Source organism: Celeribacter naphthalenivorans (assembly GCF_020524585.1).
In the GTDB taxonomy this organism is placed as follows: Bacteria; Pseudomonadota; Alphaproteobacteria; order Rhodobacterales; family Rhodobacteraceae; genus Celeribacter; species Celeribacter naphthalenivorans.
On record NZ_JAIVLK010000003.1, the window covers coordinates 54,448 to 509,439 of the forward strand.

Annotated in this window: 445 protein-coding genes, 5 tRNA genes, 1 pseudogene and 2 riboswitches (2 of these 453 cut by a window edge); of the genes and pseudogenes, 228 read left to right on the top strand and 223 right to left on the bottom strand. The window is 58.0% G+C overall.

Annotation, left to right across the window (positions count from 1 at the left end; translation table 11 throughout):
* Together LC094_RS06855 and LC094_RS06860 are read left to right on the top strand one after the other, a co-directional pair.
* On the top strand, positions 1-52 hold the 3' portion of the coding sequence (locus LC094_RS06855) for an LrgB family protein (protein WP_226551084.1). It extends 665 nt beyond the left edge of the window; only the last 52 of its 717 coding nucleotides appear in the window; its start codon lies beyond the left edge, outside the window; it ends in the stop codon at positions 50-52.
* 8 nt (positions 53-60) lie between these two features.
* Positions 61-603, top strand: coding sequence for an NADPH-dependent FMN reductase (locus tag LC094_RS06860; protein WP_226551085.1), 543 nt, complete (start codon positions 61-63; stop codon positions 601-603).
* On the opposite strand, the gene LC094_RS06865 is transcribed toward LC094_RS06860, so the two are convergent.
* Together LC094_RS06865 and LC094_RS06870 are read right to left on the bottom strand one after the other, a co-directional pair.
* Entirely contained in the window at positions 589-981 is a 393-nt protein-coding gene (locus LC094_RS06865) for a VOC family protein (protein WP_226551086.1), read from the bottom strand. The genes LC094_RS06860 and LC094_RS06865 overlap by 15 nt on opposite strands.
* Positions 978-2,015 carry an NAD(P)/FAD-dependent oxidoreductase gene (locus tag LC094_RS06870; RefSeq protein WP_226551087.1) on the bottom strand — a complete coding sequence of 346 codons (1,038 nt, stop codon included), beginning with the start codon at positions 2,013-2,015 and terminating at the stop codon, positions 978-980. Before LC094_RS06870 ends, LC094_RS06865 begins: the two co-directional genes overlap by 4 nt.
* Before the next feature lie 75 nt (positions 2,016-2,090).
* On the opposite strand from LC094_RS06870, the gene mnmD reads away from it, so the two are divergent.
* Both mnmD and LC094_RS06880 read left to right on the top strand, forming a co-directional pair.
* Positions 2,091-2,792, top strand: coding sequence for a tRNA (5-methylaminomethyl-2-thiouridine)(34)-methyltransferase MnmD (mnmD, locus tag LC094_RS06875; protein ID WP_226551088.1), 702 nt, complete (start codon positions 2,091-2,093; stop codon positions 2,790-2,792).
* Entirely contained in the window at positions 2,789-3,676 is an 888-nt protein-coding gene (locus tag LC094_RS06880) for a DMT family transporter (protein WP_226551090.1), read from the top strand. The genes mnmD and LC094_RS06880 overlap by 4 nt, the downstream gene beginning before the upstream one ends.
* A gap of 34 nt (positions 3,677-3,710) precedes the next feature.
* Here LC094_RS06880 and LC094_RS06885 read toward each other — a convergent pair whose 3' ends face one another.
* A complete protein-coding gene (locus LC094_RS06885; RefSeq protein WP_226551091.1) occupies positions 3,711-5,648 on the bottom strand; it encodes a lytic transglycosylase domain-containing protein in 1,938 nt (645 codons plus the stop codon).
* A 181-nt stretch (positions 5,649-5,829) separates the two neighbouring features.
* Between LC094_RS06885 and dapA the strand changes: the two genes are divergently transcribed.
* A complete protein-coding gene (gene dapA, locus LC094_RS06890) occupies positions 5,830-6,702 on the top strand; it encodes a 4-hydroxy-tetrahydrodipicolinate synthase (RefSeq protein ID WP_226551092.1) in 873 nt (290 codons plus the stop codon).
* A 50-nt stretch (positions 6,703-6,752) separates the two neighbouring features.
* Here dapA and LC094_RS06895 read toward each other — a convergent pair whose 3' ends face one another.
* On the bottom strand, positions 6,753-7,193 hold the full coding sequence (locus LC094_RS06895; protein WP_226551093.1) for an ion channel: 441 nt from the start codon (positions 7,191-7,193) through the stop codon (positions 6,753-6,755).
* 94 nt (positions 7,194-7,287) lie between these two features.
* Here LC094_RS06895 and smpB point away from each other — a divergent pair, with 94 nt between their 5' ends.
* The 4 genes from smpB (at position 7,288) to LC094_RS06915 (ending at position 10,470) form a co-directional block, all read left to right on the top strand.
* A complete protein-coding gene (gene smpB, locus LC094_RS06900; protein ID WP_226551094.1) occupies positions 7,288-7,770 on the top strand; it encodes an SsrA-binding protein SmpB in 483 nt (160 codons plus the stop codon).
* A gap of 116 nt (positions 7,771-7,886) precedes the next feature.
* Entirely contained in the window at positions 7,887-8,741 is an 855-nt protein-coding gene (sseA, locus tag LC094_RS06905; protein WP_226551095.1) for a 3-mercaptopyruvate sulfurtransferase, read from the top strand.
* Positions 8,741-9,925 (top strand): amino acid aminotransferase, encoded by a 1,185-nt coding sequence (locus LC094_RS06910; RefSeq protein WP_226551096.1) that lies wholly within the window; start codon positions 8,741-8,743, stop codon positions 9,923-9,925. The genes sseA and LC094_RS06910 overlap by 1 nt, the downstream gene beginning before the upstream one ends.
* Before the next feature lie 164 nt (positions 9,926-10,089).
* On the top strand, positions 10,090-10,470 hold the full coding sequence (locus LC094_RS06915) for a rhodanese-like domain-containing protein (protein ID WP_226551097.1): 381 nt from the start codon (positions 10,090-10,092) through the stop codon (positions 10,468-10,470).
* A gap of 31 nt (positions 10,471-10,501) precedes the next feature.
* Here LC094_RS06915 and LC094_RS06920 read toward each other — a convergent pair whose 3' ends face one another.
* The 3 genes from LC094_RS06920 to LC094_RS06930 all read right to left on the bottom strand — a co-directional run bounded on the left by LC094_RS06920 (position 10,502) and on the right by LC094_RS06930 (position 13,098).
* Positions 10,502-11,290, bottom strand: coding sequence for a lysozyme family protein (locus LC094_RS06920; RefSeq protein WP_226551099.1), 789 nt, complete (start codon positions 11,288-11,290; stop codon positions 10,502-10,504).
* 97 nt (positions 11,291-11,387) lie between these two features.
* Entirely contained in the window at positions 11,388-12,725 is a 1,338-nt protein-coding gene (locus tag LC094_RS06925; RefSeq protein ID WP_404814974.1) for an ammonium transporter, read from the bottom strand.
* A gap of 34 nt (positions 12,726-12,759) precedes the next feature.
* Positions 12,760-13,098, bottom strand: a complete 339-nt coding sequence (locus LC094_RS06930; RefSeq protein ID WP_066604500.1) for a P-II family nitrogen regulator — start codon at positions 13,096-13,098, stop codon at positions 12,760-12,762.
* A 271-nt stretch (positions 13,099-13,369) separates the two neighbouring features.
* Here LC094_RS06930 and LC094_RS06935 point away from each other — a divergent pair, with 271 nt between their 5' ends.
* The 4 genes from LC094_RS06935 to LC094_RS06950 all read left to right on the top strand — a co-directional run bounded on the left by LC094_RS06935 (position 13,370) and on the right by LC094_RS06950 (position 17,019).
* Positions 13,370-15,559, top strand: a complete 2,190-nt coding sequence (locus LC094_RS06935; protein ID WP_226551101.1) for a transglycosylase domain-containing protein — start codon at positions 13,370-13,372, stop codon at positions 15,557-15,559.
* 10 nt (positions 15,560-15,569) lie between these two features.
* The gene (locus LC094_RS06940) at positions 15,570-16,184 is read left to right on the top strand and encodes a hypothetical protein (RefSeq protein ID WP_226551102.1); all 615 of its coding nucleotides are present in this window, start codon (positions 15,570-15,572) and stop codon (positions 16,182-16,184) included.
* On the top strand, positions 16,118-16,345 hold the full coding sequence (locus LC094_RS06945; protein WP_264186398.1) for a helix-turn-helix transcriptional regulator: 228 nt from the start codon (positions 16,118-16,120) through the stop codon (positions 16,343-16,345). The genes LC094_RS06940 and LC094_RS06945 overlap by 67 nt, the downstream gene beginning before the upstream one ends.
* Positions 16,346-16,437: 92 nt before the next feature.
* A complete protein-coding gene (locus LC094_RS06950; RefSeq protein ID WP_226551103.1) occupies positions 16,438-17,019 on the top strand; it encodes a YbhB/YbcL family Raf kinase inhibitor-like protein in 582 nt (193 codons plus the stop codon).
* A 61-nt stretch (positions 17,020-17,080) separates the two neighbouring features.
* On the opposite strand, the gene LC094_RS06955 is transcribed toward LC094_RS06950, so the two are convergent.
* Together LC094_RS06955 and LC094_RS06960 are read right to left on the bottom strand one after the other, a co-directional pair.
* Positions 17,081-17,665 (bottom strand): MlaC/ttg2D family ABC transporter substrate-binding protein, encoded by a 585-nt coding sequence (locus LC094_RS06955; RefSeq protein WP_226551104.1) that lies wholly within the window; start codon positions 17,663-17,665, stop codon positions 17,081-17,083.
* Positions 17,658-18,434 carry an MlaA family lipoprotein gene (locus LC094_RS06960; protein ID WP_226551105.1) on the bottom strand — a complete coding sequence of 259 codons (777 nt, stop codon included), beginning with the start codon at positions 18,432-18,434 and terminating at the stop codon, positions 17,658-17,660. The genes LC094_RS06955 and LC094_RS06960 overlap by 8 nt, the downstream gene beginning before the upstream one ends.
* A 226-nt stretch (positions 18,435-18,660) precedes the next feature.
* On the opposite strand from LC094_RS06960, the gene LC094_RS06965 reads away from it, so the two are divergent.
* From LC094_RS06965 to LC094_RS06995, 7 genes are read left to right on the top strand one after another with little or no spacing between them, the layout of a single operon-like run.
* Positions 18,661-20,400 carry a type I secretion system permease/ATPase gene (locus LC094_RS06965; RefSeq protein ID WP_226551106.1) on the top strand — a complete coding sequence of 580 codons (1,740 nt, stop codon included), beginning with the start codon at positions 18,661-18,663 and terminating at the stop codon, positions 20,398-20,400.
* On the top strand, positions 20,397-21,710 hold the full coding sequence (locus LC094_RS06970; RefSeq protein WP_226551107.1) for an HlyD family type I secretion periplasmic adaptor subunit: 1,314 nt from the start codon (positions 20,397-20,399) through the stop codon (positions 21,708-21,710). The genes LC094_RS06965 and LC094_RS06970 overlap by 4 nt, the downstream gene beginning before the upstream one ends.
* Before the next feature lie 25 nt (positions 21,711-21,735).
* Entirely contained in the window at positions 21,736-22,194 is a 459-nt protein-coding gene (locus LC094_RS06975) for a RidA family protein (protein ID WP_226551109.1), read from the top strand.
* Entirely contained in the window at positions 22,194-22,952 is a 759-nt protein-coding gene (locus tag LC094_RS06980; protein ID WP_226551110.1) for a glycerophosphodiester phosphodiesterase family protein, read from the top strand. The genes LC094_RS06975 and LC094_RS06980 overlap by 1 nt, the downstream gene beginning before the upstream one ends.
* Positions 22,953-23,004: 52 nt before the next feature.
* Positions 23,005-24,183: a GNAT family N-acetyltransferase gene (locus LC094_RS06985; RefSeq protein ID WP_226551111.1), complete on the top strand. Its 1,179-nt coding sequence runs from the start codon at positions 23,005-23,007 to the stop codon at positions 24,181-24,183.
* Positions 24,176-24,478: a 4a-hydroxytetrahydrobiopterin dehydratase gene (locus LC094_RS06990; protein ID WP_226551112.1), complete on the top strand. Its 303-nt coding sequence runs from the start codon at positions 24,176-24,178 to the stop codon at positions 24,476-24,478. The genes LC094_RS06985 and LC094_RS06990 overlap by 8 nt, the downstream gene beginning before the upstream one ends.
* Positions 24,471-25,319: a mechanosensitive ion channel family protein gene (locus LC094_RS06995; protein ID WP_226551113.1), complete on the top strand. Its 849-nt coding sequence runs from the start codon at positions 24,471-24,473 to the stop codon at positions 25,317-25,319. The genes LC094_RS06990 and LC094_RS06995 overlap by 8 nt, the downstream gene beginning before the upstream one ends.
* A 38-nt stretch (positions 25,320-25,357) precedes the next feature.
* On the opposite strand, the gene LC094_RS07000 is transcribed toward LC094_RS06995, so the two are convergent.
* Positions 25,358-25,846 (bottom strand): peroxiredoxin, encoded by a 489-nt coding sequence (locus tag LC094_RS07000; RefSeq protein ID WP_226551114.1) that lies wholly within the window; start codon positions 25,844-25,846, stop codon positions 25,358-25,360.
* A 78-nt stretch (positions 25,847-25,924) separates the two neighbouring features.
* Here LC094_RS07000 and LC094_RS07005 point away from each other — a divergent pair, with 78 nt between their 5' ends.
* The 3 genes from LC094_RS07005 to LC094_RS07015 are packed head-to-tail and all read left to right on the top strand — an operon-like array spanning position 25,925 to position 28,334.
* A complete protein-coding gene (locus LC094_RS07005) occupies positions 25,925-27,130 on the top strand; it encodes an NAD(P)/FAD-dependent oxidoreductase (protein ID WP_226551115.1) in 1,206 nt (401 codons plus the stop codon).
* The gene (gene rsmD / locus LC094_RS07010; protein ID WP_226551116.1) at positions 27,130-27,690 is read left to right on the top strand and encodes a 16S rRNA (guanine(966)-N(2))-methyltransferase RsmD; all 561 of its coding nucleotides are present in this window, start codon (positions 27,130-27,132) and stop codon (positions 27,688-27,690) included. The genes LC094_RS07005 and rsmD overlap by 1 nt, the downstream gene beginning before the upstream one ends.
* The gene (locus LC094_RS07015; protein WP_226551117.1) at positions 27,687-28,334 is read left to right on the top strand and encodes an HAD family hydrolase; all 648 of its coding nucleotides are present in this window, start codon (positions 27,687-27,689) and stop codon (positions 28,332-28,334) included. Before rsmD ends, LC094_RS07015 begins: the two co-directional genes overlap by 4 nt.
* A 71-nt stretch (positions 28,335-28,405) precedes the next feature.
* Here LC094_RS07015 and LC094_RS07020 read toward each other — a convergent pair whose 3' ends face one another.
* The 3 genes from LC094_RS07020 to sfsA all read right to left on the bottom strand — a co-directional run bounded on the left by LC094_RS07020 (position 28,406) and on the right by sfsA (position 31,279).
* Complete coding sequence (locus tag LC094_RS07020; RefSeq protein ID WP_226551118.1) at positions 28,406-29,491, bottom strand: TRAP transporter substrate-binding protein; 1,086 nt, start codon at positions 29,489-29,491, stop codon at positions 28,406-28,408.
* A 186-nt stretch (positions 29,492-29,677) separates the two neighbouring features.
* Complete coding sequence (gene map / locus LC094_RS07025; RefSeq protein WP_226551119.1) at positions 29,678-30,520, bottom strand: type I methionyl aminopeptidase; 843 nt, start codon at positions 30,518-30,520, stop codon at positions 29,678-29,680.
* A gap of 66 nt (positions 30,521-30,586) precedes the next feature.
* Positions 30,587-31,279: a DNA/RNA nuclease SfsA gene (gene sfsA / locus LC094_RS07030; RefSeq protein ID WP_226551120.1), complete on the bottom strand. Its 693-nt coding sequence runs from the start codon at positions 31,277-31,279 to the stop codon at positions 30,587-30,589.
* 48 nt (positions 31,280-31,327) lie between these two features.
* Here sfsA and LC094_RS07035 point away from each other — a divergent pair, with 48 nt between their 5' ends.
* From LC094_RS07035 to LC094_RS07045, 3 genes are read left to right on the top strand one after another with little or no spacing between them, the layout of a single operon-like run.
* Entirely contained in the window at positions 31,328-32,068 is a 741-nt protein-coding gene (locus tag LC094_RS07035; RefSeq protein WP_226551121.1) for a competence/damage-inducible protein A, read from the top strand.
* A complete protein-coding gene (locus LC094_RS07040) occupies positions 32,055-32,777 on the top strand; it encodes a GNAT family N-acetyltransferase (protein ID WP_226551122.1) in 723 nt (240 codons plus the stop codon). Before LC094_RS07035 ends, LC094_RS07040 begins: the two co-directional genes overlap by 14 nt.
* Positions 32,774-33,715 (top strand): OmpA family protein, encoded by a 942-nt coding sequence (locus LC094_RS07045; protein ID WP_226551123.1) that lies wholly within the window; start codon positions 32,774-32,776, stop codon positions 33,713-33,715. The genes LC094_RS07040 and LC094_RS07045 overlap by 4 nt, the downstream gene beginning before the upstream one ends.
* A gap of 29 nt (positions 33,716-33,744) precedes the next feature.
* Here LC094_RS07045 and LC094_RS07050 read toward each other — a convergent pair whose 3' ends face one another.
* From LC094_RS07050 to LC094_RS07070, 5 genes are all read right to left on the bottom strand, one after another.
* Positions 33,745-34,650: a LysR family transcriptional regulator gene (locus LC094_RS07050; protein WP_226551125.1), complete on the bottom strand. Its 906-nt coding sequence runs from the start codon at positions 34,648-34,650 to the stop codon at positions 33,745-33,747.
* 201 nt (positions 34,651-34,851) lie between these two features.
* Positions 34,852-36,870 carry an NADPH-dependent 2,4-dienoyl-CoA reductase gene (locus LC094_RS07055; protein WP_226551126.1) on the bottom strand — a complete coding sequence of 673 codons (2,019 nt, stop codon included), beginning with the start codon at positions 36,868-36,870 and terminating at the stop codon, positions 34,852-34,854.
* Between the two features lie 112 nt (positions 36,871-36,982).
* On the bottom strand, positions 36,983-37,369 hold the full coding sequence (locus tag LC094_RS07060; protein ID WP_226551127.1) for a hypothetical protein: 387 nt from the start codon (positions 37,367-37,369) through the stop codon (positions 36,983-36,985).
* A 12-nt stretch (positions 37,370-37,381) separates the two neighbouring features.
* Entirely contained in the window at positions 37,382-38,155 is a 774-nt protein-coding gene (locus LC094_RS07065; protein ID WP_226551128.1) for a DUF6478 family protein, read from the bottom strand.
* 137 nt (positions 38,156-38,292) lie between these two features.
* Positions 38,293-38,922, bottom strand: a complete 630-nt coding sequence (locus LC094_RS07070) for a hypothetical protein (protein WP_226551129.1) — start codon at positions 38,920-38,922, stop codon at positions 38,293-38,295.
* 197 nt (positions 38,923-39,119) lie between these two features.
* On the opposite strand from LC094_RS07070, the gene LC094_RS07075 reads away from it, so the two are divergent.
* From LC094_RS07075 to LC094_RS07090, 4 genes are all read left to right on the top strand, one after another.
* A complete protein-coding gene (locus tag LC094_RS07075) occupies positions 39,120-40,037 on the top strand; it encodes a CPBP family intramembrane glutamic endopeptidase (RefSeq protein WP_226551130.1) in 918 nt (305 codons plus the stop codon).
* 74 nt (positions 40,038-40,111) lie between these two features.
* Positions 40,112-41,068 carry an acetyl-CoA carboxylase, carboxyltransferase subunit beta gene (gene accD / locus LC094_RS07080; protein ID WP_226551131.1) on the top strand — a complete coding sequence of 319 codons (957 nt, stop codon included), beginning with the start codon at positions 40,112-40,114 and terminating at the stop codon, positions 41,066-41,068.
* Complete coding sequence (locus LC094_RS07085) at positions 41,065-42,339, top strand: bifunctional folylpolyglutamate synthase/dihydrofolate synthase (RefSeq protein WP_226551133.1); 1,275 nt, start codon at positions 41,065-41,067, stop codon at positions 42,337-42,339. The genes accD and LC094_RS07085 overlap by 4 nt, the downstream gene beginning before the upstream one ends.
* 90 nt (positions 42,340-42,429) lie before the next feature.
* Positions 42,430-43,458, top strand: a complete 1,029-nt coding sequence (locus LC094_RS07090; protein WP_226551134.1) for an LLM class flavin-dependent oxidoreductase — start codon at positions 42,430-42,432, stop codon at positions 43,456-43,458.
* Positions 43,459-43,461: 3 nt separating this feature from the next.
* On the opposite strand, the gene zapE is transcribed toward LC094_RS07090, so the two are convergent.
* Positions 43,462-44,547, bottom strand: coding sequence for a cell division protein ZapE (gene zapE, locus LC094_RS07095; RefSeq protein ID WP_226551135.1), 1,086 nt, complete (start codon positions 44,545-44,547; stop codon positions 43,462-43,464).
* Between the two features lie 111 nt (positions 44,548-44,658).
* Between zapE and LC094_RS07100 the strand changes: the two genes are divergently transcribed.
* Positions 44,659-45,912, top strand: coding sequence for an MFS transporter (locus tag LC094_RS07100; RefSeq protein WP_226551136.1), 1,254 nt, complete (start codon positions 44,659-44,661; stop codon positions 45,910-45,912).
* On the opposite strand, the gene LC094_RS07105 is transcribed toward LC094_RS07100, so the two are convergent.
* The 3 genes from LC094_RS07105 to mbfA are packed head-to-tail and all read right to left on the bottom strand — an operon-like array spanning position 45,904 to position 48,000.
* Entirely contained in the window at positions 45,904-46,524 is a 621-nt protein-coding gene (locus LC094_RS07105; protein WP_226551137.1) for an HAD family hydrolase, read from the bottom strand. The two genes, LC094_RS07100 and LC094_RS07105, sit on opposite strands and share 9 nt — an antisense overlap.
* Positions 46,521-46,979, bottom strand: a complete 459-nt coding sequence (locus LC094_RS07110) for a YaiI/YqxD family protein (RefSeq protein WP_226551138.1) — start codon at positions 46,977-46,979, stop codon at positions 46,521-46,523. The genes LC094_RS07105 and LC094_RS07110 overlap by 4 nt, the downstream gene beginning before the upstream one ends.
* Positions 46,980-47,022: 43 nt before the next feature.
* On the bottom strand, positions 47,023-48,000 hold the full coding sequence (gene mbfA, locus LC094_RS07115; protein ID WP_226551139.1) for an iron exporter MbfA: 978 nt from the start codon (positions 47,998-48,000) through the stop codon (positions 47,023-47,025).
* 262 nt (positions 48,001-48,262) lie between these two features.
* Here mbfA and LC094_RS07120 point away from each other — a divergent pair, with 262 nt between their 5' ends.
* From LC094_RS07120 to LC094_RS07130, 3 genes are all read left to right on the top strand, one after another.
* Positions 48,263-48,886, top strand: a complete 624-nt coding sequence (locus LC094_RS07120; protein WP_226551140.1) for a TetR/AcrR family transcriptional regulator — start codon at positions 48,263-48,265, stop codon at positions 48,884-48,886.
* The gene (locus tag LC094_RS07125; RefSeq protein ID WP_226551142.1) at positions 48,883-49,185 is read left to right on the top strand and encodes an I78 family peptidase inhibitor; all 303 of its coding nucleotides are present in this window, start codon (positions 48,883-48,885) and stop codon (positions 49,183-49,185) included. The genes LC094_RS07120 and LC094_RS07125 overlap by 4 nt, the downstream gene beginning before the upstream one ends.
* Before the next feature lie 291 nt (positions 49,186-49,476).
* Positions 49,477-49,833: a DUF2794 domain-containing protein gene (locus LC094_RS07130; protein WP_226551144.1), complete on the top strand. Its 357-nt coding sequence runs from the start codon at positions 49,477-49,479 to the stop codon at positions 49,831-49,833.
* An 8-nt stretch (positions 49,834-49,841) separates the two neighbouring features.
* Here the strand turns inward: LC094_RS07130 and LC094_RS07135 are convergent, their stop codons facing one another.
* The 3 genes from LC094_RS07135 to LC094_RS07145 all read right to left on the bottom strand — a co-directional run bounded on the left by LC094_RS07135 (position 49,842) and on the right by LC094_RS07145 (position 52,504).
* Positions 49,842-50,669 carry a C40 family peptidase gene (locus tag LC094_RS07135; RefSeq protein ID WP_226551146.1) on the bottom strand — a complete coding sequence of 276 codons (828 nt, stop codon included), beginning with the start codon at positions 50,667-50,669 and terminating at the stop codon, positions 49,842-49,844.
* Complete coding sequence (locus LC094_RS07140) at positions 50,666-52,048, bottom strand: leucyl aminopeptidase family protein (protein ID WP_226551147.1); 1,383 nt, start codon at positions 52,046-52,048, stop codon at positions 50,666-50,668. The genes LC094_RS07135 and LC094_RS07140 overlap by 4 nt, the downstream gene beginning before the upstream one ends.
* Positions 52,049-52,159: 111 nt before the next feature.
* Positions 52,160-52,504: a hypothetical protein gene (locus LC094_RS07145; protein ID WP_226551148.1), complete on the bottom strand. Its 345-nt coding sequence runs from the start codon at positions 52,502-52,504 to the stop codon at positions 52,160-52,162.
* A 199-nt stretch (positions 52,505-52,703) separates the two neighbouring features.
* Between LC094_RS07145 and LC094_RS07150 the strand changes: the two genes are divergently transcribed.
* On the top strand, positions 52,704-53,351 hold the full coding sequence (locus LC094_RS07150) for a carbonic anhydrase (protein WP_219783519.1): 648 nt from the start codon (positions 52,704-52,706) through the stop codon (positions 53,349-53,351).
* 29 nt (positions 53,352-53,380) lie between these two features.
* Here LC094_RS07150 and LC094_RS07155 read toward each other — a convergent pair whose 3' ends face one another.
* From LC094_RS07155 to LC094_RS07180, 6 genes are all read right to left on the bottom strand, one after another.
* Positions 53,381-53,686 carry a hypothetical protein gene (locus LC094_RS07155; protein ID WP_226551149.1) on the bottom strand — a complete coding sequence of 102 codons (306 nt, stop codon included), beginning with the start codon at positions 53,684-53,686 and terminating at the stop codon, positions 53,381-53,383.
* Between the two features lie 34 nt (positions 53,687-53,720).
* Complete coding sequence (locus LC094_RS07160; protein WP_226551150.1) at positions 53,721-53,945, bottom strand: hypothetical protein; 225 nt, start codon at positions 53,943-53,945, stop codon at positions 53,721-53,723.
* A 375-nt stretch (positions 53,946-54,320) separates the two neighbouring features.
* A complete protein-coding gene (locus LC094_RS07165; protein ID WP_226551151.1) occupies positions 54,321-55,973 on the bottom strand; it encodes a DUF4139 domain-containing protein in 1,653 nt (550 codons plus the stop codon).
* Positions 55,974-56,096: 123 nt separating this feature from the next.
* Positions 56,097-56,309 carry a hypothetical protein gene (locus tag LC094_RS07170; RefSeq protein ID WP_226551152.1) on the bottom strand — a complete coding sequence of 71 codons (213 nt, stop codon included), beginning with the start codon at positions 56,307-56,309 and terminating at the stop codon, positions 56,097-56,099.
* 334 nt (positions 56,310-56,643) lie between these two features.
* Positions 56,644-57,666: an aspartate-semialdehyde dehydrogenase gene (locus LC094_RS07175; RefSeq protein ID WP_226551154.1), complete on the bottom strand. Its 1,023-nt coding sequence runs from the start codon at positions 57,664-57,666 to the stop codon at positions 56,644-56,646.
* 71 nt (positions 57,667-57,737) lie between these two features.
* The gene (locus LC094_RS07180; protein ID WP_226551155.1) at positions 57,738-58,877 is read right to left on the bottom strand and encodes a capsular polysaccharide export protein, LipB/KpsS family; all 1,140 of its coding nucleotides are present in this window, start codon (positions 58,875-58,877) and stop codon (positions 57,738-57,740) included.
* 445 nt (positions 58,878-59,322) lie between these two features.
* Between LC094_RS07180 and LC094_RS07185 the strand changes: the two genes are divergently transcribed.
* Positions 59,323-59,580 carry a hypothetical protein gene (locus LC094_RS07185; RefSeq protein WP_226551156.1) on the top strand — a complete coding sequence of 86 codons (258 nt, stop codon included), beginning with the start codon at positions 59,323-59,325 and terminating at the stop codon, positions 59,578-59,580.
* A gap of 69 nt (positions 59,581-59,649) precedes the next feature.
* On the opposite strand, the gene LC094_RS07190 is transcribed toward LC094_RS07185, so the two are convergent.
* From LC094_RS07190 to LC094_RS07250, 13 genes are all read right to left on the bottom strand, one after another.
* Positions 59,650-60,354: a YjbF family lipoprotein gene (locus LC094_RS07190; RefSeq protein ID WP_226551157.1), complete on the bottom strand. Its 705-nt coding sequence runs from the start codon at positions 60,352-60,354 to the stop codon at positions 59,650-59,652.
* 5 nt (positions 60,355-60,359) lie between these two features.
* Complete coding sequence (locus LC094_RS07195) at positions 60,360-62,501, bottom strand: YjbH domain-containing protein (RefSeq protein ID WP_226551158.1); 2,142 nt, start codon at positions 62,499-62,501, stop codon at positions 60,360-60,362.
* A 106-nt stretch (positions 62,502-62,607) separates the two neighbouring features.
* The gene (locus LC094_RS07200; protein ID WP_226551159.1) at positions 62,608-64,491 is read right to left on the bottom strand and encodes a polysaccharide biosynthesis protein; all 1,884 of its coding nucleotides are present in this window, start codon (positions 64,489-64,491) and stop codon (positions 62,608-62,610) included.
* Between the two features lie 126 nt (positions 64,492-64,617).
* Positions 64,618-65,235 (bottom strand): sugar transferase, encoded by a 618-nt coding sequence (locus tag LC094_RS07205; protein ID WP_226551160.1) that lies wholly within the window; start codon positions 65,233-65,235, stop codon positions 64,618-64,620.
* On the bottom strand, positions 65,232-66,119 hold the full coding sequence (locus tag LC094_RS07210; RefSeq protein ID WP_226551161.1) for an NAD-dependent epimerase/dehydratase family protein: 888 nt from the start codon (positions 66,117-66,119) through the stop codon (positions 65,232-65,234). Before LC094_RS07210 ends, LC094_RS07205 begins: the two co-directional genes overlap by 4 nt.
* Positions 66,120-66,211: 92 nt before the next feature.
* Positions 66,212-67,048: a TonB family protein gene (locus LC094_RS21550; protein WP_264186403.1), complete on the bottom strand. Its 837-nt coding sequence runs from the start codon at positions 67,046-67,048 to the stop codon at positions 66,212-66,214.
* Entirely contained in the window at positions 67,048-67,476 is a 429-nt protein-coding gene (locus tag LC094_RS07220) for an ExbD/TolR family protein (RefSeq protein WP_226551162.1), read from the bottom strand. The genes LC094_RS21550 and LC094_RS07220 overlap by 1 nt, the downstream gene beginning before the upstream one ends.
* A gap of 5 nt (positions 67,477-67,481) precedes the next feature.
* Positions 67,482-67,859, bottom strand: coding sequence for an ExbD/TolR family protein (locus LC094_RS07225; protein WP_226551163.1), 378 nt, complete (start codon positions 67,857-67,859; stop codon positions 67,482-67,484).
* A 3-nt stretch (positions 67,860-67,862) separates the two neighbouring features.
* Entirely contained in the window at positions 67,863-68,543 is a 681-nt protein-coding gene (locus LC094_RS07230; RefSeq protein ID WP_226551164.1) for a MotA/TolQ/ExbB proton channel family protein, read from the bottom strand.
* A gap of 97 nt (positions 68,544-68,640) precedes the next feature.
* The gene (locus tag LC094_RS07235; RefSeq protein WP_226551165.1) at positions 68,641-70,587 is read right to left on the bottom strand and encodes a MacB family efflux pump subunit; all 1,947 of its coding nucleotides are present in this window, start codon (positions 70,585-70,587) and stop codon (positions 68,641-68,643) included.
* A 1-nt stretch (position 70,588) separates the two neighbouring features.
* On the bottom strand, positions 70,589-71,755 hold the full coding sequence (locus tag LC094_RS07240; RefSeq protein WP_226551166.1) for an efflux RND transporter periplasmic adaptor subunit: 1,167 nt from the start codon (positions 71,753-71,755) through the stop codon (positions 70,589-70,591).
* A gap of 154 nt (positions 71,756-71,909) precedes the next feature.
* A complete protein-coding gene (locus tag LC094_RS07245; RefSeq protein WP_226551167.1) occupies positions 71,910-73,826 on the bottom strand; it encodes an elongation factor G in 1,917 nt (638 codons plus the stop codon).
* Between the two features lie 115 nt (positions 73,827-73,941).
* Positions 73,942-74,838, bottom strand: a complete 897-nt coding sequence (locus tag LC094_RS07250; RefSeq protein ID WP_226551169.1) for a LysR family transcriptional regulator — start codon at positions 74,836-74,838, stop codon at positions 73,942-73,944.
* Positions 74,839-75,030: 192 nt separating this feature from the next.
* On the opposite strand from LC094_RS07250, the gene LC094_RS07255 reads away from it, so the two are divergent.
* The 3 genes from LC094_RS07255 (at position 75,031) to LC094_RS07265 (ending at position 77,312) form a co-directional block, all read left to right on the top strand.
* On the top strand, positions 75,031-75,435 hold the full coding sequence (locus tag LC094_RS07255; protein ID WP_226551170.1) for a DoxX family protein: 405 nt from the start codon (positions 75,031-75,033) through the stop codon (positions 75,433-75,435).
* Positions 75,436-75,520: 85 nt separating this feature from the next.
* Positions 75,521-76,339 carry a 4,5-DOPA-extradiol-dioxygenase gene (ygiD, locus tag LC094_RS07260; RefSeq protein WP_226551171.1) on the top strand — a complete coding sequence of 273 codons (819 nt, stop codon included), beginning with the start codon at positions 75,521-75,523 and terminating at the stop codon, positions 76,337-76,339.
* Positions 76,340-76,349: 10 nt separating this feature from the next.
* Entirely contained in the window at positions 76,350-77,312 is a 963-nt protein-coding gene (locus LC094_RS07265; protein ID WP_226551172.1) for a glutathione S-transferase family protein, read from the top strand.
* 8 nt (positions 77,313-77,320) lie between these two features.
* Here LC094_RS07265 and LC094_RS07270 read toward each other — a convergent pair whose 3' ends face one another.
* The 4 genes from LC094_RS07270 to LC094_RS07285 form a co-directional block, all read right to left on the bottom strand.
* Positions 77,321-78,220, bottom strand: coding sequence for a transglutaminase family protein (locus tag LC094_RS07270; RefSeq protein WP_226551173.1), 900 nt, complete (start codon positions 78,218-78,220; stop codon positions 77,321-77,323).
* A gap of 3 nt (positions 78,221-78,223) precedes the next feature.
* The gene (locus tag LC094_RS07275; RefSeq protein WP_226551174.1) at positions 78,224-80,647 is read right to left on the bottom strand and encodes a circularly permuted type 2 ATP-grasp protein; all 2,424 of its coding nucleotides are present in this window, start codon (positions 80,645-80,647) and stop codon (positions 78,224-78,226) included.
* Between the two features lie 26 nt (positions 80,648-80,673).
* The gene (locus LC094_RS07280) at positions 80,674-84,117 is read right to left on the bottom strand and encodes a transglutaminase family protein (RefSeq protein ID WP_226551175.1); all 3,444 of its coding nucleotides are present in this window, start codon (positions 84,115-84,117) and stop codon (positions 80,674-80,676) included.
* A gap of 186 nt (positions 84,118-84,303) precedes the next feature.
* On the bottom strand, positions 84,304-84,750 hold the full coding sequence (locus LC094_RS07285; RefSeq protein ID WP_226551176.1) for a hypothetical protein: 447 nt from the start codon (positions 84,748-84,750) through the stop codon (positions 84,304-84,306).
* A gap of 276 nt (positions 84,751-85,026) precedes the next feature.
* Between LC094_RS07285 and pncA the strand changes: the two genes are divergently transcribed.
* The 5 genes from pncA to LC094_RS07310 all read left to right on the top strand — a co-directional run bounded on the left by pncA (position 85,027) and on the right by LC094_RS07310 (position 89,715).
* Positions 85,027-85,626 (top strand): bifunctional nicotinamidase/pyrazinamidase, encoded by a 600-nt coding sequence (pncA, locus tag LC094_RS07290; RefSeq protein ID WP_226551178.1) that lies wholly within the window; start codon positions 85,027-85,029, stop codon positions 85,624-85,626.
* 4 nt (positions 85,627-85,630) lie between these two features.
* A complete protein-coding gene (locus LC094_RS07295; RefSeq protein ID WP_226551179.1) occupies positions 85,631-86,890 on the top strand; it encodes a SulP family inorganic anion transporter in 1,260 nt (419 codons plus the stop codon).
* A gap of 107 nt (positions 86,891-86,997) precedes the next feature.
* On the top strand, positions 86,998-88,290 hold the full coding sequence (gene pncB, locus LC094_RS07300) for a nicotinate phosphoribosyltransferase (RefSeq protein ID WP_226551180.1): 1,293 nt from the start codon (positions 86,998-87,000) through the stop codon (positions 88,288-88,290).
* 43 nt (positions 88,291-88,333) lie between these two features.
* Positions 88,334-88,738 (top strand): DUF262 domain-containing protein, encoded by a 405-nt coding sequence (locus LC094_RS07305; RefSeq protein ID WP_226551181.1) that lies wholly within the window; start codon positions 88,334-88,336, stop codon positions 88,736-88,738.
* Positions 88,681-89,715: an HNH endonuclease gene (locus LC094_RS07310; RefSeq protein ID WP_226551182.1), complete on the top strand. Its 1,035-nt coding sequence runs from the start codon at positions 88,681-88,683 to the stop codon at positions 89,713-89,715. Before LC094_RS07305 ends, LC094_RS07310 begins: the two co-directional genes overlap by 58 nt.
* Here LC094_RS07310 and arfB read toward each other — a convergent pair.
* The 6 genes from arfB to LC094_RS07340 all read right to left on the bottom strand — a co-directional run bounded on the left by arfB (position 89,712) and on the right by LC094_RS07340 (position 94,851).
* A complete protein-coding gene (arfB, locus tag LC094_RS07315) occupies positions 89,712-90,128 on the bottom strand; it encodes an alternative ribosome rescue aminoacyl-tRNA hydrolase ArfB (RefSeq protein WP_226551183.1) in 417 nt (138 codons plus the stop codon). The genes LC094_RS07310 and arfB overlap by 4 nt on opposite strands.
* Before the next feature lie 243 nt (positions 90,129-90,371).
* On the bottom strand, positions 90,372-91,013 hold the full coding sequence (locus tag LC094_RS07320) for a queuosine precursor transporter (RefSeq protein WP_226551184.1): 642 nt from the start codon (positions 91,011-91,013) through the stop codon (positions 90,372-90,374).
* A gap of 92 nt (positions 91,014-91,105) precedes the next feature.
* Entirely contained in the window at positions 91,106-91,984 is an 879-nt protein-coding gene (locus LC094_RS07325; protein ID WP_226551185.1) for an esterase-like activity of phytase family protein, read from the bottom strand.
* Positions 91,957-92,859: a penicillin-insensitive murein endopeptidase gene (mepA, locus tag LC094_RS07330; RefSeq protein ID WP_226551187.1), complete on the bottom strand. Its 903-nt coding sequence runs from the start codon at positions 92,857-92,859 to the stop codon at positions 91,957-91,959. Before mepA ends, LC094_RS07325 begins: the two co-directional genes overlap by 28 nt.
* Positions 92,852-94,234, bottom strand: coding sequence for an MFS transporter (locus LC094_RS07335; protein WP_226551189.1), 1,383 nt, complete (start codon positions 94,232-94,234; stop codon positions 92,852-92,854). The genes mepA and LC094_RS07335 overlap by 8 nt, the downstream gene beginning before the upstream one ends.
* 74 nt (positions 94,235-94,308) lie before the next feature.
* Positions 94,309-94,851 carry an acyl-CoA thioesterase gene (locus LC094_RS07340; protein WP_319003280.1) on the bottom strand — a complete coding sequence of 181 codons (543 nt, stop codon included), beginning with the start codon at positions 94,849-94,851 and terminating at the stop codon, positions 94,309-94,311.
* Positions 94,852-94,972: 121 nt separating this feature from the next.
* On the opposite strand from LC094_RS07340, the gene LC094_RS07345 reads away from it, so the two are divergent.
* Both LC094_RS07345 and recQ read left to right on the top strand, forming a co-directional pair.
* Entirely contained in the window at positions 94,973-95,263 is a 291-nt protein-coding gene (locus tag LC094_RS07345; RefSeq protein WP_167600997.1) for a YggT family protein, read from the top strand.
* Positions 95,264-95,330: 67 nt separating this feature from the next.
* On the top strand, positions 95,331-97,370 hold the full coding sequence (gene recQ, locus LC094_RS07350; RefSeq protein WP_226551190.1) for a DNA helicase RecQ: 2,040 nt from the start codon (positions 95,331-95,333) through the stop codon (positions 97,368-97,370).
* 5 nt (positions 97,371-97,375) lie between these two features.
* Here recQ and LC094_RS07355 read toward each other — a convergent pair whose 3' ends face one another.
* From LC094_RS07355 to LC094_RS07385, 7 genes are all read right to left on the bottom strand, one after another.
* Positions 97,376-99,541 carry an ATP-binding protein gene (locus LC094_RS07355; protein WP_226551191.1) on the bottom strand — a complete coding sequence of 722 codons (2,166 nt, stop codon included), beginning with the start codon at positions 99,539-99,541 and terminating at the stop codon, positions 97,376-97,378.
* Between the two features lie 123 nt (positions 99,542-99,664).
* Complete coding sequence (locus LC094_RS07360) at positions 99,665-100,840, bottom strand: acetyl-CoA C-acyltransferase family protein (protein WP_226551192.1); 1,176 nt, start codon at positions 100,838-100,840, stop codon at positions 99,665-99,667.
* Positions 100,841-100,948: 108 nt separating this feature from the next.
* Positions 100,949-101,695 (bottom strand): metallophosphoesterase, encoded by a 747-nt coding sequence (locus LC094_RS07365; protein ID WP_226551193.1) that lies wholly within the window; start codon positions 101,693-101,695, stop codon positions 100,949-100,951.
* A 12-nt stretch (positions 101,696-101,707) separates the two neighbouring features.
* Complete coding sequence (gene fghA, locus LC094_RS07370; protein WP_226551194.1) at positions 101,708-102,547, bottom strand: S-formylglutathione hydrolase; 840 nt, start codon at positions 102,545-102,547, stop codon at positions 101,708-101,710.
* Between the two features lie 11 nt (positions 102,548-102,558).
* A complete protein-coding gene (locus LC094_RS07375) occupies positions 102,559-103,689 on the bottom strand; it encodes an S-(hydroxymethyl)glutathione dehydrogenase/class III alcohol dehydrogenase (RefSeq protein WP_226551196.1) in 1,131 nt (376 codons plus the stop codon).
* A gap of 185 nt (positions 103,690-103,874) precedes the next feature.
* Positions 103,875-105,467: a phosphoglycerate dehydrogenase gene (serA, locus tag LC094_RS07380; protein ID WP_226551201.1), complete on the bottom strand. Its 1,593-nt coding sequence runs from the start codon at positions 105,465-105,467 to the stop codon at positions 103,875-103,877.
* A gap of 102 nt (positions 105,468-105,569) precedes the next feature.
* Positions 105,570-106,712, bottom strand: coding sequence for a phosphoserine transaminase (locus LC094_RS07385; RefSeq protein WP_226551203.1), 1,143 nt, complete (start codon positions 106,710-106,712; stop codon positions 105,570-105,572).
* Between the two features lie 254 nt (positions 106,713-106,966).
* Here LC094_RS07385 and serB point away from each other — a divergent pair, with 254 nt between their 5' ends.
* From serB to LC094_RS07415, 6 genes are all read left to right on the top strand, one after another.
* The gene (gene serB, locus LC094_RS07390; RefSeq protein ID WP_226551204.1) at positions 106,967-107,845 is read left to right on the top strand and encodes a phosphoserine phosphatase SerB; all 879 of its coding nucleotides are present in this window, start codon (positions 106,967-106,969) and stop codon (positions 107,843-107,845) included.
* A 7-nt stretch (positions 107,846-107,852) separates the two neighbouring features.
* Positions 107,853-108,611: a TSUP family transporter gene (locus LC094_RS07395; protein WP_226552221.1), complete on the top strand. Its 759-nt coding sequence runs from the start codon at positions 107,853-107,855 to the stop codon at positions 108,609-108,611.
* A 239-nt stretch (positions 108,612-108,850) separates the two neighbouring features.
* Positions 108,851-109,390: an invasion associated locus B family protein gene (locus tag LC094_RS07400; protein WP_404814975.1), complete on the top strand. Its 540-nt coding sequence runs from the start codon at positions 108,851-108,853 to the stop codon at positions 109,388-109,390.
* Positions 109,391-109,503: 113 nt separating this feature from the next.
* Positions 109,504-110,691, top strand: a complete 1,188-nt coding sequence (gene rlmN, locus LC094_RS07405; protein ID WP_226551206.1) for a 23S rRNA (adenine(2503)-C(2))-methyltransferase RlmN — start codon at positions 109,504-109,506, stop codon at positions 110,689-110,691.
* Between the two features lie 35 nt (positions 110,692-110,726).
* A complete protein-coding gene (locus LC094_RS07410) occupies positions 110,727-111,170 on the top strand; it encodes a hypothetical protein (protein WP_226551207.1) in 444 nt (147 codons plus the stop codon).
* 12 nt (positions 111,171-111,182) lie between these two features.
* Positions 111,183-111,371, top strand: coding sequence for a hypothetical protein (locus tag LC094_RS07415; RefSeq protein WP_226551208.1), 189 nt, complete (start codon positions 111,183-111,185; stop codon positions 111,369-111,371).
* On the opposite strand, the gene LC094_RS07420 is transcribed toward LC094_RS07415, so the two are convergent.
* Positions 111,368-112,222 (bottom strand): LOG family protein, encoded by an 855-nt coding sequence (locus LC094_RS07420; RefSeq protein ID WP_226551209.1) that lies wholly within the window; start codon positions 112,220-112,222, stop codon positions 111,368-111,370. The genes LC094_RS07415 and LC094_RS07420 overlap by 4 nt on opposite strands.
* Positions 112,223-112,342: 120 nt before the next feature.
* Between LC094_RS07420 and dapD the strand changes: the two genes are divergently transcribed.
* Together dapD and LC094_RS07430 are read left to right on the top strand one after the other, a co-directional pair.
* Positions 112,343-113,170 (top strand): 2,3,4,5-tetrahydropyridine-2,6-dicarboxylate N-succinyltransferase, encoded by an 828-nt coding sequence (gene dapD, locus LC094_RS07425; RefSeq protein ID WP_226551216.1) that lies wholly within the window; start codon positions 112,343-112,345, stop codon positions 113,168-113,170.
* A gap of 201 nt (positions 113,171-113,371) precedes the next feature.
* On the top strand, positions 113,372-113,614 hold the full coding sequence (locus LC094_RS07430) for a GlsB/YeaQ/YmgE family stress response membrane protein (protein WP_226551218.1): 243 nt from the start codon (positions 113,372-113,374) through the stop codon (positions 113,612-113,614).
* 19 nt (positions 113,615-113,633) lie between these two features.
* Here the strand turns inward: LC094_RS07430 and LC094_RS07435 are convergent, their stop codons facing one another.
* Together LC094_RS07435 and LC094_RS07440 are read right to left on the bottom strand one after the other, a co-directional pair.
* On the bottom strand, positions 113,634-113,903 hold the full coding sequence (locus LC094_RS07435) for a DUF6525 family protein (RefSeq protein ID WP_226551220.1): 270 nt from the start codon (positions 113,901-113,903) through the stop codon (positions 113,634-113,636).
* A complete protein-coding gene (locus LC094_RS07440) occupies positions 113,900-115,105 on the bottom strand; it encodes a GTP-binding protein (RefSeq protein ID WP_226551221.1) in 1,206 nt (401 codons plus the stop codon). The genes LC094_RS07435 and LC094_RS07440 overlap by 4 nt, the downstream gene beginning before the upstream one ends.
* Positions 115,106-115,222: 117 nt before the next feature.
* Between LC094_RS07440 and LC094_RS07445 the strand changes: the two genes are divergently transcribed.
* Complete coding sequence (locus tag LC094_RS07445) at positions 115,223-115,573, top strand: hypothetical protein (RefSeq protein ID WP_167601017.1); 351 nt, start codon at positions 115,223-115,225, stop codon at positions 115,571-115,573.
* 32 nt (positions 115,574-115,605) lie between these two features.
* Here the strand turns inward: LC094_RS07445 and LC094_RS07450 are convergent, their stop codons facing one another.
* On the bottom strand, positions 115,606-116,658 hold the full coding sequence (locus tag LC094_RS07450; protein ID WP_226551222.1) for a transporter substrate-binding domain-containing protein: 1,053 nt from the start codon (positions 116,656-116,658) through the stop codon (positions 115,606-115,608).
* A gap of 239 nt (positions 116,659-116,897) precedes the next feature.
* Here LC094_RS07450 and dapE point away from each other — a divergent pair, with 239 nt between their 5' ends.
* The 5 genes from dapE to LC094_RS07475 all read left to right on the top strand — a co-directional run bounded on the left by dapE (position 116,898) and on the right by LC094_RS07475 (position 122,722).
* Entirely contained in the window at positions 116,898-118,043 is a 1,146-nt protein-coding gene (gene dapE / locus LC094_RS07455; protein ID WP_226551230.1) for a succinyl-diaminopimelate desuccinylase, read from the top strand.
* Positions 118,040-118,465 (top strand): GNAT family N-acetyltransferase, encoded by a 426-nt coding sequence (locus LC094_RS07460; protein WP_226551232.1) that lies wholly within the window; start codon positions 118,040-118,042, stop codon positions 118,463-118,465. Before dapE ends, LC094_RS07460 begins: the two co-directional genes overlap by 4 nt.
* A complete protein-coding gene (locus LC094_RS07465; protein ID WP_226551234.1) occupies positions 118,462-119,052 on the top strand; it encodes a TIGR04282 family arsenosugar biosynthesis glycosyltransferase in 591 nt (196 codons plus the stop codon). Before LC094_RS07460 ends, LC094_RS07465 begins: the two co-directional genes overlap by 4 nt.
* A gap of 62 nt (positions 119,053-119,114) precedes the next feature.
* Positions 119,115-121,370, top strand: a complete 2,256-nt coding sequence (rnr, locus tag LC094_RS07470; protein WP_226551236.1) for a ribonuclease R — start codon at positions 119,115-119,117, stop codon at positions 121,368-121,370.
* Between the two features lie 95 nt (positions 121,371-121,465).
* Positions 121,466-122,722 carry a lytic murein transglycosylase gene (locus tag LC094_RS07475; RefSeq protein WP_226551238.1) on the top strand — a complete coding sequence of 419 codons (1,257 nt, stop codon included), beginning with the start codon at positions 121,466-121,468 and terminating at the stop codon, positions 122,720-122,722.
* 3 nt (positions 122,723-122,725) lie between these two features.
* Here the strand turns inward: LC094_RS07475 and LC094_RS07480 are convergent, their stop codons facing one another.
* The 7 genes from LC094_RS07480 to LC094_RS07510 form a co-directional block, all read right to left on the bottom strand.
* Entirely contained in the window at positions 122,726-123,205 is a 480-nt protein-coding gene (locus LC094_RS07480) for an RNA pyrophosphohydrolase (RefSeq protein ID WP_226551240.1), read from the bottom strand.
* Positions 123,206-123,270: 65 nt separating this feature from the next.
* Complete coding sequence (locus tag LC094_RS07485; protein ID WP_226551248.1) at positions 123,271-124,596, bottom strand: S41 family peptidase; 1,326 nt, start codon at positions 124,594-124,596, stop codon at positions 123,271-123,273.
* 45 nt (positions 124,597-124,641) lie between these two features.
* Positions 124,642-125,763 carry a murein hydrolase activator EnvC family protein gene (locus LC094_RS07490; protein ID WP_226551250.1) on the bottom strand — a complete coding sequence of 374 codons (1,122 nt, stop codon included), beginning with the start codon at positions 125,761-125,763 and terminating at the stop codon, positions 124,642-124,644.
* Positions 125,760-127,286: a 2,3-bisphosphoglycerate-independent phosphoglycerate mutase gene (gene gpmI / locus LC094_RS07495; protein WP_226551252.1), complete on the bottom strand. Its 1,527-nt coding sequence runs from the start codon at positions 127,284-127,286 to the stop codon at positions 125,760-125,762. Before gpmI ends, LC094_RS07490 begins: the two co-directional genes overlap by 4 nt.
* 104 nt (positions 127,287-127,390) lie before the next feature.
* Entirely contained in the window at positions 127,391-127,861 is a 471-nt protein-coding gene (rlmH, locus tag LC094_RS07500) for a 23S rRNA (pseudouridine(1915)-N(3))-methyltransferase RlmH (protein ID WP_167601029.1), read from the bottom strand.
* Positions 127,861-128,262 (bottom strand): ribosome silencing factor, encoded by a 402-nt coding sequence (rsfS, locus tag LC094_RS07505; protein ID WP_226551260.1) that lies wholly within the window; start codon positions 128,260-128,262, stop codon positions 127,861-127,863. The genes rlmH and rsfS overlap by 1 nt, the downstream gene beginning before the upstream one ends.
* Before the next feature lie 161 nt (positions 128,263-128,423).
* On the bottom strand, positions 128,424-129,770 hold the full coding sequence (locus tag LC094_RS07510; protein WP_404814976.1) for a mechanosensitive ion channel family protein: 1,347 nt from the start codon (positions 129,768-129,770) through the stop codon (positions 128,424-128,426).
* Positions 129,771-129,998: 228 nt separating this feature from the next.
* Here LC094_RS07510 and leuC point away from each other — a divergent pair, with 228 nt between their 5' ends.
* The gene (gene leuC, locus LC094_RS07515) at positions 129,999-131,420 is read left to right on the top strand and encodes a 3-isopropylmalate dehydratase large subunit (protein WP_226551288.1); all 1,422 of its coding nucleotides are present in this window, start codon (positions 129,999-130,001) and stop codon (positions 131,418-131,420) included.
* Between the two features lie 12 nt (positions 131,421-131,432).
* Positions 131,433-132,038, top strand: coding sequence for a 3-isopropylmalate dehydratase small subunit (gene leuD, locus LC094_RS07520; RefSeq protein ID WP_226551291.1), 606 nt, complete (start codon positions 131,433-131,435; stop codon positions 132,036-132,038).
* A gap of 57 nt (positions 132,039-132,095) precedes the next feature.
* On the opposite strand, the gene LC094_RS07525 is transcribed toward leuD, so the two are convergent.
* Positions 132,096-132,593 carry a hypothetical protein gene (locus LC094_RS07525; protein ID WP_226551299.1) on the bottom strand — a complete coding sequence of 166 codons (498 nt, stop codon included), beginning with the start codon at positions 132,591-132,593 and terminating at the stop codon, positions 132,096-132,098.
* A gap of 176 nt (positions 132,594-132,769) precedes the next feature.
* Between LC094_RS07525 and LC094_RS07530 the strand changes: the two genes are divergently transcribed.
* Positions 132,770-133,288, top strand: coding sequence for an HdeD family acid-resistance protein (locus tag LC094_RS07530; RefSeq protein WP_226551301.1), 519 nt, complete (start codon positions 132,770-132,772; stop codon positions 133,286-133,288).
* A 40-nt stretch (positions 133,289-133,328) separates the two neighbouring features.
* Here LC094_RS07530 and LC094_RS07535 read toward each other — a convergent pair whose 3' ends face one another.
* The 3 genes from LC094_RS07535 to LC094_RS07545 form a co-directional block, all read right to left on the bottom strand.
* Positions 133,329-133,568: an EF-hand domain-containing protein gene (locus LC094_RS07535; protein WP_226551304.1), complete on the bottom strand. Its 240-nt coding sequence runs from the start codon at positions 133,566-133,568 to the stop codon at positions 133,329-133,331.
* 281 nt (positions 133,569-133,849) lie between these two features.
* Positions 133,850-134,506 (bottom strand): 3-oxoacid CoA-transferase subunit B, encoded by a 657-nt coding sequence (locus tag LC094_RS07540; RefSeq protein ID WP_226551305.1) that lies wholly within the window; start codon positions 134,504-134,506, stop codon positions 133,850-133,852.
* An 11-nt stretch (positions 134,507-134,517) separates the two neighbouring features.
* Positions 134,518-135,171, bottom strand: a complete 654-nt coding sequence (locus tag LC094_RS07545; RefSeq protein ID WP_226551307.1) for a CoA transferase subunit A — start codon at positions 135,169-135,171, stop codon at positions 134,518-134,520.
* A 358-nt stretch (positions 135,172-135,529) separates the two neighbouring features.
* Between LC094_RS07545 and LC094_RS07550 the strand changes: the two genes are divergently transcribed.
* The 3 genes from LC094_RS07550 to leuB all read left to right on the top strand — a co-directional run bounded on the left by LC094_RS07550 (position 135,530) and on the right by leuB (position 138,572).
* A complete protein-coding gene (locus tag LC094_RS07550; RefSeq protein WP_226551309.1) occupies positions 135,530-136,366 on the top strand; it encodes a hypothetical protein in 837 nt (278 codons plus the stop codon).
* Positions 136,363-137,406, top strand: coding sequence for an endonuclease/exonuclease/phosphatase family protein (locus LC094_RS07555; RefSeq protein WP_226551311.1), 1,044 nt, complete (start codon positions 136,363-136,365; stop codon positions 137,404-137,406). The genes LC094_RS07550 and LC094_RS07555 overlap by 4 nt, the downstream gene beginning before the upstream one ends.
* Before the next feature lie 62 nt (positions 137,407-137,468).
* Positions 137,469-138,572 (top strand): 3-isopropylmalate dehydrogenase, encoded by a 1,104-nt coding sequence (gene leuB, locus LC094_RS07560; RefSeq protein ID WP_226551313.1) that lies wholly within the window; start codon positions 137,469-137,471, stop codon positions 138,570-138,572.
* Between the two features lie 74 nt (positions 138,573-138,646).
* Here leuB and LC094_RS21555 read toward each other — a convergent pair whose 3' ends face one another.
* Positions 138,647-138,778 (bottom strand): hypothetical protein, encoded by a 132-nt coding sequence (locus LC094_RS21555; RefSeq protein WP_264186404.1) that lies wholly within the window; start codon positions 138,776-138,778, stop codon positions 138,647-138,649.
* Positions 138,779-139,032: 254 nt separating this feature from the next.
* Here LC094_RS21555 and LC094_RS07565 point away from each other — a divergent pair, with 254 nt between their 5' ends.
* The 4 genes from LC094_RS07565 to LC094_RS07580 all read left to right on the top strand — a co-directional run bounded on the left by LC094_RS07565 (position 139,033) and on the right by LC094_RS07580 (position 141,325).
* Positions 139,033-139,977: a DMT family transporter gene (locus LC094_RS07565; protein WP_226551315.1), complete on the top strand. Its 945-nt coding sequence runs from the start codon at positions 139,033-139,035 to the stop codon at positions 139,975-139,977.
* 69 nt (positions 139,978-140,046) lie between these two features.
* A tRNA-Pro gene (locus LC094_RS07570) sits at positions 140,047-140,123 on the top strand.
* A gap of 87 nt (positions 140,124-140,210) precedes the next feature.
* The gene (locus LC094_RS07575; RefSeq protein WP_226551316.1) at positions 140,211-140,513 is read left to right on the top strand and encodes a hypothetical protein; all 303 of its coding nucleotides are present in this window, start codon (positions 140,211-140,213) and stop codon (positions 140,511-140,513) included.
* 137 nt (positions 140,514-140,650) lie between these two features.
* Positions 140,651-141,325 carry a hypothetical protein gene (locus LC094_RS07580; protein WP_226551318.1) on the top strand — a complete coding sequence of 225 codons (675 nt, stop codon included), beginning with the start codon at positions 140,651-140,653 and terminating at the stop codon, positions 141,323-141,325.
* A 70-nt stretch (positions 141,326-141,395) separates the two neighbouring features.
* Here LC094_RS07580 and LC094_RS07585 read toward each other — a convergent pair.
* From LC094_RS07585 to LC094_RS07650, 14 genes and pseudogenes are all read right to left on the bottom strand, one after another.
* A pseudogene (locus LC094_RS07585) lies at positions 141,396-141,757 on the bottom strand (integrase core domain-containing protein); the annotation flags it as partial.
* 379 nt (positions 141,758-142,136) lie between these two features.
* On the bottom strand, positions 142,137-143,111 hold the full coding sequence (locus tag LC094_RS07590) for an aminotransferase class IV (RefSeq protein ID WP_226551320.1): 975 nt from the start codon (positions 143,109-143,111) through the stop codon (positions 142,137-142,139).
* A complete protein-coding gene (locus LC094_RS07595; protein WP_226551322.1) occupies positions 143,108-144,454 on the bottom strand; it encodes an aminotransferase family protein in 1,347 nt (448 codons plus the stop codon). The genes LC094_RS07590 and LC094_RS07595 overlap by 4 nt, the downstream gene beginning before the upstream one ends.
* Entirely contained in the window at positions 144,451-145,731 is a 1,281-nt protein-coding gene (locus tag LC094_RS07600) for a Tm-1-like ATP-binding domain-containing protein (RefSeq protein WP_226551324.1), read from the bottom strand. Before LC094_RS07600 ends, LC094_RS07595 begins: the two co-directional genes overlap by 4 nt.
* On the bottom strand, positions 145,728-147,077 hold the full coding sequence (locus LC094_RS07605) for an APC family permease (protein ID WP_226551326.1): 1,350 nt from the start codon (positions 147,075-147,077) through the stop codon (positions 145,728-145,730). Before LC094_RS07605 ends, LC094_RS07600 begins: the two co-directional genes overlap by 4 nt.
* Before the next feature lie 256 nt (positions 147,078-147,333).
* Positions 147,334-148,083: a metallophosphoesterase family protein gene (locus LC094_RS07610; protein ID WP_226551334.1), complete on the bottom strand. Its 750-nt coding sequence runs from the start codon at positions 148,081-148,083 to the stop codon at positions 147,334-147,336.
* The gene (locus tag LC094_RS07615) at positions 148,083-149,000 is read right to left on the bottom strand and encodes a LysR family transcriptional regulator (RefSeq protein ID WP_226551336.1); all 918 of its coding nucleotides are present in this window, start codon (positions 148,998-149,000) and stop codon (positions 148,083-148,085) included. Before LC094_RS07615 ends, LC094_RS07610 begins: the two co-directional genes overlap by 1 nt.
* Before the next feature lie 295 nt (positions 149,001-149,295).
* Entirely contained in the window at positions 149,296-150,186 is an 891-nt protein-coding gene (locus tag LC094_RS07620; protein ID WP_226551338.1) for a hypothetical protein, read from the bottom strand.
* Positions 150,187-150,815: 629 nt separating this feature from the next.
* Positions 150,816-151,652 (bottom strand): formate dehydrogenase accessory sulfurtransferase FdhD, encoded by an 837-nt coding sequence (gene fdhD / locus LC094_RS07625; RefSeq protein ID WP_226551346.1) that lies wholly within the window; start codon positions 151,650-151,652, stop codon positions 150,816-150,818.
* Positions 151,645-151,950: a hypothetical protein gene (locus tag LC094_RS07630; RefSeq protein ID WP_226551348.1), complete on the bottom strand. Its 306-nt coding sequence runs from the start codon at positions 151,948-151,950 to the stop codon at positions 151,645-151,647. The genes fdhD and LC094_RS07630 overlap by 8 nt, the downstream gene beginning before the upstream one ends.
* Before the next feature lie 13 nt (positions 151,951-151,963).
* On the bottom strand, positions 151,964-154,261 hold the full coding sequence (locus LC094_RS07635; RefSeq protein ID WP_226551357.1) for an FdhF/YdeP family oxidoreductase: 2,298 nt from the start codon (positions 154,259-154,261) through the stop codon (positions 151,964-151,966).
* Positions 154,262-154,358: 97 nt separating this feature from the next.
* Positions 154,359-156,062, bottom strand: a complete 1,704-nt coding sequence (locus tag LC094_RS07640; RefSeq protein ID WP_226551359.1) for an OFA family MFS transporter — start codon at positions 156,060-156,062, stop codon at positions 154,359-154,361.
* Between the two features lie 260 nt (positions 156,063-156,322).
* A complete protein-coding gene (locus tag LC094_RS07645) occupies positions 156,323-158,302 on the bottom strand; it encodes a sensor histidine kinase (RefSeq protein ID WP_226551361.1) in 1,980 nt (659 codons plus the stop codon).
* A 15-nt stretch (positions 158,303-158,317) separates the two neighbouring features.
* Entirely contained in the window at positions 158,318-159,688 is a 1,371-nt protein-coding gene (locus LC094_RS07650; protein WP_226551363.1) for a sigma-54-dependent transcriptional regulator, read from the bottom strand.
* Between the two features lie 333 nt (positions 159,689-160,021).
* Between LC094_RS07650 and LC094_RS07655 the strand changes: the two genes are divergently transcribed.
* Genes LC094_RS07655 through LC094_RS07665 form a run of 3 tightly spaced genes read left to right on the top strand, consistent with a single transcriptional unit; the run spans position 160,022 to position 162,557 of the window.
* Complete coding sequence (locus LC094_RS07655; RefSeq protein WP_226551365.1) at positions 160,022-161,083, top strand: methionine ABC transporter ATP-binding protein; 1,062 nt, start codon at positions 160,022-160,024, stop codon at positions 161,081-161,083.
* Positions 161,073-161,747 carry a methionine ABC transporter permease gene (locus LC094_RS07660; protein WP_219784180.1) on the top strand — a complete coding sequence of 225 codons (675 nt, stop codon included), beginning with the start codon at positions 161,073-161,075 and terminating at the stop codon, positions 161,745-161,747. The genes LC094_RS07655 and LC094_RS07660 overlap by 11 nt, the downstream gene beginning before the upstream one ends.
* A gap of 33 nt (positions 161,748-161,780) precedes the next feature.
* The gene (locus tag LC094_RS07665) at positions 161,781-162,557 is read left to right on the top strand and encodes a MetQ/NlpA family ABC transporter substrate-binding protein (protein WP_226551367.1); all 777 of its coding nucleotides are present in this window, start codon (positions 161,781-161,783) and stop codon (positions 162,555-162,557) included.
* A gap of 188 nt (positions 162,558-162,745) precedes the next feature.
* Here LC094_RS07665 and LC094_RS07670 read toward each other — a convergent pair whose 3' ends face one another.
* Genes LC094_RS07670 through LC094_RS07680 form a run of 3 tightly spaced genes read right to left on the bottom strand, consistent with a single transcriptional unit; the run spans position 162,746 to position 165,540 of the window.
* A complete protein-coding gene (locus tag LC094_RS07670; protein ID WP_226551370.1) occupies positions 162,746-163,045 on the bottom strand; it encodes an antibiotic biosynthesis monooxygenase in 300 nt (99 codons plus the stop codon).
* A 33-nt stretch (positions 163,046-163,078) separates the two neighbouring features.
* Complete coding sequence (lsrK, locus tag LC094_RS07675; protein ID WP_226551372.1) at positions 163,079-164,608, bottom strand: autoinducer-2 kinase; 1,530 nt, start codon at positions 164,606-164,608, stop codon at positions 163,079-163,081.
* Between the two features lie 2 nt (positions 164,609-164,610).
* Positions 164,611-165,540: a sugar-binding transcriptional regulator gene (locus tag LC094_RS07680; RefSeq protein ID WP_226551380.1), complete on the bottom strand. Its 930-nt coding sequence runs from the start codon at positions 165,538-165,540 to the stop codon at positions 164,611-164,613.
* Positions 165,541-165,793: 253 nt separating this feature from the next.
* Between LC094_RS07680 and lsrA the strand changes: the two genes are divergently transcribed.
* The 5 genes from lsrA (at position 165,794) to LC094_RS07705 (ending at position 171,610) form a co-directional block, all read left to right on the top strand.
* Entirely contained in the window at positions 165,794-167,269 is a 1,476-nt protein-coding gene (gene lsrA / locus LC094_RS07685) for an autoinducer 2 ABC transporter ATP-binding protein LsrA (protein WP_226551382.1), read from the top strand.
* Entirely contained in the window at positions 167,262-168,272 is a 1,011-nt protein-coding gene (locus LC094_RS07690; protein WP_226551384.1) for an ABC transporter permease subunit, read from the top strand. Before lsrA ends, LC094_RS07690 begins: the two co-directional genes overlap by 8 nt.
* Complete coding sequence (locus LC094_RS07695; RefSeq protein ID WP_226551386.1) at positions 168,269-169,252, top strand: ABC transporter permease subunit; 984 nt, start codon at positions 168,269-168,271, stop codon at positions 169,250-169,252. Before LC094_RS07690 ends, LC094_RS07695 begins: the two co-directional genes overlap by 4 nt.
* Before the next feature lie 36 nt (positions 169,253-169,288).
* Positions 169,289-170,305 carry an autoinducer 2 ABC transporter substrate-binding protein LsrB gene (lsrB, locus tag LC094_RS07700; protein ID WP_226551388.1) on the top strand — a complete coding sequence of 339 codons (1,017 nt, stop codon included), beginning with the start codon at positions 169,289-169,291 and terminating at the stop codon, positions 170,303-170,305.
* 63 nt (positions 170,306-170,368) lie between these two features.
* On the top strand, positions 170,369-171,610 hold the full coding sequence (locus LC094_RS07705; protein WP_226551390.1) for a class II aldolase/adducin family protein: 1,242 nt from the start codon (positions 170,369-170,371) through the stop codon (positions 171,608-171,610).
* Positions 171,611-171,691: 81 nt separating this feature from the next.
* On the opposite strand, the gene LC094_RS07710 is transcribed toward LC094_RS07705, so the two are convergent.
* The 3 genes from LC094_RS07710 to LC094_RS07720 all read right to left on the bottom strand — a co-directional run bounded on the left by LC094_RS07710 (position 171,692) and on the right by LC094_RS07720 (position 173,753).
* Complete coding sequence (locus tag LC094_RS07710) at positions 171,692-172,669, bottom strand: Lnb N-terminal periplasmic domain-containing protein (protein WP_226551392.1); 978 nt, start codon at positions 172,667-172,669, stop codon at positions 171,692-171,694.
* Positions 172,670-172,734: 65 nt separating this feature from the next.
* Positions 172,735-173,019 (bottom strand): YiaA/YiaB family inner membrane protein, encoded by a 285-nt coding sequence (locus tag LC094_RS07715; protein WP_226551394.1) that lies wholly within the window; start codon positions 173,017-173,019, stop codon positions 172,735-172,737.
* Between the two features lie 56 nt (positions 173,020-173,075).
* Positions 173,076-173,753 carry a PspA/IM30 family protein gene (locus tag LC094_RS07720; RefSeq protein WP_226551395.1) on the bottom strand — a complete coding sequence of 226 codons (678 nt, stop codon included), beginning with the start codon at positions 173,751-173,753 and terminating at the stop codon, positions 173,076-173,078.
* Positions 173,754-173,857: 104 nt separating this feature from the next.
* On the opposite strand from LC094_RS07720, the gene LC094_RS07725 reads away from it, so the two are divergent.
* The 4 genes from LC094_RS07725 (at position 173,858) to LC094_RS07740 (ending at position 178,778) form a co-directional block, all read left to right on the top strand.
* Positions 173,858-174,475, top strand: a complete 618-nt coding sequence (locus LC094_RS07725; protein WP_226551401.1) for a TetR/AcrR family transcriptional regulator — start codon at positions 173,858-173,860, stop codon at positions 174,473-174,475.
* Positions 174,476-174,572: 97 nt separating this feature from the next.
* Complete coding sequence (gene trhO / locus LC094_RS07730) at positions 174,573-175,478, top strand: oxygen-dependent tRNA uridine(34) hydroxylase TrhO (RefSeq protein ID WP_226551403.1); 906 nt, start codon at positions 174,573-174,575, stop codon at positions 175,476-175,478.
* A gap of 38 nt (positions 175,479-175,516) precedes the next feature.
* Positions 175,517-175,936 carry a hypothetical protein gene (locus LC094_RS07735; protein WP_226551405.1) on the top strand — a complete coding sequence of 140 codons (420 nt, stop codon included), beginning with the start codon at positions 175,517-175,519 and terminating at the stop codon, positions 175,934-175,936.
* A gap of 232 nt (positions 175,937-176,168) precedes the next feature.
* Positions 176,169-178,778 (top strand): M10 family metallopeptidase C-terminal domain-containing protein, encoded by a 2,610-nt coding sequence (locus LC094_RS07740; RefSeq protein ID WP_226551407.1) that lies wholly within the window; start codon positions 176,169-176,171, stop codon positions 178,776-178,778.
* 80 nt (positions 178,779-178,858) lie between these two features.
* Here LC094_RS07740 and LC094_RS07745 read toward each other — a convergent pair whose 3' ends face one another.
* Positions 178,859-181,477 carry a calcium-binding protein gene (locus LC094_RS07745; protein WP_226551409.1) on the bottom strand — a complete coding sequence of 873 codons (2,619 nt, stop codon included), beginning with the start codon at positions 181,475-181,477 and terminating at the stop codon, positions 178,859-178,861.
* A 171-nt stretch (positions 181,478-181,648) separates the two neighbouring features.
* Between LC094_RS07745 and LC094_RS07750 the strand changes: the two genes are divergently transcribed.
* Positions 181,649-182,410, top strand: coding sequence for a glycosyltransferase family 2 protein (locus LC094_RS07750; RefSeq protein WP_226551411.1), 762 nt, complete (start codon positions 181,649-181,651; stop codon positions 182,408-182,410).
* Here the strand turns inward: LC094_RS07750 and LC094_RS07755 are convergent.
* The gene (locus tag LC094_RS07755; protein WP_226552223.1) at positions 182,404-183,261 is read right to left on the bottom strand and encodes a glycosyltransferase; all 858 of its coding nucleotides are present in this window, start codon (positions 183,259-183,261) and stop codon (positions 182,404-182,406) included. The genes LC094_RS07750 and LC094_RS07755 overlap by 7 nt on opposite strands.
* Before the next feature lie 98 nt (positions 183,262-183,359).
* Here LC094_RS07755 and LC094_RS07760 point away from each other — a divergent pair, with 98 nt between their 5' ends.
* A complete protein-coding gene (locus tag LC094_RS07760) occupies positions 183,360-184,685 on the top strand; it encodes a GSCFA domain-containing protein (RefSeq protein ID WP_226551413.1) in 1,326 nt (441 codons plus the stop codon).
* A gap of 55 nt (positions 184,686-184,740) precedes the next feature.
* On the opposite strand, the gene LC094_RS07765 is transcribed toward LC094_RS07760, so the two are convergent.
* The 3 genes from LC094_RS07765 to LC094_RS21560 are packed head-to-tail and all read right to left on the bottom strand — an operon-like array spanning position 184,741 to position 187,460.
* Complete coding sequence (locus LC094_RS07765) at positions 184,741-185,835, bottom strand: glycosyltransferase (protein ID WP_226551415.1); 1,095 nt, start codon at positions 185,833-185,835, stop codon at positions 184,741-184,743.
* A gap of 9 nt (positions 185,836-185,844) precedes the next feature.
* Positions 185,845-186,870: a hypothetical protein gene (locus LC094_RS07770; protein ID WP_226551417.1), complete on the bottom strand. Its 1,026-nt coding sequence runs from the start codon at positions 186,868-186,870 to the stop codon at positions 185,845-185,847.
* A gap of 2 nt (positions 186,871-186,872) precedes the next feature.
* Entirely contained in the window at positions 186,873-187,460 is a 588-nt protein-coding gene (locus LC094_RS21560) for a glycosyltransferase (protein WP_319003285.1), read from the bottom strand.
* Between LC094_RS21560 and LC094_RS21565 the strand changes: the two genes are divergently transcribed.
* Positions 187,347-188,105 carry a hypothetical protein gene (locus LC094_RS21565; RefSeq protein ID WP_264186451.1) on the top strand — a complete coding sequence of 253 codons (759 nt, stop codon included), beginning with the start codon at positions 187,347-187,349 and terminating at the stop codon, positions 188,103-188,105. The genes LC094_RS21560 and LC094_RS21565 overlap by 114 nt on opposite strands.
* Before the next feature lie 4 nt (positions 188,106-188,109).
* On the opposite strand, the gene LC094_RS07780 is transcribed toward LC094_RS21565, so the two are convergent.
* Genes LC094_RS07780 through LC094_RS07795 form a run of 4 tightly spaced genes read right to left on the bottom strand, consistent with a single transcriptional unit; the run spans position 188,110 to position 191,377 of the window.
* Complete coding sequence (locus tag LC094_RS07780; protein ID WP_226551419.1) at positions 188,110-188,817, bottom strand: hypothetical protein; 708 nt, start codon at positions 188,815-188,817, stop codon at positions 188,110-188,112.
* Positions 188,818-188,820: 3 nt separating this feature from the next.
* Positions 188,821-189,711, bottom strand: a complete 891-nt coding sequence (locus LC094_RS07785) for a glycosyltransferase family A protein (RefSeq protein WP_226551421.1) — start codon at positions 189,709-189,711, stop codon at positions 188,821-188,823.
* 55 nt (positions 189,712-189,766) lie between these two features.
* Positions 189,767-190,432 (bottom strand): ABC transporter ATP-binding protein, encoded by a 666-nt coding sequence (locus tag LC094_RS07790; protein ID WP_226551429.1) that lies wholly within the window; start codon positions 190,430-190,432, stop codon positions 189,767-189,769.
* Positions 190,433-190,435: 3 nt separating this feature from the next.
* Positions 190,436-191,377: a sugar transporter gene (locus LC094_RS07795; protein WP_226551431.1), complete on the bottom strand. Its 942-nt coding sequence runs from the start codon at positions 191,375-191,377 to the stop codon at positions 190,436-190,438.
* Between the two features lie 420 nt (positions 191,378-191,797).
* Between LC094_RS07795 and LC094_RS07800 the strand changes: the two genes are divergently transcribed.
* The gene (locus LC094_RS07800; RefSeq protein ID WP_226551433.1) at positions 191,798-192,580 is read left to right on the top strand and encodes an ABC transporter permease; all 783 of its coding nucleotides are present in this window, start codon (positions 191,798-191,800) and stop codon (positions 192,578-192,580) included.
* 71 nt (positions 192,581-192,651) lie between these two features.
* On the opposite strand, the gene gyrB is transcribed toward LC094_RS07800, so the two are convergent.
* From gyrB to mutM, 8 genes are all read right to left on the bottom strand, one after another.
* The gene (gene gyrB / locus LC094_RS07805; protein ID WP_226551435.1) at positions 192,652-195,087 is read right to left on the bottom strand and encodes a DNA topoisomerase (ATP-hydrolyzing) subunit B; all 2,436 of its coding nucleotides are present in this window, start codon (positions 195,085-195,087) and stop codon (positions 192,652-192,654) included.
* Between the two features lie 113 nt (positions 195,088-195,200).
* Complete coding sequence (locus LC094_RS07810) at positions 195,201-195,821, bottom strand: LysE family translocator (protein ID WP_226551437.1); 621 nt, start codon at positions 195,819-195,821, stop codon at positions 195,201-195,203.
* Entirely contained in the window at positions 195,818-196,927 is a 1,110-nt protein-coding gene (gene recF / locus LC094_RS07815) for a DNA replication/repair protein RecF (RefSeq protein ID WP_226551439.1), read from the bottom strand. The genes LC094_RS07810 and recF overlap by 4 nt, the downstream gene beginning before the upstream one ends.
* A gap of 34 nt (positions 196,928-196,961) precedes the next feature.
* The gene (gene dnaN, locus LC094_RS07820) at positions 196,962-198,080 is read right to left on the bottom strand and encodes a DNA polymerase III subunit beta (protein ID WP_219783276.1); all 1,119 of its coding nucleotides are present in this window, start codon (positions 198,078-198,080) and stop codon (positions 196,962-196,964) included.
* 177 nt (positions 198,081-198,257) lie between these two features.
* Entirely contained in the window at positions 198,258-199,658 is a 1,401-nt protein-coding gene (dnaA, locus tag LC094_RS07825) for a chromosomal replication initiator protein DnaA (protein WP_226551450.1), read from the bottom strand.
* A 797-nt stretch (positions 199,659-200,455) separates the two neighbouring features.
* A complete protein-coding gene (gene rpsT, locus LC094_RS07830) occupies positions 200,456-200,719 on the bottom strand; it encodes a 30S ribosomal protein S20 (protein WP_219783278.1) in 264 nt (87 codons plus the stop codon).
* 177 nt (positions 200,720-200,896) lie between these two features.
* Positions 200,897-201,673: an enoyl-CoA hydratase gene (locus tag LC094_RS07835; RefSeq protein ID WP_226551452.1), complete on the bottom strand. Its 777-nt coding sequence runs from the start codon at positions 201,671-201,673 to the stop codon at positions 200,897-200,899.
* Between the two features lie 59 nt (positions 201,674-201,732).
* The gene (mutM, locus tag LC094_RS07840) at positions 201,733-202,584 is read right to left on the bottom strand and encodes a bifunctional DNA-formamidopyrimidine glycosylase/DNA-(apurinic or apyrimidinic site) lyase (protein WP_226552227.1); all 852 of its coding nucleotides are present in this window, start codon (positions 202,582-202,584) and stop codon (positions 201,733-201,735) included.
* 87 nt (positions 202,585-202,671) lie between these two features.
* Between mutM and ubiE the strand changes: the two genes are divergently transcribed.
* Positions 202,672-203,421, top strand: coding sequence for a bifunctional demethylmenaquinone methyltransferase/2-methoxy-6-polyprenyl-1,4-benzoquinol methylase UbiE (ubiE, locus tag LC094_RS07845; protein ID WP_226551454.1), 750 nt, complete (start codon positions 202,672-202,674; stop codon positions 203,419-203,421).
* Positions 203,421-204,956, top strand: coding sequence for a 2-polyprenylphenol 6-hydroxylase (gene ubiB, locus LC094_RS07850; protein WP_226551456.1), 1,536 nt, complete (start codon positions 203,421-203,423; stop codon positions 204,954-204,956). The genes ubiE and ubiB overlap by 1 nt, the downstream gene beginning before the upstream one ends.
* Here ubiB and LC094_RS07855 read toward each other — a convergent pair.
* From LC094_RS07855 to LC094_RS07865, 3 genes are all read right to left on the bottom strand, one after another.
* Positions 204,943-205,794, bottom strand: coding sequence for an aminoglycoside phosphotransferase family protein (locus LC094_RS07855; protein WP_226551464.1), 852 nt, complete (start codon positions 205,792-205,794; stop codon positions 204,943-204,945). The two genes, ubiB and LC094_RS07855, sit on opposite strands and share 14 nt — an antisense overlap.
* Before the next feature lie 69 nt (positions 205,795-205,863).
* Positions 205,864-206,538: a flagellar hook capping FlgD N-terminal domain-containing protein gene (locus LC094_RS07860; protein WP_226551472.1), complete on the bottom strand. Its 675-nt coding sequence runs from the start codon at positions 206,536-206,538 to the stop codon at positions 205,864-205,866.
* A 12-nt stretch (positions 206,539-206,550) separates the two neighbouring features.
* Positions 206,551-208,662 carry a flagellar hook-length control protein FliK gene (locus tag LC094_RS07865; protein WP_226551474.1) on the bottom strand — a complete coding sequence of 704 codons (2,112 nt, stop codon included), beginning with the start codon at positions 208,660-208,662 and terminating at the stop codon, positions 206,551-206,553.
* A gap of 104 nt (positions 208,663-208,766) precedes the next feature.
* On the opposite strand from LC094_RS07865, the gene LC094_RS07870 reads away from it, so the two are divergent.
* From LC094_RS07870 to LC094_RS07895, 6 genes are all read left to right on the top strand, one after another.
* On the top strand, positions 208,767-209,057 hold the full coding sequence (locus LC094_RS07870; RefSeq protein ID WP_226551482.1) for a rod-binding protein: 291 nt from the start codon (positions 208,767-208,769) through the stop codon (positions 209,055-209,057).
* On the top strand, positions 209,044-209,397 hold the full coding sequence (locus tag LC094_RS07875) for a flagellar protein FlgN (RefSeq protein ID WP_226551491.1): 354 nt from the start codon (positions 209,044-209,046) through the stop codon (positions 209,395-209,397). The genes LC094_RS07870 and LC094_RS07875 overlap by 14 nt, the downstream gene beginning before the upstream one ends.
* 228 nt (positions 209,398-209,625) lie before the next feature.
* Entirely contained in the window at positions 209,626-211,140 is a 1,515-nt protein-coding gene (locus LC094_RS07880; RefSeq protein WP_226551493.1) for a flagellin, read from the top strand.
* Positions 211,141-211,226: 86 nt separating this feature from the next.
* Positions 211,227-211,598 carry a flagellar biosynthesis regulator FlaF gene (gene flaF / locus LC094_RS07885; RefSeq protein WP_226551495.1) on the top strand — a complete coding sequence of 124 codons (372 nt, stop codon included), beginning with the start codon at positions 211,227-211,229 and terminating at the stop codon, positions 211,596-211,598.
* A complete protein-coding gene (flbT, locus tag LC094_RS07890) occupies positions 211,599-212,006 on the top strand; it encodes a flagellar biosynthesis repressor FlbT (protein WP_226551497.1) in 408 nt (135 codons plus the stop codon).
* A complete protein-coding gene (locus LC094_RS07895) occupies positions 212,003-212,800 on the top strand; it encodes a DUF1217 domain-containing protein (protein WP_226551498.1) in 798 nt (265 codons plus the stop codon). The genes flbT and LC094_RS07895 overlap by 4 nt, the downstream gene beginning before the upstream one ends.
* A 7-nt stretch (positions 212,801-212,807) precedes the next feature.
* On the opposite strand, the gene LC094_RS07900 is transcribed toward LC094_RS07895, so the two are convergent.
* Positions 212,808-214,130 (bottom strand): FliI/YscN family ATPase, encoded by a 1,323-nt coding sequence (locus tag LC094_RS07900; RefSeq protein ID WP_226551500.1) that lies wholly within the window; start codon positions 214,128-214,130, stop codon positions 212,808-212,810.
* Positions 214,131-214,210: 80 nt separating this feature from the next.
* Here LC094_RS07900 and LC094_RS07905 point away from each other — a divergent pair, with 80 nt between their 5' ends.
* Genes LC094_RS07905 through LC094_RS07945 form a run of 9 tightly spaced genes read left to right on the top strand, consistent with a single transcriptional unit; the run spans position 214,211 to position 218,818 of the window.
* Positions 214,211-214,600, top strand: a complete 390-nt coding sequence (locus tag LC094_RS07905) for a FlgB family protein (protein ID WP_226551508.1) — start codon at positions 214,211-214,213, stop codon at positions 214,598-214,600.
* 12 nt (positions 214,601-214,612) lie between these two features.
* Positions 214,613-215,005: a flagellar basal body rod protein FlgC gene (gene flgC / locus LC094_RS07910; protein ID WP_226551509.1), complete on the top strand. Its 393-nt coding sequence runs from the start codon at positions 214,613-214,615 to the stop codon at positions 215,003-215,005.
* Positions 215,006-215,033: 28 nt separating this feature from the next.
* Complete coding sequence (gene fliE, locus LC094_RS07915; protein ID WP_226551518.1) at positions 215,034-215,330, top strand: flagellar hook-basal body complex protein FliE; 297 nt, start codon at positions 215,034-215,036, stop codon at positions 215,328-215,330.
* A gap of 3 nt (positions 215,331-215,333) precedes the next feature.
* On the top strand, positions 215,334-215,600 hold the full coding sequence (locus tag LC094_RS07920; protein WP_226551520.1) for a flagellar biosynthetic protein FliQ: 267 nt from the start codon (positions 215,334-215,336) through the stop codon (positions 215,598-215,600).
* Entirely contained in the window at positions 215,600-216,316 is a 717-nt protein-coding gene (locus tag LC094_RS07925; RefSeq protein WP_226551522.1) for a flagellar hook-basal body complex protein, read from the top strand. Before LC094_RS07920 ends, LC094_RS07925 begins: the two co-directional genes overlap by 1 nt.
* Before the next feature lie 14 nt (positions 216,317-216,330).
* Positions 216,331-217,116 carry a flagellar basal-body rod protein FlgG gene (gene flgG, locus LC094_RS07930; RefSeq protein WP_226551524.1) on the top strand — a complete coding sequence of 262 codons (786 nt, stop codon included), beginning with the start codon at positions 216,331-216,333 and terminating at the stop codon, positions 217,114-217,116.
* Positions 217,113-217,547, top strand: coding sequence for a flagellar basal body P-ring formation chaperone FlgA (gene flgA / locus LC094_RS07935; RefSeq protein ID WP_226551526.1), 435 nt, complete (start codon positions 217,113-217,115; stop codon positions 217,545-217,547). Before flgG ends, flgA begins: the two co-directional genes overlap by 4 nt.
* A 14-nt stretch (positions 217,548-217,561) precedes the next feature.
* Positions 217,562-218,287, top strand: coding sequence for a flagellar basal body L-ring protein FlgH (gene flgH / locus LC094_RS07940; RefSeq protein ID WP_226551528.1), 726 nt, complete (start codon positions 217,562-217,564; stop codon positions 218,285-218,287).
* A 12-nt stretch (positions 218,288-218,299) separates the two neighbouring features.
* Positions 218,300-218,818 carry a flagellar basal body-associated FliL family protein gene (locus tag LC094_RS07945; protein ID WP_226551530.1) on the top strand — a complete coding sequence of 173 codons (519 nt, stop codon included), beginning with the start codon at positions 218,300-218,302 and terminating at the stop codon, positions 218,816-218,818.
* Between the two features lie 6 nt (positions 218,819-218,824).
* Here the strand turns inward: LC094_RS07945 and LC094_RS07950 are convergent, their stop codons facing one another.
* The 9 genes from LC094_RS07950 to LC094_RS07990 all read right to left on the bottom strand — a co-directional run bounded on the left by LC094_RS07950 (position 218,825) and on the right by LC094_RS07990 (position 228,173).
* Positions 218,825-219,199 (bottom strand): hypothetical protein, encoded by a 375-nt coding sequence (locus tag LC094_RS07950; protein WP_226551532.1) that lies wholly within the window; start codon positions 219,197-219,199, stop codon positions 218,825-218,827.
* Entirely contained in the window at positions 219,196-220,287 is a 1,092-nt protein-coding gene (locus tag LC094_RS07955) for an EscU/YscU/HrcU family type III secretion system export apparatus switch protein (RefSeq protein ID WP_226551534.1), read from the bottom strand. The genes LC094_RS07950 and LC094_RS07955 overlap by 4 nt, the downstream gene beginning before the upstream one ends.
* Entirely contained in the window at positions 220,287-221,063 is a 777-nt protein-coding gene (locus LC094_RS07960; RefSeq protein ID WP_226551536.1) for a flagellar biosynthetic protein FliR, read from the bottom strand. Before LC094_RS07960 ends, LC094_RS07955 begins: the two co-directional genes overlap by 1 nt.
* A complete protein-coding gene (flhA, locus tag LC094_RS07965) occupies positions 221,060-223,150 on the bottom strand; it encodes a flagellar biosynthesis protein FlhA (protein WP_226551538.1) in 2,091 nt (696 codons plus the stop codon). Before flhA ends, LC094_RS07960 begins: the two co-directional genes overlap by 4 nt.
* A 148-nt stretch (positions 223,151-223,298) precedes the next feature.
* Positions 223,299-225,683, bottom strand: a complete 2,385-nt coding sequence (locus LC094_RS07970) for a hypothetical protein (protein ID WP_226551546.1) — start codon at positions 225,681-225,683, stop codon at positions 223,299-223,301.
* A complete protein-coding gene (motA, locus tag LC094_RS07975; RefSeq protein ID WP_226551548.1) occupies positions 225,680-226,549 on the bottom strand; it encodes a flagellar motor stator protein MotA in 870 nt (289 codons plus the stop codon). The genes LC094_RS07970 and motA overlap by 4 nt, the downstream gene beginning before the upstream one ends.
* A 76-nt stretch (positions 226,550-226,625) precedes the next feature.
* Positions 226,626-227,261, bottom strand: coding sequence for a MotE family protein (locus LC094_RS07980; protein WP_226551550.1), 636 nt, complete (start codon positions 227,259-227,261; stop codon positions 226,626-226,628).
* Complete coding sequence (locus LC094_RS07985; RefSeq protein WP_226551552.1) at positions 227,258-227,662, bottom strand: hypothetical protein; 405 nt, start codon at positions 227,660-227,662, stop codon at positions 227,258-227,260. The genes LC094_RS07980 and LC094_RS07985 overlap by 4 nt, the downstream gene beginning before the upstream one ends.
* 10 nt (positions 227,663-227,672) lie before the next feature.
* A complete protein-coding gene (locus LC094_RS07990; RefSeq protein ID WP_226551554.1) occupies positions 227,673-228,173 on the bottom strand; it encodes a flagellar basal body-associated FliL family protein in 501 nt (166 codons plus the stop codon).
* Positions 228,174-228,300: 127 nt separating this feature from the next.
* Here LC094_RS07990 and fliF point away from each other — a divergent pair, with 127 nt between their 5' ends.
* The 4 genes from fliF to fliP are packed head-to-tail and all read left to right on the top strand — an operon-like array spanning position 228,301 to position 231,597.
* A complete protein-coding gene (fliF, locus tag LC094_RS07995; protein WP_226551570.1) occupies positions 228,301-229,944 on the top strand; it encodes a flagellar basal-body MS-ring/collar protein FliF in 1,644 nt (547 codons plus the stop codon).
* Positions 229,944-230,582 (top strand): FliH/SctL family protein, encoded by a 639-nt coding sequence (locus LC094_RS08000; RefSeq protein ID WP_226551579.1) that lies wholly within the window; start codon positions 229,944-229,946, stop codon positions 230,580-230,582. The genes fliF and LC094_RS08000 overlap by 1 nt, the downstream gene beginning before the upstream one ends.
* Entirely contained in the window at positions 230,575-230,853 is a 279-nt protein-coding gene (locus LC094_RS08005) for a FliM/FliN family flagellar motor switch protein (protein ID WP_226551581.1), read from the top strand. Before LC094_RS08000 ends, LC094_RS08005 begins: the two co-directional genes overlap by 8 nt.
* 6 nt (positions 230,854-230,859) lie before the next feature.
* Positions 230,860-231,597, top strand: a complete 738-nt coding sequence (fliP, locus tag LC094_RS08010) for a flagellar type III secretion system pore protein FliP (protein ID WP_226551583.1) — start codon at positions 230,860-230,862, stop codon at positions 231,595-231,597.
* A gap of 136 nt (positions 231,598-231,733) precedes the next feature.
* On the opposite strand, the gene LC094_RS08015 is transcribed toward fliP, so the two are convergent.
* The 9 genes from LC094_RS08015 to LC094_RS08055 all read right to left on the bottom strand — a co-directional run bounded on the left by LC094_RS08015 (position 231,734) and on the right by LC094_RS08055 (position 241,690).
* On the bottom strand, positions 231,734-232,837 hold the full coding sequence (locus LC094_RS08015) for a flagellar basal body P-ring protein FlgI (protein ID WP_226551590.1): 1,104 nt from the start codon (positions 232,835-232,837) through the stop codon (positions 231,734-231,736).
* A complete protein-coding gene (locus tag LC094_RS08020) occupies positions 232,837-233,844 on the bottom strand; it encodes a flagellin (RefSeq protein ID WP_226551592.1) in 1,008 nt (335 codons plus the stop codon). The genes LC094_RS08015 and LC094_RS08020 overlap by 1 nt, the downstream gene beginning before the upstream one ends.
* A 2-nt stretch (positions 233,845-233,846) precedes the next feature.
* A complete protein-coding gene (gene flgK, locus LC094_RS08025; RefSeq protein WP_226551594.1) occupies positions 233,847-235,304 on the bottom strand; it encodes a flagellar hook-associated protein FlgK in 1,458 nt (485 codons plus the stop codon).
* Positions 235,305-235,333: 29 nt separating this feature from the next.
* Entirely contained in the window at positions 235,334-236,629 is a 1,296-nt protein-coding gene (locus LC094_RS08030) for a flagellar hook protein FlgE (protein ID WP_226551596.1), read from the bottom strand.
* Between the two features lie 90 nt (positions 236,630-236,719).
* Complete coding sequence (locus LC094_RS08035) at positions 236,720-237,568, bottom strand: OmpA/MotB family protein (protein ID WP_226551598.1); 849 nt, start codon at positions 237,566-237,568, stop codon at positions 236,720-236,722.
* Positions 237,569-237,823: 255 nt separating this feature from the next.
* Positions 237,824-237,899, bottom strand: a tRNA-Thr gene (locus LC094_RS08040).
* A 67-nt stretch (positions 237,900-237,966) separates the two neighbouring features.
* Complete coding sequence (locus LC094_RS08045) at positions 237,967-239,457, bottom strand: heme biosynthesis protein HemY (protein WP_226551600.1); 1,491 nt, start codon at positions 239,455-239,457, stop codon at positions 237,967-237,969.
* A 14-nt stretch (positions 239,458-239,471) separates the two neighbouring features.
* The gene (locus LC094_RS08050) at positions 239,472-240,647 is read right to left on the bottom strand and encodes a hypothetical protein (RefSeq protein ID WP_226551602.1); all 1,176 of its coding nucleotides are present in this window, start codon (positions 240,645-240,647) and stop codon (positions 239,472-239,474) included.
* A gap of 83 nt (positions 240,648-240,730) precedes the next feature.
* Positions 240,731-241,690, bottom strand: coding sequence for a uroporphyrinogen-III synthase (locus LC094_RS08055; protein WP_319003282.1), 960 nt, complete (start codon positions 241,688-241,690; stop codon positions 240,731-240,733).
* Here LC094_RS08055 and LC094_RS08060 point away from each other — a divergent pair.
* Genes LC094_RS08060 through LC094_RS08070 form a run of 3 tightly spaced genes read left to right on the top strand, consistent with a single transcriptional unit; the run spans position 241,579 to position 243,245 of the window.
* Positions 241,579-242,547 (top strand): NAD(P)H-dependent glycerol-3-phosphate dehydrogenase, encoded by a 969-nt coding sequence (locus LC094_RS08060; protein ID WP_226551604.1) that lies wholly within the window; start codon positions 241,579-241,581, stop codon positions 242,545-242,547. The genes LC094_RS08055 and LC094_RS08060 overlap by 112 nt on opposite strands.
* Positions 242,548-242,550: 3 nt before the next feature.
* Positions 242,551-242,826 (top strand): YciI family protein, encoded by a 276-nt coding sequence (locus LC094_RS08065; protein ID WP_226551606.1) that lies wholly within the window; start codon positions 242,551-242,553, stop codon positions 242,824-242,826.
* Positions 242,823-243,245 carry an EVE domain-containing protein gene (locus LC094_RS08070; protein ID WP_226551608.1) on the top strand — a complete coding sequence of 141 codons (423 nt, stop codon included), beginning with the start codon at positions 242,823-242,825 and terminating at the stop codon, positions 243,243-243,245. Before LC094_RS08065 ends, LC094_RS08070 begins: the two co-directional genes overlap by 4 nt.
* Positions 243,246-243,520: 275 nt before the next feature.
* Here LC094_RS08070 and LC094_RS08075 read toward each other — a convergent pair whose 3' ends face one another.
* From LC094_RS08075 to ahcY, 3 genes are all read right to left on the bottom strand, one after another.
* Positions 243,521-243,862 (bottom strand): DUF2853 family protein, encoded by a 342-nt coding sequence (locus LC094_RS08075; protein ID WP_226551609.1) that lies wholly within the window; start codon positions 243,860-243,862, stop codon positions 243,521-243,523.
* Between the two features lie 154 nt (positions 243,863-244,016).
* A complete protein-coding gene (locus tag LC094_RS08080; RefSeq protein WP_226551618.1) occupies positions 244,017-244,712 on the bottom strand; it encodes an extensin-like domain-containing protein in 696 nt (231 codons plus the stop codon).
* Between the two features lie 60 nt (positions 244,713-244,772).
* Positions 244,773-246,161, bottom strand: coding sequence for an adenosylhomocysteinase (gene ahcY, locus LC094_RS08085; protein WP_226551620.1), 1,389 nt, complete (start codon positions 246,159-246,161; stop codon positions 244,773-244,775).
* A 161-nt stretch (positions 246,162-246,322) separates the two neighbouring features.
* Here ahcY and LC094_RS08090 point away from each other — a divergent pair, with 161 nt between their 5' ends.
* Complete coding sequence (locus LC094_RS08090) at positions 246,323-246,925, top strand: HD domain-containing protein (protein WP_226551622.1); 603 nt, start codon at positions 246,323-246,325, stop codon at positions 246,923-246,925.
* Positions 246,926-247,192: 267 nt separating this feature from the next.
* Positions 247,193-248,086, top strand: coding sequence for a LysR family transcriptional regulator (locus tag LC094_RS08095; protein WP_226551624.1), 894 nt, complete (start codon positions 247,193-247,195; stop codon positions 248,084-248,086).
* Here LC094_RS08095 and LC094_RS08100 read toward each other — a convergent pair.
* Both LC094_RS08100 and LC094_RS08105 read right to left on the bottom strand, forming a co-directional pair.
* Complete coding sequence (locus LC094_RS08100; RefSeq protein ID WP_219783301.1) at positions 248,083-248,637, bottom strand: ActR/PrrA/RegA family redox response regulator transcription factor; 555 nt, start codon at positions 248,635-248,637, stop codon at positions 248,083-248,085. The two genes, LC094_RS08095 and LC094_RS08100, sit on opposite strands and share 4 nt — an antisense overlap.
* A gap of 85 nt (positions 248,638-248,722) precedes the next feature.
* Complete coding sequence (locus LC094_RS08105; RefSeq protein WP_226551626.1) at positions 248,723-249,352, bottom strand: SCO family protein; 630 nt, start codon at positions 249,350-249,352, stop codon at positions 248,723-248,725.
* A 147-nt stretch (positions 249,353-249,499) separates the two neighbouring features.
* Between LC094_RS08105 and regB the strand changes: the two genes are divergently transcribed.
* The 9 genes from regB to hslU all read left to right on the top strand — a co-directional run bounded on the left by regB (position 249,500) and on the right by hslU (position 263,139).
* Complete coding sequence (gene regB, locus LC094_RS08110; RefSeq protein WP_226551629.1) at positions 249,500-250,894, top strand: sensor histidine kinase RegB; 1,395 nt, start codon at positions 249,500-249,502, stop codon at positions 250,892-250,894.
* A 105-nt stretch (positions 250,895-250,999) separates the two neighbouring features.
* On the top strand, positions 251,000-252,589 hold the full coding sequence (locus LC094_RS08115) for a PAS-domain containing protein (RefSeq protein ID WP_226551631.1): 1,590 nt from the start codon (positions 251,000-251,002) through the stop codon (positions 252,587-252,589).
* Positions 252,590-252,675: 86 nt separating this feature from the next.
* Positions 252,676-253,731, top strand: a complete 1,056-nt coding sequence (locus LC094_RS08120; RefSeq protein ID WP_226551633.1) for an aminoglycoside phosphotransferase family protein — start codon at positions 252,676-252,678, stop codon at positions 253,729-253,731.
* Positions 253,704-254,381: a nucleotidyltransferase family protein gene (locus LC094_RS08125; RefSeq protein ID WP_226551635.1), complete on the top strand. Its 678-nt coding sequence runs from the start codon at positions 253,704-253,706 to the stop codon at positions 254,379-254,381. The genes LC094_RS08120 and LC094_RS08125 overlap by 28 nt, the downstream gene beginning before the upstream one ends.
* Entirely contained in the window at positions 254,381-257,362 is a 2,982-nt protein-coding gene (addB, locus tag LC094_RS08130; protein ID WP_226551637.1) for a double-strand break repair protein AddB, read from the top strand. The genes LC094_RS08125 and addB overlap by 1 nt, the downstream gene beginning before the upstream one ends.
* Positions 257,359-260,778 (top strand): double-strand break repair helicase AddA, encoded by a 3,420-nt coding sequence (gene addA, locus LC094_RS08135; protein WP_226551639.1) that lies wholly within the window; start codon positions 257,359-257,361, stop codon positions 260,776-260,778. Before addB ends, addA begins: the two co-directional genes overlap by 4 nt.
* 57 nt (positions 260,779-260,835) lie before the next feature.
* Positions 260,836-261,156: a thioredoxin gene (gene trxA / locus LC094_RS08140; protein WP_226551641.1), complete on the top strand. Its 321-nt coding sequence runs from the start codon at positions 260,836-260,838 to the stop codon at positions 261,154-261,156.
* 124 nt (positions 261,157-261,280) lie between these two features.
* The gene (gene hslV / locus LC094_RS08145; RefSeq protein ID WP_219783310.1) at positions 261,281-261,838 is read left to right on the top strand and encodes an ATP-dependent protease subunit HslV; all 558 of its coding nucleotides are present in this window, start codon (positions 261,281-261,283) and stop codon (positions 261,836-261,838) included.
* Positions 261,835-263,139: an ATP-dependent protease ATPase subunit HslU gene (hslU, locus tag LC094_RS08150; protein ID WP_226551643.1), complete on the top strand. Its 1,305-nt coding sequence runs from the start codon at positions 261,835-261,837 to the stop codon at positions 263,137-263,139. The genes hslV and hslU overlap by 4 nt, the downstream gene beginning before the upstream one ends.
* Here the strand turns inward: hslU and LC094_RS08155 are convergent, their stop codons facing one another.
* The 3 genes from LC094_RS08155 to LC094_RS08165 are packed head-to-tail and all read right to left on the bottom strand — an operon-like array spanning position 263,140 to position 265,447.
* Positions 263,140-263,745: a Smr/MutS family protein gene (locus tag LC094_RS08155; protein WP_226551645.1), complete on the bottom strand. Its 606-nt coding sequence runs from the start codon at positions 263,743-263,745 to the stop codon at positions 263,140-263,142. It abuts the gene before it with no gap.
* A complete protein-coding gene (mltA, locus tag LC094_RS08160) occupies positions 263,742-264,782 on the bottom strand; it encodes a murein transglycosylase A (RefSeq protein WP_226551646.1) in 1,041 nt (346 codons plus the stop codon). Before mltA ends, LC094_RS08155 begins: the two co-directional genes overlap by 4 nt.
* Positions 264,782-265,447: a Tim44/TimA family putative adaptor protein gene (locus LC094_RS08165; RefSeq protein ID WP_226551648.1), complete on the bottom strand. Its 666-nt coding sequence runs from the start codon at positions 265,445-265,447 to the stop codon at positions 264,782-264,784. The genes mltA and LC094_RS08165 overlap by 1 nt, the downstream gene beginning before the upstream one ends.
* A 107-nt stretch (positions 265,448-265,554) precedes the next feature.
* Here LC094_RS08165 and LC094_RS08170 point away from each other — a divergent pair, with 107 nt between their 5' ends.
* On the top strand, positions 265,555-266,052 hold the full coding sequence (locus tag LC094_RS08170; RefSeq protein WP_226551650.1) for an FxsA family protein: 498 nt from the start codon (positions 265,555-265,557) through the stop codon (positions 266,050-266,052).
* Positions 266,053-266,109: 57 nt separating this feature from the next.
* Entirely contained in the window at positions 266,110-266,616 is a 507-nt protein-coding gene (secB, locus tag LC094_RS08175; protein WP_226551652.1) for a protein-export chaperone SecB, read from the top strand.
* Between the two features lie 9 nt (positions 266,617-266,625).
* Here the strand turns inward: secB and dnaQ are convergent, their stop codons facing one another.
* Genes dnaQ through LC094_RS08195 form a run of 4 tightly spaced genes read right to left on the bottom strand, consistent with a single transcriptional unit; the run spans position 266,626 to position 269,387 of the window.
* Positions 266,626-267,366 carry a DNA polymerase III subunit epsilon gene (gene dnaQ / locus LC094_RS08180; RefSeq protein ID WP_226551654.1) on the bottom strand — a complete coding sequence of 247 codons (741 nt, stop codon included), beginning with the start codon at positions 267,364-267,366 and terminating at the stop codon, positions 266,626-266,628.
* Positions 267,359-267,958, bottom strand: coding sequence for a dephospho-CoA kinase (coaE, locus tag LC094_RS08185; protein ID WP_226551656.1), 600 nt, complete (start codon positions 267,956-267,958; stop codon positions 267,359-267,361). Before coaE ends, dnaQ begins: the two co-directional genes overlap by 8 nt.
* Entirely contained in the window at positions 267,955-268,785 is an 831-nt protein-coding gene (locus LC094_RS08190) for a shikimate dehydrogenase (RefSeq protein ID WP_226551658.1), read from the bottom strand. The genes coaE and LC094_RS08190 overlap by 4 nt, the downstream gene beginning before the upstream one ends.
* Complete coding sequence (locus LC094_RS08195) at positions 268,782-269,387, bottom strand: Maf family protein (protein ID WP_226551660.1); 606 nt, start codon at positions 269,385-269,387, stop codon at positions 268,782-268,784. The genes LC094_RS08190 and LC094_RS08195 overlap by 4 nt, the downstream gene beginning before the upstream one ends.
* Before the next feature lie 394 nt (positions 269,388-269,781).
* Here LC094_RS08195 and hemJ point away from each other — a divergent pair, with 394 nt between their 5' ends.
* From hemJ to LC094_RS08230, 7 genes are all read left to right on the top strand, one after another.
* The gene (gene hemJ, locus LC094_RS08200; protein WP_226551662.1) at positions 269,782-270,234 is read left to right on the top strand and encodes a protoporphyrinogen oxidase HemJ; all 453 of its coding nucleotides are present in this window, start codon (positions 269,782-269,784) and stop codon (positions 270,232-270,234) included.
* Between the two features lie 126 nt (positions 270,235-270,360).
* Positions 270,361-271,632, top strand: a complete 1,272-nt coding sequence (gene rho / locus LC094_RS08205; protein WP_226551665.1) for a transcription termination factor Rho — start codon at positions 270,361-270,363, stop codon at positions 271,630-271,632.
* A 27-nt stretch (positions 271,633-271,659) separates the two neighbouring features.
* Positions 271,660-272,946 (top strand): tRNA uridine-5-carboxymethylaminomethyl(34) synthesis GTPase MnmE, encoded by a 1,287-nt coding sequence (gene mnmE, locus LC094_RS08210; RefSeq protein WP_226551667.1) that lies wholly within the window; start codon positions 271,660-271,662, stop codon positions 272,944-272,946.
* A 23-nt stretch (positions 272,947-272,969) separates the two neighbouring features.
* The gene (gene mnmG, locus LC094_RS08215) at positions 272,970-274,838 is read left to right on the top strand and encodes a tRNA uridine-5-carboxymethylaminomethyl(34) synthesis enzyme MnmG (protein ID WP_226551669.1); all 1,869 of its coding nucleotides are present in this window, start codon (positions 272,970-272,972) and stop codon (positions 274,836-274,838) included.
* Complete coding sequence (gene rsmG / locus LC094_RS08220; protein WP_226551678.1) at positions 274,838-275,455, top strand: 16S rRNA (guanine(527)-N(7))-methyltransferase RsmG; 618 nt, start codon at positions 274,838-274,840, stop codon at positions 275,453-275,455. Before mnmG ends, rsmG begins: the two co-directional genes overlap by 1 nt.
* Entirely contained in the window at positions 275,448-276,248 is an 801-nt protein-coding gene (locus LC094_RS08225) for a ParA family protein (RefSeq protein ID WP_319003283.1), read from the top strand. The genes rsmG and LC094_RS08225 overlap by 8 nt, the downstream gene beginning before the upstream one ends.
* Before the next feature lie 2 nt (positions 276,249-276,250).
* On the top strand, positions 276,251-277,162 hold the full coding sequence (locus LC094_RS08230) for a ParB/RepB/Spo0J family partition protein (RefSeq protein ID WP_226551681.1): 912 nt from the start codon (positions 276,251-276,253) through the stop codon (positions 277,160-277,162).
* On the opposite strand, the gene hemW is transcribed toward LC094_RS08230, so the two are convergent.
* From hemW to rph, 4 genes are read right to left on the bottom strand one after another with little or no spacing between them, the layout of a single operon-like run.
* Positions 277,159-278,316 carry a radical SAM family heme chaperone HemW gene (gene hemW / locus LC094_RS08235; RefSeq protein WP_226551689.1) on the bottom strand — a complete coding sequence of 386 codons (1,158 nt, stop codon included), beginning with the start codon at positions 278,314-278,316 and terminating at the stop codon, positions 277,159-277,161. The genes LC094_RS08230 and hemW overlap by 4 nt on opposite strands.
* 2 nt (positions 278,317-278,318) lie before the next feature.
* The gene (locus tag LC094_RS08240) at positions 278,319-278,702 is read right to left on the bottom strand and encodes a RidA family protein (RefSeq protein WP_219783328.1); all 384 of its coding nucleotides are present in this window, start codon (positions 278,700-278,702) and stop codon (positions 278,319-278,321) included.
* The gene (rdgB, locus tag LC094_RS08245) at positions 278,699-279,319 is read right to left on the bottom strand and encodes an RdgB/HAM1 family non-canonical purine NTP pyrophosphatase (RefSeq protein WP_226551691.1); all 621 of its coding nucleotides are present in this window, start codon (positions 279,317-279,319) and stop codon (positions 278,699-278,701) included. The genes LC094_RS08240 and rdgB overlap by 4 nt, the downstream gene beginning before the upstream one ends.
* Positions 279,319-280,032 carry a ribonuclease PH gene (gene rph / locus LC094_RS08250; protein ID WP_226551693.1) on the bottom strand — a complete coding sequence of 238 codons (714 nt, stop codon included), beginning with the start codon at positions 280,030-280,032 and terminating at the stop codon, positions 279,319-279,321. Before rph ends, rdgB begins: the two co-directional genes overlap by 1 nt.
* Positions 280,033-280,153: 121 nt before the next feature.
* On the opposite strand from rph, the gene hrcA reads away from it, so the two are divergent.
* The 3 genes from hrcA to LC094_RS08265 are packed head-to-tail and all read left to right on the top strand — an operon-like array spanning position 280,154 to position 282,930.
* Positions 280,154-281,218, top strand: a complete 1,065-nt coding sequence (hrcA, locus tag LC094_RS08255) for a heat-inducible transcriptional repressor HrcA (RefSeq protein WP_226551695.1) — start codon at positions 280,154-280,156, stop codon at positions 281,216-281,218.
* Positions 281,219-281,229: 11 nt separating this feature from the next.
* Positions 281,230-281,808, top strand: coding sequence for a nucleotide exchange factor GrpE (locus tag LC094_RS08260; protein WP_226551697.1), 579 nt, complete (start codon positions 281,230-281,232; stop codon positions 281,806-281,808).
* A 60-nt stretch (positions 281,809-281,868) separates the two neighbouring features.
* On the top strand, positions 281,869-282,930 hold the full coding sequence (locus LC094_RS08265; protein WP_226551699.1) for a TPM domain-containing protein: 1,062 nt from the start codon (positions 281,869-281,871) through the stop codon (positions 282,928-282,930).
* A gap of 10 nt (positions 282,931-282,940) precedes the next feature.
* Here LC094_RS08265 and mutS read toward each other — a convergent pair whose 3' ends face one another.
* On the bottom strand, positions 282,941-285,556 hold the full coding sequence (gene mutS, locus LC094_RS08270) for a DNA mismatch repair protein MutS (RefSeq protein WP_226552238.1): 2,616 nt from the start codon (positions 285,554-285,556) through the stop codon (positions 282,941-282,943).
* Positions 285,557-285,723: 167 nt separating this feature from the next.
* Between mutS and LC094_RS08275 the strand changes: the two genes are divergently transcribed.
* Positions 285,724-287,988, top strand: coding sequence for an NADP-dependent malic enzyme (locus tag LC094_RS08275; RefSeq protein ID WP_226551701.1), 2,265 nt, complete (start codon positions 285,724-285,726; stop codon positions 287,986-287,988).
* Positions 287,989-288,005: 17 nt separating this feature from the next.
* Positions 288,006-288,881: a ribokinase gene (locus LC094_RS08280; protein WP_226551703.1), complete on the top strand. Its 876-nt coding sequence runs from the start codon at positions 288,006-288,008 to the stop codon at positions 288,879-288,881.
* 69 nt (positions 288,882-288,950) lie between these two features.
* On the opposite strand, the gene LC094_RS08285 is transcribed toward LC094_RS08280, so the two are convergent.
* A complete protein-coding gene (locus LC094_RS08285) occupies positions 288,951-290,177 on the bottom strand; it encodes an argininosuccinate synthase (protein WP_226551705.1) in 1,227 nt (408 codons plus the stop codon).
* 148 nt (positions 290,178-290,325) lie between these two features.
* On the opposite strand from LC094_RS08285, the gene LC094_RS08290 reads away from it, so the two are divergent.
* Both LC094_RS08290 and ilvA read left to right on the top strand, forming a co-directional pair.
* Positions 290,326-291,078 carry a hypothetical protein gene (locus LC094_RS08290; protein ID WP_226551707.1) on the top strand — a complete coding sequence of 251 codons (753 nt, stop codon included), beginning with the start codon at positions 290,326-290,328 and terminating at the stop codon, positions 291,076-291,078.
* Positions 291,071-292,321, top strand: a complete 1,251-nt coding sequence (ilvA, locus tag LC094_RS08295) for a threonine ammonia-lyase IlvA (RefSeq protein ID WP_226551709.1) — start codon at positions 291,071-291,073, stop codon at positions 292,319-292,321. Before LC094_RS08290 ends, ilvA begins: the two co-directional genes overlap by 8 nt.
* A gap of 4 nt (positions 292,322-292,325) precedes the next feature.
* On the opposite strand, the gene LC094_RS08300 is transcribed toward ilvA, so the two are convergent.
* Positions 292,326-292,646 (bottom strand): Hpt domain-containing protein, encoded by a 321-nt coding sequence (locus LC094_RS08300; protein WP_226551711.1) that lies wholly within the window; start codon positions 292,644-292,646, stop codon positions 292,326-292,328.
* Positions 292,647-292,795: 149 nt separating this feature from the next.
* Between LC094_RS08300 and LC094_RS08305 the strand changes: the two genes are divergently transcribed.
* Positions 292,796-294,076, top strand: a complete 1,281-nt coding sequence (locus tag LC094_RS08305) for a PP2C family protein-serine/threonine phosphatase (RefSeq protein WP_226551713.1) — start codon at positions 292,796-292,798, stop codon at positions 294,074-294,076.
* Here LC094_RS08305 and LC094_RS08310 read toward each other — a convergent pair.
* Positions 294,061-294,492 carry an NUDIX hydrolase gene (locus LC094_RS08310; RefSeq protein WP_226551715.1) on the bottom strand — a complete coding sequence of 144 codons (432 nt, stop codon included), beginning with the start codon at positions 294,490-294,492 and terminating at the stop codon, positions 294,061-294,063. The two genes, LC094_RS08305 and LC094_RS08310, sit on opposite strands and share 16 nt — an antisense overlap.
* Before the next feature lie 77 nt (positions 294,493-294,569).
* Here LC094_RS08310 and hslO point away from each other — a divergent pair, with 77 nt between their 5' ends.
* The 5 genes from hslO to LC094_RS08335 all read left to right on the top strand — a co-directional run bounded on the left by hslO (position 294,570) and on the right by LC094_RS08335 (position 299,087).
* Entirely contained in the window at positions 294,570-295,571 is a 1,002-nt protein-coding gene (hslO, locus tag LC094_RS08315; RefSeq protein WP_226551731.1) for an Hsp33 family molecular chaperone HslO, read from the top strand.
* Positions 295,555-296,157, top strand: coding sequence for a CoA pyrophosphatase (locus LC094_RS08320; protein WP_226551733.1), 603 nt, complete (start codon positions 295,555-295,557; stop codon positions 296,155-296,157). The genes hslO and LC094_RS08320 overlap by 17 nt, the downstream gene beginning before the upstream one ends.
* Positions 296,158-296,201: 44 nt before the next feature.
* Positions 296,202-297,314 carry a CCA tRNA nucleotidyltransferase gene (locus LC094_RS08325; protein WP_226551734.1) on the top strand — a complete coding sequence of 371 codons (1,113 nt, stop codon included), beginning with the start codon at positions 296,202-296,204 and terminating at the stop codon, positions 297,312-297,314.
* Positions 297,301-298,518: a class I SAM-dependent RNA methyltransferase gene (locus tag LC094_RS08330; protein ID WP_226551736.1), complete on the top strand. Its 1,218-nt coding sequence runs from the start codon at positions 297,301-297,303 to the stop codon at positions 298,516-298,518. The genes LC094_RS08325 and LC094_RS08330 overlap by 14 nt, the downstream gene beginning before the upstream one ends.
* 68 nt (positions 298,519-298,586) lie before the next feature.
* Complete coding sequence (locus tag LC094_RS08335; protein WP_226551738.1) at positions 298,587-299,087, top strand: L,D-transpeptidase family protein; 501 nt, start codon at positions 298,587-298,589, stop codon at positions 299,085-299,087.
* Positions 299,088-299,105: 18 nt separating this feature from the next.
* On the opposite strand, the gene LC094_RS08340 is transcribed toward LC094_RS08335, so the two are convergent.
* Positions 299,106-299,642: a CAP domain-containing protein gene (locus LC094_RS08340; RefSeq protein ID WP_226551740.1), complete on the bottom strand. Its 537-nt coding sequence runs from the start codon at positions 299,640-299,642 to the stop codon at positions 299,106-299,108.
* A 162-nt stretch (positions 299,643-299,804) separates the two neighbouring features.
* Between LC094_RS08340 and LC094_RS08345 the strand changes: the two genes are divergently transcribed.
* Together LC094_RS08345 and LC094_RS08350 are read left to right on the top strand one after the other, a co-directional pair.
* On the top strand, positions 299,805-300,398 hold the full coding sequence (locus LC094_RS08345; protein ID WP_226551742.1) for a L,D-transpeptidase: 594 nt from the start codon (positions 299,805-299,807) through the stop codon (positions 300,396-300,398).
* Positions 300,399-300,520: 122 nt separating this feature from the next.
* The gene (locus LC094_RS08350; RefSeq protein ID WP_167601194.1) at positions 300,521-300,706 is read left to right on the top strand and encodes a hypothetical protein; all 186 of its coding nucleotides are present in this window, start codon (positions 300,521-300,523) and stop codon (positions 300,704-300,706) included.
* Positions 300,707-300,796: 90 nt separating this feature from the next.
* On the opposite strand, the gene hemH is transcribed toward LC094_RS08350, so the two are convergent.
* On the bottom strand, positions 300,797-301,882 hold the full coding sequence (gene hemH / locus LC094_RS08355) for a ferrochelatase (RefSeq protein WP_226551744.1): 1,086 nt from the start codon (positions 301,880-301,882) through the stop codon (positions 300,797-300,799).
* A 48-nt stretch (positions 301,883-301,930) separates the two neighbouring features.
* Entirely contained in the window at positions 301,931-302,755 is an 825-nt protein-coding gene (locus LC094_RS08360) for a methyltransferase domain-containing protein (RefSeq protein ID WP_226551746.1), read from the bottom strand.
* A gap of 57 nt (positions 302,756-302,812) precedes the next feature.
* On the opposite strand from LC094_RS08360, the gene LC094_RS08365 reads away from it, so the two are divergent.
* Genes LC094_RS08365 through LC094_RS08380 form a run of 4 tightly spaced genes read left to right on the top strand, consistent with a single transcriptional unit; the run spans position 302,813 to position 305,104 of the window.
* Complete coding sequence (locus LC094_RS08365; RefSeq protein WP_226551748.1) at positions 302,813-303,526, top strand: ComF family protein; 714 nt, start codon at positions 302,813-302,815, stop codon at positions 303,524-303,526.
* Positions 303,527-303,561: 35 nt separating this feature from the next.
* The gene (grxC, locus tag LC094_RS08370) at positions 303,562-303,819 is read left to right on the top strand and encodes a glutaredoxin 3 (protein ID WP_226551750.1); all 258 of its coding nucleotides are present in this window, start codon (positions 303,562-303,564) and stop codon (positions 303,817-303,819) included.
* A gap of 3 nt (positions 303,820-303,822) precedes the next feature.
* A complete protein-coding gene (locus LC094_RS08375; RefSeq protein ID WP_226551752.1) occupies positions 303,823-304,662 on the top strand; it encodes a carbon-nitrogen hydrolase family protein in 840 nt (279 codons plus the stop codon).
* Positions 304,655-305,104, top strand: a complete 450-nt coding sequence (locus tag LC094_RS08380) for a MarR family winged helix-turn-helix transcriptional regulator (RefSeq protein WP_226551767.1) — start codon at positions 304,655-304,657, stop codon at positions 305,102-305,104. Before LC094_RS08375 ends, LC094_RS08380 begins: the two co-directional genes overlap by 8 nt.
* Positions 305,105-305,231: 127 nt before the next feature.
* Here LC094_RS08380 and ubiG read toward each other — a convergent pair whose 3' ends face one another.
* Positions 305,232-305,969, bottom strand: a complete 738-nt coding sequence (gene ubiG, locus LC094_RS08385) for a bifunctional 2-polyprenyl-6-hydroxyphenol methylase/3-demethylubiquinol 3-O-methyltransferase UbiG (protein ID WP_226551769.1) — start codon at positions 305,967-305,969, stop codon at positions 305,232-305,234.
* Positions 305,970-306,037: 68 nt separating this feature from the next.
* Between ubiG and pip the strand changes: the two genes are divergently transcribed.
* The 5 genes from pip to infB all read left to right on the top strand — a co-directional run bounded on the left by pip (position 306,038) and on the right by infB (position 312,599).
* Complete coding sequence (gene pip / locus LC094_RS08390; protein ID WP_226551771.1) at positions 306,038-307,027, top strand: prolyl aminopeptidase; 990 nt, start codon at positions 306,038-306,040, stop codon at positions 307,025-307,027.
* 175 nt (positions 307,028-307,202) lie between these two features.
* Positions 307,203-307,790, top strand: a complete 588-nt coding sequence (gene rimP / locus LC094_RS08395) for a ribosome maturation factor RimP (protein WP_167601202.1) — start codon at positions 307,203-307,205, stop codon at positions 307,788-307,790.
* A 14-nt stretch (positions 307,791-307,804) separates the two neighbouring features.
* On the top strand, positions 307,805-309,424 hold the full coding sequence (gene nusA / locus LC094_RS08400) for a transcription termination factor NusA (protein WP_226551773.1): 1,620 nt from the start codon (positions 307,805-307,807) through the stop codon (positions 309,422-309,424).
* A 26-nt stretch (positions 309,425-309,450) separates the two neighbouring features.
* Positions 309,451-310,083 (top strand): RNA-binding protein, encoded by a 633-nt coding sequence (locus LC094_RS08405; RefSeq protein ID WP_226551775.1) that lies wholly within the window; start codon positions 309,451-309,453, stop codon positions 310,081-310,083.
* Positions 310,080-312,599, top strand: coding sequence for a translation initiation factor IF-2 (gene infB, locus LC094_RS08410; protein ID WP_226551777.1), 2,520 nt, complete (start codon positions 310,080-310,082; stop codon positions 312,597-312,599). Before LC094_RS08405 ends, infB begins: the two co-directional genes overlap by 4 nt.
* A gap of 79 nt (positions 312,600-312,678) precedes the next feature.
* Here the strand turns inward: infB and LC094_RS08415 are convergent, their stop codons facing one another.
* The 4 genes from LC094_RS08415 to LC094_RS08430 all read right to left on the bottom strand — a co-directional run bounded on the left by LC094_RS08415 (position 312,679) and on the right by LC094_RS08430 (position 315,501).
* A complete protein-coding gene (locus tag LC094_RS08415) occupies positions 312,679-312,819 on the bottom strand; it encodes a hypothetical protein (RefSeq protein ID WP_219783359.1) in 141 nt (46 codons plus the stop codon).
* A gap of 158 nt (positions 312,820-312,977) precedes the next feature.
* Positions 312,978-313,376, bottom strand: a complete 399-nt coding sequence (gene mutT / locus LC094_RS08420) for an 8-oxo-dGTP diphosphatase MutT (RefSeq protein WP_319003284.1) — start codon at positions 313,374-313,376, stop codon at positions 312,978-312,980.
* Positions 313,373-314,620, bottom strand: coding sequence for a bifunctional glutamate N-acetyltransferase/amino-acid acetyltransferase ArgJ (gene argJ, locus LC094_RS08425; RefSeq protein ID WP_226551779.1), 1,248 nt, complete (start codon positions 314,618-314,620; stop codon positions 313,373-313,375). Before argJ ends, mutT begins: the two co-directional genes overlap by 4 nt.
* A gap of 41 nt (positions 314,621-314,661) precedes the next feature.
* Positions 314,662-315,501, bottom strand: a complete 840-nt coding sequence (locus LC094_RS08430; RefSeq protein ID WP_226551780.1) for a peptidylprolyl isomerase — start codon at positions 315,499-315,501, stop codon at positions 314,662-314,664.
* Between the two features lie 180 nt (positions 315,502-315,681).
* On the opposite strand from LC094_RS08430, the gene secA reads away from it, so the two are divergent.
* Together secA and LC094_RS08440 are read left to right on the top strand one after the other, a co-directional pair.
* A complete protein-coding gene (gene secA / locus LC094_RS08435; protein ID WP_226551782.1) occupies positions 315,682-318,384 on the top strand; it encodes a preprotein translocase subunit SecA in 2,703 nt (900 codons plus the stop codon).
* A gap of 121 nt (positions 318,385-318,505) precedes the next feature.
* The gene (locus tag LC094_RS08440; RefSeq protein WP_226551784.1) at positions 318,506-320,077 is read left to right on the top strand and encodes a phosphate ABC transporter substrate-binding/OmpA family protein; all 1,572 of its coding nucleotides are present in this window, start codon (positions 318,506-318,508) and stop codon (positions 320,075-320,077) included.
* 1 nt (position 320,078) lies between these two features.
* Here LC094_RS08440 and radC read toward each other — a convergent pair whose 3' ends face one another.
* The 3 genes from radC to dnaK all read right to left on the bottom strand — a co-directional run bounded on the left by radC (position 320,079) and on the right by dnaK (position 324,082).
* Entirely contained in the window at positions 320,079-320,846 is a 768-nt protein-coding gene (gene radC, locus LC094_RS08445; protein WP_404814979.1) for a RadC family protein, read from the bottom strand.
* An 80-nt stretch (positions 320,847-320,926) separates the two neighbouring features.
* On the bottom strand, positions 320,927-322,087 hold the full coding sequence (gene dnaJ, locus LC094_RS08450) for a molecular chaperone DnaJ (RefSeq protein ID WP_226551786.1): 1,161 nt from the start codon (positions 322,085-322,087) through the stop codon (positions 320,927-320,929).
* Positions 322,088-322,162: 75 nt separating this feature from the next.
* Positions 322,163-324,082 (bottom strand): molecular chaperone DnaK, encoded by a 1,920-nt coding sequence (dnaK, locus tag LC094_RS08455; RefSeq protein ID WP_226551788.1) that lies wholly within the window; start codon positions 324,080-324,082, stop codon positions 322,163-322,165.
* A gap of 224 nt (positions 324,083-324,306) precedes the next feature.
* On the opposite strand from dnaK, the gene LC094_RS08460 reads away from it, so the two are divergent.
* Positions 324,307-324,918 (top strand): alpha-ketoglutarate-dependent dioxygenase AlkB family protein, encoded by a 612-nt coding sequence (locus LC094_RS08460; RefSeq protein WP_226551790.1) that lies wholly within the window; start codon positions 324,307-324,309, stop codon positions 324,916-324,918.
* Between the two features lie 3 nt (positions 324,919-324,921).
* Here the strand turns inward: LC094_RS08460 and LC094_RS08465 are convergent, their stop codons facing one another.
* Positions 324,922-325,740, bottom strand: a complete 819-nt coding sequence (locus LC094_RS08465; RefSeq protein WP_226551792.1) for an ABC transporter permease — start codon at positions 325,738-325,740, stop codon at positions 324,922-324,924.
* Positions 325,741-325,886: 146 nt separating this feature from the next.
* Here LC094_RS08465 and cysQ point away from each other — a divergent pair, with 146 nt between their 5' ends.
* The 8 genes from cysQ to LC094_RS08505 all read left to right on the top strand — a co-directional run bounded on the left by cysQ (position 325,887) and on the right by LC094_RS08505 (position 334,958).
* Complete coding sequence (gene cysQ, locus LC094_RS08470) at positions 325,887-326,684, top strand: 3'(2'),5'-bisphosphate nucleotidase CysQ (RefSeq protein WP_226551801.1); 798 nt, start codon at positions 325,887-325,889, stop codon at positions 326,682-326,684.
* Positions 326,684-327,484 (top strand): 3-deoxy-manno-octulosonate cytidylyltransferase, encoded by an 801-nt coding sequence (locus tag LC094_RS08475; RefSeq protein WP_226551804.1) that lies wholly within the window; start codon positions 326,684-326,686, stop codon positions 327,482-327,484. Before cysQ ends, LC094_RS08475 begins: the two co-directional genes overlap by 1 nt.
* Positions 327,485-327,670: 186 nt before the next feature.
* A complete protein-coding gene (locus LC094_RS08480; protein WP_226551806.1) occupies positions 327,671-328,570 on the top strand; it encodes a UTP--glucose-1-phosphate uridylyltransferase in 900 nt (299 codons plus the stop codon).
* A gap of 9 nt (positions 328,571-328,579) precedes the next feature.
* Positions 328,580-329,566 (top strand): UDP-glucose 4-epimerase GalE, encoded by a 987-nt coding sequence (gene galE, locus LC094_RS08485; protein WP_226551808.1) that lies wholly within the window; start codon positions 328,580-328,582, stop codon positions 329,564-329,566.
* Between the two features lie 189 nt (positions 329,567-329,755).
* Positions 329,756-330,661: a glycosyltransferase family 2 protein gene (locus tag LC094_RS08490; protein ID WP_226551810.1), complete on the top strand. Its 906-nt coding sequence runs from the start codon at positions 329,756-329,758 to the stop codon at positions 330,659-330,661.
* A gap of 188 nt (positions 330,662-330,849) precedes the next feature.
* Positions 330,850-331,836 (top strand): glycosyltransferase family 2 protein, encoded by a 987-nt coding sequence (locus LC094_RS08495; protein ID WP_226552249.1) that lies wholly within the window; start codon positions 330,850-330,852, stop codon positions 331,834-331,836.
* Positions 331,833-333,530 (top strand): beta-1,6-N-acetylglucosaminyltransferase, encoded by a 1,698-nt coding sequence (locus LC094_RS08500; protein WP_226551812.1) that lies wholly within the window; start codon positions 331,833-331,835, stop codon positions 333,528-333,530. Before LC094_RS08495 ends, LC094_RS08500 begins: the two co-directional genes overlap by 4 nt.
* Positions 333,531-333,533: 3 nt before the next feature.
* Positions 333,534-334,958, top strand: coding sequence for a nodulation protein NodH (locus LC094_RS08505; RefSeq protein ID WP_226551814.1), 1,425 nt, complete (start codon positions 333,534-333,536; stop codon positions 334,956-334,958).
* Positions 334,959-334,972: 14 nt separating this feature from the next.
* Here the strand turns inward: LC094_RS08505 and LC094_RS08510 are convergent, their stop codons facing one another.
* From LC094_RS08510 to LC094_RS08540, 7 genes are all read right to left on the bottom strand, one after another.
* Entirely contained in the window at positions 334,973-335,437 is a 465-nt protein-coding gene (locus LC094_RS08510; protein WP_226551816.1) for a PTS sugar transporter subunit IIA, read from the bottom strand.
* A 43-nt stretch (positions 335,438-335,480) separates the two neighbouring features.
* Positions 335,481-336,056: a ribosome hibernation-promoting factor, HPF/YfiA family gene (hpf, locus tag LC094_RS08515; RefSeq protein WP_226551818.1), complete on the bottom strand. Its 576-nt coding sequence runs from the start codon at positions 336,054-336,056 to the stop codon at positions 335,481-335,483.
* Positions 336,057-336,299: 243 nt separating this feature from the next.
* Entirely contained in the window at positions 336,300-337,031 is a 732-nt protein-coding gene (gene lptB / locus LC094_RS08520; RefSeq protein WP_226551820.1) for an LPS export ABC transporter ATP-binding protein, read from the bottom strand.
* Positions 337,031-337,531, bottom strand: coding sequence for a lipopolysaccharide transport periplasmic protein LptA (gene lptA / locus LC094_RS08525; RefSeq protein WP_404814980.1), 501 nt, complete (start codon positions 337,529-337,531; stop codon positions 337,031-337,033). The genes lptB and lptA overlap by 1 nt, the downstream gene beginning before the upstream one ends.
* Positions 337,532-337,548: 17 nt before the next feature.
* The gene (gene lptC, locus LC094_RS08530) at positions 337,549-338,148 is read right to left on the bottom strand and encodes an LPS export ABC transporter periplasmic protein LptC (RefSeq protein ID WP_226551822.1); all 600 of its coding nucleotides are present in this window, start codon (positions 338,146-338,148) and stop codon (positions 337,549-337,551) included.
* A 9-nt stretch (positions 338,149-338,157) separates the two neighbouring features.
* Positions 338,158-339,120, bottom strand: a complete 963-nt coding sequence (locus LC094_RS08535; RefSeq protein WP_226551824.1) for a KpsF/GutQ family sugar-phosphate isomerase — start codon at positions 339,118-339,120, stop codon at positions 338,158-338,160.
* A 22-nt stretch (positions 339,121-339,142) separates the two neighbouring features.
* A complete protein-coding gene (locus LC094_RS08540) occupies positions 339,143-339,754 on the bottom strand; it encodes a ribonuclease D (protein ID WP_226552261.1) in 612 nt (203 codons plus the stop codon).
* A gap of 283 nt (positions 339,755-340,037) precedes the next feature.
* Between LC094_RS08540 and LC094_RS08545 the strand changes: the two genes are divergently transcribed.
* From LC094_RS08545 to LC094_RS08560, 4 genes are read left to right on the top strand one after another with little or no spacing between them, the layout of a single operon-like run.
* Positions 340,038-340,940 (top strand): siderophore ABC transporter substrate-binding protein, encoded by a 903-nt coding sequence (locus LC094_RS08545; RefSeq protein ID WP_226551826.1) that lies wholly within the window; start codon positions 340,038-340,040, stop codon positions 340,938-340,940.
* A gap of 27 nt (positions 340,941-340,967) precedes the next feature.
* On the top strand, positions 340,968-341,918 hold the full coding sequence (locus LC094_RS08550) for an ABC transporter permease (RefSeq protein ID WP_226551828.1): 951 nt from the start codon (positions 340,968-340,970) through the stop codon (positions 341,916-341,918).
* A complete protein-coding gene (locus tag LC094_RS08555; RefSeq protein WP_226551830.1) occupies positions 341,905-342,900 on the top strand; it encodes an iron chelate uptake ABC transporter family permease subunit in 996 nt (331 codons plus the stop codon). Before LC094_RS08550 ends, LC094_RS08555 begins: the two co-directional genes overlap by 14 nt.
* Positions 342,897-343,679: an iron ABC transporter ATP-binding protein gene (locus LC094_RS08560; protein ID WP_226551832.1), complete on the top strand. Its 783-nt coding sequence runs from the start codon at positions 342,897-342,899 to the stop codon at positions 343,677-343,679. Before LC094_RS08555 ends, LC094_RS08560 begins: the two co-directional genes overlap by 4 nt.
* 99 nt (positions 343,680-343,778) lie before the next feature.
* Here LC094_RS08560 and LC094_RS08565 read toward each other — a convergent pair.
* A tRNA-Leu gene (locus LC094_RS08565) sits at positions 343,779-343,865 on the bottom strand.
* Between the two features lie 144 nt (positions 343,866-344,009).
* Here LC094_RS08565 and LC094_RS08570 point away from each other — a divergent pair.
* The gene (locus LC094_RS08570; protein ID WP_226551834.1) at positions 344,010-344,996 is read left to right on the top strand and encodes a complex I NDUFA9 subunit family protein; all 987 of its coding nucleotides are present in this window, start codon (positions 344,010-344,012) and stop codon (positions 344,994-344,996) included.
* 52 nt (positions 344,997-345,048) lie between these two features.
* Here the strand turns inward: LC094_RS08570 and LC094_RS08575 are convergent, their stop codons facing one another.
* Complete coding sequence (locus LC094_RS08575; RefSeq protein ID WP_226551836.1) at positions 345,049-345,852, bottom strand: undecaprenyl-diphosphate phosphatase; 804 nt, start codon at positions 345,850-345,852, stop codon at positions 345,049-345,051.
* Between the two features lie 228 nt (positions 345,853-346,080).
* Here LC094_RS08575 and LC094_RS08580 point away from each other — a divergent pair, with 228 nt between their 5' ends.
* From LC094_RS08580 to LC094_RS08605, 6 genes are all read left to right on the top strand, one after another.
* Entirely contained in the window at positions 346,081-347,514 is a 1,434-nt protein-coding gene (locus tag LC094_RS08580) for an NAD(P)-dependent oxidoreductase (RefSeq protein ID WP_226551838.1), read from the top strand.
* Between the two features lie 57 nt (positions 347,515-347,571).
* Positions 347,572-352,107 carry a glutamate synthase large subunit gene (gene gltB / locus LC094_RS08585; RefSeq protein ID WP_226551840.1) on the top strand — a complete coding sequence of 1,512 codons (4,536 nt, stop codon included), beginning with the start codon at positions 347,572-347,574 and terminating at the stop codon, positions 352,105-352,107.
* Positions 352,108-352,203: 96 nt separating this feature from the next.
* Positions 352,204-352,947 carry a monofunctional biosynthetic peptidoglycan transglycosylase gene (mtgA, locus tag LC094_RS08590; RefSeq protein WP_226551842.1) on the top strand — a complete coding sequence of 248 codons (744 nt, stop codon included), beginning with the start codon at positions 352,204-352,206 and terminating at the stop codon, positions 352,945-352,947.
* A gap of 48 nt (positions 352,948-352,995) precedes the next feature.
* Complete coding sequence (gene fzlA / locus LC094_RS08595; protein ID WP_226551844.1) at positions 352,996-353,661, top strand: FtsZ-binding protein FzlA; 666 nt, start codon at positions 352,996-352,998, stop codon at positions 353,659-353,661.
* Between the two features lie 84 nt (positions 353,662-353,745).
* On the top strand, positions 353,746-354,786 hold the full coding sequence (queG, locus tag LC094_RS08600) for a tRNA epoxyqueuosine(34) reductase QueG (RefSeq protein ID WP_226551846.1): 1,041 nt from the start codon (positions 353,746-353,748) through the stop codon (positions 354,784-354,786).
* A gap of 38 nt (positions 354,787-354,824) precedes the next feature.
* A complete protein-coding gene (locus LC094_RS08605) occupies positions 354,825-355,742 on the top strand; it encodes a DMT family transporter (RefSeq protein WP_226551848.1) in 918 nt (305 codons plus the stop codon).
* Here LC094_RS08605 and LC094_RS08610 read toward each other — a convergent pair.
* Positions 355,739-356,239, bottom strand: a complete 501-nt coding sequence (locus tag LC094_RS08610) for a hypothetical protein (protein ID WP_226551850.1) — start codon at positions 356,237-356,239, stop codon at positions 355,739-355,741. The two genes, LC094_RS08605 and LC094_RS08610, sit on opposite strands and share 4 nt — an antisense overlap.
* Positions 356,240-356,304: 65 nt before the next feature.
* Positions 356,305-357,174, bottom strand: a complete 870-nt coding sequence (locus LC094_RS08615; protein ID WP_226551858.1) for a branched-chain amino acid aminotransferase — start codon at positions 357,172-357,174, stop codon at positions 356,305-356,307.
* 178 nt (positions 357,175-357,352) lie between these two features.
* Here LC094_RS08615 and LC094_RS08620 point away from each other — a divergent pair, with 178 nt between their 5' ends.
* The 6 genes from LC094_RS08620 to LC094_RS08645 all read left to right on the top strand — a co-directional run bounded on the left by LC094_RS08620 (position 357,353) and on the right by LC094_RS08645 (position 363,027).
* The gene (locus LC094_RS08620; protein WP_219783393.1) at positions 357,353-357,877 is read left to right on the top strand and encodes a MarR family winged helix-turn-helix transcriptional regulator; all 525 of its coding nucleotides are present in this window, start codon (positions 357,353-357,355) and stop codon (positions 357,875-357,877) included.
* A gap of 1 nt (position 357,878) precedes the next feature.
* The gene (locus tag LC094_RS08625; protein WP_219783394.1) at positions 357,879-358,577 is read left to right on the top strand and encodes a response regulator; all 699 of its coding nucleotides are present in this window, start codon (positions 357,879-357,881) and stop codon (positions 358,575-358,577) included.
* A gap of 93 nt (positions 358,578-358,670) precedes the next feature.
* Complete coding sequence (locus tag LC094_RS08630) at positions 358,671-358,913, top strand: exodeoxyribonuclease VII small subunit (RefSeq protein WP_226551860.1); 243 nt, start codon at positions 358,671-358,673, stop codon at positions 358,911-358,913.
* A complete protein-coding gene (locus LC094_RS08635; protein ID WP_226551862.1) occupies positions 358,913-359,779 on the top strand; it encodes a polyprenyl synthetase family protein in 867 nt (288 codons plus the stop codon). Before LC094_RS08630 ends, LC094_RS08635 begins: the two co-directional genes overlap by 1 nt.
* 14 nt (positions 359,780-359,793) lie before the next feature.
* Positions 359,794-361,722 carry a 1-deoxy-D-xylulose-5-phosphate synthase gene (gene dxs / locus LC094_RS08640; RefSeq protein ID WP_226551864.1) on the top strand — a complete coding sequence of 643 codons (1,929 nt, stop codon included), beginning with the start codon at positions 359,794-359,796 and terminating at the stop codon, positions 361,720-361,722.
* Positions 361,723-361,833: 111 nt separating this feature from the next.
* Positions 361,834-363,027, top strand: a complete 1,194-nt coding sequence (locus tag LC094_RS08645) for an MFS transporter (RefSeq protein ID WP_226551866.1) — start codon at positions 361,834-361,836, stop codon at positions 363,025-363,027.
* A gap of 5 nt (positions 363,028-363,032) precedes the next feature.
* Here LC094_RS08645 and LC094_RS08650 read toward each other — a convergent pair whose 3' ends face one another.
* Entirely contained in the window at positions 363,033-363,899 is an 867-nt protein-coding gene (locus LC094_RS08650; RefSeq protein WP_226551868.1) for an SDR family oxidoreductase, read from the bottom strand.
* Between the two features lie 147 nt (positions 363,900-364,046).
* On the opposite strand from LC094_RS08650, the gene LC094_RS08655 reads away from it, so the two are divergent.
* Together LC094_RS08655 and LC094_RS08660 are read left to right on the top strand one after the other, a co-directional pair.
* Positions 364,047-365,531, top strand: a complete 1,485-nt coding sequence (locus tag LC094_RS08655) for an AMP nucleosidase (protein WP_226551870.1) — start codon at positions 364,047-364,049, stop codon at positions 365,529-365,531.
* 134 nt (positions 365,532-365,665) lie between these two features.
* Positions 365,666-365,953, top strand: a complete 288-nt coding sequence (locus LC094_RS08660) for an HU family DNA-binding protein (protein ID WP_167601248.1) — start codon at positions 365,666-365,668, stop codon at positions 365,951-365,953.
* 86 nt (positions 365,954-366,039) lie between these two features.
* Here LC094_RS08660 and LC094_RS08665 read toward each other — a convergent pair whose 3' ends face one another.
* The 3 genes from LC094_RS08665 to LC094_RS08675 form a co-directional block, all read right to left on the bottom strand.
* On the bottom strand, positions 366,040-366,993 hold the full coding sequence (locus LC094_RS08665; RefSeq protein ID WP_226551872.1) for an AEC family transporter: 954 nt from the start codon (positions 366,991-366,993) through the stop codon (positions 366,040-366,042).
* On the bottom strand, positions 366,986-368,086 hold the full coding sequence (gene aroC / locus LC094_RS08670) for a chorismate synthase (RefSeq protein ID WP_226551875.1): 1,101 nt from the start codon (positions 368,084-368,086) through the stop codon (positions 366,986-366,988). The genes LC094_RS08665 and aroC overlap by 8 nt, the downstream gene beginning before the upstream one ends.
* Before the next feature lie 99 nt (positions 368,087-368,185).
* The gene (locus tag LC094_RS08675; protein WP_226551877.1) at positions 368,186-368,953 is read right to left on the bottom strand and encodes a DeoR/GlpR family DNA-binding transcription regulator; all 768 of its coding nucleotides are present in this window, start codon (positions 368,951-368,953) and stop codon (positions 368,186-368,188) included.
* 180 nt (positions 368,954-369,133) lie between these two features.
* Between LC094_RS08675 and LC094_RS08680 the strand changes: the two genes are divergently transcribed.
* The 6 genes from LC094_RS08680 to LC094_RS08705 are packed head-to-tail and all read left to right on the top strand — an operon-like array spanning position 369,134 to position 374,895.
* Complete coding sequence (locus tag LC094_RS08680; RefSeq protein ID WP_226551879.1) at positions 369,134-370,102, top strand: ABC transporter substrate-binding protein; 969 nt, start codon at positions 369,134-369,136, stop codon at positions 370,100-370,102.
* On the top strand, positions 370,102-371,805 hold the full coding sequence (locus tag LC094_RS08685) for an ABC transporter permease (RefSeq protein ID WP_226551880.1): 1,704 nt from the start codon (positions 370,102-370,104) through the stop codon (positions 371,803-371,805). The genes LC094_RS08680 and LC094_RS08685 overlap by 1 nt, the downstream gene beginning before the upstream one ends.
* Positions 371,793-372,833 carry an ABC transporter ATP-binding protein gene (locus LC094_RS08690; protein WP_226551883.1) on the top strand — a complete coding sequence of 347 codons (1,041 nt, stop codon included), beginning with the start codon at positions 371,793-371,795 and terminating at the stop codon, positions 372,831-372,833. The genes LC094_RS08685 and LC094_RS08690 overlap by 13 nt, the downstream gene beginning before the upstream one ends.
* A 51-nt stretch (positions 372,834-372,884) precedes the next feature.
* Positions 372,885-373,901 (top strand): MBL fold metallo-hydrolase, encoded by a 1,017-nt coding sequence (locus LC094_RS08695; protein ID WP_226551885.1) that lies wholly within the window; start codon positions 372,885-372,887, stop codon positions 373,899-373,901.
* Positions 373,898-374,437 (top strand): histidine phosphatase family protein, encoded by a 540-nt coding sequence (locus tag LC094_RS08700; protein WP_226551887.1) that lies wholly within the window; start codon positions 373,898-373,900, stop codon positions 374,435-374,437. The genes LC094_RS08695 and LC094_RS08700 overlap by 4 nt, the downstream gene beginning before the upstream one ends.
* The gene (locus LC094_RS08705; RefSeq protein ID WP_226551889.1) at positions 374,434-374,895 is read left to right on the top strand and encodes a phosphatase domain-containing protein; all 462 of its coding nucleotides are present in this window, start codon (positions 374,434-374,436) and stop codon (positions 374,893-374,895) included. The genes LC094_RS08700 and LC094_RS08705 overlap by 4 nt, the downstream gene beginning before the upstream one ends.
* 3 nt (positions 374,896-374,898) lie before the next feature.
* On the opposite strand, the gene tenA is transcribed toward LC094_RS08705, so the two are convergent.
* The 5 genes from tenA to LC094_RS08730 all read right to left on the bottom strand — a co-directional run bounded on the left by tenA (position 374,899) and on the right by LC094_RS08730 (position 378,571).
* Positions 374,899-375,579 (bottom strand): thiaminase II, encoded by a 681-nt coding sequence (gene tenA, locus LC094_RS08710; RefSeq protein ID WP_226551891.1) that lies wholly within the window; start codon positions 375,577-375,579, stop codon positions 374,899-374,901.
* Positions 375,576-376,379, bottom strand: coding sequence for a bifunctional hydroxymethylpyrimidine kinase/phosphomethylpyrimidine kinase (gene thiD / locus LC094_RS08715; protein WP_226551893.1), 804 nt, complete (start codon positions 376,377-376,379; stop codon positions 375,576-375,578). The genes tenA and thiD overlap by 4 nt, the downstream gene beginning before the upstream one ends.
* Entirely contained in the window at positions 376,376-376,999 is a 624-nt protein-coding gene (gene thiE / locus LC094_RS08720; protein WP_226551895.1) for a thiamine phosphate synthase, read from the bottom strand. The genes thiD and thiE overlap by 4 nt, the downstream gene beginning before the upstream one ends.
* A complete protein-coding gene (gene thiM / locus LC094_RS08725; RefSeq protein ID WP_226552262.1) occupies positions 376,996-377,784 on the bottom strand; it encodes a hydroxyethylthiazole kinase in 789 nt (262 codons plus the stop codon). The genes thiE and thiM overlap by 4 nt, the downstream gene beginning before the upstream one ends.
* 55 nt (positions 377,785-377,839) lie before the next feature.
* Positions 377,840-377,936, bottom strand: a riboswitch (TPP riboswitch).
* A gap of 113 nt (positions 377,937-378,049) precedes the next feature.
* Positions 378,050-378,571, bottom strand: a complete 522-nt coding sequence (locus LC094_RS08730; RefSeq protein WP_226551904.1) for a CBS domain-containing protein — start codon at positions 378,569-378,571, stop codon at positions 378,050-378,052.
* A gap of 78 nt (positions 378,572-378,649) precedes the next feature.
* Between LC094_RS08730 and LC094_RS08735 the strand changes: the two genes are divergently transcribed.
* Positions 378,650-378,847 carry a hypothetical protein gene (locus tag LC094_RS08735; RefSeq protein WP_226552275.1) on the top strand — a complete coding sequence of 66 codons (198 nt, stop codon included), beginning with the start codon at positions 378,650-378,652 and terminating at the stop codon, positions 378,845-378,847.
* 19 nt (positions 378,848-378,866) lie between these two features.
* On the opposite strand, the gene nqrM is transcribed toward LC094_RS08735, so the two are convergent.
* The gene (gene nqrM, locus LC094_RS08740; RefSeq protein ID WP_107815960.1) at positions 378,867-379,106 is read right to left on the bottom strand and encodes a (Na+)-NQR maturation NqrM; all 240 of its coding nucleotides are present in this window, start codon (positions 379,104-379,106) and stop codon (positions 378,867-378,869) included.
* A 31-nt stretch (positions 379,107-379,137) separates the two neighbouring features.
* On the bottom strand, positions 379,138-380,169 hold the full coding sequence (locus LC094_RS08745) for an FAD:protein FMN transferase (RefSeq protein ID WP_226551906.1): 1,032 nt from the start codon (positions 380,167-380,169) through the stop codon (positions 379,138-379,140).
* A gap of 169 nt (positions 380,170-380,338) precedes the next feature.
* Between LC094_RS08745 and LC094_RS08750 the strand changes: the two genes are divergently transcribed.
* The 6 genes from LC094_RS08750 to nqrF are packed head-to-tail and all read left to right on the top strand — an operon-like array spanning position 380,339 to position 386,191.
* A complete protein-coding gene (locus LC094_RS08750) occupies positions 380,339-381,682 on the top strand; it encodes a Na(+)-translocating NADH-quinone reductase subunit A (protein ID WP_226551908.1) in 1,344 nt (447 codons plus the stop codon).
* Between the two features lie 4 nt (positions 381,683-381,686).
* A complete protein-coding gene (locus LC094_RS08755) occupies positions 381,687-382,886 on the top strand; it encodes an NADH:ubiquinone reductase (Na(+)-transporting) subunit B (RefSeq protein ID WP_226551910.1) in 1,200 nt (399 codons plus the stop codon).
* Positions 382,879-383,691 (top strand): Na(+)-translocating NADH-quinone reductase subunit C, encoded by an 813-nt coding sequence (locus tag LC094_RS08760; protein ID WP_226551912.1) that lies wholly within the window; start codon positions 382,879-382,881, stop codon positions 383,689-383,691. The genes LC094_RS08755 and LC094_RS08760 overlap by 8 nt, the downstream gene beginning before the upstream one ends.
* The gene (locus tag LC094_RS08765) at positions 383,691-384,344 is read left to right on the top strand and encodes an NADH:ubiquinone reductase (Na(+)-transporting) subunit D (protein WP_226551914.1); all 654 of its coding nucleotides are present in this window, start codon (positions 383,691-383,693) and stop codon (positions 384,342-384,344) included. The genes LC094_RS08760 and LC094_RS08765 overlap by 1 nt, the downstream gene beginning before the upstream one ends.
* On the top strand, positions 384,344-384,952 hold the full coding sequence (gene nqrE / locus LC094_RS08770; RefSeq protein WP_066601138.1) for an NADH:ubiquinone reductase (Na(+)-transporting) subunit E: 609 nt from the start codon (positions 384,344-384,346) through the stop codon (positions 384,950-384,952). The genes LC094_RS08765 and nqrE overlap by 1 nt, the downstream gene beginning before the upstream one ends.
* A gap of 15 nt (positions 384,953-384,967) precedes the next feature.
* The gene (gene nqrF, locus LC094_RS08775) at positions 384,968-386,191 is read left to right on the top strand and encodes an NADH:ubiquinone reductase (Na(+)-transporting) subunit F (protein WP_226551922.1); all 1,224 of its coding nucleotides are present in this window, start codon (positions 384,968-384,970) and stop codon (positions 386,189-386,191) included.
* A gap of 345 nt (positions 386,192-386,536) precedes the next feature.
* Here nqrF and LC094_RS08780 read toward each other — a convergent pair whose 3' ends face one another.
* The 5 genes from LC094_RS08780 to LC094_RS08800 all read right to left on the bottom strand — a co-directional run bounded on the left by LC094_RS08780 (position 386,537) and on the right by LC094_RS08800 (position 392,382).
* Entirely contained in the window at positions 386,537-387,553 is a 1,017-nt protein-coding gene (locus LC094_RS08780) for a hypothetical protein (protein WP_226551924.1), read from the bottom strand.
* A 114-nt stretch (positions 387,554-387,667) separates the two neighbouring features.
* Positions 387,668-388,555 carry a hypothetical protein gene (locus LC094_RS08785; RefSeq protein WP_226551926.1) on the bottom strand — a complete coding sequence of 296 codons (888 nt, stop codon included), beginning with the start codon at positions 388,553-388,555 and terminating at the stop codon, positions 387,668-387,670.
* A complete protein-coding gene (locus tag LC094_RS08790; RefSeq protein ID WP_226551928.1) occupies positions 388,476-389,507 on the bottom strand; it encodes a TniQ family protein in 1,032 nt (343 codons plus the stop codon). Before LC094_RS08790 ends, LC094_RS08785 begins: the two co-directional genes overlap by 80 nt.
* Positions 389,504-390,505, bottom strand: coding sequence for a TniB family NTP-binding protein (locus tag LC094_RS08795; RefSeq protein WP_226551930.1), 1,002 nt, complete (start codon positions 390,503-390,505; stop codon positions 389,504-389,506). Before LC094_RS08795 ends, LC094_RS08790 begins: the two co-directional genes overlap by 4 nt.
* Positions 390,502-392,382, bottom strand: coding sequence for a Mu transposase C-terminal domain-containing protein (locus LC094_RS08800; protein WP_226551932.1), 1,881 nt, complete (start codon positions 392,380-392,382; stop codon positions 390,502-390,504). The genes LC094_RS08795 and LC094_RS08800 overlap by 4 nt, the downstream gene beginning before the upstream one ends.
* Here LC094_RS08800 and LC094_RS08805 point away from each other — a divergent pair.
* The 8 genes from LC094_RS08805 to LC094_RS21680 all read left to right on the top strand — a co-directional run bounded on the left by LC094_RS08805 (position 392,305) and on the right by LC094_RS21680 (position 400,681).
* Positions 392,305-392,805 (top strand): type II restriction endonuclease, encoded by a 501-nt coding sequence (locus LC094_RS08805; RefSeq protein WP_226551934.1) that lies wholly within the window; start codon positions 392,305-392,307, stop codon positions 392,803-392,805. The genes LC094_RS08800 and LC094_RS08805 overlap by 78 nt on opposite strands.
* 198 nt (positions 392,806-393,003) lie before the next feature.
* Positions 393,004-394,947: a type VI secretion system Vgr family protein gene (locus tag LC094_RS08810; protein ID WP_226551936.1), complete on the top strand. Its 1,944-nt coding sequence runs from the start codon at positions 393,004-393,006 to the stop codon at positions 394,945-394,947.
* 2 nt (positions 394,948-394,949) lie between these two features.
* On the top strand, positions 394,950-395,900 hold the full coding sequence (locus LC094_RS08815; RefSeq protein ID WP_226551938.1) for a DUF4123 domain-containing protein: 951 nt from the start codon (positions 394,950-394,952) through the stop codon (positions 395,898-395,900).
* On the top strand, positions 395,897-397,549 hold the full coding sequence (locus tag LC094_RS08820) for a hypothetical protein (protein WP_226551940.1): 1,653 nt from the start codon (positions 395,897-395,899) through the stop codon (positions 397,547-397,549). The genes LC094_RS08815 and LC094_RS08820 overlap by 4 nt, the downstream gene beginning before the upstream one ends.
* Complete coding sequence (locus LC094_RS08825) at positions 397,533-398,459, top strand: hypothetical protein (RefSeq protein ID WP_226551942.1); 927 nt, start codon at positions 397,533-397,535, stop codon at positions 398,457-398,459. The genes LC094_RS08820 and LC094_RS08825 overlap by 17 nt, the downstream gene beginning before the upstream one ends.
* On the top strand, positions 398,441-399,436 hold the full coding sequence (locus tag LC094_RS08830) for a hypothetical protein (RefSeq protein WP_226551944.1): 996 nt from the start codon (positions 398,441-398,443) through the stop codon (positions 399,434-399,436). Before LC094_RS08825 ends, LC094_RS08830 begins: the two co-directional genes overlap by 19 nt.
* Positions 399,418-400,392: a hypothetical protein gene (locus tag LC094_RS08835; protein ID WP_226551946.1), complete on the top strand. Its 975-nt coding sequence runs from the start codon at positions 399,418-399,420 to the stop codon at positions 400,390-400,392. Before LC094_RS08830 ends, LC094_RS08835 begins: the two co-directional genes overlap by 19 nt.
* Positions 400,393-400,420: 28 nt before the next feature.
* Complete coding sequence (locus LC094_RS21680; protein ID WP_096806092.1) at positions 400,421-400,681, top strand: PAAR domain-containing protein; 261 nt, start codon at positions 400,421-400,423, stop codon at positions 400,679-400,681.
* Between the two features lie 660 nt (positions 400,682-401,341).
* Here LC094_RS21680 and LC094_RS08845 read toward each other — a convergent pair.
* The 7 genes from LC094_RS08845 to LC094_RS08875 all read right to left on the bottom strand — a co-directional run bounded on the left by LC094_RS08845 (position 401,342) and on the right by LC094_RS08875 (position 408,480).
* Positions 401,342-401,701: a hypothetical protein gene (locus tag LC094_RS08845; RefSeq protein ID WP_226551948.1), complete on the bottom strand. Its 360-nt coding sequence runs from the start codon at positions 401,699-401,701 to the stop codon at positions 401,342-401,344.
* A 108-nt stretch (positions 401,702-401,809) separates the two neighbouring features.
* The gene (locus tag LC094_RS08850; protein WP_226551956.1) at positions 401,810-403,633 is read right to left on the bottom strand and encodes a TniQ family protein; all 1,824 of its coding nucleotides are present in this window, start codon (positions 403,631-403,633) and stop codon (positions 401,810-401,812) included.
* Complete coding sequence (locus LC094_RS08855) at positions 403,630-404,646, bottom strand: TniB family NTP-binding protein (protein WP_226551958.1); 1,017 nt, start codon at positions 404,644-404,646, stop codon at positions 403,630-403,632. The genes LC094_RS08850 and LC094_RS08855 overlap by 4 nt, the downstream gene beginning before the upstream one ends.
* Entirely contained in the window at positions 404,639-406,813 is a 2,175-nt protein-coding gene (locus tag LC094_RS08860) for a hypothetical protein (RefSeq protein ID WP_226551960.1), read from the bottom strand. The genes LC094_RS08855 and LC094_RS08860 overlap by 8 nt, the downstream gene beginning before the upstream one ends.
* Entirely contained in the window at positions 406,810-407,505 is a 696-nt protein-coding gene (locus LC094_RS08865) for a Tn7 transposase TnsA N-terminal domain-containing protein (protein WP_226551962.1), read from the bottom strand. Before LC094_RS08865 ends, LC094_RS08860 begins: the two co-directional genes overlap by 4 nt.
* A gap of 183 nt (positions 407,506-407,688) precedes the next feature.
* Positions 407,689-407,925, bottom strand: coding sequence for a helix-turn-helix domain-containing protein (locus LC094_RS08870; RefSeq protein WP_226551964.1), 237 nt, complete (start codon positions 407,923-407,925; stop codon positions 407,689-407,691).
* 333 nt (positions 407,926-408,258) lie between these two features.
* Positions 408,259-408,480 (bottom strand): helix-turn-helix domain-containing protein, encoded by a 222-nt coding sequence (locus LC094_RS08875; RefSeq protein ID WP_226551966.1) that lies wholly within the window; start codon positions 408,478-408,480, stop codon positions 408,259-408,261.
* Between the two features lie 103 nt (positions 408,481-408,583).
* On the opposite strand from LC094_RS08875, the gene LC094_RS08880 reads away from it, so the two are divergent.
* The 8 genes from LC094_RS08880 (at position 408,584) to LC094_RS08915 (ending at position 416,955) form a co-directional block, all read left to right on the top strand.
* On the top strand, positions 408,584-409,435 hold the full coding sequence (locus LC094_RS08880; RefSeq protein ID WP_226551968.1) for a hypothetical protein: 852 nt from the start codon (positions 408,584-408,586) through the stop codon (positions 409,433-409,435).
* 4 nt (positions 409,436-409,439) lie between these two features.
* Positions 409,440-409,736, top strand: a complete 297-nt coding sequence (locus LC094_RS08885; protein ID WP_226551970.1) for a hypothetical protein — start codon at positions 409,440-409,442, stop codon at positions 409,734-409,736.
* A 172-nt stretch (positions 409,737-409,908) separates the two neighbouring features.
* Positions 409,909-410,712 carry a metallophosphoesterase gene (locus LC094_RS08890; protein ID WP_226551972.1) on the top strand — a complete coding sequence of 268 codons (804 nt, stop codon included), beginning with the start codon at positions 409,909-409,911 and terminating at the stop codon, positions 410,710-410,712.
* A gap of 232 nt (positions 410,713-410,944) precedes the next feature.
* Positions 410,945-412,030, top strand: coding sequence for a DNA sulfur modification protein DndB (gene dndB, locus LC094_RS08895; RefSeq protein ID WP_226551974.1), 1,086 nt, complete (start codon positions 410,945-410,947; stop codon positions 412,028-412,030).
* Positions 412,027-413,472: a DNA phosphorothioation system sulfurtransferase DndC gene (dndC, locus tag LC094_RS08900; protein ID WP_226551976.1), complete on the top strand. Its 1,446-nt coding sequence runs from the start codon at positions 412,027-412,029 to the stop codon at positions 413,470-413,472. The genes dndB and dndC overlap by 4 nt, the downstream gene beginning before the upstream one ends.
* Entirely contained in the window at positions 413,472-415,412 is a 1,941-nt protein-coding gene (gene dndD / locus LC094_RS08905) for a DNA sulfur modification protein DndD (RefSeq protein WP_226551978.1), read from the top strand. The genes dndC and dndD overlap by 1 nt, the downstream gene beginning before the upstream one ends.
* Entirely contained in the window at positions 415,412-415,786 is a 375-nt protein-coding gene (dndE, locus tag LC094_RS08910; RefSeq protein WP_226551980.1) for a DNA sulfur modification protein DndE, read from the top strand. The genes dndD and dndE overlap by 1 nt, the downstream gene beginning before the upstream one ends.
* A complete protein-coding gene (locus LC094_RS08915) occupies positions 415,783-416,955 on the top strand; it encodes a cysteine desulfurase family protein (protein ID WP_226551982.1) in 1,173 nt (390 codons plus the stop codon). Before dndE ends, LC094_RS08915 begins: the two co-directional genes overlap by 4 nt.
* 2 nt (positions 416,956-416,957) lie before the next feature.
* On the opposite strand, the gene LC094_RS08920 is transcribed toward LC094_RS08915, so the two are convergent.
* From LC094_RS08920 to LC094_RS08940, 5 genes are all read right to left on the bottom strand, one after another.
* The gene (locus tag LC094_RS08920) at positions 416,958-418,784 is read right to left on the bottom strand and encodes a DUF262 domain-containing protein (RefSeq protein ID WP_226551984.1); all 1,827 of its coding nucleotides are present in this window, start codon (positions 418,782-418,784) and stop codon (positions 416,958-416,960) included.
* An 11-nt stretch (positions 418,785-418,795) separates the two neighbouring features.
* Complete coding sequence (locus tag LC094_RS08925; RefSeq protein ID WP_226551986.1) at positions 418,796-419,314, bottom strand: hypothetical protein; 519 nt, start codon at positions 419,312-419,314, stop codon at positions 418,796-418,798.
* Positions 419,311-421,242 (bottom strand): hypothetical protein, encoded by a 1,932-nt coding sequence (locus LC094_RS08930; protein ID WP_226551988.1) that lies wholly within the window; start codon positions 421,240-421,242, stop codon positions 419,311-419,313. The genes LC094_RS08925 and LC094_RS08930 overlap by 4 nt, the downstream gene beginning before the upstream one ends.
* A gap of 189 nt (positions 421,243-421,431) precedes the next feature.
* On the bottom strand, positions 421,432-423,324 hold the full coding sequence (locus tag LC094_RS08935) for a DEAD/DEAH box helicase family protein (protein WP_226551990.1): 1,893 nt from the start codon (positions 423,322-423,324) through the stop codon (positions 421,432-421,434).
* Positions 423,325-423,933: 609 nt separating this feature from the next.
* Positions 423,934-424,009, bottom strand: a tRNA-Lys gene (locus LC094_RS08940).
* 114 nt (positions 424,010-424,123) lie between these two features.
* Here LC094_RS08940 and dapF point away from each other — a divergent pair.
* From dapF to LC094_RS08970, 6 genes are all read left to right on the top strand, one after another.
* Positions 424,124-424,960, top strand: a complete 837-nt coding sequence (dapF, locus tag LC094_RS08945; RefSeq protein WP_226551992.1) for a diaminopimelate epimerase — start codon at positions 424,124-424,126, stop codon at positions 424,958-424,960.
* Positions 424,960-426,219: a tRNA (N(6)-L-threonylcarbamoyladenosine(37)-C(2))-methylthiotransferase MtaB gene (mtaB, locus tag LC094_RS08950; RefSeq protein WP_226551993.1), complete on the top strand. Its 1,260-nt coding sequence runs from the start codon at positions 424,960-424,962 to the stop codon at positions 426,217-426,219. Before dapF ends, mtaB begins: the two co-directional genes overlap by 1 nt.
* Complete coding sequence (locus tag LC094_RS08955; RefSeq protein WP_226551995.1) at positions 426,216-426,869, top strand: glutathione S-transferase; 654 nt, start codon at positions 426,216-426,218, stop codon at positions 426,867-426,869. Before mtaB ends, LC094_RS08955 begins: the two co-directional genes overlap by 4 nt.
* Before the next feature lie 244 nt (positions 426,870-427,113).
* The gene (gene petA / locus LC094_RS08960; protein WP_226551996.1) at positions 427,114-427,677 is read left to right on the top strand and encodes a ubiquinol-cytochrome c reductase iron-sulfur subunit; all 564 of its coding nucleotides are present in this window, start codon (positions 427,114-427,116) and stop codon (positions 427,675-427,677) included.
* Between the two features lie 11 nt (positions 427,678-427,688).
* Positions 427,689-429,002, top strand: a complete 1,314-nt coding sequence (gene petB / locus LC094_RS08965) for a cytochrome b (protein WP_226551998.1) — start codon at positions 427,689-427,691, stop codon at positions 429,000-429,002.
* 17 nt (positions 429,003-429,019) lie between these two features.
* Positions 429,020-429,838 (top strand): cytochrome c1, encoded by an 819-nt coding sequence (locus LC094_RS08970; RefSeq protein ID WP_226552000.1) that lies wholly within the window; start codon positions 429,020-429,022, stop codon positions 429,836-429,838.
* Positions 429,839-429,886: 48 nt separating this feature from the next.
* Here LC094_RS08970 and LC094_RS08975 read toward each other — a convergent pair whose 3' ends face one another.
* The 3 genes from LC094_RS08975 to thiB are packed head-to-tail and all read right to left on the bottom strand — an operon-like array spanning position 429,887 to position 433,069.
* Complete coding sequence (locus LC094_RS08975) at positions 429,887-430,582, bottom strand: thiamine ABC transporter ATP-binding protein (protein WP_226552001.1); 696 nt, start codon at positions 430,580-430,582, stop codon at positions 429,887-429,889.
* Positions 430,575-432,119 (bottom strand): thiamine/thiamine pyrophosphate ABC transporter permease ThiP, encoded by a 1,545-nt coding sequence (locus LC094_RS08980; RefSeq protein ID WP_226552003.1) that lies wholly within the window; start codon positions 432,117-432,119, stop codon positions 430,575-430,577. The genes LC094_RS08975 and LC094_RS08980 overlap by 8 nt, the downstream gene beginning before the upstream one ends.
* Positions 432,095-433,069 (bottom strand): thiamine ABC transporter substrate binding subunit, encoded by a 975-nt coding sequence (gene thiB / locus LC094_RS08985; protein ID WP_226552005.1) that lies wholly within the window; start codon positions 433,067-433,069, stop codon positions 432,095-432,097. Before thiB ends, LC094_RS08980 begins: the two co-directional genes overlap by 25 nt.
* A 44-nt stretch (positions 433,070-433,113) precedes the next feature.
* Positions 433,114-433,218, bottom strand: a riboswitch (TPP riboswitch).
* A gap of 144 nt (positions 433,219-433,362) precedes the next feature.
* Between thiB and LC094_RS08990 the strand changes: the two genes are divergently transcribed.
* Positions 433,363-434,274: an META domain-containing protein gene (locus LC094_RS08990; protein ID WP_226552007.1), complete on the top strand. Its 912-nt coding sequence runs from the start codon at positions 433,363-433,365 to the stop codon at positions 434,272-434,274.
* A 71-nt stretch (positions 434,275-434,345) separates the two neighbouring features.
* Here LC094_RS08990 and ilvD read toward each other — a convergent pair whose 3' ends face one another.
* Positions 434,346-436,190 (bottom strand): dihydroxy-acid dehydratase, encoded by a 1,845-nt coding sequence (gene ilvD / locus LC094_RS08995; protein ID WP_226552264.1) that lies wholly within the window; start codon positions 436,188-436,190, stop codon positions 434,346-434,348.
* A 147-nt stretch (positions 436,191-436,337) separates the two neighbouring features.
* A complete protein-coding gene (locus LC094_RS09000; protein ID WP_226552009.1) occupies positions 436,338-437,396 on the bottom strand; it encodes a LacI family DNA-binding transcriptional regulator in 1,059 nt (352 codons plus the stop codon).
* 263 nt (positions 437,397-437,659) lie between these two features.
* Here LC094_RS09000 and LC094_RS09005 point away from each other — a divergent pair.
* A tRNA-Arg gene (locus tag LC094_RS09005) sits at positions 437,660-437,736 on the top strand.
* Positions 437,737-437,784: 48 nt separating this feature from the next.
* Here LC094_RS09005 and LC094_RS09010 read toward each other — a convergent pair.
* The 3 genes from LC094_RS09010 to LC094_RS09020 form a co-directional block, all read right to left on the bottom strand.
* Positions 437,785-440,073 carry a methyl-accepting chemotaxis protein gene (locus LC094_RS09010; RefSeq protein ID WP_226552011.1) on the bottom strand — a complete coding sequence of 763 codons (2,289 nt, stop codon included), beginning with the start codon at positions 440,071-440,073 and terminating at the stop codon, positions 437,785-437,787.
* Between the two features lie 118 nt (positions 440,074-440,191).
* Positions 440,192-440,890, bottom strand: a complete 699-nt coding sequence (locus LC094_RS09015; protein ID WP_226552013.1) for a winged helix-turn-helix domain-containing protein — start codon at positions 440,888-440,890, stop codon at positions 440,192-440,194.
* A complete protein-coding gene (locus LC094_RS09020; protein WP_226552014.1) occupies positions 440,862-441,149 on the bottom strand; it encodes a hypothetical protein in 288 nt (95 codons plus the stop codon). The genes LC094_RS09015 and LC094_RS09020 overlap by 29 nt, the downstream gene beginning before the upstream one ends.
* 174 nt (positions 441,150-441,323) lie before the next feature.
* On the opposite strand from LC094_RS09020, the gene LC094_RS09025 reads away from it, so the two are divergent.
* The 3 genes from LC094_RS09025 to LC094_RS09035 all read left to right on the top strand — a co-directional run bounded on the left by LC094_RS09025 (position 441,324) and on the right by LC094_RS09035 (position 443,777).
* Positions 441,324-441,800 carry a hypothetical protein gene (locus tag LC094_RS09025; RefSeq protein ID WP_226552016.1) on the top strand — a complete coding sequence of 159 codons (477 nt, stop codon included), beginning with the start codon at positions 441,324-441,326 and terminating at the stop codon, positions 441,798-441,800.
* 123 nt (positions 441,801-441,923) lie between these two features.
* Complete coding sequence (locus LC094_RS09030; RefSeq protein ID WP_226552018.1) at positions 441,924-442,562, top strand: ribonuclease HII; 639 nt, start codon at positions 441,924-441,926, stop codon at positions 442,560-442,562.
* A gap of 114 nt (positions 442,563-442,676) precedes the next feature.
* Positions 442,677-443,777 (top strand): site-specific DNA-methyltransferase, encoded by a 1,101-nt coding sequence (locus tag LC094_RS09035; protein WP_226552020.1) that lies wholly within the window; start codon positions 442,677-442,679, stop codon positions 443,775-443,777.
* A gap of 94 nt (positions 443,778-443,871) precedes the next feature.
* Here the strand turns inward: LC094_RS09035 and LC094_RS09040 are convergent, their stop codons facing one another.
* Positions 443,872-445,011 (bottom strand): alkane 1-monooxygenase, encoded by a 1,140-nt coding sequence (locus tag LC094_RS09040; RefSeq protein ID WP_226552022.1) that lies wholly within the window; start codon positions 445,009-445,011, stop codon positions 443,872-443,874.
* 33 nt (positions 445,012-445,044) lie between these two features.
* A complete protein-coding gene (gene mutY, locus LC094_RS09045; RefSeq protein ID WP_226552266.1) occupies positions 445,045-446,094 on the bottom strand; it encodes an A/G-specific adenine glycosylase in 1,050 nt (349 codons plus the stop codon).
* Between the two features lie 123 nt (positions 446,095-446,217).
* Here mutY and LC094_RS09050 point away from each other — a divergent pair, with 123 nt between their 5' ends.
* Together LC094_RS09050 and LC094_RS09055 are read left to right on the top strand one after the other, a co-directional pair.
* Positions 446,218-446,730: a DUF721 domain-containing protein gene (locus LC094_RS09050; RefSeq protein ID WP_226552027.1), complete on the top strand. Its 513-nt coding sequence runs from the start codon at positions 446,218-446,220 to the stop codon at positions 446,728-446,730.
* Positions 446,730-447,383 carry a DsbA family protein gene (locus LC094_RS09055; RefSeq protein ID WP_226552029.1) on the top strand — a complete coding sequence of 218 codons (654 nt, stop codon included), beginning with the start codon at positions 446,730-446,732 and terminating at the stop codon, positions 447,381-447,383. Before LC094_RS09050 ends, LC094_RS09055 begins: the two co-directional genes overlap by 1 nt.
* 4 nt (positions 447,384-447,387) lie before the next feature.
* Here the strand turns inward: LC094_RS09055 and lpxK are convergent, their stop codons facing one another.
* From lpxK to LC094_RS09070, 3 genes are read right to left on the bottom strand one after another with little or no spacing between them, the layout of a single operon-like run.
* Complete coding sequence (lpxK, locus tag LC094_RS09060) at positions 447,388-448,380, bottom strand: tetraacyldisaccharide 4'-kinase (protein WP_226552031.1); 993 nt, start codon at positions 448,378-448,380, stop codon at positions 447,388-447,390.
* Positions 448,377-449,675, bottom strand: a complete 1,299-nt coding sequence (locus tag LC094_RS09065) for a 3-deoxy-D-manno-octulosonic acid transferase (protein WP_226552032.1) — start codon at positions 449,673-449,675, stop codon at positions 448,377-448,379. The genes lpxK and LC094_RS09065 overlap by 4 nt, the downstream gene beginning before the upstream one ends.
* A 12-nt stretch (positions 449,676-449,687) precedes the next feature.
* Positions 449,688-449,933: a DUF4170 domain-containing protein gene (locus tag LC094_RS09070; protein WP_167601300.1), complete on the bottom strand. Its 246-nt coding sequence runs from the start codon at positions 449,931-449,933 to the stop codon at positions 449,688-449,690.
* 159 nt (positions 449,934-450,092) lie between these two features.
* On the opposite strand from LC094_RS09070, the gene LC094_RS09075 reads away from it, so the two are divergent.
* The gene (locus LC094_RS09075) at positions 450,093-450,902 is read left to right on the top strand and encodes an HAD-IIB family hydrolase (protein WP_226552034.1); all 810 of its coding nucleotides are present in this window, start codon (positions 450,093-450,095) and stop codon (positions 450,900-450,902) included.
* Positions 450,903-450,905: 3 nt separating this feature from the next.
* Complete coding sequence (locus LC094_RS09080; protein WP_226552036.1) at positions 450,906-452,126, top strand: glycosyltransferase family protein; 1,221 nt, start codon at positions 450,906-450,908, stop codon at positions 452,124-452,126.
* Positions 452,127-452,148: 22 nt separating this feature from the next.
* Here the strand turns inward: LC094_RS09080 and LC094_RS09085 are convergent, their stop codons facing one another.
* From LC094_RS09085 to LC094_RS09095, 3 genes are all read right to left on the bottom strand, one after another.
* Entirely contained in the window at positions 452,149-452,952 is an 804-nt protein-coding gene (locus LC094_RS09085; RefSeq protein ID WP_226552038.1) for a 3'(2'),5'-bisphosphate nucleotidase CysQ, read from the bottom strand.
* Complete coding sequence (locus LC094_RS09090) at positions 452,939-454,285, bottom strand: TldD/PmbA family protein (RefSeq protein ID WP_226552040.1); 1,347 nt, start codon at positions 454,283-454,285, stop codon at positions 452,939-452,941. The genes LC094_RS09085 and LC094_RS09090 overlap by 14 nt, the downstream gene beginning before the upstream one ends.
* Before the next feature lie 85 nt (positions 454,286-454,370).
* A protein-coding gene (locus tag LC094_RS09095) for a hypothetical protein (RefSeq protein ID WP_226552041.1) crosses the window boundary here: on the bottom strand, positions 454,371-454,992 show its 3' end. The gene runs 929 nt beyond the window's last position; only the last 622 of its 1,551 coding nucleotides appear in the window; the start codon falls outside the window, past its right edge; the stop codon is at positions 454,371-454,373.

Sequence of the window (454,992 nt, forward strand, 5' to 3'; positions counted from 1 at the left end):
CGCCATCCTCACCGCCCTTGTCGCGCCTTTGTTCGTTCACCTGTTTTTCTAAGAGCCATCATGACATTGAAGCTTCTCGGCATCTCCGGCGCCTTGCGGGCGCAATCGACCAACACCAAGCTCATGCATGAGGCCGTGCGCCTGTTCGGCCCCTGTGATTTCACCTGCGCTGATCTGCGCCTGCCGCTGTACGACGCCGATCTGGAGGCCCTTGGCATGCCGCCCGAGGTCACCGCATTGGCGGAGCAGATCCGAGACGCCGATGCCGTGGTGATCTCGACGCCCGAATATAACAAGATGATCCCCGGCCTGTTGAAAAACGCGCTCGACTGGATCAGCCGCACGGGTCTAAAGCCTTGGGTTCACAAACCCGTCGCGATCATGTCAGCGGCAGGGGGGCGCGCGGGTGGAGAGCGATCGCAATATTCGCTCCGCTGGGCGATGACGCCCTTCAACGCCCATATCCTGCAGGCCCCGGAGGTCTTGGTCGCGGACAGTTCAAACGCCTTCGACGAACAGGGGCAGCTTATCAATGAGCGCACGATTGCGGGGCTTGAAAAGCTGATGACCGCGTTGCGCGAGGTGGCCTCAAAGGCGGTTTGAGACTTCGATCAGATTGCCGTCCGGATCGCGCAGGTAGATCGACAGCAAAGGCCCCGTTGCGCCCGTGCGGCTGACCGGGCCTTCTTCGACCCCAAGACCTTTGCCCTCAAGATGCCGCATCCAATCGGCGACAGGCATATCGGTCAGGAAACACAGGTCTCCCGATCCGGCCTGCACATGCGCCGCTTTCGGCTCGAACTCGCTCCCGAGCTGATGCAGGTTGATCTTCTGCGCCCCGAATGTGAGCGCATGGCGCGTCGTGCCATCGGCGGGATGAAAGGTCTCGACCTCCACCCCCAGTGCTTCGGTGTAAAACGCCACGGTCGCCGAAATATCGGCCACGGTCAGCACGAGATGATCGAGAGAGGTCACTTTCATAGACTCGCCTCCACGCGGAAATCCTCAGGAATAGCGTCGCGGCCCTCCAGCACGAGGTCAATCAAAACCTGTGCGGCGAGCGGCGCCATGCCGTAGCCGATCTTGAACCCGCCATTTGCGATGAAATGACCGGCACGCTCCGGCCAAGCGCCCAGCATCGGCGCACGGGATTTGGCGCGCGGACGCACCCCGGCCCAGCGCCGAATCTCTTTTGCCTCCGCCAGCATCGGCACCGCCGCAATCGCCCGTTCCAAAAGCGCGTCGCATTGGTCGGTCGTCTCCGGGTCCTCAAACTCGCGCTCAGACGTCGATCCGATCGCCGTCGTGCCATCCGCATGCGGAATGACATGCAGGCTTTCACCATAAAGCTGCGGCGCCTCGGGCAACGACAGATCGAGCAGGATCGCCTGTCCTTTCACGCCATTGCCGACCTCTTTGCCAAAGGCCTCATTCAGTGCCTTAAGACCCCACCAACCGGAAGCATGGATCACCGCGCCCTCTTCCGGCCCCTCGGTCACCACTTCCCCGCCCAGCGCCGTGATCGCGGCGGCCAGCGCCTGACACGCCCGCCACGGGTTCAGCCGAGCGGAAAGCGTGTCGTGGATGAGATAGCCAGTCGGGCTGAGCGGCGCCCAATAGCCCGTCTCGCCCTGTGTCACCACGCGCCAGTCGGCTTGGCCCTGCCACAAGTCCTTCGCCTGATCTTCGCGCTCGCGGGCCAGTTGCAACTGACGTTCATCTTTGATGGCCTGCACCCGTCCCAGATTGCCATACCCGGACGACACGCCCCCGGTCGCCTCGACCTCCGGCCAGTGCGTACGCGCCATGATCAGGCTCTGAAACTGGAACTCTTTCTTGGCATTCCAACGCTCCGGCGTGTGCGGCGCCAGCGCGCCGACGATCCCACCGGACGAGCCATGTCCGACACCGTAAGGATCGATCACCCGCACCTTTGCGCCGCGCTTCGCCGCCTCATAGCCACAGGACAGCCCAAAGGCGCCTGCGCCATAGATCGTGATTTCTGCTCTGCCCATATGCGCTTTTACCCGTTGCAAGTGATCCCGGCCCAAAGCATGGTCTGCCGAACCCGCCCTCTCATAAGCCATCCCATGACCAACGACCAGACCGCCCCACAGACGGCCCCTCAAGCCGCGCACATCGAATGGCGCGACGGGCAAATCCCCGTTTCGACGCAATTCGACGACCCTTATTTCTCGCTCGGCAACGGGTTGGAGGAAACGCGGCATGTTTTCCTGTCGGGCAACGATTTGCCTGTACGGTTGCGGGACGGGTTTCATGTGGCTGAGCTGGGGTTTGGCACCGGGCTCAACATGTTGGCTTTGGCGCTGATGTGGGACGGGCCCGGCGTGCTGCGCTTCACCTCGTTTGAGGCCTTCCCGATGGAGACCGCCGACATCCGCACGGCGCTCGACGCCTTTCCCGAAGCCGCCGCCATTGCCGGCCCGTTTCTCGACGCCTGGGCGCAAGGCTTGCGACAGTTCCAACTGGGGCAGATCGAGGTGGATGTAAAAATCGGTGACGCCCGCGAGACACTTGCCGCTTGGGACGGTCAAGCTGACGCTTGGTTCCTCGACGGGTTTTCGCCTGCAAAGAACCCAGAGCTATGGGGCGAAGAGCTGATGCTTGAGGTCGGGCGGCACACTGCGACGGGCGGCACATTCGCGACCTATACGGCTGCGGGCCATGTGCGACAAAAACTCACCGCCGCCGGGTTCACGGTCGAACGCATCCCCGGTTTTGGCCGCAAACGCCACATGAGCCGTGGGACCAAAGGGGGCATCACATCATGAGCCGCGACAACGCCACACTTGGCACTCTCCTGATGATCGGCGCCACCTTCATCTTTGCGATGCAGGATGGCATCTCGCGACATCTGGCCGACAGCTACAATGTCTTCATGATCGTGATGATCCGCTATTGGGCCTTTGCCGCTTTCGTCGTGGCTCTGTCGATGCGCCAAGGCGGGATTGCCAAGGCGCTACGCTCCCAACGACCCAAACTGCAATTCTTTCGTGGCGCCCTTTTGGCCATTGAAGTCTTAATCATGATCACCGCCTTCGTGCGCATGGGGTTGGTTGACGCCCCTGCGATCTTTGCGGCCTACCCTCTTTTGATCACCGCCCTGTCCGGTCCGATCCTTGGCGAGCGCATCGGTTGGCGGCGTTGGGCCATGGTTGCGGTCGGCTTTGTCGGCGTGATCATCATCATCCGCCCTGGGAGTGGGGTTTTCTCTTTTGATGCCCTGATCGCCTTCACGGCGGCGTTTGGCTTCGCCCTATACGGCCTACTCAATCGCTATGTCTCCCGCTTCGACGGCGCGAATGTCACCTTCTTCTACACAGGGATCGCCGGGATGGTGGTGACCTCTTTGGTCGGCGTGTGGCATTGGGAACCAATGCTGCCCTCAGATTGGCTCTGGATGGGGCTGTTGTGCATGACGGGCATTGCCGGGCATTACATGTTGATCAAAGCCTATGAGCTGTCCGAGGCCTCGGCAATTCAGCCCTTTGCCTATCTGCAACTGCCCTTTGCCGCCGTGCTGGGCGTCTTCGTATTCGGCGATGTGATCCGGGCCAATGTGGTGATCGGGGCCATCATCGTCGTCGGCGCCGGGGTGTTCACATTCCTGCGCGCCCAACAACTGGCCCGGCGCTCACGGGTCATGGCGCGTTAACGACACACGCCTTTTCCCCCAATGACCCGAGACATCAGCGCCCTGACAGCATGTCCATCATATGAACCGGCCCGGTTTTACCGTGCAGTCGCGCTCGATAGACAGGAATACTCTCCGCGACGCGCATGACGTAGTTCTGGGTCTCGCGAAACGGCAGATGCTCGATCCAATCGACGGGATCCACTTCACCCGTGCGCGGATCGCCGTAGCGTTTGATCCAGTCCCGCGCGCGCGTCGGACCGGCATTATAGCCCACAGACACCAGCGGGATATTGTTGCCAAACTCTTCGATCAATTGCGCCAGATAGGCCGAGCCCAACCGCGTGTTGACGATCGGATCGAACAGCAAGCTGTCGGAATAGTTTTCAATCCCGACCTTCTCCGCCATCGCCTCCCCCGTGCGCGGCATGAGCTGCATCAGGCCGCGCGCACCGACATGCGACTGCGCCATCGGATAGAATTCACTTTCGCGGCGGGCAATCGCCATGGCCAACTCCGGCTCCACCGGAAGATCAGCCTCCGCCAAAGCGTGCAGCGGGTAGTACGCCCGGTTCAACACGATGCCCTGATCGGCGGCGAATTTCGCCACCAACACGGCCAGATAAGGATCATGATCCAACGCCAAATCGCCCAGCTGCCCAAGCTCTTGCGGGCTCAGGCTTTCCCCCAGATGCCGCAGGAACCGCGCGGCAAGTGGCGTCTCTCCGGCCTCTTCCAACACGAGCGCAGCCTTCAGAACCGAAGAGCTCATAAAGCTCGCCTGTTTATAATCCGCGAACCGCATTTCGCCGGTCAGCGCCGGGTCCAGAGGCAGGCCGATTTTTTCAGCCGACAACAACCCGTAAAAGGCCGTCTGGAATTGCGCACCAAAGGCATAGGCCGACGCGGCATCGTCGCGCGCCCCCATGGCCTCAAGCGCGCGGCCCTCCCAATAGCCTGCGCGACCCAATGAGATCGGCGTGCCGACGGCCATGCGAAAGCGATTGAAATGGTCCAAAGCCAGCCCGGCGTCATCGAGATAGCGCAGCGCGATATAGCCCGACAGCCATTCGAGATCGGCGTAGTGATCCTGTTCGGGCGTCAAGCCATGGCGCGAGGCGACAGAATAGGCGATCTTGCCCTTGCCATCGCGCATCATCTGCCGCGCCAGCATCCGGCGCCGGTTGCCCCATTCGACCGGTTCGCCCAAACCCTCAGCGGTGGAATGCTGCAGCAAAAGCGTGGTGGCATCTTCGTTGCGCCCGCGCCGCACGCGCCATTCGAACCGCGCATGGGCCAGAATCGGATGATCCGCCAAGGCGGCAGGCACCGCGGTGATCGCCTCATCGACGCCCGCCTCGTCCTTGACCAGTTTACGCGCGGCCACGATGAGTTTGTCCCAGCCGGTCGGCAGGTTCGGCACCATCCGCAAGGCCGCATCGAAGCGCTCTCGCCACAAAAGCATCTCGGCGCGCGCCACATGGTGCTTCGTCAGGATCGATCCATAACGCGACAGCAAAAGAGCCTCTTCGTCTGCCCCCATCGGCAGGGTGTTCCAAGTCAGCACCGCCTGCGCCTGCGCATCCGCCGACATGTTCAGCGCCTCATAGGCCGAGATCAGTCGCAGCGCGCCGCGCCCGGTTTGCGGCGGATAGGCGGTCAGATAGTCGACGACTCCCTTTGGGTCGGCATCGTTGGGGATCACCGCCTCGCCCTTTTCCGCCAAAAGCGGCAGCCCCGGCCAATCGGCATTGCGTTTCAGGAAATCGCGATAGGCCTCGAATGTGCCCCGGCCTGCCCGCAGGTAATCCCATTCAATGATGTCACGTCCGACGCCTTGGGCCTCCTGACGGGCCCGATCCCAGTCGCCTTGAGCGCGCGCCTCATAGGCCCGCGTCAGCGCATCCGATTCGGGAGAGGCGGCCATGGAAAATGGAGAAAGCAAAGCAAATACAAAAGCATACACTGCTTTTGCGGAGGGCGTTTTGGGCATGATCTGGTCTTGTTCTTATGAGAGCTGCTCTTGTCTTGTGGACCAAAGTAACGGCTTCGAAATATGCGGCAACACAGATTCTTGTGAACGGGCGCGAAGGCGGCTAGTTTCCGCCGGAACTTTCAGGGGCGACTCACGCCCCTTTCATCACGACGAACGAGCAAACGAAAAGGAGCGTACGATGTTCAAAGGATCCATTCCTGCACTGGTGACGCCGTTTAAGAACGGCGAACTGGATGTCGATACGCTCAAACGTCTGGTCGAATGGCATATCGAAGAAGGCTCTGCGGGCCTCGTTCCCGTCGGCACCACCGGCGAAAGCCCGACGCTCAGCCATGCCGAGCATGAAAAAGTGATCGAGATCGTGGTGGAGACCGCCGCCGGTCGTGTGCCGGTCATCGCCGGTGCCGGGTCGAACAACACCCAAGAGGGCATTCGCCTGATCAAACATGCGGCCAAGGTGGGCGCGGATGCGGCGCTGGTCGTGACGCCCTATTACAACAAGCCGACGCAAAAAGGCCTGATCGCGCATTTCTCCGCGATGCATGACGCCGCCGAATTGCCGATCGTGATCTACAACATTCCGGGCCGTTCGGTGATCGACATGACCACGGACACGATGGCGCAGCTGTCGAAACTGCCACGCATCGTGGGCGTGAAAGACGCCACCGGCGATCTGTCCCGCGTGCCGAAAACCCGCATGGCCTGTGGGCCGGAGTTCTGTCAGCTTTCGGGCGAAGACGCCACCGCTCTCGGGTTCAACGCCCATGGCGGTGTCGGCTGTATCTCTGTGACGGCCAACGTCGCGCCGAAGCTTTGCGCCGAAATGCAGGCCGCCTGCGCGCTTGGCGACTACGCGAAAGCTCTGAAAATCACCGACAAGCTGATGCCGCTGCATCTGGCGATTTTCATGGAGCCGGGCGTGTGCGGTGCGAAATATGCGATGTCCTTGCTGGGGCTTTGCTCCGATGACGTGCGCCTGCCGCTGACGCCTCTGTCCGACGACACCAAGGCCGCGATCAAATCCGCCATGGAGCATGCCGGGCTGCTCTAAAGGTCGCGCAAATCGACGTCGAGAAGGGGCTCCATTCGGGGCCCTTTTTTTCATCGCGAATGCCGACTTTCCAATTGGTTGCGCCGCACATGGCGCAGCACTTCCATCAAGAGCGCGGTCATCATCCCGATGTTCAAAAGCCCGTTCGTCGCGGCAAACCCGCCGAGCAAACGCCAATTCTCCGGCAGCAACAAATCGCCAAACCCAAGCGTCGTGAAGGCCACGAGCGAGAAATACAAAGCCTCTTCGAAATGCGCGAACAGGCCCAAAAGACGGAACCCAATCGCCCAGATCCAGACCCCCGCCGTGATCATCCACAAGACCGCAATCACCGCGCCAAAGAGCACCACCGCAAGCTTCGGTCGATGCGGTTCGCGGATCAGCCAACCATGCGCCCGCTGAAGCGTCAGCTCCATGACCAGAAATCCCAAGGCGGCGACAAAGACCGACAAGAGGATCAGGGTTGAGCCGACAAAAATCTGGATGAACATAGGCGCCTCGAAGAGATTTCCGCATATTTTGCCAAGATTCCAGACACGGGGCCAGTGGACAGATCGTCCGCAAACACCTATCTGAGCACACATCATGGCCAAGAAAAAACAAACGCCCGAAGAAAAGAACTATAAGGTCATCGCCGAAAACCGGCGGGCCCGCTACGACTATGCCATCGAAGATGACATTGAATGCGGGATCGTGCTCACCGGCTCCGAGGTCAAATCGCTCCGCACCGGCCAGTCGAACATCGCCGAAAGCTATGCGTCGGTGGACAATGGCGAGCTGTGGCTGACCAATTCCTATATCGCGCCGTACGAGCAGGCGATGTTCCCGCATGAGGAACGCCGCAAACGCAAGCTTTTGGTGTCGCGTCGCGAGCTATCGAAGCTTTGGCAAGCGACGGGGCGCGAGGGCATGACGCTTGTGCCTTTGGTGATGTATTTCAACCATAAGGGCCGGATCAAAATCAAACTCGGCATCGCCAAGGGCAAGAAAACCGTCGACAAACGTCAGACGGAGGCCAAGCGCGACTGGGGTCGCCAGAAACAACGTCTTCTGCGCCACGGCGGTTGAATTTTCACGTCTCAGTTACTTTATTGCGCCGCAAGCCGCATGTGCGGCGGGCGATGCTTGCACGCGCCTTGAGAGAAGGCTAAGGCAGAACCCGAAAGCTCAGCAAAGGTCTGATCATGCCCTATAGCGATCCCAAAACGCTCGTCTCGACCGACTGGCTCGCCGAGCACCTCAAAGCGCCGGAGCTTCGCCTCATCGACGCCAGTTGGTACATGCCGGCGGAGGAGCGCGATTGTCTCGATGAGTATGAGCGCGAACATATTCCCGGCGCGCGGTTTGTCGACATCGACGAGGTCGCCGACCTGCGCTCCGATTTGCCGCATATGTTGCCGCCCGTCGAGAAATTCATGTCCCGCATGCGGGCGCTCGGCATTGGCGACGGGCATCAGGTGGTGGTCTATGACAGCTCCGGCATGTTCTCCGCGCCGCGCGTATGGTGGATGTTCAAATATTTCGGTCAGGACAATGTCGCCGTTCTCGATGGCGGTCTGCCGAAATGGAAGGCCGAAGGCCACCCGGTCACCGATCAGCCGCCGACCATTCGCGACCGCCATATGATCACCGAACTGCGCCCCGAACTGGTGCGCGACGTGACGCAGGTTGCGGCCTCGGCCAAGCTGGGCGATCACGTGATCATCGACGCGCGCTCGCGCGAACGCTTCCGGGGTGAGGCGCCTGAGCCGCGTGCCGGTCTGGCCTCCGGTCACATTCCAAATTCCCGAAACGTGCCCTTTGGCGAGGTGTTGAACCCCGATGGCACGATGAAATCCACCGACGAGCTGCGCGCCGTGTTCGAGGCCGCTGGCGTTGATTTGAACAAACCGGCCATCACCAGCTGTGGGTCAGGGGTGAGTGCTGCAATCTTGGGCCTCGCGCTCACCCGTCTTGGCGTGCCTTTCGCGCTTTACGACGGATCCTGGGCGGAATGGGGCATGTATGGCGACCTGAAAGTCGCGACTGGAGACGCGTAATGCTGAGCAATCTGAAACCGCAACCGGCGGATAAAATCCTCGAACTGATGGCGCTGTATCAAAACGATCCGCGCGACACGAAGATCGACCTGGGCGTTGGCATCTACAAAAATGCCGAGGGCGAAACCCCGGTGATGCGCGCGATCAAAGCGGCCGAAAAGCAGCTTTGGGAGGTCGAGACCACCAAGAAATACACCGCGCTCTCCGGCGATCCGGCCTTTGGCGCGGCGATGAAGTCCTTGGTTCTGGGCGACAGCGTGGATCACGCCCGTGTGGGCGCGATTGCGACGCCGGGTGGCACGGGGGCTGTGCGCCAAGCACTTGAGCTGGCAAAACTGGTCGATCCGGAGACCACGATCTGGACCTCGAACCCGACCTGGCCGAACCATGTGTCGATCATCAAATTCATGAAGCTGAACCACGCCGAATATGCCTATTTCGACGAGGCCTCCTGCACCGTCGATTTCGACGCGATGATGGAGAGCCTCAAGGCGGTGAAAGCCGGTGATGTGGTTTTGCTGCACGGCTGCTGTCACAACCCGACCGGCGCGAACCTGACGCTGGAGCAATACGGTCTCGTGGCCGATCTGATCGCCGAGAAGGGCGCCACCGCTCTGGTGGACATCGCCTATCAGGGTTTTGGTGACGGGCTTGAAGAAGACGCGGCGGCGACCCGTCTTTTGGCCTCCAAACTGCCGGAGCTTCTGATCGCCTCAAGCTGTTCGAAAAACTTCGGCATCTACCGTGAGCGCACCGGCTGCCTCATGGCGATCTCTGAGACCGCCGAGCAGACCCCGGTGACCCAAGGCACGCTCAACTTTTTGAACCGTCAGAACTATTCCTTCCCGCCGGATCACGGCGCGCGTCTGGTGACGATGATCCTCACCGACGAGGCGCTCAAAGCCGACTGGATGGCGGAGCTGGAAGAGGTGCGTCTGGGCATGTTGGGCCTGCGTCAACAGCTCTCCGACGAGTTGAAGCGCCTGACCAATTCGGATCGTTTCGACTTTATCGCCCGCCACCGCGGCATGTTCTCCCGCATCGGCGCGACCTCGGAAGAGGTGCTGAAAATCCGCGAGGACTTCGGCATCTATATGGTCGGCGACTCGCGCATGAACATCGCCGGGCTGAATGCAGAGACGGTGCCGCTTCTGGCGCAGGCTGTGGCGAAGACCTGCAAATAAGCTCTGGCGAAATCTACGGATCAAAAGCGCGCTTCGGCGCGCTTTTTTTCATGTTAGCCTTTGTGTGTGGCGCCGAGACAGAAGAGCGCGTCACGAAAAGATGACTTTAAAATACATCTTATTCGAATATGTCCATTCACAAACAAACCTGCAGAGGAAACGCTATGAAAACCGAAACCGTAGATGGGCTGAGCTTTGAGACATGGACCGTGGATGAGGTGGCAAAAGCCTTTGACGCCAATGAGATCACGCTGATCGACGTGCGCACGCCGCAGGAATATGCGTTCGAGCATATCCCCGGCGCACTCCTCTTGCCGCTGTCCTTCTTCTCCGCCGAAAAGCTGCCGTCGCAGGAGGGCAAACGCATCGTGTTCCACTGTGGGTCTGGCGTCCGGTCGGGCAAGGTGGCCGCGGCCTGTGCCGCTGCTGGCATTCGCCCGGTGGCCCATATGGAAGGCGGCTTTGGCGCCTGGAAAGCCGCGGGCAAGGCCTACACCGGCACCGACATGGCAACCGGTGCACCGAAATCCGTGCCTGCCTCCTAAATGATCTCAAAAGGGCGCCTCAGCGCCCTTTTCAACTCGGGAAAGCCTTGGCCATCTCCCGATCAAACTCGGCCCAACTCACCGTCGCCTTGTTCCCGGCATAGCCGTGGTAGTGCGATTTGCCCGAAGAGGTCGGCAGACCGGCCCAGATTTTGGCCAGATTGTTCATGAACTGATGCCGGGTGATCTGCCCCGCACGCAGCTCGTAAATCCCCGCATCCGCCAGCAAGATATTCGCGAGTTGGTCCTGCACCGCCGGGGTGAAAATCACCTCCGGCCCCAGATCTAATTCGTTCACAAGACGCCCCAAAGTCGAGGGGATGAATTGATAATAGCCGATGGCGTGCGGCTGGCCCGGCGTGTCGTCGATCCATTTGAAAATCTCGCCCAGCGACATCTGCGACGGCTTCTTGCCCGGCTTGCGTTTTGCCCCGTGTTGCACGGCGTCATAGCCATCACGCGGACTTTCGGCGCGTCCGATCATGGCGCGGATCAGGGCAATATCGGCAGGCGCACGCGACAGGGTGCGAATCTTGGCCCGCGCTTCGGGACGTGGCGGCAGAGGTTCGAAAAAACTGCCCTCGGCGCGCCCGGCAAAGAGACTTGGCCCCATGGCCGTGGCCCCGCCCAGCGAGGCGTTCACCAAAGGCTGCGGTGCGGTTGCGATAAGCGGCTGGCGTTCCAAATCCCAGCCCTGCCCACTGGGCCGCAAAAGCGACAAAGGCTCAGCCCCCAGCGCAAAAGGCCAGAGCAAAAGGAGACAAAAAAGACCGCAATTCTTGCGCAACATCGAGACCTCGAGGGTTCTGAAACTCGACATCAGGCATAGGGCGTCATGGTTGAGAAATGGTTTCCAACATAGAAAAAGCCCGGGCGATTGCGCGCCCGGGCTCAGGATATTCAGACTGAGGAAGGGATCAGCCTTTGTAGAATTCCGGATAGGCTTCCATGCCGAGCTCGGCTTTGTCGAGGCCCATCATCTCTTCTTCTTCGGAGACGCGGATACCCATGATTGCTTTCAGGATGAACCACACGATGCCGGAGACAACGAAGGTGAACACACCGACCACGACGATACCGTAGAGCTGGGTGCCGATGGAGGCCTCGGAGTTGGTGAAGACAACCGCGATGGTGCCCCAGATGCCGCAGATCAGGTGGACCGGGATCGCACCGACAACGTCATCGATTTTCAGCTTGTCGAGGAACGGCACAGCGAAGACCACGATCACGCCGCCGACCATACCGATGAGGGTGGCTGCACCCAGAGTCGGGGTGAGCGGTTCAGCGGTGATGGACACGAGGCCAGCCAGAGCGCCGTTGAGCACCATGGTCAGATCGATTTTGCCGTAGACCAGCTGAGTCACGATCAGAGCGGCGATCGCACCACCGGCAGCTGCGGTGTTGGTGTTCGCGAAGATACGGGACACGTCAGCCACATCACCCACGGAGCCCATAGCAAGCTGGGAACCGCCGTTGAAGCCGAACCAACCGAGCCACAGGATGAACGTACCAAGAGTAGCAAGCGTCAGGTTGGAGCCCGGGAAAGCGGTGACTTTGCCGTCTTTGTATTTGCCGATACGCGGGCCGAGGATGAGCGCGCCAGCCAGAGCAGCCCAGCCACCCACGGAGTGCACAACGGTGGACCCAGCGAAGTCGAGGAAGCCAGCTTGGTCGAGGAAACCGCCGCCCCATTTCCAGGATGCCGAGATCGGGTAGATGATCGAGGTCAGGATGATCGTGAAGATCAGGAACGGCCACAGTTTGATGCGCTCAGCAAGCGTACCGGACACGATGGAGGCGGTCGCGCCACAGAACATCAGCTGGAAGAAGAAGTCAGAGGCAGTGGAAGCGTAGGAGTAATCGTCCACAGCATCGGCGGTCACACCAACAGCTTCAAGCACGCCCGGGCCGAAGACACCGGAGAGGATGCCATCAACCGACCAGGTGCCCAGCGGGTACATCAGGTTGTAGCCGATCAGGTAGTAGAAGATCGAAGCGAGACCGAAGAGGGCCACGTTTTTGGTCAGCTGCATCGCAACGTTTTTCGAACGCACGAGGCCGGCTTCGAGCATGGCAAAACCAGCGGCCATGAAGAACACGAGGAAGCCGCCAATAAGGAACAGCACGGTGTTCATGATAAAGACGACATCGGTCGGCACGACGGCAGCGACGGCTTCTTCAGCGTCCTGCGCAAAGGCCATAAGCGGCATCGCGGTCGCGAGCGCAGTGGCCGGAATGAGCTTGGTGAGTTTCATAGGTTTCAGTCCCTTTCGTCTCGGGTAAGCGCGATTAGATCGCGTCGTCGTTGGTCTCGCCGGTACGGACGCGCGTCGCGCCTTCCACGTCGAGGACAAAAATCTTGCCGTCGCCGATCTTGTCGGTCTTGGCGGTGGTTGCGATGGTTTCGACAACTTGCTCAGCCATGGCATCCGCCACGACGATCTCAAGTTTCACCTTCGGCACGAAATTCACGGCGTATTCCGCACCGCGGTAGATCTCGGTGTGACCGGACTGAGAGCCAAAGCCCTTGATCTCCGTCACCATCATGCCCCGAACGCCGATCCCGGTCAGCGCTTCGCGGACTTCTTCAAGCTTGAATGGCTTGATTGCAGCAATAATGAGTTTCACGTTTTTCCCCTTCCGTTTGAGCGGGTGGCGCCACTGCTGGTGCGACCACGGCTCAGCAAAACGACGTTAGGCGTTTCTTCACAAGCGATGCGACGGCCTGCCGTGAGTCATTTTCAAGCACTTGCGCCTAAAAATTATACATTTTGTGCACAAAGATCAAAAAATAGGCAGAAAAATAAAGAGGTCCGCGCGACTCGTTTCCCCTCAACATTCGCGACCCAACTCATTAAGGTCCTCTGCAATCAAAACCTGGCAAAAAATCGAGCAAAACATGACAGGATCCAATGGCGGAAAGCGGAAACTGGTCGCAGATCGGCGCTATCCCAACGGCACGAAAGCCAAGAAGAAGCCGGAAAAAAAGGCAAAAAAGCCTCTTTTCCGTAAAAAAACCGCTGCGCGCAAACCCAAGCGGGCCTCGACACGCAAACGGTCGTCGAATCCGATCGTGCGTCTGGTGGGCGGGCTGCTGCGCTGGGTCGGACGGCTGATCTGGCTGGCGTTCTCACGCGGTGCACTGGCCTTTGCCGTCGTTTTGGGCATTGCCGTTTTTTACATCTATTCCACCCTGCCGCCCTATTCCGAGCTTCTCGATGGGCGCGCGCGGGGATCGGTCACGCTTCTGGATCGCAACAGCTCGGTCTTTGCCTGGCGTGGGGAACAATTCGGGGGCCAGATCACCGCAGACACCGTCTCGCCCTACCTCAAGAACGCCATTGTCGCGACCGAGGACAAACGCTTTTATCGCCACTTCGGCGTCTCGCCACGCGGTGTCGCCTCTGCGGTGAGGATCAACCTCTCCGAGGGGCGTGGCCCGCTGTCCGGCCATGGCGGCTCGACGCTGACGCAACAGACGGCGAAACTCCTGTGTCTTGGCGTGCCCTACGACCCTGAACAGTGGAAGAACCAGACGGAATACGAGGCCGATTGCCGCGAAGGCTCGATCGCACGCAAAGCCAAAGAGGCCGTCTACGCCATGGCGATGGAGGCCCGGTATTCCAAGGATGAGATTCTTTCGATCTACATGAACCGCGCCTATCTCGGCTCTGGTGCGAATGGGTTCGAGGCAGCCGCACAGCGCTATTTCGGCAAATCCGCCGCCGAGGTGACCATCGCCGAATCCGCCATGCTCGCCGGTCTTTTGACCGCGCCGACCCGCTATGCGCCGACGAACAATCTGGAACGTTCGCAAGAGCGTGCAGGCATCGTTTTGCTCCTGATGAACCAACAGGGCTACATCACGGACGAGGAACGCGCCTATGCGAAATCGCACCCCGCCGAGCTGTCCGAGACCGCCGAGAAGCGCGCGGGCGGCTATTTCGCCGATTGGGTGATGGGCGCGGGGCCGGATTTCCTGACCCGCGACACGACCGAGGACGTGGTGATCGAAACCACCTTTGATCAGCGCATCCAAAGCGCCGCCGAAGAGGCGCTGACCTGGATTTTCGAGAACAAGGTGCGCGAAGGTTCCGAGGCACAGGCCGCCATCGTGGTGATGTCCGCCGACGGCGCTGTCCGTGCGATGGTGGGCGGGCGCAAGCTCAAGGTCTCGGGCGCCTTCAACCGTGCGACACAGGCGAAACGTCAGCCGGGGTCGTCGTTCAAACCCTTCGTCTATGCGACAGCTCTCGACATGGGCTGGTCCTATGACGATCCGATCATGGACGAACCGATCACGATCAACGTCCCAGGCTCCGGGCCCTATTCACCGCAGAACTATGATCGCAAATTCCATGGTCTCGTGACCGTCACGGACGCGCTCAAACACAGCTACAACATCCCGGCGGTCGAGCTGGCGATGGATGCGGGGCTTGAGAACGTGCGCACCGTGGCCTCGACGTTCGGCATCGAGAGCGACCTTGCACAGGGGCCTGCGCTGGCGCTTGGCGTCTCGGAAACCACGCTTTTGGAGATGACCGGCGCCTACGCGGGCATCCTCAACGGTGGCTCGTCGGTGACGCCCTACGGCTTGAAATCCCTGCGTCTCAAAGGCGACAACACAGCCCTGATGGGGCAAGAAGGCGGGCTTGGCGAACGTGTCATCACGCCGGACAGCGCACAGCAGCTCATCTATATGATGTATAATGCCGTTCAGTCGGGCACCGGCGCGCGGGCACAAATCCCGGGTGTCGAAGTGGCGGGCAAGACCGGCACAACGCAGGCGGCGCGCGACGCCTGGTTCATGGGCTTCACGGCGGATTACGTCGCGGGCGTCTGGATGGGCTACGACGACAACTCGCCCCTGACCGGCGTGACCGGTGGCGGTCTTCCGGCCGAAATTTGGCAGCGGACCATGGCGCAGGTACAAGACGGCCTCGAGCCGAAACCCCTGCCGATGATCCGCCCCGCCAGCCCGCCGACCGTGCAGCGCGCCCAGCCCAGCGGCAACGGTCAGCGCAGCAATGACAAGGCCGACAATGTGTTGATCGACCTGTTGGGGGCGATTTTCGGCAATGGCAACTGAGGGTGGGGCGATGGACAGGTCTGACTGCGACGTGTCCATCGCCCCGGTCAGCCAGGCGACGGCGGCGCGGTTCACCGACCTCTATTTTCGCCGCCCCTTTCTGATCTTCATCCGCAGCGGATCAAAGGTCGTCACCTGTCCCCTGCATGGCGAGATCGAGGGGCGCGAAGGCGATGTGATGATCTTTCCGCCCGGCGTCGTTTTGACGATGGAGAACCGCCCGCTGGCGGATCGGCACTATCAGGCGGAGGGGGTGAATTTCTCTGATGATCTGATCGCAGAGGTTTTCACGCAGACCCCGGTCATACAACGCAAGGCGGGCATCCAGCTTCTGCGCGCCGCCTCGCATCGGCCAGAGGCCGTGTTGCGGCTTTTGAAAGAGACGCTCGCCACCACCAACCTGCCGCCCGAAATCCCCAGGCATCGCCTCATGGAGCCGCTGATTTGGCTGAAACACCAAGGTGTCGTGCTGCCGCTTTTGGGCGAGGACACGCCGCACGCACGGGTGCGCGAGTTGATTGAGCGCGATCTGAGCCACGACTGGCGCGCGATCTGGGCATGTCGGAGGCGACGCTGCGCCGCTGGCTGGCCAAATCCGGGCATGGGTTTTCAGGCATCCTGCTGAACACCCGGCTGGAGCGCGGGCTGGGATTGCTTCAGACCACAGGCCAGCCGATCTCCGAGATCGCGCTGGATTGTGGTTTCAAAACGCCCTCGCATTTTTCCGATGCTTTCAAGAAACGCTTTGGCATCCCGCCGAAATCCATCCGAACGGTCGAAGCCTGATCGTTTGCCGATAGTTTTTGCCCGACCACCGGAAGCGGGCCTGCTCTCCCGCGCCTAAAGTCATCCCATCACTGATTTGAAAAGGATGACACATGTCTTTCACCCTCCCCTTCATGCGGGCCTGCACGCGGGCTTGCACGGCGGCCCTCTCCGCCCTCACCCTGAGCGTCACCCTCTCTGGCGCCCTCGCCGCCGAAGAGTTTCAACTGACCAGCCAAAGCATGGCCGAGGGCGTGCAATTGAGCACCGCGCAGGTGTTCGAGGGCTTCGGCTGCACCGGCGGCAATCGGTCTCCCGATCTCGCTTGGTCCGGTCTGCCAGAAGGCACTGAAAGCCTGGCACTCACCGCTTATGATCCGGACGCGCCGACCGGCTCGGGCTGGTGGCACTGGGGCGTCGTGAACATTCCGATGGAGACGACGGAGGTGCCCGCCGGCGCCAGCGGCACGGATGCGATGCCCGAAGGCGCGCTGGAACTGCGCAATGATTATGGCAGCCCGGGCTTTGGCGGCGCCTGCCCGCCGCCGGGCGAGGTTCATCGCTATATCTTCACGCTGCATGCGCTGTCGGCAAAGCTCGATCTGCCGGAAGGGGTCACCAACGCCATCGCAGGCTATATGATCAACAGCCAGACCATCGCGACCGCGAAACTGACAGCGGTCTACACGCGCTAAAGCACGAAAAAGGGCTGCGGTTCGATCCGCAGCCCTTCCATCGTTCAAATGCGTGAGCCGCTCAGCGCAGCGACGCCGTCAGCGCGTCGATGTTGCCACCGGCCTTGTCGAGCATGGCACCGATCTCGGCACGTTCGGATTTCAGCAAAGAAATCCCTTCGATCTGCAGGTCGATGAACTTGCCCGCCTTGTCATGCACGATGAAAGAGATCGCAAACGGCGGCTCGCCCCGCAGAATCGCGGTGCAGCGCACGTCATAGACCGAATTGACCTGTTGCGTGCTGTTGACCTCGACCTTGCCGCCGATGAATTCGCGAAAGCGCGAACCGTATTTGCGGGCGACATAGGTCTGGAACGCTTTGGTGAAGGCGTTGAGCTGTGCCGACGAGGCAGAACGCGCGGGCGGCCCAAGCACCGAACGCGCGATGTTCGGCATATCGGCATACCGCGTCAGAACACGTTCGAAATCGACATACATCGCGGCTTCGGATTTGCCCGAATTGATGATGGCGTTGATGTCATTCACCGCTTTGCCGATCAGCGCCTCTGCCTGAGACGCGGAAAAGGCCAGCGCGGCCTGCGGCAAGATCAGAGTTGCGCCCAGAGCGGCGAGAACCGACCGGCGCGAAAAAGCGAAATCACTCATAGAAGTCCTCGTAAATATCATAGGGGGCTGCGCCCTGACCCGCGGCCTCACCATTCCCCGTGGCAATCGGTGTTCCCAATTCAAAGCGACGGTTGTCGAGATAGGTCAAACGCATCTGGGCATAGCTGTCGGCACTGTCGTAAATCACAGATTCATAGAGATCGGAGTAACGATACCGTGTGTCCGCAAGGTCGGCAACTTTCAGCCCGGTCTTGTAGCTTTTCTCGGGGTTGCCCAAGAGGTTGCCGACGGGATCGAGTGCAATATCGACCAAAAGTCCGATGGAATCGCGCTCCGTCGAGGGGCCATAAAGCGGCAGGACGACATAGGCACCTTCGCCGACACCCCAGGCGTGAAGCGTCTCGCCAAAATCGGCATCCCGCTCTTCGAGCCCCATCTCGGTCGCCGGATCGAAAAGCCCACCGATCCCAACCGTGGCGTTCACCGCGAAACGCGCCGTGTTGTGCAGCGCATCGCCAAGGCGGAACTGCAACACGTCGTTCACCACTGTGCCGGGGATGCCCAGCGTGTCGGAGACATTGGAAAAGCCTTTGCGCAGCGGATCGGGCACCACCGTGCCATAGGCCGTCGACACCGGCTTGATCACCGCCTTGTCGAGCGCAATGTTGGTGTCATGCCAGCCGCGGTTCACCTCCTCATAAGGATCGGCAATCCCGTCCGGTCCCGGCGTGGCGCATCCCGCCAAAAGGGCAAGCCCCGAAACAGCGGCAAGGGCGGGCAGACCCCGCACAGAGAAAGATGAAAACATGGCAGCAGACCTTCGGGCTAAGGCATCAAGGCAAATCGGGCAGACCAGGTGACAGGCGTCATCCCCATGGCTATACCGCGAGATAGTATCCCTGAAACGGAAGCCCAATATTAACACACACTCTGATATCTATCCTGTGACATTGTTTCAACAGATCACCTGTGGTTCACGCCATATGCGACAGGCAAATCTGCCATATCAGAGAAGACCGAGCTAAGACATCGACATGACTCAGGAAGACATCCGCCTCGGCCAGAGAGAGCTTTCCAGCGTACGTCGCGAATCGCGCGGCCTATTTTGGATGTCTGGGGTATTCTCCATATGTATCAATATGTTAATGCTCACCGGCCCGCTTTTCATGTTGCAGGTTTACGACCGCGTTCTGGGCTCCGGCTCAGAGGCGACGCTGCTCGCGCTGTTTTCCATCGTCGCGTTTCTCTATCTGATGATGGGGCTTCTGGATGGCACACGTGCGCACATCCTATCGCGCGTTGCTGCACGGTTTCAAAGCCGCTTAGAGACCCGCGTGTTTCACGCCACCATGGCGCAGGCGGCCCATAATCCGCGCGAAAGCCGCAAAATCCGCGGCATGGACAATCTCACCGCGATTCGTCGTTTTTTCGGCTCCCCGGCATTGGCCGCGCTCTTCGATCTGCCCTTCACGCCGTTGTTTCTCTTTGGGATCAGCCTGTTTCATCCCTATCTCGGCCTTTTGGCTGTCGGCGGCGGCGCCGTCCTCGTGGGGGTCGCGCTGTGGCATCGTTCTGCGGCGAAATCGATGCAAGACGCCGTGATCCGCGCCGAAAGCGAGGCCGCTCAAACCGCCAGCCGGATGACCACCGCCGCCGAGGCATTGGCCGCGTTGGGCATGAAAGAGGCCGCCTATCGCCGCTGGCTGAAAGCGCGGGAAACCGCCCTGGCGACATCCGTGGCGAGCGAGGACACCACCCATGGCTTCACCGCCGCCTCCCGCGCGCTTCGGTTGTTCTTGCAATCCGCGATGCTGGCGCTTGGGGCCTGGCTAGTGCTGGAGCGTCAGATCAGCCCAGGCGCCATGATCGCAAGCTCCATCCTGCTTGGACGCGCGCTTCAGCCCGTCGATCTTTTGATCGGGCAATGGAACCTGTTGCAGCATGCCCAACGTGGCTGGGGCGATCTGGCCGAATTGCTGGGCAAAAACCCCGCCGATGTCATCCGCACCGAATTGCCGCGCCCCACGGCCGCGTTGACGGTGCAACAGGTCTCTGTAGTGCCCCCGGGTCAGCAACAAGCCTCTTTGCGGATGATCAGTTTCGATCTGGCGCCGGGCGAAGCCTTGGGCGTGATTGGGCCGTCTGGCGCGGGCAAATCCACGCTGGCACGCGCTCTGACCGGGGTTTGGGCGCCGTCCAGTGGCGCGATCCGGCTGGATGGTGCGAAACTGGAGCATTACGCCAGCGAAGCGCTTGGCAGCTACATCGGCTACCTGCCGCAACAGGTGCAGCTTTTCGACGGCACCATTGCCGAGAATATCGCCAAGTTGGCGCTCAGCCCCGATGCGGAAGCGGTGATTACCGCCGCGAAAAAGGCCGATGCGCATGATCTGATCCTGTCGCTGCCCGACGGCTATGACACGCCTGTCGCCTCCGCGGGCGGGCTGTTGTCCGGTGGGCAATTGCAGCGGATCGGCTTGGCGCGGGCGTTTTACGGCAATCCGGTGATCGTCATTCTCGATGAGCCGAACTCTAATTTGGACAACGCGGGTTCCCTCGCCCTGAACGCCGCAATCCGGCGTCACAAGGCCGAAGGTGGCGCGGTGTTGATCATGGCGCATCGGCCCTCCGCCATTCAGGAATGTGAAAAGCTTCTGGTGCTGGACGGCGGGCTGCGACGCGCCTTTGGGCCGCGCGATCAGGTGCTGGGCGAGATGGTCAAGAATTCCAAGGACATCCTGCGCAAGGACGCGGGTCAGGGGGGCATCCAATGACCGCACATGCCCAAGAGACCGCATGGTCCGCGCGCCGGGCGATCTGGTTCGGACTGACCTGTATGGCGCTTTTGTTCGGCGGCTTTGGCGGCTGGGCGATATTCGCAAGCATCGACGGCGCGGTGGTGGCCACCGGTCAACTTCAGGTCGAACAGAACCGTCAGGCCGTCGCCCATCGCGATGGCGGCGAAGTGGCCGCCGTACATGTCAGCGAAGGTGCGATGGTCGAAAAAGGGGCTTTGTTGATCGAATTGTCGTCGGAGGATTACCTCAACGAAATCTCGCTTCAGGAAACCCAGCTTTTCGAACTTCTCGCCCGCGTCGCCAGACTTGAGGCAGAGCGCGACGGCGCGCCGACCATCACGCTTGCGCAAGAGTTGATCGACCGCATGGCCGAAGACCCGCAGGTCGCACGCTCTGTGGCCGGTCAAAAAGACCTGTTCCAAGCGCGTCAGGACACGGCCAAAGCCGAGATCGAACAACTCAATAAACAACGCAGCCAGATCGAGGTTCAGATCGAAGGCCTCGCGACGCAAAAATCCGCGCTCTCCGAGCAATTGTCGCTGATCGAAGAGGACCTCGCGGCGCAAACCGAATTGCTTGAACGCGGACTGACCCAGCAAAGCCGCGTCATCGGCATTCGCCGCGACGCCGTGCAATATGCGGCCGAGATCGGACGGCTTGAAACCGCAGAGGCGCAGGCGCAGGTGCAGATCACGGAGATCGAGCTGAACATCCTCAAGGCCAGCAGCGACCGCCGCGAATCCGCCATCACCGAGCTGCGCGACATTCAAGCCAGCGTCAGCCGTCTGCGCGAACAAATTTCGGGCCTGCAGGCACGTCTGGCGCGCCTCGACATTCGCGCGCCGGTGGCGGGCGTGGTCTATGGCCTCTCGGTGTTCGGCCCCGGTGCGGTGATCCCTCCCGCACAGCCCGCGCTCTACATCGTGCCCCAAGACCGCCCGCTCATCATCATGGCGCGGGTCAGCCCGACCCATGTCGATCAGGTCTACCCCGGCCAACCCGTGCGCCTGCGGTTCACGACCTTTGACCGACGCACCACACCCGAGCTCGAAGGTCAGGTGATGCGCGTCTCCGCCGATGCCTTTGTCGACGAGGCGACCGGCGCGAGCTATTATCGCGCCGACATCCACCTCCCCGAAGCACAGCGCGCGCGTCTGCCTGAGGGGACCGTTCTCATCCCCGGCATGCCGGTCGAAGCCTATATGTCCACGGGTGAACGCTCGCCCTTGGCCTATCTGACAAAACCCCTTACGGATTATTTCACCCGCGCCTTCCGCGAGAAATAACGCCATACGACAAAGGACCCTCCCCATGGATCTCTCTGCAAAACTCTCCGAGCTTGGCCTCACCCTGCCCGCCGCCCCTGCGCCCGCGGCCAACTACGTGCCCTATGTGATCAGTGGCAATCAGCTCTTTATTTCCGGGCAAATCTCCAACGGTCCCGATGGGCTGATCTGTGGCAAACTGGGCGCGGATCTGACCACGGAAGCGGGCGCGCAGGCCGCGCAAAGCTGTGCGCTGGCGCTTCTGGCCCAAGCCAACGCCGCCGTGGAGGGCGATTTTTCCAAGGTGAAACGTCTTGTGAAACTCGTAGGTTTCGTCAATTCGACCGCAGAGTTCACCGAACAACCCAAAGTGGTCAACGGCGCCTCTGACCTGATGGTCGAGGTGATGGGCGACATGGGCCGTCACGCCCGCTCCGCCGTCTCCGCCGCCAGCCTGCCGCTGGGCGTCGCGGTCGAGATCGAAGCGATTTTCGAGCTCGCCTGATGCCCACTCTGCCAGAGGCCTTTTTAAAGGCGCCCATTGCGCATCGTGCCTTGCACGATGACAATATCGCCCGCGCCGAGAACAACATCGCCGCCATTGATGCGGCGATCGCGCGGGGGTTTGGCATCGAGATCGACCTGCAACTGTCCTCGGACGGGGTGGCGATGGTGTTTCACGACTATGCGCTCAATCGCCTGACCGAGGGCCACGGCGCCTTTGCGCTCCAAAGCTCCGAGGCCCTGTCTACGCTTCGGTTCAAAACCGGCGAGGTCGGGGTGCCGACGCTCAAACAGGTGCTGGATCACGTCGCGGGGCGCGTGCCCCTGTTGATCGAGGTGAAGGATCAGGACGGCGCGATGGGCCCCAGTGTCGGCACCTTGGAAGTGGCTGCCGCCAAAGTGCTTGAGGGCTATGATGGCCCTGTCGCGCTCATGTCCTTCAACCCGCATTCGGTCGCGGTTCTGGCGGAGCTGTGCCCCCATCTGCCGCGCGGCATCACCACCGCGAATTGGGAGGACGAGGGCGCGAAACTCATCCCCGCCGACCGCCGCGAAACTTTGGGGCTCATCGAGGATTATGATCGCGTCGGCGCGTCTTTCATCAGTCACCAGTGGTCGAACCTCGACGCGCCTCGGGTCGCTGAACTGAAAGAGGCGGGTGCACATATTCTGTGCTGGACGATCCGAAACCCGGAAGACGAGGCGGAGGCACGCAAGATTGCGGAAAATATCACCTTTGAAGGCTACCTGCCGACTTGACGCCAAGACCCTGCGTGCCAGTTTCTAACCAGACGTCGCGCGCAGGACCTTTATGACCGACCAGATCGAGATCAGCCTGATGAACAGCCTCGGTGCGATTGCGCCGGAGGACTGGGATGCTTGTGCTGCTCCCGGAGTTGGACGGCCTGACGATCCCTTTGTGACGCATCGGTTCCTGATGGCTTTGGAAAATTCCGGCTCGGTCGGTCCCGGCACGGGCTGGCAGCCCAGCTATCTCGTGGCGCGCGCAGGTGATCAGGCGATCGCCGTCGCGCCGATGTATGCCAAGGGCCATAGCCAGGGCGAATATGTTTTCGACCACGGCTGGGCCGATGCCTATGAGCGCGCGGGCGGGCGATACTATCCGAAACTCCAGATCGCGGTACCGTTTACGCCCGTGACAGGCCGCAGGCTTTTGACCCGCCCGGGGTTCGAAGACATCGGCAAGGCCGCATTGGTTCAAGGTGCGGTTGAGGTGGCGGATCAGAACACGCTGTCGTCTCTGCATCTGACATTTTGCACCGAAGACGAAGTGGCCGCAGGCGAGACCATGGGGCTTTTGCACCGCACCGGGCAACAGTTTCATTGGGACAACGCGGGCTACGCCAGCTTTGACGATTTTCTCGCTGCGCTGTCGTCGCGCAAACGCAAAAATATTCGCAAAGAGCGCGCTCAGGCACAGGGGTTTGGTGGCGAGATCGTTACGCTCACGGGCAAGGACATCCAGCCCGAACATTGGGACGCCTTTTGGCAATTCTATCAGGACACCGGCAGTCGCAAATGGGGCTCGCCCTACCTGACGCGGGCGTTCTTCGATGAGCTGCATGAGACCATGCGCGACGACGTTTTGTTGGTGCTGGCACAGATCGACGGGGTGCCGATTGCCGGCGCGTTGAATTTCATCGGGCGGGATCGATTGTTCGGGCGCTATTGGGGCTGCACTGAATATCACCCGAGTCTGCATTTCGAGATTTGCTACTATCAGGCCATCGACTACGCCATCGCCCACGGCCTCAAACGGGTCGAGGCGGGCGCGCAGGGCGAGCACAAGCTGGCACGCGGCTATATGCCCAACACGACGCATTCGCTGCACTGGATGCGCGATCCGGGCTTTGCCCGCGCCGTGGCCGAGTACCTTGAGGCCGAACGCGCTGCCGTGGCCGAAGAGGTTGAGGTGCTCACCTCATATGGCCCGTTCAAATCCACGCCCGAGGAGGACGATCATGACTGAGATATTGCAAGGCACCGCCCGGACCGGGGCCCTCACGCCATTACTGACACGCGGCTGGACCGAGACAGCCGATGGCAAGAGTATCGAGAAACGCTTTGAGTTTCGGAATTTCAACGAGGCCTTCGGGTTTATGACTCGGGTTGCACTTTGGGCCGAGAAACGCGATCACCACCCCGACTGGCGCAATGTCTACCGCACGGTCGAAGTGACGCTTTCGACCCATGATGCCGGTGGGCTGACCCAGAAAGACATAAATTTGGCAGAAAAAATGGACGAGGCCGCCGCACATGTTTGAACAAATCCTGAATTACGAAATCTACAACGGCCAGACCGTCGGGGACTATCTGTCTCTCGAATTTCTGGCGGGCATTGCCGGGTCGATTTTGGGCGCGCTGATCCTTCTGATTGTCGGGATGATGATCTCCGGCTGGGTCGGTCGTCGCATCCGCGCCATCAGTGCGCGTTACAAAAGCCTCGACGACACGCTGTTCAACTTCCTCGCCAATATCGCCCGCTATGCGATCCTCGCGTTCACGATCCTGATCATCCTCAACACCTTCGGCATTCAGACCACCTCGATCGTCGCCGTCATCGGTGCCGCCGGTCTTGCCATTGGCCTGGCTTTGCAAGGCACGCTGTCGAATGTCGCGGCGGGCGTCATGATCATCCTCTTTCGCCCCTTCAAGAACGGTGATTTCGTTGAGGTGTCCGGCAAGATGGGCACCGTGAAAGACATTTCGCTCAACTTCACCGAACTGGCCGACCTGTCAAATGTGCAGGTCATCGTGCCGAACTCGCAGGTTTGGGGCAATATCATCACCAATTTCTCGACCAACCAGACGCGGCGCGCCGAGTGGACCTTTGGCGTGGGCTATGGAGCGAACCTGAAGACCGCCGAAGAGGTGATCCGCAAAACGATCCTGTCGGACCCGCGCGCGCTCAAGGAGCCGGAGCCCTTCATTCAGGTCAACAATCTCGGCGATTTCTCTGTCGATTTTCTGGTCCGGGTTTGGGTCAAATCCAGCGACTTTTTCCAGTTTCAGGCCGACATGAAACGTCAGGTCAAAGAGGCACTGGATGAGGCCGGGGTGGATATTCCTTTTCCGACGCGCACGTTGCTCAACGCGGCCGAGTAAAACGAAACGCCCGGGATCATCTCCCGGGCGTTCTGTTTTCAGATCTTTTCGACCAGAGATTCACCGGCAGAAATCGTGCATTCCCCCGGGCTGCTCTCGACTTCGAGCACCTTCACCACGCCGTCCTCGGCATAGAGCGCGAAGCGTTTCGAGCGGTTGATCAGCCCGGCAGGCGGTGCGGTGAAATCAAGACCCAGTGCTTTGATGAACGCGCCTTCAGCATCGCCCAGCATGGTGATCCCGGCAACGTCTGCGCCGGTGTCTTTACCCCATGCCCCCATCACGAAGGGATCGTTGACGGAGACGCAAATCACCTCATCCACGCCCTTCTCTTTGAACTTCGGCATGGTGCGAATGAAGCTCGGCACATGCGCCGTGGTGCAGACGCCCGTGTAGGCCCCCGGCAGGCCGAAAAGCACAACCTTGCGACCCTTGAATTTCTCGGCTAGCTCCACGGACGCGGGGCCTTCTGCCGTCATTTCAAGCACCGTGCCACCCGGCAGGCTGTCTCCTGTTGCAATCGTCATCTTTGTGATCCTCTGTGCGTTGTCATTCTGTCTTTTGACGATATAGGGTCAGGGCGTTTCGCGACCAGAGGAAAGAGCATGAGCCACTTCATCGTCATCGGGGCCGGGCAGGCCGGGCAGAGCATCGTCACCACCCTGCGCGGGCAAGGCTTCGAGGGCGAGATCACCCTGATCGGCGAAGAACCCGTGCCGCCCTATCAACGTCCGCCGCTGTCAAAGGCCTATCTCTTGGGGGAGATGGAGCTGGATCGGCTGTTTCTGCGGCCCGAAAGCTATTACGCGGATGAGAACATCACGCTACGGATGGGCACCAAAGTGACCGGCATTGATCCGGTGGCGAAGACGGTGTCCCTCGGCGAAGAGGTGCTCTCTTATAACAAGCTCGCTCTGACCACCGGCTCCGCGCCGCGTCTGTTGCCCGCCACCATCGGCGGCGCTCTCGGCGGGGTTTACACCATGCGCACGCTTTCAGATGCCGATGCGATCGAGCCGGAGTTTCGCGAAGGCGCCTCTGTGCTGATCGTCGGCGGAGGGTACATCGGGCTGGAGGCCGCAGCGGTCGCCGCGAAAAAAGGGCTCAAGGTCACACTTGTTGAGATGGCCGACCGGATTTTGCAACGCGTCGCCTCCGTCGAGACATCCGATTATTTCCGAGCGCTGCATCAGGCCCATGGCGTCGATCTGCGCGAGGGCGTGGGGCTTGTGCGGCTCACCGGCGACACGCGCGTAAAAGCCGCCGAACTGACCGACGGAACCACCCTCAACGTCGATTTCGTCATCGTCGGCGTCGGCATCACCCCCGGCACGGAATTGGCCGAACTGGCCGGGCTGACGCTTGAGAACGGCATCAAAACCGACCTCTATGGTGCCACTTCGAACCCCGATATTTTCGCGGCAGGCGACTGTGCCTCCTTCCCGCATGACGGCGCGCAGATGCGGCTCGAATCCGTGGGCAACGCGATTGATCAAGGCGCGGTCGTTGCAAAAAACATGCTCGGCCAGGGTGTCACCTATGTACCGAAACCCTGGTTCTGGTCCGATCAATATGACGTCAAACTGCAAATCGCCGGGCTCTTTAATGGTCACGACAGGGTCGTGATCCGCGAGACTGAGGACACGCATTCGCATTGGTATTACAAGGACGGCCAGTTGATCGCCATCGACGCGATGAACGATCCGCGCGGCTATATGGTCGCCAAACGCCTGATCGAGAGCGGCAAAACCGCCGATCCCGACAAGGTGGCCGATCCCGCCACTGACCTCAAAACACTGATGCGTGCCTGATGCGGATCATTGCCGGAGAATATCGCGGGCTGGCGCTGGCCTCTGTCGGAAAAGGCGATGCGGGCGCGCATCTGCGCCCGACCACGGACCGTGTGCGCGAGAGCCTGTTCTCCGTTTTGACCGCTGGCAAATACGGCGATGCGGTCGAGGACGCGCGGGTGCTGGATCTCTTTGCGGGCACCGGCGCGCTGGGGTTAGAGGCCCTGTCGCGCGGGGCGGAATGCGTCACCTTTGTCGATGACGGACGCAAGGCGCAAAGCCTGATCACCGAGAATATCGGGAAATGCCGCGCCGAAGACCGCTGCGATCTGATGCGCATGGATGCCACGCGCTTGCCCGCAAATCCGTCCGAACCCTATGACCTGATTTTCCTCGATCCGCCCTATGCCAAAGGCTTGGGCGAGATTGCGATTGCCGCCGCGATTGCCGGGAACTGGCTGACCAAACGTGCGCTTGTGGTCTGGGAAGACAGCGCAGAGATCACGCCGCCTGATGCGCTGACGCTGTTGGACACGCGCAAATATGGTGACACCAAAATCAATTTTCTGGAGCCGAAATGACACCGAAAGCCGTAATTTTCGATTGTGACGGGGTGATCGTCGATAGCGAGCCGCCGCTGCTGGAGTTCCTGCAAAAGGACTTCGCGCGCTTTGGTCTCGACATCACGCTGCATGAGTTGGAAACCCAATACGTTGGCGGCACCATGGCGCGTGTGGGCGAACGGGCGCGGGCCGCAGGGGCCAAACTGCCCGACGATTGGCAGGTCGAGGCCTACCCTCGCGTGTTCGAGATGCTGCGCGCGGGCGTCCCGCTGATCCCCGGCATTGAGGCCGCTTTCGATGCGCTGGACGCCGCGGGCATTCCCTATGCCGTCGGTTCCAACGGGCCGATGGAGAAAATGGACGTGACGCTGGGCGCGCATCCGGCTGTGTTCGCCCGTCTCAAAGGCCGCATCCATTCCGCACATACGTATGGGACCGCGAAACCCGAACCGGGTCTGTTCCTGATTGCCGCCGAACAGCTTGGCATCTCCCCCGAAGACTGCGTGGTGATTGACGACAGCCCCTCTGGCTGTATCGCCGCGCGCCTGGCCGGAATGCGCTGCTTTGGTTTTGACCCGCATGGCGACGGCGCGCGGCTGATCAAAGAGGGTGCCGAGCATCTCTCCGACATGCATGACCTGCCCGCCTGCCTCGGGCTTTAAACCTTCATTGCAGTCAAATACTCAAACAAAAAGGCCGCCCAAAGGCGGCCTTTTCTCAAATGATCACAGGTTCATTCCGTGGTGATTGTATAAGCCGCTCCCCGCGCATCGACCCAAGGGGCTGCGTCCTGCGCATGCTCCATGGCCGCTTTGACATCGGCCACAAGCTTTTCACCATCGAAACCTTTCTTATCCATTTCGGCGATCCAGTCGGCCACGACCTCGTCGCCCAAGGCGGTGATCTTTGCGGTCTCCTCCTCGCTCAACACGTTGACCGCGTTGTCGCTCGCCTCAATAACTTTCACACCGTCGTCATCACCCATGTCATAGGCAATGCCGGACCAGCGCGAGGCCATCAGGCCGGAATTGCGGTCGATCACCTCTTTCAGATCGTCGGGCAAGCTGTCGTATTTCGCCTTGTTCATCGCCCAGAGGAAATAGAGATTGTAGAACGACCGATCCCCAGCCACGTCGGTTTCGGCGTCGGTCAGCTCATCGAGCTTCAGCGACGGCGACATGGCGAAGGTGATGATGCCGCCATCAAGCACGCCTTTTGACAGCGCCTCGGGGAAGGCCGGGACCGGCAGGCCAACGGGGGTCGCGCCCATTTTTTCGAGCAGAAGCGTCGAGGTGCGGGTCGGCGCACGGAGTTTCAGACCTTCGAAATCCTCGACCTTGCGGATCGGTTCGCCTTTTTTGTGAACCAAACCCTCACCATGGGTGTGGGCGGCCAGAATGTGGATGTCGGCGAAATCGTCCAAAAGGTGCTCTTGGGTGAATTCCCACGCCGCCATGGAAGACAGTTCCGCCGATTTCAGCGAGACAAACGGCAGTTCGATGGCTTCGGTTTCCGGGAAACGCCCCGGCTGATAGCCCGGAATGATCCAGCCGCCGTCGATGGCGCCGTCACGGATCAGGTCGTATTGGTCCGGGGCTTTGCCGCCGAGTTGCATCAGCGGGTAGATCTCGACCTTGATGCGCCCGCCACTGTCTTTCTCGACCTTGCGAGCCCACGGCTCCATGAAATAGGTGGCGGAGCCGGCTTTCGGGGAAACGAAATGCTGGAACCGGAGGGTGACCTCCTGTGCGGCCGCAGACAGAGCACCGGTCGCGGTGAGCAGAGCGGCGAGAGCGGCGGATTTCAACAGGGGATTCATCGGCAAGCCTCCTTTAGGCTGTGAGTGCGACCGCGTGTTCATGATCGCTCAAACTTGGCAAGTTGCTAGTCCGCTTGCTGGTCACTCACAACAGCCTCAGCCCATTTTTTATCTGACCAAACAGTCAGGCCTTTGTTCCATAAAGAAAAAGCGGAGAACTTTTCAGTCTCCGCTTTAGCGTTTGTCTCAATATGTCGGGAAATAGATGTTCCCCGGAGAGAGGGTAAAGATCTCGCATCCCCTCGCCGTCACCCCGATCGAATGTTCGAATTGGGCGGAGAGTTTCTTGTCCTTGGTAATCGCCGTCCAATCGTCGCCCAGCACTTTCGTCTCGGGACGGCCAAGGTTGATCATCGGCTCGATGGTGAAGAACATGCCCTCTTCGAGCACCGGCGCGGCGTCGCCCGGACGGCGATGCGGCACATAGTGCAACACATTCGGGGGCGCATGGAACACCCGCCCCAGACCATGCCCGCAGAAATCGCGCACCACGGACATCCGGTTCTTATGCGCGTGTTCCTGAATGACGCGCGCAATGTCGTCAAAGGTGTTGCCGGGCTTCACCTGTTCGATGCCATACATCAGGCAATCATGGGTCACCTGCACGAGGCGTTCGGCGAATTTTTTCGGCTGACCGACGAAATACATCCGGCTGGAGTCACCGAACCACCCGTCCTTGATCACCGTCACGTCGATGTTGATGATGTCGCCATCCAAAAGCGTGTCATCCTTGTGGCCCGGAATTTTCGCACCAGGGATGCCGTGACAGACCACATGGTTGGTCGAAATACACGACGCGTGTTTGTAGCCCTTGTAGCCGATGGTCGCAGAGGTGGTGCCCAACTCGGTCACACGGCGTTCGATGAAAGCGTCGATCTCTGCGGTCGTCGCGCCGGGCACGACCAGAGGGCCGACCTCATCGAGAATCTGCGCCGCGACCTGACCGGCGGCATGCATGCCGGCAAAATCGGCGTCCTCGTAAATCCGAATTCCGTCTTTGGTGATGCGGCCGCGATGCGTCTCGTCCAAGGGTCCACTCCGTTGTCTTTCGACCCGATATAAGGGCTTTGCGCGGAAAGGGCCAGTGCCGGAGGATTACATCTGGCGCAAAAGGCGGGGCACAAAAACGACCTGCTGCGGGGTGATCTCGACCGGGAAGACCATGATCTCGACACCCGCCGCCCGCGCCGCCGCCTCTGCCGCCGCATAGGTCGGGTCAATGTCGGCGGCGGGATGAAAGCGGTCGCAATCGTCGCGAGAGACGAGATAGAGCATGACGGCCCGGTCACCTTGCGCCACCTGATCGGCCAGAACAGAGAGGTGTTTGGCGCCGCGCGCGGTTTTGGCGTCCGGGAATTCGGCCAGTCCGGTTTCGCGTGAAAGCGTCACGGATTTCACCTCAATCCAGATTTTTTGATCACCCTGCGTCACCAGAAAATCCGCGCGCGAATTGTCTCCGTATTTCACCTCGGCCCGCACATCGCCCGCAAGCCCCGGCACCAGACCGGCCTCAAGCGCCTCCTTCACCACACGATTGGCAACGCCCGTGTCGACCACCACCCGCGCGCCTTCCAGCTCGACAATCCGCAGCCCGTATTTGAGCTTTTTCTTCGGGTCATCATTGGGTTCGACCCAAACCCGCGTCTCCGGATCGGACAGCCCCATCATAGACCCGGGGTTCGGACAATGCGCCGTCACCTCGCGCCCGTCGCCCAGACGAATGTCTGCGAGAAAGCGTTTATAGCGGCGCAAAAGCGTGGCGGGGATCAGATCAGTTTGAAAGCGCATGGGGAGAGGCCTATACCCAATGTAACAGCCGCTCAAGGAGGGCGAGACATGACCGATCACAATCCCACCGCCGCCATTCTCATCATCGGGGACGAAATTCTTTCGGGCCGCACCCGCGATGCGAATATGTATCACCTCGCCGGTGAATTGACCCGCGTGGGCATTGATCTCAAAGAGGCGCGCGTGGTCTCCGACGACCGCGACGCGATTGTCGAGGCGGTTCAGACCCTGTCTTCGAAATACACTCATGTTTTCACCTCCGGCGGTATCGGGCCGACCCATGACGACATCACCGCCGATTGCATCGCCGCCGCTTTTGGCCGCACCATTGATGTGCGCGACGATGCCCGGGCGCTATTGACCGCGCATTACGAAGCCCGAGGCGTCGAGTTCAACGAGGCCCGGATGCGCATGGCCCGCATCCCCGAGGGCGCCACATTGATCGAAAATCCGGTCTCCATTGCGCCGGGGTTCTCGGTTGAGAACGTCCATGTCATGGCGGGTGTGCCGAGTGTTTTTGTCGCCATGGTCGCCGGGCTTTTGCCGACGCTCACGGGCGGCAAGCCCTTGTTGTCGCAGACCTATCGCATTGATCGCCCGGAAAGCACCGTGGCCGAGCCTTTGGGCATGTTGGCGGCGAAATACCCGGCGCTCTCGATGGGCTCCTACCCGTTCAACCGCGACGGCGCCTTTGGCACCAATATCGTGATCCGCGGGCAGGACGGCGCGATGGTCGATGCCGCGATTTTGGAGCTGGCCACAATTTTCCCCGCCAATGAACAGGCCTGAACTGTTTCAGGCCTTCGAGGCGACTTGGCCGCCTTTGACGCGCGAAAGCCTCGGCCCCTTCACCTATCGCGATGGGGCGGGCGGTGGCAGCCGAGTGTCGGCGGCGACACTCGATGGCCCGCTGACCGACCCCGCTCTGGACGAGATCGAAGCCCGTTTTGCCAAGGACGGACGCGACGCTCTATTCCAGATTCGCGGCGGCGAAGAGGATTTCGACGCGGCACTCGACGCACGTGGCTACCAAATGTTCGATCCGGTGGCGTGTCTTATGGCCCCCTTGGACCGGTTCGCCCCGGCGCAAGCGAAAGACGGCTATGTCTCTTGGCCGCCCACCGCGATTCAGCGGGAAATCTGGGCCGAAGGCGGCATCGGGCCTTCGCGGGTCGAAATCATGCTGCGCACGCGCGCGCCGAAATGCACGTTGCTGGGACGGCTGGGCGACACGCCTGCAGGCACCGGATTTGTTGCCATCCACAACCGTATCGCCGTGATCCACGCGCTGGAGATCGCCCTGCCCGCACGACGCAAAGGCCTTGCGCGAAGGGTGATGTCCATCGCCGCCGATTGGGCGCGGGAGAACGGGGCCGACAGTCTTGCGCTTCAGGTCACGCGGGCGAATACGGCGGCTCTTGCGCTCTATTCTGGGCTTGGAATGGAGGAGGTGGGCCAGTACCACTACAGAACCAAAATCTTGACCGGACACCCATGAAACTGACCCCACGCCTCGCTGTTTGCCTCATCTCTGCCTGTCTTGGGATGTCCTCTGGCGCCTCTGCGCTCGACCTGCCGGGGGCGGCCTCAGAGACCGCGCGGCAAAGCGAACTGGCCTCCGCCGAGCCCTTTCCGACCGGCGCCTACAAAGGTGAGGACACGCCACGGATCATGGCCGAGGGCGATGTCGAACGGGTCGCTTTTCGTGTCACAGGGACGTCGCTCACAAGCCACCAATTGATTGCACCGCTGCGCAGCCAGTTGGAGGCCGAGGGGTTTCAAATCCTTTTCGCCTGTGCCGATACGGTCTGTGGCGGCTTTGATTTTCGCTATCAACTCGACGTCCTGCCCGAACCCGCGATGCATGTGGACCTGAGCGATTATCAATATCTGGTCGCTGAACATGCCGACGGGCGAGTCGCCTCGCTCTTGACCAGCCATGCGCCGGGCGCGGGCTTTGTTCAGATCAGCACGGTGACGCCCTCCGACGCCCCGCCCGTTGAGTTGACGACGCCCAGTCAGACGGATTTGACCCAATCTCTTCGCCCCACTGCCACAGGCGATCTGGTGACCCGGTTCGAGGCGCGCGGGCGCGTTGTGTTGGACGATCTTGCCTTTGACACCGGCTCCGCGACGCTTGGCGAGGGGCCGTTCTCTTCGCTGCAGACGCTCGCCGGGTATCTGACCTCCCATCCCGAGGTCCGCATCATTTTGGTCGGCCACACGGACAACACGGGTTCTCTGGAAAGCAACACCGGCCTGTCCCGCCAGCGCGCGCAGGCGGTGCGGCAACGGTTGATCAACACCTATGGCGTGCCCTCCGGCCAGATCAGCGCCGATGGAATCGGTTATCTCGCCCCGCGCGTCTCGAACGCCACGCCCGAGGGGCGCGAGCAAAACAGAAGGGTCGAAGCGGTGATCGCCTCGACCCAGTAAGTCTCTTCCACGAGAATTCGTTTAGTGCCTTACCACTTGTCCGGGCCTTTTTCCGCAAAGGAATGGACCAAGAAGTCAATGAAGGCGCGCACTTTCGGCTGGGTAAAGCGCCCCGGCGGGTAGACGGCGTAGATGCCTTGGGTCTCGGCGGGCAGATCGGGGATCGCCTCTTCGATCAGGCCTTGCTCCATCGCATCGGCGTACAAAAACGACGGCAGGTAAGCGATGCCGAGGCCGGAAATACAGGCGTTCAGCAAAGACTGCCCGTCGTTGACCGTCAGCCAACCCGCCGTGCGCACCTGACGTTTTTCGCCCGAGGGCGCGGTGAGTTTCCAGACGGCGCCATTCGATTGGTTCGAATAGTGCAAAAGCTTGTGCTCGTTCAGATCGTCGATCTTCTGCGGGCGACCGTATTTTTGGAAATACGACGGCGAACCGACCATGCGTTTGGTGGTTTCCGTCAGCTTGCGGGCGCGCAGGGTGCTGTCTTCCAACTCACCTATGCGCACGGCCATGTCAAAGCCTTCGGAAATCAACTCGACATAGCGGTTGTTCAAAACCATGTTCACGGTGATGTCCGGGAATTCCGACAGGAATTCGCCCAGCACCGGCGACAGGTGGTTCACCCCGAAATCGGTCGCAACCGAGATGCGCAACAGGCCCGAGGGTGCGGATTGCATCGAAGTGACGAGGGCATCCGCCTCGCCTGCGTCATTCAAAACACGGCGCGCGCGATCGTAATAGGCCAGACCGATCTCGGTCGGCGACACGCGGCGGGTGGTCCGATTGAGAAGACGGGCACCGAGCCGGGCCTCAAGCGCAGAAACATGCTTGGAAACGGCGGATTTGGAAATCCCCATCTTCTTGGCTGCATCCGTGAAACCGCCCTGATCCACGACCGTGGCAAAGGCTTCCATTTCAGTCAGTCGGTCCATTTAATCTTACCTACGTTCTTGGCCCCTCATGGGAGAGTTATCCCGCGCAAATCGGGCAAGAATGGGGAAGGCGGGGGACAATAGCGTGGTCTTTCCGGGATCGTTTGCCCTCAGGAAACGCGGAAACAATCGGGAAAGCCGAAAATACTCCCGCCGAGCTTTGCCTCCGGCGGGAGTATTTTATGCAACAAAGGAAACGGGTTAGAGGCGTGCGGCGAGGCGCGCACCTTGGTCGATGGCGCGTTTGGCATCCAGCTCAGCCGCCACATCCGCGCCACCGATCACGTGGCAGGATTTGCCTGTGGCCTCCAAGGCGTCCGCGAGGCTGCGTTCGGACAATTGCCCGGTGCAGAGCACGATGGTGTCTGCCTCGATCAACTGCGGCTCGTTGTCCTTGGTGATCCAGAGGCCTTCGGGCGTGATCCGATCATAGCTGACGCCCCCCATCATCTTGACCGCTTTCATCTGAAGCGTGGCGCGGTGAATCCAGCCGGTGGTTTTGCCCAGACGTTTGCCCGGTTTCTCGGATTTGCGTTGCAGGAGCGTCACCTGACGCGCGGGCGGTTCCGGTTGCGGACCTTTTGCCGACAGGCCACCGCGATCCTGCACCGGATCGGTGATGCCCCATTCCTCTTTCCATTCGGTCAGATTGAGCGTCGGGCTGATCGCCGTGGTCAGATATTCCGCGACGTCGAAACCGATGCCCCCCGCCCCGATGACCACCGCGCGCGGTCCAGCCGTGCGCGTGCCGCGCAGCACGTCGATATAGGTGACGACATTGCCGTGATCCTCTTGGCCGGGGATTTCCGGATCGCGCGGAGTGACACCGGTGGCGAGAATGATTTCATCAAAGGAAACAAGCATGTCCGGCGCGACCACAGTGTCGAGACGCAAGGTGATGTTGGACCCGGCAACCCTGGTTTTGAACCAATCGACGAGGCCAAAGAATTCCTCTTTGCCGGGCACTTGCTTGGCCATGTTGAGCTGGCCCCCAAGATCGTCGCTTTTGTCGAAGAGGGTCACATTGTGCCCACGCTGATCGGCGACGAGCGCAGCCATGAGGCCCGCAGGACCGGCACCGACGACGGCGATGGATTTCGGCGTCTCGGTCGGCGTGTAATTGAGTTCCGTCTCATGACAGGCGCGCGGGTTCACTAAGCAAGATGTGAGCTTGCCGGAGAAAGTGTGATCGAGACAGGCCTGATTACAGGCGATACAGGGTGCGATCTCTTGCGGCTTTCCGGCGCTGGCCTTGGCCACAAAGTCAGGATCGGCGAGGAAGGGCCGCGCCATGGAGACCATATCGGCGCAGCCTTCAGAGAGCACATCCTCGGCGACCTGCGGGTGGTTGATGCGGTTCGAGGTGATGACGGGGATCGACACCTCCCCCATCATGCGTTTGGTCACATCGGCAAAGGCCGCACGCGGCACGGAGGTCGCAATCGTCGGCACGCGGGCCTCATGCCAGCCGATGCCGGTGTTGAGGATCGTGGCCCCGGCCTTTTCGACCTCTTTCGCCAGTTGAACGACCTCGTCCCAAGTCGAACCATTCGGGATCAGGTCGATCATCGAAATGCGGTAGATGATGATGAAATCCGGCCCGACAGCGGCGCGGCAGCGTTTGACCACCTCGATGGCAAAGCGCATGCGGTTTTCATAGGAGCCGCCCCAGTCGTCCTCGCGCCGGTTGGTGTGAGTAACGAGGAACTGGTTGATCAGATAGCCTTCGGAGCCCATGACCTCGACCCCGTCATACCCCGCCTCTTTGGCACGCGCAGCAGCGGTGGCGTAATCGGCGATCTGTTTTTCGATGCCCGCCGCGTCCAACTCGGTCGGCTTGAACGGCGAGATCGGTGATTTGATCGCGGAGGGGGCGATGCAGTTGGGGCCATAGGCATAGCGGCCCGCATTCAGGATCTGCATCGCGATCTTGCCGCCCTCGGCATGGACACGGTCGGTGACTTTGCGATGATTGGCGATGTCCTGATCGGTGAACAGACCCGCAGCGCCGGGGAACACACCGCCCTCGGCATTGGGGGCCATGCCGCCGGTGACGATGAGACCCGCGCCGCCTTTGGCCCGTGCGGCGTAAAAGGCCGCGACCGCCTCCCAATCGCCGCGCTCTTCGAGCCCTGTGTGCATCGAGCCCATCAAGCTCCGGTTGCGCAAAGTGGTAAAGCCCAGATCGAGCGGGGCCATAAGATGCGGATAGTGGGTCATGTCGCGTGCCTCCCTGAGCGTCATATTGGGACGCCAACCTTGGTCCCCAAGATGCGCAGGCACAGGCAGGATGTCACCCGAAACGCGACGTCAGATCAATGCCGACGCGTTCTTAATTCGTGCCGGTCTCAAGGCAATGCCGACGAAAAGCGCGCTTCAACAGGTCCAATTCCTGCCGCAACAGGTCCATTTCCGCGCGAATGTCCTCTGAAAGCCCCTCCCCCGCGATCATCGACAGCGCATTGAGCACCCGGCCCGTCTCGCGATCCGTCATCACAAAGGTCTGCACCCCGTCGTTGATCAGCTCAGAAGGCACGGCAAAGCGAAAGAACCAGACGCCTTCACGTTCCGGGTCTTCGGCCAGCGTATGCCCCGGCACCGGCTGATCGAGATAGGTCACTTCGATTTCCGGCAGGGTGGTCACAGCGTCGGGCACATGCAATTCGCCCTCCCAAATCCCCGCCTGAAGCCGCGTTTTGACCAGTGTCACCTCATCCATCGCTCAAATCCCTCACAGTTCAGCGCGCGGACGGCGCGACAGGGTCAAATCCCGGATGAACACCTGATTCATCTCCGGGCCTTCGAAAATCAGATCGATCCAAAGCTTTTCCACCCGCTTCTCGTTGAGCTTGGTGTAGGCGAGATCGAAATCCACATGGCCTTCTTCGGTGTGAAGCGGCAATTCGCGCACCACCTGTTCCAGATTGGGGCCGTGTTTGACATTGAGCCGGGCGAAAATCTCAAGCCCCTTCTCCATATCCACCGCATAGTCCAGCCGCACCAGATGGCGACGCGAGAGCCCGTCACAGACCTCATCCGGCACTTCAATAGAGAGCGACAGAAAGGAACCGTCAAAACGGAAAACCTCAAGACGCAAGCCAAAGGGCGCCAAGTCTTCCTCAGAGGTGTTACGGACCTGGCGATAGGTCAGTTCGGAGATTTGACAATCGTGATAAAGCGTCGCCTCGCAGCCGATCAGCGCCTTGTTCGGCACGGCAGAGGCGCCCTGCGGCATGATCGGGCCGCGCCACAACTCGGGGCGGTGCGACCAGTCGGTGTAGAGCGGCAATTGCATCGCGTTCGAGCCGATCAGGGGCAAAGCGAGACGTCCGTCGGCCACAAAGAGAAACCGATCAATCTCCCACCGCAGCGACCGCGCCTGTCCACGCAAACGACGTAGTGCGGGCAGGCTGAGCTGCTCCGCCATCGTCGCCCGACGCGCCCAGCGCCGGATCGCGATGGAGTTGAACCGTTTTTCAATCAGATTTCTGAGGCGCCGCCGCATTCCAAAACCTTTGCTAAACTCTTGAGACACTTAGCCTGTCTGACTCTTACTATGTCCGACAAAGGTTTCTACTCAACAAACGCGAGAAGATTCCAGAGTTTGGTTCCATTTGAGCAACAGTATTTTAAAGCCGCCCTTCAAAGCGTTCCGGGGTTGCGGCGCTCCAGATCGGAGACAAAGCGTTCCAAGAGCTTGCGCAGACCCGCCTCCGACATCGGCGCCTCATCAAAGGGCGTCGCCGTCACGGTCACCAAACGACCCTTGAGGACAAAGAGCGCCCGCCAATATTCATCGCCCTGACCGGCCAGCATATTGGGCGCGCTGTCGCGGGCATGAAGCCAAAGCCGCCCGCCTTCGACATCGCTTTCGATCAGGGTCACCGTGCGCGCCGATCCGCTGCGCGAGAGCGCTTTGCGCCCGGCCTCAGAGGCAAAGAAGGCCTCGACACTCGGCGCATCGAAACTTTCGCCTTGCGACAAAGGTGCAGAGATCGAGAGGGTCAGAACCGCGGTTTTGCCCTTGAGACTGGGATTGTTGCCGCCGCTGAGGCCCGTGCAGCTGCCCAACAGGACGAAACCACCGTTCTGGCCATCCCGTACCGATCCCCTATCGACGCAAAAACCAGAAGGCCCCGCGACAGACAGGCCGGAAACCGGCAGGGTCACCGCACTCGGCGGACGCGGTCCGGTGCCGGGCGTCTCCAAGGTGCAGGCCGTCAGGACCATGGCAAAAACCGGCGCCAAGATCACCCAAACCATCTTTTTCATCGGACCTGTCCCTTTTCACGCAACACCCGTCCCCACCACGGGAGACGATTCCGGCACGGCATACAGGGGCTGTCTCCCGCTTCCAAGCCACCCGACGTCACAGAGATGTGTCAATCGGCGAATTCCCGCGCTTGGTGGATCGCTTTCCCTGCCCTCATGCCCGTGGTATCGCTCAAGAAACCGTTTCCGAGAGCCTCATGTCCGATCGCACCTCCCCTCCTCTTGCCCCACATCACCCCTATGCGCCGATCATCGACTCCGCGATGCGGCGCCCCGAGCTTTGGCGCGCGGGTGTGGCAATCCTCTGCGGTCTTTTGGCAGGCGTCATTTTGATGCCTTTGGTCTTTGCGCTGATCGGCGTGCTCGCCCCCAATCTCGCGCCGTTTCAATTCGGCGATCGTGGGCTGGCGGTTGGCGCCACGCCCGGCGGGATGTTCACTGTCTTTACCGGCTTCCTGCCGCTGGCCTTTGGAACGATCCTGATCGCGAAATGGCTGCATGCCCGGAGCCTGCGCGACCTCACCGGCCCCGGCGCGTTGATGCGGGCGCAGTTCTTCACCACGCTGAAATGGATCACCGGCTTTACCGTGCTGATCTTTTTCCTGCCCTGGGATGGCGACACGGAGGTCGTCGCCAATCTTGAGCCGCAAATCTGGCTGTTTTGGCTGCCCTTCGCGCTTTTGGGTCTGATGGTGCAGGTCACCGCCGAGGAGCTTTTGTTTCGCGGCTATCTGCAAAGCCAGATCGCGGGGGCGACCGGGTCCTACCCGCTGGGCCTCGTGGCCTCCGCCGTGCTGTTCGGGCTCTTGCATCTGAATGGCCAGGCCGAGGGCGTGGCGGCGCTTTTCCCGGTGCTCTGGGCCATGGCGTTCGGGCTTTTGGCGGGCGATCTGACGATGCGTTCCGGCACCATCGGCCCCGCCGTGGCGCTGCATCTTATCAACAACGTCGGCCCGATCCTCTTGTCGGCGCAACAGGACATGATGTCGGGCTTCGCGCTCTTCGTGCAAACCGAGGACCCTTCCGTGCTTCTGGCCGATCCAAAGGTCATGGTGTTCCAGGCGCTGCTTCTGCTCACCAGCTGGCTTATCGCCCGCCTCGCGATCAGGCGTTGATTGCAATTCATCGGCAAGAGGCTTATCTGGGGCCACAAGTAACGCCCCGTCACGTAAAGTCCAAAGGCCCGCGCATGAACTGGATCTCGAACTACGTCCGCCCGAAGATCAATTCGCTCTTCTCGAAACATGACACGCCGGACAATCTTTGGACGAAATGCCCGGAGTGCGGCACCATGCTGTTCCACCGCGAATTGGCGGAGAACCAGAACGTTTGCACCAACTGCGACCATCACATGCACATCACGCCGCGCGCGCGGTTCAAGGCGATGTTCGATGGTGGCATTTTCTCCGAGGTCAAGGTTCCCGAACCGATTGAAGACCCTCTGAAATTCCGCGATCAAAAGAAATACCCCGACCGCATGAAAGCGGCGCAGAAATCCACGGGCGAAAAAGAGGCCATGCTGGTCGCCGAGGGTGAGATCGGTCGCACGCCGGTCGTCGCCGCAGCGCAGGATTTCTCCTTCATGGCGGGCTCGATGGGCATGTATGTCGGCAACGCCTTCATCGCCGGTGTCGAGCGCGCGATTGAGCTCAAACGCCCCTTCATCATGTTCTCCGCCGCCGGTGGCGCCCGGATGCAGGAGGGGATTCTCTCTCTGATGCAAATGCCGCGCACCACTGTGGCGATTGAAATGCTCAAGGAGGCGGGTCTGCCCTATATCGTGGTGCTCACCCACCCGACCACGGGCGGTGTGACGGCCTCTTATGCGATGCTGGGCGATGTGCAGATTGCCGAACCCAATGCGCTGATCTGTTTCGCGGGGCCCCGTGTGATCGAACAGACGATCCGCGAAAAGCTGCCCGAGGGCTTCCAGCGCGCCGAGTACCTTTTGGATCACGGCATGCTCGACCGCGTCACCCATCGCACGAAGATGAAAGACGAGCTGGTCACCATTCTGCGGATGCTGGGCAACCTGCCCCCGGCGGTCGCGGGCGAATTGCCTGCGCCGAAAGCGGAAGAGACTGCGGAACCGGCCAAAGCTGAAACGCCCTCCGCCAAGAGCGGAAACAAGGACGCGCAAAAGTGACCGCCCAAAATTCCGACGTCATCCTCGACCGGCTGATGTCCCTGCATCCCAAGATCATTGATCTTGTCCTTGATCGTGTCTGGCGCCTTCTGGGCGCTTTGGATCATCCGGAGCGCAAATTGCCGCCCGTGATCCATATCGCAGGCACCAATGGCAAAGGCTCCACCCAGGCGATGATCCGCGCAGGACTTGAGGCGGCGGGCAAAACTGTCCACGCCTATACCTCGCCGCATCTGGCACGGTTTCATGAGCGCATCCGTCTCGCCGGAGAGCTGATTTCCGAGCCTGACCTGATGGAGGTGCTCGAAGAATGCGAGCGCGCCAATGGTGGCGAACCGATCACGTACTTTGAGATCACCACCGTGGCCGGCATCCTCGCCATGTCGCGGGTGCCAGCCGATTATACCCTGTTGGAAGTGGGCCTCGGCGGGCGCCTCGACGCCACCAATGTGATCGAGACGCCTGAGCTGTCGATCATCACGCCGATTTCCATCGACCACACGCAATTCCTCGGCGAAACGCTCACCGCAATCGCGGGCGAGAAAGCCGGGATCATCAAGCGCGGCGTGCCCTGCGTCGTCGGTCCGCAGCCCGACGAGGCCTTGGACGTGATCGAAGCCACCGCCGCCCGCCTCGGCGCGCCTTTGCTGCGCTACGGTCAGGAATGGCATGTCTGGGAAGAGCGTGGCCGGTTGATTTTCCAGGACGAAACCGGATTGCGCGATCTGCCGTTGCCGCGTCTTTTGGGGCATCACCAGATCCTCAACGCAGGCGCCGCCATCGCCGCGCTGCGTCATATGGGCTATGGTGACGACGCGCTTGAGGCCGCCCTCACCGACGCCTTTTGGCCCGCGCGGATGCAGCGGCTCAAAACCGGACCACTGATTGACGCCGCCCCTCAGGCCGAACTTTGGCTCGACGGCGGGCACAACCCGGCGGCTGGGATCGCCTTGGCCGAAGCACTGGAGCGCCTGCCCAAACGCCCGACCTATATGATCTGCGGCATGCTCAGCACGAAAGACGTCGGTGGCTATCTGCGCGCACTCAAGGGCCACACGGAACAGCTGATCGCCGTCTCGATCCCGGATTCGCAGGCCACGCTGTCGGCGCATGAGACCGCCGAATTCGCCCGCGCCGAAGGCTTTGACACTTTGGAAGCCGACAGTGTGCTCTCCGCGATCCAAGGCATCGTCGCGGACCATCCAGAGGCGCGCATCCTGATTTGCGGATCGCTCTACCTCGCGGGGCATGTGTTGCAAAGCAACGGCTAACAGTCTCTCGAACAGTCTCTGTGCGCCCGCGCGTGTTTGCGTTCGGGCGTGCACACCATATCTCTGTTTTCAACTGCAAGGAGACAGAACATGGCTTTGGAATTCGGCGTAGACACGTTTGGCGACGTCACATGGGACGAAAACGGCAATGATTTGCCGCAGGGTCAGGTCATCCGCAATGTCATCGCGGAAGGCGTTTTGACCGATCAGGTCGGCCTTGATGTGTTCGGTCTTGGCGAACACCACCGCCCGGATTTTGCCGTCTCCGCCATCGAACCGGTGCTCGCCGCCATCGCCGCGCAGACCTCTAAGGTCAAACTGACCTCCGCCGTCACGGTCCTGTCCTCCGACGATCCGATCCGGGTGTTTCAGCGCTTTTCGACCCTGCAAGCGATTTCAAACGGGCGCGCGGAGATCACACTGGGGCGCGGGTCTTTCACCGAAAGCTTCCCGCTCTTCGGCTTTGATCTCTCGGATTACGAAATGCTATTTGAAGAGAAATTCGAGCTATTCAAGCTGTTGACCACGCAAGACAAAGTCAGCTGGTCCGGGCGTCATCGCACCGCGTTGAAACAACAAACCGTCTATCCCCGCCCCGAACGCCCGATCCCCGTTTGGCTCGGCGTCGGCGGCACCCCGCAATCGGTGGTGCGCGCGGCGGCCAACGATGTCTCCATGACGCTCGCGATCATCGGCGGAAGCCCCGCGCGGTTCAAACCCTTTGCCGATCTTTATCGCGACGTGCGCAAACAGATGGACGCGCCGATGCTGCCGCTGGGGGCGCATTCGCCGGGGCATATCGCCAAGACGGACACCGAGGCCCGCGATCGCTATTTCGACGGCTACCGGATCATGCATCAACGCATCGGCGCGAGCCGCGGTTGGCCGCCGCTGACGCGCGAGGCCTTTGAGCATGAGGTGGATCACGGCGCGCTTTTTGTCGGCTCGCCTGAGACGGTCGCCCAGAAAATCGCCGCCACCGTGTCGGTGCTGGGGCTGGATCGGTTCGACCTGAAATATTCCGCCGGTCCCGTGAGCCATGACGCAATCATGGACACGATCCGTCTCTACGGCGAAGAGGTCGCACCGCGCGTGCGGGAGATTTTGGCAGAGAAGTAAGTCTTAGGACTTACTCTCCTCCCCCCAATCCTTGTCTTGCATCTCCCGAAGGCGCGACGCTGTGCGTTCAAACTCAAACGCCCCTGCGCCTTCGATATAGAGCCGCTCCGGCTCATCGACGGCGGTGCAAACCGTGCGGACCTTGGCCTCATAAAGCGCGTCAATCAGCGTGACGAACCGCTTCGCCTCGTTGAAATTGCCCCGGGTCAGACGCGGGATGTCCTCGAGGATCAAAAGTTTGACCGCATCGGCGATCACCAGATAGTCCCCCGGCCCGAACATCTGGCCGCAAAGATCCCAGAATGTCGCCCGCGCGATACCGTTGTGAAACTTCGGCAGGATCACATCGCGGCCTTTGACCTTCAGCGTCAGGCTCTCCGTCGCACCGCCGGTCAGGTCGTTCCAAATATCATCAATCGTCGCACGCACATCGCCCGTCACCGGGTGGAAATACACCGGCGTCCCCGTCAGGCGCCCCTGTCGATAATCCACCGGCGAGTGCAGGTGATGCACCTCGAGTTTTTGTTTCAAAATCTCGATGAAGGGCAGGAAAAGCTGTCGGTTCAGCCCGTCCTTATAGAGATCGTCCGGCACCCGGTTCGAGGTGGTCACGACGGTCACGCCATTGGCAAACAGCCCCTCGAACAGCCGCCCCACGATCATCGCATCGGCGATGTCCGTGATCTGCATCTCATCAAAGCACAAGAGTTTGATCTCATGCGAAATTTTATCGACCACGGGCGCGATGGCATCCGAGGTTCCCGCCTTGCGCGCGGCCTCGATCCCGGCTTGCACCTCTTGCATGAAGGCATGGAAATGCACGCGGCGCGCGGGCACGGGAGAGTGTTCATAGAACAGGTCCATCAGCATGGATTTGCCACGCCCGACCCCGCCCCAAAGGTAGAGACCGCGCGCAGCTTCGGGCTTTTTGCGACCACCGATCAAGGACAAAAGCCCCTTTTTCGTCGGCAGGTTCGCAAGATCAGAGCGCACCCGCTCCAACAGCGGCAAGACCGCCTCTTGCGCCGGATCGGCGCGCAGCGTGCCTTCGGCCACACGGGCCGCGTAAATGTCCATCAGCGTTGTCATGCCCCGTTCCTACTGCGCCCCAACGCATAAGGAAAGATGATGCGCACCATCTCGATCATTCGATTGACGCCAAGCGCAAATTTGCCGAAACCTGTGGCAAAGGAGACCAAGATGTCCCAAACACGCACGCCCCTCATCACGCCCGTCCTTATCGCCGGCTGTGTCGTCATCGTCATCAGCTTTGCGATCCGCGCGTCTTTCGGCGTGTTTCAGATCCCGATTGCAACAGAGTTCAACTGGCCCCGCGCCGAGTTCTCTCTGGCGATTGCGATCCAGAACCTGTTTTGGGGCATCGGCCAGCCGATTTTCGGTGCTTTGGCCGAGCGCATCGGGGATCGCAAGGCGATCATTCTGGGCGCTGTGACCTATGCCACAGGGCTTGTTTTGTCGTCTATGGCGGTCTCCCCACAGGCGCATCAATTCTACGAAACCCTCGTGGGCTTCGGCATCGCGGGCACCGGTTTTGGCGTGATTTTGGCCGTCGTGGGCCGGGCGTCCTCCGATGAAAACCGCTCGATGTCTTTGGCCATCGCCACCGCCGCCGGGTCCGCCGGTCAGGTGTTTGGTGCGCCTCTGGCCGAGTGGCTGTTGAGCTTCATGTCTTGGCAGAATGTGTTCCTGCTCTTCGCCGCCTCCGTTCTGGCGTCTCTCGCCGTCCTGCCGATGATGCGCAGCCCGGATATCGCCAGCAAAGCCGAGCTGGAAGAAAGCCTGGGCGCCATTCTGGGCAAGGCCTTTCGTGACCCGACCTACACGCTGATTTTCTTGGGCTTCTTCTCCTGCGGCTATCAGCTCGCCTTCATCACCGCGCATTTCCCGGCGCTGGTGACCGAGATGTGCGGCGCGATTGATCCTTCGGGCACTTTGGCCTCTCTGGGCGTGTCGACGACCTCTGCTCTGGGGGCGATCTCGATTTCGCTCATTGGGCTGGCGAATATCGGTGGTACGCTTTTGGCGGGTTGGCTCGGCAATCGGTTTTCCAAGAAATACCTGCTCGCGGGGATTTACCTCGGCCGCACTCTGGCCGCCGCAGCATTTATCGCCCTGCCGATCACCCCCACATCGGTGCTGATTTTCTCCGTCGTCATGGGCGCCTTGTGGCTCGCCACAGTGCCGCTGACCTCGGGACTCGTCGCGCATATCTACGGGTTGCGCTACATGGGTACGCTCTACGGGATCGTGTTCTTTTCCCACCAGTTGGGCGCATTTTTGGGCGTGTGGCTCGGCGGGCGGCTATACGATCTCTACGGCGACTATACCATGGTCTGGTGGGTCGGGGTCGGCATCGGAGCGTTCTCTGCCATCGTGCATTTGCCGGTCAAGGAAATCCCCTTGGGCCAACGTGCAGAGCGCGCGTTAAGCTAAGTCTTCCGCCGTCAAAAGCCCCTCAGAGATCAGCCGTTCGGCCCAGCCCTCCGGCCCCTCGAACAGATGCGTTTGCCATCCGCGCGAGGCGGCCATGTCGATGTTGTCCTGCCGATCGTCCGTGAACAACAGGCGCTCCGGCGCGATTTTACAATCGGCCTCGACCATCTCATAGATCATGGAATGCGGTTTAACACAGCCCATCCGGCCAGAGACATAGCGCCGGTCGAAGTCCGTCAGGAACGGGTACTGCGTTTCAGCGAATTCAAAACTTTCGATGCCGAAATTTGTCAGGGCAAACACCGGTACGCCCTTGGCACGCAAAGCCCGCAGAATCTTGACTGAGGCGGGGATCGCAGGCGTCGCCATTTTGATCCAGTCGAAATACCACATCAGGATTTCGTCTTTGAAGTCAGGATATTGCGCGGCACAGGCCTCGACTGTTTTGCGGAAGTCATGGCCCTGATCGACAAGATCGTTCATCGCATGAAGATCGACCGTCTCGAACATCGCCTTACGCCGCGCTTCGCCGATCACCGCATCGTAATGCCGCTCCGGCTGCCATTCGATCAACACGTTGCCGATGTCGAAAATCACCGCCTCTATGGTCATGTCGCATCCCTTTTGGCGCCCTGCACAGCGCGCTCCAAAGCGTCGAGAAAACGCGAACGATCCGCCTTCGAGAACGGCTTGCCGCCGCCTTGGCGAAACGGGTCCGCCGCGCGCAGGTCATACATCAAATCCCGCGTCGCCAAAGCATGGCCAATGTTGGACGGCGTGAACGCCTCGCCATCGTGTTTGAGCGTCCGCGCCCCGGCCTCAACCGTTTTCGCGGCCAGAGGAATGTCGCCGGTGACAACCACATCGCCGCGCCCCGCCCGTTCCGCGATCCACATGTCGGCAATGTCCGGCCCATCGGGCACAAAGATCATCTCGACATAGGGATTTTGTGACGGACGCAGCCCGCCGTTACAGACGAACAGACATTGGATTTGATGCCGCGTGGCGACTTTCTCCACCTCGGCTTTCACGGGGCAGGCATCGGCATCGACATAAATCTTGGTCACGGGGTCCGTCTTTGGCTGGCTTTTTCTTGGCAAAAATACTCAATCAGCCTCCGCCAATGAGCACCCCCGCAGCGAACACCAGTGCGCCGCCGAACACAACCTGAAATGCCGCACGCATGAAGGGCGTGTTCATGTATTTCTTTTGAATCCAGGCAATCGACCACAGCTCAATGAAAACCACCGCCATGGCGATGAAGGTCGCGGTCCAGAAATGCGGGATCAGATAGGGCAGCGCGTGCCCCAAGCCCCCCAAAGTCGTCATCACGCCAGAGGCAATGCCGCGTTTCATCGGCGAGCCACGGCCCGACAGCTCGCCATCGTCCGAGGCGGCCTCTGTGAAGCCCATGGAAATCCCGGCACCCACGGAGGCGGCCAAGCCCACGAGGAAGGTTGTGTGCGTGTCCTGCGTCGCAAACGCCGTTGCAAAGATCGGCGCGAGGGTAGACACCGAGCCATCCATCAGCCCCGCAAGACCCGGTTGCACCCAGGTCAGAACGAATTGACGATGCGCAGTCTTTTCCTCTTCGCTGCGGGTCTCATCGGTGAGGTGTTCGTCCTCCAACTCGCCAGCGCGCCGGTCATGCCCGGCCTCCGCCGCCGCCAACCGACCGAGGAGCGCGCGCGTGTCGGCGTCCTGTGTGCGCTCCGCCGCTTTGCGGTAAAAGGCCTCGGCGCCCTGCTCCATCGCATGGGCCTCTTCGCGGATACGCTCAAGGCCAAGGTTGCCGATCAGCCAGACGGGGTTCCGCGTGTAATAGCCCGCGACATGTTCGCGGCGAATAAGCGGGATCACATCTCCGAACCGGCGTTTGTGTAGGGAGATGAGTGCCTCCCGATGCCCGTCTTCCTCTTCGGCCATGCCGTCGAAAATCTTGGCGCTGTCCGGGAAGTCCGTGCGCAGGTGCTCGGCATATTGGCGGTAAATGCGCGCGTCGTCTTCCTCCGAGGAAATCGCCAACGCGATGATTTCCTGCTCGCTGAGGTCCGAGAAGCGTTTTCGATTGGCGATGGCCGGGAACATGAGTGCCTCCGATTTAGAATGGTTCTAAATTAGACATCCCTTGCGTCTTCTGCAACTGCAATTGCGTCCAACAAACGCGAAATTCTGCACTTGCACAACTAAACTGATCAGTTTACTTTCAGCAAAGACCCTCGCGGTCGATATCGACATCCCTGTCGAGCACTGGGCGGGCCTATAAACGTAGGTCTGCCTTTTTTATGGCCTTTTCACTGGCTATGATCAGGACGAACGCACTAAGATTGCGCCATAGAGAGAGCAAATTATGGCACACAGCAGCCTTATACTCAAAAAAGGACGCAAATTCGATCAGGTCATCGAAGGGGCCCGCACCGTGTTTCTACGCGATGGTTATGAGGGCGCCTCGGTCGATGACATCGCGCGCGAGGCGGGCGTGTCGAAAGCAACGCTCTATAGCTATTTCCCCGACAAACGCGTGTTGTTTCTGGAAATCGCAGCGCTGGAAACCAGACGACAAGCCGACGCCCACGAAGAACGGCTGGATGTCACCGATCCGCCAGAAATCGTTCTGCCGTCCGCCGGGCGCAAAATTCTCGATTTCGTTTTGTCGGACATCGGCATCGCCGTGTTTCGCATCGCCGTCGCCGAAAGCGCGCGTTTTCCCGAGATCGGCCAGAAATTCTACGACAGCGGGCCGGGTCTGCTGAAAGAGAGATTGTCGCAATATCTTGCCAGTTGGTGCGCCCAAGGCGTTCTCACCATTGACGATCCCGAGCTGGCCGCCGAACAATTCGCCGAACTGTGCAAGGTGCACCTGTTTCATGCTCACCTCTTCCAAGGTCGCACCGACGTGGACGAGGCGGAACGGGGCAGGATCATCGACAGCGCCGTTGCTCTATTTCTGGCCCGATATGGAACCCGATCATGATCAAGACTCCTCTGCGACTTCTCGCTCTCTCTCTTTGCGCCCTGACGGCTTGCAACGAGGAGGCCCCTGCCGCCGGCGAACGTGACCCCGCCCTGCCGAAACCCAGCGACCTGAGCTGCGCCATGGATTTGGTGACGCCGCTGGTCGGGGAATTGCCCGAGGCTCTCGAGACACTCGACATCCCTGACCCCGTCCGGGTGCTCCGCCCCGGCATGGCCATGACACAGGATTATCGCCCCGACAGGACCAACATTGAAATCGGTCCCGACGGTCGCATTGTCCGCACGTGGTGCGGCTAAGATCACGCCGACATATTTCAGACAAAGGAAAAGCCGAGACAGTGATTCTGTCTCGGCCTTACAAGTTGGTTTAGAGCGAGATCCCCGGCGCCGCGAACTGGGTGGGGGCTGTTAAACCGCGACACCGGGGCAAAGCGTTCTCGCTCTGACATCTGTTTTGCCTGTTGATCCGGGCCAAATGAGGAACCAAGAAAGAAAAAACATGGGCCATTTTGTGCCTGAAATAAGGCGACATTCACGATGTGGTGGAGTTTTCTTGATTTACCGCACGATTGGCCCCACTCTTAAGACATGACCATACAAACGCCGACGCCCTTTCCGGGCCAACCGCACAGCCCCCAAGCCCCTGAAAAGGTCGTTTTCGACCGCCACGAGCTTGGCGCGATCATGGGCATTTATGGACGCATGGTGGCCGCTGGCGAATGGCGCGATTACGGCATGTCCTTTCTTAAAGACGTCGCCGTGTTCGCCGTGTTTCGCCGCACTGCCGAACATCCTTTATACAGCATCGAAAAGCGCCCGAAACTGCGTGGCAAACAGGGGATGTACGCTGTGATCGGCATGGATGGGCAGATCCTCAAGCGCGGCGCGGATTTGCGCACCGTGTTGCGGGTCTTCGACCGGAAACTCATTCGCCCGGTCGACTAGAGCCGGTTTCAAAGCCTGCGATGTGCCGTCACGCCCCCATCGCCCTGTGCCGCAATTCGGGCAATTGCGCGCGCAATCGGCTCGTAAGCCACCGCCATATGATGCGCGTTGGCGTGGATCAGAACCTCGTGGTCCACACAAAGCGCCACATGGCCTTTCCAGAACAAAAGATCACCACGCTGATAACCGCCTGAGGCCTCGCCCCCGAGGCTTTGCTGCAGATCACTGTCGCCCGGACAGGCAATGCCACAGGCCAAAAGCCCCGCCTGCACCAGCCCCGAACAATCAATCCCGAACGCAGAATTTCCACCCCAAAGATAGGGCGTGCCAAAGAACAGCTGCGCGATGGTCACCGGGTCGGTGAAAGGCCGCTCGATGGGGCGGATATGGGGTTTGGGGACGAAAGCTGTCTCCGTACCGTCTCCATAGGCGACTTCCATGAATTTGTGGCGCTCATCAACGACCCGAATGCGGGCGCCAAACGACAGGCTGGTGCGCTCTTCGGCTTTGAACGAATCGGTCGGGTAGAGATGCGTCGCACGCACCGAAATCAGATGCGTTGCCGTCTGATCCGGGCCAAGCATGCTCTCCTCAACATAGCCGACATAGCCATCCCGCGTCGCGACACCAAAGGCCCAGCCCTCGTGTCGCTCCAGCACATCGAAGGCCTCTCCCCAAAGCAATTGCCGGTCGCGTTTGCCTGCGGGACTGGCGCGCAAATCTGCGAGAGGGGAGGAAATCGTCGCACGTTCAGGCGTCACGACAGTCTGCCCCGCATGGGCAAATCCATCCAGGGCCACACGCGTGTTGGCGGGGGTCAGGCGACGGTCACTCATAGCTTCAACAGCTCCGGAAGCGCCGCAAGAATGGCGCGTGCCCCCTGCCCTACGCCGCCTTTTGATCGCGCCGGTTTGGCGGAGGGGTTCCAACCGTAGATGTCGAAATGCATGTAGCGCGGCGTCTCCGTCACAAAGCGGCGCAGGAACAAGGCGGCGGTGATCGCGCCAGCCATACCGCCCGAGGGCGCATTGTCGAGATCGGCAATCCCCGGCTCGATCATCGTCTCATAGGGGTCCCAATAGGGCAATTGCCAGACCGGATCGGCCACCGTCATCGCGGCCCGTGAGAGCACCTTGGCGTCCGTGTCGTCGGTTGCAAAAAACGGCGGAATATCGGGGCCAAGCGCCACCCGCGCCGCGCCCGTCAACGTCGCCATGGAGATCACCAGATCGCTCGGGCTTTCATCGGCCAGCGCCAGAGCATCGGCCAGCACCAATCGCCCTTCAGCATCGGTGTTGTTGATCTCGACCGTCAGGCCTTTGCGTGAGGTCAGGATGTCTTGCGGGCGGAAGGCGGAGCCATCGACGGCATTTTCCACCGCCGGGATCAGCACGCGCAGTTGCAGCGGCAGCTCCAGCGCCATGATCATTTTCGCCAGCCCCAGAACCGTGGCTGCACCGCCCATGTCCTTTTTCATCAGACCCATGGAGGCGCCCGGTTTGAGGTTCAGCCCGCCCGTGTCGAAACACACGCCTTTGCCTACGAGCGTCAGCACCGGGCCAGACGTGCCCCAGCGCATGTCGATCAACCGCGGCGCGCGCGGCGAGGCGCGGCCCACCGCGTGAATCATGGGGAAATTCTGCGCCAAAAGATCGGCGCCGGTGATGACGGACATCTCCGCCGCATGGTCTTTTGCCAGTGTGACAGCGGCAGCTTCCAGCTCCGCAGGCCCCATATCGTTGGCGGGCGTGTTGATCAGATCGCGAGTGAGGGCTTCGCCCGCGGCTATGGCCTCGAGCCGCGCGACATCGGCCCCTTCGGGAGCTACGAGCTCAGCATCGGGTGCAGATTTCTTGGCATATTTATCAAAGACATAGCCCGCAAAGAGCCAGCCAAGAAGCTGTTCCTCCAGCGCCGCCCCCGTGAGGGTCGTTTCCAGGTGATAGACGCCTTTGGGCAGAGATTTTCGCACAGCTCCCAAAGCGAACCGCCCGCGCAAACGATCCTGGTCAGAGCCAAGCCCCGCCACAGCGCCCGCAATGCCCGATGCGCCCGGATAAGTGCAAACACTTCCCGAAGAGGCGGTAAATCCCTGCGCCCTGATCCAATCGGCCTGCGCCGGGTCGAGACCGGCCAGCGTGTCGTCGAGCTGGTCGGGCGTGATCAGATGGAGCGGAAGAGAAGCACTGCCGGAGACGGCAAAGGAAAGTGGCATCGAATAGGGCCTTTCTTGAGGATTGCCCCAAGATTAGCCCATCCGATGCCACCTGCAAGCTGGTTCACAGCACCTTTTGGCGCCACGTGAACCAATTCTTTTTGATCGACCTTAAAGCGAGGCGCCCTGAAGGTCCCAAACCGCCAAAAGGGAGTTTTCCCCGATCCGCATGAGACGCGCAACACAGGCCGCCAAAGCCGTGCTGTCCTCCGCCAGTGCGAGCGTTTTCACATCCTCGGCCACCTTCGCAAAGGTGACCATGCCGATCTGTTCCGAAATGGCGATCATCGACCGTGCAGCCCGCTGCATCTCTTCGAAATCACCTTTCTTATAGCTGCTTTCGACTTTGGACAGCCGAACCGCCAGCTCCTCCATCGCTCGGGACACAACGCCGTCCGCGCCGGACGTCCCAAGCTGATCATAAAGCTGATCCAAACGGTCTCGATCAACCTTCACAGACCCATCAGGTCGCAACCTTGCCACCACCATATCAATACCCCAATTTTTCATGCGCCCCACGCGCTATGTGTCGACTTTGACCGATCAGCCTCAAGAAAAGGTTTAATCGGAATAGGTTTTTCACTCGAATTCCTCGAAAACTCTCATTACATTCGCCGCGATTATCCCTGACCTCCACAAAGTGAGTTCCGCAGCGATGAAATACGCAAAACCTCTCCCGAACTATATGGTGCAACGCTATCAAGGTTGGAAAGCCACCACGTTTTCCGAAAACAAGTCCTGGTATCGTCGTTTGGCCGATGAGGGACAGCGTCCCCGGGCGTTCATCATTTCCTGCTGCGACTCGCGTGTTCATGTGACATCCATTTTCGGCGCGGATCAGGGCGAATTCTTCATTCACCGCAATATCGCCAACCTCGTGCCGCCCTTCACGGACGACGGCGACCACCACGGGACATCCGCGGCGGTGGAATATGCCGTCACCGCACTGAAGGTCGCTCATATCGTCGTGCTCGGGCACTCCAACTGTGGCGGTGTGCAGGGCTGTTACGACATGTGTTCAGGCAATGCGCCGGAGCTTGAGGAAAAGTCCTCCTTTGTCGGTCGCTGGATGGACATCCTCCGCCCAGGTTACGAACGCGTCCTGCAAATTCCGGAAGATCAGCGCAAACGCGCCCTCGAGAAAGAATCCATTCTCGTCTCGCTCGAAAACCTGATGTCCTTCCCCTTTGTCCGCGAGGCCGTCGAGAAGGGCGATCTCACCCTTCACGGGCTCTGGACGGATATTGGCGAGGGTGATTTGCATCAGTACGATCCCGAAACGAAGTCGTTCTTGCCCGTTTGACCTACCGGTCTGAGGACGTCAGACGATCTTTAAGCAACCAGGCGCAGGACGTTTTCAACGGCGTCCTCTGCCGACACGGCGTGCTCTTCGGTCAGAATGAGCGGCGTATTGGCGACATCTTCCATGCGCGGTGCATCGATCATGGCGCCGGAGGTGACAGAGGCCGAGCGCACGAACATCGGTTTGCTCACCTGCGTGATGATGTGATGGCTGCTGGGCCGGGCCGTTGCGACGGGGTCATCCAGCTCTTCGGGAAAGAACATCACGGCCCCGCTTTGATGCAGGTTCAGCGCGATGATGCGGCCTTGGCGGGCTTTTGCGAGATAGTCGGTCATGAGTTTGTCCTTTCAAATGTCGTTATGATCGCGCTCAGGCGGCTTGGGCGAGGTGCGACACGCGCGCGCCAAGGTCTGGGCGATAATCCGGTTCGGAATGGTAACCGCCGAGCAAGATGACGTTCGAACGCCGTGCTTCGCGGGTCAGATTGTGGTTGGCCGGGCGGCCTGCGGCATCGGCGGCCGGCACGTCCCAGTTGAAAAGGAGCCCACCTTTGGCCTCGACAGGTTGACCTGCGGTTCTCATTAGCTTGATCATGTTTCCGTCCTTTCGTCGCGCATCGTTCCAAACCCCCGGAACCCTTGAGATCATGGGAACACGGGCGGTCGATTGGCGGAAATGGAGCATGGAAACAATTTGAGACATTTGCGATTTTTCCCGCAGATGCACAAACAATATGTCTTAAGAGTCAAAGAGATAACGCCCCGTTAAGAGGCGGATTTCAAAAGTTAAAATTCTCTTCATCGTTTAAATTTTGGTTAACTTGTCTTGAGACCCGTGACGGTGATCTGACCCTCCTGCGGCAGCTTTGTGACAGGCTTAACATGGCCTTAAAATTTCCGAATCGCGGGGGCCCGGATGCGATCCGGACTCCCGCATAAAGTGTACATCACAGCAGACAGATGGCCGCGCTCATTGCAGCATCTTGCCTTCCGGCCAGCGCAGGTTTTCGCTCAGGCTGATCTCTTGGCTATCGCCCGCCTCAAGGTCGAAATGCCACGCGAGCACGCCACGCTGGTCATCCATGTCCTCAACATCCGGCTCGGGAGACGCCGACCAGTCCACTTTCAACGCGTCCTGCACAGACACGGAGACGCGGTCCACAACCTCGATTGGCCAGCTCCGTGCCGTCAAGTTCGCGACCTCGATCCGCCATTCCGTCTCCATTTCGTTAGATTTCGAAATTACCCCTCGGTCGCCTTCGTTCTCGGTCAGCAAAACACGCTTGACGGTCACGCCATCCATCGGTCCGAAAGACAGCTCCGCCTCGGCGCCATCGACCAACGTATCGAAGGCCGCTTCGCCAATGCTCACCCCGTCGCGGATCAACTGCACCGGACCGGGCACCAGCATCTCGCCGGTCTCATTGGTGAAGCGCGTCATGAGATAGCCGACCTCCTCATGCAGCGGCACGGCGCGCACGAAAATCTCCGGCGACAGATCGGCGGTGGACAGAGCGAATTCCACCGCATCCTCGCCCGAATAGAGCGTCGCAGGCGTCGGGTAGCTATAGGTCTGGCTGAGGCCGGAAAGGGTGGTGTTCATCTTCTGCACCATCGCGGGCGATTCCATCACCGGCTCGGCATAGCCCTCCACCATCGCCGTATCCGCCATATTCCGCATCAGCGGCTCGACCGGGCGCGGGTCATAGACACGGCGGATCAGCGGATAGACCTCACTCGGGAAACTGCGGCGGGTCGGATCGTCCGTGGCAAAGGTCAGCGCGACATCGGTCCAAGGCTCGCCGGTGTCTTGCATGGCGACGACCGAACGCGTGAGCGACAGGGTGCTGTCCTCCGTGTTCAGGCGTGCAGCGTACCGCGGCTGCCAGGCGGCCTCATTGGACATGTAGGTAAAGCTGATCTCGACATCGCCGGCCTGCTCCATGGTCACCGGCAGGGTGATGGAGATGCGGTTTTCATCGGAAGGCACCAAAAGCTCGAGCGCCTTCGTGGCCTCCGCCAGCTCTGTCTCAAGGTCCTCCATGGCCTCTTCTGCGGCCTTGGCGCGACGCTCCGCGTCCTGCTGCGCAAGGCGGGCGGCAAGGGATTCTTCGCGGATCATCCGCGCGGTGGCCGCGCTTTGCTCCGCATCGCTTCCGTCAGACAGCCGTGCGAGATAAGCGAGCGTGTCCTTGGCGGCCTCGGCCTCGAACCCGATCTGCGCAATCTGTGCGCGCCGGTCGTCGATCTCACCCTCCAGCTTCTCGACACGCGCCAAGGCGGCTTTCTCCGCCTCTGACCGAATGAGCAGCGCCTTGGAGATGTCTTCGAGGCCGTAAGCCACTGGGCCAAGCTCGCCCCCTTCGACACGGATCTGCATGTTCCGCGCAATCTCCTCGTAGGAATGACGGGTCGGAATGTCGGCAAAGACGATTTCGTGCTGACCTTCGGGCAGAGAGACGGTCGCATCGCGCGTGATCATCGCACCTGCGGGATAGAGCGTCGCCTCGGTCACAAGGCTGCGCGCCTCAAAGCGCTCCGCATAGGCGGGCAGCGTGATCAAGGCGCTCCCTGCGAGACAGGTGAGGGTCAGAATGGAGCGCGTGGTAAAATTCGGGAACATGATTTCCTCCTTAAAGGTCGGAGGAAAGGTCCAATGCGGGGCCGACCTGCGCAAGGGGAATTCGGGCCCCGGCTGCCCCTGACTTCCCCTGCGGCGAAACCTCGCCGATCCCCCGGCCTCTGGTCAGGCCACAGTCTTGGTTTCGGGGCGGTAGCCGTCCTGAAACTTCTCATGGAAGGTCTTGCACAGATCCTCACGGGTGAGCTGTGGCGCGGGTTTGGCCAATTCCTCTGCCCAATCCCCCAGACGGTCGGCTGAGCGCTCGGATGCCCCCACGTCCGTTGTTTTGATGTCGTGATGACGCATCGCGCCGAGATCGATTTTCACTCGAAACATCACCCTACCCCTTCGTTGCATGGCTCTGCTGTCAGGCCGAGAGTAAACATAGCAGCGCCACAGTTGCGCCGCGCGGATGAATAAAGTTTAAAGTTAATGCCGTCTCGCGCCCTGAGGGGGCCGCGGAATTTCCCTAAATTTCAGGATATTGCACGTTTAAAAATCAAAGTTTTTCGCGTGGTTTCGCGGCTCTTGCGACCTGCCCTTTTGGGCAAATGCGGCAGCAAAGCGGCCAGTTCGCCGCGACATGGCCCGATAAAGGCGAATCGTCCAACAAAAAAGGGCGCCCGCAAGCGCCCTTTCGTTAAGAGTTTCGTAAGCTTGTTTGAGCGTCTCAGCCCTTTTTGAGCACCCGACGGCCCAGCAGTTCCGCGATCTGCACCGCGTTCAGAGCCGCACCTTTGCGCAGGTTGTCGGAGACACACCAGAGGTTCAGACCGTTCTCGATGGTGACGTCCTGACGGATGCGGGAAATGAAGGTCGCGAAGTCGCCGACGCATTCGACCGGGGTCACGTAACCGCCGTTTTCACGCTTGTCGACCACGAGAATGCCCGGCGCGGTGCGCAGGATTTCGCGGGCTTCGTCCTCATCGAGGAACTCTTCGAATTCGATGTTGATCGACTCGGAGTGACCGACAAAAACCGGCACGCGGACGCAGGTCGCGGTGACCTTGATCGAGGAGTCGACGATCTTCTTCGTCTCGGCGATCATCTTCCACTCTTCTTTCGTGTCGCCCGAGTCCATGAAGACGTCGATATGCGGGATCACGTTGAAGGCGATCTGTTTGGTGAATTTCGACGGAGCCACTTCCTGACCCGGGACATACATGCCCTTGGTCTGGTCCCAAAGCTCGTCGATGCCTTCTTTGCCCGCGCCCGACACGGACTGGTAGGTAGAGACGACGACGCGTTTGATTTTCGCACGGTCATGCAGCGGCTTCAGCGCCACAACCATCTGCGCGGTGGAACAGTTCGGGTTCGCGATGATGTTTTTGTTGGAATACATCTCGATCGCGTCCGGGTTCACTTCCGGCACGATCAGCGGGATTTCCGGATCGTAGCGATACAAAGACGAGTTGTCGATCACGACACAGCCTGCCGCCGCCGCTTTCGGGGCGTAGGTTTTCGTGGCGTCGGAGCCGACCGCAAAGAGAGCCATGTCCCAACCTGCGAAATCGAAGGTATCGAGATCCTTGGTGGTCAGGGTCTTGTCGCCAAAGCTCACTTCGGTGCCGAGAGATTTGCGCGACGCGAGTGCGGCGATCTCATCAACAGGAAACTCGCGTTCAGCGAGGATGTTCAGCATTTCGCGGCCCACATTGCCCGTGGCGCCCACGACGACGACTTTATAGCCCATTTGGGTCTCCTCATCAGTCTTAGGGTGACTGGCGCGGACCCTTACTAGAAAGGGGCTTTGGAGAAAAGCGTTTAATGTGAGATCGCCTGACGCGCGGCGTGAATGCACGCCTTTGCGGCAGTTTCATCGACCGTGACACGGCCATCCTCGCCGATCGACACTTTCGGGAAATGCACCTCATCAAGATAATTCATGAAAGCCGCGCGCAAGGCAGGGTCAAAGTTGAGCGATTCTGCCTCTGACAGGGTGTCTTGCAGCGCGTCGATGCCCTCCACCACATGCACGAGCCCCGACTGGGCAAAGAAGGCCTCGCCCAGAGTGATCACAGGCTTGTCGTAGAAAAATGCCTGCAGCCCGACCGAGGAATTGATGGTCAGAACGGCGCGGCTGGCGCGGACCTGATCAAAGGTGTCGGTGTCATTGTCGATGCGGATGCGATGGACAGAGGTCTCGACGGCGCGGGTAAGCGCATCGGCCAGAGAAATCTTGGCGGAGGGGTGTTCCTTGATCCGAATGTGCCAGCCCTCGGGCAGAGAGGGCGCCGCCAGAGCCAGCATGTCGATCATGTTTTCGACCGAGCGCACCCAGCCGGAAAACAGGGTGATCTGGCTGTCATTGGGCACTTGCAGCGGCACGAAGATGAAATTCTCCTGCGCCAAATCCGCACCGGATTTTTGCCCCACGTCAGAGCGCCTTGAGGCCCGCGCCGTCAGCGTGTCACCCAACGCCCGCCAGCCCTCGCCCTGCCGATCCGCGCGTCCGGCGGCCCAGGCGGCGTAGAACCGTGGATCGCGCGGCAGAGAGCCAAGCGCGTTGACGCCCGTGTGGTCCAACTGCATCCGGCCCGGAAAGGGCGCCAGTTCGGCGAAAAGTGTCGGCACGCCCGCATCGCGCGCGCCCTCCATGAACAGCCGCCGCGAGCCGGTGACACCGTTCCAGCACATCGCAATCGTGTCCGGGTGACGCAGGAAATAGCGGCGCGCTCCGTTGTATTGCAGCCTTAGAAGCAATCGCTTGAGACCGCGTCCCATAGCACCTTTGGGCTGTCTTTTGGCCACGGTCAGCGCGCGTTCGACACGTTCCAATGTTTCCGGAAAATCACGCGAAGACCAAGGGATCGTCCAAAGCACACGGGCGCCCCCGTCGAGCTGCGCCACGGAGGACATGAAGCTGTCTTTTTTCTTCGAAAACCCCTTGAGATAGGTGATCACCACAGCGCGCCCTTATCGTTTTCTTTATCGCTTACACATATTGCGGCCCACAGTTTCGTGATCCGCACCACCTCTATCGATCTAAGCCTGCGGCACGATTTCGACAAGCGATGACAGAAATCTAAAAGCTCGGGGCTGACGAAAGACACGAAACGCGATGGGCCCTTTCATCTGATTTAGGGGGAGAATCTTCATCGAATGTGTTGTGCGCGCCCGCCTTCGAGGAAAAAATTCCTTATCTTTCCATACATTATAAGCAAAAAAATGCCGAAACCGACTGCACACTTCAGTATGTGACGCCAAATAGCCACGTTTCATCGAAAACCCCCTGCGCCATTGCCCCCCATACAACTTAAAAGGTTTTCAGCCCGAAACACATATGCGAGATTGAGTGTGAACTTGGCCAGAAAGGTCGAGTCCATCGTCGTAATGGAGATACTTAAAGATGAAAAAAGTTGTCCTCGCTTCTGCGCTCGCTCTTGCGACCGCTTCTGCCTCTTTCGCTGGCGGCTATGAAGAGCCGATGATCGACGCCCCCGTCCTTGTTCAAGACGGCTCCAGCTCCTCTGCTGGTTCCATGGGCGGCAACGCGCTCCTGCTTCTGCTCGGCGCGGCTGCGATCGCTCTGGCGCTCGATTCCGGTTCCTCTGATGGCACCAGTTCCTCTGGTGGCAACAACGGCGGCAACCAGCAGCAAAACTAAGCCTTGGCTGACATACTGATGTCTTAAAACGGCGGCTCATCAGCCGCCGTTTTCATTTTGAAGTCCCGTTCACCATCTCACCCGGCGCAACACAAGCTGGCCATTCTCGACACCGGCCCATTGCACGGATTGAACCATACGGCCCTGCGCGTCGATCCAGTAGGTGTTGGTGAATTTGAACGCGTCTTTGCGACAGGTTTCCCGCATGACACGCGTCGAGGTCGAAATCACCCCGCTCTCCACCGTCTGCGTTTCGCCCGGAACGATGGAACAGCTCAGGATCAAGCGGCTGGTGCGATCCTGCCCGTCGAGAAAGCGGTAGGTCTTCTGAACAGTGCCCGCCTGACGCGCGGCGATCAGCCCGGCGGCGCCGCCATCTTCGACAGACATCAGATCGTTGCCAAAGCCCCGCGTCGCGGTCAGCATCGGCCGATCCAGACTCATACTCACGACATCGCGCGTCACCCAAGTCGTCACACGAGCATTCTGCCCGTAGATCGAGGCCATCCCATAGGCGCCGGTCTTTTCGCGCAGCACGAACATCAGAGGCGCGCCCTCGAATTCTCTGAGCGCATTGGCGATCATGACATTCGGATCACCCGGACCGGTGGCGGAGGCGTTCCGGCCAAAGGCCGATTTGATCAGCGTGCCCACCTCATCCAGAGTTGCCTTTGTGCGGTCGGTGGCGACATCGTTGCCACAGGCCGACAGCGCCATCCCCGACACCAGCAGAAGCCCCAAAACAGCTTTGCGCAAACGCGCGGCAGTCAACATATCTCTCATCTCCAGAACCGGCCCCACCGATCCTCGACCTCGGCCTGACCCGCATCGCGCACGCGGTCATAGAGGCGACCGGAGAGATCGAGCCGCGCGCCGCCATCACGAGACAGCGAATTGAGATTGAGGTCACGGGTCTCTGCGGTCGGGGTGCCGATGAACCAATCCACCGGCATGGAAATCCGGATGCCCTTGTCAAAGGAGCCTTCGCCGAAATCCTCAAAAGGCACATCGGTCAGTGTCGCATAGGCCCCAACACGCCAGCCGTTGTTGAATTCGCGATCGAGCGTCAGCGTTGCGCCCCAGTCCTCGGCCAGATAGCGACCGACATCGAGTTGGCCGTGGAAACCGTTGCCGAAATCCATATAGCCGGAGACATGGCCAGTCACCACGTCATAGTCCTGAAAGCCGAACAGGTCGTCGTAATCGCGCTGCTGGACATAGGCCACCTCGGCCCCGATGGCATAGGCATTTTCCGGCTTTTTCCAAAGCACCTCACCAGCGACACCGCCGAACATCCGCTCAAGATAGCCCACGGAGACACGCGTGAACACATTCTCCGCCGGATGCGCATACCAGTTGGCGGCCAGAGAATTCAGCTGGAACTGATTGGAATATTGCGCTGCATTCGAACGCACTGGCGGCAGGGCATCGTCGTCGCTGTGGGACTCCAAGTCATCAACGTTGCCCGTTAGTTTCAGCGACGCGGTGCTGGTCAGCGACAGCCCCGGCGCGACTTCATAGGACAGATTGCCCCGCAGACCCAAATCGGCGCGGATCGGGCTATCCGGATCGAACAGCGTGGCGCTCAGATAGGGGCTCACACTCCAGTTGAAATCCGGATAGACGCCTTCGGCACGCACCATCGGATCAGAGGGCAAAGCGCGCGGATCTACAAACTGCGTGACAGCGAGCATTTCGCCGGCGGGTTCGAATTCGAGCTGTTCGATGGCCCGGCGCGGGATCACGGTGGATTGCACCGGCATGCCCTGGACCACTTCGGTGAAGACAAAGGTTTCGACCGACGGCGGGAAGGCCCGCGTCGCAATCCGTGACAGACGCCCAAGCGCCTGAGCATGCGCCGGATAACGGGTGTTGCGGAATTCGATCTCAGCCCGGGTGGCGGTCAAGGACATCGCCTCAAGCGTCAGCCCCTCTTTGGCCATCGCCCCGGCAAGCGCCTTGCGAATGCCCGGCGCATCGCGCCCGTCCTCGATCCAGGCCCCCGACCAGCCCAAGGCATCGGCAGAGCGGCTCGGGCGTTGTTTGACCGGCAGCGGCGCGGTTTCAATCCCGCCCGCATAGGCCGGGTTGTTCGGATTGAGATGGCCGCTGATGCCGAAGCCGAAGGTGTCGCCATACATATACGCCATGGTCATCGAGATATTCGGATGGATCGCGTAGGACAGCCCGACGTTGTAGGGCGAGGCATGGTCGAGAATGCCGCGCTCGGTCTCTGCGACATAGGCGTCAGAGGAATATTCGGCCAAAAGCGTCAGCTTGTCGGTGAGGGCATAGCTCAAGCCGCCAAAGGTGCCCACAGGGCCACGGAACCATTGCCCGGAATTCAACGTGCCGCCGGTTTCGACCACCGTTTCGTCGCGCTCGCCGAAAGACAGGCCAAGGGAGTTCTCGGAGGCCAACCGCCCCCAGCCAAGGCCGCCCGTGACTTTCAGCCGCTCGCCGATGGATTTCGTCGCAACGATATATTCGCTGCTCAAAAGACCCGTACCAATGAAGTCGCGCAGACCCACGGCGATGGCGGGGCGAAGCGCGCCCTCATCGACAATCTGATAGGACAGATCGAAGGTCCGGTCCCAATAGATGTCAAACTCATCGGTCAGATCGTCCGTGCCGGTATAGCTAAAGCTTCCGCTCAGTTTCGGCGTGATCTGGAAGGTCAGCGTCGAGCGCCGCATCGGGCCGAAACGGTTGTGCGACAGGCTCAATTGACCATCCGGCGCCACTTCGGCCGTGGGCATATCGAGCAGGCCGGGGTTGCCATAAAAGCCGTAATGCGTGTCCGTGGCATTCTGGGCCATGGCAGCCTGACCATGGAACACAGCCAGAGACCCGACCACGACGACACTCAGGCCAAACCCTTGCGCCGCGTCCCGATGTGCCGCTCGTGTCCTCTTTACCATTGCTCGGTTCCCCACCGCTTTCTTGTTTTGAGGCAGACTAAAGCGTTTCACATGAAAACTGAACACAGATTTCCAGAAATCGCGGGCCGCGCGGCTGTTGTGGGCCTTATGCCTCGCGCTGCACTTGCGGCGCCGGGTATCCGCCCAGTCGATCGGTCACAATCGTGCGCAGCATCTCGGCGTTGCCACCCTCAATCGCGGCTTGGATTTCGCGCAGCATTCCAGCAACTTCGATCTGGCTCAGCATGGCTTCCTCAGCGCGGAGAATTTTGGCATGCGGAGTTTTGCGAAGATTGTCGAGCGTGACAAACAGTTCTTCGCACAGCTTCTCGCCGGGGCGCAGGCCGGTGATCTGGATCTCGATATCGCCTTCGCCGGTCGCGGGGTTGAACACCCTGCGCCCGGAGAGCTGGATCAGCCTCCGCGCCAGATTCATGATTTTCTGCGGCTCGCCCATGTCGAGCACAAAGACATCGCCGCCCTCGGCATAGGCCCCGGCCAAAAGCACCAGACGAGAGGCCTCGGACACGGTCATGAAGTAGCGGCGCACATCGGGATGCGTCACGGTGACCGGACCGCCCGCCTCGATCTGGGACTGGAACAGCGGCAAGACCGACCCCGAAGAGCCCAACACATTGCCGAAACGGACCATGGCGAATTTGGTGTTCGGCGCGCGGGTCTGGATGTCCTGGATCACCAGTTCCGCGATCCGCTTGGTCGCGCCCATCACGCTGCTGGGACGCACGGCCTTATCCGTGGAAACCAGAATAAAGCGTTCGATGTCCTCTTCTACCGCAACCTCGGCAAGCGTTTTCGTCCCGATGACATTGTTGCGCGCGCCCTCGATTTCGTTGCCCTCGACGAGAGGCAAATGTTTGTAGGCGGCGGCATGGATGACGATCTCAACCCCCTCGCCGCGCATCACATGTCGCAGACGATTGGCATTGGTGACAGAGCCGAGGCAGGCCTTGATCGGAGTATTGTGCCGGGCCGCCCACTCCCGCAGATCGTTGTCCACGGTGTAGAGGTTGAATTCGCTATGCTCGAAAAGCACAATTTTCGCAGGTCGGCAGTTCAACAATTGTCGACAGAGTTCAGAGCCGATGGAGCCCCCGGCCCCGGTGACCATAACGACACGTCCGGCATAGCTTTTGGCGACCTCGGGGGTTTCCAGATCGACCTTGCCGCGCCCCAGAACCTCATGCGGCTCCACAGTACGCAGCCTGGCGCTGCCGCGGTCGGCCAGAAGGTCGATGAAAGACGGCAAGATTTGTACTTCGATTTCAGTGCGCTCACACATCTCGACGATGGCATTGCGGCGCTGTCGTGCCGTGTCCGGCAGCGCGATCATCAATTTGGCAATGGAGTTGCGGAACACTTCGCCGACAAAATCCGAGGGCGAAAGCACCGGAATGCCTCCGATCTCCATGCCGTGCATTGTCGGATTGTCGTCAAAAAACGCCACGACGCGCATGTCCACGCTCTGGCTGAGCGCCGAAGCAAGCTGAACCCCTGCAGCGCCCGCGCCAAAAATCGCGACGGCTTTCCGTTTGCGCATATGTTCGCGCAGATGCCCGAGAACGGCCACAGCAATGGCGCGCGCGCTGACCATGCCGGAAAAGGCAAAGGTGCCAAAGGTCAAAACCGTCTCAAAGACCTGTTCCCCGTGAAGCACCAGAAGGGTCACGAAAAGAGTCACCGCCAAGGCAAAACTGGCCCGCGCGATATTCAGAACGTCGGTCGAATTGAGCATCACCAGTTTGATGCGATGCAAGCGCAGCCCAAACACCAGAGCCGTCCCCGTCAGCAAGACGACCGGATAGGCCCAAAGCGTTGCAGCCGGCCATTGCACAAGTTTCGTGCCTTGCAGGAAAAGATTGGTGATGGACAGGGCCAAGGCGATGATCGCGACGTCCGCAACCAAAAGCGTTGCCCGCACAAGCTTATAGGGCAAGGAGGTCAGCCCAACGATCAGCATTTTCTTGTACAAAGCCAACTCGCTCTAAAAGTGTAATCCCACCCCTTACGCCATTAACCCTAAAATATGCGTGAACGGGAAGTCCAGCCAAAGAGTTCGCTTTCTACGAAAGTTTAGAGAGAGTCGGCAGAACCACGCTCAGTTTCTCAGTTTGCGAAGAGCTCCCAGCACGGTCTTCAGCATAATTCCCATATCAAAACAAAGATTTGAATTTTCCTGATAGATCAAATCCAGACGTGCTTTTCGGGGCACACAGTGAACGCTATAGACATGATCCGTCTCCTCCGCACTCTGACACGGCGCCAAAAGCCGCGTCTCATGTTCGTGAAAAACCAGTGAGGCAAGTCCGGTCACGCCCGGTCGACTGCGCAAAACCGGCACATAAACCTCAGGAAACTTTTCAACGTAAAGGCGAAGAGGCGGACGCGGTCCGACAAAGGACATATCGCCTTTCAGGATGTTCCAAAGCTGTGGCAACTCATCCAGACGCGTGCGCCGCAGCATGGCACCGGTGCGGGTAATTCGGTGATCCTTATTGCCGCCAGACACGCCATGATCGGCGGCATTCACCGTCATGGTGCGAAATTTGATCAACTGAAAGGCCCGCTCCGGGGTCTGCATCCGTTCGGATCGAAACAGGATCGGGTGCCCATCGCGCAACAGCACAAGCGCGGCAATGACGATCATCACCGGCAAAAGAAACGTCCCGATCAGCAACGCAAAGAAGATATCAAAGAGGCGCTTCCCGAGTGTCATTTCCGTTCCAGACAGCTTTGCCAGTCGTCTATGATGTCCTCCGACGAGGCGTCGAGGTCAACCCCCGGACACAACTTTGCCAAAGCGGTACAATCGAGCGTGATGTTCTGATGGCCGGGATCGGTCTGTGGCCTCGCCTGCCACGGAACCTGCGCCGCCTCGAGCAGGGCGTTCATCTCGACGGGACGTGTTCCCGCCAGATTGAGACAGGCGGGCAAACGCCCCTCACAATCTGCCAATGTTTTGAGAACATTCAGTAATTTTTGAGGCCCGATATAGGACCGTCGCGGTCCGGCGCCATCCGGAAAAACGTCCAACGCCAAAGGCACATCCCCATCCGCACGCGCCATGGCATTGCCAATCAACATATCCGCCCCCGCGACATTGCCAATCCGAAGCGCGCAAATGTCGAGCCCTTCTTCTGCCGCACGTCGCAGAGCAAGCGCCTCCATCGCGACCTTCGCAGCGCCATAGGCATTGACCGGGTCATGCGGATCGGTTTCGCGAAAGGGACGCCCCTTTCCCGCGCCATAGACGGCAGAGGAAGAGGCGACAAGGACACGCGGGATACCCGCCTGCGCGGCCGCCGTGATGGCCTGATCGACAAGGGTCACATTGGCCTGCATCGCCTCAGGGTCGCGCTTATCCCCCGCCTGCGCCGCACCGCTAAAGACCAAGACCGCGCGAAAGGGCACCTTTCGGTGCGCCGCGATGAGGGGCGCGGGATAGGCAAAATCGGACCAGACGAAACCTTGCGCCGCCGCAGGGACCTCATCGCGGAACTGCCAGACCATCCGGGGATCTTGCGATGCAGGCTCAGCGCCACGCAGCAGCCGGCCGATACGACCGGAGGCTCCAAGGAACGCGAGGCGGGTCTCAAGCATGAAAGGCACTCCCAATTCGGCATGCCCCTCATGCTAACCCGTTTAGAACCAACCTGAAATCAGAGATTTCAACGACACATTCACCTGACGGCTCAGCCGTCAAACCGCATCGGCAACATGAGATTGAAGACCGAGTCCGTCAATTCCGCAGGGGCCGCCGGAAGTCTGGCGCTGCGCACTGCCGCGATGGCCGCATTGTCCAACGCCGCATTGCCCGAGCTTTTCGAAACGCTGACGCTTTGCACGGCCCCGCTATGAGCCACTTTGATCAACAAGGTCACGGTGCCGGAGCCGCCCCCGCGCGGTGCGCGTTTTCGGCGTTCAATGCGGGAGCGCACGACGGACTGCCATTTGCTCAGCGCCGATTGCCGCGCGGCTTTCGACAGACCTGCCGCCTGTGCGCTCTGCGCCTGCCCGGCCTGCGCTCCGCCACCACTGCCCGCGGCACGGGTCGCGTTGCTCGTGCGCTCGCTGCCTGCGCGCGCCTGCTGGGTTGTCTCTGCGGGCTGGGCCTTGGGCGGCTCAGCCGGTTTCGGAGGTTCTGGCGGTTTCGGCGGCGGTGGCGTGGTCGGCACCTCAGGCTCGGCAAAGCTCTCTGTCGTCTGCTGTGGCTGCATCGGCAGCGGCAGTGCCTTTTGCGACGGGGCCAGGTCGATTTCCGGCAGGTCCAATTGGGGTTGCTCCGGCATCACCGGCGCCTCGGGACGCGGCATGTCGAGCTGTTCGACGGGCTGCTCGATAGGTTGTTCCCACCGCTCCACCATCGCCGCCAAAGCCACATCAGAGGCCTGAAGCGTCAGATGCGCCTCGCCACCCGCACCAGCCGCCTCGGCCCCTGTGGAATTGTCCGCAAGGCTGACGGCCGCCACGGCCAAATGCGCCCCCACGGCCAGCCCCACAAATACGGTTCCTGTGAGAAGTCGTTTCATCAGGCGCCTCCCCCTTGGCTGGTGACCAGTTCAACCTGCGAAAAGCCGAGCGCCGAGAGTTTCGGCAAAAGCGCCGCGACATCTTTGGCGGGCACCTCGCGGTCCGCATGAAGAGCAATGCTTGGCCCCGCGCTGCCGTCACAGCCGCCATCGGCACAGAGCTTCACGCGCTCGATTTCCAAGGCATGGAGCGCCTCTTCCGTGCCCTGCGCCTCTTGAAACGCCAATAGACCATCGCGCCCGAGGAACAGCGGCAAAGCGGCCTCGACCTCGGCTTCGACACCCGCGTCGGGCAGTTCGACCTCGATGGGCGCAGGTGGCGCGATCTGGGCGGTCATCAGGAAAAAGATCAGCAAAAGAAAGACCACGTTGATCATCGGAACAACGCTCTCGGCAGGCGCTTGGCGGGGCTTGTTGGAAAAATCCATATTGCTCACTCCACCAGCACGAGGTTGCTGTAGCCCTCAGTGCCGAGCCATTCCATCACCTCGATCACCCGTTGCAGCGGCACCTCTTCGTCGGCGCGCAGGATGATCATGTCTTCGGGGCCGTCCATCAATCCGGGCAAAGCGGCGAGGATGTCTTCTTCGCTGCGTGCCGTGCCGTTGAGCTGTAGGGCCTCATCGTCCACGCGGATCAAACGCGCGGGGCCTGTGTAGCCGCTCGACGCGCCGCCGCCCAAACTTAGCGACAGTTGCGCGGGCGTGCCGAATTGCGAGGCCAGCATGAAAAAGACCAAAAGCAGGAACACGACGTCGATCATCGGCGTGAGCGACATCCGGTGTTTGCGCCGGGGTGCGCCGAAATCCATGGTTCACTCCGCCGCTTGAGCGACGCTCAGGCGGGTGTCCTTCGGCGCACGGGAGCGCAGGAACACGCGGGTCGCCATGTCTTCCAATTCGTGACGCAGGCGGTCGGCCACGGCCTCGAAACCGGTGAAGGCGATGGAGGCGGGGATGGCGACAGCCATACCGGCAGCGGTGGTCAAAAGTGCTTCCCAAATGCCGCCTGCGAGCATCGCCGGGTCAGCCTTCGCACCGGCTTCCTGCAGGGTTTGGAAGGCGGAGATCATGCCCAAAACGGTGCCCAACAGACCCAAAAGCGGGGCAATCGTGGCGATCAATTCAAGCGGACGCAAGCCAGTGCGCGTGCGCTCCAAGTCCTTCTTGGCGAGACGCGTGGTCTCAGCCTCTGCTGCGGCATCGTCAAAGGCGGCGTTTTCATGCGCTTCAAAGGCCTCGCGCAGGAACCGCGAGCGCAGGCCCTTGCGTCCGGCCAACACCTCGCGCGCGGAAGCGCTGTCGCCGTCCGCCCAAAGCGTCAAGGCGCGTTCGCTGACCGCCCGGCTGCGCCATGCGCCCAGATAGGCCAGGTCCCAGACCTTCCAGAGGATCAACGCAAGGGTGATCACCGACAGCGCCGCAATGGCCCAAATCGACGGGCCACCTTGGGCGAGAAAATCGAACAGAGTTGAGAAGAGAGCCGAATCATCCATGTCAGTCACCATACAATGCGTGTAGCTGGCTGATCCATTCAGCTGGCGTTTGGCCCCGGATAAATTATCCTAGTCTTTTAGTCAAGTTATCTCCCCCTCATTCTCGACTGAGCGCCACGACCGGATCGAGCCGTGCCGCATTGCGCGCCGGAAGGAACCCAAAAGTGATGCCGATGAGGGTCGAAGACAGGAAGGCCACGACAATTGCAGTGGTCGAAAAACTGAGCCTTATGCTGGAGGCGAATTCCTCGATCAGATAGCCGCCCGTCAGCGCAGCGAGGATGCCCAAAATGCCGCCGACGAAACAGACCATCACTGCCTCGATCAGGAACTGGCTGACGATGTCGGACCGCCGCGCCCCGATGGCGATGCGCACGCCGATTTCCTTGGTCCGCTCGGTGACGGAGACCAGCATGATGTTCATCACCCCGATGCCTCCGACGACCAGCGAAATCACCGCGATCATCGCCACCAGATAGGTCAGCGTCTCCGTGGTCGAGGTGATGGTTTCGCGGATCGTGTCGGTATTCGACAGAAAGAAATCCTTGGTCCCGTGGCGCGACATCAAGAGCGCGGAAATCTCCGCCTCGGCCAGCGTCATGTCGTAATCATCCGCCACGCGCACGCCGATGCTGTTGAGATTGTTCTGACCGGAGACCCGCGCCATCGACGTGGTATAGGGCACCCAGACGTTGAGCGACGAAGGCCCGAATGTGGCGCCGGTCGATTGCACAATGCCGATGATCCGCACGGGCACATGGCCCAAAAGCAGCACCTCGCCCAAGGGATCGGAATTCGCGCCAAAGAAAGTCTCCTGCGTGTCAGCGTCGATCACCGCGACTTGGGCATAGCTGTCGACATCCTCCGTGGAGAACACGGAGCCAGAGACGGTTTCATAGGAATGCACCTGAAAATAATCGCCCGACACCCCATTGATCGACGCGGAAGCCTCGATGTTGCGATAGCGCACGGTGGCCGAGGAGGACACGGCAGGCGACACGCTGTCGGCCAGATCCAAAAGCGCCAGAGCCGCCGCATCCGACGGCACGAGTGTTTCGATCCTTCCCTGATCGCGGGAGCCAAAGCCCGACCCCGCCCGCACCGTGATCGTGTTGGTGCCCAAGGACGAGATGTTTTCCAGAACCTGCTCCTGCGAGCCATTGCCCAAAGCCACGACCAGCACCACGGAGGCGATGCCGATGATGATGCCGAGCATGGTCAGGAAAGACCGCGTGCGATGGGCCAGCATGGCCTTGAGCGAAATATTGAACGCCTCGACCAACCGCCGCAGACCGGCACCGAAACCGCCATGATCCGCGCTCTGGCGTGACCATTGGGCGGTTGGCGCGGCGGTGTCCTCCTTGCGCGTGTCGGAAATGATCCGACCGTCGCTGATCTCGACAATCCGATGCGCATGCGCCGCGACATTCGGGTCGTGGGTCACCATGACGATGGTGTGGCCTTTGGCGTTCAGCTCCAAAAGCAGATTGATCAGGTCTTCGCCGCTTTTGGTATCGAGCGCGCCGGTGGGTTCATCCGCGAGGATCACCTCGCCACCGTTCATCAAGGCGCGCGCAACCGAGACCCGCTGTTGCTGACCGCCCGACAATTCGGAAGGCCGGTGATCGAGACGGGTGTCGAGGCCCAATTGTTCCAAGAGCGCTTTGGCGTGATCACGGCGCGCAGCGCGACTGGCGCCAGCGTAGATCGCGGGCACCTCGACATTGCCGACCGCGTCGAGATCGGAAAGCAATTGATAGCGCTGAAAGATGAACCCGAAATGCTCGCGCCGGAGCTGCGCCAACTCATCGGGGCTCAGATCGCTCACATCCTTACCGTTGAATGCATACTGCCCGGCACTGGCGCGATCGAGGCAGCCGAGGATGTTCATCAGCGTCGATTTACCGGAGCCGGAGGTGCCGATGATGGCGACCATTTCGCCGGGATAGATGTCGATGTCGACGTCACGCAAGACAGTGATGGTTTCGTCACCCGCCTGAAAGGATCGGCTGATGCCACGGGCGGAAATAAGCGGCTCTGTCATCTTAGAACATCCTTCCCGGACCCATGCGGGTGTTGCCGGAGGTGTTCACGGAGACGGCCCCGCCGGTGACCACCAGATCGCCTTCGTTGAGACCAGAAACGATCTCAGCCGTGACCTTGTTGTTCAGACCGACCTCGACCTGACGGGCCTCGCGCGTCTTGTCGCCCTCATCGTAAATCTCGACCATATAATAGCCCTCAGGCGTGCTGCTGAGCGCCGACGACGGAACGGTCAACACATCGACCGCCTCGTCCAACACGATGGACACCTCGGTCGTCATGCCGATGCGCAACAGATGGTCGGGGTTCTCGACCTCAAGCCGCCCATTGTAGTAAATCGCCTCATCCGTGCTGATCGTGTCGCTGTCTTCGATCTCGGAGGGCGCCGGCTCGATGTCGCGCACGGTGGCCTCAAACGCCTTGTCCGGTTCCCCCAGAATGGAAAACCGCACATTTTGCCCCGGCGCGACATGCACCACGTCGGCCTCGGAGATCTCCGCTTTGACGATCATCTTGTCGAGATTGGCGAGTTTGACGATGGTCGGCGCATCCATGCTGGCGTTCACCGTCTGACCCGCGTCCACCACCACGGCCACCACCGTCCCGGCGATGGGCGCGGTGACTTTCGTGCGATCGAGCGCGATCTGGGCGGTGGAGACCTTGACCTCGGCACTGGATTTCTGCGCGTTCAGGGCATCGAGTTCAGCGGTGTAGACCTCAAGCGTCGCCTCGGCCGCCTCGACATCCTCTTGCGAGGCGTAGTTTTGCGCATGCAGGCTGGTGACCCGTGTGAGGCTCAGTTCCGCCTGTTTGATATTGGCGCGTTTCGCGGCAATCTGCGCCTCGATATTGGCAAGATCGGCCTGCGCCTGCAAAAGCTCGTTTTGCTGATCTTCGCTGTCGATCTGCGCGATCAAATCGCCTGCGGCCACCGCGTCCCCCAAGTTCACGGCCAGCTCCTCGATCTGACCAGAGGTGCGCGCGCCGACGCTGACCAATTGGCTGGCCTCGATCACGCCGGAGGCCAGCACGGTTTCCTGCACCGTCCCGCGTGTCGCGCGTGCGGTTTGCGGAATGACCGTATCATCCTCGCCGGAAAATTGCGACCAGCCGACCAATCCGGCCACGACAACAAGAGCGAAGCCTAAAAGACGAAACGGCGTTTTCATGGAAATCCTTTCACGGCCCGAACGGCCCGACAACATCAGCGATCAGACATGTGATACGGATGTAAACCGGCTTTCCGTCGCGACCAGATGTCAAAATGCCGCCGTGCGGATGACCCAACGGCATCTTTCGAAGTCCACGTTTGTCAGTCTGTAATCATTCCACGGCCAGCAATTGCGCCACAGGTTCAAAGGTTTCCTCATAGTGATCAAGCTCGGCTTCATACCAAGCCGTGCCCCGTGTCGCACCACCCAAAGCCCGGAACAGTTCCGCCTCGGCGGTCGCGGGCAAGAGCGCGTTAAAGACATCCCAGCCGGAAGCCTCGGGGTGGGCCTCAAAGCCCAGAACCTGCCCCTTGAGCCCGGTGATCAGCGGCATCAGTCCGCCGGAATAGACGCTCGGCACATGGATCGCGATCTTGTCGATGGGTTGCAGCACGACGGGTTTGCAGCCCGCCAGAGCCTCGCGCACCGCCGCCTTGGCCGCCGTGCGGAAGGCATAGTCAGAGCTGTCGACCGCGTGGTGTTTGCCATCTGTGAGCGTCACTTTGACGTCCACGACCGGCAATCCATTCGGCCCCTCGGAAAGCGCGTCACGCACGCCTGCCTCGACCGCCGACATGTAATTGCGCGGCACAGCGCCGCCTTTGACGACCTCCTCGAAGACAAACCCTGCGCCACGGGCCAGAGGCGCGACCTCGATCACCACATCGGCAAATTGGCCTGCGCCGCCGGATTGTTTGCGGTGACGATAATGCGTGCCGCCCGCGGTCTGGATCGTCTCACGCAGGGCGGGCGGGATCGGTTGTGTTGCCACCGCGACACCGAAAACCTCGGTGAGCTTGTCGACCACGCGACGTTCATGCAGCTGGCCTTGGGTGGCGAGGATGGTTTTGCCGGAAACTGCGTCCTGCATGACTGCCAGCCCCGGATCAATCTCCGCCAGCTTGCCCAGCGCGGTGGACAACCGCGCTTCGTCGCGTTCGTTTTCGGGGCTCAAGAGCACACGGTTTTTCGGCTTGTGCGGCACGGCCCAATCGGGCGTATCAATCGCGCCATCCGCGCCATAGATCGGCGCACGCAGCGCGAGGTGATCGGTTTTGACCGTCAGGGCGACCTCACCCGGCGCCAGTTCCGCGACGGGGGTTTTCGTGTCGATGTCGACCAGCGAGCCAATCGCCGCGCCCATCAGGTCAGCACCGGGTTTGAGAGTTTGCCCCACAGCCCGGATCAGCACCGTCTTGCCAAGGTGTTTGATCTGATCCGCAAAGATGCCGACGGCCACGGGTGTTTCGCCAAAGCGGTCCGTGAGTGCTTCAACGCCCGGCACCTCGTGGCGCAGGCTTTTCATCAGACGCGTCAGACCGTTCGCCTTCACCGCAGAGCCGAGGAAAGCCGGGATGAGGTCGTGATGTTGCAGCACCTTGGTGGCGACATCGTAGAGCTCATCGGACATCGGTTTTTGATCTTCGATCAATTCCTCCAACAGGTGATCGTCGAAATCGGAGAGATGTTCCAAAAGCTCGGTGCGGGCCTCGGCCTCACGGGCGCGGGCGCTGTCGGGCATTTCGACCAGAGCGGAGCGTTCGCCCTCTTTAAAGGCCCAGGCACGTTCGGAAATCAGATCGACCATGCCGGTGATCTCGCCGCCTTCCCGGATCGGCACCTCGCGCAGCACAATCCCGTGCGCGGAATAGGTTTGCAGAGCGGCGGCGATCTCTGCGGTGCGGTCGGTGGCGGCGTCGATCTTGTTGATAAAAATCATCGTCGGCAGGCCGGAGGCCTCCAAGAGCCGCAGGTAAGGCGCGGCAAGAACGGCGGCCTCGGCTTCGGCGGGGACACAGAGCACGGCGGCGTCACTGACGGCCAGCGCAGAGCCGGCCTGCGCGAGGCCCTCGGCGCCACCCGGACAATCGAGCATCGCCCAGTCCTGATCGAGATAATTGAACCGGATCACTGCGGTTTCGCCGAACAGGCGCAGGCTTTGGGACGTGCCTGCATCCAGCCCGGCGAGCGCCGCAGCGAGGGAGGATTTGCCGGATTGTGACGGCCCGAGAATGGTGACGGTTTTCATGACATCTGTCTCCCGATCTGTTGCAAGCGCCCGAGTTTGCGGGCGCTGTCCGGGAGTCACTATAGGACCCGCGCGCTTCTCGACCTTGGCTCAGGTCAAGTTGCACCGGGTTTTGTCACGATTTCGCCCTCTCCCGGTAGTCTTGCACGGCGAAATCGATCAAAGCGCGGACTTTGCGCGGTAAGGTGCGGCCTTCGAGATAGACGATGCTGATCGGATGGGTGGCGCCTTTGAACTCCGGCAAAAGCTGCACCAGCCGCCCGGCCTCCAGATCGTCGCCCAAGATGAACGGCGGGCAAAAGGCGATACCCTCGCCCCGCCGCGCCAGATCGCGGGTCACACGGGCGCTGTTGACGGTAAAGCGCGAGGGCACCTGCACGGTCACTTCGCGCCCCTCATGGACAAAGCCCCAACGCGACGGGTTCCGCCGGTTGCTGTCGATGATGCAGATGTGGTTTTGCAGATCGTTCGGGTGCGTCGGCACCTCATGCCCAGCGAGATACTCGGGCGAGGCGACCACAAGAGATTGCAGCTCGCCGATTTTGCGGGACTTGAGCGCGGAGACGTCCGGCGTGCCGATGCGAAAGGCCAGATCGATGCCCTCGGAGGCGAGGTCGACAAAGGCGTCGCTCAGCCGCAAATCCAGCACCAGATCAGGATGCGGCGCGGCGAAACGGCTGAGCAAGTCCTTCACATAGACCTCGCCAAAGGTCACAGGCGCCGAGATGCGCAGCGTACCGGAATAGCCCCGCGTGTCTTCGGTGACGGCGCTCAGCATATCGTCCATCTCGTCGAGCAAAGCGGGCGCGCGGGCCAAAAGGTCCTCGCCGGAAGCGGTTAGCCCAACCCTGCGTGTGGTGCGCTGCAACAGGCGGACGCCAAGCCGTTCTTCAAGTTCCGCGACATATTTCGAAGTCAGGCGATTGGACATACCAAGCCGTTCGGCCGCCCCCGTGAAGGAGCCGGTTTCCGCAGTCGCCACAAAGGCCCGCAATCCGTCGATCAGATCCATCTCTGCTGCTTCGCCTCAATTAGGAACAAAATGGGTAAAGTCATTCTACATCTTCGCCATTTTATTCCTGAGCCGCAAGAGGCATCTTTGGATCAACGCAAAACACAGCGCGTCAGCAAAAGCGGCACAGGCCGGGACGCCACAACCGGACCTGCCCTCGGACCAGGGGCAGGCCACACAAAGGAAGAACTGATGATCGACCAGAAAACCGCTCCCTACGCTGCCCTGCTTCTGCGCCTGACCACGGGCGCGCTGTTTCTGAGCCACGGGCTGACGAAATTCTTCGTCTTCACCCCCGCAGGCACCGCTGGCTTTTTCGAAAGCCTCGGCCTGCCCGGGTGGCTCGGTATCCTGACCATGATCGCAGAGATCGCGGGCGGTCTTGCCCTGATCCTCGGCATCGCGACGCGGCTTGTGTCCGCGGCCCTCATCTTTCCGCTTCTGGGCGCCGTGATCTTTGCCCATTGGGGCAACGGCTTTGGCTTTGCCAACACAGGCGGCGGCTGGGAATACCCGGCGATGTGGGCACTGGTGCAGGCCGCTTTGGCTCTGCTTGGGGACGGCGCCTATGCGCTTTACCCGCTCAAACGCAAATAAACACAAAGACTGTGTGAGAGCCGCGTCTTTCCCGGCGCGGCCTCGCCCCCTACTCTAAGACATCAGCCTCTGAAAGGAGACGGCCATGAGCATTGCACAGCAACTTCAACGGCTCAAAGACAGCCTCAAATCTTCCGACCGGATGCCGGTGGTCTTTCTGGGCCACGGCAGCCCGATGAACGCCATCGAGGACAACGACTATTCCCGCAGCTGGAAGAAACTGGGCGAGTCCCTGCCCCAGCCGCAGGCCATTCTCGTGGTCTCCGCGCATTGGATGACCCGTGGCTCGACCTTGGTGAACGTTTCGAAAATGCCGAAGACGATTCACGATTTCTACGGCTTCCCGGACGAATTGTTCGCCCAGCAATACCCCGCCCCCGGCGCACCTGAGGTGGCTCAGGAGGTGATCAGCCTTTTGGCCAGCCACCACGCCGAAGGCGATGACACCTGGGGTCTGGATCACGGTGCCTGGTCGGTGCTGAAATTCCTCTACCCGGATGCGGATGTGCCGGTGTTCCAGCTGTCGATCGACATGACCAAGGATCTCGAACATCACCTCGAAATCGGGCAGGCGCTGGCCGATCTGCGCAACCGGGGCGTCTTGATCCTCGGCTCGGGCAACATCGTGCACAACCTGCGCGCCATGCGCTATGGCTCGACGCCCTACGACTGGGCGCTGGATTTCGATGGGCTGTTCACCGACCGCCTTCAGGCGCGTGACCACAAAACCATCACGGATCGTGCCGGTCTCGGCAACCTGTTGAAAATGGCGCACCCTTCGGTGGATCACTACCTTCCGGCGCTGACCATCGCGGGCGCGTCGGATGCGAAAGACGAATTGTTGTTCATGAACGACTCGATCGACATCGGCTCGGTCTCCATGCGCAGCTTTATCTACTACTAAGGAGTTTGACATGCTTGTTGACGGAACATGGTCCAAAAGCTGGGACCCGGTACAAAAATCCGACGCCAAAGGCCGTTTCGTTCGGCAAGTGTCGAGCTTTCGCAACTGGATCACCCCGGACGGCTCTGCGGGGCCGACCGGGGAAGGCGGATATAAGGCGGAAGCCGGGCGCTATCGGCTTTACGTCGCTTTCATCTGCCCCTGGGCCTCGCGCACGCTGATCGCGCGCAAATTGAAAGGTCTCGAAGACTACATCTCCGTGACCGTGGTCAACCCGACGATGACCGATCAGGGTTGGCAATTCGGTGGCTATGACGGGGCCGACGAGGACCCGTTGTTCGGCGCCACCTATATCCACGAATTGTACACCCGCGCCGATCCGCATGTGTCGGGCCGCGCCACGGTGCCGGTTTTGTGGGACACCAAGACGAACACCATCGTCAACAACGAGAGCGCCGACATCGTGCGCATGTTCGACACGGCGTTCGAGCACCTCGTGCCCTCTGATCTGCGGCTCTACCCCGACGATCTGGCGGCAGACATAGATGCGCTCAACCCGGTGATCTACGACAAGCTGAACAACGGCGTCTACAAGGCCGGCTTTGCCACCTCGCAAGAGGCCTATGACGAGGCCGTCGCGGGCGTGTTCGAGATGCTGGAGGATTTGGAGACCCGTTTGACCGGCGATTACCTCTTTGGCGACCGGATCACGGAAACCGACATTCGCACCTTCGTGACGCTGATCCGCTTTGATGCCGCCTATCACGGCGTGTTCAAATGTAACCTGAAACAGATCAAGGATTACCCGCGTCTGACGGCCTATATGGAGCGCATCTATCGCCTTCCGGGTGTGGCCGAAACGGTGAACATGGACCATATTACGCGGGGCTATTACTCGATCAAGGCCTTGAACCCCAACCGCATCCGCCCGACGGGTCCGGCGCATATCGAGGCGCTGATCGCCTCCGTTTAAATCATGACTTAAGCGGGTGCGTCTTCGAGCGGGATGACGTCGACGGCCTGTTGGGTGCTGTGCCCACCGGCCGAGCGCACGGCGCCTTTGACTGGCGCGACATCGCCGTAATCCCGGCCATGACCTATGGTGATATAATCCGTCCCGGCGAACTGATCGTTCGTCGGGTCGAATTCAATCCAGCCCACCTGTTTACCGACCCAGGCCCGGACCCAGGCATGCATCGCATCCGCACCCTCCAACCGAGGCTGCCCCAGCGGCGGGAAGGTGCGCAAAAAGCCCGAGACATAGCCCGCCGGAATGCCGATGCCGCGAAGTGCTGCGATCATGATATGGGCGAAATCCTGACAGACCCCGTGCCGGTTCTCGAACGCCACCTCGGGCGGCGTGTCGACATCCGTGGCTTCCGGGTCGAAACTCATGTCGCGATTGAGCGCACGACCGACCGCTTCGACGGCTTTGAGCGCCGTCACCCCCTCGCCCGCGTCTTTGAGACAGTCCCAGCCATAGTCGGTGATCTTCGGCGACAGAGCCACGCGCGGGGAGGCGGCGAGGAAATGATGCGGCGCGTCCGGCGCCAAGGATTTCAGCGCGAGAATTTCGGCCCGCAACTCTTCTAGAGGCGGCGAGAGGTCGAACAGCGAAGCAGGTTCAAAGCGCTCGATCTGGGCGGTGAGCTGCATCGAGATGGCATCAATCGGATGATGCCAGGCGACCATACTCATCTCATTGCCGAAAAAATCCCAGCCATCCCGGCGCTCATCAGGCCTCGGCAGAATCGTCAACAACCGCTGACGCACCTGCTGTACCCCCGCGACATTCGACGGCAAAAGCCGCAGGATATTGCGCGTCCGATCCGAGGCCGCATCATAGCTATAATCGATGGTCAGGCTGATCTCATACAGCATCGCTCACCTCAGATAGATCGTCGAGACCAGATCCGACACCTTCGCCAGATCGGCCCGCACGCCCATGAGATACGCCGTCGTCACCTCTTCGGGCCGGGCACAGGTCAGCCGCGCCTCCAAAGGCAGGATCGCGCGCAGCAACTCCGACGGACGACCATGGAGCTCCGCCTGCGGCAGGGCCTCGGCATGTTTGCGCATCTCGCGGATCAGGAACAGAATCGCGCGCGGGTTGTCGGCATCCAACGCCAAAAGATCGACCACGGCATTGCGGCTGGTTTCCACGCGGTAGCGGCGTTGATGGGTGATGATCGAATCGCCCACTTCGACCGCCAAATCGAGCGACCCTTCGGGGGCCTTGGCATCGGCGAATTGCGCGAGCAGGGCGGCCATGGCATCGGCGCGCTCCAAGGCCCGCCCGAGGCTCAGAAATCGCCAACCGGCAAAGCGATACATGTTCTCATGCACAAGCCCGGTGATGCCCGCAATCTTGCGGATCAACACGGAGGTCGCCCGCGCGCAATCATCCCCCGGCTGCGCCGTCGCTGTCATCCGCATCGCGGTTTGCAAGAGATCGTTGAGCGCCGACAGGCCGTCCGAGGAAAACCGGTCGCGCACCTTGGTGGCACAGCCGCGTGCCGCGATGATCCGCTCGATGAGCGCCTCGGGCAGGGTTTGTTTCAGGTCGATGCCAAAGCCAGCAAGGTAATCGCGCAGCGCTTTGAGGCGCGGATCGTTGCGGTTGTCCGTCGCCGCCAGCCGCAGGTGATAGGCCCGCACCAGACGCGCCGCGTCCTCGAACCGCTCCACATAGCGGCCGAGCCAATAGAGATTGTCCGCCGCACGCGATGGCAAAAGGCCGGGGCTTGTCCGCAGATAGGACACGCTCTCCTCTTGTCGCGGTCCGGTTTTTGGCAGGGGCCGGTCGGACACGACCCACACATCGGCCACTGAGCCGCCGCGCTGCATCGCAAGCGCTGTGGCGTCTCCAGAACGGCCGATCCGGGCATAGCCGCCTTTCATGAATTGCCAGCCAGAGGGCGTGCGCGCGGCGAAGACCCGCACCGTCATCGGGCGGGGCACCAAGGTGCCGCCCCCGTCCGAATTCTCCTCCCATGCCGGCGTCGTCGAAAGCGTCACCGCCTCTTGCCCCACCAGCTTGTCGCCCTCGCGGTCCAACCAATCCGCAATCGAACGCATGGCCGTACCACGGAACTCCCCGCCCAGCGCCGTGGTCGCCCCGAGATCGAAAGGCAAGTCCACCGCATGCGCCGGGCTGATCAGCATGTTCTGCGCGTTGTCATGCACATACGCGCGCTCCGTCGCGCCACCGCACCACCATGTCGCGATGTTCGGCAGCTTGAGCCGCTCGCCCAACAGCACCTCGCTGATCCGCGGCAGAAAGGCCATCATCGCGCGCATTTCCAACACGCCTGATCCAAGCGCGTTGGCCATCGCCAGATGCCCCGTCCGCACCGCCTCCATCAGGCCGGGTGTGCCGAGCTGCGACCGCGCATTGAATTCCAGAGGATCGGCAAAGCTCGCATCGATCCGACGCCACAGCATGCCCAGAGGCCTCAGCCCCTCGATGGTGCGCACCATGGCTTCGCCATTTTCGACCACGATGTCCTCGCCTTCGAGCAGCATCATGCCAAGGTAGCGCGCGATGTAGGTGTGTTCGTAATAGGTGTCGTTCGACGGCCCCGGCGTCATGATCCCGGCGACGCGCGGATGTTTGAAGGACGACGTCGCCAAATCCTCCATCGAATCCCGAAACGCGCTGAAGAAGCCTGCGAGTTTGTGGATATGTGCGCGCGGGAAACGTTCGGGGAAAATCCGCCCCGTCGCCATCCGGTTCTCAAGCGCAAATCCCGCCCCCGAGGGCGCCTGCGTCCGGTCGCCTAGAACGAACCACGAGCCATCCGGGGAGCGCCCGATCTCGAAGGCCAGAAAATGCAGGTAATGCCCGCCCTTCGGCTGAACCCCCACCATCGGGCGCAGCCATTGCGGCGAGCGGGCGATCAGGTCTGCGGGCAAATGTCCGTCACTGACCAATTGCGCAGGGCCGTAGAGATCGGCCATGACGCGCTCCAAAAGATCCGCGCGTTGGGACAGGCCAGCACAGATGTGCTCCCATTCCAGCTCATGCAGGATCACCGGGATATGGCTCAGCGGCCAGGCGCGTTCGGTCAGCGGATCGTTGGAATATTGCCGGTAAAAGACCCCCGCATCGCGCAAATACTGATCGCCGCGCTCGAACCGCGCACGAATTTCTTCGGGCGAGAGCCGCGAGAACCGATCGACAAATCGCCGCCAGACGGGCCGCATCTGGCCCGTGGCATCAAAAAGCTCGTCGGCCACATCCGGGCTTTGCTGATAGTCTGCAAAGAGATCCGGATGTGCGGAGCCTGAGATCAGGCGCTGCGACATGGTGGTTTCGGTTTCCCTGGTGCTGTTCAGACAAGCCCAATGGGCCGTCTGAGGTCAAGCGTCAAGGGAAACTCCGGGTGTGGCACTTCAGTTCCGGGCGTATAGTTTCCGGGGGTGTGTCCATAGGGTTCGAAGCGCGCCAGACGCCGGGCTTCGGCCTCGTTGCCATTCACCGGGAAGGTGTCGTAATTCCGCCCGCCGGGGTGCGCCACATGGTAGGTGCAACCCGCAATCGGGCGTCCCGTCCAGTCGTCATAGATGTCGAAATGCAAGGGCGCATTCACCGGCAAAACCGGGTGCAGCGCCTCTGGCGGTTGCCAGGCCTTGAACCGGACACCGGCGACGGAGACGCCAGAGGTTTGGGTTTTGGCCAGAGGAACGGGACGACGATTGCACATGACCCGGTAGCGATCCTGATGCAGTGTCGTCATTTTGACCTGTAGCCGCTCGACCGAACTGTCGGTGTAGCGCACCGTGCCGCCAATCGCGCCGGTTTCACCCAGCACATGCCAGGGCTCAAGCGCTTGCCGCACCTCAAGATGCACTCCCTCCGCCTCGATCTGACCGCAGAAGGGAAAGCGGAATTCGGCCTGCGCCTTGAACCATTCGGGGTCTATCTCGAAGCCGTGATGTTTGAGATCGGCCAGCAGAGACAGAAGGTCTTCCCACAGGTAATGCGGCAACATGAACCGGTCGTGCAGCACCGTGCCCCAGCGCACTGGCTTACCCTCAACGGGCGCGTTCCAACAGCGCGCGATGATGGCGCGAAGCAAGAGCTGCTGCGCCAAAGACATGCGCGGGTCCGGCGGCATCTCGAAGCCGCGAAACTCAACAAGGCCCAGACGCCCGGTCGGGCCATCAGGAGAGAACAGCTTGTCGATGCAAATCTCCGCCCGGTGGGTATTGCCGGTCACGTCAGTGAGCATGTTTCTGAGCAGACGGTCGACCAACCACGCGGGCGGCACGGCGGCTTCCGAGGGTGGCTTGATCTGCGAGAGGGCGATTTCCAACTCGTAGAGCGTATCATACCGCGCTTCGTCGATGCGCGGGGCTTGGCTTGTCGGACCGATGAAGAGACCGGAGAACAGATAGGACAGCGACGGGTGGCGTTGCCAGATCAGGATCAGCGATTTCAAGAGATCGGGACGGCGCAAAAAGGGCGAATCCGAGGGCGTCGCGCCGCCGACCACAACGTGGTTACCACCGCCCGTGCCGGTGTGGCGCCCGTCGATCATGAATTTGTCAGCGCCCAGACGCGACTGGCGCGCCTCTTCGTAGATGGCTTCGGTCGTCGCCACGCAGTCGTCCCAGGAATGCGCCGGGTGGATGTTCACCTCGATCACGCCGGGATCGGGGGCGACGCGGATCACGTTCAGACGCGGATCATGGGGCGGGGAATAGCCCTCGATATGGATCGGCAGGCGAAGCTCCTCGGCGGTGGTTTCCGCCGTGGCGATCAGATCGAGGTAGTCCTCCAGCGTTTCGCAAGGCGGCATGAACAGGCACAGCCGCCCGTCGCGCGGCTCGATGGTGATCGCGGTGCGCACCTGACCGCCCGCGGGATCGACGCCTTGCGCCATGATCTTTTGCCGCTCGATCTCATCGCCGGAGACTTCGGACACCGGCTGACTGTGTTCTTTTGATGTCTTCGGCAGAATATCTGCGCGTTCTTTGGCTTCTTTTGCCTCGCGCTCCGCTTCCTCTTTTTCCAGCCGGGCGACTTCGGCGCGGAACCTCTTGCGCCGTTCATCCATGGCGGCATGGAAATCCGGCAGCGGCGCGTGGTCCATCATCGGGTCCGCCGGGTAGGAATAGGGATAGGCCGAGGGCGCAATATAGGGCAGCGCATTGAGCGGCAGGCGGAAGCCCACGGGACTATCGCCGGGGATCAGGAAGAGATGCCCGCGCCGGGTTTTCCAAACCTCTGAAAGCCAGCTTGATCCGGCTTTCGATTGCCAGCGCTGGATCGGCAGGACATAGCCCGAGGGCTCCGTCAGACCGCGCGAAAACACACGGGCAAAGCGCGCGCGATCCTCGGGGTTCTTGAGTTTCGAATTCTCCGGCGTGACGTTTTCCGGCAGGAGAGATTCCTTCAAAATCCACTCGCCGGGGTCCTCAAAAGCGGGCTGCGCACAGACCGGATCAACGCCAAGATTCTCGGCGAATTTCGTCATGAACTCTCCCGCATCTTTCGGTGTCGCGGGCGCGGGCGTGTCCTCTTTCGCGATCAGATCGGGGTTCTTCCAGACGGGTTTGCCGTCATGGCGCCAGTAAAGCGAAAAAGTCCAGCGCGGCAGGCTTTCGCCCGGATACCATTTGCCCTGCCCGTAATGCAGGAAACCACCCGGCGCAAAACGGGTTTGCAAACGCCGGATCAATTGATCGGCCAGCGCACGTTTTTGTGGTCCGACAGCGGCGGTGTTCCATTCGTCGCTTTCGAAATCGTCGATGGACACGAAGGTCGGCTCGCCGCCCATGGTCAGGCGCACGTCGCCCTCTTTGAGCGCCTCGTCCACCTGATGGCCCAGCGCATTGAGTCGGTCCCAGCTTTCCTCGGAAAAAGGTTTCGTGATCCGGGGATGTTCGGCGACGCGTTTGACCTGCATGTCGAAATCGAAGGACACCTCGGGTGCGCCAACCGAAGAGAACCCGCCCGCGATGGGAGCTGCGTTTTGGTAATGCGGCGTGGCCGCCAGAGGGATATGGCTTTCCCCGGTCAAAAGCCCGGAGGTCGGATCCAGTCCGATCCAGCCCGCGCCGGGTAGGAAGACCTCGCACCAGGCATGCAGATCGGTGAAATCATGATCCGTGCCGGACGGGCCATCGAGGGCTTCGAGATCGGGTTTGAGCTGAATGAGATAGCCGGAGACAAAGCGCGCGGCAAAGCCCAGATGACGCAGCACCTGCACCAAGAGCCACGAGCTGTCACGACAGGAACCAGATTTTTTCGAGAGCGTTTCGTCGGGCGTCTGCACCCCCGGCTCCATCCGGATCGTGTAATCGACATACTCGGAAATCCGGGCATTCAGGCCGACGAGAAAATCGACCGTGCGGGTTTCCTTGAAATCAATCGAGCCCACAAATTGCGCCAAAAGCGGGCCTTCGGGTTCGGGCGTGCAATAAATCACCAGATCGTCTTTCAACTCCGGCGGATAGTCGAACGGCCAATGTTCGGCACTTTCTTCGACGAAGAAATCGAAGGGGTTGTAGACGGTCATATCGGCGACCAGATCGACCTCGATCTTGAATTCGCGCACCGGCTCCGGGAAGACAAAGCGCGATTGCCAGTTGCCATAGGGGTCTTGCTGGTGGTTCACGAAATGCCCTGCGGGCGTCACTTTGAGCGAATGCGAAATCACCCGCGTGCGCGAATGCGGCGCCGGACGCAGGCGAATGATTTGCGGCCCAAGCTCGACATTGCGGTCGTATTTGTAATGGGTGACGTGGTGGATCGATGCGTAAATCGCCATGTGCCTGACTGCGCCCTTTTCCCTGATCTTCAGTTGAAGGCTACAGGGGCTGTTTCAGAGCTTCACGGGCAAAACGGCCGCACCCTCACAAATGCGGCCTCTCTTCGGGCAGATCGCCCGTTTTTTCATCATTCACCTTGGACAAGCCCTGTCCCGCACCGCGCCTGTACCGCGTTAGCGGCACCGTTATTGACACCGGGCGACCCCGTGACGGATCAGCTCACTGCCTTTAACACGGGCCGGACTGCTGCCGCGATAGCGCCCGGTTTGCATGTACCAACTGCGCAGGAAGGACGGGTAATGGTTCGCGATCACGCGGGACCATTGGTCGAATTCCAGAGACGTGAGTTTCGAGAAGAACCGATACGGGCCATGAAAGGCAAAGGTCGTCTCCGGCATGACGCAAACGGATTTGGCCCCGAGAAACATCGTGCAACTGGACATACAGACGCTGCCCCGGATTTCCACGCTCTGGCCGAGGCGGTTGATTTGTTGAATTTCTGCCGTACGTTTACGCACGCTGCCGCCATAGTCGTTGGAAATAACGATTGTCGCACCGGGTTGTTGCGATCCCGGCAGGGCCGCCTGCGCGACCGAGACGCCGCCCGTCGCAAGCCCTGCTGCCAAGCACATCGAAAGAACCGGACGACGCAGATTGCACGTCTCCGGAGCACACGCCGAAAGCGTGCGCAGAAATTTTAAGACTGTCATGATATCACCCCACGTGATGAGGCTTTCTAGCCTCCGACCACCGACCCCAATCGGCTCACATCAGTAGAGCAGGCAAACCCTAAGAAAGCGTTGAACACGCCCGTCATTTTGCGAGAAAGGCGGAATTGCCCTCTCATATCCCCGCGATCTTGCCCGAAACGCCGCGCCGCGCTACCTCTGGGGCAAAGGAGACCTCCCATGCGCGCAGCCAACGAAGCCCTCATCGTCATCGACATCCAGAATGATTTCTGCCCCGGCGGCGCGCTGGCCGTGACGGGGGGCGATGAGATCGTGCCCGGCGTCAATGCGCTTATGGACGACTTCGCCTCCGTGATCCTGACGCAGGACTGGCACCCTTCGGGCCACAGCTCCTTCGCAAGCACCCACGGTGCCGCGCCCTATTCGACCACAGAGATGCCCTATGGCACACAGGTGCTTTGGCCGGATCATTGCATTCAGAGCACTGACGGGGCGGCCTTCCACCAAGACCTTGTGACCAAGGGTGATCTGATCATCCGCAAGGGGTTCAACCCGCTGATCGACAGCTATTCCGCATTTTTCGAGAATGATCATGTGACGCCGACGGGGCTCGAAGGGTATCTCCGGACCCGTGGCATCGACACGCTCACCATGGTCGGGCTAGCAACGGATTTCTGTGTGAATTTCTCCGCCGTGGATGCCGCAAAACTCGGGTTCAACGTCACCGTGCGTACCGATCTGTGTCGCGCCATCGACATGGACGGCTCTCTTTCAGCTGCCCTCGACGGAATGAAGGCAGCCGGGGTCGAGGTGCTTTAGGGCCATGACGCCCAAGCTTTTCACCACACTGAAAACCTACACGCGGGCCGAGTTCGGCTCTGATCTTTTCGCCGGGATCACGGTCGCTCTGGTCGCCCTGCCGCTGTCCATCGCCATTGCCATCGCCTCCGGAGCCGCCCCTGCCGTGGGTTTCGTCACGGCCATTGTCGCGGGGTTTCTGATCTCCGCTTTGGGTGGTAGCCGCGTGCAAATCGGCGGGCCCACTGGCGCGTTTATCGTCGTCGTCGCGGGCGTGATCGCCACGCATGGCTATGACGGTCTGGTGGCCGCGACCTTCCTCGCCGGGATCGTGCTTATCATCGCCGGGCTGTTCCGTGCCGGGCAGTTGGTCCGCCATGTGCCCGAAGCCGTGATCAACGGCTTTACCATCGGCATCGGCGTGATCATCGGGACCAGCCAGCTTGCCGATCTCTTCGGTCTTCCGGGCCCTTTCCCCGCCGATTTCGTTGAGAAAATCCCGGCGCTGATCGCCGCCTTGCCAGAGCTTAACCCCGCCTCTCTCAGCATCGGCCTTGCCACCATGGTTCTGATCGTGCTGTTGCGCCGCGTCTTTCCGCGTCTGCCCGGGTTGATCGTCGCCGTTGCGCTGACGTCCGCCGTGGTGGCGCTTTTCGATCTCCCCGTCGAGACCATTCGCTCGCGGTTTGGCGAGCTGCCACAAAGCCTGCCTGCGCCGCATTTGCCGGAGTTGAGCTTTGCGACCCTGCGCGAGTTGTTGCCCTCCGCGCTCGTCATCGCCTTCCTTGCCGGGGTCGAATCGCTTCTGTCCGCCATGGTTGCAGATCGCATGATCGGCGGCCACCATCGCTCGAACGCCGAATTGATGGCGCAGGGGTGGGCCAATATCGGCTCTTCGCTGTTCGGCGGCCTTCCCGCCACCGGTGCCATTGCGCGCACCGCCACCAATGTACGCGCGGGCGGCAAAACGCCCGTCGCCGGGATCGTGCACGCCGTGACGCTTTTGGCGATCATGATGCTCGCCGCGCCTCTGGCGGGCTATCTCGCGCTTCCGGCCCTCTCCGGGCTTTTGCTTTTGACGGCTTGGAACATGTCCGAACCGCATCGCTGGGGTGAATATCTGCGCGGGCGGCGCTCCGATCTGGTGCTTCTCCTGATCACCCTCGTCCTCACTGTGATCACAGACCTCACCGTGGCCATCGGCACAGGCATTGCGCTTGGGCTGGCCCTGCGTCTGTCCCGCCGCAATGCAGATGACCCCAACTGGACGCCGCGAGATAAATAGCCCTTCGCAACACTTGTGATCACAAATGGATTTCTTGCGCCTTTTCCTTGCCAAACCCTTATTTCCCCTGCTTTAACAAGGCGGTCATATAAAAAGGGACCGTCAACATGGTCGACATCGCCACCCGCGTCTACAATCACAAATGGAAGATCGACCCGATCGTCCGCTCCCTGATCGACACGGATTTCTACAAGCTGCTGATGTGCCAATCGGTGTTCCGTAATCGTCCGGACACCACGGTCACCTTTTCCCTCATCAACCGCTCGAAAGACATTCGCCTGGCCGAGATGATCGACGAGGGCGAGCTGCGCGAACAGCTTGACCATGTGCGGTCCCTGTCCCTGAAACGTGGCGAGAGCACCTGGATGCGCGGCAACACGTTTTATGGCAAACGCCAGATGTTCCGCTCGGATTTCATGGAGTGGTTCGAAAACCTGCGCCTTCCGGCCTATCAGCTTGAAAAGCGGGACGGTCAATATGAGCTGACCTTCGAGGGCAGCTGGCCCGAGGTGATGCTCTGGGAAATTCCCGCGCTGTCGATCCTGATGGAGCTGCGCTCGCGCGCCGTGCTTGGGCCGATGAAGAAATTCGAGCTTCAGGTGCTCTATGCCCGCGCGATGACCAAGCTTTGGGAAAAGGTGAAACAGTTGCAGCCGCTCGACGGCCTCAAGATCGCCGATTTCGGCACCCGGCGGCGGCACTCCTACCTCTGGCAGGACTGGTGCGTTCAGGCCATGGTCGAGGGGCTTGGCAATAAGTTCACCGGCACTTCGAATTGCCATATCGCCATGAAGCGCGATCTGGAAGCGGTCGGCACCAATGCGCATGAATTGCCCATGGTCTATTCCGCCTTGGCCCAAGACGATGCCGCACTGGCCGCCGCGCCCTATGATGTGCTGCGTGACTGGCACGAGGAGCACTCCGGCAACCTGCGGATCATCCTGCCGGACACCTATGGCACCAAAGGATTCCTCGATCGCGCCCCCGATTGGCTCGCGGGCTGGACCGGCATCCGCATCGACTCTGGCGATCCCGCGACCGGTGCTGAGGTGGCGATTGACTGGTGGAAAGCGCGTGGCGAAGACCCGACGAAAAAGCTCGTCATCTTCTCGGACGGCTTGGACACGGACAAAATCATCGAGCTGCACAACCAGTTCAAAGGCCGGGTGAAGACCTCCTTCGGCTGGGGCACTTTGCTCACCAACGACTTCCGCGGCCTGACCCCGGACGACGCGCTGGCGCCCTTTTCACTGGTCTGCAAGGCAATCTCTGCCAATGGCAATCCGACGGTGAAGCTGTCTGATAACCCGAAGAAAGCGATGGGGCCGGTGGAAGAGATCGAGCGGTATAAGCGGGTGTTTGGGGTTGGCGAGCAGGAGGCGATGGAGGTTGTGGTTTGAGTTATAAAAGATCACGTTATTCGTCGAATAATAGGGCTATTTAATGAAATCGAACTTAGAAAAATACTCTGTCAAAACGCTTATTGAGTTAAGGCAGAACAAAATGCTTGTTGTAAATGACGAGTATCAACGCGGTGCGGTATGGTCAGCAGATCAAAAGAAGAAGCTAATAGACTCTATGCTTCGCGGTTACCCGATACCTATCTTATATCTGCATAAAATCAGTCGCAAAGTTGGTCTCTTGAGCCGAGATGATCTTGAGATCATCGACGGACAACAGAGACTTAACGCGATTTACGAGTTTGTTGAGGGTGCATTCGAGCTTTACAATCCGAAAACTGATTTAGAAAAAGCAAAATTTCCCGCCTTTATTCGAGATCAATTCTGTGATTGGGGGGGGGGAAAAGGTTTTCAGAACTTTCTAGCGAACGCCAAAAGGAGTTCTTAAGTTCAGAGCTCATTGTTGCTGAAATTGAAAGCGACGATGAGAGTGAAGCGAGAGACCTGTTTGTTCGCCTCCAAGGCGGTTCTGCACTAAATGCCCAAGAACGACGTGATGCGTGGCCGGGAGGCTTCACCGACTTCATTCTAACCGTCGGAGGCAAACCAACAATTGCAAAATATCCTGGTCATCGCTTTTTCACCGAGATTTTGAAAATGAAGCCTAGCAATGACCGAGGAAAAACACGCCAGCTTGCTGCCCAAATCTATATGCTATTTGATGCAGCCCGCAAGCAAGATGGACTACATCTCTGCGACATTAAGGCCTCAAGTATTAATGATTTTTACTACGACAATCTGGATTTTGACAAAGATGAAGACATTGCGCGGTCCTTCGATGCTGTACTGAAAAAGCTTTCAGATCTAATATCAAATGCAAATCTTCCTAAACTTCGCGGCCATGATGCAATTCATGCCGTGCTTCTCGTAGATGCACTGCAAAGAAATTACGCCGCAGGTTGGGAGGCACATTTCACAAACGCATTATCAAATTTCATGGGACAGTTGGCTGAGGGGAAGAAGTTGAATGACCGAGGCGAATATTCGGACTACTGGTCAGAATATGGACAACGGACTCGTGTAAACTCCGATACTAAGGACAGCATTTCCCGCCGTCATAAATTCTATGTGGAAAAAATGACCGGAGACATTCCAAACCTCAGGATTAAGGATCAAATACGTTTATTCTCCAATGACGATAAACGAGTTCTCTTCGAGCGTCAGGAAGGGAGGTGTCAAGTTTGCAAAGAGCCTGTCAAGTTTGACGAACTAGAAATTCATCATATCGTACCTCATTCCCTAGGAGGTAAAACAGAATTACAGAACGGTGCGATTGTTCATCCTGACTGCCACCCAAAAAGCCAGGAGGCAGTCGCAAACTTTCAAGTAGACATCGCAACAAGAAACATTTTGAAGGATATCTAATCCACCTTCCCCCGCAACTTCTTAACCTCACTCCGCTCCTTCTTCGCCTTGATCCGTCGCTCCACGCTGCCCTTCGTCGGTTTCGTCTTGATCCGACGTTTCGGCTTTTCCGTGGCTTTCCGCACCAATTCTGCCAGCCGTTCCCGCGCGATCTCTCTATTCCGCGCCTGCGAGCGGGTTTCTTCGACCTGAATGACGACGGCGCCTTCCTTGGTCCAGCGACGTCCGGCGAGACGACGTAGCCGGTTCTTCACAGGTTCGGGCAAATTAGGAGAGCGGGCGGCCTCGAAGCGAAGCTCGACCGCCGTCGAGACCTTGTTCACGTTCTGCCCGCCGGGGCCCGACGAGCGGACAAACTGCTCGGTCAGTTCCCAATCGGCGAGGGTGATTTGATCTGTGACGGTCAAGGGCATGGTGAACAGATACCGCAAAAGGAAAAGGGCTGCCAGATAGAGCAGCCCTCCGAGATCTCAGGAGATGGGGTCAGTTAGGACACCCAATCAGGAGTGTTTCACACTAGATTTTTCCTCTAGGTGGCGGCCCCCCCGACTGTCTTGACCTCGCTCTCCAACATCACTCTAGACACTGGACCACCTCCTTTCGATGAATTGCCGATAAGATGATGGTGCCACAGATTTGGTATATAGCAAGTTAATTCATACCATACGTGCCGTGAGGCGCCCAACAATTAGGCGGAAAGGGACTAGAGCGATCAATGCGAGAGCGAATTTTAGACCCCAATCGGCCACAGCAAGCGAAATCCAGAGCGGAACAGGATGGCCAAACAAGAGGAAGGGCACGGCGTCCCAGGCCCAGGACACTTCCATATCGGCATTTTCGCCGAAGACGTGGATGCTTTGCGAAAACGCGATGGTGAAGAAAATCGCGGTATCGAGCGCGGAGCCGATGAGCGACGAGGTAAAGGGCGCTTTCCACCACGAGCCATCGCGCATCCGGTCAAAGACGAAGACGTCGACAAGCTGGGCGATCAGAAAGGCGGTGGCAGACCCCACGGCGACACGCAGAGCGACGGCCTGATAGGTGAACCCATCACCTTGCAGCGTGATCTGCGTGCCGATGAGGCTACAGACGATGCCGGCAACAAAGCCCGCGAAGATGACTTTGCGCGCGGATTTGACGCCATAGACGCGGTTCATCACATCGGTGACGAGGAAGGCGAAAGGATAGGTGAAGGCACCCCAGGTCAAGAGCCCATCGAAGAGCAGGAACTGAACGAGGATGTTGGAGGCCACAACAATGGCGGCCATGGCAAGAATGCCAAGAAGAAGCTGTTTCATGATGTACCCGTTTTTTATCGAAGGTGACGGCAACTCGGCCCCATTGTGGGGCGACGCGGCGGTCTAACCCCCGCCGGATCACAAATCAAGCGTTATTCGATGACGCGATACTCGACGAATTCGGTGCGCTGGAAGAAACGGAAGTTGTCGTCCGAGACCATCGTGAGGCGAATGCCTTCGTCATCGGCCCAGACCGCAATGCCTTCGAGGTTGTCATGAGTCGCGGTCAAAGTGCGCAACAGCGTGACCTCGTTTTCCGGTCCATCCGAGCCGATATCAAAGCGCCGCACACGGGAGGCAAAGCCCAGCCCCATGAACCAGCGCTCCAAAAGATAGAGCCGACCATCCGGCCCGATGTCGAGACCGACGGGTAGGAAATCCGTGTCCTGATCGCGCGGGATGGACCATGAGTTGTCCCATTCCCCGCCCGAGAAACGATACAAGGGAAAGGGGCGTCCAACGGCCCCCGAGCGCTCCGGCAGAGTGTAGATCGTACCGGCATCATCGATGGCCAGCCCCTCAAGCGAAGAGTTGTTTTGCATCGAGGCGAAATCAGGGTGCTTGGGCAGGTCCACAAGACGCCCTGTGTCCAGATCAAGCTGCGCCACCCTGTGATTGGCCTCAAAGCTCACATAGGCCTGACCGTCATTTGAAATCGCGATGCCTTCGGAGTCGTCGCTATATTGCGGCAAAGGCCCACCATCCTCGGCGACCAGCTTAACTGCGGCGTCGAGAGAAACGGCCGAGACGACCCCCTCTTTGCCACGCGTCAGATGTCCCATGAAATAATGCGCACGATCTGACAGGGCGACGAATTGCGTTCCGTCTTCCGACAGCTCAAGTCCCGACAGCCCTCCAACGAGAGGATTGTCGGAAACCCATGTGTAAGACCCCAGATAGCGCGCCTCGACGGCCAGCGCCGGATCAAAGGACAGGCTCGCGATCAGCGCGAGGACAAGACGGCGGAGCATTGAGCAGGCAAACTCGCAAGCGTGATCGGAGGTTTGGGTTTCGCCGGTTTGGCATTCGGGTCCGGCGGCGGCGGGTTCAGGATGTTGCTCACCCACTCCTGCGCATCGGCACAGCCATCGCCCGGCGGCGGCGCGGCCTGATCGACACAGGTTTTATCGCCGCGCGGACAGTTCAGCCGCACATGGAAATGGTAGTGATGCCCCCACCACGGACGCACCTTGCGCAGCCAGCTTTTGTCGCCTTTTTCGTCATTGCACATCTGTACCTTGGCACCGGGGAAGACGAAAATCCGCGCCACACGCGGGTCGGAGGCGGCGGCTTTGATGATCTCGTGATGCTGACGCGTCCAGCTTCCGTTCGTATAGGCGCCGGAAGAGCGCTGCATCGAGATCGACGACAGGCTCTCACGTTCGGCACGGCTCAGGTCCAGTCGCGTCGCGGGCAGCATCCAGATGTCGGCATCCAAGCCGATCTGATGGCTCGCGTGACCCGACGACATCGGACCACCACGGGGCTGACTCATGTCACCAATATAAAGCCCGTTCCAGCCGGGCTGAGCGGCGGCTTTGCGCGACAGGTCTTCGAGAAAATCGACCAAGACCGGCTGGCCCCAGTTGCGGTTGCGGGACAGGCGCATGGCCTGCCAAGTCGCGCCATTCTCCGGCAAAGCAACCGCGCCCGCCAGACAGCCTTGGGAATAGCTGCCAAAGGATTCAGGCGTTTGCGAGGACGGCAAGGCGACAGGTCCGAACAGCTCCTTGGCCGGGCGGTGATCCGAGGAGGACACCGAGACTTTTGGAGGCGGGTTGCTGTCCCCACCGCCGATGCAGGCGGCGAGTGTTGCGACCAAAGCCAAGCTCAACCATTTACGCATTTTCAGAAACCTTTGTACCCTCGGGATTGACCCAAGCTAGCAGCACCAGCCCCAGAATGAAAAGGGCGATAAGCGGAGTGATGCCGAGGCGTTGGGAATTGCTCAAATCAGAGACCAAAGCGATCAGCGCAGGCGCCAAAAATGTCGTCGCCTTGCCCGAAAGCGCAAAGAGGCCGAAGGCTTCGGTCATGCGCTCGGGATCGGCCTGACGCACCATCATCGTGCGGGACGCAGATTGGATCACACCAGAGACCGCGCCCAACACAGCGCCGCAGATATAGAATGCAATATCCGGCAGTTTGCTTCCGGCTTCGACCGGCGTGAACAGCACGCTTTCGCGGGTGATCGTCAGGATCACGAGGCAGACGGAGACCAGAACGAGGATGCAGAAAATGATCACCGGTTTCGGGCCGAATTTCTGATCCGCAATGCCGCCGAAATAGGTGAAAACAGCGCCGGTGAAGGCCGCAAGAATGCCGAAGACGCCGATTTGCACAACGCTCCATTCCAGCGCCCCCAGCGCATAGATGCCCCCAAAGGTGAACACGCCATTGAGCGCATCGCGGTAAAACATCGAGGCCCCGAGATAGGCAAAGAGAGATTGCCGTTTCGGCAGGGTTTTCAGCGTCTTGATCAGATCGCTCATCCCCTTGCGCACAGCACGGCCCATCGGCAGGCTTGCGGCCTTTGGCTCGCGCACCCAGAGGAAAAACGGCACCATGGAGATCACGAACCACAGCGCCACGAAGGGGCCAACAAAGCGCGTGCCTTCGCGGGTCTCCGGGTCAAGGCCGAACAGAGGTGCCGCACCCAAAAGCGTCACGCCCGAGGCATTTTCGGCAAAGAGCAACAGCATGATCACCAATGCGATGATGCCGCCCACATAGCCCCAGGCCCAGCCATTGCCGGAGATTTTGCCAATCTCTTCGCGCGAGCCCAAGGCGGGCAAAAGCGCATTGGTGAAAATCGTGGTAAATTCGACCCCAATCAGGCCCAATCCAAAGAAGATCAGCACCAACAAGGTTGGAAAATCTGCGGGCGAGGCGAGCCAAAGCCCCGCAGACCCGATCACATAGAGCGTTGAAAAGAGCCAAATCCACGGCATCCGGCGTTTGTTTTCATCGGCGATGGATCCCAAAATCGGCGCAAAAATTGCAATCGTCAGCCCCGCAGCCGTGAGACCATAGCCCCAGATCGACTGCGCTTCGGCCTTGGCATGCGCCGCATCCATGCCGCCCGCGGTCAGATAGGCGATCACCTGTTCGGCAAAATAGGGCCCGAAAATGAAGGTCAGGATCAGCGTGTGAAAGGGCTGCGTCGCCCAATCGTACATCATCCAGCCCCAGATGCGCTTGCGATGGCTTGGCTCTGCCATGGTCCCTGTCCCTCTCACCTCAGTTGCGGCGATAGAACAGAGAAAGCGTCACCTGCGCAACGCTTATTGCAGAGTTACCGTGTTGGCGGCCACGGACGTGTGTCATCCGCCGCGATCCAGTTTTGCACCCATGCAGGTAGCTCAGGGCTTTCGATCCCCGGCTCAAGCCGCTCCAAAAGCTCTTTCGGCGGCACCATCCGGCGTTTTTTGATCACCGCCCCGCGGATCAGAATGTGATTGCAGCATTCGCCCTTCTGGTCCCACATGGATTGCTCGATGTAGAGAAACTTGTCGTCGAACCCGATGGGCGTCGTGACCATATCGACGGTCTGAAACGTCGTCACCCGCCGCCGGTAGCGCACGGAGGCCCCCGCCACCGCCATGCCATAGCCGCCCTCTTTCGCGGCCTTTGCCGTGCCATTGCGGATCGACATCGGCACACGGCCAAGATCAAAGATTGTTAAGGTTCTGCCGTTATTAAGCTCAAGCCAAAGGTCAATGTCCCAGGGCATGCAGATATGCCGGGAGTGATGCGGCTCGAAGAGGCCGAGTTTCGGTGCGTTGCGGATTTTCCACGCTTGGTAGAACATGCGGACGAAGGGATACATGCGCGTCATGTGTGTTGCTGCGGGCGCAAAGGTCAAGACCGGACGTTGCGGCACAAACCGTCTCGGGCTTGCGTGACGGGGATTGAGACCTTAGGTGAGACTACGACCCGAGAAACAGAGAAAGTGAACCATGAACGCTCCTTTTCCAATTCAAGCAATCCTGCTTTTGATCACAGGTGTGGTTTACTATGTGATGATTGCTCATATCATCATGAGCTGGCTGATTAATTTCCAGGTCCTGAACACGCGCCAGCCTCTGGTGTACCAAATCTGGACTGGCCTCACGCGTCTCCTCGAACCGGTTTACCGTCCGATCCGGAACATCTTGCCCCCGATGGGCGGTTTGGATTTGGCCCCCCTTGTTGCCTTTGTCGGACTGATGATCATCCGCATTCTCATTGCGGGCTACATCCACTTCTAAAGCGAAACGCCCTTGAGCCTCACGCCCCCGCGTGCGAATCTGTCGCCAATCATAAAGAGCAGACAGAATGAGCACGACACAGGCGCTTTTATCCTCCGTTTTCGGATTTGACGATTTCCGTCCCGGCCAGGCGGAGATCGTCGAAGCCGTTGTGGCGGGCCGCGATGTGCTCGCCATCATGCCGACGGGCGGCGGAAAATCATTGTGTTTTCAACTGCCTGCTTTGGTGCGCGACGGGTTGACCGTGGTGATCTCGCCGCTGATTGCGTTGATGCGCGATCAGGTGCAGGGGCTGCAAGCCGCAGGTGTCGCCGCAGGCGCGCTGACGTCCGGCAACACCGAAGAGGAAAACGACGCAGTCTTCGCCGCGCTCTCCAATGGCGATTTGAAACTTCTCTACATGGCGCCCGAACGGCTCGCCTCGGGCGGCACCTTGCCGATGCTGCGGCGCGCGAATGTGTCTTTGATTGCTGTCGACGAGGCGCATTGTGTCTCGCAATGGGGCCATGATTTCCGGCCAGATTATCTCCGCATCGGCGATCTGAAACGCGCTTTGAATGTGCCGCTTGCCGCCTTCACCGCCACCGCCGATGAAGAAACACAAGCCGAGATCGTCACGCGCCTCTTCGACGGCACCCCGCCCGAAAGCTTTCTGCGTGGGTTCGATCGCCCGAACATCCATCTTGCCTTTGCCGTAAAAGACAGCCCGCGTCGTCAAATCCTCGATTTCGCGGCGGCCCGCAAAGGCCAATCCGGCATCGTCTATTGCGGCACGCGCGCCAAGACCGAAAGCCTCGCCAAGGCGCTCTCGGACGCAGGACATTTGGCGCTCGCCTATCACGGCGGGATGGACCCGGAGCGTCGCCGCGAGGTCGAGCGGCGTTTTCAGCAGGAAGACGAGTTGATCGTTGTCGCCACCATCGCCTTTGGCATGGGGATCGACAAACCGGACATCCGCTGGGTCGCGCATGCCGATCTGCCGAAAAGTGTCGAGGGCTACTATCAGGAAATCGGGCGCGCAGGTCGCGATGGCGCGCCTGCCGAGACGCTGACGCTTTTTGGCCCCGACGACATCCGCTTTCGCCGCACCCAGATCGACGAAAGCCTCGCGCCGCCTGAACGCCGCGCCGCCGATCATGCGCGTTTGAATGCGCTTTTGGGACTGGCCGAGGCCCAGGTCTGTCGGCGTCAGACTTTGCTCAAATTCTTCGGCGAAGAAGCCGCGCCCTGTGGCAATTGCGATCTCTGCGACAGCCCGCCGGAGCTGTTCGACGGCACCACGGCCGTGCGAAAGGCGCTCTCCACCGTGCTGCGCTGTGATCAGGGCTTTGGCGCCGGGCATCTTATCGACGTTTTGACCGGCAAGATGACCGACAAAGTACGGCAGTGGAACCATGATCAACTGTCCGTATTTGGCATCGGCAAGGACTATGACAAACGCCAGTGGAACGCGATTTTCCGTCAGATGATGGGCGCGGACCTGCTGCGCCCCGACCCGGAACGGCATGGCGCATTGTTCATGACCGAACCGGCGATGCCGATCCTTAAGGGCGAAGCGGAAATGACGCTGCGCAAAGACACTTTGGCAAAGGCGCGCAAAGGGCCGGTCGCCAAGGCGCTTGTGTCTGAGGAAGACGCGCCGCTTTTGTCCGCGCTCAAGGCGAAACGCCGTGCGCTGGCCGAAGAGGCCCGCGTGCCCGCCTATGTGGTTTTCGCCGACCGGACCCTGATCGAAATGGCCGAAAAACGCCCGCAAACGCTCGATGAGATGGGGCGGATCGGCGGGGTCGGCGCGAAGAAACTCGAACGCTTCGGTGATCTGTTTCTTTCGGTCATTCTCGGCGCTCCGGTGCCAGAGATGCATCCCGCCCGGCGCAAGTTGGCCAGCTCTGGCGGCGGCGATTTGTTTGACCGCCTGCAAGGCATTCACAACGATCTGGCGCGCGGGGATTGCGGCACGCTCAAACCGATGAGCCTGACCGCCTCACAGATCACCAAGATCGTGAAACTGCGCCCTTCGGATATGACCAGTTTTGCCCGCATCGTCGGCGACAGATCCGCCGAACGGTTCGGTCCGGCGATGATCGAGGCCATCCACGCTGCCTGAGCGGATCACTCGCCCGCCAGAACCTGTGCGGGTTCTTCGGGGAGGATCGGGCGGCAACCCTGCGGTAATTCCTGAAGGATACGATCAATGATCGCCGCCTTGCGCAGGGGTTTCGTCATGTAATGATCGAGCCCCGCCGCCAGGATTTCCTGTTCATCGCCCGCCATGGCATGGGCCGTCAGCGCGACAATCGGAAGATGCGTACCGGTGTCGATCTCGAGCGCGCGAATTTGCCGGGTGGCCTCTTTGCCATCGACCTCAGGCATGGAAATATCCATGAAAATCAGATCGGGTTGAAAGCCTTGGTAGAGCTCCACCGCCTCGCGTCCGTTGTTGGCAAAACGCAATTCGATGTCGAGGGATTTGAGCATTTTGCCGAACACAAGCTGGTTCGTTTGGTTGTCCTCAGCGGCCAGAATGCGCATCCGACGGCCCTCGGCCTCGTGGAGTTCGTCCGGCTCGACCGGGATCAAGGCCGACAAGGTGCGCCAAAGATCGGCGCGCAGCAGGGGTTTTTGCAGGCTCGTCGCGTCCTCAATATCCAACCGGTCGGCGGAGGTCGGACCAGAGGTCATCAAGAGCACCGGCGCCGTGACGCCGCGCACGCGCAGGGTCGCGATGACCTTGGCGATATCCGTATTGGGCAGCTTGTTGTCGATCAGATAGACCTGCGCATCGAGCGGCGAGGCCAAAAGCGCCTCGGCGGAGGCAAAGGGAGAGACTTCGAACCCGAGCGCCGTCAATTGTTTTTCAAGGATGAGCGAATTGGCGTTGATGTGATCGACCAAAGCCGCCTTATGCATCCAGGACGGCAGGGTCAGATGTTTCGCCTCTTCGACCACATCCATCGTGATGTGGAACCCGAAACAAGAGCCGACGCCCTCTTCGCTATCCACCCAAATCTCACCGCCCATGAGTTGAACGAGTTGACGCGTGATGGCGAGGCCGAGGCCGGTGCCCTCGAACTTACGATTATGCGCCCCCTCGACCTGATTGAACTCGCCAAAAATGTGCTCGATCATATCGGCAGCGATGCCGATACCGCTGTCCTCGACAGAAACGTGCACGCGCTGACGCTTGCCCTCGTTGTCGGGCAGGCCGACGACCCGCACGATGACATGGCCGGTATGAGTGAACTTGACCGCATTGCCGACAAGATTGGTCAGAACCTGCCGCATGCGGCCCGGATCGCCGATGAAATTGGTCGGCATGAACATGTCGTAATCAATGATCAGATCGACGCCCTTTTGCGCCGCAGAGGGCTGCAACAACACCATCACGTCTTGGATACAGCGTTCGAGATCAAAGACTTCCGGATGCAGAGAGAGCTTCGAGGCCTCGATTTTCGAGTAGTCCAACACGTCGTTGATCAGATTCAAAAGCGCCTCGCCCGAGGATTTGATCGTCTCGACATAAAGCGTCTGCTCGTCGTTCAGATCGGTCTCGGCCAAAAGATCCGCCATGCCGACCATACCGTTCATCGGCGTGCGAATTTCGTGGCTCATATTGGCGAGGAAAGCGGATTTGGCGCGGTTCGCGGCCTCGGCTTTTGTTCGGGCTTTTTTCAAACGATCTTCGTAGCGGATCGTCGAGGTGATGTTGAGACCGAGCGAGACCATATCGCCATCCGAAGAACGGCGATCCACCAGTTTCACAAATTGGTTGTTCCAAAGCCGCACCGTCTGCGGTTCGCGCACCGGCGCATGCCAGCGGCCCACCGCCTGTTCGATGAAAGCCTCACGGGTCAGCGCGCCGATGTCGATGATCCCCTCTTCGACGGCAAGACGCACGATCTCAGGATAGGAAATGCCCGGCCGGACATCGTCCAGCCCATCGAAGATACGCAAATAGGCGGGATTGGCGGCGATCATGATGTCGGAAGGATCGAACACAGCGAACCCGTCCTGAATGGTCTCGATCGAGTCCCACAGCCGCCGCTCGGCGATATGCACCGCGACATTGGCTTTTTCCAAGTCCTCCTTGGTGCGGATATTCTCATCGCGCAGCACTTCGGTCTCTTCGCGTTTGACGATGATCTCATCCGACAGGGAGCGCGCGTGTTTCGACAGTTTGCGATTGGCCTCAAACAGTTCCGCCTGTTTGAGTTCCAACAACCGTTCCGCAGCGAGGCGGGCGCGACGTTCCTGAGACAGCGTATCCGACAATGACATTGGGACCTCTTCATACCCTGCTCGCGCCTTCTGACCCGAGCTTTCGGCCAGAATGCCCCGAACAGGGTGAAAAGAATCTTAATCAAGCCATGCAAATTGGCGGAAAATTGTCCGAAAGGTCGCTCAGAGCCGCTCAATCGCCAAGGCAATGCCCTGACCGCCGCCGATACACATGGTGATGAGGCCATATCGCCCGCCCATGCGCTCCAGCTCATACATGGTCTTCACCACCAGAATGGCGCCGGTCGCGCCGACAGGATGGCCAAGCGCAATGGCGCCGCCGTTCGGGTTCACTTTCGCCACGTCCAGCCCAAGCGCGCGGTTGACCGCGATGGCCTGCGCCGCGAAGGCTTCGTTGCTCTCGATCACATCGAACGCGCCGACGGTGAGACCGGTGCGGGTGCATAGGCTTTCGACCGCCGGGATCGGGCCGATGCCCATTACTTCGGGACGCACCCCGGAATGGGCGTAGCCAACGATACGGAATTTGGGTTTCAGCCCCGCCGCCTCCGCCGCCTCATGCCGCGCGAGCACTAAGGCCGCGGCACCATCGTTGAGCCCGGAGGCATTGCCCGCCGTCACCGTGCCGTCTTTTTCAAACGCCGGGCGGAGTTTGCCCAGGCCCTCCAACGTGGTGAGTTTCGGGTGTTCATCCGTCTCGAAGGCCACGAGATCGCGTTTCACTTTGACCTCGACTGGCACGATCTGATCGCGGAACAGCCCGGCCTCGATGGCACGCGCCACACGCGTCTGGCTTTCCAAGGCAAAACCGTCCTGATCCTCGCGCGACACACCATGTTCACGGGCGACGTTTTCCGCCGTCACCCCCATATGACCAGTGCCAAAAGGACAGGTCAGCGCGCCCAACATCATGTCTTGCGCACCGACGTCGCCCATCTTTTGCCCCCAGCGCGCGGCAGGGAGGATATAGGGCGAGCGGCTCATGACCTCGGTCCCGCCCGCCACAGCGAAATCGGCGTCGCCCAGCATCAGGGACTGCGTGGCGGAGACCACAGCCTGCGCACCAGAGCCGCAAAGCCGGTTGACGTTCATTGCGGGCGTCGTCTCAGGGATACCCGCCCCCATGGCGGCGAGGCGAGAGACATACATGTCCTTGGGTTCGGTGTTGATGATGTGGCCAAAGACGGCATGGCCGATCTGCGGGCCTTCGACGCCAGCGCGTTCCAGCGCGGTTTTGGTGACAAGCGCGCCAAGATCGGCGGGACGCACCCCGGCCAAGGCGCCGCCAAAGGTCCCGATGGCGGTGCGAGCGCCGCCCAGAATGACGATGTCGGACATATGTTCCTCCTCTGATCCTGCGCCCGAGTGTACCCGAGGCTGCGATCAGAGAAAGATGGAACGCTGCGTCTTACGCTGCGTCTTTCTGTGGATTGTTACTGGGGATTGTTACTGGGGATTGGCGTGGGTCAGATGCGCGCGACCGGTTTCGGTGACAATCTCTTCATGGCTGTTTTCGATCACCAACACAGAAAGAGGCCGCCCGTACCCCGCGCCCGTGTCGATGTCGATCCGGTTGCCGAAATGCGTCGCCTCATCGAGCGCCGTATGACCATGCACGACCGTAAAGGGCAGCGGGCCGCGATAATCGAGCCAGCCTTCGCGAATCCAGATGAGGTCCTCTTCGCTTTGATGCTCGACCGCGACACGGGGACGAATGCCCGCGTGGACGAAAAGATAATCGCCCCAAGCGTACGTCAGCGGCAGGTTTTCAATGAAATCGAGATGCGCTTCAGGCACCGCCTTTTTCGCCCGCATATGCGCGATCTCGAACTCGCCATCCACCGCCTCGACGCCGTAAGAGGCCAAGGTCGTCGGACCGCCCAAAGCCGGGTGAAGCCAGCTTTTGCCGGATTTGATGTGCTGGTTGTCATGGGCAATGCCGTGGCGCACGAAACGGGTGAACATCCGGTCGTGATTGCCGCGAATGGCCCGCCACGGTTTGCCCGCAGCGATGCCGTCCATCAGATATTGAATGACCCCTGCGCTGTCCGGCCCCCGATCCACGTAGTCGCCCAAGTGGATGATCCGGGCGTCGGTATCGCCGACCCTTGCCTTATCTGCCTCGATCCGCGCGTGGGCGGCTTTGAGCATGTCGAGTTGGCCGTGAATGTCGCCGATGGCGTAGATGCGCAAGGGTGCCTCCTGTTAGGATTTCATGCGGATCGCATGCCATTCGAGGTGGTCGCGCATGAAGGTGGAGATGAAGTAATAGCTATGGTCATAGCCCTCTTGCATCCGAAGTGTTAGGGCCTGGCCGGTTTTTTCACAAACCTGTGTCAAAAGCTCCGGCTTCAGCTGACCTTCGAGGAAATTATCCGCCGTGCCCTGATCGACAAGGATCTCTGGCACACGCGCGCCATCCTCGATCAAAGCGCAGGCGTCGTATTCGCGCCAGGTCGATTTGTCGGCACCGATATAGCCGGTCAGCGCCTTTTCCCCCCAAGGGCAATTCAGCGGGCTGACGATCGGCGAGAAGGCCGAGACGGATTTGTATTTTTCCGGATTTCTGAGCGCGATGGTCAGCGCACCATGACCGCCCATGGAGTGGCCCATAATGGACAAACGCGACATATCCGCCGGGAATTCCGCGCCAATGAGCGCCGGCAATTCCGTTTCGATATACTCACGCATCCGGTAGTTTTTCGCGAAAGGCTCTTCGGTGGCGTTCACGTAGAACCCGGCACCCAGACCGAAATCATAAGCGCCTTCGGCGTCGTCCGGCACGCCTTCGCCACGGGGCGAGGTGTCGGGCGCGACAAGGATGAGACCAAGCTCCGCGCATGCTGCGCGGAACTCGCCTTTTTCAGTGACGTTGGCCTGTGTGCACGTCAGACCCGAGAGATAGAACACCACGGGAAGCACCTCGCCCTCGGCGTGATCCGGCACGAAGACGGAAAACTCCATCTCGGTTCCGGTCGCCGTCGAGCTGTGGGTGTAGACACCCTGAGTGCCGCCATGGCTTCGGTTGGTGGATTTGACCTGCATCACAGTTCCCCTCAGAATTCCACGACAGCGCGGATGGATTTGCCCTCATGCATGAGATCGAACCCGTGGTTGATCTCTTCGAGCTTGAGTTTGTGGGTGATCATCGGGTCGATCTCGATCTTGCCGTCCATGTACCAATCGACGAATTTCGGCACATCGGTGCGGCCTTTCGCGCCGCCGAACGCGGTGCCTTTCCAAACGCGACCGGTCACCAGTTGGAACGGACGGGTGGAAATCTCGGCGCCCGCTGCGGCCACGCCGATCACGACGGAGACGCCCCAACCACGGTGCGAACATTCCAGAGCGTCACGCATGACTTTGACGTTGCCGGTCGCGTCGAAGGAATAATCCACGCCACCGATCTGATCCGCACCGCGCTTGGTGAGGTTCACGATCTCTTCGACCACGGTGCCTTCGATTTTCGTCGGGTTGATGAAATGGGTCATGCCGAACTTGCGGGCCATTTCCTCTTTGTCGTCGTTCAGATCGACACCGATGATCATGTCGGCACCTGCCATGCGCAGGCCCTGAATCACGTTGAGGCCAATGCCGCCCAGACCGAACACAGCGGCGGTGGAGCCGATTTCGACACCCGCGGTGTTGATCACGGCACCGATGCCGGTGGTCACGCCGCAGCCAATGTAGCAAATTTTGTCAAAGGGCGCATCGTCACGCACTTTCGCCAGAGCAATTTCCGGCATGACGGTGTGGTTCGCGAAGGTCGAGCAGCCCATGTAGTGGTAGATCGGCGTACCATCGAGCATGGAGAAGCGCGTGGTGCCGTCGGGCATCAGGCCCTGACCTTGGGTGTTGCGGATCGCGGTGCAGAGGTTCGTTTTGCCGGAAAGGCAGGACGGACATTCGCGGCATTCCGGCGTGTAAAGCGGGATCACGTGGTCGCCCGGTTTCAGCGTGGTGACGCCTTCACCAACCTCCAAAACGACGCCCGCGCCCTCGTGACCGAGGATACAGGGGAAGAGCCCCTCGGGGTCAGCACCCGAACGGGTGAACTCGTCGGTGTGGCAAAGACCGGTGGCCTTCACCTCGATCAGAACCTCGCCCTTTTTCGGGCCTTCGAGGTTTACTTCCATGATTTCAAGGGGTTTCCCGGCCTCAAGGGCCACAGCGGCTTTCGTTCTCATGGGGTCTTTTCTCCCTAAAGGGGCCTCGGCCCCGTGTCTTTGTCTGGGTACAATAGCGTCATGACGCTGCGGTAGGGCATAAAAAGACGAAGGGCCGCTGATTTGTCCAGCGGCCCTTCTGATAATTTTGTCAAAGACGCCTGTGCGATCAGACGCGCGCCCGAGAGCGCTCAGTCACCCGAATATCAGGCCTTGAAGTGCAGCGGATTGACGCGCTGGAACAGCCCGGAGTCCTTGAGCGCTTTGACGGTTTCGGCCTTCAGCGGCGTATCGAGCAGCGTCATGGCGATGGCGTCGCCACCTGCGGACGCCCGACCCAAGGTGAAGTTCGCGATGTTCTCGTCATGATCGGCCAGCAGTGTGCCGAGTTTGCCGATGATGCCCGGAACGTCCTTGTTGGTGGTGTAGAGCATGTGCTCGCCCACTTCGGCGTCGATGGTGATGCCCTTGATCTGGATGAAGCGCGGCTTGCCGTCGGAGAACACCGTGCCCGCGATGGTGCGGTATTTCTCGACAGTTTGGATGTCGAGTTTGATGTAGCCGTCGAACACACCGGACGCATCCTGCGTGGTTTTCGAGATCTGGATGCCACGGTCTTTCGCGATCAGCGGTGCGGAGACCATGTTCACATCCGGGTTCACGGCCTGCATGATCCCTGCGAGCACTGCACATTCGAGCGCCTTGAGGTTCATGTGGGACGCCACGCCGTCAAAGGTGATCTTGATGTCTTCGATGGCTTCTTCGGTGACCTGACCGATGAAAGCGCCGAGGTTTTCGGCCAGTTGCACCCACGGGCCCATGACCTTGGCTTCTTCGGCAGTCATCGACGGCATGTTCAGCGCGTTCTCGACAGCACCGTCCAAGAGGTAGTTGGACATTTGCTCGGCCACTTGCAGCGCCACGTTTTCCTGAGCTTCCGTGGTGGAGGCGCCCAGGTGCGGGGTGCAGACCACGTTCGGCAGATTGAAGAGCGGGTTCTCTTTGGCGGGCTCTTCGGCGAAGACGTCAAAGGCGGCGCCCGCGACGTGGCCGGATTTCAACAACTCTGCGAGAGCTTCTTCATCGACGAGGCCACCACGGGCACAGTTGATGATCCGCACGCCTTTCTTGGTCTTCTCGAGGTTTTCTTTCGAGAGGATATTGCGCGTCGAGTCGGTCAGCGGCACGTGCAGGGTGATGAAGTCAGCGCGACGCAGAAGCTCGTCCAGCTCGACTTTCTCCACACCGATCTCAGTCGCGCGTTCTTCGGAGAGGAAGGGATCGTAGGCGACCACTTTCATCTTCAGGCCAAGCGCACGGTTACAGACGATGCCACCGATGTTGCCCGCGCCGATCACGCCGAGGGTCTTGGCGGTCAGCTCGGTGCCCATGAATTTGGATTTCTCCCATTTGCCCGCGTGGGTCGAGGCGGAGGCTTCCGGGATCTGACGGGCAACCGCGAACATCATCGCAATGGCGTGCTCGGCGGTGGTGATCATGTTGCCGAACGGCGTGTTCATCACGATCACGCCTTTTTTCGACGCGGCGTCCTTGTCGACGTTGTCGGTGCCGATACCAGCGCGACCCACGACTTTCAGATTGTCAGCATGCTCCAGAAGGGCTGCGGTGACTTTGGTCGCGGAACGGATTGCGAGACCATCATATTTGCCGATTACCTCGGCGAGCTTGTCTTTGTCCTTGCCGAGATCGGGCAGGAAATCGACATCGATGCCACGGTCGCGAAAGATTTGAACGGCGGTTTCCGAGAGTTTGTCGGAGACGAGAACTTTGGGGGCCATTTGAGGGCTCCTGTCATATGAGAATTCTGTGGGAAAACCGGGCGGCAGGCCGCCGCCCGTTGAAGTCCGTAAGCGCCTATTGCGCAGTCCGCTTACGCGGATTTATTGCTCAGCAATGCACTCTTCGAAGGCCCATTTGAGCCAGAGCGTGAGCGCCTCGACATCGGACGCCTCAATCGTCGCACCACACCAGACCCGCAGACCGGCAGGCGCATCGCGGTACGCCCCAACGTCATAGGCGACGTTCTGCTCTTCGAGTTTCTTGGCCACGGCTTTCGCAAAAGCGGCGCCGTCCTTGATGCGGTCATCGGTGAACTTCAGACACACAGAGGTGTTCGACCGCGTGGCCTCATCTTCGGCGAGGTTGGCGATCCAGTCGTGACGATCACAGAAATCCCAAAGCACTTTCGCATTGGCGGTCGAGCGTTCGATCAAAGCCGGCAGACCGCCGATCTTTTGCGCCCACTCAAGAGCCACGAGGTAATCCTCAACCGCAAGCATCGAGGGCGTGTTGATCGTTTCACCTTTGAAGATGCCTTCGATCAGCTTGCCGCCTTTGGTCATGCGGAAAATTTTCGGCAGCGGCCATGCGGGCGTGTAGCTTTCCAGACGCTCGACAGCGCGCGGTCCGAGAACGATGATGCCGTGCGCCGCTTCGCCGCCCATCACCTTCTGCCAAGAGAAAGTGGTGACATCGAGCTTGTCCCAAGGCAGGTCCATCGCGAAAGCCGCAGAGGTCGCGTCACAGATGGTCAGACCTTCACGGTCGGCCGGGATCGCATCGCCATTGGCCACGCGCACGCCGGAGGTGGTGCCGTTCCAGGTAAAGACCACGTCGGTGTTGAAGTCGATGTCAGCGAAATCGACGATCTGACCGTAGTCAGCGGTTTTCACCTCGGCGTCGATCTTGAGCTGTTTGACAACATCGGTGACCCAGCCAGCGCCGAAAGATTCCCAAGCCACCATCGTGGCTTTGCGGGCGCCCAGAAGGGACCACATAGCCATTTCAACGGCGCCGGTGTCGGAAGCGGGCACGATACCGATTTTGTAATCGGCAGGGATGCCAAGGATGTCGCGGGTCGTCTCGATCGCGGCGTTCAGCTTTTCCTTGCCAATTTTGGCACGGTGCGAACGGCCCAGAGGCGCGTCAGCCAGCAGATCGAGAGAGAATGTCGGGATTTTGGCGCAAGGGCCGGACGAAAAACGCGGATTCGCAGGGCGCGCCTGCGGGTGCTTGGTAGCCATAATGCTATCCTTCCAGATAAATGCCTCTCGTTGGGGAGAGGTGTCCCGCGGATCGAATTAGTGGCTTTCTCAGCGTTCAGCAATATGGATTCGTAAAAATCTGTCGCATTTTTATCCGACATACGTCGCATATGCGCTGGATCGTTTCCGATTGGAAACTTGGACCTCGCCTCGGAAAACCATCAAAACCTGATCTCATAACGCTGGAAACCCGTCATGTCATTGCGTAGACAGGCGACAAACGGAGGCCTCCCATGTTCACCTGTATCCTTCTCACCAACCCCGCCGCACCGGCCCTCAATCTGACCACTGCGGACGCGTTGCGTTCGGCCTGGGGTGGGGGCGACCTCAAATGGCTGTCTCTGGGCGAGGCCGCAGAGTTCAGCGTCGAGCGCGTTCCGTCGAATCACTGGGATGTCTGGGAAGGTCTGCAAACGCAGGGCATCGATCTGATTGTCGTGCCTTCTGAGGCGCGCCGCAAAAAGATGCTCTTGGCCGATATGGATTCGACCATGATCCAGCAGGAATGCATCGACGAGCTGGCGGATGTCGCGGGCGTCGGTGAGCGCGTCAAAGAGATCACCGCGAAAGCGATGAACGGCGAGCTGGATTTCGAAGGCGCACTGACCGAACGCGTCGGGCTTTTGAAAGGCCTGCCGGAAAGCGTCATCCAAAAGGTGATCGACGAACGCATCACTTTCATGCCCGGCGGCAAGGAGCTGCTCGCCACCATGAAGCGCGACGGCGCCTATTGCGCGCTGGTCTCGGGCGGCTTCACGGCCTTCACCGGCTACGTCGCCGAAGCGCTTGGGTTCGATGAAAACCGGGCCAACACCTTGCTGGTCGAGAATGGTGAGCTGGTTGGCAAACCGGGCCTGCCGATCCTCGGGCGTGAGGCCAAGGTCGCCGCGCTCAAAGAGATCACTGCGCGGCTTGGGCTCGCGCATGACGATGTGATGGCAGTCGGCGACGGGGCGAATGACCTTGGTATGTTGAAACTCGCGGGCGCGGGTGTGGCGCTTCATGCAAAACCCTCTGTCGCCGCCGAATGCGACATCCGCATCAACCACGGCGATCTGTCCGCGCTCTTGTTCGTTCAAGGCTACGCACGCTCCGATTTCGCCAGTGTTTGATTTTACTGTGTTTGAGGTCTCTCTCGATCTCCTGCTGATTCTCATGGCGGCGGGCTTTGTCGCCGGTTTCGTCGACAGCATCGCGGGTGGCGGTGGGCTGATCACCGTGCCTGCCCTCATGCTCGCGGGCATTCCTCCGGTGCAGGCGCTGGCGACCAACAAGGTGCAGGGTCTCTTTGGCGCGGGCATGGCCGCGATCAACTACGCGCGTGCCGGACATGTGGACCTGCGCAAACAAATTGGCCCGGCGGCGCTGTCCTTTGCGGGCGCCATGCTCGGCGCGCTTTTGGCAAGCTCTCTGCCGATCGATGTGATCCGCCTCGGCCTGCCGGTGCTTTTGATCGCTATCGCGCTGTTCTTTGCCTTCAAACCCGGCCTCAACGACATGGACAGGACCCAGCGCATCACGCCGCTGCTCTTTGCCACCACCTTTGTGCCGTTCATCGGATTTTACGACGGGCTATTGGGACCGGGCACCGGCGCGTTTTTCATGCTGGGGTTCGTGAGCCTTGCGGGCTACGGCATCCTCAAGGCTACGGCGCATACGAAACTGTTGAACTTCGCCTCGAATATTGGCGGGCTTTTGGGGTTTGTTTTGGTCGCCAAGCCTTTGTGGATGCTCGGCCTTGCCATGGGCGCGGCACAGATCGCAGGCGCCTATGTGGGCTCCACACTGGCCACGAAAGTCGGCGCCAAGCTGATCAAACCGGTGCTGGTGATTGCCTCGACGGCTCTGGCGCTCAAACTGATTTCCGAGTGGTTTTGAGTATTTTTAGCAACAAAGGAAACCCAGGCGTTTCGACCTGTTCTGACGTCTTTTCACGTTTCAGCGAATTTCTGCCAAGGGTCTTTCCCAAATCGGCGGAATTGCGTTACTGTGCCCGCAGATGATGGAATTTGGCCTGACCCCTTCTCGAAACCGCGGCTATAGACAGCGGAAGATGTGGTCAAGACAGGCCTGAAATGGTCGCAATCGACCGAAAGTTGAGAGGCAGCGAGAGTTCAATGAGATTTTTCGTGAAACAGACCCTGTTCGCAGCGACCCTGTTGGGTCTGGCAGGTCCGGCATTCGCGCAGGAAAGCACCAATCAGGTCGGGTCGAACACCGATTGGTATGTCTATGAGGAAAGCCAGCCGAACAAGACCTGCTGGGCGGTTTCGGTGCCGAAAGAGACGCTGAACACCGACAGCTCGGGTCGCCCGAAATCGGTGACGCGCTCTGAGATTTTGCTCTTCGTGACCTACGGTCCGGGCAATGGCGTCAACGGTCAGGTGTCTTTCTTGGGCGGCTATCCGTTCGAGCCGGGCTCCAACGTGACGATGGAAATCGGCGGCACGGAATTCACGCTGTTCACCAATTCGGATGACGAGACCGCCTGGGCCGTCACCCCCGAGGATGACGCCAAAATCATCGCCGCGATGAAACGCGGCGCCACGGCGACGCTGACCGGCAACTCGTCGCGCGGCACGATCACCAAAGACACCTTCTCGCTTCTTGGCTTTACCGCCTCTGTCGAAGAGGCCGCAAACCGCTGCGGCAAGTAAATATTGCCAAAGATGTGAGGTCAGGCCCTGCGGTTGCGGGGCCTTTTCTTATGGCTTTCTGGCAGGGAATCCTGTAGGGGAGCCCCTTAATCACCGCATATAAGAGACCCGCCATGGACCCCAGCGCACCGATCACGCAGGATGTAATGACCTTTCCGCGCAAGGAAACGCCCTCTGACAAGATCAATCTTGTCGGGCTGACCCGTGATGCGCTTCGGCAGGTGTTGATCGAAAACGGCACGCCGGAAAAGCAGGCCAAGATGCGCGCAGGCCAGATTTGGCAATGGATCTATCAGTGGGGCGAACGTGATTTCGCGGAGATGACCAATCTGGCGAAAGACTATCGCGCCATGTTGGCCGAGAAGTTCGAAGTGCGCGTGCCGGAGGTTGTGTCGAAACAGGTCTCCGAGGATGGCACCCGCAAATACCTCGTCCGCATCGACGGCGGCCATGAGGTCGAGGTGGTTTACATCCCCGAAGAAGGTCGCGGCACGCTCTGTGTGTCGTCGCAGGTGGGCTGTACGCTGACCTGTTCCTTCTGTCACACCGGCACGCAGAAACTGGTGCGCAACCTGACGGCGGGCGAGATTGTCGGTCAGGTGATGATGGCGCGTGACGATCTGGATGAATGGCCGGAGCGCGGCGCGCCCAAAGACGAGACCCGGCTGTTGTCCAACATCGTGCTGATGGGCATGGGCGAGCCGCTCTACAATTTCGAGAACGTCCGCGACGCGATGAAGATCGTGATGGATGCCGAAGGGATTCAGCTCGGCCGTCGGCGCATCACGCTGTCGACCTCGGGCGTGGTGCCGGAGATTCACCGCACCGCGCAGGAGATCGGCTGTTTGCTGGCCGTGTCCTTCCACGCGACCACGGATGAGACCCGCGACGTCTTGGTGCCGATCAACAAGAAATGGAACATCGAGAAGCTCTTGGAAGCGCTGCGCGAGTATCCCAAGGCGACGAACTCCGAACGCATCACCTTCGAATATGTGATGCTCAAGGATGTGAACGACAGCGATGAAGATGCGCATCGTCTGGTGAAACTTCTGGACGGCATTCCGGCGAAAGTGAACCTCATCCCCTTCAACGAATGGCCCGGCGCGCCCTACAAACGCTCGTCGAACAACCGCATTCGCGCCTTTGCGACGATCCTGATGCAGGCAGGTTACGCGTCGCCGATCCGCACCCCGCGGGGCGAAGACATCATGGCCGCCTGTGGCCAGCTCAAATCCGCGACCGAGCGTGCGCGCAAATCGCGCCGTCAGATCGAGGCAGAGGCGGGCATTCAGGCGCCGTAACCTCATCTTAACCATGCCCGAGTGAACATTCGGGCATGGACTGGATAACAATCAGATTCGAAGACGACCTTGGCACCCGCATCGAGCGGGCGGCGGCCCGTGCGGGTCAGCCGATCGGGGCGTTCATTCGCGGCAGGCTGCGCGACAGGTTGGATGAGGCCGCGCGCCCTCTAGAGGGAGCGTTCGGCTACAAAGGCCCCCGCAAACCCCATGCGTTGCAGGCCTACCTCGCCCATGATTTCGCCTATGCGACGGGTTGGACCGACCTGCAAGAGGCCCTGCGTGCCAAAGGCTATGAATTGGCGGAGCGCGGCGGCGGTTTGATCCTTCAGACCGTTGAAGGAGACCGGCTTTGCAAGGCCTCCGATCTTGGTCAGCCCTATTCCGCCTTGATGAAACGCTTCGGCACACCCTTTCCCGGCCATGCGCATCATCATCTCGTCACGCGTCATCTGGCGCAAAAACCCCTTCCCTTTTGAACTGAGGCCCTCATGGAAAAACTCACCCTGCTCTTGCCGAAAACCACCGTCGAAATGATGCATCTTCTGGCCCGGACCGAAGGCCGGACCATTGGGGCCATCCTGCAGGAGATGGCGCTGGATCGCTACATGCAGCAGATGATGTCATCGAAGCACAGCGCGGCAACGCAATTTGAGGCCTCCAAAGCGCAGGAAGCTTAGGCTTCGCGCCCGGCGATGTCCTCGCGCAGGCCTTGATTGGGCCACTCGTCAATTGCCTGCACGGCCTCTTCGGCGGTTTCCACGAATTTGAACAGCTCGAGGTCTTTGGGAGAGATTGTGCCCGCGTCCGCCAGAGCTTCCCAATTGATGATGTTTTGCCAAAACGCTTTGCCGAACAACAAAAACGGCACGCGGTTCATCCGGCCCGTCTGAATGAGCGTCAGGCTTTCGAACATTTCGTCCAACGTGCCAAAGCCGCCGGGGAACACCACGATGGCCTTCGCACGCATCAAGAAATGCATCTTGCGAATGGCGAAATAGTGGAAGTTAAAGCACAGCTCCGGCGTCACATATTCGTTCGGCGCTTGCTCATGCGGCAAGACGATGTTGAGGCCGATGGAAATCCCGCCCGCATCGCGCGCGCCACGGTTTCCCGCCTCCATCACACCGGGCCCGCCGCCGGTGACGATGATATTGTCCTTATGGCCATTGTTGCGCGCCGTCATGATCCGGGCAAACTTTCGCGCCTCATCGTAGTATTTCGACAGTTCGGCCAAGGTCTTGGTCTTCGCCGTCTCCTTTTTGTCGGGCGCCGGAATGCGCGCACCGCCGAAGAGCACGATGGTGCTTTCGACCCCGAATTCCTCCATCAAAATCTCAGGCTTCAACAGCTCCAACTGCAGGCGCACCGGCCGCAATTCGTCGCGAAACATGAAATCATTGTCGTTGAAGGCAAGCTTGTATGACGGCGAGCGCGTTTGCGGCGTGTCGGGGATATGTTGCGCCGTATCGCGGTCGACCCGGCTGTCGCGCAACGGGTGGCGGCGGTCGGTGTGTTTCGTCTCAGTCATCGTAATCCTGCCTTATGTCGTTTTGTCTCGCCGCCTGTGCTCTCTCGCGCGTTGCGCGGGCGGGTTTCAGCCATTATAGCCTGCGGGACCATATATTCCACGATGACCTCGGAGACCAACATGTCGAATGCACAGCTCGAAGCCGCCATCGAAGCCGCGTGGGACGCGCGCGATACGATCACCCCTGCAACCGGCGGCGAAACCCGCGAAGCCATCGAGTCTACGCTCAATGCGCTCGACAAAGGTGAGCTGCGTGTTGCCGAGAAACAGGACGACGGCAGCTGGCATGTGAACCAATGGGCCAAGAAAGCCGTGCTTTTGGGCTTCCGCATCAAGGACATGGAACTGCATGACGGCGGCCCGCAAGGCTCCGGCTGGTGGGACAAGGTCGACAGCAAGTTCAAAGGCTGGGGCACCGCCGAGTTCAAAGAGGCCGGGTTCCGCGCCGTGCCGAACGCCGTGGTCCGCAAATCCGCCTATATCGCGCCGGGCGTCGTGTTGATGCCGTCCTTCGTGAACCTCGGCGCGCACGTCGACAGCGGCACCATGGTCGACACCTGGGCCACCGTTGGCTCCTGTGCGCAGATCGGCAAAAACGTCCACCTCTCCGGCGGCGTCGGCATCGGCGGCGTGCTTGAACCGATGCAGGCCGGTCCGACCATCATCGAAGACAACTGCTTCATCGGCGCGCGCTCCGAAGTGGTCGAGGGCGTGATCGTCCGCGAAGGCTCCGTGCTGGGCATGGGTGTTTTCATCGGCCAATCCACCAAGATCGTCGACCGCGAAACCGGCGAAGTAATGTACGGCGAAGTGCCGCCCTACTCCGTCGTCGTCGCGGGCACCATGCCGTCGAAGAACGGCGTGAACCTCTACTGCGCCGTGATCGTGAAGCGCGTGGACGCGAAAACCCGGTCCAAAACCGGCATCAACGAGCTGCTGCGCGACTGAGCCTCAGCGATGTGAATTTTGCGGGCGTCGTGAGGGGAACCTTTCGGCGCCCGTTTTCGTTAAGAGGTATACCTAAAGCGTTTCTCGTTTAATCTGAATCAGATTGAGCGAAAGACGTTGCCACGCTGAATTGATATTGCTGCGTTTCTCAAAAATTGAGTGCCTCAAGTTTTTTGAGAAACGCTTTAAAAGGAGGAAACCATGGGACTTGGACTTATCGCATCGATCATCGTGGGCGGGCTTGCGGGCTGGATTGCCAGCAATTTCATGAAGGCCGACACGGGTCTTCTGGCCAATATTCTGTTGGGGATCGTGGGGGCTTTTGTGCTGAACCTGATCTTGTCGCTCGTCGGCATCTATGCCGCCAACAGCTGGGTGCCGCAGCTCATCGTCGGGATTTTCGGCGCGAGCCTTTTGATCTGGTTGGCCCGGCGCCTGCGGTAAAGCCGCGCCGGGACAGATTTTAAACCTGAGGAAAACGCGCGCCCCACACTCGGGGCGCGTCATGTGTCAGGCGCTTGGCCTCAATCTCCGAGAGATGCGCCAAGGCACGGGTCTCGCACCCGCCGCTTTGCTGCAACGCCTTTGACCAGAGCCTGCGCACGGAACGCGGCGACCACGGCAAAGCGGCCTCCGCGAGCCAAATCCGTAACGTGCGCGGCAGATGGTCGAACTCTCGCATCGGATCGCTCGCCCGTCTGCGTTTCCGCAGGGAGGTCTTGAGGTTGCTCATGCTGCGGCTCGGCCCCATTTCGGGAAGGGATCTTTGAGGGTTTGGGCCAGATTGGGGTCGATTTGATCCTCGGGGCCGATCAAAGCGGAATCGAGTTTCGCGCGGATCAGAGCCTCATCCATACCCGATCCGATAAAGACGATCTCTTGGCGGCGGTCGCCAAATCCATCGACCCAAACCTCGGCAATCTGCGCCCGGCCTTCCGGGTGGTTGGGCCAATATTTCTCTGGCACAGCGGCCCACCAATTGCCCAAAGGCTTAATCGTGCTGAGCGCGCCCGCCATGGAAAACTCCGCCGCCCAGTCGGGCCGCGTGGCCATCCAGAAATGGCCTTTGGCACGGATCACCCCCGGCAAATCGCCGTTCAGAACGATCTCAATCGCGGTCGGATCAAAGGGACGGCGCGCACGATAGACGAAGGACGTCACATCGTATTCATCGGTTTCCGGAACGTGATTGGCGAAGCCGTAAAGCTCCTTGGCCCAAAGCGGATGCTCATGCGCGTGGTCGAAATCAAAGAGACCGGTGCCGAGAACCTCCTCTGTGGCGACCTCAGAGAAATCTGCTTCGATCACCTTGGCGTCGGGGTTCAACGCGGCGACGATCTTGCGCGCGACGAGAACCTTGTCGGGGCCGGCGTCCGTGATCTTGTTCAGAATGATCACATCGGCAAATTCGATTTGATCGACCAGCAGATCGACGATGCGACGCTGATCGCCCTCGCCCGCCACCTCGCCGCGATCTTCGAGGAAATCGTGGCTGGAATAGTCGTTCAGCATGTTGACCGTATCGACCACCGTCACCATCGTGTCGAGGCGGGCGATGTCATCGAGGCTTTCGCCATGTTCATCTCGGAATTCAAAGGTCGCGGCCACAGGCAGCGGCTCCGCGATGCCGGTCGATTCGATCAGCAGGTAGTCGTATTTATTCGCCTCTGCGAGCCGACGCACCTCGGTCAAAAGATCATCCCGCAATGTGCAGCAGATGCAGCCATTGCTCATTTCAACAAGCGTTTCTTCGGTCCGCGACAGATCAGCACCGCCTTGGCGCACGAGATCGGCATCGATGTTCACTTCGGACATATCGTTGACGATCACCGCCACACGCAGTCCGGCGCGGTTGTTCAGGAGGCGATTGAGCAAAGTGGTTTTCCCGGAGCCGAGAAAGCCGGAAAGGACAGTGACGGGCAAGCGTTCGGACATAGGTAAGTTCCTTCGTGGAGAGACGGGGGCGAGTTTTAGATATGTAATAACATAACGTCAATCCCGTATGAAAAGCCCCCGCTTGACTTTTGCCCGCGCCCTCCGCAAAGGAGAGGCATGTCGAAAGCATCCAAACCCTCCCGCCAAAAAGTCTACACGCTCCTGGTCGAAATCGGCCGCAAGGAGGGCGATGGCCTGCCCAAAGGCGCCACGGGCGGAGCGTTGATGATCTATGCCTCAGGCGTGGACGAGGCCGAAGCCGTGCGCGAAACCGTCGCGATCCTGAAACAGGCCGACGTCGCGCCGCTGGATGTCACGGGATACGGCACGCTCGAAGAGCGGCTCGAAGAGGGCCACGAGATTTCCGATGAGGAAAAAGAGCTGATGCAGCGGGCCCTCGATGAGAACTCGGTGATCGTCGCACAGATGACGCCGTTTTTCGAGGATGACACCGGCACGCGTCACTAAGGCATTTGCTACCTATCGCGCTGGATTAGAGCCTATTTGGCCCCGAACCATTTGCGATAAATCGTGTCATAGGTCCCGTTTTCGCGAAGCTTCAACAGGCTGTGATTGATCTGATCGGCATAGGGAGAGCTGGTCGGCAAAGCGATGCCGTAGTTTTCCGGCAGGAAAATCGGCCCCACCATGCGCCCCACGCCCCGGCCCTCGTGGTTCACATAATAGGCCAGGATCGGCGCATCGAAGACGACAGCATCAATATCGTCATTCTCAAACGCCTCGATCAACTCCCCGGGATTCGCGTAATCCACAAAATTGAGGTCGCGACGCATAAGGAATTCGGCCGCCGTCGAATTGGCAACGGTGCCAATGGATTTGCCATAAAGATCGCCAATGCCGGAGACGTTCGACTGGATTGCCTCGACTGTCAGCACGGCTGTGATCCGGGCAACGAAGACAGACACAATAAACAGAGACGAAATCACCAGAAAGACACCAAAAACGCGGCCCAGCGGGGAGCGGGGCTGACGCTCTTCGAAACCGCCATTCACAACGAGGTTCAGGGCCCACCAAAAGGCCGGGAACATCGCCTTGCGCGCGGGCATGTTGAAATACTCTTGGTGATGTTTCTCGAAATACCACATCAACATGCCACCGCCGAACAACAGGGCGAAGGCTCCAGCAATGTACAAAAGCATGTCTGTTGAGAGAATCGCGGACCAAATCGTGACCTCGCCGCCATCGGCCCGCGTCATGATTTGAAGCCCGGCTTCGAAGATCGGCTGGGTGAAGTCCATGACCAATTCACGGTTTGAGGTGATCGAGATATTCGCAATGGCGGCATCCGCCTCGCCGGCCTCGATTTCCCCCAGCATCTCCGCAAAACTGTCGACGCGCGTGATGCTATAGCTCCAGCCAAGATCCTCAGCCAGAGCCTCCCACAGCTCCATGGAAAAGCCGGTTTGCTCGCCATCGACTTCCATCGAAAATGGCACACGCGTGATGGTCATGACCCGGTGGTCCTGAGCCGCGGTCATGTGGGGGGCAAACAGCACAAAGAGTGTCGCAAAAACGCGAAGAACATGTTTCATCGGATTCCCTCATCTATCTGCGCATATGGCATAGCCCACGGGTCTCTTTCAATCGTCGATCATGAGAGGAGGCCCGCGTTAAAGGTCAGAGATAACGAGGTGACATAAGTGCAACGACTTCGTGTCGCATAAGCCTCATGGTCGTCCTGTTCGGTATCGCCCTCACGGCACAAGCTTCGCATTGCCCCTCGGCGCTGGCCTCGGTAACTCTACAGGGGAACACTGCCAAAGGACGCCTCATGCCCCTAGACCCCGTCGATTTGACCGCCGCCCTCATTCGCTGCCCAAGCGTGACGCCGATTGAAGGTGGTGCGCTGGAACTGCTCGATAGAACTTTGACTGAGGCCGGGTTTGCCTGCACTCGGGTCGACCGCAACGGCACGCCAAACCTTTTTGCTCGCTGGGGCGATAAGGCCGCTCCGCGCACGCTGGGCTTTAACGGCCATACGGATGTGGTTCCGGTAGGGGACGAGGCGGCCTGGACCTGCGACCCCTTTGGTGGTGAGATCAAGGACGGCAAGCTTTGGGGTCGGGGAGCGACCGATATGAAGTCCGGGGTCGCCGCTTTCGTGGCCGCTGCCTGCGATTATGCGACCCAAACCCAGCCAAAAGACACTGCAATCGTCATCACCATCACGGGCGATGAGGAAGGCGATGCGACAGACGGCACCATCGCGCTATTGGACTTTATGGACACGACAGGAGAGGTGATGACCGACTGTATCGTTGGCGAACCGACCTGTCCGAACACCATGGGCGAGATGATAAAAATCGGACGCCGCGGGTCGATCACGGGCTACTTTACCGCACGCGGCACGCAGGGACATGTCGCCTACCCGCAACAGACCAACAATCCCGTCCCCGCTCTGGCCGGCCTCATGGCGGAGCTGTCGGCGCATAGTCTTGATCAGGGAACGGAGCATTTCGATCCTTCCAACCTCGAAGTCACGACCTTTGATGTTGGCAATGCCGCCACCAACGTCGTGCCTGCGCAGGCCCAGTCCACCGTCAACATCCGCTTCAACGATGCACATAGCGGCGCCTCTCTGAGCGATTGGATGCGCGCGAAAGCCAAAGTCACCGCTGAGCGTACCGGCATCGAGATCGATGTAGCGTTCCAGATTTCGGGCGAAAGCTTTTTGACGCCGCCCGGGGCATTTGTCGATCTGGTGGCGAATGCCGTTGCCACGGAAACGGGCGTGACCCCGATCCTGTCCACGACGGGTGGCACGTCGGATGCGCGCTTTATCAAAAACCACTGCCCCGTGGTCGAATTCGGGCTGGTTGGCAAGACCATGCACAAGGTCGACGAGCATGTGGACGTCGAGCACATCAATGCGCTCAAGACTGTCTATTCCCGCCTGATGAGAGACTATTTTGCATGACCATCACAATCTCCCAAACTGAAGATGTCCAAGCCTGCCTTGATCTCAGAATGACCGTTTTTGTCGAAGAGCAAAAGGTCCCTGTCGAGGAAGAAATCGACGACCTGGACCCCGTCTCCACACATTTTCTGGCCACCGACGAAAACGGCACGCCTGTCGGCACCGCACGCGTCTATGAAGTTGGCGAAATCGGCAAAATCGGCCGGGTTTGTGTCGAAAAATCGCAACGCGGGACGGGTCTCGGAGCACGGTTGATTGAGGCATGCCTCACGGAGCTCAAACAGCGCCCTCACCTCAAACAGGCCAAACTCGGCGCCCAGACCCATGCGATCGGGTTTTACGAACGCTTCGGCTTTCACGTCATCGGCGAGGAATATCTCGACGGCGGCATCCCGCATCAGGATATGGTGCTGGCCTTGTGAAACCCTGTCTGGTCGTCATGGTGAAAGAACCGCGTGCGGGACGGGTAAAAACCCGTCTTGCGCAGGATTTGGGTCTTATTTCGGCGACATGGTGGTATCGGCATCAGGCGCTGAGAACACTCCGCACCCTGACCGATCCGCGATGGGACACGGTCCTCGCCGTCACACCAGACCGTGAGGGTTTACAAAGTTCATTTTGGCCAGAGCATTTTCCCCGCATCCCACAAGGACCGGGACATCTCGGCCAACGCATGGCACGGGCCTTGCTCCGCATGGCGCCACGCCCGACCTGCCTCATCGGGTCAGATATACCCGACATCAAAAAGTCCCATATTGCCACCGCTTTCACTGCATTAGGGTCACATACTGCCTGTCTCGGCCCCGCCACGGATGGTGGATATTGGCTGATCGGCTTACGTCATCCTGCGCGACAGCCGGCTGGCTTTCTGGATCATGTGCGCTGGTCGACAGAATGGGCCAAAGCAGACACGATTGCCTCAGCCAAATCTCTGAATTGGGCTGAATTAGAGACGCTTTCTGACATCGACACCGGCGCGGATTATGCGCAATGGGTGGCCCGTCTGTGAAATCCTCGCGACAGCGTGCTTTGCCAGTGGTGAGGCGCATCGGCTCATGGTAGAATCATCCTATGAGCAGGATCCCGACCAAGGACGAAATCCTCCAATGGATTTCCGACAACCCGACCCAAACCGCGAAACGCGATATTGCCAAAGCTTTCGGCATCAAAGGCGCCGCGCGGATCGATTTAAAACGCGTTCTCAAGGAGCTTGAGGACGAGGGACATCTTCGCAAACAGCGCAAGACCTATCGCGATCCCGATAAATTGCCGCCCGTCTCCGTGCTCTCCATCTTGGCGCCAGATCGCGATGGCGATTTGTTTGCACGTCCGCTGGAATGGGCTGGCGACGGACAGGAACCCCGCGTCTTGATGTCTCTTCGAGAGAGTGATCCCGCGCTTGGAGAGGGCGAACGCATCCTTGCCAAACTTCAAGAGGTCAAAGGCGAAGACCATCAATATGTGGCACGTCTGATCCGGAAAATAGGCTCTAATCCACGTAAAATCCTTGGAATTTATCGCAAAGATGCCGAGGGCGGTCGCGTTGTGCCCATCGACAAGGGCAACGACAAAGATTTTCTCGTGCGTGCTGGCAACGACTATGGTGCCAAGGACGGCGAGCTCGTCGAAGCCGAGCAGGCCGGTCCCAAAAACCGGATGGGGCTGCCGCAAGCGCGGATCATCACGCGTCTGGGTGATCCCTCTGAACCCAAAGCCGTCTCTCTCATCGCGATCCATCAACATGGTATCCCGGATGATTTCCCGGACGAGGTCATCGCCGAGGCCGATAAGGCCAGACCTGCGGGGTTGAAGGGACGCGAGGACCTTCGTGATCTGCCGCTTGTGACCATCGACCCGGCAGATGCCCGGGACCACGATGATGCGGTTTGGGCCGAGTTCGACCCTGACCCCAAGAATGAAGGCGGCTTTATCCTCTGGGTCGCTATTGCAGATGTGGCGCATTACGTGACGCCCGGTTCGGCGCTGGATCGAGAAGCCTGGAACCGAGGCAATTCGACCTATTTCCCGGACCGCGTCGTGCCCATGCTGCCGGATCGTCTGTCTGGCGATCTCTGTTCCCTTCACGAAGGTGTGCCGCGCGCCTGTCTTGCCGTGCGCATGGTGATCGATGCGGATGGCAAAAAGCTATCGCATCGCTTTCTGCGCGGATTGATGAAATCCGCCGCCTCTTTGAACTACGCCGAAGTTCAGGCCGCCCGTGACGGTCAGATCAACGAGGCCTGCGGCCCGCTGATGGACGAGGTGATCACCCCGCTGTTCGAGGCCTATGAGGCTCTCAAACGCGCGCGCAAAGCCCGTCAGCCGCTGGATTTGGATCTTCCCGAGCGCGAGATCGTGCTGGGTGAAGATGGGCGTGTGAGTTCTGTGGCGCTGGCCGAACGCTATGATGCGCATAAGCTGATCGAAGAGTTCATGGTTCTGGCCAATGTGGCCGCGGCCGAGGAGTTGTTCCACCGCAACCGCCCGCTTTTGTACCGTGTGCACGAGGAACCCTCGGACGAAAAAATGGATGCGCTGCGCGAGGTGGCCCAGTCTTCCGGCTTTACGCTCGCCAAAGGTCAGGTGATCCACACCTCTCATCTGAACAAGCTTTTGGCACAGGCCGAGGGCACCGATCATGACGAGCTGATCAACATCTCCACTCTGCGCTCGATGACGCAGGCCTATTACCACCCCGAGAACTACGGCCACTTTGGACTGGCACTGCGGTCCTACGCGCATTTCACATCGCCGATCCGTCGCTATGCCGATCTGATCGTGCACCGCGCGCTGATCTCGGCACATGGTTGGGGCAAGGATGGGCTGTCTGCCGAAGAGATCGAAAGGCTCGAAGCCACCGCAAAACACATCTCCGAGACCGAGCGGCGCTCGATGACGGCGGAACGCGACACCAATGATCGCTACCTTGCCGCCTACCTGAGCGAGCGCGTTGGCAATGAGATGACCGGGCATATTTCCGGCATTCAGAAATTCGGCGCTTTCGTCAAACTGGATGAAACCGGTGCCGATGGGTTGGTGCCCGTGCGGACCATGGGCGCCGAGTTTTTCCATTTCGATCCGGAGGAACAAAGCCTCATGGGGGCCGACACCGGCATCGTGATTTCCATCGGGCAAAAGGTCACCGTTCGGATCGCCGAGGCTGTGCCGGTGACTGGGGGGCTGGAGCTGGAGCTTCTGTCTGTCGATGGCGCCATGTTGCCCCGTGGCCCGCGTCGCGCCAAAGGTCGGCCAGTATCGCGCAAGTACAACAAGAGCAAAGCCAAAAAAGCCAAGATTCAGAAAAAGGTACAGCGCCGCAGGAAATAACATCGCAGCGGAAATTTGCCGCCCGCGATTTGTCCTGTTCAAGCCACAGGCCGATTCAGTTTAGCCTGAGACAAAATTAAAATGGAGCAGTCAGCATGCGTTCTCTTGTTCTTGGTGCCGCCGGTATTCTTCTCGGCCTTGGCCTGTCCTCAATGTCGGCGCAAACGCCGGGTCGAATGATCGAAACCCCGCCCCAACTTCCAGGAGCTCATTTGGTGCAAAATGTGGCATCTCAGGCCGGATTCGAGACTTGGATCGCGAATTTCAAACAGCGTGCGCGGCGCGAAGGCATCTCCGAAACAGTGCTGACGCAGGCGTTTCGTGGCGTTCACTACAACACGGATGTGATCGCCAAAGACCGTCGGCAATCCGAGTTCACCCGGCAGATCTGGGATTATCTCGACAGCGCCGCCTCCCCCACCCGCGTCTCGAACGGCCAGAAAGCGATGCGGCAGCATGCCCGCACGCTGGATGCGATCGAACGCCGCTTTGGTGTCGACAAATATGTCGTGGCGGCTGTCTGGGGGCTGGAAAGCGCTTACGGCGAGCATCGCGGCGACATCAATGTGATCGAGGCGATGGCGACGCTGGCCTATGACGGGCGACGCGGCGCGTTTTTCGAACAACAGCTCATCGCAGCTCTGAAAATTCTGCAAAAAGGCGACACCCATCCCCGCAATATGAAGGGCAGCTGGGCGGGTGCCATGGGGCACACCCAGTTCATCCCGACGTCCTTTGAGGCCTTCGCGGTCGATGGCGATGGCGATGGCAAGCGGGACATCTGGTCGGATGACCCGACGGATGCACTGGCCTCCACCGCCGCCTATCTCGCGCGGCATGGCTGGAACAAGGGTCAGCCATGGGGCGTCGAAGTGCGTCTTCCGCGCGGGTTCGACTATAGTTCCGCGCGTCGGAACAATATGCGCAGCCCCGCGGATTGGGCCGCTTTGGGCGTGGTTGGGGTCGATGGCAAGGCTGTGCCGAACTATGGCCGCGCCTCGATCCTCTTGCCCGCAGGCTCTGCCGGGGCGGCCTTTATGATCTTTGACAACTTCGCGGTGATCGAACGCTACAACAAGGCGGATGCCTATGTGATCGGCGTCGGCCACCTGTCGGATCGGCTCAAGGGCGGGCCTGCTATTCAGGCCTCTTGGCCGCGCGGGTATCAGCCGCTGTCCTTCGATGAAAAGAAGAAAATGCAGCGGATTTTGACCCGCAAAGGCTTTTTGGATGACAAGGTGGACGGCATCATCGGTCCGAACACGATCAATGCCATCCGCGCGTTTCAGACCTCCATCGGGGTCACCCCCGACGGCTATCCGTCACAGGAATTGCTGAAACAACTGCGCTGATTTCTAGGCAAGGTGGCCGGAAAACTCGGCCACCAATGCCTCGTAGATGTCACGTTTGAACGGCACGATATCAGAGACCAATTCAGCCGAAGTCGACCATTTCCACTGACCGAACTCCGGATGATCCGTCTCGATATTGATCGCCGTTTCCGGCCCCGTGAGACGCAGCACGAACCAGAGCTGTTTCTGGCCGCGATATTTGCCCTTCCAGACCTTGCCCAAGAGGTGATCCGGCAAATCATAGGTCAGCCAATCCGAGGTCTGCGCAACGACCTCGACCTGATCGGCGGTCACCCCGATCTCTTCCCACAATTCCCGCAAGGCCGCCTCTTGCGGCATCTCACCCGGATCAATCCCGCCCTGCGGCATTTGCCAGGCACCCGGCGTGTCGATGCGTTCGCCGACAAAGACCTGGCCTTTGTCGTTCAACAACATGACGCCCACGCAGGGGCGATAGGGAAGCGTGGAGAAATCTGTGCTCATGAGTCTTCTTGCCTTCAGGAAAAGGGGCGCTCAATGCGCCCCCTTATAAGCTCTGTTGTGTGGGATCAGTTGCCGATTTTCGACAGGCCTTTCAAAAGGTCGATCGCATAGGCCAGTTGGAAGTCCTCATCGCGCAGTTTCGCAGCCTCTTCGGCGGCGGCGCGTTCCTCTTCGATCTTGGCACGTTCGTCTTCGGTCAGGCTGTCATTGTCCAGCGCACCGCGCAGATCGGCCTCGGAACGGAACGTCGGCGTGTCCTCTGTCTCTTCCGTGGCAGGCTGGCGCGGCGGTTGTTGCACAACGATGTCCGGCGAAATGCCCAGCGCCTGAATCGAACGACCCGACGGCGTGTAATACCGCGCCGTGGTCAGACGCATCGCACCGTCAGAACGCAGCGGCATGACGGTCTGAACCGAGCCTTTGCCGAAAGATTTGGTGCCGACCACAACCGCGCGGTGATGGTCCTGAAGCGCGCCGGACACAATCTCGGACGCCGAGGCAGAGCCGCCGTTGATCAGCACGACAATCGGTTTGCCCTCGGCCAGATCGCCCGCTGTGGCGTTCACGCGCGTGCTTTCTTCGGGGGAACGGCCACGGGTGGAGACGATCTCACCCTCATCGAGGAAGGCGTCAGAGACCTTGATCGCCTGATCCAAAAGACCGCCCGGGTTGTTGCGCAGATCGACGATGATGCCGTCGACATTATCGATGCCGCCCAGCTCTTCGATCCCCTCTTTCAACCCGCTTTCCAGATTAGGATAGGTCTGGTCGTTAAAGGTCGTGACACGCAGCACAATGGCATGATCTTCGACACGCGAGCGCACGGCGGTGAGTTTGATCGTGTCGCGGATGATCGACACGTCAAACGGATCGTCGACCCCTTCGCGCACCACGGTGATGATGATCTCGGAGCCGACCGGCCCGCGCATCATCTCCACGGTTTCGTCCAAAGTCATGCCCAGAACGCTTTGCCCGTCCACGCCAGTGATGAAATCACCCGCTTCGATCCCGGCGATGTCCGCAGGCGTCCCGTCCATCGGGGCGACGACTTTGACAAAGCCCTCTTCTTGCGTCACCTCGATGCCAAGACCGCCAAAGGAGCCGGAGGTCTGCACCCGCATGTCTTCGGCGTCTTTCGGCGACAGGTAAGACGAATGCGGATCGAGCGAAGAGAGCATGCCGTCAATCGCGGCCTCGACCAGTTCCTCTGCATCGACCTCTTCGACATATTGCGCGCGGATGCGTTCGAACACATCGCCGAACAGGTCGAGCTGTTCATAGACATTCGACGATTTTTCCGCCTCCTGCGCCAAAAGCGGCCCCGCGAACTGGGTCGAGATCAACGTGCCTGCAAGGATGCCGGCCACGCCAGCCATCATGTATTTTTTCATCTCATTCCTCTCTCACGAACCCACATCTGCAAGTTCTGGATCGTCTCAAAGCGGACCACCAGCGAACCACCGTTCCGGGTTCACGGGCCGACCGCCCTCTCTTACCTCTATATAAAGCGTCTCCGACAGACTCGCGCCAGTGCCTTGGGTGGCATTTTTGACAAAGTCGTCGAGATCGGGGGATGCGCCCCCCATGAGACCAACGGCCGTGCCGGCGGGAATGACCGCACCGACATCACCATAGACCTCATCCAGCCCGGCCAAAATGAGCAATAGATCATTTCCGGGCTCAAGGATGATCACGTTTCCGTAGTCGAGAAACGGTCCCTTATAACGCACAGTGGCGGGCCAGGGTGTGGTCACCAACGACAAGGGCCGCGTCGCCCAGAGCCAGCCCGGGCGTTTTACCCCCGCCGCATCGGCTTCTTCAAAGCCCCGCAACGGTCGTCCCGGCACGGGAGCCTCCCATGTGCCCGGCTCCATCGCTGGCATGGGCGCAATCCCATCGACCACATCCATCACCGCCAGACCCGAGGCAAAGGCTTCGAGCGTTTCCGAGCTGTCGATCAGCGTCTTGATCCGCTCCGGGTCCATGGTGAAGCGGCGCGGAAGATCGGTACGGTCGGACATGGCCTGCGACAGATCGGTACGCGCCTGTTGCACGTCTTGAAGCCCTTGCGACAGTGTCTCCAAGGCCTCGCTCTGCAACTCGCGCAGGATTTGTACCTCTTCGAGGCGGATGCGCATGTCTTCGACCTCGGCCTGAACCGCGGGCGCAACGGAGGCCACCAACATGCCTGCCCGCGCCTGACCCAGTGGCCCGTTCGGATGCACCAAGGCTTCGGGCGAGGCATCGGGTTTCATACCGATAAGAACCCCCAAAAGCTGGGCATATTGCCCGCTTTCATCAGTGAACTCACGCGACAGTTCACTTTCGCGCAAAGACACCTGTCTGAGACCCGAACGCATGGCTTCGAGACCATCTTCATAGGCGCGCACGACGCCTGTCAGGGCCTTGACCCGGTCCGGCGCGGACTCTGCGGCCTCCAAGCGGCTATGCGCATCGTTGAATTGCTGAACCGCCAGCTCGGCCAGGGCCGCCGGGCTTTCTTGGGCCATGACCGGCGTGGCCAGCACCAAGGCAATGGCTGCGATCAGGGTCTTCATTTGACGATGAGACTCACACCCGTCATTTCCTTCGGCTGCGGCAATCCCATCAACTCAAGGATCGTCGGCGCCACATCGGCCAGACGTCCGCCATCGCGCAGCGACACGCCTTCGGGTCCGCCAAAGAGGATCACCGGCACCGGGTTCGTGGTATGCGCCGTGTGCGGCCCGCCGGTCACCGGATCGACCATGGTCTCGCAATTGCCGTGATCCGCGATCACCAACATCGCGCCGCCAACCTTTTCCAGCTCGGCAATCACCTTGCCCAGACCGTCATCCACCGCCTCACAGGCGACCATCGCGGCCTCCAAAATGCCGGTATGCCCGACCATATCGGGGTTAGCGAAATTGGTGACGATCAGGTCATAGCCTTCATCGATGGCCCAGACGAATTTCTCCGCCACTTCCGGCTCGCTCATCTCCGGCTGAAGATCATAGGTCGCCACTTTCGGCGATTTCGGCATGAAACGATCCTCGCCCTCTTCCGGCACTTCCTTGCCGCCATTGAGGAAGAAAGTGACATGCGGATATTTCTCGGTCTCGGCCAGACGGAACTGTTTCAACCCGTGCTTCGCGACCCATTCGCCCAGCGTGTTCTTGATGTCGCGCGGCGGATAAGCGGTTTGCATATAGGCGTTGTGGCCGGTGGAATATTCCACCATGCCAAGCAATTCCGAATATTTCGGACGTGGGCCCGTGTCGAAATCCGCGAACTCCGGCTCGCCAATCGCACGCAGAATCTCGCGCGCCCGGTCGGCCCGGAAGTTGTTGCAAAACACCCCATCGCCGTCGACGATGCCGTCATAATCCCCGATCACGGTGGCTTTCACGAATTCGTCCGTGTCGCCGCGCGCGTAAGAATTTTCCACCGCCTCAAGCGCCGTCGCAGCGCGTTCAACACCGACGCCTTTGACGATGGCCTCATAGGCCTGAGACACGCGCTCCCAGCGGTTGTCGCGGTCCATCGCGTAATAGCGCCCGATCACCGTGCCGATGGTGGCAAATTCCGGCAGACGCTTCTCGAAATCTGCCATGAACTTGGCGGCGGATTGCGGCGCCACGTCACGCCCGTCGGTGATCGCATGGATCACAACCGGTACGCCGAGATCGGTGATCGCCTGCGCGGCGGCCAGCGTGTGTTCGATATGCCCATGCACGCCACCGTCGGAGATCACCCCCATCAGATGCGCCGTGCCGCCCGCCTCTTTGACGGTCTTGGCAAAGCGCACGATGGCCTCGTTTTTAAAGAAAGACCCGTCTTCGATGGCCAGGTCAATCTGACCCAAATCCATCGCCACAACGCGCCCCGCACCGATATTGGTGTGCCCCACTTCGGAGTTGCCCATCTGCCCCGTCGGCAGCCCCACATCCGGCCCGAAGGTGATCAAGGTGTTGTTCGGACATTCCGCCATCAGCCGATCAAAATTCGGCGTCTTCGCCAAAACCGGCGCGTTGGCTTCAGGCGTCGGACCAATACCCCAACCATCGAGAATGCAAAGAACAACGGGTTTCGGCGCGGCCATGGCGGGCTCCTTTACAATAAGAGAACGACCTCTTTGCCCCTATCTAACGCGCCACCGCGCGCGTTTGAACCGCTTTGCGCTTCTTCTTGGCAAAAATACTCTCACTACACCCGATGATAAGGCGATCCGGCCAGAATAGAGGCGGCGCGATACAGCTGTTCGGTCAGCATCGCGCGGGCCAGCATATGTGGCCAGACCATTTTCCCCAGCGAGATCGAGAAATCCGCCTGCGCCCGCAAGCTCGGGTCGATGCCATCCGCGCCGCCGATGACGAAAGCCACATCAGAGCGCCCGGCATCGCGCCATTCCGCCAGTTTGTTGGAAAATTCGGGCGAAGACACAATCTTGCCGCGCTCGTCCATCGTGACGATGACGGCCCCTTTCGGCAGGGCGCGCTGCAACAGATCGGCTTCGGCCTTCATGCCGCCGCCTTTCTTGTCTTCGACTTCCGAGATGGTCAGAGGGCCGAGGCCCAGCGCGCGCCCGGTGCGGTCGAACCGGGTGGTATAATCGTCGATCAGCGCCGCCTCAGGACCGGCACGCAGCCGGCCCACGGCGCAAATGTGAACGCGCATCAGCTCTCGGTCGACACTTCGGTGGCTTTGCCCTTAAGCGCCTCTTTGGCCTCTTCCGGGGACATCCACATTTTTTCGAGCTGGTAGAAATCGCGCACTTCCGGACGGAAGATGTGAATGATCACATCGCCTGCGTCGATCAGCACCCAGTCGCCCTGTTCCTTGCCCTCGACACGCGAGAAAATGCCGAACTGCTGTTTCAGCGTGTCGGACAGTTTCTCCGCCATCGCGGACACCTGACGCGTCGAACGACCCGAGCAAATGACCATGTAATCGGCCACTTCGGATTTGCCTTTGAGGGCAATGGACACGAGGTCTTCGGCTTTGTCTTGATCAAGGAAAGAGGTAACGAAATCGAGCAGTTGCTCGCCTCCGATCTTCTCCGGCATGGCTCCCGTCATGGGCGCCTCCGGGGTTGCGGCGCTGTTTGCCGCGCTCTGTGCGTGAGACAGGACATAGTCCTCCTTGGGATACGCGCCGGTCGGCCCCGGCACTGGGCATAGATTAAAGATAGCATCGCTCTGGCGAAATCTCAATGTTTGGCGAAATCGCGGGGCGACGTTCAGTCCAACGCCTTCGTCGCAAGGGTCGAGCCATCCAACACACGCACCTCGCGTTGCGGGAAGGGGATGGAAATCTCATGGGCTTTGAACGCATCCCACAGGGCCAGATAGACATTGCCGCGCACATTGGTGAGACCGCCCGTCGGGTCCGTGATCCAGAACCGCAGGATGTAATCCACCGAGCTGTCGCCAAAGCCCACAATATGACAGACAGGCGGCTTGGTCGTCAGCACACGGTCCACGGTCTGCGCCGCCTCGATCGCGACTTTGCGCACCAAATGTGGGTCGTCGCCATAGGCGGTGCCGAAATAGATGTCGAGCCGCACGAAATCATTCGTGTGCGACCAGTTCACCACCTGACCGGTGATCAGATCCTCGTTCGGGATCAGGTATTCCTTGCCGTCACGTGTGGTGATCGAGGCATAGCGCGCGCCCAGCGCGTTGATCCAGCCAAAGGTCTCGCCCAGAGAGATCACATCACCGGGCTTGATCGACTTGTCCAAGAGAATGATCACGCCCGAGATGAGATTCGACACCACCTTTTGCAGACCAAAGCCCAAACCGACCCCAATCGCGCCCGAAAGCACCGCAAGCCCCGTGAGATCAAACCCCACGGCCTTGAGCCCGATGAAAAACGCCGAACCGAACAGAGCGAGCTGCACCACCTTGATGATCAGCTCTTTCATGGAGGGCGAAATATCCTCATTGCGCCGGATTTGGGTCGATGTTTGCCCCGAAATCAGCCGTGCGAAGGTAAAGAGCACGCCGGTGACGACCAGTGCCTTGAGCACCGCCAAAGCAGACAGGCGGAAGTTGCCAAAAGTGATGGCCACAGAGTCGAGAAACTCCGCCGCGCCCTCAATGCCGCCAAAGAAATAGAGCGTCACATAGGCCCAAAGCCCCCAGCGCATCAGACGGCGAAGCGCACGGTTTTTAACCAGCTGCACGACCAGCTCAACCGCGACCCAAGCCGAGACGATTCTGGCCAAAATCGCGATCAGATAGGAGCGCGAGGGCCAGGTGGTCTCATGCATGACGACGTAGGTGCCCCAAAGCAACAGCGCCCAGACGATCAGAACAAGCCGCTTTTCAATCGCCAAAAGCCAACGGAGCTGCCATTTCGGGCGCCCTTCAAGGCCGCGCATCCAATCGCGCATCTGGGCTCGCAGATATTTCCCACAGATCAGCGCAACACTCAGCGCAACCAGAGAAATCCCGATCTGATAGAGGTTCCAGCGCCGAAGCAGCCCCTCGAGAAAGGTCAGCACATCACTGCCCGTCTCGCCCAATAGGGTGCTGATCTGTGTCGGATCCACGCCATTCTCCCTTTTCACCAAGCTTTGCATGGCAAGACGCGTGGCCGCAAGCGCATCTCTCTTGCGAGACTCGCGGCCAAGCTATATGTCAGCGGCATGGAACGTATGTTTGAGATCGCAGACCGTGCATGGTTGCCGTGGAGATTCCATGGCGCAATGCAATCCGTCCTAGCCCGACTTTGATGTCGGACCTTTCGGCGTGTCCGCGCGCCTGATCCAAAACTTTCCAATTTCACAGCACATCCACGGGAGAGCGAAATGACCGCCCCGAAGACACTCTATGATAAAATCTGGGACGCCCATGTGGCCCATGAGCAAGAGGATGGCACCTGCCTGCTCTATATTGACCGCCACCTCGTCCACGAAGTGACGTCCCCTCAGGCCTTTGAAGGCCTGCGTATGGCGGGCCGCAAAGTGCGCGCGCCGGAAAAAACCATCGCCGTGCCGGACCATAACGTGCCGACCACTTTGGACCGCGTGTCCGGCGTGATCGCCAACGAAGAGTCCCGCATTCAGGTCGAAGCCCTCGACAAGAACGCGAAAGAGTTCGGCGTGAACTACTACCCGGTCTCTGACGTGCGTCAGGGCATCGTGCACATCGTCGGCCCGGAACAGGGTTGGACCCTGCCCGGCATGACCGTTGTCTGTGGCGACAGCCACACCGCGACTCACGGCGCGTTTGGCGCGCTGGCCCACGGCATCGGCACCTCCGAGGTCGAACACGTTCTGGCGACGCAAACACTGATCCAGAAGAAATCCAAGAACATGAAGGTGGAGATCACCGGCAAGCTGCGCCCCGGCGTGACCGCCAAGGACATCACCCTTGCTGTGATCGGCGAAACCGGCACCGCTGGCGGCACCGGCTACGTGATTGAGTATTGCGGTGAAGCGATCCGCGATCTGTCGATGGAAGGTCGGATGACCGTCTGTAACATGGCGATCGAAGGCGGCGCCCGCGCCGGTCTCATCGCGCCGGACGAAACCACCTTTGAATACGTCAAAGGCCGCCCGCACGCCCCGAAAGGCGCGCAGTTCGAGGCCGCTCTGGCGTGGTGGAAGACGCTCTACACCGACGAAGGCGCGCATTTCGACAAGGTCGTGACGCTCAAAGGCGAAGAGATCGAGCCGGTTGTGACCTGGGGCACCTCGCCCGAGGACGTTCTGCCGATTTCCGCTGTTGTGCCTGCGCCCGAGTCGTTCAAAGGCGGCAAGGTGGACGCGGCCAAACGCGCCATCGAGTACATGGGTCTCGAAGTGGGTCAGAAACTGACCGACATCCAGATCGACACCGTCTTCATCGGCTCCTGCACCAACGGTCGGATCGAAGACCTGCGTGCTGCAGCTGCAATCCTCAAAGGCAAAAAGATCAAGGACGGCATGCGTGCCATGGTCGTGCCGGGGTCTGGTCTTGTGCGTGCGCAAGCTGAAGAAGAGGGGCTCGCCGACATCTTCAAAGAGGCCGGGTTCGAATGGCGTCTGGCCGGGTGCTCCATGTGCCTCGCCATGAACCCCGATCAGCTGTCCGAGGGTGAGCGCTGTGCCTCCACCTCGAACCGCAACTTCGAGGGTCGTCAGGGCTATAAAGGTCGCACGCACCTCGTGTCGCCTGCCATGGCCGCCGCTGCCGCCGTCACCGGTCACCTGACCGATGTGCGCGACATGATGACTGAAAACGCCTAAGGAGCCGCTACAATGGAAAAGTTCGAAAAACTGACCGGCATCGCGGCCCCCATGCCGCTGGTGAACATCGACACGGATATGATCATCCCCAAGGTGTTTCTGAAAACCATCAAGCGCTCCGGCCTTGGTGTGAACCTGTTCGACGAGATGCGTTATGACCGTCAGGGCAATGAAATCCCCGATTTCGTCCTGAACAAACCGCAGTACCGCGACACGCAGATCCTCGTGGCGGGCGACAACTTTGGCTGTGGCTCCTCGCGTGAACACGCACCCTGGGCGATTGCGGATTTCGGCATCAAATGCGTGATCTCCACGTCGTTTGCCGACATTTTCTACAACAACTGCTTCAAGAACGGCATCCTTCCGATCGTGATGCCGCAAGAGGTTGTGGATGTGTTGATGAAGGACGCCGAAAAAGGCTCGAACGCCCGGATGGTCGTCGATCTGGAGGCTCAGACCGTCACCACGTCCGATGGCGAAAGCTTCCCCTTCGAGGTTGACGCGTTCAAGAAACACTGCCTGCTCGAAGGTCTCGATGACATCGGCCTGACCATGGCGCATGTCAAAGATATCGACGCTTTTGAGGCCACGATGGCTCAGGCACGTCCCTGGGTCTGAGGCCGACAGGAATAAGATAAAGAACGGCGGCCCTTCGGTCGCCGTTTTTCATTGAGTTTACTTGGCACGCATCAGGCGGCGTATCTCGGCCAGGCTGTCCAATTGCTTTGCACTCGGCGCCTCACCGACGCCCGCGTAGACCGACGTCAGGATCCCCTCGACCGGACCGTAGCCCTCCGAGCCTGAGAGTTTATAGAGCTTGCGCGCCAGACGGGTGATGGCCGGGCTGGTGCCGTGACAGGACGCAATCAGCCAATCCGAAAGCGTCTTGATTTCCTCTGCATCCGTGAGGGTAAATTGCAGATCCTTTTGCAAACGGATCACATATTGCAGGATCAGCTCAGAGGTCGGATAGCCCGCCTCATCGATGAGCGCCTTGACCAAAGCGGCAACGGCGATCCGAGCATCGTCGATTTGCTCGACAGGATGCGTGCCCGATTTGCGGGTAAAGCCGAAACGCCGAATAGCGAGACGAATATCATCCGCAACACCGACCAAATCCGACGCCGCATTCGCCGCATTGCGGGCCCGGTTCATGTAAAAAAACGCTGTCACGGCAGCTCCGAGAAGGGCCAGTAAGATTGGCATTATTGATACTCCGAAAATATGTTCGGCGGATTATCGAAAGTTAAATTGCGTCGCACAACGGGAAAAATCCCCTACAAAGACCTTTTTACAGGGCAGCGGCATGTTTACCTAAGCCAAGCAAGATGCCGGCACGGGAGAATAAGATGACGAATTGGAAAACATGGATCGCAATTGGCGTTTTGACGTTTCTCTTCGGCCTTCTGGCGCTCGGCAATGCTGTTGCGACCTCGCTTGCGATCACCGTTTTGCTCGGCACGTTGTTTATCGTCGCGGGGGCGGCGAAACTTTGGGCCGGGTTCTCCGGCGTCGCGCATGAGAACCGCGTCTTTTCGATGATCTGGGGGCTGATCAGCCTGATGATCGGCGTCAGTTTCGTGGCCAATCCGATGGACGGCACGGTCTCTCTGACCCTCGTCATCACGTTCTTCCTGCTGGTCTCCGGGGTGGTCCGGCTTTTGATGGCCTGGCGGATGCGGGAAAGTCGGCTGTTTTGGATGCTCTTGCTGTCGGGCGCCGTGACGGTGCTTTTGGGCGGCTATATCCTCGGGAATTTCGCCGCGATCTCGCTGTCGCTTTTGGGTCTTTTGCTCGGCATCGAGCTTTTGGTCGATGGCGCGGCTCTGGTCGGATTTGGTCTTTTCCTGCGTAAGTTCCGATCGTGATGAGAGCGGCGACCCATTCGGGCCGCCGCATCCATGATCCTTACTCCATCGCGGGAAGCAAGCCCTGCGTCTGGGCATCCGCCAGTTCTTCGATGGTCACCTCGCCATCGCCATCGGCATCGATCGCAGCAAAAGCATCTTCCGTCAGGCTGGGATAGACCATTTGCATCTCCTCCATCGAGTAGGTGCCATTCCCGTCCGTATCCATCAGCGAGCCCTGAGCAAAAGCCGGAGCGGCCATGAGGGTCAGTGCGCCAAGGGTCAAAGCAATCGGTTTCATGTCATATTTCCTTTCGGTTTTGTTGTGCCCCTATCGGGCTATTCAAAACGACCGTGGGCCGTTGCCCTGAGAGATACGCCCAAAATGAAATGGCTCAAGACGCTGAAACTATTGGAAAGATTTTGCGCATAGCCCCGCCATACGGCTGCGCATTGTCGCCCAGATTTGGGCGGATTGCGGCACATCGGCGGGTTTTGATGCCGAAAACCGGCGACAAGATGCCAGAATTGAAAAGAGGGGCCGAAGCCCCTCTTGATCCGTGCACAATTGTGCCTATTGCCTCAGCACCCGATCTGCATCTCCGGCACATCCGGCCCGTGGATCAGTTTCGCCTCGGTCATCTCAAGGATCACTTCGAGCGGCACATTGGGCGCGCGTTCAATGAGATGCAGCCCGTCGTCTTCCGGCTTCATGACGGCCAATTCCGTGACGATCAGGTCCACACGACGCTCAGATGTCAGCGGCAGGGTGCATTCCGGCACGATCTTGGCCTCGCCTTTCGCAGTGTGCTGCATCGCGATGATCACCTTTTTCGCGCCCGTCACCAGATCCATCGCACCACCCATGCCGGGGGTGTAATGGCCGGGGATCATCCAATTCGCCAGATGCCCCTTTTCATCGACCTGAAGCGCGCCCAGCACCGTCAGATCAAGATGCCCGCCGCGGATCAGCCCAAAGGAAAAGGCAGAATCGATGGTCGAGGCCCCCGGTACGAAGGACACAAAACGCCCACCGGCGTCGGTGAGGTGACGGTCTGTCATGCCCTCGGGCGGGCGATGCCCCATGCCGACGGCGCCGTTTTCGGCCTGAAAGAACACGCCCATGTCTTCGTCGAGATAATCCGACACCAAGGTCGGGATACCGATGCCAAGATTCACGAGGCTCCGAGGGGTGATTTCCTGCGCAACACGGCGCGCAATGAGGATTTTCGGGTCCATGAGTGTCGCTCCTATGCCGTGGTCTTAATGACGTGATCGACGAGCACGCCGGGGGTTTTGACCAGATCGGGCGGGATCATCCCGACGGGCACGATCTCTTCGGGTTCGCAGATCACCGTATTGCCAGCGAGCGCCATGATCGGATTGAAATTCGTGGCGGTGAGCATGTAGGCGAGATTGCCGACGTAATCGCAACTCCGCGCCGCGATCAGCGCAAAATCGGCCGTGAGCGGTTTTTCCAGCAGGAAGGATTTGCCATCGACTTCGATGATCTCCTTGCCCTCTGCGACCTTGGTGCCCACGCCCGTCGGCGTCAAAATCCCACCGAGGCCAACGCCCGCCGCACGGATGCGCTCGACCAGCGTGCCCTGCGGCACCAGTTCGACCTCTAATTCACCCGAAGCGAATTGCGCCTGCACGATGGTGTTGAGCCCCATATGGCTACAAATCAGTTTGCGCACGCAGTTCGCGGCAAAGAGCGGGCCGGGGCCAGTGGTGTCACGCGCCGTGTCATTGGAAATCAGCGTCAGGTCCTTTTTGCCCGCCTCCGCCAGCCCATGGACAATCCTGTCCGGCACGCCGACGCCCATGAACCCCGACAACATGACGGTCGCGCCATCCGGGATGAGATCCACCGCTTCGTCGATTGATATGGCCAGATGCATGTCTTCTCCTCCAAGGCTTGCTCTGTTGCCGTCGAGGTAAAGCGTTTCCAAGCTTTCGGTCAAGAATGTGAAAAAGCGCCATTTTTCACGAGAAGCAGAGGTCCGAGAGAAAGCGCCCCAGATATGGTATCTCGCCCGGAGCGCGCCACAAGCGCGGTTCACAATGATGCAAAATCGCACCGCTTTGTCCACGAAACCGCCCAATTTCAACGATTAACCTTAACCATTCCTTGCTGGCAGATACGAAAGAAGGCAAAAGTTGGGCAAGATTGAGGCAATCCGTCATAGTTGGCGGGATCAAAATGGGAAAAGAGCGCGGCATCGTATCGCACTCAACCAGTTTGAAGGGAAATGGGCAGTGGTTCATCGCGTGCTGGGAGCGCTTTTGCGTGCATTCTTGGTGGTCGTTCTGATCATCATGCCGTCTATGCTATTGCCGAATGTGTCCAACGATGCCGCACAGGTCGTCGCGCTCATCGCCTTCTTTGGCGCGACTCTGACCTTTTTCGAATATGTCTCCGCCTATCCGGGCCTCGTGGAATTCCGCGACGCCCCGCCGTTCAACCGGGTGCGGTTCACCTCGCTTTTCATGACCATCGTGCTGCTGTCGCTGATCGCACGCGGCACCCACAGCCCCACCGTCGTCACCGAATTCGTCACCGCCATCGGCGCGTTGATCGGCTATGTGCTCGATTTCCCCTACTCGCCCGTGCGCCTGATGATCCTCGCCATGCCGGAGGGCAGCGCCGCGCAAGAGCTTGAATTGATGCGCGAAGCGGCGGGGATGAGCTATTTGATTTCGCTTTTGGCGCTGTCGATCTTTCTGATCACGCTACGGGTCGGGCATTGGCCATCACGCTCCGGCTCCTTCAATGTCTGGATCAACCTGCCGACGTTCGATCCGACCGCAGGAGGCGATGTGGTCGAGCGGCTGAAACGCGACGCGCGATTCAACATCGTGATCGGGTTTGTGTTGCCCTTCCTCATCCCTGCGGTGTTAAAATCGGCCTCAAGCATCTTCGGGGGCCTTGGCGTCACCACTGACCAATCCATGATTTGGGCCGTTGCAGCATGGGCATTCCTGCCGTCTTCACTTTTCATGCGGGGCATCGCCATGGGGCGGATCGCCTCAATGATTGCGGAAAAACGTCGCCAGACCTACGCCCGCGTCGATCTCGACCATCTTCCGGCGTGATCCGCCTCGCCATTCTCATTCTCTGCCTGTTGCCCGTCTCTTTGGCCGCAGAAGCGCCATTGCGTGTGGCCACATGGACGGTCGAGCTGACGCGCAAAGGCCCCGGGCTTTTGCTGCGCGACATCTTGGAGGGCGACGATCCACAGGTCATGGCCGCGGTTCAGCATATCGACGCGCTCTCGCCGGATGTGCTTTTGCTCACCAGCTTTGACACCGATCTCGACGGCCACGCGCTCACCGCTTTGGCAAGTCAACTTGGCTATCCCTATCACTTCACCCGGCTCGGCAATTCGGGTCGCCCCACGAGCCGCGACCTCGACAAGGACGGGCGCTTGGGCGAACCCGAGGATGCGCAATCCTATGGCGAGTTCACCGGCCAAGGCGGTCTGGCGCTCCTGTCGCGCCTGCCGATCATGACCGAGGACATCCGCGATTTCTCCGAGATGTTGTGGCGGGATTTGCCCGATGCGTCTCTGCCGGAGGGGTATTTCGACGCTGAGGATTTGGACGTGTTGCGCCTGTCGTCTCATGCGCATTGGGATGTGCCGGTGCTCTGGAACGAGACACCGCTACACCTCTTTGCCTACGCCGCCACCTCGCCAGTTTTCGACGGTGACGAGGACCGCAACGGGCGCCGCAATGCGGATGAGACGCGGTTCTGGTCGCTCTACCTCGATGGCGCCTTGGCAGTACCGCCGCCCGAAGGTGCGTTTATCCTGTTGGGTGACAGCAACCTCGACCCTATGGACGGCGACGGACGGCGCGAGGTGGTGCAAGCGCTGCTTTCAGACCCGCGTTTTCAGGACGTAGAGCCCCGCTCTGACACTGGCCCAGAGGCCAACGCGGACCATCTTGGCGACCCCGCACTGGACACCGCCGACTGGACGGAGCCGCTGCCCGGCAATCTGCGCGTGGACTATGTTTTGCCCTCTTCCGAGCTCGCGGTCGTGGACGCCGGTGTCGCATGGCCCCAAGCGGAGCTAAAGGAAAACGACTTCCGCCACGGGCTTGTCTGGGTTGATATCGCTCCCATTCCTTGACGAGGCGGCAAGCAGTCGTTACGCCGCTTTCAACCTTAAAAAACCAAGGACTGGACGCGACCATGAGCACGCCTTCTCTTCTCATTCTCCCCGGTGACGGCATTGGCCCCGAAGTGATGGCCGAAGTCACCCGGATCATCGACTGGTTCGGCGACAAGCGCGGTCTGAAATTCGATGTGACCATGGATCTCGTGGGCGGCGCCGCCTACGACAAACATGGTGTGCCGCTCGCGGATGAGACCATGGCGAAGGCGCAAGAGGTCGATGCCGTTCTTTTGGGTGCCGTGGGTGGTCCGAAATACGACGTGCTCGATTTCTCCGTGAAACCGGAACGCGGCCTGTTGCGTCTGCGCAAGGAAATGGACCTCTTCGCCAACCTGCGTCCGGCACAGTGCTTTGACGCTCTGGCCGATTTCTCCTCGCTGAAAAAAGACATCGTCGCCGGTCTCGACATCATGATCGTGCGCGAGCTGACCTCTGGCGTTTACTTCGGCGAACCGCGAGGCATCACCACGGTGGACGGCGAGCGCATCGGCATCAACACCCAGCGCTACACCGAATCCGAGATTCGTCGCGTCGCCATCGCCGCCTTTGAGCTGGCCATGAAGCGCAACAAGAAACTCTGCTCGATGGAAAAGGCCAACGTGATGGAGGCCGGCATCCTGTGGCGCGATGTGGTCACCGAGGTGTCCGCCGATTACCCCGAGGTCGAGCTGTCCCACATGTATGCCGACAACGGCGCGATGCAGCTGGTCCGTGCGCCGAAACAGTTCGACGTGATCGTGACCGACAACCTGTTCGGCGACATCCTCTCTGACTGTGCCGCGATGCTCACCGGGTCTCTGGGCATGCTGCCCTCCGCGTCGCTGGGCGCGCCGATGGAGAACGGTCGTCCGAAGGCCATGTACGAGCCGGTGCACGGCTCCGCGCCGGACATCGCGGGTCAAGGCAAAGCCAACCCGATCGCCTGTATCCTGTCTTTCGCCATGGCGCTGCGCTACTCCTTCAATGAAGGCGCTGAGGCCACCCGTCTCGAGCAAGCGATTGAGAAAGTGCTCGCCGATGGCGTCCGCACCGGCGATCTTTTGGCCGACGAAGGCGTCACCCCGGTGTCCACCACCGGCATGGGCGACGCGATCCTCGCCGCTCTGGACGCGTCTCTCTAAGCGTAGTGATCCTTCATTAGAAAAGGGCGCCTCTCATACGAGGCGCCCTTTTTCGTTTCATCGGCGTCCTGTCCTCAGTCGAAGATGTCGAAAATATCCTCCGCCATATCGAACAAACGATGCGCCGTGGATTTGCGTTTCTTTTTCTTCTTCGAGGTTTTCTTCGGACGTGACAGCTTGGCCTGAAAGTCTTTCTTCCCCTTCACAGGCTCCTGCGCCTTATGAAGCGCCTTCATCCGCGACAATGGCGCCCCACAGGCCGAGCATTTCAACTCATGCCTAGTCGTTCCACCCAAGGTCAGAACCGTTTTCGACCCGCAATAGCAGCAGGTTGCAGATTTCTGTGTGTAATACATGGGCAATCACATGGGGACGCACGCCACAGGGCACAAGGCTTTGCGCCGCCTTGAAAGCTCCGCCTCACATGCTACCGTGAACGGCGAAACAGACAGGACAGCCCATGAATATCACCGGAGCCTTCTACGCCCTCGCCGCTTTTGCGGTGTTCTCGACCCATGACGTGGTGATCAAATTCCTGGGCGGCTCCTATGCGCCGTTCCAGATCATCTTTTTCTCGACGCTGTTCTCATTTCCTCTGGTGATGTTCATGCTGATCCGCGACCGGACCGAGGGCCACCTGCGCCCCGTCCATCCCTGGTGGACGCTGTTTCGCACCATTGCGGCGATGATCAACACCGCCTCTGCATTCTACGCCTTTTCCGTCCTGCCCTTGGCACAGGTCTACGCGCTGATCTTCGCCACGCCGCTGGTCATCACCATCCTGTCGATCCCGGTGCTGGGAGAACGCGTAGGCTTTCACCGCTGGGCCGCTGTCATTGTGGGCCTGATCGGCGTGATCGTTGTGTTGCGCCCCGGCGGGACCGAATTCACGCTCGGCCATATGGCGGCGCTGTCCTGTGCGGGCTTTGGCGCCTTTGCTTCCGTCGTCGTCCGCAAAATCGGCCGCGAAGAGCGCACGGCCGTGTTGATGCTCTATCCTTTGATCGCCAATTTCGTCGTCATGGGGCTGGCGATGAGCTTCTTCTACCGCCCCCTCCCCTTGATGGATCTGGGCTCTGTCGGCCTTGTGTCGCTTTTGGGCTTTACAGGCGGTGTGGTCCTCATCCTCGCCTATCGCGCCTCCGAGGCCGCCATTGTCGCCCCGATGCAATATTCCCAGATCATCTGGGCCACGATTTTCGGCTATTTCATCTTTGGCGAAACCGTCGATATGCCGACCATTCTGGGCGCAGGAATCATCATCCTTTCCGGCCTCTACATCGTCTTTAGGGAATCGCGTGGCGGGCATTCAAAGAACACGCCGGTGCTCAGAACCCGCTCGCGCGCCTCCTCCGCGGCCTCTTTCCGCATTTCCCCCTTTGTCAGACGCGGAAAACTTCAGTGATAAGGGCGGCAAAAGCGCGAATTCTCTCTTGCCAAACCCCGCCTGTCGCTATATTCCGCCCGTCACGGTCGGAGCGTAGCTCAGCCTGGTAGAGCACTGTCTTCGGGAGGCAGGGGCCGGAGGTTCGAATCCTCTCGCTCCGACCAATTTAGAACTGTAGAGTTCACTGAACTCTGCCTTTATGGCACTGAATCTTTCCTTTCTTCACAAGTATTCGCCTCCCGCACGTCCTTATGACGTCTGAGGGTGGACGGAAAACGGCGCGCAAACGCGCCTGCTGTGAGCAGCTGGCTGCGTACGTGGTGAAAGGGCATTGTCAGGTTGTTATTGATGGCACTCAAGAACGCGGGTTGGAGTGGGTCGCTCAAGGTGCCGTAACCCTAATGGAACGCGTTACAGAATGGGCGGACGATGCTTCCCATTTCGTTACCCATGCAAATCCAGGAGATGGACGGATCACCGGACCAACAGATTATCTGATGGAAATTGATCGAGGGATCATGGATTATATCAACCGTCAATTGGGCCTGCCATAACCGTTGCTTCTTTCTGCACACAGCAAAGAACGTCCAGAGAATTATTAAAAATCATGAGAACAGTCCAACTGCGTATACGCGACGGCGACAATGCGACTTATAAGTATTCGGTCATTTATAAGTTTACGCCCATCATAATGTCCGCACTGACCATTTTGCCGTATCTGTTGTGCCTGTATTTTTTTGCTACAGAAACTAACGGAGGTGGAAAAGCGTTCCAGTGGGCCTTCACGACATTCAATATCATTTTTGCCGTTTTCTTTGCAGCACTTTATGTGGCGTTTTACGTCTTCCTGGCCAATAAAAGATGTGAGTCTCTCGTTTTCGGGATGTTGTCCATGTCTAGTATCCCTTTTCTTTTTAGCGCCTTAGGCATTGCAACTTTCCTGATCCAATCAGTTTTTTTTATCGTAATAACCCTTGCTGCGATTGCTTTTGTGGTGTCGAATTTCAAACGCGCCAATGATGCTGTCACAGAAGAAATGGTCGAAAACTACGCGCAAGATACCATTTCCGAAGACGATGGGCAGCTTATCTATACGCATGGCCAGAAAGTTGAAAAACCCGTTCATCTGGGACGCCTAGCAGGCAGGTTGCGTTATTTTATCGAGTTTGTCTGCGCCGTTCCTTTGATTGCGGTGATGGTGATTTTGTGGCCATTCGTTTTCACTGTCGACGCTTTGGACAAATATATTCCCATGGCGAGCATGATCTGGGGTCTTCAAATTATTATGGGTTTGATGACGAGAGGATTCTTTTTGAATCAAGGGTGGTTCTTGCTGCGGGTGCTGCGAACCAAAACAAGGATATAATGAGAAAACCCCAACAAAATAGGTTGCCAGTTGTTTGAGATTTAGCGACCAGGTGCCTGATCCTGACCATTCAAACGCAGCAGGTCGGTGGGCACGGTGGATATTGGGCGTAGACGACCGGAACCAATCCGCCCAGCGATGTGTGTGGTCTCTGCGTGCTGTATGATTCTCCAAGCTTCGATGATCCGGCGCGCCTCAGCGAAATTTCCGAACAGGACTTCACTCAAACACTCATCCCGCATGTGCGCGTTGAAGCTTTCCACAAAGGCGTTCTGCATCGGTTGGCCCGTCGCGATGTAATTCCAGTTCAGTTGCGTTGTAGCTGACAATCATATCTGGTCGCCCGCGCTACTGGGTCAGTTCGTCGAGTTCCCGGATGGGCCGCAGCACGGACAATGAGGGGTCTACCACCGCTGTCAACGCCTCGCGTGAGATAACTGAGCGCCGCACATGCGATTGCCCTGGGAGCAAAAAAATACGTCAATAGAGGCAAACGTTTTGCATTCGAGGCTGTAGAAAAAGGCAATTTCTGGTGTTTTCACGCTCCACAGAGGCAAAACTATGGGTCATTGCTCAAGAACAAGGGTACGCCCCATAGTTTTGCCACTTTGCCCCCCATAGTTCTGCCACTGGCTCATAAAACATACACTCGTCTCATGGTTTCGGTGTTCAAGCATCTTATAAGCTCAATCCCTTGTGAAGCTTTGTAAGTGTGGGCGGGAAGTGTGCGTTCGCCGCTGTTGCGAATAAAGAACGCTGGGCCAGCATGACCTCTTCCGCATCAGAGGTCATGCCTTTCGCTCGCCTCCGATCAGTCAATGCCCCCATCACAGGACATCTCGTAGTCCACAGGCGTTCCAAGCCAGCCTGCTTCGCGCTCGGCCCAATATCTGTGCCGCAACTGGCGGCCAATCGTCGAAGCCAGCGCCCGGCCATCCAGTTCAGAGGCCGGCATGACGCCGCCTGCCGTGGTGGTCATGAAAATTTCGTCACAGTGCTCCAGTTCTTGCACGGATATCGGCCTGACCTCTATTGGGATGTTCAGCATCGCGCAGAGTTCCAGCACGGATTGCCGCGTCATGCCTTCCAAAGCGCCACGATCGGGGGTCACAACCGTGCCCGCCAACACGGCAAACACATTATAGCCCGGACCTTCGGTCACATAGCCGTCCCCGTCGAGCAAAATCGCCCCGTCGAGCCCCTGATCCTCGGCCTCGAACAACGCTTGCGTCATATCCCCCCAGTGAAAATTCTTGGCGGTCGGATCCACCGCCTCCGGGGCGATCCGGCGGGTCTTGGCGATCATCATCCGCGCGCCGCGCTCTTGCAGATCAGGTGGCATGATCCAGGCAAAGCCACGCGCGAAAACCGCAAGATAGTTCTGGGCATTGGCCGGATGGCTTGGGACACCGCGCGGCGCCTTCCCCCTGAGGCAATCCATGCCCACATAGGCCGCTTTCAACCCCGACAGGGCGACAACGGCCAGAGCGATATCATGGATTTGCGCGTCACTTTCTGGCGGATCGAGGCGCCAGCGGGTCATCGAGCGACGGAACCGGGCGATGTGGTCATCGAGACGAAAAAATGAGCCCTCCCAAACGCTTGCTACATCATAAACAACATCTGAGCGCCGGTAGGCCCAATCCGTGATCGGAATCGTGGCTTCCGACAAGGGCACAAAGCGCCCACGCATATAAGCCGCCCCCTCTTCAAAGTCCGCCTTGCGGGACCAGGCGTCGGCAAAGGCGGTTTGGAGGCGTTCATCTCCGGCAAAATCGAGTGTCATTGAGCAAGGTCCCGGATCAGCGGATAGAGAATATCGAGCATGGCATGCGCGTCGGCTTCGGTTGTGATCAGCGGCGGACAAAGCGCAATCCGTCCATTGCGCGCCCGCAGGATCAAGCCTTTCTCCAGAGCCGCACGCACCACGCCTTGCAACATCGCATCCTCAGGGCGCTCACGCGTTCCCGGCGTGGCGACCAGCTCCAAAGCCATCATCAAGCCGATCCCCTCGACCTGCCCCACATAGGGCAACGGCAGGAATTCCGCGCGCAGCCGCGCCATCATCAGCGTCGAGATGCGCGCCACATTGTCTTCGATCCCGTCTTGGTCATAGGCATCGAAGGCGGCATTCGACGCCGCCATGGCCAGCGGGTGACCGGAATGCGTGAACCCCGGCAGCTTGGCGCCGGCCAAAACATCCGTGATGCCTTGCCGGATCACGACACCGCCACAGGGCACGTAGCAGGAATTGATGCCTTTGCCGACCACAAGCATGTCGGGCACGATGCCCCAATGCTCTGCGGCAAAGCGCGGACCGGTCCGATGGAACCCGGTCATGACCTCGTCGAGGATCAACAAAACGCCGTAGTGGTCGCAAATCTCGCGCACGCGTTGCCAATAGCCCGGCGGCGGCGGGACATAGCCGCCGACCCCAAGCACCGGCTCGGCAATAAAGGCTGCCACGCTGTCAGGCCCCTCCAATTCGATGGTCTGAGCAAGCTGCTCTGCGGCGCGCGCGCCATAGTCTTCGGGGTCCATGCCGGCGCCATCGCGGAACAGGTCGGGCGCCGGGATATGCACATGACCAGCAATCAGCCGCTGCATGGAGCTTTGCCCGCCCATGGCCATTCCCGTCGCAGACACCGCGCCCGAGGTGGCACCGTGATAGCCCGTGTAGCGCGAAATGATCTTGGTCCGGTTGCGGCCCATGCGCGACCAGTAAAGCCGGGTCAGCGCCAGCGCCATTTCGATCCCTTCGGAGCCGCTCGTGGTGAACAGCACCTGCTCCAGATCGCCCGGCGCGGCGGCGGCCAGCCGCTCGGCGCATTCGATGACGCCGGGGTGGCTGAATTGATAGAACATCGACAGGTAAGGCAGTTCAGCCACCTGTTCCTGGACCGCGCGCACCAGCCGCTCATGGCCGTAGCCAAGATTGACACAGTTCAACTGAGACCGGCCATCAATGAAACTGCGGCCCTCTGCGTCAAAAAGGCGGATGCCTTCTGCGCGATGGATGATGAAATCAACCGGCTCTTGCACGGCGTGATTGGGATGCAGAACATGGGCGAGATCGCGGGCGATGTCTTGGGTGAGATCGCTCTGATGGGCGCCGAAGGGGATGTTCATGAATGTGCTCTTTTCTTTTGGTCTTGATCTTGTGCCGGGGCAATCAGGCCCTGACGGCACCAGTCGTCAAAGATCGCGAGGATCGTCTGACTGAACTCCGCGTCGTTGATGTGATGATCGACGCTGTGCATTTCGATCGCGCCAGACAGGGCGTCGCTCAGAGTGGCTTCGAACTGGGCAAGCCCCTCCGGGTCATGCATATCCTGCCCCGGACGATCCCATTCGTTGACGCCCAACCGCGGCATGACAAAGGCCGTCGGCCCCTGACTGATCGAGAGTTTTTGCGCAATGATTTCAGCGATCCTGATCTTGTCCGCCGCCCCGGTAGCAATGCCTCCGATCAAACGGTTGTGCGCGTGAAAGCCCGCCTCAGAGGACCGACCGGAGCTGTCCCACGCGCGGTCGTCCACGCTATCGATTGCGCCGGGGGCGACGATCTGGGGCACGCCCAGCCGTCCGGCGGTTTCCAACCGGTCCGCGCCGGAATGCACCGGGCTGCCCAGAGCGTGGTTCGAGACCTCAATCAGGGACAGATCGAGCACGGCGGCAAAACGGCCCTGCGCCACGAGGCCCTCCAAAGTGCGCCCGCCCATTCCAACGGTGTGAAAGATCACCACCTCATAGCCACGCGCTTCCAACTCGGGCTTGAGATGTCCGATATAACGCAGACAAGACCCGCCCAGAGACGAGATCGCGATGGCACGGGCGTCGGATCGCAACACGCCACACATCGCAGTTGCCGCGCCAACAACCGCACCCGCAGCCTGATTCAGCACCGCCTTGCAGTCAGAATTCAGCCCCCATAGACCACCGGCCCAGAGGATCATCATCAAATCCGGCGCGATGCGCTCGGGCGGGATGATATGCGAAAACGCGACCGATGAGACGATCAGCTTTGGCACACCGATCGGCAAGGCGGACATGACCTCCAACGCGAGATCCGTGCCCATCGTGCCACCAATCGCCAAAGCGCCGTCGATCTGCCCCGCGAGATAGAGATCAGACGCCAGCCGGGCCGCGCCCTCGGCCATCACTTCCATCGCCTTGCATTCATCCCCGAGCGCGGCCACCTCGGACAGGCGCATCCCTGCCCTCTTCGCGACCTCATGATTGGCATGATCGACGGGCAGTTTCGGCACCCCAAGCACACCGACATCCATAATGAGCGCCCGGTGTCCCAGGCGCGCAATTTCGGTTTGAAGGTAGCTGAGCTCATCGGCTTTCGTGTCGGCCGTGCCAATCAGCAGGATACGTTGCATCGTCTGTGTCACAGTCATTCTGCCGCATCCAGTCCGACCACAGGCGTCCGCCCCAGCATAAAGCGCTGAACGAGGTAAAAGGCGATCCCTGCCACGATCCAGGCCGTTCCCATGATCAAGGACTGGCTGCTCAACCCGGTGAACACATAGGCCACAACGAGAAAGCCGATGCCGGGCAGGATCCAGTGCCGAACCAGCTGACGCGAGCCGCCGCGGATCCCGTAATGCATGATGACCGAGGCATTGACGAACATGAAGGCCATCAGCGCGCCGTAGTTCACCAGCGAGAGCAAAGTGTCGAGATGCGCCCCGAAGCCCAGCGAGAGCACCGCCATGATCACGGCCATGAACAGGATCGCCACATAGGGGGAGCGAAACCGGCTATGGACGCGCGACAAAATACCCGGAAGTTGGCGGTCGCGGGCCATGGCAAAGAGCACGCGGGACACGGCAGCCTGCGGCGGGATGGTCGAGCCAAAGCCGGTGCCCAGACCCACGGCGAGCGTCACGATCAGACCGACAAAGGGCATCCGGGCGTTAATGATCTCAAAAGCGGCGGCATCGGGGGACAGGCCCTCCAAGCCTTTCGACAGATCGGAGAGCAGCCAGCTTTCGATGATGAAAATGCTCGCCATCACCACAAGACAGAGGATCGTCGCCCGGCCAACGGCATTGCTATGCCCCTCTTTGAGCTCTTCGGACAGTGTCGAGATCGCATCGAACCCGAGAAAGGACAAGATCGCGACGGAGGCCCCGGCGACGACCAGATTCATCTGCACGCCACCTTCGGGCAAAAGCGGCGAGAGGCTGAGACTGACGGGCGTGGAGGGCGACAGAAGATAGATCACGGCGGCGATGACGAAAATCGTCACGGCAATCATCAAGGCGCCTGCGATCATCATGTCGGCGCGGGTGGTGAATTTGATGCCACAGAGGTTCGTGACGGTCGCGATCACCAAAAAGAACATGACCCAGCCCGCGACCGGCACAGCAGGGATGGCGGCATTCATGCTCAGACCGGCGATCAACAGCATCAGAGAGGGCAGCAGGATATAGTCGAGCAGGATCGACCAGCCCGCCGCAAAGCCCAAAAAGGGACCAAAGGCCTTTTGCGCGTAGTTGTAGACCGACCCCGCCCCCGGCGCGGCCCGCGACATGGCGGCATAGCTCAGCCCCGTCAGCACCATGCCGATACAGCCGATCAAATAGGACAGAACCGCCATATCGCCGGAGCTGTCCTGTACGAAACCATAGACAGCAAAGCCCGCGATGGGGCTCATGAACACGATACCATATAAAAGCAGATCAAGCGTGCCCAAGCTGCGCTTGAGCTTTGGGCGCTCGGTGTCAGTTGTCTGTGTCAAATCCTAGTCTCCCGTTGTCGCCTCAGACATGGCTGCCGTGTCTGGTCCCGCACGCGGGACAAGCGAGGGCCTGTCTGAGCTTTTTGCTTTTTTGCGTTTTGTGCCCCGGAGCGTGGGGCACGAGAGAAACCGTACGAGGCCTATTTATATAAATGAAATGAAAGTTTTGAATTGCGGTATTCGCAATTTGAATTCCACAGGTGCGCACGTCGCGTACAAAGGAGCGTCACGCGGCACGCAAGACGCCCCTTCGCGATTACAGCGTCGTCAAAAACCGACGCTCACGCCCCTCAAGCACGGCGCAGGTCAACACGCCCTCATAGGCCCGCGTGTCCACATTGGTCCGGTTTGGACGTATCGTCGGCAGGTCCGAGGGCGTGTGCCCATGGATCACATATTTCGGAAAATGCCCACGGTAGTCGAGAAACCCCTCCCGGATCCACATCATATCTGTCGCGGTCTGCTCTTCGAGACGGACCCCCGGACGCAGGCCAGCATGGACGAAAATATAGCCATCCCGAATGTAGCAGGTCTGCAGTTCCTCAAAGAATATCATATGCTTGTCAGGAATTCTCTCCCGCAACTTCTGCGCGATCTGCGGGAGGCGTTGAGGTGTGATCTCATCGGTTTCGACACCGTAGGCCTGCGCCGCCTCGGCCCCACCATGCGAAAGCCAACTCTGTCCCGCATGCTGATCCCCGTCTCGCAAAAAGCGCAGCAAAAGGTCCTCATGATTGCCCCGCAGACAGATCATGGGCACCCCCTCATGAGGCAGCTCCTCAAGAAGGAAATCGATGACGCCATCGGAATGCGGCCCGCGCGAGATATAGTCCCCCAAAAAGATAAATTCGCAGCTGTCCGCTGGGAAACGCCGGATGTCTTCGCGAATGCGAGCCATGAGGGCGCGCAACAGATCGACCCGCCCATGGATGTCACCAATCGCATAGCTCCTATGCCTTTGGCGCAAATGCAGATTTGACAGGCGTCTTGCTCGTTTTATAGGCATCACATGACCTCCCTGAAGCATTCGGCAATCTGGTCTCGCATCCAGCGATGCGCCGACTGGTTGGTCATATGTTTGTGCCACACCATGCGACAGGGGACGGGCTCCTGTTCCATCGGCAGGGCAAAGGCCCGCAGCCCATCGAGATTGGCATAGGTCTCCGTATGGCTTTTCTGAACCCGTTGCAGCACATAGGTCACCATATCGGTATCGCGCAACACATTGATTGCGGCGAACAAATGCGGCACGGTCATCATCGTATTGATGTCGATACCCGCCTCGATGAGCACCGGGAAAATCCCCGTTTCCTGCTCTTTCAAAGACCCGATTGCGATCACCGGCAGCTCTGACAGACTTTCGCGCGTGATCCCTTTTTCGAACAGCGGATGGTCGTGGCGCGCCAGTCCGCAATGGGAATCCATCAGGAGCGTAACGCTCTCAAAACCTGGCGGAACCTCACCCGTCGGTCCGATCAGAATGTCATAGGCGCCGTCGCCGAGCCGTTTGAACAGGTCATGGCCGTCATTTGAGGAGATATGCAGCCGGACCTGCGGTGCGCGGTCGCGCAGCCTGCGCGCCAAAGGAGTGGCCAAAACTGTCGAAGCGTAATTGTGAAACGCGATGTTAAAGGTGTTTTGCGCATCAAAAGGGTCAAACGCCGTGTCATCCAGAGTGACTTGAAGCTGCATAAGCGCCTCACGCACCGGCCCGGCAATTTCAAGCGCGCGCGGCGTTGGTTTCATGATGCCTTCCGATCTCTCGAACAGGTCATCCCCCAACAAACTGCGCAATTTATTGAGCGCATGGCTGACCGCAGGCTGCGACAGCGCAAGACGCTCTCCGGCGCGGGTCACGTTGCGCTCTGCCATCATGACATCGAAAACAAGAAGAAGATTTAGATCGAAGCGTCTTAAGTCCATACCGTTCTATCCGGTTGTCTGCGGCCCCTGTCGCGCCACACAGGGTGTTGCGTCATGGTCACCACAAATCAGGTCACATGTAGGAAAGCGGAAAATCTCCGCCGTGTTGCCGCGCTCCTCGGCAACACAATGCATCATAGGTGGCTCCCAATCAGACGCAAGCGATTGAGCGCCGAAAGAACCGGGTCACATCGGCAGGAAAAAGGAAAACGCAGCCAGTATGTTGAGTAGTGCTGGCCCGTCCCAACTGATTTCGAGAGGATGCCGCAGTCTGCCAAGGACATCCCCCCCTCCCTTACTCCGGCAACCGCCACGCAAAGTTTGAGCAGAACTCCAAGTTCACAGCACGATTGCTCTCGCGTGATCTTGTGAGAATTTCAGCATCGAACTCACGCGGAAACTCTTTTTCGGGCAAGAGTTTGGCAAGGTTCCTTGCAAGAGGCCTCAGCCGCCCCAAACCGAGCCGATTGAGCCTCTGAAGCGCGCGAATTTCCCCATAGGTCGGCGAGACATTTCGCTGACGTACCTCGCGTGCCGCTTGACGCGTTGCCGGCGTATCCTCATCAATTTGCGCCAGAAAATCGATGAGGATATTTCCCTCTGGAAAGTTCTTTCTCGAAAAAGGAATTGCGCGGATCTTCTCAGCTCCAAAGGCATCCGCCCACAGAGACAGCGGTCGATAATAGTCGAGCCAAAATCCGTCAGAAATCTGATCGCGCATGAAGTCTTCAAAACTTGACGCACTCGCCCTTTTGCCTTTCACCCATTGCGCGTAATAACTTTTGAGAAACGAAACCTGATCGCGCAGATATACAATCACCGTCACGTCTCCAAAAACGTTATAAAGCTGGTGCTTAAGAGCCTGTATGGCCTCCGCATCATTGCCAAAATCGGAATAGATATGTTCACATGAGGCCAGAAAACGGTCGCTTTTCTGCGCCGCTATTTCAACAGCTGCGTCCCTGAATACCGTGTCGCGCACGGTTTCAAAACGCGTATGGTTCGGTTTGTTTTTCCGACGTAGAAATCGCTCTCTGGCAAGCAGGCTGTTGGATGTCATCGCAAGTTTCCACGCCGTCTGCTCGCCGAAAGCCGCAACAGTATGCACTGAGAGCGGGGTCGTATTCACGAACCGCTGAATCGACGTGCTGGCCGTTTTCGGTGTACCGATGTGAAGATAAAGCATGAGTTTTCCCGGTGTTTCCGCCCTGTCGCCAAAATGGTCGACACAGCACATCAGTAAAGCGACGTTCTATCTAAGCTGGTAGTCAAATCGTTCGATCAAGTCACCGAAAATGGCATGAATCATCTGTTTGACCTCGGGCTGATCGGAGAGAATGGAGGCCGGAGTTGTCTTTTGAGGACGAATGTTGCCCTTCGCATTGATGGAGTGAAATGTGCTCCAAAGGACTTTTAATGCAGGCACTTGGCTTTCAAGTTCCAGGATGTCCCGGCTGTCTTTTACGATTTCAGGAAAAAAACATTCGATGATTTCAAAAAGATCACGGGCTACGTCCCCAAGTCGCGCAGAAAGCGCACGATAAGCCAGTCTTTTTAAGAGTCATTTAAGTATTTTTTCAACAAAAAACGTAGGCGTTGCATCTGCCCCCAAATAGCCTCCGACGGGCGACATCACACCCTGAAAGCCTTCCTCCAAACCAGAGGACGGCAATATGTCAGAGCAATCGAGCACTCGAAAACACTACGGTTTTTTTCACATTCATCTGCGCCTTCAAGGTTGGGCGGACTCTAGGTGAGGGATTTCACGGCCAGAAACGCACTTCATTACCGCCAGGACTGTTCAACGGATGGGGCTCACGTCTTCGTTTCAGGGAGAGGGAGATTCAGGCGGTCTGCGCCGGTCAGGATGTCGAACCGTCCGGCTTTGCAATTGGCGATCAAGGTCATGCCCGCAGCCTCTACCGTTTCGACCGCAAGCAGGCTTGGGGCAGAGACGCCGATCACCGTCGGGCAACCGATCATAGCGGATTTTTGCACGAGATCGACAGAGAGCCGCGAGGTCATCACGATCGCACCGCTCTCAGGGGCGATACCTTCGCGCAGCAGGGCGCCGCAGAGTTTGTCCAAGGCATTGTGCCGCCCGACATCTTCACGCGCAAAGGTGATGCCAAGACCGGGGATCAGAAAGCCCGCGGCATGGGCCGAACGGGTCTGGTCGTGCAGCGGCTGAAAGGCGCGGAGCTGATCCGGAGCATCGGCCACCTCTTGCGGGTCAAGTGTCACACCCTTGCCGAGAGGCGGCAGAGTGCGCAGCGCTTGATCGAGGCTGTCGATGCCGCAGAGCCCGCACCCCATCGGCCCCAAAGCCGCACGACGGCGAGACAAAAGCGCCTCGGCGGCCTGTTCCGCCACCCAGAACCGCGCCTCGAGGCCCTTGTCATGCGCGATCACCTCGAACCGCTCGATCTCGGCCAAATCGCGCAGATAGCCCTCCGTCAGGGCAAAGCCATAGGCGAAATCTTCGATGTCTTGCGGCGAGGCCATCATCACGGCGACGGTCGTCCCGTTGAACACGATCGCGACCGGGGTTTCGACCATGAGGCTCCGGCTCTGCTCGCGCAGGCCCTCGGCGGACCATCTGCGCGGCGCGATGGGACGGGTGGCCATGCGGGAAAGCGTCGGGTCAGCCATGTGCCGGGGTCCGATGCTCAAACAGGGCGCGGCCCTTTTCCGTCAAATGGTAGAACACCCGCGAGGTACGGATGTCCTTTTTCTGGGTCTCAATCAGGCCAAATTCCTGCTCGAGGCTGGTGCATTCCCGGATCACCAGCGCATGAGCCAGATCGAACAGACGCGCAAAGCCGCGGCTGTCCTTCGCGATCCCGAGATGAGAGGCCGCCAAAATCAGCGGCCCCATCGTGCTCAGGTAAGAGTGCTGCGCGTTCTGCGCAGCCCCGAAAGCGGTCTCAAGGGCGTCTTCTTGCGACATGGTGATCCGGCTCTCACGCGCCCTGATGCGGGGTGATCTTGACGATCACCGACTTGGAGGTCGGGGTGTCGCTTTGATCGCCCACGGTTTGGTGCGGCACCAGCTCGTTCATCTCCGGGTAATAGCCCGCGATACAGCCTTTTGGCGTGTCGTAGGGAACGACGCGGAACCCGGTGCAGGCGCGGTGACGACCATCCTCGAAACAGCCCGTCAGATCGACAAGATCGCCGGCCTTAAGACCGTTTTTCTCAATGTCCTTCGGGTGGATGAACACCACATTGCGAGCACCATAGACGCCGCGATAACGGTCATCCATGCCGTAGATCGTGGTGTTGTACTGATCATGCGAGCGGAAGGTCTGAAGCACGAATTTTCCCGCCTCAGACTGAATTTGCTGCCATTCCGTCTGGTCGCGCAGATCGTCGATGCCAAAATTCGCCAGCTTCGTCGGCGTGTTCCACTCGCGTTCGCTGGCCGGGTTGCGCAGCCAGAAGCCACGCGGTTTGCGCACGTCTTTGTTGAAGTCGCCATAGATCGGCAAAACCCGTGCGATCATGTCCCGGATCAGGTCGTGATCTTCAGCCATCTCACCCCATTTGACCACATCGCTGCCGATGGTGGCCGCCGCGATGCCCGCAATGATGCCGATCTCGGATTTGAGCGTCTTCGAAGCCGGAAGGTTGATCCCGGAGGAGCCGTGCACCATCGACATGGAATCCTCGACCGTGATCATCTGGCGTTCGCCTTTCGAATTGCGGTCGATCTCGGTGCGGCCCAAGCAGGGCAGGACATAGGAGGCCTTGCCCGGCATCAGATGGCCGTGGTTGAGTTTCGTCGCGATGTTCACGGTCAGATCGAGGTTGCGGAAGGCATCGGCAACCAGAGAGCTGTCCGGCACGGCGCGGGCAAAGTTGCCGCCAAGCGCGACAAAGGCCTTGGCCGAGCCTTCGAGCATCGCGCCAATCGTATGGCTGACGTTATGGCCCGGCGCACGGGACAGGGTAACACCCAACTCTTTTTCCAGCGCCACAAAGAAACTCTCCGGCGCCTTTTCGTTGATCCCCACGGTGCGGTCGCCCTGCACGTTGGAGTGACCGCGCACCGGGCAGAGACCCGCGCCTTCGCGACCGATATTGCCCTTGAGGAACATGAAAGAGGCAATCTCGCGAATGGTTTGCACGGAGTGCAGGTGCTGGGTCACGCCCATCGCCCATGTGGTGATGACGCGCTCGGCCTTGAGATACATCTCGGCGGCGGCGGTGATTTCGTCGCGCGACAGGCCGGATTGCTCTTCGATCAGCTCCCATGAGGTGGCGCGCACGATGTTGCACCAGTCCTCGAAGCCAGAGGTATGTTCGCGGATGAAATCGTGATCTAGGATCGGGGCCTCGCCTGCGGCCTGTGCGCGGTCTTCGGCCTCCAAGACGATTTTAGACATGCCACGGAAAATCGCCATGTCGCCGCCAAGACGCGGACGGTAGTAATCGGTCGAGGTCGGCTCTGCGCCGCCGGTGAGCATCTCGATTTTCTTCTGCGGGTCGGCGAATTTCGTCAGGCCCTTTTCTTTGAGCGTGTTGAAAACACAGACTTTTGCCCCGCGCTCCACCGCTTCGCGCAGGCTGGCGAGCATCCGCGGGTGGTTGGTGCCGGGGTTCTGGCCGACGCAATAGACCAGATCGCATTTCTCGAAATCTTCGAGCAGCACGGTGCCTTTGCCGATGCCGATGGCTTGGGACAGGGCGACGCCGCTGGCCTCGTGGCACATGTTGGAGCAATCGGGGAAATTGTTCGTCCCGTAGAGGCGCACGAAGAGCTGATAGAGGAACGCGGCCTCGTTCGAGGCACGGCCAGAGGTGTAAAACTCGGCCTGATTGGGGTCCTCAAGCGCGTTGAGCCCCGCCGCGATGCCTTCAAAGGCCTCCTCCCAGCTGACCTCTTCATAGTGGTCGGTCTCGGGGTTGTAGCGGATCGGGTGGGTCAGGCGACCGGCGTGTTCCAGATCGTAATCGGTCCAGCCCTGCAGCTCGGTGACGGAATGCTGGGCGAAAAATTCGGGCGTGACACGGGCCTTCGTGGCCTCCCATGCCACGGCTTTCACACCGTTTTCGCAAAATTCAAAAGACGACCCATGCTCCGGATCGCCCCAGGCACAGCCCGGGCAATCAAAACCGTCGGCCTGGTTCAGGCTCAAAAGCGTCTTGGCGCCGCTAACGGGACGCCCGGTGCCCATCAGCTGACGGCCCACGCTTTTGAGCGCGCCCCAGCCACCTGCGGCGCCGGAGGGTTTTTTAATACAATCTTGCTTGGTCATTGTGCGTATCCCATGCTTTGCGCTTGTTTTGGGGGACATGACGCGGGGCCGCTCAAAAGAGCAGCCCCGCGCGATCTCATTTCAGAGGTTTGAGTGTTTACTCAGCGGCCACCGCTTCCGGGTGTGTCCGGCTGACGTGGTGCTTTTCATGCACCGGACGGATCAGCAGGTTCGCGAAGAAGGCGACGACCAGAAGACCGGCCATGCAATACATCGTGGTGTTGTAGAGCGTGGAGGTCGGGTCGATGGTGCCCGCCGGTGCGATTTCCAGAAGGTTCGCGATGGTCACGGTTTTGGCCGCCACGAGATCGCTCAGCTGTGCCACTGGCGCACCGAATTTCTCGGCGAAGGTGGCCGGATCGACCTGTGCCGCGAGATCGGCGATGGCGTTTTCACGCGACACGTTGCGCAGCGTGGTGATCGCGAGCGGACCAAGCACACCGGCGGTGGCCCATGCGGTCAGAAGACGCCCGTGGATGCCGCCAACGTGGAAGGTACCGAACACATCTGCGAGATAGGCCGGGATGGTCGCGAAACCGCCGCCATACATGGTGAAGATCACCATGGTCGCCGCGTAGAAGCCGATGAGGGCAGGGGTGCCACCCATGGAGGCCCAGAACGGGACGGAGAGGTAGAGCGCGGTGCCCAGAACGAAGAAGATGTGGTAGGTGGTCTTGCGCCCGATGAAGTCCGAGGTGGAGGCCCAGAAGAAGCGGCCAACCATGTTGAAGACGGAGATCATGAACACATAGGTGCTGGCGAAGGCCGCGGTGACGAGCGGCAGGTTGCCGAAGATTTCGTCCATCATGGTTTTCGCCACGCCGATCACACCGATCCCGGCGGTCACGTTGAAGCAGAGCACGATCCACATCAGCCAGAATTGCGGCGTCTTGAGCGCTTGGTCGATGTGCACGTGGTTGTCGGAGACCATGCCGGAGGCCGTCTGTTTCGGTTCCCAACCCGCCGGTTTCCAGTTTTTCGCAGGCACGCGGTACTGGAAGGAGGCGATTTGCATCACGATGAAATAGATGATGCCGAGCGTCACAAAGGTTGCGGCTGCGCCGGTGTCGCCGGTGCCGACGACATAGACACCCGCGTCGCCACCGAAGGGCGCGGCTTGGGCGGCGGTCGCGACGATGACTTCGACGGTGCCATTCGCGGTTTCCGCAAAGCGTTTGCCGCCTTCGGTGATCAGCGCCACAGCGCCTTCTGCACCGAGGAATTCAGGGGCTTTTTGGAAGGTGTTCAACAGCCAATCGATCAGGACTTTCCCGACCATTGCGCCGCCGCCGAACCCCATGATCGCCATGCCGGTCGCCATGCCGCGACGGTCCGGGAACCAGCGCAGAAGCGTCGACACGGGCGAGACATAGCCGAGGCCAAGACCGATACCGCCAATGGCGCCATAGCCCAGATAGATCAGCCAGAGCTGGTGTGTGGCGATGCCGATGGAGCCGATCAGGAAGCCGCCGCCCCAGCAAAAGCCAGCGACAACGCCCACGAAACGGGGGCCGACTTTTTCGAGCCATTTGCCGCCGAAGGCCGCAGACAGGCCCAGGAACACGATGGCCACGGAGAAGATCCAGACCACAGACGACAGCGACCAGTCGTTCGCGGCCGGGGCCAGAACGCCGAACTCGCGGGTCAGCGCGGGGTTGAACAGCGACCAGGCGTAGACCGAGCCGATGCACAGGTGAATGGCGATGGATGCCGGCGGCACGCGCCAGCGGTTGTAGCCCTCGGGGGCGACGATATTCTCTTTACGCAGGAACCCAAGCGGCCCGGCTGCTGAATCTGACATGTGACTGTCCTCCGATCAAATGGGGCTCTTTGGTCCCCTTATTGCGTTTGTCCCGCTGGGGGATCACGCGTCACTCCGCGACCAGATGTCGCGCCGTGTGTCGGGAATTGCCATTCCACGTCTTGTAGTGTCAAACTAAAATAATATTTATAAACAGTGCGTTATGAGATCTATCTGCGGCGCAGAAATGTCGAAATGTCCCATATTGCCCTCCTTGCACCGAGGGGCATCGGACAAAATGTCCACATTTGCATACCGTTTCAGATGTCCTCCGGACAGAATGACGCAGCCGGACACCAGACAGAAAAAATCGTGCCGCGCCCGCATATGCTCTCCACAGTGATGTTTCCGCCCGCGCGCTCCATCAAAGCCTGGCTGATCGACAGCCCCAATCCGGTGCCTTCGGCCTGTTTCGTGGTGAAAAACGGATCGAAAATATGGGCGATTTGATCGGCGGGAATCCCCGCGCCGGTGTCTGACACCCGGATTTCAACGCCCGGCCTGTCGCCCCGCAGGGTCTCTTGAAGCTCGACCGTCAGCGTGCCGCCCTTAGCCATCGCTTGGGCGGCGTTGATGAAGAGGTTGACCAGCACCTGTTGCAATTCGTTTTCGACGATCTCGATGGGGGGCACATCGCGGTCGATGCGCCGCGTCTCGATATTGTGTTTGCGCAGATCGGCAGCCACGAGGATCAACGCACTGTCGACCGCGTCTTTGACGTTCACCAAAGAGGAATGATCGGACATCTCGCCTGAGCGCGAAAAGCTCAACAGCTTGCCGACGATGACATTGATGCGGCGGGTCTGGGCCTCGATCAGGTCCAGCTCCATCGCGACCTCGGCCTTCATCTCCTCACTGAGGCTCATCCGCAAAAGCTCCATATTGCCCTGAATGACCGCAATCGGATTGTTGATCTCATGCGCCACACCAGCGGTGATCTCCCCCAAGGAGGCCAGCTTTTCCTTGAGGATCAGTTGCGCATAGGTTTCTTCGAGCTTTTCATTGGCGGCGCGCAATTCCTGCGTGCGCATATCCACCAGATCGTTGAGCTGATCGTTATATTGCCTGAGTGCCTCGTCGCGGTCTTTGACCTGATCGAGCAGGCGGTCGAGGTGGCGGGCCACGGCGCCGATCTCGTCCTCGGATTCCATCTTGCCGATCCGGGCCCTCAGATCGCCGCGCTCCACCTGCTGCATCGTCGAGGTCATGCGCTCCAGAGGCGCGAAGACATCGCGTGCCATCCGCAAGAAGATCGGCACAGCCAGAAAGAGCACGGCAAGAAACGCCAGCCCAAGCGCCAGAACCGTGCCGTTGCGCTGATCCTTGTAGGGTTGTTCGAGAAAGCCGGTATAGAGCATACCGACCCGCGCGCCGGTGACATCGGTCAGCGGCATATAGCCGGAAATATACCAGTCATTGACGACGAAAGCGCGGTCGAGCCATGTTTCACCACGCTCGACGACCTTGTGCCAGACCACTTCGGTGACACGCGTGCCCAAGGCGCGCTCGCCTTCGAAAAGGCGCACATTGGTGGAAATGCGCACATCATCGAGAAAGAGCGTCGTGGTGCCCGCATCCGACGGCGCCGCCTCATCCCCGCCATAGACCAGCGCGTTCATCCGGTCGATCACATCGAGATTGCGGTTCAACAGCCGCCCACCGAAGAGATAGCCGCCCTCTATCTGATAGGCCGCCCAAAGGATCAGACCCCGCTCCTCAAAGGCGCGGTCTGTCGGGCGCGCCCCATCGGTGTCGCGGATCGGCAGGCGGGCACGGTCAGCTAGACCATCCCCCCAAAGCGCCATCTCAGCGGGAGAAGCCACGATCAGGCCGGACTGCATGTCACGGTCGCGATCGCGCTGGAGCAAGGTCTGCACCGGCTCGGGCGTGCGGGCACCATCGGTTTCCATGATGAGGAAATCCAACCCGATCTGATCCCGCCTGCGGTCGAGAAACTCCGCCAACGCTCCCTCGCCCTCGGCCCTCGCATCGGAGAATTGCCGCGCGTTGCCGATGGCGGCGATGCTCTGGGCCTGCGCCTCTTCGATCTTGACGAAATATTGCTCTGCGATGCGCAGGTCGCTGGTGACTTTCTCAGTCAAAAGCGCGTCGAACCGCCCGAGCCAATGCCACATGGTCACGCCCAGAAAGATCGGCAACAGCACGGCAATCGGCAGCAGCGCCAGCACCAGAAGTTTGAGCCGAACCTGGGCTTTGAGGCGGGCGATCAGGGCGGTCATGCGCGCATCATCGCGTTAGAGGCCCCAGGCCTGACATTTGCGATCAATGGTCTTGCGCGCCACGCCAAGGATGCGCGCGGCTTCGGCCTTGTTGCCGCCGCAGGCTTGCAAGACATTGAGAATGTGCCGCTGCTCCACGGCCTCGAGGCTCTCGGTTTCCGTGCTGCCGACATCTTGGAGGGCGCGTTCAAAGCCGCCTTGAATGATCGCGCGCTCCACCACGTTGCGCAGCTCCATCACATTGCCGGGCCAGTCATGCGCCATGAGGCGGCGTTTGTCGCTTGCCGATATGTCAGGCGCCACGGCCCCCATGCGCGCCGAGAGCGATGTGAGAAAGAACTCCGCGATTTCGATGACATCGGAGGGACGTTCGCGCAACGGCGGGATCCAGACCTCATGCACATTCAATAGATAGAACAGATCGGTGCGGAAGCTGCCGTCTTCGACCGCCTGTTTCATGTTGCCTTTGGAGCAACAAACGACACGAATGTCGGTCTGAAAACTGCGGCCACCGCCGACCGGCTGAAACCGCCCGGTGCTGAGCCATTCGACCAACAAATTCTGCCCCGCGGGCGGGAGCAGATCGACGTCTTCGAGAAAGAGAACGCCACCCTCTGCCGTGTTGAGAATACCTTCGCCGGAGCTGACAGACCTGTCGACACGCCCGAACAGACGCTCGCGAAAGTCTTCGAAACTGATCCCGAAACAGGGCAACCATGCGAAAGGCTTATGCGCACGGGGCGAGACGCTGTGCAGCATCCGCGCGGCGATATGTTTGCCGGTGCCGGTTTCCCCCTCGATCACCACAGGCGCGTTGATCTGGGCGGCGCGTTCAATGGTGTCGCGCAGGGTCTGCGCCGCTTGCGACGAGCCGACAAAGGTATCGCGCTGCCGCAACAAATCGCTGCCCGCCGCCAATTCTTGACGCAGCACGGTGTTCTGCCGTTTCAACGCGGTTTTAGCGAGGCTTTTGGAGATCGCGTTCAACACCTGATTGGAATGGAACGGTTTCAACAGGAAATCGCTGATGCCCAGACGCAGGGCTTCGATCGCGGTGTCGAGATCGGCATAGGCGGTCATCAGGATGATGTCGGAGCGCAACCCGATCTGCCATTGATCCGCCAACCATTCGAGCCCGGTCATCCCCGGCATGATGTTGTCGAGCATGATGACATCATAGCTTTCCCCGTCGAGAAAGGCAGACGCCTCGGCAGGGGTCGCGGCCACATCGACGTGGCGACATTTGGTGGACAGCGCTTTTTTCAGGAAATGGCGCATGCCCAGTTCGTCATCGACCACGAGGACGGAGGCCTTGGCCAAATCCGGCCCGAAAGCTGTGCCGGCCTCTTGTCCCATGTCTTGCTTTTTGTGCGTTTGATCCGTCATTGCCCCCCTCTTTATCGCGTTTTGCACAGAACGGTATCCTCCTTTTTCGGCAGGGTGTCGGATCAATTGGCGCACAGACCCGCTCGACAGATGAAATTTGACGGAAAAGAAGGATATCCCGGTTTGACCATTCGATCTAAAACGACCTGTATCCTAGGGCGCAGGTGTCGTCGGACAGATGTTTGCATTCCGGGCAAGCGTCGGGACGTTTCGACGGGCCAGAACCGAGACAGGCGCAGGGGCAGGCTTGGTTTATTGAGCCACGCGGCTTGAACCTTGGGGCGCATTCAGGTCTACAGCCCGGGATAGATCAGGGCCTTTGGAATCAAAACCATGACCTCACACGACGGCCAAGCGGCCTCCATCATATTCGACACGGTCGGAAAATCCTTTGCCAAACCGGGCGGGGGAACCGTTTCCGCGATCAGCGATGTCTCCCTCACCGTCGAGGCCGGGACGATCACCGGCATCATCGGGCGTTCGGGCGCGGGCAAGTCCACGATGCTGCGCATGGTCAACGGGCTGGAGCGTCCGACCTCGGGCAAGGTGCTGGTCGGCGATCAGGACGTGGGCACCGCGCGCGGCGCCAAGCTGCGGGCCATTCGGCGCGACGTCGGGATGATTTTCCAGCATTTCAACCTCTTGTCCTCGCGCACGGTCTCCGAGAACATCGCTTTGCCGCTGGAAATTGCGGGCATCGGAGGCGCGGAGATCAAGACCCGCGTGGCCGATCTTGTCGACCGTGTCGGGCTGACGGCGCAGGCGGATCGCTACCCGTCCGAATTGTCCGGCGGCCAGAAACAGCGTGTCGGCATCGCCCGTGCCTTGGCGACCGAGCCGAAAATCCTGCTCTCCGACGAAGCCACCTCGGCGCTCGACCCGGAGACCACGCAAACCGTGTTGTCGCTGTTGAAAGACATCAATCGCGATCTCGGGCTGACCATCCTTTTGATCACCCATGAAATGGCCGTGGTGCGTGACATCGCCAGCCATGTCGCCGTGATCGAGGGCGGCCAGATCGTCGAGGCCGGAACGACCTATGACGTTTTCACCGCGCCGCAACATCCGACCACGCGGTCTTTCCTGTCCGGTGTGACGGGGGTCACTTTGCCCGCCTTTATCAAAGATAAAATCATCGCGGAACGTCCGACGTCGGGCGGCGAGGAAGTGGTGCGCGTGACCTTCTCCGGCAAACATGCGACCGATCCGATGTTGGCGCTTTTGACCCGCGATCTGGGGATCGAGGTCAATATTCTCGCCGGTGCGGTCGAAGAGATCGGCACGCAGCCCTTCGGCAACCTTCTGGTCTCGCTCGACGCCACCAAAGGCGATGAGGCGCGGGCCTATCTGGAACGTCACGGGCTTTTGACGGAGGTGCTTGGCTATGTCGGCTAATCTCATCAACCTTTTGATCGAAGCGACCGGTCAGACGCTTTACATGGTGGCGATCTCGACCCTTCTGGGGACCCTGTTCGGCCTGCCTCTGGGCGTGTTTCTGGCGATCTCTCAACGCGGGGAGCTTTTGTCCTCGCCTTGGGTGAACAAGGTTCTGGGCCTCGTGGTCAACGCCACGCGGTCCGTGCCGTTCATCATTCTCGTTGTGGCGATCATCCCCTTCACCCGCGCCATTGCGGGCACCTCGATCGGCACCACCGCCGCGATCGTGCCGCTGACCATTGCCGCTGTGCCCTTCATCGCGCGGCTGGTGGAAAATGCCATCCGCGAGGTCGATGGCGGGCTCATCGAGGCGGCGCGCGCCATGGGGGCGACCCCGTTCCAGATCATCCGCAAGGTGCTGATCCCCGAAGCCTTGCCCGCGATCACGCTCGGCCTCACGCTCGCCGTGGTGAGCCTCATCGGCTATTCCGCCATGGTCGGCGCCGTGGGCGGTGAAGGACTTGGCGATCTCGGTATTCGTTACGGTTATCAGCGCTTCATGCCCGATGTCATGGCCGTGGTGGTCGTCATTCTCATTGTTCTCGTCCAGCTTGTGCAGTCCATCGGTGAATGGATTGCCGCCCGCGTGGACAAACGTGCCCCCAAGGGGCGCGGTCAATAACCCTATCTGAACCGCATCATAAGGAGTTTACACATGCTGCGCGTTGCAACACTTTCCTCCGTTCTCGCCCTCATGGCCTCTGTCGCTATGGCCGAAGAGATCAAAGTCGGCGTGTCCCCCGGCGAACATGCTGAAATCATGGAAGAAGTCGCCAAAGTCGCCGCCCCGATGGGCCTCGACATCGACGTGGTGGAATTCTCCGACTACGTGATCCCGAACACCGCGCTGGCCGATGGCGACATCGAAGCCAACTCCTTCCAGCACGTGCCCTATCTGGACAACCAGATGAAGGACCGCGGCTTTGAACTGGTCGTCGTGGGCAACACAATCACCACGCCGATGGGCATCTATTCCGACAAGATCGAAGATCTCGCCACCCTCGAAGACGGTGCGAAAGTTGCGATCCCGAACGACCCGACCAATGGCGGCCGTGCTTTGTTGCTGTTGCAAGACCTCGGTCTGGTGACGCTCGCCGAAGGCACCGGTCTCGTGCCGAGCCCGCTCGACGTGCAGGACAACCCCAAGGGCCTCAAGTTCCTCGAACTGGACGCCGCCCAACTGCCGCGCACCCTGTCGGATGCCGACATCGCGATCATCAACACCAATTACGCCATCGCCTCGGGTCTGAGCCCGAAAGACGATGCCATCGCGATGGAAAAGGCCGAAAGCCCCTATGTGAACGTGATCGTTGTGCGCAAGGGTGACGAGGACCTGCCTTGGGTGAAAACCCTTGTGGACGCCTATCACACTGATGAGGTCAAAGCCTTTATCGAAGACAGCTATGATGGCGCGGTGATCACCTCTTGGTAAGAGGCCACTTTGGCATGGCTCAGGCGACGTCCTGACCGTGTCGCCTGTCTGAATATCGAAACGCCGCCCTGCATCGGGCGGCGTTTTTTTCATCTGCGCCAAGGATCGGCACGCGGCGCGAAAAGCAGGATCGCGCAGACAGAAGACCAGCATGGGCAATCCGCAAACGCTTGCCCATGCCAATCATTTTATGCGTCCTGAACTAGCACCGGCGTAAAGTAGGTCTTGGAACGACCGCCCAGCGTGATCGGATCGATCATCTTCACGCAGGTCTGATAATGCTCCGTCTTGCGATGCTCATCGAGCGCCGCTTCGCTTTCAAAGATTTCGTAGACAAAGAAATTATTCTCGTCTTCGGGGTCATGCAAAAGATCGAAACGAATGTTCCCGGCCTCTTTGCGGGTGCCTTCGCAATTGATGGTGAAGGCTTCGAGAAACGTGTCCCGCGTGCCTTCTTGCACTTTAATATTCACGAGTTGAATCAGCATGTGTGAGCCTTTCGAAAGATAATGTTGGGGCGATCAGGTGCCCGGCGCTTGCCACATTGACGTGGTGATCCCCGACGTGACCAAGTCACGCTGCGCGGCGTAGGCCCGCTCCCAGCGTGAGCCCGCTTCGTCGTAGAGGGGTTTGAGGTCTGCATTGGGGGTGAATTCGGCTTCAAGCGCAGACCAGGCGGCACCACCTTCGGTCAACGACGAGAACAGTGACGCCCCTGTCGCCGCCGCGATGGCACAGCCCTGCGCGGTGGCTTCCTTGACCTTCGGGGTAACGACCGGAAGGCCGGTCACATCCGCCAGAATTTGCGCCCAATGCGCCGATTTCGACGCGCCCCCGGCAAAGACGATGCGCTCCGGTTGCTTGCCGGACAGCTCGAACACCGCTTTCAGATTGCGATGGGCCACGATGGCGGCGTTTTCCTGCAAGGCACGGAAAATGGCGGCGGGGCCGGAGGTCTCGGGATCAATCGAGAGATTGAGCAGAGAGGGCGCCGCGTGGAACCATTCACCATAGCGCATCACATCCGAAAAGATCGGGATGATCCCATGCGCCCCCGGCGGAACGGATTTCGAGGCGGCCTCCAGCTCCGTATAGCTTTTGCCTTGCCCGAAAGCATCGCGGAACCAACGCATCACGGCGCCGGTGAAAAAGCTGATCGCTTCGGCTTGATTGAGCCCCGGCACGACATGCGGATTGATCCGCAAATTCATCGTCGGATCGCGCAGAGACAGCGGTACATTGACGACCTGTTGCCAGAAGGTGCCACCCAGAACCGCGCAATCGCCCTCGTTGACGACGCCAAGCCCGAGCGCGCCGGTCTGGCAATCACCGCCGCCTGCAACGACCAAGGTGCCCACAGCAAGGCCGGTCACCTCGGCGGCTTTTGCATGCACTTGACCGACGACTTCGCCCGTCGAGACAGAGCGCGGCATCAGATCCGGCGACAGCCCCGCAACCTCGAACGCTGCCGCCACGGGGGCGCGATCCGTCAGGCCGATGAGACCGGTTGTGCCGGCATTCGACGGCTCGGACGACAGCGCGCCGGAGAGCCGATACAGCACCCAATCCGACAGCATCGTGAGCGCACGGGCATTCTCGAACACCTCGGGCATATGGCTGCGCAACCAGATCAGGCGCGGCAAAGCGCCCAGCGCATAGGTCTGACCCGACAGCGCGTAAATGTCTTCTTCGAGGCCGGGATGATCCGCCTTGAGGCCGCGCACTTCGGCATCCGCGCGCGCATCCACATTGGCGCAGGCCCAGATCTCGTCGCCCTGCGCATCGTGCAAAACAAAGGCCTCGCGCATCGCGGTCGCGCTCACCGCCTTAATGTCTTTCGGATCGACGCCGGTTTTGGCGATCAACTCACGACAGCACCGTGCGAGCGTGCTCCAGTTGCCTTGGGTGTCGAAATCCATCGACCCGGGAAAACGCGGATCGCTTTTGTGCCACCATTCCTGCCCGACGGCGCCGACCTCGGCACCGGTTTGATCGAACAAAACGGCGCGACCGGAGCCGGTGCCTGCGTCGAATGCGAGAAAATATTGCATGTTTACCCTTCCACGGCGTCGAGCAAAGCCAAGGCGGTCGGCTCGTCGGTCACCAGAATGTCGATGATTTCTCCGCGCAGAGCGGAGAGGATTGGTCCGGTCTTGGTGGGGCCACCCGCGGCGGCAATCACTTTCTCGGAGGTTCTGAGCTGTTCAAGATCGACGCCAACGACGCAGTCATGCAGCGGCAGGCTGATGTCTTGGCCGGTGCGATCGTAGAAGCGGCACAAAATGTCGCCACGTGCGCCGAGGCGGCGCAGCGGGTCGATTTCACCGGGCGCGAGATAGCCCTGATTCACAACAGTCGCGGTTTCGCTCAGCCCACCGATGCCCACAAGTTTATACTCGGCCTCCAGCGCCTTCGAGATCAGCGAGGACACGGACGGCTCCTGCATCAGCGCCTGCGCCAGTTCGGGGGTCGAAACCACAAGCGGGGCCGGGATGATATTGACGTTGCGATGCCAATTGGCCTCACGCATCCCCTCGACATAGGTCTTCACGCCCCCCGTCAGAGAATAGAGACCAACGCCGCGCTCTTGCGCCGTGTAGCCGAGCATTCGGATCGAATGCGCGACAGTTTCGCCCCAGCCGACCGACAGACTGTCGCCGGGCTGCAGTTTTTGCATCAGATACTGCGCCGCTGCTTGGCCGACACGCATATTGATGTCTTCCGAAGTGCTTTCGGGAATGACACGGCAATCGCTGAGGCCGAATTGCGCACGCATGCGGGTTTCAAGCTCAAGACAGCCCTGTTCCCGCGAATTGATGCTCAACTGAATGAGACCAGAGGTCCGGCCCGCGTCGAGCAGGCGCGAAACCTTGATTCGGGACAGATTGAGAAGCGCGCCGATCTCACCTTGGGTCAGGCCGTCATTGTAATAGAGCCACGCAACACGCGCGAGTAAAGCCGCGTCCCCGTTGGTCTCGTTCATGTCCGCCATCCTCTGCGCCCTTTCGGCTTCGGTAAGTTTTTTTATTTTTTGCAAATACATTTGATCATGTCAATATGCCTATTTTTACACCAAAATTGCCGCGTTGCGGCGAGTTTATGGGCAATTTACATATTGACAGACAGGTCTCGGACTGAGCAGATGATATTAACTGAAACATCTGATCAGTGACTCGTGCCGCCAAACCTGCGGCTTCACCCTCAGATGCAGGTCTCGATGGCGTTGAGGAGGCGACATGAAACCGACCCTTGCGGAGCTTGTCTCCGTCTCGAAAAACTATGGTCCGGTGGCCGTCCTGAAGGGCGTGGATTTTTCCGTGCGCAAAGGAGAGGTCCATGCGCTTTTGGGTGGAAACGGCGCAGGCAAATCCACGTTGATGAAGATTCTGGCCGGGCTGGTGCCGGCCACCGGCGGCCAAGTGCAGATCGGCGGCGCAGCCTTGTCACCCGCCACCCCGGCGCAGGCGCAGGCCATGGGGCTCTACCTTGTGCCGCAAGAGGCGCATATTTTTCCGAACCAATCCGTGCTCGAAAATGTCTGCATCGGCCTGCCGCAGGCCGCCAGCGCCTATCGCAGCCGCGTGAAAGATCTGATTGCCCGCATGGGCGTGACGCTCCGGCTTGAGACCAAAGCCGCGACGCTTGAGATCGCGGATCGGCAAATCGTCGAGATTCTGCGCGGGCTCATTCGCGATGCGAAAGTCCTGATCCTCGACGAACCGACCTCCGCGCTCACGCCGCATGAGGTGGACACCCTGTTCACCCGCATGAAAAGCCTGCGCGAGTCCGGTCATGGCCTCGTGTTCATCTCGCACAAGCTGCACGAATTGCGCGCCGTTTCCGACCGGATCACCGTTTTGCGGGACGGCTTTGTCGTGCATAGCGCCGAGATGGCGCAGAGCACAGATGCGGAGATTCTGGCCGCCATGAGCCCCGGCGTGACCGCGCTCAATGACCGTGTCGAAGGCAAGATTGTGTCAGAAGAGAAGGTCCTGCAGCTGTCGCACTTGAGCGGCGAAGGCTTTGTCGACATTTCTCTTGAGGTGCATCGCGGTGAAGTTCTGGGTCTGACGGGCGTTGTCGGCGCGGGCCGGACCGAACTGGCCGAGACTCTCGTCGGTCTCAGACCGCGTTCTGGCGGAGAGGTTCTTCTCGAAGGCCGTCCGTTCCACGCGACCAAACCGAGCGACGCCGTCAAGCAAGGCATCGTGCATCTGTCCGAAGACCGCCAGCAATACGGCCTCTTCCTCGAAGCGCCGCTCTATTGGAACACCTCGTCTTTCGTCTATCACCGCCTGCCCTTCTTTTTGCGGCCGGGGCGCGAACAGACCCGTTTCGAGACCTATCGCAAAAGTCTCGGCATCAAATGCGCCAGCGCCGATCAACCCGTGAACAGCCTGTCGGGCGGCAATCAGCAAAAAGTGCTTTTGTCGAAATGTCTCGCCGCTGAGCCAAAGCTGTTGATCCTCGACGAGCCGACCCGCGGCGTCGATGTCGGCGCGCGCAACGACATTTATCGCATCATCGAAGACCTCGCCGCCGCAGGCACCTCCGTCATTGTGATTTCATCCGATTTCGACGAGGTGGTGCGCCTGTCCGACAGGATTGCGGTGATGGCGGGCGGGCATCTGGCCGGTGAATTGCCCGCAGGGGCCTCGACCGACGCCATCGGGCAACTGGCCTTCGAGTCCAAGGAGACCACCCATGCTTAACTGGATCGCCCGCGACCGCGTCGCGACACTTTTGCTCGTCACCATCGCCGTGCTTTTGGCCGTTGGCGCGGCGGCACCCGGATTTTTGGCGCCGAGCACGGCAACGATGATCTGGTCGAACGGGCTGGTGCTCATGCTGATCGCATTGGGCGTCTTTCCGGTCATTCTAACTCGCAATATCGACGTCTCCGGCGGCTCGGTTCTGGGGCTTTCGGCGGTCACGCTTGGCCTGTCCCTCAATGCCGGGTTCGCCATGCCGGTGGCCATTGCCCTGACCCTTGGCGCGGGCCTTGCCGCTGGGGCGGTCAACGGGGTTTTGGTCGCCGTGCTTGGCGTGCCCTCGATTGTGGCAACGCTTGGCACACTGGGCCTGTTCCGTGGCGTGATGCTCATCGCGACGGGCGGGGAGTGGATCGAAGAACTGCCGGAAACGCTCAAGGCGCTTGGCGCGAAATCCATCGGCGGGCTGTCCGTAATGGGCCTGTGCACCATGGTTGTGATCGTTGCTGTCTGGGCCTTTTTGCGGGCACGACGCGGGCGCTGGGTCATGGTGGTCGGCGACAACCGCGCGGCGGCACGCCACTTGGGCCTGCCGGTGAAGCGGATCGAATTTCTCGCCTTTGTCTGGGGCGGCGGCATGGCCGCACTTGCCGGCATCACCTTTGCCGCGCAGATCGGATTTGTGCCGAACCAGGCCGGCACCGGCATCGAGTTGCGTGCGATTGCGGCGCTGGTTTTGGGCGGCATCAGCCTTTTGGGCGGCGTCGGAACGGTCGCAGGCGTGGTGATCGGCGTGATCTTTTTCACCTCGATCGACACCGCCCTCGTGTTCCTCAAAATCCCGGCCTATTGGAACGATCTGATCGGTGGCGCCATGCTTTTGACCGTCTTGCTGATCGATGGCCGGTTGCGCATTGCGCTCGAAGCCCGAGATCGTGCGGCCCGCTATCACCGCGGTGAGGCCCCGACACCCCAATCCAAAACGCTGGAGGATGCGGCATGAAAAAGCTCATTCTGCGCTGGGAAGTTCTGCTTCTCGCCCTGCTCGCTCTCGAACTCATCATCTTTGGCATGATCAACCCACGCTTTTTGCGGCCCAGCTCGCTTTTGTTCGGGACCTCGGATTTCGTGCAAGTCGGGATCGTCGCCGTGCCTTTGACCCTCGTGATCATTGCGGGCGGCATTGACGTGAGCTTCGCCTCCACCGTCGGGCTTTGTGCCATCACCTTCGGGATCGCCAATTTCTTTGGCCTGCCTCTGGCGGCCTCTTTGACGGTCGGCTTTGCCACCGGCGCGTTGGCGGGTCTTTTGAACGCCACGATCATTCGCCTGACGCGGTTGCAACCTTTGGTCGTCACCTTGGGCTCTCTCTATATGTTCTCAGGGGCCGCGACCGTTTTGTCGGGCGTTGTGGGGGCGAATGGCTATGAGGGGATCGGCGGATTTCCGGCCGCCTTCACCGGGCTTGGCTATGCGCAAATGTTCGGCCTGCCGATGCCGCTTTTTGTCTTCCTGTGCTTCTCTGCCGTGCTTTTGGTCTTGCTGCACATGACGCGCTTTGGGCGGCTGGTGTTCCAGATCGGCCAAAACGAAGACGCCGCGCGTCATTCGGGCATGCCCGTGTTCCGCGTCCAGATGTGGACCTATGTGCTCACCGGTCTGGCCGCAGCACTCGCAGGGCTGTTGCTCTCGGCCTATTTCGGATCGGCGCGCGTCGATCTGGGCGGCGCAACACTGTTGCCAGCCATCACGGCGGCGGTGCTCGGCGGCGCGTCGATCTATGGTGGCAAAGGCTCAGTTCTGGGCACGATCATCGCCACATTCGTCATCGGCTACCTGCAACAGGGCCTGCAAATGAGCGGCGTCCCCAGTCAGATTTCCAGCGCGCTGTCCGGGGCGCTTCTGGTGATTGTCGTGGCGTTTCGCCACGGTCTCGCGCTGTTGAGCGCAATTATCCCGGTGCGCCCAGGTCAGACCAACTGACCCGTGCAAATAAGTTCAAATGGAGGAGGAAACACCATGCGTAAATCGGTAAAATTTCTTGGCGCGATCGCAGCCGGGGTGATGGCGGTCAACGCCGCCGCCGCGGAGGACATCGCGTTCATTCCCAAACTGGTCGGGGTCGGCTTTTTCACCTCGGGCGGCAACGGCGCGACGGCGATGGGCGAGGAGCTTGGCGTCAATGTCACCTATGACGGCCCGACGGAGCCCAGCGTCTCCGCACAGGTTCAGTTCGTGAACAACTTTGTCAATCAGGGCTACGGCGCCGTGGTGCTGTCTTCTGTGTCGCCCGACGGTCTTTGCCCGGCGCTGAAACAGGCGATGGCGCGTGATGTTCTTGTGATGACATGGGATTCGGACGTCAGCCCGGAGTGCCGGTCCTACTACATCAACCAAGGCACACCTGAGCAGCTGGGTGGTCTCTTGGTCGATATGGCCGAGGACGGTCTTGAGGGCAAAGAGGACGCCAAAGTGGCCTTCTTCTACTCGTCCCCGACGGTGACCGACCAGAACGCCTGGGCGGAAGCGGCCAAAGCCAAGATCGCCGCCGAGCATCCGGGTTGGGAAGTCGTCACCACGCAATACGGCTACAACGATGCGCAGAAATCCCTGCAAACGGCTGAGAGCATCCTCTCCGCCTACCCGGATCTGGACGCGATCATCGCCCCCGATGCCAACGCGCTTCCGGCCTCCGCGCAAGCCGCAGAGAACCTTGATCGTGCAGGCGATGTGACCATCGTCGGCTTCTCCACCCCGAACGTCATGCGCCCCTATGTCAAACGCGGCACCATCGAGCGTTTCGGCCTGTGGGACGTGACGCAACAGGGTGCGATCTCCGTCGCCGTTGCGGCCCATGTGCTTGAGAACGGTCCGCTGAATGTTGGCGACAAAGTCGAGGTGCCGGGCATCGGCGAGGTCGAAGTGTCGCCCAACGCGGTGCAGGGCTATGACTATGAGGCCGATGGCAATGGCATCATCCTGTTGCCGGAGCGCACCGTTTTCACCGCCGAAAACATCGACAACTTTGACTTCTAAACACTAAAACACAGGTCAGGCGGGGGCGTTCGCGCCCTCGCTCTTTCATGGAAGGAACCACCTATGCTGTCCCGCTGGAATGACACCGAAGCGCAGAAATTTATCGAGGCCGCCGAGGCAGAGGGGCAGCCCGCTGCACTTGGCCTGCGGGTCTACACCTCGCGCCTGATCGGGCAAGACCCCGATCTCGTTTTGCATGGCGGGGGCAACACCTCGGTCAAAGTGAAAGATGCCGAGGGGCAGGATTTGATCCATGTGAAAGGCTCCGGTTGGGATTTGGGCGACATCGAAGCGCCCGGCCTTCCCGCGATGCATCTTGAGCCGCTTTTGAAAACGCGCGAGATCCCGCATATGTCGGATGAGGACATGGTGGCGCTGTTGCGGGCCAATCTTTTGGACCCAAGCGCGCCGACGCCGTCGATCGAAGCGCTGCTGCATGCCTATATGCCCCACGCTTTTGTCGACCACACCCATGCGACGGCCTCTCTCGCGCTCGCCGATCAAAGCGACATGGAGCCGGTGATGCATGAGATTTACGGCGACCGCGTGGCCTTTGTGCCCTATGTCATGCCGGGCTATAGCCTCAGCCACGCCTGCAATGATGCGCTGAACAAACACCCGAATGTCGAGGGGCTTTGGCTGGCGCAGCATGGGCTGTTCACCTTCGCGGAGACGGCGCGTGAAAGCTATGAGCTGATGATCGAATTCGTGACGCTGGCCGAGGACTATCTGGCCGCGCGCGGCGCAGAGGCTCTGCCGCCGCAAGACAATGATCGTGACGCGCCCGATGCCCTGACGCAGGCGTTGCGTGACGCCCTTGCCGCTGACGGCCATCTGGGCGACACCCCCGCGCTTGATTTCCGCTCCACCCCGTCCATTCGGACCTATCTGGCGCGCGAAAATCTGGTCGAACTGTCGCAACGCGGCACGGCGACACCGGATCACGTCATCCGCATCAAGCCTTTCGGCATGATCCTTGACGCCAATGACGGCGCCGAAGAGATCACCCGCGCGCTTGCGGATTACGCGACCCGCTACAAAGCCTATTTCGACCGCAACGCCCCCAATGCTTCGGAAGAAAAGATCATGCTCGATCCGCTGCCGCGCGCGGTTCTGGTGCCCGGCGTTGGTCTTTACGGTCTGGGCGCAAATGAGAAAGCCGCGAAGATTGCCGGTGATCTTTTGGAGCAAACCACCCGGATCGTGAACGCAGCCGAGGATTACAACCGCTTCACCCCGATCTCGGAGGCCGATCTGTTCGATATGGAATATTGGTCCCTGGAGCAGGCAAAACTTCGCAAGTGAGCGAGACTTTCACGTCAGAAAGGCCACAACCTTCGCGTTGTGGCCTTTTGCATGGGACAGTCTCTTGCTGCGAGCGTCAGATCATTTGCGTCGAATGACATCGGAAAAGGAGGCCTCGCCGGTATCGTTTTGCGCCAGCGGCGTGATCAGCGCATTTTCATCGCGCTCCTCGGCCGGTGCAGCATCGATCACGCCCAGATCGGTCAGGTAATCCGGCAAACGCCCGGAGAGGATCAGACGTTCATCCATCGGCAGGTCGGGCTTCAGAGCCAGCGCCAAAGCCCAGACGCTCGTCGTGCAATTCGCGGTGATCGTGTTGTAAAAGGCCGGCTTTTCTTCGAGGCGCTGCGCCAGTTCGACATAGGACAGGAACATGGTCCGGCGTTGCTCGGCGTTCAAATGGACCGGGTAGAGCCGCACCTGCTCCTTGCGGTAATTGGTGCGCAGCTTGACGATGTCACGCTCGGTCGCGGCGATCAGGACCAGTTCGAACTGACGGAAGAACCCACCGAGCTCGTTGAATTCCTCATCCGCTTCGCGACGGATTTCGACGGAAAACACCACGTTTTCACCCGAGGCAAAGCCGAAACTTACCAAGAGATGGGCAATATCGGGATTGTCCCAGACCGAGGTGATCATATCGACCGTCTCAAGATCGTTCAGATCGTAGTCTTCCGTGATCCAACGCGGCGTTGCCTCGGTTTTGCTCTGCCACTCGAAATCCCGGATATTTGCCAGCCGGACGTGATCGCCCTCGACCTCGGCCCGCACGCCTTTGGACACATCCATCGCCCAGTCGCGCGTTTGTTCAGGCGTGATGGTCTGATACCACCCCGCCACCGCAAGGCCGCCCAGCGCCAATGTGGCCCAACCCAAACGACGCCCCCGCTTAAACCGCAGGATCAGCGCCGTAAGAGCCATCGCGATCAGGGCACCGAGCGCCCCCACACGCAGCCCGCCGGTGAGATGCAACCAAAGCGCGGTCGCGCTCCAGGCCGTGCCGGCCAAGACGATCAGAACAAAGAGGACATGGGCCAGATATTTCATCGAACGGGTCATGGGACAACTCGCATAGCAAAGAGATTGGCAGGCGGCCCAGAGCTTTCGGGGCCGCCCGAGAAAGATCACACGTCGGTATCGCCGCGGGCTTCGGCCAACAGGCGTTCGGTGCGGGCATCTTCAAGCTTATTGTAGATCCGTTCCGATTCCTCTTTATCGCGCAGCGCCTTGGTGATCGAGGCCGTCGAATAGACCAGCATCAGAGCCGCCATGGCGTAATAGCCTTTCGCGGAGAAACTTGCCTCCAGCGACCAGATGCCGCCGGCCATCATCAGGGCCGCGATGGAAAAGTTGAAATAGGTGAAGAGGTTCCAGGCGTTGGACCCTTTGGAGGAATAGGATTTCGACATTTTAGGTCTCCGTTGAATTTTGGTGTGTTCGGTTGGTTTGGGCAAATCGGTCGGGATCAGGCGGTTTTTGCGCGCAGACGGTCAAGCACATGGGCGGCTTCCGGGCGCAGGGGCGCACCGCAGCCAGCGGCGGCGAGGCGGGCCACTGTGCCTTCTGCGGACGGGCCTGTTGTCAGGTCGCGCAGGGCAATATCGACGGCTTCGGCGTGATCTTGACGGGATTGCAGACGCTCCAAAGTGGCTTCGGCTTCGCGCAGACTTGAGACAACGCCGTCCGGCATAGTGCCGCGCAGTTTTTGCGTGCGGGCAGCCGCATCGGCGATTTGCTTGCCGCGTTGCAAGGCGCGCAGGCGCTGCTCAGAAAGGCTCACCTGTTCGCGCAGACGGCGGATTTCCGCATCATAGTGGGCCGTGGCCCGCGCCGAGGCGGCGGCTTCGGCTTCCAATTCGGCAATCGCAGAGGCGGCCTCGGTGGCGAGGTCTTCACGATCCTGACGCAACGCTTCGATGGCGCGCAGTTCGAGATCATTGATCTGACCTGCGATCTTGGCAGCGCTGTTTTTCTCACGCTCGGCATAGGCGATCACCACGGCCACCGCGCGTTTGGCACCCTGAAGTCCGTCGGCGGCATCGCGCAATTGCTGGCGCAGGATGGTCAGGGCATTGGCGTCTTCAATGGCCTCTGCCGCGTCATGCGTGCGGGCCCGGACGAGGGTCGTAAACATCTTGAACATCGTAAGCTCCTTCTATATGAACGTTGTTCATGAAGCCTGTATGCAGCAATCGTGAACGCCGTTCAAGGTAAAAAATGAACATCGTTCAAAAAATTTCGAGGGATATGATGAGCACCGCACGCGAAGCCAAAAAAGCCGAGTTGAAAAAGCGCCTGATAGACGCCGCAGAGGCGGAAATCATCGAACATGGTTTGGCGGGGCTAAAGGCACGGGCCGTCACTGCACGGGCAGGATGTGCCTTGGGCTCGCTCTATACAGTGGTCGAGGATCTCGACATGTTGGTGATCGAGGTGAACTCGCGCACCCTCACCGAATTGGGCGAAACCCTGACCGAAGCGGTCACGCAGGCGGGCGACACGCCGCAACACGCGTTGCAGGCCCTCGCTCTGCGTTACGCCGATTTCGCCATCGCGCATCAACCGCTCTGGCTCTCACTCTTTGAACACCGTCTGCCCGAAGGTCAGGACATCCCGGAGTGGCACAAACAGGAACATGCGGTCCTCGTCGAAGTCATCGCGCCGCATCTGGCGAAACTGCGCCCGGATATGACGCATGAGGCCCTGATCCTGCGCACCCGGACGACTTTCGCCGCGGTGCATGGCGTGGTCTACCTCGCCTTGCAGGGACGTTTTGTAGGCGTGCCGATGGAGGCGCTGAAATCCGAAATTTCCGGACTTGTGGAGACGATGACAGCGGGTGCCGCGCAGATCGTGCAGGCATAAAGGCAGGCTCAGGACGCAAAGGCTGCGACACGGACACACAGGACATGGATGCACTGAGGGCTTGCCTGATCTGACGCGCAGGCGTATCGATCAGCGCATGTTTACAGTCTGCGCGCTCTATCACTTCACCCGCTTCGAAGACCCCGCCACCCTGCGGTCGGGTCTTTTGGATCTTTGTCTGGCCGAGGGCATCACCGGATCGCTTTTGTTGGCGAAAGAGGGGATCAATGGCACGGTGGCTGGCCCCACACCCGCCGCGATTGAGCGCCTCGTCGCACATATCCGCAGCCTGCCGGGCTGTGACGATTTCGAGTACAAACTCTCGACCGCCGCCGAGCAGCCGTTCAACCGGATGAAAGTGCGGCTCAAGAAAGAGATCGTCACCATGGGGCAGCCCGATGTCGACCCGAAAGCCCGGGTTGGACACTATTGCAGCCCCGAAGAGTGGAACGAATTGATTTCCGCGGATGACGTCGCGATCATCGACACGCGCAACGATTACGAGGTGCAGATCGGCACCTTTAAGGACGCAATCGACCCGAAGACCAAGAGCTTTCGCGAGTTCCCGCAATGGTGGGAAGACAACAAGGATCGGTTCCACAACAAACGCATCGCGATGTTCTGCACCGGCGGTATCCGCTGTGAGAAATCGACGAACTTCCTGTTGGGGCAAGGCATCGAAGAGGTCTACCACCTCAAGGGCGGCATCCTGAAATATCTCGAAGAGATGCCGCAGGACGAGAGCCTTTGGGAAGGCGAGTGTTTCGTTTTCGACCAACGTGTCTCTATCGGGCATGGGTTGACCGAAGGGCCGCATGAGCTGTGCCATGCCTGCCGCCGTCCGATCCTGCCTGAGGACAAACTGCGCCCGCAATATGAAGACGGCGTGTCCTGTCATCAGTGCATCGATGAAACGGATGACGACCGCAAAGAGCGGTTCCGTGAACGTCAGAAACAGATCGCGCTGGCGAAGGCGCGGGGCGAAAAACACATTGGGGTGTAGAAACGCATTTGATCCAAACGAAACGACCGGAGGGCGCTGTGTCGACATCGGGATTTCAAACGCTGAGATATGTAAGTTTGGTTGCAGTTCTCGCACTTGCACAGATTTTCTTTGTCAGTGAAAGGGGGCAAGCCATGAGCCAACCTCAACGCATTATTCAATTCACATGTTCCGCAGAGCAGACAACAGAAGTCTCCACCTGTGACTGGGCCAGAGAGGCCCTTGAGCATGTTTTGCCAAACGGGTTTGCCCTGACAGATCAGCCGGCGCAGGCCCGCCTTGACGTCAGCTTGAGAGAAACGCCCCTCGGAATCGTCATGTCCATGAACTATGCGCCCGCCGATGGCGGTGGCATTTCAGAAACGCGGGAGTTGTCCATCATGGACCGAGTGGGCGGAAACACCGCAGGACTTTACACACGTTTTTTCGAACGCAGCTTTGCATCGCTTTTCGAATAAAACCTGCCCCGTTGCACGGATTAAGACTTCAACATTCAAAAACATTTAAATTGTCCGCTTAATATCTCGCCAGAAAAGAAAGAAGCATTTACTAATTCAGGCAGGTCTATTCATCGCATGTGGGGTGTGGGAAACGACCGAGGGTTTAACGGCGTACTGCTTGTGTGGAGTAATTGAGGGAAAATTTATGTGTGGAATTTGCGAGGCTTTTAGGCCGACTGACGATGACTGCGTGTATGAAGACAACGCGACCTATGCGACAATCACCGAAGGGTCGGATGCAGCCGCAGGAACGAATACAAACTACACCATGAGCGTCGGGGATACGTTTTCCGGCATATTGTCCTCCAACAGTGACGTAGATTGGGTCGAGATCAACCTGACCGCTGGTGAGACCTACACTATTTCAATGGACGGATCCGGCACACTGCCGGACACCTATCTCTATCTTTATGATGCATCCGGAAATCTGGTGACCGAGAACGATGACGGCGGTCCAGGCTATTACTCGGCAATCACCTTTACCGCGACATCGAGCGGCACCTATTACATTGGCGCCGCGGCTTACCCAAATGGTTCAAGCTTTGGTGCCTACACGATTGATGTGGACACGGCCGAACCCGTTGCGGAGGGCTCGCTCGACGAGTTGGCAGATTATCTGACCAATGGCTTCTGGAGCGCCTATGGCGGGGGCTGGCGGTCGTTTAACACCTCCAGCTCGAATGTGATCACGGTCAATATCAGTGACCTGAACGAGACTGAGCGGGACCTTGCCCTCGCAGCGCTTGAATCGTGGGAAATGGTTGCGGATGTCTCCTTCTCCGTCACGACCTCAACCGGCGCAGACATCATGTTCTACAATGATGACAATGGCAATTCGACGTCCCTGAGCGCCTATTCCACCTCGGACCTGAGCGGCAACACGATCAATTCTTCGGACGTCGTGATCACCAGTGGCTGGGTTAATTCCTCCATGGGCGATGAAATCGGCACCTATGGGTTTCAGACATATATCCACGAGATCGGTCACGCCCTGGGTCTGGGGCACCAATCCGCCTACAACGGCTCCGCAAACTTCCCGTCAGACGCAGATTTTGCCAATGACAGCTGGCAAATGTCGATCATGTCGTACTTCTCGCAAAGCGAAAATACGAACGTGTCCGCCAGTCTGGCCTATCTCGTCACCACGATGATGGCCGACATCCGCGCCATTCAGAACCTCTATGGGGCCGCCGGTGCGGGCTCAGTTACGTCTGGCGACACCATTTGGGGCGTCGGCACCAATCTCACCAATTATCTCGGTGATCTGTTCAACGACTGGGAGAATGGGACGAATACCGTCTATTCCGGTGACCCAATTGCCTTTACGATTTACGATGCCGACGGGACCGATACGCTCAACTTGAGCATCTCCACCTCGGATGACCGGATCGACATGCAGGACGGCACATTCTCTGACGTGGATGGTCTGATCGGCAATGTCGGCATCATGGTCGGCACTGTGGTCGAGAATCTCTATGCTGGTTCAGGAAACGACGACATCACCGGCAATTCGGCCAACAACGAGATTTACGGCGGCGCCGGGGACGACACGATCCGCGCACTTGATGGAGATGACATCGTCGATGGCGAGGGCGGCTCCGATATCGTTTATCTCGGCGGCGGCGCAGACCGTTTCAATGGCTCTTCCGACATCGACGGGGACACGGTTTTTGGTGGCGCGGGTGGTGATATCATTTCCGGCGGCTCGGCGATTGACGAATTGCGCGGCGAAGGTGGCTGGGATCGCATTTACGGCGGCTCTGGCAACGATCTGATCGTCGGCGGCCAAGGGAACGACCGTCTCTATGGCCAAGACGACAACGATACCATGTATGGTGAATCTGATGATGACATCATGTACGGCGGCAATGGTGCGGATTGGATGTCCGGGGGAACCGGCGACGACCGCGTGTCGGGTGATGCCGGTGACGACGAACTCTATGGCGGAGACGGCAACGACTACGTCTATGGCGGGACGGGAAACGATATGATCTACGGCAACGGTTCCACGGATCGCCTCTACGGTCAGGACGGCAACGACACGATCTTTGGCGGGGCTGGACGGGATTATATCTACGGCGGCGACGGCGCCGATCGCGCGTCTGGCGAAGATGGCAACGACATCATGTTCGGCGGCGCCGGATATGACCGCCTTTGGGGCGGAACCGGTTCGGATTCGATCAACGGTGAGGCGGGTGTCGATCGTCTCTATGGTCAGGACGGTGACGATACACTCTCAGGTGGTGAGGATGCCGACTATCTCTATGGCGGCAACGACAACGACACCCTGTATGGAGACTCCGGCGCGGACATCCTAAGCGGTGACGCGGGTATCGATCAACTTGACGGGGGCACCGAAGGGGACCGTCTCTATGGCGGTACGGGGGATGACACTCTGATCGGGGGAGATGGGTATGATCGCCTCTACGGCCAGGAGGACAACGACATCCTCTATGGCGGCCAAGGCAATGATTACCTCTACGGCGGCGATGGAAACGACACGCTTTATGGCGGCACCGGGAATGACACCCTGTTGGGCAATGCCGGTGAGGATACATTTGTCTTCGATGAAGCAGCTCTGGGAACAGATATCATCAACGACTTCACGTTGACCGAAGATACCCTGTCCCTGTCCAGTGATCTCTGGGGGGGTGCCAACCTCACGGGAAGCCAGGTGGTCTCGACCTACGGATTTGTCAGCAACGGCGATCTGATTCTGGATTTTGGTGACACCACCATCATCCTCAGCGGCGTCACCGACACCGCCGGTCTGGCCTCTGATATCAGCATCCTTGCTTAATTCAAAAAACTCGGCGCGGCTTTTTAACGTCGCGCCGGGCGTTCATATCTTGTCGGTTCGTCTGACCGATTAAGACGGGTTCAGACGAACACGAAGTCCAGATCACCCGCCTCGGAAAGCGAGACACCGCTCAGAATCAGGGCCCCCTCTCCGCCCGCGACGGAGATGACCAGATCGCCCTGATCGTTGCTGGAAAAACTCAAATCGCTCTCGACAACACCTCGCGCAAACTCCACGTCGTCCAGGCCCAGCTCAAAGTCTGAAATTGTACTTTGACCGGACAGGTCATCGAAAACGAAACTATCCGCACCAATGCCGCCTTCGAGAAGGTTAATCCCTGCGCCTCCGGAGAGACGATCATTTCCCGCGCCGCCATAGAGCGCGTCATCACCGGCATCTCCAAGCAGGGTATCGTGATCGTTCTCACCATACAGCGTGTCATTGCCATCACCGCCGTAAAGGTAATCACGCCCATCCCCGCCGAAGATCGTGTCATCGCCCTCTTGACCATAGAGACGGTCCCACCCCGCCTCGCCGTAAAGAGTGTCATTTCCGAGACCACCCCAGCCGCGATCCCCATGTGCACCGCCGTAAAGAGTGTCACTCCCATCATTCCCGGAAAGAATATCGTCATCATCGCCGCCGAGGATCACGTCATCTCCGTCGCCACCGTAAAGGTAGTCACGCCCCGCCCCTCCGGAAAGATAATCATTGCCGGCTTGGCCATAGAGCCGATCCCAACCATCGTCGCCATAAAGCTGATCGTCGTCATCGCCACCGTAAATCCGGTCACTGCCGGACCCGCCATAAAAGATGTCTTGGCCACCACCACCGACAATCACATCCCGACCGCTGCCACCATAAACCGTGTCGCGGCCATGGGTGCCGCCCTGACCCTCATCGAAGAACCAGTCATCCCCATCCGAGAGATAGACGGTGTCACGACCAGCTCCACCATAGACACGATCGTTTCCTGCCCCGGCATCTATGAAATCGTATCCGGCATCTCCGTAGATTTCATCGTCTCCGTCACCGCCGTACAGCATATCGTCCCCATCGCCGCCATAGATAAGATCATTGCCTTCGTACCCGATGAGAACATCATTCCCCCCTTGTCCAATGAGCGTGTCGCCCAAGACACTTCCCTCGATATAATCATCTGAAGCGCCGCCAACCATCGTTCCGACCGAATCGATGGCCGGACGATCCGGCCCGAGAAATGCGGTCGCAATAATGTCATCGAAATCAATGTCATAGCCATCATCGGAAAACACATCGATGTATTCCCCATTGATGATCAGACGTATGCCGCCAGAAAGATAGGACCAGCTTACAGCATCATCGGAATAGGCCATCGTGTAGTCGGAGAGATCAAGACGATCATCACCGATGTTAAAATCCGTGATCGTATCGGTTTCGCCATCCTCGCTAGTGACAAAAATGTCATTGCCATAGCCACCGGTGAGGCGGTCTGCGCCGTCACCATCGACCAAAACATCGTCACCATTTCGTCCATTCAGCGTGTCATTACCCGCGCCGCCAGACAACACCTCGCCGCTAGCGGTTCCGTCAATTATGTCCGCACCATCTCCGCCCCAAAGGGGCGCGGACCACCGGTCCGCGTCGAAAGACAATCTGACTGTCCCCGCCTGAGACTCTGAGGAGACATAGATCGACACACCATCAAGGTTGACATCAATAACCAGACTACAGGGATCGTACAGCGGCATCGAAGCGTAGGCGGAGAGGTTCTCAAGCAAAATGAGCTGTCCGTCTTCGGTCATGGTGAACAGGCTCAAGCCATTGTCCGCGCCAGCTGCGATCACGAATCCCATCCCGTTCAGGGTGAAGGCCTCCACATGAGATGCCGCTCCGAACTGTGTCTCTCTGGTATCGAGCACATGGTCGACCGCATCAAGCACGCCGTTCGCATCCATGCTGAACACGGTTAGGGAACCCGAACCGGGCGAGGCCACGACGACATATGTTTGTCCATCAATCTCAAGCGTCGTGAAGTCTTCGGGCAAACCCATGCCGACCTGATCAATGGCACCCGTCTCGGACACTGATGTCGCCGTCTCGGTGACCGGATCATAGAGATAAGAGAGCACATTCCCGTCTGACTGATCCAAAGCCAGAATGATCATTCCCGCATCGGTTTCAATATAGTCGATCGCGGAGATGTCGCCTTGGAACAGAACCGTAGACTGTTCTGAGACAAGATCGCCGCTCTCCTGTGCGACATGAAACATGCGCACATAGCCATCGGCACCAACGCTGATCAGGCTGGCCACATTGCCGCCGTCTGACAGGGTTAGGAAACTCCGGACATCAGCCATTTCCGTGGCCGAGCTTGGCAGGATTGTTGGGGAAAGGAGCGCGCCATTGTCCGTAAGTTCATAGGCGAAAACGTCGCCCGAGTCAGAGGCACCGACGAGCACATAATGCGTCCCACCAATATCTAAGATCACGGATTGCGATGTGAGCAGGCTGCGCAATCCAACACCGAAGCTCTGTGTGTCAATCAGCGTTAGACGCCCATCCGCCGCCACAGAATAGCTTGCCATGCCACCGTTTTCGCCAGAAAGGGTGACAAGAAACGACCCGCCAGAGGTCTCGTATAAAATGTATTCGGATATATCGTGATCATAGACGACATCACCGACTGTCTGCGTGTCTTCATAAAGAAAAGACGACATGGCCAACCCCATTTTTACCCATGTCCGATGTTGAAGCATTAGGGTTACGCAAGCCTCACTCAACTGCGTTGCAAATGTGGCATTCCCAGAGAAATTTAACAAAATGCGATGGCTTGGCCTCGCATCGGGCTCGGGCTAAGGTCGCATGAACTGGAGAGCAGGAGATCGACTATGAGACCGGCGGTGACCATCATAATGCCTGTCTTCAATTCTGGTCCCTACCTTCCCGAAACACTTGAGGCCGTGATCGCGCAAAGTCATGAAAACTGGACCCTGCTTGCCATAGACGACAAGTCCTCGGACGATAGCGCCGCGATTGTTGCGCGGTATGCGGCCACCGATCCACGCATCAGATTGCTGAGTCACACAGATCAAAAAGGCGCAGCGGCGGCGCGCAATTCCGGGTTGGAGGCCGTACAAACCTCTTGGATCGCGTTTCTTGATGCAGATGATATTTGGACAGAGACAAAGCTTGCAACACAACTGACCTGGCTTGAGCGTCAAGGGCATGGTTTTGGAGCCACAAGCTACGGGGTCATTGATCGGGATGGACGCCGTTTGGCGACTCGGCACGTTCCGCCGCGGATCGACTATACGCAACTTTTGCGCGGCAATCCGATTGGGACATCGACGGTTATGATTCATGAATCTGTTTTGAACGGGCTGCGCTTTCCCGATCTGAGGCGTCGCCAGGACTACGCGCTGTGGCTGCAATTGGCCCAAAGAGGAGTGGTCTGCCACGGGCTGGATACCCCGTTGACACTATACAGACGCCGACCAGATGCGCTCTCGGCCGCGAAGTTGCCCTCGGCCTTGGCAACACGCCATGTCTACCGGACGCTCCCGAACCTCTCTCGTCTTGGCGCATTGAAAGCCTATAGCACCTATTTGTGGCGCACCGGGCTTAAGCATCTCGGATGGCTCGATTATTGACGCTCAGCATACGCCCCCCCCACAAGCTTCACAGTTTCCCAAAATGTTACGCCCCATAGGGCATAAAGCACCAGAAGCGCTTTTGCTTTGCGTCCGATAGGCGCCTTTTTGCGAAAAAATCGCCAAGTTTGGCGAAGCGGCGGGACACAGGAAGCCAACATCCAAAACATCCGTTGCGAAACTGTTCCGGCTCGGATTTGACCGCCCCGTACGCGTCTTGCTTTGGTGATGACCTCACGGGCCGTCGTGCGGGCAGGATGTAGCACCCGGACATCATCGGCATAGGAAATCCCGAACCCTGCTTGGCCGGCTTTGCGACAAAACGCAGCGTCTCCCCCGGAAAAACGCGTCGCATCAAAACCACCGACAGCCACCAACACGCTGCGCGCGACACCAAGGTTGGCACAGGCCCCATAGCCATGCGAGACGTAGTGTTTTTGCGGAATGCCCCGGATAATGTCATATGCCGCCCATAGGGTTTCATGGGCAGGAGTGTCTATGTCGATACGCCCCGCACACAGGTTTTTTGGGGCCTTCGTCAGCCGCACCAACAAGCATTCCAGCCAATCTGCAGCGGGCAGACAATCAGCATCGGTAAATGCAACAAATGGCGTGGTGGTAGCCTCGATCCCCGCGTTTCTTGCGGCATAGGACCCCGGCGCAAGACAAACGATCATCCGCGCATTTTGTGCAGTCCCGGCGACATCAAATCCTTTGGGCGGTAGCTCATTTGCGACAACAACAATCTTGTATCGAGACTGTGAAAGTGTTTGCGCATCCAGAGCGTACAAGAGGCGAGACAACCCGTCCCACTGACGATATACGGGAATTATAACCGATATATCAGCCATCTCTTTCACTGTCGTCGTCCTTGCTCAGCATTTGTTATCTATTGGCAAGAGATATCAAGGCCGATAGCTTTCGGCCCAGAGGATAAAGGAATTCAACCATGACAGAAACAGCTTTCGAGCGCGTGAACGCCGCACAAGCACTCAAATCGCGTGGCGATTTTTCTAATTGGTCCTCTGTCAAAGATCGTCTGACCCCAGAGGCATGGCCGAGCCTTTCTCCGTCATTTAAAGTCCCCTCCAAGGCAAAGGTCTTTACTATCGGAAGCTGCTTTGCCCGCAATATCGAAGAGCATCTTGCGCTCTTGGGCTTTCAACTTCCGACCTTGGAATTCTCTGTCCCTGAAGAGGAATGGAGCGGCAAGAGACGCAACGGCATTCTCAACAAATATACGCCCGCGACAGTCTGTCAGGAAATCGAATGGGCTGCCGCAATCTATGAGCGCGGTACAGGGTTTATCCCGCAAGATGCGGACCCCATGCGTTTTGACACCCGAGATGGCAAGGTGATTGACCTTCATCTCGGCGGCTTCCTGCCCGTCACCGAAGAGCGGTTTATTGCCCGCCGCCACAGCATTTATAAGCTTTATGTCGAGGCTTTCTCCTCTGATCTCGTTGCACTGACATTCGGCCTGACGGAAAGCTGGGTAGATCGAGACAGCGGGCTTCATATCCATCAAGCGCCTGCCACACGCGCCATGCTGCGGGATGCAAAAAACTACGACTTCGTCAATCTCGATTACGAGGCATGCCTCGACTATATGAAACGCAGTATCGAGACCCTACGGCGCCTCAATCCCGATGTCATGATCATCACCACTGTCTCTCCGGTGTCCCTCAACGCGACATTCACCGAGGTCGACGTCATCATTGCAAACAACCTGTCAAAGTCGACATTGCGCAGCGCTGTCGGAAAAATCGAGCGGCTTTACAATCGGCTCGACTATTTCCCGAGCTATGAAAACGCGACACTTTCGCCGCTGGAAAATGCCTATGAAGCAGATCTGCGCCATGTTCGGGACGGGTTTGTCGGCAAGATCGTCAAACAATTGATCGCGCATTATTTCGAAGTCACCGACACCGTTTCTAATCTAGTGCAATCCGCCGCGGTAGCCCTCGGGTCCAATCTCAAGGCTGAGGAAACCAATGCTTTCATCACACTTTGCGATAGCGTGACACAGTTTGAAACGCTCTCGGACGATCAATTGAATATCTACCTGCGCAGCCTCTGGCGTCTGAACCAGAAGAAAGCCATTAGGGCTGTCGCGAAGGAAATCATGGCGCGCGAAACCCGGTTGCACCGGCATCTGAGGGCCATTGCCCATATCTTTCCGCGGTGTGGCCTTGAGCACGAATTGCGCACCTACGCCAAGGATATTCTTGCCGGTGATCCGAACAATCCGATTGCCCTCAAGTGGGTCGCGTAAGGCCTATTTCTCGCAATATGGGCAGACTCTTTGGTCTGCTCATGGCGCCAGAGAGTCACTGTTTGGAAAAACGTTCCATCAGATCGAGATAAGCATCCGCAACGCGGTCCGGGTCGTATGCCGAAAGGGTCTCAGGCCCATGAGACGCAGCTTTCGGCGCATCAATCGTCTCCGAAATAGCCTGGATCAGGCCGTCTTTATCGCCTAGGGGCACCAGATGGCCCAAGCGGCCATGATCCAAAATTTCCGCAGGGCCAGAGGGACAATCCGTTGCCACGACAGGACATCCCGCAGCGAGGGCTTCCGCGATGGCTAGGCTAAATCCCTCCCAACGAGACGTGGACACAAACACGTCGGCATTCGTCATATAAGGCTCAAGATCCGAAAGGTGCCCAGCAAAACAGATATCTTGGGCATAGCCAGTTTCTACCGCGAGGATTTCAAGCGCGCCACGCAAGGGACCATCACCGCAGATGAACAATTTGAGTGGCCGCTGGGCCCGCAACTCCGCGAAAACCTTAAGCAGAAGCGCATGGTCTTTCTGGGGCACAAGTCGCCCCACCGACAACATAATCGGTACGTCCTTTTGGAGCCAGAAAGGGTGATCTGGACATAACGCTGGGGTTGCGCCCAATGGAGCAACAGGATTGTAAATCACCTCTATCCGCGCTGCCTTTGGCACATAGCGCGTCAAATCCCGTGCCACCCCCTTGGACACCGCGACACATACATCTGTGAGGGGGCTAAGCCTGTATGCACAGCGCATCAAAAGCTTCATCGACACGCTTTGATGCGCCAATTCCATCGTTTGTTCGGTGTGAAACGTCCATATCAGACGACAGTGTTTTTGACGCGACAAAAGCTTTGCAGCCAAAAACAAAAGATCTGTATAGACCCGCCCTGAAATCACAGCATCCGGGCGATTTTCAGACAGGTAACGCACCGCATGCGGCAAAGATTTACGAGTGCGTGTGCCAAGCCGGACAACATTCAACCCATCTGGCAATTCCAGAGTAAGCTCTGCATGATTGGTCAGGACCAGATCGACCCGATGACCACGCGCCAGAAAGACCTTTGCAAGCACGAGCAGCACCCGACGTATGCCACCGTTCGTCATCGCGCCCGCAACTAAGCAGATATGTTTCTGCACATCCACAGCTCAGTTTTTTGCCAAATGGCGGCTGAGATGCAAAAGGAATTCCGTGTGCAAAGAGTCGCCGAAAAGGTAGTCAGACTTCAAAGTGTCGGGAAATAGGGGCTCATGCGACGACAAAAGTGGCAAGAACTCCCTTTTGAGCAATTCGTTCGCATCGGAGAAACTCCGATGAAACGCCTGCATATCCTCAAAGTCTTGATAAAGGCTCCGTTTTGGCATTTCTTTCAGCATGGCCTTGAGACTGCCGCGGGAGATTTTATCGACCAATTCTCTTAGACCATTCGTCGATGCGCTGGAATCCGCCATCATGCGTTTCAAAACCACCAAATCTGGTGGCAGTGAAGCATTCTCGCGCGGCGCAGCCTTCAGCCCCGAGAGATCGACATCAATCAAGGCACCAAAGCTTTTCAGGACATCCTCACTCTGGACAAGATCCTCAAATCGAAGCAGCCGGAGTATTCCAAACCCTTCACGCCACGCGCGTGCCTGACGCAGATAGTCAAAGCGTTGCCAGTGATTTTCGCGAAACGTTGCAAAGTTCGCATTATATCTGCTCGTTTTGACATGTTCCTGATAGAGGGACATGCCGTAGTCGACCTGCCGGCGTACCGCCATAACAATTTCGATATTGTCGTGATCGAAGTGATGTCTCAGGTCATTGATATAGGCCTGGCGCGCCTCCCAATACGGCTCTGGCTGCCCTGGAATTTTGCGTGTATTGCCGCCTTTGGTCAGATCAATGTGACGGAAAAACGCCTCGGCGCTCAGGATGGTGACGTCATAATCCGCGGCACGGCGTGACACTTCAGCGAAAAAGCGAATGGCCTGCTCACGGGACATGTCCGGGTGCGCTTTTGAAAACGCGTTTGCGATCCCGATATGGGCGTAGTGCCCTTTCGCACCAATCAGATCGTAATCTGGGTAGAAAACGCCCCGCTCCAGCAAAGCCTGCCGATTTCTCGACAAACCGCGTTGGATCGACGTTGTCGCGGTCTTATGCGTTCCGATGTGAATAATAAGACGGCCCATATTCAGACCTCCGCCTGTGTTTTTTTGCCGTGGATGGCCTCTTCCCAAAGGTCGAGCACCTTGTCTTCTCTGAAGCGCTCAAGTTCCTCAAGTCCTGCCTGACTGAGGCGTGCGCGCGTTTCGGGATCGCGCATGAGATGCGCGAGCGCTTGCGCTAGATTTGCGCTGCGGCTTCCCTCCGAAGGCACAAAAATGCCGCTTACCTGATCGCGCACGATGAAATTGAAGCCTGAACAATCCTCAAATCCGACGACCGGCAATCCATGGGCGAGGGCCTCTGTGATCACCAGTCCGAAGCCTTCAAATTCGGCCGGGTGGGCAAGGATCGCACTTTCGAGATACACCCTTTCCATACTCTTCGAGTGACCGCGCAAATGGACCCTTTCGGACAGCCCAAGCTCTTTGATCTGTTGCGCGAGCTGCGCCTCAATCGGGCCAACCCCGTAGATTTCACAGCTCCAATCCGGAAATTCTTCTTGAATATCTACCCAGGCCTCGATCAAGAGATGATGCCTTTTGACATCCGCCAGACGCCCAACGGAGACCACTTTTTTCGTCCGCTTCGCCGTCGCGATCTTTTCGGCCTGCACGGGTTTGACCGCATTGGGCATGACAAAAAGACGGTCGCGCAGCCCAGGATCGAACCAATCGCAAAACTCCGGCAAAAGCGTCCCGATCCCGTCGAAATGTTCCAAGGCACTCTTGCGCAGACGCCGATCCACAGGATTTGGATCCCAGCGCTCCCTGTTGTCGAAATCCTGCTCCGGGACATTGTGCAGCGAGGCAAAGCGGCGCGGTTTGTGCTTTGGTTTTGCATGACCGAGTGCCGTGATGGCGGGCGGCAAGAATGCGATCACGACATCCGGCTCAGTGGCATCAATATGACGCGCGAGCCTGCGGCGAAAGCCTCCGTGCTCGCTCCACCACTGAATATGCGCCAGACCCGGAAGATAGAGCCTGTTTTTGTGAAACACGTTCCGCAGGCGCCCCCAAAGGCGTTCGATACGGGTCCGGTTTTTGTCGCGCGGATAAAGATTGGTGTGAATGATACCTTTGCGCAGCGGGTAGAACGGTTTCTTGCCGCGATGCTCGTGAGAGACAAGTTCGACCGCATAACCACGATCATAAAGCGCATTTGCCGTGTCGATCAGGACGCGCTCGGCCCCCCCGCTCCGGAGGGCGAGCTTTTGTATGACAAAACACACCTTTGTGTTGCGCAGAATTCGCTGCGTTGACACCTCATCTCTTCCTTTTAGGTTTGTTCACGAGACCATGAAGTATCTCAGGGAAAATAATATCCGAAAGACGCTTGAGCTGTGCGTCGTCCGCAGTCAGATCAAAGTACAACTCCTCCGTCACGAAGCCGTCCAGTTTATTGACAATAAAATCCTGTGCCCGCTTACGCGAAAGCACGAGACCGAACCGCCGCACATAGCCGACCAGTTCATCCGCCATTTTGTCACTGAACATATTGATTTGGCAGCGGCCATCCAGAGGCGCGACATTCTTGAGTTCGATTCGACGCAAAGGTTTGTACTGCATCCCTTTCACTGGCAACAGACGTGCCTTTACGTCCTCGTCTGCTTCTCCAATATTCAGCACAACCGGCTCAACCACCAGCGGGCTGTCGCCCAGCTTTTCGACGCACGCGGACAAAAACCGCTGAAGGTGCATGGCATCATCCGCACTTTCGAGAGCAGAGGGAAAAATCATGACAGGGATCTCTTCCGATTGATATTCCACTTCAATCGCAAGAATCGCAGTTTCTAGTCTGCGATCTTCCTCCACACTCAGAAGGCGCTCGTGATAATATCGACCCGCGTTGCGAGAATACCAAGGCATCAGAAAAACCCGGTGTTTGGCACCCAGCAGGTTTTCGAAAAGCTGAGTATCCAAGTGCTTTGGCAAAAGCACATTGCGATGCCCGAGAACAAAACACAATTCCATGCTTTACCCTTTCAAAACGAATTTCTTGGCACGGTAAGCCGCATAATGCGGATCAGTTAATAAGGCGCCTAATTGATACCCAAGTGCCCCAAATCTTTCGCCATTGTTGCGCGCGAACCGGGCCGCCACAAAGTCGGCTTTGGCCCGTGTTCGACGCGCGAAACCGCGACCGTGCCCCAGAAGAGCTGCATGATGTTTTGCAAAGATCGTATCGTAACATTGGCGAATTTCATGCGCATTCCGCCCGATGTCCGATTTAAAATAACAGCAGAGAGGCCTATCAGTCCCAGCGGAGACGAGCCGCCCGCCCGCGCGCACGAAGGACAGAAAAAAATCCAGATCCTGAAGGCGTGTCAGACGTTCATCAAAACGGCTTGTGAGCGTGAAAGATTCTTTCGTTCCAAGCAAAGTCCACAGATATGCACGCAGCTTGTCTCCCTCAAAAAGGTCTTTCAGTTGATTGCCGGCGGTATTTTGGACCACTTTGCGCCGCCGCCGCCCGACCCATTGCCAGTCATAGTGGCAACTGACCCAGATCGTATCGATATCGGTGCCCTCGAAGTGATGTCTGAATATCGCGTTGAACTGATGCTCCGTCTTTTCTGGATACCAGATATCGCCAGCATCCAACCACGCGACAAATCTGGCCTCCGCCGCCTGCAAAAGCGCATTGCGGGCTTTCGGACGGCCCAAGTTCTGGGGGCTGCGCATAAGCTCGATATCCAGTGGGCTATCTTTAACGATCTTCTCAACCTGCGCCAGATTCTCCGCGGTCGACCCATCGTCGAACAGGACAACACGTTTTTTGCCGCGCCAGGTTTGATCTGCCACGGATTCAAGTGACATCTGCAGATCTGCCGGAGCGTTGTAATGTGGGATGAGGATATCAAGCATGCTGCATCTCGTTTGCCTTTTCTGGGACGCATGGGCGTGATCCCAAAACGACCGGTTAGTAGTCCGTCGCTTTCATATTTGTTTCGTGATGCGCGATGGCGTCTTGGATGTCGTCGAAAAAAATCAACTCACCGTTCTCAAGAACCGCCCCACAATCACAAAGTTCGCGCACCATACGCATATTGTGGCTAACAACGATCGCGCCGCTGTCTTTCAGTCTTTCCCGAATCAGGGCACTGCTTTTTTGACGAAAAGATGCGTCGCCAACAGACGTCACCTCGTCGATGATATAGGTGTCGAACGGGATTCCCACGGAGACCGCAAAGGCGAGACGCGCCCTCATCCCAGAGGAATATGTGCGCACCGGCATATGGAAATGATCGCCCAACTCGCAAAAATCCTTGACGAATTCGAGCAACTCATCGGTATCCACCCCGTAGATGCGCGCCACGAAGCGGGTATTTTGCGCCCCTGTCAAAGCCCCGTGAAATGATCCCGAATATCCGACGGGCCATGACACAGACCCATCCAGAACCGCACGTCCCCAGTCCGGACGCAAGTTCCCGGAAATCATGCGCAAAAGCGTGGATTTCCCCGCGCCATTCCGCCCGATGAGTGCCAGACTTCGATTTGACGGCAAAGTCAGAGAAACATCGTTCACGATATACTTTGTATGCGTCTTTAACTTGTAAGCTTTCGTCAGATGCTCAAGGCGAACCATGCCCTAGACCCTTTCGCGCAGGGAATAGTAGATCAAGGCACCAACGAGCCACATGAAGAAGGCGAAGAACAAGGTGAGCCCTGTGATCATAAGGCCTTTGGGCGCCTCTGCGGTTTGCGCCATTGTCGGTCGGACATGCGCGGCCAGATATCGGCTTTGCTTTTGCGCCTCTGCCTGAGCCGCATCGAGATTGGCCAGAGACTGGATATAGGCCTGCTCTGCAAATTGGACTTCGACGTTCAATTCTTCGAACTGGCCCATCATCTCTGCGTAGGCTTCTGTCTGGCTTCCTTCGGTGTGACCGAATTTTCCGCGCTGCAATTCAATCTGTTCTTCAATGACTTGAATCGTACCATCAAGGCGATCAAGGCGGGGATCAGGCCGCGACGTGGTCAACTCCAACAGCCCACGGTCGATCAGGGAACTCGTCAGCTGTTCCTGGAGAGAGGTGATCACCCCCATCTGACTTTCAAAATCGAGATCCGGGTCAATGATCTGTGTTTCATTCCTGAATTCCGCCAGTCGACGGCGGGCGAGTTTCAGACGGTCGACGGATCGTTCGAGATCTATCTCAGCATATTTCGTCGCGTCCGCCCGCGCCGCATTAGAGAGATCGTTGATCATCCGTTCACTGCTTTTGAAGGCCACTTCCGCAATGGTTTGCGCGTCTTTTGGACCAAAGGCTCTGACCGACAACTCGATGATACCGCCACCGCCGTCATAAGCAATTTCGGTCATGTTGTTCCAATAGGAGACGAGTTCCTCCACGGAGGCCTCGGGCCGCAGACAATAGAGCGGATCAAAGGCGTCATCCGGACAAACGTAATAGTGTCTGAGATCCAGTTCTTCGTCGATCTCTTCCACAAGTTGCTGACTTTTCAGAAAATCATAGAGGATGTCACTGTCCAAAGTGTCCGCGCCGGTGAGATTGCTGATACCCCCCAAAAGCTCGATCGCTGGCGCGCTTTGCACACTTCGTATGGAAAATGAAACGCGTGAAAAATACTGATCTCGTGCAATTACGCCCATGTAGACACCGATCAGAAGAGTCGGCAGAAGCACGCACATCACAAAGCTCAAGGCGAGAAAGCGGTGTCTCTTTTGCACCTTCGCTGGACGCGCGACGGGCCGCACAACAATGGTTGGTGCGACAGGTTCATCGGCTGGCTTTCGCCTTCTGCCTTTCGGAGACACTGGCATCTTTTTTTCTTCTTCGCTTGCGGCCAAGACTTCCATGCTCCTCGGATGCTGTTCGTTGATCCGTTTATCGTCTTATCGTAGTAAATAAAATAATAAAGGGCGATGCATGTCCTACAAATACACGCTAAAGGCGAGCAGCATTCCTCTCGAAAAGCAAGGAAAGATGTGGGCAAAGTGAAATCACAGCACTCCATATTACGGCGGTCTGGCTCCAGTATTGGCGCACTGATGATCCGGGAAATGAGCTCGAATTATGGCAAGGCGCCCGGCGGCTACATTTGGGCGATCCTCGAACCCGTGGCCGGTATCGCGCTTATGACGATCCTGTTTTCATTCGTCTTTCGCAGCCCCCCCCTGGGCGCGCATTTTGCCTTGTTCTACGCATCTGGCATACTTCCATTTTCATGTTATCGGGATATTTCTTCGAAAATCGGTAAGTCCATCTCCTTCAGCACAAAGCTGCTGTCCTACCCCGCTGTCACATTGACCGACGCCATTTTGGCACGGCTCTTTCTCAATGTGCTCACCCAATGCCTTGTCGCCATTTTGGTCCTGGGTGGCATATTTCTATTTTCTGACGTGCAGACCGTGGTGAATTTTCGTTGGATTTTCCTGGCGTTTCTTTCGGTCTTTGCCATTTCTCTAGGGATCGGGGTGATGAACACTTGGCTGTTCAACCGCTTTCCTGTGTGGGAGCAAATATGGAACATTTTCAATAGGCCGATGTTTCTCTTGTCATCGGTCTTTTATTTGTTTGAAAGCGCACCTGAACCCTTTCGCAGCTTTCTTTGGTTTAATCCGCTCGTGCATTCCGTCGGGCTCATGCGACGCGGCCTGTATTCGACATATGAGGGCAGCTTTGTCTCGCTCACCTATGTGTTCGGCGTCTCTCTTGTCCTGACGGCATTCGGGCTGGCCATGCTCAAAGGGCACCAAATCGATACATAAAATGAAACACCTTCCCCCTGAGGTATCAGGGAAAAGGTGCATGAGTGTAGGATTTTTGGGGAGCGCGTAAGTTACGCGTCGAGGTTCTCCACATTCAGCGCGTTGTCCTGAATGAACTCGCGACGCGGTTCCACGACATCGCCCATCAGCTTGGTGAAAATGTCGTCGGCTTCCGCGAAGTCGTCGATTTTCACCTGCAACAACGTACGGGCATCCGGGTCCAGCGTGGTTTCCCAAAGCTGATCGGGGTTCATCTCCCCCAGACCTTTATAGCGCTGAATCGAAAGGCCTTTTTCGCCCTCTTCCAAGATCGCATTCAACAGGTCAATCGGCCCGTAAATCGCGGTCTCACGGTCTTTGCGAACCAATCTCGACGGATCGGTGTAGCGCCCATCGGTCGACTTGACCTCTTGGTTAATCCGCCGCGCTTCGCCGCCACGAAGGATCGCGCCATCGAGGGTGCGGACTTCTTCGACACCGCGCAGAACGCGGGTCAGTCGGATGCCGACATCCTGTGTCGGACGGCCAGACCAGCCGCGCTCATATTCCACCGCGATCATGTCGAGACGCCTTGCGATCAGCTCCGCCGTGCCCGGCAGATCCGCATCCACGCGACCCGGTTCAAACGCGCCAGCAAGCGCCGCCTGTTCGAGAATGTGACGCGGGTAATGCGTCGGGAAGGCTTCGAGAATGCGTTTAAAACTCCGTGCACCTTCGACCACGCGCGCCAGATCGGCGCCCGCAATCTCTTCGCCGGATTTCAGGCGCAGCACGGCACCTTCGACGCCCTGTTGGATCAGATAATCCTCCATCGCGCCTTGGTCCTTGAGGTAGACCTCCGACTTGCCGCGCGCCACTTTGTAGAGCGGCGGCTGAGCGATAAACAGGTGCCCGGCCTCGATCAGGTCCGGCATTTGACGGAAGAAAAAGGTGAGCAAAAGCGTACGAATGTGCGCGCCGTCGACGTCCGCATCGGTCATGATGACGATCTTGTGGTAGCGCAGCTTGTCGAGCTTGAACTCATCGCGCCCGATGCCCGTGCCAAGCGCCATGACGAGGTTGCCAATCTCTTGCGAGGACAGCATCCGGTCAAACCGCGCGCGTTCGACGTTCAGGATTTTACCTTTGAGCGGCAGAATGGCCTGCGTCTGACGATCACGTCCAGTCTGCGCCGAGCCACCAGCAGAGTCACCCTCGACGAGGAAGACTTCGGTCTTGGACGGGTCTTTTTCGGAGCAGTCCTTGAGTTTTGCGGCGTTGAAATCCATGTCGAGCGCGGATTTGCGACGCGTGAGTTCGCGGGCTTTGCGCGCCGCTTCACGGGCCAGAGCCGCTTCGACGATCTTCGAGACGATCATCTTCGCCTCAGCCGGGTTTTCGTCCATCCATTCGGTGAGCTTTTCGCTCACAAGGTTCTCGACCGCAGGCCGCACCTCGGAGGACACCAGTTTGTCTTTCGTTTGCGACGAGAATTTCGGGTCCGGCACTTTGACGGACAAGACGCAAGTCAGACCCTCACGCGCGTCATCGCCCGTGAAGCTGACCTTTTCCTTTTTGCCGATCCCGTGCTCTTGCGCATATTTCGTGAGCGTCCGGGTCAGTGCGCCACGGAAGCCCGCCAAATGCGTGCCGCCATCGCGCTGCGGAATGTTGTTGGTGAACGGCAGGACGTTCTCGTGGTAGCTGTCGTTCCACCACATCGCAACCTCGACGCCGATGTCGTCGCGCTCGCCGGTCACGAAAATCGGATCCGACATCATCGCCGTCTTGTGACGGTCGAGATATTTGACGAATTCCTTCACGCCGCCGTCGTAATGCAGCTCGGTCTTGAGCGGCTCTGCCGGGCGGTGATCCTCGAGAATGATCCGCACGCCGGAGTTCAAAAACGCCAGTTCGCGCAGACGTTTTTCCAGCGTCTCAAAGGAATATTCGAGGTTGGAGAACGTGCCTTCCGGATCGGAGGTCTTGGCCGACGCAAGGAAGCGCACTTCGGTCCCGGTCTCATCGCCTGCCTCGCCGATCACTTCGAGATGCTCGGAGGTTTCGCCTTTGACGAACTTGGCTTTGTGCACCTTGCCGTTGCGCCAAATCTTGAGCTCCAGCCATTCGGAGAGCGCGTTCACCACCGACACACCCACGCCGTGCAGACCGCCGGAGACCTTGTATGAGTTGCTGTCGAATTTACCGCCTGCGTGCAGCTGGGTCATGATGACCTCGGCGGCGGAAACGCCTTCTTCCTGGTGCATATCGGTCGGAATGCCACGCCCGTTGTCGCGCACGGAGACCGAGCTGTCCTTGTGAATGATCACGGTCACATAATCGGCATGACCGGCCAAAGCCTCGTCGATGCCGTTGTCCACGACCTCGTAGACCATGTGATGCAGGCCAGAGCCATCATCCGTATCCCCAATATACATCCCGGGGCGTTTGCGAACGGCCTCCAAGCCTTTGAGAACCTTGATGGAATCTGCACCATATTCGGAGGGCTGCTGTGGCGTTTCGGACATGCGGTTTTCCCTATTCTTGCTTGCCTATTTTATACGCGAGCGCGCCGGGGATGTCACGCGAATGACACGGAAAAAGAGCGGGAAAACGCCGGAGCAGACCGCCCGGATTCGGATCACACGAAGGGCAGGATCAGAGCGACGAAAATCAGCAGAGATCCTGCAGAGATATTCATCCGGCGCAGGGCCTTTGGCGAGGTCATGATTTTGCGCACCGCACCGACGGAAGCCCCCAAAATGAGATTGCCAACCAGCGGGATCACAGCGGAAATCGCACAGATCGCGACAACATCAGAGACGGTCAAACTGGAGAGATCAAAGAAGCCGGGCAGAAAGCCCATGTAGAACAGGATCGCCTTTGGATTGCCCAAAATCACGACCAGCCCCGCGACAAACCCCGCCCACATGCCGGGCCGCGTCAGGCGGCTGTCGGCGGCGATTTGTTTGTCGGCATTGCGGATCAGCAAGGCGCCCATGAGCAAAAACATCCCCACCGCAACCCAGCGCAGGACAGTGAGAAATCCATCGAATTCCGAGACGATCCACGACACACCCAAGATCGCCAAAAGCGACCAGAGCACATCCCCGATCACAACACCCAAGGCCAAGGGCCAAGCCGCATTGAACCCGCCCGAAAGCGCACGCGCCAGCATCGCCAGCCACACCGGGCCGGGCGTCAAAAACAGGATCAAAAGCGCAAAGGCATAAAGCCCGAGATCGCCGGGAGTGATGGTCATAACCGTTCTTTCACACTGGAGCTTCCGCCCTCGTCCGACACCTCATAGGCGGCGGCGCGAGACCCGAGCTCTGCGAACAATTCCGGCCCTGTGCCGGTCATAAAAGCCTGCGCGCCCAAGGCGCAAATCTCATCGTAAAGCGCCGCGCGACGATCCGCGTCAAGATGCGCGGCCACCTCATCGAGCAAAAAGATCGGCGCGGCTCCGAAATCCTCGGCCAGCGCACGCCCATTGGCGAGAATAAGCGAGATCAAAAGCGCCTTTTGCTCCCCCGTCGAACATTGATCCGCAGGCACGCCTTTGGCGGTGTAGACGCCCTCAAGGTCGGCACGATGCGGTCCGATCAGCGTTCGCCCCGCCGCAAGATCGCGGGGACGCCCCTCTTGAAACGCCGCCAAAAGATCGCTCTGTGTTTCCGGCAAATCCATCCCGTCAGACGATTTCAACGCAAGCGCCGCAGAGGGAAAAGCCGTCTCCGCTCCCTCCTGCGCCTGCGCGATACGCTCAAGCGCCGTCAGCCGATACTTCATGATCGCGGCACCATGCTCGGCCATTTGTGCCTCAAGAGCTGCGTACCAATGCGCATCACGCACCATATCCTTGAGCAGTCGATTGCGCTCTCGCATCGCCTTTTCATAGGCCACAACGACCTCGGCATGACGCGGCTCGAAACTCATCACCATACGGTCCAAAAACCGCCGCCGTCCTTCGGGCGCTTCGATCCAGAGCCGATCCATCGCAGGAATAAGCCAAACCACACGCGCGACACGGCCCAAGGCCACCTGCGCCGCCGCCTTGCCGTCGATCTTCACGGAGCGCGAGGTGCCGCTTTCCGCCCAGGTTTCCAGCTCATGAAATTGATGCAGCGAGTGCAGATCAGCGCGGATTTTCCACCCCAAAGCCTCAGGTTTACGCGCGATTTCATCAGGACTGGCCCGCCTTAACCCGCGGCCCGGAGACAGGAGCGAGACGGCCTCCAAAATATTGGTTTTGCCCGCGCCATTCGGCCCCCAAATGGCGACAGGCCGCCCGTCCAATTCGAGACGCGCGGCCCTGTGAGAGCGAAAATGCGACAGGCTCAGCTCTTCTATGAACAGGCCGCCCATCGCACTTCTCTGTCTTCATTGCAGCAAAAAATACTCACACCCGCATCGGCATGACGACATAGACGGCGGAAGTGTCATTGCCTTCGCGCATCAGAGTCGGATCACCCGAAGAGTTGAACAGGAACACCGCATTCTCGCGATCGACCTGCGAGGCAATCTCAAGCAAGTATTTGGCGTTAAAGCCGATTTCCAGACGCTCGTCATTATAGGCGACGGCCAGCTCTTCCTCCGCCGCGCCGCTGTCGGGAGCGTTCACAGAAAGCGTCAGCTTGTCTTCATCAAGCGTCAATTTGACGGCACGGGAGCGTTCGGAGGACACGGTGGCCACACGGTCCACGGCCTTGGCGAACTCGGCAGCATCGACTTCGAGCTTACGGGTGTTTCCGACCGGGATCACGCGGGTGTAATCGGGGAAGGTGCCGTCGATGACTTTCGACGTCAGAGTGATCTCCGGTGTGGCAAAGCGAATTTTCGCCTCGGACACGGAGACCGCGATCATCATGTCATCATCGTCGAGCAGTTTGCGCAATTCGCCCACGGTTTTGCGCGGCACGATCACGCCCGGCATCTCGGAGGCCTCGGGCGGCAGATCGGCGTCGATGCGCGCCAGACGGTGACCATCGGTCGCCACACAGCGCAGCGCACGGCCATTTTCGCTGTCGGCGATATGCATATATACGCCGTTCAAGTAATACCGCGTTTCTTCGGTCGAAATCGCAAATTTCGATTTGTCGAACAGGCGACGCAGGACAGGCGCCGCGACGGCGAAATTGCTGTCGTATTCGGCGGAGGCCATGACCGGGAAATCTTCTTTCGGCAAAGTTGCCAGCGAGAAATTCGACCGGCCCGCTTCAACGGTCAGGCGGCCATTGGCACCATCGTCGGTGAGCTGAACCATTGCGCCGTCCGGCAGTTTGCGGACAATCTCGTGGAGCGTCACGGCAGACACGGTCGTCGCACCCGCGCGTTCGACCATGGCGGCACATTTGTCCACCACCTCGATGTCCAGATCGGTCGCACGGAAGGAAACGGTATCGCCCTCGGCCTCGATCAGAACGTTGGCGAGGATCGGAATGGTGTTCCGGCGCTCGACAACAGATTGCGCCTGACCGACGGCTTTCAATAGCGTGCCGCGTTCGATGCTGATTTTCATACCACCCTCGTATGTCTCATGAGCCGGGGCGTTGAAGGTAAACGATCCATCGCCGGGCGCAATAGTTTGTTTGGTTGTGACTGTGTGGTTAACAAACCGGATCGTCAAGAGACGCAGACACCGCCGAGGACGATTGTCGCGGCGGTGCAGCGTTTTAGACTCAGGCTCAGGCCCAGATCAGGCCTCAAGCGTGCGGCGCAGCATTTCCAGATCGTCCGCGATCTGGCTGTCGGTGCCTTTGAGCTCTTCGATCCGCTTCACGCCATGCATGACCGTTGTGTGATCGCGGCCCCCAAAACGGCGCCCGATTTCCGGCAAGGACCGCGTGGTCATGTGTTTCGCGAGATACATCGCCACCTGACGCGGACGGGCAATCGAACGCACCCGTTTCGGGCCGATCATATCGGAGAGACGGATAGCGTAATGTTCGGAGACTTTGCGCTGGATCTCTTCGACGGTCACCTTGCGCTCGGAGGCTTTCAGGATGTCGGCGAGACATTCTTGGGTCAGGTCGAGATCGATCTCACGACCGACGAGCGAAGCAAAGGCAAACAGGCGCATCAGCGCGCCTTCGAGAACACGCACGTTGGTCGAAATGCGGTGCGCGAGGAATTCCAACACGCCGTCTGCGAATTTCAACTCAGGGTATTGCGCGCGGTAGCTTTCCGCCTTGGTTTGCAACACGCCGAGACGCAGTTCGTAGTCGGTCGGGTGAAGATCGACGACGAGCCCGCATTGCAAACGGGATTTGATCCGGTCCTCAAGGCCCTGAATTTCCCCCGGCGCACGGTCGGCGGAGATGATGATCTGTTTGTTCTGATCGACGAGGGCATTGAAGGTGTGGAAAAACTCTTCCTGCGTCGAATCCTTGCCCGCGATGAATTGCACGTCATCGACCATAAGCACATCGACGGAGCGGAAAATCTGTTTGAAGTCAATCATCTGACGATCCCGCAGCGCCTGGACGAAGCGGTACATGAATTGTTCGGCAGAGAGATAGAGCACGCGCAGGGACGGGTCGCGGTCGCGGATTTCATGGGCGATGGCGTGCATCAAGTGGGTCTTGCCGAGGCCAACACCGCCGTAGAGGAACAGGGGATTAAAGGTCACCGGACCGCCTTCGGCGACACGGCGCGCGGCGGCATGGGCCAGCTCGTTCGGCTTGCCGACAACGAAATTGTCAAAGGTGAACCGCGGGTCGAGCGGCGCACCGGGCAGATCCTCTGCGGGCGTGTCCTGAACCTGTGGCTCGACGGCTTTTTGCGGCGCCGGAGCGGCAGCTTTGGACAGAGGCTTAGACTCAGAGGCCTCGGCGGCAGGTGCAGACGCCGTCTGGTGCGGTTCGACGCGGAACTCCACACGGGAGGCTGGCGCATTCGCGGCCTTGAGGTGAATCAGAATGGTTTCCGAAAAATTGCGCGACACCCAGTTCGCCATAAAGCTCGTCGGGACGGAAAACACCGCGACCCCGTTGTCCACTTTTTTCAGTTCGAGCGGCTCGATCCAGTTTGCGTAGTTGTTGCGGCCCACGCTTTCGAGAAGTTGCTGCTTAACACGTCCCCACGTATCGTTTTTCATTTTCTATTTTCGACCCATTATCGATATTCGTTATCGTTTTTATTCACGCCAACATATCGCTGACGACGGACCTTTGCGGTTTCCCGCATAGATCACGGCTCGTGCTTTTCGAGTCATCCTGGGCAGAAGGGACGGATAAAACCATCGGCCACGCGACTCCCTCACAAGTCGCATGATTGCCGATGCCGGCCCTAAATAGATCGCACCACGCCCGATGCCGGTCACTCATCAAAGACCTCACTCTTCGATGTCGCGGCTTTCGAAACGACGGCACGGGTGTTTTGGACAGACCAGACCATTCCCTCGCATAAATCGGCGAGGTCAGGACCGGACAGCTTTCCCCCGGATACCCCTATCCGAGAAACAGCCCCAGGATCGTGCAGCAAAAACATACCCAGGGGAGCGGCAGAGCTTCCCTGTAAGTCTGTATGTCTCAGCGACACGATTCCTGAATGTCCCCCCAAGACGACGTGAATCGCATGGGCAAGCTAGCAACCCCGCTGGGAGAGTCGCAATCGATCTTCGCGCTTGACTCTGTCTTTACGAAAACCGAATCCAAATTCTTCAATAACCACCCATGTTAGCGTGGCGAATTTGCCTCATATGCCTCGGCTCTGCGTCCCGGTTCGATTTGGGGAATTGCCCTGACAGGCGGGGATTTGCTAGCCGCGCTTCCTGGCGAGATTCGTTTGTGCAAGCTGCATAAATTTGCCGCACATCGCTCTGATATTGACATGAAAAAACGCGCCCTGAGGCGCGTTTTCCTAGTCTTATCAAGCCTTTGGACTGAGCCGGACTTAGCCGATGGCTTTGACGCGAGCGGCCAGACGGGAGATTTTGCGCGAGGCGGTGTTCTTGTGAACAACACCTTTGGTCACGCCGCGCATCAGCTCGGGCTGAGCGGCTTGCAGAGCGGCTTTCGCAGCAGCCTGATCGCCGGAGGCGATGGCTTCTTCGACTTTGCGCAGGAAGGTGCGGATGCGGGAGCGACGGGCTTTGTTGACGTCGTTGCGACGGTCGGCCTGACGGGCGCGTTTTTTGGACTGGGGCGAATTTGCCATGGGATATTCCTCTTCGAGGTCGTGTTACAATTTCGATTGCGCGAACGGCCTCGCCACCCTTTCGGGGAGGATCATCATAGCCTAAGCGGGCTCCACACGCATGTAAGGCGTCCCTTTAGGCGAGAATCGCTGAAAAGGAAAGCCTGTTTTTCATCTCTCGCCCAATCAGAGCCGGGTTCACTTGTCCCGGAACTGTGGCGCGCGCTTTTCGGCGAAGGCGGCCATGCCCTCTTTCTGGTCTTCCGTCGCAAAGAGCCCTTGGAAGCTCGTGCGCTCGAACCGGATGCCTTCGGCCAGCGTCAGCTCATAAGACCGTTTCACCGCCTCTTTCGCGGCCGCCACGGAAATCGCGCTCTTCTCGGCGATCTTGTCGGCGACGGCGAGCGCCTCTTCGACCAGTTTCTTGGCGGGCACGACACGGGACACAAGCCCCGCGCGCTCGGCCTCTTCGGCCTCCATGAACCGTCCGGTCAGGATCATCTCCATGGCTTTCGATTTGCCGACAAACCGCGTCAGGCGCTGTGTGCCGCCGATGCCCGGAATGATGCCAAGGTTGATCTCCGGCTGGCCGAATTTGGCGTTGTCGGCGGCAATGATGAAATCGCACATCATCGCCAATTCGCAGCCCCCGCCCAGCGCATAGCCCGCCACCGCCGCGATCACCGGTTTGCGCGTCGCGTTGATGCGGTCGGCGTCATCGGCAAAGAGCCGTTCATTGGCCATATCGGCGTAGCATTTCTCCGACATCTCCTTGATGTCGGCCCCGGCGGCAAAGGCCTTTTCCGAGCCGGTGATAACAATGGCGCGCACTTTCGGGTCGAGATCGGCCTTGCCCAAAGCATCGGCCAGTTCCGACAGCAATTCGGAATTGAGCGCATTGAGCGCCTCTGGTCGGTTCAGCCGGATCAGTTCGACACTGTCCTTGATCTCGATAAGAAGCGTTTTGTAGGCCATTGCGCCCTCCGGTTCTGGTCGTGTCCGGAAGTCCTAACAGCTACACCTCTCGGATCAAGTCATCTTTGACAGCTTGGACAAAAGAAGCTGGATCGCCCGGATTGCGTGATCCTTTTGACGACAGATGCACAATCCGGCGTCACACAGGGGTGGCCTTCGCGTCCGTAGACCCGGAAATTATGTTGAAAATAGCCAAGTTCGCCGTCGGCCTGGCGAAAATCCTTGAGCGACGATCCCCCGGCTTCGATGGCTTCCAAAAGCACCTCGCGGATGATCAGCACGAGCGCGGCAATCCGCGCGTCTGAAATCCGCGACACTTTGCGCGCCGGATGGATGCCCGCGCGGAACAGCACTTCGCAAACATAGATATTGCCCAGCCCCGCGACGACATGTTGATCCAGAAGCGCCGATTTGATCGGGGTGTTCTTGCCTTTGAGCCTGGCGATCAAGTGATCCTCGCTGAAGGCATTGCCCAGAGGTTCCGGGCCAAGCTTGGCCAGCAGAGGATGCGTCTCTTCCGTGCCGGTCGCCATGAGATCCATCGCCCCGAACCGCCGCGGATCGTTGAAGGTCACCCGCGCGCCGTTTTCCATATGAAATACCACATGGTCATGCTTTTCCAACGCCGGGTGATCATGCACGAACTGTCCCAAGGGATCGCCAGACACCGTCATCCGGCCAGACATGCCGAGGTGAATGAGCAGGGTTTCTTCTGTGTCCAAATCGGCAAGAATATATTTCGAGCGCCTGCGCAGCCGCTCAACCCGCGCGCCCGTGAGCCGTTCCGCCATCCGCTCTGGGAAGGGCCAGCGCAAATCTGGCCGGTTCACATCGGCCTGCGTGATCCGCACCCCCGCCATCGAGGGCTCCAACCCGCGACGAACCGTCTCGACCTCTGGCAATTCCGGCATTTTGGCCCCTTCGCTTTGCGACATGCGATTGTCACGCCCGATGTGAGCCCTATAAGAAGGGTGAGTTTCGAGAAAGGTTCAAGAGCGATGAGCGAGAACGGCAAAACCACCCATTTCGGTTTCAAAGATGTGGCCGAGGATCAGAAAGCCGGGATGGTGCATGGGGTGTTTACCTCCGTCGCCTCGAAATACGACATCATGAACGATGTGATGTCGATGGGCATTCACCGGATCTGGAAAGATGCGATGATGGATTGGCTGGCGCCGCGTCCCGATCAACACTTGCTTGATGTCGCGGGGGGCACGGGCGACATTTCATTCCGCTTTCTGAAACGCGCGCCGGGGGCGACCTCCGTCGTTTTGGACATGACCGAGTCGATGCTGGTCGAGGGCCGCAAACGCGCCGAGGCCGAACAGATGGCCGAGAGCCTGCAATGGGTGACCGGCGATGCGATGAAACTGCCGTTCGAGGACAATCAGTTCGACGTTTACACGATCTCCTTTGGCATCCGGAACGTGACCCGCATCCCCGATGCGCTCTCCGAGGCCTACCGCGTGTTGAAACCCGGCGGGCGTCTGATGGTTCTGGAATTCTCGCAACTTCCGAACCCGATGATGCAGAAGGCCTATGACCTCTATTCCTTCAACGTCATTCCGCGCATGGGTCAGGCGATTGCGGGCGATTATGACAGCTACCAGTATCTGGTGGAGAGCATCCGAAAGTTTCCGGATCAGGATACATTTGCGCAGATGATCAAAACTGCCGGATTTTCCAACGTTAAGTATCGTAATTTGACGATGGGTATTGCCGCCTTGCACTCCGGGTGGAAACTCTGATGCGCGGACCTCACAACATTTGGCGGCTCATCCGCACCGGCGCGACCATGGAGCGCACAGGCGCCATGACGCAGGCAATGGATGCGCTCGATGCCCCCAAGGCCTTTCGCGTTTTGGCGCGCACCGTAGTCTGGCCGTTTCAATGGTTGGGCTATAAGGGCGACCCCGAACAACCGCCTTTAACACGCGCTTTGACCGCGTTGGGGCCTGCTTATATCAAATTTGGACAGATTTTGTCGACGCGTCCCGATGTCGTCGGCGCCGATCTTGCCAAGCAGTTGCAAGTGCTTCAGGACCGGATGCCCGCCTTCCCTCGGGACGCCGCGATCAAGACCATTGAGTCTGAACTCGAAGCCCCGATTTCCGAGCTGTTTTCCGAGTTTTCCGAACCCGTCGCCGCCGCCTCTATCGCGCAGGTCCATAAGGCCGTGCGCGCCGATACCGGTCAGGCCGTAGCCGTCAAAGTGCTGCGCCCCGGGATCGAGCGCGCCTTTCGCACTGATGTGGATGCGTTTTACCTGATCGCCTCGCTGATCGAGAAACTTTCCCCCGCCTCGCGCCGTCTGCGCCCGACCGAAGTCATCGCGCATTTCGAAGGCGTGGTGCATGGCGAGTTGGATCTTCGACTGGAGAGCGCCTCCGCCTCGCAATATGCCGCCAATACGGTGGGTGACGAAGGTTTCTCAGTACCTGCCGTCGATTGGGGACTGTCGTCCAAACGCGTGATGACGCTCGAATGGGTCGATGGCATCACCGCCTCAAATGTCGATGAGATCACCGCCGCCGGACATGACCTGTCGGTCCTCGGGCCCCGCGTGTTGCAGATGTTCCTGACCCACGCGCTGCGCGATGGTTTTTTCCACGCAGACATGCATCAAGGCAACCTCAAGATCGCGCCCGACGGCGACATCATCGCGCTGGATTTCGGCATCATGGGCATGCTCGATGAGTATACACGACGTGTTTATGCCGAGATTTTGTACGGATTTATCAAAAAAGACTACAAACGTGTGGCCGAGGTCCATTTCGAAGCGGGCTATGTCCCGGCTGACCAGGACGTGGATGAATTTGCCCGTGCGCTGCGTGCCGTCGGTGATCCGATCTTTGGGATGGACGCCACGCGCATCTCTATGGCGCGGCTTTTGTCCTACCTGTTCGAGGTGACTGAGCGCTTCGGGATGCAGACCCGCACCGAGCTGATCCTCTTGCAGCGCACGATGGTGGTGGTCGAAGGCGTGTCGCGCTCGCTCGATCCGCATATCAATATTTGGGAAGTCTCAAAGCCGGTGGTCGAGGAGTACATCAAGGCGAACATTGGCCCACGCGCTCTGACCCGCGATTTGTGGAACACCGCACGGGTTCTGTCGCGGTTTGGACCGCGCCTGCCGCAATTGGCCGAAGCGCTTTTGATTGCCCAAAGCAAAGAGCCGGAAAAACCTGCCAAACAAACCAATCGTTGGCAGGTGCTCTGGCTGCTTCTGGGGGGGGCTGTCTCCGCAGGCCTCGGCGCCGCAGCCATTCTTATATTCGGCTAAGCTCAGCCTCAAAGGCGCGGGCATAAACGGCCTCGCCTTGCGCCACTTTCCACGCGCAATAGGCCGCCATGCGCCAGTGGAAAAAGGGTTTGAGCGACAGGTAGCGTTCGATAACGGATGCGTCCGGATAGGCCTGAAGAGCCGTGAATTCGTCCGCTGGCGGAAGGGCGCCTGCTCCGTAGACGACATGCATGGCCGGGGAGAGCGCAATCGCGAGATCCGCCGTGGCGTCCCCGATGGCCGGGCATTGCCAATCGATCAACATCCGCTTTTCCCCATACGCCAGAACATTGGCCGGGACCGGGTCGCCGTGGAGAAAAACACTCGGCCCGGCCGGAATATCTCGCGGCTCCGGCGCACAACGGTCCAACTCTTTGACGCCTTCGCCCCTAAGGCCCGCTACAATCTGTCGGCCTTGCTGCAAAAGAGCCCTTGGCGTGCTCTCAAGCCGCCTCAGTTTCGGTGCCCCAACCTGATGAAGCCTTGCAAGCGTTCGAATTGTCTCCGCATCCGTGTAACGCAAAGGCGCACCTGCAACATATCGATAGACAATGCATATGCCGGTGCCTGTCGCAAAAGAGGTCTGAAAGTCGGGTGCAAGACCGGTCCCTGCCAAAACCTGAAGCGCCGCACGTTCTGCGGTTGGATCATTGGGAAAGAGGCGGTTGGAACGGTCCGCATCAAACAGCTTGAAAACCCAGGAGCCCGCTCCCGTCTTCAGACGCCAAGACCGATTGCTGCGCCCGCCGGACAAGGTGATCCATGTTTGATCCGTCCCGAAACTTTGCCGCGCGAACGCCCGCAGCTCATCTGGTGGACCGTCTGGATGTATAGTCAAAGTTGGCGCCCCCGGAAACAGATCGCCAAACTTAGCGTCACCCGATGAGGATCATCAAGGGGCGTGCGGCTATTCCGAGTCTCGCAATGCGGTCACATCCGAAGACCCGATCTCATTACCGCCCTCGAGCACAAGGATAATATCTCCATTATCGGCGCGGGCCTCGATGATTTTGGAATAGCTCTCAACCGATGTCGTCGAAAGATAATCATCGTTGAAATAATTCTCGATCTCAAAGCTGTAGAGCCCCGCACCAACCGGTGTGCCGCCATTGGCGGAGCCCGACCACTCGAATGTCTTTTGCTTCGGGTCGATTGGCACTTCTTGCACCACATTGCCGCTCGCATCACGAACGATCAAAACGGCCGAGTTGGCCGCCGTCGCGAAGTCTCCCGACAAGGTGACAGGCGAGCTGCCATCAAAATAGGCCGCCGCCTCACTGCGCGCTTCCTGGCCGACCCAACCGGACAATTGCGAGAAACCCATCAAGCTGAGCTGTGAAGACAATTGTTCGAGAAGATCATTGGTCAGAACCGCCTGTTCAACCTCGGAGAAGGTCGCGAGCTGCACGGCATAGTCCGTCGATTCGATCGGATTGAGAGGATCCTGGTTTTGCATTTGCACCGTCAGCATCTTCAAAAACGTTTCGAAATCCGAGCTCATCATAGAGCTGGCGGACGCGCTTGATGGGCTCGTCGATGCAGTGGTCGTAGCAGCGTTTGCTGCGGCAATCGTGTTGGTCATCCAAGCCTCCTGTTAAAGCCTAAGATCCATTCCGGACGTCCCGCCCAAAGTCAGGCGAACCGGGTCAGGTCGTATGTCGATGTCACCGCCAGAGCTCTCTGTCGCTCCCAGATCACCGAAGCCGGTGAAGCGGGAAGAATCGCCTTGCTGTGTGCCCTGATCGAAGCTTTCAAAGCTGAACCCGCTGTTGGCATATCCCAGGTCTTTGAATTCCGCAGCGAGGCTATCGATGTTGCGACGCAAAAGATCGAGTGTGTCAGGGCGCTCTGTCGCGATCACCACTTGCATCGCACCGTTTTCAGAGACGTGGAACGACAAGCGCACTTTGCCCAGTTCTTCCGGGGTCAGCGTGATTTCTACCGGCTTGTCAGGCAATTGCCTTGCCGCATCCGCGAGTTGCATCGCGACCCGATTGGGAAGCTCAATGCGATTGGCGGCACTGGTCGGTGACGCCAGATCGCGCGCAATCTGATGGTCTCGGGATGTACCGGACAGACTGGTAAGCTCATCCAACCCCTCCGAAATTTCCGGCTTTTCGTCACTGACCGAGAGTGACTCGTTTGCCGCGACTGCAACTCCCGCCGTCGTCGCGGAAGCTTCAGGCGTCGGCATCACAGCTTGGGCACGCGTGTCGCGCACAGCCATCGCGTCAGCATCCTCAACAGTTGTGGTTTCTTCCGCCGCATTCGGCTGAGCTTCGCTGAACTCTACCGGCTGGTCGATAGACGAATCGGTTTTGGTTTCCGCTTTGGCATCCAAAGGTTTGGCGGCTGTTTCAAGTCTCTGCTCCCGCAGCTCTTGCTTGGTCTCGCGCGGTTCGGAATCAGGCTGCGTCGCCCCCTCTTTCATGCCCTGGATGTTCAAGTCAGCCGTCATCTCATTCGACATTGCGCTTTCAGGGAATGCATTCAACGCCGCTTGAGACACCACTGTCCTCACCGTCTCCTTGGACGGTGTTTGAGAGGCGCCTGACGCATTGGTGTTATGCTCCTGCTCAGGCGTCGCAATCAGATTATCCGGTTGTTTTCCCATCTGTTCATGCACCGGCCCCGTTTCCACCGTTTCTACGGCTGCGGTCTGGAGCCGGGTCTCGATTCTATCGACAGGCATGTCACTTGCCTGTGATGCGGCTGTGGGCGAACTGTCTTTCACAAACACCGCAGACGCATAGGCCACACGTTCCGTATTCTCTTTACGCTCTGTGGCTGAAGGCTGATTAAAAGTCGCCTCATACTCACCCTCCCGCAAAGCGGAGGGTGGGGCAGAATCAGGCGTAATCGTGTTTGTTTCACGCTCGACTTTATCAACAAGCACACCCTCTTTGCCCGTCGCAGCACTTAAAGCATCAGTCTCAGCGCGTGCGTCTACAGGCATTCTCCCAGACCCAGAGGTCAAATCGACCGCCAAACTGTCCTGACGCTTAAAGAAAGGCTTATTTTCGGCGGGGATCATCGCAACCGAAGCGCCCTCGGGGACCGTTTTTTCTGCGTTGGTCATCGCGGGCGCTGCAGATGACACGTTGTTCGATAGGACGACCGGCGTCACGTCCTCGTGGCTGTCGCCCAAGTTTTTCGGCGCAGCAGACGCGACGTTAAGATCAGCAACGGTCAGCGCCATGTCGGAAAGATGATCGTCAAGATCGAGCGTCTCACCTTCCTGTCTTACATCACTGTCGACATCATCAGGCGCGTTAGCATCTGTGTCGGACACGACCGCAACACCCAAAATCGGCGCAATATCTGCGTCCTGTTCGGTCAGATTTTGCACGCCAAATACGTTTTGAAGCGTAGATTGTCCCTGCTGATCAAATAGGATTCTGGTTTGCGGAACAGGTGTCAGCGGAATGGCAGTCGCTGTTTTGACATCTGACAATGAAAGCACCACAGGACCTGTCTTCGACGGATTTTCACTGGTGCGATTTTCACGGACAAAAACGTCCTCAAAAGATGTCTTGCCGTCTTTTGCCGCCGAATTCTTCCCCGCGGCATCGGGCAAGGCCATCTGTGCAGAGGCCTGCTCTCTTTTCGCATCGACACGGTCAACAGACCCCGAAGCAGAACGAAGCTGTGAACCGGCAACATCCGTCACCTGAAAGTCAGAGTTTAAAATTTGCATTTCTTGCATCCGGGATTTCTTTCGCCGTGATGCCAATATCCATGCAGAGGGTTACCGGTTCTTTACCGAATTGCGGTTAGGAGTCGAAAAATACTTCGAATTGGAGAGACCCCATGTCTTTGACATCCATAAATCCTGTCACGACACCTCAGACTCCGCAGATGAAACATGAGGAGAAGATGCAAGAGGCAGCCGACAAACTTGAGGCGGCCTTTCTTGCAGAGATGTTGAAGAGCGCAGGATTCGGGCAAACGCCGGAGACCTTTGGGGGCGGCTCCGGTGAGGATCAATTCTCATCTTTCCTCGTCCAGGCGCAGGCCGAAAAAATGGTCGAAGCTGGGGGAATCGGTCTTTCTGAACAGATTTTCAACGCTCTAAAGGAGAAATCTCATGGCTCTTCTTGATGTTTTTCGCCCGATTTCGGCCCTTACAGATTTGCTCGATAAGGAAAAAGAAGCGCTTCTTAAAAGCGATTTCTCTACTCTTCGGGCACTGGCCAAACCTAAAGAGAATCTGATGGCAATGATTGCCAAATCTCAGGTTCCAGCAGAGTCTCTCAGCACATTGCAAAAGCGCATCGAAGGCAACCAACGCCTTTTGTTGGCCTCTGCCAAAGGGCTCCGGATGGCGCGTGAACGGCTCAGCTCATTGAAATCGCCCTCGTCCGATTTCAACACCTATGGACCGGCGGGCACCACCACCTCAATGGTTCGTAAGTCATTAACCATGAAGAGAAAAGCCTGAGCAGATGCCCCATTTTTGCCTCAAATTGAAAGCATCTATCCGAGGCAGCTTAGGAAACTTTTAGCCTTTAAGCTTCAATGATCAGAGTGCATCCCGAGGGGGTGGCACGGTCGACCGGAAAAGGTCATCCGTAATCAGTCAGAATGACGATCCTGAAACCGCCCGTGGGGGCGGATCTCGAAACTCATGCGGCGCAAAATGCGTCCTTAGATCAAAGGAAATTATGCTATGTCCAGCATTCTGACCAACAACGGCGCAATGGTTGCGCTGCAGACCCTGAATTCCATCAACTCCGATCTCTCCAAAACCCAAAGCATGATCTCCACCGGTAAAGATGTTGCTTCTGCGAAAGACAACTCTTCCGTGTGGGCCATCTCCAAAGTGATGGAATCGGATGTCGCTGGTTTCAAAGCCATTTCTGACAGCCTTGCTCTTGGCGAATCGACCCTCGCCGTTGCGTCGCAGGCCGCTGAAACCGTGACCGACCTGCTCACCGACATCAAAGAAAAAGTCGTCGCTGCGCAGGAAGAAAACGTCGACCGCGAAAAGATTCAAACAGACATCGACGCCCTTATCGGCCAGGTGAAATCCGTTGTCGGCGCGGCCCAATTTAACGGCCTCAGCCTTGTGGAAGGCACCGACGACGTCAATGTGCTTTCTTCGCTCGACCGCGCCTCCGATGGCACGGTGACCGCCTCTGACATCACAGTTGCACGGCAAGATTTGTCCACCAGCGCCGGTACATATGGTAGCGGAACTTCGCTGGCCTCCAACGCCACGGCCTCGGATACCGCAGTGTCCAATACGGCCAACACTGCCGTTGTCACTGTGGGCAACACATGGGCGGCTGACGACGTTGCAACCCTGAGTGTCGCAGGCGTCGAGGTGAGCTTTACCGCCACCGGCACCGCTGTGGCAGACGTCGCAGACGGGCTTGCAGGGATGATCAACGGCCTTGGCCTTGAGGGCATTACCGCAACCGGCAACGGGGACGGCACGCTGACGATCAGCTCGACCAACGCCTTCGAAGACATTGCCGTGACCAGCGGCGAGACCACGGCAGGTGATGGTGACGTCCTGATCACCGCGCTGAACGGCACGACCGGTCTGAGCGACACCTCTGGCACCATTGACGAACGCGCCGAAAGCATTGCTTTCTCGACGTCCGCCGCCGTGAAGGAGGGTGACGGTTACAAAGTGACGGTTGGGGGCAGTTCCTACAACTACGTCGCCGGTAAAGGCGAGACCATGGAGGACGTCGCCCGCGGCCTGAAAACTGCGATCGACTCTGCTGGCCTCGAGGATATTTCGACCACTGTGAGCAAAGACGCCGACACCGGCCAATGGTCTTTGAAGGTCGACAATAACGGGTCTTCTTTGGCGTTCTCTGTGACCGGTAACGAAGGCGGTGAAGCCTCCGGTGGTCTGTTCGGCCTCGACAGCATCGATGTCACCACGAATGCAGGGGCCGACGCTGCCCTCGGCAACATCGAAACCTTGATCAACAACTCGATTGATGCTGCCGCATCCTTTGGTTCTGCCCAAGGTCGGATTGAAACTCAGTCCAGCTTTATCTCCAATCTCACCGACGCTCTGACCTCCGGGATCGGGTCCATGGTGGATGCGGATATGGAAGAAGCATCGGCCAAACTTCAGGCCCTTCAGGTTCAGCAGCAGCTGGGTGTGCAATCGCTCTCGATCGCCAACCAAGCTCCGCAAACCATCCTGTCGCTCTTCGGCTAAGAGCATTTTCCGGGCGCCTGAGCGGCGCCCGGATCCCTCGCGGAAAAACCGCGCGTTGAAATTCATTGTCACCGGAAGGATACGACGTGAACGCTCTTCAAATGGCCCGAACGGCCTACTCGAATACCGCCGCCCCCATCAGGACGCCACGCGGCACAGAATACGAGGCAATCGCCAGAATTACGCATCGCCTTCGTGAAGCCGCCAAAGACAAGAAACTGTCCTACTCCGCCTATGTTAAGGCGCTTTATGACAATCGTCGTCTTTGGACCCTTCTTGCGACAAATGTCGCTGAGAAGGACAACCAGCTCCCCAAAGAACTCCGCGCCCAGATATTCTATCTGGCACAGTTCACCGCAAAACACACATCAGACATTCTTTCCAAGAGAGCCGACGAGACGGCCCTGATCGACATCAACACCGCCATCATGCGTGGCCTGCAACGAGAGGGCCAATAAATGAGCGGTCTTGTCTTAAAACTTGGTCCCAAAGAGCGCGTTCTGATCAACGGGGCTGTCATTGAAAACGGTGACCGCCGCTCTCGCCTTTCAATTGTCACACCAAACGCAAATATTTTGCGTCTCAGGGATGCAATTCACCCTGAAGAGGTCAATACACCCGTGAGACGGGTGTGCTATATCGCTCAGTTGGTTCTCTCTGGAGATGCTGATCCAAAAGATGCCAGCATCCAGCTGATGCGTGGCGTCGAGCAACTCAGCCAAGTTCTGACGGATGCGGATAGTCGGAAAATTCTCAACGCCGCAACATCAGACATCCAGAATGAGCAGTACTACCAAGCGCTCAAAGCGCTTCGCAGCCTTCTCCCGAGAGAAGAGCGGCTCCTATCTGCGGCCCAATACCAATGAGTTATCAACCCATTGTCCCATTCAGCGGCTACGCTGGATGGGTTGTCCTCCAAAGAACCAAAGACACACAGCAAGCTGCCTTTAACAACTCCGCTGAGATTCAACGCGAAGCAGATTATTTTCGGGAAAACATCTCGAAAATCAATTCTGCTGAAGAACTCGTATCCGATTACAAGCTCCTCAAGGTGGCGCTTGGTGCATTTGGCTTGGATGACGATATCAACAATAAATTCTTTATTGAAAAAGTGTTGGACGAAGGCACTCTCGATAAAAAATCCTTGTCCAACAAGCTCTCTGACAAACGGTATTTTGAGTTCTCAAAGGCGTTTGGCTTCGGCGATTTTGACATACCGAATACGGTCATGAGCACGTTTCCGGATGAAATTCTCTCTGCGTATCAGGAAAAACAATTTCAGATTGCTGTCGGCAACCAAGATCAGAATATGCGCCTTGCCCTGAATCTCGATGATGATCTGGCCGCATTGGTTGAAAAAGACACGACTGACAATGGACGTTGGTATTCGATCATGGGCAACGAAGCCCTGAGAACTGTTTTTGAAACTGCACTCGGGTTGCCAAATTCGATCAGCGGTCTGGATCTCGATCAGCAGCTTACGAGCTTTCGTGACAAAGCAAAACAATACCTCGGAAATTCTGAAGTGTCGCAATTCGCGGATCCCGAAAAGAAAGACGAGCTCGTTAAACTCTTCCTCATTCGTTCGGAAATCAATGCCGGCTCAACCGGCACATCTGCAGCCTCCAATGCTCTCGCACTTTTGACAGGCTCCTTTTAAAGGACAGTCACGCTGTCTGTGCTGCAAAACAGGCCGCCAGCTTTTGAAAACTTTGCTGCGTTCCGTCAGGTTCAGATTGAGCAAGAAACTGATCCAGTCGCGGCCATGTTTCGATGGCTTCATCAATGGCAGGGTCCGTGCCAGCCGAATAAAGCCCCGCCTGAATCATCATTTCAGATCTGTCGAAAACGCCCAAAAGACGACGCGCACGAGAGATAAGTTCGTTTTCTTGGTCACTGGCCGCGTGCGGCAAAGCGCGCGACACGGAGCGAAGCAAATCAATCGCCGGGAAGCGTCCCCGCTCGGCGATTTGGCGATCAAGGACGATGTGACCATCGAGAACACCTCGCAGGATATCCGCAATAGGCTCTTCCATATCCGAGCCTGCAACCAGCACGGAAAACACCGCCGTGATATCCCCCATATCACCAACACCAGGGCCAGCTCGTTCGCACAGCGTTGTGATCAGATGGGACGTTGAGGGAGGAAAGCCGCGCAGGGAGCTCGACTCGCCTGTTGCCAGCGCGACCTCACGGTGCGCTTCGGCGAAACGCGTGACAGAATCAGCGAGAAAGAGGACCTGCTTTCCTCGATCGCGAAAATGTTCCGCCACAGACATGGCTGTCCAAGCACAACGACGACGCACCATGGGAGATTGATCTGACGTCGCAGCCACAATGACAGATCGCTTCAAGCCCGTTGGCCCCAAAACTCTGTCGAGAAACTCACGCACTTCACGACCACGTTCCCCGATCATCGCAATCACGACCACATCTGCCTGCAAGCCAGTGGCGAGCTTTGCCAGAAGTGTCGATTTGCCAACCCCGGAGCCCGCAAAAAGACCAACACGTTGTCCGCGGACGATGGGCAAAAGCGTGTTGAACACCGCCAAACCACTTTCCAGACGCCCACCGAGTTGTCTTCGCTCCGTGGGATTCATTGGCTGCCCCCGTAAAGCGCGCGGTTTATTTCCTTGAAGAATTGGTTTTCCATCAAGAGCTTGACCGAAAGGATCAATCACCCGACCGATCCAACTGTCATCTGGCGCGATGTGGTTTTTACCCACATGCGAGACAGCATCCCCAATGGACAACCCATCCGGGCCACCGTCCGGCAGCACCGTGACCGTTTGCTTGTCGAGCTGAAGCACTTCGCCGCGCCGGATGTCTTTGCCATGCCCGATTTCCACAAGATCGCCCAGCGCCGCGATGCCACTCAGCCCCGACACGGTTAAGACACCGCGCGACACTTCGATTACACGCCCCACGGATTGCACCGGTTTGACCGCTGCAACCTCGGACAAAAGCAATTCGAATCCAACTCCACTCATGAAGACCTCCAGTTTCGACAACTCTTTCTAAAGGAATCAGGGTTAAGCCTTGGTTGAGATAACTCGGAGGAGAAGCCCCGATGTTCGAGAATTTGGATATTTTCAAAATGGCGAGCGGCATGGCACGACATGCTGTGACCCGCCAGGAAGTGATCGCGAAAAATATCGCGAATGCGGATACGCCCGAGTATCGCGCAAAGGATATCGCATCCTTTGCCGACACCTATGACACCACATCCTCTGACACGAAGATGCGCACAACGCGTGCCGGGCACGTGCTTGATTCTGCGGCAACACCTTCTGGCTACGATCTGTTCGATGCGCCGGGCGCGACCTCTCCCAATGGCAATACGGTGTCTCTTGAAACCGAGATGATGAAATCTAGCCAAGTACGGCACGAACACGAGCTCGCGCTCTCTGTCTACAAAAGTTCGATGAACATTCTGCGCACCTCAATCGGGCGCAAATAAGGAGGGAAGTGAATGTCTGATTTGCAAAATATTCTCAACCTGTCCGCATCGGGCATGCAGGCTCAGTCCAATCGGCTGCGCTATGTGTCCGAGAACATCGCGAACGCCGACACCCCCGGATATCACCGTAAAACCGTTTCCTTTGAAGAGGTTGTCGATCAAGGCGCCAAAACTGGGGCGGTGGAAACCGGACCGGTGGAGCTTGATGCCTCACCTCTGAGGGAAGTTTACGACCCCGGTCATCCGCTTGCCGGAGAAGACGGGTTTTACGACAGCTCGAACGTCGAGCTCATGATCGAGATTGCGGACGCGCGCGAAGCGCAACGCAGTTACGAGGCGAACCTCAAAGTTTTCGATCAGGCCCGACAAATGTCCTCATCATTGCTTGACCTACTGCGTCGGTAAAACGCCACGCATCATTTAGGAGACCAGAATGGATATCCGATCAGCATTTGCAGCCCAAGGTTACGCGGCCACGCGTCCGGCGACCGCGGCCCAACCCAAGACCAACGAACAGGCTGGCCAAAACCCTCTGGGCAAGGCTGCAGCAAGTTTCGCGGAAACTTTGGCTCAGGGCGAAGAGGTCGCACAGGCGACTATGGCCGGCAAAGCCGACAGCCAGGCACTTGTTCAGGCTTTGGCCCAGAGCGAGATGGCGATCGAAGCCGCCGTCACCGTGCGTGACAAGGTGGTCGAGGCCTATCAGGAAATCCTTCGGATGCCGGTGTAAGCCATGGATGAACTGGTCTTTTACGACACTCTGAGACAGGGGCTTTGGATCGCGACGATGATTTCGACGCCGATCCTTATTGTCGCGCTGCTCGCCGGTATCACCGTCGGTCTGTTTCAGGCCCTGACAAGCATTCAGGAAATGACACTCACCTTCGTCCCGAAATTGGTGGCGATCCTGATCGTCTTCTGGATGTCGATGGGGTTCATGACCGAAACCCTGACCAGTTTTTTCCAGGACCGCATCATCCCCTTGATTGGAGGTCTGTGATGGACAGTGCAGGATATACCACACTCACGCGTATGGTCGGCCTCAATCGCGAGCTTCAAGCCATTGCGAACAACATCGCGAACGTCTCTACGACCGGCTTTCGCAAAGAGGGGCTGTTGTTTTCCGAGCACATCAGTGCACTCGGCAAAGACGAGGACAGCCTGTCGATGGCGAACGCCAATGTGCGGCTGACCAACAACGCGCAAGGACCGTTGACGGCCACTGGCGGCACCTATGATCTCGCGATTGAGGGCGATGGGTTCTTTCTGATCGACACGCCGGACGGTCAGGCTTTGACCCGCAACGGCGCGTTTACCACCAATCAACAAGGCGAGCTGACGACCCATGACGGGTATCAGCTTTTGGACAACGGCGGGGCTGCGATTTTCATTCCGCCGGATGCGAAAACCGTGGCCGTGGCCGCCGATGGCACGCTGTCTGCCGATGGTGTCCCGCTGTCGCAAATCGGCCTCTACATGCCGGAAGACCCGACCAGCATGACCCGCAACAATGGCGTCCGCTTCTACACCGACGGAGGGATCGTCCCGCAGGAAGAGGCGGTGATATTGCAAGGCTATGTCGAGAACTCGAACGTCAATGCGATCACTGAGGTCGCCCGGATGATCGAGGTCCAACACGCCTACACCCTGGGTCAAAAATTCTCTGAGCAAGAAGATGAGCGGATCAAATCGGTCATCTCGACGCTCGGTCGCTAAGAAAGGAGACTGACATGCGTGCACTCCAGATTGCAGCCACGGGCATGAGCGCCCAGCAGATGCGCGTGGAAACCATTTCGCAGAACCTCGCGAACATGAACACCACCGGGTACAACGCGCGACGCGCCGAGTTCGCCGATCTGCACTATCAACAACTGGCCCGGCCCGGCACGATCAACTCTGCGGATGGGACCATTCTGCCGACCGGCGTTCAGCTTGGTCTGGGTGTGCGCCCCTCTTCTGTCACCGTGGAACTGGCGCAAGGCTCGCTTTCGCCGACCGGTGGCGATCTTGATGTCGCCATCGAAGGTCTCGGTTACCTCGAAGTGACCCTGCCCTCCGGCCAATCCGCTTATACGCGAGATGGTGGGCTGAAACGCTCTGCCGATGGTCTGATCGTCACCTCGGATGGGCATCCCGTGGTGCCTGACATCACGATCCCGGACGATGCGCGCGCCATTTCGATCAATGCCGACGGCGAGGTCTACGCCTATTTCAACGACTCAGTCGAGGCCGAACTCTTGGGGCAGTTCACCATGGCCGGGTTTTCGAACGCCAAGGGTCTGGAGGCCATTGGGTCCAACCTGTTTCTGGAAACCGAAGCCTCGGGTCCCGCGAATGTCTCCACCCCCGGCGTCGATGGGCTTGGTACGTTGCGGCAGGGCTATCTTGAGGACAGCTCCGTCGATGCCGTGCGCGAGGTGACCGAGCTGATCGAGGCCCAGCGTGGCTATGAGTTGAATGCCAAAGTCATCACCGCCGCCGACCAGATGCTCTCTGCCACCACGCAAATCCGATGATCAGATTTTCCCTCATAATCGCCACCCTCTGGCTCACGCTCCCCGCAAGCGCAGAAACCGTCGTCGCGGCGCGGACCATTCGTGCGCAGACCATTCTGACCGCCGCCGATCTCGCCATGATCGACGGCAATGTGCCCGGCGCCATCGCCACGATTGACGAGGCTATCGGTTTGGAAGCGCGGGTCATGCTCTACACAGGCCGCCCGATTTCACAGGCTGATATCGGACCCGCCGCCATCATCGACCGCAACCAAATCGTGCCCCTTATCTACAATCACGGCGGGCTGACCATCTCCGCCGATGGTCGCGCCATGAGCCGCGCCTCCGTGGGCGAAGTGGTGCGCGTCATGAATCTTTCTTCAAGAACAACCGTTTCTGGCGTCGTCGCGCCAGATGGATCCATCCATGTCGGCGGCATTGCCGCACATTAATCAGGACTTATGCCATGCGTCTTCATCTTCTCCTGCCCGCTTTCCTCGCTCTGTCGGCGTGCTCCGATCTCAAAGAAGTCGGTCGTCTTCCCGAATTCACCCCGATTGAAAGCTCCTCGGAAACCGCCGCGATGCGCAATCCGTCCCTGCCCGATCAAATCGCGCCCCGTAGCCCGGCCGATGGCGCGTCGCTTTGGAACGCCTCTCGCCAATCTTTGCTGGGGGATCGTCGCGCCATTGAACGGGGCGACATTTTGACGGTCGTGATCGAGATTGATGACAGCGCCGAAATGTCGAACACCTCCAATCGCGGTCGCTCGGGTTCTGAAACCATGGGAATTTCCTCGCTGTTTGGCCTTCCGGAGCGGATCAATGAAGTGCTCCCGGATGGTGCAAGCATGGGGTCTGCCGTGGGCACCAATTCCAACTCGTCCTCGTCGGGAAATGGCAGCGTCAAGCGCAATGAAAAGCTTCAGTTGATGGTCGCCGCGACGATTGTCGATGTGCTCCCAAACGGTGTTTTGCATATTCAGGGCACCCAGGAAGTGCGGGTGAACTACGAAATTCGTGAACTTCTGGTCGAAGGCTATGTCCGACCGGAGGACATCTCCCGGCAAAATGAAATCACCTATGACAAGATCGCCTCCGCACGTATTTCCTACGGTGGCCGTGGTCAGATCACACAGATGCAACAACCTCGATACGGCCAGCAGGTTGCCGATATCGTCTTGCCATTCTGACGGGAGGATCACGTGATTAAGAAACTCCTCCCCATTCTATTGGCGCTTGTCGGTCTTGGTGCCGGCGTCGGTGGAGGGCTAATGCTTCGGCCCGCCCCCGAAATCGTCCAGATTGATCCCTGTGGCGATGTTGGTGCAACCGATCCGAACCATCCGCAAGCAGACGCCCATGGTGACGAAGGCCATGCCGACGAGGAAAATGCCGCCTTCGAGTATGTGAAATTGAACAACCAATTCGTGATCCCTGATCTCGAAGGGGGACGCGTGGTCGCCATGGTTGTTCTGTCGCTCAGCCTGGAGGCCAGAACCGGCACGCGCGAGACGATTTATGCGCGTGAACCAAAACTTCGGGATGCGTTTCTTCAGGTGCTGTTCGATCACGCCAACACCGGCGGGTTCAAAGGTGCCTTCACTGACAGCAGCACGATGAACGCTCTGCGGCATGCGCTTTTGGAAGTTGCGCAAAAAACCATTGGGCCGGACATCAACGATGTGCTTGTGATCGATATCGTCCGTCAGGACATCGACTGAGACACTTTAAAGAGATTTATCAATGCGCTCGGCCAATTTGCCGAGCGCATCTTTTTTGCCGAATGCCTTGCGCGTGCGTTCGAGCTGCATCTCACGACGTTCCGCCACCTTCGCGAGCTCTTGCATGAGCTTCCGCTGTTGCTTTGCTGCCCACCTGTCCCAGGCACCATCCACGCCCATCAAACTGGCCATGTCGAAATCAATCGCCCCCCCGACGCATTCCGCACGCTGCTTGCGACTGGCTTCAAGCTCAGCCAGCCTAAGCCGCAAGGGCTGCTCTTCTCGTTTGATCTCAGACAGCTTCGCTAGCTCTGCGTTCAGAGAAAGCTCGGCGACCTCTTGCAAGCGTTTCAGATTTTCCAGCTGCTTTTTCACCGTCATCGTCCGAACTGCGCTTTCATTTTCTGACGCATTTTTTCGGCAAATCGGATGGAGGCCGCGACGGCGCGGTAATGTTCGGGCAGGATTTGCTCGCCAATCTCGACCGTTGCGTAAAGTGCCCGCGCGGTGGGCGGATCGCGATGAATCGGCACGCCGTTTTCATTGGCCGCCTCACGAATGCGCGCGGCAATCTCATCGACACCCTTGGCGACACAGATCGGCGCACCGCCTGTCATGCGATCCCATTTCAGCGCGACCGCATAATGCGTCGGGTTCACGATCACCACATCTGCTTTTGGCACTTCCGCCAGCATCTGGTTCATCACGATCTCAACGCCTTTTTGCCGGCGTTTCATTTTGAAATGCGGATCACCCTCTTGCTCTTTCGCCTCATCCGTCAATTCCTTGCGCGACATCCGATGTTTGCGCATATGCTCGCTGTACTGAAACAGGTAATCGACGCCGCCAATCAACAGCGAAATCATCAACACGATGACCATAAATCCGACCGTCAATTCGGCCAAAGTTGCCGCAACGATCCCGGGGCTCAGGGACATCGTGGACATGATGAGCGGGAGTTTGGTGTAGAGATAGACGCCCAAAACCACGGAATAGATCGACAGTTTGAAAAAGCTTTTGGCAAATTCAAAAAGCCCGGATCGGCCAAATTTGTTTTTCGCGTTCGAGAGCGGAGAAATTTTCGACAGTTTCGGTTCGATCTTGCTCGGGGCGAAAATCAGAGACCTCGTCGCAAAAATGACCAAAAGCGCCAAGACGGCAGGCACGGCGAACCATGGTAAAAGCCCGGCTCCAATCTCCTGCATCACCCCCATGGTCCAGGGTTTTCCGGACCCACTGAACCATGCCTCAGCATTCAAATCGGCATTTCCGAGCATGGATTGAAGGGCGGTCCCCATTTTCTGAAGGCTGCCCGCACCCAGTGAAACGGCAGCCGCAATAAAGCCGAAATAGGCCGCCGCCGTCGTCAGATCGTTGGAGCGGGGTATCTCGCCCTTTTTGCGCGCGTCATCGAGTCGCTTTTGTGACGGCTCATATTGCTTGTCGTCGTCATCATCTCCCTCAGCCATCAGCGGGCCTCGAACGGGTTGAGGAGCAGCTGGGCAAAACCCGCTTGCCAGATCTCAAGCAGGATCGGCGTTGTGGCAAAGAGAAGCAACAGCCCGCCCAAAGTGATCGCCGGGGCACCGACGAACGCCACCATGAGAGACGGCATCGCACGGTTAATGACACCGAGCGCCACGTTGTAGATGAGGGACGCAATGACGAAGGGCGCGGCCAAACTGAACGAGAGAGCGAAGGCTTTGGAAATGTGATCCACGCCCCACATCATGACATCTTGTGGCGGAAGGAACTGGCCCGCGGGAAAATACCGATAGGACAAAATCAGAATTTCTGCGATGCGCACATGCAATCCGAGCATCACCGCAAGCGCGAGGCCGGCCACGAAGAACAGGTGGCCAATGGCAGGTTGTGCCTCGACCGCATCCCCGCCGAAAATTTGTGACAGCGACGTGGATTGCGCCACCATCGTCCCCGCGATTTGCAACACCATGACGAAGAGCCTGAGGATCAATCCCAGCAACAGGCCGGAGATCACCTCGGTTGCAACGGCGCGCGCGAGACTTTGTGGCGACGCGGTGAGATGCTGTATGTCCGGGACGACGGCAGGAAAAACGATGGCCGTGAAGGCAATCGCCAAAACAAGACGCACGCGCTCGGGGATGGATTGCTCTCCGAATGCGGGCACGACGGCCATCATCGCGCCCACGCGAAGAAAGACGAGAAACGCAGCCAACAACCCCGCTTGGCTCAGCTCAAGGAGTTCTGCGAGGCTTTCGGTCATGCCGGCACCAATCCAACCAGAGACGGTTTCGCATCTGTGCCAATCTCTTCAAAAGAATAGACGGGGTTTTGGATGCCTTGGGCGGACAGGACCGTACGAAGGAAACGACGCCTGCGCGTTGAGGTCACGATGCCGGGATAAATCCCGCTTTCCCCGGCCTTGGCAATTTTATCCGCCATGGTCTTGGCAAGCTTGTTGAACTGGTCCGGAGGCAGAGCGATGTCGGAATGCCCTCTCTCGCCATCGATTTGATAGGTCGTGAATCGTTCCTCCCATTCCGGTGACAATTGCAACAAAGGCAGCGTTCCGTCATCGCGCTTGATTTCGGAGATGAGCTGAAAGCCCAGCCTTTGACGCACATGTTCGCAAATCGACTCGGCATTCGCATGGGAACCGCGCGCCTCGGAAATGGATTCGAGGATCAGCGCCATGTTGCGAATGGAAACGCGCTCCTCCAACAGTAGACGCAATACGGAGAGCAAGAGGTCCATAGGAACACGATCGGGGATAAGCTCGTTGAGAAGTTTTTGATTGGCTTCGGCTCTGGATTTGTCCGTCAGATTGGTCATCTCATCGAGCAGTCGCCGCAAGGATTTCATTGTCAACAAGCGTGGAAAATTGCGTTTGATCACCTCGAGCAAATGCGTCGCAAGCACTTCGGTGGCACCGACGACCGTGGACCCCATCAAAGCCGCATCCTCTTTTTTCGAGGGATCAATCCACCGCGCGGGTGCGCCGTAAACAGGTTCGGATACGTCCTCACCCAACGGCAGCGTGGAGGCATCGCCCGACACCAGCGCCAGAACCTTATCCTTGCGCAAACGGTCCTTGGCCTGTTCGACTCCTTGTATGCGGACGACATATGTGCCCGATGGCAAACTGGGATCATCGGTCAGCCGAATTTCCGGCAGGATAAGGCCAAAAACGCTGGCCACATGGTTGCGCATATTGGCAATACGCGCATCCAGACCGGTTTGCTGATCCAGAACCATGGCCACGAGATCGGGCGCGAATTCGACATGAATATCGTCCAGATCGAGCACATCCCCCATGGATTCGCGTTCTTCTTTGGGACGCGGCTCAGCGGCTTCTTTCTTTTCTTGCTCTTTCTTTTCCTCTTCGTTCTTGCGGGAGACGAAATAGGCACTGGCGGCAAGGGCGATTGCGCCGCCGATAAATGGAATGAACGGCAGCCCCGGCACGAATGCAAAGAGCGCCATCAAAAGAGCAACTGTGTAAAGCGCGGGAGGATATTTTCCCAGCTGTCGAAACAGGGCAAGGTCTGCGGATCCGCTGGTTCCGCCTTTCGCAAGCAACAGCGCCGCTGCGATGGAGATGATCACAGAAGGAATCTGGCTGACCAAACCGTCGCCCACGGTCAGAATTGCATATGTTTCGAAAGCTTTGCCCAAGGGCATACCGTGAACCGCAATTCCGATCACCAACCCCATGACGATGTTCATCAGAGTGATCAGAAGCCCTGCGACGGCATCCCCTTTTACGAATTTGGAAGCACCGTCCAAAGACCCGAAAAACGTGGTTTCCGCCAGTTCTTGTTCTCGCCGCTGTTTGGCTTCTTCATGTGTGATCGCGCCAGCCGAAAGGTCCGCATCAATGGCAAGTTGTCGTCCAGGCATCCCGTCCAAGGCAAAACGCGCGCCGACTTCTGCCATGCGCCCGGCACCTTTGGTGATCACCATGAAGTTCACAATGAGGAGAACCGTGAAGACCACCAACCCCAAGAGGACGGAGCCGCTCATCACAAAACTTGCAAAGCCCTCGATCACATTGCCTGCGGCAGATGTACCTGTGTGACCCTGTCCGATGATGAGTTTCGTTGAGGACACATTCAAAGACAGGCGCAACATGAGGCTGGCGAGGAGGATGGTCGGGAAGGCCGAAAAATCCAAAGGTCTCTCAATGAAGAGCGTCACGGTAAAGATCAGGATCGCGAGCGCAAAGCTCGCCGCCAAACCGAGGTCCAACACCCATGAGGGCACGGGCAAGACCATCATGACGATCACAACCATCAGTGCCAGCGCGAGCAAGATTGTTGGTTTGAAAAGACTTGAAATATTGAAATTCATGATGCCCTCACGCGCAAACAGAGAGCGGCTAACATGAAAATTTTAAGCTTTATGATACGCATTCTCTCACTCGCCGCATTCCTTGCTGCAACTCGAGAATACGGCAGACGTGGTTTACAAAGTGTTGACGCCAACCACAGTCAGCACTTCAGTTTAGCATGGACTCAAGCACACTGCGTGTCTCACGACTGGACGAAAGCATGTCTTCGACAGACGATAAAGTTGGCGCAACCCCATTATTTTCGTCGGCCATGTCTATTGGCCGGCTCATGACATCTGCAAACTCGGACATTCCGGCCTTTTGGGATTGTCCCAAACTCTCCCAGTCCTCCGCCATTATAGAAAAAGCATCTCGCTCAGGATTGGACGGATTGTCCCCCAAAACGCGTGCAGCGCTTTCAGGATCATTCAAATGAAAATACGCTTTGGCAGCAATATTTCTCGCCTCTTCACCTTCAACCTGAGTCGCATATCTGAGTGCGGCCTCCGCCTCTCCCATCCCCAGAAAAGCCTTTGCCAAGATCAATTTCGGCGCATCCTCATCTTGTTCAGAATACCCGGCCATAAAATCCAAAGTCAGATCAAAAAAACCCATCTCCAGCAAACGCTCAGACACCTCAACGCGCGCTGTATTTGTAAGTTTCTCGGTCAGAATTGCGTCACGATGAGCAAGGATGACTTTCAAAAAGGTTGTATCATCCGCTTGGCGCGCCAATTCTTCCAACGCCCGTGATACAAGGTCATTTTTTTGATCATCGGTGAATTTATGCTCCGGCTTCAATGCCAAGACTTGCCGCAGAGCAATATCGGCCCCTCCCGAATAAATTCGGGCGAGAAGGGCTGCATTTTGTAATGTGCCTTCGTAGGAATTCCCGCGAAATTCTACGGCCAGTGCTTCCGCATTCTCAGCCAATCTTTGGTCGATTTTTGCACCTCCTGCGGCCTTGGTCAAAATGAGCTCGACCAAGGCTTCTGGAGCTGTATCTCCATTTTCATCAACAATATTTTCGAGCTTCTGGACCCCTTCATCCAGATTGCCGTCAGCCAGTTCAAGCTCTGCATCTAGAAGGTCAAAGGCATCGCCGTGATCGCCTTCCGTTCGCAAGATTGCATTTTGGATATATTTGGCGCTGTCCATGTCATTGATCGCCATAAAGCGCTCTGACAAAGATGGCCCAAGATGGCGGCGGAGATGAATCGGAAGCGCCGAAAATGTCGACAGGACGCTATCCAGATTATAGGTCTCCCAAGTATTAAAGTCTTTCTTTGCGATCACAGACCAGAAAGCGACCGCACCATTACAACCAAACTGCTTGTCCAGGCGTCCTGGAGCATCTGTATATCCCTGGTCCATGATGTCAGCCATTGCAGAAAGAATGTCATGGCCCTCAACGGTCACGCCAAAATCTTTCAGGACCGATTTTGCTTCCGCACCGAACGTGAGGTAGAGGTAATATTGCGCCAGGCGCTTCACACCATCAGGGTTCGGGAGATCAAATTCTCCAATCGCAGCAGCGCGCCTTTCTGGTAGATCTAACCCCTCCTCTAAGGGCTGCCCCCAGTCAATGATTTGCACAAGTGTGTTGTCCAGACAGACTGTGCCATGTCCATCAGTCAAATTTTGTCCAGATTGGTTATTTTGCTCTCGATCGATTGAGGACTGAATACGAATATGGGAACGCGCTTGCACCGGCTCCTCTGTGGCGGTCTCAGCCTTTTCTGTAACCTGTGTCGGTGTCTCTTGCCCCTCATGATAGGAACGCGTTTCCTCGACCACTTTTTCGGTTTCGGACACATCCGGCTCCAGAAGTCCCTGCGAAACAGCGCGCCCAATCTGTTCAAGCAACTGTCGCTCCAACTCATCGACGCGCTCTGACTTGATCTCCATTTGTTGATCGAGGGAATCGATGAATGCGCTTGCAGAGGTATTGTGGGCATTATCTTGCTCGGCCGTTTTAGACATAATGATCGGAAGTTCCACCGGATCATTTTCAACAATCCAATCATCGTTCACAGACGAGAATCGGTCATCGCCATCGCTTGAGGCCAATGTGTCTTTTGTCGCAGCCTGATTTTCCGTTTCTGGCAGAGTTTCCTCTACACGTGCAGGTTCCGTGACGGAAACGTCAGTGTTTGGTTCAGAACTGAGATCAGCCTCGAACTCAGACACGGTCGATGGCGCGCCGTCTTTAACGTCAATCACAAGACGGCCAGCACGCAATTCAAACACGTCTGCATGAACATTTTCAGGAGTAGTTAACCTCACATAGCCTGGGCCAACCTCGATATCCTTGATACGATCACGCGGAATTTTTTGGAAAACTTCGCCCGTCTGAAATGTAAAATCTGCCGACTCGGTTCGAAATTCATACTGCCCGCCTGAACGACCGAATTCCCAACTGACCTCAGAGGGAAATTGCATCACAAGTCGCGAAAAACCGGAATGCTCCCCAGAGCGCACGTCAATGACTTCTGCCAGCAAACCATACGGCAAAACGACAAAACCCAAGATCAAGCCAAGAATTCGGGTCATGCGGCCTCCGATTTCACCTCTTTGAGTGCTTCCTCCAAATCAGAGAAACTCGGTCTATAGTGACCAGGCGTGTTTTGACGCCCGACTTCGATGCAGATGTTCGTTGCATGATTGTGCAGGTTGGCCACGAGAACTTCTCGGATGAGCTGATAGAAATGCCCATCTTCCTCAATGACATCCTTCATCTTGCCAGCAAAAGGACCCACGATCCCGTAGGCAAGAAACACGCCCAAAAAGGTCCCAACGAGAGCACCGCCGATCATTTTACCAAGAATTTCTGGAGGCTGGTCAATCGAAGCCATCGTTTTGATCACCCCCAAAACAGCGGCCACAATGCCAAGCGCAGGCAAACCGTCACCAACAGCGGCCATAGCGTGCGATGAATGCAACGCATGATGCATATTGGCTTCCAGTCGCTTTTCCAAAACCTCTTCGACCTGATGCGGATCATCGTAATTCATGGACGCAGACCGCAGCGTGTCACAGGTCAAGGCAATTGCTTCCTTATCCGCAAGGATTTTGGGGTATTTCGTGAATATAGATGAGTTTTCAGGTGCTTCGATATGTTCCTCGAGCCCGACCGGATTTTGCCTGGCCAAGCGGATCAATTCGAAAAGAAGGCATAGCAAATCCTTATAGTCTTCCGGTTTCCACTTTGGACCTTTGAAGACCTTGCCGATATCTTTGAGCGTGTGCTTGATCCCCGACATATCGTTCGAGATCACGAAAGCACCAGCCGCCGCTCCGCCAATCATCATGAACTCAAAAGGCAGAGATTTCAAAATGATACCGAGCTTACCGCCAGCGGCAATATAGCCGCCGAACACCATAATGAAGATCAGCAGAATTCCAACGATACCGATCATGTTCTCATGTCCTTATGTCTTCGGTTCAAACAGGCTCAACCTGTCACAAACCTCTTAAGAAAGTTTGCCAAACGGCCTATTCACTCGGCGCTTTTGCATTTCGACCGGCCAAAATAACCGAGATTGTATAGGCTGTTTCAGGCTTCAAACCCGCCATGATCGCCCCAGCAGCATCAGAACGCATTCTTCCAAGAAAACCTGCGGCAAAATCGGGCGACATCGCCTCGAAGAGAGCCGCCGCTTCTTTCGGTTTCATCGATTCGTAGACCGCCGTCAGCTTTGACAAATCGTCTTCCGACGCCGTTTGTGAGCGCGTCATCGTGGCTTGAAGCCGCGCTTCCGCATCCTCCAAGGCAGACAGGTTTTCCAACACTTCTGCGCGCGCCAACTCGATCGACTTCATCTTTTGCGCGATCATGAGCTCTTTTTCTTCGACGTCTCTTTCGCGCTTCAAAAGAGCTGCGATCAGCGCTGCAGATTCCTCATCGGTTTGACAAATTTCCGATGACTGCCCCAGGTTCTCAGCAGTTTCTGTATGCGAAAGCTCGGACATTTCGCGGGCAATCGCCGCACCTGTTCCTGACACCAAACGAATGGCTGCGGAGGCGACAAATATCATTGCAAGCACCCAAAGTGCGCCGCGACCCGAACGAAGTCGGCGTTTCACTTTGGTTTTAGGCTGAACCTTTGGGGATTTTTTTGCCTTTGTCATTGTGCAGCCTCCACGCGACGTCTCTGGCTGAGAAACAAGGTTTCGCCTTCAGGCTCCTCTTTGGTTTCCCGCCATTCCGCTTCTGCTTTCGGATTGGGCTTGACCGGCTCAGGGGCGGATGGCAGGTCATGCATGGAGGCAATCAAAAGCTCCATACGGCGCGATACATCTTCGGCCCTCTGAGTCAGATCCTCCAATTTCGCAGCGGACATCCCCGCTGTTTTCTGCGCCTTCGTCAATGTTTTCGTCATGTCATCGACCTGCGCGGACAGCACGGCAATGGCACCACCGACGCCTTTTTCCAGATCCGTAAAGCGGCTCAAACGGCGCGCCAGGACCACGCAATAGACAGCGACAGCCAACGTTCCGGCAATCATGAGGATATCTGCGATCAGTTCCATTTCCGGGCCCTCAATTTATAACAAATTCCATGATGAGCACGTCCTTGACGCGGCCCTCCCCGGCCACGATTTGAAGACGTCTCAATATCTGCGCGCGCAAACGCACAAGAGCAGATGGGTTTTCCAATTCCGCCACATCGACCGCCCTCAGATAGCCGTTCAGCACATCCATGACGCGTGGCAGCAAGGTGATCACCTCCTGCTCATATTGCAGCGGCACTTCGAGTTGCGCCTGAAACCGCAAATGCCGCCCACGGCCCGTCGTATCAATCAAGTTGACGATCAGCGGCTCTACGGACACGAAGGCCACGCTTGGCAGAGGTGCCATCGGTTCTTCGTCGAGAGCCGCGAGGTCTTCATCCACGTGCTCCGTTTCGGGCGCAAAGAGCATGCCCGAATAGACGGCAAAAAAACCGCCGCCGCCCAGAACCAACATCAAGACCACCCCCAAGATCAGAGGGAGTTTCGATTTTTTCTTCGGTTCTTCTTCAAGCTGTTCTTCTTCAGCCATGGGTCCATCCAGAATTTTTTGTTCCGAATCTGTTTTATCCCGAAGGTAGCTAACCGATTGTTAAGGCTGATCGGACATTTCTAAGAACAGGCGGGGGCAGAAGCCCGCACATTCAAGGAGTGTCGTCTTGCAACAGATTCTTTCTGTGTGGTCCAATTTAGATCCCAAACGTCGCATCATCGTCGTCGGTGCAACTGTGCTGATGTTTGCTGCGATCATTGGCTTGTCACGCATGGCGACAAAACCCTCCATGTCGCTTCTATATTCCGGGCTGGAAACCAGTGCCGCGGGTGAAGTTGTTCAGTCGCTTGAGGCGCAAGGCGTCGCCTATGAGATTCGCGGCGGTGCAATTTTCGTGCCTGCCGATGCCCGCGATGAATTGCGCATGACTTTGGCCTCAGAAGGACTGCCTGCGAATTCTACGGGTGGCTATGAGTTGCTTGATTCTCTTTCCGGTTTCGGCACGACGTCACAGATGTTCGATGCCGCCTACTGGCGGGCCAAAGAGGGTGAAATTGCACGCACAATCGTGTCTTCTCAACAGATTAGAACAGCGCGCATCCACATCGCCAATCCATCATCTCAACCCTTCAAACGCGAAATCGCCGCGTCTGCTTCCGTGACCGTGACCGCCAACAGCGGTGCGATTTCTGCCGAACAAGCCAAAGCGTTTCGGTATTTGGTCTCCTCCGCCGTCGCCGGTCTTTCGCCTGAAAACGTCTCGATTATTGATGGCCGCACGGGCGTCGTTGTGAGCGGTGATGATCCAGCGACGGGCACGAGCGTCAGCACAGATCGCGCAGATGAAATGCGTCAGAATGTGCAGCGCCTGCTCGAAGCCCGGGTCGGTGTCGGCAAGGCTGTTGTCGAAGTGTCAGTAGAAACAGAAACGGATCAGGAATCCATCGTCGAACGCCATTTCGATCCGGAAAGCCGAGTCGCGATCAGTTCGGAAACCGAAGAACGCAGCACCTCTTCGCAAGATAGCGGGGGTGGATCTGTCACTGTGGCCTCCAATCTGCCCGATGGTGCGGGTGCGACAGGACGTGATTCGAGTTCGAACAACAGTGAAACGCGCGAACGCGTGAATTACGAAGTGTCCGAAACCCGTCGTGAAATTCAACGCGGTCCCGGTGCAATCAAACGCCTGACTGTGGCCGTTTTGGTCGATGGTCTCCGAACGGTTAACCCGGACACCGAAGAAGTAACCTGGGCTCCGAGAAGCGCCGAAGAGCTTGAGGCTCTGCGCGATCTGGTGGCGTCCGCCATCGGGTACAATGAGGAACGGGGTGATCAGATTACGCTCAAAACCATGGAGTTTGAGCCTGTTCTCGTTGAGGGCACTGAGGCGCAAAGCTCTCTCATGTCCGCGATGAGCATCGATCTGATGTCCATCATTCAGCTGGCGGTGCTGGCTGTCGTCTCCCTTATTCTCGGCCTCTTTGTCCTGCGGCCGATCTTGGCCAAGCCGTCCATCGGCCTCCCTGCGCCGGTCGATGCCTCTATCGAAAATATGTCTGAGAATATGCCCGCCACGATCCCTGTACCCGACCTTCCACGGCCAACCGCGCCCGCTTTGACCGGTGAAATTTCCGATGGCGGTTTCGAATTGCCGACGATGGGCGTCGTCTCCGATTTCGATTTCGGGGACGATGAGATCGGAATGCCGAGCGATCCGGTGAAACGCCTCAGAAAGCTTATCGAAGACCGTCAGGATGAAACGGTCGAGATTCTGCGTGGCTGGATGGAAGACACTGAGGAGACGGCGTGATGACCTCTTTATTCCCGCTTGAGGACTTTGGGGCAGCCCCCAAACCGAAACCGAAAGCCCAAAAAGCTCAGGATGTCCCGCCGCAACCCGCTCCGCCCGCTGGACCTTCGGAGGAAGAAATCGAGGCCAGCCGTATGGCCGCCTATGAGCAGGGGTACAAAGCAGGTTGGGATGATGCGACGCGGGCCGAGGGCGAAGATCAGTCGAGAATCGGGGCCGAATTTGCCCGCAACCTTCAGGATTTGGGCTTCACATTTCATGAGGCCCGTTCGCATGTCATGAAGGCGCTTGAGCCGCTTTTGACAGAAATGGTGAGCAAGGTCCTACCCAATCTCGTCAACGAAACGCTGGGCCAGACCATTCTCGAAGAGCTTTTGCCAATGGCCGAAGATGCCTCGGATGCGCCGATACAAATTGTTGTTTCTCCTGCATCACGCCCGGCAATTCAGCGTCTCATTGACGACTCGTTAACCATTCCATTGGACATCATTGAAGAACCAAGTCTCGCCGAAGGTCAGGTGTATCTGCGCATGGGCGAGCTTGAGAAAAAGATCGATATGGATGCTGCCGTTGAAAAAATCGGCAAGGCCATCAATGCGGTCTATGCCCTGAATGAGGAGGCCATGAAACATGGTTGAACAGACTGAAGACACTGCCGCGAACCCGTTTTCTCAGGTTCCCATCGAGATCACAATTTCCGTCGGCAAAGCCAGACCGCTCGTGAAGGATTTGCTGAAACTGCAAAGCGACAGCATTCTCCCTCTGGATCGCAATATCGAGGATCCCGTTGAGCTTTATGTCGGTGACAAACTGATTGCGCGTGGCGAATTGCAGGAGCTGGAGGGCGGGCAAGCCGGTCAATTGGCCGTGCGCCTCATCGAGGTTGCCGATCTGAAAAACGGATTGTGAGCACTCATGCGGCTTTCTGCACCTCTGTTTTTGCTGGCAATCAGTTTTCTATTGATCGGGGAAACCGCCAGCGCACAGGCCATCACGCTTGATCTTGGTGACGACGGTTCACTGGCCACCCGATCCATTCAGCTTTTGCTGCTGGTCACGGTCCTGAGTATCGTTCCCGGGATTGCCGTCACACTGACCTGTTTCCCCTTCATCGTGACCGTTCTCTCGATCCTGCGTCAGGCGATCGGTCTGCAACAGTCGCCGCCGAACATGCTGATGATCAGCTTGGCGATGTTTCTGACCTATTTCGTGATGGAACCGGTTTTCACAGAAAGCTGGACCATCGGAGTTCAGCCTTATGTGAACGGCGACATCCCTCTCGAGCAGGCATTCCAGCTTTCGATCGATCCCTTTCGCGGCTTTATGTCCAACCGCATTGATCCCGATACCTTCCAACAGCTTCAAGAGCTTCGCACGGATATCAGCGACGTGAACGGCGTCACCCGCGATGCACCGCTTTCCATTTTGGTTCCGTCCTTTCTGCTCTCCGAAGTCGAACGCGCCTTTCAGATCGGCTTTCTGATCTTCCTGCCGTTTCTCATTATCGACCTCGTCGTTTCGGCCATTCTGATGTCCATGGGGATGATGATGGTCCCGCCGGCCATTGTATCCCTGCCCTTCAAGCTCGCCTTTTTCGTCGTCTCCGATGGTTGGGCTTTGATCTCCAGTGCCCTCGTTCGTAGCTACTTCTGACAAGAAGACTTCCAAAGAGATCAATAAAAAACGCGCTCCATGACGGGGCGCGTTTTTAGTTTCTGACCTTGGCTGTGTGACAGCTTGTGAGGCTCTCGACTGCGGCACAGCTTTTCCGCTTCTGCCCCGGTGCGCGTTACCGCACCAGGAACTCTGCATGCAGGGCTCCGGCCGCCTTGATGCTTTTCAGAATATCGATCATGTCACGCGGCGACACGCCCAGCGCGTTCAGGCCTGCGATCACCTCAGACAGAGAGGTGCCCTCATTGATTTCCGCCAACCCGATGCCAGGCTCTTCTTGAATAGAGGCCTGCGTTCTGGGGACGACCACAGTACCACCGTCGGAGAAGGGATTGGGCTGCACCACAAGCGGTTCTTCCTGGATACGCAGGGTCAGGTTGCCCTGACTAACGGCCACACGGGAAATCCGCACATCTTCACCCATCACGATCGTGCCGGATCTCTGATCCACCACAACCCGCGCTTTTCGCTCCGGCTGCACCGAAATGTTTTCCACGCGTCCCAGAGCATGCGCGGGGGACAGTTCTTTGGTCGCCTTGATGTCCAAAACCACCGTACCTGCGTCGAGCATACGAGACACCACACGGCCAAAATCCTGATTGATCGCATCTTCGATCCGCTCTGCCGTCGTAAAGTCGGGATTTCGCAGCGCCAAGCGCACAGATTTGAGCTGCGTGAAATCAAAATCGATTTCACGCTCGACGCGTGCACCAGAAGGAATGACGCCAGACGTCGGCACGCCTTGCACCACAGAAGCACCAGCTCCCTCGGCAGAGGCACCACCGGCGATGACAGTGCCTTGGGCGACGGCATAAATCTGGCCATCCGGAGCATTGAGCGGCGTCATGATCAGCGTGCCCCCCAAAAGGCTCTTCGCATCCCCAATCGCCGAAACCGTGACATCAATTTTGCCCCCTGTCCGAGAAAACGGCGGCAGGGTCGCGGTGACAAAGACGGCAGCGACGTTTTTGGGGCGAAACTGCTCTCCCGTCACATTCACGCCGAGGCGCTCCAAAATGCTGGACATGATTTCTTCGGTGAACGGCGCATTTCGAATGCCGTCGCCTGTTCCGTTCAAACCGACCACGAGACCATATCCGACCATGTCGTTGCCGCGCACCCCGTCGAATTCGACGAGATCCTTGATCCGAATGGGGTTGGCTGCGGCGGGAAGAGCCAGCAGGAGCGCAAAAAGAAGAGAGGAGAGCAATTTGAACATCAGATGTAATCCGCAAGGCTGAGTTGGGACATACGCGCGGTCAGCGTGTAGATGAGTTGGAGTTGGGTTTCGGTCTGCGTGAGCATGGAGGCAGCCTCATAGGGGTCTGCCGAAATGATTGCCGACTTCGCCGTTTCATAGGAATAGGTCATGGCCTTGTTGGACAGGTTGGCCTCTTCGATACGCGCTTCAATCGAGCCGACCTGCGCCTGAAGATCGGCCAAACCGGCTTGCGCGCCCATGAGGGTTTCACCAGCACTGCGCAACAGAGATGCTTGCGTCCCGACCTCACCGTCAAAAACACCCTCATCGACAAGAGAGGCCAAAGCCAAGCCCTTGAGCGTTTCGCGGATGGACATGTCTTCGGCGGTGATATCCAGTTTTACCTTTTCGTTCTCGCCAAGCGAAAATGGCGACAAAGAACTCGCAGAGCCTTGATAGGCCGTAGTCTCATAGCCACCGCCACTGGACATGAACCAGTCGTCGACAATGGTTTCCACATCCGCGGCCGTCAAGGCGCCGGCAACCGCCGTCATCAGCTCACTCATCATATCATCAGCAGTGATGAGCGCCGTCTTCCCCGTTGCTGCCCCACTCAAAAGCGACCGATCTCCGATCCGGGCATTCAAAGTCGATACGACCGCGTCAAACCGGGTTCGCGCATCTTTTGCAGCGACTGAAACACTGGTTGCATCAGCGTTTGTCGAGGCCGTCAGCAGGCTGGAAGAGAGGTCTTCAACATGCGAAGAAATCGACCCAAAACTGGATTGAAGTGCGGTCGCGAACAGGTCCGCCTCCTGGATCGCAATGTCATAGGAGCCCAAAGTGCGGAGCGAGCGTTCTATAGACGCCAAGGGCGAAAAATCACCGGAGACTGCCGCAGACAGGTCTTGCTTTTCACCGCTCGCAACCTCGTAATTATACCGGTCGAGATCTTGTTTGGCCTGCGTGGTGAAGCGCATATTTCGAAGTGTCGACGCCATATCACCGAAAGAAATCGTGCTCATCGTCAAATCCCCATCAACTGATCCATGAGCGCCTCAATCGTCGAGATCACCTTGGCATTCGCGGCATAGGTTTGTTCGATCACGAGGAGCCGCTGCATCTCCTGATCTGTGTCCACGCCATTTTCCATTTCAATAGCTTCAAGCGAGTCGCGGCGGGCTGAGGCATAGGTCAAATCCGCCGCCGCGTTGAGTTGGTTGGTTTCCGCGAGCGAATACATATCCGCCGCAAATCCCAGCGCCGAACGCTCAATACCGGTCAAGCCACCCGAAGACGCGACACGGGATTTTTGCAGCGCATTGGCCAGAGAATTCAGGATGGATGCATCCCCCTGATCGCCCTCTGCCACGGCACCAATCCCGTCACGAAGCTTCCACAGATCGCCACCCTGATCCGGGTCGACCAAAGCATTCACGGTAATGCGCCCAGCCAAGCCCTCCTCGTTCAAAACATCAAAGGCCACACCACCATCGGTAAAGAGGCCCGCATCGCCGATCGCCAGAGTGGAATCCGCATCAGGGGTTTGGAACCGTTCGATCAGATCACGCGCGAGAGCGTCCAGCTCTGTTTGGGCCTGAGGCGCCAGAACATCACGAACTTCGAACAAGCCTGCGAGCTTACCACCCGCAATGGGGCCTTTTTCCGTATTCGTCGGCATGTCGAGACCGTTGATCGTCAGGCCCGACAAGGCACCGCTGGAAACGGTCATGTCAGGCGTGATGATCGGCGTCTGTGTGAATCCAAGTGTTGCCGCTTTGGAATCGACGAGAAAGGCGCCGCCGTTGGTGTAAAGCGAAATCATCCCGTTGTCTTTTTCGACTTCATTCACGGGAATGAATTCAGAGATTTGATCCACCAAGGTTTGACGTTGATCCATGAGACCATTGGCATCGTAGCCCTGAGTGACCTGTTTCTGGATCGCGACATTGAGATCGACAACCTGTTGCAGCGCGGAATTCAGGAAATCGACGGTCTTTGCGATTTCCTTATCCGCAGCCATACGGGTGTCCATGATGCTGTCGGAGGCATCGTTGATTTGCGCTGCCAAATCGCTGGCCGCGTCCAGAACAGTCGCCAGCCGAGCCTCGGAATCCGGGCGGCTGGCGGCTTCGATCAAAGCCGTTTCAAGGCCGGTGATCCGGCCGGAGATGGAGTCCTTTTCATCGGCCTGGCCCATAGCTGCGGCGTAGGAGTCGTAGAACTCCGCCCGGGTATTTTCGAGTGCCGCTTCTGCACCCGCATACCGACGCTCTCCCGTGACGACAGGATCATGATAGCGGGTGACCCCGACGACTGAAACGCCGGAGCCATATCTGCCCAATTGCTGGGACGTTAACTCGATTTCCCGCTTGCCGTAGCCTTCCGTCATGGCGTTGGCGACGTTGGAGGACACGACATCCGCCGCGCGCGACACAGCATTCAAGCCACTCAAGGCATTTGAAAGGGCCGAAGAGATACTCATGTCTAACCTCCTATTCTGTCACCAAAGCCTTATCGTTTGATATTCGTCGTCTCCTGCAGCATCTCATCGACCGTCTGGATCACCTTCGCATTCGACGAATAGGCACGTTGGGTTTGGATCAGATCCGTCAGTTCGGCCGCCACATCCGTGGCAGAGCCTTCACGCGCAAAGCCTTCGATCGTTCCGGTCGGACCGTCCCCCGCATCCCACAGGAAGAAGGAGCCCGAATCCGGCGACACTTGATAGGTTTGGTTGCCCAGAGAGGTCAGGCCATTGGGATTCGGAACGTCCACCAGCGGGATTTGATAGATCACGCGGGTAAAGCCGGTATCGTAGGTTGCCGTGATATAGCCACCATCGTCGATCTCTACCGACGTCAGGTTACCAACGGGCGAACCGTCTTTGGTGATCGAGGTGGGCGCAAACCCATCAGACAGCTGGGTGAGACCATTGGTGTCGCCCGGTTTCCCGATGGTCATTTCAATCGGGCCACCCGCGACGGTCAGAGCCAGAGTGCCCGCCCCAGAATCATAGGTAGCACTCACGGGGTTGTTGACGGTCGGCGTCACGGTCGAAAGCGTACCGCCAGCGCCGCGCGTATCATCGAACACGAGATCATATTCGCCGATAATCGCGCCACCGGATGCGGAATCGGTGATCGTCATGGTCCAGCTGTTGGGCGTGACAAGATCAGGGGTAAAAGTGATGTCCAGCGCCTCGGAGGTGCCGAGGTTGCCGAAATATTCAACAGAAGCCGGCAATGCGGTGGTCGCCCCCTCTGCGGGCAGGTTTACACCAAGGTTGATCTTGGTGGTCGGGTCACCGGCCGTCTGGTTGGAATTGATGACCACGGGTTCGAGCCCGGTCATCGTATCGCGCGCGTAGGTGGCGATGGACCCATCTGCTTCGGCGGGCCAGCCCAGCAGAACAAGGCCAGAAGAGGTCTTCAAAATGCCGTCCGCGTCCGTGTGGAACGATCCGGTGGTGGTCATCATCAGGGGTTGATCCCCCATATTGCCATCCAGCGACACTTCGGTGGTCACCGGAAGGAACCCCCCATCCGCCACGGCAATATCGGTCGCGTTCGATGTCGAAATCAGCGGGCCCTGCTCATCGATCATCCGAGTCGTACTCGCGCGCACGCCGCCTGCGGTATAGGTGCCAGTGTTTGCAGAGTTCGAGATCACGAAGGATTCGAAATCCGTAGAGGCACGTTTGTAGCCGTATGTCCCGGAGTTGGCGATGTTATCGGAAATCGTAGCAAGCCGCGTGGCGTTTGCAGCAAGGCCGGCAACACCGGCATTGAGAGAGGAAGAAATCGACATAGGGGTAGCGCCTTTCTGCTGCTGAGACCCAAAAACTGATCTCAGCATGCACAATGAGGCTTAACGGCTCCCTAACGCTTAAAATGCGATCTATTTCTTTATCTGTTTTCTCAGCAAGACGATCTCTACCCGGTTGTTGCGCGCCGCCATCGGATTACCAACGGCAGGTTTGCGATCCGCATAGCCCGTCACCCGCTGAATCCGTGCGGTCGGCGTCCCGTTCCGCTCCAACAAGAGGCGCACCTGATCGGCCCGTTTGGTCGACAGATCCCAGACCGGATTGTCCGCAACAACAAGAGGTTGGGAGCGAACATAGCCCGTCACCGCGATGTCATTGCGGACGATTTTGAAGACCTCGGAGAGCATCTCGACCAAGAGCGTCATCACATCGGAGGGCTCTGAGGATTTCGCGGAAAACAGCGGCTCATCTTCCAGATCGTGCAGCTCGATGATCAAACCTTCATCCGTCACACGGGTCACGATATGACGCATCGCCTCATCTGCGGCCATGCTTTCGCCACTGAATGCCGTCAAAAGCTCCTGCACCTCTGCAAAAGCCTTTGCCTCAAGAGCCTCTGCGGTGTCCTCATCTTCCGTATTTTCGGATTTCGCCGCACCGCTGTCGCTGGCACTGTGCGTGTTCGACGCCCCTGTCCCGTTCTGTGACAGAGTTTCCTCGGTAAACACGGAATCCCCACCGAAAGACCCGTCTCCACCGCCAGAAATGCGGTTCACAGGGATGGTCGGATTGAAATAATCCGCAAGCCCTTTGCGCTGTTTTTCCGTCGTCGCATTCAACAACCACATCAAGAGAAAGAAGGCCATCATCGCGGTCACGAAGTCGGCATAGGCCACTTTCCAGGCGCCGCCATGATGGCCGCCACCTGCAATGACTTTCTTTTTCTTGATGATAATCGGAGCGTTGCCTTTGCCGCTCATACCACCACCTCATTATTCACCCGAAATCAGAGATAGCAGTCAGGGATAAACACCAGCTTAACTTCTAAAATTGAAAAGATATTTCCGCCAAGCGGGAACAACCGCAAACGTATCCTCATAGCCAGACTCTGAGCGCCAAATACCACATTGGGCAACAATGCGACCTTTACGGAAATATCGCGGTGCAGATGAGAGGAGAATTCACGAACCGAAACTGGCCTCAAATCGCGATCCGCACAGTAGGCCAATTAAAAATGGTGCCGGTGATAGGACTCGAACCTACGACCCCATCATTACGAATGACGTGCTCTACCAGCTGAGCTACACCGGCACCTTTGCCGAAAGCGCGCTTTCGGCGTGAACGGGTCTTTATCACCCTCTTTCAGAGGTGTGTAGCCCTAATTTGCACCCTTTTCCGTTTCCTTTTCATCCGCAGGGGTCACATCGACCATTGTGGCGGATTCTTCCAGCTCATCCTCATCGGAATCGTCGGGCTCAACCACGGGTTCCGGCATGGCGCCGACGATCATCGGCAACATTTCCGTGCCTGCGGGCATGGCCACCTCGGAGTGAGTCGGTTTACGCCAGCTCAGCGTGTCAAAGCCACCGCATTGATCGCAGACAGGTGCCCATTCCGCATGGATCGTCTGGCAATTGTCACAAACCCACTGCGGACCACGCGGCGCCGTCAGCGCGCGTGTCAGCCAACCTCGCACCACGACATCCTCGGCGCCTTCGCCACGCTCAATCGCAGCCAGAATGGTGAGACTGCGCGCCGTCGGATTCATCTCCGCCAGATCGCCCAGCGCCCGACGTGCGGCAGGGAAATCTTCGGCGGCAATATAAAGCTCGGCAGCGAGCATTTGGCTTTCCGGGTTCTCGGGGTGCACCTTGGTCAAAGCGGCAAAGCGTTTGATGCGTTGCTCCGGCGTCTCATTCGGTTCAATCCGGGCGAAAGCGGCCGCAAGGTCCGGGTGGGGCTGAGCCTCCCAAGCCTTTTTGATCACGCGCGCGGCCTGACGTTGTTTGCCTTCCGCGACATATTCGTCGGAGGCCATCACTGCCGCCGGGATCAAATCCGGGGACTTTTTGTTGGCTTCAATCGCCGCCTCTCGGGACTCGATGCTGGCGCCTTTCTCGAACACGCCCTTCGCCTGCGACAGCGCAAGCACAGCGTCGCGGCGTTTGTGCACATCGCGCGGAATTGCGCCGTGTTTCAGCTTGGCCGAGAGCGTAGAGCGCGCGGCAGACCAATCACCTTTTTCGGCCTGTAGCCTGAGGAGAATGTCCTGCGTCTCGACATGTTTCGGCTTCAGAGCAAAGGCTTTCTCCGCCAATTTGAGCGCCGTATCCGTGTCACCCTCTTCGAGCTTTTGCTTCATGATGCCCTGAACGCCCACAAACCGGGTGCGTTCGTCGGTCACCAACTGTTTGAAGGCCCGTTCAGCCGTCAGTTTATCGCCATTCATGACCGCGGCCTGAGCTTTCAAAAGGTTCGTCAGCTCGGGTTTCTGAAGATATTTCTCCGCCTTAGACGCTTTGGCCAGCGCAAGACGACCGTCGCCAGAGGCCAGCGCCATCATGCCGTCCGTCACCGCTTCGATCCCCTTTTTCTCACGATTGCGGTCGAAATAGCGGGAGATTGCGGTTTCATCGCCCAGCAGGAACCGCGCGACGGCAACCAAAAGGCCAAGCAGTTTCAGTGCCACATAAATCGCGACGATCAGCGCGATCAGAGCCAGTACCGCCTTGAGCGGGGTTAGGGTGATTTCGTAGCTGCCAAAAGCGATCTGCGCGCCGCCTTCGGTTTCCATCAAAACCGTGCCGCCATAGGCCAGCGCCGCGACGAGAATGACGAAAACAACAATTTTCACGAGGGACCAGAGCATATTTTTCGCCTTTCTTACTGACCGAGAAATTCATCAAGGGCCGTCATCACATCCACCCGTTTTTGAGCGTTTGCAATCCACCCCTGCATCTCGGCTTTGCCTTCCTCGGGCAGCGCCCCGAGCGTGGTGATCGCCTTGGCAAAGAGGCCATCGCGCACGTCTTGCTCGGCGCGCGACAGGATCGCATCCGCGTCGTCGCCCTCTTTCGGTTTGGTGGACCGCAATCCGATTTGAGTTTGCAGCGCAGTTTGGAACCAGCTTTGTTCCCCCGCGTCATAGGCCGCCCGCGAAGAGACCACCAAAGCGTCACGCGCCGCCTCGGAATAACCCTCCTGAAGAGATGTCACGCTTGGGATGCCCTCCGCTGCCGCCTGTTGCAAAACCTCGGGAACATCGGTGTTCATCTCGGCCAGCACCTGATCAAAGGGCTCGCCCGCGTCAACCAACGTTTGAAGCCGGGCCTTTGCGGTGGAAATCCGCGCAGCGGTTTCTTCGGCGATGGATTGCTCTTTCGCCTCTTCCAATCGGGCGATCTCGCTATTGAGCAGATCTTGCATTTGCGCCAACTGCCGCTCGTAGGCTGCGGTGGCTTCGGGAGAAACGATCGCCTCAGCCACGGGGCGGGCCTCGATTTGGGTCATCCGCTCTTCGAATGTCGCAAGTTGCCCTGCGAGCGTGTCGTATTGAGCACTGTTGTCTTGTGCCGCGATTTCGGTTTCCAGATCGGCCAGCGCGGCTTGCTGCGCCTCTGCGCGTTGCGTCGCCACCGTCTCCAGGGCTTGGATTTGCCCTTCGAGAGCTGTGATCTGTTGTGTCAGCTCTTCGGTATTTGCGCCGGGAAAAGGCCAGCCCTCCGGCTTGAGAAACTGCGCGCCGGCATAGCCAAGTGCGGCGCAGACAACCCCGCCCAAGACCATAGGCACAAAGCCTCCGCGCTTCACGACCTTGGTGACAGGGGCAGGGGGTGTGACCTCGGGGGTTTCCTCCGGCTTGTCTTCTGAGACCTCGCCAACAGTGTAAATCTCTGCCGCTTCAGCCTCCTCACTGGGCTCCTGCGGCATATCCTCCACCTCCTCGGTGGTCTCGGTTTCCTCGATGATGGCGTCTTCTGCTTTTTCGTCGGGCGTATTCTCCGCAACGTCGGTCGTCACAGCATCCTGATCCTGCGGGAGTTCCGTTTTGTCACTCACAGTTTCCTGCTGGGTTTTCTTATCACCTGACACGTGATCCACCTTTCGAATCCAGAACCTATTCTTCCATTTATCATCAGAGCCTAGACCCTGTGATCGCCCCTCTCAAGCGGTGATCCCCTCAGCTGCGACGCAATGGCTTGCTGCATGGCTTCCCCATCGGGATGATCCACGCAGTGGCTTATCATGGGATTTGGACCATCCCATGCATCGAGACAGGCCTGGGACAGGCCGATCAGGGTCAAATCGCCTTTGAAATCCTCAAGCAGCTTTGCGGTGAGCGACGCCGATCTGGGCGAATACAGAGGCACGATGAGGGACACCTCCGCCAAAATCGCGTGCCGCTCCGGCGCACTCCATTGTCGTGGGTTTTGCTCATATACAATACAGGATTTTGTCTCTAATCCAGCCAAACTCAGCCGTTTTGCAATCTCACCGCGCGTATGGCGCCCATGCAAATGCATTGCATGACCAGCGCCATGAGCCGACAGGTTTGCGACCAGTTCATCTGCGTTGGAAAAGACGTCTCGAACGTCGTGCCCCTGCGCCATCGCCGCCTCTCGCGTGGCTTTTCCCACGCAATAGGTCGGCACACCTCGAAAGGGGGCCGCGGCTGACACAGCGTGGCGAGATGTGAGCACAAGATGATCAAAATTCCGATCCACACATTCGAAAGGCAGCGCGACGATCTCCATAACGGGCGCGAGAATGCAGCGCACATCAGGGCCCAAAGCCTCAAGTGCCAGCGCGAGGCGTTTCGCATCCTCTTTCGGGCGTGTGATCAGAACGGGTGAGGTCAAAATCGGTCTCGGGATTGTCTGGCTCCTCCCACGGTGATACCTCCCAAACATGGGTTGAACAACATGTGCCGCCATGTTCTGCGCGGTTCGCCGCGCGCAAGTTCTGCAATAACCATGGGGAGAGACAGGTCGTGAGTGAGATTTCGGTCCTTGGCGCCGGTGCATTTGGAACCGCTCTGGCCATCTCTCTGGCCCGAACCGGGCGTGATATTCACCTTTGGGCACGCTCTGAAAGCGCCGCATCAGAGATGCAAAAGCGCCGCGAAAACACAGGGCGACTGACGGGAAAACCATTTCCCGAAAGCCTGCACGTCACCTCCGTTCTCCCCCAAGCCACCAAGGCCCCGATCCTTTTGCTCGCCGTTCCCATGCAACAGCTTGCGGGCTTTGCAGAGGAAAATAAGACCCTATTCCAGCACAAAACGCTTGTTGCCTGCTGCAAAGGTGTCGATCTTTCCTCGGATCGCGGACCTCTCGCCGTGCTTGAAGACACCGTACCCAGCGCGACAGTCGCCATTCTGTCCGGGCCATCATTCGCCGTAGATATCGCCGACGGCTTGCCCACCGCTTTGACGCTGGCCGCGCGCGACAACACGCAGGTCAAAGAGCTGCAATCGCGCCTGAGCACCGACAATATTCGTCTCTATTCCAGCCTTGATCCTTTGGGGGTCGAATTTGGTGGCGCGCTCAAGAATGTCATCGCCATCGCCTGTGGCCTCGCCATCGGCGCCGGGTTTGGCGAAAGCGCGCGCGCTGCCTTGATGACCCGCGGCTTCGCCGAGATGCAGAGGTTGGCGTTCAAACTTGGCGCCGACCCCACGACGCTTTCAGGCCTTTCGGGCTTTGGCGATCTGGTTCTGACCTGCACCTCCGAGAAATCCCGCAACTATTCGCATGGAATGAAACTCGGGCAGGGGGCGCAGATCGATCCATCCGTCACCGTCGAAGGCGTTGCCACCGCAAAAGCCGTTGTGCATTTGTCGCAAACGCTCGGTGTTGATATGCCGATTACAAGCGCGGTCACGCAGATTATAAACGGAACCGTGTCCATATCCGAAGCGGTAGAGATCTTGCTCTCCCGCCCATTGAAAAGGGAATAACCTATGAAATTCGCAGTCATCTGTACCGACAAACCCGGCGCTCTCCAAATTCGCCTCGATACGCGGCCGGACCATGTCGAATACCTCAAGAGCTGTGGCGTGGTCGAGCAAGCTGGTCCGTTCCTCAATGACGCAGGCGAAATGTCTGGCTCTTTGGTCATCATTGAGGTCGAAGATATGGCCGCCGCACAGGATTGGGCTGCAAATGACCCTTACGCGAAGGCCGGGCTCTTTGCAGATGTCCGTATCGAGGCCTGGAATCGGGTGATTGGCGGATGAGCTACTGGCTTTTCAAATCCGAAGCTGAAGTGTGGTCCTGGGATCAACAGGTCGCAAAAGGTGACGTTGGCGAGGAATGGGACGGCGTGCGCAACTATCAGGCCCGCAACAACATGCGGGCGATGAAGCTGGGCGAGCGTGGTTTTTTCTACCATTCGCGCAAGGAAACCGAGATCGTTGGCATCGTCGAGATCTGTGCCGAGGCGCATCCCGACAGCAAGGCCGATGATCCGCGTTGGGAATGCGTGGACATCAAGGCGGTGCGCCCGTTCACGAAACCGGTGACGCTTGCCATGTGCAAAGAAGACCCGCGTCTCAAAGATATGATCCTGGTGAACAACAGTCGCCTGTCGGTTCAGCCCGTCACAGACGAGGAATGGAAAATCATCTGCGAACTCGGCGACACCGATCCGTCCTGATTTTCGAGTCTTGAAAATAAAAGGAGGGTTCCGACCCCCCGGAACCCTCCACCACCCCACGTGCTCCCTAGCACCACACGTGTTCGAATTTAAAAGGGTCCAGGCCATCCTAGCCGGTAAATTCAACCTAGGGGTTTTCTCGATTCCCTGCAAATCCGAAGTAATTCGGGTTGGAAGTGTTTTTGAAACCTCCGCTTAACACATGGCAGCTGACATAGAAAAAGCCGCCCCGATTTGCGAGGCGGCTTGGCGTTTCAAGACGTTCTCAGAACATCTTAGCTGTAGACAGCCTCTTTGCCGAAGTGCTTGACCAGCAGGTAGTAGAACACGGCGCGGTATTTGTTGCGTTCGGACTGGCCATAGGTGTCGATCGCGGATTTGATCGCATCCATCAACTCAGGGCCATCGGCGAGACCGAGTTTCTTGATGAGGAAGTTGGTCTTGACGGTTTCAAGCTCGCTCTCTTGAGAGGCGGCCACCGTGGAGGCATCGTCGTTGTAGATCGCCGGACCGCAACCGATGGTCACTTTGGTCAACAAATCCATATCCGGCTCCATGCCGCATTTGGTTTTCAGATCCTCGGCATATTTAGCGATAAGCTCGTCACGTTTTCCCATTCGCAGTCTCCAACCTTGTCCTTTAACAACATCATAATTTGGCCCAATTCCGGCCTGAGGGAACGGTAGTGGCATATCCGGAGTGAAGAAAGGACAAATTTGACCCAATTCTCACCGCAACCAAAGCGTTTTGTATTTCTCTGATCAGAACGCTTTAACGACAGGCGCCCCAGCCGCGAGACTGCAGGTGGAAATGATCCGCGTGAAGGCTGTTGTACTCCGGCGACAGCGTTGTCGCGAACCATGTGCAGGCACTCTCCCGCGCCGCGCGTAGAAAGGCCGCTTTCTGCGCATCCCCGTCCCAATCGGAAATCAAGCGCATTCGCGTTCCGTCCGAGAGATCAAACCCCGTGATGTCGATGGCCTCGCCTGTCGCATGCGTGCTCAGGCGTGAGGACGTGCCGTTAGGCGTTCGGATCGGGCGGCAATTATAGCTGCCAATCTGGCGCAGAACGCTGATGGACGCGCCAAAGATTTCTTCGGCAGCGGGTTGCAAACCATGGCGTTCCCACATCGCAGTGCGCAGCGCAATGGCGCAGCTGGTTTGCAGCGGGTCGATCCGGCTTTCACCGACAGTGGACAACGTTACACGATCCTCGATCCCGCACCCGCCTGCGGCCTCAAGGGGCGCCATCGCCACGACACTTGCCGCGCCGTCCAGCGCGGCAAGGCAGCTGTCCAACGAACTTTCAGCACGGGCAAGTTTCATTTTCGTGAACGGCGTCACATCGTCTTGCACATGCAGCGGCACAAGTGGATTCCAACCGCGCGGCAAAGGCGAGTTTGGTTGGGTCAGAACATACCAGCCGATATAGGCAATGCCGCCCAATAGCAGAAAAACAAGCGCCACCCACAGTCCTGCGGGTGGCGTCTCATATGGTTTCTTGGAGCGCATCTCGGGCCAGCGCCCTTAATAGCGGTAATGCTCCGGTTTGAACGGGCCTTCGACCGCCACACCGATGTAATCGGCCTGTTCCTTGCTCAGCGTCGTCAGCTTGACGCCAATACGACCCAGATGCAGACGCGCCACTTTTTCGTCGAGGTGCTTCGGCAGGATGTAGACGTCGTTCTGGTAGTTTTCGCCATTGGTCCAAAGTTCCATTTGAGCCAAAACCTGATTGGTGAACGACGCAGACATCACGAAAGACGGGTGACCCGTCGCGTTGCCAAGGTTCAACAAACGCCCCTCGGACAAGAGGATGATCCGGCTGCCAGACGGCATTTCGATCATATCCACCTGATCCTTGATGTTGGTCCATTTGTGGTTCTTGAGCGCCGCGACCTGAATTTCATTGTCGAAGTGGCCAATGTTGCCGACGATGGCCATATCCTTCATCGCACGCATGTGCTCGATGCGGATCACGTCCTTGTTGCCGGTCGTGGTGATGAAAATATCCGCGTCACCCGCGACCTCTTCGAGAAGCACAACTTCGAAGCCATCCATCGCGGCCTGAAGCGCACAGATCGGGTCGGCTTCGGTCACTTTCACACGCGCGCCAGCACCCCGCAGGGAGGCCGCCGAGCCTTTGCCCACATCGCCATACCCACAGACGACAGCCACTTTACCGGCCATCATCACGTCGGTCGCACGGCGGATGCCGTCGACGAGCGATTCTTTACAGCCGTATTTGTTGTCGAATTTCGACTTGGTCACCGAGTCGTTCACGTTGATCGCGGGGAAGGGGAGCTGGCCCTTTTTCACCAGATCGTAGAGGCGATGCACGCCGGTGGTGGTTTCCTCGGACACGCCTTTGATCTGGTCGCGCATCTTGGTGAACCAACCGGGGGTTTCCGCCATGCGTTTCTTGATCTGCGCCTTGATCACCACCTCTTCGTCAGAAGTCGGCACGGCGATCACATCCTCGCCGGCTTCGGCACGCGCGCCGAGCAGGATATAGAGCGTCGCATCGCCACCGTCATCGAGGATCATGTTCGGGCCGTCGGCGAACTGGAAGGATTTGTCGAGATAATCCCAATGTTCTTCAAGGCTTTGGCCTTTCACGGCAAAGACTGGAATGCCCGCCGCCGCAATCGCCGCCGCCGCGTGATCCTGGGTCGAGAAGATATTGCACGAGGCCCAGCGCACATCGGCGCCCAGATCGACCAGCGTCTCGATCAGAACAGCGGTCTGGATCGTCATGTGCAAAGAGCCGACGATGCGCGCGCCTTTAAGCGGTTTGCCGGCGCCATATTCTTCGCGGAGCGCCATGAGCCCCGGCATTTCCGTTTCCGCGATATCAAGCTCCTTGCGCCCAAAATCCGCGAGAGAGATGTCTTTGACGATATAGTCGGTGGCCATGGATCGTGGCTCCTGCATAACATGGTTAACTTGGGCGCTGGTTATCAGCTTGACACCGTCCTTACAACGCAGAGCCATTGATTTCGGGTTAAGGTCGGAAAAAATATGGAAACGCCGTTAAGGCGGAGTTACCTAGTTCTCCAAACAGACATGAGGACGACATGGCTCAATCTCGCACTCAGCCCCGTGCATGGCAACGGATGCTTTCCGGCCGCAGGCTCGACCTGCTGGACCCGACACCGATGGACATCGAGATCGAGGATATTGCCCATGGTCTGGCCTTTGTAGCGCGTTGGAATGGGCAAACCTCGGGCGATTACGCCTATTCGGTCGCCGAACATTCCATTCTGGTCGAGGAGATTTTTCGCCGTCTCTATCCCAATGAACCGATCAAATGGCAGCTTGCCGCACTTTTGCATGACGCCCCGGAATATGTGATCGGCGATATGATTTCACCGGTCAAAGCCGCGATTGGGCCTGATTACGGCGAGTTGGATGATCGCCTGACCGCCGCGATCCACATTCGCTTTGGGCTACCGGCGAAAATTCCGGTGACGATCAAGAAAAAGATCAAAAAGGCGGATATGGTGTCGGCTTGGCTGGAGGCCACTCAGATTGCCGGATTTTCCATTGAGGAGAGCAACAAGCTCTTCGGCAAAATGAACCCCGATTTGGTCGGCGATCTGAACCTTCACCTACGCCCACCAGTCGAAACCCGCAAAGCCTTTACCGCGCGCCATGCGGCGCTGATGGCGGCACTTTGACCTGTGAAAAACCGAGCTTTTCAGGCATTGCCCTCAGTTTGGCAAACCATGCTGCACGGGCGGTTTGTCGTGCGAGGCGCCGATTGGCCATAAAAGCACGGCGATGATGCAGCTCGGGTGAGGGTGCATCCTGCGCAGACATCAGTTCCGTGGCCATGATGTGTAACATTGGTTTTCTCCCGAAAAGCTCGACACATCGGCGATCTACCAATTATATTTGATACATCCCACTCAGGGATTTTTTCAAATTGTAAGAATATCTAACATATGACCGAGATCGACTGGCGCCGCATTCCCTCTCTTTCGAGCCTCAGGGCCTTTGAGGCCACCGCCCGTCTGGGCAGTTTCACAGCGGCAGGCGCGGCACTGAACGTGACCCATGCGGCGATCACACAACAGGTCCGTGCACTTGAAAAGGAGTTGGGGCTGACCCTGTTACAGCGCGAGGGGCGCGGGATGGGTCTCACCGTTTCCGGCCGTCAGTTGGCGACCTCCCTATCAGACGGGTTTTCAACGATTGCCGAGGGGATCGAGCGCCTGCGCGGCACACCTGCCTCGCGCGGATTGCGCGTCACCTGCACACCCGCGTTGTCCTATGCCTTTATTATCCCACGGCTGGGTCAGTTTTGGGACGCACACCCGGATATTCCCGTTTCCCTGACCCCCTCCGGCTCTGTCGATGATCTCAAGCGTCAGCAGTTTGATCTGGGGATCCGAACCGGCAAGGGGGACTGGCCGGGTCTTGATGTCGAATATCTTTGGACCACCCGCGTCATTCTTGTCGCCAGTCCGATCCTGATCAACAAACATGGCGGCAACATGAACGACTTGCCGCTTAGCGTCATGCCTTGGATCAAATCGCGAACCCAATACAATGACGATGATCTCTACCGTGAATGTGGTTTGGAACCCGGGCTCCTCCCTGCGATTTACATTGAGGGGCAGGCCGAAAGTGTTCAGGCGGTGATGCGCGGTGTGGGTCTGACCTTTGTCTCGGAGATCGCGGTCAGTGACGATCTGGCGAGCGGCGCCTTGGTTCGCTTGCCCTATGAACTGAGCCAGAGGTTCACCTATTACGCCGCCACCCCGAAGGGCGTGGAGCGCAATTCAACCCGCGTCTTCATCGACTGGCTCAAGACACTTGCGCCCAGCGCCACTTAGCGCGGCGAGCGTTTTGCCAAGATGCGTTGAAGCGTGCGGCGGTGCATATTGAGGCGGCGAGCCGTTTCCGAAACATTGCGGTCGCAAAGCTCATAGACCCGCTGGATATGTTCCCAACGCACACGATCAGCGGACATCGGATTTTCCGGCGGCGGCGGCAGTTCATCGCCGGTGGAGACCAGCGCGTGCACAATGTCATTCGCATCGGCAGGTTTCGACAGATAATCCGTCGCGCCGATTTTCACGGCCGCGACAGCCGTCGCAATGGCACCATAACCGGTCAAAACGACGATGCGGCTGTCCGGGCGTTTTTCACGCAGAACTTCGACCACATCGAGGCCATTGCCATCTTCCAACCGCAGATCGACCACGGCATAGGCCGGCGGACGCGCAGTTGCGATGGCTTTGCCTGCGGCGACGGACCCGGCCATTTCGACATCAAAGCCGCGTTTTTCCATGGCGCGCGCGAGGCGACGCAGAAACGGTTCGTCGTCATCGACCAACAAAAGCGACTTGTCTGCGCCCAGTTCCAAAATCTCGTCCGCGTCCATCCCGGATCTCCCGCCATCGCATAAATCTGATAATTTAGATGTGTTTTAGAACGCCTCTAAGGCAGGGTCAATTTTTACCCTGCTGTTACTCAGCGGCATCCATGAAACAGGCCACACGATCCGCCATCTGTTCCGGCGTATCGTCGCGCTTGAAGAAATCGACAAATCCGACCTCCGGGAACACCAGATAGGTGAACGTCGAGTGATCGACGAGATAGTATTCCGGATCGCCGTCTTCCTGCTTCTTGTAGTAGGTTTTATAGGCCATGGAGGCCGCTTTCACCTGTTCCGGCGAGCCGGTGAGGCCGATCATGTTGTCATGAAACAGCGAGGTGAATTCATTGACCACCTCGGGCGTGTCGCGCTCCGGGTCAATGGAGATGAAAGCCGTCTGCGCATCGTAGCCGCGCTCATCAAGAATGCGCAGAGCATCGGCGTTGCGCATATTGTCGAGCGGGCAGACATCGGGGCAAAAGGTGTACCCGAAATAGAGGATCGTCGGCTTGGTGAAGACATCCTGATCCGTGACGGTCACGCCATCTTCGCGCACCAGCTCGAAAGGCCCGCCAATCGCACCGGCGCCGCCACTGACAGCAGACGCCCGGCATTGCGCAAAGGCATCATCGCCGACAGGGCGGGTGACAAACCACAGACTTCCACCGATCACAGCGGCCATCACGGTCGTCGCCACAAGGGCAATGGTTTTCGTAGACATGTTCATCCTCCTGTGCGCAGTGCCTTGATCGCCTTGACGCCACGTGATGTGCATCAGCGAATAGCCTTTTGCATTTGCTCCGTCCCTCAGATCAATTGCAAAAGGCTTGCACAAGGGTCTTAATGCCGCAGAAGGTCAATTACACGCATGTTTGAAACCAAAGACGATCTGATACCTGTCGAAAGACGATCCGACTGGGTGCGCCTGCGCACTTTGGTGGCCGTGCGCTGGATCGCCATTTCCGGTCAAATCGCCAGCATCCTGGTCGCGATCTTTCTGTTTAACCTGCATTTGGAGATCGGCTTTTTCGCCATTGTCATCGGCGCATCCGTGATCCTCAATATCGTTGCGAGTTTCGTTTACCCGGAGAACACGCGGCTGAGCGAACGCGGCGCGACCTTGATGTTGCTCTTCGACATCACACAGCTTTCGGCCCTGTTGTATTTCTCCGGCGGCCTGACAAATCCGTTTTCTGTGCTGATCCTCGCCCCCGTGTCGATCTCCGCCTCTGCGCTGCGGCCGAAATCCTCGATTTTCAACGGCGCTGTTGCCATCACCTTTGTGACTCTTCTGGCCCTCTATCATGTGCCCTTGCATATGGCCGATGGGGCTGAGCTGATCATTCCCGACATTTTCCTCTTTGGGAATTGGGCCGCCATCGTCATCGGCGTGCTGTTCCTCGGTGTATTTTCCTGGCGCGTGACCTCGGAAATTCATACCATGTCGCAGGCGCTTCTGGCCACTCAGATGGCCTTGACCCGCGAACAGAAACTCACCGACATCGGCGGTGTTGTGGCGGCGGCTGCGCATGAATTGGGAACGCCGCTTGCAACCATCAAACTTGTGTCCAGCGAGCTGGTCGACGATCTCAAGGACCATGACCTTCTGCGCGAGGACGCTCAGCTGATCAACGAGCAGGCGGATCGCTGTCGTGACATCCTTCATTCGATGGGGCAGGCGGGGAAGGACGATTTGCATATGCGTTTTGCGCCCCTGCAAGCCGTGATCGAGGAAGCGGCACAGCCCCACACCAGCCGCGGCAAAACCGTCAATCTCGAAGTGTTGGGATCGGAAGACGGCTCAGAGCAGCCCTATGTCTATCGCCGTCCGGAAATCATTCATGGGATGCGCAACCTGATCCAGAACGCTGTGGATTTTTGCGAAACCACGGTTTGGGTCGACATCCTGTGGAGCAAACGCCGCATCACACTTCGGATCATCGACGATGGGGCTGGTTTTCCACCCTCAGTGATCGGCCGCATTGGCGATCCCTTCATGCGACACAGGCGTTCGGAGAAAGAGGTCGAAAAGCGGCCCGGCTACAAAGGTATGGGGCTTGGGCTCTTTATCGCAAAAACGCTTTTGGAGCGTACCGGCGCAGAGATGAGTTTTGCGAATGGCTCAGATCGGCACGATATGCATCTGCACGCCGGGCGTCGTTCCGGGGCGATTGTTGAGCTGAGCTGGCGACGAGACCTCATCGGCGTTCCAGAGGGAGAACAAAACAAGGCCTTGGGAGAAAACACGCCACTCAAAGCGTAAATCGAGCGGCTTCTTTAGGGTTTGGATACCTGTTTTAACGGAGCGTTAACTAAAATTTCCCACACTCCGCCCATCGTAAACGCATCGCTGTTTGATGGGAATCACATGTCAGTCGACCTCCTGATCACCTTGGCCATCCTGCTCGCCGGTAGTCTCGGCGTCGCCTTTCTTGTGCTCTACAGCCTCGCCTGGCTGGCCAGTCGCAAGGAAGAGGAAAAGGCGATCGCGCTCGACACGCAGGACAACGGCATCGTTTTTCTCTTCGATGACGAAAACCTCGTGAATGCCACGCCTTCCGCACATAGCGTCATGGCCGCTGCCGTCGATGTGGGGTCCGATTGGTCACGGCTTTTGTCCGTCATGATCACCAAATTCCCGACGCTTCAGCATGAGATCGCCGAACTGGCAGAACGCGGCAAAATCATTCTCGAGTCCCGCGACGGGAGTGCCGTGCTTCAGTGTGAATGGCGCAACGGATTGGCGCGGATCACCCTGATCGATCACGAAACGGGGCACAGCCATATCGACATGGATCGTCATTCTCTCATGGCGATGGAACAAGAGCTGGAAACACTGCGGGCGACCACGGAACACGTGCCCTTCCTCGTCTGGCGCGAGCTTGAAGATGGCACGATCAGCTGGGCCAACAGTGCCTATATCTCTCTCGCAGACAGTCTTTCGGACGACAACGATGTCCCGAGCTGGCCGCCCGCATCGCTTTTCGAGACGCATTTGCTGGCCAACACCGGTGCGAGTGAATCCCGTCGCCTTAACCTGAAAGATAAGGCCGGCGATGCGCATTGGTATGACATTTACCGATTCAAAATCGGTGAGGATTATCTCTATACCGGCAGCAGTGCGGATCGCACCGTGAAAGCCGAGGAAACTCTGCGCGAGTTCACGCAAACGCTGACGAAAACCTTCTCGCATCTGACCATTGGTTTGGCGGTTTTTGACCGCAATCGTCGGCTTGCGCTGTTCAATCCGGCCCTGACGGATCTAACCTCTTTGCCTGCTGAATTCCTGATCACGCGTCCGGCTTTGACCTCCTTTTTGGATCGCCTGCGCGACAGCCAGATGATGCCGGAACCCAAGGATTACAAATCCTGGCGTCAGGAGATGGCCGCCCTGGAAAACGCCGCCGAAGATGGCACCTATGAAGAGGTTTGGACCCTTCCGGGCGGCATGACCTATCGGATTTCCGGACGCCCGCACCCCGATGGCGCCATCGCGTTCCTGTTCGAAGACATCTCCGCAGAAATGTCCCTGACCCGTCGTTTCCGTTCCGAAATCGAAACCGGACAAGCGGTTCTGGACAGTCTCTCGGAAGCCATTGCGGTCTTTTCCAGCGAGGGCATGCTGATCATGGCGAATTCCGCCTACACAAGCCTCTGGCGCCTCGAGCAAATGGAAGGCATTCGCGAAACCAGCATTACGGATGCGACCCGCGTCTGGCATGCGAAATGTGCGCCCACTCCGATGTGGGGTGAGCTTCGCGATTTCGTGAGCCGTGCCGGAGAGCGCAGCGAATGGATCAGCCAAACCCGCCTGTGGGACGGTCGTCGTCTGAATTGCCGCTTCGTTCCCTTGCCGTCCGGACAAACCCTCATTGGCTTTTCCCCGGAAGAACGGCCAAGCGCGCTGCGTCCAACCCTTCGTCCGCAGGCGCATGACACGCAGTTTATCGAGTTGTGACGCGGGTGCGTGACGTCTTGCCCTTGTGTCCACTGTGAGGGGGCCTAAAATCAGACACCACACGTCTGATACAAAGGCCAAACTCCGTGACCACCACACTCGATGCGCGCGACACAAAGATGGATCGCGCTCAACTTCTCGAAAATTTTGTGGCGAATAGCCCATGGGCCGCATCACAGTCCGTTGCGCTGGCCGGTGATGCCTCCCGCCGTCGCTACCATCGATTGACGGATGCCTCATCCGGTCGCACGGCCATCCTGATGGATGCGCCGCCAGAGGCCGGTGAAGATGTGCGGCCTTTCGTGAAAGTAGACGCCTATTTGTCCGGCATCGGCCTGTCCGCACCCGAAATTTATGCCGCTGACGAACAGCTTGGGTTTTTGATCCTCGAGGATTTCGGCACGGATTTGTACGATCAAGTCTGTGCGCAGAACCCTGAGCTCGAGGCCGGCCTTTATGATGCCGCAGTAGATGCGCTTGTCACCCTGTGTTCCGCAGAACCGATGCAGGGGCTGGAAGATTATGTTCCCCGCATGACCGATTTGGCGCTGTCTTGTTATCGCTGGTACGCCGAACCCATCCTTGGCCGCGATATGGCGGATGAGAAAGCTCTGACGCACGCCGCTCTTCAGCCTTTGGTCGACAGTCTCGGCACAGAGCGTGTTACAATCCTTCGCGATTACCACGCCCAAAACCTTTTGTGGCTCCCCGAAAGGGAAGGGGCCGCTCGCGTCGGCCAGCTTGATTTTCAGGACGCCATGCTGGGCCCGATCGCCTATGATTTGATTTCACTGACGACAGATGCCCGACGCGATGTTTCCGAGGAAATTCGCAATCGCTGCATGGCGCGTTTTTGTGATCAGTTGGGCTTGAATCGGGTCGATTTCACGCGTCAGGCGGCGATTTGTTCCGTTCAGCGTAATCTCCGCATTCTGATGGTCTTTGCACGTATGTCGCTGCACTTTGGCCGTATCAGCTATGTTGACCTGATCCCGCGCGTTTGGGGGCATCTCCAACGTGATTTGGACCACCCCGATCTTCAGGAGCTTGCAACCTTGCTGCGCGCGCATCTCCCGGAACCTGACCTCGCAGCCCTACAAACGCTCAAGGACAAATGCGGTACAATCCCAACTCTGCAATGATCTTTTGTGCCGGTCGCGGCACACGGATGAAGGCTCTGACAGAAACCCGCCCGAAACCTATGATCGAGGTGGGCGGGCGGCCCTTGGTCGATCATGCTCTGGACCAACTCGGTGACATTCCGCATCGTGTCGCCAATCTGCACTATCTTCCCGATCTGCTCGAAAAACACCTTCATTCCGCTGGATTAGAGACTGTTTTCGAGGAAGATCTTTTGGAAACCGGTGGTGGTCTCAAAAACGCGCTCCCGCATTTCGATGGTGATGCGGTGTTCACCATGAACACCGATGCCGTTTGGAAAGGTCCTCTGGCTGCTGAGATTTTGTCCGACGCCTGGCAGCCGGACAAAATGGACGCGCTTTTGTTGATTATCCCCAAATCACGCACGCATGCGCATCTTGGCACCGGTGATTTCGACCTCTCACCTGACGGCCAAATCCGTCGCGGGCAAAGCTACATCTACACAGGCATGCAAATTTTAAAAACAGCCCCCGTTGCCGCGATTAAGGACAGTCATTTTTCGCTCAACCGTGTTTGGGAGGATATGTTCGCCCAAGGTCGCATTTTTGGTGTCGAATATAGTGGTCATTGGTGCGATGTCGGTCACCCGGAAGGCATTGAGATTGCCGAAACCATGTTAAAGGGCCTCTAATGTTCACATCAGATGAAAGCCCGGCCCTATTTGGTGTCCCATGCGGCGCACATTATCCATCTGCTGTCAAAAACGGCCTACTCACACGTCTTGAGGGCATGCCGCCCGACATGTTGGCGCGGACCGAAATATTCGTAAACACCTCGCGGATGAAAAAGGAAATTCAAGAGGTTTTCGAAGACGGATCGACCCGATTCCTGCCAAAATTGCGTCTTTTGTCTCATCTCGGGATGGATCATGAGTTCATGGATCTCCCTGTCCCGATCAGCGGGTTGAGACGACGACTTGAACTGGCACAGCTCGTGTCACATTTTCTAAAACAAGAACCCCAATTCGCCACGCGGTCCTCCGTATTCGACCTGTCTGACAGCCTCGCGCTTCTCTTTGCTGAGATGCAGGACGAGGGCGTGAAGCCGGAAGATATTCAAAACCTGAAAGTTCCGGATGCTTCCGGCCATTGGCAGAAATCGCTTCAATTTCTGTCGATCCTTTTCGGGCTTTTCGCAGATGACGGCTCTGTCGAATTGAGCGGCGAGGATCGTCTGCGCCTTGTCATTGAACGCCTTGAGACGACGTGGAAAACGTCACCGCCCGAACATCCAGTTCTCGTCGTGGGCTCAACCGGTTCACGCGGTATGACCGCGCGATTTATGTCTCTGGTGGCCAAACTCCCGAAAGGTGCCGTCATCCTTCCTGGCGTCGATTTTGATATGTCTGCCGAGGTTTGGAACCAAATTTACTCGGAAGAGCGCATGGCCGTCGAACATCCGCAGGAACGGATGGCGCGAATGGCGTATCGACTAGGTGTGAGACCTGATCGCATCCAGAGGTGGGATGGCGACACGCAAGAAAATCAGAGCCGAAACCGGCTTGTTTCTCTGGCTTTGCGTCCAGCGCCGATCACCGATCAATGGATGCGAGAGGGGCCCGCGTTTCAGAATGTCGAAGGCGCCACGCAAGAGCTTACCCTGATCGAAGCCCCGGATATGCGGCTTGAGTCGAATGCAATCGCACTCGTCCTGCGTCGAGCGGTACACGATGGCAAAACCGCCGCGCTCGTCACGCCGGATCGCGATCTGGCGCGACGTGTCACAGCTCTTTTGGGGCGTTGGAATATTGTGCCGGACGACAGCGCAGGTATTCCGCTGAACCAAACCCCACCCGGACGGCTTTTGCGTCATGTTGTGGGGCTGATCGGGCGCGTTTTATCCTCTGAAGATTTGCTGGTCCTCTTGAAGCATCCGCTCTGTGCCCGCGGCACCCGAGACGATGCCCCACAAGAGGATGCGCGCGGTTTCCACCTGCTTTGGACCCGCGAGCTTGAGGTACATCTGCGTCGCAAAACGCTCGCCTTCCCGACCCGTGAGAACCTTCTGGAGTGGGCGATTAAATCTGGCGAAGACAAGGACGACAAAGACGCGCGGCTGTCATGGGCCGGCTGGGTCGCAGATCAAAGTGAACACTTTCATCATACTGCAGAGGGGTCGCTCAAAACTCACCTCGATCGCCTGATTCAGCTGAGTTCGAGACTGGTTATGGGGCCAAACTCTACGGATGACAGCGAACTTTGGGCACAACATGCCGGTCGCGAGGCGCGTCGCGTTGTCGAGACCCTGCATCGTGAAGCGGATCACGCTGGCACCATGACCACCATGGAGTTCGGCGATCTGTTCCGGGCCATTCTGGGTCGCGAAACCGTCCGCGATCCATCTCCGAAACATCCGCAGGTTATGATTTGGGGGACACTTGAAGCGCGCGCGCTCGGTGCCGATTTGGCCATTTTGGGTGGTCTGAATGAAAACATTTGGCCGCAAAGCGTTGGGCAAGACCCTTGGTTCAGCCGCGATATGAGACGCCAAGCCGGACTTTTGTCGCCGGAACAAAGCATCGGCCTGTCAGCGCACGATTTCCAACAAGCTGTCGCCGCCCCCGAGGTCATTCTGACCCGCGCGAAACGCGATGCAGAGGCGGAGACGGTCGCCTCGCGCTGGCTTATTCGCCTGACCAACCTCATGTCCGGGATGTCCGATGCGGGGCGCACCGCCTTGGAACACATGCGCGCGCGCGGTTCCGAATGGATTGCGCTGGCGGAACATTTGGACAAGCCAGAGTTTACCCTGCCGTCCGCCAAACGACCAAGCCCGCGTCCGCCCGTTGCGGCACGCCCGCGGCAGCTTTCCGTGACGCGTGTCGAAACCCTGATCCGTGACCCTTACGACATCTACGCAAGTCGGATTTTGCGGCTGAACAAGCTCGATCCCCTGAGCCGTGAGCCCGATGTGCGCGAAAGAGGCACAGCACTCCACGCGATTATGGAGAGCTATCTGTCGCAAATCGGTGAGGAAAGTCATGAGGAGGCGCTGGCGCGTTTTCTGACGGTGGCCGAAGAGGTTTTGGAACGCGAAGTGTCCTGGCCGTCTGCGCGCAGGGTTTGGTTTGGCCGTGTCCGGCGCATTGCCGATGGGCTTGTCACGCGTGAGCGCGAAAGATTGGCCAAGGGCACGCCTGTCGGGATCGAGGCAAAAGGCGCTATGCATGTGCCCGAGGTGGATTTTTCACTGACCTGCAAGGCCGATCGGATTGATCGCAAAGAGGACGATACTTTCGTCATTTACGACTATAAATCCGGATCTCCGCCGACGGAAAAGCAGACGAAAATCTTCAACATTCAGCTTCATCTCGAAGCGGCGATGATGGAAGAGGGCAAATTTGAAAATGTGCCGATGGGGCGCGTGTCCGAAGTGGCCTATCTCGGATTGAACAACACGCTTTCGGAAACCGTCCTGCCACTTGAGCCCGCCGAAATTGATGAGGTCAAAGAAAAGCTGGTGCAGTTGATCCGCTCCTATGACAACCCGAACCTTGGGTATTCCGCGCGGCGGATGATGAAAACTGTGCGCTTTGAGACGGATTTCGAACATCTGTCCCGCTACGGAGAATGGTCCGACGCCGACACGCCTGTGCCGGAGGATTTGGAATGACCGAGATGAACGAAGCCACCCGTCGCCAGCTCATGGCGGCGCGGCCTGATATGTCGACTTGGGTGTCGGCCAATGCAGGCTCAGGCAAGACCAAGGTGTTGACGGATCGCGTGGCGCGCCTGTTGCTCGACGGCACACCACCGCAGCACATTCTCTGTCTGACCTACACCAAGGCGGCCGCCGCAGAGATGCAGAACCGGTTGTTCAAGCGGTTGGGTGATTGGGCAATGCTGCCTGATGCGGAACTGATCAAAGAGCTCACGACTCTTTCCCCTGAAAAGCAGCTTGATTCCGAGATTTTGCGTCACGCACGCACCCTGTTCGCTCGTGCGATTGAGACGCCGGGCGGTCTGAAAATTCAGACGATTCACTCGTTTTGTAGTGCACTCTTGCGTCGCTTTCCGCTTGAGGCGGGCGTGTCGCCGCAATTCAAGGAAATGGACGAACGCCAATCGCGGCGGATGGTGTCGGAGATCGTTGAAGACATCGCTCTTGGGCCACGCCGAGAAGTCATCGACGATGTTGCACTTTACGTCAGCGATCTTGATCTGACGGATTTGGCGCTCAGTGTGGTCGCCAAACGCGATCAGTTTTTGCACTACCCCGAGCAGGCTGACATTTGGCGCTGGTTTTCACTGCCTGAGGGCTATGACGAAGCACGGCTCATGGGAGATGTCTTTCTTGGCGGCGAAAAAGAGATGCTTCTTGACTGCGCGGCCCTCATGGAAAGCTCGAGTGCGGCGGATCAGAAAGTCGCCGTATTTTTTCGGTATTGGGCTCGATTAGAGCCTGATTTAAACTTGGTCGAAAGCCTGTGTGACAAGCTTTTGGCCGGTGAAAAAGCCAAGACCAACCCGCTCGGTACGAAATTCTACGCGCAGCACTCAAGCCTTCCAACACGAAAACTGATCGACGCACATCCCGGCGCTTTTGATCGCCTAGAGGCCTTTATGAAGCGTGTGGAGGCGGTGAGACCGCATCTCTTTGGTCTCAAAGACGCGCGCAAAACGCTTGCGCTTCATCGCTTTGCGCAAGAAATTCTGCCACTCTACATGGAGCGCAAAGCGCAGCTTGGCCTGTTGGATTTCGACGATATGATCCGCCGTGCACGAGATCTTTTGTCAATCTCGAACGTGTCGCAATGGGTGCTGTATCGCCTCGATGGTGGGATCGACCACATCCTTGTGGATGAGGCCCAAGACACCAGCCCCGATCAATGGCGCGTTGTGCAACTTTTAGCCGGGGAGTTCACAGCGGGCGAGGGCGCGCGGGCGGATGTGACCCGGACGATCTTTGTCGTGGGCGATCACAAACAGTCGATTTACTCCTTTCAAGGCGCCGCACCCGACGCCTTTGATGAGATGAAAGCGCATTTTGGCGAGCGTTTGAATGCCGTCGGTCAGCCGCTTCAAGACCTCTCGCTGCAATATTCCTTCCGCTCTTCACCTGCTATTTTGACGGCGACCGACAAAGTTTTTGCGGCGGTCAATGGCGAGGGCGTTGGAGGTATCCCGGAGCATATCGCGTTTTTTGACGACATTCCGGGGCGAGTGGACCTTTGGTCTTTGGAAGAGCCCGAGGACCTGTCGAAAGAGGATAAGGAGGAGCGCGAGAAAGAAGAAAGCCGATGGGAAGACCCGATTGATGTGATCCACCCGGAGGAGCCGAACCCGAGACTGGCGAAACGGATCGCTAATTTCGTGGCCGAACAACTCGCTCATGGCTCTATTCCTGAAAAAAACGGGGTAGGGCGGCGGATCGAACCCGGCGATATTTTGATTCTTGTTCAAAGGCGCTCCCCTTTGTTCCGTCTGATCCTCAAGGAGCTAAAATCCCACCCCGCCGCGATCCCTGTCGCCGGGGCGGATCGCATGACGCTGGGCGAAGAAATGGCGGTCAAAGACCTGCGGTCTCTGCTCGCATTTCTGTCCCTGCAAGACGACGATCTGGCGCTCGCCGAAACATTGAAATCTCCGCTTTTCAACTGGTCGGAACGCGATCTCTACCAACTCGCTCATGGTCGAACGACGATTACGCTTTGGCGGTCGCTCTATGAGCGGCGGAAGGAGTGGCCGGAGACCTACGCAGTTCTCGAAGACTTGCGACAAACCTCTGATTTCCTTCGACCTTACGACCTGATCGAACGCGTTCTGATCCGTCATGAGGGACGGCGCAAATTCATCGCGCGCCTTGGCAAAGAGGCCGAAGACGGACTCGATGCGCTTTTGCATCAGGCGCGCAATTATGAGACTTCGGAAACGCCCAGTCTCACGGGCTTCATCGCCTGGCTCGAGTCCCAAACCATCCAACTCAAACGTGTGCTCGATGAAAACTCGAACCTCGTGCGGGTGATGACGGCGCATGGCTCGAAAGGGTTGGAAGCGCCCATCGTGATCCTGCCTGACACGTTGAAAACGCTGCGTGAAACGCGGGATGAATTCATCACACCGCAAGAAGGTCAGATCGTTTGGAAAGGCGCCTCGGGTCAAAGGTCCGATCTGACAAAAGAGACCCTAAACCAGCTCAAAATGCGTGATCTGGAAGAAGATCGGCGTCTTTTGTATGTGGCAATGACCCGTGCCGAAAAATGGCTGATCGTTTGTGGTGCGGGCAAGGATACGCCGGGAACGTGGTACGATCTGGTGAAAAACGGAGTGAGTGCCCTTGAGACGGATAGCGTTGAACTCGCCGGCTTCATGGGGACGCGCTATGCCATCGGCGACTGGCCAGAGGCGTCAAAGTCGCCGAATTCTGTGCGGGAAAAAGATGGTTTTTTGCCGGATTGGGCTCGAATCTTTGCCGAAGCCCCCTCCGAGAGAACACAGCGCATCTCGCCGTCTGACCTCGGCGGCGCCAAGGCGCTTTCCGGGGAAGAGACCAGTCTCGACAAAGAGGCCGCAATGCGCCGCGGGAGCCAGCTTCACAAGCTGATCGAAGTCTTGCCGGAGGTGAGCGAAGAGCGTCGCGAAGAGGTGGCGCGCTTTGTTCTTTCCGCGGGCGAAGAAGCCGCTCTCGAAAGTGAAATTCCCAAACTGATGCACGAGGCGCTAGGTGTTCTCAATCAGACCTATGACTGGGATGTTTTTGGCCCACATTCGCTGTCAGAGGTGCCCTATACAGCCACACTCACCACAACTCTCGGCGACCAGATCATTCAGGGCATCATCGACCGCCTGATCATCACACCCGAAAAAGTGCAGATCGTGGATTACAAATCCAACACCGTGATCCCGGAGCGCGTCGAGGATATCCCAGAGGGTCTTTTGCGCCAACTCGGCGCCTATGCGCAGGCCTGTCAGGAGATTTACCCGGATCGGGAAATCGAAGTGGCGCTTCTTTGGACAAAAACCGCCACGCTGTGCCCTGTTCCTCTCGATATCGTGATGGCAAGTCTGGCTTGCACCGCCACATCTTGACCCAACAGAGGCAGAGGCATAGGTTTTTGCTCAAGTACAAAATTCAGGAGAAGCCTCATGGCAACTGTAAAAGTCAGCGATGACACGTTCAGCACCGAAGTTCTCGAATCCGACATCCCCGTGGTTGTCGATTTCTGGGCGGAATGGTGCGGCCCGTGTAAACAAATCGGCCCGTCCCTCGAAGAACTGTCCGAGGAACTCGACGGCAAAGTCAAAATCGTCAAAGTGAACGTCGATGAGAACCCGAACGCACCGGCACAATTCGGTGTGCGCTCGATCCCGGCGCTGTTCATGTTCAAAGGCGGCGAAGTCGTGTCCAATAAAATCGGCGCGGCACCGAAGGCAGCTTTGGCCAACTGGATCAGCGAAGAGGCCTGATCCCGTCTCACGAATTTGGAATTCGGGCGCCCAATGTGGCGCCCTTTTTCATGCGCGTTTGGTCCCCATGGTTGCACCCGGCCCATTGCGCCCTCATATAGATTGCCAAGCGAAAGGACCTCTTATGTCGAAAGAAGAATTTCCCGGCTGGCATGGCACGACAATCATCGGCGTGCGGCGCGGTGGTGAAGTGGTTGTGGCTGGTGACGGTCAAGTGAGCCTTGGCCAAACGGTGATCAAAGGCACGGCGCGCAAAGTGCGGCGGTTGTCGCCGGGCGGGCAAGACGTGGTGTGCGGCTTTGCCGGATCGACCGCCGATGCGTTCACGCTTTTGGAGCGGCTTGAAACGAAATTGGAGGCCACGCCAGGGCAATTGGCCCGCGCCTGTGTTGAGCTGGCAAAAGATTGGCGCACCGACAAATACCTGTCGAAACTCGAAGCCATGCTGATCGTCACCGATGGCGACACGCTTTTGGTCGTAACCGGCGCAGGGGACGTTTTGGAGCCCGAGCATGACATCGCGGCCATCGGATCGGGCGGGAATTTCGCGCTCGCCGCCGCGCGCGGTCTCATGGAAACCGACAAGGACGCGGAAAGCATTGCACGCGACGCGATGAAGATCGCCTCCGACATCTGTGTCTACACCAATGGCAACCTCACGGTTGAGAAGATTAGCAAATGACTGACCTGACCCCCCGCGAAATCGTTTCCGAACTGGACCGTTTTATCATCGGTCAGAATGACGCCAAACGTGCCGTTGCCGTCGCTTTGCGCAACCGTTGGCGGCGCAAGCAGCTGTCCGATGATCTGCGTGACGAGGTATATCCGAAAAACATCCTGATGATCGGGCCAACCGGCGTGGGCAAGACGGAGATTTCCCGTCGTCTCGCCAAACTCGCCAAAGCGCCCTTCATCAAGGTCGAAGCCACGAAATTCACCGAGGTTGGCTATGTCGGTCGCGATGTGGAACAGATCGTGCGCGATCTCGTCGATGCGGCGATTTCCCAGACCCGCGAGCAGATGCGCGACGATGTGAAAACCAAGGCCCAGGAAGCCGCCGAAGAACGCGTGATCGAAGCCATCGCTGGCTCCGACGCCCGAGAACAGACCCGCGAGATGTTCCGCAAAAAACTGCGCTCCGGCGAGTTGGACAACACGGTGATTGAGCTTGATCTACAAGACAGCGCGATGCCGATGGGCATGTTCGAAGTCCCCGGCCAACCGCAAATGGGCGGCGCGATGAACCTCGGCGATATCTTCGGCAAGGCCTTTGGTGGCCGCACCGTGAAAAAGAAAATGACCGTCGCCGAGAGCTATGATGTGCTCATTGGCGAAGAGGCCGACAAACTGTTGGACGATGAAACCGTGACCCGTGTGGCGCTTGAATCCGTGCAGGAAAACGGCATCGTGTTCCTCGACGAGATCGACAAGGTTTGCGCCCGGCAAGAGGCACGTGGCGGCGATGTTTCACGTGAAGGCGTGCAGCGCGATCTGTTGCCGCTCATTGAGGGCACCACGGTGTCCACCAAACACGGCCCGGTGAAAACGGATCACATCCTGTTCATCGCCTCTGGTGCGTTCCACATCGCCAAGCCTTCGGATTTGTTGCCGGAATTGCAGGGGCGTTTGCCGATCCGTGTCGAACTTCGCGCACTGGAAGAGGGTGATTTCGTCCGCATTCTGACCGAAACCGACAATGCGTTGACGCTGCAATATAAGGCGCTGATGGAGACCGAAGAGGTCGAAGTCACCTTTTCTGAGGATGGGATCGCAGCGATTGCGAAACTGGCGGCCGATGTAAACAGTTCGGTCGAGAATATCGGCGCGCGGCGGCTTTATACGATCATGGAGCGGGTGTTCGAGGAATTGTCTTTCGCAGCACCCGACAAGCCCGGCGAAAAGATCACGGTCGATGCCGCTTATGTGCATGACCACGTCGATGAAATGGCCAAGGCAGCGGATGTCAGCCGCTATATGCTCTAACTACTTCTTGCGGCGCAGGTAGACGTAATAGGCGCCTGTGCCGCCATGTTTGAGATGGGCCTCAGTGACCTGAAGCACCGCATCGCGCAATGGCGCCATGTGCAGCCAATGCGGGACCTGGTGTTTCAAGACGCCTTTTCGCACGGGGATGGGACCGTCGTCGTCGCGATGTTTGCCCTTGCCGGTGATCACCAAAACCAGCCGCCGGTCCATCGCCCAAGAACTTAGAATAAACCGTGTGAGCGCGGGGTGGGCTTGGGCAATCGTCATACCGTGAAGGTCGATGCGGCCTTCGGGGGCGAGATTGCCTTTGCGCATTTTACCGAATTTCTTGCGGTCCATCCTGAGCGGGGCTTGCGCCAACCGGTCCGAGATAGACGGGGCAAGATCATGGCCGGTCATACCGCCCGCCGCATGTCTTCCGATCTCCAGATCGAAATCGAAAGGCTCTCGAACAATCGGTGCGGTGGGTTTCGGCAGGTTCGGTTTTTCGGGACGGGCCAAAGGGGCAGGGGCCTTTGAGATATGCAGAGGTTTTGCCGTCTTTTTCACGGCATTCCACAGCCCCTTATCCTCTTCGCTCAGGGTTTTCTTGCGCCGGCTCACCCTTCTGCCCTTTCCTCATAAGCATAGGCCAGCTGGATCGGCAAAAGCACAACCATACGCCCGGGATCACGGATTTTCCCGGCCTGATCGCCCGCAAGATCCCCCGTGCCGAAAAAAATATCGGCCCGCTGGGCGCCTTTGATGGCTGACCCCGTGTCTTGGGCAATCATGAGACGGTGCAGAGGCTCTGCGCCCTCTTTCTCGATCCAAACCGGCGCGCCTAAAGGCACGAATTTCGGATCGACCGCGATGGAGCGCATCGTGGTGATCGAGCGATGCATGGCCCCGATCGGGCCTTTCTCGGCGGGCAAACGCGGCAGTTCGCGAAAGAACACATAGGAGGGGTTGAAGTTCAAAAGCGCCTCGCCCTCAATCGGATTGCGCCGCACCCAGTTCTGGATCACTTTCGCGGAGACTTGATGCGCGTCATAAACCCCGCGCCGGATCAATTCCTGTCCGATGGAGCGGTAATTGCGGCCATTGTGGCCCCCGTAGCCGATGCGCATGACAGAGCCGTTTTCCAGACGAATACGACCGGAGCCTTGGACCTGAAGGAAAAACAGCTCGACCGGATCATCGACCCAGGCAATCTCAAGCCCCCGCCCAGCAAGCGCACCCTCGGAGATGTCCTGACGGGCCAGATAGGCTTCGCCAGAGACGACATCGGGCGGCATGCGGTAGATGGGATAACGATAGCGCGCGGTTTGAAAGCGGGAGCCGCGCAGTTCGGGTTCGAAGTAGCCGGTGAACAGCGGCTCTGCGCCGTCTTCGATCAGGACCGGACGGAACAGCAACTCAAAAAAGCTCCGCGCATCATTGGTGGTCTGAGCAAAAGCACAGAGCTGCGGCCATTCTGGCGCGTCAATGAGATCACAGGTCTCGCGAAAAACGGAAAGAGCCGCGGCGTGATCGTCCGCGGCCCATCCGGGTAGGTCATCGAAAGAGAGGACACGCACCATCATGTCATCCGAGGATGACGCCGGCGCGTTCAAAGCCAGCAAGGCTGCAAAAGCCGCAGGCGCCAGCTTTCTCCACATCAGGCACCGGTCGCGACAAGCTGCCAGTTGGGATCGTCGCTGTTCAGGTGACGTGCAAAGGTCCAGATGTCTTTCTGACGATTGATCGCTTTGGGGTCGCCCTGAACGATTTCGCCCTCGGCATTGCGCACGACGGAGGAGGTTTCGCCAACAAAGCGGATCTTGATCTCGGCCTCGTCGGTGGCACGATCCAGATCGGCGTCGATGATCTGAAGCTCACGCAGGCCGACGAATTGGCTCTCGATGGTCAGGCCTTTGGACTGGCGATCCTCAACCACAGAAGAGAAAGCCTCATAGACATCTTCGGACAGAAACGGCTGGATGCTTTCAAGCTCGTCATGCTCAAAGGCCATCAGGATCATCTCATAGGCGCCGCGCGCACCGGAGAGGAATTCGCTGACATTAAAGCTCGGGTCCACACGTTTGATCGCGGCGAGATTATCGGCGGCACGGGTGCCGGCCTCGACATTGTCGATGATGTCGTGATCAACACCGCCCTCAATCACCTCGAAGTCGCGTTTGACGGCCGTGGCCTCCTCGGCCCCCGGAAAATCAGCGCGCGGCTTTTCAAACCCTTCGCGGGTGCCCAAAACACTGCGCAGGCGCAGGATCAGGAAAATGGCAATGCCCGCGAGGACAAGAATGGAAAGAAGGGAATTCCCCATCGGCGGTCGATCTCCGTTCAAACGTAGAAATAACTGTGTTCCGACCTTATGTAGGTGACGCACCCCGCCAAGTCTACCTGTGGGGGCAAGAATAGAAAGGACTTCTCATGTGGCTTTTCGCCCTTTTTGTCGCAGTTCCGATCATTGAGATCGCCCTGTTCATTCAGGTTGGTGGTCTGATCGGGCTTTGGCCGACGCTTTTGATCGTCATTGTGACCGCCATTTTGGGCACCGCTTTGGTGCGCCAACAGGGCGCTTTGGCGATGTCACAATTGCGTCAGTCCTTTTCCGAGTTGAATGATCCGTCCGAACCACTGGCGCATGGCGCGATGATCCTGTTTTCCGGCGCACTTTTGTTGACGCCCGGGTTTTTTACCGACGCCATGGGGTTTATGTTGCTGGTGCCCGCCTTTCGGATGTTCGTGCTCAAAGAGTTGCGCAAACGGGTGAAGGTTCAGAGCTTTACCATGGGGCAACAGAACATGCGTCAGGGCGCTGATCCGTTCCATGGCACACCCCGTGATCCCCATATCATCGACGGGGAATGGGAAGAGGTCGATCAAAACAAGCCCAATCAAGGCCCGTCAGGCTGGACTCGCCATTGAGGCAGGCCCGGCAACCTGATACAAAGCCGCGAACTTCATTTTGCAAGGACCGAACCGATGGCCGAAAACGGCGAAACCCCACAAAACGACGCGGCCGCACAGGCCAACCCCGTCAAAATGCAAATCCTGGGCCAGTTCATCCGGGACATGTCTTTTGAAAACATCCTCGCTCAGAAATCCCTGAAGGTCGAAGGTCGTCCGGCGATCTCCGTTCAGGTCGCTCTGGACGCGAAAAAACGCGCCGAGGACCACCAGTTCGAAGTTGCGACCAAGGTCAAAGTCGAATCCAAATCCGAAAGCGGTGAGCAGACGCTGTTCATCCTCGAGCTGGATTTCGCCGGTGTGTTCCACATCGAAAACGTGCCGGACGAGCAGATGCATCCGTTCCTGATGATCGAATGCCCGCGGATGCTCTTCCCGTTCCTGCGCCGTGTGGTGCATGACGTGACGCGTGACGGTGGCTTCCCGCCGCTGAACCTCGACAACATCGACTTTGTGCAGCTCTACCGCCAAGACATGGCACGCCGTGCAGAAGCACAGCAATCTGCCGCTGCCGTCAACTAAGTTCCTGACTTAGTTAAATTTATTCCAAATCGCGCCGTCGCCCAAGCCCTCAACGAAAGAGGCATGGGCGGCGGCTTCTTCGTCTGTGATCCGGGGCGGAAGAGGGGCAGGCCGACGCGTCGGACGCCAGTTTTCGTCAATCTGAGACGAGGCGTCTTTTTTTTGCGATTTCGAAGGCGCAAGCACGAGATCGGGCTGACGCCCGCCGATCAGCTCAAGATAGACCTCCGCCAAAATTTCAGAGTCGAGCAATGCGCCGTGTAGCGTCCGCGACGAGTTGTCGATGCCAAAGCGGCGACAAAGCGCATCGAGCGTCGCGGGAGAGCCAGGAAATTTTTTGCGCGCCATCGCCAATGTGTCGACTGCGCGGTCATAAGGGATTTCAGGCAAGCCGATCCAGCTCAGCTCGGCATTCAGGAATTTCATATCGAAGCTGGCGTTGTGAATGATCAGCTTTGAATCCGTGCCGATGAAATCGAGAAACGCCTGACCCACCGCTTTGAAAAACGGTTTGTCGGCAAGGATCACTTCGCCATCTTTCGGCGGGCGCGGGGGCTGCAACAGGTCGGGACCGATGCCGTGCACCCCAAAGGCGCCGTCCGGCATGTGGCGATCCGGGTGGATATATTGGTGGTAGGTGTTGCCAGAAGGCATGTGATTCACCAGCTCAATCGCCCCGATTTCCACGAGACGATCGCCGCTGAACGGATCAAAGCCGGTGGTTTCGGTATCGAGAACGATTTCACGCATCGGAAAGTTGCCCCTTTAAAGTGGAAAGCACATCATGCACCTGGGCTTTGGCGGCTTCAAGGCTTGTGGTTTCGATCACGAAATCCGCGCGGGCGCGTTTCTCGGCGTCCGGCAATTGTTTGCTCAGAATGGCTTTGAAATGGGCTTCGGTCATGCCGGGTCGGGCAAGGACGCGGGCGCGTTGGGTTTCAGGGTCGACTGAGACAACCACGATGGCGTCCACATGTTGATCGCCGCCGGTTTCGAACAGAAGCGGGATGTCGACGAGGACCATCTCGACCGCGCTGTTTTCGATAAAATTCTGGCGGTCCTGCGCGACCAAAGGGTGGACGATCTTTTCTATCTGTTTCAAGGTGTTATGATCATTCGAGATGATCTCCTTGAGCCGCGTTTTGGACACGCTGTCGTCCTCAATCGCTTGAGGGAATTGCTCCGCCATGGGCGCAACCGCAGCGCCGCCCTGATCGTAAAGCCGGGCCACGGCCGCATCGGCATCCCACACGGGCACACCGGCCTCAGCGAAGAGCTTCGCCGTGGTGCTTTTGCCCATGCCGATGGAGCCGGTGAGACCGATGATGAAGGGCTTTGTCATGAGGACAGGATGAATTGGCGCGTGGCGTCGTCGACTTCGGGACGTTTGCCAAACCAACGCTCAAACCCCGGCGCGGCTTGGTACAGAAGCATGCCAAGACCATCGACGGTTTGACAGCCTTTTTCAGCGGCGCGATCCAGGAAAGCGGTGCGCAGCGGCGTGTAGACAATGTCAGTGACCACGGCGTCAGTGCTTAGATGATCAAAGGGGATTTTGAGTTCAGGTTGACCCTTCATCCCAAGCGCAGTGGTATTCACAACGGTGCGCGCACCTTTGAGCATGTCACCGGCGTTCACCCATTCCACAACCGAGATTTTCGTCCCGAATTCGGCCCGAAGCGCGTCAGAACGGGTTCTTGTCCGGTTGGCCAGTCGGATTTCTGGCACACCGACGTCCAAAAGAGAGGCAATCACCGCGCGCGCAGCACCGCCGGCGCCCAAGACGACCGCGGGTCCAGATTTCGGGTCCCACTCCGCGTTGCAGCGCAGATTCTCCACGAAACCATAGCCATCTGTATTGTCGGCATGAAGCTTGCCATCAGAACGGAAAATCAACGTGTTCGCCGCTCCGATCAGCGCGGCGCGATCTGTGACAATGTCCGCCAAGCCGAGAACGGCTTCCTTATGGGGGATCGTGACATTCGCGCCAACAAATCCCATTTTCGGCATCATCTGCAGAACCTCTGCGAGATCCGCTTGTTCGATATGCAGAGGCACGTAATGGCCAGAGATCTGATAGCGAGACAGCCAATAGTTATGAAGCTTTGGCGACTGGCTATGAGAAATAGGCATACCAATCACGCCGGCCACCGGAATTTTGTCACTCATGATGCGATCACTCCCCTTTGCGCAAGATATGCCAAAAGTGGCAGCAGGGGCAAACCCAGCACCGTGAAGTAATCGCCATCAATGCGAGAAAAAAGACGCACCCCTTCGGCCTCCAGCATATAGGAGCCGACACAATGCTGAACCTGATCCCAATTCCGCGTCAGGTAATCGTCGAGATAGGCGTCCGAAAAATTGTTCATCTCAAGGCGCACTTCGCCAACATGACGCCATTTCGGCTCCCCGTTTTCATAGATCACGGCGGCAGACAAAAGTTTGTGCCGCTCGCCGCGCATCTCTTTGAGCTGTGCGCGGGCTTCGTCGATGTTTTGCGCTTTGGAGATAAGCTTGCCTTTGAACGACAGCGTTTGATCACAGCCAATGACCATGGCGCCCGGATGTTTCATGGACACTTTGCGTGCCTTCGCCTCCGCCAGAGCATCAGCGATGTCTCGGGGTGTTGCGCCATCATGAAGGAGCGCTTCTTTTACCGTTTCTTCATCAATTCGTCCGACAGTGACATCGAAAGTGAGGCCCGCATTTCGAAGCAAGGTCTGCCGGATTTCGGACCCCGAGGCGAGGATAAGCTGTTCCGGGCTGTTCATAGCTCTGTTGAAAACTCCTGTGTGAGTGCGGGGATCAAAGCGGTGTTTTTCGGTCTTTTAGCGCAGCCGGGGATAAACCGATAGTTCCAGGCGCTTCTCACCTCTCTTTATCACCGTGGGTAAGACATTTTGCCTCTGGACGTAAAAGTAACAATTTCCCGACACCTTCGAAATTCATCCCCTGATCTCGACAGAAATCAAATCTCAACATTTTGATTTATATTATAAATTTCATCTTATCCTAAGCTGTGGATAAGAAATATGACGTTTTCAAGAGCTTGGAAAACCCTGTGTAAAACTCAATAATCCAGATTATCCACAGGCCCTACAAAATCATCATCCTTTTCTTTTTCTTTTATTATTTTATTTAGAGAGAAACGAAGGGGCACCTCTTATGGGCGATATTCTTGCAAGCATTTATCCTTGGACAAAGTCCATGCATGTCATTTCCATCATCGCATGGATGGCTGGCCTGTTTTACCTTCCGCGTCTTTACGTTCGTCACACCGAAAGCGTGATCCAAGGCACGGAAACCGATCTTCTCTTTCAGGACATGGAAAAAAAACTCCTGAAAATGATCATGAACCCTGCGATGATCTCCAGCTGGCTCTTTGGCCTGTGTCTGGTTTTCACGCCCGGTATCGTCGATTGGTCCGCTGGCTGGTCTTGGATCAAGGCTGTGAATGTGCTTGGAATGACCTGGTTTCACATGTGGTGCGCCGCACGTCGTAAGGATTTCATCACGGGCACAAACACCCGAACCGGCCGTCATTACCGGATGATGAACGAGCTTCCGACGCTGTTTATGATTTTCATCGTGGTGATGATTATCGCCAAGCCATTCTAAGAAAGATTGACTTAACTGACTTCTGTTTCTATCTCTCTGCCAAACCCGCGCCGTCCGGCGTAGGGATTCTCCACTGAGACATGACTGAAAGACCCGTGTGACGCGCCGGTCGAATTGGATATTTCTATGAGCGACACCACTCTCAATCTGGCTGATTTGAAAGCCAAGAGCCCCAAAGACCTTTTGGCGATGGCCGAAGAGTTGGAGATCGAAAACGCCTCGACCATGCGTAAGGGCGAGATGATGTTCTCGATTCTCAAGGAGCGCGCGGAAGATGAGTGGGTGATCTCCGGGGATGGCGTGCTTGAGGTACTCCAAGATGGTTTCGGCTTTCTGCGCTCTCCTGAGGCGAACTATTTGCCGGGTCCCGATGACATTTACGTCTCTCCTGACGTGATCCGCCAGCATGGTTTGCGCACCGGTGACACGGTCGAGGGTGTGATGCATGCGCCGAACGAGAACGAGCGCTATTTTGCCATCACAAAGGTGACTTTGATCAACTTTGAAGAGCCTGAGAAGGCCCGTCACAAGATCAACTTTGACAACCTTACGCCGCTGTATCCGGATGAGCGCCTCAAGATGGAGATCGAAGATCCGACCATCAAGGACCGCTCCGCCCGCATCATCGACCTCGTGTCGCCGATCGGGAAAGGCCAGCGTGCGCTGATTGTGGCGCCGCCGCGCACGGGTAAAACCGTTTTGCTGCAAAACATCGCGCATTCGATCGAAACCAACCACCCTGAGTGCTATCTCATCGTGCTGTTGATCGACGAACGCCCCGAAGAGGTCACGGACATGCAGCGGAGCGTGAAGGGTGAGGTGATTTCCTCGACCTTCGACGAACCTGCGACCCGTCACGTCGCCGTTTCCGAGATGGTGATCGAGAAAGCGAAACGTCTGGTCGAGCACAAGCGCGACGTCGTCATCCTGCTCGACTCGATCACGCGTCTTGGCCGTGCTTTCAACACCGTTGTGCCGTCCTCTGGTAAGGTGCTCACGGGTGGTGTGGACGCCAACGCCCTGCAACGCCCGAAACGCTTCTTTGGTGCGGCCCGGAATATTGAAGAGGGTGGCTCCCTGACCATCATCGCAACCGCGCTGATCGACACCGGGTCGCGGATGGATGAGGTGATCTTTGAAGAATTCAAAGGGACCGGCAACTCCGAGATCGTTCTGGATCGCAAAGTCGCCGACAAACGCGTCTTCCCGGCCATGGACATCCTCAAATCCGGTACGCGGAAAGAAGATCTCCTGGTGGATTCCAAAGATCTCCAGAAAACCTACGTTCTGCGCCGTATCCTGAACCCGATGGGCACGACGGATGCGATTGAGTTCTTGATTTCTAAACTCAAGCAGACCAAAACCAACAGCGAATTCTTCGACTCGATGAACGCTTAAATCAAAGGATATCAATAGGTTAAACCTATGGATACGATTTACGCCCTCGCATCTGTCCGCGGGAAAGCGGGTGTCGCAGTGGTCCGGATTTCCGGGCCGCTTGCGTTTTGGGCTGTCGAAAAGCTGGCGGGGGATGTGCCTGCTCCACGTCGAACGGCTCTGCGTGTTCTGAAAAATGCGGACGGCGTGATGCTCGACGAAGCTCTGGTGATTTGCTTTGAAAAAGGTGCGTCTTTCACTGGGGAAGAGAGTGCTGAGCTTCAACTTCATGGCTCTGTGGCGATTATCAATGCTGTGCTTCAAGCTCTCGCTGATCTGGATGGATTGCGTTTGGCTGAAGCTGGGGAATTTACGCGCCGGGCTTTGGAGAATGAACAGCTCGATCTGGCCCAGGTCGAGGGGCTCGCGGATCTGATCGAGGCGGAGACGGAGGCTCAGCGTCGCCAGGCGCTAAAGGTGTTTTCCGGTGCGCTTGGCGATAAGGCGGAGCGTTGGCGCGCGGCTTTGCTCCGTGCCGCGGCCTTGATCGAAGCGACGATTGATTTCGCGGATGAAGAGGTTCCGACGGACGTTTCGCCCGAGGTTCTGGAATTGATCGCACTGACGATGATGGAGCTCGAGGAAGAGATCAAAGGCGCGAAAATGGCGGAGCGCATCCGGGATGGCTTTGAAGTCGCCATTGTTGGTCCGCCAAACGCGGGAAAATCGACGCTTTTGAACGCGCTTGCGGGACGTGAGGCGGCAATTACGTCTGAGTTTGCCGGCACGACGCGTGACATTATCGAAGTTCGTATGGATTTACAGGGCCTGCCTGTGACGCTCCTCGATACGGCGGGCCTTCGGGAAACCAGTGATGTGGTTGAAGCGATCGGCATTGATCGCGCAAGAAGCCGGGCAGCGCAGGCTGATTTGCGGGTGATCTTGCTTCCAAATGCCGATGCTGAGCCTGAAATGTCGCCACAAGACGGCGATCTTGTTTTGATCGGCAAGGATGATAGCGGCGCTTATCCGCAGTCCGTCTCGGGTAAAACCGGGCAGGGCGTTGATCATATGGTGGCTCATATCGCGACGACGCTTTCAGATCGCGCCTCCGATGCCTCCTCAGCTATTCGTGAACGCCATCGTGTTGCAATTCAGGACGCTCTTGTCTCTATGGAATCAGCGCGAAATGAGGTATTGCTCGGCGGTGAACGTGCTGAGCTTGCCGCCGAAGAGCTGCGGCGTGCGGTCTATGCGCTGAACTGCCTTGTGGGGCGGATTGATGTCGAGAACATTCTTGGAGAGATTTTCTCCAGTTTTTGCATCGGGAAATGAATGAAAACCGAGGAGTGTTTCACGTGAAACATACCGACTTCGATGTCGTCGTCGTGGGTGGCGGCCATGCTGGATGTGATGCTGCGGCGGCCGCTGCTCGGGCAGGGGCTCGGACGGCGCTGATCACTTTGCGGAAAGATGGCATTGGTGTGATGTCCTGCAATCCGGCCATTGGCGGTTTGGGAAAAGGTCACCTGGTGCGCGAGATTGATGCGCTTGATGGGGTGATGGGTCGCATCGCGGATAAGGCCGGGATCCAATTTCGGCTTTTGAATCGTCGAAAAGGTCCGGCCGTCCAAGGACCGCGCGCGCAGGCGGATCGCAAGATCTACCGCACAGAGATGTTGGCGGAGCTGGAGACGACCGAGAATTTGACGATCATCGAAGCAGAGGTCGCTGATCTTTTGCTGAGCGGCGATGTTGTATGTGGCGTTGTTCTCGGCGATCAATCTCAGATCAAAGCGGGTGCGGTGGTTTTGACGACCGGTACGTTCTTGAATGGTTTGATCCATATTGGCGAAGAAAAGCGTCCGGGCGGTCGGATTGGCGACAAACCCTCTGTTGCTTTAGCTGAACGTCTGTATGGGCTCGAGCTTCCGATGGGGCGTCTGAAAACCGGCACACCGCCGCGTCTGGATGGCAAGACCATTGCTTGGGACATTCTCGAAGAACAACCGGGCGATGAAGATCCGGTGGTATTTTCCTTCCTGAACAGCAAACCGTTTGCACGTCAGGTCTCCTGCGGCATCACGCATACGAATGAGAAAACGCACGACATTATTCGGGAAAACCTGTCTCGGTCTGCGATGTACGGTGGCCATATTGAGGGTGTAGGTCCGCGGTATTGTCCGTCCATTGAAGATAAGATTGTCCGTTTTGCGGATAAATCGTCTCACCAAATCTTCCTGGAGCCGGAAGGGGTGGATGACGACACGGTTTATCCGAACGGTATTTCGACCTCTCTGCCTCTTGAAGTGCAGGAGGCCTATGTGCGTTCTATTCGTGGTCTGGAGGATGTGAAAATTCTCCAGCCAGGTTATGCGATTGAATATGACTATGTCGATCCGCGCGCGCTTCGATTGACTTTGGAATTGCGCGATGTTCCGGGACTTTTCTTGGCAGGTCAGATCAATGGGACAACCGGCTATGAAGAAGCTGCCGCACAAGGTCTTGTGGCAGGATTGAATGCAGCACGTAAATCTATGGGCAAAGATGGTGCAACATTCGCACGATCTGAAAGCTATATCGGTGTGATGATTGACGATCTTGTGACGCGTGGTGTGAGTGAACCTTACCGAATGTTCACCTCTCGCGCGGAATTCCGTTTGTCTTTGCGGGCAGATAATGCCGATCAACGTTTGACGCCGCTGGGTAAGGATTTGGACTTGGTTCATGAACCCCGTGCGCAGGCGTTCGACCAAAAAATGGAAGATCTCTCAAAAGGCCGGGCTTTGCTTGAGAAGGAAAGCTATACGCCGAAAGAGCTTAGCGCGGTTGGCGTAACTGTAAGTTCAGATGGTTCTCGTCGTACGCCCTATGAGGTGCTGGCATTCCCGAATGTCACCTTTGAAAATATCATTTCTCTAAATCCAGAGATTGCGGAAATTTTACCTGAGATACAGGAGCAGTTGTCCCGCGATGCGCTCTATGCGAATTACATCGAACGCCAACAGCGTGATGTTGATGCAATGAAACGGGATGAGCTTCAGGTCATTCCGGACGATTTCGATTATTCGGCGCTCAGTGGTCTTTCGAATGAATTGCGTAGCAAACTGACTTTGGCTCGACCGCAAACCATTTCTCAAGCGGGTAGGGTGGAAGGCATGACGCCAGCCGCTGTCACTTTGATCCTTGCACGGTTGCGCCAATCGCAAAGAGAGAAAGTATCCTGATGACTTCACTGAAGTTTGCTGATTTCGATGTTTCACGTGAAACATTCGAGCGGCTGGAAACCTATCTGGCTTTGCTTCAGAAATGGAATCCCGCAATCAATCTTGTCGCAAAATCGACAATTGAGAGCGCATGGGAACGCCACTTTGTGGATTCAGCACAAGTGTTTCGAATTGCGCCAACGCCGCTTACCCATTGGTGCGATTTAGGAAGTGGCGGCGGCTTTCCTGGGTTGATTTGCGCAACTTTGGCTAAGGAGTTTTCTCCTGAGACGACGTTCACAATGGTGGAATCCGATCAACGCAAAGCCACGTTTTTAAGAACTGTTGCTCGAGAGCTGGATCTCAACGCAACAGTTAAATCGGAACGCATTGAAATGCTTGAGCCAATGAAGGCAAATCTTATCTCTGCGCGGGCTTTGGCTTCACTTCCGAAGCTTTTGGAATATGCTGAACGCCATCTGGCGCCGGGCGGGCATGGGGTGTTCTTAAAGGGGGTTTCTTTTCGCGAAGAACTCGCCGAATCCCTTGAAAGCTGGCGCTTCAGCCACGAAGAATATGAGAGCGTAACGGATGCAGAATCCGTGATTCTGCTGATCGGAGATATAGAACGTGTCTGACCTTTCCCGTCCCATGGGCCCGAAAATTATTGCCGTTGCAAACCAGAAAGGCGGGGTTGGAAAAACGACGACAGCGATCAATCTGGCCGCAGCTCTGGTGAAAAATGGCTGTCGTGTGCTTGTTGTCGACCTTGATCCTCAAGGCAATGCTTCCACTGGCTTGGGTATTGACCCGGAAAATCGCGGCTATACGACTTATGATCTCATTCTCGGCGAGGTCGATTTGCATGAGGTGATTCAAACGACTGAGTTTGAGAACCTTTGGATCTCTCCCGCGACAATCGATCTCAGCTCTGCGGATATTGAGATGGTCACGAATGAAAAGCGTAGTTTCCTGCTGCACGATGCTTTGCGGCAGCATGCGATTGATGATTTCGCTTTCGATTTTATCCTGATCGACTGTCCGCCATCTTTGAGTTTGCTGACGGTGAACGCAATGGTGGCGGCTGAATCCGTTTTGGTGCCATTGCAGAGCGAGTTTTTCGCATTGGAAGGACTTTCCCAGCTTATGCTAACCGTGCGAGAAGTTCGCCAAACGGCCAATTCTAAGCTGAGAATCGAAGGTGTTGTGTTGACCATGTATGATCAACGCAACAACTTGTCCCGTCAGGTCGAGCTGGATGCGCGTGATAACCTTGGGGATTTGGTGTTTGAAACTGTAATTCCGCGCAATGTGCGTATCAGTGAAGCGCCTTCTTTCGCTTTGCCCGTTTTGGATTATGATCCGATGTCGAAAGGCAGCTTGGCCTATCAGGCGCTGGCGAAAGAAGTGATTGCGAAAAAAGGACGATAAGAATGGCAAATCCGAGCAAACCTAAAAACCGAGGTCTTGGGCGTGGCCTTTCCGCTTTGATGGCGGATGTGGCACAGGATACGCCTAACGAACAATCTTCGCAGAATGAGCCGCGTCGGGCCGATATGTTGGTTCCGATTGAGCGAATCGTACCAAATCCTGATCAGCCACGACGGACGTTTAATCAGGCAGCACTCGATGAACTGGCCGATTCCATCCGTGAGAAAGGCGTCATTCAGCCTTTGATCGTGCGCGAGAGTTCTCGCAAAGCCGGCGAGTATGAAATCGTGGCGGGTGAGCGTCGTTGGCGTGCATCTCAGATCGCGCGTTTGCATGAGCTTCCGGTTTTGGTGCGGGAATATTCTGATACTGAGGTGCTCGAAGTCGCCATTATCGAGAACATTCAACGCTCTGATCTTAACGCGATCGAAGAGGCGGCTGGCTATCAGCAATTGATGGAGCGATTTGGGCATACTCAAGAGAAGCTGTCCGATGCTTTGGGAAAAAGTCGAAGCCATATCGCCAACCTGATCCGACTTTTGAACCTCCCAAGCGATGTTCAGGCGCTTGTTGTGTCAGGCCAGTTGTCGGCCGGACATGCGCGGGCTTTGATCACCGCTGAAGACCCCTCCGCTTTGGCAAAGCAGGTCATTGAGGGCGGCCTTTCAGTGCGGGAAACGGAGCGTCTCGCGAAAGCCGAAAAGACACCAACCCAGCCCAAAACACAGAAATCCTATAAATCCGGGGACAAAGATGCGGATACGCGGGCGCTTGAGTCCGATCTTTCCGCAGCAATCCGGATGAAGGTGAATATTGATCATAAGGATGGCACTGAGAAAGGTGTGCTTTCGGTGTCCTATGAGTCTTTGGACGAGTTGGACGCTCTCTGCGGTATCCTATCCCGCGGCGCTTAAAAATCCGGGATCAGATCGCGAATGATCGCGTTCAGAACTGGCCGACCTTTCTGGGTGACAGAAAGGCGGCCATTTTCGATTCTGACGAAGTCATCTTCAATCAAGTATTTGTTTTCAATAGTAAAGTCTTGGCCCAAGAGGCTTGAAATCCGCGCAATATCGATGCCCTCGGTGATCCGGAGCCCCATCATCAGGTATTCGATGGCTTGATCGTATCCACTTACAGTTTCACGTGGATTTTCGCCGTGACCGTTTTGATCAACGGATTTCAGCCATTGAGCAGGGGCGAGGGGCGTATCGATGGCGTATTTCTGACCAGCCAAGGTAAGTCGTCCATGTGCGCCAGGGCCAATTCCCGCGTAATCGCCATAGCGCCAATAAATGAGATTATGGCGGCTCTCAGAGCCATTTTGGGCGTGATTAGAGACTTCATAAGCGGGCATGCCAGCCTTTTCACACTCTTCTTGCGTGACAAAATACATGTCCGCTGCACTATCGTCAGATGGCAGACCGCGCAAAAGTCCGCGATCATAGCGATCACCGAAGGCGGTGCCTTGTTCGATGGTCAGCTGATAGAGTGACAGGTGATCGACAGCCATAGAGAGAGCTTCGCGCAATTCCGCCCGCCAGGCGTCTGGCGTTTGTCCTTGTCGCGCATAAATCAGATCAAAACTCACACGATCAAAGGTATTTCGGGCAATATCGAAGGCTTTTCGCGCCTCTGACACGGAATGCAGTCGCCCGAGACGTTTCAAATCCTCGTCATGAAGCGATTGAATGCCCATGGAGACACGGTTGACGCCAGCGTCGCGATAGCCCTGAAACCGACCCGCTTCGACAGAGGTCGGGTTGGCTTCGAGTGTAATCTCGACATCATTCGCAAGTGTCCAACAGTCTCGAACCTTACTCAAAATGGCATTTACGAGCTCTGGATCCATCAAAGACGGCGTGCCGCCGCCAAAGAATACGGTGTTTAGAACGCGACCGGATGTTTCCCGTGAAACACGCTCGATCTCGGAAAGGTAGGCGCGCTCCCATGCGGATTGATCAATCGTCGCGGCCACATGGGAGTTGAAATCGCAGTAGGGGCATTTCGCCTGGCAAAACGGCCAATGAATGTAGAGACCAAAGCCCCCGTTTTGCCAGTCTTCCATGATTATCCCTTGAACGCCGTGATTTCGATTTCGATCAGCATCTCGGGTTTGATGAGATCGGCAACGACCATGGTGGCCGCAGGGCGAATATCGGCGAGGAATTCACCCAAAGCCGGGACAACTTCGTCCACCAAAGCGGCGTCGGTGATCGTGTATTGCACACGCACCGCGTCTTTCAGGGAAAAACCTTCGCCTTCCAGCACGCCGGAAATGGTTTTGAAGCAATTGCGAGCCTGATCGGCGATGCTCTCCGGCATGGTCATCGTGCTGTAATCGTAGCCGGTGGTGCCGGACACGAAACACCAGTCGCCTTGCACGACGGCGCGGGAATAGCCCATGACTTTTTCGAAATCAGAGCCGGAGGAGATCAGTTTGCGGGTACTCATTTAGCGAGATCCTTAAAGGGTCCGGAGACCAGTTGACGAAAGGCATCGGCGCGGTGGCTCATGGCCTGTTTGCGCGTAGGGTCCATTTCACCGAAGGTTTCTGTTTCACCTTCGGCGACGAACATCGGGTCGTACCCAAAGCCGCGCTCTCCGCGGGCCGGCCAGACGAGGTGACCTTCGACTTTGCCTTCGAAAATCTCGTCATGGCCGTCGGGCCAAGCAAGGCAGAGCGTGCAACAGAACCGCGCGGTGCGGGGTTCGGCTGCATTTTTCTCTTCAAGGCGGTCCCAGACCTTTTGCATCGCCATCGGGAAATCGCGGCCATTGGGGGTTTCGGCCCAGTCGGCGGAATAGACACCGGGCGCACCGTCAAGACCGTCAACTGCGAGGCCACTGTCATCGGAGAGGGCAGGGAGGCCGCTGGATTTGGCCGCAAAATGCGCTTTGATCCGCGCGTTGCCGACAAAGGTGTCTTCGGTCTCGTCCGGTTCTTCAAAGCCCAGATCGCCGGCGGAGATTACCTCGATCCCGAAAGGCTCCAAAAGCTCCGCAATCTCGCGAAGCTTGCCTTTGTTGTGGGAGGCGAGCACCAGCTTTTTGCTGTCGAATGCGCGCATCACGCCACCGCTGCGTTTTGAGCCGAAACCAGCTCAGAAACGCCTTTTTCGGCCAGATCGAGCAGCTCGTTCATCTGCGCGCGCGAATAGGTGGCGCCTTCGGCACTCATTTGGGTTTCGATCATCTGACCGTTGGCGAGCATGATGAAATTGCCGTCCACACCCGCTTCGGAATCCTCCGGGTAATCGAGATCGAGCACGGGCTGACCGGCATAGATGCCACAGGACACAGCCGCGACATTCGAAATCAGCGGATCGGAGGTGATCGCACCGGATTTCAAAAGCTTGTTCACCGCCAAACGCAGGGCAACCCAACCCCCGGTGATCGACGCACAACGCGTGCCGCCGTCTGCCTGTATGACATCACAGTCGACGGTGATCTGACGTTCGCCAAGGGCCACGCGATCCACGCCCGCGCGCAGGGAGCGCCCGATCAGACGTTGAATTTCAACGGTACGCCCGCCTTGTTTGCCTTGGGTCGCCTCACGACGCATCCGCGAGGAGGTCGAGCGCGGCAACATGCCGTATTCTGCCGTCACCCAGCCCTGGCCCGAATTGCGCATAAAGGGCGGCACGCGCTCTTCGATCGTGGCGGTGCAGAGAACATGGGTGTCGCCGCAACGGATCAGACACGAGCCCTCGGCATGTTTCGTCACGCCAGTCTCGATTGAAATCGGCCGCATTTCGTCTAAATTTCTACCTGAGGGTCGCATGCTATATCCTTCCGCATCTGTTGCGGCAGACATACCGAACAGGTGCTCAGACGTGCAAGCCTCATTGACCCTCGGTCTCGATGTCTTTTAATGGCGAAGGGTCTTGGAAGACGCAGGAAGAATGACGGATCGTGTAAATCTCATCGCTGAAATGAATGACCGGTCGCGCGAAGTGTTTCGCCGCGTGGTCGAGGGCTATCTTGAAAGCGGCGGACCTGTGGGGTCGCGCACTCTGACGCGGACTATGAGCGAAAAAGTCTCCGCCGCGACCGTACGCAACGTGATGCAGGACCTCGAATATCTCGGGCTTTTGGACAGTCCGCATGTGTCCGCAGGGCGGGTTCCGACGCAGCTTGGGCTGCGTTTGTTTGTCGACGGGTTGCTTGAGGTCGGCACGGTCACCGATGACGTGCGTGAAAAGATGGAATTGACCATCCGCAACGAACATCACGATGTGAGCGGGATGCTGGATCGGGTGGGATCGGCTTTGTCTGGGCTTACTCAGGGCGCCAGCCTTGTGCTTGCCCCGAAACACGAAGCCCCTGTGAAACATGTGGAATTCGTCAATCTCGCGCCGGACCGCGCGCTGGTCGTGTTGGTCTTTGCCGACGGTCATGTCGAAAACCGCATCTTCACGCCGCCGATGGGGCAAACCCCGTCCTCGCTGCGAGAGGCGACGAATTTTCTGAATTCTCTGGTTGAGGGTAAAACGCTTTCTGAGCTGCGCACCACGGTGGAGCGCGAGATCAAAACACGGCGTCAGGAACTTGATAGCCTCGCTGCTGATCTGATCGAAAACGGTTCGGCGTTTTGGGAAGGCGAGGGGTCGCATTACGAGCGCTTGATTGTGCGCGGGCGTGCCAATTTGTTGGGAGAAAGTGCCGAAGCCGAAGAGCTTGATCGCATCAGAAGCCTGTTCGACGATCTCGAAAAGAAACGCGACATCGCGGAATTTCTCGAACTGACCGAGGATGGCGAAGGCGTGCGCATTTTCATTGGCTCAGAGAACAAACTTTTCTCACTTTCGGGTTCCTCTTTGGTGGTTTCTCCTTATATGAACGCTGAACGAAAAATTATCGGTGCCGTGGGTGTCATCGGGCCGACTCGCCTCAACTATGGGCGGATCGTGCCGATTGTCGATTACACGGCCCAACTTGTCGGACGGATTGTGTCCGGGAAGGCTTGAAAAGGTGAAACATGACGGATCCGAAGAAAGATATGTCTGAAGAGATCAAACGCCCGACCGAAGAAGAGATCATCGACATCACCTCTGATGAGGCACTTGAAGATCCGGAAACTGGCGATCTGTCCGAGGAGCTCGAACAGCTCCGCGCAGAACGCGATGAATTCCGGGATCGTTTCATGCGTGCGGTGGCCGATGCGGAAAACTCCCGCAAGCGTGCGGATCGTGATCGTCGCGAGGCGGAAAACTACGGTGGGTCCAAATTGGCCCGCGATATGTTGCCGGTCTTCGATAACATGAAACGCGCGATTGATGCGATTGCCGAAGATCAACGCGAAACGCAGGCCGCCCTGATCGAAGGGATCGAGCTGACCATGCGTGAGCTTTTGAACACCTTCTCGAAACACGGCATTCAGATCGTGAACCCGGAGGTGGGCGAGACCTTCGATCCGCAAATTCACGAAGCGATGTTCGAGGCCCCCGTGCCCGGCACCAAAGCCGGTGACATCATCCAGGTGATGAACGTGGGCTTCATGATCCACGACCGCCTGCTGCGTCCGGCTCAGGTGGGCGTGTCCTCGACGCCCGCGTAAAAAGGTTTTCCCGGAAACTGAGCTTTGCTAAAGCCCTCGTGTCTTACGAGGGCTTTTTCTATGCGTGTTATTCGTCTTTTGTTGCTTTTGATCCTGACGCCTGTCTCTGTCGTGGCTCAGGATTTTCCAGAGTATCGCGAGATCTATGTCAATGATTTCGCTGGTCTTCTCTCGAATGAAGTCGCGGATGACATCCGCGATCGGCTCATAGAGTTACGAGAAGAGACGGGGATCGAGTTCACGGTCGTCACGATCTATGAAATGCGTCGTTACGGACATACGGGCGCAATTGAACCCTTTGCGACGGGCCTTTTCAACAAATGGGGTGTTGGCAACGCCGAGCGGAACGATGGGGTGATGATGCTTGTCTCTCTGCGGGATCGCAAAGTGCGCCTGGAGGTTGGCTCTGGCTATGGCACCCGCATGAACAACCCGATGCAAAAGGTGATCGACGATGACATCCTGCCGTATTTTCGCGACGACGCCTATGAGGAGGGCATTTCGAACGGGGTCAATCATACGATCCTGGCTGTGACAGGGTCTTGGCCGGGTGAATATGACGCGAGTCCATGGGTGAGGGCGACCAATATGATTGGCCGCGTGGTCAATTCCGTCGTGCAGGGGCTCGGCAATTGGATTTTTGCCATTCTGGCGGCTCTTTTGCCGTTTCCCTATCGGGCCTATCGCCGTTGGAAACGCAATCACCCTCGTATTTGCCCCAATGACGGTCATCAAATGACGCGTCTGGATGAGGCTTGGGAGGACAACCACCTTCAGAAAGGACAGATCACCGAAGAGGATTTGAAATCCGTCGATTACGATGTCTGGGAATGTCAGACCTGTCAGCACATCACCATCGAAGGCTATCGTGCGTGGTTTTCGTCCTATTCTGTCTGCCGGAATTGCGGGTATCGCACCGTTGAGGGCGACACCACCATTCTCGAACATGCGACCACATCCTCAACGGGCCGCAAGCGCATCGACTACCATTGCCACAATTGCGGCGATGCCTATTCCGTTGAACGCACCATCCCGCGCGAAAGCTCAAGCTCCTCCTCTTCGGGGAGCAGCTCGTTTGGCGGCGGCTCGTCCAGCGGCGGCGGGGCAAGCGGAAGCTGGTGACGCGTGGCGCCTAGTTCAGCTTCGCTTTCAAATCATACAGCACTTGGAGCGCCTCACGCGGGCTCAGATCATCCGGCAAAATCCCCTCAAGGGCCTTTTCAACGGCACTCTCTTTTTCCGCCACGGGTTTCGGCGCGGGCGGCATCGCTGCGAAGAGCGGAAGATCGTCAATGATGGCTTTGGGATTGGCGGCATTCTCGGCCTGACCTTTTTCCAACGCCTCCAAAACAGATTTCGCGCGCTCGACCACGGCATCTGGCAGACCCGCGAGCCGGGCGACTTGCACACCGTAGGATCGATCCGCTTTGCCCTTGATCACCTCATGGAGGAAAATGACCTCGCCCTCCCATTCCTTGACCGACACGGTGGCGTTTTCTGCGCCTGACAGTTTGTCGGAAAGACTGGTCATTTCGTGATAGTGCGTCGCAAACAACGCGCGGCATTTGTTGACATCATGCAGATGCTCAAGCGTCGCCCAGGCAATCGACAAGCCGTCATAGGTCGCCGTGCCGCGCCCGATTTCGTCGAGGATGACCAAAGCACGGTCGTCGGCCTGATTGAGGATCGCGGCGGTTTCAACCATTTCGACCATGAAGGTCGAACGCCCGCGTGCCAGATCGTCAGAGGCACCGACGCGGGAGAAAAGTTGGGACACAATGCCAATATGTGCGGAGTCGGCGGGCACATAGGAACCAGCCTGCGCAATCAGCGCAATCAATGCGTTTTGGCGCAGGAATGTTGATTTACCGGCCATGTTCGGCCCGGTCAAAAGCCAGATCGCGGCGCCCTCATGTCCGTTAGACAAATCACAATTGTTGGCGACGAATTTGTCCCCGCCTTGCTTGCGCAAGGCACGTTCCACAACGGGATGACGACCACCGGAAATCAGGAATTCTCGACCCAAATCCACCTGAGGACGGGTCCAACCCTCGCTCACAGAGAGATCGGCGAGCGCTGTGATCAGGTCCAGCTCTGCCAGTGCGCCAGAGGCATCGTTGATCGCCGGGGCCTGCTCCAAAATCGCCATGCGCAGTTTCTCATAGAGACGTTTTTCGATCTCAAGCGCGCGCCCACCGGCGTTGTGAATTTTTGTTTCCAGCTCGGAAAGCTCCAGCGTCGTGAACCGCACCTGATTGGCGGTCGTTTGACGGTGGATGAAGGTTTCCGACAAGGAATGCATTTTTTCGGCGTGGGTTGATGTGGTCTCGATGAAGTAGCCGAGGACATTGTTGTGCTTGACCTTGAGCGACTGAACCCCGGTCATCTCCGCATATTTCATCTGCAGGGAGGCAATCACACCGCGCCCTTCGTCGCGCAGAGTGCGAGATTCATCGAGTTCTTCGTGATAACCGGCGGCGATAAATCCGCCGTCCCGCGCGAGCAAGGGTGGTTCCGCAACCAGAGCCGCATCGAGCAGGTCAATCAGTTCGGCTTGACCTGTCAGAAATGCCATTTTCTGCTGGATTAGGGTCGAAACTGGCGCATTCTCGAGGAGATCATAGATGTTTTCCGCCTGTGACAGACCATTGCGAATGGCGGCCAGATCGCGCGGACCTCCTCGTTCAAGCCCGAGACGTGACAGCGAGCGTTCCATGTCCGGAACCTTCCGCAGCGCGTCGCGCAGCGCTTGGGCGGTTTGGGTGTTTTCAATCGCAAAAGAGATCGCATCAAGCCGCGCGGAGATCGTATCGACGTCACGCGATGGGCTCGACAGCCGGCGTTCAAGAAGACGTCCACCTGCGGCCGTCACGGTGCGATCCATCGTGGCAATCAACGATCCCTCGCGACCGCCAGACAGGGCATGCGAAATCTCAAGGTTGCGTCTTGTCGAGGCGTCGATTTGCATCGCACCGCGCAAGGACTCGCGAATGGGGCGTCGCACGAGCGGCAATTTGCCCTTTTGTGTGATGTCGAGATAATCGACGATCGCGCCCATGGCCGCCACTTCGGACAGGGTGAACTGGCCGAAGGCCTCGAGGGACGAGACGCCGAAAAGCGATGTCAGTCGCGTTTGCGCCGACGTACTGTCGAAAGACGCGCGCGACAATTCGGTGATGCGATCATAGAAATCAGGCACAAACTCGGCCCAATTCGCTTCATTCACCTCAGACACGACGATCTCCGACGGGTTGAGGCGGGCAAGTTCCGGCCCAAGACCCACAAGCGGGCATGGCATGACATGAAAGGCGCCGGTCGAGATGTCGATCCAGGCCAGCGCACCCTCTTCGCGAATTTCCGCATAGGCGGCGAGGTAGTTGTGACGTCGCGCGTCCAAAAGCGTGTCTTCGGTCAAGGTGCCGGGCGTCACCAGACGCACGACGTCACGTTTGACCACGGCCTTGGAGCCACGCTTTTTCGCCTCACTCGGGTCTTCGAGCTGTTCGCAAACGGCGACTTTGAAGCCCTTGCGAATGAGATTGAGCAAATAGGTCTCGGCGGCATGAACCGGCACACCGCACATCGGAATGTCGTCGCCTGCATGTTTGCCGCGTTTTGTCAGCGCGATGTCGAGCGCCTCGGAGGCGGCAATCGCATCGTCAAAGAACATCTCGTAGAAATCGCCCATGCGATAAAACAAAAGCGCATCGCGATGACGCGCTTTGATTTCGAGATATTGCGCCATCATCGGCGTTGCGGCGGGCGTTTCGGTGGCCAAGATGCAGTTCCCTGTCTGATTTCGCCCCAACTTAACGACCCAATATGTGGCGTAAAGGGCCAGATCGCGTTCTTTTTGTTGAGACCGGGGCAGGGTGTGGGTAAGTAGTCCGAACTGATGGCGAGGAGGCCACCCGAATGTCCAAGATCAAACAAACGCGCGAAGAAGCGCTCGCATTTCACATGGACCCGCGTCCCGGCAAGTTCGATGTCGCACCAAGCGTGCCGATGACGACGCAACGGGACCTGTCGCTGGCCTATTCTCCGGGCGTGGCTGTGCCTTGCGAAGAAATCGCGAAAGCGCCGGAAACGGCCTATGACTACACCAACAAGGGCAACCTCGTTGCGGTGATTTCGAATGGGACGGCGGTTTTGGGCCTCGGCAATCTGGGCGCTTTGGCGTCGAAGCCGGTGATGGAAGGCAAGGCGGTTCTGTTCAAACGCTTCGCCGACGTGAACTCCATCGACATCGAATTGGACACCGAAGATCCCGAAGAGATCATTCGCGCTGTGCGCCTCATGGGGCCGAGTTTTGGTGGGATCAACCTTGAGGACATCAAAGCGCCTGAGTGTTTCATCATCGAGCAGCGCCTCAAGGAAGAGATGGACATCCCCGTCTTCCACGATGACCAACATGGCACGGCGGTGATCTGTGCGGCGGGCCTGATCAACGCGCTGCATATTTCCGGCAAAAAGATCGAGGATTGTAAAATTGTCCTCAACGGCGCTGGTGCTGCCGGGATCGCCTGTCTTGAACTGGTCAAGGCCATGGGCGCGAAACATGACAATTGCATCATGTGCGACACCAAAGGCGTGATCTATCAGGGCCGTACCGAAGGTATGAATCAGTGGAAATCGGCTCACGCCGCGGTCACCGATGCGCGGACTCTGGCCGAAGCGATGGTGGATGCCGATGTGTTCCTTGGTGTGTCGGCGAAAGGCGCCGTGACCCAGGATATGGTCAAGAGCATGGCGCCGAACGCTGTGATTTTCGCCATGGCAAACCCTGATCCGGAGATCACGCCCGAAGATGCCCATGAGGTGCGTGATGACGTCATCGTTGCCACTGGGCGCTCGGATTATCCGAACCAGGTGAACAACGTCTTGGGCTTTCCCTACCTGTTCCGTGGCGCGCTCGACATCCATGCCCGTGCGATCAACGACGAGATGAAAATTGCCTGTGCCGAGGCTCTTGCGGCTCTGGCGCGCGAAGATGTGCCGGATGAGGTGGCCTTGGCCTATGGGCGCAAACTGACCTTTGGTCGCGATTATATCATTCCGACGCCGTTTGATCCGCGCTTGATCTACACGATTCCGCCCGCCGTCGCGCAGGTCGGCATGGATACGGGCGTGGCCCGTCGTCCGATCATCGACATGGAAGGCTACGCGCAGGACCTTCAGGCCCGGATGGACCCGACCGCACAAATCCTTCAAGGCCTCTATGCTCGCGCACGTCAGGCTCAGGCGACGATGGTTTTCGCCGAGGGCGACGATCCACGTGTTCTGCGCGCGGCTGTTGCCTATCATCGGGGCGGTTTCGGGCGTGCTCTGGTCGTCGGCCGGACCGAAGATGTGCGGGCCAAACTGCAAGAAGAGGGTCTTGGCGAAGCAATGTCCGAGATCGAAATCGTCAACGCGGCCAACACGCAGCACCTCACGGACTACAAGGATTTCCTTTATAAACGTCTGCAACGCACTGGTTTTGACCAAAAGGACATTCACCGTCTGGCCGCCCGCGACCGTCATGCGTTTTCCGCTTTGATGTTGGCGCATGGGCATGCCGACGGTCTCGTCACCGGCGCGACACGCAAATCCGCGCATGTGCTCGATCGGATCAATTCCGTGTTCGACGCAAAGGCCGAAGATGGCGCCGTGGGTGTCACCGCCGTTCTGCACAAAGGCCGGATCATTTTCATCGCCGACACGCTCGTGCATGAATGGCCGGAAGAGGAAGATCTCGCCGACATCGCCACTGCCGCCGCCGCTGTGGCGCGCAAGATGGGGATCGAACCGCGGGTGGCTTTCGTCTCCTTCTCGACCTTCGGTTATCCGGTCTCTGAACGGGCGAACAAAATGCACATCGCGCCTCGGGTGCTCGACAAGCGCGGCGTCGATTTCGAATATGATGGCGAGATGACCGTCGATGTGGCGCTGAACCCCGATGTCATGTCGGCTTATCCGTTCTGTCGCCTGTCTGGGCCCGCGAATATCCTCGTGGTGCCGGCGCGTCACTCTGCATCGATTTCGGTGAAGCTGATGCAGGAAATGGCCGGTGCGACCGTGATCGGGCCGATCTTGACCGGCGTCGACAAGCCGATTCAGATTTGTTCAACGGTTTCGACTGTAAACGATATTCTGAACATGGCCGTGCTCGCCGCGTGTAAGGTGGGTCAAACGACGTAAAAAGTAGGAGGCGTGTTATGGCGATCTTTAATCTCGGTTCGGTGAACATCGACCATTTCTACATGCTTCCTCATTTTCCCGAGCCGGGAGAAACACTTAGCGCCAAGGACCATAAACTTGGACTTGGCGGTAAGGGCATGAACCAATCAGTCGCGGCCGCCAAAGCCGGGGCTGAGGTCTTTCATATCGGCGCGATTGGTCAGGCTGACACTTGGGTGCGTGAGCGGATCGAAGGCTATGGTGTGAACTGCAAATACCTGCGCGAGGTCTCTGAGGCGACGGGGCACGCGGTGATCTATGTCGATCCCGAGGGTGAAAACATGATCGTGCTCGACCCGGGCGCGAATGTGAAACAGGACAGCGAATTCGTTGTCGAGGCGATCGATCAGGCAAAGCCTTCGGACACGCTCTTGCTGCAAAATGAAACCAACCTGCAACCACAGGCCGCGACCTTTGCTTTGGTCAAAGGCATGCGGGTGATCTATTCGGCAGCACCGTTTTCGATCAAAGCGGTGAAGGATTTGATCCCCGACGTCTCCATGTTGGTGATGAACTCTGTCGAGGCAACTCAGCTCTGTTCTGAAATGGGTGTGTCTTTGGAGCAAATCCCCGCGCCGCAGGTCATGGTGACCTTGGGCAGCAAGGGGGCCATGTGGCGCTCGAATGAAACAGGCGAAGTGATCGAGGTGACGTCACCCAAAGTCACGCCGGTCGACACCACGGCGGCGGGGGACACCTACATCGGCTATGTCGCCGCCGGGCTCGATCTTGGCATGCCGATCAAGGCCGCGATGGAATGGGCGGTTCAGGCTGCGGCGTTGAAGGTGACGCGGGCGGGCACGGCGGACGCGATCCCCTCGGCGGATGAGGTGAAACGCTTTCGTGCGGCTTAAACCAATTTGAAGACCAAAAAAGGGCGTCCAAGTGGACGCCCTTTTGTCATTTCGAGGTCAGTGAACCCGTTATTTCTTCAAACGACGGTTCCGTGCGGCCAGAAGTTTCAAGCGAAGCGCGTTGAGCTGGATAAAGCCTGCGGCGTCTTTCTGGTCGTAAGCGCCTGCATCGTCTTCGAAAGTCACGTGCGCTTCGGAATAAAGCGAGGCTTCGGACGACCGGGCCACGGTGAAGGCAGAGCCTTTGTAGAGTTTCAGGCGCACATTGCCCGACACATGCTCTTGCGATTTGTCGATGGCGGCCTGAAGCATTTCGCGCTCCGGCGAGAACCAGAAGCCGTTGTAGATCAGCTCGGCGTAGCGCGGCATCAGGCTGTCTTTCAGGTGACCGGCGCCGGAATCGAGCGTGATTTGTTCGATACCACGGTGCGCTTCCAACAGGATGGTGCCGCCCGGGGTCTCATAGATGCCGCGCGATTTCATGCCGACGAAACGGTTCTCGACGAAATCGAGACGGCCGATGCCGTGTTTACGACCGTATTCGTTCAGCTCGGTCAGGATTGTTGCCGGGCTCATCGCCACACCGTTGATCGCCACCGCGTCACCCTTTTCAAAGGTGATTTCGATGAACTCGGGTTCGTTCGGCGCATCCTCGGGGTGAACTGTGCGCTGATAGACGTAATCGGGCGCTTCTTGTGCCGGGTCCTCAAGCACTTTGCCCTCGGACGAGGTGTGCAGAAGGTTCGCGTCGACGGAGAACGGCGCTTCGCCACGCTTGTCTTTCGCGATCGGGATTTGGTTCTGCTCGGCGAAGTCCAAAAGTTTGGTGCGCGAGGACAGATCCCATTCCCGCCAGGGCGCGATCACTTTGATGTCGGGGTTGAGCGCATAGGCCGAAAGCTCGAACCGCACTTGGTCGTTGCCCTTGCCGGTCGCACCGTGAGCGACGGCATCGGCGCCGGTGGCTTCTGCGATCTCGACAAGACGTTTGGAGATCAGCGGACGCGCGATGGAAGTGCCCAGAAGGTAGAGGCCTTCGTAAACGGCATTGGCGCGGAACATCGGGAAGACGAAATCACGCACGAACTCTTCGCGCACGTCTTCGATGTAGATGTTTTCCGGTTTGATGCCGAGCATCTCAGCCTTTTTTCGCGCCGGGTCCAGTTCCTCACCTTGGCCGAGATCGGCGGTAAAGGTCACAACCTCACAGCCATATTCGGTCTGGAGCCATTTCAGGATGATCGAGGTATCGAGGCCGCCGGAGTAGGCGAGAACCACTTTTTTGGGCGCAGACATGAGACTTTCCTTTTGCGGATATCGCCCGGGCGATTATCGGGTTTTCGTGCCGAGGGCAAGGTTTGAGCGGGGTTTCGCACCAAGAATGCTTTAGCTCAGAGGGGAAAACCACTAAGACCGTCGGGTAAGTTGATCGAAAAGGGTTATCATGACTGGCTTTATCCTCTTTCAGAACGCTGTGTCGCGTGTTCTGCGCCACCTCGACGAAGCATTGGCTGTATCTGGTCTGATCTGGATCGGGATTTTGATCCTGCAGATTTTGGTCTTTGGGTCGGTGGATATGGAAGGCCTCGCAGCGGGCGATCCGGAGGCAGTCACCGGCAATGGCCTGATGTTGCTCTTCGTTGCGAATATCGTGATGGCGGTCGGCTCGTGTTGGATCGCAGTCGAGTGGCACCGCTATGCGCTTGAGGGCAAACGCCCGACCTCGGCTTTCCCGTCCTGGAGTGGTGGACGCATTTTTAGCTATCTCATCCTGTCCATCGTGATGGGCCTGTTGGTTGGCTTGCTGATCGTTCTTTGGGGAGGGGTTTTCCTGTCCTTGTTTGGCGGAATTCTGTCTCAGTCTGTCGGTGCCCTGTTCCTCATCGTGCTTGTCGGCTTGCCGGCAGCCTTCGTGTTTTTTCGGATTTCGCCCATGTTGCCGGGGGTTGCCATTGGGAACAAGGTGCCCATGGGCGAAGCATGGCGGGCCACGAAGCCTCACTCCGGCCCGATTTTGCAGGCCGCGATCCTGTCGGTTGCCGTGTTGATGGTCGTTCAAGTCATCGCCCCGGTGTTTGGCAGCGGTATCATTGGCCTGCTGTACGAATTGGCGGCGGGTTGGATTTTGCTGATGATCAACGTCAGCCTGTTGTCCTCGATCTATGAGCTGGCGATGAAGGGGCATTTGAATGACTGACCCGGACAATTTCGCGCAAAAGGCCCGCGAAGCGGAGACCTTGGTGCGGCGCCTTTTCGAGCCAACTCCCTGTCTGCGCAACGATCACCTGTCGCAAGCCTTTGATTGCGATGTCTGGCTCAAGCGCGAAGATTTAACGCCGGTGCGCTCCTACAAGCTGCGCGGGGCGTGGAACGCGATGATCAAGGCGCGTGAAAAAGACCCGAACATTGGGCTTTTTGTCTGTGCCTCCGCCGGAAACCACGCACAAGGCGTGGCCTTTGCCTGTCGTCAGTTCGGTGTGCGCGGCGTGATCTTCATGCCGGTCACCACGCCTCAGCAAAAGATCGACAAGACCAAAGTCTTCGGCGGTGACATGGTTGAAATTCGCCTTGTTGGGGACTATTTCGACAACACGCTTGAGGCCGCGAAAACCTACTGCGCAAGTGAGGATGGCCATTTTCTTGCACCTTTCGACGATCTCGATGTGATCGAGGGGCAGGCCACGGTTGCGGTCGAATTCATGTCCCAAATGGTGCCGGATGTTGTTGTTCTTCCCGTCGGTGGCGGCGGTCTTTCCGCAGGCGTCGTGTCCTATCTCAAAGCGACAGCACCACAGGCCGAGGTTTATTTTGTCGAACCGATGGGGGGGCGCTCCCTCAAAGCGGCGGTTGCTGAGGGGCATCCTGTCACTTTGTCGGATGTCGATAGCTTCGTAGACGGTGCCGCCGTCGCGCGGATCGGGGAGCTGCCCTTCGAGAGTCTGAAGGATATTTCACTCGATCACATTCTGGCCTGCCCGGAAGATCGCATTTGCTCCACAATGTTGGAGATGCTGAATGTCGAAGGCATTGTTTTGGAGCCCGCGGGCGCGCTCTCGATCGATGCGCTTCAGGACATCCGCGAGCAAATTCGGGGCAAACGGGTCGTTTGTGTGACCTCTGGTGGGAACTTCGATTTCGAACGTTTGCCGGAGGTCAAGGAACGGGCCCAGAGATTCCGCAATCTCAAGAAATACTTCATCCTGCGTATGCCGCAGCGGCCCGGCGCTTTGCGAGAGTTTCTCGATATGCTCGGGCCCAATGACGACATCGCGCGCTTTGAATATCTCAAGAAATCAGCGCGAAATTTTGGCTCAGTCCTAATCGGGATTGAGACGGATAATCCGGATAATTTCGCACATTTGTTTGAGAAAATGGATGCCGCAGGTTTGGTTTATCGGGATATCACAAACGATCAGGCGCTTGCGGAATTTGTTCTCTGAAAAATTACGCAGCGGACCTGCTTAGAAATTCCGCGCGTGACTCCGCGTAGCTGTTGAAGATTTTTGGCAGGTCGATCCCATCCGTTTGCCCCTGTCTTGCCGCAGCTTCCCCCTCGTAACAAAGGGTCGAAAACGCAGCAAATCCGAGGTTCAGGGAGCTGCCCTTTAGAAAATGCAAATCCTGCTCCAGCCGGGTTTCATCCGGCTGGGCTTGCATGCGTGCGATTGCCTCGTCGACCTCTTCGAGGAACAGCTCGACCACTTCTTGGAAGTCTTCTGCACCCACTTCGTCACGCAATTCTTCGACTCGATTCCAGTCAATCATATGGCTCTCCATTTCACGGTAAATAGAACCCCAAGAAGATTACCGATCGGTAAGGATGTGATCTGATTTCCTGAAAATTTTACATTTAAGGCGGCATTAAACCGATCAGGTCATGCTCAGACATCGAAACGATTATGAGGACGTCGATTTTGGCCATCGCTCAAGAAAAACACGCATATCTTCAGGCCGTTCCTGAACGCGGCGTGGTGAATAATGTGCTGGTCGTTGATGATTCGCGGGCGCAGAGGCGTATTCTTTCGTCCTATCTTGGGCGATGGGGCTACATGGTGTTTGAGGCGGCATCCGGCGAAGAGGCGCTGGACGTTTGTCGATCCGAAGCCATTGATCTGGTTGTGTCGGATTGGATGATGCCTGGCATGAGTGGTTTGGAATTCTGTCAGGAATTTCGGCAGCTTGAGCGTGAGCACTACGGCTATTTTATTCTTTTGACGTCTAAATCCGATAAGACCGAGGTTGCGCAGGGACTTGATATCGGCGCGGATGATTTTTTGACGAAACCAGTCGCGGGAGATGAGTTGCTGGCACGTATTCGTGCTGGCGAACGTATTTTGCGCATGGAGCGGGAGCTGACGGAAAAGAACCGGCTCGTGAGTTCGACCCTGACGGAAATTTCGGCGCTTTATGATTCTCTTGATCGTGATCTGGTCGAGGCAAGAAAGCTCCAGCAATCCCTTGTGCGTGAACGGTTTCGTGATTTTTCCTCGGCTCAAGTGTCACTTTTGTTGCGACCGAGCGGGCATGTCGGGGGGGATTTGGTTGGCTTTTTTCCGATCAACGATCAGCAATTTGGAATTTTTTCCATTGATGTATCGGGCCACGGCATTGCCTCGGCGCTTATGACGGCGCGGCTCGCTGCCTATCTGTCGGGGTCAACCGCAGAGCAAAATTTGGCGATCCAAGTCGGTGCGGACGGCGTCCATGTGCCGCGGAACCCGTCCGAGGTGGCGGCCAATTTGAACCGATTGATGTTAGAAGAAATGGAGACGGATCTCTATTTCACCATGATTTTGGGTCATTTTAATCGCATGACGGGTGACTTTGTGATGACTCAATGCGGCCATCCAAATCCCATTCGTCAAGCATCTGATGGTGTCGCCACGTTTTTTGGGACGGGCGGGCTTCCCGTTGGTTTGCTGCCGTTTGCGGAATTCGAGGATGTCCACATCAGGCTGGCGCCAGGCGAACGCATTCTGGTGTTTTCGGATGGTGTGACGGAATGCCCGGACGGCGGAGATGGCATGTTGGGCGAAGAGGGTCTGATCGAGATGTGTCACCAGATCTCCAAAGAAACTGGCAATGCATTCTTTGATACCTTCCTTTGGGACCTGAACAATTTCAACAATGACAGGGATTTCCCGGACGATATCTCGGCGATCCTTTTGGAGTATCCCGGTCATAATAAGGTCTGAAGAAAGGCTCTGTCTCCGGGGTTTCCAAGGCTGATCATGGCTTGATCTAAACTTGCCCAATGAACGGAATGATCCGCCTCTAACGGCTCGGCCAGCTTTCGCACCGGAAACGCCCGGTAGATATGACAGATTTTCTCCGCCCATAGATCGTATTCGGGCATAAAGACAAATCGACGAAATGCCCCAAGCAAGCGCGGTTGCGCAATGCGCCAGCCTGTTTCCTCAAAGACTTCACGGTGCAGGGCGTGGACTGGGCTTTCACCGGGATCGATGCCGCCACCGGGGAGTTGAAATTCATGGTGAATGCCGGCTTGATAGGTCAGAAGCACCTGATCGTTTCGCGGAAGAATGGCATAAGCACCGGGGCGGGCACGATATGGCTTCCCTGAAATCTTGGGTTCTCCATATCTGCGCATGTGCCTGACCTTTCTTCAATGGTTGTTCCGCCTATATGAACAGGATATGCCAGCGCCGAATGTCAGGGAACGCAAAAATGCTCGGATCAAAAATCGCTTGGGATGACACAGTTCTCCCGTTTCAGTTGGACGCCTCCGATATACGCGGCCGGGTGGTGCGCCTCGATGGCGTGTTGGATAAAATTCTGTCGCAACACGACTATCCGAATGAGATCGAGGCCTTGGTTGCCGAAATGGCTTTGCTGACGGCGATGATCGGCCAAACCATCAAGCTGCGTTGGAAGTTGTCGCTTCAGGTCCGTGGGGATGGTCCCGCACGCTTGATTGCTACCGACTACTATGCGCCGGCGTCTGAAGGTGAGCCGGGCCGGGTCCGTGCATATGCATCCTATGATGCGTCGCGCCTTGTGCCGCGCGTCGATCCTTTTTCGCAAATCGGCAAGGGTTATTTCGCCATTTTGATCGATCAGGGCCAGGGCAATGTGCCCTATCAAGGCATCACTCCGATCTCTGGCGGCTCTCTGTCGGCCTGTGCGGAGACCTATTTTGCCCAGTCCGAACAGCTGCCGAGCCGGTTCGTCACGAGTTTCGGCAAATCCCAAACGCCGGGGTCCGAAGAGGGCTGGCGTGCCGGTGGCGTCATGCTGCAAAAAATGCCGAAAGCCTCGCCCTTTGTCGCGCAATCCGAAGAGGGGGATGACAGCGGCCTATTGCGTGCCTCCGACATCTTGGACGAGGAGGATTTCGAGGATTGGAACCGTGCCAATATCTTGCTCGATACCGTCGAAGAGATGGAATTGGTCGGCCCGCGTGTTCAGCCGACGGAACTTCTCGTACGCCTGTTCCATGAAGACAAACCGCGCGTTTTCGATCCGCAGCCGGTCGCATTCGGCTGTCAATGTTCCGAAGAGCGTGTGCGCGAAAGCCTCTCGATCTATTCTGCCAAAGACATTGCGCATATGACGACGGAAGAGGGTCTTGTGACGGCGGACTGTCAGTTTTGTGGGGCGCATTATGTGCTTGATCCCAAAACGCTGGGGTTCGAGGCGGAGGATAAACAGGATGGTGACGGAGATTGATCGGAACGGCCTCGCGGCGCTCTTGCGAAAATCCGGTGAGACTTCGTCGGATTTTGACCTGAACAAGGCGCTGCGTCCGACAGTTGCGAGCCCTCTGCGCGCTGCCGGGGTGCTGGTCCCGATCAAGGAAACCGCAGACGGCTTGCGTCTCATCCTGACAAAACGCTCTTCGGCGCTCAAACACCACCCGGGGCAAATTGCATTTCCGGGTGGTCGAGTCGATCCCGAAGATCACGATCATGTCGCAGCCGCGCTGCGCGAGGCCTATGAGGAAATCGGCCTGCCTCCCTCAAATGTGGATATTCTCGGCGAATTGCCCACGCATCAAACCGTGACACAGTTTGAAATGTTCCCTGTTTTGGGCTGGATTAGAGACGATTTCGTGCCAGTTCCCGAAGCGGGTGAGGTCTCCGAGGTTTTCGATGTGCCGCTCTCGCATGTGCTGAATCCGGATAATTTTTCAATTCAGTCGCGTCGTTGGCGTGGACAGCTGCGTTCGTTTTATACGGTGCCTTACGGACCCTACTACATCTGGGGCGCAACTGCGCGCATTTTGCGGGTGCTGGCGGATCGGGCAAGTCGATGAGAGTGGCGGCCTCTTGGATCACGTCACCCGCAGCAACGCGCCTCATGTCGATGTTCTCAGATGCGGGGGAAGAGGCATTTTTCGTCGGTGGCTGTGTGCGCAACAGCCTGATGAACGTGCCTGTGAGTGATCTTGATGTGTCGACCTCCGTGCGGCCGGAGCGTGTGATGGAACTGGCAAAATCCTGTGGGTTCAATGCCATTCCCACCGGGATTGAACATGGCACCGTGACTGTGGTTGTCGATGGAGAACCCTTTGAAATCACGACGTTTCGCAAAGATGTCGAAACCGATGGCCGTCGCGCGGTTGTGGTGTTCTCCGACAGGCTTGAGGATGATGCGCATCGTCGCGACTTCACCATGAATGCGCTCTATGCGCGGGCGGATGGCACGATTGTCGATCCTCTTGTCGGGCTGCCGGATCTGTTGGCGCGGCGGGTGCGCTTTATCGACGATGCGAACCAGCGCATTCGCGAAGATTACCTCAGAATTCTGCGGTTTTTCCGGTTTCATGCTTGGTATGGCGACGATGACGCGGGGCTGGACCCGGAGGGGCTTGCTGCCTGTGCACAGAATATCGAAGGCCTTTCAAACCTATCAAAAGAAAGGGTGGGCGCCGAGCTGATCAAGCTTTTGTCTGCCTCTGAGCCAGACCGTGCGGTGGCCGCGATGGATCATGCGGGTGTGCTCAATGCGCTGCTACCGGGGGCTTCCACAAAGGCCTTTTTCCTTTTGACTTCCTTCGAGCAAGGCGTTGATCCAATTGTCCGTCTGGCCGCGCTGGGCCGATTTGATGTGGCGAAGATGTTGCGCCTCTCCAAGCAACAAAGCCGGCAATATGATGCGCTCAGGACATATGCAGAAGGGGTCGAGACGATCCGCGAGGTTGCGTATCGCGAGGGCAAAAAGATGGCCTGGGATGTGGCAGCTTTGCGGGCCGCATTTTTTGAACAGCCCCTGGATGCATCTCTGTCCGCAGATATTGAAAAGGCCGCCAAGGCAAAATTTCCTGTCTCAGCGCAGGATATCATGGCCGATTTTTCGGGGCCTGCGCTGGGCGCTATGTTACGGGATTTGGAACGGGCGTGGATCGAAAGCGGATTTCGTCTCACGTATGAGGACCTCATGAAAAAGGCGGGGCGTGATGGATCAGTTTGAAATCGTGCGTTTGGGGCATAAGGGCGACGGCATCACTGCCGACGGGATTTTCGTCCCCAATACTTTGCCCGGTGAGGTGGTCGAAGGCCTCGAAGAGCAGGGCAGGGTCCCCGGCGCTCGGATTGTGACTCCATCGGAGGAGCGCGTGCGCCCGGCATGTCGTCATGCAAAGTCTTGTGGCGGCTGTTCGTTGCAGCATGCCTCTGAGGATTTCGTGGCGCAATGGAAGTCGGATTTCGTGAAGTCAGCCCTTGAAAATCAGGGCATTTCCGCCGAGTTAGGCTCTATTTTGACCTCTCCGGGACGCAGTCGGCGGCGTGCGGTTTTCCACGGGCGACGCACGAAAAAAGGCACGATGGTGGGGTTGCATGCCCGTGCATCGGACAGTTTGATCGAAGTGCCGGATTGTATCCTGATGGTGCCTGAGATCATGCAAGCCTATGGAGCCCTGAACAGGTTGGTCGAACTTGGCGGCTCGCGGCGCGGGGAGATGGATATCACCGTGATTTCGTCGGACAGTGGGCTCGACATTTCGGTCGAGAACGGCAAGCCGCTTGATTTGGACATGCGTGTCGAATTGGGCGGTTTTGTGCGGGATTTGTCTCTATCCCGGTTGTCCTGGAATGGCGAAGATCTCGCCGGGGAGGCTCTGCCCTACCTGTCCTTTGGCAAGGCGCGTGTGGTGCCGCCTGCGGGCGCGTTCCTTCAGGCGACAGCGGAAGGTGAGGCGGCTCTCGTGACCTTGATGCGCAAAGCGGTCGAAGGCGCGGATCGCGTAATTGATCTGTTTTCGGGATGCGGGACGTTTTCTCTGCCGATCGCGGAGCGTGCGGAGGTGCATGCTGTCGAGGGTGTCTCCGATATGTTGGAGGCTTTGAGCAAAGGTTGGCGTCAGGCGCAGGGGCTAAAGGCGGTGACGGTGGAGACCCGTGACTTGTTTCGACAACCGGTCCGCGACGATGAACTGAACGCCTATGACGCCGCTATCATCGATCCGCCTCGGCCCGGCGCCCTGGCGCAATGTGATGAGATCGCGAAAAGCCGTCTCAAAACGGTCGGATTCGTGTCCTGCAACCCGATCACATTTGCGCGGGATGCAAAGGTTTTGATCGATTCGGGCTTTGAAATCGACTGGATTGTGCCTGTGGATCAGTTTCGCTGGTCGCCACATGTGGAAATTGCGGCCTGTTTTAAGCGCGAGTGATGCGAGAAATCATTGTCGTGACTCGCTGATCGGGTGTATTTCTGTAAAAAACAAATCGGGCAGAGATCATGGATCGTCGACTATTTATCGCAACGGCTGCGGCCGCATTAACCTTTTCCTCGGGGGCTTTCGCACGCACGCTGAAACCCTATCGAGGGCCGGAAATCACGCGCATCGTGATTTATAAAGAGCGTCGCAAGCTCTATCTTTTGAATCATGAAGACGTGGTGAAATCGTTCAAGATCGGGCTGGGCGGAAACCCCATCGGTCCGAAGCGGTTCGAAGGTGACGGTAAAACGCCGGAAGGCAGCTATGTTATCGACCGCCGCAATCCGAATTCATCCTACCATTTGTCACTGGGGATTTCTTATCCGAACGATCAGGACAGGGCCTATGCCGAATCTTTCGGGCGGCGTCCGGGCGGTGACATTTTCATCCACGGACGTGCGGGCGAAAATCGCGGCAAGGGCAAGGATTGGACCGCAGGCTGTATTGCGGTCCGGGATCGTCAGATCGAGAGAATCTACACCATGGTGCAGGACGGCACCCAAGTGGATATTTTCCCGTAAGATATTGATTTAAAACCGTTATTGGTTCGAAGCGATGGTTGTGGTTTGGGCGCCGATCAAGAGCGTCCACCACAATTTCCCACTGTCTTCCTGATACCACGAAAAGCCGATGTCGGTGGCTTTTGGATCGAGAATGATGTCACGCGTGTCGCTTTGTTCCATCCAGGCCGACAGGGTTTCAAGCTCGGTCTCATAGGTCTCCGAAATATTCTCGCCCAACATCATGCCTCGGTAGCCAGAGCGCATGACGCGATCGAGCGGCGAGGAGCCGTCAGAGCCGAAATGCCAAGGACGGTTTTGCACATGCATGTCGCGCGAATGGGTGGCGGCGGCTGCATTGAGATTCGCGTTCAACGTCACGGGCGACGCGCCCGCCGCAGAGCGCAGCGCGTTGATTGAATCGAGCATCCGATATTGGATCGTGCCCTCATCTCTCGCACTGATGCGATATACGCGGGGCAAAGGCTTTCCATCCGGACCAAGCCGCTCTGTCGGCGTGTCACATGCCGTCAATCCGATAAGGGCCACAATGAGGATAGCGATAATCCGGGACATGCCAGATACTCCATGACTGTTCTCTGGATGGATTAAACGCTTTGCTCGGAAGGATCAAATCATGTTCGCGGGTTTTTGCTGTGATCGATAGTTTGATTTGCGACTGAGACAAACGCGCCATATAAGACAGCGTAATCCCCATATCATGAATGGTCTCGTCCTATGAGTAAGACATCCGTTTCCAAGGTTTCCCGCCGTGCCTTTGTGGCCGGATCAACCGCGCTCATGGCGCAGCCGGTTCTGGCGCAAACGCAGGGGACCACCGAGATCGAAGGTGATATTTCGACCATGGTGCGTCGGAATATCTCGAGCTTTCGCTCGCTCGATTGGCGTCCTTATTTCAGCTCCCTGACAAATGGTGCGATTCTCGTCGATACGACCTCGCGCGCGCTGCATTATTGGAGTGCGGATCAGAGCATTTATAAGTTGTACCCGACATCCGTGCCTCTGACAGAGGATCTGACGCGCCGTGGCCGCACGTCCATCATCCGCAAAGTCGAAGGGCCAAGCTGGTCTCCGACGCCCGCGATGAAGGTGCGCAACCCGGAGTGGCCGGATTTTGTCGGTCCGGGTCCGAATAACCCGCTTGGCACCCACGCGCTCTACCTGTCCTGGCAGTATTACCGCATCCACGGCACGCATGACACGCGCAAGATCGGCCGTCGTTCTTCGAATGGCTGCATCGGTCTCTACAATGAACATATTGCAGAGTTGTTTGATCTTGCTAATGTTGGTACGCAAGTGTTGCTAATTTGACGACAAGCCCAAGAAAATAGTCAACTCCATGCGGAATGATTGATTTTCCTACAGTTTGAGTTCTATAGCTTCTGTTGTGTAACAAACCTGCCCTCTTTCGTGGGGTTTAAGGAGGATTGACTATGAAAAAACTCGCTGCTGCTGCCGTTTTCGCTCTGGCTGGCACCGCTTCTTTCGCTGGTGGCTACTCTGAGCCGGTTATCGAAGCTCCGGTTGTTGTTGAAGAAACTTCTTCTTCTTCCGCTGGTGGCTACGTTGTGCCGCTTCTGATCCTGGCACTGGTTGCTGCTGCTGTTGCTGCTGACTAATCGTCTGCACTGCAGTTAAAAATTTAAAAGGGCGGCTCAAACGGGCCGCCCTTTTCATTTGTCTTGTCGTTCGTTGGGGAGGCGGGGGGATTAAACCCATCCCGCCAGGTTTTTACGGATTTGGCCCAAGAGCGCTTCGATGTGAAGCGGATCATCGTTCAGGCAGGGAATGTAGAGAAACTCCTCGCCACCCGCGTGCTCAAAGCTTTCCTTGATCTCTTCGTTGATCTCCTCGAGCGTCTCGATGCAATCGGCGGAAAAGGCGGGCGCACAGACCGCGATGCTCTTGTTGCCCTTCTCTGCCTGACGCGCGACCTCTTCGACCGTGTAGGGCTGAAGCCACTCTTCGGGACCGAATTTCGACTGAAATGTCGTCATGATCTGCGTGTCATCCCAGCCAAGTCGCTCTTTCAAGAGACGTGTCGTTTTTTGACATTGGCAATGATAGGGATCGCCGCCCTCTTTGAGGTAGCGTTCGGGCAGCCCGTGATAGGAGCAAATCAGGATGTCCGGTTTCTTTTCCGCACTCGCATAGGCACGTTTAACGGACTGGGCGAGCGCATGGATATAGGTCGGATCGTCAAAATAGGGCGCCACCGTGCGACTCGCCGGCTGCCAGTTTTCCTCCATGAGCGCGCGGAAAAACTGATCGTTCGCGGTCGCCGTCGTGGCCCCCGCGTATTGCGGATAGAGCGGGAAGAACAGGATTTTCGAACAGCCCTCTGAGACCAGTTTCTCGACCTTCGATTTTGTCGAGGGATTGCCGTAACGCATACAGAAATCAACCATGACACGATCCCCGAACTCGGCTTTCAGACCTGTTTTGATCGCGGCCACCTGTTGTTTGGTGATCGTCATCAGCGGGCTTTCATCCGCCTCTGTGTTCCAGATCGACCGATAGGCGGCGCCGGATTTCGACGGGCGAAAGGTCAAAACGATGCCTTGCAGGATCGGTTGCCATTTCCATTTCGGATAGTCGATCACGCGTTTGTCGGACAAAAATTCGTTCAGATAGCGCCGCATGGACCAGTAGTCGGTGTTGTCCGGCGTCCCGAGATTCGCGATCAGAACGCCGATTTTCTCGGTCGGAACTTTCGGGTGATCTTTCGGAGCGTGAAACGGACAGGTGGCATCCGGAGCAGTCATGTTCAGCCGGGTGGGCTTCATTTGTCCCATGGGGTTTCCTTTTTCTTTAGGCTTAGGATGGTGTCAGATCGGGGCAAGTCAACTGTCAGGCAGTTTGAATTCTTCGGTTTGGAGCGCGGCTGCCAGACTCATCTTTGCTGAGCCGGGCATGAGAGGTTTCGGCTGGCTGGCATCGGGCGCCCATCCGGTCAGAAACACCAGATCGAAGGTGGCGACCAGTCGGTCGTCTTCGGCAAAGTGATCTTTGTAAAGCTGTTCGGCGTGATCGAACATCGCCTTGCCAGCATTGGATTTTTTGCGGGCTGTGAGCGCGTTGCCTTCCCCCATGGCACGCAGATCGGCGGCTATGCGGGCAAGCGACGGGTAGCTCACTTTGCGCACGCTTTTGTCCGCGACCGGCAGGGCAAAAGAGGCGCGTTGTAGCAGGGCGCCCAGATCGCGCAGCTCCCCCATCGGCAAAACGCGCGGCGACAGCCCGCCCGTGATCATGCTTTCCGCCTGCCCAAGACAGGCGCGCAATTCGTTCAGGGTCTGATCCCCAAGGAAAGCGGCGAGCATCAACCCATCGGGCTTCAGGGCGCGGTTGCATTGGATGAGTTGCCCGACCGGATCATTGGCCCAATGCAGGCTCATGGCGTGGATCACCAGATCATGCGCACGCTCTTTGAGGGCCAGCACATCATCATCGGGCACGATTGTCGCGTGGGGGAACCACTTGGCCCAAATTTCGGGAAAACCGGTGACGATGGCGGGGGACGTAAACGATTTGTTAACCATGTCGAGCCGATCTTCGATCTCGAAACGGGCCTCGTCGTGCAAAAAGAAATCCCCGGCCTTCCGCAAGGCGCGGCGGCGATTTCGGGCCAACTGGTCCCGATCGACCAAAGGGGCAGGCTGCGACATGGGATGTCCTGACAATGTCTTTGCGTTCAAAGCGCAATGTAGAAAGGTGAGCGGGAAATGCAAAGGCTGGCAAGGCTGATCTACCCGGCACAATGCCTCACCTGCGACGAAATGATCGAGGTGACGCGAGGTTTGTGCCCTACATGCTGGTCGAACACGCCGTTTATCGTCGATCACCCCTGCGAGGCCTGCGGTCGTCCGTTGATCGGCGATGCGCAGGAGGGCGATCTTTGTGACGATTGCCGCGCGCACCCTAGAGCTTGGGATCGCGGTCGGGCCGCGATGCTTTATGCGGGCAACGGGCGCTCCATCGTTTTGCGATTCAAACACGGAGATCGCACGGATCTGGCCTATTCCGCGGGTCAATGGCTTGCCAATGCGGCGGAGCCTCTGATCACGCCCGACACAGTTGTGGCGCCGGTGCCCTTGCATTGGGTTCGTATCCTGAAACGGCGCTACAATCAGGCGGCTTTGCTCGCCGCGCGTGTCGCGAAACTGCATGATCGACCCTATATCCCGGACCTTTTGAAACGCTCCAGCGCGACGCGCACTCTGGATGGCATGACCGCTGAACAGAGGCGCGACACAGTGGCGGGCGCCATTCGGATCACCGCAAAACGGGCAAACAGCATCAAAGGCAAACGCGTTTTGCTCATTGATGACGTGATGACGACAGGGGCAACCTTGACCCAATGCGCGGAGGTCTGTCTTGCCGCAGGCGCAAAAGGTGTGGACGTCGCGGTTCTGGCACGCGTGGACAGGGACACCTAAATCCTTATAGTCGCTGCGAACATAAGGATTTTCCCATGCAACCTGTCACGCTCTACACGACCCCCATCTGCCCCTATTGCATCGCGGCCAAGCGCCTGCTCGATTCGAAAGGCGTCACCTACACCGACATCGACGTCATGCGCGATCCGTCAAAGCGTCAGGAGATGATGCAAAAGGCGAATGGGGGCCACACTGTGCCGCAGATTTTCATCGGCGACACTCATGTCGGCGGCTGTGACGATCTGCATGCTTTGGAGCGCGCGGGGAAACTCGATCCTTTGTTGGCGGGCTGAGGCATGATCAAAGTCGGTCTTGTCACCCTGAATTCTAGCGACGATCCCCTCGCGAACCTGCCCGTCACCTTGGACGATGTGAGTGCAGCAGCGGAGGCGGGGGCCGCGATCGTGATGACGCCGGAGGTCACGAATTGTGTGTCCTCGTCGCGCGCCCATCAGATGGAGGTTCTCTATCATGAGGCCGAGGATCCGACGCTGAAAGCGTTGCGTGATCTGGCGCGTTTGCGCGGGATTTGGGTCTTGATCGGCTCGCTGGGGCTCAAGACCGATGATCCGGACGGGCGTTTTGCGAACCGCTCTTTTCTAATCGACCCGGCGGGACAGATCAAAGCTCGCTACGACAAGATTCACATGTTCGATGTGGATGTCAGCGAGACGGAGCGCTATCGCGAATCCGATGGCTATCGTCCGGGCGAAAAGGCCGTTGTCGCCGCGACGCCTATGGGCAAGATCGGCATGACGATCTGCTACGATCTGCGTTTTCCGCATCTTCATCGGACGCTCGCCAAGGCAGGTGCTGAGATCATCACCCAGCCCGCTGCCTTCACCGCCGTCACTGGCGAGGCGCATTGGCATAGCCTGTTGCGCGCGCGGGCGATTGAAACTGGCTGTTTCGTCTTGGCGCCAGCGCAGACCGGGCATCATAAGGAAAAGCGCGATGTGAAACGTCGGACCTATGGGCATTCTCTGGCCGTGTCGCCTTGGGGTGAAGTCATCTATGATGGCGGAGTTGAGCCGGGTTGGGGTCTTGTCGAGATTGATCTGGACGAGGTTGCCGAGGCCCGTAAACGCATCCCGGCCCTGTCGCATGACCGTGATTTCGAGGTCTCTCATGCCTGAGACCCCGAACCACGATGCTCTTTCCGTGGCGCTGTTTTCAGAGATTTTCATGGCCGATCAGCTGGCGCGAAACCGGCTGACCAAGGCCTTGCCCAAAGGCATGGAGATCAGCCATTTTTCTGTGCTCAATCATCTGGCGCGCGCGAATGACGAACGCTCCCCGGCGCAGCTGGCGCGTTCTTTTCATGTCACACGCGGCGCGATGACCAACACGCTGAACAAATTGGAATGGGCTGGTCATGTGCACATTCGCCCCGACTGGGACGATGCGCGGCGCAAATTCGTGTCAATTTCGCCCTCGGGCCGTTCGGCGCGAGATGCGGCCTTGGCGGCGATCGCCCCGATCCTCTCTGAGATTGTCGAGGCGATTGGTGTGGAGCGCGTCAAATCCGCCCTGCCGGTTCTGCGTGAAATGCGCATCCGGTTGGAGGACAAGAATTAAAGCGTTTCGACTTTAACTTGATCTATCACGTAAAGTCGAAACGCGCGCTCCGCTTAGGCGTTGTACTGCGTTTCTGCTCAATCCTGAATTCAGATTTAAGCAGAAACGCTTTAAGCTGGATTAGGGTCTATTCCGGCTTGATCGACGCGGTGACGTAATTCACGGAAAGATCGCGCGCAGAGGTCGACCATGTCCACAGGATCGGGTTGAAGACGAAGCCCTTGCGATCTACCGGATTGAGGCCTGCTTTCGAGATCAGGTCGAACAATTCATCCGGCGTGATGAATTTCTTCCACTCATGCGTCCCGCGCGGCAGCCAGCGCATCACCACCTCGGCGCCGAAAATCGCCATGGCATAGCTCTTCGGATTGCGGTTGAGCGTCGAACAGATCATCAGCCCGCCGGGTTTCAAAAGCTGCTGACAGGCGGTCAGATAGGCGAGCGGATCGGCGACATGTTCGACCACTTCCATGTTCAGCACGACGTCGAACTGCTCGCCCGCCTCGGCCAGCGCTTCGGCGGTGGTGTTGCGATAGTCGATCTCAAGACCGGATTGTTCGGCATGGACTTGCGCCACCGGAATGTTGCGTTCTGCGGCATCCGCACCCACCACGGTAGCGCCAAGGCGTGCCATCGGTTCGGACAAAAGCCCGCCGCCACAGCCGATGTCCAACAGACGCAGGCCTTCGAAGGGTTTCTCAGAGGCCAGATCACGCCCGAATTCCGCGGCAATCTGTGTCACGATGTAATCCAACCGCACCGGGTTCATCATGTGCAACGGCTTGAATTTCCCGGTCGGATCCCACCATTCGGCAGCCATGGCTTCGAATTTCGCGACCTCTTGGGGGTCAATGGTGGTTTGCATGATCGCCTCCTTCATGTTCAAATCCGTCCGCCGGGACGATGTGTTCGTCGGCTCTATATAGGATTTCCATGGACAAGGTCTCAGGCCAAAAGAGCGCATATTCGTATCTCTACCCCCAAATCGCGGTCTATGACCACCGCATGTTGGAGGTCGGGGACGGGCATCAGTTATATGTCGAACAAAGCGGCAATCCAGCGGGGATTCCGGTTGTGGTGCTGCATGGCGGTCCGGGCGGCGGGTGCAGCCCCTATATGCGACGCTATTTCGACCCGTCCAAATATCGCATCATCCTGTTCGATCAGCGGGGCTGCGGTAAATCCCGGCCCTTTGCTTCGGTCGAGGCCAACACGACCCAGCATCTTATCGCGGATATCGAGAAAATCAGGCTCGAACTCGGCATAGATCGCTGGGTTGTCTTTGGCGGAAGCTGGGGGGCGACCTTGGGGCTGGCCTATACGCAGGCCCATCCAGAACGTGTGCTTCATCTTGTCTTGCGCGGCGTATTCACGGCGCGGCAAAGTGAGCTGGACTGGTTCTATGCGGGCGGCGCGGGGCAGTTTTGGCCGGATCTCTGGGCCGAATTTCGCGATGCCATCCCGGAAGAGGAGCGCGGAGATTTGATCGCGGCCTATCATCGGCGGTTGTTCAGCGGTAATCACAAAGAAGAGGTCGTCTACGGGCGCATCTGGTCACGCTGGGAAAACGCTTTGGCGTCGATTGCTACGGACGGTGTCGTGGGCGAGCCGGGACCGGACTATGCCCGCACCTTTGCCCGGATCGAGAATCACTATTTTATCAACGGCGCGTTTTTCGAGCGCGATGGCCAGTTGATGGAAGAGATCGACCGCATGGCCAATGTGCCGGGCACCATCGTGCAGGGCCGCTTCGATATGATCTGTCCGCCTGCGACGGCCTATGAGTTGAACCGCATCTGGCCGATCTCTCGGCTGATCATGGTGGGTCGCGCTGGGCATGCTTTGTCTGAGCCGGGGATCACGCAGGCCTTGGTCATGGCGATGGATCGGATCGGCGATCTTCTTGGTGATCTCATGGGGTGAGATGCTATAGGGCTTGCAGTTTTGCGTTGTCGCGCGTATATGCCTCTCCAACAGCGGCGCTGTCGGGAGTTCCCGAAGCTCCACCGAGAAAGATCGACGGGCCGCGCGCCCGTTTTTTTGTGCCCTCATCCAGGGGCCAAGTCCCGAAGTGAACCGTATCGAAAGAGGCCTCTCAATGTCGGATCTGATTGCAAAAACCGCGATCGACCGCCGGATGGCGGAAATCGTGGGCCCCGTCATCGAAGGCATGGGGTTCGAACTTGTGCGCGTGCGTCTGATGTCTTCGACCAAATCGAAGACGCTTCAGATCATGGCCGAACGCCCGACGGGCGGCATCGAAGTGGACGAATGTGCGGAGATTTCCACCGCCGTTTCTGCTATTCTCGACGTCGAAGACCCGATCGAAGATGAATATACACTCGAAGTGTCGAGCCCCGGCATCGACCGTCCTCTGACGCGATTGAAGGACTTCGACACTTTTGAGGGCCATGAGGTCAAGATCGAGACCACCGAGATGATCGACGGTCGCCGCCGTTTCAAAGGCCAATTGGCCGGCGTCGAGGGCGACGATGTTCTGATCACCATCGAGGAAGGTGGCGAGGACGTGACCATCGGGCTGAATTTTGACTGGCTGTCGGACGCCAAACTTGTGCTGACCGATGAGCTGATCCGCGAAATGCTGCGCCAACGGAAATCCGATGGGGCAATTGACGAGAACCAATTTGACGAAATCCAGACCGACGACGGGTCTTCAGAGGATTGAGAGAGGACTGAGTAATGGCAATCACCTCTGCAAACCAGCTTGAGCTGTTGCAAACCGCCGAGGCCGTGGCCCGCGAGAAAATGATCGACCCGAATCTCGTGGTCGAAGCGATGGAAGAATCCCTCGCCCGTGCCGCGAAGTCGCGTTACGGCGCCGAGATGGACATCCGCGTCTCCATCGACCGCAAGACGGGGCGCGCCACCTTTACCCGTGTGCGCACCGTGGTCGAGGACGAAGAGCTTGAGAATTACCAAGCCGAGCTGACCGTGGAACAGGCCAAGCAATATATGGCTGACCCGCAGATCGGTGATGAGATCAAGGATGAGGTTCCTCCGGTGGAGCTTGGCCGGATCGCCGCGCAATCCGCGAAGCAGGTTATCCTGCAAAAAGTGCGCGAAGCCGAGCGTGATCGCCAGTTCGACGAGTTCAAAGACCGCGTCGGCACGATCATCAACGGCACCGTGAAGCGCGAAGAATACGGCAACGTGATCGTCGACATCGGCCGTGGCGAAGGCATCCTGCGCCGCAACGAAAAGATCGGCCGCGAGGCCTACCGCCCGAACGACCGCATCCGTTGCTTCATCAAAGATGTGCGCCGCGAAGCGCGTGGGCCGCAGGTCTTCCTGTCCCGCACCGCACCGGAATTCATGTCCGAACTGTTCAAAATGGAAGTGCCGGAAATCTACGACGGCATCATCGAGATCAAAGCCGTGGCCCGTGATCCCGGCTCGCGCGCGAAGATCGCCGTGATTTCCTACGATGGCTCCATCGATCCGGTCGGCGCCTGTGTCGGTATGCGCGGCTCGCGTGTGCAGGCCGTGGTGAACGAGCTTCAGGGCGAGAAAATCGACATCATTCCGTGGAATGACGATCAGCCGACCTTCCTTGTGAATGCGCTGCAACCCGCCGAAGTCACCAAAGTGGTGCTCGACGAAGATGCAGGCAAAATCGAGGTCGTGGTGCCGGACGAGCAACTGTCGCTCGCCATCGGTCGTCGCGGTCAAAACGTGCGTCTGGCGTCCCAGCTCACCGGTCTCGACATCGACATTCTGACCGAAGCCGAAGAATCCGAGCGTCGCCAGAAAGAATTCGCGGCCCGCACGCAGCTCTTCATGGATGCGCTCGATCTGGACGAATTCTTCGCCCAGCTGCTGGTCTCCGAAGGCTTCACCAACCTCGAAGAGGTGGCTTACGTTGAGGTCGACGAGCTTCTGGTCATCGACGGTGTGGACGAAGACACCGCCAATGAGTTGCAAGCCCGTGCCCGCGACGTGCTCGAAGAAGCCAATCGCAAGGCCATGGAACATGCCCGCGAGTTGGGTGTCGAGGACAGCCTTGTTGACTTTGAGGGTCTGACACCCCAGATGATTGAGGCACTGGCCGAGGACGGCGTGAAATCTCTCGAAGATTTCGCGACCTGCGCGGACTGGGAACTGGCCGGTGGCTGGACCACGGTGAATGGCGAGCGCATCAAGGACGATGGTGTCCTTGAGAAGTTCGACGTTTCCCTCGAAGAGGCTCAGAACATGGTGATGACGGCGCGTATCCAGCTTGGCTGGGTCGACCCGTCCGACCTTGAAACCGAAGAAGAAGCCGTTGAAGACGATGCGGCGGAAGAAGGAAGCGAGGCCTGAGTTCAGGCCTTGCCCAAAGGTGATTGATGACCCGAGGCGGTATGGTGAAATCGAAAGACGAGGCGGAGCGGCGCTGTATCGTGTCGCGGGAGGCTGAGCCCAAGCGCGGCCTCATCCGTTTTGTCGTCTCGCCCGACGGTCTCGTGGTCCCTGATCTGGCGGAAAAACTACCGGGTCGCGGCATCTGGGTCAGCGCGGATCGCGCGGTTTTGGACGAAGCAGTGAAGAAAAAGCTGTTCGCCAAAGCCGCTCGCACGCAGGTGACGGTGCCCGATGATTTTGTGAACCTGATCGAAGCCGGATTGGCCGATCGGGTGGTGCATTTGATTTCGCTTGCGCGCAAGGCGGGCGGAGCAGTGTGTGGATTTGAGAAAGTGAAGAGCTGGTTGGCGGATGGGCACGCGAAAGTGCTTCTTCAGGCCTCCGATGGCTCGGAACGCGGAAAAGGCAAACTTTGGACACCCGAGGGGGGCCGTTGGTTCGGTCATCTGACGAGTTCCGAATTGGGTTTGGCTTTTGGCCGCGAAAGTGTGATACATGGCGCGCTCTCAGGTGGCGGACTCAGCAAACGTGTTGTAGAGGAAGCCAACCGCCTTATGGGCGTGCGCGAGACAATCGGTGGAGAGGGCTCCGCCGGGAAGGGTAAGACGACGAAATGAGCGATACAGACGGCAAAAAAACCCTCGGCCTTCGTGGTGGTTCCGGTTCGGTGAAGCAAAGCTTCTCCCACGGGCGCACGAAGAATGTCGTGGTCGAAACCAAACGCAAACGTGTTGTGGTGCCGAAGCCGGGTGCTTCGAAGTCGTCGGGCTCCGGAAATCCTGCGCTTGGCGATCCGTCGAAACGTCCGGCTGGTATTTCCGACGCGGAAATGGAGCGCCGGATGAAGGCCCTTGCCGCTGCGAAAGCTGCGGAGGCCGATGAGGCGCAAAAGCGTGCCGAAGAAGAGAAAGCCCGCGAAGAAGAGCGCGAGCGCCGTCGTCGTGAGGTCGAAGAAAAGGCCCGCGAAGAGGCAGAACGCGAAGCGGCTCTGAAAGCGAAAGAAGAGGAAGAGGCCCGCGCCAAGAAAGAAGCCGAAGAGGCGAAAAAGCGCGAAGCCGAAGCTCGTAAGAAACCGGCCGCCGCTCCGGCGCCGAAGACGGATGATCCGGCAGCTGCCCAAGCGGCGCTGCAAAAACAGCAAGAGCGCGGAGGCCGTGCTCCGGCGGCGGCACCTCGTGCCCGTGAGCGCGAAGACGACAACCGCAACAACCGCGGCAAAGGTGGCGACAACCGTCGCTCCGGCAAGCTGACCGTGAACCAGGCGCTGACCGGCGGTGAAGGCGGGCGTCAACGCTCGATGGCCGCGATGAAGCGCAAACAGGAACGCATGCGCCAAAAGGCCATGGGCGGCAACGACTCGCGCGAAAAGATTGTGCGTGACGTGCAGGTGCCGGAAACCATCGTGGTCTCCGAACTGGCGAACCGTATGGCCGAACGTGTGGCTGACGTGGTGAAATCGCTCATGAAAATGGGCATGATGGTCACGCAAAACCAATCCATCGACGCCGACACCGCCGAGCTGATCGTCGAGGAATTCGGCCACCGCATTCAGCGTGTGTCCGATGCCGACGTCGAGGATGTGATCTCGCAGGTCGAGGATGCGCCCGAAACGCTGCAACCGCGTCCGCCGGTGATCACCATCATGGGCCACGTGGACCATGGTAAAACCTCGCTGCTCGACGCGATCCGCAACGCCAATGTGACCTCCGGCGAGGCTGGCGGGATCACGCAGCACATCGGTGCTTATCAGGTGACAACGGAATCCGGTGCGGTTCTGTCCTTCCTCGATACCCCCGGCCACGCGGCGTTTACCTCCATGCGGGCCCGTGGGGCGCAGGTGACGGACATCGTCGTGCTTGTGGTGGCTGCGGATGACTCCGTGATGCCGCAAACCATCGAGGCGATCAGCCACGCGAAAGCGGCGGGTGTGCCGATGATCGTGGCGATCAACAAATGCGACAAACCGGATGCGGACCCGATGAAGGTACGCACCGAGCTGCTGCAACATGAGGTGATCGTTGAGGACATGTCCGGTGACGTGCAAGACGTTGAAGTCTCTGCGAAAACCGGCAAGGGCCTTGATGAGCTGCTCGAAGCCATCGCGCTTCAGGCCGAGATCCTTGAGCTGAAAGCCAACCCGGATCGCGCCGCCGAAGGTGCCGTGATCGAAGCACAGCTCGATGTGGGCCGTGGTCCGGTCGCGACCGTTCTGGTTCAAAAAGGTACGCTGAAACGCGGTGACATCTTCGTCGTGGGTGAGCAGTGGGGTAAGGTCCGCGCGCTCGTGAACGACAAAGGCGACCGCGTTGACGAAGCGGGTCCGTCGGTTCCGGTCGAGGTTCTGGGTCTCAACGGCACGCCCGAGGCCGGTGACGTGTTGAACGTCGTCGACACCGAAGCGCAGGCACGTGAGATTGCTGAGTACCGCGAACAGGCGGCGAAGGACAAACGCGCCGCTGCCGGTGCTGCGACCACGCTGGATCAGCTTTTGGCGAAAGCCAAAGCCGACGAGAACGTCGCCGAACTGCCGATCCTCGTGAAAGCGGACGTGCAGGGCTCTGCCGAAGCCATCGTTCAGGCGATGGAAAAGATCGGCAACGACGAGGTGCGCGTGCGCGTGCTGCACTACGGTGTGGGCGCGATCACGGAATCCGACATCGGCCTGGCCGAAGCCTCGGGTGCGCCTGTGATCGGCTTCAACGTCCGTGCAAACGCTCCGGCGCGGAACTCCGCGAACCAGAAAGGCGTCGAAATCCGCTATTATTCCGTGATCTACGACCTCGTGGATGACGTGAAAGCGGCGGCTTCCGGTCTGTTGTCTGCGGAAATTCGTGAGAACTTTATCGGTTACGCCGAAATTCGCGAAGTCTTCAAAGTGTCGGGTGTGGGCAAGGTTGCCGGCTGTCTCGTCACCGAAGGCGTGGCGCGCCGATCCGCCGGTGTGCGTCTGCTGCGCGACGACGTTGTGATCCACGAAGGCACGCTGAAAACGCTCAAGCGCTTCAAAGACGAAGTCAAAGAGGTGCTGTCCGGTCAGGAATGCGGTATGGCCTTTGAAAATTACGATGACATTCGCCCGGGCGATGTGATCGAGATCTTCGAACGTGAGGAAGTCGAGCGTAATCTCGACTGATCCTCTCGGACATCAGACAGCAAAAAAGGCGGGCTATTGGCCCGCCTTTTTCGTGTGTAACAAACTGCTGATTTTCGTATCAGGCGGCTTTGGTGTAAGACACCGGCTTGCCGACAAAGGTCTTGTCGCCAACGCGCACCTGAATGTTCCCGTTCTGAGTTTCACCAACATAGTGGCCCTGAACGGAGATGTATTTCCCAAGAGTAATCGAACGCATCATTGTTTTGGCCCCCAAAGCTAAATGGCGTTAGCGGTAAACTATCTCAAAAAGCGTTAAAAATCATTTATAAATTTAAGACAAAATCCGTTTTTAAGCACAAATGTTGTGCAAACAGGAGGTCTGCACAACAAAATGTTACGTTTCTGCTGTGCAGAAACTCAAAGAAGGTCCCTGAGGATGGGAATCAACGGAATATCGGCAGGCGGCATGGGATAATCGCGAAAATCGCGCGCCTTGACCCATTTCAAAACCTGCCCTTCGCGAGGCGTCGGCACGCCGTTCCATTTGCGACAGGCAAAGAGCGGCATCATGAGGTGGAAATCGTCGTAGCTGTGCGAGGCAAAGGTCAGCGGCGCGAGACAGGAGTTCCAGGTTTCAATCCCCAGTTCCTCATGCAATTCGCGCACCAAGGCGGCTTCCGGCGTCTCGCCCGGTTCAACCTTGCCGCCGGGAAACTCCCAGAGACCGGCCATGGATTTGCCCTCGGGCCGTTGTGCCAAAAGCACACGACCCTCGACGTCGATCAAGGCAACGGCAGATACGAGCAGCAATTTCACGAGCGATAATCCGCGTTGATCGTGATGTAGCCGTGGGTCAGGTCACAGGACCAGACGGTCGCAGCGCCATCGTCGAGGCCCAGATCGACACGAATGACGATCTCATCGTTCTTCATGTAAGTGGCACCGGCTTCTTCGGTGTAGCTGGGCGACACCCAGCCGTTTTCGGCCACAAGAATATCGCCAAACCAGATGGTAAGACGATCACGATCGGCGCGCTCACCGGCTTTGCCGACGGCCATCACAATACGACCCCAGTTCGGGTCCTCGCCAGCAACGGCGGTTTTCACCAGTGGCGAATTGGCAATCGCCATGGCGACACGGTGCGCCGGGCCGTTGGCATTGGCGCCGGTGACCTGAACTTCGATGAGTTTCGTGGCCCCTTCGCCATCGCGTGCGATCTGGATCGCGAGGTCTTGCATCACGGCGTGAAGCGCCTCGCGGAAGGCGTGGACACGCGGATCGGCGAAATCTGTGATTGGCGCCATGTCGGCCTTGCCGGTCGCACCGACGATCACTGTGTCGGAGGTCGAGGTATCGCCATCGACGGTCACACAGTTGAACGTCTTGGCATTATCAAGCCAGAGACATTGTTGCAGCACATCGCGAGAGATTGCCGCATCGGTGAAGATATAGCACAGCATGGTCGCCATATCGGGCGCGATCATGCCGGAGCCCTTCGCGAACCCTGCGATCTTGATGGTCGTGCCGTCGAGATCGGCGCTCTGCGTGGCGCCTTTGGGGAAGGTGTCGGTGGTCATGATCGCACGCGCGGCCATGTCCATGCTGTCGGGGGTCAGAGCGGCGTTCAGATCAGCGATCTTCGCGGTGATCCGCTCCCATTTCAGAGGCTCGCCGATCACGCCCGTGGAGGCGGTGAAGACGCGCTTCTGGTCAATGCCCATCTCATTGGCGACCGCTTCGGTGATCTTGGCGACCGAGTCAAAGCCGCTTTGACCTGTAAAAGCGTTCGAGTTGCCGGAGTTGACGAGGATCGCGGCCTTGCCCGGAAGATCGAGCGTGACCTTTTCCTGACAATCAATGACGGCCGCGGAGCGGGTGGTGGAGCGGGTAAAGACGCCGGCGATGGCAGAGCCCTCGCACAGTTCGGCAAGCATGACGTCCGTGCGGCCCGAATAGCGCACACCGGCCTCGAGGGCGGCGAAACGCACACCGTCGATCACGGGCAACTCGGGAAATCCGCCTTTCGGAGCAAGCGGGGAAACATGGGTGATTTTGGCCATCGTCGGCGTCCTTACAAAAGCGCGGCTATTGGAGCGCGAAGTTATTGCAGCAGATCGTCCATCCGCAGAGCGGCGGGGTCGATGCCTTCCATAAGCTCGACGTTACCATCGGTTTTCAGCGCTTCAAGAGCTTCCGTGATCGCGGCTTCTTCGATGTCTGCGGCAAGCTCGTCCTGCACTTCTTCGAGCGGCGGGACGGAGGCCAGACGGGTTTCCATCAGCTTGATCACATGCCAGCCGAACTGGGTCTGAACCGGCTGAGACACGCTGCCTTCTTCCATGCCGACGACGGCTTCTTCAAAGGGCGCAACCATCATGCCGAGACCGAACCAGCCAAGATCACCGCCATTCGGACCGGACGGGCCAGTGGATTTTTCGCGCGCGAGATCGGCAAAATCGGCACCTTCATCGAGCGCTTTGACAAGCTCAAGCGCCTCTTCTTCGGTTTCCACGAGGATATGCGCGGCGTGGTATTCACGACCCGGCTCGAATTCCGCGAACTTCGCGTCGTAAGCGGCCTTGAGGCTTTCCTCGGTCACCGCATTTGCGGCGATGGTTTCCAGCTGATGACCCGCAACGAGCACACGCTCTTCGTTCTCAAGCTGAAGTTTCAGACCTTCGGAGACATCGCCTGCGGCTTGTTTCAACAGCTCTTGCTGCACGATCTGGTTCACGATGCCTTCAAAAAGCTGTGCATCGGGCAGGCTTTGGTACTGCGGCGGCAGGGATTGGCGCGCGGCGATGATGTGGCCGAGGGTGATGTCCGTGCCGTTTACGGTCGCAACGACGGTCGAGGAGGTCATATCCTGGGCAAAGACCGGTGCAGAGGTGGCAAGTGCGAGAGAAAGCAGCGCAGCCGTGGCGGAAAAACGGTATTTCATGGAGAAAATCCTTCCTGTCGGCGCCATTCAAGGGCGCGACGTTGACACTCAAGGTATGGCCCCTTACATCGCGATAGGTCACTGAAGAGGAGCCTTCACGCCCGTTTCTATGGGCAGAGCGGCAGCGGGGCAATCCCTCCTCTCACACGATCCTGTCAGGACGCATCGAGCGGAGAAAATATGCTGGGCATCGGTACACTCGCGAAAAAGGTTTTTGGGACCCCAAATGATCGCAAGGTCAAGGCAACCCGACCTCTCGTGGCAAAGATCAACGCGCTGGAGCCAGAGTTCGAAAAACTCGATGACGCCGGGCTGATTGCAAAAACGGAAGAGTTCAGGAAACGCGTGGCGGAGGGCGAAAGCCTCGACAAGCTGTTGCCGGAGGCGTTTGCCAACTGTCGTGAGGCGGCGCGTCGTGCGCTTGGCCTGCGCGCGTTTGACACGCAGCTCATGGGCGGCATCTTCCTGCATCAGGGCAATATCGCCGAGATGAAAACCGGTGAGGGCAAAACCCTCGTCGCGACTTTCCCGTCCTATCTGAACGCCCTGACGGGGAAGGGCGTCCATGTGGTGACGGTCAACGAATATCTGGCCACGCGGGACGCCGAATGGATGGCGAAAGTCTTTGCGGCGCTGGGCATGACCTGTTCCTCGATCTACAGCCAACAGCCCGAGGATGAGAAGCGCGCGGCCTATGCCTGTGACGTGACCTATGCGACGAACAACGAGCTGGGCTTTGATTACCTGCGCGACAATATGAAATCCGAGCTGAAAGATATGGTTCAGCGCGGGCATCATTTCGCCATCGTGGATGAGGTCGACTCGATCCTGATCGACGAAGCCCGGACGCCTCTGATCATTTCCGGACCTTCCGATGACCGATCCGAGCTGTATCAGGCCATCGATGCGCTGATCCCGCGTCTGACGGATGAGCATTTCGAGCTTGATGAAAAAACCCGTCAGGTGACCTTCACCGAAGAGGGCAACGAGTTCCTCGAACAAATCCTGCACGAGGCCGGGTTCCTGCCCGAGGGTCAGACGCTTTACGACCCGGAAAGCACCACCATCGTGCACCACGTCAACCAGGGTCTGCGCGCGCATAAACTGTTCCAGAACGGTGTGCATTACATCGTGCGTGACGGTGGCGTGGCTTTGATCGACGAATTCACCGGCCGTATGATGGCCGGGCGTCGTCTTGCCGATGGTCTGCATCAGGCGATCGAGGCCAAGGAAGGCGTCGAGATCAAGCCCGAGAACATCACCATGGCGTCGGTGACGTTCCAGAACTATTTCCGCCTCTATGAAAAACTCTCCGGAATGACCGGCACGGCCGCCACCGAGGCTGAGGAATTTATGGAGATTTACAAACTCGGCGTGGTCGAAGTGCCGACCAACCGCCCGATTCAACGGATCGACGAACATGACCGGGTGTATCGCACCGAGGGTGATAAACTGGCCGCTGTCGTGGAGTCGATCCGCGAAGCCCACGCAAAAGGCCAGCCGGTTCTCGTCGGCACCACCTCCATCGACAAATCCGAAGAGCTGTCGCAATTCCTGACCAAAGAGGGCATCACCCACAACGTGCTGAACGCGAAACAGCACGAGATGGAGGCCCAGATCGTCGCGGATGCCGGTAAATACGGCGCGGTGACCATCGCGACCAACATGGCGGGTCGCGGCACCGACATCAAACTCGGCGGCAACGTCGAGATGAAGGTGATGGAAGCCATCGCCGCCGATCCCGAGGCCAACCCCGACGAGATTCGCGCGCGGATCGAGGCGCAACATGCCGAGGATGAAAAGCGCGTGCTGGAGGCAGGCGGGCTTTATGTTCTGGCCACCGAACGCCACGAAAGCCGCCGCATCGACAACCAGCTGCGTGGTCGTTCCGGTCGGCAAGGTGACCCGGGCCGCTCCTTGTTCTTCCTGTCTCTCGAAGACGACCTGATGCGCATTTTCGGCTCCGAACGTCTCGACAAGATGCTGTCGTCTCTGGGCATGAAAGAGGGCGAGGCCATCGTTCACCCCTGGGTCAACAAATCGCTCGAAAAAGCGCAGGCGAAGGTCGAAGGCCGCAACTTCGACATCCGCAAACAGCTTTTGAAATTCGACGATGTGATGAACGACCAGCGGAAAGTGGTGTTCTCGCAACGCCGCGACATCATGGAGTCCGAGAACGTCAATGAGATCGTCGAGGATATGCGCCATGAGGTGATCGAGGACCTCGTCGGAGAGGCCATTCCGCCGAAATCCTATCCGGATCAGTGGGATGTCGAAAAGCTGCATCGTGAGTTGGCTGACGCGCTGAACATGGATCTTCCGGTCAAGGATTGGGCGGAGGAAGAGGGGGTCGATGACGAAGCGATTATCGAACGTATCTCCGAGGCCTCCGATCGCATGATGGCGGAAAAAGAAGAGTCCTTCGGGGCCGACCAGATGCGCCAGATCGAAAAGCAATTCCTGTTGAATACCATCGATGCGAAATGGCGTGAGCATCTTTTGACGCTTGAGCATCTGCGGTCCGTCGTGGGCTTCCGCGGCTATGCGCAGCGCGATCCGCTCAACGAGTACAAAAACGAAAGCTTCCAGCTTTTTGAAAGCATGCTCGACAGCCTGCGCAGCGAAGTAACGCAGAAACTGTCCCGCGTGCGCCCGATGACCGAAGAAGAGCGCAATGCCATGTTGCAGCAGCTTGCCGAACAACAGGCCGCCGCTGTCGCCGGTGCACAACCGCAGCCCGTTGGGGAACCCGAAGAGGGTCATCCGAATGAGGTTCCGGGGTTCGACGAAAACGATCCGTCGACCTGGGGCAATCCGGGGCGCAACGATCTCTGTCCGTGCGGTTCTGGTAAAAAATTCAAACATTGCCACGGCGCTGTTTGATTTTACCAATGCGACCCGTGTTCGATTTTCGACACGGGTCGTTTTGCTCTTTGCGGTTGAAACTCTGACGGCCACATCGGACACTCCTGCAAAATTTCATATTCTTTGAGGGCGCTGAGCCATGTTGAAATCTCTGTGGGCTCTCGCTGCGACTTTGACCGTTCTGGTCGCGCCGACTGTGGCGAAGGCTCAGGATGTGAACCTGCTGTCGCGTGATGGCTCCATTTCGATCATCGGCAATTTCCTGAGCTTTGATGGTGAGTTTTACCGGGTCGAGACCGATCTCGGTGTGCTCACGGTGGACAGCTCCGGCGTGCGTTGCGAAGGGCCGGGGTGTCCCGCTCTCGACGGTTATTATGCGCAGATTCGCCTGTCGGGCGACGCCAAGGGCACGCGCACGCTCTTGCCCGCGTTGATCACCGCCTTTGCGATCAGAAATGGCTATACCGTCGCGACGAGCCCTTTGAGCGAAACCCAGCGCTCGATGATTCTGACCGATGCGGAAAACGACATTACGGTCGGGGAATTCCTGCTCTTCGATACGTCCAGTGCCGAAGGATTTGCCGATCTCATCTCCGAGAACACCGACATGGTCCTGTCGCTGCGCAAGGTCGCGCCCAAGGAAATGGCGCTGGCTTATGAGGCCGGTGTCGGCGATCTGTCCGATCCGCTGCGCGCTCGCGTCGTGGCGCTTGATGGTTTGGTCCCTGTCGTGTCGCGGTCGAATATCGTGCACGGGCTGTCGCTCTCTGAGCTTTCGGCAATTTACCGCGGCCAAGTGACGAATTGGCAAGAGATCGGGGGGGCAGATGCGCCGATTGTGGCCCATCTCATGCGGGACGATTTGCAGGACGGGAGCGAATTTCGTCGGATGATCCTCGGCCATGGCGTCCAGATCGCGGAAGGGGCTGTGACGCTTCATGACCGCTACGACAGCCTGGTCGCCGCGATTGAACAGGACCCCTATGCTTTGGGTCTTGGTCGTATGTCGGAGGGCGGAACGGTGAAGCCGGTCGGCCTAAGCGGCGCCTGCGGGTTCGAGGCGCGCGCAGCGGCGTCGGACATCAAGAGCGAGGATTACCCGCTGACCCGCCCGGTTTTCCTCTACACGCCCGCGCATCGTTTGCCGAAACTGGCGCGGGAGTTCCTGTCCTTCGTGGTGTCGCCTGCGGCGCAGATCGTGGTCGCGCGGACGGATTTTGTCGATCAGGGCGTGGATGAACTGTCTTTCCGCGATCAGGGATGGCGGTTTGCCAATGCGATCCGCCATGCGGGCGAAGACATCACACTCGAAGATTTGCAATCCGTGACAGGCACGCTTCAAGGCGCCAAACGCTTGACGCTCGGCTTCCGGTTCGAAGGCGGGTCAACCACACTCGATGCGCAGTCGCGCTCGAACGTGCATCTTTTGGCAGAGCTTTTGGAGGCGGGCGTTTATGACGGCCAGTCCCTGACCTTTGCCGGGTTCTCGGACGGCCAAGGGCGCGCCTCGATCAATGCGGCCCTGTCCAAGCGCCGGGCTGAGGCGGTTTTGAAAGCGGTCCGACAAGCGATGGGCGAGGCGTTCGAAGCGGATCGTGTGACCTTGAGCGCCGAAGGGTTTGGTGAGGCCATGCCTTTGGCCTGCGATGACGTCGAATGGGGCCGATCTCTGAACCGACGTGTTGAGGTTTGGGTTAAATCTTCGAGTTAAATCAAAGATAACCCGATCCACGGAAGCTCAGCTCCGTCGATTTTCCGATGATCAGATGATCGTGCAACTGGATGTCCAGCGCTTCGGCTGCGTCCCTGATCTGGTTCGTCATGCTGATGTCCGCGTCCGAGGGCGTCGGATCACCCGACGGATGATTGTGCACAAGGATCAGCGCCGAGGCGTTCAGCTCCAGCGCGCGTTTTACCACCTCGCGCGGGTAGACCGGGACGTGATCGACCGTACCGCGGGCTTGTTCCTCATCGGCGATCAGGATGTTTTTGCGGTCGAGATAGAGCACGCGGAACTGTTCGGTTTCGCGATGCGCCATGGTGGTATGGCAATAGTCCAGAACCGCGTCCCAGCTCGAAATCACGGGCCGCTGCATCACGCGGGCGCGGGCCAGACGGTGCGCGGCGGCCTCGACGATCTTGAGGTCTTGGGCGGCGGCAATATCCATCCCCTCGACCTCCAGAAGGCGCGGGATCGGGGCGGAGATGACCCGATTGTAATCGCCGAAGGCCTCGATCAAGGCGGCGGCAATCGGTTTCACATCGGCGCGGGGCAGGGCGCGGTAGAGCACGAGTTCCAACAGCTCATAATCCGGCATCGCCTGCGCGCCGCCGTCGATGAAACGGTCCTGCAAATGCTTGCGATGATTGCGCAGATAGCTTGGCGGGCGCGAGGGGAGGACGACCGGGCGGGCCTCGTCGAGATCGAAGAGCCAGTCGGGCATTTCCCGAAATGCGGAGGGGGTCGAGGGCGTGTTCATGGAATAATCCATGGCCCGATTCGCTGAAAAAGTAGTTAACGCAAATTAAGAGAGGGCGCCGAAGCGCCCTCTTACATCACTCAGGAATGTTTCATCCCATCCCAGAAGCTTTTGACTTTCTTAAAGAAAGTTGAGCTTTCCGGGTTGTTGTTGTCTTCGCCCAGCTTGTCGAACTCCTGGAGAAGTTCCTTTTGCTTGGCCGTCAAGTTCACAGGCGTTTCCACCGCGAGCTCAATGAACATATCGCCCTGACCGCCCCCTCTGAGCGCTGGCATGCCTTTGGCGCGCAGGCGCATTTGGCGGCCGGATTGGCTGCCTGCGGGGATTTTCACCCGCGAGCGGCCACCGTCGATGGTCGGCACTTCGATGTCGCCGCCGAGCGCCGCCGTTGCCATGGAGACAGGCACGGAGCAATGCAGGTTCACACCTTCGCGTTCGAAAATCGCGTGAGGACGGACCTCGATGAAGATGTACAAATCGCCGGTCGGCCCACCACGAAGCCCCGCTTCACCTTCGCCAGCAAGACGAATGCGCGTGCCGGTTTCGACGCCCGCAGGGATGTTGACGGAGAGCGAGCGCTCTTTTTCAACACGGCCCGCACCGTGACAATCGTGGCAGGGATCCTTGATCGTTTGACCAAGGCCGCCACAGGCCGGACAGGTGCGTTCGACCGTGAAGAACCCCTGTTGCGCGCGGACTTTGCCCATGCCGGAGCACGACGGGCAGGTTTGCGGTTCCGCGCCGTTGGCCGCGCCCGTGCCGCTACAGCTGGTGCAGGCGACGGAGGTGGGGACGTTGATGGTTTTCTGCGCGCCTTTGTAGGCTTCTTCGAGGGTGACGCGCATGTCGTAGCGCAAATCCGAGCCGCGTTGCGCCCGAGACCGGCCGCCGCCACCGCGTTGACCGCCCATGAAGTCGCCGAACAGGTCGTCGAAGACATCGGAGAAGGCCGAGGCAAAGTCGCCCTGACCCGCGCCGCCGCCGAAGCCACCACGCCCGCCGCCCATGCCGCCTTGCTCGAAAGCAGCGTGACCAAAGCGGTCATAGGCGGCTTTCTTGTCGGCGTCCTTGAGCGTGTCATAGGCCTCGTTCACTTCCTTGAACTTGGCCTCCGCATCGGGGTTGTCCTTGTTGCGGTCGGGGTGAAACTCCATCGCTTTCTTGCGATAAGCTTTTTTGAGCTCCGCGGCATCCGCGCCTTTTTCGACGCCAAGCACTTCGTAATAATCGCGTTTTGCCATGGATCTATTCCTTTAACAGAACCGCAAAATCGAACCGGCCCAAAACGGGCCGGCTCAAACGGTCCTTACATGCGCTTAGGAGCGCTTGTTGTCGTCAAGATCCTCAAAGTCGGCATCGACGATGTCGTCATCGACGGAGGACGGACCTTCGTCCACATCGACGTCATCGGCCTGACCCGAAGAGGCTTGTTCGGCCTTATAGATGGCCTCGCCCAGTTTCATGGCCGCATCGGTCACGTTCTGGATGCCGGAGCGGATTTTGTCCGGGTTCTCGGTTTCCAGCTGATCCTTGAGCGCAGCGATGGCCAGTTCGATGGCTTCGATCGTGGTCGGATCGACCTTGTCGCCGTGCTCTTCCATGGATTTCTCCGTGGAGTGGATGAGGCTCTCGGCCTGATTCTTGGCTTCGACGAGATCTTTGCGGGCCTTGTCGGCTTCGGCGTTCGCCTCGGCGTCCTTGACCATTTTCTCGATGTCCTCATCGGACAGACCGCCGGAGGCTTGGATCGTGATCTTTTGCTCTTTACCGGTGCCTTTGTCCTTCGCACCCACTTCGACGATACCGTCGGCGTTGATGTCGAAGGTCACTTCGATCTGCGGCATGCCGCGCGGTGCCGGCGGGATGCCTTCGAGGTTGAATTGACCGAGCATCTTGTTGTCAGCGGCCATTTCGCGCTCGCCTTGGAAGACACGCAGCGTCACGGCGGACTGGTTGTCCTCAGCCGTCGAGAAGATCTGCGACTTCTTGGTCGGGATCGTCGTGTTGCGGTCGATCAGGCGAGTGAACACGCCACCCAGCGTTTCGATGCCGATGGACAGCGGGGTCACGTCGAGCAGGAGAACGTCTTTGACGTCGCCTTGCAGAACGCCGGCCTGAATGGCGGCACCCATGGCAACCACTTCGTCCGGGTTCACACCCTTATGCGCTTCTTTACCGAAGAATTTGGTCACTTCTTCAATGACTTTCGGCATACGGGTCATACCGCCAACGAGCACAACTTCGTCGATGTCGGAGGTGGAGAGACCTGCGTCTTTCAGGGCCGCTTTACACGGGTCCATCGAGCGTTTGATCAGATCGGACACGAGGCTTTCGAGCTTTGCACGGGTCAGTTTGACCACGAGGTGCAACGGCGTGCCGGAGGACGGGTCCATGGAGATGAACGGCTGGTTGATCTCGGTCTGAGTGGACGACGACAGTTCGATCTTGGCTTTCTCGGCGGCTTCTTTGAGACGCTGGAGGGCCATTTTGTCTTTGGTCAGATCGACGCCATGCTCTTTTTTGAACTCCTCGGCGAGGTAGTTCACGATGCGCATGTCGAAGTCTTCACCACCGAGGAAGGTGTCGCCGTTGGTGGCTTGCACCTCAAAAACGCCATCGCCGAGTTCGAGGATGGTCACGTCGAAGGTCCCGCCGCCAAGGTCATAGACCGCGATGGTTTTGGTGTCGTCTTTGTCGAGGCCGTAAGCCAGAGCCGCAGCGGTCGGTTCGTTGATGATCCGCAGCACTTCGAGACCGGCGATTTTGCCGGCGTCTTTGGTGGCCTGACGCTGAGCGTCGTTGAAGTAGGCCGGAACGGTGATCACCGCTTGGGTCACTTCTTCGCCGAGGTAGGACTCAGCGGTTTCTTTCATCTTGCCCAGGATGAAGGCGGAGATTTGCGAAGGCGAATATTTGTCGCCGCGCACTTCGACCCACGCATCACCATTGCCACCGTCGACGATGGAGTAGGGCACGAGTTTCTTATCTTTTTCCACGGCTTCGTCGCCCATGCGACGGCCGATCAGGCGTTTCACGGCGAAAACCGTGTTCTCGGGGTTGGTCACAGCCTGACGTTTGGCTGCCTGACCCACGAGGCGTTCACTGTCGGTGAAACCGACGATGGAGGGCGTGGTACGCGCCCCTTCGGAGTTCTCGATCACACGCGGCTGCGACCCATCCATGATGGCAACGCAGGAGTTGGTGGTCCCGAGGTCGATACCGATGACTTTGGCCATGCTCAAAATCCTCTCTTAGGCGATGTTGTGACGTTGGACCCATTGCGGCGTCCGCCGTCGATCCCAATGTTACTGACCGACCTGAAATCCAGTTTGAAGTTCAGGCCAATCAAAGCTTCTGGGCGTATATAAGGAGCGGTTTTGGCCCCTGCAAGTTGTGCGAGGGGGTCTATGCGTGGAAAAATGGAGTCATTTCCGTAAGAAAACGTCAGAGGATGTTAAAAATGCAGAAATCTGTGCCGTTGGATTTGCGGGGCATGCAGGTGTTCAGGGGGCTTTTGGACCTTGAGGAGCAAAAACGCATGGTCGCGGCACTGCGCGATGTGGTGCGCGAGGTGCCTTTGTTTCACCCGATGACGCCGTCGGGCAAGCGGATGTCGGTGCGAATGACTTCTGCGGGGCGCTTCGGTTGGATCACGGATGCGAAGGGCTATCGCTACAGTCCGACCCATCCCGAGGGGCAGACATGGCCTGAGATACCGGAGATCGTGTTGAAGGTCTGGTTGGAGGTGTCGGGCGCCACGCGCGCGCCAGAGTCCTGTCTGATCAATTTCTATGATGCGGAGGCCAAGATGGGTCTGCACCAGGATCGCGACGAACAGGATTTCTCGCAACCTGTGGTGTCTATTTCTCTGGGCGACGAGGCACTGTTTCGGGTCGGCAACGAGACGCGGGGCGGCAAGACGGAGAGTCTGTGGCTCAGCTCTGGCGATGTCGTCGTGATGGGCGGCGCCTCTCGGCTTTTGTATCACGGCATAGACCGGGTGAAGCCGGGGAGCAGCAGTCTTTTGCCGAAAGGCGGGCGGATCAATGTCACGCTCAGGGTCGTGACCTGAGGCTTAGCGCGCGCCCCAGCTCAGCGACACGCGTTTGCGGGTGAAAAACTCGGCCAAAAGCCCGATGGTCAGGCACACGAGCGTGAAGACGACCGGATACATAATTGAGCTTTTGTGCGGATTGTAATTCACGAAGGTAAAGCCACGGGCCTGATCGATGGTGTGGAACAACGGGTTCCATGTGAACATGGCGATCATGAAGGCCGGGGTCTGGTTGGCCACGAACATCTTGCCGGAGGTGAACAGATTTGCCCGCGTATAGATGAGCTGAAGAATCCGAACGAACCCCGGCGCCCAGGGTTTCGCCGCCAAAAACACCATGCCGATCGAGGAGCCTGAGGCCCAGGCCAGAAGGAACATGCCAAAGGCACCGGTCAGGTTTTGAAAATGCACGGTGCCCCAGCCCAGAGAGTAGCCGAACAGGATCACGGTCACGGAGAGTGTCTGGATATACAGCGTGCTGAGCGCCGAAGAGGTGATAGCGATGGCCGTGTTCATCGGCGCGTGCTGCATCATCGGCGAGGCGGCGGTTTCCGAGGAGGCGACGGCGGAGAGGGATTTATTGTGCGTGAGGAACAGGAAAATCCCCGACATGATATAGAGAATGAAATCGCCCCGGATCGCCGTGCCGCGCACGCCGATGATCGAATACATAAAGCTGAAGACCGCGACGAGGATCAGGGTCTGCGAGATGCTGATCAAAAGCCCGATGATCGGATTGCCGTTCGTCTTGCGGACATGGCGCACAGTGTTGACGAAAATCAACCTTAGGACAGTCAGGGCTGCCGACAGGCCGCTCTGGGTTCTGGTGTAATGGAACATCCTGTGGGTCCTGTCCTGAGAATATTGCCTGCCGATATGGGATTCGGGCGAGGGATTTCTTGCTGTTCCCTGTGAGCCGTAGCATAAGGTTGTTGAGGTTTTCTTTCAACGAAAACGCATCGATGTAGCGATTTAGGAGCGTAGTAATGGATTTTGATCAACTCATCCCGGTGATGCGGCGCCTTGCGATCGAGGCCGGGGAGAAGATCCTCGAGATCTATAATGCAGATGATTTCGAGGTCAAAACAAAGTCTGACGAAAGCCCGGTGACCGAAGCGGATGAGGCGGCGGATGCGCTGATCTCCGCAGGTCTTCGCGCGGCGTTCCCGGATGTGACCTTGATCACCGAAGAACAGGCGGAGTCGCACGGCCTGAAATCCGACACTTTCCTGATCGTGGACCCGCTGGACGGGACGAAGGAATTCGTCAAGCGTCGTGGCGATTTCACCGTCAACATCGCCTATGTCGAAAAAGGCGTGCCGCTGCGTGGTGTGGTCTATGCGCCCGCCAAGGACCGGCTGTTCATCACCGATGCGTCTGGTCAGTCCTATGAGGAGCTTGGCCCCTTCGATGCCACCACCCCGGGCGAGATGAAGAAGATCTCGGTCTCTAAACCGGACAATGAGGCTCTGATGATCGTCGCCTCGAAATCCCACCGCGATCAGGCGACCGAGGATTACCTCGCGAAATACAAAGCCAAGGACAGCAAATCGGCGGGGTCTTCGCTGAAATTCTGTCTCGTGGCGACGGGCGAGGCCGATCTTTACCCGCGCGTTGGGCGCACCATGGAGTGGGACACGGCGGCGGGTCATGCCGTTCTTTTGGGCGCCGGTGGCGAAGTTGTGCGTTTCGACGATCACAGCCCGCTGACCTATGGCAAAGAAGACTACGCCAACCCGTTCTTCATCGCCTATGCGCCGGGCGTCGAGCTTAAAGACGCTTGATGCCTGTTCTGATCGTTATTCCGGCCCGGTTCGCCTCGACGCGCTATCCGGGCAAGCCGCTTGTGGAGCTGACCGGGGCCATGGGCGAGAAAAAATCCCTGATTCACCGCAGTTGGGAGGCCGCTATGGCCGCCAAGGAGGTGGACCGCGTGGTTGTGGCCACCGATGACGACCGCATTCGTGCGGTGTCGGAGGCTTTTGGGGCGGAGGTCGTGATGACATCCGAGACCTGTGCCAACGGGACCGAACGCTGTGCCGAGGCGTTAGAGGCGCTGGGCGGCGGTTACGACATCATCGTCAACCTGCAAGGCGACGCGCCTTTGACGCCCGCCTGGTTTGTTGAAGAGCTGGTGGCCGGTCTGCGCGCGCATCCGACTGCCGAAGTGGCCACGCCGGTTCTGCGCTGTGACGGGCGGGCTCTGAACGGGTTTCTCGAAGATCGCAAAGCGGGTCGCGTGGGCGGCACCACCGCCGTCTTCGGGTCGGACCACAAAGGGCTCTACTTTTCCAAAGAAGTGATTCCCTACACCGCGGAAACCTATGCCGATACGGATGAGACTCCGGTGTTTCACCATGTTGGGGTTTACGCTTATCGCCCCTCCGCGCTGGGCGCATATCCAAAGTGGCCCATGGGGCCTCTGGAGCGTCTCGAAGGCCTTGAGCAACTGCGATTCCTCGAACAGGAACGCCCTGTGCTTTGCGTCGAGGTCGAATCTCGGGGGCGGCAGTTTTGGGAGCTCAACAACCCCGAAGACGTGCCCCGGATTGAGTCGATGTTGGCGGAAATGCGCGTAGAATAGCGCTAACTTTTTGTCTTTTTGCTTATTTCTTGTGCGGGTGCTAGGGCAGAGAGTACAGAGTTGTAAAACTGTGCCTTTCCTATGTGAATAGATACAGGTGATCCTGACCTTCCGACGTATTGTGCGTAAGGTCGGGGCAAGCGTATGCAATTAATGGGCTCATGAGTGCGAGCCGAAGGAGTGAAGATGAAAAAAGTCACCAAAGCGATTTTCCCAGTGGCGGGTCTTGGCACGCGGTTCTTGCCCGCAACCAAATCCATCCCGAAAGAGATCATGACCTTGGTCGACCGCCCGCTGATCCAATATGCCATCGACGAGGCACGGGCCGCAGGCATCAAAGAGTTCATCTTCGTGACCTCGCGCGGCAAAGGCGCGCTTGAGGACTACTTCGATCACTCGCCGGTCCTCGAACAAGAGCTTCGCAAGAAGGGCAAGGACAAGCTTCTCGAAGTTCTGAAAACCACCAACATGGACAGCGGCGCCATCGCGTATATCCGCCAGCACAAGGCCCTAGGTCTTGGTCACGCCGTATGGTGTGCGCGTCGTCTTCTCGATCCGAAAGAACCTTTTGCCGTAATCCTGCCGGATGACGTGATCGCGGCAGAGAAACCCTGTCTGCAACAGATGGTCGAAGCCTACGAAGAGCTCGGCGCCACGGGTTCCATGGTTGCCTCCATGGAAGTACCGGCGGACAAAGTGTCGGCTTATGGCGTTCTCGATGTGAAGGACGACATGGGCAGCACCGTGTCGGTCAAAGGCATGGTGGAGAAACCGGCGCCGGGGACCGAGCCGTCGAACCTCGCTGTGATTGGTCGTTACATCCTCGATCCCGCCGTGATGAAGAACCTGAACCAGATGAAATCTGGCGCCGGTGGTGAAATTCAGCTCACCGATGCGATCGCGGATGAGATCGGCACGGAGCGTGGCGTTTATGGTTACCGTTTTGCCGGTCAGCGTTTCGATTGCGGCTCGAAAGCGGGCTTCCTTCAGGCGACGATTTCCTTTGGTTTGTCGCGCGAGGATCTTCGCGATGAGCTTCAGGAATATCTGGATGAACTGTCCGCAGTTCGTGCTGCCGCTCAGTAAGGAATTTACATGACAAACTCCGTCATTGTGACTGGGGGTGCGGGCTATATTGGCTCGCACGCCTGTAAAGCCCTGCGCGCGGCGGGCTATGAACCCGTCACCTTCGACAACCTGTCCACGGGGTGGGAAGATGCGGTGAAATTCGGTCCCTTCGAGAAGGGCGATCTTTTGGATCGCGCCCGCCTTGATGAGGTTTTCGCCAAATACGACCCGGTTGCCGTGATGCATTTCGCGGCCTTCTCTCAGGTCGGCGAAAGCATGAAGGACCCCGGAAAATACTGGCGCAACAATGTCATCGGATCTTTGACTTTGATCGAGGCGGCTGTTGCGGCGGGTTGCATGAATTTCGTGTTTTCCTCGACCTGCGCGACCTATGGCGATCAGGACAACGTGGTTCTGGACGAGGACTCGGTGCAACTGCCGATCAACTCCTACGGCGCCTCGAAGCGTGCGATCGAAGACATCCTTGAGAATTTCGAACAGGGGTTTGGCCTGAACTCCGTGATCTTCCGTTATTTCAACGTCGCGGGCGGTGACCCCGATGCGGAAGTGGGCGAGTTCCACCAGCCGGAAACCCATCTCATTCCGCTGATGCTCGACGCGATTGCGGGCAAGCGCGACGCTTTGACCATTTTCGGCACGGATTACGACACGCCCGACGGGACCTGCATCCGCGACTATGTGCATGTCTGCGATCTGGTCGATGCGCATGTTTTGGGTCTGAAATGGCTCGAAGAGGGCAAAGGCAGCCGGGTGTTCAACCTTGGCACCGGCAAGGGCTTTTCCGTCCGCGAGGTGATCGACCATTCGCGTGCCGTGACCAATATGGATGTGCCTTACGTCGAGGGAGATCGTCGTCCCGGAGATTGCACCAAACTGGTGTCCGGCTCTGAGCGTGCGATTCAGGAACTGGGCTGGTCGCCAGATCGCTCGAACCTGTCTGAGATGATCGGTGACGCATGGAAATGGCATCAGACCGGGCATTACGACAAGTGAGGCGCCCGCCGCTAAATCTGTGATTCAGCTTTAGTGTGAAACGCTTTAATCTGGCCCAACACGTAGAAGGGGACCGGTTTGGGCCAGCTCTGGCAGAAGTATAAGCTGCGGGTTTTGCGACGGCATTTATTGTGGCGGGCCTTTCGCGCGCGTCACAAGCTCCATCTTATCCAAGACCGCACCTCAGGGATGGACGAGACGTCGATTCTCTGTGTTGCCTGCCTGCGCAACGAAGCGCTGCGTTTGCCCTATTTTCTGGACTACCATCGCCGCCTCGGTGTGACTCATTTCCTCTTTGTCGACAACGACAGCGATGACGGCACGGTGGCGCTTTTGTCCGGTCAGCCGGACGTGTCGCTCTGGTCTACTTCTGCGAGCTACAAGGATGCGCGCTTCGGGCTCGACTGGACCACATGGCTTCAGATGAAATATGCGCGCGGCAAATGGTGTCTGACTTTGGATGCGGATGAGCTGTTGGTCTTTCCGCACAATAAGACCCAAACCCTGCGGGATTTGACCCTTTTCATGGAGAAATCGGGCCAAAGCGCGCTGGGTGCCTTGATGCTCGATCTCTATCCGAAAGGGCCGATTGATCAGGTGACCTATCACGCCGGGGATGATCCGCGTGCGGTCATGCCCTATTTCGATCCGGCGCCCTATCGCGCGGTGCGTCAGGCGCCGAAAGACAATCTTTGGGTGCAGGGCGGTGTGCGCGAGCGCGTATTTTTTGCCGATGCCCCACGGCGAGGCCCGACATTGAACAAGCTGCCGCTGGTGAAATGGCATTGGCGTTATGTCTATACCAACTCGACACATGCTATGCTGCCGCGCGAGATGAATCATGCCTATGATGGGCCGGGGGAGAGCCGTCTTTGCGGGGTCTTATTGCACACGAAATTTCTGCCTGTGGCGATTGAGAAATCCCAAGAGGAAAAGACCCGAAAGCAGCATTTTGCCCAGCCTGACGCTTTTGGCGACTATTACGATGCTGTGATCCAGGCGCCCGATCTTTGGCACGAGGGAGCGGTGGCCTATGAGGGCTGGGAACAGTTGGAAGAACTGGGCCTGATGAGTCGGGGAGATTGGCGGGTTTAAAGAGCAAAGCTGTGGGCTTTGGTAAGCACAATTAAACAATTTTGCTATTTAATCTGAATTGTTTACGTTTAGATCGAGAATCCGTAGATAGTAGCGCAAAGGGTTCGGAGCCGGATGTCATAAACATCTGACGTTCCAATCCAGGGGGATACGAAGGCAGACTGGTGAGCAGGCTCGGGCAATATAAGATGCGGCTGAGGCGCAAGCGCGCGCTCTGGCAGGCCTTTCGGGCACGCCGGGAGCTTCATCTTATTCAGGACAACACATCCGAGATTCGCCCCGACGACATTCTGTTGGTCTGCACCCTGCGCAACGAATATGTGCGTCTGCCGTATTTCCTGAAATACTATCGGGACATGGGCGTGCGCCATTTCCTGTTCATCGACAATGACAGCGATGACGGCTCGCGTGAGTATCTGTTGGGGCAGGACGACGTGTCGATCTGGCACACGTCCGCGAGCTATCGCAAATCGCTGTTCGGTGTGCATTGGATGAACTGGATTTCGCGCAAATATTGCCATGGGCACTGGACGCTCACGGTCGATGTGGACGAATTCCTGGTCTTTCCGTTTTGTGACACCCGCCCGATTCCGGCGCTCACCGATTGGCTCGATAATTCCGGAATTCGAAGCTTTTCGGCGATGTTGATCGACATGTACCCCAAGGGGCCGATCGATGCGCAGCTTTACCGCGAGGGGCAAAACCCCTTTGAGATCGCGGAGTGGTTCGACAGCGGCAACTATATGATTTCCATGAACCCGGAGTATTACAATCTCTGGATTCAGGGCGGTCCCCGCGCGCGGCTGTTTTTCAAGGACGAGCCCAAAAGCGCGCCGTCTTTGAACAAAATCCCGCTGGTGAAATGGCATCGCGATTACGCTTATATGCAATCGACACATATGCTTTTGCCGCGTGGCCTGAACCTCGTCTATGAGACCGAGGGGGGCGAAAAGGCCTCTGGCGCGTTGCTGCATGCCAAATTCCTCAACACTTTCGTGGAAAAGACCCGCGAAGAGTTGGAGCGGCGTCAGCATTACGCCGGTTCGCGCGAATATCTCGCCTATCACAGCCGGATCGAGGATGATCCGGACCTGTGGTGCAACTGGTCTGAGAAATACATCAACTGGCGTCAGCTTGAGATTCTGGGCCTTATGTCCAAGGGGAACTGGGCATGACGGTCGGTTTCGTGATGTTGGTCCACACCGCGCTGCATCGGGCCGAACAGGTGGCGCGTCATTGGGCGACCCATGGCTGTCCGGTGGTGATCCATGTCGACCGGCGGGTGAAGAAAGAGGCCTACCAGCCCTTTGTCGACAGCCTGTCCGATCTTGATAATGTGCTGTTCTCGAAACGCCATGCCTGTGACTGGGGCACGTGGTCCTTGGTGGCCGCCTCTCAGGATGCCTCCGAGTTGATGTTGTCGCGCTTCCCGGAGGCGCGGCATGTCTATCTGGCCTCTGGCTCCTGCCTGCCACTGAGGCCCGTAGAGGATCTGAAACAATATCTCGCGGCACGGCCGATGACGAATTTCATCGAAAGCGTGACGACGGAGGATGTGCCCTGGACCGTGGGCGGGCTGGATTCGGAACGTTTCACCCTGCGATTCCCGTTCTCTTGGAAAAAACAGCGACGCCTGTTTGATCGCTATGTCCATCTGCAACGCAAGATCGGGTACAAACGCAAAATCCCCGACGGGCTTGTGCCGCATCTGGGGTCGCAATGGTGGTGCCTGACGCGTCAGACCCTATCGGCCATTCTTGAGGATCCGGATCGCAAGGCCTATGACGCCTATTTCAAGCGTGTCTGGATTCCGGACGAGAGCTATTATCAAACCCTTGTGCGGCTCTATTCCAACAATATCGAAAGCCGCTCTCTGACCCTGTCGAAATTCGACTATCAGGGCAAACCGCATATTTTCTACGACGATCACCTTCAGCTCTTGCGGCGCTCCGACTGTTTCGTCGCGCGTAAAATATGGCCGAAGGCGGAGCGACTTTACGCGACCTTCCTCAATCCGGACGTCAATCCGATGAAGGGAACAGAGCCTAATCCCGGCAAAATCGACCGTATTTTTGCCAAGGCGGTCGAGCGGCGCATCATGGGGCGCGAAGGCCTATACATGCAAAGCCGTTTGCCCGGGCACGGCAAGGGTCACGGCAAAACCAGTGCGCCCTATTCGATTTTCGAAGGCTTCTCTGATCTTTTCGAGGATTTCGACGAATGGCTGTCGCGGGCTGTGGGGGCGCGGGTGCATGGCCATCTTTTCGCGCCGGAACGGGTTGAGTTTTCGGGTGGGCAAAAGGTGTTCTCGGGGGCTCTGTCGGATCAGGCGGAGTTGCGGGACTACAACCCCTGCGGTTTTCTTACTTCGCTGATCTGGAACACCCGCGGGGAGCGGCAATGTTTCATGTTCGGCCCGCGCGACAATCAGGACATCAACTGGCTGGTGGCGACCGACCCGAATGCGCAAATCTCGGTGATCTCCGGGGCCTGGGCTGTGACACTGTTCCGCTCGAACCTGAGCTTTTCCGAAATTCGCCGCGAGGCTGCGCGTCTGCAAAAAATCGAGTCGCAGCACATCGAGATTTTACGTTCACAACACATCAAGGCACGGATCAGAATCTGGACCATGGCGGATTTCATCGAGAGCCAGATGGAGCCTTTGCAGGCCATTATAGACGAGATTGGCCCGCGCAATATCCGCCGCCTGACCGAAGCGCCGCGGATGCGAGACCTCACCGGGTTTGGACAATTCCTGCAAAACCTGAAAAACCAAGGTATGAAACCTCATCTCATGGGCGATTTTCCCATGGGCAACGAACCCGACACGCGTCCGCGCTCCAACAAGCGGCCTTACTTGGTAAAATAACCCATGTCTCAGCCCTTCGACTATTTCGTGATTTTTGCAGAGATGCGGACCGGCTCCAATTTTCTGGAAGAAAATGTCAACGCCTATCCGGGGCTGAAATGTTGGGGCGAGGTGTTCAATCCTGCCTTTATCGGCAAGTCGCAGCAAAAAGAGATGTTGGGCATCTCCATGCTGCAACGCGAGGCCGATCCCAGGGGGCTTTTGAAAAAGCTGCGCCAATCGACGGAGGGGTTGGCCGGGTTTCGGTTTTTCCACGATCACGACCCGCGCATTTTGGCCCATGTCCTTGAGGATCGGAAGTGCGCCAAGATCATCCTGACGCGCAATCCTCTGGACAGCTACGTGTCGCGTAAGATTGCCGGCGTGACGGGGCAATGGCGTCTGGGCGATCTCAAGGATGCGAAATCTGCGAAGATCGCTTTTGAGAAACGCGAATTCCAAACCATGCTGGATGAGTTGAAGGACTTTCAGATTTTCCTCCAGCGTCAGCTCCAGATGTCCGGCCAGACGGCGTTTTACATCAATTACGAGGACATTCAGGACGTCGAGGTTCTGAACGGTCTGGCGCGCTTCCTTGGTGTCATCGCAGAGCGCAACAAGACCTCGCAAAAGACCAAGGTGCAGAACCCGTCGCGTCTTGAGGATAAGGTTTTGAACTACGCGGAAATGGTGTCCGACCTGTCGAGTGTGGATCACTTTAACCTGTCGAACACCCCGAATTTCGAGCCGCGCCGCAAACCCGCTGTGCCGACCTATGTGGCGGCCGCTGAGACGTCCTTGCTCTACATGCCGGTGCGGGGCGGGCCAGAGGCCGCTGTGGCCGAATGGATGTCTGCGCTGGACAAGGTGGACCCTGAGGCCTTGCAGCGCGGGTTTTCGCAAAAGACCCTGCGGCAGTGGAAGCGTCAGCATAAGGGCCACCGCTGCTTTACGGTGATATCCCATCCTGCGCAGCGGTTGCATCGGGTGTTCTGCGATTACATCCTGAACATCAGCGGCAAGACCTACGGAGAGATCCGCGAGACGCTGCGCACGACCTACAAGCTGCCGCTGCCGCCGGGTGAGCCGACAGAGAGCTACACCCGCGACCAGCATCGCGAGGCGTTTCTGAAATTCGCGGGCTTTGTGCAGGGCAATCTGAATGGCCAGACCTCGGTGCGGGTCGATGGCACTTGGGCCTCGCAATCGGAAGTGATCAAAGGCTTTGCCGATTTCTCCCTGCCGGACATCGTGATCCGGGAAGAGAGCTTGGCGGAGGACCTGTCACATCTGGCCGCGAGCCTCGGGATCAAGCCCGCGCTTGTGGTGGATGAGCCCGAAGACGCGCCCTACACGCTCGCCGAGATTTACGATGCAGAGGTCGAAGAGGCCGTGAAAGCGGCCTATCAGCGCGATTACATGATGTTCGGGTTCAAGCCCTGGGCATAAAACAGGGCTAGGGGTCAGGCGGCTTTGGTCGCCGGACCTTCGGTCAGGATCGCATGCAGTGTGGCGGGCTCAATGTTTGCGCGCAGCTTGGCGCAGATGTCGCTGTTGCGCATGGTGCGGGACACCAGTGCCAGCGCCTTGAGGTGATCGACACCGGATTCGGCGGGGGCGAAGAGCGCAAAGACCAGATCGACCGGCTGACGGTCGACCGCATCGAAATCCATCGGGCTTTCAAGACGCAGGAAGGTGCCGACCACGCGGTCGAGCCCCTCGATCCGGGCATGCGGCAAGGCGACGCCGTGGCCCACACCTGTGGGGCCAAGGCTTTCGCGTTCTTGAAGCGCATCGACAGTGTCGTTCAAAGTCAGACCATAGACGCTTGCCGCGATCTCACCGAGATCTTGAAACAAACGCTTCTTGCTGGTCATTTTGCCCACGACCTTGACGGCCTGTGGATCCAAAATCTTTGAGATATCCATCTGAAAACTACCCGCCCCGACCCGTCGAGGCGGGCCGGTTTCATTATGTCGCGTTGTTGGGGTCAATCCAGCCGATGTTCCCATCCGGGCGGCGGTAGACCACGTTTACACCAGTTTTCCCTTCCTTGTGGAACACAAGGACCGGAGCTCCGGCAAGTTCCATCTGCATCACAGCCTCACCCACCGTCAGCGTCGGAATCGACGCCTCCATTTCGGCGATGATCATCGGCTGCAAGCTTTCGGGTTCCTGATCCTCGTCATGCTCCGATGCGGCGAGGATATACTGGGAACCGCCGAAGAGTTCAACAGGCTCTGCGCGCTCCTTATGGTGATCTTTCAACCGGCGCTTGTAGCGACGCAGTTGCTTGTCCATTTTTTCCGCGCAGGCGTCAAAAGCGGCGTAAATCTCATGCGCGCGGGCGCTGGCCTGAGCCGTCAGGCCGGTCGACAGGTGCACCACGGCCTCGCAAACATACTCTGCCCCACTTTTGGAGAACACGACATTCGCATCGGTCGGACGTTGTGCGTATTTTTCAAGCACAGAGCCGAGCTCGGTTTTGACATGCGTCTGAAGCGCTGCACCGATGTCGATTTGTTTGCCGCTGATTTGGTACCGCATAGATACCTCCTTCTTAATTTGACCTATGCCCGAACGCCCTTGGGCGTGTCTTCGAGGTCGTGGGTTTTTGTCGAAAGCGGGAATTCAATGCATGCGACGGAGACAAAACCGGCACGCTGTGTCGGGGTTTGGTCTGGCGCTCTTTGGCTCCGTTGTGCCATGGCGCATCCTGTCATTCGTACGTCACACATTGGATACATATAAGGCGCCAGAATGCGGTGAATTGTCAATCAAAACCCGTCTTCAAATGCGGAAATTGTCACCAAGATAAACACGCCGCACGGTCTCATCGGCAACGATGTCTTCTTTGGTCCCTGACATCAGGACGTGACCATCGTGAAGGATGTAGGCACGGTCAATAATTCCCAATGTTTCCTGTACGTTATGGTCTGTGATCAAAACGCCGATGCCGCGGGTTTTGAGATCGGAAACCAACCCGCGGATTTCCGCCACAGCAATCGGATCGACGCCTGCGAAAGGCTCGTCGAGCAGCACGTAGGACGGATCAGATGCGAGGCATCGCGCGATTTCGACTCGCCGACGTTCCCCGCCGGACAGAGACAGGGCGGGCGCGCGCCGCAGGTGCGAAATGGAGAATTCGGACAGCAGATCTTCGAGCTTTTCTCGGCGCAAAAGCGGGTCGCTTTCCGAGACTTCGAGGATGGCAAGAATGTTGTCTTCGACACAGAGGCCACGGAAGACAGAGGCCTCCTGCGGCAGGTAGCCGACCCCCAATTTGGCACGGCGATACATCGGCAATAGCGTGATGTCGCGCCCATCCACAATGACCTCGCCGCCTTCGGGCATGACGAGGCCCGCTATGGAATAGAAACAGGTGGTCTTGCCGGAGCCGTTAGGGCCAAGGAGCGCCACGACTTCGCCGCGCTCAAGATCAAGGGACACGTCCCGGATCACGGTGCGTTTGCGATAGCCTTTGCGCAGGTTGCGGACTCTGAGCCCGGTCGTGTCGCTCATCACTCGTTCCCAGATTGCAGGATGGTTTTCACCCGACCGTCCATCCGCCCGGTGCCAGTGTCCAGATCAATCACCATCCGTTCGCCCGACAATGCGCTGTTGGCCTGAGTCAAAAGCACATTTCCGGTGAGCACAACAGTCGCTGATTCGAGGTCATATTCCGCGCGCTGGGCCTCGGCAGCTTCGCCTGCGTTGGTCATGGTCACACCGCCTGAGGCCAAAAGCCGGGCAATTTTGCCGCCTTCGCTGGCGTAGATGACCTCGACGGTTTGTGCGGTCAGGCGCATCGGACCTTGTCCGATCACCACATTGCCGGAAAACAGGGCTTTGCCGGTGCCCTGATCGACGCTGAGCTGGTCGGAGGTGACCTCGATCGGCAGGCTGCTGTCGTGTTTGAGGCCACCGAAGGCGATCTGTGTGCCCTGTGCATGTGCGGGCTGGCTCAGGCCAAGCGTGAAGATCAGCGCGGTTGTCAGAGAAAGGGTTCGGATGATCGTCACGGCAAAGTCCTCAAATGTCAGGGCTGATATACCAGCTTTACGCCGCCCTTGAAAACCAGAAGGTAGTCCTCTGTCTCGGCATCTTGCGAAATCACCATGGACCCCGCCGTCAGATCGCCAGCGGGCCCCGTGGCATCGACATTGCCGGGGCTTTCGATGCGTGAGACGTCCAACATGGTGGCGATCCGGTTCGAGGTGATCGTGTAGCCGGTGGAAGTTTCGATCTCGACATGACCGGACAGCTCGGCGATCTGGCTGGGGCCGTCGATGACACCATCATCGGCCTTGAGGCTCACGGAGCCATTGTCCGGCATCCTAAGCGCGCCACGCACCGCGTTGGAGTTGAGGACATCCTGTGTCGAGAGATCCGGACGCACCAGATCGGCGGAGATTTCCAATTCGGAACCATCGCGGGTCACGGTTGCAAAGGAGGGGCCTTCGACCCGCTGCTCGCGCGCCAGTGTTTCGATGTCGACTTCGGCATAGGGAATCGACAGGCCGACATCGCGGTCGCGGGCAAACAGAAAGAGCGTGGCCAAAAGCACGAGGCTGGCCAGGGGCAGGGCAATCTTCGCGAAGGCCACGAATTTGGAATAAGGGTTGTCGAACCGCGCCATAAGGACGTCTTACACGACACCGGCGCGAAGGCAGTCCTGAATTTTCAAAATCCCGCAAGGTCGCCCATCTTCGGCAGAATCCCGCACAAAAAGACAGGTGATCGCGCGCTCATCCATGCGCGCGACGGCTTTTTCGGCCAGCGCATCCGAGGAGATCGTCATCGGGTTCCGGGTCATGATGTCACCGGCGGTCTTGTCCAACAGCCCGTCGATATGACGCCGCAGGTCACCGTCGGTGATGATGCCGCTCAGCTGGCCGTCTGCGTCGATCACGCCCACAACGCCAAAGCCTTTGTCGGAAATCACGGACAAGGCCTCGCGCATGGGGGTTGCGGCGCTGACCAGAGGCATATCCACATGCATGAGATCGCGCACTTTGGTGAGGCGGGAGCCAAGCTTGCCGCCCGGATGCAGCACGCGGAAATTGTCGGCGGTAAACGCGCGGTGTTCCATGAGCGCGACAGCCAAGGCATCGCCCAGAGCCAAAGTCATCGTGGTCGAGGTGGTCGGCACAATGCCATGACCACAGGCCTCAGCGGCTTTCGGCAGGATCAGAGCCACATCGCAGGCGCGGATGAGCGAGCTTTCGGGGTTCGAGGCCACGCCGATCATCGGAATTTTAAACCGCCGCGTATAGGCGATCACATCGGCCAGTTCCGGGGTTTCGCCGGAGTTGGACAGCACGAGGCAGACATCGTCCTCGCCGATCATGCCCAGATCGCCATGGCTCGCTTCGGCCGGGTGCACGAAATGTGCAGGCGTGCCGGTGGAGGCCAGCGTCGCCGCAATCTTGCGCGCGATATGGCCGGATTTGCCCATGCCCGTCACAATCGTGCGGCCCTTGGCGCGTAGAATGGTTTCCACGGCGGTGGTGAATTCGGTCCCGAGGCTGTCGGACAAAAGCCCGAGTGCCTCGGCTTCTTGTGCGATCACACGTTTGGCGGTGGACAGGAAAGCGTCGGATTGGGTCATGTGCCGAACCTCGAAAGAGATGTCAGTGGGAGAAAATGTCGATCTCGGGCCAGCCTTCGAGATCGAGCTGTGCACGGGTCGGCAGGAAGTCGAAACAGGATTGCGCAAGCTCCATCCGGCCTTCGCGCTTTAGCATTTCGTTCAGCTTGTCGCGCAGCTGGTGCAGGTAAAGCACGTCGGAGGCGGCGTAATCGAGCTGCGCGTTGGTCAGGTCGCGCGCGCCCCAGTCGCTCATCTGCTGATATTTTGAAATGTCCACTTTCAGCAGCTGATCCAGCAGGTTCCTAAGCCCATGGCGATCCGTGAAGGTGCGCACGAGTTTCGAGGCGATCTTGGTGCAATAGACCGGCGCCGCCAGCGTGCCAAAGGTGTTATGCATCGCGGCAATGTCGAAGCGGCCAAAGTGGAACAGCTTCAACACATTCGGGTCCGCAAGCATTTTGCACAGGTTCGGTGCCTCGGTCTGGCCGCGTTCGACCTGAACCAGATGCGCGTTGCCGTCGCCGCCGGACATTTGCACGAGGCAAAGACGATCGCGGTGCGGGTTCAACCCCATGGTCTCGCAGTCGATGGCGACGACCGGCCCAAGGTCAAGATCGTCCGGCAGGTCGTTTTTATAGAGAAAATTCGCCATCGTCGTGCCTTTGCGCTGTCCAATGATTTGAAACAGGGTCTTACGGCTTTGCGCGAGTTGGGGCAAGAGAGCAGGCCGATCAGAGCCAGATGTTAGGGCGTTCCAACTGTGCAGAAGATGCTGTTTGAGCGGCAAATATGCCCCCATACGCAAAAAATTGAACAGCATCGGAAAACTTTATGCTTTTTGTCAGTTAAATCTATTGCTAACAACGCCGGGCAAATGTGACCGCGCTCCCAGCCGCCGCCAGTGGCCGGTCTTCACAGAGATAAAGAGATCCGCCATGTTCGCACATTTCATGAGGGGCGCCGCCCTCGTTCTTACGTTTTCGACCGCTGCCAGTGCCGCCGAACTCACCACATTCTCGGGGCCGGTGACCATTGATGAGACGCCTGAAACCGTCATCAGCTATGATGTCGGCGCGCTCGATACCCTCACCGCGCTGGGCGTCGATGTGGCGGGGATCACCCAGCCGATGCTGGTTCCGGCTCTCGCCGGTCTGGATGACGGCTCGCGCGCCAATATCGGCACGCTGTTCGAGCCCGATTTCGAACAGGTCTTTGCCCTGAAACCCGACCTGATCATCGCCGGGCCGCGGGCCCGCGATCAAATCGGTGCCCTGTCGAAAATCGCCCCCACCGTCGATCTAAGCCCTTTCTCCGAGGAGATCGGCGAGGTGGTCCTGACCCAGACGCGTGAATTGGGCGAGCTGTTCGGCAAACAAGACAAAGCGGCGGAATTGGTCGCGCATCTGGAGGCGTCCCTCGAAGAGGTCCGGGGCCTGACTGAGGGTGCGGGCAAAGGGCTTGTCGTGATGACGAACGGGCCGAAGCTTTCGGTCTTTGGTCCGGGGTCGCGCTTTGGCTGGGTGCATGACACTTTGGGGATCGAGCCGCTCATGGAGAATGTCGAAGAGCAAACCCATGGCGAAGCCGTCAGCTTTGAGTTCCTGCATGAGGCAAACCCCGATTGGATGATCGTTTTCGATCGCACGCGTGCGACGAATGGCGATGGGCCGAAAGCCGAAGAAACGCTCGATAACGAATTGATCGCGCAGACCACGGCCTGGCAAAAAGGTCAGGTGATCTACGTCCACCCGGCCGATTTCTACATCGCGACCACCGGTGTGCGCTCGCTTCAGGACACGGTCGATCAATTCATCGCGGCCTATAAGGGCGCTCAGTAAACTCCAATGAAATCGCCAGCACTTCATATGTTGCTAGCCTTGGCGAGTCTGGTCGTAATGGCCGGGCTCAGCCTCATGATCGGAGCCTCCGACATGAACCTCGGTGCGGTGTTCCGAGGCGAGGGTGATGATGCGCTGATCCTTTTGGCAAGTCGCATCCCGCGCACGCTGGCGATCATTCTCACCGGGGCGTCGATGGCGATTTCCGGGCTGATTTTTCAGATGCTCACGCGCAACAAATTCGTCGAACCCGCCACGGCGGGGACGGCGGAAAGCGCGGGGCTTGGGCTTTTGATCGCGGTCGCCCTGTTTCCGACCACCTCTTTGATGGTCAAGATGGTGATCGCCGCCCTCTGTGCCATTGCAGGTACGCTTTTGTTTCTCAAAATTCTCGACCGGCTGCCGCCGCGCGAGCCTTTGTTGGTGCCTCTGGTGGGGCTGATGCTGGGCGGGGTGATTGGCGCCATCGGGACGTTCTTCGCCTATCAGCTCGATCTGTTGCAATATCTCGGCATCTGGACGACGGGCGAGTTTTCCGGCGTGCTGCGTGGCCGTTATGAGCTTTTGTGGCTCACGGGCGGCTTGGCTGTGATCGGCTATCTCTTTGCAGATCGGTTTTCCATCATGGGGATGGGCCGCGATGTCTCGATCACCTTGGGGCTCAATTATCGCACCGTGATGTGGACGGGGCTGATCATTGTCTCTGTCACCACGGCTGTCGTCGTGGTCACCGTGGGCGCGATCCCGTTTCTGGGGCTGATCGTGCCCAATATTGTCAGCCGGATCATGGGCGACAACCTGCGTGCGGCGGTGCCTTGGGCGGCGAGCCTTGGGGCAGGGGCGCTTTTGCTCTGTGACATCATCGGGCGGGTCATTCGTCAGCCCTATGAGATTCCCATCGGCACGATCTTTGGTGTGATCGGCTCGATGATCTTCCTCTATCTTTTGCTGGGGCGTCAGAGCCATGCCGTCCGATAGTACCGCGTCCCTCCCTTTCCCCTCGCAGCGCGCCATGCAGGTCAAACCACTGGTCATTCTGGCTGTGCTGGCCTTGGTTGCGGTGGCTTTGTTCCTGACGTTGGGCGTGCCTGCGGGCGCGTGGGAGTTCGCGCTTAGCTTTCGCGCTGGAAAGCTTGCCGGGCTTATTCTCGTGGCTTTTGCCATCGCCACTTCGACCCAGCTTTTCCATGCGGCCACGCGAAATCAAATCCTGACTCCCTCTATCATGGGCTTTGATGCGCTCTATCTGATGATCCAGACCAGTCTGGTGTTTGGCATGGGGGCCATGGCCACGCTCGACATTGATCCGATGGTGAAATTCGCCTCTGAGGTTCTGGTCATGATGGGGTTCTCGACCGCGCTTTTCCTGTGGCTTTTCACTGCCCGGTCCCGCGATCTGCATCTCCTCGTTCTGGTCGGTATCATTTTCGGCACGCTGTTTCGCAGCCTGTCGAATTTCATCTCCCGCATGATCGACCCGAATGAATTCGTCGTCGTGCAGGGCGCCATGTTCGCGCGATTCAATGCGGTGAATATCGACCTCTTGTGGATCTCGATCGGTCTTACGGCGCTGACCCTGCCGGTGCTCTGGCATATGCGGCATCAATTCGATGTGTTGGCGTTGGGCCGCGAAACCGCGATTGGATTGGGGCTTCGCTATCGGCGCGTGATGTTTGCGGCCTTTGGCATGATCGGCCTTTTGGTGTCGGTCTCCACCGCGCTTGTGGGGCCTGTGACGTTCTTTGGCTTGTTGGTCGTTCATCTGGCCTATCGCATCCTGCCCGGCGCGCGATTTGCGCCGACGCTTTTGGCCAGTTCCCTGATCGCCATCATCACCCTGGTGGGTGGGCAGGCGATCTATGAGCATGTGCTGGGCCTCCAAGGCACGCTTTCCGTGGTGATCGACGCGCTGGGCGGCATCACCTTTCTTTACCTGCTTCTCAAAGGGGTCAGACGATGATCGAGATTTCGCATGTGAGCCATCAGATTGCCGGCGCGTCGATCCTGAACGATGTGTCTTTGACGATTCCTCGCGGGGGCATTACGGCCTTGATCGGGCCGAATGGGGCGGGGAAATCCACGCTTTTGTCCCTGATTGCGCGTTTGACGCCGCTGCAAGGCGGGCAGATTACGGTGGATGGGGCGGATGTGACGACGACGCCGACTGATGCACTGGCGCGACGCCTGTCGATTCTGCGTCAGGACAATTCCGTGGCCGCGCGTTTGACGGTCGCCGATCTGGTGGGCTTTGGCCGCTACCCGCATCACAAAGGACGCCCGAGCCCCGAGGATCACGCGTATGTGGAGCAAGCCTTGGAGATGATGGGGCTGCACCCTCTGAGTGGGCGATTCCTCGATGAGCTGTCCGGTGGGCAGCGTCAGAGGGCCTTTGTCGCCATGGTCTTGGCGCAGGACACGGATTACGTGCTTTTGGATGAGCCGCTCAACAACCTCGACATGAAGCACGCGCGCCAGATGATGGAGCGGCTGAAAGAGGCGGCGCGGGTGAGTGGCAAGAGCTTTGTGATTGTCGTCCATGACATCAATTTCGCCGCGGCCTATGCCGATCTGATCGTGGCGCTCAAAGACGGGCGGCTGCATTCCCTCGGCACGCCTGAGGAAATCGTCAATAGACCCTGCCTGCGCGACGTGTTCGAGTTGGACATTGCGGTGGAGACCGTGGGCGGACATCCCTTTGCCCTGCACCAGATCGCGCCGGAGCCTTTGGTGGAGTCGTAGGGCTTAAGGACAAAGTCTCTCATCGTTTTTGTGCCAAAAACGACTGCCGCCTGAGATGTTTGGGGATGCGATCAAACATTTTCCTTTGGAAAATGTTTTTGGTGCCCAGAAGAGGACTCGAACCTCCACGTCCATACGGACACTAGCACCTGAAGCTAGCGCGTCTACCAATTCCGCCATCTGGGCACAGATGTCGTGAGGCCGCGATGTAATGGGGTTGCGCGGCAGTGTCAACGGCCATTTGAAAGGTTTTTTATAGCAGCAATAGCGTCTTGTTCATTTCCGCGCTAAAAGCTAAGCAAAAGCGACAATTTGGCATTGGAGATGCAGATGACGAAACTGGTCACCATCTATGGCGGCGCTGGCTTTGTTGGGCGGTATATCGCCCGGCGTATGGCAAAGGAGGGCTGGCGTGTCCGCGTTGCAGTGCGTCGCCCGAATGAGTCGCTTCATGTGAAACCCTACGGCGCGGTCGGTCAGGTCGAGCCGGTGTTCTGCAACATTCGCGACGATGAGTCGGTGCGCGCGGCGATGATGGGCGCGGATGCTGTCGTGAACTGTGTGGGTGTTTTGACCGAGCGCGGCAAGAATTCCTTTTCTGCCGTTCAGTCCGAGGGCGCGGCCCGGATTGCCCGGATTGCCGAGGCACAAGGCATCGCACGTCTGGTGCATCTCTCCGCTCTGGGCGCCGACGCGAATTCCGCCTCTGAGTATTCCCGCACCAAAGCGGAAGGCGAGGCCAAGGTGCTCGAGGCTTTCCCGAACGCGATGATCCTGCGTCCGTCCGTGATTTTCGGTCAGGAAGACGAGTTCTTCAATCGCTTCGGCAAGATGGCGGAAAAGAACGTGGTCCTGCCGCTCGTAGGGGGCAACACGAAATTCCAGCCGGTTTATGTCGATGATGTCGCGCAGGCGGCTGTCAGTGGTATTCTGGGCCATGCTGAGCCGGGCATCTATGAGCTGGGCGGTCCGGATGTGGACACGCTGAAAGGTCTCATGGGCGATATGCTTGAGGCGATTCACCGCAACCGTCTGATCGCGAACCTGCCGTTCTGGGTCGGTAATCTGATGGCGAGCGGCTTCTCCGTCGCGCAATTCCTCACCGCTGGCCTGTTCCACAACGGCATCCTGACCCGCGATCAGGTGAAGAACCTGAAAGTGGACAATGTCGTCTCTGACGATGCGAAAAGCTTTGCCGATCTCGGCATCAAGCCGACAGCACTTCAGGCGGTTTTGCCGGATTACATGTGGGTTTATCGCCCGTCGGGTCAGTATGACGCGATTCGCGAAAGCGCGAAGAACCTGCGTAAAATCTGATTTCACGCAGAGTTTGAAATTTCAAAGCGCGTCCTCACCGGGCGCGCTTTTTTCATGTGTAGGAAATCACCAGAAGTACGACGCCCAGGATCACACGGTAGATCACATAGGGCGTAAAGCTGACCGATTTGAGCAGGCGCATCATCAGGGTTAGCGCCAGAAGGGCTGCGACAAAGGCAAAGACGGCGCCGATGGCCGCGTCCTTGAGCATCGCCCAATCGGCATCGCCGACCACTTCGGCGCCCAAGAGAACGCCAGAGGCCATGATCGTCGGGATCGACATCAGCATGGCAATCTTGGCGCCGTCTTGGCGGGTATAGCCCATGGCGCGCGCGCCGGTGATGGTGATGCCCGAACGCGATGTGCCGGGGATGAGAGCGACGGCCTGCCAAAGGCCTAGTTTGACCGCGTCTTTCAGAGACCAATCGCCTTCAGTTTTCACCTCGGCACCCTTTTGGTCGAACCAATAGAGCACGAGGCCGAAGATCAACATGGTCCAGCCGATCACGGTCGGGCTGCGCATAAGATCGGACAGACCGGTGACTTTCAGGACAAGACCTAGAATCACCACGGGAATTGTGGCGATCAGCAAAAGAAACGCCAGTTTCGAGCCGGGCGTGTCGATTTTGCCGGTCAACATGCGCGGCACACCGGCCAGACCGACACCGACATCACGCCAGAAATAAATCATGACTGCGCCGAGGGTGCCGACATGGACGGCGACGTCGATGGCCTGACCTTGGTCTTGGGTGCCCATGAAAAAGGGCAGGAGAATCAGGTGGCCTGAGGAGGAAACCGGCAGAAATTCGGTGATCCCCTGCACGATCGCGACGACAAGTAGATAGAAAAGACTCATAGCGACTCCGTGGCGATCCTGCGTGTAAAAAGCATAAACCTACATGGAATCAATAAGAAGACAATTTATAGGTCAGTATAGGTTACCTAAATTTGGGGCGTCTGGTCCAATATCCTGCGCTGCGGCGACAGAAAAACGAAAAATAAGACAGCACTTCTGACTTTTCTTTTTCTCAGAGTCCTTATAATGAGACAGCAACTCACAACCAACCTTCGGAGATGTGGTGTCATGGCGAAAGAGCCGATGCTCAAATTCGTGACGGTAGGCAGGGACATGCCAACCAAACGCGACGCGGAAGATCGTAAAGACGATTTTCTGGAAATCTATGGCGAGTTCGTCGAAGCGAAAGCGGAAGAGCAAGCCTCGCGCTGTTCGCAGTGCGGTGTGCCCTATTGCCAATCGCATTGCCCGTTGCACAACAACATTCCTGACTGGCTGCGTCTGACCGCAACGGGTCGGTTGAAAGAAGCCTATGAGATTTCTCAGGCGACCAACACCTTTCCGGAAATCTGTGGCCGCATCTGTCCGCAGGACCGTCTTTGCGAAGGCAACTGTGTCATCGAGAACTCTGGCCACGGCACGGTGACAATCGGTTCTGTTGAGAAATACATCACCGATACGGCTTGGGAAAACGGCTGGGTCGAGACGATCACCCCTGTCGTTGAGCGCGAAGAAAGCGTCGGCATCATAGGCTCCGGCCCGGGTGGTCTGGCGGCCGCCGACCGTCTGCGTCGCGCGGGGATCAAGGTCACCGTTTACGAACGGTCCGACCGCGCCGGCGGGTTGATGATGTACGGCATTCCAGGCTTCAAGCTTGAGAAAGACATCGTGTTGCGCCGTGTCGAACAGCTCGAAAAATCGGGCGTCGAGTTTGTGCTCAACTGCAATGTGGGCGAAGACATTTCCTTTGACGCGATCCGTGGCAAACACGATGCCGTGCTGATCGCGACAGGTGTGTACAAATCCCGCGATCTCAAAGGCCCCGGTTCGGGTGCCGATGGCATCGTGAAGGCGATTGATTACCTCACCGCCTCGAACAAGGTCTCCTTTGGTGACGAGGTCGAGGAATATGAAAGCGGTGAGCTGAACGCGAACGGCAAAAAGGTTGTCGTGATCGGCGGCGGGGATACCGCGATGGACTGTGTCCGCACCGCGATCCGCCAAGGCGCGACCTCGGTCAAATGTCTCTATCGCCGCGACCGCGCCAACATGCCGGGCTCGCAGCGTGAGACCCAAAACGCCGAGGAAGAAGGCGTCGATTTCGTCTGGCTCTCCGCGCCGAAAGGTTTCGCGGGCGATCCGGTCTCTGGCGTGATGGTGCAGAAAATGCGCCTCGGCGCGCCGGATGCCTCCGGTCGTCAGTCGCCTGAGGTGATCGAGGGTGCCGACTATGTCGAAGAGGCCGATCTGGTGATCAAGGCGCTTGGGTTCGAGCCGGAAGAGCTGCCGAAGCTTTGGGGCGTGGACGGATTGGAAGTGACCCGTTGGGGCACGGTTCTGGCCGATTTCAAAACCCACGCCAGCTCGCTTGAGGGTGTCTATGCCTGTGGCGACATCCAGCGTGGCGCGTCTCTGGTCGTCTGGGCGATCCGCGATGGCCGCGAAGCCGCCGATGCGATGATCGACTATATCGATCAAACCGCCGCAGTGGCCGCCGAGTAATCCGAATTATAAAGGAGGGGAGAGGTCCCCTCCGCCTTTGATCTGAAAGGTACTGATATGACCAAGTTTGACCAAAGCTGGGCGGTTCAAGAGGCCGCAAAACGCGAATGGATGGCGGAAAACTCCCTGTTCCGTGAGGATGACGAACATTCCTCCTGCGGCGTGGGTCTTGTCGTCTCCGTCGATGGGTCGAAATCCCGCAAAGTCGTGGAAAACGGCATTTCCGCGCTGAAAGCGATCTGGCACCGCGGTGCTGTGGACGCCGATGGCAAAACCGGCGACGGCGCCGGCATTCACGTGCAAATCCCGCACCATTTCTTCGGCGATCAAATCCGCCGCACGGGTCACGAGGCCCGTCATGGCGAATTGCTGGCCGTGGGTCAGGTGTTCCTGCCGCGCACGGATTTCTCCGCGCAAGAGACCTGCCGGACCATCGTGGAGACCGAAGTCCTGCGCATGGGATATTACATCTACGGCTGGCGCCACGTTCCGGTGGACACGTCTTGCTTGGGTGAAAAAGCCAATGCGACGCGCCCCGAGATCGAGCAAATCCTGATCTCCAACTCCAAAGGCGTGGACGAAGAGACTTTTGAGCGTGAGCTTTACGTCATCCGTCGTCGCATCGAGAAAGCCGCTTCGGCCGCCGGTGTGCGTGAACTTTACATCTGCTCGCTGTCCTGCCGGTCGATCATCTACAAAGGCATGATGCTCGCCGAACAGGTTGCCGTGTTCTACCCGGACCTGATGGACGAGCGCTTTGAATCCGCTTTTGCGATCTATCACCAGCGCTATTCCACCAACACTTTCCCGCAGTGGTGGCTGGCTCAGCCGTTCCGCATGCTGGCGCATAACGGTGAGATCAACACGATCAAAGGCAACACCAACTGGATGAAATCGCACGAGATCCGTATGGCCTCGTCGACCTTTGGGGATATGGCCGAGGACATCAAGCCGATCATCCCGCAAGGCTCGTCGGACTCCGCGGCCCTCGATTCCGTGTTCGAGGTGCTGGTGCGGGCCGGTCGTTCTGCGCCGATGGCGAAAACCATGCTGGTGCCCGAAGCCTGGTCGAAAAACGCCGAAGAGCTGCCGAAAGCCTGGCGCGACATGTATTCCTATGTGAACTCCGTGATGGAGCCCTGGGACGGTCCGGCCGCTTTGGCGATGACCGACGGTCGCTGGGTTTGTGCCGGTCTCGACCGCAACGGTCTGCGTCCGATGCGCTATGTTGTCACCGGCGATGGCCTTGTCATCGCGGGCTCCGAGGTGGGCATGGTGCCGACCGATGAGGCCACTGTGGTGGAAAAAGGCGCTCTGGGGCCGGGGCAGTTGCTGGCGGTCGATATGGCCGAGGGCAAGCTCTACCACGACGTCGACATCAAAGACCGTCTGGCGAATTCCCAGCCGTTTGGCGAATGGGTCGGCAAGATCGTCGATCTCGAAGAAGAGCTGGCTGGCCTGAATGAGACCGCGATCTTTAGCGGTGCTGAACTGAAAAAGCGTCAGATCGCAGCGGGTTACACCATTGAAGAGCTGGAACAGGTCCTCGCGCCGATGGGCGAGGATGGCAAAGAGGCGCTGGCCTCTATGGGCGACGACACGCCCTCTGCCGTGCTGTCGAACAAATATCGCCCGCTCAGCCACTTCTTCCGCCAGAACTTCTCTCAGGTGACCAACCCGCCGATCGACAGTTTGCGCGAATTCCGTGTGATGTCGCTCAAAACGCGGTTCGGCAACCTCAAGAACGTGCTCGATGAAGACAGCTCCCAGACCGAGATTCTCGTGCTGGAAAGCCCCTTTGTCGGCAACGCGCAATTCGAGGCGTTGAAAGGTCATTTCAACGCGCCGATGACCGAGATCGACTGTACCTTCCCGGTCGATGGCGGCCCCAATGCGCTGCGCAAAGGTCTGGATCGCATCCGTGCCGAGGCCGAAGAGGCCGTGCGCTCGGGTGGTGGTCACATCATCCTGACCGATCAGGCGCAGGGTGAAGACAAAATCGCCATGCCGATGATCCTCGCGACCTCTGCTGTGCACAGCTGGCTGACGCGCAAAGGTCTTCGGACCTTCTGTTCGCTGGGCGTGCGCTCTGCGGAATGTATCGACCCGCATTACTTCGCGGTGCTGATCGCCTGTGGCGCGACCATCGTGAACGCCTATCTGGCCGAGGATTCGCTGGCCGACCGGATCGAACGTGGCCTGTTGGATTGCACCCTGACCGAAGCCGTGGCGCGCTATCGTGCCGCTGTGGATGCCGGTTTGCTCAAGATCATGGCGAAGATGGGCATTTCGGTGATCTCGTCCTATCGCGGTGGTCTGAACTTCGAGGCCGTGGGCCTGTCCCGCGCGATGGTCAACGAGTTCTTCCCGGGCATGCATTCGCGCATCTCCGGCATCGGGGTCGGTGGTATCCAGCACAAGTTGGAAGCCGTGCACAAACAGGGCTGGCTGGGTGGCAACACGCTCCCCATCGGGGGCTTCTACAAGTCCCGCAAATCCGGCGAGACCCACGCGTGGGAAGCGCAGTCGATGCACATGCTGCAATCGGCCTGTGATCGTGCGTCTTATGAGATGTGGAAACAATATTCCGCCAAGATGCAGGCCATGCCGCCGATCCATCTGCGCGATCTGTTGGACTTTAAACCGCTGGGCAAACCTGTGCCGATCGAAGAGGTGGAATCGATCACTTCGATCCGCAAACGCTTTGTGACGCCGGGCATGTCCTTGGGGGCTCTGTCGCCTGAGGCGCACCGCACGCTGTCCATCGCGATGAACCGCATCGGCGCGAAATCCGACTCCGGTGAGGGGGGTGAATCGCCTGACGATTTCACGCCGGAACCCAATGGTGACAATGCGTCCGCAAAGATCAAACAGGTGGCCTCCGGTCGCTTTGGCGTGACGGCGGAATATCTGCTGCACTGTGAAGAGCTGGAGATCAAAGTCGCTCAGGGCGCGAAGCCGGGCGAGGGTGGTCAGCTGCCGGGGATGAAGGTCACTGACCTGATCGCCAAGCTGCGTCACTCGACCAAAGGCGTGACCCTGATCTCGCCGCCGCCGCACCACGACATCTACTCCATCGAGGATCTCGCTCAGCTCATCTACGACCTGAAACAGATCAACCCGAAGGCCAAGGTGACGGTGAAACTCGTGGCCTCCTCCGGTGTCGGCACCATCGCCGCCGGTGTGGCGAAAGCGAAAGCGGACATCATCCTGATCTCCGGTCACAACGGTGGCACGGGTGCGTCTCCGGCGACCTCGATCAAATTCGCTGGCCTGCCGTGGGAAATGGGTCTGACCGAGGCACACCAAGTGCTCGCGATGAACAACCTGCGCGACCGCGTGACGCTGCGCACGGACGGTGGTTTGCGCACCGGGCGTGACATCGTCATGGCCGCGATGCTGGGCGCCGAGGAATACGGTATCGGCACCGCCGCCTTGATCGCGATGGGCTGTATCATGGTGCGTCAGTGTCAGTCGAACACCTGTCCGGTGGGCGTCTGTACCCAAGACGAAATGCTGCGTGGCAAGTTCACCGGCAACGCCGATAAGGTCGTCAACCTGATCACCTTCTACGCACAGGAAGTCCGCGAATTGCTGGCCTCTCTGGGCGCGCGCTCTCTGGACGAGGTGATCGGTCGTGCCGATCTTTTGGCCCAGACCTCGCGTGGTTCGGCGCATCTCGACGACCTCGATCTGAACCCGCTTCTGATCTCTGTCGATGGCTCTGACCGCATCGTCTACGACCGCTCCAAACCGCGCAACGCGGTGCCGGATACGCTCGATGCGCAAATCGTGTCGGATGCCGCGCGTTTCCTCAACGATGGCGAAAAGATGCAGCTCTCCTACGCGGTGCAGAACACGCTCCGCACCATCGGGACGCGCACCTCGTCGCATATCGTGTCGAAATTCGGCATGCGCAACAATCTTCAGCCGGACCATTTGACCGTGAAGCTCACGGGCTCGGCCGGTCAGTCCCTCGGGGCCTTTGCGGCGCCGGGTCTGAAGATCGAAGTGTCGGGCGACGCCAACGACTATGTGGCAAAAGGCCTCTCGGGTGGCACCGTTGTGGTGCGTCCGCCGATGCATTCGCCGCTGGTGGCCGATCAGAACACGATCATCGGCAACACCGTGCTTTACGGTGCGACGGACGGCTACCTCTTTGCCGCCGGTCGTGCGGGCGAGCGTTTCGCGGTGCGTAACTCCGGTGCAAGCGTGGTGATCGAGGGCTGTGGTTCCAACGGTTGTGAATATATGACCGGCGGGATCGCCGTGATCCTTGGCACGATTGGCGCGAACTTTGGGGCCGGGATGACGGGCGGTATGGCCTATCTCTACGATCCGGAGGGCACGGCGCTTGATCTGATGAACCTTGAAACGCTTGTGACCTGTCCGGTCTCTGTGGATCACTGGGAAGATCAGTTGAAAGGCCTCGTGGAGCGTCACGCGAAAGAGACCCATTCGTTGAAAGCCAAGGCGATCCTTGATCATTGGGATGAAGAGAAAGCCAACTTCCTTCAGGTTTGCCCGAAAGAGATGCTGGTGCACCTTCCGGTGCCGCTGACCTTGGAGCAGGGCGCGATCCCGGCCGAGTAAGTCGAGCGTAGATCGACCCGAATGCAGCTTAAAAGCCCCCTTTTCGGGGGCTTTTTCTTTGCGGTGAGAGTTGGGCTTGACCTCGGATCACCCGCCATGCTTTTTCAGACCATGGCACGAAAGAGCAAGAAAAAGACAAAATCCAAAGGGCAGAGCACAGGCCCCGGTTTTTTCCGGCGTCTGCGGCGGCGTGTCCTTCGCGGTGTTTTGGCCGTTTTTGCACTCTTTCTGATTTGGATTCTGGCCTATTCGGTCCTGCCGGTGCCCGGCACCTTCTACATGATGGCCGAAAGCGGTCGCCAAGGGGAGCGGGTCGATTACCAATGGGTGCCGATGAAGCGCATGTCGCCGCACCTCGCACGGGCCGTGGTGGCCGCTGAGGATGCGAATTTTTGTGAACATTGGGGGTTCGACCTTACCGCGATCCGCTCCGCGATTGCCGAGGGCGGCAACCGCGGCGCCTCGACCATCAGCCAGCAGACGGTCAAGAACACCTTCCTCTGGCATGGTCGGAGCTGGCCGCGCAAAGCTTTGGAGGCGATGATCACGCCGGTGGTCGAACTGACCTGGAGCAAGCAGCGCATTCTTGAGGTCTATTTGAACATTGCCGAATTCGACAGGGGGATTTTCGGCGTTGAAGCCGCCTCTCGGCATTACTTCGGCGTCGGTCCGGAAAACATCACCGCCCAGCAAGCGGCGCAGCTTGCGGCTGTTTTGCCGGCCCCGAAAGACCGCAATGCCGGGAATCCCGGGCCCTTTGTTCGGCGAAGAGCCGCGCAGATCGTCGATGGGGCGGCCACAATCGCGCGAGATGGCCGCGCAGCCTGTTTCGAGGATTGAACTGCCTTCTGTCCTGCGGCAAGTAGGGAAAAAACGCGAGTAGAAATTATGATCCGTCTGTATCACGTCCCCCTTTCACCCTTTTGTCGCAAAGTCCGTTTGGTGCTTGCGGAAAAGAAGCTTGAGGTGGAGTTGATCGAGGAGCGCTACTGGGAGCAGGATCCGGATTTCATGCGCCGCAACCCGGCGGGCAAGGTGCCGGTGCTGCGGATCGACGATATGAACCTGTCGGAAAGCACGCCGATTTGCGAGTATCTCGAAGAGCGCTACCCGAACCCGGTTTTGATGCCGAAAGATGCCGAAGGTCGCTACGAAGTGCGGCGTCTGGTGTCGTGGTTCGATGACAAATTCCACAACGAAGTGACGTCGAAACTTTTGTACGAGCGGGTCAATCGCAAGCTGATGAAGTCGGGTTATCCGGTCGCGGCCAACGTCAAGTCAGGCTCGAAGGCGATCAAATATCACCTCGATTATATGGCTTGGTTATTGGACCGCCGGCGGTGGTTGGCGGGCGATTCGATGACGCTGGCGGATTTCGCGGCGGCGGCGCATCTGTCCTCTCTGGACTATATTTCGGATGTGGATTGGAACCGGCATGACGTCGTGAAGGATTGGTACGCAAAGATCAAATCGCGTCCGGCATTCCGGTCTTTGCTGGCCGATCAGGTGTCGAGTTTCCCGCCTCCGGCGCATTACACCGATCTCGATTTCTGAACGCTGTTTTGGGGGCTGTCTGCCCCCCTTGCCCTTTGGGCAATTCCCCCCGAGGATATTTCCGGACAAAAGAAGGCGTGATCTGTGCCCAGTTTGGATAAGGAAATCGTGCGCGCGCGGGCTCTGGAGGAAGGCTTCTCCAAAGCTGCTTTCGGACGCCCGGATATTCCAGAAGCCATGGAGCGGCTCAAGGCCTTTGTCGCCGAAGGGCGGCATGGGCAGATGGGCTGGATGGAAGAGCGGATGAACTGGCGCGGAGACCCTGCGGCGCTCTGGCCAGAGGCGCAATCCGTGATCATGTTGGCGGAAGCCTACACGCCGGAAGAAGATCCTTTGGCGCTCATAAATAGACCTAAATCCGGCGCAATTTCGGTTTATGCGCGCAATCGTGACTATCATGATATCGTCAAGAAACGCCTCAAGCGGCTGGGACGCTGGTTGATCGAACAGGCGGGGCCAGAGACAGAAATCAAAGTGTTCGTCGACACGGCGCCAGTGATGGAAAAGCCATTGGGGCAAAAGGCTGGGCTCGGTTGGCAGGGAAAACACACCAATCTTTTGTCGCGCGATCTGGGCAATTGGTTCTTCCTTGGGGCGATTTTCACGACCCATGAGTTCGACCCTGATCCAGCGGAAAAAGACCATTGTGGGTCATGTCGTGCCTGTCTCGATGCTTGTCCGACAGACGCGTTTCCGGCGCCGTTTCAGATCGATGCACGCCGTTGCGTGTCCTACCTGACCATCGAGCATCACGGTCCCGTGGATGAGGAACTGCGCGGCAAACTTGGCAATCGGATTTACGGCTGTGACGATTGTCTGGCGGCCTGTCCTTGGAACAAATTCGCAGTGGCTGCGAAAGATATTCGGTTCGCGGCTCGAGAAGAGTTGATCGCGCCGCCGCTTGCGGAGCTGGCGCAGTTGGATGATGCGACGTTTCGGGAGAAGTTTTCAGGCTCGCCGATCAAGCGCATTGGACGTGACCGATTTGTGCGAAATGTCCTCTATGCCATTGGAAATTCAGGGGCGCTCGAATTGCGGTCAGTGGCCGCGCGCCTGTGCGAGGATGCCGACCCCACGGTGCGCGATGCAGCCCAATGGGCCGTTGCGCGACTGACCGACACGTGAGATTTTAAGCGGGTTCCCAGTCGATTAGGAGATACACAATGGACCCGTTTCGGGGCATTGCCCTCAAGCTTGCGTCCGTCATCTGTTTTGTGGTGATGGCGGCACTGATCAAGGCGGCGAGTTCAGAGGTTCCTCCCGGTGAGGCAGTGTTCTTTCGATCTCTGTTCGCACTTCCCGTAATCTTCATTTGGTTGGTTGGGCGTGGGGAAATTCTTGCGGGCCTGAAGGTGAAATCGCCGATGGGCCATGTCTGGCGCGGGATGATTGGGGCCAGCGCGATGTTTTTGAACTTTTATGCGCTTGGTCTGTTGCCGCTGCCGGAAGCGACGGTCATCGGCTATGCCTCTCCGCTGTTGTTGGTGGTGTTTGCGGCCATGTTCGCGGGCGAAGATGTGCGATTGTTCCGATTTTCGGCGGTGTTTGCGGGGCTTGTCGGCGTTGTGATCGTGATGATGCCGCGAATCACCGTGTTCAATGGGACACCTGATCCTCTGGAACAGCTCGGGGCTATGGTGGCCCTCGGCGGGGCATGTTTGGCGGCCATCGTGCAATTGCATGTGCGGAACATGGTGAAAAGCGAGAGCACGACGTCGATCGTGTTCTGGTTCTCGATGTCCTGTACCGTGGCGGCGTTGATGACCTTGCCGTTCTCGCAATGGGTTGTTCCGAGTGCGTTGGCCTGCGTTTTCCTCATTCTGTCCGGGTTGATCGGTGGTCTGGCGCAGGTGTGCCTGACGTCATGCTATCGCTATGGCGATGCCTCGATGCTTGCACCCTTCGACTATGCGTCGATGGTCTTCGCGTTGATCATTGGCTATGTCTTTTTCGACGAAGTGCCGACGATGGCAATGTTGGCCGGTGCCTTGATCGTGATCGCAGCGGGTGTTGCGATCATCTGGCGCGAGAGAGCGCTTGGCCTCAGTGCCTCGCGTCGGAAAAAGGCGGATGCGCTTTAGTCCAGGACCCGGTTCCAAAATCCGTTTTGGCCAAGCCTGTCACGACGTTCCTGTTCTTTCGCGACCGCTTTGCGTTGTGCGATGACAAGTCGCGCCGCCTGTGTTGCAGGAAGCACGCCCTCGGCGGCTCTGTTCTCCGGAAATGGCCCGATCTGACTTTCACCGACAAGATAGGTGATATGGACCTCTGAACTGCCGGGAATGCTGCGAAATTTCACCTGAACATCGGTTTCAAGGCGCGCAAAAGCGGTTTCCAGACTGGATTGGTATTGTGCTTTTTTGGTGGAATTCTTGGCGAGAGTTCCAATATCGACCACCGCCAGAATGAGGCTTTTGTTTTCAATCTGCCCTGCTGCGGTCAGCCGTTCGACGGTGATGCCCAGAGGGCGCAGGGAGGGGTTTTTTGTGATCATGTAAGCGGTCAAGGCAAGGACCGCCGGGGTCACGATGAAGACCGTGATGAGAACGATAACAATACTGTCTTTGCGGCTGACCACGTCATGCCTCCTGCCAATCTGATCGTACCAGACTGGCAGAAAGCTCTTATTTTAAGGTTAAAGCCTTAGCTGCGAACCAGTTTTTCGTAGTCTTCGGAGATCTCACGCGTCAGTGCGCCGACCTCGAACATATAGTCCCCGATTTGGCCCACAGGGGTCACTTCGGCGGCGGTGCCGGTGAGGAAGCATTGCTCGAACCCGTCGAGTTCCTCGGGCATGATGCGGCGTTCATGCACCGTGATGCCCTTGTCTTTGAGCATGCCGATCACCGTCTGGCGGGTGATGCCATTCAGGATCGCGTCTGGGATCGGGGTGTGCACTTCGCCGTCTTTGACGAAAAAGATATTCGCACCGGTCGCCTCGGCCACATAGCCGCGATAATCCATGAACAAAGCGTCGGAACAGCCTTTGGCCTCAGCGGCATGTTTCGACATGGTGCAGATCATGTAGAGACCGGCGGCTTTCGCGGCGGTCGGGATGGTTTCAGGCGAGGGGCGTTTCCACTTCGCGATGTCGAGCTTGGCGCCCTGCATTTTCGCGTCGCCATAATAGGCGCCCCATTCCCAGGCGGCGACCGCCATGCGCACAGGGTTTCTGTTGGCCGCAACCCCCATATCGTCGCCTGCGCCACGCCAGGCCACGACACGGACATAGGCGTTGTCCCAACCGTTGGCCTTGAGCACCTCGTATTTTGCCTTCTCGATTTCTTCGACCGTGTAGGGGATCGGCATGTCGAGCGCTTTGCCGGACGCCAGAAGACGTTCGGAGTGTTCGACGGATTTGAAAATCTTGCCGTTGTAGCAGCGCTCGCCCTCAAAGACGGAGGAGGCGTAATGCATGGCGTGGGTCAGGATATGCACCTTCGCGTCACGCCAATCGACAAGGGCGCCGTCCATCCAGATATATCCGTCGCGATCTTCGTAGCTGCCCGCCATGGGTCTCTCCTTTTCGTGTCTCTGCCGCATCACTCGCTTTCGTGAAGTTGCGTGATGCGCTTCATTTTGGGATTATTATTGCGCCAAATCCCGATTTCGCTATCAATTCGATCTTGGAATGTCAACAACGCTGACTTAAAGTGAGCGGAAATTATGCGATTTGAGAACGAGGCAGACTATGGCGGACGGTAAGGCTGGCGGTACGCAAAGCGGTGAGGCTCTTCTGTTCCTGACGGACGAACAGCTCCGCAAGGGGATCGAGGCCATGTTCTTTGCCTACCGCGGTTTTACGGCGGACCCGGATCGCATTTTGGAGAAATACGGCTACGGCCGGGCGCATCACAGGGCGGTTCATTTCATTGCGCGCGCGCCGGGGACGAATGTGAACAATCTTCTGGCCATTCTGGGCGTGACGAAACAGTCTCTGAACCGGGTGCTTAGGACCCTGATCGAAGACGGGCTGGTCGAAAGCCGTGTCGGTGTACAGGACAAACGCGAGCGTCATCTGTATCTTACAGAAACCGGCCAATCGCTTGAGGCGGAATTGTCGGAGGCGCAACGGGCCAGAATGCGGGTCGCTTATCGCGATGCGGGGCACGAGGCCGTTGCGGGATTTCGTCGGGTGCTTGAGGCTATGATGGACCCGGATCAGGCGGCCTATTTCAACGCTATGTCGAAAACCGGGTCGAAAAAGGAGGAGTGAAGTGAGCGGGGAAATTCACCTTCTGATCGTTGACGATGACGAGCGCATTCGCGGCTTGTTGCAAAAATTTCTGATCCGTCACGGGTTTTGCGTGACGGCGGCCCGTGATGCAGCCCATGCGCGACGCCTTTTGGCGGGGTTGGAATTCGATCTCATCGTGCTCGATGTCATGATGCCGGGCGAAGATGGGATTAGCTTGACGCGCGATCTACGCCAGTCGATCAGCACGCCGATCATGTTGCTGACGGCCAAGGGCGAGACAGAGGATCGCATCGCCGGGCTCGAAGCGGGCGCTGATGATTATCTCGCAAAGCCCTTTGAGCCCAAAGAGCTTTTGCTGCGCATCAATGCGGTTCTGCGCCGGATGCCGCAGATGGAAGAGGCCGAAGCCGGGCCGAAATACCTGCATTTGGGTCGATTCCGCTATGATGTGGAGCGGGGCGAGCTTTGGGAGGGCGATCAGATTGTGCGTCTGACTGGCACCGAAGCGCAGCTGATGAAAATCTTTGTGGCCTCGACGGGCGAACCTGTGACGCGCACCGAATTGGTCGAACGCCTCGGGCGCGATGGTGGACAGGCGCAGGAGCGTGCTGTGGATGTGCAAATCACCCGTCTGCGGCGCAAGCTCGAAGACGACCCGCGCCAACCGCGTTACCTGCAAACCGTGCGCGGTGCTGGCTATATGCTGACGCCTGAGTAAGCGCCCCAAACAACGGGCCGGAATGCAAAACTCAAACTGGCCTTCCCCGGCGGTTTTCCTATATGCAGTGGGGGAAACATTCGGGAGAGTCCAATGAGCGATACGCCGGTCAGCGAAATGTCCTTTGAAACCGCCATGGCGGAGTTGAACGAGGTTGTGAGCAAGCTCGAACGCGGCGATGTGGCCTTGGAAGACAGCATTGCGCTGTATGAACGTGGTGCCGCGCTCAAGGCGCATTGCGAGGCCAAGCTCAAGGATGCCGAAGAGAAGGTCGAAAAGATCACTGTGGGGCCGGATGGCACAGCCACCGGGACGAGTAAGGCCGAAGGTGTCTGATGCAAGACGGGTTGGCGCGGTGTAAGGCGGCCGTTTCCGCCTGTTTCGACACGGTTTTGGCGCCTCTGGGGACCATGCCGGTCGAGGAGGGGATGCGCTATGCCCTCAATGGTGGCAAGCGCCTGCGGGCTTACCTCGTGATGGAGGGTGCCGCGCTTCATGGCGTGCCAGCTGAACACTCCGTCTGGGCCGCCGCCGCGATCGAGGCGGTGCATGCCTATAGCCTCGTGCATGACGATCTACCCTGTATGGATGACGACGATCTGCGTCGCGGCCAGCCGACCGTTCACAAACGCTGGGACGAGGCCACGGCTGTGCTCGTAGGGGACGCGCTTCAGACCCTTGCTTTTGAACTTTTGACGCGTCCCGAAATGGGTGTTTCGAGCCAGATTAGGGTCGATTTGATCGCCTCTCTGGCGAAAGCCTCCGGCGCGCAAGGCATGGTCTTGGGGCAGGCACAGGACATCGCGGCGGAAACCTCCGCGACCCCGCTCGATCTGCAAGAGATCACCGTCCTACAAGGCAACAAAACCGGCGCGCTGATCGAATGGTCCGCCCGCGCAGGCGCCATTTTGGGCGGTGGCGATCCCACCCATCTGGGCACCTATGCCAAGGCGCTGGGCCTCGCGTTCCAAATTCAAGACGACATTCTCGACGTCGAAGGCGATGTCGAGAAAACCGGCAAGGCCGTGGGCAAGGATGCGGAGGCGGGCAAGGCGACTTTCGTGTCGCTTCTGGGGCTTGAGGGCGCCAAGGCCCGCGCTAGCTCATTGGTCGATGAGGCCTGTGCGGCATTGAGCCCCTATGGATCGCGGGCCGAGCCCTTGCGAGACGTCGCCCGCTTCGTTATTTCGCGGGAAACCTGAGAAAGCGAGACGCCATGTCCGACCGCCCAGCCACTCCGACCCTCGATCGCGTGAATGTCCCCGCCGATCTGAAATCGCTCTCTGATGCAGAGCTCAAGCGCGTGGCGCATGAGTTGCGGCAGGAAACCATTTCTGCGGTATCTGTGACGGGTGGGCATCTGGGCGCGGGTCTTGGGGTTGTTGAGCTGACCGTGGCGCTGCATGCCGTGTTCGATACGCCGAAAGATCGCCTGATCTGGGACGTGTCGCACCAATGCTATCCGCATAAAATCCTCACTGGGCGTCGCGACCGTATCCGCACCCTGCGGACCGAGGGCGGCCTCTCGGGCTTCACCAAACGCTCCGAAAGCCCCTATGACCCCTTTGGCGCGGCGCATAGTTCGACCTCGATCTCTGCCGCTCTGGGCTTTGCCGTGGCGCGCGATCTGGGCGGCGCGCCGGAGTATGGCATCGGCGATGCGATTGCGGTGATCGGCGACGGGTCGATGTCCGCTGGCATGGCCTTTGAGGCGATGAACAACGCGGGCCATTTGGGCAAACGCTTGATCGTGATCTTGAACGACAACGAAATGTCCATCGCACCGCCCACCGGTGCGCTCTCGTCCTATTTGACCCGTCTCTATGCGGGTGAGCCGTTCCAGGATCTCAAAGCCGCTGCCAAAGGCGCTGTGTCCCTTCTGCCGCATCCGTTCCAAGAGGGCGCCAAACGCGCCAAGGAAATGCTCAAGGGCATGACCATCGGTGGCACGCTGTTCGAAGAGCTTGGGTTCTCCTACATCGGTCCGGTCGATGGCCACGATATGGACCAGCTTTTGAGCGTTTTGCGCACGGTCAAAACCCGCGCGACGGGGCCGATCCTGATCCATGCGATCACGAAAAAGGGCAAAGGCTACGCCCCCGCCGAAGGTCGCCCGGACAAAGGCCACGCGACCGCCAAATTCGACGTGGTCACCGGCGAGCAGAAGAAAGCCAAATCCAACGCGCCGTCCTACACAAAGGTTTTCGCCGATGCGCTGCTGCAAGAGGCTGCGCAGGATGACAAGATCGTCGCCGTGACCGCCGCCATGCCGGATGGAACGGGCCTTGATCTCTTTGCCGAACGCTACCCGAGCCGTTGTTTTGATGTCGGCATTGCGGAGCAGCATGGCGTGACCTTCGCGGCAGGTCTTGCCGCCGGTGGGATGAAACCCTTTTGTGCGATGTATTCGACCTTCCTGCAACGCGGCTACGATCAGGTCGTGCATGACGTGGCGATTCAGCGTTTGCCGGTGCGTTTTGCGATTGACCGTGCAGGTCTCGTTGGCGCCGATGGGGCGACGCATGCCGGGTCTTTCGATATTGCCTTTATGGCCAATCTGCCGGGCATGGTGGTGATGGCCGCCGCCGATGAGGCGGAGTTGAAACATATGGTTGCCACGGCCGTGGCGCATGATGAGGGGCCCATCGCCTTCCGTTATCCGCGCGGTGAAGGTGTCGGCGTTCAGATGCCGGAACGTGGCGAAGTGCTTCAGATCGGCAAAGGCCGCATCGTGCGCGAAGGCACGCGGGTGGCGCTTTTGTCCTTTGGCACACGTTTGGAGCCTGCCTTGAAAGCCGCTGAGAACCTCGCGGCCAAAGGCATTTCCTGCACCGTCGCAGACGCGCGTTTCGCCAAGCCTCTGGATCACGCTTTGATCCGTGATCTTGCGGGGAATCACGAGGCACTGATCACGCTCGAAGAGGGCGCTATCGGGGGATTTGGGTCACATGTCGCCGATTTCCTCGCAGAGGAAGGCGTGTTTGATCGGGGCTTTAAATTCCGCTCGATGACGCTTCCGGACACTTTCATCGATCAGGCCAGCCCGGAGGCGATGTATGCCATTGCCGGGCTGAACACGCCGGACATTGAGGCCAAGGTGCTCTCTGTGCTTGGCATTGCGGATCTGTCGAGCAAGCGAGCCTAAGGCCATGCACGTTTGTGCAAAGCGGGTATGATCACAGTGGGTTGCTCGCAGCCTTGATCCCTGTGCGAGAATAGGGGAAGTCTCACGTGACTTCCTTTCAAGGTATATCCGATGGTTTCCACCACCTCTGTCTCGCCCGGCACCCGTCCGGGGATCGTCCTTTTTGCGCTCGCCATGGGTGGGTTTGCGATTGGCACAAGCGAGTTTGCCAGTATGAGCCTTTTGCCCTTCATGGCAGAAGGTCTGAGTATTGATGAGGCGACGGCCAGTCGTTTGATTTCCGCCTATGCTCTGGGGGTTGTTGTCGGCGCGCCTTTGATTGCGGTGGCGGCGGCACGGATCGAGCGGCGGGTTTTGCTCATTGGTTTGATGGTGATGTTTTGCCTCACCCATATCCTCTCCGCTCTGGCGCCGACCTACCCGATCATGCTTTTGGCACGCTTTTTGAGCGGCATGCCCCATGGCGCCTATTTTGGTGTTGCCGCTCTGATGGCCGCCTCTCTCGCGGGGCCGAACCAGCGCGGCAAGGCGGTGGCGCGTTTGATGCTTGGTCTCACCATTGCGACTATTGTCGGCGTGCCCGTCGCCAATGTGTTGGGACAGACCATCGGGTGGCGTTGGGCCTTTGCTTTGGTGGGGGCTTTGGCGGCTTTGACGGCGACCATGATCCTGATGTTCGCGCCTGAAACCGCGCGTGATACCAATTCGAACGCGTTGCGTGAGCTTGGCGCACTGAAGAACCGGCAGGTGTTGTTGACGCTGTTGAGCGGGGCCATCGGGTTTGGCGGATTTTTCGCCTTTTACACCTATCTCGCCTCGACCCTGATCGAGGTGACGCAGGTCAACGATGCTTCGATTCCGCTGTATTTGGGTCTCATGGGCTTTGGTATGACGCTTGGTACTCTCGTTGCCGGATGGGCCGCTGACCGGGCGTTGAACTTTGCGGTTTTCGCAACGCTTTTCTTGAATATTGCCTTGCTGTCTCTGTTCCCGCAGATCGCTGGGCTGCCCTATGCCATGGTCGCGCTCGTCTTCGCTTTGGGCTTGGCGAATGGCTATCCGCTTCTTTTGCAAACCCGGCTTATGGATGTCGCCCGCGATTCTCAGGCGCTGGCCGCGACGCTGCATCATGCGGCGTTCAATGCAGCCAATGCTTTGGGGCCTTATGTTGCTTCGATCTATATCGCCAAGGGCTATGGATTTCCCTCGGCGGGCTATGTTGGGGCGGCTTTGACCTTTGGCGGTGTGGTGATCTACGCCATCACGGTTCTGGATCATCGGCGATCCTGGCAGGACAGCCGCTGATTCAGCTATTCATCCTGCGCCAGAAGCGCCTTTAGCCCGGTTTTATAGTCCGGATAAATGAGCTGAACGCCCAGCTCCTGTTTCATCCGGTCGTTTCGCACCTTTTTGCTTTCGGCATAAAAACTGCGGGCCATGGGGGTCATCTCTGCGGTCTCAAAGTCTTCCTCTGGCGGCAGTGGCAGACCCAAAAGTTCGGCAGCATAGCCGATGACCTCTTGCGGCGGCACGGGGAGATCGTCGCAGACGTTATAAATTCCGCTGGATTGGGGTCTGTTTATCGAGGCCTCAAGAACCTGTGCGATGTCTTCGACATGGATGCGTGAGAAAATCTGACCTTGTTTGACGATCCGACGCGCGGTGCCGTTGCGGACCTTGGCGAAAGGGCCGCGGCCCGGACCATAGATGCCCGCGAGGCGAAAGATGGACAGGTTTAGACCCAAATCCTGCGCAATCGCCTGCCAATCGGCCTCGGCTCGCATCCGCGCTTTGCCACGTTTGGTGCCGGGCGTGAGCGGCGTGGTCTCGTCGACCCAATCGCCGCCGTGATCGCCATAGACGCCGGTGGTCGACAGGTAGCCAACCCACTGTAGATTGGGCGCGGCTTCAATCAGCTGTTCACGATAGTCACGCAGGAACGGATCGCCCTCGGCATCGGGGCCCGCAGACATCAAAAGATGGGTCGCGTGACCGAGTTGGGCGGGAATAGGGTCTGATTCAAGCAAAAGTGGCTCGACGCCGTCAGTGTCAAATTGCTGTGCCTTTGCCGGGTTACGCGTGGTGCCAATGATGTCCCAGCCTTGCGGGATCAACCGCCGTGCAAGCGCCTGCGCGCTATAACCATGGCCAAAGGAAAACAGTTTGGGACGTGTCATGTGATCTCTTTCTCGGCCTTATGCCGGGCCTTGCGTCTCTGTCGCATCTGGTCTCAAGTGACGGGGCTGACACAAGATTGCAAGCGGAAGGCGATGAGTGGGTCGTCTGGGGCGTTGAGCACCGTTTGTTGCGAAAAGGATATAAAAATGAACAGCAGTTTGAAAAGCCTGATCCTCGAAACAGCGCCCGCGCGTGAGACCCGGAGCTTTGCTGATCCGGCGGCGGCGGTGGATTATCTTGAGGCGCTATATTCAGAGGCCTGTTCTTTTTTGACAGAGAAATTTTCGCTCATCGCAAGCGGGGAGGAGCCCGAGGCGCGCTATCGGGCCTATTACCCGGAAATTCGCGTGGTCACGACATCCTATGCGACGATGGACAGCCGCCTGTCTTTCGGGCATGTGGCCAAGCCGGGCGAATATTCGACGACGATCACGCGGCCTGATCTGTTTCGCAATTACCTGAAACAGCAGATTTCCCAAATCCTGCGCAACCACGGCGTGATGGTGCAAATCGGCATTTCCGACACGCCGATGCCGGTGCATTTCGCTGTCGCCAATGACGAGAACATCACCGTGCCGCAGGAAGGTGCCATGGCCTATCCGCTGCGCGATATTTTCGATGTGCCGGATTTGACGACGACCCACGATGATATTGTGAATGGCTTCGACTACACCCATGCGGATGGCTCTGGCGCCTTGGCGCCGTTCATGGCGCAGCGCATCGATTATTCGCTGGCCCGCCTGTCGCATTACACCGCGACGGATGCCTGTCATTTCCAGAACCACGTATTGTTCACCAACTACCAGTTCTATGTCTCCGAATTCGAAGCCTATGCACGCAGCCAATTGGCCGATCCTGAGAGCGGCTACACCAGCTTTGTCTCCACCGGGAATGTCGAGATCACTTCGGCAGACGAAGACATCCCGCCGACCGCGAAGATGCCACAGATGCCGACCTATCACCTGAAACGCGCGGACGGATCGGGGATCACGCTTGTGAACATTGGTGTCGGGCCGTCGAATGCGAAAACCGCGACGGATCACATCGCCGTTTTGCGGCCGCATGCCTGGATCATGGTCGGCCATTGCGCCGGGCTGCGCAATTCGCAGCGGCTCGGGGATTTCGTCCTCGCGCATGCGTATCTGCGTGAGGATCATGTGTTGGATGACGACCTGCCGGTCTGGGTGCCAATCCCGGCTTTGGCGGAAATTCAGACCTCTCTCGAAGACGCGGTCGAGCAGGTGACTGAACTCGAAGGTTATGAGCTCAAGCGCATCATGCGGACGGGGACGGTGGCGACGATTGACAACCGCAACTGGGAGCTGCGCGATCAATCCGGTCCGGTGCAGCGCCTGTCGCAATCGCGGGCCATTGCGCTCGATATGGAAAGCGCGACCATCGCGGCGAACGGGTTTCGGTTCCGCGTGCCCTATGGGACGCTCCTTTGTGTGTCGGATAAACCGCTCCATGGTGAGTTGAAATTGCCGGGCATGGCGTCGGATTTCTACAAATCACAGGTCTCTCGTCACCTGTTGATTGGTATTCGGTCGATGGAATTGCTGCGCGATATGCCGATTGAACGTATCCATAGCCGGAAATTGCGCTCTTTCGAGGAGACGGCCTTCCTGTAATGAGGGTTTTTTCGCTCAAAATGCGGGAAAAAGCTTCGGATTGGTACACTAGGCGTTGTGCGCCCCCTCAATATTCGCTTAGAAATGCGCGATAACCCCCAAATCGAAGGGGGGCGTACGAGGAGTATACAGACATGACGAAACCGATGACCAAAACCCAGCTCGTGGCTGCACTCGCCGAAGAAATGGGTTCTGACAAGAAATCCGCTGGCGCGGCGCTCGAGGCGATCACCTCCCTCATCACCAAAGAAGTCTCCGCCGGTGGCGCTGTGACTCTTCCCGGCGTTGGCAAAATCTATTGCCGTGAGCGTCCGGAGCGCATGGTGCGTAACCCGCAGACCGGTGCGCAGATGAAGAAAGAAGCCGACAAGGTCGTGAAAATGACCATCGCAAAAGCGCTGAAAGACAGCGTGAACGGCTAAGTCTTTCTGACTGATTATCGAAAAGGGTCGCGCGGGGCGCGGCCCTTTTTCGTTTTTGGCGGGTCCTGTGTTCCGGGAAACAGACCCTAAACCACCAGAAATAGCACGATATTGAGCGTGATAAAGGCCGCAAGCGTGTTCACGAGGATCGACAGAGAGGCCAGAGCCCCACGCCCGACTTCTTGGGCAAACAGGGCGGCGATGGCCATGGTCGGAAGCGCTGCGGAAAGCAGCACGGCCGTTCGCAGGTCCGGGTCCAGAGTGACACCAAAACGCGCGACCAGAAAGATCACAAGCGCCGTGCACAGGGGCATGACGACCAGCTTGCCGACGGCGGCCTGACCGGCCAGCCGCAGGTTACCTTCAAAAGACAGTCCGACAAGAGAGCCACCAATCACGAAAAGCGCAACGGCGGAGGCAGAGCCCGCCACCAGATCGATGAGTTTGTGAACCGGGCCGGGCAGGGACAGGCCAAGGGCGGAAATGACAAAGCCGAGGATAATGGCGATGATCAGCGGGCGTTTGATCAGGTTTCTCAGGACTTGCCCGAATTGTTGAAGGGCGTTGCCTTTGCGATCTTCACGCGGCTTGCCGGCTTCGATGGCCATCAACGCAAGCGGGACGAAGATGATGTTTTCGACGAGGAAGTTCATCGCCAGAATGATCCCGGCATGGTCGGGGACCAGCATGAGAAACATCGGATAGCCGATAAAACCTGTGTTCGGGCAATAAGAAATCATCATCACCACACCGCGCCGTCCCGGATCGGTCGCGATGGAGAACCAGAGAAACATCAGCCCTGCGGTCAACAGGCCGGAAAACAGGTAGACGGTGATGTAGTCGAAGTGGACGACTTCTGAAATCGGACGCGAGGCTATGGCGCCGAGCACCAAGGCCGGCAGAGCAAAATTCATCACCCAGCCGCCGAGAATGCTCATGTCTTGCGGACGGAACACGCCTTTGGTGACCGATGCATAGCCGATGGCGACCATGGCAAAGATCGGGAAGGTGATGCCTAAAATTGTGAGAAGTTCAGCCAATGTGACCGCGAAGCCCCTCGCCGACTTGACCGCGATGCAAGAGCAGATGATCGAGGAGCACGCAGGCCATCATCGCCTCGCCCACGGGCACGGCGCGGATGCCGACGCAAGGATCGTGGCGGCCTTTTGTGATCAGATCGGTGTCTTCGCCCGCTTTTGTCACGGTCTTGCGCGGGGTCAGAATAGAAGACGTCGGTTTCACGGCAAAGCGCACGACGACGTCCTGCCCGGTGGAAATCCCGCCAAGGATCCCGCCCGCATGATTAGACCCGAACTCAGGCCCATTCGGCCCCATACGGATTTCATCGGCATTTTCTTCGCCGGTGAGACAGGCGGAATTCATGCCTTCGCCAATCTCGACCCCTTTGACGGCGTTGATGGACATCATCGCAGCGGCCAAATCCGTGTCTAACTTGGCATAAATCGGTGCGCCGAGGCCTGCGGGCAGGCCTTTCGCGACCACTTCGATCACGGCGCCAACAGAAGACCCATTCTTGCGAATGTCGCCCAAGTAGTCGGCCCATGTGTCGGCGGTCGCGGCAGAGGGCACCCAGAACGGGTTGTTGTCGATCTCGGCCATGTCGCGCGGACCTTCGATGCCATGCGGGCCGATCTGGGTCATATAGCCTTTGATCTCGAGATCAGGCACCAATGCAGCCAAAACCGCGCGTGCGATCCCGCCTGCGGCCACGCGCGCGGCGGTTTCCCGTGCCGAAGACCGCCCGCCGCCGCGATAATCGCGGATGCCGTACTTCTGGAAATAGGTGATGTCGGCGTGACCGGGACGAAACGCCTGCGCGATCTCGCCGTAATCCTTCGAGCGCTGGTCCGTGTTGCGGATCATCAACTGAATCGGCGTGCCGGTGGTCTTGCCCTCGAACACACCAGAGAGGATTTCCACCTGATCGGGCTCGCGCCGTTGGGTGGTGAACTTCGACGTGCCGGGTTTGCGTTTGTCGAGCCAGACCTGAAGCATCTCTTCGTTGATCTCGATCCCCGGAGGGCATCCATCGACCGTGGCGCCCAAAGCGGGTCCGTGGCTTTCACCCCAGGTGGTGAAGCGGAAAAGATGTCCGAATGTATTCATGCTCATGGCGGGCTCCTCGCGTTGGATTTGCTTTAACCGATGTCACTTCTTTGGGCAATCAATGCGATGAGGGGGATGTCGATCGAATTTTCCCTGTGAGGGTCTTTAAACGTGAATGATCTGGCACTGATGCGCGTCGCAGGCCTGCTTCACATCCTCCGGAATCTGGGCGCCGGTCACGACGATGTCGTGGTCCCAGAGGCTCCCGTGCTGACAGGCCAAATCCAGATCATATTTTTCGCGATCCATCACCAGAATCGTCGTTTTGGCGCATTTGGATATGGCTTTACGGGCGGTCACTTCCTCGGAGTTGTAATCCATCACGGCGCCGCTGGAGGACAGCCCGCCACAGCTGAAAATCGCGTAATCGACGCGATAGTTCGCAAAGAACTCAAGCGAGGCCACACCGATCAAATCGAGATCGCGCATCCGCACCGTGCCGCCCGCCATTTCCACCGAAACCCCCGGCGCAGATTGCAGGGCGCAGACGGCGTGGATGCTATTGGTGGCGACGAAAAGGTTTTCACGAGACGCCAACAGGCGCGCGCAATGTTCGACCGTCGTCCCGGTGCCCAAGGCCACGCGGCTGCCATTCGGGATCAGGTTTTTGACGGCGAGGGCGATCCGTTGTTTTTCTTGCCGTGAAAGGCTTTCACGCGGCAGGTAGCCGATGTTTTCGCTTTGCTGTCTGAGGCGCGCGGCGCCATTGCGCCGTTGGACCAATCCTGCCTCATCCAGATCGCGCAAATCCGTGCGAATGGTTTGAACCGACACGCCCAGTCGCTCAGACAGCTCCGCCGCAGAGAGCTCTCCGTGTTCCGACAAAAGCGCGATGATGCGATCGCGCCGCTCCCCCAAATCCAAACGCCTCATGATTTTCCTTCGAAAATGACTTTGAGTTTCGGCAAGGTTAGGCCGCTTCGTTTTTTCGCGCAATATCATTAAAAAAGTTACGTTTTTGTCACAAAATTGTTGCGCGGCGCGGAAATAAGACCCCTGTCCAATGCTTTCGAACGAAAGCGAAATCTTCAGGCCAAACCGCAGGAGAGCCCCATGAAGACCGTCCTCACCACAACCGCATTTGCCCTCATGGCCAGCACCGCCATGGCAGACACGATCACCATCTATACCTCGCAACCGAATGCCGATGCACAGCAGACGGTGGATGCGTTCATGGCCGCCAATCCCGGCACGGAAGTCGAGTGGGTGCGCGACGGCACCACCAAATTGATGGCCCGCCTGCGCGCCGAAATCGAAGCGGGCAACCCGCAGCCCGACGTGCTTTTGATCGCCGACACCGTGACGCTCGAAGGCATGGCGCAAGAGGGTCTGTTGCACGCCTATCAATCGCCCGAAGCCACCAACTATGACGCGGCGCTCTATTCGCCGGAGGGCTACTATTACTCCACCAAGCTGATCACCACCGGCATCGTGTACAACACCGGTATTGAGACTGCGCCGACCTCGTGGAAAGACCTCGAAGACGCGTCGATCAAAGGTCAGATCGCCATGCCGTCGCCGCTCTATTCCGGTGCTGCGCTGATCCATCTTGCTACGCTCACGGGCGATCAGGATCTTGGTTGGGACTACTACGGCAAACTCGCCGCGAATGAGGCCCGCGCTCAGGGCGGCAATGGTGGCACTTTCAAAGCCGTCGCCTCCGGTGAGAAACCCTACGGCATGGTTGTCGACTACCTCGCGATCCGCAACAAAGCGGACGGCTCTCCTGTCGACTTCGTCTTCCCCGAGGAAGGCGTGTCCTATGTGACCGAACCGGTCGCGATCCTGTCCTCTGCCAAAAATGTCGAAGGCGCCGAGAAATTCGTCGACTTCGTGCTGAGCCAGGATGGTCAGGAATTGGTTCTCGACATGGGCTACATCCCGGCGCGTGACGGCATGGGCGTCCCCGCCGGCTTCCCCGCACGCGAAGACATCAAGCTGATGGCCTTCGACCCGGCTGATGCGCTTGCCAATGCTGACGAGAACAAGGCGAAATTCACCGAATTGTTCGGCGTAGAATAATGCAATCCGCCCTGCAAAAAGGAGGCAGCCGGTCCGAATCCCGGCTGCTCTCCGTCATTCTGATCCTCGCGCTTTGCCTGACACTCGCACCCGTTTTGCGGCTTTTCATCGAGGGCGTCACGGATCAGGGTGTGCCCTCTCTGTCGCTTGCAAAATCCGTTCTTGCACAGGGTTCGACCCTAAATGCACTCAAACATTCGCTGATCACAGCGGGTCTGGGCACCTTGGTCTCCGTGGTTTTGGGAGCGGCTTTTGCCTTTCTCGTCGCGCTCACCGATTTGCGCGCCAAGGCGGCTTTGGTCTTTTGCCTGATGATCCCGATGATGATCCCGCCACAGATCACGGCGCTGTCCTGGACACAAATCATGGGTCCGTCTTCGGTCCTCTTGAAGACCCTCGGCATCGCCCCGCCGCTTGGCGCGCCGCAGCCGCTTTATTCGCCCGAAGGCATCATTCTGCTGCTCGGCATTCAGCATATGTCGATCATCTTTCTGACGCTTCGTGCGGGGCTGCGCGCCATTCCGCAAGAGGTGGTCGAAGCCGCTCGGATCAGCGGCGCGCGGGGCTTTCGGACGTGGTGGCAGGTGGTGATGCCACTGACGTTGCCGAGTCTCGCCGCGGGCACCGCCATCACCTTTGTCACAGCGCTTGGCAATTTCGGCATCCCTGCGATGCTGGGCATTCCGGCGGGCTATGTGACGCTGCCGACGCTGGTCTATCAAAAGCTCGCGGGCATGGGCACGACAGTGCTGGCTGAGGTTTCCGTGCTGGCGATGCTGATCGGCGCGGTGGCGATTGTCGGCATTCTCCTGCAACGATTTTTCCAAGGGCGGCAGAACGTGTATCTCGTCGGCTCGACCTCCCGCCCGCTGGCTATTCCGCTGGGTTCGGCACGTTTGCCGGTCGAAATCCTGCTCTGGGCTGTGGTCTTCGTGATCCTCGTCCTGCCGATGTTTGGTCTCTTGGCGACCTCTTTGGTGCCTGCCTATGGCGTGCCTTTGCGCTTTGACACGATGACGTTTGTCTCATGGGGCGAAGTTCTGTTTCGCCAACCCGTGACGGCGCGCGCCTTTGCCAATTCGTTCAGCCTCGCGCTGGGGGCCGCTGTCGTTTTGATGATCATCTGCCTGCCGCTGGCGTGGCTCATGGAGCGCCATCCCACGCGCCTTTCGCGCCTTTTCGACAGTTTGCTCGACCTGCCTTATGCGCTTCCCGGCGTGGTCCTCTCGATCGCGATGATCCTTCTGTTGATCAAGCTGCCTTTCACCGACGCGACACTCTACGGCACAATCTGGATCATCTTCCTTGCCTATCTCGCCCGTTTCTTCGCGGTGATGTTCCGCCCGGTTCAGGCCAGCCTGAAACAGCTCGACCCGGCCATGGCCGAGGCCGCGCAATCGGTGGGAGCGGGTCTGTTTCAGCGCCTGCGTGATGTGATCCTGCCGCTGTCCGCTCCGGCGGCAGCAGCCGGAGCAATCCTCGTCTTTCTCACCGCGTTCAACGAACTCACCGTCTCCGCGCTGTTGTGGTCTTCGGGCACCGAGACCCTTGGCGTGGTGATTTTCAATCTCGACGACAGCGGCGAAACCGCGATGGCGAGCGCTCTGGCGATGACCATCGTCTTCGTGGTCATGGCGCTTATGACCCTAATCCAGCTGTTTTCGCGTCGTTTCCCGAAAGGAGTGGTCCCATGGCAGACATAAACATCACGTCTTTGGGCAAAGTTTTCGCAGGCACCCCTGCGCTTCAGGACATCACAACCCGGTTCGAAGACGGCGAATTCATCGCGCTTCTTGGCCCGTCGGGATGCGGCAAGACCACACTTTTGCGTCTGCTTGCGGGCTTTGACATGCCCAGTTCGGGCACGATCCGTATCGGTGCGCGGGACGTGGCGACGGCGACCAATATGGTCCCGCCCGAAGAGCGCAACATCGGCTTTGTGTTCCAAAGCTACGCGCTCTGGCCGCATATGTCGGTGCGTCGTAACGTGTCCTATCCACTCGAAATCCGCAAACTGACGAAACCTGAGATCGCCGCGCAAACGGACGCCGCATTGGCCGCCACCGGCCTGACCGAGTACGCAGATCGCATGCCCTCCGATCTGTCGGGCGGTCAGCGCCAAAGGGTGGCGTTGGCACGCTGTCTGGTCTCTGCACCGGACGCGGTGTTGCTGGATGAGCCGCTCGCCAATCTCGACGTCGCGCTGCGCGCGTCGATGCAGGCGGTGTTCACCGATTTCCACAAACGCACCGGTGCGACCATGGTTTATGTGACCCATGATCAGGCCGAAGCCATGGCGATGGCGGATCGCATCGCGGTGATGAATCAGGGTCTAATCCAGCAGTTTGATACGCCACAGACGCTTTACGAACGTCCCAAAAACCGCTTTGTCGCCGAATTTGTCGGGCGTGGCACGGTGGTGCCTGTGAAGGCGGTTGAGCAAGGTGAAAACCAGCTGCACGCACATGTTCTGGGCGCTCGCATCGCCGTTGAAAGCGAAGCGCAGTCCCAAGTCAGCCATGTCTGTCTTCGTCCTGAAAACCTAGCGATTTCCGAGACCGGTGATCTGCGCGCCAAGGTGGCGCGAGTCACCTATCTGGGTGGCAAATACCTCCTCGAAACCGTGTCCTCCTGCGGCACCCGTTTGCTGGCGGAGACGCGGGCGAAATTCGACGTGGGTGCGCAGCTTGGGCTTACCATCACCACCCCCTGGGCGTTTTCCGAGGATTAAATGCAAAGCGTAAGACTTCTTTCCGGCATCGGGGACAAGGGCCCCGCTTGCATGCAACTCACTATCGATGACCGCATCTGGCTTTTGGATTGCGGGTTCGGCCCCGAGGCCAATGCGCATTTCAATCCGGAGTGGCTCAAGGGCGCCGAGGCCGTGTTCATCACCCATGACCATATCGACCATATCGGGGGGGCGTCCTATGCGGTGGAGGCGGGTTTGCCGATTTATGCGACGGCACAGACCGCCAAGTCCCTGCCGCCCGCCGCCAAGGTGCATCTGCTGCCCGAACAAGGTGACAGCCACATCCATGGCGTCAAGCTTACCACCGGGCGCAACGGTCATGCGATGGGCGGGGTTTGGATGCATTTCGATCTGGGCGAGGGTCTGTTCTATTCCGGCGATTGGTCAGAGGAATCGGATTGGTTCCCGCTCGATCTGCCGCCGCCTGCCGCGACGGCCATTTTGGATTGCTCCTATCACCTCGACGATGTGCCTCAATCCGAGCGTTTCGCGGCGTTGGATGCTTTGCTTGATGGGCTGCATGGCCAAGTGCTTTTGCCTGTGCCGCCATCCGGACGCGCCGGTGAAATGGCGCTCCATTTGATCCGGCGCTACGGCATGGAAAGTGTCATGCTCGACCCGGAGTGTCAGTCCGCTTTACGTGCCGCGCTGGCCAGTCAGACCCTGAGCCCGGAGGTGCAAGAGATCGCGCCGCTTCTGAACCGTGGCCCGATGGAACAGGCGCGGTTTCTCATTTGCGACACGCCGAATGCAGATGGAGGTGCGGCTTGGGGCTATGTGCGGGCGTGGAATGAAAGCGGGCGTTTGGGTCGTGACGCGCATGTCGTTTTCACCGGTCATATGACCGCCCATGCCCGAGGAATTTGCGCGGTGCCCGGCGGGTATTTCCAGCGCTGGAACGTGCATCCGCCGCTGCGCGATCAGATCAAAATGCTTGACCGATTGGGTGCAAAACGCTTTGCGCCGGCCTTTTGTACCCAGCCAGAGGACTATCTGGTCGAGAAACTTGGCGTGGAGATTTTCCTCCACGATCCGGTGCGGCTATGAATGGTCTGCCTGTCAGAAGTTTTTGCCTCATCCGTCATGGCGAGACCACGGCCAATGCCGATGAGATCATCGCCGGGCGCACGGATGTGTTGCTGACAGAACGGGGGCGAGATCAGGCGCGTGACCTGTCCAAACGCATGTGGCCGGAGCGCATCGTACTCTACGCCAGTCCGATGTCGCGGGCGCGCGAGACCTGTGAATTGGCCTTTCCCAACCAGCCTTATGATCTGCATGATGGCTTGCGTGAGCGGGATTGGGGTCTTTTTGAGGGGCGGCCCTTGAGCGAGCAGCCTGATCGCGAGGCCACGCCAGAAGAGGGCGAAAGCTGGTCCGATATGCTGTCGCGTGTGGCGCAGGCGATTGTCGAGATTTGTAACACAAGCGAGGACGCCTTGCCCGTTTTGGTCTGTCATTCCGGCGTCATCCGCGCCGCGCGGGTGCTTTGGACCACAGGGCATGTCGGCTCGCGCCCCCCAAATGCCACGCCGCTGATGTTCACGCGGTCGGGTCAAATTTTCAAGGAGACAGAGCTATGACGAACTTCGGCAAACCCTGTGTGGTTTTCGATGTGGATGGGACTTTGGCGGAGTTCGATGCCGGGAAACTCGGGCATCTCGTGCATGGGATTGAAAAGCAATGGGATGAGTTTCATCACGCCATGGCTGACGCGCCCTTGATTGCGCCTGTCGCCAAGCTGTTGCGCCGGTTGAAAGACAGCGGCGAGACCATCGTGATCTGTTCCGGTCGACCGGCGGGCTGGGCCGTGCATACGATGGCCTGGCTGCGTAAACATGACCTGCCGTTTGATGGCATCTATCTGCGGGCCGAGGATCAGGACGCGGCCAGTGATCCGGAGGTCAAGCGCCGGGCTCTGGCGGAGATGAAAGCCGATGGTTTGGCCCCCTGGCTCGTCATTGATGACCGCAGTTCCGTGGTGGAGGCCTGGCGCGCAGAGGGTCTTGTCTGTCTACAATGCGCGCCGGGCGATTTTTAAGGTTTAAGCCGGATTAGACTCTATTTTCTTCCAGCCTTCGCCATTGTAGGCACTGTCCCAAAAGCGCCATTCATGCCAGCAGCTGCGCTTGAACGCATGATGCATCCGGGCGCGTGTCTCGGAACTCGCCCCGGCTGCAACGCGGTCGGTCAGCGCCAACATGCGCGTGACGCTCTCGTCGAAGGCCTCGCCGGAATAGGTGGCGATCCACTCGGCATAGGGGTTCTCTGGGCGGCTGGTTTCAGCGATTTCCTTGCCGACATCGCGGTAAATCCAGAAGCAGGGCAAAAGCGCCGCCACGGCTTCGGGGAATTCCCCGATCGCGGCGGTGCGCAACAGGAAAGACACGTAGTGATCGCAGGCGGCTGAGACATCTGTTGCTTCAAAGCTGGCGGTCGTGATGCCGAAAAGGCCCATGTAATGGCCGTGCAACCCACGTTCGACGGCGATGGCCCCTGCGGCGGATCCGGCAAGTTGTGCCACGGCCTGTGCATCGGGGGCTTTGGCGGCGGCAAGGGACAGGGCGCGGGCGAAGCCTTCGAGGTAATGGGCGTCCTGAATGATGTAGCCTTGGAAGGTTTCCGACGGCAAACTGCCCGACGCCAATTCGCGGTTGAACGCCATGGCGTGGATTTGATCGCGCAGGGTTTGGGTCTCTTGCGCCAGCTCTTGGGTGAAAGTCATGTTTGACGTCCTTGTAGGGAATAGAAGTGATGCACCGGGCCATGGCCCGCGCCGACAGACAGCTCGTCCGCGTGGGTAATGGCGGCTGTGATGTAGGATTTGGCACGTTTCGCGGCCTCAGGCAGACTCAGCCCGGCGCCAAGCCACGTGGCCAGCGCAGAGGCATAGGTGCAGCCGGTGCCATGGGTGTTTTTCGTCGCGATCCGCGTGCTTTCGAGCCAGGTTTCTCCGGCGTCCGTGACGAGCAGATCGGGGCTTTCAGCACCGCTCAAATGTCCGCCTTTGAGCAAAACCGCCTTTGGACCAAGCGCGCGCAGGGCCTGAGCCTGTTCCCGCATGTCGTCCACAGTCTTGGCCTCGGAACAGTCGAGAAGATCGGCGGCCTCGGGGAGGTTCGGGGTGATCACAAAGACCTGCGGAAGAAAATCGCGCAGGGCTGAGACGGCGCTCTGTTGCAACAACCGATCCCCGCCTTTCGCAACCATCACCGGGTCGAGCACCACGGGGCAGTCGATATCAGAGATGGCACCTGCCACGGTTTGCGTGATCGCGGCATCGCCCAGCATGCCGATCTTGATCGCATCAATGCGAATGTCGTCGCGAATGGCTTTGATCTGTGCTGCGATAAAGTCGGTGGGGCAAAGCTGGACGCCGGTCACACCACGGGTGTTTTGCGCGGTGAGCGCGGTGATGACGGACATCGCATAGCCGCCATTGGCGGAAATCGATTTGATGTCGGCCTGAATGCCAGCGCCGCCGGAGCAATCGGAGCCAGCGATGGTGAGAATATTCGGGATCATGCGTCCCTCCATGCGTTGAGGAGATCGCGGCTTGCGGCCTCCATGTTGTCGGCTCGCGAGATGGCGGAAATCACCGCCAATCCCGCGCCGCCGGAGTGTTTGATCGCTGCGGCGTCGTGATGGGTCACGCCGCCGATGGCGAGACAGGGCAGCGACGTTAGCGATACAATGCCAGCGAACCCATCGAGGCCGATGGGGGCGGCGTGATCGGGTTTCGATCCGGTCGCCCGGATCGGACCAACGCCGAGGTAGTCGACACCGGGGGGAATGGCCGCGAGCTGATCCTTGGTTTCGACCGAGAGGCCGAGGATCATGTCCGGGCCGATCCGACGCCGGATGTCGGCGGGGTTTCCGTCACTTTGACCGACGTGCAGAACCGGCGCTTTGACGGCGAGGGCCACCTCCACGCGATCATTGATCACGAGCTTGGCGCCAAGCGGCTCCAAGGCGGTCATCAAGGTCCGGGCGAGATCGGCAAACTCTGCGTCTGGCAAGGTCTTATGTCGCAGTTGCACCCATCCGGCGCCCCCTTTGGCGGCGGCGATGCTTTGGTCGATCATCGCCTCGGGCGTGGCCGGTTCGGTGATGAAACAGAGCTTCGGTATATCGAGAGCGCTCATGACAGGGTGATCCTTGCGCCGTCGTTGGGCGCCTCGGGGCTCATGCCATAAAGCGCGTCGATGAAGGCGGTTTGGAAAGAGGCGGGGCCTTTGGCGTCACGGCCTGCCATCTCTCCGGCCAGCGCATAATAGGCGAGGGCGGCGACAGTGGCCTCGAACGGATCTTGGTCAACCAGAAAGGCGGCGACGATCCCGGTCAAGGAGCATCCCAGAACGGTGACGCGGGGCATCATCGGGTGGCCATTGGCAATTTCCGCGATGCGCGCACCATCGGTGACGATATCAACCGGCCCCGTGACCGCAACAACCGCACCGGTTTGGCGGGCCAGATCGCGGGCGGCGTCCTTGGCGGCCTCGACACTATCGGCGGCATCGGCGCCTTTGCCCGCTGTTTGCATCCCCGCCAGCGCCAGAATCTCAGAGGCATTGCCGCGAATGACCGTGGGTTTGCAGGCCAAAAGACGCACGCCAAGGTCGCGACGATAGCCGGTCGCACCAACGGCGACAGGATCAAAGACCCAAGGCTTCCCCAGCCGATGCGCGGTGCGCGCGGTTTCCACCATCGCCTCGGCCCAGGCGGGGGAGGGGGTGCCGATGTTGATCGTCAGGGCCTGTGCGAGGGCGGTGAATTCGGCGGCTTCCTCGCGCGCATGGACCATGGCGGGAGAGGCGCCTGCGGCCAGCATGATATTGGCCATGACATTCATGGCGACGTAATTGGTGATGTTTTGCACCAAGGGCGCGGTTGCGCGCATTTTGGCAAGGCTTTGACCCGGTTGGTCCATCATGATCTCCTCCATCGCTGGCGGGGAGATCGAAAGAGACGGCGGGTTTGGCGCTGGTGTCTCTCACGCGCCTCCCTCCGCCGGCATTACCCGGTTCAGGTTCTAAGGGTTCGTCTCAGCCCGGGTGTCCCCGAGCGCCCCTGTCGCTCACTCCGTGAGTGCTCGCATTCTTGGGCGGAGACGTCAAGTGGAGAGGTCGCGGGCCTGAAAAAGACCCGCCGAACGCGGAGGGTTCGACGCGCGGGCATGTGGCGGGCTTTTGGTCTCAGCCGACAATCAACTGTTTGAGCTTCAACGCCTCATATTCCAGCGCGGTCAGGCGGTAATTCACCACATCGCCGATGGAAATCAGCCCGATCAGAGCCTCTCCCTCCATCACCGGAAGATGACGAAACCGCCCGTCGGTCATGCGGCGCAACACGGTGACGAGTGTTTCGTCCATCGTGGTCGTTTTTAGCTCTGTCGTCATCAGCGCATCGACGGTTTTGGGCAGGGTTTGCCCCGGTGTCTGCGCCAATTGCCGCACGATGTCGCGTTCGGACAGAATGCCGCAAAGCGCGCCTTGGGCGTCTTTGACCAGAACGACACCGATGCGATTTTCACTCATGATCTCAACGGCATGTTGCACGGTGTCCTGAGGGCGAATGGCGATGATGTCGCCGCCTTTGGTCGCCAAAACATCGCCGACGGTCGCCTGCGCTGCGGACATGTTGGTCTCGATGGTTTGGCTATGGCTGTGCTCGTCTGCCATGGCGCCTCGGGTCTTTGGGGTATAAGAAGCTGGCATGTTCATTCCTCCCTGAACTGTCTTTCAGGGTAGAGGAATTCGCGCTCAAGTAAACTTTTTCCGACCGGGAGACCCGTCTTGATTGAAAACCTGACCGGATCGCCGCTGGCGCTTTCGCCTTTGATGGCCACGTCTTTGTTCGTGATCGCCTGTCTGGCGGGCTATCGCTATCGTTCCGTCTGGAAAGCCGAAGGGCCGCGGGGTCAGCTTTGGATTTTCGGGCTGATCGCGGCGGTGATTTTGCTGGTTCTGGGGCTGGTGCCGATTAAGGCGTAAGAACCGAAAAAAAGACGCCTCAGGCGGCGTCTTCTTCCATCTCATCGAGCATTTTGCGCGCGCGCGGGCAGGCAAGGCGTTCGCGCAGCGGGCTGTTTGGGTCGATCTCTTTCTTGCAGACCAGACAATGATCCGCGCCCTCGACCGCGTTCAAGCCGCCGCAGCTGCCTTTGATGGTGCGCCCGCTGAACATCACGCCAAGCGCCATGCCAGCCATCACAATCAAAAGAAGCCCAAAGGCGAGGATGAACGTCGACATGGATCGACCCCTGTTCGATTAATCCGTCAGATCACGCGGTCAGCGCGGTGAACTTGTCCGAGGCATAGCTCACGCGGCCATGCTCGCCGTCTTTCACGACATGGTCAATGAACAGAACCGCGAGATCACGTTGATTTGCGATCTCGAGACCACGTTCGCGACCCAGAACCAAAAGTGCTGTGGCCCATGCATCCGCCAGCATCGCGTTCTCGGTCATCACGGTGACGGAGGCGGTGTTGTGGGTGACCGGACGGCCGGTGGTGGCGTCGATGATGTGGGAATAGCGCTGGCCGTCCACTTCGAAGAAGTTGCGGTAATCGCCAGAGGTCGCCATGCCCATGTCGGAGATGCCGACAACCTGTGCCACGCCGCGATCGAAGGCTTCGGGCGTCTCGATGCCGATCTGCCAGGCTTTGCCTTCCGGGTTACGACCCGCGGTGTAGAGATCGCCGCCGATCTCGACCATGTAATCGGTGATGCCAAAGCTCTTGAGCGTGCGCGCGACCTGATCGACGCCGAAACCTTTGCCGATGGCGGAGAGGTACACTTCTGCGCCGTCGTTCATCTTGGTGAGGGCACCGTTTTCCACTTTCAGCGAACGCGACTGACCGCTGCGCGCCATGGCGTCGGCGATTTGTGCGTCGCTGGGGGTGTCCATGCGGGTGCCATTCGCGCCAAAGCCCCAGAGATCGATGAGCGAGCCGACGGTCACGTCAAAACGACCCTCGGTGGCGTCATGCACATGACCTGCGGCCAGCATCACATGTTCCAACTCGGGGGAGACGGTCAGCGTGTCGCCTGCGGAGGCAGCGTTGAAGCGGGAAATCTCAGAGGACGCATCCCAGTTCGACATCTGGGTGTTGACCTTGGCCAGCGCCAGATCGACGGCTTTCTGCACCTCGGCCTTGTTCACGTCTTTGGTGTGATCGACGGCGACGATGGAATAGCTGGTGCCCATCGTGAGACCGGTGAGTTCCAGAACGGACCACCCTTTCTTGCAGGCGGCCAGACAGATCGGCATGACCATGAAGCTACGGCGAGAAAGGAGGAAAGAGTCGGACACGAGGCTGCTCCACTAAGCTGCGATGTTTCAATCTGCGATGTTCTGCATGCTTCTGCGGCAGAATGACATTGGGTTCAACACTAAAGTAAAAGAACTGCCCTCGGAAGCCTTCCAAACCGTGGCTCATTATCGCATAAGGTAGCCGGAAAATGGACAGGGCTTAAAAGACGTGCAGCAACATGTGTTGAAGAAGGGTCTCGACGTTCCGGTGCTGGGTGCACCTGACGCCAGGATCGAAGATGCAGCAGCGGTCCGGACCGTCGCCGTGCTTGGGCAGGATTATCTCGGTCTGAAACCGCGTTTGGCGGTGGAAGAAGGGGATGTGATTGCCGCTGGTGCACCGGTTCTGGCGCATAAGGATACGCCGGAGGTTCAGGTCACGGCACCTGTGTCCGGTCGAATCAAGGCGATCAATCGCGGCGCGCGTCGCGTGTTGGTTTCTGTCGAGATCGAAGTGGATCCGACGGCCGCCGAGCCGGTCGACTTTTCACAAATTGGTGATGACAGCACGGCCGAGGGCGTGACGCAGAAACTCTGCGCCTCCGGGCTTTGGACCTCGCTGCGCACGCGGCCCTATTCTAAAGTGCCTGCGCCCGATACCAAACCCGCCGCGATCTATGTGACCGCGATGGACAGCGAGCCGCTTTGTGGCGATGCCGCGCTGATCATTGGGCAGGACGCCGAGGCCTTCGCGCGCGGACTTCAGGCCGTGGCTTTGTTGACCGAGGGCAAGACTTATCTTTGCCAAGAGATCGGTGCGGATATTCCGGGGGCTGATCTCGCGGGCATCACGGCGGTCGGGTTCTCCGGCCCGCACCCTTCGGGGCTTGCTGGCACGCATATGCATTTCCTCGAGCCGCCGTCGGCGTCGAAAATCGTCTGGACCATCGGCTATCATGATGTGATTTCCATCGGAAAGTTGATGCTGACCGGGAAACTCGACGCGAGCCGCATCATCGCGCTCTCCGGTCCCATGTGTTCGAACCCGCGCCTTGTGCGCACGGTGATGGGCGCGTCGATGGAGGACCTCTGTGCCGAGGATCTGAACACCGACACGCCGATCCGTGTGATTTCCGGCTCGATCCTGAGCGGGCGCGCTGGTGTGGGGCAAAACGGCTATCTGGGCCGTTATGCGCGTCAGATCACCCTGATCGAAGAAGATCGCAAACAGATTCCGATGGGCTGGATTCGTCCGATGCCGTCGAAATATGCGTTCCAGCCGGTGTTGGGCTCTGCGTTCTCCAAAAAGCTTTATGCTTTGACCTCGAATTTGAACGGCGGGCGTCGGGCCATGGTGCCGCTTGGTACGTTTGAGGCGCTGATGCCGCAGGATTTCCTGCCGACGCAGCTTTTGCGCGCGCTTCTCGTGATGGACACGGACCTAGCACAAGCGCTGGGCGCTCTGGAGCTGGACGAGGAAGACGTCGCGCTTTGCGGCTTTGCCTGCCCGGCGAAATATGAATACGGCCTCGCGCTTCGCGACAGCCTCACCAAGATCGAGAAGGAGGGGTAAGGCTTTGGGTCTTCGCAATTTCTTCGACCGGATCGAGCCGCATTTTGAAAAAGGCGGCAAGTATGAAAAGTATTTCTCCATCTACGAGATGGTGGAAAGTCTTCTTTATACACCGAAAACGGTCACCACCGTCGCGCCCCACGCGCGGTCTTATGTCGATATGAAGCGGATCATGACCTATGTGGTCATCGCCACGATCCCGACAATCCTGTTTGCGCTTTATAACACCGGGCTTCAGACCAATATGGCGATTGCCGAATACGGTCCCTCGGGCTGGCGCGCGGCTATCATCGAGGCGCTGGGCATCGGGTTTAACGCCGAGAGCATTCTGGCGAACATGGCGCATGGGCTTTTGTATTTCCTGCCGATCTACATCGTGACGCTGGTCGCGGGCGGGATTTTCGAAGTGATCTTCGCGGTCGTGCGCGGCCATGAGGTGAACGAGGGTTTCCTTGTGACCTCCATGCTTTACACGCTGATCATGCCGGCCTCGACGCCTCTGTGGATGGTGGCTTTGGGCATCATCTTCGGGGTCGTGATCGGCAAAGAGGTCTTCGGCGGCACGGGCAAGAACTTTCTCAACCCCGCGCTTGTGGGTCGTGCGTTCCTTTATTTTGCCTATCCGGCTTACATGTCGGGCGACTCGATCTGGACGCCTGTCGATGGCTTCTCCGGCGCGACCGCTCTGGCCATTGGCGCCTCTGAGGGCGTCGGTGCATTCGCGGCGCATGGCATCAGCTGGATGGACGCGTTTGTCGGCACGATCCAAGGCTCGCTGGGCGAAACCTCGACCATCGCTTGTATGATCGGGCTTGCCTTCCTGTTGCTGACCAAGATCGCCAACTATCGCCTGATCATCGGCTGTATGGCCGGGATGATGGCGTTTTCCGGTCTTCTGAACTTTATCGGCTCCGACACCAACCCGATGTTTGCCATGCCGTGGTATTGGCATCTTGTGACCGGCGGTTTCGCCTTTGGTCTCGCGTTCATGGTGACCGAACCTGTGTCCGGCGCGCATACCAACATGGGGCGTTATATCTACGGGGCTTTGATCGGCTTTATGGTCGTGATGATCCGCGTGGTGAACCCGGCGTTCCCCGAAGGCATGATGCTCGCCATCCTCTTCGGCAACGTGTTCGCACCGCTGATCGACTATTTCGTCGTGCAGGCCAACATCAAACGGAGGGCCAAGCGCAATGTCTGAAGCGAATGAAAACAAAGGCTTGATCCGTCGTTTCCTCGACGCCCCGCCGGACAGTGTGGGCAAGACGGTCTTCGTCGCCGTCGCGCTCTGTCTCGTGGCCTCGATGGTTGTCTCCGCCGCCGCGGTTGCGCTGCGCCCGATCCAGGACGAGAACAAACTGCGCGACAAGCGGATCAATATTCTTCAGGTCGCGGGCGTTTATGACGAAAACACCCCGGTGAATGAGGCGTTTGAGGCCTTCGAGCCGCATGTGCTCGATCTCTCGACGGGTGAGTTCACCGACGCCTTCGAGACCTCCGAATTCGATGCGCTGGCCGATGCCAGAGACCCGTCGATCATGCGCCCGATTGACGAAGACCCTGCCGGTCTTGGCGGTCAGATGCAGGCGTATCGCCTCGTCTATCTGCTGCGCGACGACAGCGGGGCGCTCGACAAGGTGGTGATGCCGATCGAGGGTTACGGGCTCTGGTCCACGCTCTACGGGTTCATCGCACTTGAAGAGAACGGCAACGACATTTTCGGTCTGCAATTCTACCAGCACGGCGAAACGCCGGGTCTGGGGGCCGAGGTGGACAACCCGCGTTGGAAGGCGCTCTGGCGTGGCAAGAAACTCTTTGCCGAGGATGGTGATCTTGCGATCACCGTGGCGAAAACGCCGCCGCCCGAAGGCACGGATTATTATGTGGACGCGCTCGCAGGTGCGACGCTGACCTCGCGCGGGGTGGATAACCTTGTGCGGTTCTGGATGGGTGAGGCGGGCTACGGCAGCTTCCTTGAGCATCTGCAAGCAGGAGAGGTGAACTGATGGCACAGACATATCGTTCGCAACTGATCGACCCGTTGGTCGACGACAACCCGATCACCTTGCAGGTTCTGGGCATCTGCTCGGCGCTTGCGGTGACCTCTTCGATGCAGGTGGCTTTGGTGATGTCCATCGCCGTGACGCTTGTGACAGGCTTCTCGTCGATGTTCATCTCGATGCTGCGCAACCAAATCCCAAGCTCGATCCGCATCATCGTGCAGATGGTCGTGATCGCGTCTCTCGTGATCCTCGTTGACCAAGTGCTCAAGGCCTACGCCTATGAGATTTCCAAGACGCTTTCCGTGTTCGTCGGCCTGATCATCACCAACTGTATCGTGATGGGCCGTGCCGAAGCATTCGCGATGAAGAACCCGCCGATTGCGAGTTTCATCGACGGCGTCGGCAACGGTCTTGGCTATGGCTTGTTGCTCATGGTCGTGGCGGTGGTTCGCGAGCTGTTTGGCTCCGGTTCGCTCTTTGGCATCACTATCCTTGAAACCGTGAACAACGGTGGCTGGTATGTGCCGAATGGTCTTCTGCTCCTGCCGCCCTCGGCCTTCTTCGTGATCGGTCTGATCATCTGGGCCGTGCGCACGTGGAAGCCGGAACAGGTCGAAGAGCGTGAATATAAAATCCAGACGGTGGAGGGCCACTGATGGAAGGTCTCATTTCACTCGCGGTCAAGGCCGTCTTCATTGAAAACCTTGCGCTGTCGTTCTTTCTCGGCATGTGTACCTTTCTCGCCGTGTCGAAGAAAATTTCGACCGCGATGGGTCTCGGCATCTCTGTGATGGTGGTGCAGGCGCTCACCGTGCCTGCGAACAACCTGATCCTGACCAAACTGCTCGCGCCCGGCGCGCTGGCTTGGGCCGGGTTCCCGGATGTCGATCTGACCTTCCTTGGCCTGATCTCCTACATCGGGGTGATCGCGGCTCTGGTGCAGATCCTTGAGATGGTGCTCGATAAGTACTTCCCGCCGCTCTACAACGCGCTTGGCGTCTATCTTCCGCTGATCACGGTGAACTGCGCCATCATGGGCGGCTCTTTGTTCATGGTAGAGCGGGGGTACAACTTCGCCGAATCTGCCACCTACGGTCTGTCTTCGGGCTTTGGCTGGGCGCTGGCGATCACTGCGATGGCCGGTGTGCGCGAAAAGCTGAAATACTCTGACATCCCGGACGGGCTTCAGGGGCTTGGCATCACCTTCATCACCGCAGGTCTGATGGCGATGGCCTTCATGTCCTTCTCCGGCGTGAAACTGTAAGGGAGGGCCAGGATCATGATGACATTCAGTCTGGGCGTTCTGCTCTTTACCCTGATCGTGATCGCGCTTGTGGCGGTCATTCTTGCGGCGCGCTCGAAACTCGTGAGCTCGGGCAACGTCAACATCACCATCAACGGCGAAAAGACGATCTCCGTCCCTGCCGGTGGCAAGTTGTTGCAGACGCTGGCCGGACAAAAGCTGTTCGTGCCGTCGGCTTGTGGCGGTGGTGGCACCTGTGCGCAGTGTCGTGTGCGCATCCATTCCGGCGGCGGGTCCATCCTGCCGACCGAGGAGAGCCATATCACCAAGCGTGAGGCCTCCTGTGGCGACCGCCTGTCCTGTCAGGTGGCGGTGAAGCAGGATATGGAGATCGAAGTGCCCGAAGAGGTCTTCGGCGTCAAAAAGTGGGAGTGCACCGTGCGCTCGAACCACAACGTGGCGACCTTCATCAAGGCGCTGGTTCTGGACCTGCCCGAAGGCGAGGATGTGAACTTCCGCGCTGGTGGCTATATTCAGATCGAAGCGCCTGCGCACAAATTGTCCTATAAGGATTTCGATATCGAGGAAGAATATCGCGAAGACTGGGACAAGTTTAACCTCTGGCAGTACGAATCGACCGTCACCGAGCCGATCGAGCGCGCCTATTCGATGGCGAACTACCCGGATGAGAAGGGCATGATCATGCTCAACGTCCGCGTCGCCTCGCCGCCGCCGCGTTCCGAAGGCATCCCGCCGGGTCTGATGTCGTCCTACATTTTCAACCTGAAACCCGGTGACAAGGTCACGATTTCCGGTCCGTTCGGCGAATTCTTTGCGCGCGACACCAAAAAGGAAATGGTCTTCATCGGCGGCGGTGCGGGCATGGCGCCGATGCGCTCGCATATCTTCGATCAGCTCAAACGCCTCGAGAATCGCGACCGCAAGATCACCTTCTGGTACGGCGCGCGTTCGAAACGTGAGATGTTCTTTGTTGAGGACTTCGACGAACTGGCCAAGGAATTCCCGAACTTCACCTGGCACGTGGCGCTCTCTGACGCCCTTCCGGAGGATGATTGGGGCGGTTACACCGGTTTCATCCACAATGTGCTCTTCGAGGAATACCTCAAGAATCACCCGGCGCCTGAAGATTGCGAATATTACATGTGTGGCCCGCCCATCATGAACCAATCCGTGATCAACATGCTGTTGGATCTCGGCGTGGACCGCGAAGACATCATGCTCGATGACTTCGGGGGCTAATCCCGCCATAGGTTTGAAATAACGAACTGCCGCCAAGCCCAGTGGGGTTTTGGCGGCAGTTTTCGTTTTGAGCCTTGGGAACTTTGGGAGATGAGTCGCCAGACAAGCAAAACAAAAGCCGCCAGACTGACGTCTCGCGGCTTTTTGTCTTCGATCTAGGTGTGACGAATCAAGATTTCATGCGGGCAGGCCGTGCTTAACCGACTGAAATCATTGAAGTGGCTAATGCTCGGAATCAAAGAATGTGCCACTGGAATCAGATTGTCTTTCGCAACATCAAAAAAGGCCGCCAAGCAAAGTGGCGACCTTTCTCAGTGACTGATAGGAATGTGCTCGAGAGGCGATTTAGGCTGAAGTTTGCATCTCGCTCAGCTTCAGGTACTGGTCGGCGAATTCTCGAACGCTTGGTAATTCCTCTCGCTCGAGGGGAGGATTGTCGCCCCATGTCGCTCCGATATAAAATTCTGCGTCCCACGGGTTCCGCAACCCATCCACCACTTTAGCGGGAACCGCATCCCTTCCTGCCAGAACTCGTTCGTACGTTTTTGGATCAAGCGCTTGCCCTTGGAAGATGGCGCTATCCACATATCGTTCATACAAACGAAGAAGCAGGGCCTTGAACTCAATACGAGCATTCACATAGTCGAAGGGGATTTCACTCCAAGCCTTGACCCTAGCGTGCTTGTATTTGGGGTGTGGCTTAAGCTTGATCGCGATGGAGGTATAAACCTTGTCATGTTCGCCGGAGTAGTTCAGCTGGTTTCCGACAAGATCGCGAGAATTGCAGATTGGGATAACCCCCTCCAAGATACCATCGTTCTCATGTTTGAGAATTTCGGCGAGAATTGCATAGGAATTGTGTCTGTTTGTTGGGCGTTCACTCATTTGATTGTCATAGAGAGGGTTGGTCAGCCACTCCTCGCGCACACAGAATGCTTCCGAAAGCTCAGCATATGCGGCGCCGTTCAGCTTATCCACCAGCAGGGTGTCGTCGAGGAAAATAGCAGGTGTGATGCCGTACTCCTCAAGTGTTCGCACGGCATCCATTAAGGTGTAGCCATAAGCGCTGTAGAGATGCCGAATGCGTTCAGCAGTCCGCCTCGCCGTGTCGTCATAGTGACCGTAATCACTATATTCGCCTTGGGTTTCAGCATCCTTAAAAGCTGACAAGATCATCACCACCAGATTGCTAAGTGGCAGATCCCCCAGTTGTTCAGCGCGTTTTTCCAGATAAACACGTAACTCAGCGGTGGGTCGGATCGTAAATGCTTTGGCATCAATGGTCTCCATCTCGGCTTTTTGGGGCATGGAGACAGGTCTCGAAACTGCACGTCGCAGCAAATCACCCAGCATCGCTTTCATCACTAGACTCCTATTATCTGTATCGAAAACATAATTGATTCGAATGGATCATGAAAGGTGAACCTATTTGAATCAGATAGAATCTACTCTGCATAACGCTATACCTTGCGACCGCTACACCGAAAGAAACTTCAACCGGTCGTTCTCAGCACACTCACAGTACGCATCTTCGATAACGGCGCGTGGGTAGATCTTGCTGTAGCGCGCCGGAAACGGCATCGGATCAATCCCAAGCTTCTCAAGTTTGCTGCTGACGTGCTTCGCTTGGGTTCCGATTTGATGGGCAAGGCAACCGAGGGTCACATAATCATCCAAGAAGCGATTGAAGGAGCGCTGCGAAAACGTAGTCATCCGCAAGCCATTACGCGCGCAGCGCACAACTTCTCCCAGCAGGAACCCTTCGTGGGCCAACATGGCGATTGTGGGATCATTAACTCTGAGTAGACGCTTCAAATCGCGTTTGCTGTAGCCTTCCGGCCAATCACTCCCAGCCAGCGCCCTCAAATCCCGCCAGTTGACCAGAAAAGTCCCGAAATGCGCCCTACCTTTTGTGGGCTCGATATGACGGACCTTCCTGGTCTGAAGCATTTTAACAGTCTGGACATAGCTCAGCTTGGTCATGCTGATGCTGTCACGAATGGTGGCGTAGTCGGATCGGTCGCCCCCTTCCCCGGCCGGCGCGTGCAGACAGCTGTCGAGCAGCCTCTGAAGTTCTTCGCGCGGATAGCTTTGGGTGAACCCGTCAAGTTTGAAGGTCGGCGTGATGAGATCCGAAGCTGCAATCTTGTCGAAGGTACAGGGCGGGCATCCAAGGTATTCACCGGCCTTCTTCCGGCGCAGGCCTCGTGCGATGTCGCGAAGGAAGTCCGAGTGCTTGTCGACATCAAAGTAGAAGCGATTGCTGTGTTCTGGCGGGATGCCATCACGGGCCGCGAACGCTCTCTGGATTGCATATATCCTGTCCCCCCATGATGCCGTATTCCTGAGATGCCGAGGAAGCACTGTGTAACTGTCTTTTCGGGCAAGGCTGCCCCAGAACCATTTCACCTTTGTCGATTGGATAGTGCGACCAGATGTAATTGCGCACGATGTTGATAAGGGGTGCGTGCCTCGGGCAACTCCGCTTATGTGTTATCCAGCGGGCAAAGGGACCAAAATCAGTGAAATATCCGGGCCTCTCACTCCCAGAGTTTTTCTGAATATCGGAGAGCGCGTTGCTGATGCCCTCTGCGCCGGACAGACAGGCCTGAAAGCCCTGATCAGCGGCGTAAGACAGCTGCGCGCCCGATAGATTTTCGCGGCGCATCCGGGCACCATGCACTATCAAAACCCCAAGGCTTTCGCAGAAACAGGTGACGACATCGAAGTCGATCCGGTTGAGCCACGTCCCGTCAGAACAGCCTTCCAATCGTCGAGCTAGCCAAGTTTCAAAGCGGGTGCATTTCCCGTGTACCGGGGGCCTCAGTCCGGCAACGCTATCCCGCACCCGTGCCGCAAAGTCACTGGCATGCCGGGGATAGTTAGCCTCCGGCAGTGCGATCAACTCAACATCGTGCTTTGGGCAGTGACGCAGCTGTGCGATCTGCCAGTGCATCCTGCAGTGGGCGCTATATAGGCCTGCTGCTCTGATATCCTCACGCAGGCACTCTGGACAGACCAGTTGACGATTGCGAAGAAAACACCTTGCAGTCAGAGTCTCGTCGTTCAGCACATAGTGTCTCTTGTCGAAAAGTCTAACGCTATAGCGCGCGAGCGCAGCAACATCGACACCGGACAGATCTGACGCGTCGGCCAGAGCTTGGGCATCACCGCCGACCAAATGCTTCCAGTTCAGCCCCATGTCTGAGCAAAAATCCTGCACATGTGGTGAGCCATTCAATGCGGCCAGACGAGAAATAAACGAAGTCGCGGGTTCAAAGGGCATAAGCGGAACGGTAAGAGCGAGCCGGGTCATGCAAGCTCCCCCTTTATTTGACGACGACTTCGATCTTCCCTCTCAAGAGAAGACAGGAGTTTTCCGGGATTGATTGCCAGAAAATCTTCACTGAGAAAGGGGTTCAGTCCGTCAATGCACCCCGCGCGACGCTGAAACGCTGACGCAAAATCCTGCAAGCCCAGAGTTTTACGCTCTGCTACCAGCGCTTCTTCAATCGCGCCGATGATGATCTCGATCACCAGCCCGAATTCGTCGGAAGCGGCATGTATCAACCTGCGGACGGTGTCAGTCTGAAGGATGATAGCCTCAACTCCAAGGTCACCAGCGTGAGCGTACTGTTCGACCACAGATCTGATGCTCCTGCCATCCGACGCATAGCTGACAGGGGCGAAATGAATTGGTTCTATGCGTCTTGCAAGCTGGGCGTCGAGATCGAAGAGATCCATGAGGCCTGGCATCCCGCTGAGAATGATCCCGACCGGCCACATCCTGTTCTGCATAATTGACTTGAGGGTATTGACCACATCCTGCATCTCGGAGCGAAAGCGGCTGGAGTAGAAATCCTGGGCTTCGTCGAGGTGTAGGAACATAGTTTGCCGTTGGCGCAGGTGATTTTGCACGAGTTCCCAGATAATTCCGGATGTCCGATCCCGTCGGATTGGGTAGCCCAATGCCTGCAGGCAGGAGTGGCCGACATGTTTGAGCGTAGCGGGTGATGGCACCGTCAAGCTTACGGCATCGGCGCGCACAACGCCGTCGGTCAGCATCTGCAGATTACTGTGCCTGCTGAAGAGCCGCCGGATCGCCGTAGACTTTCCAGATCCGGAGCGACCAATAACCGCTATTCCATGCGCTTCATGATGCTGCCCGTGCTCGATACCGGCACGCCGGTGATAGAGTAGTGCGTCAAACCTCGCTTCCAGTTCGCGGTACCGCGCATGTGTGACAAAGCGCTTTTGCAGGGCCATGACCTTCTGTCCAATATCGAAAGCTTTCTGTTGTTCCGGCGTCATCATTCATCCTCCAGGGACCAGCTGTCAGACTGCGGTAGAGAGGTGTGGCCTCGCGTTTCGTAGGCCTTCCTCTTTCGGGATGGCGCGGGTTCAATGAAACGCCCGAACGGAGCTTCCCGCTGCGAGGCGGTCGCTGGAGCGGGTTCGTCCGGTAGCTGCTGTGCCTGAAAAAGGGAACGCTCGATCTGTGCGAGCTGGGTCTTCCCCGCATTTTGAGGTGTAATCCCGGCACGCAGCCGAGCCGCCTTATCGATCGCCCTGATGTTCGCGATCGCGCGGTCTCGCACGTCTTCTGTCAGTTCCGCTTCACTGGCATAGCGCTGCAGCAGGACCCGGTTTTCCGCAATCCAGTCCGCCAGTGAGATGCCATCGAAGTTGCCTTTCACAGGGGAGGCGCTGTGCCACTCATTCCCGATCCTGATGGAAATTTCCCCGATATCTTCGGGGTCGATTCTGATGGTGAATTTGCGGTTTCTGGATCGTTTGAATTTTTCGCGCAGTTCCGGACAGCTGTAGAAGTTGCCAAAGAAACGGATGCCGCGTTTCGACAGGATGCGCTCGAACTCGTGACCAAGAACTGTGCGGCGGACATGTCGATCCGGAGGGGCGGAGATCCCGCGATCACGGACGAGTTCTTTCCAGCGATTGGCCGGGGTCTGACCTCCGAGACCGCCATGTGGCTTGTTATGATAATAGTCGACGATGAAATACGTAAGTATACGCGCCAGATCGTCGTCATCGAGCGCGGCGTTTCCTTCGCTGTCATAGTCCCCGCGTTCGAGCGGATTGGAAAAGGTCCTTCCGGAAAGGCGTGGCATGAGCCCTGTTGTGAGGGTTCCGAAGGGGCGCTCAATCCGACCGCGCAGTTCGGGGATTTTGACCGGCGCGAATTGCATGATACCGCCAAGGCCGTTGACTGCGGCCACGAAAGCATCGGCAAAGAAAGCCGTGCCGGTGTCACATGCCACACTGGAAATGCCACCGTGCTGGTTCCAAGGCGACTGTGCGCCAAGGGCCCGGGCCAGATCGCTCTTGTCCGTCACGATCATATTCAACAGCTGGACAGCTGCCTCCGCCGAGGGGTTTTCGACGATCAGAAGTCCCAAAATACAACGACTGGCGCAGTCAATGGCGGCATAAATCCAACGACGCCCTTTGGGCAGGGCGCGCCTCTGTTCGTCCGTCATGATCTGATAAAGACCAACGATGGTGAAATATGTGATCAGATCGACCTGCCACTCGTCGACTTCAATTCGCTCCATCGGAAACTGCACATCAAGGCCACCTGACCACATCGCATATTTCTTGCGCGTCGCGTCCAGGCCGAAGCGCGCACAATCCGTTTCAAATGGATCGAGCGCATTGATGCGCCGCCGGATCGTGGCAGGGCTGGGAGTGTGCAGTGGCTTCAGGTTCGCGGCTGCGCGGTTCGTGTTCTCTTCTTTGAAGCGTAGTCTCGTCTGCTCAATGACCTCTTCCATCGTCGGTCGGTTCACGTTGGCATAGGTCAGCACGCAATCCTGCAGCAGGGCTTCGACGTCGTGACTGAAATAGCCGGATATCCAACCCGATCCGGTTTTGCGGGGGGCCAGCGTCATTGGGTCGAAGCCGCTGTTGCGCAGTGTGCGCAGATGATTCAGTAAAGTTCTCCCGCAGGGCAGCTGGCGCAGGGGCAGGCGCTCGGAGGCCCTGATCCGCCGCCCGAGAAAGTGCCGGGCCAGTTCCTGATCCGCGACCATCTGCTCCAGCCGCTGTCTGTGCTGACGGACGCCGGTCTCTGTGAGTTTCAGTTCCCCCGCTTCATGCAGGCGGTGCATTGCCATGCAGGCGAGGTAGAGCCAGATTGTTTTTGCACGCGTTTCGTCGTCGAGCCCGTCCAAAGTCGGGGCGCGGGAGCTTGCTTTATTACGAACGTTTTGACCTGCGAAATAATCCCGTTTGAAAAGCAGGTGGTCATCGAGGCGAAGAAGCGTCCCGACTTCATTCTTCCTTCGCTCGCCTTCATCAGCAGCGGTGAAGCCATTGCCGCAACTGGTCTGATCCTGAGCGCCAAAACCACCCTGCGCGAGCGCTGGAAACAGGTCGAGCGTGAAAAAGGCGAACGCAGGCTGTATCTGACTACGGTTGATGAAAACATCGCGGGCAACGCCATTCAGGACATGGCGGGCATCGGCGTCCAGCTCGTGATCCCCGAGAGCCTGATGGACGCCAAAGAGACCGAATATGCCGGGCACAAGAACGTCCTGACCTTCCGGAGGTTTTGCGATGAAGTGGTGGAGCCGAATTTGGCGGTTTGGGGATAGTGCGATCGCCGGTTGTTTAGGCATGGCGGAAACCAGCCCTGCATTGCACGCCGCACGAATGTCCGGTTTGTGGATATGCCCGCTTACACCAAGTACGTTCTCTCGCTCATGACACTGCACGTTCCATTTTCCCCCTTGAGTTGTGCAGTCAGGGAATTACATTCACTCTAGCACATTTATAATATTCCGGTTTCCCACATGTCTTTCTTTTCGCAAACCTCCCGCATGGGTCGCCTGACCACCGCACTTGGCGAGGACGTTTTGGTCCTGATGCGCTTTGAAGGCGAGGAGCGGATCAACGGGGTGTTTAGTTACCACGTCGACTGTCTTGCCTCCGCCGATGATATTGATTTCGATGCGCTTTTGGGCACGCACGCCACCGTCACGCTGCGCACGCATGACGGCTCGGACAAGCCTTTCGATGGCATCATTTCCGAAGCGCGTTGGATGGGTGCGGGCGAGAATGGCCATCGCTATCGGTTGACGCTCAAGCCGTGGTTCTGGCTCGCGTCGCTCCGTCGCAACCAGCGGATTTTCCACAATAAAACCGTGATCGACATCCTCACCGAGCTCCTCGGCGCCTATGCTTCGGCGGGCAAGATGGAGACCCGGCTGACGCTCGAGTATCCCGAGCTCGAATACACCGTTCAGTACCGCGAGAGCGACATGGATTTCGCCGCGCGGCTCATGGAACGGCACGGGATTTCCTATCATTTTGAACAGGATAGCGGATCGCACCTGATGGTTCTGACCGACATTGTCGAGAGCCACGCGACCATCGGCGAACGCCCGTTCAAACCCTATGACGGCCACCATCAGGAAGAGATCGAGCACTTTTGGGAATGGCGCCCGGCGCGGCGGATCACGACGGGCGCTGTGCGGCTGACGGATTACAATTTCAAGACGCCGACCGCGGCGATGGAAACCAATTCTTCATCTTCTTCGAGCTATGCTCAGGGCCAGATCGAGAGTTTTGAATGGCCGGGGGATTACCTCGACCAGGGCCGTGGCGATGTGGTCGCGCGGCTGCGCTCAGAAGGCGAGACCGGCCAGGACCGGCGCTTTGAGGCGCAGGGCGATATTCCTGCGCTTGGCGCGGGGCTGCGGGTGACGCTTGGCGGTGAGCCTCTGCCGGGTACGGGAGAGGACTACCTCTGCCTCGTGGCGTATCACAGCTACACGTCGGACAATTACGGCTCCGGCGGCGAAGAGGGCGACGGCTACGCCTACACCGGGCGCTATGTTTTGCTGCCCGCCGACGCGCCCTTGGTGCCGGAGTTGAAGACCGCGCAGGCGGATGTGAAAGGGCCTCAGACCGCGGTGGTCGTGGGCGATGGCGAGATCGACTGCGACGAATACGGGCGCATTCTGGTGCAGTTCCACTGGGACCTCGACGCAGCCTATTCGATGCGCTGCCGTGTGTCGCAATCCTGGGCGGGCAACGGCTGGGGCGGCATGGTGATCCCTCGGATTGGGATGGAGGTTGTGGTCGAATTCCTCGACGGCGACCCGGACAAACCGCTGGTCACCGGGTGTGTGTATAACGGCAAGAAAATGCCCCCTGCCGCGCTTCCTCTACACTCGAGTAGATCCACTTTCAAAACCAATTCAGTCGACGGTGAAGGCTTTAACGAACTGACCTTTGAAGACAAGGCCGGTGAGGAGTTTGTCTATCTTCACGCACAAAAGAATCTCGATATGCATATTGAGAATTCGTCTCAACGGCGCGTCGAATTTGATGATGCTGTTTCGGTTGGCAATGATTCAATGCTCTCCGTTGCGGCCAATCGGACTGTTTCCGTTGAAGGCGATATGGGGCTGACTGTCATCGGCGCATTAAGTGAAAAAATTGACGGTAATCATGGCCACAAAGTGGGTGCTGACTTCTCGCTGCAAACGGGCGGAGATTTGACGCTCAAAGCAGGTGGGGAGATTGTTATCGATGCGTCGAAAATCACACTTGTCGCGGGCGGTTCTGCAGTTGTGGTGCAAGGAGGAGCTGTGAATGTCGCTCCTGTTCTGAACGTCGGCAACGCCTCTCCGGGAGCAGCCGCCATCCCAGCCATTCCGGCTGTTCTGAAGGCTGCAGCAGGCGAAGGCTCACCTTTTGTCAGCCACTGCCCCCTTAAAGACGAAGCCTAATCATGGTTGGTGTAACGATAGATCAGTTCCTGTCCCCGAAGGGCTCTCCTGCATGGCTTGTTTTGGACGGGGTGAATTGCCCTGATCTTTCGCATTTTCTCGGGCGAACCGCGAACTGTTGCTTTTATCGCGAAACGGGTCAGAAGCAGCCCATTCATGCGCCTTGGATGATCAGCATCGATGATAAAATCTCCGAGATGGCGTCTTTCCTTCCGAATGATACGCATTGGGGATTCATCTTTACGTCCCATTGGCCCATACGAGATTTGCGTGCACATTTTCGGCGCTACACGATGCTGAAAACGCCGCAGAATGAGGCTCCAGTCTATTTCCGTTTCTATGATCCTCGTGTGTTGTTCGACCTTAGTCATGCACTTGAGGCAGAGAAACTCCGGATGTTTATGCGACCATTCGACCGGCTTGCGCTTCCTTTATCCCCTCTTCTCGGTGAAAGATGTGGTCTTTCTCCTTTGGCTCACCATAACGAATTCAGGTCTAAGTTTCTAACGCTCCCGCTCCCGCCAGCATATCCGCCGGAAAGTGGGTCTCAGAGTTTTCAGATCGGAACAGCCGAGTATCGGCGCTTTGAAAGTCTGCAAGCCCGGAGGGCTGAACGCAAGTTGGCTCGCGAGTTGCATCTTATGGCCCGGAACAGGTCCGATACCGAAATTCTTGACATTGCAGCGGCAGCACCCGCGCGCGCAGCGAGATATGATTTGAAGTCCGTGCGCCAAATCAGGTTGTTCGCGAATTGCATGCTTAAATTCGGAATCACCTTCGACGAAAGTCACCCGGGGGCGCGAGAGGTTTTAACTCTGAGGCGGGCCTCTGTTCGCGAAAAATTTGTCGCTTTGCAAAACTGGTACACAACTGCGAGCGACAAGTCCTTTCCTGCACAGGGGTCTCAGGATTTGGATATTTGGGATCAATTGGAAAGAATGCGCATTTCATGACAGATTATGTTCCAACACTGGATGACATCGAAGCGTTGGTCGGTGCGCATCCCGATAAATTCTCGTCCCCGCTGCAAACCATGCGGTCTATTTCCAGTGCTCGTGCCCAAGGGGAAACGGTCAGTGAAATCACTGCGCAACATCATTATGGGGATTATTTGTCCAATGGTGGCGAACCACTGAGTTCGGATGGTGCCATTCCGTCAGCGGAAGCATTGCACGATCAGCCTCAAGGCAAAGCAGGATGCGATTGCGAGGCGGCTATGCCATGTTGCGTGAATTCGATCACGCTCGGCTGCTCGCATCGAGAGGGACGCCTTATCTTGCCACAGGAGGATAAAGGTGACGGCCAGTCTCAGTGCAAACTCGTTCTTGTGGCGGATCAAGGGGGCGCTTCCGGATATGATCTGCTGAAGGTGACGCTCGACAGGACACCTCATGGCGACTGTGTCATGCCAAAGCAGATGCCAAAATCCCTGATCAAAATGGAAGGCGGGGAGACAGAAGAAAAGACCGAAGAAGACTATGAAATTCAAATGTCTTATCCCGGAAATACCGATCTTGGACAAACGGACATCGAAAGATTTGTCAACGCCACAAAGCACACACTGTTTGGCGATCTGGAGAAACTTGGAACAAATTATTCTCTAAAGCTCGACACTTGCAGTGGCGAGACGACGTTCGACAGCGTGCTTCAGGTTTATCCCAAACTCGAATGGACGGCTGCAAGTTTTGGCTACGAGATCAAAGGCACCTACTACACGGACTTTACCTTTGTTCCCAGCGTGGCTTTGACCGGTAAGCTCAACGGTACTTTCGGCGCATCTACCTTTTCCATCGATGGCAAGGGAGAGAGCAAAACCGATCCGGAAAATCATTCCAAATCCCTTATTCCTTTCCTCGACAAGACGCTGTCCAAACTTCAGGACCTGACGGGTGAAGGATCGAGAACCAGCGAAAAATCCACACATTCGTCGATTTCAGTGTTCCACAAGGTCAATCTCGGAACGAGTAAATTCAAGCTGGTGGAGCATCCCACCGATCCGGCTGCCGTAGGGATCGAAGCGAATGTGACAATGGGCTTCGCCCCTCTGATCGGGATCGAAGCCAAGCTCGATATCATTGATGCACTTTTGACGGCGGCGCAGGCAAGCGCAGCATCCGGTCTTGCTACGGCTTTGAAGAAAGCCCGTGAGGCGGCGGCGAACGGGTTGGGGAGCAAAGATGGCCCGGCACACTTTGTTGCGAAGGCAGGTGTCACTTTGGAAGTCACAGGTCAAATAGGGACCGGAACAGTAAATCTGAAGCGGGCCGTCAATTCATCCAAATGGGATGGCACAGGAGAAGTGGGTGGATCTCTGGGGTTAGCTATCGTCGCTATCGTAGAAGCCGAAGGGCGTATTTACAGAATAAGCGGTTCCTTAAGCGCGTCTGGAAAAGCGGCATCCTCGATCAAGGTCGTCCTCAAAACACTGACTGCACAACAGAAAGAAAAGATGAAAGACAGTAAATTGAATGTCAGGTCGGAATGGGATGGGATTAAAATCACCTACTCTTCACAAGCAAAGGCAATGTTTTATAGCTCTCGTGCGGTAAATGGCGAAGTCGTCGTTCGCAAGCCGGAGGTGTTGTATGAAACCTATTTTTAAGCTGCTTTTCACCGTTCTCATCAGCACAATCGGAGGTTCAACAATGGCAAATGAACGTGACCCCGCCCAAACCGCCCTTGGGATGGACATTTCTCTTTCTGGTGTGCAGCTTGATCTGCGCGTGAATGATGTGCCGATCGCAGATCCATCGTTCCCGCTCGGGGCAGACGGGCCGTTTTCAACGACAATGACACTGAACAGTGCCTTCGCTTCGGGTGAAAATTCGGTCACTCTGTCGGTGGTCCCGAACGCCGAAGTATCGCCTGGCTGGGACCAACATGCCCATGCACGTTTTGGGTATTGGCCCGCAGCCGATTTTCCGATGCCTTTTGATGACCGAGCTTTTGCAATAGATGTCCAATATCGCCTTGAAACGGATGCGACGGAAGGCGAGTTCTCTGTAACATATGCAGCTCAGGAGTACCTGACAGCATCACAGGCCGGGGACATCGCATCGACCGACGAAGGAGACATGTTCGGGCTGACCCTTGATATCGGGTTGAACTTGCCGCCACTGGCATGGATGCAGGGGCAACTCCTCACTCCGGACGCAAAGATGCAGCGTGAACTTGTTGAACAATACGCAAAGCTTCATGCGCACATTGCCCAAGGTTTTGACGGTATGAACGAAGCTCTCGCGCCCTATTTCACGCGGCAAGCCGCTGCATTTGGCGTAAGCTTGGAACAGTTCATCGAGTTGAACGTTCGTCCGATGTTCGGGCCTGAAAGCGGTACGGAATTTCTCCCGTTCGACATCTCGAAATCTGAACTCCGCCTGTATGGGAATGGTCGGCTCGCTGCGCTCGTCCCAATGCCATTGACCTATCGAAACGAAGCCTATGGTGAGGAAGGGGCGTTACTTATTTACTTCTGGAAGGACCAGACGGGGCAGTGGCAGATCATTCATTGAGATTGGTACAGAAACGCACGGTTGAGTGGGGCCATTATGTGTTCGGCATCATGCTGTTTGGAATGGCGTTTCTTGTGCCCGACACGGCTGAAACCGAAGAGATAGCCTTGCGTAACACTGCGATCCTCATGGATTTGTCCGTTACCTCGGGTGCGGTGGATGTCCGTGTGGAAGAGGTGCCCCTTTTTGATCCTGCCGCTCCGATAACGGCCTCACAAACTCTCGACACACAGTTTCCGATCAATCAGGCGTTTCATTCCGGCGATAACACGATGACGTTTCGTGTGCGCTTTACCCCTTCATCGGATCCGGTCGTCGTCCCTTCACTTAAAGTTGCGATAGGGGCCTACACGGGCATCAGTTGGCCAAGCATTGGTGAAAACAGACCGTTGGTGTCTGACTTTGAACTCAAACCTGTCTTGACACCTGAGGGCAGGTATCTTGTGGAAGTCCAAGAACGCCATTCTGAGCAGGAGGTACTACAAGCAGGAGAATTAACGCATATCTCAGGCGATGGCCTACCGGAAAGCTGGAACACCTATCAGTTACGTTTAGAGGTCGCTCTGCCGCTGTCCGAATTCGCATGGCAACAAGGACAGATCCTGTCTGCAACGCCAGATACCGAGCAAAGTCTCAGAGATGAATATCAGCGTCTGTTTCATATTCTTTCCCAAAAAGACAGTGCGCTATACCGGCAAGCTTTGTGGCCATTTCTGAGCAATATGTCTGCGGCGCAAGGGCTCGACACAGAGACCTATACGGCAATGTCGCTCGATCCTGTCATCGGTCCGCAGAGCGACTATGATCCAGTTCCGTACTCCGCCGTAGGGTCGCATCTTGAACTCTTCAGGGAGGGACGCTTGGCGGCACTTGTTCCAATCCCTCTCAAGTTTCGTCATCGTGAGTGGGACGATGAAGCTACGCTTTTCATTTACTTTTGGAAAGACCAGGCTGGGCAATGGCAAATCATCCATTGACGGGAGATCGCGTTCCTCTGAGAGCTTTCGTGATCTTGGCCTATGTTTGCGCCGCTCTTGGGGGCTTTGCTGCGCCTTCATTGGCAAACGAACTCGCCCCTTCGGAAACAGTGCTTGGGATTGATCTGGATCTAAGCGCCGCCGCGCTCGATTTCCGTGTCAATGATGTGCCTATCCTGGATCCGCAGGCCCCTCTGAGCACTGACGCGCAGATCGCAACGCAGCTGACATTGAATGAGGCCTTTACCAAAGGCCAGAATACCATATCTTTCGCTGTACAGTTCAAACCGAACTCAGAGTGGACGCCAGGCCTTCATCTTCGACTGCATTCCTGGCCAGCCGGAACCATACCCGAGCTGTTTCAGGGATCGGATTTTGTTTTTGATGTAATAGTAGCTGTTTCGCAAAATGATCCGGGCAAGCTCGAAATGACACAGATGGTTGGCTCAGGGGAGCCGCTGGTCAAAATCGCCGAGATACACCAAACGGCTGGCGATGGCACAACCGATGGTTGGAACACATGGTCGATGACAGCAGAGGTGATGATCGATTTCCCGCAGGACGCTTGGCAGTCCGCGCAGGTTCTTGAGGTCACGCCCGAACTACGACGAGAACTTTCTGGTGAATATATGAAGCTGCATTCCGCGCTTGCAGAGGGAGGACGCACCGCTCAAATGGCTTTGGCCCCCTATATCCATCGTCTTGCCGGGGGCGTTGGCGCCAGCGACGCGGAATATTATACCTCCGGCTATGAGGCGTTACTTTCCGGAGACGCTGGGTTTACGCTCCGTCCGTTCGATGCCGATGAAAGCAAGGTGCAGCTTTATGGTCATGGCAGGCTTGCTGCTTTATTACCTCTTCCAATCCGATATTGGAATCCCGAAGCAGAACAGGAAGCCAGCCTTTTCATTTACTTTTGGAAAGAGCAGGCTGGGCAATGGCAAATCATTCATTGAAATTGGATAAGATTAGGATCGGTATTACATGAAACCTGTGGCATGCTTAGGGGACAAACACATTTGCCCAATTCACGGGAGCAACGCGATTGTAAGTGTTGCCTCCAAATCCACCTGTGACGGATTGCCGGTTGCATGTGTAGGAGATGTAACTGGATGTGGTGCTACCATCACGTCTGGCTCATCAAGCTGCATAACTGACGGAAAACAAACGGCTTACGTTGGTTCAACAACCAGCCATGGTGGAACGATTGTGTCCGGATCTTCGAAACAAATGATCCCCGATTAGCGACTGTACCTGTCGTTAGCAGCCCCCAAAGTGGATTACGAGTACAGGCGTAATACCTTGTATAAAGGGCAATCGGGTGTCGCCCCCGCATTTGGTGCCTTCCGAGACTAGAAACCTAGGCCATATTGGCGTTACGCGCCAATACCGAAGCACTAAATCATGTACTTCCGGCCCAGAGCCGACCTTGGCATATCCAAAAAGACTTTGACTGCAGCATGGTCATTTGATTCAGGGCGACCGTCCCGTCACCTCATGTCGCATCGCAGACGACAACCGGTGCTTTGGATTCGGATAGCGGTCCCCAGCCAGATTTGCGCAAAGCGCACCTCCAACCTGTAGAGGGCAGCATCAAGCGACACGCGGCCTTACCCGCTCCCGGCGTGGTTCCTCCAGAGGAAAGCTCTTTTGACGAAAAAGGAAGCAAACCATGCTAAAAAGGAAACTAATCCTGATTAGTCACATGTCGGGTGACAGATAACTTGTCCATCAAAAATTCGGTAAGTATTTGAAATTATTAAATATGGACCAATATAAGTGACACCGTTTTGTCCATTGGTGACAGATTCGTTGTCCATTTCCTCATATTTCTGCAGATTATCCTGAGACGAAAAAAAAAGCGCCCTATTAGGGCGCTTCGTCAGGCAGTGCTATGTAGATAACCTAAATCGTTTCGGCATATGCCAAAAGTGTAATGAGTCCGAAAAAGAGCAGCAGCAAAAAGTGAATTGGCTGCTTTTTAAACGCTTGACGAGTTCCGGGGGCATTTATTGCAATAGGGGCGGCCCTTATGCCAAGCGCGATAATGTTCGAAAAAAGATATACTGCAAAAACCACATAGACCAATGCCAACACGACTGGATCATCAGGCATGCCATTTATTTTTAAAGCCATAAAACCGCTTATCGCAGAAATAAGTGGAAGCCCGAAAAACCATACAAGGATTTCCTCTGATTTCGCTTGAAAGCCCGGAAACGTAATATGGGCGAAGAACGTGTATGGAATAATCAGTAGCCATGGCATCCATGGCTGATCTGAGAAGTAAGTAATTGCTATATATAAAAAGTCGAATGGACGACGGTATGGACGTATTTCAAGTGATCTTTAAGAAGATTCATGCTTGTCTCCGATTCAATTTGGTTTCACGGACGAGATGCGCCCAACGTGCTCGGCAGGCTGCGCCTCGTCCCGCAGGAAAACCTTGTTTAGATTTGGCGGGAAATCAATCGGCATGATCCCCTTTCGTTCCAACCGGCGAGCGACATGATTGGCCTGAATACGAGCCTCGGCGGCAAGAGCGCCGAGGGAAACATACCGATCAGAAAATACGGCAAGATCCGCTTCTGCAATCAACCTGTTGTGCCGTCGTTGTCGCTCGTTCCAATGCCGCCGTGCTGGTAAATGCCCCTGGCGCATGAACCAGGCGATTGTCTCGGTGTTTAGGTGGAGCGCGGCTCGCGACTGCTCTATGGTCAGCCAGCCCTCGGGTGGCCAAGCCGCGGGTCCGTAGGCGAGATCACGAAGCTCTTCACGATTCACGTAAAGATCGCAGATCCTGTGCGCGCCTTGTTCCCGCCCCACGAAACTGAGCTGTTTCTCCACGATCATCGAGATGATCTCCTCGGCTTTGACTGAGGCGGCGCTGGCCGCTGCCGCGATCCGAGAACAACCGGGCGGTGGCCCTTGGACCAGAACCGACTGACCAAAGACCGCGTTTCTCAGGTCGTCGATATTGTGCTGTGAGTAGAGGTCCGCGACGTTTTCGGTACTGAAGACGGGACACACCAAACCAACATGCTTGAACCGGTCGAACATATCAGGCGTCACGCCAAGCCGCTTGGCGGCCTTCACCCGTGGTAGATGAGACGCAAGCGTCGAAAGCAATGGCTCCACCTCGTCCACCGACAAAATCCTGCCCTTCTCCGTCATCTTCTTGAGCAACCGAACGGTTCGGGAGGTGTTCAAACCAAAAGTAGCCGCAGCGCTGTTCACCGAATGACATCTGCGCGCTCTGCACTCTTGCCCCAGCAGAAATGTACCGGCAGGGATCGGTTGATTGTCGAAAACAAATTCTGCAACCTCAGACACAAGCGGCTCATAGCGTTGATCGGATTGGACCGTGAGGAGCCAACGCCAGAGGTTGCCGAAGTTGGAATAATATCCGCCGCGCGAAGACGGGCAATTTTTCCATATTTCGCAGAGGAGCGGTTGGAACCCCTGCGTGGATGAAGTCAGGCGCTTAAAGGCTGCCCCTGTCGCCGCCGCAAGCTGGTCTTCCGTCAGCTGCCCCGGAGACGCCTGTGCTCCGAAGCAAAGCGCTACCCCCGCTTTCTCACAGAACTGGGCAACGACACTGATCGCTAGATTATCGAACCAATGGTCGGGTTTCTGCCCTTCGAGGCGGGTCAGCAGCCAGGTCTCGAAATGGCTGGTTCGAAAGGTCTCGGTCGCGGCTTCGTGCCGTATGAATTCAAATTTGTTGTCAACGATTTGGGCAAAATCCATCGCGTAGCGCAATGAAGAAGGGCGTGGCAGTGTAATGATGGGTGCCCCATGAATCGGACAGGTTCGAAACTGGGCAAGCTGCCAGTGCGCTCTACTGTGCCGTTCCAATCGCCCACCTCGGCCATCGTCGTCCACAACGCATCGCGGACACAGGCGTACCGCGCGACGGTGGGCCATGGGGCGGTCCAGAAGGTGACCGCGAAAACTGAAACGTCCTTCTGGCCGAGGCTGAAAGCTCTCGCGCGCCAGAAGCCCACAATCTGCGCCAACGATATCAGCGAACTCTTCTATGGCAGACTGCCGACCATTTTGGAAATGCGGCCAGTTCACGCCGAGATCACTCACGAAATCCGCGACGTGGGTGATGCCGTGTTTCATGGCGATACGGGAGGCCAGGCCGATGGCTGGTTCACCCGAAAAGGCGGGCAGCGTCAGAAGCAGGGTGGTCATTTGCGCCTCCGTTTCGCCCCAAATTCAACGACATCTTCCTCCGGCGTTCGGCCAGCCAAGAGTAGACGGGCATTTATGGCCGTGTAGTCCTCCCTGAGGAACGGGTTGCAATCCGCCGCGCAGCCGGAGCGGCGCGCAAAGGCGCGAGCGAAACAAGAAGCGTTCAGTTCGGAAGCCCCCTCCCGCATGGCAATCTCAATGGCATCCAGCAGCAGTTCGACCGTAAGGCCGAACTCACCGGCGGCAGCATGGATCAACCGTCTGCCGAAAGGATTTTCCTGCACATTAGTGTTCATCGCGAGATGGGCCGCTTGGGCATAACCTGCGACCATTTTCAAAACGGGCTGGGTGTCTTGAGCCGCATCGAGCTTTTCAAACTGGACCGGCGAGAAGCGCCGGGCCAGTTGCGGGTCTTCATTTATCAGCGCCGTCAGTTGCGGCATGCCGCTCAGGATAACGCTGACGGGCCAGACCGGGTGGTTCATTAACGCTTTCAATGTGTTGATCATCGCCTGCATCTCGCGCGCGTTCTGGTTGATGCAAAGATCCTGCGCCTCGTCAAAATGCAAAACTAGGGTCTGTCGCAGGCGAAGATTGTTATGGACCAAATCCCAAATAATTGCTGATGTTCGGTCGCGGCGGAGCGGGTATCCCAGCACGTTCAGACAGGCAAGGCCGACAAACTTGACGCTTGCCGGCGATGGGATACTCATGCTGACCGCTTCGGCCTTCTCGAGCCCAGGCTCCAGTATCTGAAGATCACGATAGGTGGTGAACAACCGCCGGACCGCCGTGGTTTTGCCCGAGCCGGAATCGCCTATCACGGCGATACCGTGCGCTTCTTTTTGGCCACCAAGCTCCAGATCCGCCCGTCGGCGCTTGATGAGCCGGGTGAACGCGCTTTGCAGCTCGTGATAGTTTCGGTGGGTGAAGAACCGGGACCGGAGGCTGGCAAGTGTTCTGTCGATATCATCCAGACCACCTGATGCCTTTGTGAAATCTTGATCATTCATCGTCGAACCCCCAGTCATTTTCGTCCGTATCGTCGGGGCTGTTCTGCTCATCCTCTGCGCCTGTTGGGGCCGCTATTGGGCCGGTGTCCTGAGGCACCTCGAGATGTTCCTCTGGCAGCATGATCCGTTGCCCGAAAAAGTCATCCGCAGGTGTTTCGAGGATCGCGGGGCCGGTTCTGAAGCTTGTGCCGTTAAACAAGTTCGCCTGAATGGCTTGGATCTGCTTGTGAGATGGTTCCCCGGGAAGAACACTTGCGCGGATGCGAGCAGCCTTGTCGATCGCGCAAATTTCTTCGACCGCTCGCGTTCGGATCGGCTCCGACAATTCCGCCTCATGAGCATGGCGCTGTTTGATCGCCCGGAACTTTTCGGTCCATTCGCTCAGCGAAACCCCGTACAGCGGTTTGGCGGAAACAGCCTCTGCTGTCTCCCATTTCCCATCTATCTCGATGGAGATTGCGCCAATATCAGCAGGGTCGGCTTTGACACGAAGTGCGGCTTTACGGCCTTTAGTCCAAAGTTGGCGCAGCGCTTCACAAGAATAATGATGCGAAAACAGTTCGATCCCCTTTTTCGAGGGGACTCGAGAGAATTCCACACCCAAGGCTGCGCGAAGGGTGTGAATATCGGCTGGTTCACTTACTGCAAATTGCTCTTCCAGCTCGCGCCAGCGGCTGGCAGGCGTTTGACCATTTAGGCTGCGGTGTGGGCGGTTGTGATAATAGTCAATGACATAGAGCGAAAGAACTCGGGTCAGATCTTCATCGTCCAGAGCTGTGCGTTCCTCAGTCGGATAGTCGCCGCGCGCAACCGGATTGTGAAACGTACGCCCGCTCAGGTGGGGCATCAGGTTTTGGCTCAAGTTCCCAAAAAAGCGTTCGTTATGTCCGCGCATCTCCGGAATCTTTACTGGCGGATGTAGCATCGTGGCGCGCAGGCTGTTCACCGCACTACTAAAGTCCGTCGAAACAAACGCTGCGCCAGTGTCCGCGCAAACCATTGAGAAGCCTGCGCAAAAAGACCATGAGGACTGCGCACCAATGGCGCGTGCGTAATCGGTCTTGTCGACCGACGCCATCCGCAATGCCCGCATGGCTGCTTCTGCGCTCGGTCTATCAACCACCAGTAGCGACAGAATGCATCGGGTGGCGCAGTCTATGATTGCATATAGCCAGCGTCGGCCTTGCGGAATCTGATCGCGGATCTCACGCGGTAGCCTTTGCAAAAGACCAATCCGCGAAAAGTGCGTCCGAAGATCGACCTCCCATTCGTCGATCTCTATGCGTTCCCCGGGAAACTGTGCCATTTCTTGAATGCCAAGGCCGCTTGATGCAAATTTCTTCCGGGCGGCATCAATGCCCTCGCGCAGCGCTATCATTTCAAACGGGTCAAGCTGCGCAATGCGGCGCTCGATGGTGCGAAGGCTGGGAATAGTCAGTGCCGAAAGCCCGTCTGCCTCGCGCGCAGCGTTGGTCTTTTTGATCATACCTCTGGTGTTGGTCGCGACGGCGCGAGCGTCGCTTCCGCCCAGTTTGCCGAACTCGCGGATTCCCGCTTGGATGAGATCTTCGACTTCTGGTTCAAAATTACTCGTGCACTTCTCAGCTTGCCGCTTCCGCGCTAGAACACGAAGATCCAATCCGGATCGAACGAACTTTCGATAGTGCCGTCGAATGGATCTGGTGGAGGGGGGCTGTGGAACTGCAATATGATCGCCGAATCTTAGCTGACGAACGGGGAATTGTTGATTGATCAACCCCTTGGTAATATTTGGAACTACTTCCTCTAAGGCCTTGGCTAGTCCCTCATCTGTCAATGTGACTTTACTTTGGCATTCGAGTTCGTAGATTGCGGTCAGAATGCGCCCTAGAAAAACAACCCGGTGTCGTTCTGAGGGTGACAAAAGGGTGAGGTCGATGCTGGTCGTAGCCGGTGTGTTGTTGTGGGCAGGTGGCGGCGTGTATTGCCACCGCCCGCTTTCGCGCAACAAAGCAATGTCCTCCCATGTGAAATACTCAACCACCGCGGGTTCATCGAGCCTGCGTAGCGTGGTTCCGCTGTAGTCGGACGCTTCCGCCGCATATGAGGTTGAGCCGATTGTCACCGTGGACCCCGGACGGAGCGCCCGCATAATGGGACGAGTTTTGGGAAGCGGGAAAACTGTCATGCCGCCCTCGCTTTCACTAGGCTATGCTCGCCGATCAGGCCTTCGCTCAAGACCTGTATTTGCCCCTCAAACGCAGCACGAAAAGCCGCACGATATCCACGACCAGCTAGGCCTGTCAGGGTCGCAAGATCGGCCATACTCACTATCCCTTTGCGCTTCTCCAGCGCGTCTGTGAGGGCACGATCTGCTTCTTGGTCGGCATGTTTCGAGAACTCAATGTACCGAAGCGCATTTTGCGCTTGCGCGCGGGTGAAGCTCTGGTCGGTGACGAGGATCAGGTCGTCGGCGAGTTCGCTAGGTAGATGCCGTTTTATAGCCCCAAGTTTCTCGCGAAACACGTCCGTAACTTTAGCCGCAGGTTTCACAGCGACAGCCAGCCTGCGTCCGTCCGTCAATGTGACCAACAGGTCGATATGGTGGCGTCCTTTCTTCCCCGATGCGTCGATGAACTGCACTTCGAATGGTTGCTCGATCAGGTCGGCGAAATTCGGGCGAGTTGTCGCCATATGTATCGTCAGGAGTTCCAACAAACTTTCGAACTGGATCTGGAAGCGATGACCATCGTGTTTTCTGGCTACCGTTGTCCAACCGCGACAGCTGAACCTGGATCGCATTGCCACCTTGCGTGCGGCGCGCGACATGAGAGGGAGGGTGACGCCGGAGCTGTTCTCCGCGCCTTGAATGGCATTCATTGGTGTTTTCCTTGCGTACAAAAGTTGGTCGCGAGCAGTCGCCTGCACGCGTTTTTGTTTGACTTTTGTTCCGGAAAAGATGATCAATGGGCCAACAACTGGGGATCATTGATCTTCACAAAGGGCCTGGAAGTTACCGCTTCCGGGCCTTTGGCTTTTCTGGGTATCTGTTGGTTTTTTAGGTCATGGGTGTCTACCTTCCTGAAGTGGTTCTCCGGACTCGCCCCAGATTTCTTCGATGTCTTTGCCGAGATGAGCTGCGATTGCAGTTTCAATGCGTTTTGAGACGTGCCGTCGCTTTGCTGCATGGACGACTGAGGAGGCGCCTACCCCAAGTTCACGAGCAATCTCGGAAAATGAAGAACCACGCTCTCTCAAGGCTGCCTTCAACCATTCATGTCGGTTTTTGATTTCTGGCATTGTTGCCTCGCTGCTGATTCGTTTATCGAATCGCACACTTTATTTGACATCGCAACATATAGTTGATTTTGTCCATTTATTCGAATTATATTCTATATGTTGTGTGTGTATGTCTGTTTTATTTAGCCTTCAGACGAAGAAAACAGACACGAAAAGCGGATAAATTGACTGCGCTATAGAATGCCTGTCTGGAAAACCGCGCCCTGGAGGCGAAGTTTGCGATTTCCAAGGGGAAACGGGGCGAAATGTTGAGCTATGCGCTCGGCAACTGGTATTCTGAAAAGCTTCATCGTTGAAGAACCAATTCACAAAGCCATTCAAAACAAATTGTTATTATGAATCTTGCGCAGAAGCGTCGGGCTGCACCAATTCGATATGACTAACGCCAAGTGCCTGTGCGAGTTCGTACAGGGTGATCACTGTAGGGTTGCGCTTACCCCTCTCTAAGCCGCTCAGGTACTGCTGGCTAAGGCCTGAACGCTCCTCGATCTGCTCCTGTGTCAGGCCCTTCTCCCGACGCAGGCGTGCAAAATTCCGACCGACCAGTTTGCGCATATCCATGTGCGCCAAGGTCGCGGTTTACATACTTTAATGTTATCAACTATAATATGTAATCGCCACTTTTGTGGCATCTTCTGACGACATGACGAGTAACGAAATGAAGAGATTTTCTTGTAGCTTAGTGTTCTGTGGTGTTGTTGCCGCTGTCACCACGTTTCTGCCCATTACCGCCCACGCCCAAGACAGACTGACCGAAACGCTGACGCCGGAGCCGCGCCCTTACCCCTACGCCATCCTCGACATTCAACCGGGGGCGGAGGCGATGGACGCGGCCAGTATGTTCGGCGAGCGGATGATGCTGATCCTCGTGCCCGAACAGGTCGCGCTGCGGGTCGAGAATGGCGAGGGGCGCGCCTTTGCTCTGACCTTTGACCAGAAGCTGGTGACGCAGGGCGTGGGACTGCACACCCGAATGGGCCGCGATCCCTATGCCGAGATCACCGCTACGCTGGCGACCGAGGCCATGGGCGGGCGGGTGCTGCAAATCCGGCGCACAATTCGCGAGCCGAACGAGAACCTGCCCGAACCTGCCGCGTTAATAGCGCAGTTGGAGGAACGCTATGGCTCGCCGTCGCAACGCACGGCCTACGGTGCGACCTGGGCTTGGGGGGATGACGGCTTTATTCCCGATCTTGACGGTCAGCCGCTGCACGAGATCACGACTGTGGATCGCTTTGGCTCCCGCAAGACGACACAGTATCGGCCCTGTTCAGGCGGCTTCAGTGGCGAAGCCGAGTACCGTTTCCGCCAGCACCGCGAAACACCGATCATGCCGGGATGCACGGCGCTGTTCTCGGTCAGCTTCAACGGCGGTGCGCAGACTTCAACCGTCAGCTTTTCGCTGACCGATTTCGACCTGATCCGCCAGCATGTGGCCGAGGTGGATCGTCAGATCATCGAGGCGCTGACGGACGACGCGCCGGTCGCACCCGCCGATATGGACCTGTGAGGCTATGACCGACATTGCATCTGAGACCCAGACCTGCCCGTTCTGCTACACCGAGATGGACGCCCGGGCAGATGTTTGCCCAAACTGTCTGGCCACCAAGGACACGACACCCGAATGGGCCAAGCGCCTGAAGGTCTACTGGTCGGCGGCTGTCGTCATATTCATCGGGCTTGCGCTTGCCTTCATAGACGGCAAGGGCATGAACTGGTGGGGGATGCCTTTTGTGGGCGTAGGCGTCTTCCTCCTGCTCAAGGCCCGCAAGGTAGACGTCTCGGATGTGATTTGGCACCGTAAGGAATAGGAAGCCCTCTCATGGAAACTCATTGGATCGACAGCTCGAAGCGCAAGTCTGCTCTGGCAGCAGATGACGTGCCTTACGAAAAACAGTTCGACGGCCCATGGCGTGGGAATAAGGATGGCAAGCCTCCTTTCGGCGCGAGAGAATGTCCTGATGTGATGAGAAAGTAATACTGATGCCTCGTTTCTTGGTTTGGAGTGACCTGCATGATGAATTCTGGGAAGGTTTCGACTTGCCCGACCTGTCTGCACGTGTAGATGGGGTGCTGATCGCGGGCGACACCCATACGATGGGTCGCCATCTGGAAATCCCAGCACGGGCGGCGCGCAAGTATGGCTGCCCGGTCGTGGCGATCTGGGGCAACCACGAACCCTACGGTTCGATCTGGTCGGAGCTGTTGGCGGAGGAAGAGCGCCAACTTGCGGCGTTCCGCGCTGAGGGCCTCGACATCCGTGTGTTGCATGGCGCGGCCACCGAGATCGCGGGCGTGCGCATCATCGGCGCGCCTCTCTGGACCGATCTGCAACTTTATCCCGAGTTCGACTATCTGGCCGAAATCATGGTCTCCAGCCAGATGATGGATTATCGCGCGATCCGAACCACGCCGAAGGCCAAGTTTACGCTCGATCACATGCGAAGGCAGCACGCAAAAGACAAGAAGGCCATACTTGCTGAGCTGAGCAAGCCCCATGATGGCAAAACGGTCGTCATGACCCATCATATGCCCGTCCGTGAGTTGATCGCCCCATGGCGAACTGTCGGAAGCAACATAAACCGCGCGCTGAACAACGCCTTTGCCAGTGACCTTTGGGACGAGGTCCGGGGCTTTGACATCCATACATGGATCTGGGGCCATAGCCATGAGGGGGAAGCCTGGACCGGCGAGGGAGATCATGGTCCGATCCGCTTTGTCACGAACCAGCGGGGGTATCCTGGGGAAGGGACTGAGTTCGATCCGGCCTGTGTGCTGGAGGTCTGATACGCCTAAAGACGCAACAGTGTGGAAACTGTTGGAGGCGTTGACTTCGCCCAGCTACATATACCCCTAGAACGCGTTGCAGCGTCGGGTACCCACACAAAAATCAGCTCCTGCATTGTGCCTATCGGAAACGGCTAGATGCGGCACGGGTCATCTAAACAGCGGCTCAAGCACCAAATAGCCCCATAGACTTCCAGCCTGACTTCCACTAACTTCCGTTCAGGAGGTGCCTATGGCAAACGAACTGACCTTTGAAGCGATCCGCGGTGTGCAGTCTCGCACTGCCTACTACACCGTCATGGTTCCAATGAAAATGGTTCCTCGCCTTTTCATCTTCGACGGAGACGATCTGCCGCCCGATCTACGCGCACAACGTGTATTGTCGAAAGCGAGGGTTCCGCAAATTGCGAACTATCTGGCGGAAAATTGGGACAATTATATTCTGTCCTCCCTTTGCGCTTCTGTCGATGGAGATCTCACATTCACGCCCGCCAGCAGTGACGGTGCACTAAAAAATGTCGGGACTCTCAGTTTTGCTATGGATGCACGTATTATCCTAAACGACGGTCAGCATCGCCGGGCGGCTATCGAAGATGCCTTGAAGACACGGCCTGCTTTAGAGAACGAAACAATATCGGTTGTTATATTTGCGGATCGTGGCCTGGAACGAAGCCAGCAAATGTTTGCCGATTTAAATATGAATGCGGTGCGTCCCTCGAATTCACTTAACATTCTTTACGACAAGCGTGATCCTCTTGCAGGTCTCTCCGTTGAAGTGTTTCGCCAAGTCCCATTCTTTAACCGCTTTCTCGAACTCGAAAAAAAATCTCTCTCTAACCGAACAACGAAACTCTACACCCTTTCAAGTTTGCAGCAAGCGCATGAGTGGATGGTCGGCCCTGCAGGTGATCGCTTTGGCGCTTCTACGCTCGATAAGGTCGTGCGGTTCTGGAATTCGCTTTATGACATTATGGATGATTGGCAAAGACTGGACGGCGGTAGCCTGAATGCACATGACCTTCGGCAGAATACAGTGCACTCCCATGGTGTTTTGCTGCAGTCCTTCGGTGTTCTCGGTGGTGCGCTGATCGATGCCTTTCCTGTAACATGGGCCGAGAAGCTACAATCACTGTCATCCTTAGACTGGTCACGGCGCAATGCGGCCCTTTGGGAGGGTAAGGTAATGAACGACGCGCGTATGAATGGGCAACGCAGAAGCGTTCTGCTTGGCGCCGCCGTCTTGTTTGAAACAGTCGGTTTGCCATTGGAGCCCAGAATGAAAGCTGCAATCGATGCACAGGGTCAGGTTGCCGCATGAGCCAAGACAAAAACACCAATATGATTAACACCCCTCTCACCTTCGACGCACTAGAGGAGCGGATCAGAGTCGCCTATTGCAACGATAATCGACCCTGGGTCATTGGATATAGTGGCGGAAAGGACTCGACTTGCGCACTGCAGATGATCTGGCGGGCGTTACAAGCACTACCAGCACCAGAGCGGCAGAAGCCGATTTACGTATTGAGCTCGGACACATTGGTGGAAACACCGGTGATTGTGGATTATATCGACGAGGCGCTCGCCAGGATAAATAGCTCCGCCAAGGCACAAGGAATGCCAATTACGGCACATAAGGTCCTACCAGATGTTGGCGATAGCTTTTGGGTTAATCTCATAGGACGTGGCTATCCCGCGCCTTCGCGGCGGTTTCGATGGTGTACTGAACGTCTGAAAATTGATCCCGCGAATGCCTTTATCAAGCAACGCGTCGCCGAGTTTGGCGAAGTTGTCATGGTCCTCGGCGTGCGAAGCGCAGAAAGCGCAACACGCGCACAAGTCATTGCACTTCATAAATTGGAGGGGAGCCTGTTTTCAAGACACTCCTCGCTTCTTGGCGCTTTTGTTTTCACACCAATCGAAGCACTCTCGGTCGACGATGTGTGGGATTATATTCTCCAAACCCCTTCTCCTTGGGGTGCGGACAACCGCCAACTTCTGAAAATGTACCGCAACGCTCAAGCAGGCGAATGCCCGCTCGTGGTCGATAAAAATACAGAAAGTTGCGGCAATTCGCGATTTGGATGCTGGGTATGCACCGTCGTAACAAAAGATAAAGCTATGGAAGCGATGGTCGACAACGGCGAAGAGTGGCTTGAACCGCTGTTGGAAGTCCGCGACTTTCTGGCTGAAACGCTTGACCCGGAACGGAAGAAAGTTGTCCGTGATTATAGAAGGCGAACAGGACGGGTCACACTCAATCGTTCTGGCGATGGATTGATACCAGGCCCGTACAAGTTCGAGTTCCGTCAGGAAGTTTTAAAGCGACTGCTTGAAGCCCAGAAAGAAGCCGCCAACCTTGTTGTGGGCGAGCCTGCGCCGACACTCATCCATGAAGTCGAAATCCATGAAATTCAACGCATTTGGCGCAGAGAATTGGGAGATTGGAGCAACACCGCATATCGGATCGTGAAGGAAGAACTAGGCAAAGACCTTTTCGCTCATAAAGCGGATGACTTTGAGTTTTCGTCGCGAGACGGTGACATCCTGCGGCAGGTTTGCGATGAGCACGAAGTTCCATTGCAGCTACTGAGTGAGTTACTTGATGCTGAACGATCGGTTCAAGGGATGCGCCGCCGCACGTCTATCCACAGCAGGATCGCCAACATCCTCGAGAAAGAATGGCGCCCAGAAGAAGAAGTGCTCGCTGATTTGGCGATCGACACAGAAGAGGACGAACCTTCGGAAGAAGGACTAGTTTGATGAAGTTCAGCGAAATAACTCTCGAAAATATTGGCCTCTACGTCGGGAAGCATAGTTTCAATCTCGAGACCACGCCCGCAGACGGATCCAATGTCGTTGCTATTCTTGGGCACAATGGCGGCGGCAAGACCACCTTTCTGGACGCAATCCGGTTGGCTCTCTACGGCCGTAGAGCGCTCGGACCAAGGACCGCTCAGTCGACTTACGAAGATCATCTTCTAAGGAAAATCAGCGCAACAGCCTCTTCCCGTGACGCTGCGATCACGCTTTCATTTGAGAGAGTGGAGAATGGGCAGGACGTATCTTACTCGGTCACCAGAGCATGGTCAGCCAGAGGCAGGTCGATTGTCGAAAGTCTGGACCTTGTAAGGGAAGGTCAACCAATCTTGGATTTGGACCGCACTGAATATGCTCAGTACGTCGAAGAACTGGTGCCCTTTGGTCTCTCCCAACTGTTCTTCTTCGACGGGGAGAAGATCCAGGAGATTGCGGACGAGGACGGCAGCGTCGGCCTGCGAGATGCCATTCGCTCTCTCCTCGGGTTGGACATTATCGATCAATTGCATACTGACTTGACGGTCTATACTAGCCGCCGGGCTGACCAAGACACATCAGGGAACATCGAGCGTTTGCTCGCGGAGCGTGAAACTCTTCAGAAAGAGCTCGCGGCTCAACAAGATCTTCGCGCCGAACTACAAAGCAAGTGCGATCAAGCGGCCAGGCGCGTAGAGCGATCAGAAGCCGCATTTCGTAGCGAAGGCGGCCGTCATGCACGTTCGCGCGAAGAAGTGCTTGCGAGGCTTCGTTCAGCTGAAGAGGGTCAGGCCGAGCTGAGCGCACAGCTGAAGCGCGGAGCAAATGAGCTCTTGCCGCTGAGCTTGGCCCCAGTGTTGGTGCAAAAGCTACATCGCAAAGCCAGCGAGGTACGACGGGGAAATTACTCGCACGCCATCAAGGATTTCATCGACGCGTTCGAAAAACACTGTCGCACCGGCCGTCCAACAATGGGCCTTTGGTCTGACGATCACTTTGACGACCTTCGATCAGATGTCAGCACAGAAGGTGGGGAGCGGAATGTGCACCTCTGGGCTGAGCCGGATTGGATTCTTCAACGACTTAGTCAGCTCAGTGACGGCCGCCAAGACCTAATGGCACAGCTTGCGGTTAAGCTTGACCGGAATCGCGAACTCAAAGCGAAGCTAAAGAGGGAGCTGGATGGTTTCGACACGGGACAAGCAGAACAGGCCCTTGCAGAGCTAAAAGAGGCAGAGCGAACACTCGGAGGGCTGGAGCGTGATCTGCATCTCCGTGATGAAGAAATCGAACGAAAGATGCGAGAACTGGACACGCTCGAGCGCCGTTTCACGCACGAGGAAAATGCGCTCAAGAAACTGGCCCAAGAAGAGAGAGGTTCCGATCTCGCTCTACGTGCTCAAGCCGCGCTTTCATCTTTCGGCAGTGCTTTGCTGAACGATCGGATCCACCGCCTACAAACGGAATTCGTTTATTGTTTCAATCGCCTAAGCCGCAAGAAGTCCTTGGTTTCCAACGTGGAAATTGACCCAAGCGACTTCAGCGTGATCCTGATCGGCACTGACGGCGTTGCCATCGAGAAGAGCAGCCTGTCAGCAGGAGAACGTCAGATATATGCGATTTCCATGCTTTGGGCGCTCGGCAATACGAGCGGCCGTCAATTGCCGATCGTCATTGATACCCCCTTCTCGCGGCTCGACCAGACTCATCGGCTCTCCATTGTGAGAGACTATCTGCCGACGGCAAGTAGCCAAGTTATCTTGCTTTGCACCGATACAGAGATGACGCCACCTCTCGCCGAGTGCCTTACGCCACACATCGCCCGGACCTACAAACTTGAAGCGACTACGGAGGCCAGGAGAACCTCAATCTTCTCCGTCAGTGATCTGTATGAGGAACTCGCCTGATGCATTTCACAAAACTCAAAGTGTCATCAGAAGCCACCGGTCGCCTAAGAATGTTGCGGCAACGCAGCGGCCTTACGCCAAACCTATTGTGCCGAATGGCGCTAACCTCATCGCTGGAAATGGGGCCTGTAGGCGGAATGGCTACACCTGAGGAGAGCGGACAAGAATTCAACGCGTACACGTTGTTCGGATCTGATCAACCAATTTTCCTGTCCCTTCTCTCGCTTGTTGAGACAAGTGACGACGAAGAGCTAGACGACGAAGAGCTTTTACGCCGCCTGCGGTGCCATATAGACCGCGGCATAGGTTATATCGCCATACGCATCGACACACCTGCCGATGCAGCCAGGCTGCTATCCGGGGAGGCCGCATGACCCGAGCTCCAATCTATCTCGATCACAATGCCTCTACTCCCGTAGACGAAATGGTCATCGCCAAGATCGTCGCGGCGATGCGCGAATTGCCAGCCAATCCATCTGCAGTAGATCATCGCGAAGGAGCTGCCGCCTCAGCTGCCGTTGAGAACGCCCGCGAGCGAGTAGCGAAGGGGATCAATGCGAGATCTGCCGACATCATCTTCGTGAGTGGCGCGACCGAGGCCAACAACCTGGCAATTGTCGGTGCGATGCAAGCCACGAACAAGACGGGCCGTAGCAGGATCGTGACCGTCGCAACAGAACATCCATCAGTACTCGAAGCAGCCAAACACGTTGGTGCCACTGACGAGATCGTCGTGCTCCCCGTTGACGAACAAGGACAGATCGACCTCGATTCACTTGAAGCTGAGCTTAAAAGAGGCACAACACTTGTCAGCTGCATGGCCGCGAATAATGAAACAGGAGTCTACCATCCCCTTTCGGAAATCGGGCAGCTTTGTGAAAAGTACGGCGCTCTCTTTCACTGCGACCTTACCCAACTGACAGCATACCGCCCCATCGACGTCCAGTCGTCTAATATTCACCTCGCAAGTCTCTCCGGTCACAAAATGTACGGCCCCAAGGGAACGGGTGCACTCTATTGCCGTCGCCGGCGCCCTCACGTCGCGCTTGAACCAATCCTCCGAGGGGGTGGCCAAGAGCGAGGGCTGCGCTCTGGCACGCTCAATACGCCTGGGATCATCGGGTTAGCGGCAGCTTTCGAGGTGAGAGAACCGCGGTTAAAGAAAGCCGCCAGTATCGCTGATCTTCGCGACACCTTGGAGCGACGACTTGTCCGGGAAACAGGCGCCTTCGTAAATGGTGGCGAGTCTAATCGCCTACCCAATACCGTCAACCTATCCATTCCCGGCATTGAACCACTAGCGCTCATGAGACGGCTGAGTAAGCAAATTACTTTCTCGAGCTCCAGCGCCTGTTCTACGCAGTCAGTACAAGACTCGCACGTTCTTGAAGCTATGTTCGGACCCAACACTGAGCGAACGAAATGCGCATTTCGCCTCGGTCTTGGCTTCGGAACGACGAAGGACCAAGTCGAGACTGCCGCTGAACTATTTATCGAAGCGGTTTCCGGCATTCGTCAGGGCCGCGTAGGGAGCGCCGCCTAACTTCAGAAATTCAAATCGAAGATCCTCATTGCTTGCGCCGTCAAGGCCTCTTGGCGCGCGCTCGCTTGGTCGGCACCCCATTCCTCATTCTCAGCCAAGACTTGATTGATCTGCAGGCGGGACTCCTGCAAAATCGCCCGCTTGTTATGGAAAGGTCTATTGCCCGCCCGGTTGTTTTCATCCTCGCTAAGCAATGTCAGATTTCCAATCTTGTGCAGATGAGGCAGCATCTCCAATCCCGCCTCTTCGGGATTTTGTGGGCTGACATGCTCCAAAGTCATGGCCCGAATGTCGATCGATACATTCGGGGCCATCACAGTTGGTCGGCCGTTTGCTTGGCCGTTGTACCAAGCCAACATGAACTCTGAAATAGCCAGAAGGTACTTTAGCTCCTTCTTGTTCTTGTCGTAGTCCAATCCATCAAGCTGGCGCTTCAGCGCTTCAGTGGTCGCATAGCGATCCAAAAGATCTCGCAAGATTGCCTCCAGATCCGCGAGGCGATACTCGTTTGGAGTATCTCTAACCTTCGTGATCATCGGGCCGATTTTTCGATCGTATTCGGCGATCCTGGCGCGCGCCAACACCCCATAGCGAAACGCAAACCGCTCTAGGACGCACACCAAACGTTCTTGATGGTCTGCGCGCAGACTTTGGGCTGCATAGACGAGTGGGAGTATCCAAAGTTGCTTCAAATCACGAAGCGTGTAAGCAAGCCTCTCTGACATAACCGGTGACAGGTTCAACCCGCCACCAACGATGTTTCCTTCAGCGAGGGCGCTGATCTTCAGCATGTCCGTTTTGAGAGCTTCAACTCTCTGGACGAGAGCTCTGGCGTCTGCGGCCCCCAGCAACTCGCCGCTCGCGAGCTCCTCAAAGTGCATTGCCTCGAATTCAGTGGATGTGCGGGCGATATTGAAACGCCGCCCCGTCCGCGCTTGGTAGGCAAGCACAAGGTAATCATCGGGATTAGGAGCGATGCCACTTATTTCCTTCCATGCAGCAGCCAGCTGGTCTTTCTCCGCCGCCTCGAGCCTTTGACCGGCCCGCTCCATTGTGGTTGCACGCAGGAGATCACAGTCACTGACAGGCAAGCCTCTGTTGTTCAGAACCCTAAATATAAGACTCGCGTGTTCGGGGGCATTTGCCTCGATGTGCACCACCTCCCAGTCTTCGAGGGCGCTTGCGTAGAACTGGTTCAGCGCATTGAATTCACGCTCAGGCGAACCCGTGGCATCCCGCCGCTCCTGAAGCATAGCGAAACATGCTTCATATGCTGCTGCAAGCCGCCTATGCGACGGAGCTAGTGCTTGCACATCATCTCCTCTCAAAAGCCCTTTGAAAACAGCATCATCAGTATCATTCAAGGTTAACGGATAGACATCCTTGGTTTCCATGAAATCTAGGTCTTTGTTCATGATGAAGCGCGAAAAGAGTGTTTCCGCCATCGTCGACAACGCTGATGCGAGCGCCGGAGAGCCCTCGCGAAATAATTCAGAAGCCGAGAGGCAATGTTGGCGCAAGGACGCGACAAATAGCAGGAAGGTGGCAAAGCGCTGCTGTCCATCAATGACTTCTCTTCTGGGGCGGACCAAGCCGCCTGGGTCTTTTGGTGAAGTGACGACTGAGCCGAAGAAATGCCGTTCACGCTCACCATTTATTCGTCGCTGCCAACAACGCCGCACATCGTCAATGAACGCATCGATTTGCTCATTTTCCCATTCGTAGGCACGCTGGTAGGCGGGTACGCGAAAGAGTGTCATACCACCAAAAAGGGCAGACACCGTGGTCGGCGTGGCGCGCTGGCACAGCAGATCTGAAACTTTTTCCATTTTAATCGACGTTACCCAATTTCACTTCTAAGTATGTCCTGGTAGCGGATCAGAAAATTCGATGGGTCCGATGGCTTTGGTCCCATTCTGCTTCTGAGCAGTTCAAATCCGCCGGCGGCATACAGATTCAAAATGTGCATGCCCTCCGCCGATAAACGCGTAGGGGAGGCAACCTGAAGAAGCTTCGCGATCGACCTCTCAAGTTGCTGTTCAGAATAGTCTTCAGAATGAAGGGCCGTTACTTCCGCATCTACCAACAATCCTGCGATATACTCACGGTATGGTTCATACTCATTTGGATAACTCGCAAGGAAGTTTGCTCCGTCGAGCATTTCACTTGTGCCCGTCTTTCTGCAAGAAAGACCAAGCATTAGCCCCGCGTAATATGCATCAAAAAGGATGAGTGACCCTCGAGTCGCATCTGATGACTTTGTTCGGCCGAACATTCGCTGATCGACATAATCGAAATATATGCGGGCCTCTTTGTGGAGCACAAATCCGCGCGCCCGAGCATTTTGATCAAGTGTCATACCGATGTTCTCCCGCTTTGGAATTGGAAGAATGCGTTCTTGCTGTCATCTATCTTTACGGATCCGTCCGATTGATCGATTGAAGCTGTTATAAATTGGGTGTCTGCACGCCTTTCGAAAGAATCGGCAAAGCCCTCACGCTCACTCGAAATGACGAAAATGATAAGTTGGTCAAAGATCTTCGGGATCAATGCCCCAACGTTCTGCCGCAAAACCAGGTCTAAGGAGACTGCCGGAGAGTCGACAATGAAGGGAAGCCGAGCTGGCGCTTCCGCCAAGAGGGCGGTCAAGAAAGCATAGCAAACCGCGAGCTTTTGCCCTTCACTCGCACTATCTTTCGGGAGGTTTTCTTCGTTAACAAGATGCAGACGGCCGTCGATCCTGGACACACGAATGATCTCATTGTCCAGAATCTTTTCCAGCTGAACGTTTGTTCGATCCTTGACGAACACCTGAAGCCGTTCTTTTGAGAGTTTCCGCGCGCGCCTCGCTGCAAGGATCAGCTTGTCCGCAGCTGTAAAGTAGCGATTATTCTCGCTGGCTGTTTCGTACGCCTTCCTCCGCTCCTTTTCCATTTCTCGGCAAGCGGGAAGGTTTCGCTTCCAGTCCGCCTCATCAAGCGAAATAGGCACATCCGTCAGAAAGCGGAGAGCCTGATCTTTTCTGGCCTTTTCCGCCGAAAGCTCGCCTTTTTCAGATGTGAGCCTCTCTACTTCCTCCATGCCAGCTTGCGCTTTCTCGATATCCAGGCGCGCTCGCTCTTGTCCGACCGAGGTCAGCCGATCTTCGGCATCGCTCAGGTCTTTGATCACCTCGGAGAAGGAGCGCCGATCGACACTGTCCGTAAGCTTGTAACGGATATCATTGATGACGCTTACTTGCTCGTCACCTAGATGGTCGTCAGCATGCGAAAGAATATGGCTCCGCTTCTCGTCATCCAATTCGACGCCGCAAACGCACCTGTCTTGCACTGCGAGATCTTCGAAAAAGGATCTAGAGGATCTCGGCAACCTTTTTTCTTTTAGCGTCTCACTTAAGGTGTTTAGTCTCGCGACAACAAAAGTGTGGAGACTTAGTGGGGAGCGAAAGCTCGAAATCGCACTGCTGGAATATTTTGCGATATCACTACTGGCAGATCGACTTCGATCATCAATATCCTTCTGCCTCTCCTGAAACTCCTCGTTTTCGTAACCCAACTCGCGGCAGCGGTCGTCGATCTCGTTTAATCTTCCGTCAATTCTTTCGAGAGCACGATCAAGCGACACTTTTTCCTGATTGAGCTTAGCAAGAACGTCCTTCGCTTCGATGTACTCTCGCTCAAGTCGATTTACAGCCGCTTGTTCAGAAGCAGTGGTTACTTCCCTGTTTCGCTTCTTTCGATTACCTTTAAGGGTCTCTATTTGGCCGATAAGATCATCAAAAGAATCAGTTCTATATAGCGCCTCAATCGCCTTATCCGCAGCAGCGGCGCCATCTTTGAGCATATCTTTTGCAAGTTCACCATCAAAGACGAACAGATCAATACTTCGACTCAAAGCTGAGGCTAACGGTGGATCAATTGAGCTTAGGAGGTGTCCAGATTGCTTACCGCTCTGGACGGTTGTTGTGTAGAAATAGTGACGCCCCATCTCAAAATCGAAATCAATCCGAAACGCCAGCCTTTCTCCAGAAACCATAAGAATGAGCTCGAAATATCCCTCCTTAGTGGTTCGGTCAGCCTGCAACGCTGAAATCGAAAGGGATTGATCCAGACGGCCCGTTAGGGCCGACCGCAAAAGCGCCATCGTCGTGGTTTTACCCGTTCCGTTTGGCATTTGCAGAAGGACGTGACTGTATTTACCCGGATCAAGAGCGACACTGGCATCGCGCAAATAGCCGCGCAGTCCCTTTGCGTTCCAACCTAGAACAAGAACGTTATTACTTGTCACGTTGAGCATCCTCTTCGAGGATAAGTTCTATTGTACCCTCAATCCTATGTGGTGGAGGCAAAGCTCCTAACGTCGCATTCAGCAATCGCTCCGTGGACTGCTGAACCGAAATGTTGTGAGAAACTTTTTTGGAAGCCTCTGCGATCGCAGCTGCAATTTCTTGTGCAGCCGTGGTCTGATCCGGACCATTCATAGTTCTTCCCTCCGCGTCCCGCTCAGCTCAGCAAGCCACTCATAACGTCTAATGTCAGTCGTGTCGCTGTCATCTTCATCGCCGAAATCGATAAAATCCAATACATGCGCTCTTTTATTGACGTTGCTAGGATCGGTACGCAAGCAACGACCAAGTCGCTGGATGGTTTCGAGCTTGGCCCGCGCAGATGAAAACAGAACAATATTCCTGACAGATTTAATGTCGATGCCTTCAGATAGGCGATGGCAACTCACCAAACAATCGAGCTTCCCCTGGGCAAAATCCAACAATCGCTGCGGCTCATCTCCTTCGTAATAGGTGCCAAAGACAATGCCCGCTTCCAAAAGATACCTCTGGACCAGTTCCCCGTATTTTCGTGTTTCTACGAATATCAGAGATCTCTCATAGAGCTCAGGGTTTGCCGCTAGGTGGTCCTTGAAGGGCTCCAACTTCTCAGTCGTAACCTTTCGAACACGTGACAGCTCGCGATAGAGCGCTTCATCACTTACAACTTCACCCGCCGCTTTTTTTCCGTGATGTCGTTTGATCAAGTTTCGAATTTCCACCCGATCTTCATCCGATAATTCGTACTCCAAGGCGGTGTAGTCGAACTCACACAGGATGCCCCTACGAATTGCATCTTCAATTTCAAATTTAAAGATGACTGGGCCGATTTCCGTTTCGATGAAACCGTTTCCAACTTCATCATACTCTCTCTCTGGTGTTGCGCTCAGCCCCAATCGATATCCAATCGGAGAAACCCATCCGGTCAGAGAGCTGACCTGCGCGGGAGACCCGAACCCATGCACCTCATCACAAATTATGAGAGTTCTTTCTAACGTACCATCAACGCTGGAAAGGAAATCTGACAAGTAGCTTTGAGAAACAAGCAACAGTCTCCTTCCGCGACTGGCGACAAATCGCGGCCCTTCCCGGTTTTGACCAAAATGGCGATAGATCCGGTAGGCGCTGTCCGTCACCATTGCTTGGAACCATTGTTCTAGCAGGTCATTTCCCCGCATCGTTACAATGACAGTATCCACTAAGTTTAGAGACGTGAGCTTTTCGATGATGCGAAGTGCGGTTCGCGTCTTTCCAGTTCCGGTAGCCATTTCAAGCACACCGTTCTTTTTGGACAAGAAGCACTCAATCGCGTCGTCTTGGTGGCGCCACCTGCTATCAGCTTTGTCTTGTCGTTCGGAGCGACGGCTCGGTCGATAAAACTGCGCTAGGTTGCCGCGGATGGCTTCGGGAATATCGAAGCATCGGACATTCGGGTCGCTGTTAGTCCAGAGCCGCTCAAAACGTTTTCGATGCGACTCAACCCGCGAGGCATCTCGTGGGTCCGCCCAGCTCAGGAAGACGTCAAGGCTTTCAAAATTTCTGCGCCCTTGCTCGGTTTCATTTTGAGAACCGTGGAACACAACACTATCACCAGTATAATCCCTAAAAATTCCGAGTTTGGGATGATAATCACCACTTAGCTTGCCGGTTGGGACGGCCAAGCGGACAGTCAGAAGCTTTTCGGCAATCATGTAGGAGAGTGTTTGGACGGGTTTGGAACTCGCGCTTTGTGCAAGTTCGTCCACCTCTTCTCTCAGCGCTTGGAGGAGCACCTCGTCGTCGATCGCATCCGAGCCTTGTTTGATCGCTGCCCAGTCTTCAGGCTTAAGCTTAGGACTGGTCAGTAGTCTCATTGTTCCGCCGTTTTGCGCGAAACCTGCGATCCCAGTCGCCACCCGTTGTAGCCAACCTGAAGTGAAATACCCCACACCCCGGTCATAGGACACCGAATGAGCAAGGCACGGATTCATCAGCACCTGATCGATGTCATCCTTCGAGGTGTCAACGTCAGATGGAAAGGTTAGAGATCTCAGGGATTTGTTCATGGGACGATCCTGCATCACACAGGAGGGATTTGGAAGGTTGAAATGTGCAACGACGTGCTACCCGGGGGCTGATGCAGTGACTGCCCTTCCGATGAGATCAATGGGTCCTGAGCCTAGAACAAACAACCCGGTTTTGCCGAGGTTCCAGTCGCGATCGAAGAGACGGAGAGCAAGTGTCGGGCTGCGGTAGCGTCCCTCGCATGATGCTCAAGGGGCGCCTCGGCGTGCAGGCCAATATCATCAGTCCAATAGGTCTCAATGCTCAGTTGCAACATTGTCGCCGCGTTTCGAGGACCGCTTTGTCCACATTGCTACCGCGATGAAGCGAATACTTCTTCGATGCCGGTTGAACGACAGTGTATGAGAGGGCGTGGCTGCGCAGCAACTGCTCGGCTTGACGGCTGGCACGGGCCGTTGATCGGCGCCGCGTTGCCTAAGCCCCTATGATGACTGACCGCCGGGACGGCGCAGAATCGAAAGCTTGATCGAATTAATGCCATGCTCACAGGGTAAATTGCCTTCAATGGACAAAAACTCTGTCACAAATGGACAGAAACCTGTCACAAATGGCCAAGTCAGGTGTCACCCGACATCACACTAGGAAGAAAGTGGTGAGCCGTGCAGGATTCGAACCTGCGACCCACTGATTAAAAGTCAGTTGCTCTACCAACTGAGCTAACGGCCCACTCTCTCAGTCTCATCGACTGTGCGGCGGGGTTTAATGTCGTGGGTCAGGACCGTCAAGCGCAAAACTGAGATTTTCTTGGAAAAGGTTCCGACAAGGTTTATATGCCCGCCCATGCAACAGGATTTTGACACCTCCCGCCGCCTCCCTTTTCTGAAAATGCATGGGCTAGGCAATGACTTCGTGATTGTTGATTCACGGGGGCGGGACGCGATTGTCACCGCTGAACTGGCACGCGCCGTGGGCGACCGCCATCGTGGGGTCGGTTTCGATCAGCTGGCCGAGATTCGGAGCTCGGATGCCGCAGACATTGATCTCGATTTCTGGAATTCCGACGGATCGCGTGCGGGCGCTTGTGGCAATGCCACGCGCTGTGTCGGGAGGTTGATGTTGGATGAGACGGGGAAGGGCGAGATCACGATTCGCACCGAGCGGGGGATTTTGATCGCCCGACGTGCGAGTGATGAAGTCTCGGTCAATATGGGCCATCCACAACGCATGTGGGACGAGGTGCCTTTGTCGCATCCCGTCGATACCGATTTCCTGCCGCTCGAGGGCGAGCCAGTCGCGGTGGGCATGGGCAATCCTCATGCGGTGTTCTTTGTGCCGGACATCAAAGCGGTTGATGTCGCCGGTTGGGGCAAGCGCGTCGAATACGATCCGCTTTTCCCGCAGCGCACGAACGTGGAGTTCGCCGAAGTGCGGGCCCGCGACGAGATTAGAATGCGTGTCTGGGAGCGCGGCACGGGGATCACGCTGGCCTGTGGCTCCGGGGCCTGTGCGACGGCTGTGGCGGCCTCTGTGCGCGGCCTGACGGACAAAAAGGTGCGGATGGAGGTCGATGGCGGCTGGCTGACGCTCGATTGGCGTGAGGACGGCGTCTGGATGACCGGACCGACGCAGCTGGTGTTCCAGGCGGAGTTCGACACGTCTTTCTTGGAGCGCGTCTGATGTCCGCCAATCCCCCGATTTTTGCGACACTCGGCTGTCGCCTCAACGCCTATGAAACCGAGGCGATGAAAGAGCTGGCCGAGGCCAATGGGGTCGAGAACGCCGTGGTGGTCAACACCTGTGCCGTGACCGCCGAAGCCGTGCGTAAGGCCCGCCAGGAGATTCGCAAGCTGCGGCGCGAAAACCCTGAGGCGAAGATCATCGTCACCGGATGCGCGGCGCAGACGGAGCCGGAGACCTTTGCCACGATGGGCGAGGTCGATTTGGTGATCGGCAACACGGAAAAGATGCAGCCCGAGACCTGGCAGAACATGGGGCCGAATTTTATCGGCGACACCGAACGTGTGCAGGTCAATGATATCATGTCGGTGACGGAAACCGCCGGGCACCTCATCGACGGTTTCGGGCGGCACCGGGCCTATGTGCAGGTGCAAAACGGCTGCGATCACCGCTGTACGTTTTGCATCATTCCCTATGGCCGGGGCAATTCGCGCTCTGTGCCCGCCGGTGTCGTGGTCGATCAGATTAAGCGGCTGGTGGATAAGGGCTTCAACGAGGTCGTGCTCACGGGGGTCGATCTGACGTCTTGGGGGGCGGATTTGCCGGCCACTCCGCGTTTGGGCGATCTGGTGATGAGGATTTTGAAACTGGTGCCGGACCTGCCGCGGCTCAGGATTTCGTCGATTGATTCCATCGAGGCCGACGAGATGCTGATGCAGGCAATCGCAACTGAGTCGCGTTTGATGCCGCATCTGCACCTGTCTTTGCAGCATGGCGACGATTTGATTCTGAAACGCATGGCGCGGCGGCACCTGCGCGACGATGCGATCCGGTTTTGCGAAGACGCGCGCAAACTTCGGCCAGAAATGACCTTTGGTGCCGACATCATCGCGGGCTTCCCGACGGAGACCGAAGCGCAGTTCGAGAATTCGATCAAACTGGTGACCGATTGCGACCTCACGTGGCTGCACGTCTTTCCCTATTCTAAACGCGAAGGCACGCCCGCCGCGAAAATCCCGCGTCAGGTGAACGGCAAAGTGATCCGCGACCGTGCGGCGCGGCTTCGGGCCGTGGGGGATGAGCAGGTGCAAAAGCATCTTGAGGCTCAAATTGGCCGTGAGCATGTGATCCTGATGGAAAACCCGCATATGGGGCGGACGGAACAGTTCACCGAGGTGAGTTTCGAGACAGCTCAAGACGAAGGCGCGATCCTCAAAGCCGTGATCACAGGCGTCAAAGGCACGCAGCTCACCGCATGAGACCCATTCTCTATTCCTTTCGCCGCTGTCCCTATGCGATGCGGGCGCGGCTTGCGATTGCTTCGGTGGGACTTGAGGTCGAGCTGCGCGAAGTGGTGCTTCGTGACAAGCCACAGGAGATGCTTGCGGCCTCGCCGAAGGGCACCGTGCCCGTGCTGATCACCGAGACCGGCGTGATGACCGGCGTGATCGAGGAAAGTCGCGAGATCATGGATTGGGCGCTGGCGCAGAACGACCCTGAGGGGCTTCTCGATATGCCGCCCGAGGGCGAAGAGTGGATCGCGCAGATCGAAGGCCCGTTCAAGGTCGCACTGGACCGCTACAAATATGAGACGCGGTACGAGGGGGTGGAGCCGCTGGCCGAGCGAGAGAAGGCAGCCGCCATTCTGAGACAGGTGGACGAACAGCTTCGCGAGCGTCTTTGGCTTTATGGAGATCGACCCAGCTTCGCCGATCTGGCGACGATCACCTTCGTGCGACAATTCGCCATGGTGGACCGGGCATGGTTCGAGCATGAGGATTGGGCGGGGATTCAGGGATGGTTGGCGCGGTTTCTGGCGTCAGAACGGTTTGCGCAGATTATGCTGAAATATGAAAAATGGCAGCCGGGAGGTGATCCGGTGATTTTCCCGGCCATTTCATTGAATTGATATTCAACGAAAAACACGAGTTACCCGCAAATCGCATCCGTGTTGGCGAATATAGGTATCTCGGAGATGTATCTTATCTGTCCCCAAGACACCACACCGCGACAGATCGCGCGTGTTCACAATTCATTGAATGCTAGACGTGAGCGCCTGCGCTCGCTAAAACCGCCTGCGAAGGGCTGCGGGAAAACTGCGGCCTCTCATGCATTGGCCGGGGAGGACCGGCCGAAGAAATTGGAGAATTGCAGTGTCCCACGTAGATGAACACGAAGGCACCCGACGCGATTTCCTGTACTACGCCACTGGTGGCGCAGGTGCAGTTGCCGCTGGTGCCGTAGTCTGGCCGCTGGTCAACCAGATGAACCCCTCCGCAGACGTTCAGGCGTTGAGCTCGATCCGCGTTGATATCAGCGGGATCGAGGTCGGCACGCAGCTGACCGTCAAGTGGCGCGGCAAGCCGGTGTTCATCCGTCGGCGCACCCAGGATGAAATCGACGCGGCGCGTGCGGTGACCATGGACGAGCTGGTCGACCCGGTTGCTCGGAACGACAACAAAGACGCGACGCTCGATGCCGAAGATCAGAACCGCACCATGGACGAAGCTGGCGAATGGCTGGTGATGATGGGCGTGTGTACTCACCTCGGCTGTGTGCCGCTGGGCGATGGCGCCGGTGACTTTGGCGGCTGGTTCTGCCCCTGTCACGGCTCTCACTACGATACCTCCGGTCGTATCCGCAAAGGGCCGGCGCCCGAGAACCTTCCGGTTCCGGTTGCCGCCTTCGACGGCGACACCGAGATTGTTCTGGGCTAAGGGAGGAACTTATGTCTGGTATTCCGCACGACCATTACGAGCCGAAGACGACACTCACCAAAGGTGTCGAAAGACGGCTTCCGATCATCGGCCTGATCTATAACACGCTGATGATCCCGACCCCGAAAAACCTGAACTGGATGTGGATCTGGGGCATTGTGCTCGCCTTCTGCCTCGCGCTTCAGATTGTCACCGGTATTGTTCTGGTGATGCACTACACCCCGCATGTCGATCTGGCTTTCGCCTCTGTCGAACACATCATGCGTGACGTGAACGGCGGCCATATGCTGCGTTACCTGCACGCCAACGGCGCGTCGCTGTTCTTCTTCGCTGTGTATCTGCACATTTTCCGCGGTCTCTACTACGGGTCTTACAAGGCGCCGCGCGAGATCACCTGGATCATCGGCATGATCATCTACCTCCTGATGATGGCGACCGGCTTTATGGGCTACGTTCTGCCCTGGGGTCAGATGTCCTTCTGGGGCGCGACCGTGATCACCGGCCTCTTCGGCGCGATCCCGTTCATCGGCGAGCCGATCCAGACCTGGCTTCTGGGCGGACCGGCCGTGGACAACGCCACGCTGAACCGCTTCTTCTCGCTGCACTACCTCCTGCCCTTCGTGATCGCAGGTCTGGTGATCGTGCACATCTGGGCCTTCCACAACACCGGCAACAACAACCCCACGGGTGTTGAAGTGCGCCGCACCTCGAAAGCCGAAGCGGAAAAAGACACGCTGCCGTTCTGGCCGTATTTCGTGATCAAAGACCTCTTCGCCCTGGGCGTGGTTCTGATCGCTTTCTTCGCGGTTGTCGGTTTCATGCCGAACTACCTCGGCCACCCGGACAACTACATCGAAGCCAACCCGCTTTCGACGCCTGCTCACATCGTGCCGGAATGGTACTTCCTGCCGTTCTACGCGATCCTGCGTGCCTTCACCGCTGACGTTTGGGCCGTACAACTCGTGTCCATGCTCACCGGCGGCATCGTCGATGCGAAGTTCTTCGGTGTGCTCGCCATGTTCGGCGCCATCATCGCCATGGCCCTCGTGCCGTGGCTGGACACCTCGTCCGTGCGTTCGGGCAAATACCGTCCGAGCTTCAAATGGTGGTTCTGGCTTCTGGCCGTGGACTTCGTCGTGCTGATGTGGGTTGGCGCCATGCCGACCGACGGCATCTACCCGTATATCTCGCTGATCGGCGCAACCTATTGGTTCGCCTACTTCTTCGTGATCCTCCCGCTTCTGGGTGTGCTCGAGAAACCGGCCCCGCTGCCGGCCTCTATCGAAGAAGATTTCGCGTCCCACTACCCGGGCGCGGCAGAGTGAGAAAGGAAACAGGGACAATGATCAAGAACCTCACCCTCTCCGCCCTCACCGCTTTGGGTCTTTCTGCCACGGCCGCTCTGGCCGCTGGCGAAGGTGGGCATATCCATGACGTGGACTTCTCCTTCGAGGGCCCGTTTGGCAAATACGACCAGATGCAGCTTCAGCGCGGTCTGCAGATCTACACTGAGGTCTGCTCCTCCTGTCACGGCATGAAATTCGTGCCGATCCGCACCCTCGCGGATGAAGGTGGCCCGCAGCTTCCCGAAGATCAGGTGCGCGCCTATGCGTCCCAGCTTTTGGTCGCTGACGAAGCCTCCAACATGCATCTCTTCGACTATGACGAAGGCGCTGCGCGTCCGCTGACCGAGAACGACCACTTCCCGGCCAACAATGCGCAAAACGCACCGGACCTGTCGCTGATGGCGAAGGCGCGTGCGGGCTTCCACGGTCCGGCGGGCACGGGGATCAACCAGTTCCTCAAAGGCATTGGTGGCCCCGAGTATATCGTCGCCATTCTCACCGGCTACACCGGCGAGGAGAAAGTCGAAGCTGGCACCACCTATTACGAGAACACCGCCTTCTCGACCGGTTGGATCGCCATGGCTCCGCCGCTTTATGGTGAGGACGTCGAATTTGCTGACGGTCACTCCAATGAGCTGCACCATGAAGCCGAAGACATCGCAGCCTTCCTGATGTGGGCGGCTGAGCCCAAGATGATGGCCCGCAAGAAAGCCGGTTTTGTCGCCGTGACCTTCCTTGTGATCCTGACCTCGCTTTTGTACCTGACGAACAAAAAGCTTTGGGCGCCGCACAAAGGCAAAAAGACCACGCTCTGAGTTAGAGTTGGTTCGAATGAGAAAGCGCCCCAAATCGGGGCGCTTTTTTCATGGTCCAATGTAGGCTTTGAGCCCTTCTGGCGGATCGGTTTTCATCTCTGCCCAGTCTCTGGGTGGCTGGCCATGCCCGTCCTCGATCCAGATCACCAGATTGGCGAAGCGGTCCACATCCGCGATGTCATGGGTGACCATCAACATGGTCGCACCGAGTTTCTCGCTGACTTCTTTGGCCAATCCGATCATCTCACCCCGCATCGCCGGTCCCAGTGCGGAAAACGGCTCATCCAGCAGGATCAGAGGCTTTTCCTGCACCAACACCCGTGCGAGCGCCACACGGCTCTGTTGCCCGCCAGACAGCTCCGCAGGGCGGCGTGTCTCCATACCTGCGAGACCGACGGCACTCAGTGCTTCGGACACACGCTCTTGCTCCGCTTTGCTCAGGCGCAGGTTGGGCCTGATCCCAAGCCCGACATTCTGCGCCGCTGTCATATGGGCAAAGAGGTTGTTGTCCTGAAACAGATGCGAGATCGGCCGCGCGTGGGGCAGGGCCTGTGTCACGTCTTTCCCATCCCAAAGCATTGCGCCCGCGTCCGGCACCTCGAATCCGCCGATGAGCGACAACAGCGTGGATTTCCCCGCGCCAGATGGACCGATGATGGCGACACGGGCGCCGTTGGGGATCGAAAAGTCAGCAGAGAGGGTGAAATCCCCCTGTGTCAGGCGGATGGATCGAAGCTCAAGCACGGCGTCTCCCCCAAAGATCGAAGATGTAAAACAGAGCCAAACTCAGCCCCAAAAGCAGCAAAGCCGCACCCATCGCCTGGTCCATGCGGTAAGACCCCATGAGGCGATAAATTTGCAAAGGGAGCGTCGCGGCCTCTGGGCGGGCAAAGAGAGCAATCACGCCTAAATCCCCCATCGAAAGCGCGGCAGCAAGCCCGGCAGAGAACCCCATGGGCACACGTAGGCGTGGCAAAAGAACGAGCCGAACCCGGCTGAAACCAGTCAAACCAAGACTGTCAGACAGGCGCCCGTAGTCACGCTCTGCGCCACTCAAAGCCGGACCCAAAGCGCGCAAGATAAAGGGCATCGACATCACAGCATTGACCAGCGCCGTGATCGGCAGCGCCCAATCGGCGGGATCGGTAATCGCAAAGAGCACGATGTAAAGCCCCGTGCCCATCACAAGCGGAGAGGCGGCGATGGAGGACATGCCAATGATCTCAAGGCTACGAAACCGAAGCGCGGCGAGCGCAAGTGTCAGGGACATGAAGATTGCCAGAAACGCGGAGCCGATGGCCGTCAAAATCGACCGCAAGGCCGCAGACCAGACAGAACCGGGCAGGTCGATCAGGCCGGGCGCGCCACGCAAGGTGATGGCGAGCAGGGGCGTCAAAAGAAAGACACTGATCAGGCCAACCCAGAGCATATCGAGCGCCCGAGCCGGAGCGTTGTGGGCGTCGAAGCGTTGCACCACGCGACGAAGCCCGCCGGACCCCATCTGTGGCACGCGAAATTTCAAAGAGGCTGTCGCCGCGACAGCGCAGATCACCACTTGGATCAGGGCCAAAAGCGAGGCTTTGCCAAGGTTGAAGTCATAGCGAAACGCCTCATAGATCGCGAGTTCGACTGTTGTCGCCTTGGGGCCGCCGCCAAAGGTGAGCGCGATGGCAAAGGAGGTGGTGCAGATCAGGAAAATGACGGTGAAGGCGCCGGGGACAATCTCTTTGAGCATCGGCAGTTCGAGGTGACGAAAGATGTCGCGCGGGCCGAAATGGAGCGAGGAGGCGAGACGGAATCTTTCCGCCGGAATGGCCCCCCACCCCTGAAGCAAAAGCCGGGTCGCCAGAGGCAGGTTGAAAAACACATGCGCCAACACGACGCCGTGAAAGCCGTAGATCGAAATAGGCTCTAATCCAGCCCAACTCAGCGCAACAGAGACAAATCCGGCATTGCCGAACACGGCCGTCAGGCCAAGGATCGCCACGATGGTGGGCAAGATAAAAGGCGCGCCCAAAAGCGTGATCAACAGGCCGCGACCTGGAAAGCTGCGCCGCGCCAAAGCGCGCGCGGCGGGAATGGCGAAGAGGACGGAAAGCGCGGCGGACAAAAGTGCCTGCACCACTGTGAAGCGCACCGCCATCCAGTCAAAACGGGAGAGGGCGGAAAAGCTTTCCGCCCGCAATGCCACCGCGCCCAATGTGCCAACGCTCAAGGCGGCGACCAGCGCCGCCGCGATGAGACCGGGCCAGAGGGTTACTGAGAAAACGCGCTGCGCCATTCGGCAATTGCCTCATCCCGCAGGGCTGCGGCTTCGTCTTCTCCCAAAAGGATTGCCTTGTCGGGGTAGTTCAACTGCGAAAATGCCTCGGGCCATTGCTCTTTCGGAAGCGCGGAAGGATAGGACCAGTTGGCGGTCGGGATGATGCCTTGGAACGCGGGCGACAGGACGAAATTCATGAATTGATCCGCCAAGTCCGGCTGATCCGTGCCTGCGAGTTTCGCGGTCAGTTCGACGGACATGTAATGCCCTTCGTCGAAGAGGGCTGCGGATTTGGTTTCGTCCTCTTCGGCGATGATGTGATAGGCGGGGGAGACGGTGTAGGAGAGCACCATGTCGACCTGACCGTCGGTGAACATGCCGTAGGCCTCTGACCAACCTTTGGTCACGGTGGTCACCTTGGGCGCCAGTTTCGCCCAGGCGTCTTCGACCTCATCGCCAAAGACCTCATGCCCCCAAAGCACCAGTGTAAGGCCCGAGCTTGAGGTGCGCGGGTCTTGGATGGCGATTTTCCAGTCTTCGTCGGAATTCACCAGCTCATGAAAGGATTTCGGCGGGTTGGTGATTTTTGTGTTGTCATAAACGAAAGCCGCGAAAGACCAATCGAAGGGCAAAAACGTTTCATCGGTCCATTCAATCGGCATGGTCAGGGGCGACAGGTCCACGCCATGAGGCGCGAACAGGCCGGTGTCGCGGGCTTGTTTCATCGCATCCACGTTGATGCCGATCGCCACGTCTGCCTTGGTCCGTGCGCCCTCAAGACGAATGCGCGGAAGGACATCGCCGGTGATATACTCCAGCTCGCAATCGCATTCTTCCTCAAACGCCGCCTTGATCGCGGGACCGGGGCCCCATTCAGAGGCGAAATAATCCGGGGCATAAACGGTGAGGGTCTCTGCCTGAGCAGAGGTTGCGGCCAGCAGTGCCGCAAGGGTCAATCCATATTTCATGGCTCGCTCCATAGTCATATGGGCGAAGAAAAAGGTCGCGTGTCGAACATCGCTGATACCTTCCCTCCGCCGGTGTTAGCCGGTTCAGGTTCAACGGGTTCGCGTTTGCATCTCAGCCGTGTTTGGCACGGGCACCCCGAGGTAGGCGCGAAGCTATGGAAGCCCGTGGCGAAGTTCAAGCGTTTTCGATGAGATGTGCGGATCGGCTCATAACGGCTCTTTGAAGGCTCGGAGGTGGACCCGTGAGACCTAGGGGCGTAGTCTGATCTCATGAAAATTGGTGAGAGGATGCCATGAAAGTTACCAGTTTGTTTTTTTGTTTGGGCGCGTTGACCGTGTCGGCGCCCGCTTTTGCGAATTCTGTGCCGGTGGGCTTTGGCACGAAAGTTATCTGTGAGGGTCTGTCGGGGCGCGCAGGCTTTGCTGACGAGGCCGCGATTTTGGAAATGGACGGGCGTGTCGTGATCCTGCCTCAAACGATCTCTGCCTCCGGCGCGCGCTATGAGAACGAGGCGGAAGATGTCCTGTTCTGGATTAAGGGCGAAGAAGCGCTTTTGGGCTGGAATGGGGTCGAAATGGATTGTTCTCTCACTGGGTCCGAGGCGCCATGGGTGGCCCGCGGCAATGAGCCAGGCTGGCGCATCTCGGTGAGTGAAGGCCAGATGCAGGCGGAATTGGACTATGGCGAAACCGTCCTTGAAAGCGTGTGGCCTTTGGCGCAAGTCGAAGAGGCAAGCCTGACGTATCAAACCGCAGAGCTTGATCTGACGGTGTCGCCGCAGCTCTGTCACGATGACATGTCTGGACAGGCCTATCCGGAAACCGTGACACTGACCCGAGGCGACAATAGTTTTCAGGGATGTGCGGGGGAGACGATGGATCTTTTGAATGGGCCAGAGTGGCAGATCGAGGATGTCTCAGGTGCTGGCGTGATTGATGCCAGCCATATCACATTGGCATTCGACGGTGATCGCGTGGCGGGGTCAACCGGCTGCAATCGCTTCACGGGTGGCTTTGAGCTGACCGGTGAGGGGCTGCGTTTCCTTCAGATGGCGGTGACCCGCATGATGTGCCCGGAGGCCCTGATGCAGCAGGAGGCACGTGTGTTGGAGGCTCTGTCCAAAGTGGAGCGCTTCGACATCGACGAGACCGGCGCGCTTGTGCTCTACGGTCAGGGTGAGCCGCTGATCACGGCACGTCGATAAAGGAAGTCGATAAAGAAAAACGCCGCCCTGGACTGGGGCGGCGTTCTCCCTTTTCGGGCTGGATTAGAGCCTTATTGCGCGTCTTCCGGCAGGATGCGCACCCCGCCTTTGTCCGCCGCAGAAGCCAGCATCGCATAGGCCTTGAGCGCAGTAGAAACGGCGCGCGGACGCGGGGCCGCAGGTTTCCACGGCAGCGGGCCTTTCTCTTCGCGACGGGCCGCAAGCACGGCGTCATCGACCTTAAGCTGGATCGAACGGTTCGGGATGTCGATTTCGACGGTATCGCCGGTTTCCACCAGCCCGATCAAACCACCCTCGGCCGCTTCGGGGGAAACGTGGCCGATGGACAAACCCGAGGTGCCGCCGGAGAACCGGCCATCGGTCAAAAGCGCGCATTTCTTGCCCAGACCTTTGGATTTCAAATAGGACGTCGGGTAGAGCATCTCCTGCATCCCCGGACCGCCTTGCGGCCCCTCGTAGCGGATGATGACCACTTCGCCAGCTTGCACTTCGCGGGTCAAAACGCCGTTCACCGCATCGTCTTGCGATTCGTAAACGCGGGCGGTGCCAGTGAATTTCAGGATGCTTTCATCCACACCTGCCGTTTTGACGATACAGCCACGCTCGGCGATGTTGCCGAACAGAACCGCCAGACCGCCGTCTTTCGAGAAGGCATGTTCCACAGAGCGGATCACGCCATTTTCACGGTCGGTGTCGAGTTCCTTGTAGCGGTTCTCGGTCGAAAACGCCTGAGTCGTGCGCACGCCGCCCGGTGCCGCTTTGAAAAGCTGCTCGGCCTCGGGGTTGTTGGCAACCGTGATGTCCCATTGGGCAATCGCCGCCGCCATCGTGTCGCTGTGCACGGTGCGCACATCGCCATGCAGCAAGCCGCCACGATGCATTTCGCCCAGAATGGAGAAGATGCCACCGGCGCGGTGCACGTCTTCCATATGGACGTTATGGATGTTCGGCGCGACTTTGCAGAGGCAGGGGACCTTGCGCGACAGGCGGTCGATGTCTTGCATGGTGAAATCCACCTTGCCCTCATAGGCGATGGCCAAGAGGTGCAGCACCGTGTTGGTCGAGCCGCCCATGGCGATATCGAGGGACATGGCGTTTTCAAACGCTTCGAATGTGGCAATCTCACGCGGCAGGTAGCCCGGCAGCTCCTCTTCGTAGTGCTTCTTGGTGATCTCGACGATCTTACGCCCGGCCTCGAGGAACAGGTTCTTACGATCCGCGTGGGTGGCAAGCGTCGAGCCGTTGCCCGGCAGTGCCAGACCCAGCGCCTCGGCCAGACAGTTCATCGAGTTGGCGGTGAACATGCCAGAGCACGACCCACAGGTCGGGCAGGCGTTTTGTTCGAACGCGTCGACCTGTTCGTCGGTGTATTGATCATCGGCGGCGGCAACCATCGCATCGACGAGGTCCACAGCGCGCTCGAGATCACCGATCTGCACCTTGCCGGCCTCCATCGGGCCACCGGAGACAAAGATCACCGGAATGTTGAGGCGCATCGCGGCCATCATCATGCCAGGGGTGATTTTATCGCAGTTGGAGATACAGACCATGGCATCGGCGCAGTGCGCGTTGACCATATACTCAACCGAATCCGCGATGATTTCGCGCGAGGGCAGGGAGTAGAGCATCCCGTCGTGGCCCATCGCAATGCCGTCATCGACCGCAATGGTGTTGAACTCTTTCGCTACACCGCCCGCTTTTTCAATCTCGCGGGCCACCATTTGGCCGAGGTCCTTGAGGTGGACGTGGCCGGGCACGAATTGCGTGAACGAGTTCACGACCGCGATGATTGGCTTGCCAAAATCTCCATCGGTCATGCCGGTCGCGCGCCAAAGGCCGCGGGCACCGGCCATGTTCCGGCCATGGGTCGAGCGGCGGGATCTGTAATGAGGCATGGTGTTGGCTTTCTGTAACGTCATATGAACCGCCTATTGGGCGGGTTGACGTTGCATAAGGCTTTCGGCGCGACATTTCCAGTCACGACCGCATGTGCGCAGATGAATAATCTTGCTTGAATCGAGGCCGATCCGGTGATCTGGCGCTTAAATCAGCTTTTTCTTGCGTTTGAGCGTGTCGCCAAATTCAAGCGAGGGTTCGAGCGTGACGATCTCACCCCCTGCTGCGTTTTCATCTTCGACCCGGTTGGCGATGATCTGCGCCGCAGCGCGTCCGATCTCGGCACGGCAGGCATCCATCGTCGCCAATTTGCGCGGTAGACCATCGAGAAATTCGATGCCGTTGAACCCGGCAAGGCCGATATCGCCCGGCACGTCGATGCCGTTGTCGAGGCAATACATCAACCCACCAGCACCGATCATGTCATTGGAATAATAGAGGAAATCGAGCGGGTCTTCTTCGTTGCGTTTGAGAATGGTCTCGGTCATCTCGCGGCCTTTTTTAAGTGCGGAGCCGCCGGAGTAGAATTCACTGTCGGCAATCTCGAGACCGGATTTCGCGAGCACTTCTGTGAACCCCTCGAAACGTTTGCGGGCGCGGTGGTCGAGCGGCATTTTGGTGCCGAGAAACCCGATCCGTTTGTAGCCCGCGTCGACGATGGCCTGCGCCATTTTGCGGCCCGCACGACGATGCGAAATGCCAACGGCGGCGTCGATCGCCTCGCCATCGGTGTCCATGATTTCCACAATCGGAATTCCGGCGGCGGCCATCATCGCCTTGGCGGCTTCGGTATGCTCGAGCCCTGCAATAATCACACCGGAGGGACGCCAGGACAGCATCTGATAGAGCACTGCTTCTTCGCGTTCGGGTTTGTAATTGGTGATGCCGACGACGGGTTGTAGTTCGGTGTCTTCGAGCACTTCGTTGATGCCGGTCATGACCTCGGGGAAGACCATGTTGGACATCGAGGGGATGATCACGGCGACAAGGTTCACGCGCGACGAGGCGAGGGCACCTGCGATTTTGTTCGGTACATAGCCCAGCTCGCGGGCGGCTTCCAAAACTTTCGTCCGCGTCGCCTCAGACACATCACCTCGGTTGCGGAGCACGCGGCTGACGGTCATTTCAGAGACGCCGGAGGCCTCAGAGACGTCTCGAAGCGTGAGCGGCCGTTTCGACGGTGCGTTTCCTGAACCCTGTGACATGGCCTGACCCTCTGAACTGTTTGTAATTCCTGTCAGTCTACACCATAAAATTGCCTTGTCCATCTGGCGTGGATGAAAATTGTTAACGCTAACATTTCATACCCTTCCTGCGATCCGTCATTTGATGCCCCGTGTGGGGCATCTGTGTGTATTTGGTTGGGGAAGCAAAGCCAGCGCCAATCAGCCGCAAGTGCGATTTCTCAGCGGCAAGGCGCGCCTCACCCCTTGTGCTGTGATAGTCCGCGAGGCTATGAGACCAATGTGGCCCCGTGGCTCAACTGGATAGAGCAGCCCCCTCCTAAGGGGCAGGTTGCAGGTTCGAATCCTGCCGGGGTCACCATATTCACTGAGTAGACGACATGACCTCTTGGCCGTTCGGACTTAGACATCAGCTGGCTTTTGAGAGCGTACCCGGAGAGGATTGTTGGCTGGTCTGAAATTTTGCGACGAGATCCGCAAGCGTATCTGCCTGCATGCTCAGGATCGTGCAGGCGGAGGTGGTTTCTTCCGATGTGGCGGCATTGCGTTGTTGTGCGCGGTCGATCTGGTTGACGGCTTCGTTAATTTCAGAAATGCCGGAGGCCTGTTCTTTCGAGGATGCGGCGATGTCGCGGATGAGGGTCGAAATTGACGCGATCGATTGGAAAATCAATTGCAGAGATTCGCCTGTTGTATTGACCTTTTCCACGCCATTGAGAACCTGATTTCCGGATTTGACAATGAGATCATTGATCTCACGCGCCGCTCCAGAAGAGCGTTGAGCCAACTCGCGGACTTCGGAAGCGACGACTGCAAAGCCACGACCAGCTTCTCCCGCGCGCGCTGCTTCGACGCCAGCGTTGAGCGCGAGAAGATTGGTTTGGAAGGCGATGTCATCGATCACCGAGATGATTTTCGAGATTTGTGTCGAGGAGGTTTTGATCTCTTCCATGGCCATGACCGTGTCTTCAACCACTTTCGAAGTGCTTTGCGCTTGCTCAGAGGTTTCGCTGACCAGCGTATTGGCCTTATGCGCATTCTGGGCCGCAGATTGGACGGAGGCCGTCAATTCATTGAGTGCGGTTGCGGTTTCTTCCAGTGTGGCGGCGTTGCCTTCGGTCTGGCGCGACAGATCCGAGATTGCACTGGTGATCTGCTGGGCGCCCTCATTGATTTCACCGGTGGCATTGCCAATTGAGAAGACGAGCTCAGACAGGCGATCAACGGTTTGGTTGAAGTTGACCCGCAGGGGGTCGTATTGGTCGTCGAATTTTTCGGCGATCTTCACATCCATATTGCCCTCGGCCAGCCCCTGAAGGGCCGTCGCGAGAAAATCAATGACGCGGGAGAGCTCTGCTGCGCGCGCAGCACGTTCGATCTCTTCTTGGCGAAGGCTGGCCTCTTTCGCGTCCCGCTCTTGTTGTTCGCGCAAACGCTCCTGGCGTTCGCGTTCCGCTGCTTCTTCGCGTTGACGTTCTTCATTCGCAGCATGGTCCGCGCGTGCTTTTTCGGCATCTTCTCTCAGACGTTGCTGTTCTTTTTCCAAATCTCGATTGGCGTAGAGCGTCTTCCGAAGGCTTTCGAGAGAATGCGCCATGGCGCCGATCTCGTCACGACGCGTCGTACCCGAGACGTCTTGTTCATAATTGCCGTCGGCCAGCGCATTCACATCCTTGAGCATCGTGGCCAAGGGCAGGCGGACTTTGCGATGAGAGGAGAGAAGGATCGTGCCAATTGTCAGCATCAGAATGAGCAAGCCGGTGATGACGTTTATCAAAACTTCCTGGCGCACCGGAGCGGCGAACACATCGCGCGGTACATCGAGGATTGTGGCCCAGGTCCGGTTCATGCCATTGGCCGTGAAAGGATAAACGACCCGGATGACGCCATCGGGCAGCCCGCGAATGATGCGGGGTTGACCGTCACCGAGCGCGGCTTTGACCTCTTCCAGACCGATGCCATCGTAGACTTGCATCAGGCGTTCGGAATTCTGATGTGCGAGCCATTTGCCATTGCTGTCCAGCAAAGCCATTTGGCTGTCTCCGAACACCTTCATGTTCGACAGAAGCTCCGTCAGATGTGCCAGCGTGATATCGACACCTGTAACGCCAATGATTTCACCGTTATGCCGCACAGGGACCGAAACCGATGTCATCAACTGACCGTCATCCGTTTGATAGGGCTCTGTGATCAGGCTTTTCCCGGTGCGCACAGGTTCGGCAAACCATTCCTGAGATGGGTCAACTGTGAAGGTCTGAAAGTCGAGGCCGCCCGAGTCGTTTTTGGTCCAGTACGGCGTGAAGATGCTGTCCGCGTTCAAGCCGTCTGGGCCACCGATCAAGGTCGATGCCGTGCCGCCGGGCACCGCTGACATCCAGGAGGAATAGAGATTCTCGAATTGCATCGGAACATCTTCCAGCATCGAAATGATCTCGGCGCCTTGCGGCTGATCCGTGCCGACATAGCCTTCGATCATCCCGCTGAGCGCCAGACCCGTCGAGGTGGCTTGGGTCACCAAAAGGCCGACCTGATCCCCCGCCCATTCCGCCCGTTCGGTGGCCGTTTGCAGAATGCGATCGTTCACCTTTTCAGATGTACGTAGGCCATTGAAGGCGGTGATGCCGACAACGATGACCGAGATGATGACACCCGCTGCAAGGATGAGTTGACCGGAGACGGTCTTTAACGAGATCTTCATAGCGCACTCCAAGACGAAATTCGTGGGAGTTATCGCACCTAATCTCTTAATGGACTGCGAAGATGGTCTCAGATTTATAAGGTCAAAGGGTCATAATGCTGAAAAACAGGGGGTATTTTCAGACCATTTTAATGACATCGCGCGGGCAGGACAGCATGTAGCCTTTGCGGGCAATGTTTTTGACCAGCAACTCGCTCACCATCTGATTCCCAAGCGTATCACGCAGGCGTTTGATCCGCGTCGCACCCGCGGCCTCGTCGCAATCGGCGGAATTGCGGCCCGAAATCACCGCTTCGATCTCAGCGCCGGACAGGACGTCATCGTCGAGACGCGCTTCGGCCAGAACGGAGAGGGTTTCAATTGCGGCAGGGGTCAGTTTGAATTCCATATTGTTCAGGTAGACCGTGTTCTCCGCGCGGGAGATCAGGAGCGAAGAGACCTCGATCCCGCGCTTCTCTATTTCGCTCATCCGCTTGTTCAGCGCGATGATCACAACGAGGAACACGAGGGCTGCGATCAAGAGCGCGGTGGAAAACACCAAGAGCACGAAAATCACCATGCGGTAGGAATTGAGCACGTCGGAAAAGGAGGTGCCCGATTGCGCGAGGATTTCGAGCAATTTGATTTCCGCCTGAGTGGTCAGGTCGTTCTCAACGAAAATCCGCTCGACCCGCGCGTTGAACGCGTTGGCGTCCGGCAGGTTCACGAACAGCAACACGGCGGCGATCAACAGAATCGCGACAATCGCCACGACGCCATAGATCGCCACGCGCGATACTTTGCGGCTGTCAGTATCGGAGGAAATAGTCGCCAGCATCGGCTTTGACCTCGCCCAGTTTCTCTTCGGGGATCATCGCGACGATGGAGAGAAGATGCCAGCCCTCTTTCTCAAGCCGCGGGCCAATCGCCTGTGCCGCCGCTTTTTTCGAGCAGTGCTGGTCGCCCACCTCGGCCACGCCGAAGTGCAGCTTGAGCGGATTGTCACGCTTGGCTTTGTAGCTGGCGTAACAGGAGGCGCTGGCCAGACCGGGCAGGGTGGCGAGCGCAACAATGAGGGGGAGAAGGTGCTTTTTCATGCTCGCGATCCTGTGAGTTTCGCGGATGTTATTCAATAGCAAAGCCAGTTTTGCCACCTGTTATCCAATGACAGTCCGCTGTTATTGAGCGATTTTCCCAAAACCGGCCATCACCGTCCCATCAACGTGCTCAGCCCTCGAAAAGGCGGGCCGCAGGCTTTGAAAGGACGACCGATGAGACTGACCAAATTCACCGCAGGGCTGCTTGCGCTTTCCATTGCCACCGCTGGCATTTCCGCCGCACCGGCACGCGCCGGAGACAATGACGCCGCTTTGGCGCTGGGCGGGCTTTTGACCCTCTTTGTCATCGGCAAGGCGCTGGATGACAGGAACGACAATAAAGTCAAAGTCACCCAGCCACGCCCCGACAAGGACCGCACCCCCGGGCGGGACTGGGGGCATGAGTATCGCATTCCGAACCAATGTGTCGTGAGTGCGGGCTATGGCAACAAACACCGTCTGGTGGCTTTGGAGAACTGTATCGAACGCCAAACCCCTAAAAAGGCCCGTGTGCATTTGCCGCGCGCCTGTGAGACCCGTGTGCAAACCCGTCAGGGCAAACAGGATGCCTATGACGTCGGTTGCCTGAACAATTTCGGCTACCGCATCGACCGTGATCGTGATCGCGACCACGGTTACAGCCGACGCTGAGTTATAAAAATCGAGCAGATACGCGGTTTCATGTCCCCATGTGTCGCGTCAACTTGCGGGTGGGTTCATGCGTCCCACCCGCTTTTTTCTTGCGCCTCTCTCAGGCTTCGGCTTCACAGGGGTATGACAAAACCGATCCCTGATTACAGTTTCGAAGAGGCCGCTTTGCGGCGTGGCTACACCCGTATCGTTGGCGTGGATGAGGTGGGGCGTGGCCCCTTGGCCGGTCCCGTGGTGGCCGCAGCCGTGTGGCTAGACCCGGATCACATCCCCGAAGGCCTCAACGATTCCAAAGCACTGACCGCGAAGCGACGCGAAGCGCTCTATACCGAGATTTTCACGAAGGCCGATGTCTCCATCGCCTCCTGTTCCGTCGAGGAGATCGACGAGATCAATATCCTTCAGGCGTCCTTGCGGGCGATGGAGCGGGCGGTGGCCGGGCTCAAGGTCAAGGCGGACTATGTGCTGGTCGATGGCAACAAGGTGCCGCCGGCGTTCGGGCTTGATGCCGAGGCCATCGTCAAAGGTGATGCACGCTCTTTGTCGATTTCGGCGGCTTCAATTGTGGCAAAAATATGGCGTGATCGCCTTATGGTGGATTTGGCGCAACAGTACCCCGGCTATGGCTGGGAGAAAAACGCAGGTTATGGGACCAAGGTGCATCTCGAAGGCTTGCGAGATTTTGGTGTGACCCCGCTCCATAGACGTTCGTTCAAACCTGTACACAATATCTTGTATCAAGGTAAAAACATAAGTGACTGATTCGAAAAAGAAATTGACTGCGAATCCCGGATGACTCATCTTTAGGCCCATAAATGACGTCAAAAATGGCGCGTTAAAACGACGTCCCTTAAGGGGCGCGATATGAGGCAGAACATGAAGAATACCATCCGCAAGGGGGCCAACGCGCTCCCTCTCAATGAGATATTGTCCGGTGATTGCATCGAGGTGATGAACGCTCTTCCCGAGGAAAGCGTCGACCTGATTTTCGCCGATCCACCCTATAACCTGCAACTTCGGGGTGATCTGCACCGTCCGGACAATTCCAAAGTGGATGCGGTCGACGACGCGTGGGATCAGTTCGACAGCTTCAAGGTTTACGACGATTTCACCCGTGAGTGGCTCAAGGCCGCGCGGCGCATTCTCAAACCGAATGGTGCGATTTGGGTGATCGGCTCCTATCACAACGTCTTCCGCCTCGGCGCTGAGCTTCAGAATCAGGGCTACTGGATTCTGAACGACGTCGTGTGGCGCAAATCCAACCCGATGCCGAATTTCCGGGGCAAGCGTCTGACCAATGCGCATGAGACGCTGATCTGGGCGTCGAAGGCAGAGGCCGCGAAATACACGTTTAACTACGAAGCGCTGAAATCTCTGAACGAGGGCATCCAGATGCGCTCCGACTGGGTTCTGCCGATCTGCAATGGCGGCGAGCGCCTGAAAGACGACAACGGCGACAAGGCCCACCCGACGCAAAAGCCCGAGAGCCTGTTGCACCGCGTGATCGTCGGCACCACCAATCCGGGCGACGTGATCCTCGATCCGTTCTTCGGCACGGGCACCACCGGCGCGGTCGCCAAGATGCTTGGCCGTGAGTTCATCGGCATCGAGCGCGAAGAAAAATACCGTGAGGTGGCCGCCAAACGCATCGCCTCCGTGCGCAAATTCGACAAGGACGCGCTGCGCGTTTCCACCTCGAAACGCGCTGAGCCGCGTGTGCCCTTTGGTCAGCTTGTCGAACGTGGCATGCTGCGTCCGGGTGAGGAGCTTGTCTCCATGAATGGTCGTCGTACTGCCAAAGTGCGCGCCGACGGGACGCTGGTCGCCAATGATGTGAAGGGCTCGATCCACCAGGTTGGCGCTCATCTCGAAGGTGCGCCCTCTTGCAACGGCTGGACCTATTGGACCTTTAAGCGCGATGGCAAACACGTCCCCATTGACGTGCTGCGCCAGCAAATCCGCGCGGAGATGCAGTAAGTCTCTCAATAAAATTCAAAGTTACCGCCTGGTGCCTGCGGCCTGACTTCGCGGCACCACCTTCTGCCCCGCTGTCTTATCAGCGGGGCTTTTTTTAAAGCCTTGGCAGGGGATTGGTGCCGTTTTTATAGGGCTCCCAATCGGCAAATGTCGCCAGATCGGGATAGTAGCGCTTGCGCCAGGCTTTGACCTTCGGGTTCATCAGTCGGCGCCAGACGGGAGGCACCATCGCGGCCACGCCCATGACCGTATAGCCATAGGGCAGTTGCGGCGCTTCGGTCTCGTCGTAGTTTTGTAAGAGCGGAAAGCGCCGGTCAGGTTTGTAATGGTGATCCGAATGGCGTTGCAGATTGATCAGCAGCCAATTCGTCGCCATATGCGCCGCGTTCCAGCTATGGTGCGGTTTCACGTGTTCGTATTTACCGTCGCCAAGGTGTCGCCGGGTGAGGCCGTAATGTTCGACGTAATTGGTGAGTTCCAACTGCCAAATCGCCACGATGGCCTGCCAGACAAAGAGCAATAGCCCCGGCACACCACCAATCAGGACGGCCAAGATCAGCATCATGATCTGAAGCGTCCAATAGCGGAAATGCGGATTGCGCGGATGCCAAGCCGACAAGCCTCTGCGCGCAAGCAATGCTTTTTCCGCCTCCCAAGCTGACCGCGGACATTCGCGCAGCACACGGAAGAAATAGTGATGAAAGCCCTCATTATAGAGCGCCGTCACCGCATCGCGCCGCGTGCCGACATGTTTGTGGTGGACCAACAGATGCTCGGTGCGGAAATGGGAATAGAGGACGGAGGCCAACAAAAGATCGCCCAGCCAACGCTCCATATTGTTACGCTGATGGCAAAGCTCATGGGCATAAACCATGCCGGTCGTGCCGGAGGAAACGCCGAGGCCAAAGAACACCACGAGGGTTTCCAGCACTGAGAGGTGATCCGTGTGGGTCACGAACCAGATCAGCCCAAAGATGTTCACGAATTGCACCGGGAACCAGATGATCGTGATGGCACGATACCAGAAAAGCTCGCTTTCGGCTGTGTTCGGGTCTGGATTGTCGGTGTTGAGACCTAAAATGCCGTCGAGAAAGCCGAACATGTACCATGCGTAAAGCGGCACAATGATGACCGTCCAACCGCCGACAATCGCACCGAGCCAGATCAAGGGCACAAGGGTGAGCGATAGCCAAAAGGGGATCGCATTTCGAAAACTGATTTGGGCCATATTCATCGGATCAAACTTTCAGAGGCCGGCGAGGATGCGTTAATCCTCTAGGCTCTGAGAGGCGAGGTCAAACGCCTTTCGCATCACGGTCGGAAGATCGGAGGCCCGAAAGGCGTTCTGCCCCCTCAAAGCGAGCTCTTCGGGCGGATTTGTCACATCTTTTGCGGCATGCACGGTCAGGATGAGATGGAAATGCGTGAAGGTATGGCGCACCTCGCCAAGCTCGATCCAGTCGCCCTCGAAAGGCGCTTCTTTCGGGTGTTCTTCCTGCCATTCCGTGCCGGGCCAGCCCAGCATGCCGCCCAGAAGTCCCTTCTCTGGCCGTTTCTCCAACACCCATTCGCCGCGCGACGTGCGCCCGACATAGGCATGGCCATGCCGGGTGGGTTTCGGCTTTTTGGGCGTTTTCAGCGGGAATCGAGCCGCATCTCCGGCCTCTCGCGCTTCGCAATTCTCTATCAGAGGACAGATCGCACAGGTCGGTGATTTCGGCGTACAAATCGTCGCCCCCAAATCCATCATTGCCTGTGCGTAGTCTCCGGGACGCTCTTTGGGTGTCAAACTGTCGGCCAATTCGGTCAGCTCAGCCTTTGCGGCGGGAAGCGGTGTTTCGACCCGAAACAGGCGCGAAACGACCCGTTCGACATTGCCGTCTACAACCGTTTCAGATTGATCAAAGGCGATGGAGGCGATGGCCGCAGAGGTATAGGGGCCAACGCCGGGAAGCGATTGCAATTCTGTGCGCGTTCGGGGAAATGCACCCTGATACTCATCCCGGATCACGCGGGCACATTTCAAAAGATTGCGTGCACGGGCGTAATAGCCGAGGCCGGCCCATTCGCCCATGACAGTCTCATCTTCAGCATTCGCGAGATCAATGACGCTGGGCCAAAGCGTGGTGAACCGTTCGAAATAGGATTTCACGGCGGCCACTGTCGTTTGCTGCAACATGATTTCCGACATCCACACCCGGTAGGGATCGGGGATGATGCCACGCGCGCGATCCGAGGGCGAGATGCGCCACGGCAAAACGCGCGCATGGGCGTCGTACCAGTCCAAAAGCTGCGTCGCGATGCCGCTGTGTTTCATTCCGTCACGCAATCTTTAGGTCCTGTCATCTGCTTTCTTCTGGCGTGTAGCGCCTATGGCAATAGAATAGGGGTCACAAGCAGAGAAACCAGACGGGAAATCATGACCGAGGCGCAACCATATGTGAAAAGACGCAAGAAGGGGTTCGAAAGAACCGCCAGTCTTTTGCTGCGCCGTATTCAGGAGGCGTCCGAATCCCGTGGGTTTTCGCAATCCAAACTGCTCACCCATTGGGAAGAAAGCGTCGGACCGGAGATTGCGGCCATGTCGCGTCCCGTCAAAGTGTCCTATGCCAAGGGCGGTTTCGGCGCCACCCTCACGCTTTTGACCACCGGGGCCTATGCGCCGATGCTTCAGGCTGAGATTCCAAAGATTCGCGATCGCGTGAATGCCGTCTATGGCCACAACGCGATCAGCCACATTCACATCACACAAACCGCGCCGATGGGATTCTCCGAAGGCCGCGCTGTTTTTGAGACCAAGAAACCCAAAGCCAAACCGCAAATGACGCCGGAAACCCAGGCGCAGGCCAAATCCCTCGCCGATGGGGTGCATGATGAAGCCCTGCGTCAGGCGCTTGAGAAATTCGCCGGGACATTTCTGACCCGGCACAGCACGACAACAAAGGAAAACTGATGAACCGCCGCACATTCATGATTACCACCGCCATGGCTACACTCGGTGGCGCGCTTTTGCTGAACCCCTCTGCCGTGACGAATTTCATCGTGTCACCGGCGGCGGCGCAAGACACGAAGAGCGCCGAGGCTGCCGATATCGTTCTGGGCGACCCGGATGCGCCGATCGAGTTGATTGAATATGCCTCCTACACCTGTCCGCATTGTGCGAACTTCCACAGCGCTGTGTTCGAGCCATTGAAGAAAGACTATATCGACACCGGCAAAGTGAAATTCATCTACCGCGAAGTCTACTTTGACAAATTCGGGCTTTGGGCCTCGATGGTCGCGCGTTGTGGCGGTGAAATGCGCTATTTCGGCGTTCAGAAAATGCTCTACGAAGAACAGGCCGAGTGGCTTGCCGGGGGCAAGGACACGATGGAGATTGTCGAGAACCTGCGCAAAATCGGCAAGCGTGCCGGTCTGACCGATGAGAACCTCGACGCCTGCCTGAACGACGGCGAAATGGCGGAACAGCTCTACGCGAAATTCACCAAAGAGGTCGAAGAATACGACGTGAACGCCACGCCGACGCTGGTCATCGATGGTGAGAAACATTCGAACATGAGCTACGCGGATCTCAAGGCAATCTTGGACGCGAAACTCGAAGGATAAGGCTCTAACCCAGCCCTAAACGGCTCAAATGTGCATCAATCTCTGACCAGTCGGAGACATTGAGCCGCACGGGCAGGGTGACCACCTTCATACGAAAGGCGCGGGGCAAACGCACCGCGTCTTTTTCTGTGGTCACCATCTGTGCGCCTAAGGCCATGGCTTCGATTTCGAGCCTTTTCATCAGCGGAATGGAGAGAGGCTGGTGATCCTTAAGCGCCTCAGTCCGCAGAAGATCAGCCCCCAGGTCGCGCAGGGTCTGAAAGAACTTTTCCGGATGACCGATGCCTGCGAAAGCCATGACCTGTAGCCCCTGCCAATCGAGGCCGGTGGGCAGCGGTTGAAGCATGGCTTGGATGCGCGGAATAGACACAAATCCGGCCCAATTCGATGTAAATCGCGCTTGAGCGGCGGCATCACCGATCGAGATTAGGACATCGCCACGCGCCATGCCGACAGCAACAGGTTCACGCAAAGGTCCACCGGGCAACACACGCCCATTGCCAAAGCCACGATGGGCATCGACCACAACGAGGGTGAGGTCCTTTTCAACGGATGGATTTTGCATGCCGTCATCGAGAAGGATGACGTCGGCGCCAGCCTCCTCGGCCGCGCGCACGCCCGCGGCGCGGTCCTTGGAGACCCAAACCGGCGTGAAGGCGGCGATCAAAAGCGGCTCGTCGCCGGTGTCCTCGGCGCTATGCGCGCGCTCATCGACGCGCACCGGGCCTTCGAGCTTGCCGCCATAGCCGCGCGAGACGACGTGCGGGCTGTGCCCGCGTTCGATCAGCCGTTGAACCAAGGCGATGGTCGTGGGCGTCTTGCCGGTCCCACCCGCGTTGATGTTGCCGACACAGATCACCGGCACAGAGGCACGATAGCCGGGCTTTCTGAGGCGCTTGGCCGTGGCCTTCGCGTAGAGTGCGGACAGAGGCGACAAGAGCCGGGCTTGCCACCCGGGGTTTTCCGCTGGATTAGACCAGAACAGAGGCTGTTTCATGGTGCGATCCTTTCCCGAAGATCGAGGAAATCCTGCACCAAATTGGCGACACGGTCCGTGACCTCGGCGCCGGTGGAGGCCACTTCCCACGCCGCACCCGCCATCAAAGCGGCTTGATCGGGGGACATCAAACGCCCGACCTCTTCGCCCAATTCAAACCCGTCCGTCACCACGCGCACGGCATTTCCGGCGGTGAGACGCGCATAGGCGGTGGTGAAATCGGAGACGTGGCGACCATGCAGGATCGCGGAGCCCATGGCGGCGGCTGGATAGGGATCGATGCCACCAAAGGGCCCGAGAGAGCTTCCCATAAAACTGATCGGCGCGATCCGGTGCCACAGACCTTCCTCGCCGTGATGAGGTTCATTCGGGAGGATGACGACCTGATCCGCTTCGGAAATTGCGCCATCGGGATCAAGGAGCGTGGCGGCCAGACCGGCGGTTTCCATCTGGGCCAAGACGCTGTCTTGCGTTGAGGGATCGGACAGGGACAGCACCAACAACAGCCGGTGCGCGCGGCGCAGGGCGCGTTTGTGGGCGCGGATCACTTCGCTGATTTCCGCACGATTCAGCCGTGCGGCAAACCAAGTGGGGCGCGTGCCGATCTCTGCCATGCGACGTGTCAGCTCATCGTCATCGACGCTGGGCGCGATGCCGCCCTCTTCGAGATAGCCCAAAATCTCGATCTGCTCGGGGCCAAGCCCGGCGCGGCGCCACGGATAAGCGGCCTCGGAACTGGCGGTGATCACGTGATCGAAGCCGCCCAGAACATGTTTGCGAAGCCCCGGCACGGGGCTGGTCAGATCGAGCGTGATCGGGCTTTGCGGGGCTTCGATGGCAAGCGTCGGAATATGGCGTTCATGGGTTTCGCGCAGCAAATTCGGACGGAATTTTCCACCGATCCAAACAAGGCTGTCGGGCGACCAATGGTCCAGAAACCGCCGCACGATGGTGCTGTCGTCTTCGGGTAAAACCGCGAAAAAACCAGTGTCGAGCGCGGCGCCAACCGGGGGCTGCACATCGGGGGACAGCGTGATCAACCCGAACATATCGGGCCGATCGTCGCTGATCCGACAGAGGAGCTCCATCGCCGGGCGCAGCGCAAAACCGGTCGCGGCGTGGAGCCAGAGCACCTCGCCTTTCGGGCGGTCCGGGAGATTTTGCGCAAGCCGTTGATCGCGGGCACTTTGCGAAAGCGCTCCGTTCTGCACGAGGCGATCCAACCGGTCGGCATGCTGCCGCTCGCTTTTGCGGCTCAGGCCCGAATAGAGCAGATAGGGTAAGGGTCGGGCCATCTGGCCTTATCCTCAGGCCCCAAGCTCTTCGGTGGGAGAGGCGTTTTGCGCTTCGTCGCGCAGCCGGTGCAGGTGGGCGATGAAATAGCGCATATGGGCATTGTCCACGGTGCGCTGAGCTTCCGCCTTCCACGCGTTGTGTGCCGTTTCGTAATCGGGGAAAATCCCAACGATATGAATGTCATCGACATTGCGGAACACGGTTTTGGAGGGGTCGATCAATTCGCCGCCGAACACGAGGTGCAGTCTTTGTGCCATGGAAACTCTCCGAATGTTATGGGCGCACCCTAGTCCAATCGCCAGGGGGGTCAAGCGGACTGCGGCATGCGCCTAATTCTTGGGCGGTATATTGCGGTTTTTTGACCTTTTTCGCGATGAACTGTTTTCCTTATCAGGCGGCGGGGTCATCATGAGGCCATGAAGACCGAAAAGACCGCTCCCCGCCTGATCGTATTTTCCGATCTCGACGGCACGTTGCTGGACCATGACAGCTATTCATGGGCCGCGGCGGACCCGGCGTTGCAGGAGATGAAGCGTCTGGGCCTTCCTCTGATTTTGGCGAGTTCGAAAACGGCGGCTGAGATTGCGGAACTGCGTTCCGAGATGGGCTTCGACCATGCGCCCGCGATTGTCGAAAACGGTGCGGGAATTCTGGCGCCGGGTACTGGCGCTTTGTCGGATCGGACGGCGCATGAGGCTCTGCGAGAGGCCTTGGCCGATTTGCCGACAGACTTGCGTCAGCATTACACCGGCTTTTCCGATTGGACCGTCGAAGAGGTGGCGCAAAACACCGGGTTGCCTTTAGAGCAGGCCAAGCTGGCCGCGCAAAGGCAGTTCTCGGAACCCGGTCTTTGGAGCGGCTCGGACGAAGACCTGTCGCGCTTTGAGGCCGCATTGAAGGACAAGGGAGTCCATGCCCGACAAGGCGGGCGCTATCTGACCCTGTCGTTCGGCGCGACCAAGGCGGATCGCATGGCTGAGATCATCGCGGCTTACTCTCCGAGTCCGGTCACGATGGCTCTGGGCGATGCGCCCAATGACGTCGAAATGATCGCGGCGGCGGATCATGGCGTTGTCGTGCGCAATTCACATGGGCCGGGTATTCCGACCCTGCCCGGAGAGGCCGAAGGACGGATTACGCGCACTGAGGCGCCCGGCCCCGAAGGTTGGAACATTGCGGTGCTGTCGCGCATCGCACAAGACTATCAAAATACCGAGAAAGGCTAAGACATGGCGGATTTTCATCAGGGCGGGCATGTCGCCACATTGCACAATCTGCGCATCAATGGCGAAGAGGACCTGAGCCGGGAACTCAATGCCTTTTCCTCGACGCGTAAAATCACGCTGATCCTGCCGTCGCTGTTTTCCGAGCTCGAAGGCGATGCGCTGACGAATATCGTCGATGAGCTGAACAAGGTCGATTTCATCCATCGCATCGTCATCGGCCTCGACCGCGCCACCGAAGAGCAATATCGCTACGCGCTTCAGTTTTTCTCGCGGCTCAAGGCCGATCATGTGGTGCTTTGGAACGATGGTCCGCGCCTGACGGCGGTGGATGCGCGTCTCAAAGAGCTGGACCTGTCACCTTCCGAGCCTGGCAAGGGCCGCAATGTCTGGTTCTGCATGGGCTACACGATTGCCCGCGCCGACAGTGCGGTGGTCGCCGTGCATGATTGCGATGTGGTGACCTATTCCGCCGAAATGCTGGCGCGTCTGGTCTATCCGGTCGCGAACCCGACCTTTCCCTATCAGATGTCCAAAGGTTTCTACCCCCGCATCGCCGACGGCAAACTCAATGGCCGGGTGACGCGGCTTTTGGTGACGCCGATGATCCATGCGCTGGCCAAGGTTTTGGGCCCGCGTGATTACCTCGATTTCCTGTCGGATTTTCGCTATCCGCTGGCCGGTGAATTCGCCATGCGCACCTCGATCCTGCCGGATATGCGTATTCCCTCGGATTGGGGGTTGGAGATCGGTCTGCTCTCCGAGGCTTGGCGCAATCTCAGCCCGCGCGCGGTCTGTCAGGTCGAGATTTCCGATCGTTACGATCACAAACATCAGGACCTGAGCGAAGAGGACGCCGCCACCGGTCTGTCGCGCATGTCCGTCGACATTTGCAAGGCGCTTTACCGCAAGCTCGCCGCCGATGGCACGGTGTTTTCCGAGGAGATTTTCCGCTCGATCAAAGCCACGTACTATCGCGGCGCGCTTGATCTCATCGAGACCTATTTCAACGATGCACGGATGAACGGGCTGCATGTGGACCGCCATTCCGAGGAAAAGGCGGTCGAGCTGTTTGCCAACAACATCATCCTAGCCGGCAGCGTGTTCCTCGACAATCCGATGGAGACGCCTTTCATCCCGAACTGGTCGCGGGTGCATTCGGCGGACCCGGACATCATTGCCTCGATGACGCGCGCTGTGGCCGAGGATATGGAAGAGTATAAATAGGCTTCTTGGGCTGGATTAGGGTCTATTTCAGCCGCGCGAGGATGCCATTCGCCAGATTGGGGCATCCCGCCACCAGGCCGCCCAATTGCGGTCGCGGCTGGTTGAAAACCGGTGTCTGTCCCGCAAGATCGGTGACCTGTCCCCCGGCTTCGGTCAGGATCAGCGTGCCCGCCGCCACGTCCCATTCCCAAGTGTCGCGAAAGCTGAACATCGCGTCATAGCGCCCCTGCGCCACAAGCGTCAGCCGGTAGGCGAGGGAGGGGCGGTACTTGTGAATGAATTTCGGCGCGCCGCCCTGCCAATGTTCGTCGTCCAAATGCTGGCGCGGGGCCAAAACGGTCGCGCCATCGAGGTCGCAGCGTTCCGTCACGATCAGAGGATCGTCGTTGAGATAGGCCCCCTTTCCTTTGACGGCGTGAAACAACCGCTCGCGCAGCGGCAAAAACACCACAGCCGCGATCACCTCGCCCTCTTCGGCGATTGCCAAAGAATGCGCCCAATTGTGATCGCCATGGATAAAGCTGCGGGTGCCGTCGATGGGATCGACGATGAACACACGTTTTTTGCCGAGACGTTCTGAGGTGGTGTCGACGGTTTCCTCGGAGAGCCAGCCATACTCAGGCCGCTCGGACAGGAGATATTCGTGCAGCATCCGGTCGACGGCCAGATCGGCCTCCGTCACCGGACCTTGCCCGCCGCCCTTGTCCCAGACCTCCGGATCGGCGCGCCAATAGGGGCGGGCGATTTCGCCAGCGTTGCGCGCGGCCTCTATCAACAGTTCGAGATCTTCTTCTGCACCGACTGCCACCTGCTTAATCTCCGGCAAGTGTCATCCCTTCGACCAAAAGCGAGGGCACAACACGGCTCAGATGCGTGCGCGCGTCATTCGCGGGCACGATGGTTTTGAGCATATCGCGCAGGTTCCCGGCGATGGTGCATTCGTTGACCGGATAGGCGATCTCGCCGTTCTGGATCCAGAACCCGCTGGCGCCACGGGAATAATCGCCGGTGGTCGGATTGATGGACGAGCCGATCATCGAGGTGATCAAAAGCCCGGTGCCCATCTCGCGCATCAACTCTTCGCGGCTCTGTTTGCCCTGAGTTAGGCTCACATTTCCCGAAGTCGGCGAGGGCGGACCCGACACGCCACGCGAGGCGTTAGCTGTGCTCTCAAGCTCCAGTTTGCGGGCGGTCGCGAGGTCGAGAACCCAGGATGTCAGTCGACCGTTTTCCACCAGTGCACGTTTCTGAGTTGCCAACCCTTCGGCATCGAACAGACGCGAGGCAGAGGTGCGCGGGCGGTGCGGGTCTTCGATCACGGACAACCCGCTGGGCAGAACATCCTCACCCATCGCATCGCGCAGCCAGCTTGCGCCACGGGCAATCGCGGAGCCGTTGATCGCGGACAGAAGATGCCCGATCAGGGACGAAGAAATCCGTTCATCAAAGAGCATCGGATAGGCGCCGGTCTTGGGTTTGCGCGCGCCGAGACGGGCGACGGTGCGTTCGGCGGCCAGAAGGCCGATCTCTTCCGGGCTGGGCAGGTCTGCGCCGAAAATCCGGCTTTCGCCACAATAATCGCGCTCCATCCCCGTGCCTTCACCTGCGATGGCGACGGTGGAAATCATCCGGTCGCTGCGGGCATAGCCGCCGCTGAACCCATTGGTGGCGGAGAGGTAAATCTGACGACGGCCATAAGCGGCGGCGGCGCTGTCGACTTGCGAGACGCCTTTGTAACTGGCGGCGGCCGCCTCGGCGCGCAGGGCGTCGTCTTTGAGCATTTCGGGGGATGGCTCTTCGGAGGGATCGAACAGCTCCAAGGAACGTGCGTCGGTATTCGCGGTGATTTGTGTCGGATCGGCAAGGCCCGCCGTCGGGTCCTCTGGCGCCAATCGGGCCATGGTGACCGCGCGTTCAGCCATGGTCGCGAGCGTTTCAGGGCGGGTGTCTGAGGCAGACACGCAGGCTTGGCGTTTGCCGATCAGAACCCGCAGCCCGATGTCCACACCTTCGGAGCGCTCCGCCTGTTCCAACGCACCCTGCCGAACATTGATGGACAGGGAGGTGCCGTCGATGGCCATCGCATCTGCGGCCTCGGCCCCGGCACTCATAGCGGCCTCAAGAAGCGCCTCGGTCAGGTCTTTGAGGTTGCGCGTCATGACGGGGTCTCCTGTTTCGTCTGATGTGCGTGTCAGATGCACCGCCCGCCCGCGAAGTGCAAGCAGGCGGTGCGTCTTCCCGTGTTTAGAACGGCAGCGGTTGCCCGTTGGCGATGATCTGGCCGTCTTCGGTCATTTCGATCTCGGACACCAACTCGCCTGCGGTCTCACCCGGGCGGGCAAAGAGGCCCAGCATCATCTGCGCCGACATGGCCTGTTCCGGCGGCAGAATGCCAGCGGAGGACAGTTTGGTGATCAGATCGGTCACACCCACCATATTGAGCGAGAGCTTGCCCGCGAACGGCGGCATGCCACCGGGAACTGCGGCCTCTTGATCGAGGAAGTGCCCCGTGCCTTCGCCCTTGATCGTGGCGCCCGCGAGGTTGAGGAAGATCTCCGGAATATTCACCGTTTCGACTTTGAACGGCATCTCTCCGTCGTTCTCTTCGAGAGCGGTCATGGCGGCGACGTCGAACAGGTCCATGCCGTTTTCCAGCGTACCATCCAGCGCAATGCGCAGGCTCGCCGGATCATGCGGCAGCTGGCCGGTCGGGTCCGCGATCATCCAGGCGATCTCCGGCAGGACCAATTCTTCCATCCCGAGACGAAGCTCGAAGGGCTGGAGCTCTTCAGAGGCGGCCAGCGGGAAGAGCAGAGCGGTGTTGTAGCTCTTCATCGCCACATTCACCTGACCGCCGGGAATTTGC

Excerpts from the sequence above, each read along its gene's own strand:
- LC094_RS06895 (WP_226551093.1), bottom strand. The coding sequence starts at position 7,193 with ATGTTCATCCAGATTTTTGTCGGCTCAACCCTGATCCTCTTGTCGGTC.
- tenA (WP_226551891.1), bottom strand. The coding sequence starts at position 375,579 with ATGACTTTCACCCAAGAGCTGGCGCAAGAGACCCAAACCCTGCGCGAT.
- rsmG (WP_226551678.1), top strand. The coding sequence starts at position 274,838 with ATGACTTCACTGAAGTTTGCTGATTTCGATGTTTCACGTGAAACATTC.
- LC094_RS07340 (WP_319003280.1), bottom strand. The coding sequence starts at position 94,851 with ATGACGCGCATGTATCCCTTCGTCCGCATGTTCTACCAAGCGTGGAAA.
- LC094_RS07655 (WP_226551365.1), top strand. The coding sequence starts at position 160,022 with ATGACCTCACACGACGGCCAAGCGGCCTCCATCATATTCGACACGGTC.
- recQ (WP_226551190.1), top strand. The coding sequence starts at position 95,331 with ATGAGCACGACACAGGCGCTTTTATCCTCCGTTTTCGGATTTGACGAT.
- dapF (WP_226551992.1), top strand. The coding sequence starts at position 424,124 with ATGCAACAGGATTTTGACACCTCCCGCCGCCTCCCTTTTCTGAAAATG.
- LC094_RS08055 (WP_319003282.1), bottom strand. The coding sequence starts at position 241,690 with ATGCGGCGCTTTCAGAGCGTGCCCAAAGGTGAATATCACGCCCGGTTC.
- LC094_RS08375 (WP_226551752.1), top strand. The coding sequence starts at position 303,823 with ATGATCAAAGTCGGTCTTGTCACCCTGAATTCTAGCGACGATCCCCTC.
- LC094_RS07760 (WP_226551413.1), top strand. The coding sequence starts at position 183,360 with ATGACAGAAACAGCTTTCGAGCGCGTGAACGCCGCACAAGCACTCAAA.
- LC094_RS07420 (WP_226551209.1), bottom strand. The coding sequence starts at position 112,222 with ATGACTGAGACGAAACACACCGACCGCCGCCACCCGTTGCGCGACAGC.
- LC094_RS07050 (WP_226551125.1), bottom strand. The coding sequence starts at position 34,650 with ATGGACCGACTGACTGAAATGGAAGCCTTTGCCACGGTCGTGGATCAG.
- LC094_RS07640 (WP_226551359.1), bottom strand. The coding sequence starts at position 156,062 with ATGTCAGATTCAGCAGCCGGGCCGCTTGGGTTCCTGCGTAAAGAGAAT.
- LC094_RS07955 (WP_226551534.1), bottom strand. The coding sequence starts at position 220,287 with ATGGCTGAGGGAGATGATGACGACGACAAGCAATATGAGCCGTCACAA.
- LC094_RS07105 (WP_226551137.1), bottom strand. The coding sequence starts at position 46,524 with ATGACCATAGAGGCGGTGATTTTCGACATCGGCAACGTGTTGATCGAA.
- LC094_RS08495 (WP_226552249.1), top strand. The coding sequence starts at position 330,850 with ATGCGGCTGAGGCGCAAGCGCGCGCTCTGGCAGGCCTTTCGGGCACGC.
- LC094_RS07480 (WP_226551240.1), bottom strand. The coding sequence starts at position 123,205 with ATGAGCACAGATTTCTCCACGCTTCCCTATCGCCCCTGCGTGGGCGTC.
- LC094_RS07645 (WP_226551361.1), bottom strand. The coding sequence starts at position 158,302 with ATGACCGCCCTGATCGCCCGCCTCAAAGCCCAGGTTCGGCTCAAACTT.
- LC094_RS07725 (WP_226551401.1), top strand. The coding sequence starts at position 173,858 with ATGATGAGCACCGCACGCGAAGCCAAAAAAGCCGAGTTGAAAAAGCGC.
- dndE (WP_226551980.1), top strand. The coding sequence starts at position 415,412 with ATGCATTTCACAAAACTCAAAGTGTCATCAGAAGCCACCGGTCGCCTA.
- LC094_RS07485 (WP_226551248.1), bottom strand. The coding sequence starts at position 124,596 with ATGAAAAAATACATGATGGCTGGCGTGGCCGGCATCCTTGCAGGCACG.
- nusA (WP_226551773.1), top strand. The coding sequence starts at position 307,805 with ATGGCAATCACCTCTGCAAACCAGCTTGAGCTGTTGCAAACCGCCGAG.
- LC094_RS08320 (WP_226551733.1), top strand. The coding sequence starts at position 295,555 with ATGGTGACGGAGATTGATCGGAACGGCCTCGCGGCGCTCTTGCGAAAA.
- LC094_RS08005 (WP_226551581.1), top strand. The coding sequence starts at position 230,575 with ATGGTTGAACAGACTGAAGACACTGCCGCGAACCCGTTTTCTCAGGTT.
- LC094_RS07875 (WP_226551491.1), top strand. The coding sequence starts at position 209,044 with ATGGCTCTTCTTGATGTTTTTCGCCCGATTTCGGCCCTTACAGATTTG.
- LC094_RS07770 (WP_226551417.1), bottom strand. The coding sequence starts at position 186,870 with ATGGGCCGTCTTATTATTCACATCGGAACGCATAAGACCGCGACAACG.
- LC094_RS07750 (WP_226551411.1), top strand. The coding sequence starts at position 181,649 with ATGAGACCGGCGGTGACCATCATAATGCCTGTCTTCAATTCTGGTCCC.
- dnaQ (WP_226551654.1), bottom strand. The coding sequence starts at position 267,366 with ATGCGTGAAATCGTTCTCGATACCGAAACCACCGGCTTTGATCCGTTC.
- LC094_RS07705 (WP_226551390.1), top strand. The coding sequence starts at position 170,369 with ATGCTGTCCCGCTGGAATGACACCGAAGCGCAGAAATTTATCGAGGCC.
- LC094_RS06950 (WP_226551103.1), top strand. The coding sequence starts at position 16,438 with ATGTCTTTCACCCTCCCCTTCATGCGGGCCTGCACGCGGGCTTGCACG.
- LC094_RS07475 (WP_226551238.1), top strand. The coding sequence starts at position 121,466 with ATGCGTTCTCTTGTTCTTGGTGCCGCCGGTATTCTTCTCGGCCTTGGC.
- LC094_RS07170 (WP_226551152.1), bottom strand. The coding sequence starts at position 56,309 with ATGTTTCGAGTGAAAATCGATCTCGGCGCGATGCGTCATCACGACATC.
- LC094_RS07220 (WP_226551162.1), bottom strand. The coding sequence starts at position 67,476 with ATGGATTTTTCCAACAAGCCCCGCCAAGCGCCTGCCGAGAGCGTTGTT.
- LC094_RS08700 (WP_226551887.1), top strand. The coding sequence starts at position 373,898 with ATGAATGGTCTGCCTGTCAGAAGTTTTTGCCTCATCCGTCATGGCGAG.
- LC094_RS08795 (WP_226551930.1), bottom strand. The coding sequence starts at position 390,505 with ATGATGACGCCGGAACAACAGAAAGCTTTCGATATTGGACAGAAGGTC.
- LC094_RS07345 (WP_167600997.1), top strand. The coding sequence starts at position 94,973 with ATGAACGCTCCTTTTCCAATTCAAGCAATCCTGCTTTTGATCACAGGT.
- LC094_RS07320 (WP_226551184.1), bottom strand. The coding sequence starts at position 91,013 with ATGAAACAGCTTCTTCTTGGCATTCTTGCCATGGCCGCCATTGTTGTG.
- LC094_RS07575 (WP_226551316.1), top strand. The coding sequence starts at position 140,211 with ATGACGTCTGAGGGTGGACGGAAAACGGCGCGCAAACGCGCCTGCTGT.
- LC094_RS07680 (WP_226551380.1), bottom strand. The coding sequence starts at position 165,540 with ATGAACGAGACCAACGGGGACGCGGCTTTACTCGCGCGTGTTGCGTGG.
- LC094_RS08260 (WP_226551697.1), top strand. The coding sequence starts at position 281,230 with ATGACGGATCCGAAGAAAGATATGTCTGAAGAGATCAAACGCCCGACC.
- LC094_RS08925 (WP_226551986.1), bottom strand. The coding sequence starts at position 419,314 with ATGACACTTGATCAAAATGCTCGGGCGCGCGGATTTGTGCTCCACAAA.
- lptB (WP_226551820.1), bottom strand. The coding sequence starts at position 337,031 with ATGAGCGACACGACCGGGCTCAGAGTCCGCAACCTGCGCAAAGGCTAT.
- LC094_RS08535 (WP_226551824.1), bottom strand. The coding sequence starts at position 339,120 with ATGACCCAATCCGACGCTTTCCTGTCCACCGCCAAACGTGTGATCGCA.
- LC094_RS08890 (WP_226551972.1), top strand. The coding sequence starts at position 409,909 with ATGCCTCGTTTCTTGGTTTGGAGTGACCTGCATGATGAATTCTGGGAA.
- LC094_RS07385 (WP_226551203.1), bottom strand. The coding sequence starts at position 106,712 with ATGGCTACCAAGCACCCGCAGGCGCGCCCTGCGAATCCGCGTTTTTCG.
- lptC (WP_226551822.1), bottom strand. The coding sequence starts at position 338,148 with ATGGCGCGGTTCGACAACCCTTATTCCAAATTCGTGGCCTTCGCGAAG.
- LC094_RS08690 (WP_226551883.1), top strand. The coding sequence starts at position 371,793 with ATGGCAGACATAAACATCACGTCTTTGGGCAAAGTTTTCGCAGGCACC.
- LC094_RS07235 (WP_226551165.1), bottom strand. The coding sequence starts at position 70,587 with ATGACAGAGCCGCTTATTTCCGCCCGTGGCATCAGCCGATCCTTTCAG.
- LC094_RS08675 (WP_226551877.1), bottom strand. The coding sequence starts at position 368,953 with ATGAGGCGTTTGGATTTGGGGGAGCGGCGCGATCGCATCATCGCGCTT.
- serA (WP_226551201.1), bottom strand. The coding sequence starts at position 105,467 with ATGGCCCCCAAAGTTCTCGTCTCCGACAAACTCTCGGAAACCGCCGTT.
- flgK (WP_226551594.1), bottom strand. The coding sequence starts at position 235,304 with ATGAGTATCTCTTCGGCCCTTTCAAATGCCTTGAGTGGCTTGAATGCT.
- LC094_RS08545 (WP_226551826.1), top strand. The coding sequence starts at position 340,038 with ATGTTCGCACATTTCATGAGGGGCGCCGCCCTCGTTCTTACGTTTTCG.
- LC094_RS07035 (WP_226551121.1), top strand. The coding sequence starts at position 31,328 with ATGACCGATCACAATCCCACCGCCGCCATTCTCATCATCGGGGACGAA.
- LC094_RS08030 (WP_226551596.1), bottom strand. The coding sequence starts at position 236,629 with ATGTCGATTTCTTCCTCTCTCAATGCCGGTGTTGCCGGCCTTGCTGCA.
- rimP (WP_167601202.1), top strand. The coding sequence starts at position 307,203 with ATGTCGGATCTGATTGCAAAAACCGCGATCGACCGCCGGATGGCGGAA.
- LC094_RS08695 (WP_226551885.1), top strand. The coding sequence starts at position 372,885 with ATGCAACTCACTATCGATGACCGCATCTGGCTTTTGGATTGCGGGTTC.
- LC094_RS08815 (WP_226551938.1), top strand. The coding sequence starts at position 394,950 with ATGGTTGGTGTAACGATAGATCAGTTCCTGTCCCCGAAGGGCTCTCCT.
- LC094_RS08870 (WP_226551964.1), bottom strand. The coding sequence starts at position 407,925 with ATGCCAGAAATCAAAAACCGACATGAATGGTTGAAGGCAGCCTTGAGA.
- dnaN (WP_219783276.1), bottom strand. The coding sequence starts at position 198,080 with ATGAAAATCAGCATCGAACGCGGCACGCTATTGAAAGCCGTCGGTCAG.
- thiD (WP_226551893.1), bottom strand. The coding sequence starts at position 376,379 with ATGATCCCGAATATTCTCACCATCGCTGGCTCCGATTGCTCCGGCGGC.
- LC094_RS07900 (WP_226551500.1), bottom strand. The coding sequence starts at position 214,130 with ATGAGTGGAGTTGGATTCGAATTGCTTTTGTCCGAGGTTGCAGCGGTC.
- LC094_RS08645 (WP_226551866.1), top strand. The coding sequence starts at position 361,834 with ATGGTTTCCACCACCTCTGTCTCGCCCGGCACCCGTCCGGGGATCGTC.
- LC094_RS08680 (WP_226551879.1), top strand. The coding sequence starts at position 369,134 with ATGAAGACCGTCCTCACCACAACCGCATTTGCCCTCATGGCCAGCACC.
- LC094_RS07055 (WP_226551126.1), bottom strand. The coding sequence starts at position 36,870 with ATGACCCACTATCCGCATCTTATGGCCCCGCTCGATCTGGGCTTTACC.
- LC094_RS07445 (WP_167601017.1), top strand. The coding sequence starts at position 115,223 with ATGTCGAAAGCATCCAAACCCTCCCGCCAAAAAGTCTACACGCTCCTG.
- LC094_RS06975 (WP_226551109.1), top strand. The coding sequence starts at position 21,736 with ATGGATCTCTCTGCAAAACTCTCCGAGCTTGGCCTCACCCTGCCCGCC.
- LC094_RS07120 (WP_226551140.1), top strand. The coding sequence starts at position 48,263 with ATGGCACACAGCAGCCTTATACTCAAAAAAGGACGCAAATTCGATCAG.
- LC094_RS07715 (WP_226551394.1), bottom strand. The coding sequence starts at position 173,019 with ATGTCGAAATCCTATTCCTCCAAAGGGTCCAACGCCTGGAACCTCTTC.
- LC094_RS08920 (WP_226551984.1), bottom strand. The coding sequence starts at position 418,784 with ATGGAAAAAGTTTCAGATCTGCTGTGCCAGCGCGCCACGCCGACCACG.
- LC094_RS08555 (WP_226551830.1), top strand. The coding sequence starts at position 341,905 with ATGCCGTCCGATAGTACCGCGTCCCTCCCTTTCCCCTCGCAGCGCGCC.
- LC094_RS08325 (WP_226551734.1), top strand. The coding sequence starts at position 296,202 with ATGTCGATGTTCTCAGATGCGGGGGAAGAGGCATTTTTCGTCGGTGGC.
- LC094_RS09025 (WP_226552016.1), top strand. The coding sequence starts at position 441,324 with ATGAGACTGACCAAATTCACCGCAGGGCTGCTTGCGCTTTCCATTGCC.
- LC094_RS06925 (WP_404814974.1), bottom strand. The coding sequence starts at position 12,725 with ATGAAACTCACCAAGCTCATTCCGGCCACTGCGCTCGCGACCGCGATG.
- hslV (WP_219783310.1), top strand. The coding sequence starts at position 261,281 with ATGTCGAAAGAAGAATTTCCCGGCTGGCATGGCACGACAATCATCGGC.
- LC094_RS07355 (WP_226551191.1), bottom strand. The coding sequence starts at position 99,541 with ATGTCATTGTCGGATACGCTGTCTCAGGAACGTCGCGCCCGCCTCGCT.
- LC094_RS08070 (WP_226551608.1), top strand. The coding sequence starts at position 242,823 with ATGAGCTACTGGCTTTTCAAATCCGAAGCTGAAGTGTGGTCCTGGGAT.
- zapE (WP_226551135.1), bottom strand. The coding sequence starts at position 44,547 with ATGACAACGCTGATGGACATTTACGCGGCCCGTGTGGCCGAAGGCACG.
- thiM (WP_226552262.1), bottom strand. The coding sequence starts at position 377,784 with ATGGACCAACCGGGTCAAAGCCTTGCCAAAATGCGCGCAACCGCGCCC.
- LC094_RS07135 (WP_226551146.1), bottom strand. The coding sequence starts at position 50,669 with ATGAGTGACCGTCGCCTGACCCCCGCCAACACGCGTGTGGCCCTGGAT.
- lsrB (WP_226551388.1), top strand. The coding sequence starts at position 169,289 with ATGCGTAAATCGGTAAAATTTCTTGGCGCGATCGCAGCCGGGGTGATG.
- LC094_RS08065 (WP_226551606.1), top strand. The coding sequence starts at position 242,551 with ATGAAATTCGCAGTCATCTGTACCGACAAACCCGGCGCTCTCCAAATT.
- LC094_RS07990 (WP_226551554.1), bottom strand. The coding sequence starts at position 228,173 with ATGGCTGAAGAAGAACAGCTTGAAGAAGAACCGAAGAAAAAATCGAAA.
- LC094_RS08655 (WP_226551870.1), top strand. The coding sequence starts at position 364,047 with ATGAACAGCAGTTTGAAAAGCCTGATCCTCGAAACAGCGCCCGCGCGT.
- thiE (WP_226551895.1), bottom strand. The coding sequence starts at position 376,999 with ATGAGCGCTCTCGATATACCGAAGCTCTGTTTCATCACCGAACCGGCC.
- pncA (WP_226551178.1), top strand. The coding sequence starts at position 85,027 with ATGCGCGCAGCCAACGAAGCCCTCATCGTCATCGACATCCAGAATGAT.
- dxs (WP_226551864.1), top strand. The coding sequence starts at position 359,794 with ATGTCCGACCGCCCAGCCACTCCGACCCTCGATCGCGTGAATGTCCCC.
- LC094_RS08290 (WP_226551707.1), top strand. The coding sequence starts at position 290,326 with ATGACTGGCTTTATCCTCTTTCAGAACGCTGTGTCGCGTGTTCTGCGC.
- nqrM (WP_107815960.1), bottom strand. The coding sequence starts at position 379,106 with ATGTCGACGTTCATCCTCGCCTTTGGGCTTCTTTTGATTGTGATGGCT.
- LC094_RS07360 (WP_226551192.1), bottom strand. The coding sequence starts at position 100,840 with ATGTCCGACATCGTCATTCTGGGCGGCGCTCGCACCGCCATCGGGACC.
- rdgB (WP_226551691.1), bottom strand. The coding sequence starts at position 279,319 with ATGCGCGCATTCGACAGCAAAAAGCTGGTGCTCGCCTCCCACAACAAA.
- grxC (WP_226551750.1), top strand. The coding sequence starts at position 303,562 with ATGCAACCTGTCACGCTCTACACGACCCCCATCTGCCCCTATTGCATC.
- LC094_RS08630 (WP_226551860.1), top strand. The coding sequence starts at position 358,671 with ATGAGCGATACGCCGGTCAGCGAAATGTCCTTTGAAACCGCCATGGCG.
- LC094_RS07045 (WP_226551123.1), top strand. The coding sequence starts at position 32,774 with ATGAAACTGACCCCACGCCTCGCTGTTTGCCTCATCTCTGCCTGTCTT.
- LC094_RS07415 (WP_226551208.1), top strand. The coding sequence starts at position 111,183 with ATGGAAAAACTCACCCTGCTCTTGCCGAAAACCACCGTCGAAATGATG.
- LC094_RS08970 (WP_226552000.1), top strand. The coding sequence starts at position 429,020 with ATGATCAAGAACCTCACCCTCTCCGCCCTCACCGCTTTGGGTCTTTCT.
- dnaJ (WP_226551786.1), bottom strand. The coding sequence starts at position 322,087 with ATGGCAAAACGCGATTATTACGAAGTGCTTGGCGTCGAAAAAGGCGCG.
- LC094_RS07535 (WP_226551304.1), bottom strand. The coding sequence starts at position 133,568 with ATGAAACCGATTGCTTTGACCCTTGGCGCACTGACCCTCATGGCCGCT.
- LC094_RS08340 (WP_226551740.1), bottom strand. The coding sequence starts at position 299,642 with ATGTCCCGGATTATCGCTATCCTCATTGTGGCCCTTATCGGATTGACG.
- LC094_RS07325 (WP_226551185.1), bottom strand. The coding sequence starts at position 91,984 with ATGCTCCGCCGTCTTGTCCTCGCGCTGATCGCGAGCCTGTCCTTTGAT.
- ilvA (WP_226551709.1), top strand. The coding sequence starts at position 291,071 with ATGACTGACCCGGACAATTTCGCGCAAAAGGCCCGCGAAGCGGAGACC.
- coaE (WP_226551656.1), bottom strand. The coding sequence starts at position 267,958 with ATGACAAAGCCCTTCATCATCGGTCTCACCGGCTCCATCGGCATGGGC.
- gpmI (WP_226551252.1), bottom strand. The coding sequence starts at position 127,286 with ATGGCCGCGCCGAAACCCGTTGTTCTTTGCATTCTCGATGGTTGGGGT.
- LC094_RS08090 (WP_226551622.1), top strand. The coding sequence starts at position 246,323 with ATGGCTCAATCTCGCACTCAGCCCCGTGCATGGCAACGGATGCTTTCC.
- LC094_RS06915 (WP_226551097.1), top strand. The coding sequence starts at position 10,090 with ATGAAAACCGAAACCGTAGATGGGCTGAGCTTTGAGACATGGACCGTG.
- LC094_RS08880 (WP_226551968.1), top strand. The coding sequence starts at position 408,584 with ATGAAGAGATTTTCTTGTAGCTTAGTGTTCTGTGGTGTTGTTGCCGCT.
- LC094_RS08805 (WP_226551934.1), top strand. The coding sequence starts at position 392,305 with ATGCAGGCGGTGCATTGCCATGCAGGCGAGGTAGAGCCAGATTGTTTT.
- addB (WP_226551637.1), top strand. The coding sequence starts at position 254,381 with ATGTTCACATCAGATGAAAGCCCGGCCCTATTTGGTGTCCCATGCGGC.
- LC094_RS07280 (WP_226551175.1), bottom strand. The coding sequence starts at position 84,117 with ATGGCGATTTACGCATCGATCCACCACGTCACCCATTACAAATACGAC.
- LC094_RS06865 (WP_226551086.1), bottom strand. The coding sequence starts at position 981 with ATGAAAGTGACCTCTCTCGATCATCTCGTGCTGACCGTGGCCGATATT.
- LC094_RS07295 (WP_226551179.1), top strand. The coding sequence starts at position 85,631 with ATGACGCCCAAGCTTTTCACCACACTGAAAACCTACACGCGGGCCGAG.
- LC094_RS07540 (WP_226551305.1), bottom strand. The coding sequence starts at position 134,506 with ATGGACCCGAAAATCCTCATTGCGCGCCGTGTTGCGCAGGAAATCACC.
- mtgA (WP_226551842.1), top strand. The coding sequence starts at position 352,204 with ATGCTTTTTCAGACCATGGCACGAAAGAGCAAGAAAAAGACAAAATCC.
- LC094_RS07250 (WP_226551169.1), bottom strand. The coding sequence starts at position 74,838 with ATGGATCTGATCGACGGATTGCGGGCCTTTGTGGCGACTGCGGAAACC.
- hrcA (WP_226551695.1), top strand. The coding sequence starts at position 280,154 with ATGACGGATCGTGTAAATCTCATCGCTGAAATGAATGACCGGTCGCGC.
- LC094_RS07100 (WP_226551136.1), top strand. The coding sequence starts at position 44,659 with ATGTCCCAAACACGCACGCCCCTCATCACGCCCGTCCTTATCGCCGGC.
- LC094_RS07880 (WP_226551493.1), top strand. The coding sequence starts at position 209,626 with ATGTCCAGCATTCTGACCAACAACGGCGCAATGGTTGCGCTGCAGACC.
- LC094_RS08860 (WP_226551960.1), bottom strand. The coding sequence starts at position 406,813 with ATGACAGTTTTCCCGCTTCCCAAAACTCGTCCCATTATGCGGGCGCTC.
- LC094_RS06995 (WP_226551113.1), top strand. The coding sequence starts at position 24,471 with ATGTTTGAACAAATCCTGAATTACGAAATCTACAACGGCCAGACCGTC.
- LC094_RS07175 (WP_226551154.1), bottom strand. The coding sequence starts at position 57,666 with ATGGGCTATAAAGTCGTCGTCGTGGGCGCCACGGGCAATGTGGGCCGC.
- LC094_RS08475 (WP_226551804.1), top strand. The coding sequence starts at position 326,684 with ATGCCTGTTCTGATCGTTATTCCGGCCCGGTTCGCCTCGACGCGCTAT.
- LC094_RS08605 (WP_226551848.1), top strand. The coding sequence starts at position 354,825 with ATGGACCCGTTTCGGGGCATTGCCCTCAAGCTTGCGTCCGTCATCTGT.
- LC094_RS21680 (WP_096806092.1), top strand. The coding sequence starts at position 400,421 with ATGAAACCTGTGGCATGCTTAGGGGACAAACACATTTGCCCAATTCAC.
- LC094_RS08760 (WP_226551912.1), top strand. The coding sequence starts at position 382,879 with ATGTCTGAAGCGAATGAAAACAAAGGCTTGATCCGTCGTTTCCTCGAC.
- LC094_RS07895 (WP_226551498.1), top strand. The coding sequence starts at position 212,003 with ATGAGTTATCAACCCATTGTCCCATTCAGCGGCTACGCTGGATGGGTT.
- LC094_RS07610 (WP_226551334.1), bottom strand. The coding sequence starts at position 148,083 with ATGCCTATAAAACGAGCAAGACGCCTGTCAAATCTGCATTTGCGCCAA.
- LC094_RS09000 (WP_226552009.1), bottom strand. The coding sequence starts at position 437,396 with ATGTCACAGGGTTCAGGAAACGCACCGTCGAAACGGCCGCTCACGCTT.
- dndC (WP_226551976.1), top strand. The coding sequence starts at position 412,027 with ATGAGCCAAGACAAAAACACCAATATGATTAACACCCCTCTCACCTTC.
- LC094_RS07195 (WP_226551158.1), bottom strand. The coding sequence starts at position 62,501 with ATGGTAAAGAGGACACGAGCGGCACATCGGGACGCGGCGCAAGGGTTT.
- LC094_RS07130 (WP_226551144.1), top strand. The coding sequence starts at position 49,477 with ATGACCATACAAACGCCGACGCCCTTTCCGGGCCAACCGCACAGCCCC.
- gltB (WP_226551840.1), top strand. The coding sequence starts at position 347,572 with ATGACCAAGTTTGACCAAAGCTGGGCGGTTCAAGAGGCCGCAAAACGC.
- LC094_RS08285 (WP_226551705.1), bottom strand. The coding sequence starts at position 290,177 with ATGTCTGCGCCCAAAAAAGTGGTTCTCGCCTACTCCGGCGGCCTCGAT.
- rnr (WP_226551236.1), top strand. The coding sequence starts at position 119,115 with ATGAGCAGGATCCCGACCAAGGACGAAATCCTCCAATGGATTTCCGAC.
- rpsT (WP_219783278.1), bottom strand. The coding sequence starts at position 200,719 with ATGGCAAATTCGCCCCAGTCCAAAAAACGCGCCCGTCAGGCCGACCGT.
- LC094_RS08635 (WP_226551862.1), top strand. The coding sequence starts at position 358,913 with ATGCAAGACGGGTTGGCGCGGTGTAAGGCGGCCGTTTCCGCCTGTTTC.
- LC094_RS07205 (WP_226551160.1), bottom strand. The coding sequence starts at position 65,235 with ATGACACTCGGGAAGCGCCTCTTTGATATCTTCTTTGCGTTGCTGATC.
- LC094_RS08820 (WP_226551940.1), top strand. The coding sequence starts at position 395,897 with ATGACAGATTATGTTCCAACACTGGATGACATCGAAGCGTTGGTCGGT.
- LC094_RS08365 (WP_226551748.1), top strand. The coding sequence starts at position 302,813 with ATGCAAAGGCTGGCAAGGCTGATCTACCCGGCACAATGCCTCACCTGC.
- LC094_RS09010 (WP_226552011.1), bottom strand. The coding sequence starts at position 440,073 with ATGAAGATCTCGTTAAAGACCGTCTCCGGTCAACTCATCCTTGCAGCG.
- aroC (WP_226551875.1), bottom strand. The coding sequence starts at position 368,086 with ATGAGCATGAATACATTCGGACATCTTTTCCGCTTCACCACCTGGGGT.
- LC094_RS08015 (WP_226551590.1), bottom strand. The coding sequence starts at position 232,837 with ATGTTCAAATTGCTCTCCTCTCTTCTTTTTGCGCTCCTGCTGGCTCTT.
- LC094_RS07265 (WP_226551172.1), top strand. The coding sequence starts at position 76,350 with ATGCTTGTTGACGGAACATGGTCCAAAAGCTGGGACCCGGTACAAAAA.
- secB (WP_226551652.1), top strand. The coding sequence starts at position 266,110 with ATGGCCGAAAACGGCGAAACCCCACAAAACGACGCGGCCGCACAGGCC.
- LC094_RS08990 (WP_226552007.1), top strand. The coding sequence starts at position 433,363 with ATGAAAGTTACCAGTTTGTTTTTTTGTTTGGGCGCGTTGACCGTGTCG.
- LC094_RS07210 (WP_226551161.1), bottom strand. The coding sequence starts at position 66,119 with ATGCTTGAGACCCGCCTCGCGTTCCTTGGAGCCTCCGGTCGTATCGGC.
- LC094_RS08280 (WP_226551703.1), top strand. The coding sequence starts at position 288,006 with ATGGCGATCTTTAATCTCGGTTCGGTGAACATCGACCATTTCTACATG.
- LC094_RS09075 (WP_226552034.1), top strand. The coding sequence starts at position 450,093 with ATGAAGACCGAAAAGACCGCTCCCCGCCTGATCGTATTTTCCGATCTC.
- nqrF (WP_226551922.1), top strand. The coding sequence starts at position 384,968 with ATGATGACATTCAGTCTGGGCGTTCTGCTCTTTACCCTGATCGTGATC.
- LC094_RS21550 (WP_264186403.1), bottom strand. The coding sequence starts at position 67,048 with ATGAAACGACTTCTCACAGGAACCGTATTTGTGGGGCTGGCCGTGGGG.
- LC094_RS07275 (WP_226551174.1), bottom strand. The coding sequence starts at position 80,647 with ATGTCGCAGCGCCTGATCTCAGGCTCCGCACATCCGGATCTCTTTGCA.
- flgH (WP_226551528.1), top strand. The coding sequence starts at position 217,562 with ATGCGTCTTCATCTTCTCCTGCCCGCTTTCCTCGCTCTGTCGGCGTGC.
- LC094_RS06945 (WP_264186398.1), top strand. The coding sequence starts at position 16,118 with ATGTCGGAGGCGACGCTGCGCCGCTGGCTGGCCAAATCCGGGCATGGG.
- LC094_RS06965 (WP_226551106.1), top strand. The coding sequence starts at position 18,661 with ATGACTCAGGAAGACATCCGCCTCGGCCAGAGAGAGCTTTCCAGCGTA.
- lpxK (WP_226552031.1), bottom strand. The coding sequence starts at position 448,380 with ATGAAACAGCCTCTGTTCTGGTCTAATCCAGCGGAAAACCCCGGGTGG.
- mutM (WP_226552227.1), bottom strand. The coding sequence starts at position 202,584 with ATGCCGGAATTGCCAGAGGTCGAGACGGTTCGTCGCGGGTTGGAGCCC.
- serB (WP_226551204.1), top strand. The coding sequence starts at position 106,967 with ATGTTCACCTGTATCCTTCTCACCAACCCCGCCGCACCGGCCCTCAAT.
- LC094_RS06910 (WP_226551096.1), top strand. The coding sequence starts at position 8,741 with ATGCTGAGCAATCTGAAACCGCAACCGGCGGATAAAATCCTCGAACTG.
- LC094_RS08405 (WP_226551775.1), top strand. The coding sequence starts at position 309,451 with ATGACCCGAGGCGGTATGGTGAAATCGAAAGACGAGGCGGAGCGGCGC.
- LC094_RS07865 (WP_226551474.1), bottom strand. The coding sequence starts at position 208,662 with ATGCAAGAAATGCAAATTTTAAACTCTGACTTTCAGGTGACGGATGTT.
- LC094_RS07960 (WP_226551536.1), bottom strand. The coding sequence starts at position 221,063 with ATGACCGAAAGCCTCGCAGAACTCCTTGAGCTGAGCCAAGCGGGGTTG.
- motA (WP_226551548.1), bottom strand. The coding sequence starts at position 226,549 with ATGATCGGTATCGTTGGAATTCTGCTGATCTTCATTATGGTGTTCGGC.
- ubiE (WP_226551454.1), top strand. The coding sequence starts at position 202,672 with ATGAGCGAGAACGGCAAAACCACCCATTTCGGTTTCAAAGATGTGGCC.
- LC094_RS07635 (WP_226551357.1), bottom strand. The coding sequence starts at position 154,261 with ATGACCAAGCAAGATTGTATTAAAAAACCCTCCGGCGCCGCAGGTGGC.
- LC094_RS07150 (WP_219783519.1), top strand. The coding sequence starts at position 52,704 with ATGAAATACGCAAAACCTCTCCCGAACTATATGGTGCAACGCTATCAA.
- rsmD (WP_226551116.1), top strand. The coding sequence starts at position 27,130 with ATGCGGATCATTGCCGGAGAATATCGCGGGCTGGCGCTGGCCTCTGTC.
- LC094_RS08980 (WP_226552003.1), bottom strand. The coding sequence starts at position 432,119 with ATGGCGCAGCGCGTTTTCTCAGTAACCCTCTGGCCCGGTCTCATCGCG.
- flgC (WP_226551509.1), top strand. The coding sequence starts at position 214,613 with ATGTCTGATTTGCAAAATATTCTCAACCTGTCCGCATCGGGCATGCAG.
- LC094_RS07615 (WP_226551336.1), bottom strand. The coding sequence starts at position 149,000 with ATGGACTTAAGACGCTTCGATCTAAATCTTCTTCTTGTTTTCGATGTC.
- LC094_RS08125 (WP_226551635.1), top strand. The coding sequence starts at position 253,704 with ATGCGGTACAATCCCAACTCTGCAATGATCTTTTGTGCCGGTCGCGGC.
- LC094_RS07040 (WP_226551122.1), top strand. The coding sequence starts at position 32,055 with ATGAACAGGCCTGAACTGTTTCAGGCCTTCGAGGCGACTTGGCCGCCT.
- LC094_RS07335 (WP_226551189.1), bottom strand. The coding sequence starts at position 94,234 with ATGGCAGAGCCAAGCCATCGCAAGCGCATCTGGGGCTGGATGATGTAC.
- flgA (WP_226551526.1), top strand. The coding sequence starts at position 217,113 with ATGATCAGATTTTCCCTCATAATCGCCACCCTCTGGCTCACGCTCCCC.
- LC094_RS08195 (WP_226551660.1), bottom strand. The coding sequence starts at position 269,387 with ATGAACAGCCCGGAACAGCTTATCCTCGCCTCGGGGTCCGAAATCCGG.
- thiB (WP_226552005.1), bottom strand. The coding sequence starts at position 433,069 with ATGAAATATGGATTGACCCTTGCGGCACTGCTGGCCGCAACCTCTGCT.
- LC094_RS07565 (WP_226551315.1), top strand. The coding sequence starts at position 139,033 with ATGAATATCACCGGAGCCTTCTACGCCCTCGCCGCTTTTGCGGTGTTC.
- LC094_RS08620 (WP_219783393.1), top strand. The coding sequence starts at position 357,353 with ATGGCGGACGGTAAGGCTGGCGGTACGCAAAGCGGTGAGGCTCTTCTG.
- LC094_RS09020 (WP_226552014.1), bottom strand. The coding sequence starts at position 441,149 with ATGAAAAAGCACCTTCTCCCCCTCATTGTTGCGCTCGCCACCCTGCCC.
- radC (WP_404814979.1), bottom strand. The coding sequence starts at position 320,846 with ATGAACACGCCCTCGACCCCCTCCGCATTTCGGGAAATGCCCGACTGG.
- dndB (WP_226551974.1), top strand. The coding sequence starts at position 410,945 with ATGGCAAACGAACTGACCTTTGAAGCGATCCGCGGTGTGCAGTCTCGC.
- LC094_RS07185 (WP_226551156.1), top strand. The coding sequence starts at position 59,323 with ATGAAAAAAGTTGTCCTCGCTTCTGCGCTCGCTCTTGCGACCGCTTCT.
- LC094_RS08650 (WP_226551868.1), bottom strand. The coding sequence starts at position 363,899 with ATGACACGTCCCAAACTGTTTTCCTTTGGCCATGGTTATAGCGCGCAG.
- addA (WP_226551639.1), top strand. The coding sequence starts at position 257,359 with ATGACCGAGATGAACGAAGCCACCCGTCGCCAGCTCATGGCGGCGCGG.
- ubiG (WP_226551769.1), bottom strand. The coding sequence starts at position 305,969 with ATGCAAACCACCATTGACCCCCAAGAGGTCGCGAAATTCGAAGCCATG.
- LC094_RS07140 (WP_226551147.1), bottom strand. The coding sequence starts at position 52,048 with ATGCCACTTTCCTTTGCCGTCTCCGGCAGTGCTTCTCTTCCGCTCCAT.
- LC094_RS08825 (WP_226551942.1), top strand. The coding sequence starts at position 397,533 with ATGAAACCTATTTTTAAGCTGCTTTTCACCGTTCTCATCAGCACAATC.
- LC094_RS08105 (WP_226551626.1), bottom strand. The coding sequence starts at position 249,352 with ATGTCTACGAAAACCATTGCCCTTGTGGCGACGACCGTGATGGCCGCT.
- LC094_RS07460 (WP_226551232.1), top strand. The coding sequence starts at position 118,040 with ATGACCATCACAATCTCCCAAACTGAAGATGTCCAAGCCTGCCTTGAT.
- LC094_RS09040 (WP_226552022.1), bottom strand. The coding sequence starts at position 445,011 with ATGAATATGGCCCAAATCAGTTTTCGAAATGCGATCCCCTTTTGGCTA.
- LC094_RS07160 (WP_226551150.1), bottom strand. The coding sequence starts at position 53,945 with ATGATCAAGCTAATGAGAACCGCAGGTCAACCTGTCGAGGCCAAAGGT.
- dnaA (WP_226551450.1), bottom strand. The coding sequence starts at position 199,658 with ATGAAAAACGATACGTGGGGACGTGTTAAGCAGCAACTTCTCGAAAGC.
- LC094_RS08035 (WP_226551598.1), bottom strand. The coding sequence starts at position 237,568 with ATGAGCGGCAAAGGCAACGCTCCGATTATCATCAAGAAAAAGAAAGTC.
- LC094_RS09070 (WP_167601300.1), bottom strand. The coding sequence starts at position 449,933 with ATGGCACAAAGACTGCACCTCGTGTTCGGCGGCGAATTGATCGACCCC.
- nqrE (WP_066601138.1), top strand. The coding sequence starts at position 384,344 with ATGGAAGGTCTCATTTCACTCGCGGTCAAGGCCGTCTTCATTGAAAAC.
- LC094_RS08885 (WP_226551970.1), top strand. The coding sequence starts at position 409,440 with ATGACCGACATTGCATCTGAGACCCAGACCTGCCCGTTCTGCTACACC.
- LC094_RS07600 (WP_226551324.1), bottom strand. The coding sequence starts at position 145,731 with ATGACTGTGACACAGACGATGCAACGTATCCTGCTGATTGGCACGGCC.
- leuC (WP_226551288.1), top strand. The coding sequence starts at position 129,999 with ATGACCGCCCCGAAGACACTCTATGATAAAATCTGGGACGCCCATGTG.
- hemH (WP_226551744.1), bottom strand. The coding sequence starts at position 301,882 with ATGGGACAAATGAAGCCCACCCGGCTGAACATGACTGCTCCGGATGCC.
- LC094_RS07005 (WP_226551115.1), top strand. The coding sequence starts at position 25,925 with ATGAGCCACTTCATCGTCATCGGGGCCGGGCAGGCCGGGCAGAGCATC.
- LC094_RS08465 (WP_226551792.1), bottom strand. The coding sequence starts at position 325,740 with ATGTTCCATTACACCAGAACCCAGAGCGGCCTGTCGGCAGCCCTGACT.
- lsrK (WP_226551372.1), bottom strand. The coding sequence starts at position 164,608 with ATGCAATATTTTCTCGCATTCGACGCAGGCACCGGCTCCGGTCGCGCC.
- LC094_RS08100 (WP_219783301.1), bottom strand. The coding sequence starts at position 248,637 with ATGGACGCGGACGAGATTTTGGAACTGGGCGCAGACAAGTCGCTTTTG.
- fghA (WP_226551194.1), bottom strand. The coding sequence starts at position 102,547 with ATGCAGGTCAAATCCACCAACCGAAGCCATGGCGGCACTCAGGGTGTC.
- LC094_RS07440 (WP_226551221.1), bottom strand. The coding sequence starts at position 115,105 with ATGTCCGAACGCTTGCCCGTCACTGTCCTTTCCGGCTTTCTCGGCTCC.
- LC094_RS08780 (WP_226551924.1), bottom strand. The coding sequence starts at position 387,553 with ATGAAAGCGATGCTGGGTGATTTGCTGCGACGTGCAGTTTCGAGACCT.
- flbT (WP_226551497.1), top strand. The coding sequence starts at position 211,599 with ATGAGCGGTCTTGTCTTAAAACTTGGTCCCAAAGAGCGCGTTCTGATC.
- mutS (WP_226552238.1), bottom strand. The coding sequence starts at position 285,556 with ATGATGGCGCAATATCTCGAAATCAAAGCGCGTCATCGCGATGCGCTT.
- LC094_RS08190 (WP_226551658.1), bottom strand. The coding sequence starts at position 268,785 with ATGAGTGACAAAATTCCGGTGGCCGGCGTGATTGGTATGCCTATTTCT.
- LC094_RS08660 (WP_167601248.1), top strand. The coding sequence starts at position 365,666 with ATGACGAAACCGATGACCAAAACCCAGCTCGTGGCTGCACTCGCCGAA.
- LC094_RS08855 (WP_226551958.1), bottom strand. The coding sequence starts at position 404,646 with ATGAATGATCAAGATTTCACAAAGGCATCAGGTGGTCTGGATGATATC.
- LC094_RS08845 (WP_226551948.1), bottom strand. The coding sequence starts at position 401,701 with ATGCCATGGCTACTGATTATTCCATACACGTTCTTCGCCCATATTACG.
- LC094_RS07155 (WP_226551149.1), bottom strand. The coding sequence starts at position 53,686 with ATGACCGACTATCTCGCAAAAGCCCGCCAAGGCCGCATCATCGCGCTG.
- LC094_RS06885 (WP_226551091.1), bottom strand. The coding sequence starts at position 5,648 with ATGCCCAAAACGCCCTCCGCAAAAGCAGTGTATGCTTTTGTATTTGCT.
- fdhD (WP_226551346.1), bottom strand. The coding sequence starts at position 151,652 with ATGGCTGACCCGACGCTTTCCCGCATGGCCACCCGTCCCATCGCGCCG.
- LC094_RS08510 (WP_226551816.1), bottom strand. The coding sequence starts at position 335,437 with ATGGATATCTCAAAGATTTTGGATCCACAGGCCGTCAAGGTCGTGGGC.
- LC094_RS07165 (WP_226551151.1), bottom strand. The coding sequence starts at position 55,973 with ATGTTCCCGAATTTTACCACGCGCTCCATTCTGACCCTCACCTGTCTC.
- mtaB (WP_226551993.1), top strand. The coding sequence starts at position 424,960 with ATGTCCGCCAATCCCCCGATTTTTGCGACACTCGGCTGTCGCCTCAAC.
- LC094_RS08580 (WP_226551838.1), top strand. The coding sequence starts at position 346,081 with ATGGCGAAAGAGCCGATGCTCAAATTCGTGACGGTAGGCAGGGACATG.
- gyrB (WP_226551435.1), bottom strand. The coding sequence starts at position 195,087 with ATGTCCGAAACGCCACAGCAGCCCTCCGAATATGGTGCAGATTCCATC.
- LC094_RS08500 (WP_226551812.1), top strand. The coding sequence starts at position 331,833 with ATGACGGTCGGTTTCGTGATGTTGGTCCACACCGCGCTGCATCGGGCC.
- LC094_RS09015 (WP_226552013.1), bottom strand. The coding sequence starts at position 440,890 with ATGCTGGCGACTATTTCCTCCGATACTGACAGCCGCAAAGTATCGCGC.
- LC094_RS07980 (WP_226551550.1), bottom strand. The coding sequence starts at position 227,261 with ATGACAAAGGCAAAAAAATCCCCAAAGGTTCAGCCTAAAACCAAAGTG.
- LC094_RS06935 (WP_226551101.1), top strand. The coding sequence starts at position 13,370 with ATGACAGGATCCAATGGCGGAAAGCGGAAACTGGTCGCAGATCGGCGC.
- infB (WP_226551777.1), top strand. The coding sequence starts at position 310,080 with ATGAGCGATACAGACGGCAAAAAAACCCTCGGCCTTCGTGGTGGTTCC.
- LC094_RS06940 (WP_226551102.1), top strand. The coding sequence starts at position 15,570 with ATGGACAGGTCTGACTGCGACGTGTCCATCGCCCCGGTCAGCCAGGCG.
- LC094_RS08000 (WP_226551579.1), top strand. The coding sequence starts at position 229,944 with ATGACCTCTTTATTCCCGCTTGAGGACTTTGGGGCAGCCCCCAAACCG.
- LC094_RS07510 (WP_404814976.1), bottom strand. The coding sequence starts at position 129,770 with ATGCAAAGCTTGGTGAAAAGGGAGAATGGCGTGGATCCGACACAGATC.
- LC094_RS08875 (WP_226551966.1), bottom strand. The coding sequence starts at position 408,480 with ATGCGCAAACTGGTCGGTCGGAATTTTGCACGCCTGCGTCGGGAGAAG.
- LC094_RS08575 (WP_226551836.1), bottom strand. The coding sequence starts at position 345,852 with ATGAGTCTTTTCTATCTACTTGTCGTCGCGATCGTGCAGGGGATCACC.
- LC094_RS08480 (WP_226551806.1), top strand. The coding sequence starts at position 327,671 with ATGAAAAAAGTCACCAAAGCGATTTTCCCAGTGGCGGGTCTTGGCACG.
- LC094_RS07920 (WP_226551520.1), top strand. The coding sequence starts at position 215,334 with ATGGATGAACTGGTCTTTTACGACACTCTGAGACAGGGGCTTTGGATC.
- ahcY (WP_226551620.1), bottom strand. The coding sequence starts at position 246,161 with ATGGCCACCGACTATATCGTCAAAGACATCTCTCTCGCGGATTTTGGG.
- hemW (WP_226551689.1), bottom strand. The coding sequence starts at position 278,316 with ATGGAAGACTGGCAAAACGGGGGCTTTGGTCTCTACATTCATTGGCCG.
- LC094_RS07285 (WP_226551176.1), bottom strand. The coding sequence starts at position 84,750 with ATGTGCTTGGCAGCAGGGCTTGCGACGGGCGGCGTCTCGGTCGCGCAG.
- LC094_RS08415 (WP_219783359.1), bottom strand. The coding sequence starts at position 312,819 with ATGATGCGTTCGATTACTCTTGGGAAATACATCTCCGTTCAGGGCCAC.
- LC094_RS07255 (WP_226551170.1), top strand. The coding sequence starts at position 75,031 with ATGATCGACCAGAAAACCGCTCCCTACGCTGCCCTGCTTCTGCGCCTG.
- LC094_RS07020 (WP_226551118.1), bottom strand. The coding sequence starts at position 29,491 with ATGAATCCCCTGTTGAAATCCGCCGCTCTCGCCGCTCTGCTCACCGCG.
- LC094_RS08430 (WP_226551780.1), bottom strand. The coding sequence starts at position 315,501 with ATGAAATACCGTTTTTCCGCCACGGCTGCGCTGCTTTCTCTCGCACTT.
- LC094_RS07720 (WP_226551395.1), bottom strand. The coding sequence starts at position 173,753 with ATGTTCAAGATGTTTACGACCCTCGTCCGGGCCCGCACGCATGACGCG.
- LC094_RS08765 (WP_226551914.1), top strand. The coding sequence starts at position 383,691 with ATGGCACAGACATATCGTTCGCAACTGATCGACCCGTTGGTCGACGAC.
- regB (WP_226551629.1), top strand. The coding sequence starts at position 249,500 with ATGTTTGAAACCAAAGACGATCTGATACCTGTCGAAAGACGATCCGAC.
- LC094_RS08115 (WP_226551631.1), top strand. The coding sequence starts at position 251,000 with ATGTCAGTCGACCTCCTGATCACCTTGGCCATCCTGCTCGCCGGTAGT.
- LC094_RS08560 (WP_226551832.1), top strand. The coding sequence starts at position 342,897 with ATGATCGAGATTTCGCATGTGAGCCATCAGATTGCCGGCGCGTCGATC.
- LC094_RS07375 (WP_226551196.1), bottom strand. The coding sequence starts at position 103,689 with ATGAGAACGAAAGCCGCTGTGGCCCTTGAGGCCGGGAAACCCCTTGAA.
- LC094_RS08165 (WP_226551648.1), bottom strand. The coding sequence starts at position 265,447 with ATGGGGAATTCCCTTCTTTCCATTCTTGTCCTCGCGGGCATTGCCATT.
- argJ (WP_226551779.1), bottom strand. The coding sequence starts at position 314,620 with ATGGCCAAAATCACCCATGTTTCCCCGCTTGCTCCGAAAGGCGGATTT.
- LC094_RS08935 (WP_226551990.1), bottom strand. The coding sequence starts at position 423,324 with ATGAACAAATCCCTGAGATCTCTAACCTTTCCATCTGACGTTGACACC.
- LC094_RS08075 (WP_226551609.1), bottom strand. The coding sequence starts at position 243,862 with ATGGGAAAACGTGACGAGCTTATCGCTAAATATGCCGAGGATCTGAAA.
- LC094_RS08490 (WP_226551810.1), top strand. The coding sequence starts at position 329,756 with ATGGACGAGACGTCGATTCTCTGTGTTGCCTGCCTGCGCAACGAAGCG.
- fzlA (WP_226551844.1), top strand. The coding sequence starts at position 352,996 with ATGATCCGTCTGTATCACGTCCCCCTTTCACCCTTTTGTCGCAAAGTC.
- secA (WP_226551782.1), top strand. The coding sequence starts at position 315,682 with ATGCTGGGCATCGGTACACTCGCGAAAAAGGTTTTTGGGACCCCAAAT.
- LC094_RS07225 (WP_226551163.1), bottom strand. The coding sequence starts at position 67,859 with ATGGATTTCGGCGCACCCCGGCGCAAACACCGGATGTCGCTCACGCCG.
- fliE (WP_226551518.1), top strand. The coding sequence starts at position 215,034 with ATGGATATCCGATCAGCATTTGCAGCCCAAGGTTACGCGGCCACGCGT.
- LC094_RS08330 (WP_226551736.1), top strand. The coding sequence starts at position 297,301 with ATGGATCAGTTTGAAATCGTGCGTTTGGGGCATAAGGGCGACGGCATC.
- LC094_RS07530 (WP_226551301.1), top strand. The coding sequence starts at position 132,770 with ATGACGAATTGGAAAACATGGATCGCAATTGGCGTTTTGACGTTTCTC.
- sfsA (WP_226551120.1), bottom strand. The coding sequence starts at position 31,279 with ATGCGCTTTCAAACTGATCTGATCCCCGCCACGCTTTTGCGCCGCTAT.
- LC094_RS08685 (WP_226551880.1), top strand. The coding sequence starts at position 370,102 with ATGCAATCCGCCCTGCAAAAAGGAGGCAGCCGGTCCGAATCCCGGCTG.
- LC094_RS09080 (WP_226552036.1), top strand. The coding sequence starts at position 450,906 with ATGGCGGATTTTCATCAGGGCGGGCATGTCGCCACATTGCACAATCTG.
- LC094_RS08570 (WP_226551834.1), top strand. The coding sequence starts at position 344,010 with ATGACGAAACTGGTCACCATCTATGGCGGCGCTGGCTTTGTTGGGCGG.
- LC094_RS07905 (WP_226551508.1), top strand. The coding sequence starts at position 214,211 with ATGTTCGAGAATTTGGATATTTTCAAAATGGCGAGCGGCATGGCACGA.
- trhO (WP_226551403.1), top strand. The coding sequence starts at position 174,573 with ATGTTTACAGTCTGCGCGCTCTATCACTTCACCCGCTTCGAAGACCCC.
- leuD (WP_226551291.1), top strand. The coding sequence starts at position 131,433 with ATGGAAAAGTTCGAAAAACTGACCGGCATCGCGGCCCCCATGCCGCTG.
- LC094_RS06960 (WP_226551105.1), bottom strand. The coding sequence starts at position 18,434 with ATGTTTTCATCTTTCTCTGTGCGGGGTCTGCCCGCCCTTGCCGCTGTT.
- LC094_RS08345 (WP_226551742.1), top strand. The coding sequence starts at position 299,805 with ATGAGTAAGACATCCGTTTCCAAGGTTTCCCGCCGTGCCTTTGTGGCC.
- hemJ (WP_226551662.1), top strand. The coding sequence starts at position 269,782 with ATGGGCGATATTCTTGCAAGCATTTATCCTTGGACAAAGTCCATGCAT.
- LC094_RS07410 (WP_226551207.1), top strand. The coding sequence starts at position 110,727 with ATGGACTGGATAACAATCAGATTCGAAGACGACCTTGGCACCCGCATC.
- LC094_RS08275 (WP_226551701.1), top strand. The coding sequence starts at position 285,724 with ATGTCCAAGATCAAACAAACGCGCGAAGAAGCGCTCGCATTTCACATG.
- LC094_RS08850 (WP_226551956.1), bottom strand. The coding sequence starts at position 403,633 with ATGACCACCCTGCTTCTGACGCTGCCCGCCTTTTCGGGTGAACCAGCC.
- LC094_RS08865 (WP_226551962.1), bottom strand. The coding sequence starts at position 407,505 with ATGAATGCCATTCAAGGCGCGGAGAACAGCTCCGGCGTCACCCTCCCT.
- LC094_RS09030 (WP_226552018.1), top strand. The coding sequence starts at position 441,924 with ATGACAAAACCGATCCCTGATTACAGTTTCGAAGAGGCCGCTTTGCGG.
- LC094_RS08810 (WP_226551936.1), top strand. The coding sequence starts at position 393,004 with ATGTCTTTCTTTTCGCAAACCTCCCGCATGGGTCGCCTGACCACCGCA.
- LC094_RS07450 (WP_226551222.1), bottom strand. The coding sequence starts at position 116,658 with ATGAAACATGTTCTTCGCGTTTTTGCGACACTCTTTGTGCTGTTTGCC.
- pip (WP_226551771.1), top strand. The coding sequence starts at position 306,038 with ATGGACAAGGTCTCAGGCCAAAAGAGCGCATATTCGTATCTCTACCCC.
- LC094_RS07860 (WP_226551472.1), bottom strand. The coding sequence starts at position 206,538 with ATGACCAACACGATTGCCGCAGCAAACGCTGCTACGACCACTGCATCG.
- LC094_RS07595 (WP_226551322.1), bottom strand. The coding sequence starts at position 144,454 with ATGAACATCCCCTTCGGCGCCCATCAGAGCGATCTCACCCAAGACATC.
- LC094_RS08505 (WP_226551814.1), top strand. The coding sequence starts at position 333,534 with ATGTCTCAGCCCTTCGACTATTTCGTGATTTTTGCAGAGATGCGGACC.
- LC094_RS08020 (WP_226551592.1), bottom strand. The coding sequence starts at position 233,844 with ATGAGCACGATTTCTTTCGGTGATATGGCGTCGACACTTCGAAATATG.
- LC094_RS09055 (WP_226552029.1), top strand. The coding sequence starts at position 446,730 with ATGAACCGCCGCACATTCATGATTACCACCGCCATGGCTACACTCGGT.
- flhA (WP_226551538.1), bottom strand. The coding sequence starts at position 223,150 with ATGAATTTCAATATTTCAAGTCTTTTCAAACCAACAATCTTGCTCGCG.
- LC094_RS07710 (WP_226551392.1), bottom strand. The coding sequence starts at position 172,669 with ATGACCCGTTCGATGAAATATCTGGCCCATGTCCTCTTTGTTCTGATC.
- LC094_RS07070 (WP_226551129.1), bottom strand. The coding sequence starts at position 38,922 with ATGAAAAAGATGGTTTGGGTGATCTTGGCGCCGGTTTTTGCCATGGTC.
- hpf (WP_226551818.1), bottom strand. The coding sequence starts at position 336,056 with ATGCGGTACCAAATCAGCGGCAAACAAATCGACATCGGTGCAGCGCTT.
- LC094_RS07580 (WP_226551318.1), top strand. The coding sequence starts at position 140,651 with ATGTCCGCACTGACCATTTTGCCGTATCTGTTGTGCCTGTATTTTTTT.
- LC094_RS07000 (WP_226551114.1), bottom strand. The coding sequence starts at position 25,846 with ATGACGATTGCAACAGGAGACAGCCTGCCGGGTGGCACGGTGCTTGAA.
- LC094_RS07060 (WP_226551127.1), bottom strand. The coding sequence starts at position 37,369 with ATGGATGAGGTGACACTGGTCAAAACGCGGCTTCAGGCGGGGATTTGG.
- LC094_RS08350 (WP_167601194.1), top strand. The coding sequence starts at position 300,521 with ATGAAAAAACTCGCTGCTGCTGCCGTTTTCGCTCTGGCTGGCACCGCT.
- LC094_RS08550 (WP_226551828.1), top strand. The coding sequence starts at position 340,968 with ATGTTGCTAGCCTTGGCGAGTCTGGTCGTAATGGCCGGGCTCAGCCTC.
- LC094_RS08915 (WP_226551982.1), top strand. The coding sequence starts at position 415,783 with ATGACCCGAGCTCCAATCTATCTCGATCACAATGCCTCTACTCCCGTA.
- LC094_RS07785 (WP_226551421.1), bottom strand. The coding sequence starts at position 189,711 with ATGCTTGATATCCTCATCCCACATTACAACGCTCCGGCAGATCTGCAG.
- LC094_RS08730 (WP_226551904.1), bottom strand. The coding sequence starts at position 378,571 with ATGCCAGCTTCTTATACCCCAAAGACCCGAGGCGCCATGGCAGACGAG.
- LC094_RS09090 (WP_226552040.1), bottom strand. The coding sequence starts at position 454,285 with ATGACGCGCAACCTCAAAGACCTGACCGAGGCGCTTCTTGAGGCCGCT.
- recF (WP_226551439.1), bottom strand. The coding sequence starts at position 196,927 with ATGGGCGGCCTGTTCATAGAAGAGCTGAGCCTGTCGCATTTTCGCTCT.
- LC094_RS07630 (WP_226551348.1), bottom strand. The coding sequence starts at position 151,950 with ATGTCGCAAGAAGACGCCCTTGAGACCGCTTTCGGGGCTGCGCAGAAC.
- rlmH (WP_167601029.1), bottom strand. The coding sequence starts at position 127,861 with ATGCGCGTTCACATTTGCGCCGTGGGCCGGCTGCGTGCCGGTCCTGAG.
- LC094_RS09035 (WP_226552020.1), top strand. The coding sequence starts at position 442,677 with ATGAAGAATACCATCCGCAAGGGGGCCAACGCGCTCCCTCTCAATGAG.
- fliP (WP_226551583.1), top strand. The coding sequence starts at position 230,860 with ATGCGGCTTTCTGCACCTCTGTTTTTGCTGGCAATCAGTTTTCTATTG.
- ubiB (WP_226551456.1), top strand. The coding sequence starts at position 203,421 with ATGCGCGGACCTCACAACATTTGGCGGCTCATCCGCACCGGCGCGACC.
- mepA (WP_226551187.1), bottom strand. The coding sequence starts at position 92,859 with ATGCGTAAATGGTTGAGCTTGGCTTTGGTCGCAACACTCGCCGCCTGC.
- LC094_RS07230 (WP_226551164.1), bottom strand. The coding sequence starts at position 68,543 with ATGGATGATTCGGCTCTCTTCTCAACTCTGTTCGATTTTCTCGCCCAA.
- trxA (WP_226551641.1), top strand. The coding sequence starts at position 260,836 with ATGGCAACTGTAAAAGTCAGCGATGACACGTTCAGCACCGAAGTTCTC.
- rsfS (WP_226551260.1), bottom strand. The coding sequence starts at position 128,262 with ATGACGGGAGCCATGCCGGAGAAGATCGGAGGCGAGCAACTGCTCGAT.
- LC094_RS08240 (WP_219783328.1), bottom strand. The coding sequence starts at position 278,702 with ATGAGTACCCGCAAACTGATCTCCTCCGGCTCTGATTTCGAAAAAGTC.
- LC094_RS07190 (WP_226551157.1), bottom strand. The coding sequence starts at position 60,354 with ATGTTGACTGCCGCGCGTTTGCGCAAAGCTGTTTTGGGGCTTCTGCTG.
- LC094_RS07970 (WP_226551546.1), bottom strand. The coding sequence starts at position 225,683 with ATGACCCGAATTCTTGGCTTGATCTTGGGTTTTGTCGTTTTGCCGTAT.
- LC094_RS07075 (WP_226551130.1), top strand. The coding sequence starts at position 39,120 with ATGTCCGATCGCACCTCCCCTCCTCTTGCCCCACATCACCCCTATGCG.
- LC094_RS08170 (WP_226551650.1), top strand. The coding sequence starts at position 265,555 with ATGTGGCTTTTCGCCCTTTTTGTCGCAGTTCCGATCATTGAGATCGCC.
- LC094_RS07660 (WP_219784180.1), top strand. The coding sequence starts at position 161,073 with ATGTCGGCTAATCTCATCAACCTTTTGATCGAAGCGACCGGTCAGACG.
- galE (WP_226551808.1), top strand. The coding sequence starts at position 328,580 with ATGACAAACTCCGTCATTGTGACTGGGGGTGCGGGCTATATTGGCTCG.
- ilvD (WP_226552264.1), bottom strand. The coding sequence starts at position 436,190 with ATGCCTCATTACAGATCCCGCCGCTCGACCCATGGCCGGAACATGGCC.
- LC094_RS08540 (WP_226552261.1), bottom strand. The coding sequence starts at position 339,754 with ATGGCGAATTTTCTCTATAAAAACGACCTGCCGGACGATCTTGACCTT.
- LC094_RS07745 (WP_226551409.1), bottom strand. The coding sequence starts at position 181,477 with ATGTCGTCTTTTCTTTATGAAGACACGCAGACAGTCGGTGATGTCGTC.
- hslO (WP_226551731.1), top strand. The coding sequence starts at position 294,570 with ATGCTCGGATCAAAAATCGCTTGGGATGACACAGTTCTCCCGTTTCAG.
- mnmE (WP_226551667.1), top strand. The coding sequence starts at position 271,660 with ATGGATACGATTTACGCCCTCGCATCTGTCCGCGGGAAAGCGGGTGTC.
- dnaK (WP_226551788.1), bottom strand. The coding sequence starts at position 324,082 with ATGGCCAAAGTCATCGGTATCGACCTCGGGACCACCAACTCCTGCGTT.
- LC094_RS07125 (WP_226551142.1), top strand. The coding sequence starts at position 48,883 with ATGATCAAGACTCCTCTGCGACTTCTCGCTCTCTCTCTTTGCGCCCTG.
- LC094_RS06955 (WP_226551104.1), bottom strand. The coding sequence starts at position 17,665 with ATGAGTGATTTCGCTTTTTCGCGCCGGTCGGTTCTCGCCGCTCTGGGC.
- LC094_RS07835 (WP_226551452.1), bottom strand. The coding sequence starts at position 201,673 with ATGGCCTACAAAACGCTTCTTATCGAGATCAAGGACAGTGTCGAACTG.
- LC094_RS08360 (WP_226551746.1), bottom strand. The coding sequence starts at position 302,755 with ATGTCGCAGCCTGCCCCTTTGGTCGATCGGGACCAGTTGGCCCGAAAT.
- LC094_RS08265 (WP_226551699.1), top strand. The coding sequence starts at position 281,869 with ATGCGTGTTATTCGTCTTTTGTTGCTTTTGATCCTGACGCCTGTCTCT.
- pncB (WP_226551180.1), top strand. The coding sequence starts at position 86,998 with ATGGTCGACATCGCCACCCGCGTCTACAATCACAAATGGAAGATCGAC.
- rph (WP_226551693.1), bottom strand. The coding sequence starts at position 280,032 with ATGCGACCCTCAGGTAGAAATTTAGACGAAATGCGGCCGATTTCAATC.
- LC094_RS07015 (WP_226551117.1), top strand. The coding sequence starts at position 27,687 with ATGACACCGAAAGCCGTAATTTTCGATTGTGACGGGGTGATCGTCGAT.
- LC094_RS07695 (WP_226551386.1), top strand. The coding sequence starts at position 168,269 with ATGAAAAAGCTCATTCTGCGCTGGGAAGTTCTGCTTCTCGCCCTGCTC.
- LC094_RS07665 (WP_226551367.1), top strand. The coding sequence starts at position 161,781 with ATGCTGCGCGTTGCAACACTTTCCTCCGTTCTCGCCCTCATGGCCTCT.
- LC094_RS08790 (WP_226551928.1), bottom strand. The coding sequence starts at position 389,507 with ATGACCCGGCTCGCTCTTACCGTTCCGCTTATGCCCTTTGAACCCGCG.
- LC094_RS06870 (WP_226551087.1), bottom strand. The coding sequence starts at position 2,015 with ATGGGCAGAGCAGAAATCACGATCTATGGCGCAGGCGCCTTTGGGCTG.
- LC094_RS07950 (WP_226551532.1), bottom strand. The coding sequence starts at position 219,199 with ATGACGGTGAAAAAGCAGCTGGAAAATCTGAAACGCTTGCAAGAGGTC.
- LC094_RS07430 (WP_226551218.1), top strand. The coding sequence starts at position 113,372 with ATGGGACTTGGACTTATCGCATCGATCATCGTGGGCGGGCTTGCGGGC.
- LC094_RS07690 (WP_226551384.1), top strand. The coding sequence starts at position 167,262 with ATGCTTAACTGGATCGCCCGCGACCGCGTCGCGACACTTTTGCTCGTC.
- LC094_RS07870 (WP_226551482.1), top strand. The coding sequence starts at position 208,767 with ATGTCTTTGACATCCATAAATCCTGTCACGACACCTCAGACTCCGCAG.
- LC094_RS06980 (WP_226551110.1), top strand. The coding sequence starts at position 22,194 with ATGCCCACTCTGCCAGAGGCCTTTTTAAAGGCGCCCATTGCGCATCGT.
- LC094_RS06880 (WP_226551090.1), top strand. The coding sequence starts at position 2,789 with ATGAGCCGCGACAACGCCACACTTGGCACTCTCCTGATGATCGGCGCC.
- lsrA (WP_226551382.1), top strand. The coding sequence starts at position 165,794 with ATGAAACCGACCCTTGCGGAGCTTGTCTCCGTCTCGAAAAACTATGGT.
- LC094_RS07590 (WP_226551320.1), bottom strand. The coding sequence starts at position 143,111 with ATGACACTCGATTTTGCCGGAGATGAACGCCTCCAAACCGCCTTTGCC.
- LC094_RS07670 (WP_226551370.1), bottom strand. The coding sequence starts at position 163,045 with ATGCTGATTCAACTCGTGAATATTAAAGTGCAAGAAGGCACGCGGGAC.
- LC094_RS07090 (WP_226551134.1), top strand. The coding sequence starts at position 42,430 with ATGGCTTTGGAATTCGGCGTAGACACGTTTGGCGACGTCACATGGGAC.
- LC094_RS07240 (WP_226551166.1), bottom strand. The coding sequence starts at position 71,755 with ATGAAAACGCCGTTTCGTCTTTTAGGCTTCGCTCTTGTTGTCGTGGCC.
- LC094_RS07790 (WP_226551429.1), bottom strand. The coding sequence starts at position 190,432 with ATGGTTCGCCTTGAGCATCTGACGAAAGCTTACAAGTTAAAGACGCAT.
- mltA (WP_226551646.1), bottom strand. The coding sequence starts at position 264,782 with ATGTGGAGAAAGCTGGCGCCTGCGGCTTTTGCAGCCTTGCTGGCTTTG.
- LC094_RS07490 (WP_226551250.1), bottom strand. The coding sequence starts at position 125,763 with ATGAAGACCCTGATCGCAGCCATTGCCTTGGTGCTGGCCACGCCGGTC.
- flgG (WP_226551524.1), top strand. The coding sequence starts at position 216,331 with ATGCGTGCACTCCAGATTGCAGCCACGGGCATGAGCGCCCAGCAGATG.
- LC094_RS07400 (WP_404814975.1), top strand. The coding sequence starts at position 108,851 with ATGAGATTTTTCGTGAAACAGACCCTGTTCGCAGCGACCCTGTTGGGT.
- LC094_RS08310 (WP_226551715.1), bottom strand. The coding sequence starts at position 294,492 with ATGCGCAGATATGGAGAACCCAAGATTTCAGGGAAGCCATATCGTGCC.
- LC094_RS07305 (WP_226551181.1), top strand. The coding sequence starts at position 88,334 with ATGAAATCGAACTTAGAAAAATACTCTGTCAAAACGCTTATTGAGTTA.
- LC094_RS07435 (WP_226551220.1), bottom strand. The coding sequence starts at position 113,903 with ATGAGCAACCTCAAGACCTCCCTGCGGAAACGCAGACGGGCGAGCGAT.
- mbfA (WP_226551139.1), bottom strand. The coding sequence starts at position 48,000 with ATGTTCCCGGCCATCGCCAATCGAAAACGCTTCTCGGACCTCAGCGAG.
- LC094_RS07650 (WP_226551363.1), bottom strand. The coding sequence starts at position 159,688 with ATGACGGATCAAACGCACAAAAAGCAAGACATGGGACAAGAGGCCGGC.
- LC094_RS08380 (WP_226551767.1), top strand. The coding sequence starts at position 304,655 with ATGCCTGAGACCCCGAACCACGATGCTCTTTCCGTGGCGCTGTTTTCA.
- LC094_RS08440 (WP_226551784.1), top strand. The coding sequence starts at position 318,506 with ATGTTGAAATCTCTGTGGGCTCTCGCTGCGACTTTGACCGTTCTGGTC.
- accD (WP_226551131.1), top strand. The coding sequence starts at position 40,112 with ATGAACTGGATCTCGAACTACGTCCGCCCGAAGATCAATTCGCTCTTC.
- LC094_RS07270 (WP_226551173.1), bottom strand. The coding sequence starts at position 78,220 with ATGCTGTATGAGATCAGCCTGACCATCGATTATAGCTATGATGCGGCC.
- LC094_RS08705 (WP_226551889.1), top strand. The coding sequence starts at position 374,434 with ATGACGAACTTCGGCAAACCCTGTGTGGTTTTCGATGTGGATGGGACT.
- LC094_RS07755 (WP_226552223.1), bottom strand. The coding sequence starts at position 183,261 with ATGGCTGATATATCGGTTATAATTCCCGTATATCGTCAGTGGGACGGG.
- LC094_RS07925 (WP_226551522.1), top strand. The coding sequence starts at position 215,600 with ATGGACAGTGCAGGATATACCACACTCACGCGTATGGTCGGCCTCAAT.
- LC094_RS08095 (WP_226551624.1), top strand. The coding sequence starts at position 247,193 with ATGACCGAGATCGACTGGCGCCGCATTCCCTCTCTTTCGAGCCTCAGG.
- dapD (WP_226551216.1), top strand. The coding sequence starts at position 112,343 with ATGTCGAATGCACAGCTCGAAGCCGCCATCGAAGCCGCGTGGGACGCG.
- LC094_RS08615 (WP_226551858.1), bottom strand. The coding sequence starts at position 357,174 with ATGGCGGGCAGCTACGAAGATCGCGACGGATATATCTGGATGGACGGC.
- LC094_RS07245 (WP_226551167.1), bottom strand. The coding sequence starts at position 73,826 with ATGAAAACCGTCACCATTCTCGGGCCGTCACAATCCGGCAAATCCTCC.
- LC094_RS08300 (WP_226551711.1), bottom strand. The coding sequence starts at position 292,646 with ATGATTGACTGGAATCGAGTCGAAGAATTGCGTGACGAAGTGGGTGCA.
- LC094_RS07810 (WP_226551437.1), bottom strand. The coding sequence starts at position 195,821 with ATGACCATCACTCCCGGCGATCTCGGGCTTTATGCCTTTGCGCTTTTG.
- smpB (WP_226551094.1), top strand. The coding sequence starts at position 7,288 with ATGGCCAAGAAAAAACAAACGCCCGAAGAAAAGAACTATAAGGTCATC.
- mutY (WP_226552266.1), bottom strand. The coding sequence starts at position 446,094 with ATGAAACACAGCGGCATCGCGACGCAGCTTTTGGACTGGTACGACGCC.
- dapE (WP_226551230.1), top strand. The coding sequence starts at position 116,898 with ATGCCCCTAGACCCCGTCGATTTGACCGCCGCCCTCATTCGCTGCCCA.
- petB (WP_226551998.1), top strand. The coding sequence starts at position 427,689 with ATGTCTGGTATTCCGCACGACCATTACGAGCCGAAGACGACACTCACC.
- hslU (WP_226551643.1), top strand. The coding sequence starts at position 261,835 with ATGACTGACCTGACCCCCCGCGAAATCGTTTCCGAACTGGACCGTTTT.
- LC094_RS08835 (WP_226551946.1), top strand. The coding sequence starts at position 399,418 with ATGGCAAATCATCCATTGACGGGAGATCGCGTTCCTCTGAGAGCTTTC.
- rlmN (WP_226551206.1), top strand. The coding sequence starts at position 109,504 with ATGGACCCCAGCGCACCGATCACGCAGGATGTAATGACCTTTCCGCGC.
- LC094_RS06860 (WP_226551085.1), top strand. The coding sequence starts at position 61 with ATGACATTGAAGCTTCTCGGCATCTCCGGCGCCTTGCGGGCGCAATCG.
- LC094_RS08230 (WP_226551681.1), top strand. The coding sequence starts at position 276,251 with ATGGCAAATCCGAGCAAACCTAAAAACCGAGGTCTTGGGCGTGGCCTT.
- LC094_RS07065 (WP_226551128.1), bottom strand. The coding sequence starts at position 38,155 with ATGCGGCGGCGCCTCAGAAATCTGATTGAAAAACGGTTCAACTCCATC.
- leuB (WP_226551313.1), top strand. The coding sequence starts at position 137,469 with ATGAGCACGCCTTCTCTTCTCATTCTCCCCGGTGACGGCATTGGCCCC.
- ygiD (WP_226551171.1), top strand. The coding sequence starts at position 75,521 with ATGAGCATTGCACAGCAACTTCAACGGCTCAAAGACAGCCTCAAATCT.
- cysQ (WP_226551801.1), top strand. The coding sequence starts at position 325,887 with ATGGATTTTGATCAACTCATCCCGGTGATGCGGCGCCTTGCGATCGAG.
- LC094_RS07780 (WP_226551419.1), bottom strand. The coding sequence starts at position 188,817 with ATGGAATTGTGTTTTGTTCTCGGGCATCGCAATGTGCTTTTGCCAAAG.
- LC094_RS06920 (WP_226551099.1), bottom strand. The coding sequence starts at position 11,290 with ATGTCGAGTTTCAGAACCCTCGAGGTCTCGATGTTGCGCAAGAATTGC.
- mnmD (WP_226551088.1), top strand. The coding sequence starts at position 2,091 with ATGACCAACGACCAGACCGCCCCACAGACGGCCCCTCAAGCCGCGCAC.
- dndD (WP_226551978.1), top strand. The coding sequence starts at position 413,472 with ATGAAGTTCAGCGAAATAACTCTCGAAAATATTGGCCTCTACGTCGGG.
- rho (WP_226551665.1), top strand. The coding sequence starts at position 270,361 with ATGAGCGACACCACTCTCAATCTGGCTGATTTGAAAGCCAAGAGCCCC.
- LC094_RS09065 (WP_226552032.1), bottom strand. The coding sequence starts at position 449,675 with ATGGCCCGACCCTTACCCTATCTGCTCTATTCGGGCCTGAGCCGCAAA.
- LC094_RS08460 (WP_226551790.1), top strand. The coding sequence starts at position 324,307 with ATGCAGAAATCTGTGCCGTTGGATTTGCGGGGCATGCAGGTGTTCAGG.
- LC094_RS07985 (WP_226551552.1), bottom strand. The coding sequence starts at position 227,662 with ATGGAACTGATCGCAGATATCCTCATGATTGCCGGAACGTTGGCTGTC.
- LC094_RS07545 (WP_226551307.1), bottom strand. The coding sequence starts at position 135,171 with ATGCATCTGGCCATATCAATCGACGAAGCGGTGGATCTCATCCCGGAT.
- sseA (WP_226551095.1), top strand. The coding sequence starts at position 7,887 with ATGCCCTATAGCGATCCCAAAACGCTCGTCTCGACCGACTGGCTCGCC.
- LC094_RS06970 (WP_226551107.1), top strand. The coding sequence starts at position 20,397 with ATGACCGCACATGCCCAAGAGACCGCATGGTCCGCGCGCCGGGCGATC.
- LC094_RS06985 (WP_226551111.1), top strand. The coding sequence starts at position 23,005 with ATGACCGACCAGATCGAGATCAGCCTGATGAACAGCCTCGGTGCGATT.
- LC094_RS07620 (WP_226551338.1), bottom strand. The coding sequence starts at position 150,186 with ATGCTTTATCTTCACATCGGTACACCGAAAACGGCCAGCACGTCGATT.
- LC094_RS08045 (WP_226551600.1), bottom strand. The coding sequence starts at position 239,457 with ATGCTCTGGTCCCTCGTGAAAATTGTTGTTTTCGTCATTCTCGTCGCG.
- LC094_RS06990 (WP_226551112.1), top strand. The coding sequence starts at position 24,176 with ATGACTGAGATATTGCAAGGCACCGCCCGGACCGGGGCCCTCACGCCA.
- LC094_RS08955 (WP_226551995.1), top strand. The coding sequence starts at position 426,216 with ATGAGACCCATTCTCTATTCCTTTCGCCGCTGTCCCTATGCGATGCGG.
- arfB (WP_226551183.1), bottom strand. The coding sequence starts at position 90,128 with ATGCCCTTGACCGTCACAGATCAAATCACCCTCGCCGATTGGGAACTG.
- dapA (WP_226551092.1), top strand. The coding sequence starts at position 5,830 with ATGTTCAAAGGATCCATTCCTGCACTGGTGACGCCGTTTAAGAACGGC.
- LC094_RS08335 (WP_226551738.1), top strand. The coding sequence starts at position 298,587 with ATGGATCGTCGACTATTTATCGCAACGGCTGCGGCCGCATTAACCTTT.